This is a genomic window from Nakamurella multipartita DSM 44233, from assembly GCF_000024365.1.
GTDB lineage: Bacteria > Actinomycetota > Actinomycetes > Mycobacteriales > Nakamurellaceae > Nakamurella > Nakamurella multipartita.
Genome location: NC_013235.1, coordinates 2284405 through 2745777 on the forward strand (window position 1 = coordinate 2284405; position 461373 = coordinate 2745777).

Genomic DNA, 461373 nt, shown 5'->3' on the forward strand with positions numbered 1-461373 from the left:
CATGGTCCGCACCCACGGCCAGCTGCTCTTCGGGGTGATCGACATCAGGTTCACCGCGTAATGCGTGCGGCATCGCTGCCACGAGGCACCCGGCAGGGTCGCGCCGATCGCGGCGACCAGGCCGCTGTGCGCGTCGCTGGTGACCAGCCGGACCCCGGACAAGCGCCGGGCGACCAGGCCACGCAGGAACGCCAACCAGCCGGCGCCGTCCTCGCGGCTGGTCACGTCCAGGCCCAGGATCTCGCGATGCCCGTCACCGTTGACCCCGGTCGCGAGCAGGGCGTGGACCTGCACGACCCGGCCGCCCTCGCGGACCTTCCAGGACCAGCGCGTCGGCCGCGAGGAACGTGTACGGGCCCTGGTCCAGCGGGCGGGTGCGGAACGCCTCGACCTGCTCGTCCAGGTCGCGGGCCATGATCGACACCTGCGACTTGGACAGCGACGTCACGCCCAATGCTTGGACCAGTTTCTCCACCCGCCGGGTCGAGACTCCCAGCAGGTACGAGGTCGCGACGACGGAGACCAGGGCGCGTTCGGCGCGGGTCCGCCGTTCGAGCAGCCAGTCCGGGAAGTACGACCCGGACCGCAGTTTCGGCACTGCCACGTCCAGGGTGCCGACCCGGGTGTCGAAGTCCCGGTGCCGGTACCCGTTGCGGGAGTTGACCCGGTCCGGGCTGCGTTCGCCGTAGCCGGCGCCGCACAGGGCGTCGGCCTCGGCGCCCATCAGCGTCTGAATGAACGTGGACAGCATCGAGCGGAGCAGGTCCGGGCTCGCCGACGCGAGCATGTCACCGACGGCGGTCGTCGGGTCGTTAGGCTGGGCAGTGGTCATCGCGTGATGTCTCCTTCGACAGACTGTGAGAGGTCCTTCGAAGCCTCACGCGGTGGCCGTCCTCGTCCCGGGACCGACACGCCCCGACCTGCCTGGTCAGGGGGTCAAGGTCGATCAGTGGTCGTACACCACTCTGGTGGACTCAACTCTTCAGTGGGGGTGTAGATGCGCGGTGGATGCGCCGGCAAGCATCAGCCTCCACGTCACACCCGGCGATGCAAGCGGTCACAGAGCGTCACACGATGTCGCTGTGGCGGCACACTGTGACGAGCAGGGCATGGACGTGAAAACCCGCCCAAGCTGATGCTTGAGCGGGCAGATTGGCCCTGTTGGATGGTGGTGCGACAGCTTGTAGACCTACTTGCCGAGTCGACGAGCTGTGCGGATGGACTCCCATCGCTCCCGGTTGAGCACCGGGTGTTTGACAGCGAGCTGCTTGACGTCGTGTTCGCCCTCGGACCATGCGTACGGTCCGAACGGAATCGTCGCTCCCGGGAAGTCGTCTGCGCCGAGTTCCGGCGTGTCAGGCCACAGCAGCGTGGTCCGCACGCTCTTTCGGCTGAACGGCATCATCTGGTGGTCCCACCAGTCGGTGATCTGGATGACCGTCAGCAGGAAGGACTCGAAAGACGCGCACACCTCGGTAGCGTTCCCAAGTACGAGCCATACGTCGATCAGGTCAAGCAGACACGGCGTGGGCTCCGACTGACTGAACCGGTACTCGATGTACGTCTCAGACGCGAGGAAATCCTCGAAGCTGGTTGCTCCGGCGAGCTGGCAGTCAGTCGCCCGACGATCCACGGATGACGGTTCTGTTCTAAGGGCCATGTTGGCCTCCCTTCAGTTGGGGGCCAACCCACATGGAATCTTAACATAAATGATAGTCATTGTCAATACGCCGACGCTTGCTTGTGGCACTTTAAGATCTGATGGTGAGTACAAACCCGGCTTCGGAAGCGGTACCGACCGATAGAGCAATCCGCTCTGCCTCCGGCGGCCCACCGACATGCCTGCCAACGGTGAGCGAGGTCGTCCAAGACCTGGGTATCACCATTGCATCGCATCCGATAGCCGTCGACACGAGTGCCTCACCTCGTCTGAACCGGTACATAGCGGCCACCTTGAAGGTGTCAGAGTTGGTCGGACGTCGGGTCGCATGGAAGCTCCTAGTCCGGGCAGTCCATCCGGGTAATCGAGATACACACGAGGAGCAAGTCCTTCTTGCTGCCCGACATCTTCTTGGGCTGGTCGAGTATCCCCGAACCGATCGCGGCGGATTTGATCGTCACGCAGTAATAGAGGGTGATGTATTGTCGGCCTCTGGGTTGCATGCTCTTCGGGTGCAGCAGACGCCTTTCGCCAACTTTGACCCCATCCGCTTCGCCGGGCAGCGGCGGCTCATCGCAGGGCGAGTCGGCGGTTGGACCGAGCAGGACCGCACTGGGATGGTGCCGCGTCCTAGCCTCGATCTTTCGCGCGGCGGCCGGATGATGTCGTAGGCGGAGGTCGTGATCATTTTTCGCCTCCTTCGTTGGTCATGGGTTGGCTGCTGGACCCCGTGGTCGCAGGGGTGGCGTCGGGTTCCACTGCCCGGTTCGGGGTCCTTGGTTCGTGGCGGGTGGACGATGGCCGGTCAGGTTGATTGCGGCAGGCTCCGGAGCCGGCCCAGGCCATCCAGGAGCAGGTCGCGGTGGGGTGCGTGGGCGGACAGGCGGAGCCAGGTGCGGCGGGCTTTGCGGCCGATCCGGGCGGCGACGCTGAACAGTCGGTGCCGCAGCTTCTTGGGCTCCCAGGTCCGCGCCGGGGTGCCGGTGAAGGCGAGCATCTGCATCCATGCGGTCAGTTCGGTGGCCAGTTGCACGACCGCGATCCACACTTGATTCTGGGCAAAGTCGTTGAGGGGCAGGTTGTTCAGGCCGGTGTCCTTGGCGTTGCGGATCCGGTCCTCGCAGCGGGCGCGGCGCCGATGCCGCAGTTCCAGATCCGCGAGCTGTCCGCCTTTGGTGTTCGTGGCGAACGCGGTGAGCCGGTTGCCGTTCGAGTCGGTGAACTTGAGCTGAGCGCCGGGATGGGGTCGTTCGGCGCGGACGATGACCCGCATGTCCTTGGGCCAGCCCTTGAGCTTGAGGACCCCGGTCAGTTCGGCCACCCAGGCCCCGTCCCGGGGCTCCTGGTCGGCGTTGTACGCGGGTGTCCACGCCGCCTCCGGCAGGGCGTCGACCTTGGCGGTGATGTCGGTGGTCAGGGTGAACCCGACCGAGTACTGGACCCGTTGCCGGGCCATCCAGTCCACGAACTCGTGGGTTCCGCCGGCCCCGTCGGTGCGGACCAGCACACCGCGGCCGGGCCGTCGGTCCGCCGTGGTGCAGGGCAGTTGCGCGAGCGCGGCCTTGACCACGCTGATGTGGTCGGCTGCGGTGTTGGAGCCGGCGTTGCCCGGCCTCAGCAGCATCGCCAGGGGTTCACCGGTGCCGTCCGGGCCGTGGTCGGCCCACGCGCCGATCGGGTGGAACCCGAAGCCCTTCTTGAATGTTGCTGCTGCCAGCTGCTTTTCGGAGTGCGCGGTGACCAGGGTGGCGTCCACGTCGACGACCAGCGGCGCCTTCGCCGACCGGTCATGGTTCGGTGCGGCGGGTCCGGCCAGCTTCCACGCCCGGGCGCGGGCTGCCGCCCGCGCGGTGTCGATCGCCTTCAGCGCTGCCGTCGCGTCCGGGGCGAGGGTGTCGATCAGCCGGGACACAGTCGGGTCGGACGCCACATGACCGAACACGGCGGGCTCGGCCCGCAGTTGGGCGATGTCGGCCAGGCAGTCACCGCCGATCGCCAGCGAGATCGCCAGGTCGAGCAGGATCTTGCCCGGGTCGTGCACCGCCATCGGCTTGCGCCACGGCCTCAACGCCGCCGACAACCCACGACCCAAACCGACCCTGTCCGCGGCCAAGGCCAGCAGCACCGACCCGCCGTGGGACACCACCCGCTTGCCGGTGGCATCGACTCGGAGCGACGGGTACAGCCCGGTAGACTTCCGCATCGGAAAGGTGCTCCTGGTTCTGGTTCGATTGGTCCCTCAGCAAGACCTATCTTCCCAGGTCAGAGCACCTTTCCTCATGATCAACACTCTGCCGATCAGAATTACGATGAAAGCGGCAGGCTAGCCTCGATCTTTCGCGCGGCGGCCGGATGATGTCGTAGGCGGAGGTCGTGATCATTTTTCGCCTCCTTCGTTGGTCATGGGTTGGCTGCTGGACCCCGTGGTCGCAGGGGTGGCGTCGGGTTCCACTGCCCGGTTCGGGGTCCTTGGTTCGTGGCGGGTGGACGATGGCCGGTCAGGTTGATTGCGGCAGGCTCCGGAGCCGGCCCAGGCCATCCAGGAGCAGGTCGCGGTGGGGTGCGTGGGCGGACAGGCGGAGCCAGGTGCGGCGGGCTCTGCGGCCGATCCGGGCAGCGATGCTGAACAGGCGGTGCCGCAGCTTCTTGGGTTCCCAGGTCCGGGCCGGGGTGCCGGTGAATGCGAGCATCTGCATCCACGCGGTCAGTTCGATGGCCAGTTGCACGACCTCGATCCATACCTGGTTCTGCGTGAAGTCCTTGAGGGGCAGGTTGTTCAGGCCGGTGTCCTTGGCGTTGCGGATCCGGTCCTCGCAGCGGGCGCGGCGCCGGTGCCGCAGTTCCAGATCGGCGAGCTGCCCGCCGGCGGTGTTCGTGGCGAACGTGGTGAGCCGGTTGCCGTTCGAATCGGTGAACTTGAGCTGAGCGCCGGGATGGGGTCGTTCGGCGCGGACGATGACCCGCATCCCGGTGGGCCAGCCGGTCAGCTTGAGCACCCCGGTTAGCTCGGCCACCCACGCCCCGTGGGGCTTGCCGTCGCCGTCGTACGCCGGGGTCCACGCGGAGTCCGGGAGCGCGTCGACCTGGGTGGTGATGTCGGTGGTCATGGTGAACCCGACCGAGTACTGCACCCGTTGCCGGGTCAGCCAGGCCACGAACTCGTGGGTGCCGCCGGCGCCGTCGGTGCGGACCAACACGCGGCGACCGGGCTGCCGGGCCGCGCTCGAGGCGGGCAACTGCGCGAGCGCGGCCTTGACCACGCTGATGTGGTCGGCGGCGGTGTTGGATCCGGCGTTGCCTGGCCGCAGCAGCATCGCCAGGGTTTCGCCGGTGCCGCCCGGTCCGTGGTCGGCCCAGGCGCCGATCGGGTGAAACCCGAATCCCTTCTTGAATGTTGCTGCTGCGAGTTGCTTCTCGGAGTGCGCGGTGACCAGGGTGGCGTCCACGTCCACGACCAGCGGCGCCTTCGCCGACCGATCGTGGTCCGGCGCGGCCGGTCCAGCCAGCTTCCACGCCCGGGCGCGGGCCGCGGCCCGCGCGGCGTCGATCGCCTTGAGCGCGGTCACCGCGTCGGCGGTGAGGGTGTCGATCAGCCGGGACACCGTCGGGTCGGACGCCACGTGCCCGAACACCGCGGGTTCGGTCCGCAACTGGGCGATGTCGGCCAGGCAGTCACCGCCGATCGCCAGCGAGATCGCCAGGTCCAGCAGGATCTTGCCCGGGTCGTGCACCGCCATCGGCCTGCGCCACGGTGCCAGCGCCGCGGACAAACCCCGCCCGATGCCAATCTTGTCCGCGGTCACGGCGAGCAGCACCGACCCGGCGTGTGACACCACCCGCTTGCCGGTGGCATCGACTCGGAGCGACGGGTACAGCCCGGTACACTTCCGCATCAGAAAGGTGCTCCTGATTCTGGTTCGATTGGTCCCTCAGCAAGACCTATCTTCCCAGGTCGGAGCACCTTTCGTCATCATCAACACCGCGCCGCGCAGAATTGCGATGAAAGCGGCAGGCTAGAGGGCACAAGGTGCCGCTTCGTGAGCTCTGTGAGACGGTGTGGGAAGCCATGTCAGCGGAGTTGACGAATAGCGAAGTCATGCGTCAACTTGTCGCTGAATCCCGTGACGAGCTGAGCGCAGAGTCCGAGGCACTTTCGAATGATCTTGATGAGTCGCAGCCTGATGACGATCGCTCTATTTCCGACAGGTTTGCTTTCGATAGGTTCACGCAACCGGCTCGATTCGTGATAGTCGTCGCACAAGAGGAGGCTCGGTCGATAGGCCACAACTATATAGGCGCCGAACACCTATTCCTTGGGGTACTATACCAAGCACAAGAGCTCAACGGCGAGTTAGGGTCCCTATTGAACGGGTTTGGAGTTTTCCTGGACACAAGCCGGAAACTCCTCATAAAGTTCGTTGGACGTGGCCGATACCACGAACAAGGTCACCTAGCGTTCGCGCCCCATGCGAAGAAGGCGCTCGCAGTAGCCTATACGCGAGCAATGAAGCGCAAGGCTGATGTCGAGGTGTCGGATATCCTGGCGGGTGTCGTGTCTATCGACGGCTTTTGGTCGCGCATAGTCGGGTGCCAGGTTGATCCTGCCCAGGTCTTTCGATTTGCGATGGTCAACTGCTCCGTGGAGTACCTGCAGGTCGTCGAGGGCAAGTAGTCGACCATTGCACCCATGGGCTCGCTGGCAAACAGTCAGTGAGCTCGGAGCTGGGAGATGGCTGATCCCGACCTAAGATTAGGCGCCGCAGCGGCAGGTGACCATTTGCCGTCAGACCTTGGACTTCCTCGTGGTGCCCACGGTGAGGTAGGAACCACTTGGATCCGTGCCGAGAGCTACGTCCGTCCTGCCGCGATACTCGGCGAGTTGCCAGGAAGGATCGCGTTGACGTCTGTCTCCAGGACCTCGGCCAGCGCCACGAGGGTCCGCAGCCGCGGGTTGGCAGAACTGCCAGGGTTCGACTCGCCCTTCTCCAGCTTCCGGTAGGTGAAGGTCGAGATGCCGGCGGCGTGGGCGACGCGTTCCTGGCTCAGGCCGATGGCCTCACGTGCCCTGGCCAGGTTGATGCCCAGGTCACGGGTGTAACGCGCCCACGTGGCCCTGACAGTCTGATCTGGCCCCGGGTTGGCGGTTCGACTTGGCCCCACCACCGGTGTCGGCAGGTCGAGGCGTGACGGTTTGAAGTGGCCCCACCTTCGACACGCCGGGCGCGTTGTGACGGTTTGATCTGGCCCCACCCCGACGGTGAATCCGAGTTGTTCGGTGTTCTCGGGTGAAGGGGCAGGGATGGGGTCGAGGGTGGGGTTGTTCGCTGTCATCCGGCGCGACGCCCGGGTCGAGGGATTGTCGATCCGCGAGCTCGCTGATCGGCATCACGTGCACCGCAGAACCGTTCGGCAGGCGATGGCCAGTGCGTTACCGCCGCCGCGGAAGACACCGGTGCGGGTCTCCCGGAAGCTCGAACCGTTCAAGGTCACGATCGACGACTGGCTGCGGGCGGACCTGGACGCGCCGAGGAAGCAACGCCACACCGCGAAGCGGGTGCTGGACCGGCTCCTCGACGAACACGGCGCCGCCGATGTGTCGTACTCGACGGTGCGGGATTACGTCGCCCGGCGACGCCCGGAGATCGCCGCCGCGGCCGGCCGGACCTTGTCGCAGGGTTTCGTCCCGCAGACCCATGAGCCGGGTGGTGAGGCCGAGGTCGACTTTGCCGATCTGTGGGTCGTGCTGCGCGGGGTGAAGACCAAGACGTTCCTGTTCACCCTGCGCCTGTCGTATTCCGGGAAGGCGGTGCACCGGGCGTTCGCCACCCAGGGCCAGGAGGCGTTCCTGGAAGGTCATGTGCACGCGTTCACCGAACTGGGCGGCACCCCGATCGACAAGATCCGCTACGACAACCTCAAAGCCGCGGTGTCCCGGGTGCTGTTCGGTCGTGGCCGGGAGGAATCCGGCCGGTGGGTGGCGTTCCGATCCCATTTCGGGTTCGATGCGTTCTACTGCCACCCCGGGCAGGAAGGTGCCCACGAGAAGGGCGGCGTCGAAGGCGAGGGCGGCCGGTTCCGCCGCAACCACTGCGTCCCGATGCCGGTCGTGGACTCCATCGAGCAGCTCAATGAGCTGCTCGTCGCGGCGGACGCGAAGGATAACTACCGGCGGATCGCGAGCCGCACCAACACCGTCGCCCAGGACTGGGCGTTCGAACGGGACACGCTGCGGCCGTTGCCGTCCGAGGTGTTCCCGACCTGGCTGACTCTGACCCCCAGGGTTGACCGGTATGCCCGGGTGACCGTCCGGCAACGGCACTACTCGGTGCCGGCCCGGTTCATCGGCCGCCGGGTCCGGGTGCAGCTCGGCGCTTCATCGGTGACCGCGTTCGACGGTCGCACCGTCATCGCCACCCATGAACGGGTCATGCTCAAGGGCGGCCAGTCCCTGGTCCTGGACCACTACCTCGAGGTGCTGCAACGCAAACCCGGCGCACTGCCCAACGCGACCGCGTTGGTGCAGGCCCGCGCGTCCGGAATGTTCACCGCGGCGCATGAGGCGTTCTGGGCCGCCGCCCGCAAGGCTCATGGTGACTCCGGCGGCACCCGAGCGTTGATCGAGGTGCTGCTGCTGCACCGGCACCTGGCCGCCTCCGATGTGATCGCGGGGATCACCGCCGCTCTCACGGTGGGCTCGGTCAGCCCGGACGTCGTCGCTGTCCAGGCCCGCAAAACCGCGCACCAGTGCAGCGCAGACGCAGTGATCGCATCACCGAACACCACACCGGCCGGGGATCGGGTGGTCAGCCTGACCGAGCGGCGCCTGGCGGAGCTGCCCGCCGACTCGCGCCCGTTGCCGTCGGTGTCGCAGTACGACGAGCTGCTGACCAGGGAATCGTCATGACCGCGACCCGACGGGGCGTCACCGAGGAAGCCGCCGTCGCTGCGGTCGATTCCGCCTGCCGGCTGCTGCGATTGCCGACGATCCGGTCCCGGTTCGGCGAGATCGCATCCGCGGCGGAACGAGAACAACTGACCTACCTCGGATTCCTCGCCGAACTGGTCATGGCCGAGTGCGATGACCGGGACAAACGACGATCCATCCGGCAGATCACCGCGGCCGGATTCCCTCGCCCGAAACGGATCGAGGAGTTCGACTTCGCCGCCAACACCTCCATCACGCCGGCGGTCATCAACCAGCTCGCGACCTGCGCATGGGTCAAGACCGGTCAACCGCTGTGCCTGATCGGCGACTCCGGCACCGGCAAAACCCACCTGCTGATCGCGCTCGGCACCGCCGCCGCCGAGAAGGGCTACCGGGTCCGCTACACCCTGGCGTCCAAGCTCGTGAACGAACTCGTCGAAGCTGCCGACGAGAAACAACTGTCGAAGACGATCGCCCGCTACGGCCGAGTCGACCTCCTCTGCATCGACGAACTTGGCTACATGGAACTCGACCGCCGCGGCGCCGAACTGCTGTTCCAGGTCCTCACCGAACGAGAAGAGAAGTCCGCCATCGCCATCGCCTCCAACGAAGCATTCTCAGGTTGGACGAAGACCTTCACCGACCCCCGGCTCTGCGCCGCCATCGTCGACCGACTCACCTTCGCCGGTCAAATCATCGAAACCGGGACCACCAGCTACCGGCTCGCCCACGCCCGAGCCGCAAAGAGCAAGTAGCACGGCCGAGCAACCAATCCGAACGGGGCCAGATCAAACCGTCACCCCGGGGCCAGCTCAAGTTGACATAGCCACCCACGAGTCGGTCGGCGCGCCGGTCACCCGTTCAGGGTCATTCAATCGCGTACTTCCGGTGGACATGTATACATGCCAAAATGAACATGCGCATGCTCGGCCTGACCGTGCGCGGTTGTTCGGACGAGCACGGGGGGACATGGGCGGTGGGAACGGGCTGCCCAAATCCAGAACTCCGAGCGCGGTGCGCGAACAACCTTGCCCACCGGGCGGTCATCTTGATGTTTGTCATGGAGCGACAGAGACGCCGCGGTGTCCGGGGATAGGCGGGCCAGAGGAGACTTTCGGAGTTCAGCTGACCTTGACTCCACGCTGCAGCGTGGCCGGCGATGCCTTAAGCCAGCGAAACCGCTGGGGGAAACAGTGATGTTCGGGGGACATTGAGATGAGTATGTCTGGGCGTTCGAATGAGCCAGTGCGTGGCCGTCATGGTCGTGCTCGTTTGTTAGTGGCCATGGGGCTCATGGTCTGCGTCGTGGCGACGGCGTCTGCTTGTGGAAATCGAAGTCAGGCTGCTAATGCGACCGACCCGGCCACCGGGAGATCCTCGATCACCGTCGAGTCAACCGGACCCGCTAACATCTCAGAAGCTCCACAATCGGCATCAGGTTCGTACTCACCCGATGCTCCGACGTCATGGAACCAAGATCAGAATAGGGATGGCTTCGAGGCTGTTACGTATGGACGAATGCTATACCTGATGGAAGAAGCGTATGGAGTGAGCTTCAAACCCTCAAAGATCACAGAAGAAGCCAATACTATTGATCCGTTCAATCCGGGACAGCCCAGTGTTTTCGGCTTCACGTCAGTCGAATACCCGGCCGACATAAGTAACGCAAAAGCGCAGGAGATCTATAATACATGGTTCTCCAAACAAGCATCTATACTGACCAATCTTCTCATTCAGGCGGGCGACGCACAGTCCACGGTCAAGTCAGGCTCATCTGAGGCAGCAAGCGTAACCTACTCTGTCCAAGACCTGATCTTGGTTGATGCCTCCCGAGCAGGGCTTGGACTCCAATCGCCTGGCCTAGATATGAGAAATTCAAAAGGCGATGCTTACGATGGTCTCCAGAAACACTTTCTAGACATCGCCAACGACCCCAAGTATGCAGACCAGAATCAATGGGTGGTCTTCTCCGACAAAAAGCCAGCTGGCGATTCGTCCGCATCCGGATACCCCATCACCAACTCGTTAGCTATCGATCTTAGCTATGAGCAGAAGGTGACTCGTATGGATTTCGAGAAGCACACCGTTCCAGGCATAGCCTTGATCTCCGGCGCTATGAGTTATGCAAGGCAAGTTCCGGTTGATATCGACCCCGCCATATCATCATCCGATCTGGCAGCCGATAGAATCGTCAAAGATTTAACTGTCGAGGGACGAGGATGGAGATCGTTGCAGAACGGATCCCTCGAAGATCTGATACAAACCCAAAATGTTGGGAAGGAGCAACTCGCTTTTGTCAACGTCGACGGTCAACTCAAGGCGGAAATCTATTTGAACCCCAATGCGCGTTAAAGCAATAGCCTATTGACATCTGGCCGGTAGGCGCCGATGTGAAACCCCTGAAGTCCCAGCATTCTGTTGCCCGCTGCTTTCAAAATTGCTATAGGGTCAATGACGCTATGAAGGTACGGCTTGCACGTCTGCAGTATTGTTGCAGGTGTCGGCTTCGCGCCGTTATCGACCGTTCGTCGATCAACTTCTGCCTCACGTTTAACCGCATCAGCCCTTCCCGCTCGAGATGGTAGGTGTCACACCGGTGTCGCACCCTCACCAGAGCGGGGAGGACTCACACTTTTTGCCCTAGGCTGGGCTGATCAATTCTGTGGCTGGCTGAACGCCTCCTGAAACTCTTCGGTCGTCCCGAGTCCGCGGAGTAATGCTCCAATGAGCCTTTTAGCTACGACTCCCGGATGTTCGGTCATTTCGGTGAGTGTCGCCGTTGTCGTTCGCCGGTAGCTGTCTTGGTCGTAGTGCGGGCCTCGGGGTGGAAATCTCTGAGCCCAGACAAGACTGCGGCGGCCTTCGAGGCCGGTTGCTGCGATACCGAACAGCCACCCCGAGTGGTACCCAGTGAGTACTGATAGCATCCGCGCCCAATGAACCAGCCGGACCGCATATGCGACTGCGAGGCCGTCGAAAATGACTGACTCTGGCGTGCTTCGACTGTTGCGACCAGCATATTCCTCGGTCATGCGGCCGACCATGGCCCGTATCCCACCGTCTTCGTGCACTTCGATATCGACAGTATCACTCTCGAAATCACCGTCGGGTCGGTATCGTCGGCCATCCGAGAGCGTTTGACTGCAGTACGCACGCCCCGTCGACCGTATCGCGATAGATGACGCATAGCCAGGTGACGGTTCATAGATTCGAACACTCTGGTGGACGAACTGCTCGGCTCCAGCTGTGATCGTGCGGTACGGTTCCGCCATCGGCCCTTGCGCGCTTTCAAGCAGTGTAAGAGCAAGTTCGTCGTGGTCGATTTCGGGCTGCGCGACCAGATACAAGTGACCGCGCCGTGCCTGCCCAGCGGCGATGATCGGATCCCGGTCGATCTCGGCCTGCAGCAGGTCCTCGATCCGGCTCGTCGTGTCGCGACGTGCGGCGTGGTACCGCGTTACCTCCGCGTCGGATAGCCTATTGCGACGGGTCTCACCACGGCCGTAGTAGATGCCACCGACCATGTGGGGTGCCCGCGGCGAGACTGGGACCTGGATCACGACGTAGCCCTGAGTTGGGTCTTCCGCAAGCGCCAGTACGCGGATCGCGATCGACAGCGGAGGATCGATCTGGCTGTTCGCGATCTGCTCGATGCGCTCCTGCAGGCCCACCAACTTCTGTGGTGTCAGCGTCCAAGTTCTTGTGGCCTTGTCCTCTTCGACGCCGACGATGACAGCGCCACCATCGATGGCGAACTGAGCGAGGTCGCGCGCCAGCTCGGCCCGGTCGCCCGGTTTGACGCCGATCTCGCGCTTGATATCCAGGTGGTGAGTCTCTGTCAACATCCCAGCCTCGACCACAGACCGCAATTCGTGCTCAGACTCTGGTGCCCAAGTGCTTTCGACCATAAAGCAGACACTATCTGGTTGACCGCTTGCGATCCGTGCGCCGCGCTCGGAGCCCAACAGCAACTCGAGCTTTTCTAACGGCAGGCGGCGGTCACCGCCACACCTTCCACGCGTTTTGACACCATGGCGACCTGGGAGGCATGCGAATAGCCCACCTTGAAGCGTTTCCGTGAACGGGTTTATGTCTGCCGGTTCAGAAAGATGCATCGTTCGAGGCTGGAGAACATGATCCCTTGAGCCAGTCGCACCCTATGCCTTTGGAAAAGACCTGAGCTGGTCAGATCGTATTGGCGTTCCCGACTATACTCGTGTCTAAACTACCTCAGAGATGCTATACTGCTAAGCAATGAGTAGTCCAATAGTAGCCATTGTGGTTGAATTCGATCAGGAAAAGAACGCCGGCCTCGTTGGACTTGATGGCAAGACCTTGCCATTCTCCTATCGTGACGGTGAGTCAGTCGTTTGTAGTAACGGCACAAACGTCCGCTTCTCCGGTAAACACCATCAGGCTAATGGCTGCTCCTTAAAGATTCCGACTTCGGGTGATGCTCTTGTTCTCCATTCAGGACAGGAGTACCCGACATGGGCCTATTTCCGATCTTGGGAGTACGCTCGCGCCCGTCAAGAAACAGTGTAGTGTGTGGATTGGTGATATTGGTCGCCATCCATTCCGCGTGCCGTCGAGCACTGAGTCTCGCATTCTCTTGCGCCATTGGGGGCATCGAGTCGCCATGACGTTTCGATCGAGGATCGACCGTCCGTTCTGCTCGCTGGTTTCGAGGTCAGAATGCGGTTCTCAACATCAATGGTCTCGAGAAGAACTTCCGAGTCCGCAATATCAAAGTGCTGATGAAGGAGGGTTACTCCGAATCGCTGCAGCGCACCGTGCCGTTCAAGAACTTCTCTGATCTCCGCGAACACAGCATCATCAGCAGCGCTCACCGGTCGAACCTCGTTGATGTCCGGGAGACGAGTACTCATCGGTGATCCTCTCGATCGGCGTAGGCGAATCGCAAAGCGTGGAAACCAAGCTTCGGATGCGTACAGGATATAGTCGCTTCCTCCTCTCCGCTCGTTGGGCTTTCTCAAACTGTCGGCCGGTGTCCCCTGTGCTCGTTGGTGGGCCTGTCGTTGCCGTCAACCATGGAAATTTGACTGAGTGTGGCGGCCCCGTGGCGGCCCCGGCGAGGCGCTGTTATCACGGTTCACACTTTTGGGCGACACGCGTTGGGCAGACCGAGCAGTTGGTAGTCGGTCACGGCCTCATTCGGAATACCGTGACTTGGCGCCCGTGACCATGTCCCTACTTCTCGGGACTTGCGATGAACTAGAAGGTCGTCCAGACTCCAACACAAGCCACAGTGCCAGGGGGCCACTGTGGTGGACGGAGGGGGCTACAACGATGTCGGTGCTGGATCTGGGTCGGCTGCGCGAGCGCAAGGCTAAACTTCTCAGTGAGCGACAGGCGGCCGTGTCTTGGGGAGAGCAAGTGCTGCGTGAGTTTCACGCTGCGGCGACCGACCTAGAGACTCCCACGCTCGGTAACCCCGACTTCCTTAGACGCACTTTTGGGACACATGCTCAACGCGGAGTGTGGCCAGTCTTGCTGGAGTATCGGAGCGATCGGGACCTCATCATCGAAATTTGCTTCGGCGCTGCGGTGACGCGGAGCGGGGTGACCTTTGTCAAGGGGAAGCAGGCCAACGCAGCGGATACGTCTCAATGGATCGCGGTCCAGTGCGGATTCTCGATCGAATTGATGCAACGTGCGGTTGAAAGTGCGCTCCTGGGGGATCCGTGGACGTCACTTGATGCTGCCAAGCTAGCGCCAAGTAGCCGCTAGACTTTTCGAGTCCTGCCGAAAGGGGCATGACCATGTCGTACACACCACCGCCAGATCATGGAATCCACCGCCCGACAGATGCCGAAGCCGCCAAGCGGATTGCCGATCAGCAAAAGAGGCAGCTCGAGGAGGAGCGACGGCGAAGGGAAGAAGCATTGCGTGCCGAGTCGCGCCGACGCGCGGGTGAATCATCTCAGCAGAAGTAATTGACGCAGCAGGCGCGACAGCGCATACTGCGTAAAGATGAGTCGATCACCGAAGAGTATTTCCTCAAACGAGGCGTTGGCTTGGCGCAATCCTGTTCATTGTGGGCTTTTGTTGCCTTGCTGTGTTTGTGCTACTCTTCACTGTCGGTCGCACGATAAATTGGGTGCTAATTGCCACGGGTGTCGGCGCACTGACATTTGGAGCTGTGCTCACGGGACGGCCACGTGCGCTGATTGACTTCCTAGTTTCAATTGTGCCTTGGGCGTGACTTCAGTCTTCAACCATTGTCTTGCATCGCCTGAGTCACTTCTCTCGTGTGGCCTGCCTACCACCCCGCCTGCCACGCATCTGAACACCGTGGCGCTTGAGCGTCTCGTTGACTGTCGACGGATACTCGCCCAGGATCGCAGCGACCTGAGCACAGGACTTGCCTGCCTCGTAGAGCTTGATGGCCTCCTCGACCTGGGCTCCGCCAAGGCCGGCTGGCCGGAGTGGTATGCCGAGTTCGCGAAGCGCCTCAATGACGGTGTTCTTGGTCAGGTCGTACTTGCGGGCAACGGCTCGAGCGGAGGATCCGGCTTCGTAGGCCGCAGCGACTTCCTGTTTGATGCCGGCGGAGACCCGCGCACCGATCTTGACTGGTGCACGGCGGCGAGAGGAGTGGCTGGACTGCGTGACCGTGACCTTCGGGAAGACGGGCATCGGCGGAAGAGTTGAATACCACCCGAGAACGCCCACGTCGACGGATCACCTCCGTTTCCTCCGGACTGTGTGGGATGCCGGCCGCAGGCGCCCAGGCTGACCAACTCGGCGCCGAACCGGGCGAATCGGGCCTGGTTTCGCCGAGTTGACGCTTCTATGTTTGTCAACCCTGCTAATTGATCTTCTTCGCGGCCCAGTGGTGCACAGCCGGTTGACTTGCACCGGCCGTGCGCCAGGCGCCTTTCGGGCAGGGCTGAACAGGCCTTCCTCGATCCGCTGGAGAAACGGATGTGGGCCGGCCGGGCGGTGGTGGGCGGGGACTGGGTCAGGCGGCCGTGGCGGCCTGACCGTTGGTCATCGTCGGGTTCAACGCCTCGATGGTGCGCAGGATCTTGAACATCTCGCGGGCGATGTACCGCTTGAGCATCCGGCGGATCTCTTTGGCCGTCAGGCTGCCGCTGCGCCGGCGGATGTAGTCCTGGGTTCGCTCGTCCCACTGGGCCCGGGTGACCGCGACGGTGTGCAGGGCCCGGTTCAGTTGGCGGTCGCCGCCCCGGTTGAGCCGGTGCCGCACGATCCGGCCGCTGGACGCCGGGACCGGGCTGGCCCCGGCCAGCGCCGCGAACGCCGCCTCGTCCCGGCAGCGGCCGTGGTGGCTGTAGGACACGATCAGCTGGGCGGCGACGACCGGGCCGACGCCGACCTGCTTGAGCAGCTGCGGAGCAGCGTCCTGAACGATCGTCGTCAGGCTCTTGCCGTTGTCCCGGATCTGCTGATCCAACTGGATGATCGCGTTCGCCTTGCGGCGCAGCACGACCAGCCGGGCCTGCTCCTCGATCGGCCGCCCACCCCGGCAACGAGACTTGGCCAGCTTCTCCAGATCTGTTCCACTCAAACCTTTTCGGCGCAGCGCCTGGTGCTCGGCGGTGCCGGTGAGCAGCTCGGCCAGCAGCTGGTTGTGCAGCTGGGTCCGGTGCCGGGTCATCTGTTCCCGGTCCACCACCAGCAGCCGCAACGCCTCCCGCACTCCCTCGCCGGTCCGCGGCGCCGGTACCCGCTCCACCGCCATGGCCAGCACCTTACGAGCGGCTAGCACCGCATCGCCCGGGTCGGACTTGCCGCGCCGGCCCCGCTCCCCGCGGGAGGGCCGCTCGACCTCGACGACCCGGATCCCGACCGCTTCCAACGCCCGGCACAGCCCCGCACCGTAGCTGCGGGTGCCCTCCAACCCGACCAGGAACCGGCCGGAAGGCACCACCCGCAGGATCCAGGTCACCACCTGGGCGTAACCCTGCTCGTCGTTGTCGATCGTGATCTGCTCGATCACCGCCCCGACCGGGGACACCACAGACAAACTCGTCGTGTCCACATGGGTGTCACCGCCGATGACGGCGTCGACCGAATCTGCCACAGTAGGCATCAGCTCGTGCTCTCCTTCCAGAGCTCGGGTCAACAAGGGTCGACGCCGGCCTGGAGGACCCACCCACGGCACATCTGTGACGGGTCACCCGGCTCTCCGCGTGAACGGGGAACAGGGACAGGCTTCTTATCAGGCCAACAGGTGAGCAGGCCGGCGTCGGCGCCCGGGACGACACGTCAACTCAAAGGCACACCGAAGTGGCCGAATCAGCACCGAGCCAATCCCGAACACCAACCCCGAATCCTGGTCGAACACCCACCAGAACCGGCCTACCAACACTCACAGATCAGCTCGACCCAGGGGAGTGGTGGGTGGGAGCGCCGGCGACCAGCTCGTCCAGGTCGGTCACCGCGGGCAGCTCGTGCAGGGCGGCCATGATGTGTTTCTCCCACAGCTCGCGCAGCCGTTCCAGGATGACCGAGTCCTCGGTGATCCGGAACTCGTCCAGGTGCGCGCTGCCGTTGCGATAGATCGCCAGGTCGTAGGGCGGCCCGACGGACAGGTTGGCCCGGGCCGTGCTCATCATCGACGCGAGCGCGATCTTGGCCGCGACGGCCAGGTTCGCGTGGGCGCGGACGGCGATGTCGAGCATGAACTTTCCGTACTTGGACTCGCCGATCTGCAGGAACGGCCGGTCGTCGGAGGCCCGGATGTAGTTGCCCTCCGGGTAGATAAGCAGAATGTCGGCGGCCGCGTCACCGATCTGGCCGCCGAGGATGAAGGTGGCGGTGCCGTCGGCGCCCGAGGACATCAGCCCGGCCCGGTGGGCGTCCACGACGATCCGGCTGACCCGGCCGACGTACAGGGCAGCCTCGTACATGGTGGTCACGGTGGCCAGCGACTCGGCCGTCCCGGGCGCCTGCAGATCGTGGGCCAGCCGGTCGAGCACCTCCTGGGTGGTGGCCAGGTTGCCGGCCGATTGCAGGACGAAGGTGCGATCCGGCCCGGGGGTGAAGACATGCAGCTTGCGGTAGGTGCTGATGTTGTCCAGGCCGGCATTGGTCCGGGTGTCGGACATGAAGACCAGACCGTCGTTCAGTCTGATGGCCAGGCAATACGTCACGGCGACCCCCTGGTTCTGCTGGCCGGCCCGCGGCAGGCCGGGCACGCAGAGTGGCCCGGTTCCCCGAATGCGCCGGTCATCGGATCCGCTTGCCGTGCATGTCGCCGTGATGATCGGGAACAGGGTCATTGGTGGGCGGTGCGCGCGCGATCACCGTCCATCCGGATGCCCGGCCGGTTCAGCAGCGAGCCGGCCGGGTCATACCAATCACCAGATGCGAGGCTGGAGTCGTGAACGGGCCGGACGCAACTGCCGACGAGGATGGAATCGACGCCGGGGTGGTCGGTGACGCGTCCGTGCTGGCCCGGGTGTTCGAGGACTCGCCGGCCATTCACGTCGCCCTGCAGGGACCCGAGCACACCATCGTCGCCATCAATGCGGTGACCCGGCGGCTGCTGGGGGATCGCCCGACGCTCGCCCGGCCGTGTGCGGCCGCCATCCCCGAACTCATCGGCCGGTCATTGCTGGACCGCCTGGACGAGGTCTACGCCTCCGGTCAGCCCATCACCGCCCGGGATCGGCGGGTGCACCTGGACGGCGGCGCCGAGGACGAGATCGACCTGGAGTGGTTCGTCACCTTCATCATCTCGCCGTGGCGGTACGCCGACGGCACGATGCGTGGCGTCATCGTGCAGGCGGTGGACACGACCTCGCAGCTGCAGGCCCGCCGCCAGGCCACCCAGAGCGGCAGCGAGTTCCGCCGCCGGTACCGGGCCGCCCTGGACGTCATCGACGAGCTGCAACGCACGTTGCTGCCCTCCAGCCTGCCGGTGCTGCCGCAGCTGGAGCTGGCTGCCCGGTACCTGCTGGCCGACGTCGAGCACGCCGCCGGCGGCGACTGGTTCGACGGGTTCATGCTGGCCGACCACCGGCTGGCCGTGGTGGTCGGCGACGTCGTCGGGCACGGGGTGGCCGCGGCCGGGGTGATGAGCCAGCTGCGGTCGGTGCTGTCGTACCTGTTGGACACCGGGGTGGAGCTGGCCGAGGCGGTCACCCAGCTCGACCGGTTCGCCTCCCGCACGCCGGGTGGGTTCGCGGCCACCGTGTGCGTCGTGCTGGTCGAACCGGCCAGCGGCGCGATGACGTACGTGACCTGCGGGCATCCCGCGCCGATGGTCGTCGACGCGGACGGGGTGGCCCGATTCCTGCCGCTGTCCGGGCACCGGCCGCTGGGCGCCGGAGCGTCCGCCGCGCCGATCACCGATTCGCTGGGGATCGGGGAGGTGCTGGTGCTGTTCAGCGACGGTCTGGTCGAGCGGCCGGATCGGACCTGGGAATCGGGCCTGGCGCTGCTGGCCACCATCACCGGGGACGCGGTCCTGGGCCGCGACCTGCCGGAGGGTTCACCCGAGTCGGTCCCCGAACGGGTGTGCGCCCACGCCGTGGAGATGATGACCCGCCCGGGCCACCTGGACGACGTCACCATGGTCGCGGTGCAGCGGCGCGCGGTGCCGGTCGAGCCCTGGTACGCCGAGTACCCGGCCCGAGCGGACCGGTTGGAGCTGATCCGGGCCGATCTGCGCAGGTGGCTGCGGGAACGGATGGTCTCCGCCGAGGACGAGACCGCGCTGACCCTGGCGGTCAGCGAGGCGGCGGCCAACTGCATCGAGCACGCGTACCGGGACGGTGACGAGGGCACGATCCGGATCCAGGTGAACCTGACCACCAAGGGTGACGCCTTGCTGGTGGTCGCCGACGAAGGCGGGTGGCGGGACCCGATCACCAAGGCCGGTACTCGAGGCCGGGGCCTGGCCATGGTGGCCGACGCGGTCGACGACTTCTCGATCGACACCGAGACCGGGGGCACCGTGGTGCGGATGCGGCGGCGGTTGCACCGGCCGGTCGGCATGCTCGCCGGAGACGGCGTGGTCGAGGTCGGCAGCGCCGAATTCCGGGCCGAACCGTCCGGGCCGATCGGGGCCCGGGTCATCACCGTTTCCGGCTCGGTCGACCTGGCCTCGGTGCCGGTGCTGCGCCAGGAGGTGCTGCGGGCCGGCCGCGGCGGCGAGCTCCCGGTGACCATCGACCTGACCGCGGTGACCCACCTGAGCAGCGCCGGGGTGCAGATGCTGCACACCCTGTCTGCGACCGGGCAGCCGGGCGCGTTGCGGCATCCGCCGGTGCTGATCGCCGCGTCCGGATCACCGGCGGCCTACGTGCTGGACCTGGCCGGGCTGGTCCGGACCAGTGACGTCACCGACCGAAGCGATCGAGCCGACCGGCACGACTGACCCGCCTCGACTGACCCGGCTCGATCAGCCGGCCAGGGCGGCGTCCAGGGTGGCGTCCAGGGTGGCGAACGAGGTCAAGCCGGCGGAGCGCACCGAGGGCAGCGAGGACAGCTCGCCGAACGCCACCCGCATGGGGGTGCCCTTGCCCTGGCACCGGCGGTGGAACTGGGTCAGCACAGCCAGGCCGACCGATCCCAGGTGTCCCAGGTCGGTCAGATCGACCACCACCGGGGTCGGCCGCTCGGCCTGCCCGACCAGGGTCGCCAGCAACGCGGTGAACTGCGGACCCGTGGACAGGTCCACATCGCCGGCGACGTGCAGCACCGGGATCCCGTCGATTATCGTCGTGGTGGCGGCCAGATCACCGGCGGCCACCGGCCCCTCGGCCGACTGCTGACCGCCGGCCAGGCCGAAGAAGACCTCGTCGAGCAGGCGGCGGCTGTCCCCGCTGAGCGGCATCCCCTGGGAGGCCGCCGAGATCAGCGTCTCGGACAGATCGCGGAGCTTGACGTTGGAGCGCTGCGAGTACCACTTGAGCAGGTCGAAGGCGGCCGCATCGTCCATGCCGTAGACGAGCATCAGCGCGCCCTTGGCCTGGTCGATCGCGGCCCGGGACACCCCGGCGGCCTCCACCGCGGCATGGGTGGACTCGGCCAGGTCGCGCTGGAAGCTGCCGGTGATGTCGATCATGAACCCACCGATCCCGGTGATCGCCCCGGCGGCGTCGTGTTCGGCGTTGCCGACGGTCACGATCAGGCGCTCGACCTGCCGGCTGTCCAGGATGCGGTGGCGTGAGGCGAAGGGCGCCCCCTCGCGCAGCGCGGCCAGGACCGACTCGGCACTGCCGGACCGGTCGTCCGGGTGCTGGTGGGCGATCATCAGCGCCGTGGTCGGCACGATCTCGTGCGGCCCGAACCCGTACATCAGGTAGATCTCGTCGGACCAGTCCCACGATTGGGCGGCCAGGTCGTAGCTGAAACGACCGATCTGCTCGATGGAGGACCCCGAGACGGCGGCCACCGCGCCCGCCAGCGGGTCCGTCACCATCCGTCACCAAGCCTGTCGTCCGTGGCCCGTTCGGCCTGTTCGAGTGCCGAACCTGTGCGTCCGGCGGTACTCCGAGCGCATCCAATCATAGGAAGCGACACGACAGATCACCCGACGGACCTTTACCGAAGTACCGAGAAACGGGTACAAGCTGATGCAGGCGCGTCACCCAGATCCCGGGACAGTGGAAGCGCGTCAGGCCTGGCCGGTCAAACAGTCGGCCGGTTCAGGCCGCCCCGGCCTGACGACGGCGTCCCGGTGACTCACCGGGACGCCGTCGTACCCCGGAGGCAGTCGTACCCCGGAGGCATTCGTGCCCGGGACGCAGTCGTTCCCAGACGCGAAAGTGGCTTCGGAGTGGTTGGGTCGCGCCGGTACCCGGCTGGTCGGGCGGGGAGGTGGCCGCGATCGCGGAGCCGAGGAGCGGGCGCCGATCCGATCGGTGTGGTGATCGGATCAGCCGCGCCATGGTGCCCCCGGCAGGATTCGAACCTGCGCACCCGCCTCCGGAGGGCGGTGCTCTATCCCCTGAGCTACGGGGGCGCGGCCCGCAACATTACCGCATCGCGGGGGGCCGGTTGACCACCTTTGCCGGTGCGGCCGCCGATCGGGATCCGACGCCCGCGGCCCGGCGTGATGTGGCGCACAGCCAGCGGGTTTCGGGCCGGCGTCAGAGCACGAGAACGGCGACGACGGCCACCAGGGCCCCGACCGCGGCGATGCCGCCCACCCACAGTCCGATCCGGGACTGGGTGTCGAACGCGGTGCTCCACCCGGCCCGCCCCAGCGTCGTCTTGATCAGGGATTGCAGCTCGCCCGAGTCCAGCGTGTAGTCGACGACCTTGCTGACCCCGTCGGGGCCCAGAGCCCAGATCTTCTCGGTGCCCACGGCCCACACCCGCCCGCCGACCGCCGACCCGCGGCCGGTCAGCCGCGGCTGCAGGCGACCGTCCAGGCCGGCCGACCACTCGAGCTCACTGAGCAGATCCGACCGGGCCGCCTTGGCCGCAGCGACCGGGGTCAGGGTGGTGGAGTACGACTTGGTCAACCCCTGCCGCTGCAGCAGCGCCCACCAGCGTTGGTCGGCCAGGTCGACCCGGACGGTGACCGACGGACCCTGGCGGTCCACCGTGTACGGCGTGCCCGCGGTCCGGCGGGCCAGGTCGCCCACCACCTCGTCGAAGGTCCAGGGCCGGCCGATGTCGGCGGCCGCCCCGGGATCGCCGGGGAGGGGCCCCGGGCCGGTGCCGGCGGGCACCGGTCCGGCCGCGCCGGCCCGGCGGCGCAGGCCGAGCACCAGGATGACCGCGCCCAGACCGCCGAACAGCACCGCCATGCCCAGTCCGGCCCACAGCAGCAGGGACGCGCCGCCCTCGACGGTGCTGGCCCACACCGCGTCCGCCGGCCGCGCGGGCGGGAAGGCCACGGCGACCACGTCGCCGACGGCCGGGTCGCCGCCGGTCCGGATGCCGCCGATGTCGTCGATCCGGTAGATCTGCCCGTCGACGGCGAACTGGACGTCGAAGTCCCGGCTGGTCTTGGTCGAGCCGTTGCTGCGGGTGGTGTGCTCCTGCACGTCCACCACGGTGGCCTGGGCCCGTCCGGTGTAGGCGGAGTAGTCCTTGGACCCGATCAGGACGAACACCACGCCCAGGATCAGGCCGACGGCCAGGAAAACTGCACCGACGATGATCATCAGTCGGTTGCGGGGCGCGGGTCGGTCGGGCGTGGTGCTGGTCATGGTGGGCGGGTCCTCAGGCGGATGGGGCGGTCGGTCGACCCACGCAGGACCGCGGTGCGGGCCGGGAAATACCTTCGCTCAGCTGGTCGGGGCGGGGAGCGGCTCGGCGCCCCGCTCCTGCAGCATCTGGGTCATCACCGAGATCTCGGCCGACTGCGAGTCGGCCATCTTCTGCGCGAAGTTGCGCACCACCGGGTTGGTGGCGTGCTCGGCGGCGTAGGTCATCATGCCGGCCCCGCCCTGGTGATGACGGATCATCAGTTGCAGGAAGTAGATGTCGGACTCGGTGCCGCGCAACGCCTTGAGCCGGGCGATCTCGCTGTCGGTGGCCATGCCGGGCATCAGCGGAACCTGATCGGCGGAGGTCTGCGGCGCGCTCGGGTTGGTGGCCGCGCCGCCGGCCGTGGTCGACCCGGCGGGCATCGACATCTGCGTCATGGCACCGGCGCTCGAGCTGGCCGCAGCCATGTCGTGCCCACTGTGGTCGGCGCCCTGCATCCAGCTCATCCGGGTCGCGTCGGTGGACTCGGGCAGGTCCCACAACGACAGCCAGCCCTGCATCTGACCGATCTGGTCGGTCTGGGTGTAGCCGATGTCGTAGGCCATCACGCCGATCTCAGGGTCCTCGGTGTTCAGCTCGGCGTAATGCGCCATGAGCACGCCCTGATCGTGATGCACGATCATGTCCCGGGCGAAACCCGCGTCCACCGAGGAACTGTCGGGGTTGGCCGGGGCCGACCGGAAGCTGCCGCTCAGGGCCAGGCCCAGGGTGGCGCCGACCAGCAGCAGCACGACCGCGCCGGCCGACAGCAGCAGGATCGCCATGCCCCGGGACCGGGCCGGCCGCTCCCCGGCCGCCCGGCCGGCCGGGGTGTCGACCCGCGGATCGACTCCGGGACCCGCCGGTTCGGCGGGCCGGTCGGGTGGGGGCGGCGTGTTCGTCATGGCCGGGCTCAGCCCGCGCTCGGTGTCTCGACGGCCGAGGTGGCCGCCGGCGCCTCCGCCGTGGACACGGGGGCGGACGCGGTGGCGTCCACCGACTGATCACTGCTGGCCACCGACATCTCGGTGGAGTTGACCACGCCGCCGGTGCCCGACATCGGCACCGCGTCGGCCCCCGGCGGGTTCGGATCGAACGCCGGCGGGTTGGTCACGTCGAACGAGGGCTGCTGGCAGGTCGCGCCGGTCTCCGGGTAGACCCACCGGTTCTGCCGCAGCGCGGTGACGAACTGCTTGACCCGTTCGTCGGAGGCCGAGTCGACCTTGAGCTGGTGGGCCCAGGCCTGCAGCGAGATCGTCGAGTCCAGACCCGGGTAGGGGGTCAGCGTGGTGAACGGCTGGCCCTGCACCAGGCTCTTGAGGGTGGCCAGGTCGGCCGCGGAGATGGTGTCCGGGTTGTAGGTGATCCAGACGGCGCCGTGCTCCAGGGTGTGCACCATGTTCTCGCTGCGCACCGCGCTGTCGTAGACGATGCCCATGCAGTTGGCCCAGGTGCCGTCGTGCGGGCCGCCCACCGGGGGATACCGGTTGTAGGCCACCCGCTGGTCGGCGTTGATGTGGATCGCGGCCTTGTAGTCGACGTAGCTGGCCGGCCCGTCGGCGGTGGCCGGGGTGTTGGCGCCGATGTAGATGCCGGGAATGTTCACCGACGGATCGGGATTCTCGACCGACGGCGTCCACGGGGCGAGCGCGTCGGCGACGGCGTTCTTCTCCTGGGTCTTGCTGAAGACGACGTAGAAGATGCCGGCCGCCAGGGCGACGACCACCAGCACCGCGCCGATCGTGAGCCACGGCAGGCCCTGGCGTCGGCTCACCACGGGGGCCGGGCTGCGGGTCTTCTTCGTGCTCTTGCCACTGACCATGAGCGGTGCTGTCCTTGCTGTCGATCGGTCTGTCGAATGGAGCGTGATTCGGGCGATCGAATCGAGCGGCCCGACACCCGGGGTCGTCTGCGCGGCTCGCCCGCCGGCCACTTGCGCGAGCCGACCGCCCAGTTTACGAGCCGGCCCGTGGCTTTTGTGTGAGCGTGCCGTGGCGCACATTCGGGATCGGCCGGGCCCGGCCCCGCGGGCCGTGGCAATTCGGGTGGCCAGAGCTTCCTAGAATGACCCGGTGGATCCCGTGCAGTTGGCCGATGCCGTTCGGCGTGCCCTGACGTCGGCGGTCGCCGCCGGCGACCTCGCGGTCGAGGTGCCGGCCGACATTCCGTTGGACCGACCCAAGTCCCGGGAGCACGGCGACTACGCCACCCCGGTGGCGATGAAGCTGGCCAAGGCGGCTCACCGGCCGCCGCGGCAGATCGCCGAGATCATCGCCGCGCACCTGGCCGACGAGCCCGGGATCGCCGGCGTGAGCATCGCCGGGCCGGGCTTTTTGAACATCTCGGTGGAGACCGCGGCCGCCGCCTCGCTGGTCGGCCGGATCGTGGCCGACGGCGCCGCCTACGGCCACGGGGACGCGCTGGCCGGCCGCCAGGTCAACCTGGAGTTCGTCTCGGCCAACCCGACCGGGCCGATCCATATCGGCGGCGCCCGTTGGGCCGCCGTCGGCGACGCGTTGGGCCGGATCCTGAGCACCCAGGGCGCCACGGTCATCCGCGAGTACTACTTCAACGACGCCGGCGCGCAGATCGACCGGTTCGCGCGCTCGCTACTGGCCGCCGCCCGGCAGCAGCCGGCGCCCGAGGACGGTTACGGCGGGGACTACATCGTCGAGATCGCCGGCCGGATCACGGCGGCCAACCCGGGCGCGCCGCAGCTGCCCGACGACCAGGCCACCGAGCTGTACCGCGCGCAGGGCGTCGAGCTGATGTTCGACGAGATCAAGGCCACCCTGCACACCTTCCGCACCGACTTCGACGTCTACTTCCACGAGAACTCGCTGCACGAGAGCGGGGCGGTGGGCCAGGCGGTGCAGCGGCTCAAGGATTCCGGGCACCTGACCTTCAATGACGGCGCCTGGTGGCTGAACTCCAAGGCCTACGGCGACGACAAGGACCGGGTGGTCATCAAGTCCGACGGCCAGCCCGCGTACATCGCCGGCGACCTGGCCTACTTCCTGGACAAGCGGGCCCGCGGCTTCGACCTGTGCATCTACATGCTCGGGGCCGATCACCACGGGTATATCGCCCGGCTCAAGGCCGCCGCCGCCGCGTTCGGCGACGATCCGGATGTGGTCGAGGTGCTCATCGGCCAGATGGTCAACCTGGTCCGCGACGGCGAGCCGATCCGGATGAGCAAGCGCGCCGGCACCGTCATCACCCTGGACGACCTGATCGAGGCGCTCGGGGTGGACGCCGCCCGGTACGCGCTGATCCGCTACTCGGTGGACACCACGCTGGACCTGGACCTGGACCTGTGGACCCGGCAGACCAGCGACAACCCGGTGTTCTACGTCCAGTACGCGCACGCCCGGCTGGCCTCGCTGGCCCGCAATGCGGCCGACCTGGGCATCGAGCTGGGCCTGCGATCGGGAGGGGCCTACGACCCCGCTCTGCTGGACACCGCCCGCGAGTCCGAGCTGATCGCCCTGCTGGCCGCCTGGCCGGGAGTGCTGGCCACCGCCGCAGAGCTGCGCGAACCGCACCGGGTCGCCCGCTACCTGGAGGATCTGGCCTCCGGCTACCACAAGTTCTACGACTCGGTCCGGGTGCTTCCGATGGGTGACGAGGAGGCCGGGCCGGCGACGATCGCCCGGCTGTGGCTGTGTGCCGCCACCCGGCAGGTGCTGGCCAACGGTCTGGCCGTGCTGGGCGTCGACGCGCCGGAGCGGATGTGAGGACGCACCCCGCGGGGCCGCGTTCGGGGGAACTGCACCCCGACCGCCCCGGACACGGAGCCCCCACCGACCTCAACCGGCTCGACCCGCTGGTCTGGCCGCGCGGGGCCACCCGCAGCCAGGACGGGGCCCTGAACCTGGCCGGCCTGGACGCCCGCGACCTGACCGCGCGGCACGGCACCCCGCTGATGGTCATCGACGAGGCCGACTTCCGCAGCCGGTGCCAGGACTTCGCCGACGCGTTCGGCGGCGCGGCCAGCGTGCACTACGCGGGCAAGGCGTTCCTGTGCAGCGAGATCGTGCGCTGGCTGGCCGACGAGGGACTCTCGCTGGACGTGTGCACCTCCGGCGAGCTGCGGCTGGCCCTGCGGGCGGGGTTCCCGCCGGAGCGGATCGCGCTGCACGGTTCCAACAAGTCCGACGCCGAACTGGCCATGGCCGTGCAGCACCGGATCGGCGCGATCGTCGTCGATTCGTTCCACGAGATCGCCCGGCTGGCCGGGCTGGTCGAGGACCGCGCGTCGGATCCGGTGCCGGTGATGATCCGGGTCACCGTCGGCGTCGAGGCCCACACCCACGAGTTCATCGCCACCGCGCACGAGGACCAGAAGTTCGGGTTCTCGCTGACCGGTGGGGACGCGGCCGAGGCGGCCCGCCGGGTGCTGGCCCTGTCCGGTCTGCGGCTGATCGGGCTGCACTCGCACATCGGTTCGCAGATCTTCGACCCGTCCGGCTTCGAGGTGGCCGCGCACCGGGTGGTCGGCCTGCTGCGCACCATCGTGGAGGAATTCCCGGCGGCCGCGGACACCATCACCACCCTGGACCTGGGTGGTGGCCTGGGCATCGCCTACACCTCCGACGACGATCCGCCGGCGCCGGACGTCATGGCCAAGTCGCTGATCGAGATCGTCACCCGCGAGTGCCAGCTGGCCGGGCTGACCGTGCCCGCGGTCATGGTCGAACCGGGGCGGGCCATCGCCGGCCCGGGCACGGTCACCCTCTACGAGGTGGGCACCATCAAGGACGTGACCCTGGACGGCGGGCTGACCCGCCGGTACGTCTCGGTGGACGGCGGGATGAGCGACAACATCCGGACCGCCCTGTACGACGCCGAGTACACGGTCACCCTGGCGTCCCGGTCCTCGGACGCCACCCCGGTGCTGTCCCGGGTCGTCGGCAAGCACTGCGAGAGCGGCGACATCGTCGTCCGCGAGTGCTACCTGCCGGCCGACCTGGCCATCGGCGACCTGCTGGCGGTGGCGGCGACCGGCGCGTACTGCTACGCCATGTCCAGCAACTACAACCGGGTGCCCCGCCCGGCCGTGGTGGCGGTGTCCGGCCAGGGAACCGGCGGATCGGCCGGAACCGACGGAGCTGCCGGCGGTGCCACCGACCGGGTGGTGCTGCGCCGCGAGACCGACGACGACCTGATGCTCTTGGAGACCCGGTGACCAGTCCGAACGACGACCGCCCCGATCGGGACGGCGCCGACGCGCCCGCCAAGCCGCCGTCGCTGGTGCCCGGCGTGGTGCTGCTGATCCTGGCCGGCGTGCTGATCGTGATCACGCTGATCAAGCCGGACCTGCCGCAGTGGCTGACCATCACCATCGCGGTCGCGGCGATCGTCGTGGTCATCGCGCTGTTGATGTACGCGTTCCGGGTGTTCCGTGACGTCACCCGGCCGGGAGGCTCGCGATGAGCGCGGGTTCGACCCGGGCCGTGCGGGTCGGCGTGCTGGGTGCCGGCGTGGTCGGGTCCCAGGTGGTCCGCCTGCTGATCGAGCAGGCCGACGAGCTGACCGCGCGGGTCGGCGCGACGCTGGAGCTGGCCGCGGTGGCCGTGCGCCGCCCCGAGCGGCACGCCGACATCCCCGCCGCGCTGCTGACCACCGACGCCGCCGCGGTGGTCGCCGACCCGGAGATCGACGTCGTGGTCGAGGTGATCGGCGGCATCGAGCCCACCAAGGACCTGCTGCTGACCGCGCTGAACCGCGGCGCCGGCGTGGTCACCGCGAACAAGGCCCTGCTGGCCGAGCACGGGCCGCAGCTGTACCAGGCGGCGGACGCGGCCGGTGCGGACCTGTACTACGAGGCCGCCGTGGCCGGCGCCATCCCGCTGATCCGGCCGCTGCGCGAGTCGCTGGCCGGTGACCGGATCCAGCGGATCATGGGCATCGTCAACGGCACCACCAACTTCATCCTCTCGGCCATGGTGGAAAGCGGGATGGGCTACCAGGAGGCGCTGGCCGAGGCGACCCGGCTGGGTTACGCCGAGGCCGACCCGACCGCCGACGTGGACGGGTTCGACGCCGCGGCCAAGGCCGCCATCCTGGCCTCCATCGGCTTTCACACCCGGGTCGGCGCCTCCGACGTCTACCGCGAGGGCATCGCCGCGGTGTCCGCCGCCGACATCGCCGCCGCGCGTGAGATCGGCTGCACGGTGAAGCTTCTGGCCATCTGCGAGCGGGTCCCCGGGCCCGACGGCAGCCCCGGCGGGGACGCCGTCTCGGCCCGCGTGCACCCGGTCATGATGCCGACCAGCCACCCACTGGCCACCGTCGACGGCGCCTACAATGCCGTCTACGTGGAGGCCGAGGCGGCCGGCCGGTTGATGTTCTACGGGCCCGGCGCCGGCGGGGCGCCGACCGCGTCGGCCGTGCTGGGCGACCTGGTCGCGGTGGCCCGCAACCGGGTCGCCGGCGGGCGCGGGCCGCGCGAATCCTCCTACGCGGCCCTGCCGATCCTGCCGATGGGCGACGTGCTGGCCAAGTACCACATCAGCCTGGACGTGGACGACAAGGCCGGCGTGCTGGCCGCGGTGGCGACCGCATTCGCCGATGCCGGGGTGTCGATCTCGACGGTCCGGCAGGAGGGCCGAGGGGACGACGCCCGGCTGGTCGTGGTGACCCACAGCGCACCGGACGCCGCCCTGGCCTCCACGGTGCGGCGGCTGGCCGACCTGGATTCGGTCCGCGCGGTCACCTCGGTGATGCGGGTGACCGGAGACATGCGATGAGGAGCCCGATGGATGCACCCGTGTCGGACGCGAGCGTGACCGGGATCGCCGGCGGGGCCGGGGCCGGGTGGCCGGGGCTGATCGCCGCCTACGCCGACCGGGTCGCCGTGCCGCCCGGGGCCCGGGTGGTCACGTTGCTGGAGGGCGGCACGCCGCTGCTGCCGGCGCACACCCTGTCCGACCGGCTGGGCGTGCAGGTCTACCTCAAGGTCGAGGGGGCCAACCCGACCGGCTCGTTCAAGGACCGGGGGATGACGGTCGCGGTCACCCACGCGCTGGCCCGCGGTGCCCGCGCGGTGATCTGCGCCTCCACCGGCAACACCTCGGCCTCGGCGGCCGCCTATGCGGCCCGGGCCGGACTGACCAGCGCGGTGCTGATCCCGCAGGGCAAGATCGCCAGCGGCAAGCTGGCCCAGGCCGTGGCCTACGGGGCCCGGATCCTGCAGGTCGAGGGCAACTTCGACGACTGCCTGGAGCTGGCCCGCAAGACCGCGGCCACCACCGACGAGATCGAGCTGGTGAACTCGGTCAACCCGGTGCGGATCGAAGGGCAGAAGACCGCCGCGTTCGAGATCTGCGACGTGCTGGGCCGGGCCCCGGACGTGCACTTCCTGCCGGTCGGCAACGCGGGCAACATCACCGCGTACTGGAAGGGGTACCGCGAGTACCACGCGGACGGCGTCATCGACGCTCTGCCCCGGATGTTCGGCTTCCAGGCCGCCGGCGCCGCGCCGCTGGTGCTGGGCCATCCGGTGCGCGACCCGGACACCATCGCGACCGCGATCCGGATCGGCGCCCCGGCGTCTTGGAGCGGGGCGATCGGCGCCCGGGACGAGTCCGGCGGTCTGATCGACATGGTCACCGACGACCAGATCCTGGACGCCTACCGGCTGCTCGCCTCGACCGAGGGCGTCTTCGTCGAGCCCGCGTCGGCCGCGTCGGTGGCCGGGCTGACCGCCACCGTCGCCGACGGCCGGTTGCCGGCCGGGTCGCTGGTGGTCTGCACCGTCACCGGCAACGGGCTCAAGGACCCGGACACCGCGATGTCGTTCATGACCGAACCGGTCGTCCTGCCGGTCGCGGCCGAGGCGGTCACCGACGCCCTGGGGCTCACCGGATGACCCACGGCGACGGGCCGTCGTTCGCCCTGCAGGTCCCGGCCACCTCGGCCAACCTCGGACCGGGGTTCGACAGTTTCGGGCTGGCGCTGGCCCGCTACGACGAGGTCACCGTGTGCCGTACGGACGGTCCGCTCGAGGTCTGGGTGTCCGGCCACGGCGCCGGGCAGGTCCCGCTGGACGGGCGGCACCTGGTCGTCCGGGCGATGACCGAGGCCTGCCACGCCGCCGGGATCGAGCTGCCCGGGGTCCGGCTGACCTGCCTGAATCGGATCCCGCACGGCGGGGGACTGGGCTCCTCGGCCTCGGCCATCGTCGCCGGGCTGCTGCTGGGCCGGGAGCTGGCCGCCGCGGCCGGCGCCCCGCGGTTGACCGACGAGACGGTGCTGGCCCTGGGCACGGCGATGGAGGGCCATCCCGACAACGTTGCCCCCGCGCTGTTCGGCGGTTTCACCCTGGCCTTCACCGACGACACCGGGCAGCCGGTCGCGATCCGCCGGGAGGTGCACCCCGACATCCGGGTGGTCGTCTTCGCGGCCGAGGAGGCCAGCTCCACGCACCACACCCGCGGGCTGCTGCCGGCAACCGTGCCGCACGCCGACGCCAGCGCCAACGCCGCCGCCGCCGCGGTGCTCGTGCACGCTCTGACCTGCGATCCGGCCTTCCTGTACGCCGGTACCCGGGACCGATTGCACCAGCACTATCGCGCCGCGTCGATGCCGGCGACGGCGCAGCTGATGGCCGAGCTGCGCGAGGCCGGGTACGCCGCGGTGGTCTCCGGGGCCGGGCCGTCCGTGATCGCCCTGGTCACCGGCGAGTTCGACGTCTCTCGTTGGCGGCGAGCGGGTTTCGACGTCGACTTCGTGCCGGTCTGCACCACCGGCGCCCACCTGCTGCCGTAGTGCCCTCGCGACACGCTCACCCTTAGTTGCCGTTGCGCCGGCAAAGCGGTTACTGTTGAAGGCGATCACCGGCTGTACCCGCCGCAACGAGGGCGTTCAACCGAACGACACCGACTGCGAGCCGGACGTCGACGGTGGGTTATTCCCGCCGCTCCCATCCTGAGCGATTTCGCTGGCCTCGACCACACTGACGGCCGCGGAAGCACCACAGGTCCGGTTCGCTGCATGGCGACCTCAGACCGGGTGATCGAGGAATGTGGCGCATCCCGTGACGGGTGCGTCGTGGCAGCCGCCGGACGGCGGCGCTCAATCCCGGTCGAGCATATTCGGCCGGACAGGAAGGATCTTCGTGACGGAAACCACGGAGTCGCTCGAAGTTCCCACCCAGGACGCCTCCTCCGAGGCGCCACGCGCGGGCCGGGGACGGTCCCGCAAGGGCGAGGGACTGTCGGGCATGGTGCTGACCGACCTCAAGGCGATGGCCTCCCAGCTGGGCATTCGCGGCACGTCGGGCATGCGCAAGGGCGATCTGGTCGCCGCGATCACCGCCAAGCAGAGCGGTGGTCACGCCGGCGCGCCGGCCGCCCACGAACCCGCCGGCCCGACCAACGGGTCGGCTCCGGCCACCAACGGTCATGCCCGCGAGCCCGAACTGCCGCTGGGCGAGATCGCCCCGCCGGCCCAGGCGGCGCCCGAACGCAGCGCGCCCACCCAGGACCGCTCGCCGGCCGAGCCCGAGGGCGGCCGGACGGCCGACCACGGCGCCGACACCGCCGGGCCGGGCGAGCCGGATCGCAGTGCCGACCGGGGGACCGACAACGGTCCCGCCGAGGGCGCCGACGGGGCCGACGGTGGCGAGGACGGCCAGCGCAACCGCCGCAACCGGCGCGGACGCCGTGACGGCCGGGACAACCGCAACGAGGGCCGGACCGACAACCGGTCCGAGGTTCGCACCGAGAACCGCCCCGAGGCCGCGGCCGACGGCGGCTCGGCCAACGGCGTCGCCACCGCCAGCGGTGACCGGGCCCAGCAGGGCCGTGACCAGCAGCGGGACCAGAACCGTGACCAGGGCCGGGACCGGGACCAGAACCGGGACGCCAACCGCGGCCAGGCCGGCAACCGCTCGGACAATCGCTCGGACAGCCGTCCGGACAATCGTTCCGACAACCGGTCGGACAGCCGTCCGGACAATCGTTCCGACAGCCGTTCCGACAGCCGTTCCGACAACCGGTCGGACAACCGGCGCGACGACGATGAGGACGACGGCCGCGGCCGCCGGGGTCGCCGCTACCGCGACCGCAACCGGCGGGGCAGCAGCCGCGAGCGCTACGCCGAGGGCCCCAGCGAGCCGGAACTGCGCGACGACGACGTGCTGGTGCCGGTCGCCGGCATCCTGGACGTGCTCGACTCGTACGCCTTCATCCGCACCTCCGGGTACCTGACCGGCCCGAACGATGTGTACGTCTCGCTGTCCCAGGTCCGCAAGAACGGCCTGCGCCGCGGCGACGCGGTCACCGGCGCGGTCCGGGCGCAGCGCGAGGGGGAGCAGCAGCGGCAGAAGTTCAACGCCCTGGTGCGGCTCGACTCGGTCAACGGCCTGGATCCCGAGCAGGCCCGCAACCGGCCCGAGTTCACCAAGCTGACCCCGCTCTACCCGAACGAGCGGCTGCGGCTGGAGACCGAATCGCACCTGCTCACCACCCGGGTCATCGACCTGGTCATGCCGGTCGGCAAGGGTCAGCGCGCGCTGATCGTCTCGCCGCCCAAGGCCGGCAAGACGATGGTGATGCAGGCCATCGCCAACGCGATTGCCAAGAACAACCCCGAGTGCCACCTGATGGTCGTCCTGGTCGACGAGCGTCCGGAAGAGGTCACCGACATGCAGCGATCGGTCAAGGGTGAGGTCATCGCCTCCACCTTCGACCGGCCGCCGGCCGACCACACCATGGTCGCCGAGCTGTCCATCGAGCGGGCCAAGCGCCTGGTCGAGATGGGCCGCGACGTGGTCGTGCTGCTGGACTCGATCACCCGGCTGGGTCGGGCCTACAACCTGGCCGCCCCCGCGTCCGGCCGGATCCTGTCCGGTGGGGTCGACTCGACGGCGCTGTTCCCGCCCAAGCGGTTCCTGGGCGCGGCCCGCAACATCGAGAACGGCGGCTCGCTGACCATTTTCGCCTCCGCTCTGGTGGAGACCGGATCGGCCGGCGACACGGTGATCTTCGAGGAGTTCAAGGGCACCGGCAACGCCGAGCTCAAGCTGGACCGGCGGCTGGCCGACAAGCGGATCTTCCCGGCGATCGACGTCGATCAGTCCTCGACCCGTAAGGAAGACCTGCTCATGTCGCCCGACGAGCTGGCCGTCGTGGTCAAGCTGCGCCGGGTGCTCGCCGCGCTGGACACCCAGCAGTCGATCGAGCTGGTCCTGGACCGGTTGCGCAAGACCCGCAGCAACATCGAGTTCCTGATGCAGGTGGCCAAGAACACGCCGGGCGGCAGTGACTGATCACGCGCCGGGTCCGGCCGAGCTGCTCGGCCGGGCCTCGTACATGCTGCTGACCACCTTTCGCCGGGACGGCACCCCCGTGCCGACCCCGGTGTGGGTGATGCCGGCCGACACCGCCTGGCCGGGCACCGCCGGCGATCAGCTGTGGGTGTGGACCAACCCGAGCGCCGGCAAGGTCAAACGGCTGCGCCGGGACGGGCGCTGCGAGGTGGCGCCGTGCACCATGCGCGGCGAACCGCTGGGCCGCTCGGTGCCGGCCGTCGGGCGGGTGCTGCCGGAATCGTCGGTGCCCCGGGTGCTGGCCGCCCTGACCCGCAAGTACCGGCTCTCGGGCCTGCTGGCCACCCTCGGCCCCCGCCTGGGCCTGTCCCCGGTCGGCGTCCTGGGCATCCGGCTGGCTCCCGCAGCCGCCCCGGAATAGGCCGCGCGGTCGCGGCGTTTGGCATAACGACCGTCCGATCTGGCACACTGGTCGGTCGAGCCCGGCTCCGGTTCACGCCCGCGCGCAACGACGCGGGCGACCCGGCGGCCCCCTGCAAGGCTCTCCCAGGAAGAGGAACGCACGATGAAGACTGGCATCCACCCGACCTACGTGACCACCGAGGTCCACTGCGGTTGCGGTAACACCTTCACCACCCGCAGCACCGAGACCAGCGGTCAGATCCACGTCGAGGTCTGCTCCAACTGCCACCCGTTCTACACCGGCAAGCAGAAGATCCTGGACACCGGCGGCCGGGTCGCGCGCTTCGAGGCGCGGTACGGCAAGCGCAGCCGTTAGCACGTTCACGGCGCCCGCCAGCGCTCTCTCCGGAGAGCCGGCGGGCGCCGTTGCGCGTTCCGGGGCCTCCCCCCGTTGCGCTGATCAAAGCCGGGCGCAACCGGACGGATCGCCCGCGGCGATGCGGCTTTGATCAGTCACCCTGTCCCTTCCGGTGACGCCACAGAGGCGTGAAAATGTGCACCAGCAGCACCACCAGCCTCATGCGTACCTATTTTCCGGTCAGCGAAGCAGGGCGGCGAGTCGCGAGGACGGCGGGATCCAGGCAGGCGGATCGGCAGACAGGAGGAGCGGGCAGATGAGTACGCAGAGCGCACCGGCAGTGGATGCCCTCGTCGCCGAATACGAGGATCTGCAGGTCAAGCTGTCGGACCCGGCGGTGCACGCGGATCAGGCGGTCAGCCGCAAGCTGGGCCGCCGCTACGCCGAGCTGACCCCCATCGTGACGACCGCCCGCGACCTGGCCGCCACCCGCGGCGACCTGCAGGCGGCCCAGGAACTCGGCGCCGAGGACGCCGGGTTCGCCGAGGAGGCCCGGACGCTGGCCGGCCGGGTCGACGAACTCGAGCAGCGGCTGTCCGAGCTGCTCGCGCCCCGCGATCCGGACGACGGCAAGGACGTGCTGGTCGAGGTCAAGGCGGGGGAGGGCGGCGAGGAGTCGGCCCTGTTCGCCGGCGACCTGCTGCGGATGTACCTGCGCTACGCCGAGCGGCGCGGCTGGAAGACCGAGGTGCTCTCGGCTACCGAGTCCGACCTGGGCGGCTACAAGGACGTCACCGTGGCGGTGAAGTCGCCGGCCGCGACCCCGGACGGGGTCTGGGCCCGGCTCAAGTTCGAAGGTGGCGTGCACCGCGTGCAGCGAGTCCCGGTCACCGAATCGCAGGGTCGCGTGCACACCTCGGCCGCCGGCGTGTTCGTCGCGCCCGAGGTGGAGGACGTCAACGACGTCGAGATCGCCGACGCCGACCTGCGGATCGACGTGTTCCGCTCGTCCGGACCGGGCGGCCAGTCGGTCAACACCACCGACTCCGCGGTGCGCATCACCCACCTGCCGACCGGCATCGTCGTGTCCTGCCAGAACGAGAAGTCGCAGCTGCAGAACAAGGAACAGGCCATGCGGATCCTGCGCGCGCGGATGCTCGCGGCCGCCCGGGCCACCGCGGACGCCGCCGCGGCCGACGCCCGCCGTTCGCAGGTGCGCACCGTCGACCGGTCCGAGCGGGTCCGCACGTACAACTACCCCGAGAACCGGATCGCCGACCACCGGGTGGGCTACAAGGCCTACAACCTGGACGCGGTGCTCGACGGCGATCTGGACGCGGTCCTGGACGCGCTCTCGGCGGCCGACCGGGCCGAGCGACTGGCCGGCGCCGGGTCCGCATGAGCCGGCATTCGCTGCGCGCGGCCATCCTGGACGCCACCCGCACCCTGGAGGCGGCGGGGGTGGCCAGCGCGGACGTCGACGCGCAGGAACTGGCCGCGCATCTGATGGGCGTGCCGCGAACCCGGCTGGGCCTGACCCCGCTGGTCGAGCAGTCCTTCCTGACCGACTACCAGGCCCTGGTGGAGCGCCGTGCGCAGCGGATCCCGCTGCAGCACCTGACCGGGTCGGTCCAGCTGGGCCGGGCCACCGTTGCGGTCGGACCCGGGGTGTTCGTCCCCCGCCCGGAGACCGAGTCGCTGCTGGTCTGGGCCCTGCATGCGATCGCCGCCGTGGAACGGCCGGTCGTGGTCGACCTGTGCACCGGCAGCGGAGTGCTGGCCCTGGCCATCGCCGCCGAACGGCCCGACGCCCGGGTGATCGGAGTGGAACGCTCCTCCGCCGCCCTGGCCTGGGCCCGGCGCAACGTGACCAACGCCGGGGCCGGCCGGACCAAAGTCGAGCTGCGCGGAGGGGACATCTTCGACGAGCGGTTGCTGGTCGACCTGGAGGGTCTGGCCGACCTGGTCACCGCCAACCCGCCCTACGTGCCCGAGGGCACCGCGGTCGAACCCGAGGTGGCTGACCACGATCCGCCCGAGGCGGTGTTCGCCGGACCGGACGGGCTGGCGGTCATCCGGCCGCTGCTCTCGGTGGCCGCGAGCCTGCTCAAGCTCGGGGGAGTGCTGGCCATCGAGCACGACGACAGCCACGGCGAGACGGTGCCCGCGTTGCTCCGGTCGCGGCGGGTGCTCACCGACGTCGAGGACCACTCCGACCTGGCCGGCCGCCCGCGGTTCGTCACCGCCACCCGGGTGCGGATGACGACGGGCGCCGGGAAGACTGGCACACCGTGACCACCTTCGACTGCTCCGACCCGATCGAACGGCGGGCCGGCCTGGAGGCCGCCGCGCACGCGGCGACGTCCGGCCACCTCGTCGTGCTGCCCACCGACACCGTCTACGGCATCGGCGCCGATGCCTTCAACGCGGCCGCCGTCCGGGCCCTGCTGGCCGCCAAGGGCCGCGGTCCCGACATGCCCGTGCCGGTGCTCGTCGGCTCCTGGACGACCATCGACGGCCTGGTGATGGCCGTGCCGCCGGTGGCCCGCACCCTGGTCGAGGCGTTCTGGCCGGGTGGGTTGTCCCTGGTGGTGGAGCATGCGCCCTCACTGCAGTGGGACCTGGGCGATGCCAAGGGCACGGTGATGCTGCGGATGCCGCTGCATCCGGTGGCGATCGACCTGTTGCGGCTGGTCGGGCCGATGGCCGTGTCCAGCGCCAACCGCAGCGGCAACCCACCGGCCACCACCGCCGCCGATGCGCAGGCTCAGCTGGGCGAGCAGGTGTCGGTCTATCTGGACGGCGGGCCGTCGCCGATCGGCGTGGCCTCCACCGTCGTCGACGTGACCGGGGAGATCCCGCGGGTGTTGCGAGTGGGGGCGGTCCCGTTGGATCGGCTGCGGGACGTGGTCGGCGCGGTCGAGGACGCCACCGCCCGCTGACGTCGGGCGCTCGTCGATCTCTGTTCACACCGGCGTCGTGCACGCTACGCTCTTTTCGAACACGGGTGTTCTGTCGTGGCGCACAAGGGGGGTTGCCGACGTGACCGGTGCGGAGTCTGCGGCCCCCGAACCGGCCGGGACGGCGCGTGGCGGGGTGGGCGAACGCATTCGCGCGGCCCGCGAGGCGGCCCGCATCAGCGTGCGGGAACTGGCCCGCCGGGTCGAGGTCTCGCCCAGTCACGTCTCCCAGGTCGAACGGGGGCTGGCCTCGTTCAGCGTGCGCACGCTGTACAACGTGGCCAGCGAACTGGGCCTGTCCATGGACACGCTGTTCGACGACACCCCGGCGGTGGCCAGCCGGCCCCGGGAGCGCAGGGACGCGATCGACCCGCCGTCCGGCCCGGCCCGGGCCGAGGGCGAGGACTCGCTGGTCGACAGCGGCATCGTGCTCCGGGTGGCCGACCGTCCGGCCATCCCGCTGGCCGGCGGCACCCGGTGGGAGCGGCTGACCGCCCGACCGGAACGGGACGCGGAGTTCATCGAGGTGGTCTACCCGCCGGCCGGCCCGGCCTCGGCCCGTCCCAAGGACTTCATCCAGCACGCCAGCCGCGAGTACGGGCTCGTGGTGGCCGGGACGTTGACGGTGCAGGTCGGCTTCGACGTGACCACCCTGCGCGCCGGTGACTCGATCGCCTTCGACTCCGTGGTCCCGCACCGCTTCTGGAACGAGACCGCCGAGGAAGTCCGCGCCGTCTGGTTCATCCGCGACCTGCCCAAGGCGCCCGCGGACGGGCTGCCGGCTCAGGACCCGCACTCGATCCTGCGGGCGCACGGGGCGGTCCCCTCCTAGGAGGCTCCGGCCCCACCCGACGGTAGGCCTCTCGCCGCCGCGCCTCCGCGGATCCGGCACGCTCGCCGTGTGCACTGTGTTCTGTCATAGCGAACGTTTCCGATATTTGACCTCGAGAAGTGTTCACAAGTGTGTTGCCAGTATGTACAGTCTGCGTGACGCCCACCACACGAACTCGGTGGGGAAGTGACCTTCGGTGCGGAAGGAAACGCGCGGAATGACTGATCAGTCCTCCCTGCTGGAGGGGCCGGACGTGATCCCGGACGAGATCCCCACCGTGATCGAGGCCCGGTCGATCACCAAACGGTTCGGGGGCGCGGTCGCGGTGAGCGACGTCAGCGTCGCCGTCTCGGCCGGCGAGATCTACGCGATTGTCGGTGAGAACGGGGCCGGCAAATCGACGCTGATGCGGGTGCTGGCCGGACTGCTGCACCCGGAGGAGGGCGAGGTCCGGGTCAACGGGCAGGACATCACCGGCGATGCCCGCGCCGCCCTGGACGCCGGGGTGTCCCTGGTGCACCAGGAACTGAGCCTGGTGCCGGAGATGACCGTGGCCGAGAACATCATGCTGGGCGCGTTCCCGACCAGGAGCGGGTTCATCTCCGGCCGCCAGCTGCACGCCTACGCCGGTGACGCACTGCGCGAGATCGGCGTCTCGATCGACCTGGACGAGCCGGTGGCCCGGCTGTCGGTGTCGCTGCGCCAGTTCATTGAGATCGCCCGGGCGGTGGCCCGCAAGCCCAAGGTGCTGATCCTGGACGAGCCCACCGCGACGCTGACCCCGTCCGAGACCACCTATCTGCTGCAGATGTTGCGTCGGCTGGCCGAGGGCGGGCTGGCCATCATCTACATCTCGCACCGGCTGCCGGAAATCTTCAGCATCTGCGACCGGATCACCGTGCTGCGTGACGGCCGGTTCATCGACACCATGCGCACCGCCCAGACCACCGCGGACGAGCTGGTCACCAAGATGGTCGGCCGAGAACTCAAGCGGGACCTGCAGATCGACCGGGTGAGTCACCCGGGCGAGGTCGTGCTCAGCGCTCGCGGGGTCAGCGCGCCGCGGGTGCACGGGGTGGACCTGCAGGTCCGGGCCGGCGAGATCGTCGGCCTGGGCGGACTGGTCGGCGCCGGCCGCACCGAGCTGGTTCGGGCGATCCTGGGAGTCGACCCGCGTACGGCCGGCGAGGTGACGGTGACCGTCGACGGCACGCGACGCCGGATCGGGGGCTACCAGTCGCGGTCACCAGTGGGGTCGCCTACGTGCCCGAGGAGCGCCGGTCCGACGGCCTGGCCCTGACCATGTCGGTCAGCGACAACATCGCGCTGCCCAACCGGCGGTTCCTGGCCCGGGCCGGTGTGCTCAACCCCAAGCGACAGCACGGGTATGCCATGGAACTGGCCGACACGGTCGGCCTGCGCCCGCCGAACGTCAAGCGCGACGCCGGCGACTACAGCGGCGGCAACCAGCAGAAGGTGGTGCTGGCCAAGTGGTTGGGCCGCAAGCCCCGGGTGATCGTCCTGGACGAACCCACCCGCGGTGTCGACGTCGGCGCGAAGGCCGAGATCCACCGCCTGATCAGGGATCTGGCCGACGGCGGGACCGCCGTGCTGATCATCAGCTCGGACCTGCCCGAACTGCTCGATCTCGCCGACGTCATCCATGTCATCCGCGACGGCCGCATCGCCGGCACGCTGGCCCAAGACGAGGCCGACGAGCGCACCGTGATGTCGCTGGCCGCGGGCGGAAGCAAGGTGAGCTCCTCATGACCGCGTCTGCCGTGACCCCGCCGCCGGCGCCGGCGGTCGCCCCGGCCGAGCCCCGCGTACCCACCGCGACCAGGGTGATCGGCTGGATCGCCACCAACGGCATCTTCGTCTTCACCGTCGTGCTCGTGGTGGGCGCATCGCTGCTGGTCGACGGATTCGCCTCGGCCACCAACATCGGCGATGTGTTCCATCGGGCCGCGCCGATCGGCATCGTCGCCGTCGGCATGACCTTCGTCGTGATCAGCGGCAACTACCTGGACCTGTCCGTGGTTGCCCAGGTCGCCACGGCGGCGGTCATCCTCATCGGGGTCAGCAATGGCCACGGGATCGGGCTGGCGATCCTGGCCGCGCTGGTCGTGGCCGGGCTCTATGCCCTGGTCAACGGGGTGGCGGTGGGGTATTTCAAGGCCAACGCGGTGATCGTCACCCTGTCCACCACCTATATCGGTCTGGGCGTGCTGCGCTGGCTTTCCGGTGGGAGCATCTTCTTCGGCCCGCCCGACGGCCCGATCGCCACCTTCGGCGACATCAAGGTGGGGCCGGTGCCGATCTCGGCCGTGGTACTGCTGCTGATGGCCGGGGTGCTCGGATTCGTGTTGAGCCGCACCACCTTCGGTTTCGTGATCCGCTCGTTCGGGTCGAACAAGGAGGCCACCAGGCTGGCCGGAGTGGCCACCGGTCGGGTGGTGCTGGGCGCGTTCCTGATCACTTCGATCTCGGCGATGGTGGCCGGCTTCGTGCTGGCCGCGTTCTCCAACACGGCGGTGTCCTCGATGTCGCAGGGCTACGACTTCGGTGCCCTGGCCGCCATCATCATCGGCGGCACCAGCGTGTTCGGCGGCCGGGGCAGCGTGTTGCGCACGCTGCTCGGGGTGATCTTCGTCAGCGTGCTGACCAACATCCTGGTGCTCGCGAACCTGAGCTACGGCTGGCAGCAGGTCGTGATCGGGTCCCTGATCGTGCTGGCTGTTTCGGTGGACGCGCTGGCCCGGCGGGTGAGCGCATGAGCTCCGCCAACCTGGTCTTCGGTGCCCCGCCGGAGACGACCCGCGGGCAGCGCTGGACCCGCGCGCTCAAGCGCCGCACCGAGTGGCGCGGAGCCATCCTGCTCACGATCGTCGTCGTGGTCGCGTTGCTGTTCGAGCCGCTGGTGTTCAGCGCCTACGACGTCACTTTGAGCCGGGTGGCGCTGGTCGGCCTGGTCGCGATCGGGCTGACCGTGGTGATCATCATGGGCGAACTGGATCTGAGCGTGGCCAGCACCGTGGTGCTCTCCGGCGTGGTGATGGCCTCGATGCCGAACCTGGTCCTGGGCGTGCTGGCCGCCCTGGCCACCGGCCTGGTGGTCGGCGCCGTCAACGCCTTCTTCGTCGTCAAGATCGGCATCAACTCCTTCATCGCCACCTTGGGCATGCTGTTCGTGCTCCGCGGCCTGGCCCTGGTCCTGTCCAACGCCAAACCCGTGCCGCTGGCCGACATCAGCACGGCGATCGCGTTCGGCATGCCCTTCCTGGGCCCGCTGACGCCGCGGATCCTGCTGTTCGCCGTGGTCTTCGTGCTTTTGTTGATCTTCCTCACCCGGGTCCGCGCCGGCCGCGAGATCTACGCGGTCGGCGGCAACCGGCAGGCGGCGCGCGACGCCGGCATTCCGGTCAACCTCCGCTTGGTCACCGGGTTCATGCTCTGTGGTTTCGTCGCCGCACTGGCCGGCGTGGTCGACACCATGGAGCGCACCGCGGCCGATCCGACCGCCGGTTCCACCATCCTGCTCTCGAGCATCGCCGCGGCCATCATCGGCGGTGTCGCGCTGAACGGCGGCCGCGGCTCGATCCTGGGCACCCTGATCGGGGCCCTGTCGCTGGCCATCCTGGAAGTCGGGCTCACCCTCACCGGGGTCCAGGTCGACATCCAGCAGATCTTCATCGGCGGCGTGCTCCTGCTCGCGGTCATCACCGACCCCGCGAGTCTGCGCGCCGCCGGCGCCTCCGTGCGCACCGTCTTCGCGGGCCGCCGGGCCCGCGGCACCAAGCCCGATGTCTCCGTCCCGACCACCGCGTCGTCATCCTGACGACCGAAAGGACCCGTCCATGCGCGCCACCCGTGTCGCTGTCGCGACCCTGTCCCTGATCGCCGCCGCCGCCCTGGTTGCCGGTTGCTCCTCCGGCTCGTCCAGCGCGTCGGGCAGCAGCAGTGGTGCCGCAGAGGGCAAGAAGGTCTACGCCCTGCTGCCGCAGGGCACCGACCAGCCCTACGGCACCGAGTACCTCAAGGCGATGCAGGCCGAGGCCGACAAGGACGGCATCGACCTGACCATCACCAACTCGCAGTACGACGCCGACAAGCAGGCCAGCGACTGCCAGGTCGCGGTGGCGGCCAAACCGAATCTGATCATCCTGTGGCCCGCGGTGGCCGATGCGGTCCGGCCCTGCCTGGAGCGGGCCAAGGCGGCCGGAATCCCGGTGACGGTCACCAACTCCGACGTCGAGGCCGACGACAAGTCCCTGGTCGTCGCCTATTCCGGCCCCGACACGATCGGTCAGGGAGCCGCGTCGGCCGAGATCATGTGCGATCTGGCCAAGGGGCAGGCCCTGAACATCCTGGAGATCGACGGGCTCACCGGCAACACCACCGCCATCAACCGAGCCAAGGGCTTCGCCGACACCATCGCCAGCACGTGCCCGAACGTCAAGGTGCTGGCCGCCCAACCCGGCGACTGGAACAAGGACGATGCGCAGACCGTGACCTCGGAAATGCTGACCTCGGTCGGCGCGGCCAACGTCCAGGGCATCTACGCCGCGGACGACACCATGGTGGCCGGCGCGATCGACGCGCTCAAGGCGCAGAACATCGACCCGAAGTCGTTGATCATCACCTCCATCGGCAACACCAAACTGGGTAATCCGCTGGTGATCTCGGGTGAGCTGGACGGCACCGTCTTCCAGTCCTCCTCGTGGGACGGGCAGAACGCGATCGTGGTCGCCAACAAGGTGCTCTCGGGGGAGCAGGTCTCCGGCGATCTGTTCATGCCCTCGGTCAAGGTGACCTCGGCCAACGCGACGGACCCCTCCGTCACCCCGGAGTGGTAATCGTCGGACCCATCAGCGTCGGGGGCGGGGTGGGTGCCGGTTCGCCGGCACCCACCCGGAACGCCCACCGGCCCCTGTCCTTCGGAGTGCACACGTGACGATCACCAGCCCCGCCGCGCCACCCCGGCCGGCCGCCCCGACCGGGGCGCTCACCCTGGCCGCCCCTGGGCACATGGGTGTCGACTACGAGGCCCGGGTCGACTTCGACCGGTTGCGCCGGTACCGGATCGATCGGGCCCGGGCGGCACTGGCGGCCAGCGAGTGCGGCGCGTTCCTGTTGTTCGACTTCTACAACATCCGGTACACGACCTCCACCTGGATCGGTGGGGCGTTGGGCGACAAGATGATTCGCTACGCGCTGATCACCCGGGACAGCGATCCGGTGCTGTGGGATTTCGGGTCGGCGGTCAAGCATCACCAGTTGCACTCGCGGTGGATCCCGGAGCAGAACTACCGGGCCGGGTTCCTGGGATTCCGCGGCGCGGTGGCGCCGACCGTAGGGTTGATGCAGGCCGCCGTGGCCGAGATCAAGGGCCTGCTGGTCGAGGCCGGGGTGGCCGACCAGCCGGTCGGGGTGGACATCGTGGAGCCGCCGTTCCTGTTCGAGCTGCAGCGGCAGGGCCTGCGGGTGGTGGACGCGCAGCAGTCCATGCTGGATGCGCGGTGTATCAAGTCGCCCGACGAGATCGTGCTGCTCAACCAGGCCGCGGCGATGGTCGACGGGGTCTATCAGGACATCGTGGAGGTCCTCAAGCCGGGGATCCGGGAGAACCAGATCGTGGCGTTGGCCAACCAGCGGCTCTACGAGATGGGCTCCGATCAGGTCGAGGCGGTCAACGCGATCTCCGGGGAGCGGTGCAACCCGCATCCGCACAACTTCACCGACCGGTTGATCCGCCCGGGTGATCAGGCGTTCTTCGACATCATCCACTCCTACAACGGGTATCGGACCTGCTACTACCGCACGTTCGCGGTCGGCAAGGCCACCGCGGCGCAGCGGGACGCCTACACCCGGGCCCGAGAATGGATGGACCGGGGGATCGCCGGGATCAGGGCCGGGATCGGCACCGACGAGGTCGCCGCATTGTTGCCGCCCGCGCAGGAGTTCGGGTTCGGCACCGAGATGGACGCGTTCGGCCTGCAGTTCGCGCACGGGCTGGGGCTGGGTCTGCACGAGCGACCGATCATCTCGCGGCTCAACTCGTTCAAGGAACCGGTGGAACTGCAGGTCGGCATGGTCTTCGCGTTGGAGACCTACTGCCCGGCCAGCGACGGCGTCTCGGCCGCCCGCATCGAGGAGGAGATCGTCATCACCGACACCGGCCCGAAGATCTTGACCCTGTTCCCGGCCGAGGAACTGTTCGTGGCCAACCCCTACTGAGCACCGCGCATCCGACCACCCTACGACCGACCACACTGTCACTCCAGCAACATTTCTCGCCAGCACCGCTCACTCCAGGAAAGGCAAGCTCGATGGATACCACCCGCCTCGCCGGCAAGAACGTGCTCATCACCGGTGGCGCACAGGGCATGGGCGCCGCCGTCGCCCACTACTACGCCGAGCAGGGCGCCAAGGTGTGCGTGGGGGACGTCAACGTGGACGGCGTCGCCCAGGTCGCGGATGAGATCACCGCCAAGGGCGGCACGGCCACCTTCGTCAAGCTCGACGTGACCAGCGAGCAGGACGCGGCTGCCGCCGTCGCGCACACGGTCGAACAGTTCGGCAGCATCAACGTGCTGCTGAACAACGCGGGCATCAACAAGCCCTTGTTCTTCCTCGACATCACCCGCGAGAACTGGCAGCGCATCATGGATGTCAACGCCTGGGGGACGATGAACTGCATGCAGGCGGCGGCCCGCCAGATGAAGGCGCAGGGCCGGCAGGACTACCCCTACAAGATCATCAACGTCGGTTCGATCCTGTCCCGGGACGTCTTTGACGACGTGGTTGTCTACGGCGCGTCCAAGCATGCGGTGCTGGCCCTGATCAAGGGCGGGGCCAAGGCGCTGATCGAACACAACATCACCGTCAACGGGTACGGCCCGGGGGTGGTGCGCACGGAGCTGTGGGAGCAACTGGACAAGGACCTGGTGGCGATCGGCAAGTTCGACGCGCCGGGTAAGTCCATGGACCAGCTGGCCGAGACGATGATCTTGATGAAGCGCTACTCCTACCCCAAGGACGTCGTGGGCACGGCGGCCTTCCTGGCCAGCCCGGAGAGCGACTACATGACCGGTCAGCTGCTGATGATCGACGGCGGCATGGTGATCCAGTGACCGCACCACCGACCGTCGAGATCGTCGGCGGCGTGGAAGTTCCCACCGGTTTGTTCATCGGGGGGCAGTGGATTCCGGGCGAGCGGACGCTGGATGTCCGCGACCCGGCCGCGGACCGCCGGTTGTCCGGGGTGGCCGACGCCGGCGTGACCGACGCCCTGGACGCGGTCTCCGCCGCGCACGCGGCGTTCGGGCCGTGGGCGAGCGCGGCCCTACGGACCAGAGCGGAGATCCTGCGCCGGGCCTTCGAGATCATGACCGCCGAACTGGACGAGTGCGCGCGGCTGATCGTGCTGGAGAACGGCAAGTCCTGGGCCGACGCCCGCGGGGAGGCGGCCTACGCCGCCGAGTTCTTCCGCTGGTTCAGCGAGGAGGCCTGCCGGGTGCCGGGTGACTTCCGGATGGCGCCGGCCGGCGACAAGACCATCGTGGTCGACCACCGGCCGGTGGGGGTGGCCTACCTGATCACCCCGTGGAACTTTCCGGCCGCCATGGCCACCCGCAAGCTGGCTCCGGCGCTGGCCGCCGGCTGTACCGCGGTGCTCAAGCCGGCCGGGGAAACCCCGCTCACCGCACTGTGGGTCGCGCGAGTACTGCAACGAGCCGGTGTGCCCGACGGGGTGGTCAACGTGATCGCGACCTCCCGGCCGGGACCGGTCTCGGAGTTGGTGCTGGCCGACCGGCGGGTCGGTGCGCTCTCGTTCACCGGATCGACGCCGGTCGGCAAGATCCTGCTCGGCCAGACCGCTCGGCGCGCCTTGCCCTCGTCGATGGAACTGGGTGGCAACGCGCCCCTGCTGGTGCTCGAAGGGGCCGATGTGCAGGACGCCGTGGCCGGCGCGATGGTGGCCAAGATGCGCAACGGCGGCAGCGCCTGCACGGCGGCCAACCGGTTCTACGTCCACGAGTCGCTGGTCACCGAGTTCGCCGATGCGTTCGAAAAGGCCTTGAGCACACTGTCGATCGGTTCCGGCCTGGACCCGGCGAACGACCTGGGCGCGCTGGTCAGCGTGCGCGAGCGGGACAAGGTACTCGACCTGGTCCGGCGGGCCGAGCAGGAGGGCGGCCGCCCATCGGCCTCGGGTACGGCGCCGACCACGGGTGCGTTCCTGTCGCCGTACGTGGTGCGTGGCGTACGGCACGGGCAGACGCTGACCCGCGAGGAGATTTTCGGTCCGGTGGCGCCGATCGTCACGGTGGACAGCACCGACCAGGCGATCGCGATGGCCAACGACACCGACTACGGGCTCATCTCCTACGTTTTCGCCAAGGACCGGGCCGAGGGCATCTCGGTGGCCCGGCGGCTGGAGTCGGCCATGGTCGCGGTGAACCGCGGCGTGGCCTCGGATCCGGCCGCTCCGTTCGGCGGGATGAAGGAGTCAGGCCTGGGCCGGGAGGGCGGCTTCGCGGGGATCCACGAGTTCCTGGAAACCCAGTACATTGCCGTCGATCTCTGATCAGCCGGGGACCGGGGAGGTCCCCGGTCCCGGGTTGCCGGGACTGACCGGCCTGGACCACATCGGTGTCACTGTGCCCGATCTCGAGGCGGCCCGGCGGTTCTTCGTCGACGTGCTTGGCTGCGAGTTCCTCTACGCCCTCGGACCCAAGCGCGACCCGACCGGTGACTGGATGCAGCGCACCCTGAACGTGCATCCCCGGGCCACCATCGACCAGATCTACTTCTTCCGGTGCGGGGGCCAGGCCGTCTTCGAGGTGTTCGAGTACTCGGCGCCGGACCAGCACACCGACTGGCCCCGTAACAGCGACCTGGGCGGCCACCACGTGGCCCTGTATGTGACCGATCTGGACGCCGCCGTCGAGTTTCTGCGGGGGCGGCCCGAGGTCACGGTGCTCGGTGAGCCCGTGGTCAGCTCGGGCCATCACCTGGGCCAGCGCTGGATCTATTTCCTTTCCCCCTGGGGCATGCAGTTCGAGCTGGTGTCCTACCCGCAGGGCAAGGCCTTCTTCCGCCGGCCGGCGGCCGAGGCTTCCGCCCCGGGCGCACCGCCGCCGCGGGATCCCGATCGCAAGGACAGTGATGACGGCACGACATGATTTGACCCCGGCCGCGCCGTGGACCGAGATCGAAGTCACGGACGCGGACTGGGAGGCCGCGGATCCCGACCTGCTCACGGCCATGTACAGCCAGCTGGTGCTCATCCGGACGTTCGAGGAGACCGTGCTCGAGCTGTCGGCGGCCGGGCTGATCCACGGGCCGGCCCATTCCAGCATCGGCCAGGAGGGCGGCGCGGTCGGTTCGACGATCGGGCTGACCAGTCAGGACACGGTCAACGGCACGCATCGAGGCCACCACCAGTTCCTGGCCAAGGTGCTCGGCCACCTGGCCCCGGCCGGCATCGACCCGCGCGCGCCGATCCCGACCGACGTGCGCGCCGAGCTGCTCCGCACCCTGGCCGAAATCTGCGGCTTGGAAAGGGGTTTCAGTCACGGCCGGGGCGGCTCGATGCACCTGATGAGCAAGCCGGCCGGGGCGATCGGCACCAACGCCATCGTCGGCGGGGGAGTGCCGCTGGCAGCTGGGTCGGCCTGGGCGCACCGGCAGGCCGGGACCGATGCGGTGGCCGTCACCTACTTCGGCGACGGCGCCGCCAATATCGGGTCCACGCTGGAGACCTTCAACCTGGCCGCCGCGTGGAACCTGCCGCTGTGCTTCTTCATCGAGAACAACCGCTACGCCGTGTCCACCTCGGTGCACGAGGCGACCAAGGAGCCTCGGCTGTCCGCGCGGGGCCCCGGATTCGGCATCGCCAGCTGGAAGGTCGACGGGATGAACCCGTTCGCGGTCTTCCTGACCATGCAGGAGGCGTTGGCGCACATGCGGTCCGGGCGCGGCCCGACGGTGATCGAGGCCGACGTGTACCGGTTCTTCCACCAGAACGGCGCCTTCCCCGGCAGCGCCTTCGGCTATCGCAGCAAGGCCGAGGAACAGCAGTGGCGCGAGCGCGACCCGATCGCCCAGGTCGCCGGCCAGCTGGTGCGCCGGCACATCCTCACGCCCGCGGACCTGGACGCCTTCGGTACGCAGGCCGCGACGGTGCTGGCCGAGCTGGCCGATGTGCTGGTCGAGCCGGTGCCCGGAGGGCGGGCGGGGCAGCGGCGGATCAGGGCGGCCGAGTGGCCGGACCCGGCATTCGTCGACGTCGGGGTCCGCGGCGACCTGTCCGAGTTCGCCGGCGCACCGCTGGCCGACGTGGACAGCTACGCCGGCTCGCTCCAACCGGACACCGTCTTCGTCGAGGCCATCGCCGCCGTGCTGGGCCGGCAGCTGGCGACCGATCCGCGCGTCCTGGTGCTGGGGGAGGATGTTCACCGGCTCAACGGCGGCACCAACGGGGCCACCCGGGGCCTGGCCGAACGCTTTCCCGACCGCATCCTGGGCACCCCCATCAGCGAGAACGCGTTCACCGGACTGGCCGGCGGGATCGCCCTGGACGGCCGGTTCCGGCCGATCGTCGAGTTCATGTACGCCGACTTCATGTGGGTGGCCGCCGACCAGCTGTTCAACCAGATCGGCAAGGCCCGGCACATGTTCGGCGGCGACGACCCCGTTCCCTTCGTGCTGCGCAGCAAGGTGGCCATGGGCACCGGGTACGGCTCCCAGCACTCGATGGACCCGGCCGGCATCTTCGCCACCGCGGCCGGATGGCGGATCGTCGCACCCTCGACCCCGTTCGACTACGTCGGCCTGATGAACAGCGCCCTGCGCTGCGCGGACCCGGTCCTGGTGCTCGAACACGTCGATCTGTACCGCAGCACCGGGCCCGGTCCGGTCGACGACCTGGACTACTGCCTGCCGGTCGGCCGGGCAGCGATCCGCCGAGCCGGCACGCAGCTCACGGTGCTGACCTACCTAGCGATGACCAACTACGTGCTGACTGCGGTCCAGGACCTGGGCACCGTCGACGCCGAGGTCATCGACCTGCGCTGGCTGGACCGGGCCAGCATCGACTGGGACACCATCGGCGCCAGCATCCGCAAGACCGGCAACGTGGTGATCGCCGAGCAGGGCGCCCTGGGCACCTCCTACGGCAGCTGGCTGGGCGATGAGATCCAGCGGCGGTACTTCGACTGGCTCGACCAGCCGGTGCAACGGATCACCGGCGGCGAGGCCTCGCCCAGCATCAGCAAGGTGCTCGAGCGCGCAGCCATCGCCCAGGACGCCGAGGTCGTGGCCACCCTCACCGAGATCATGAAGTAGGGCGACGACGATGGCACACCTGTTGCGCATGCCCGAGGTCGCCGCCGGCGGCACCCGCGCCGTGCTGGCCACCTGGTCGGTCGCCGAGAACGCCGCCTACACGGAACGGGACACCCTGGCCGAGATCGAGACCGACAAGGCGACCGTTGATCTGGACGCCGACGCGGACGGCGTCGTGCTGCGACTGCTGGTCGCCGCCGGGGCCGAGGTCGGCGTCGGCGACCCGATCGCGCTGCTCGGCGGCCCGGACGAGCGGGAGGGGGACGTTGCCGCCCTGCTCGCCGGATTCGGTGTGCCCACGAACCCGGCCAGCGGCCCGGGACCGCAGACGCGGGCCGAGCCGGACGCGGCCGGGTCGGTCGGGGGCTCGCCAGCGGCCGAGGGCACCTCGCCCGAGGAGGGTCCGGCGCGCCTGTTCGCCAGCCCGCTGGCCCGAACGCTGGCCCGGGCGGCCGGGCTCGACCTCACGCGTCTGGCACCCGACTCGGGCCCGGGTGGCCGGATCCGCCGGGTCGACGTCCAGGCGGCCCTGGCCGACCGCGACGGCGCTTCGGAGTCGCGGGCGCCGTCCGGCCCGGGGGACGGGGCCCCGCCGGGCGGCCGGCCGGTGTCCGATGGACGCACCGAGCCGGTGCCGCCCGGTGCCGGCTTCGTCGACCTGCCGCACTCCCGATCGCGTCGGGCCATCGCCACCCGGTTGACCGAGAGCGCCCGGACGGTGCCGCACTTCTACCTGGAGGGCACCGCCCGGGTGGACGCGTTGCTAGCCCTCCGGCGCGAGCTCAACGAGGACGCTCCGCGACGGATCTCGATCAACGACCTGATCGTCAAGGCGGCCGCGCGGGCTCACCGGCTGGTGCCCGAGCTGAACGTGATCTGGACCCCGCAGGCGGTGCGCCGCTTCGACCATGTCGACATCGGGGTGGCGGTCGCCGCCGAGCGCGGACTGGTCACCCCGACCCTGCGGGGGGTGGACACGCTGTCCATCGGCGCGGTCGCCGAGCAGACCGCCGATCTGATCCGGCGGGCGGACGCCGGCCGGCTCCGACCCGAGGAACTGACCGGCGGGGCCTTGTGCGTGACCAACCTGGGCATGTTCGGCACCGAGCGGTTCAGCGCGATCATCAACCCGCCGCAGTCGGCCATCCTGGCGGTCGGCGCGGCCCGCGAGGAGCCGATCGTGGTCGACGGGCGGCTGGCGGTGGGCACCGTGCTGAAGGTGACGGTGTCGGTGGATCATCGGGCGGTCGACGGCCGGGAGGCGGCCGGCTGGCTGCGGACCTTCCTGGCGATCCTGGAAAAGCCGGTGCGCATCCTGACCTGAGCCGGTCGCGGCCTCTTCCTGAGCCGGCTCAGGAATGCCGAAGGCCCGATCCGACGGCATGTCGTGATCGGGCCTGCGGGCAGCTCCCGGCGTGGGGCTCGTGTTCAGTGCGGCATTTCACTGCTTCAACTCACTGCGCAACGCTGACCCGCCTGGCGTGCTGTCGGGGGCGATGGCCGGGTCCGGGCATCGGACCCGATCGCCTCCTGGCGAATCGGAGCTACATCATGGGGACGGACGAGTCGGGCGGCCGTTGCGTGGTTTCTCGGTCTCGGTTGGGTAAAGCCGGCCGGACCGGGGCGATGGTGACTGCCCGTGACCTGCCGGTGGCGCTGCGGCCCCGACGCGGCCGTCGGACGACACCCGTTGATCACCGGCCGGCACTTGGCCCCGGGATCGGTGGCCCCGCCACTACCCTGGGCGGGTGACGGGCTACACGCTTCCGCTCCCGGAATACGCCTTGGGGTTCGGGGCTGCGGTGGTCGTGACGTTCCTGCTGACCGGGGTGGTCCGGCTGGTCGCGGTGCGGGTCGGCGCGGTCTCGCCGATCCGGGAGCGCGACGTGCACTCGTTGCCGACGCCGCGGATGGGCGGGCTGGCGGTCTACCTGGGCTTCGCCGCGGCCGTGCTGATGGCCCTGCAGCTGCCGGCGTTGGGGGCGGCCTTCTACACCTCCTCCGAGATCGTCGGGGTGCTGGCCGCAGGCGGCGTCATCTGCCTGGTCGGGGTGATCGACGACCGTTTCGACCTGGATGCGGTGGCCAAACTGGCCGGACAGATCCTGGCCGCGGGCGTCATGGTGATGTTCGGCGTGCAATGGCAGGTGCTGTGGTTGCCCAGCAGCGGACCGTCCGGCGGCAGCCTGGTCAGCCTGGACCAGACGCAGGGCATCGTGCTGACCGTGCTGCTGACCGTCGTGCTGACCAACGCGATGAACTTCATCGACGGGCTCGACGGCCTGCTCGCCGGGGTCGCCGCGATCAGCGCGTTCGCCCTGTTCATCTTCTCCGCGCGACAACTGGTGCTCTCCGGCGACGACGCGTCTGCCTCCCAGCCGCCGCTGATCGCCGCCGCCCTGCTCGGGGCCTGCATCGGATTCCTGCCGCACAACTTCTCGCCGGCCCGGATCTTCATGGGCGATTCCGGATCCATGTTCATCGGGCTGGCCATGGCCGGCGCGACCATCAGCGCCGGCGGCAAGCTGGATCCGTCCTCGTTCGGTCCGCGGTCCACCATCGCCCTGCTGGCCCCGCTGATCGTGGCGCTAGCCGTGGTGTTCATCCCGGTATTGGATTTCCTGCTCGCGGTGATCCGGCGGACCAAGGAGGGGCGGCACCCGTTCAGCGCGGACAACCGGCATCTGCACCACCGCATGCTGGCCATTGGCCACACCCACCGGCAGGCGGTGCTCATCTTCTACTACTGGGCGTTCGCGTTGGCCGCGGCCGCGGTGGCGCTGAGCTTCGTCAGCTGGCAGGTCGCCATCATCCCCACCGCCGTGCTGTTCCTGGTGGGACTGATGTTCTCGGTGTGGCCCAGGGTGCGGGCCGGGCGGTTGGCCCGGCGCGAACGGGACCGGATTCCTGCCACACTGCCTTGAGTGCCCTGACCGCCGGCACCGCCCGACCGCGCCGGCCCCGCCCGACCGCCATGAGTGCCTGACCGTCCCGATCAGGACCCGACCGGAACCCGAAGTGACGTGACGCAACCAGACCAGCCGCCCCCGCCCGAACAGGCCCGTCCCCAGGTCGACCTGTCCGAGCACATCAAGGCCGCCGCGGCCATCGCCGACCGGAGCCGCTCGGCCGGCGCCTGGTCCCTGGCCCACCTGCGGTTGTGCCTGATCGCCCTGATCAGCGGCGGGCTCGTGCTGGGCGTGGTCGGCGCCCTGGTCGACGGGTGGGGCGCCGTGTTGGGTGTGCTGATCGGCACCGTCATCGTCGGCGCCTTCTTCACCTTCTCGGCGGTGGTCATCGCCTGGGTGGGCAAGACCAACCCGAATACGGTGATGATCGCGGCCCTTTTCGCTTACGTGATCAAGGTCTTCGTGCTGGCGTTGATCCTGATGACGATGCCCATCGACGGGCCGGTCAGCGTGCGCTGGATGGCCGGCGCGATCGGTTTGGGGGTGTTCCTGTGGCTCGCGGCACACATGCGGTATGTCTGGACATTGAAGCTCTACTACGTCGACCCGAAGTAACCGCAGCGTTGCCCGTCGGGAGGTCTTCGGATCGGCAAACCTGCAGGCCACAAGGTTGCGAAAGCGTTGCGCCGGTCGGCACGCCGGGTTCCCCGGGTGCGGCGCCGCCCCTAGGCAACTGATAAGGTCCGGGGCGCCATGAAGATGTTTCCCCGGGCCAAGCCCCCATCGCCGGGAGCGGACGAAGGATGGGCCGTGCTCGGCAGCCTGATCTCCGGGCTGATCCTGTTCGGCGGTCTTGGGCTGATCTTGGACCACTGGTGGGGCATACGGGTGATGGCGCCGGTCGGCGCGATCCTCGGCATGGCGTTGGGCATCTATGCGGTGGTCATGCGGCACGGTCATCGTGTCGGCACCGACGAGGTGTCCGGTGATCTGACTTCGTCCGCGCAGGCGAGCGCGGACGCGGCCCGTGCACTACGAGAAGCGAAGACGGCGAACCGAATGAGAGCGATGCGCACGACCGGGTCCCCGGCCCGGGAGCGCGTCTCCTCCTCGGTCGACCCGCGAAGGGAAAGGGAGACCGCGTGAGCGAGCCTCGGCGAGCGAACCATGAGCTCAGTCGCCGGTGTGCCCAGCCAGTTGGCCGCATTCGTCCGGCCACCTCGAAGGGGGCGGCGGCGTGAGCCTGCTGTCAGCAGTGATGCTGGCCGCCGAGGACGGCGGCAGCGAGTTCGAGGCACCGACCGTCGAGCATTCCTTCTTCTTCGACAAGATCGCCAATGGCGAGGTCGTCTCGTCGGTCAAGGCGATGGTGCTGCTGGGCCTGGGCGTGATCCTGATCATGGCCTTCTACCTGGCCGCGTCCCGCAAGGCCGCGATCGTGCCCGGAAAGATGCAGTTCGCCGGCGAGAGTGCCTACGGGTTCGTCCGCAACGGCGTCGCGATCGAGATCCTGGGCGGCACCAACGGGCGCAAGTGGGCCGGCTTCCTGGCCACCCTGTTCTCTTTCATCATCATCCAGAACCTCTGGGGCATCGTGCCTTTCGCGCAGATGCCGGTGACCTCGCACTTCGCGATCCCGGTCCTGCTGGCGCTGACGGTCTGGTTCATCTACATGTTCGTGGGGATCCAGAAGCACGGGTTCTTCGGATTCTTCAAGCTCATGTGCTACATCCCGGGCATTCCGGCGGCCATGCACTTGCTGCTGATCCCGATCGAATTCCTGTCGAACATCATCCTGCGGCCGTTCACCCTGGCCATCCGGTTGTTTGCCAACATGTTCGCCGGGCACATGCTGATCACCATCGCGGCGGTCGGCACCCTGTACCTGTGGGGTGAGGGCGGCGTCCTGAACTACATCCTGGGCGTGCTGCCGTTCGTCGGCAGCCTCGGCCTGGTGTTCTTCGAGTTGCTGATCTGTTCGCTGCAGGCCTACGTCTTCGTTCTGCTGACCGCCATCTACCTGGAATCGTCGTTGGCGGATTCGCACTGACCGAACCCGTACCCCGGGACCCACCACCAGACCATTACCGACCGCACCACCTGGCCCGTATCGGCGGGCCAGCGAATGACCATCTGGATCCACCTCGGATCCCGTGAAAGGGAGAAGCGCCCCCATGGCAGCACTCGAACTCGCCGAACTGACCGGCAACGTCGGCACTCTCGGCTACGGCCTGTCCGCCATCGGCCCGGGTATCGGTGTCGGCATCGTCTGGGCGGCCTACATCTCGTCCACCGCTCGCCAGCCCGAGTCGGCCGGCCTGACCCGGACCTACGCCTTCCTCGGGTTCGCGGTGTCCGAGGCGCTGGCCCTGCTGGGCTTCGTGGTGCCGTTCATCCTGACCTGATCCGACACCGACCGCGGGAGAGTGCAGGATCGTCATGACCCAATTCATTGCCTCTGGAGTAGCCACGGCTGCCGCTGAGGAAGGCACGACCAACCCCATCGGCCTGCCCTGGGGCGAGGTCGTGATCGCGGCCATCGGCTTCGCGCTGTTGCTGGTCGTGCTGGGCAAGTTCGTCTGGCCGCAGTTCGAGAAGGCGTTCGCCGCTCGGACCAAGGCCATCGAAGGCGGCATCGCCAAGGCCGAGGAGGCCCAGAACGAGGCCAAGGCGGCGCTGGATCGCTACAACCAGCAGCTGGCCGGGGCTCGCGAAGAGGCCGCCAAGATCCGCGAGGACGCCCGGGCGCAGGCCCAGGCGATCCGCGACGACATGCTCGCTCAGGCGCACGCCGAGACCGAGCGCATCGCCGCGGCCGGTCGGGCCCAGCTCGACGCCCAGCGGGCGCAGATCGTCGCCGAGCTGCGCAGCGACCTCGGTCGCGTCTCGGTCGACCTGGCCGGCCGGATCGTCGGCGAGTCGCTGGACGACGACGCCCGCCAGAACCGGACGGTCGAGCGGTTCCTGGCCGAGCTGGACCGCTGATGATCCAGCACATCGCCAGCCGCGAGGCCCTGGTCGCGACCAACCAGCACCTGCTGGAGGTCTCGGAGCCGCTCAGCGGGGTCGGCCTGGCCGCGCTGGGCAGCGATCTGGACGGCGTGTCCGACCTGTTGCTCACCCAGGTCTCGCTGCGGCGAACCCTGTCGGAGAACACGCTGTCGCCCGATGCCCGCTCGGGCATCGTGCAGCAGCTGCTCGGCAGCAAGATCAGCGCGCCGGCGCTCGAGGTGGTGCAGTTCGCCGTCCGGCAGGAGTGGGCCTCGTCCCGCGACCTGCAGGACGCGCTGCGCCGGCTGAGCCGGACCGCGATGTTCCGGCGGGCCGAACGCACCGGCGAACTCGACGAGGTCGAGGACCAGCTGTTCCGGTTCGGCCGCATCGTGGACGCCAACCCCGAGCTGTCGGTGATCCTGGACGACCCGACCGCCGATCCGGCGGCGCGGTCGGCGCTGGTGCATCAGCTGCTCTCGGGCCGGGCGCACACCCTGGTGACCGAGCTGGTCGATGCGCTGGCCCGCGACACCGCCGGGCGTTCGTTCACCCACGGGGTGCGGGAGCTGCTCGATCAGGCCGCGCAGCGGCGCGACAAGATCGTCGCCTTCGTCAAGACCGCCCGACCGTTGACCGCGGCGCAGCTGGACCGGCTGCGGGCCTCGCTCGCCCGGATCTACGGCCGTGAGGTCACCACTCACGTCGATGTCGAGCCGGGCATCCTGGGCGGTATCCGGGTGCAGATCGGTGACGAAGTGATCGACGGCACCGTGGCCGGGCGGCTCGACGAGCTGCGCCGGCGAATGGCCGGCTAGCACCCCCGCACAGGGCAGTTCAGGCAGACTCGCACCAGTACCACCGAAGACATAGAACGGGAACCCGATGACCGAGTTGACGATCTCACCCGACGAGATCCGCTCTGCGATCGAGACGTACGTCTCCAACTACGCACCAGAGGTGACGCGGGAGGAGGTCGGCATCGTCGCGGAGACCGGTGACGGCATCGCGACCGTGGAGGGCCTGCCCTCGGCCATGGCCAACGAGCTGCTCTCGTTCCCGGGTGGGGTGCTGGGCGTCGCGCTGAACCTCGACGTCCGCCACATCGGTGCGGTGCTGCTCGGCGACGCCACCTCCATCGAGGAGGGCCAGCAGGTCACCCGGACCGGCGAGGTGCTCTCGGTGCCGGTCGGCGACGCCTTCCTGGGCCGGGTCGTCAACCCGCTCGGGCAGCCGATCGACGGCCTGGGCGAGATCGCCTCCGACGAGGTCCGCGCCCTGGAGCTGCAGGCCGCCACCGTGGTCGAGCGGCAGGGCGTGAGTGAGCCGCTGCAGACCGGCATCAAGGCGATCGACGCGATGACGCCGATCGGCCGGGGTCAGCGCCAGCTGATCATCGGTGACCGCAAGACCGGCAAGACCGCGGTCTGCGTCGACACCATCATCAACCAGAAGCAGTTCTGGGAGACCGGCGATCCCAAGCAGCAGGTGCGCTGCATCTACGTCGCCGTCGGCCAGAAGGGCACCACGATCGCCGGTGTCCGGCAGTCGCTGGAGGATGCCGGCGCGCTGGAGTACACCACTATCGTGGCGTCCCCGGCCTCGGACTCGGCGGGGTTCAAGTGGCTGGCCCCGTACACCGGTTCGGCCCTGGGCCAGCACTGGATGTACCAGGGCAAGCACGTCCTGATCATCTTCGACGACCTGTCCAAGCAGGCCGAGGCCTACCGCGCGATCTCGCTGCTGCTGCGCCGCCCGCCGGGCCGCGAGGCCTACCCGGGTGACGTCTTCTACTTGCACTCCCGGCTGCTCGAGCGTTGCGCCAAGCTCTCCGACGAGCTGGGCGCAGGATCGATGACCGGTCTGCCGATCATCGAGACCAAGGCCGGTGACGTCTCGGCGTACATCCCGACCAACGTTATCTCCATCACCGACGGACAGTGCTTCCTGGAAGGCGACCTGTTCAACGCCGGTGTCCGCCCGGCCGTGAACGTCGGCATCTCGGTCTCCCGCGTCGGTGGCGCCGCCCAGATCAAGGCCATGCGGTCGGTGTCCGGCACGCTGCGTCTGGACCTGTCGGCCTACCGCGAGCTGGAGGCGTTTGCCGCCTTCGGTTCCGACCTGGACGACGTGTCCAAGCGCGCCCTGTCCCGCGGCTCCCGCCTGGTCGAGCTGCTCAAGCAGCCGCAGTTCACCCCGTACCCGGTGGAGGAGCAGGTCGTCTCGATCTGGGCCGGCACCCGTGGTCACCTGGATCGCGTCCCGGTCGAGGACGTGCGCCGCTTCGAGACCGAGTTCCTGCAGTACCTGCGGCACGCCTCCGGCAGCCCGCTGCAGGCCATCCGCGAGTCCAAGGTGCTCTCCGGGGATTCCGAGGACGCGCTCAAGGCCGCGCTGGCCGAGTTCGCCGACACCTTCACCACCTCCGAAGGCACCATCCTGGGCCGCGAGCCCGCGGTGAAGCCGATGGATGCGGCCGCGGTCGGCCAGGAGAAGGTGCAGGTCCAGCGGCCCGCTCCGAAGAAGTGAGGCTGTTCATCATGTCGGTCGTCGGAATGCAGGGAGGTGAGTCATGGCGGCACAGGTTCGTGTACTGCGTCAACGGGTGAAGTCGGTCAAGTCGACCCAGAAGATCACCAAGGCGCAGGAAATGATCGCCACGTCGCGGATCGCCAAGGCTCAGGCCAAGGTGGCGGCGGCGGCCCCGTACTCGCGCCAGATCACCCAGGTGTTGTCGTCCCTGGCCTCCGCCTCCACGCTGGACCACCCGTTGCTCAACGAGCGGGACGACGCCAAGCGGGCCGGCATCCTGCTGATCACCGCGGATCGTGGCCTGTGTGGCGGGTACAACGCGATGGCCATCAAGGCGGCCGAGGAACTGGCCGCCCTGTTGCGCTCGCAGGGCAAGGAGTCGGTGCTCTACGTCATCGGACGCAAGGGCGTGGGCTACTACACCTTCCGCAACCGGCCGCTGGCCGCGACGTGGACCGGGTTCTCCGAACGCCCCACCTACGCGCACGCCGAGGCGGCGACCGAGGCGATCCTGCCCTCGTTCCTGGCCGGATCGGCCGGGCAGTCCAGCGACGGACAGCCGGGCATCGACGAGATCCACCTGGTCTCGACGCATTTCGTCTCGATGATCACCCAGCGGCCGCAGGCGCGGCGGATGGCGCCGATGGAGATCGAGTACGTCGAGCGGGACGAGGCGACCCCGCTGTTGCCGGCCTACGAGTTCGAGCCGTCCTCGGACCAGCTGCTGGACGAGATGCTGCCCAAGTACCTCAAGACGCGGATCTACGCCGCCTTGCTGGACGCGGCGGCCTCGGAATCCGCCGCTCGGCGGGCCGCCTGCAAGGCGGCCACCGACAACGCCAACGACATCATCCGGAATCTGAGCCGCCAGGCCAACCAGGCGCGGCAGGCCCAGATCACCCAGGAACTGACCGAGATCGTCGGCGGCGCAGACGCTCTGGCCGCACTTGGGAACGAAGAGGACTGAGGACCTATGACCACAACTGAGGCGCGCGCCACCACCGGACGCGTCGTGCGGGTGATCGGGCCCGTCGTCGACGTCGAGTTCCCGCGCGGCCAGGTGCCCGATCTGCTCAACGCCCTGCACGTGCGGGTGACCGAGGGCGGGCCGGCGCGCACGCTGACCCTCGAGGTCGCCCTGCACCTGGGCGACGACATCGTCCGCTGCATCTCGATGCAGCCCACCGACGGCCTGGTCCGCAGCGCGTCGGTCACCGACACCGGGGCCCCGATCTCGGTGCCGGTCGGCGACGCGGTCAAGGGTCACGTGTTCAACGCGCTCGGCCGATGCCTGGACGCGCCGGGCACCGGTGAGGACGCCGAGCACTGGCCGATCTACCGCAAGCCCCCGGCATTCGATCAGCTCGAGGGCCGCACCCAGCAGCTGGTGACCGGCATCAAGGTCATCGACCTGCTGACCCCGTACGTGCAGGGCGGCAAGATCGGCCTGTTCGGTGGCGCCGGCGTGGGCAAGACCGTGCTCATCCAGGAGATGATCACTCGGGTGGCCAAGAACTTCGGTGGCACCTCGGTGTTCGCCGGCGTGGGGGAGCGGACCCGCGAGGGCAACGACCTCTTCACCGAAATGACCGAGTCCGGCGTCATCAACGACACCGCGCTGGTCTTCGGCCAGATGGACGAGCCCCCGGGCACCCGGATGCGGGTCGCACTGTCCGCGCTGACCATGGCCGAGTACTTCCGCGATGTGCAGAACCAGGACGTGCTGCTGTTCATCGACAACATCTTCCGGTTCACCCAGGCCGGCTCCGAGGTGTCCACGCTGCTGGGCCGGATGCCGTCCGCGGTGGGTTACCAGCCCACCCTGGCCGATGAGATGGGCGAGCTGCAGGAGCGGATCACCTCGACCAAGGGCCGGTCGATCACCTCGCTGCAGGCCATTTACGTGCCGGCCGACGACTACACCGACCCGGCGCCGGCGACCACCTTCGCGCACCTGGACGCCACCACCGAGCTCGACCGGGCGATCACCGAGAAGGGCATCTACCCCGCGGTGAACCCGCTGTCCTCGACCTCGCGGATCCTGGACCCGCAGTTCGTCGGCGACGAGCACTACCGGGTCGCGCAGGAGGTCATCCGGATCCTGCAGAAGTACAAGGAACTGCAGGACATCATCGCCATCCTGGGCATGGACGAGCTGGGCGAAGAGGACAAGCTCCTCGTCGGCCGCGCTCGCCGGATGGAGCGGTACCTGGGCCAGAACTTCTTCGTGGCCAAGCAGTTCACCGGCATGGAGGGCTCCTACGTGGAGATGGAGGAGACCATCGCCTCCTTCGACGCCATCGCCAAGGGCGAGTACGACAACATCCCCGAGCAGGCGTTCCTCAACGTCGGCGGCATGGACGACGTGCTGGCCAAGGCCAAGACCCTGTAGTCCGGTCAGTCGCCCACGGCGGCCGCCTCAGCCCGGATTCGGGTTGGGGCGGCCGCCGTTGTCGTGTCGCGCTCGAGCTCGCGGCCGGGCCAGGGTGGGGCAGGAACCGGGGCGGGGCGGGCTCAGCCGGACGCCGGCATCCCGGCCATGACCGTGGCGATGTCCGGCACGCGCCACGCCTGCGAATCGGTGGCCGAGGAGCACAGGATCACCACGTCCTGGTCGACCACGCTGACCAGCGACCACGAGTCCGGCCGGTGGACCCGCAGGGGCACCCACCGCCAGCGCTGCGCGTCGGGCGAGACCCAGAGCACCGGCCCGGTGTAGGTGGCCGAGTCGATGCGGCCGGAGGCCACGTAGCCCGATCCGGCTGACTGGACCGACCGCAGCTCGCTGCGCTGCTGGTCGGCCGCGCCCGGGTCGGTCGCGCCCTCGGTGGTTGACGGCGCGGACCCGTCGCCGGCCCGGTCGACCCGAGGTGGGGCGAGCAGCTGGAAGCCCGCGGGCGCCGACCAGCTCCACCGCTCGGACCGGTAGCCGAGGTCGCCGTCGATCACCAGCACCCCGTCCTCGACGGCGCAGGCGGAAAAGGAACTGCCGGCGGCGGGCGGATTCGGCAGATCGGTGCGCACCCACCGGCCATCCTGCTCGGTCCAGAGCGCGGCGACGCCGGTGCCCTGGGCATCCTCGATCTGGCCGACCGCCAGCGGGGTGCCGTCGGGACCGGCGCAGATGTCGATGACGGCCGAGTGTCCGTCACCGACCGCGAAGTCACCCGGCGCGCTGGTGAAGCTGACCCCGTCGTCGGAGCTCCAGATCATCGCCTGATCGTCCGCAGCGCCCTGATCGTCGGCCCCGCCGTCGGTCGCGGACCGTCCCCACCCGCCGACGAACCAGCGGGAGCCGACCTTATCCGCCGTGGCCACTTGTTGCTGGGTTCCGGAGCCGGCGAAGCCGGTGACCGGGGTCCAGGGCTGGCCCAGCGCGGGCCGGAACCAACCCGCGATGTGCCAGAACCCCTGGTCGCTGTCACGCGCGGCGGCCATCGCCAGCTCGGCGTCGCCGGTCGAGCTGCGGACCACGTTGCTCAGGTCGCTCAGTCCGGTCAGTTCGGCCGGATCCCAGGGCAGATCCGCGATGGCTCCCGGGACCAACCCGACCTCGGTCGGCTGCCACCACATGGCCCACCCACTGTCCTGCCACGGCTCCAGATGACGCTGCCGGACGATTGCTCGCCAGCGCTCGGCGGAACTGGATCGGGTCCGGTTGAAGAACGGTAGGGGGGCAGCGGCGTCCGGGGTGAGCAGGGTGTCCCAGAGGCCGGATGCGAACCGCCCCAGCGACAGGCCGGCCGCGCCCTCGATGGCGACCAGGGTAGACCCCGGGGCCTGGCCGCCGGTCGGTTCGGTCAGTGGGACCACGGTGCCGGCAGCGCCGGTGCCGCGCGCGACCTTGTCGGTCGCGCCCATGTCGATCCACTGCCCTGACGGCAACCGTTCCAGCAGGCGCGAGTACAGCGCCGAGGTGCTGTCGATCAGCACCAGCAGGTGCCCGTTGGCCGCCGTCGGCGCCCCGGCCGCACTGGAGTAGTCGTCCCACCGGAAGCCGTCCGCCTCGGGCACGCTCTCGGCGGCCCAGGTCACGGCGTCCGCGGAGAACCACGCCGCGGCCCGCATCCCCGTCTGGTCCACACCGTCCGCCGTCTGCGCGCCGGTGATCATGAACCCGCCCGGTAGGGCGGCGATCCCGCTGACCGAGACGGTGCGGGCGGCCGAGATCTCGGCCGGATCGGTCCAGGTCGCACCGCCGTCGATGGAGCGCAGGACCTGGGGCCGCTCGCTGCCGGCGGGTCCCTGGCCACCGATGACCACGACGGTGCCGCCGGAAACGGCCAGCCCGGTGAGGTCGCGATCCTGGCCGGCGGGCCGATCGGGCAACGGATGCAGGGTGAGGGCGCCCCCGGCGTCCAGGCTGACGACGACCGCTGATCCGCTCGGGTGCTGGGCCAATGCGACGAGCTGGCCGCCGTCGGCGGCCACGGCCACGATGCGGTAGCCGGCCAGCTCGACGGGCAGGTCGACCGGCGTCCAGGACCGGCGGTCGGTCGAGATGAGCAGGAACGGGGCGATCGACCCGGTCTGCCAGGTCCAGCCGGCTAGGGCGGTCACCGTCGCGTTGCCGGCGGCCGCGACGGCCTGCACCGAACCGGGCGCCGGCGGGGTGACCGACCCGTGCTCGAACCCGGTGCCGGTCCATCGGGAGACCCGGAGATACCGCTCGCCGCCGGGCCGGGTGCCGACCGCGGCGACCAGGGCCGGGTTGCTCGGGGTGCCACTGACCATGGCGCCCCCGTCGAAGCGGTCGGCCGGTGCCACCATCTCGGCCGGAACCGTCAACGGCTCCAGCGGGACGGTCCGGCGCCATTCGTCCGGACCGGTCGGCCGGACGTCGGCGATGGCCGCGCCGGCGGTGCTCGGCCCGGGATCGACCACCAGGTTGCCGGTGCAACCGCCAAGCCCGAGCCCGAGCCCGATCACCGCCAGCGCGGTGACCACCCGGCGACCGCGGGACGCGGGTCCCCTTCTGCGGGCCCCCATCACGACGCGACCCGGGCGGACGCGATCGCCGCGGCGGCCGCGGCCAGCAGGCGACCGGAACCCCGGTTCGAACCGTGGTGGAAACGGTCCGGTGAATTCCATGCGGCGTTCATGCCGCGGAACCGTACGACTTTCGGCCGACAGCCCCGTCGAGTTGTCCACAACGCCCAGGTCGGACCACATCCGGCCGGACCGGTCCGGCCGATCGACGTGGCCAAGCGCACAGCGGTGCTCCCGGCGCCGCGCCGAGGCCGGGCCGGACCGCGCCGGGGCGTCGGCTAGACTCCACGGGTCCGATCCGTCACGGGTCGGGGCTCTGGGCACGCCGCGCCATCAGCCGGACCGTGCCGCCGTGGTCCCGTGGTCGTGAGTCGGATTGCCTGCGTGACCAAGGCGAGTTCACCGAGACGACATCGAGCGGAAGGCCAGGCGTTCGTGGCAGAGATTCAGGTCCATCTGGTCGCCGTCGAGCGCGAGCTGTGGTCGGGTCCGGCGCAATTGGTCGTCGCCCGCACCGTGGACGGTGACATCGGCGTGATGGCCGGCCATTCGCCGCTGCTGGCGCAGCTGCGCGAGGGTTACGCGGCCCGGATCATCGAACCCAGCGGCAACGTCCTCGGTGTCGCGGTGCACGGTGGCTTCCTCTCCGTCACCAAGGAGGGCGTCTCCATCCTGGCCGAGGACGCTCAGCTGTCCGACGAGATCGACGTGACCAAGGCCCGAGCCGCCTACGAGCGGGCGAGGTCCAGCGGTGGCGACTCGGCCGATACCGAGGCGGACCTGCGCCGGGCCCAGGCTCAGCTGCTGGCCACCGGCAACGAGATCTAGCAGCCGAATCGGCCCGTTCCCGACATGGACTTCGCGTCGCTGGCCCAGTTGCTTGGTGTGGCGGTGCTGGTTGTCGTCGTGGTCTCGATCTGTGTGATCGCCCTGCGACGCTCCGTACTGATCCGGTCCGGGGCGATCGACATCAGCTGGCGGCGCAAGCTGCGGCCCGACGGCAGCGGCTGGGTGCTGGGCCAAGGCCGCTATCACGGCAACGAACTCCTGCTCTACCGGGCGTTTTCGCCCTGGCCGGGGGCGGCGCGACGGCTGCACCGTGAGTCGCTGCGGCTGGGCCGGCGCCGCACCGCCGTCGGCACCGAACCGGATCTGTTGCCGGTCGACGCGGTCATCGTGCGATGTACGCACGGCGGCACCGAACTCGAGTTGGCCGTGGCCGAGGAAGCACTCACCGGGCTGCGATCCTGGCTCGAGTCGATGCCGCCGGCCAGCCGCTCCGTCCGGTTGTTCCACCGGGGCGTCCGCAAGAGCTGACCCATCCCGCCGATCAGTCGGCGGCGCGTTCGCCGCCCGGAACCCAGAGCACGTCGCCGTCCGGGTTGGCGGCCCGGCCCAGAATGAACAGCAGGTCCGACAGCCGGTTCAGGTACGCCGCGGCCAGCGGGTTCGACCCGTCCGGATCGGCCGCCCGCAGCGCCCACGCGCTGCGCTCGGCCCGCCGCGCCACCGTCCGGGCCAGATGCAGCAATGCCCCGCTCGGCGTCCCGCCGGGCAGGATGAACGATTTCAACGTCTGCAGGTCGGCGTTGAACGTGTCGCAGTCGGCCTCCAACCGGTCGATGTAGGCCTGGGTGATCCGCAGTTCGTGGGCCGGCGCCGGCCGGTCGGTCCGGATCGGCGTGGCCAGATCGGCACCCAGATCGAACAGTTCGTTCTGCACCCGGCGGATCACCGCGGCCACCGGTTCGGCGGGCGCGCCGAGCGCGATCACCAGCCCCAACGTCGCGTTGGTCTCGTCGCAGTCGGCGTAGGCGACCAGCCGCGGATCGGTCTTGGGCACCCGGCTGAAATCGGCCAGACCGGTCGTGCCGTCGTCGCCCGTCCGGGTGTAGATGCGGGTCAGATGCACGGCCATGCGCCCACCCTACGGCCCCAACCGGTCCCGTCCGGGGCAGCCTGGGCCGCTCGGACCGAACGCGCTTCGGTCGTGACCAGTGCGCGGCGCCGGATACAGTTCCTGGCGTGGAACGCTTCCTGGTGACCGGAGGATCACGCCTGTCCGGCACGGTCCGGGTGGCCGGGGCCAAGAACAGCGTTCTCAAGCTGATGGCCGCGGCGCTACTGGCCGAGGGCACGACCGAGATCTCCAACTGCCCCGAGATCCTGGACGTGCCGCTGATGGCCGACGTGCTGCGCGGGCTGGGCGCGGAGGTGGCTCTGGCCGGGGACACGGTCACCATCACCACGCCGGCCGAACTGTCCTTCCACGCCGATTTCCCGGCCGTCGGCCGGTTGCGGGCCTCGGTCTGCGTGCTCGGTCCGTTGATGGGCCGCTGCCGGCGGGCCCAGGTCGCGCTGCCCGGAGGCGACGCGATCGGCTCGCGTCCGCTGGACATGCACCAGTCCGGTCTGCGGGCCATGGGCGCCTCGATGAGCATCGAGCACGGCAAGGTGGTCGGTTCCGCCGCCGAACTGCACGGCGCCCTGATCGGTCTGGACTTCCCCAGTGTCGGCGCGACCGAGAACATCCTGATGGCCGCCGTGCTGGCCCGGGGGACCACGGTGATCGACAACGCCGCCCGGGAGCCGGAGATCATCGACCTGGCCCGCCTGCTGCAGCAGATGGGGGCCCAGATCGAGGGCGCCGGGACCGCGACGATCACCATCGACGGGGTCGACCGGCTGCACCCGACGAGTCACCGCACCGTTGGTGACCGGGTGGTGGGCGGGACCTGGGCGTACGCCGCCGCAATCACCCAGGGCTCGGTCCGGGTCGAGGGGGTCGACCCGGCGTTCCTGACCGCACCGTTGGAACGGTTGAGCAGCGCCGGTGCCCAGATCGAGACCGAGCCGGACGCCGTCCGGGTCACCATGGCCCAGCGGGCCAAGGCGGTCGACTTCATCACCATGCCCTACCCCGGTTTCCCGACCGATCTGCAACCGATGGCGCTGGCCCTGGCCGCGGTCGCCGACGGACATTCGTTGATCACCGAGAACGTCTTCGAGGCCCGTTTCCGCTTCGTCGACGAGCTGATCCGGATGGGCGCCGACGCCCGGACCGACGGCCACCATGCCTCGCTGCGGGGGCGCGAGCAGCTTTCCAGTGCCCCGGTCTGGGCGACCGACATCCGCGCCGGCGCCGGCCTGGTGCTGGCCGGGCTGGCCGCGGACGGAGTCACCGAGGTGCACGAGGTCTTCCACATCGACCGGGGCTACCCGCATTTCGTCGAGGACATGACCGCGCTGGGTGGCCGGATCCAACGAGTCGATTCCGCCGACGAGTCCTGATCGGATCGATCGGGTCGCGTTCGTCGATGGTGGCCTCGCCCGCTCGGCCAACTGCTCGATGGTGGCCTCGCCCGCTCGGCCAACTGCTCGATGGTGGCCTCGCCCACTCGGCCAACTAAGGTGTCCGGGTGCGTCTGGTCGTGGCTCGGTGTTCAGTGGATTACGTCGGCCGGTTGACGGCCCATCTGGACCCGGCGGTCCGGTTGCTGATGGTCAAGGCCGACGGGTCGGTGCTGGTGCATGCCGACGGCGGGTCCTACAAACCCCTGAACTGGATGTCCCCGCCGTGCCGGCTGGTCGAATCCGACGAACGCTGGACCGTCGAGAACAAGGCCGGCGAACGGTTGGTCATCACCCTGGACGAGGTGCTGCACGATTCCACGCACGACCTGGGGGCCGATCCCGGCTTGGTCAAGGACGGCGTCGAGGCGCACCTGCAGGCGCTGTTGGCCGAGCACGTGGGCACGCTGGGGGACGGCTGGACCCTGGTCCGGCGCGAGTTCCCGACGCCCATCGGTCCGGTCGATCTGATGTGCCGGGACGGCGGCCCGGAGATCGTCCTGGACGCGCCCGGCGACGGTCCCGGCGAGCTGCCGGCCGACGGCGCCGTGGTGGTCGCCCCGGCGCCGGTCCGGTCCGGTTACGTGGCCGTCGAGGTCAAGCGTCGGGCGACCATTGATGCCGTCGAGCAGCTCACCCGCTACCTGGACTACCTCAACCGAGATCCGCTGCTGGCGCCGGTCTCCGGGGTGCTGGCCGCGCAGAGCATCGCCCCGCAGGCCCGCACGCTGGCGCAGACCCGGGGCATCCGGTGCGTGGTGCTGGACTACGAGTCGCTGCGCGGCATCGAGGTCGACGGCACCCTGTTCTGAGCGCGGCGGATTGCCGTGGGCGCCGGGGCTGATGTCCCTGTTCGCGGTCGGCGGACGGGCGGCGGCCAGAACCTCCGCCGCGCTGCACTAGCCTGGGGTGCGACCCGCCCGGTGACCGGGCGGCGTGATCGAGCACGGTGACAGGACGATGGAGGTCTGGCGTGGACGTCAAGATCGGTGTGACGGACACCGGGCGTGAGCTGGTGGTCAGTTCGGCATCCGAACCCGCCGAGATCGAAGCGCTGGTCGCCGAATCGCTCAAGGACCCCAGTGGGACGCTCGTGCTGGTGGACGAAAAGGGCCGCCGGGTGATCGTGCCGTCCTCGCGGATCGGCTATGTGGAGATCGCTCCGGCCGACAGCCGCCGGGTGGGGTTCAGCTACTCGCCCTGAGTCGAGAACGATTGGCCCGGTTCGGCCCCCGCCGCCTCGTGCTGGCGGGGGAACCGGGAAATGCCGCGCCACATCAGCGTGGAAAGCAGTTCGATGGCCTCGGCCCGGGACACGTGCGGCGACTGCTGGATCCAGTAGCGGGCGCTGACCTGGGACAGGCCCACCATGCCCGAGGCCAGCAGTCGCGCCCGTTCCACGTCGACGCCGGTGTCGGTGGTGATCGTCTCGGTGATCGCCGAGATGCATTTGTCCCACGCGTGTTCGACGATGTACTCGACCTCGGGCTGGCCCCGCAGGTCTGATTCGAAGATCAGCCGGTAGGCCTCGCCGTTGTCGGCGACGAAGTTGAAATAGGCAGCCACCGCGTTGTCGACCCGCACATGGTTGTCGGTCGAGGCCCGCAGCGCTTCGCGCACCAATCGCACCATCTCGTCGGCCGACTCGCCCAGCAGGGCCAGGTACAGCTCGAGCTTGGACGGAAAGTGCTGGTACAGCACGGGCTTGCTGACCCCGGCCTGGACGGCGATGTCGTCCATTGCGGCCGCGTGATACCCCTGGGCGACGAACACGGCCTTGGCCGCGGCCAGCAGCTGGGTCCGACGGGCGGACTTGCTCAGCCGCGGCGTCACCCGCGTCGCGTCGGTCATCGAAGCCCAGCGTCCCTTCTCGTTCGCCCGCGCTCACCCTACGCGGCCGCCGGCGACACTCCGGACCTCAGCGGCCCGGCCGCTCCGGACCTCAGCGGCCCGGCCGCAGTGGTACCGCGTCGTAGTCGCCGACGACCACCGCGGCCACCGCGTCCAAGCTCGGTCCCGACAGGTAATTGCCCTGCTGATGATTCAGTTGCAGGTCGAGCATCTCGTTGGCCGCTGCCGAGGTCAGCAGTCCGAACGGTCCGCCCAGCTGTACCGAAACGTCCGGGGCGTTCGAGGTCAGGTCCATCACCCGGGCCCCGAAGTCGGCGTCGGCCGGGTCGGGTCCGAACGGGGTGGGTTGGAAGGGATTGAGACCGAGCCCGTTGAGCAGCTCGGCGGCACCATCGGTGATGCCCTTGGTGATGGGGTCGTTGTCCAGCGAACCCACCCACACGTGGTCCGGGGTCATCCCCGGATAGTCGTCCGCCGTCTCGACCTCGACGCTGGCCCCGGGTGAGCCCAGCATGACCAGGTCGTCGAACCCCGCGCGGCGCGCGGCCGCGGCCGACACCGTGGTCGACCCCATGGAAAAGCCGATGCCGATGAACCGGGCGTCCGGCGGCGCCCATTGCCGGAAGGTGTCCAGATCCTGCACCAGTTGGCCGCCGCCCGCCCGGGCGGCCATGTCGTTCACCGTGGTCGCCAGGTCGGCCACGGTCGCTCCGGGGGTCATCGGCGAGCCGCCCAGCGCGGCCAGTGGCACGTCGTAGCCGTACCAGGCGACCACCGCGGTCCGGCTGGACCCCTCGAGCTGCTGCGCGCGATCGCGCAGCGCGACGGCGTCGTCGATGCCTTCGATCATCGAGGTCGGCGAGCTGCCCACCCCCGGGGCCAGCGCGGCCACGTTGTCGGCGGTGGTGATGTCGCCGATGCTGATCGCCGCCCGGCCCTGGCTGGACGAGCTGGCCGACTCGTAGACCAGCAGCTGGGCGTTCCCGCCGGCCGTCCGGGCCTGATCCAGGGCGGCCTGGACGCCACGGGCGGCGATGAGCACGCTGATGTCGCTGGACCGGAGGTCGACGGCGAGTCGGTCCAGGTTGTCCTGGTCGACGGGCGCGCGGGCGGGTTCACGGGGCGGGGACGCACCGGGAAACGCCGCCGGCATGATGGCCCGCAGGGTGTCCACCGGTGCCGACGGGTCCTCCCGCAGGGCCGCGGTCAACGCTTCCAGCGCCGCGTCGTTGCGCCGGCCGAGCTGCTGGACGGTCTGGGCCAGGCCGCCGATGGTCGCCGCGATGGTCGGCAGGCAGCCGGTGGTGGTCGCCCAGGTGAGCAGGTCCTCGCTCGGTGGCCAACCGGTGCCCACGATGCGGTCCTCGGCCCGGTCCAGCTCGGCCGACGCCGAGATCCTGGTCGATTCCAGCGTGCCGATCGTGTCCAGAGCGACGTCGAGCTGACGGCCGATCACCTCGTGGGCCTCCCGTGCGGCCTGCCGATGAAGGTCCACCGATGCCCGCGGGACCGGGCTGGACCAGGCCTGGGCCACCGCCGACACCGCCCGGCCGAGCCGATCGGCGCCGGTCGACAGCGATTGCCCGGCGGCGGCGCTGAGCTCGTGCCAGGCCCGCAGCCCCCGCACGTCGACCTCGGCCAACTCGTCGACCAGCGCGACCGGGTCCGCATGCCCCAGGCGCCGGGCCGTGTCGGCGATGGCCAGGCGGGCCAACGACCCGCCGGAGCCCGTCATCGCAGGGCGCCGATCGTCGAGTCGACGATGTCGAAGAAGGTGGCCGCGGTGGTCATCGCTCCGGCAATGGTGTGCGTGCGTTCGGCCAGGCCGAGCGTGGCGTCCTGGCCGCGGGCCAGCTGGCGCGCCGCAGCGGCGACCGCGGCCTGCGCGGCCGCCGAGGCCCCCAGGCTCCCGTCGGTCAACGGCGACGCCGGGCGCTGCGCGGTGCCGCCGCCGGCGAACGCGGCGGCCGCCTGGTCCACGATGGTCGCCGCCGCGCGGATCGATTCGCTGTCCACGGCCAGCGTGGGTCCTGTCATGGCCGGTCCCTCCCGGATGGGGTCGTCAGGGGATGTCATCGCTGATGTCATTGGGGGTGTCGTCGGGCGTGTTCGGCGGTGGGGCAGCGGGTGTGGCAAAGGGGTGGTGCCGGTGTCGAACGGGTGATCCCGGCCATGGCCGGTGAATCGGTCGACCAGGCCAGCGTGATCGGTTGGCCGCACCCGTGGCGCGGATTCGGGCCGGATGTGGACGGAATTCGGACATGTGGACAAGTCCGGGAGGCGGACGAGGGGTGAAGCCGGGGTGAGCCGGCGACCGGATCACCGGCCGGGCCACACGAGCGCGGTACTCGGATCGGAGCACCATGAGGTCATGACCTCGACGCCGTCCTGGCACGTGGCCGGGCCGCCGGCGCGCGATGACCTGGCGGAATGGACCACCGCGACCCTGGACCAGGGCGAGCTGGGGCCGATCCCTCCGCTCGCGCAGCCGGCCCCGGCCGGCCGCACCCACCTGATCCTGGGCGGGGGCGTGCACGTCCGCCGGCAGCCGGGTCCGGCCGGGGCCCCGCCGGTCTGGTACGTCCACGGGCTGGGTGGATCGTCCACCGACTGGACCAGGTTGTCCGCCGCGCTGGCCTCGCGGGCCACCGGGTACAGCCTGGACCTGCCGGGCAGCGGCCGCTCGGATCCGCCACCGGGCGGCCGGTACTCACCTCAGGTGGACGCACGGGTCGTGGCCGCGACCATCGAGCGCGTCGGCGATGGCCCGGTTCACCTGGTCGGCAACTCCTACGGGGGGGTCGTGGTGACCGAGGTGGCCGCCGGGTGGCCGCATCTGGTGCGCACCCTGACCGTGCTGGCGCCGGCGGTACCGGACCTGCGTCTCACCGGCGATCGTGGGGCCGATCCTCGGCTCGGGATGTTGCTGATGCCCGGCACGGCCGGATTGGCCTACCAACGGCTGGGGTCGATCGCACCGACGGCGCGAGCTCGCGGCATGGGTGAGCTGTGCTTCGGCCGGCCCGAGGTGGTCACCGAGCAGGACTACGCATTGGCCGCCCGGGAGCACGCCTGGCGGGCCCGGCTGCCGTGGGTGTACGAGTCGATGATCGGTAATCTGCGCGGCCTGATGAGCTCCTACCTGCGAACCGGCCAGCGCTCGTTCGCGGCGGTGGCCGGGCGGATTACGGTGCCCACGCTGGTGGTGTGGGGTACCCGGGACCGGCTGGTGGACGTGCGACTGTCCCGGCGGGCGGCGGCCGCCTATCCCGATGCGCAACTCCTGGTGATCGCCGGCTGCGGACATGTGCCGCAAATGGAGGAACCCGAGACCACCGCCCGGGCGATGCTGGCCCACTGGGCTCGGACCGTGACCGGATCCGACTTCGCCCCGACCGAGCCGGATCTCGCGGGCGCGCCATCGCGGTCCGTCCCGGCCGCTGTGGGAACCTCATCATCGTGACCTGGGAATCCGGCGGTCCTCGCCGGCCCGATACCGGCGACGGGCCACCGGATAGCAGCTCCGGTCGGTTCGGCTCGCGCCCGTACGAATCGCGGCCGTACGACTCGCGCAGCTACGACGACCGCGCGTGGCGGCCGTCCACGCCGCGATCCTCCACTCCGCGATCCTCTGCGCCGCGATCGTCCGCGCCGCGATCGTCCAGGTCTGCGTCGTCGGCGTCGAGCTCGACTTCGCCCGCATCCTCGTCGCTGTCGTCCTCGTCGCTCTGGGACGAGCAGGATTCGCCCTGGATCCATGCCGAGGCGCCCCGACGCCGGGGCTCCGGCACCGGCTCGTCGCGGCGAGACCCGGCCGCGGCACGACGGGACGGCACCACGGCACGCCGGGACGCCCCGGCCGGGAAGTCCGGAGCCGACCCGACCGGATCCGGCAGTACCCGCTCGTCGGGCGCTCGACCCGGGTCCCGGGCCGGGCGATCGGCCAGTGGGGGTGACCCGGCTCGGTCCCCGCGTTCGACCACGGCCGGGGCGAACGATCCCGAGCGGGGGAGCGCCGCCCGAGCGGGGGCGAGCCGGCCCGCCTCGCGGTCGCGCCGGCGGACCGATCCGCCCGCCCGGTCGGGGGCCTACGGCGAGCGATTCAGCCGGCGCAATCGATGGCGCCTGGTGTCGATCAGCGTGCTGGCGGTGCTGACCCTGCTCGTGCTGGTGCAGACCGCCGGCCAGTCCAACACTCCGACCACCGCCGCGGCGGTGCAGCCCTCGACCGGCCCGGTCTCGACCGGCGGGCTCAGCAGCGGCTCCGGACCGGGATCGGTGACGAGCTCGGTGGCCACCCCCAGTGCCAGTGTCGAATCCAGTCCGGCCTCCCCGGCGGCAGTGGCCGACCCGAACAACCGGGACGCCGACGGGCACGTGGCGGGCTCGATCGCCGCTGCCGCACTGCCGGCCGGCGCCGATTTCGCGACCACCGGCAACGGCACCTGGCACACGGTCCCGGGGACCAGCCCGACCGTGGGCACCGGCTCGCGGGCGCTGACCTACACCGTCGAGGTGGAGGACGGGCTGCCCGCGGACATGGACCAGCAGTTCGCCCAGGTGGTCGATGCCACCCTGGCCGACCCCCGGTCCTGGATCGGTGGCGGCCAGGTGAGCTTCACCCGGATCGACAGCGGCGATCCCGACATCCGCATCTCGCTGACCAGCCAGCAGAGCATCCGCGATCCCGGCCGATGCGGCTGGGACATCCCGCTGGAGGCGTCCTGCTTCAACGGCTGGATGGACCGGGTGATGATCAACGACGCGCGGTGGGTTCGCGGCGCGATGTCCTACAACGGGGACATCAATTCCTACCGGGCGTACGCGATCAACCACGAAGTCGGTCACGCCCTGGGCAACCGCCATCAGCCGTGCCCGGCCAACGGTGCTCCCGCGCCGATCATGATGCAGCAGTCCTGGAGCACCTCGAACAACGATCTGGCGGTGCTGGATCCGCAGACGATCCCGCCCGACGGCAGTGTCTGCGCACCGAACCCCTACCGGTTCCCGGATGCGACCGCAGTCCCACCGGCTCAGGCACCCTCGCCGGCCGGCTGAGCCGGTCCGCCGGGGTGGCTGAATCGATCGCCTCCCGGTTCTGGGAAGATCTGCCGGCCGTTCGCGGTTGCTTCGAAGGCAGAACTGTGGTCCTTGCGCAAGGAGAAGAACGTGACATTGCCACCGCTGGTGGAGCCGGCCGAGTCGCTGACCAAGGCCGAGGTGGAACGCTATTCGCGCCACCTGATCATCCCGGACGTCGGCATGATCGGTCAGAAGCGACTGAAGAACGCCAAGGTGCTCGTGGTCGGAGCCGGTGGGTTGGGTTCGCCCGCGCTGCTGTACCTGGCCGCGGCCGGCGTCGGCACGCTGGGCATTCTGGACTTCGACACCGTCGATGAGTCGAACCTGCAGCGGCAGGTGATCCACGGCCAGTCCGACATCGGCAAGTCCAAGGCGCTGTCGGCGGCCGAGTCGATCGCCGAGGTCAATCCGTACGTGACGGTCAATCTGCACACCGAGCGGCTGGACTCCGGCAACGCGTTGGAGATCTTCGCCCCGTACGACCTGATCCTGGACGGGACCGACAACTTCGCCACCCGGTATCTGGTCAACGACGCTTGCGTGCTGCTGGGCAAGCCCTACGTGTGGGGTTCGATCTTCCGTTTCGAAGGCCAGGTCAGCGTGTTCTGGGCCGAGTACGGCCCCCAGTACCGCGACCTGTACCCCGAGCCGCCGCCGCCCGGCATGGTGCCCTCGTGCGCCGAGGGCGGCGTCCTCGGTGTGCTGTGTGCCTCGATCGGCTCGGTCATGGTCACCGAGGCGATCAAACTGATCACCGGCATCGGCGAGCCGCTGCTCGGCCGGCTGATGGTCTATGACGCGTTGGAGATGACCTACCGGACCGTACGCATCCGCCGCGACCCGGCCGGTGAACCGATCACCGGGCTCATCGACTACGACGCCTTCTGCGGAACCCTGTCCGACGAGGCGGCCGAGGCCGCGATCAGCCACACCATCTCGGCGCGCGACCTGAAGGCCAAGATGGACGCGGGCGATGACTTCGTGCTGATCGACGTGCGCGAGCAGAACGAGTACGAGATCGTCTCCATCCCCGGCTCGGTGCTCATCCCCAAGGGGGACATCATCTCCGGCGAGGCCCTGTCCTCGTTGCCGATGGACCGGCCGCTGGTGCTGCACTGCAAGTCCGGAGCGCGATCGGCCGAGGCGTTGGCCGTGCTGCACAAGGCGGGCTTCGGGGATGCGGTGCACGTCGGTGGTGGGGTCCTGGCCTGGATCAAGCAGGTGGATCCGAGTCTGCCCACGTACTGATCGACCGACGGTTGATCCTTCGGCGGGGGACACCCTGGCGGGCCCCACCGGCGCGCGGTCCGGCACCCGGCGTGGTGCGCCCGGTACGGTCTGCTGGTGACCGCGCACCCGGATGAGCGGCCCGCCAGCGGTGCCACCTCCGTCGGGGACCACCTGCTGGACGCCGTGCTGCCTGCCGTATCCGGACGACCCCCGGAACACGTGCTGACCGCGTTCAGCACCAACCCGGCCGAGCTGGAGCCGCTGCCGGGCGGTCGGGGCCGGACCTGGCGGGCCGGCAACGCGGTCTTCCGCCCGGTCGAGGACCCGGCCGAGGCCAGCTGGCTGGCGTCGGTGTTCGAGCAGCGACCGGTGCCCGGCGTCCGGATCGCCCGTCCGGTGCGGTCGACCGACGGGCGCTGGGTGGTGTCCGGATGGACGGCCCACCGGTTCGTCTCCGGCGCGCCCGCGCCCCGGTTCGAGGAGGCCCGACGGGCCGGTCAGGCGTTGCACGAGGCCGTCGCCGACGTGCCCGAACCGCGATTTCTCAAGCAGCGCACGGACCTGCACAGCTGGGCCGACCGCCTGGCCTGGGGTGAGGTGCTCGACACCGAGGGCCGTCTGGGCCACGGGCACGGGGCCACCACCTACCGGGAACTGGCCGCCCTGCGCCGCCCGGTCGACGCCCCGAACCAGCTCGTGCACGGCGATCTGCACGGTCATGTGCTCTTCGCCGGGAACGCGATGCCCGCGGTGATCGACGTGGCTCCGTATTGGCGGCCGGCCGGCTGGGCCATCGGCGTGCTGGCCATCGATGCCATCGCTGCCGGTGGTGCGCCGATCGAGTTGCTCGCCGACTGGTCGGACGGCCCGGACTGGCCGCAATTGGTCCGCCGCGCCGCGCTGTTCCGACTGGCGATCAGCCTGGCGCACCCCCGGACGTCGCCGACCGACCTGATCGCCATCCTGTCCACGGCCGAGCGGCTGGACCAGTTCCTGCGCTGAACCACTGCCGCTCACTTAGCCGGTCCACGCGACCGCGCCGTCTCCGCCGTCCCGCCGGCCCGGGTGCGGCCGGCCGGTGCCGTGGCGCAGTTGATTGGGCCGGATGCCGAAGGCGTCGAGACCGTCCCATTCACTCATCGGCACGAGCATGCCGTCCAGGATCTCCGGCGGCAGTCCGGCCGACAGCGCCGTGAGCAGCAGGGGCGCGAACGTGTTGCCGGGTTCGGCCAGCAGGCACCGATCGAGGCTGACCTGGGCCAGGGCACCGTCACCCTGCCGGTAGGCCAGCGTGGCCAGCACCGCACAGATGCCGGCGGCCAGGTCGTCGGGGGTCCAGGCGGCACACGCGATCAGCATCGCCAGCCAGGTCTGATCCCGTTCGAGCAGGGCCCGGATCAGGACACCGTCCCGGATCGGCGTCTGCAGGCAGGCGACCGCCAGTTCGGCGGCCAGCTCGGCATCCACCGCCCCGGTCTCGCCCACCTGCGCCAACGCCCAGTCGATCACCCGGTGCAGCCGTTCCGGCAGGGGCGGGACGTCCTCGTCTCCGGCGAACGCCGGCCCGTCCGGGTTCCGGTCGGGGGGCTCGGGCAAGGGTCGGGTCCGTCCCCGCGTCACGGTGGAGATGGCCCGTTCGACCTCGCGACGCCGGCGGCCCCGGGGGCCGGCGATCGAGGCCCGCAGCTGGTCCCGGTCGGTGAGCACCACCCGACCCTCGAGCACGCTGGCGGCGGCCAGATCCCGGACCGTGGGGTCGTCCGGACCGGGCACCGGCAGGCTGTCCACCAGCCGTAAGGGACCGGGCACCGGGGTCGGCCAGGCGCGCCCGCCGTGCACGACCAGCACGGTCAACACCGTGATTCCGGCCCGTCGTAGCTCGGTCTGCAGGTCGTCGAGGATGGCCGGCCGATACCGCCGCCGCGGATAACACAGGATCGCGACCTGGTCGGCGTGGGTCAGCGCGGTCCCGGTCAGGAAGCGGACCAGCCCGGGGTCCCGTCCGCGGGGCAGGTCCACCCGGGCCACCGGCCCCAGGGTGCTGCGCTCGCCGGTGAAACACATCATCGTCAGGCTGTCGGTGGGGTGGAAGCCCAGCACGCTGGGCACGGCGGCGATCAGCCCGCGGGGGCCGTCGAGTCGGATGCGGGCCGGGCCGCAGAGGTCGTCCATGCGGCCACGGTGGCCCGTCGGGTGGGCCGAATCCACCGGCCGGCGCCGGTTGTGGATGCAAATCGGACATGGGGACTACTCGCCGGACCACCGGTAGCGACGCAGATCCACCCGGCCGTCGGTGGCCAGCACACCCTCCGCGCGCAGGCGGGCCAGTTGCTCGTCGGCCAGGTGGGGCGCCGGGGTGCCGTTGCTGCGCAGCACCCGGTGCCACGGGGTGCCCTCGTCGGCGAGGTTGGCCAGCACGAATCCGGCGAGCCGGGGGGATCGGCTCCCGGCGCGGGCGGCGACGTCGCCGTAGGTCAGGACCCGACCGGCCGGCACCGCGGCCACCACGTCGAGCATCCGCTGAGCCAGCTCCATGTCCATCCCGCCAGTGTGGCCGGACGGTCCGCCGGGGGCGGCGTGGCACCCAGTCATGTCGGAGGGCGGTCATGTCGGAGAGCGGTCATGTCGGAGCGGGGCACTGTCGGTGCCTCGTGGTGGGATCGAGTCATGACCCCCAGCCAGCTGCTCGCCCCGGCCCCGGACCCCGCCGGGCCCGCGAGCCTGCGCCTGCGGCGGCCGGGCCTGCCCGGTCCGGTGTCGCCGACCCCCGAGCAACGAGCCGTCATCGACCACGCGGGCCGCCGGCTGCGGGTCCTGGCCGGCCCGGGTACCGGCAAGACGGCGACGTTGGTCGAGGCGGTGGCTGAGCGCATCATGGTCCGCGGCGTGCCGCCCGAGCAGATCCTGGTGCTGACCTTCTCCCGTCGGGCCGCCGCCGAGCTGACCTCCCGGATCACCCAGCGGCTGTCGGTGACCACCCGGGAACCGATGGTGCGGACGTTGCACGGCTACGCGTTCGCCGTGCTGCGCCGCCAGGCGGCCCGATCGGGTGAGTCCATTCCCCGCCTGCTCGCCGCGGGGGAGTCCGACCACGTGGTGCGCGAACTGCTGGCCGGCCACCTGGACGGCGAGGGCGGCGGGTGGCCCGAGGCGCTGCGGCCGGCGCTGGGCTCGCCCACCTTCGCGGCCGAATTGCGCGAGCTGCTGCTGCGCACGGCCGAACGGGGGATCGGCCCGAGCCGGCTGGCCGAGTGGGGACGCCGGCGCCGGCGCCCCGAATGGCAGGCGGCGGCTCGGTTCGCCCGCGAGTACCAGGACGTGGCCGACCTTCGGCAGGGCACCGCCGGCCTCGGGCCGGCGCTGGACCAGGCCGAATTGACCCGGGCGGCGTTGGCCCTCCTGGCCGACGACGCGGTGCTGGCCCACGAGCAGGGCCTGGTCCGGCGGCTGTTCGTCGACGAGTACCAGGACGTCGATCCGGCTCAGGCCCGGTTGATCGACCGGCTGTCCTCCGGGGCCGACGAGTTGGTCGTCGTCGGCGACCCGGACCAGTCCATCTACGCCTTTCGCGGGTCGCAGCCCGGCGCGATGAGGCGGATCACGGTCGAGAAGACGGTGTCGCTGGACGTCTCGCACCGGCTACGGCCCGCGGTGCTCACCGCCACCCGACGGGTCGCGGCCGCGCTGCCCGGCGGCTGGCCGCACCGCGACCTGACATCGGCCGGCGAACCCCGCCCGGCCGAGGTGGTCGTGCGGACCTTCTCGACCGCGGCGAGCGAGGCTGCCTTCCTGGCCGACGAGCTGCGTCGGGCGCACCTGCGGGGTGGGCTGGCCTGGTCCCGGATGGCCGTGCTGGTGCGCTCGCCGGCCGCCGATCTGCCGGTGGTCCGGCGGGCCCTGGCGGTGGCCGGCGTGCCCTGCGCGACCGGGCTGGTCGATCCCGGGTCGGACGATCCGGTCGTCCGGTCGATATTGCGGCTGCTGGACTGCGCGCTGGAACCGGCACGGCTGACCGGCGAGCGAGCGATCGATCTGATGACCGCCCCCGGGTTCGGCATGGACACCGACGCGGTGCGCCGGCTGCGTCGGCGGCTGCGGGTCGCTCATCCCGCCAACTCCGGACCGACCGCCGACCTGGTGGCGGCCGCGCTGCTGGGCGCGCCGCTGCCCGAGGATCTGCCGGAGGACCTGAGTGCGCCGGTCATCGCCGCGCGCACCCTGCTGGAATCGGTGCGCTCGGTGGCCGAGGACCCCGACCCGCGGGTTCCGCTGTGGCGGGCCTGGCAGGGGCTGGGACTGGCCGACGCGCTGCTGGCCGCCAGCCTGCGCGGGGGCCGAGCCGGGTTCCGCGCCGACCGCAGCCTCGATGCCGTGCTCGGGCTGTTCGACGCGGCCGGCGAGCTGGTCGCCCGGCTGCCCTACGCCGGGGTTCGCGCATTCCTGGCCGAGGTGAGCGACCGCCGGATCGGTCTCGATCCCGCCGGTGCGCGTGGGCCCGGGGGCCCCGGTGGACACGGCGTTGCCTTGCTGTCCGCGCACTCCGCCAAGGGCCTTGAGTGGGACATGGTGTGCCTGGCCGGGGTCAGCGAGGGGCGCTGGCCCGTCCTGCGCCGGCGGCAGAGCCTGCTCGGCCTGGACGAGCTGCTGGACGCCGAGGACGGTGTTGCCTCCGGCAACATCGACGGGCCCGGGGGCGGCGATGCGCTGAACGAGGAGCGCCGGCTGTTCTATGTGGCCGCAACCCGCACCCGTGGACGTCTGGTCGCCACCTCGGTGGCCGATCAGGACACGGTGCCCAGCCGCTTCCTGACCGAGTTGGCCGGCCCGGCGGAGCTGCCGCACGGGTGGCCGGAGCAGCCCGACGGGTCGCGGCGCCGCCGCCTGCAGCTGACCGACCTGGTCGCCGACCTGCGGCGCGCGGTCACCGACCCCACCACCCCGGAGCCCACCGCCACGGCGGCGGCCCGGCAGCTGGCCCGGCTGGCCGCAGCCGGGGTCGACGGTGCGCATCCGCGGGACTGGTTCGGCCTGGCCGGTTTGTCCACGTCCGCGGCGCCGGTGGCCGACGGAGCGCCGGTCACGCTGTCGCCATCGACGGTGGAAGCGCTGACCCGGTGCCCGTTGCGGGCCGTGCTGGAACGTCGGGGCGCCCGCTCGGGCACCAGCCAGCAGCAGATCGAGGGCATCGTGATGCACGCGCTGGTCGACGGGTTGGCCCGGGGGGTGCCGCGGGCCGACCTGGTCGCGGAGATGGAGCGGTTCCTGGCCGGCCGCACGAACCTGCCGCCGTGGTTGATCGCCCGGACGCGGCGAGCCCTGGAGCTGATGCTGACCGCGGCGCAGACGTGGATGGCCGAGCTGCCGGCCGATCGCCGGCCGGTCGCCACCGAGGCGCAGCTGTCGACCTGGCTGCCGCAGTCGGACGAGGCCGGCCGGGGGCGACCGGTGAAGGTGAACGGCCGGGCCGACCGGATCGACCAGGCGCCGGACGGCAGCATGATCATCGTCGACTTCAAGACGGGGGCCAGTGTGCCGAGCCGGGCCGCCGTCGAGCAGAACGCCCAGCTGGCGGTGTACCAGTTGGCCCTGCGGCTCGGGGCCGGGGCCGACCTGGCCACCCCGGAGGGCGCCGCCGATCGCGACGCGGCCGACTCCGCCGCGGCCGATGATCGCAACCGCGCGGGCCGCGATTCGGTGGCCGGCGGTGCCGAACTGGTCTACCTGCGGTCGGGCACGCCCGCGGTCCGGCAGCAGCCGCCGCTGACCGAGCAGGATGCCCAGATCTGGGTCCACGAGCTGCGCCAGGCCGCCGAGCTGCTGGCCGCGCCGACCAGCGTGGCCCTGGAGAACCGTTCGTGCGAGCGGTGTCCGGTGCGGTCGAGTTGCCCGCTGCAGCCCTCCGGCCGGCAGGTGACCCGATGATCAGCGCGATCGACCTGGCTCGCGAGCTCGGCCTGCCCGCGCCGACGGCCGAACAGGCCGCGGTGATCGAGGCGCCGCTGGAGCCGGGGCTGGTGGTCGCCGGCGCCGGGTCGGGCAAGACCGAGACGATGGCCGCCCGGGTGGTCTACCTGATCGCGACCGGACAGGTGCGCCCCGAGCAGGTGCTGGGACTCACCTTCACCCGCAAGGCCGCGGCCGCACTGGCCCAACGCATCCGCCAGCGACTGGCCCTGCTCACCACCCTGCGCCCGCGGACCGGGAGCGGCCGGTCACCGGCCGATCTGCCCGCCGGCGACCCGGACGTCAGCACCTACCACGCCTTCGGCGGGCGGCTGATCGCCGACTTCGGGCCGTTGGCCGGCATCGAACCGGCAGCCCGGGTCCTGACGCCGACCGGCGCCTGGCAGTTGGCCCGGCGGGTGGTGGGGCGCTGGGACGGTGACCTGCTCACCGACCTGGGTCCCGATCAGGTCACCGAGCGGCTGCTGGCGATCTCCTCCGCGCTGGCCGATCACCTGACCGACGTCGACCTGCTCTCCGACGAGTTGGCCACCGTGCTGGACCGGTTGCGCTCGGCGCCTCCGGGTCCCCGGCAGCGGGCCGCCCTGCACAGCGGGTTGGCCGGGCCGGTGAAGCGGCTGCAGGATCGCCAGTGGATCCTGCCGTTGGTCGCGGCCTACGTCCGGGCCAAGCGTGACCGCGGGGTGGTCGACTTCGCCGACCAGATGCAGATCGCCGCCACCCTGGTCCGGGAGCACCCACGCATCGGCGAGGCGATGCGTGAGCGCTACCGGGTGGTGCTGCTGGACGAGTACCAGGACACCGGCCACGCGCAGCGCGTCATCCTGCGGTCGCTGTTCGGCGACCGGGACGGCGCGGGCCGGGCCGGCGGTCATGGTCAGGCGCGGTGGGGTCACCCGGTGACCGCGGTCGGCGACCCGGTGCAGTCGATCTACTCCTGGCGCGGCGCGTCGGCCTCCAACTTGCCGCGGTTCGTCACCGACTTCCCGCTCGCTTCGGGCCGCCCGTCGAGCATCCGCTCGCTGCTGACCAGCTTCCGCAACCCGGGTGCGGTGCTGGCCCTGGCCAATGAGGTGTCGCGGCCGGTCCGGCAGGGGGGTCGGGCGGTCGAGGTCGGCGAGTTGCGGCCGACCCCGGCCGCGGACCCGGGACGGCTGCGGTACGGCCTGTTCGGCACCGCGGAGCAGGAGAACGCCTGGCTGGCCGAGGCGATCGCCGGCTACTGGCGTGACGCGCTGGACGAGGGCGGGGCCGGGGCGACGCCGCCGACCACCGCCGTGCTGGTGCGGCGGCGCAGCGACATGGCCGACACCGCCGACGCCCTGCGCGCCGCCGGTCTGCCGGTCGAGGTGGTCGGTCTGGGTGGCCTGCTCGACGAGCCCGAGGTGGCCGACCTGGTGGCGACATTGCGGGTGCTGGTCGATCCGACCGCCGGCCCGGCGGCGATGCGGCTGTTGACCGGCGCGCGCTGGCAGTTGGGGGCGGCCGACCTGGAGGCGCTGGCCGCGCGGGCCCGGGAACTGGCCGGCCCCGCCCGGCCTGCCGACGGGCACGGTGCCGGCGGACCGGCGGATCCCACCGCGGTGGTGCGTTCGGCAGTGGCCGCGGCCTTGCCGGTCGAGGACATCGACACCTGGTCGATGGTCGACGCCGCCGGCGACCTGGGACCGGCCCAGGCCTACTCGGCCGCCGGCCATCGCCGGCTGGTCCGGTTCGCCGCGCACCTGGCCCGGTTGCGCGCCCGGCTGAACCAGCCCCTGCCGGACCTGATCGCTGACCTGGAACGGGCGTGCCACCTGGACGTGGAGTCGCTCGTCGCCGGCACGGGTCGGGCCCATCTGGACGCGTTCGCGGCCGTGGTCGCCGAGGTTGCGGCCACCGGAGCCGGGCCGGCCGAGTTGCTGGAGTATCTGGATGCGGCCGCCGAGCGGGAGGACGGCCTGACGCCGGGCGAGGTACCTCAGCCCTCCGGCCGGGTCCAGGTGCTGACCGTGCATGCGGCCAAGGGGCTGGAGTGGGAGATCGTCGCGGTCCCGCACCTGACCGAAGGGGTCTTTCCGATCACCCGGGGCAGCACCTGGCTGGGCGATCCGGCGCAGCTGCCGCCGCAGCTCCGCGGAGACCGGGACGATCTGCCGCAGCTGGCCTGGCCGGCCGGCGGCACCCAGAAGGATCTGGCCGATGCCCTGGCCGCCCATGCCGCCGAGTTCGGTGAGCTCAGGCTGACCGAGGAGCGGCGGCTGCTCTACGTCGCGCTCACCCGGGCCGAACGAACGCTGCTCTTCTCCGGGCATCACTGGGGCACGGGCCTGGCCAAACCGGCCGGACCCAGCCCGTTCCTCGAAGAATGCGCCGCGTTGGCCCGGCCGTTCGCCGAGCCGGACGAGTGGGCGCCGCCTCCGGCCACCGACGAGGGCCAGCAGTTGCTGCCGCGGACCGCGGTGTGGCCCATCGACCCGCTCGGCCCGCGGCGGCCGCACGTTCAGGTCGGGGCCGATCGGGTGCTGCAGGCGCTGGCCGACCTGGCCGCAGCGGAGCCGGAGCCCGTCGAGGACCGGCCGGGCACTGCGGATGAGGTGGACACTGGTGATCCGTTCGGCTGGGCGGCGGACGTGACGACGCTGCTGGCCGAACGATCCGACCGGGGGCGAGAAGTGCACGAGGTGGAACTGCCGGGGACGATCACCGTGACCTCGCTGGTGGAGCTGGCCGACGACCCGGCCGAACTGGCTCGGCGGTTGACCCGCCCGGTCCCCACCGAGTCCTCCGGTCGGCTCAGCCGCGGCACCGACTTCCACGCCTGGCTCGAGCACCGGTTCCGCGGCGAGGCGCTGTTGGAGCTGTCCGACCTGCCGGGCGCGGGTGACGCCTGGGTCGGCGCGGACCCGGAGATCGAGGATCTCAAGCGCCGGTTCCTGGCCTCGCCGTGGGCCGACCGGGTGCCGATCGACGTCGAGGTGCCGTTCGCCAGCCGGATCGCCGGGTTGGGGGTGCGGGGACGGGTGGACGCGATCTTCGCCGACGCCGACGGCGGGATCACCGTGGTCGATTGGAAGACCGGCCATTCGCCGCTGCGCGAGGACGCGGCCGCCGTGCAGCTGGCCTGCTACCGGCTGGCCATCGCCCAGCTGCACGGGTTGCCGCTGGCCCGGGTCAGGGCCGCTTTCCACTACGTGCGCTCCGGGGTGACCCAGTCCCCGGCGAACCTGCTCGACGCGGACGGTATCGAGGCGCTCATCGCCCGCAACACCCTTGACCCGGTGCCGCCGCGATGACCGGGACAGCGCACCCGGCGGTGGTCCTGCGGGGACGGCCGCTGCCCGCCGACCGCGCGGCCGTCATGGCCATCGTGAACCGCACCCCTGACTCGTTTTTCGATGCCGGCGCCACCTTCGGGGAGACCGCCGCGATGGAGGCGGTGCGCCGCGCCGTCGACGAGGGCGCCGACCTGGTGGACATCGGCGGGGTGAAGGCCGGTGTCGGGCCCGAGGTCACCGAGTCGGACGAGATCGATCGGGTGGTCCCGTTCGTCGCCCGGGTGCGGGAGCGCTTTCCGGAGTTGCCGATCAGCGTGGACACCTGGCGGGCCGGGGTCGCGGTGGCCGCCTGCGAGGCCGGGGCGGACCTGATCAACGACACCTGGGCCGGCGCCGATCCGGACCTGGCCCACGTCGCGGCGCGCTTCGGGGCGGGCATCGTCTGCTCGCACACCGGGGGTGCGGCTCCCCGGACCAATCCCTATCGGGTGAGCTATCCGGACGTGGTCGCCGCGGTCATCGAGCAGACCACCACGGCGGCCCGGCGAATGGTCGAGCTGGGGGTGCCGCGGGCCGGTGTCCTGATCGACCCGACGCACGACTTCGGCAAGAACACCTGGCACAGCCTGGAGCTGGTACACCGCACCGGAGAGCTGGTGGCCACCGGCTGGCCGGTGCTGATGGCCCTGTCCAACAAGGACTTCGTCGGCGAGACCCTGGACCTGCCGGTCGACCAACGGCTCGAAGGCACCCTGGCGGCCACCGCGATCGCCGTGTGGCAGGGCGCCGCGGTCGTCCGCGCCCATCAGGTGCGGGCCACCCGCCGGGTGGTGGAGATGGCCGCCGCCGTGGCCGGTACCCGGGCGCCGCTGGCCCCACGCCGTGGCCTGGTCTGATGGCCGCCCCCCGGCTCCTGTTCCGGACGCCGGTTCGGGCCACTGTCGGTGCCTCGTGGCACGATCGTTTCGTGAGCGAGCGTCAGCGGATGAACCATCGGCACCCTCGGCAGGTGGCGTCGTGACGACGGTCCTGCAATATCTGGTGATCGCGGCGGTGATCGGCGGCATCGTGTTCGCCCTGACCGTGTTCCTGTTCGGCCGGGGGGAGCAGATGGCGGCGTTGCCTCCGCACACCTCGCCGACCGAACTGCCCGACCAGGGCATGACCGGACAGGACGTGCGCAGCGTCCGGTTCGCCATGGCCCTGCGCGGCTACCGGATGAGCGACGTGGACTGGGCGCTGGAGCGGATGGCCACCGAGATCGACAGCCTGCGCGCGCAGCTGGACCAGCGCAGCCCGGTCCCGGTGGGTAGTGGGCTCCAGGACCGGCCGGACGAACCGGCCGGCCCCGGTACCGCGGGGGATGCGGCGCCGCACGCGGCCGGGGAAACCTCATGACCACGACGATCCGGGCCAGCGTTGAATTGCCGGGGATCGCACCCGAGCGGGCCTTTGCGGCCTTGGTGGACCTGGCCGCCCAGGAGCGCTGGATGATCGCAACCAAGCTCTACCCGGTCGAATCCGCCGCCCCGGTGCCCGAGGTCGGGTCGCGGGTAGCGGCGTTCACCGGCGTCGGCGGGCTCGGATTCCTGGACACGATGGTGGTCACCGCCTACGACCCGCCGCACCAGTGGGTGGTGGCCAAGGACGGCCGCCTGCTGCAGGGCGTCGGCACCATGCGGGTGGAAGCGACCGCCGGGGGCAGCCGGGCGATCTGGATGAACGAATTGACCCCGCCGTTCGGCATCCTGGGACGGCTGGCCGCGCGCCTGGCCGGCCCGGTGGCGGCGCTGGCGTTGCAGGCGTGCCTGCGGCGCCTGGCTCGGCAGCTGCAGTCCGGTGCGCTGCCCCTGGCCGCCAGTGGCTCGGCCGGCCCGATCCCGGCGGACGCCCGGGGCCGCGGACCGGCCGACACGGGGCCGCGATGACCGCGCCGACCGCGACCGGGCTGACGGTCGGCGCGGATGGCCGGCCCCGGTGCTGGTGGGGGGCCAGCGCACCGGAGTACATCGACTACCACGACCGCGAGTGGGGCGTGCCGCTGCACGGCGACGACGCGTTGTTCGAGCGACTGTGCCTGGAGGCCTTCCAGTCCGGCCTGAGCTGGCTGACCATCCTGCGCAAGCGCCCGGCGTTCCGGCGGGCCTTTGACGACTTCCGGATCGAGCGGGTCGCGGAGTTCGACGACGCCGACGTGCAGCGGTTGCTGAGCGACGCAACGATCGTGCGGAACCGGGCGAAGATCGCCGCGTCGATCCAGAATGCCCGCGCCGCGCTGGCTCTCGACGTCGGCCTGGACGAGCTGCTCTGGTCGTTCGCACCGACCGAGCCCCGGGCCCGGCCGGCCGGCATCGGCGACATCGTCGCCGTCACCACCGAATCCAAGGCGATGGCCAAGGAGCTCAAGCGGCGGGGATTCAGCTTCGTGGGGCCGACGACCGCACACGCCCTGATGCAGGCCACCGGGATGGTCGACGACCACCTGGCCGGGTGCTGGTGTGTCGACGGGTCACTCGGGCGCTAGCGCTTGCCGGCGGCCATCGCGCGTTTGCCGCGCGGCCGCAGGGGGGCCGGCGCCGGTTCGCTCGCTGCCGCTCCCTCCGCGGATTCCGTCGCGGCCGCCGCCTCGCCAGTGGTGGTCGGCTCCGCGGAACGGGTGGCTTCGGCAGACTCGGTCGAGTGCCCGGCCGAGCCGGAATCGGGCTGTTCGCCGTCCTCGCCCGGAGTGTTGATCACCGCGACCCCGGAGTCCAGGTCGATGCGCAGATCGTCGTCGCGGGCGTTGCCCTCCTCCTCGCGACGCGCGGCCTTGGCCCGGCGTTCCTCGAGTTCATGGCGCATGCCGGGGTTGAACAACGCACCCAGTTCACCCATCGGTCCCACCCGTCAAGGCTACGGCACCGGGGCCGCGGCCGGGTGGGCAAAGCCTCAGCGTCCGGTGAACCGCGGCGGCCGCTTGTGCACGAAGGCGGTCACCGCCTCCCCGTGATCGGCGGAGGCGAAGCAGGCGGTCTGCGCCCGGTCCTCGAACTGCAGGGTCGACTCGAGGTCGGACTGGGCGCCGTGCTGCAGCGAGGCCTTGATCCACCCGAAGGCCGTCGTCGGCCCCGCCGCCAGCCGGGCGGCCAACTGCCCGACCGTCCCCGCCAGCTCGTCGTCGGGCACCACCTGATCGACCATGCCGATGCGCAATGCCTCGGCGGCGTCGACCTTCTCGCCCAGCAGCATCATCCGCGAGGCGCGCCCCTGCCCGACCAGGCGCGGCAGCAGGAAGGACGCGCCCGTGTCGGCGGACAGGGCCACCCCGGCGAACGCCATCGAAAAGGTTGCCGAGCTCGCCGCGATCCGCAGATCACTGGCGAAGGCCAGGCCCGCGCCGGCCCCCGCCGCCGGCCCGTTGACGGCGGCGATCACCGGCTTGGCCATCCCGGTGACGGCTCGGACCAGCGGGTTGTAGAAGCCGGCGACGGTCTCACCGACTCGCTGATCGTGGGCCGCCACCAAGGCCAGATGTTCCTTGAGATCCTGTCCGGCACAAAAGGCCCGGCCGGCCCCGGTGATCACCAGCGCGCGCACCCGGGGGTCGGTGGCCGCGTCGTCGAGCGCGGCCAGCAACGCCGACTTCAGCGCCAGATTGAACGAGTTGAAGGCTTCCGGCCGGTTCAGCGTGATCGTGCGCACCGCGCCGTCATCGGTCACGACAACCGGGTCGGCGGGCGCCGAATCGGCGGCGGGCGGCGGCGATTGCGTCATCTCGAATCCTCTCGGCGGGCCGGGCGGACCGGACGTCGATGTCCGATCATCGGCCCCGATCAGCGGACACCGTAGCGGGGCGAACGACCTGAGTTCGGCCGCAGGCCCATCATGAGGGAGAATGGACCGTCCGCGAATGATCGTGGAAGGTCGGCGGGGGCGATTCGTCCCGATCCGGCCGCAGAGTTCTGGTGAGTTCTTGGAGGGAGTCGCACATGGCGGCCATGAAGCCCCGGACCGGGGATGGTCCTCTCGAAGTGACCAAGGAGGGCCGCGGGATCGTCATGCGCGTGCCGCTGGAAGGCGGCGGTCGCCTGGTCGTGGAGATCTCGGCGGATGAGGCCTCGGCGCTGGGCGACGCGCTCAAGGCCGTCGTCGTCAAGTAACCCGGTCGATAAACGCGAACCGCCCGGGTCCGTCCTCCGATCGGAGGCCGGACCCGGGCGGTCGCATGTGCGCAGCGGTCAGCTGGCCTCCAGCACCCGCCGGTACAGATCCACCGTCTGTTCCGCGATGGCCGTCCAGGAGAACTCGTTGACCGCACGATCGCGGCCGGCCTGGCCGTAGGCCGCGGCCCGGGCCGGGTCGCGCACCAGATCGTTCACCGCGGTCGCCAGGTCCTGCTCGAACGTCTCGCCCTGGTCGGCGTCGTAGTGCACCAGCAACCCGGTCTCGCCGTTGTTGACCACCTCGGGGATGCCGCCGACGTCGCTGGCCACGACCGCCGCTCCGCAGGCCATGGCCTCCAGGTTGACGATGCCCAACGGCTCGTACACCGACGGGCAGACGAACACGGTCGAGGCCGAGAGCACCTGCTTGACCTCGGGCAGGGTGAGCATCCCGTCGAACCAGAACACGCCCGGACGCTGGGCCTGCAGGGTGGCGATCGCCTCGGCCGTCTCCGCGGCGATCTCCGGGGTGTCCGGCGCGCCGGCGCACAACACCAACTGCACACCCGGATCGAAGTGGTGGGTGGCGGCGACCAGGTGCCCGACACCCTTCTGCCGGGTGATCCGGCCGACGAACGAGACGATCGGCGCGTCCAGGTCGACGCCCTTGTCCAGCAGCAGCGAGCGGTCCTCGGACTTGGCGTAGATCTGCGTGTCGATGCCGTTGCGGATGACGTGCACCTTGGCCGGGTCCAGCGCGGGGTAGCTGTCCAGGATGCCGCCGCGCATCCCGGTGGACACCGAGATGATCGCGTCGGCGGCCTCGTAGGCCGTCTTCTCCGCCCACGAGGACAACCGGTAGCCGCCGCCGAGCTGCTCGGCCTTCCACGGCCGGTGCGGTTCCAACGAATGGGCGGTGACCACGTGCGGCACGCCGTGCAGCAGCTTGCCGATGTGGCCGGCCATGTTGGCGTACCAGGTGTGCGAATGCAGCAGCTCGACACCGCCGGTCGCGGCGACCATCGACAGGTCGACCGACAGCGTGGTCAGGGCCGCGTTGGCCCCGGCCAGATCGGGTGCCGGACGGTGGCCGGTGGCCCCGGGCCGGTCGTCACCGAAGCAGTGCACGTCGACGTCGATGAGATTGCGCAGTTCGCGGACCAGGTATTCGACGTGAACGCCGGCGCCGCCGTAGACATCGGGGGGAAATTCTCGGGTCAGGATCGCGGTATGCACGCCCGGGAATCTACTCAGCCCGCTGCGCCCCCGCCCGGCGAGATCGCCGGACCCGGCCGGCCGATCGCCTCGAGCCGAGACGATCGGGCCGATCAGCCCCGATCAGCCCCGATCAGCCCCGATCGGGTCCGATCAGGTTGATCTGTGCGCCTCGCGCGCGAAAGCCGCCGGGCGAGGCTAGTGTCAGCGCCATGCCCAAGCCCAAGGTCCTCGGCATCGTATTGGCGGGTGGCGAAGGAAAAAGGTTGTGGCCGTTGACGGCCGACCGCGCCAAGCCTGCGGTGCCGTTCGGCGGTAACTTCCGCCTCGTCGATTTCGTCCTGTCCAATATGGTGAACGCCGGATACTTCCGGATCTGCGTGCTCACCCAGTACAAATCGCATTCGCTCGACCGGCACATCACGCAGACCTGGCGGATGAGCACGATGGCCGGCAACTACGTGACGCCGGTCCCGGCCCAGCAGCGGCTCGGCCCGCGCTGGTACACCGGGAGCGCGGACGCCATCCTGCAGTCGCTCAACCTCGTCTATGACGAAAAGCCCGACTACCTGGTGGTTTTCGGTGCCGACCACGTGTACCGGATGGATCCGGCGCAGATGGTGGCCGACCACATCGATTCGGGCGCCGACACCACCGTGGCCGGGATCCGGGTGCCTCGCCGAGAGGCGACCGCCTTCGGCGTGATCAAGACGGCGGCCGACGGCCGGCACATCGCGGAGTTCATGGAGAAGCCGGCCGACCCGCCGGCGGTGCCCGACGATCCGGACGTGGCCTACGCGTCCATGGGCAACTACGTGTTCTCCACCGGTGCGTTGATCGAGGCCCTCAAGATCGATGCGGCCGACGAGGCGTCCGTGCACGACATGGGCGGCAACATCATCCCGTACTTCGTGAACAAGGGCACCGCCAACGTCTACGACTTCGCCCGGAACAAGGTGCCCGGGGCCACCGACCGTGATCGCGGCTACTGGCGGGACGTGGGCACGCTGGACGCGTTCATGGACGCGCACATGGACCTGATCTCGGTCGAGCCCATTTTCAACCTGTACAACCACGATTGGCCGATCCTGAGCTACCCGGCACCCTTCCCGCCGGCCAAGTTCGTCGAGGACGGCACCGCGCGTGACTCGATGATCGGCACCGGCACGATCATCTCCGGGGCGACGGTGACCCGGTCGGTCATCGCCGAGGACGTGCACGTCAACACCGGCAGCCGGGTCGAGGGCTCGGTGATCATGCCGGGCGTGCGGATCGGCCGCAACGCGGTGGTGCGGCACAGCATTCTGGACAAGAACGTGATCGTGCCCGACGGCGCCAAGGTCGGCGTGGACGTCGAACTGGACAGCGATCTGTACACGGTCAGCCCCGGTGGCATCACGGTCGTCGGCAAGGGCGTGACGATCGGCAAATAGCCGGGTCGATCGACGAAACAGCAGCAGGAAGCCGGTTCCGGAAGGGACCGGCTTCCTGCGTTGTGCCCCCGGACGCGCAACGAGCCGGCGCCGGCGAACCGGCGGCTCAGGCGCCCGGGTAGGGCCGCCGGGCCGGGCACCCGGTGGTGGAGAACGACGGGTCGAACTCGAAGTGCCAGGCCTCGTTGTCGTAGATACGGCAGAAGTTCAGCGCCCCGTTGGTGCTCTCCAGCCAGGTGTAGGCCTGATAGGGCTGCACGTCGACGGCCAGGCCGAGCACGTGCGCCGATTTCTCGGGCGGCAGGACGTACTGGTCGGCCATCGCCTGGCCGTACTGGCGGACGTAGTCCTGGTAGGTCTGCTGCTGCTGGGCGGTGCTGCGCTTGCCGTCGGCCAGGCAGATCGTCAGGCCCTGCGCCTCGCCGGCCGCGCGCACCGCCAGCCAACCGGCCGCCGCGTCGGCGCGCATGCCCACCGGTTCCTCGTCCGCGTACTGCTCGTAGCCGGCGCACTTGCTGCCGTCGCCCTCCTGGCCCGGGGTGTCCGGGTCGGCCGGGGCTGCCCCGGCCGCGATCGCCGCCGCGGCGGCCACCGCCGCGGCCGAGGCGGCCGAGGCGGCCGCCGATGACGCCGCCGCCGAGGCCTGCGCCGCCGACTGGGCCATCGCCGACGCCGAGGCGGCGGCCCGGGACTGCTCGGCCAGCCGGGATGCGGCCGCCGCCGAAGAGGCCGCCGCGACCGCCGACGACGAGGAGGCCGCCGCCGCCGACCGGGCCGCCGCGGCCGAGGACGACGCCGCCGCTGCGGACGACGATGCGGCCGCCGACGAGGACGCGGCCGCGGCCACCGACGCCACCGATTCGGCCGCGCGCCGTTCCTCCTCCGACTGCCCGCAGGCCGCCAGGGTCAGCGTGGCCACCAGAATCGCCCCGACCGCAGTGGTCGAGGCGAGCGTGCGTCGGGTCACGGCCGAGCCGTCACCGGGTCGACGCCAGGGCGCGGCAGAGCCGGGATCATCGGATGGAGCCGTCTCACGCGCGCTTGACCGCCGCCAGCAAGCCGTCGCCCAGCGGGACCAGCATGGAGGTCAGGTTCTCGTCGTCGCGGACCTGCCGGCCGGCGTCGCGCACGGCGACCGTCTCGGCGTCCCGCTGAGTCGGATCGGCCACCTTGTCCCCGGCCAGGGCGCCGTCCACGATCAGGATCCCGCCCGGTCGCAGCAGGCGGACCGCCTCGGTGACGTACTGGGGGTACTCGGTCCGGGCCCCGTCGACGAAGACCAGGTCGTAGGCGCCGTCGGTGAGCCGGGGCAGCACGTCCAGCGCGCGGCCGTTGATCAGGCGCGTCCGGGTCGGCGCGACGCCGGCCTCGGTGAACGACTTCTTGGCCGCTCGCTGGTACTCGGCCTCCACCTCGATGGTGGTCAGGATGCCGTCCGGGGCCATCCCGGCCAGCAGGTGCAGTCCGCTGATCCCGGTGCCGGTGCCGATCTCCACCACGGAGCGAGCCGCCACGCAGGCGGCCAGGAACGTCAGCGCGGCGGCCGTGCCCGATCCGGTGGGCGCGGAGCCCAGGTCGGCGGCGCGCGATCGCGCGGACAGCACCACCTCGGACTCGGGAACGAAGAACTCGGCGTAGGACCGGCTCGTGGTCACCGGCAACCTCCTGTACGGATATTCGGGCGGGGCGGCCGCGGCGGACCGTCCGGCCGGTTGGGGCGAAGTGGACACGGAGAAGGGACCGCCGACGCGCGCTCCCGGCCGAACCTACCGGCCCCCGTGCGCCGTCCGGCACAGGCGCACCGCGGTCCGCCCTCGAGCGGGGTGTCGACCAGCCGTCCGAGTCACAGTGGTTCACTCCTGTCCCACCCGTCCCCAGCGGGGACGTCCCGGCGACCATCACCTGCCGTGATCACTGCTCACATCCGGCTCACACCTGGGCCGGGAACAATGATCGAACGCCGGCCGTTGCACCGGCGAACGAACCCGGAGGTGGTTTTCCTGTCCAGCGTCCCCGTCTCGACCGGCCCCGTGTGGACCCCGCCGGCCTGGGACGAGATCGTCCGTGACCACGGTGATCGCGTATACCGGCTGGCCTACCGACTGTCCGGGAACGCCCACGACGCCGAGGACATCACCCAGGAGACCTTCATCCGGGTGTTCCGCTCGTTGGCCAGTTTCCAGCCGGGCTCCTTCGAGGGTTGGCTGCACCGCATCACCACCAACGTCTTTCTGGACATGGTCCGACGCCGCCAGCGGATCCGGATGGAGGCGCTGCCCGAGGAGACCGACCGCATCGCCGGCCGCGAACCCTCGCCGGAGCAGGCCTTCAGCGATGCCCATCTGGACCCCGACCTGCAGGCCGCGCTGGACGATCTGCTGCCCGAGTTCCGCGCGGCCGTGGTGCTGTGCGACGTCGAGGGGCTGACGTACGAAGAAATCGGTGCCACTCTCGGAGTCAAGCTCGGCACGGTGCGCTCCCGGATCCACCGCGGGCGGCTGGCCCTGCGGGCCGGCCTGGAACGTCGGCGGGCAGCGCGCGGTGCGGCAGCGGACACAGGCGGACACGACGGTGTGGAGGCGGTGCGGTGACGGTGGGTTCAGTTGATCATCTGACGCTCGATGCCGTGGTCGCCTACGCCGACGGCGAGATGCCCTTGGTGGCCTACCAGCGGGCGGCCGCGCACGTGGCCCGCTGCCCGCAGTGCGACGCCGAGGTGCGGGCCCAACTGGTGGCCCGCTCGTGGCTGCGTTCCGCCGAGACCCCGGCCATGCCGACCAGCCTGCTGGACACCCTGCGGTCGATCCCCGTGGCGCTGCCCGCGGCCGACCCCGCGCCGGCCGGCGACCCGTTGACCACGGCCGACCGCACCACGATGCCGGGCCATCCCGCCGCCGGTGGGCACGGCACGCTGCCCGCGCATGCCCGATCCGCCCATCGCGGCCGCCGGTTTCGATTCCTGGGCACGGGCGCCCTGGTCGCGGGATTGACGGTCGGCGTGCTCGTCGGGGCCGAATCGGCCCCGGATGCCGACCCGCATCCGGACACCATGCGGGTCGCCCACGTCAGCCCGGCGATCGCTCCGCAGATCGTCAGGGCTGGGTGGGGCACTCCCTGACGGTGCCCGAGAAGGACAATCGGTCCGTGCCGAACGGATCACCCACCAACGGATCGCCCAGCAACGGCGTGCGCCGCCCGCCCGCCCCGGTCCCGTCGCCCGCTCCCGACCCCGTGCCGGCCGGCGCCTACGCCCGGCCGGGTGGGGTGAACGGTTCCTTCGGTCCCCGGCCCCAGCGCGGGCCGGTCGTCCTCGGTGCGCCGCCGGTGCCCGAATACCTGGCCGATGCCTTCGGACGCGCACCCGGCCAGAGCGGCATCGGGGCCCCACCACCCACCGCCGAACCACCGGCCGAGCCGCCGGCCCAGGACCCCTGGCGGGACCCGGCATCCGGCGCCCAGCTGGGCGCCCCGGCCCTGACCCGCGAGTCGGCACCCCCGCCGCCGGCCCCGCCGGCGCAGCGATTCACCCTGCGCCAGGCCCTGTTCGAGCGCCGGCTGCGCCCCTCGGCGATCATCGGCATCCTGGTCAGCGCCCTGGTCATCGGCGCGCTCGGCGCCGGCATCGGGGTCTTCGCCGCCGGCCGGCTGCCCGCGCCGACCACCGATCCCTCCTTCGAACTGGCTCCGGTGTCACCGGGCATCACCCGGGAGCCGGGATCGGTGGCCGACATCGCGGCCAAGGTCCTGCCGTCCGTGGTGTCGTTGGAGATCCGCACCGGTGACGTGGGGGAGACCGGCTCCGGCGTGGTCATCGACGGCAGCGGCTACATCCTGACCAACAACCACGTCGTGTCCAGCGCGGCGACCGACCCGTCGGCGACGCTCACCGTGATCTTCGACGACGCCGCGCAGAGCCGGGTGCCCGCGGTCATCGTCGGTCGCGACCCGCTGACCGACCTGGCCGTGATCAAGGTCGACGTCACCGACGCCACGGTCGCGCAGATTGGCGACTCCAATGCGCTTGCCGTGGGCGATCCGGTCATCGCCATCGGCTCGCCGCTCGGCCTGGCCGGCACCGTCACCACCGGCATCGTCTCGGCCAAGAACCGCCCGGTGCGGCTGCAGGGCGGCGGGTCGGACACCGACGCGGTGATCGACGCCATCCAGACCGACGCCGCGGTCAACCCGGGCAACTCCGGTGGCCCGCTGGTCGACGCCTCCGGCGCCGTGGTCGGCATCAACTCGGCCATCCGCACCCTCGGCGGGGACTCCAGCGGCTCCATCGGGCTGGGCTTTGCCATCCCGATCGCCACGGCCAAGGACGTCGCCGAGCAGATCATCCGCTCGGGCAGCGTGCAGCACTCGACCATCGGGGTGAACGCCCGGTCGGCCACCGACGGGATCACCGACGGGGCCCAGGTGCAGAACGTCCAGGGCGGCGGGCCGGCCGCGGCGGCCGGCATCGCCGAGGGGGACGTGATCACCAAGGTGGGGGACCGGCAGGTGGGCAACGCGGACGAGTTGATCGTCGCGGTCCGGCAGAACCCGGTCGGGGCCACGGTCCCGGTGGTGCTGCTGCGCGACGGGCGGGCGATGACCGTCTCGGTCACGCTCGGCTCGGAGTAAGGCCGGGGTACCCGGCCCCGGGTCGATATCCTGGCCACGCCCGCATCCGCGGGTGACGCACAGCAGCAGGGAAGGAGGGGCACGCATGTTCGGCCTCTCCTGGGGACAGATCGCCATCATCGTGCTGGTCGGCGTCTTCGTGCTCGGACCCGAACGCATCCCGACGGCGGTGCGCTGGGTGACCGAGAGCCTGCGCAAGATGCGCACCATGGCCGCCGGTGCGCAGGCCCAGCTCAACCGGGAGATCGGCCCCGAGCTGGACGAACTGCGCCGGCAGATCGCCGACCTGCAGTCGCTCAAGGAGCTGCAGGAGCTGCGCGACCTGCGCGACCTGCATCCCAAGCGGCTGATCGGCAACACCATCCTGGGCGAGGAGTTCGCCGGCGGTCGCGGGGGCCTCAGCGGATTCCTGGGCCTGGGGGGCATGCCGACCGGCGCCGGCGCGACGGCGGCGGAGGCCACCGGCGGGGCACCCGTGAACGCGCCAACCAGTGCCCCGACCCCGGCCCCGGTCAGCACCGTCAAGCCGGTCTCGGCCGTTCCGCCGAGTGCGGCCCCCCGGCCGGCTGCGACCCCCACACCGGCGGCCGTGGCACCGCCGGCAATGGCCTCGGCGGCAATGCCGCCGCCGTCAGCGGCCGCGGCTGCGCGCCCGGCCGCGGTGCCCGCGCCGGCCGCGCGCCGGCTGCCGGCGGCCAAGGTGGTCGGGGCGCCGCGCCCGGTGGCCGCGCCCACCACCCCGGCACCGACCCCGACCGGGTTCGACGTCGACGCCACCTGAGCGGAAGGCCACGGCCGGCGGCCACCCGTCGTGAGTCCGACCCCGTCGTGAGGCGAGTTGCGGCCACCGTGGCTCAGACGCCGGCGCGATCCCGACGGCCGGTGGGGGAGATGCCCAGCGGCACCCGGGTCAGCGGCCGCGTCTTGCCGGCCAGCTCGTCGGCCACCCCCTGCAGCGCCTGCGCGGCCGGGCTGGCCGGTTCGCTGAGCACCAGCGGCAGACCGCTGTCACCGGCGGTGCGCAATCCGATCTCGAGCGGAATCTGGCCCAGCAACGGCACGGTGGTGCCGGTCAGCCGGCCCAGGGACGCGGCGACCGACTCGCCGCCGCCGGAGCCGAACAGCTCCAGGCGGGTGCCGTCGGGCAGCGTCATCGCGCTCATGTTCTCGACCACGCCGACGATGCGCTGCCGGGTCTGGTTGACGATGGACCCGGCTCGCTCGGCCACCTCGGCGGCGGCCGCCTGCGGGGTGGTGACGACCAGGATCTCGGCGGTCGGGATGAGTTGCGCGGTGGAGATGGCGATGTCGCCGGTGCCCGGCGGCAGATCGAGCAGCAGCACGTCCAGATCGCCCCAGTAGACGTCGGCCAGGAACTGCTGCAACGCCCGGTGCAGCATCGGACCGCGCCAGACGACCGGCACGTTGCCGTCGACGAACATGCCGACGCTGATCACCTTCACCCCGTGCGCGACCGGCGGCAGGATCATGTCGCCGACCCGGGTGGGCTTGCCGGTGACGCCGAGCATGCGGGGGATCGAGAAGCCGTAGACGTCGGCGTCGAGCACGCCGACGGCCAGGCCCCGCGCGGCCAGGGCGGCGGCCAGGTTGACGGTGACGGTGGACTTGCCCACCCCGCCCTTGCCGGAGGCGATGGCGTACACCCGGGTCCGTGACTGCGGCTGGGCGAACGGGATCTCCTTGCCCGGGCCGCCGCGCAGCTTCTCCCGCAGGGCCGTGCGCTGATCGTCGGTCATCACGCCGAGCTCGAGGCGCAGGTCGGTGACCCCGGGCACCCCGCGGACCGCGGCGGTGACGTCCCGCACGAGGGTCTCGCGCATGGGGCACCCGGCGATGGTCAGCAGCAGGGTGAACCCGACCACGCCGGACGGGTCGACCGACAGGCCGGTCACCATGTCCAGTTCGGTGATCGGCCGCCGGATCTCGGGGTCCTTGACGGTGGCCAGGGCCGCGTACACGGTTTCGACGGAGACGGTCATGGTGTCCTTGATGGTGACGGCAGCAGTGCCCCTGGTGGCGCGGGCGGATGGCGGGTCCCGACGCGGGCGTCGGGACCCTGCCAGGCTACGTGCCGCCCGGTCCCCGTCGTACCGGGCGCCGCTCCCATGGCCCCCACATGTGCTTGTGTCAGCATGAAGTTCCTGTGAGGGCGCCGCCGCGCGCCCCAGGTGTGTGACTGTGTTCTCGAGCGTGGAGGTGTCCGCAATGACGTCGCCCATTGGTTTTCGCACCGTCGGGTCGGTGCCGAACCTGCCGACGCCCCCGACCGGCTTCGCGGTCGCGGCCTACCCGACCTACGCCAGTGCGCAGGCCGCGGTGGAGCAGCTGATCAAGCACGACTTCTCGATCCAGGACGTCACCATCGTCGGCTCGGACCTGCAGTTGGTGGAGCGGGTGACCGGCCGGCTCACAGCCGGCAAGCTGGCCGCCGCGGGCGCCGCCTCCGGCGCCTGGATGGGCCTGTTCGTCGGCCTGCTGATGTTCGTCTTCTCGCCGGTGGAGAGCGGCGTGATGCTGCTGATCCTGGCCGCGGTGGCGATCGGCGCCGTGTTCGGCGCGGTGATGGGGTACCTGGGTTACTCGGTGGCCAAGGGCCGCCGCGATTTCACGTCGGCCTCGCAGGTGGTGGCCCGCCGCTACGACGTGCTGTGCCAGCCGCGGACCGCCGAACAGGCCCGCGACATCCTGGCCAAGATGGAACTGGGCCGCCGCTGAGCCGGCGGCCACCCGGACGAACGAAGGCCCGGCCGATTTCTCGGCCGGGCCTTCGTGTGCGCGTGCTGATCAGGCCAGCGCCTTGGCCTTGAGCTGCTCGAACTCCTGCTGGGTGATGGTGCCGTTGTCCAGCAGCGCCTTGGCCTCGGCGATGTGGTCGGCGGGCGACTTGCCGGCCACATCACGGATGTAGGCATCGGTCTGCGACCGGGCCTGCTGCGCGGCGGCCAGCTGCCGCTGGGACATCCCCTTGCCCCGCGCGATCACGTAGACCAGGGCCGTGAGGTAGGGCGCAAAGATCAGGAACAGGATCCAGAGGGCCTTCCACCAGCCGCTGAGCTCGTGGTCGCGGAACAGGTCGGTCAGGATGTAGAAGAGCACGAACAGGTACGCGACGAAGACAAAGCTCCAGATCACGATCCAGATGATGCTCCAGAAGTTTTCCACGGATGTACCTCCAGTTCGCGGCCGGTGTCCTCCGGCCGGTCATCGAGCGGCCGCGATGCTCGCTCTCGACTCACACGGGCCGGGGATCCCCGGCATCCGGGAAAATCCTGGCACACCGGACGGACCGCTTTGATCACCCACATCGGAGGGTCGGCCACATTTCGGTGACGGTCAGGTGTCGATTTCTCGCCCCGCTGACCGTTTTCCGGTCGATCGACGGCCCGGGTGCCGGTGGATTCGTGTCGATCCGACGACCGGTGACGCTCAGAGCCAGCCGCGCCGGCGCAGCAAGAGATAGAGCGTCCCGCACAGACCGATGATCACGCCGAGCGCCATCGGGTACCCATAGGTCCAGCTCAGCTCGGGCATGTTCTCGAAATTCATCCCGTAGATGCCGGCGATGGCCGTCGGCACCAGCGCGATCGCCGCCCAGGCGGAGATCTTGCGCATGTCCTCGTTCTGCCGTGTCGTCACCTCGGCCAGCGCCGCATTGACCAGTGTGGTGAGCATCTCGTCAAAGGTGGAGACGCGGTCGGCGACCACCGACAGATGGTCCTCGACGTCACGGACGTAGGAGCGGATCTTCTTGGGCATCAGGTCGGTGGTGGTGCCGGCCAGCGATCGCATGGCCGGCATCAGTGGCGACACCGCGCGGCGCAGGCCCAGGATCTCCCGCTTGAGCAGGTAGATCTGCTCGATGTCGACCGGCCGGTTGGGGGTGAAGACCGAGTTCTCCATCTCGTCGATGTCGTCCTCGACGGCCTCGACGACCGAGAGGTACTCGTCGACGATGTGGTCGGCGATCGCGTGCATGACCGCGGCCGGGCCGATGGCCAGCTGGTCGGGGTCGGCCTCCAGGCCCGCGCGGACGGTGCGCAGCTGCGAGTGCGCCCCATGCCGGACGGTGACGATGTAGTCCGGCCCCAGGAAGATCATGATCTCCCCGTCCTGGACGATCTGGGAGGCGTTGCCGGCGGTGTGCTCGACGTAGGCGACCGTCTTGAGCACCATGAACAGCGAGTTGTCGTAGGTGTCCATCTTCGGCCGCTGGTAGGCCTGCACCGCATCCTCGACGGCCAGCTCGTGCAACCCGAGCAGATCGGCCAGAAACGCCATCTCGTCCTCGCCCGGCTCGTGCAGGCCGATCCAGACGAAGCCGCGCCCTTCGGTGCGGACGCGGGCGATCGCCCGCGTCGGGTCGCCGCACTCGCGCACCCGCTGCCCGTTGATGTACGCGGCGCAGTCGACGATGGCCTCGGCGTGCTGCGTGTCGTGACCGTCCGGGGTGGGCGGCCGGTGCCGCTGAGGTCGCAATATCGGCAAAGAGGGCAGGACGGGCATGGCCACCTCCTCGTGGAACGGACGCCAACAAGTGGATCAGTGCAGGTCACGATGGCCGCCACCGGCCGTTGACCGGGCCTGCTCGACGAGCGTACTCGCGGGCGGCCCCGACGGTCGGGCATCGCGACGACCGGCCGGCGACCGGTTGGCGACCGGAGGATGAACCCCGGGTGCATCCCCGGTGAACCCGATTTCCGCGAGCCGGGGCACGCGCGCAGCGGGGCACCCGGCAGGATGGGGCGCGTGCTCATCGACCTGCACGCCCACTCGACCGCCTCCGACGGCACCGACACGCCAGCCGAGCTGATGCTGGCCGCGGCCGCCGCCGGACTCGACGTCGTCGCCATCACCGACCACGACAACACCATGGGCTGGGCGCCCGCGCTGGCCGCGCGGCCGGCCGGCCTCACGGTGATCCGGGGGGCGGAGTTCTCCACCACCGCGCACGCCGACGGCCACCGGGTCAGCGTGCACCTGCTGGGTTACCTGTTCGACCCGGAGCATCGCGCGATCGTCGACGAGCAGGCCCGGCTGCGGCAGGAGCGGCTGCACCGCGGCATGGCGATCGTGGAGCGGATGGTCGCCGCCGGGGTGCCGATCACCGCCGACCAGGTGATGGAGATCGCCGCAGGTGCGCCGGTGGGCCGTCCGCACATCGGCCGGGCGCTGGTCGACGCCGGGGTGGTCGAATCAGTGGACCAGGCGTTCGCCATGCACCTGTCCGGGCGAGGCCCCTATTACGTGCCCAAGGCCGACACCGACCTGCCCACGGCGATCGGCATGATCGTCGCGGCCGGCGGAGTCAGCGTCATCGCGCATCCGCGGGGCCGCGGTGAGCGCCGCGCGCTCACCGCCGACTACCTGAGCGAACTGGCCGATCTCGGGCTGGGTGGCCTGGAGGTCGATCATCCCGACCACGATCGGCCGGAGCGGGCCGAGCTGCGCGCGATCGCCGACCGGCTGGGCCTGCTACGGACCGGCTCGTCGGACTATCACGGCACCAACAAGGTGCTGCGCCTGGGTCAGGAGCGCACCGAACCGGAGATGCTGGAGCGGATCATCGCCGCGAGCAACGGCATCACGGCGCCGGTCGGCCCCGGCGGGTGATGCCCGACGCGCGGGCGCCGGCGCCGGGCGCCGGCGGTCCCGGTTCGCGATCGTTCGGTGCCCTGGTGCGGCTGTTGGACGTGCTGGCCGGGCTGCTGTCCGCCGGTCTGCTGGTCGTCGGCGGGCTGCTGCTGGCGGCGCAGCTGCTCGCCCCGTCGGTGCTGTCCATGGCCGGCTGGGGGCAGGCGAGCGGTCCCGGCTGGCCGCGGGTCGGCGCCCAGCTGCTGGTCGGCGTCGGCGGCGAAGTGGTGGTGCGGCTGCGGGGCCGGCTCGGTCGGGGGCCACGGGTCGCGGCCGACCTGGCCGTGATCGTCGCGGCGGTGACGGTCATCGTCTGGGCCTGGTGGCCCTGAGCGGCACCGTCAGCTCAGGCCGACGACCGTGGCGCCCCGGGTCTCGATGATCATTGATCCGATGGCGGCGACGTCGACCCGACCGGTGTAGCCGGCGCGGTCGACGGCAATCACCGCGGGCACGATGCCCGGGTTGCCGTTGGCCGCGGCCACCGCGGCCAACCCGCCGGTCACCGGGAGCAGGACCTGCTTGTCGATCACGGCGGGCAGCCCGAGCAGCCCCTGACGGGTCCAGGCCACGGACAGGTCCTGGATATTCTCGGTGACCGAACTCGGGCCCGCGCCCGGCAGCTCGGTGGCCAGCACGCCCGGGGTCGGCGCCTGGGCCGTGTCGGCCAGGTCGCCGGTGGTGGATGTGGGGGTGGTCTCCACGGTCGCGGACTGCTGACCGACCGCGACCAGGGTGTCGCCGATCAGCGAGAACCGCAGCACTCCGTCCCGAACGGCTGGGGTCGGCGAGGTCGCGCCCCCATCGGTCAGCCGGTCGGCCGCCACGATCGACGCCGCCGGCACGTCGACCGGGGTGCGGCCGACCTCCTGGCCGGTGGTGTCGTACAGCACGACGGCCGGTTCGGGATCGGAGACCAGCACGGCCACCCGGTCCGAGGTGATGCCGACCAGGCGGGCCGCCGTGGCGCCGGTGTCGATCTCGGCCCGGGCCGTGTGCTTGAACACGTCCTGGTCGTCGGGTTTGTCGGGGGCCGAGTCCGGGGTGGTCCAGTTGAGCACCACCCGGGCGGTGGCCCCCAGATCCGGGCAGTGTTCGACGGTCGCGAACTGCTGGTCGTCGATGATCATGTCGGTGAAGGTGCACCCGGTGTGCGTCGCGTTCGGCTTGGGCGGCGCGGGCAGGTCGCCGTACTGGATGGTGCGGACCAGGTCGTCCCGCCACAGCTCGACCAACGAGGGACCCAGCCATCCGGCGTACGGGCCGCCGAAGGTCAGCGCCCCACCGGCCTGGTTGGGGCTGGTGCGGTCGTAGTGCCGGTCCCCGGTGGCCGGGTCCAGCAGCATCATCTGCGAGCAGGAGCCGTTCTTGTTCGACACCACCATCACGCCGCGGACCTTGCCGCGAACGGTCACCCCGGGGGCATCGGTGTCGCCGGAACCGATCGCGCACAGCGGCTGGTCACCGCGGTCGTAGGACCAGCGCGGTTCCCCGGTGACGGCGTCGTAGGCCACGGCCGCGGTGCCCTGCCCGGTGACCACCACCCCGTACGGGGAGGCGACCGCGCCGATCGCCGGGTCGGTGGCCACGGTCCACCGCTGGGTCAGCGTGGTCGGGACCTGCACCGGCGACCCCGGCGTCGCGGCGGCCGCGGAGGTGGCGTCGGTGGTGGCCCGTACATCGCTGGTCAGATAGACCACGGCGACGACCGCCAGCACGATCAGGGCGATGGCGCCGGCGACGATCCGGTCGATGCGTCGTCGGCGGGCCAGGCTGCGCGTCACGCCGCCGAGCCTACGGGGCGGCTCGGTGGCCTCAGGTGTGAGCCGCCGACGCCGTCGTCGGTCGGGCGGGCTGATTCAGACGGTGGCGATTCAGACGGTGGCGTCGACCGACTGCGCGGCCTCGTGCGCGCCCTCGGTGACCGGCTGCCCGCTGCGGGTGCGCCGGCGGCTGCGGCGACGCCGGGCCTTGGGCGCGCCCTCGGTGCCCTCGGTCGACGGGCCGGCGGCCGCGCCGGTCTCGTCCGGGCTCGCCGGGTGGTCGATCGCGTGCTCGACCGGACGGTCGGCCGACCGGGCGCCGCGGGTGCGCTGGCGGCGGCGACCGCCGGTCCCGCCGTCGCCCTCGGCCGCCGGGTCGCCGTCGGCCGGACGGTCCGCGCGGGCCGGACGATCGGCGTGCGTGGTCTTGGTCCGGGTGCGGCCGGCGCTGCGGCGCTTGCCGCCCGTCTCGCCCAGGTCCTCGACCTGCTCGGCGTCCAACCCGGCCCGGGTCCGGGCGGCCCGGGGGAGTTCACCGGTGGTGCCCTCGGGGATGTCCAGTTCGGCGAACAGGTGCGGCGAGGTGGAGTAGGTCTCCACCGGATCGTTGAAGTTGAGCTCCAACGCCTGGTTGATCAGCTGCCAGCGGGGGATGTCGTCCCAGTCGATGAACGACACGGCGGTGCCGGTCTTGCCGGCCCGGCCGGTGCGCCCGATCCGGTGGACGTAGGTCTTCTCCTCCTCCGGGCACTGGAAATTGATCACGTGCGTGACGTCGTCGACGTCGATGCCGCGGGCGGCGACGTCGGTGGCCACCAGCACGTCGACCTTGCCGGCGCGGAAGGCGCGCAGGGCCTGCTCGCGAGCACCCTGGCCGAGGTCACCGTGCACGGCGGCGGCCGCGAAGCCGCGCTCCTCGAGGTCCTCGGCGACCTTGGCGGCGGTCCGCTTGGTCCGGGTGAAGACCATGGTCAGGCCGCGACCGCGGGCCTGCAGCACCCGGGCCAGCATCTCGACCTTGTCCAGGGCGTGCGCGCGGTAGACGAACTGCCGGGTGGTGCTGTGCATGGCGCCTTCGGCGGCGGCCTCGGCCCGGATGTGCATCGGCCGCGACATGAAGGTGCGGGCCAGGGTCAGGATCGGGCCGGGCATGGTCGCCGAGAACAGCATGGTCTGCTTGACCGTCGGGACCAGGTCCAGGACCTTCTCCATGTCCGGCAGGAAGCCCAGGTCGAGCATCTCGTCGGCCTCGTCCAGGACGAGCACCTTGACCCCACCGAGCACCAGGTGCCCGGAGTTGGCCAGGTCGAGCAGCCGGCCGGGGGTGCCGACGACCAGGTCGACGCCGGCCTGCAGCGCCTTGATCTGCGGCTCGTAGGCGCGGCCGCCGTAGACCGCGGTCACCGCCAGGCCGAGCGCCTTGCCCAGCGCGTGCAGGTCGCGGGTGACCTGCACGCACAGCTCGCGGGTGGGCACCATGACGACGGCGCGCGGGGCGCGGCCGACCGGCAGCTTGCCCTTCTCGTCGACGGTCACGGCCTTGTCGTGGGACAGCCGCTGCAGCAGCGGCACGCCGAAGCCCAGCGTCTTGCCCATGCCGGTGCGGGCCTGCCCGATCAGGTCGGAGCCGGTCAACGCGATGGGCAGGGTCAGCGCCTGGATGGCGAAGGTGCGCTCGATGCCGACGTCGGCCAGCGCGGTGACGATGCGCTCGTCCACGCCGAACTCGGCGAAGGTGGGGGATTCGGGCCGGATGTCCGCGTCCGCGGTCAGCGGGTGGGACAGGGCCGCGTCGTCCGGGTCGATCGCCGCGTCGGCGACCACGCCGTCCGGATCCTCGATGGTGGGGCTGATCAGATTGTGCTGGGTCATGCGTGCCTTCCGAGTCGTCCGCGCGCGTTCACGCGACAAGGAAAGACTTGCCTCCAGGACACTCGCTCCTAAAGGGACTCCCCGCTGTCCGGCCTGAACGGAGGGTGCGAACCGTCAGCGTCGAGCTGCCCGTGTCGTTCGATCGGGTCCGCGTTGCTGCGGGTCCCCGGGCGCGCGTGTCGCGCGTCGCAATGCCTGGTCGACCGGGGTCGCGCGCAAGCGCGTCGCCGGCCGGTCCGACGGGCAGTCGGTCCGATTCGTCCGTCCGCGCAGGTGACGCGCGCACAGTGCCGCGGTGCGGATGTCGCACCGTCGAGGCTCATCCTACCTGTTCAGGCGGTCGCAAGGGGTGCATTGGCGGACGGGTCGGCCGCGCGCCCGATAGGCTCGTGCCCTGCGCGCCGCTGGCCGATGACGGAATCCCGCCTGCGGGCCGGGGAGTCGGTGCGGCACGAACTGCGACGGCGCCCTGGAACGGCAGTCGGAACGGCCGATGAACGGCGGATGGAAGGCGGTAGGAAGTCGGTATGAACACAGCGCACCCGGCCGAGTCGGTGCCGGCCGCCACGTTGCCGCCGCCGGACCCCGCGGTCGTTGACCTGCTCGGCGTGCTGGCCTACGGCGAGCTGTCGGCGTTCGATCGGATGGCCGCCGATGCGCGCTGGGCGCCGACCCTGGCCGGCCGGGTCCAGCTCTCGGCCATGGCCACCGCCGAGATGGGGCACTTCAACGCGCTGGCCCGGCATCTGGCCGCCCACGGGGTGGCCGTCGAGGCCGCGATGCAGCCGTTCATCGCGCCGTTCGACGCCTTCCACGACTCCACCGCCCCCCACTCCTGGCTCGAATCACTGGTCAAGGCGCACGTGGGCGACGGGCTGGCCGCGGACTTCTACCGGGAGATCGCCGAATGGCTCGATCCGGTGACCCGCGACCTGGTCTTCGAGGTGCTGGCCGACTCGGGCCACTCGGCGTTCGCGGTGCGCGAGGTGCGCAAGGCCTGCCAGGCCGACCCACGGGTGGCCGGTCCGCTGGCCCTGTGGGGGCGGCGGCTGCTCGGTGAGGCCATCACCCAGGCCCAGTACGTGGTCGCCGACCGGGACACGCTGGCCGAGCTGATCGTGACCGGATCCGGCGACCTGGCCGGCATCGCGGCCCTGTTCCGCCGGCTGCAGCAGGGTCACACCGAGCGGATGAAGTCCCTCGGACTGGCCTGAGCCCATGACCGGCCCGGACGCGTTCGTCAAGCAGCGGGCCGAGGCACCTCCGCAGTTCTTCGCCTGGGAGGCGGCCGGGCTGGCCTGGTTGGGGCGCGCCGACGGCGGCACCGCCGTGGTCGGGGTGCACGAGGTCGGTGACACCCGGATCGTGCTGGAGCGGATCGCGCCCGCTCCGGCCACCCGGGCGGCCGCGCAGGCGTTCGGCCGGTCGTTGGCCCGCACCCACGCCGCCGGCGCCGACGCTTTCGGGGCCGCTGCGCCCGGCTGGAACGGGGACGGCTGGATCGGCCGGCAGGAGCTGACCATCCGTCCGTTCGACCGGTGGGGCGAGTTCTACGCCACCACCCGGCTGCAGCCCTACGCCCGGGCCGCTCATCGGGTGGGGCATCTGTCCGCGGCGGCCGTGCACATCGTCGATCGGGTGTGTGCCCGCCTGGTGGCCGGCGAGTTCGACGACGACACACCGCCGGCCCGGATCCACGGCGATCTGTGGGGCGGCAACGTGCTCTACGGCCGGCTGGGCACCGGGTCGCCCGCGGCCGGCGCCGTCCTGATCGACCCGGCCGCGCACGGCGGGCACGGGCTCACCGACCTGGCCATGCTCGCGCTGTTCGGCACCGAGCACCTGTCCCTCGTGCTGGCCGCCTACGCCGAGGCGGCGCAACTGCGCCCCGACTGGGCGGACCTGATCGGCCTGCACCAACTGCATCCGTTGCTCGTGCACGCCGTCTCGCACGGCCCGTCGTACGGGCAGCAGGCCGTCGCGGTCGCCGACCGTTACCGCTGAGCATTCCGGTTGAGCTCGTCGATGACGGCTGACCGTGTGATTGACGCCCGAACCGTGTCATTGGGAGAGCGCAACCGCGCCGGACAGGCCAGGATGAAGCGGGCACGTTGTCGTGCACGTGTCGACCGCTTTCCGGCGACCGGGAACCGTCGCGCGCCCACCGAGTGATCCGGGCGCGACGGGACGACCCGACGCGGAGCGGATCGCACTTTGGTCGAAGTGGATGGAGGAGCACCAGGCATGTTTTCGCGCATTGCGGTGATCAATAGGGGTGAACCCGCGGTCCGGCTGATCCGGGCCGTGCGAGAGCTGAACGCAGAGTTCGGCTACGGGATCAAGGTCATTGCCCTGCACACCGAGTCCGAACGTGGTGCGCTGTTCGTGCGGTTGGCCGACGAGGGCGTCCGGATCCGGGAGAAGGGCGAGCTGAGCAGCCCGTACCTGGATCACGCGGTGCTGCGCAAGGCGCTGATCGAATCCAAGGCGGACGCCGCCTGGGTCGGTTGGGGTTTCGTGGCCGAGGACCCGACCTTCGCCGAGCTGTGCGAGGAACTCGGGGTGACGTTCATCGGCCCGCCGCCGGAGGCGATGCGCCGGTTGGGCGACAAGGTCGAGGCCAAGTACATGGCCGAGGCGACCAATGTGCCGGTGGCGCCCTGGTCGGGCGGCCCGGTCGAGACGATGGAAGAGGCGCTCGAGCACGCCAAGAGCATCGGCTACCCGATGATCCTCAAGGCCCGCAGCGGCGGCGGCGGTCGCGGCATCCGAATGGTGTTCGACCCCGCGGAGCTGGAAGAGGCCATCGAGCGCACCCAGTCCGAGGCGCAGAAGGCCTTCAACGACCACGTGATCTTCATGGAGCATCTGGTCCAGGGTGGCCGGCACATCGAGGTCCAGGTCATCGCCGACAACTACGGCAATGCGTGGGCGCCCGGCGTGCGGGACTGCTCGATCCAGCGCCGTAACCAGAAGCTGATCGAGGAATCGTTCTCCCCGGCGCTGACCAAGGAGCAGGCGGCCGACCTGGCGGCCCGGGCGATCGACCTGGTGCTCGCGGTGGGCTACCGCGGCGCGGGCACGGTGGAGTTCCTGTACCAGCCGGAGAAGAAGACCTTCGCCTTCCTGGAGGTCAACACCCGGCTGCAGGTGGAGCACCCGATCACCGAGGCATCCACCGGCATCGACCTGGTCAAGCTGCAGATCCTGGTGGCCGACGGCTACAAGTTGGAGGGCGACTGCCCGCCGGTGTTCGGACACTCGGTGGAGGCCCGGCTCAACGCCGAGGACGCCGACAACGGGTTCGCGCCCTCGCCGGGCAAGGTCGAGCTGCTGACCCTGCCGGTCGGCCCGGGCATCCGGGTGGATACCGGCATCGCCACCGGTGACGCGATCTCCCCGGACTACGACTCGATGGTCGCCAAGATCATCGCCTGGGGTCGCGACCGGGACGAGGCCCTGGCCCGGCTGCGGGTCGCGCTGCGCGAGACCACCGTGGTGGTCAAGGGCGGCACCACCACCAAGTCGTTCCTGCTCAAGCTGCTGGACCGGCCCGAGGTCATCGACGGCACCGCCGACACCGGCTGGCTGGACCGGGCCAACCTGCATGAGGATCCGGAGCTGGCCGCCGGGGCCGACGTGGCCCTGCTCTACGTCGCGGCCGACGTCTACGAGTCCGAGGAGCAGTTGGAGCGCGACGCGTTCCTGCGGTCGGCCCACGGCGGTCGCCCCAAGGCCTCGCACGAGGTGGGCCGGGAGATCGAACTGGGCTACCGCGGCCAGACCTACAGCCTGAACATCGCCCAGATCAGCCCCCGCCGGTACCGGGTCGAGGTGCCCGGCGGCGGCGTCGTCGAGCTGGAGCTGGAGCGTCAGTCGAAGTTCGAGAGCCGGCTGTCCATCGGTGACCGGCGGCACCAGATCGTCGCGGCCACCAACGCGGCCGGACACCTGGTCGAGGTCGACAGCGTCAGCCACCGGGTCAGCCGGGACGAGGGCGGCATGGTCCGCTCGCCCGCGCCGGCGGTGGTCGTGGCCCTGCGGGCCGCGCCCGGCGACGACGTCCAGGCCGGGGACACGATCATGATCCTCGAGGCCATGAAGATGGAGACCGCGGTCAAGGCGCCGTACGCGGGCCGGGTCCGCGAGATCCTGGCCTCGGTGAACTCGCAGGTCGACGCCGGCGGCGCGCTGCTGCGGCTGGACAAGATCGAGGAGGAGGGCGCCGCGTCGACCGCGCCGGTGGTCGAGTTCTCGGCCGACTCCGTGGTCGACCGCAGCGATCTGCGGGTCAAGGCGCTGCGTGACCTGCGGGCCCTGCGGGCTCTGGTGATGGGCTACGACGTGTCCGCGCAGCGGGCCAAGTCCCTGTGGAGCGAGTACGACCAGGTCCGCGAGCAGGTGCCGTTGGACGACGACGAGTTGCTCGGCGCCGCCCTGGACGTCATGGAGACCTTCGCCGATCTGGCCGAGCTGTCCCGGAACCGTCCGGCCGGTGAGGAGGAGTCCGGCGACGAGCAGGTGCACAGCCCGCGCGAGTACTTCCACTCCTACCTGCAGTCGCTGGACCTGGAGGTGGCCGGTCTGCCGGAGGGCTTCCGGTCCCGCTTGGCCAAGGCGTTGGCCCACTACGGCGTCACCGATCTGGAGCCGAGCCCGGCGCTGGAGGAGGCGGTGTACCGGGTCTTCCTGGCCCAGGAACGGGTCGGCGACCAGATCCCGATCATCGCCGGCCTGCTGGAGCGGTGGCGCACCCGCGCGTCGCTGCTGAGCGAGGAGATGCGCCAGCGCGTCGGTGCCGTGGTCGAGCGCCTGGTGGTCGCCACCCGGTCCCGGTACCCGCTGATCGGCGACCTGGCCCGGTCCATCCGGTTCGAGGTGTACGAGCGGCCGGTCATCGAGGCGGCTCGCACGTCGCTGTACGAGGAGGTCCGGGCGGACGTCGGGGTGCTGGCCGAGAATCCGGGCGCGCCGAACCGGGCCGAGCTCATGGACACGCTGGTGGCCAGCTCGGAGCCGGTGGTGCGGCTGATGGCCGAGGAGTTGCTGGGTCGCCCGTCCGGGGTGCCGGCGATGCTCGAGGTGATGAACCGCCGGTACTACAAGATCCGCGATCTGGAGGATGTGGAGGTCACCGAGATCGATGGCCGCCCGTCGCTGACCGGCAACTACGAGCTGGGTGGCAACCGGCTGTACCTGATCTCCACCACGGCGACGCACGCGGATCTGCCCGCGGCGCTGTCCGCGGCCGACGCGGCGGCGAACCTGGTGCCGGATCCGGCCAACCTGGTCACCGACCTGTACGTGGCCTGGGCGGACGCGCCGGAGGACCCGGATGCGATCTCGGCCGAGCTCGCCCGGACCCTGCAGGACTACGGCACCATCGCCGGCGGTCGCCGGGTGACGGTGACCGTGGCGTTCAACGAGGCGGCGCCCGACGTCCTGCAGTTCACCTTCCGCCCGGGTTCCCACGGGCTGGCCGAGGAGCGGGTCATCCGGGGCATGCACCCGCTGACCGGTCAGCGGTTGGATCTGTGGCGGCTGAAGAACTTCAACGGCACTCGGGTGCCGGCGGCCGAGGGCACCTACGTCTTCCACCTGGTCGCGCCGAACAACCCGGCCGACGAGCGGTTGGTGGCCCTGGCCGAGGTCCGTGACGTCACGCCGGTGCGGGACGCCGACGGACACGTGGTGTCGTTCCCGGCCGCCGAGCGGGTCCTGGCCGCGTGCCTGGAGTCGATCAGGCGGGCCCAGGCCGGGCTCAGCGGCCGCAAGTCGCTGCAGAACAACGCGATCTTCCTGCACGTGTGGCCGCCGGTGGAGGTACCGGTGTCGGATCTGGGCCGCTTCGCCCAGGACACGGCGCCGCTGACCCTGGGCACCGGGCTCTCGGAGATCACGGTGCTGGCGCGGCTGCGGCAGCAGGACGGTTCACTCAAGGACGTCGCCCTGCGCTTCGCCTTCCAGGCCGGCGCGGGTGTGCAGGTGACCGTGAGCGACCCGCCGACCGAGCCGCTGGCCGTGCTGGACGACTACGCGCTCAAGGTGCAGCGGTCGGCCGCTCGCGGGGCTGCCTACCCGTACGAGATCATCCCGCTGCTCACCGGGGCGAACGGGCAGTTCACCGAGTACGACTTCCGGGACGACAACACCTTCGGTCCGGTGGACCGCGGGCCGGGTCAGAACAAGGCCGGGGTCATCGTCGGGGTGGTCACCACGCCGTCCGAGCGGTATCCGGAGGGCATGACCCGGGTGCTGATGATGGGCGATCCGACCAAGGCGCTGGGCACCGTCGCGGTGGCCGAGTGCAACCTGATCGCCGAAGCGGTGAAGATGGCCGGCGAGAAGGACCTGCCGGTCGAGTGGTTCACCCTGTCCTCGGGCGCCAAGATCTCGATGGACTCCGGCACGGAGAACATGGACGGCGTGGCCAAGGCGCTGCGCGAGATCGTGCTGTTCACCCAGAACGGCGGCGAGATCAACATCATCGTCTCCGGCATCAACGTGGGTGCACAGCCGTACTGGAACGCCGAAGCGACCATGCTGATGCACACCAAGGGCATCCTGATCATGACGCCGGACTCGGCGATGGTGCTGACCGGCAAGTTGTCGCTGGACTACTCCGGCGGCGTCTCGGCCGAGGACAACTTCGGCATCGGCGGGTACGACCGGGTCATGGGCCCGAACGGGGAGGCGCAGTACTGGGCGCCGAACCTGTCCGGTGCGGTGGACATCCTGTTCCAGCACTACGAGCACGCCTACCACGCGCCGGGGGAGAAGTACCCGCGGCGGGCGGCGACCAGCGACCCGCTGGACCGCGACGTCCGGTCGGCGCCGCACGTGCACCCGGACAGCCCGTTCACCACGGTCGGCGAGATCTTCGCCGAGGAGACCAACAAGGACCGCAAGAAGCCGTTCGACATCCGCGCGGTGATCAATGCGATCGCCGACCAGGACCACGCGACCCTGGAGCGTTGGGCGGGCATGGCCGAGGCCGACACCGCGGTCGTGGTGGACGCCCACCTGGGCGGCTACCCGGTGGCCATCCTGGGCATCGAGTCGCGGGCCATCCCGCGGCGCGGTTTCCTGCCCTCGGACGGGCCGGACTCGTTCTCCGGCGGCACCCTGTTCCCCAAGTCGAGCAAGAAGGCCGCGCGGGCCATCAACTCGGCATCGGGGTCGCGGCCGCTGGTGGTGCTGGCCAACCTGTCCGGGTTCGACGGCTCACCGGAGTCGCTGCGCAACATCCAGCTGGAGTACGGCGCCGAGATCGGCCGGGCCATCGTCAACTTCGACGGCCCGATCATCTTCTGCGTGATCTCCCGCTACCACGGTGGTGCGTTCGTGGTGTTCTCCGGGGCGCTCAACGACAACATGGAGGTCATCGCCATCGAGGGCTCGTACGCCTCGGTGATCGGTGGCGCGCCGGCGGCGGCGGTGGTGTTCACCCGTGACGTGAACAACCGCACCGCCAACGATGCCCGGGTCACCGAGCTCGAGGCCCGCATCGCCGACGCGACCGACGACGCCGAGCGCAGCCAGCTGCGGGTCGAGCTGGCCGAGACCCGGGCCGCGGTCCGGTCCGAGAAGCTCGGCGAGGTGGCCGTGGAGTTCGAGCAGATCCACAACATCGAGCGGGCCCGCGAGGTCGGCTCGGTGCACACGATCATCCCGGCCGTCGACATGCGGCCGTACCTGATCGAAGCGGTGGAGCGGGGCATGGCCCGCACCGGCGGCTGACCGACCCACAGCCAGTGACGCCAGGCCCGGCCGGGGAGCTCCCCGGCCGGGCCTCGGCGTTTCTGCTCTTGCCGCCCAGAAAATCCGTGTTGATCATGGCGAACTCTGCTCGACACACCGGCGACACGCCGATTCCGTGGCAGACAACGCCATGATCAACAAAAAAGTGTGCGGGGCTCAGCTCGAGGCGCGGGCCGGCAGCCGCCGCGCGCCGATGATCAGCGGCACCGCGGCCAGCACGATCGCGGCGGACAGGGCGTTGAGACCGGCGAAGCCGATCAGGCCGAGCAGGGGACCGGAACCGGCCGCGCCGATCGCCGCCGAGACGTTCATCGCCGCGTCGGCGCCGCCCTGCACCCGGGTCCGGTCGGCCACCGGCACCGATTCGGTGAGCAGGGCCGAGGCCGGCACCAGCACCAGGGACCAGCCCACGCCCAGCAGGAACAACCCGGCGGTCACCCATCCCATGGACGCGCCGGCCAGGCCGGCGACCAGGGTCGCCGCCAGCAGCGTGCCCCCGCCGGCGGCGATGAGCGGGAGCCGCCCGTAGCGGTCCGCGGCGATGCCGACCAGCGGCGAGAACGCGAACATGCCCAGCACGTGGATGCTGATGGTCAGGCCGACGATGCTGATGGTGGCGCCGTGGTGGTCCATGTGCACGGGCGTCATCGTCATCACGCCGACCATGACGGTATGCGCCGCACACATGGCCACCAGCGCGGTGCGGGCCCCGCTGAGCCGCCAGGCCCGGGCCATCGCCGGCCCGGTACCCGACCGCGGGGTGTGCGGGTCGACGTGGGTGAAGGTGCCGGCCAACAGCAGGGGATCGGGGCGCAGCAGCAGGATCGCGGCCGTGGCCAGGGCCTGCATGACCGTGGCGATGACGAACGGCCCGGCCATCGGGGCCAGCCCGAGGACGCCGGCCAGCGCCTCGCCCGGCGCGCCGAGGTTGGGTCCCAGCACGGTGCCCACCGTGGTCGCCCAGACCACCAGCGACAGCTGGCGGGACCGGTGCTCGGGCGCGGACAGATCGGTGGCCGCGTACCGGCTCTGCAGGGACGCCGCGCTGCCGGCGCCGGAGATGCCCAGGCCGTAAATCAGCGCCACGGTGGGCAGGGTGCCGGGTTGCTGGGCGATCTGGGCGGCCAGCACGAGCGCGGCCGAACCGGTCGTGGCCAACGTCCAGGCCAGCCCGAGCGAGACCCGTCGGCCGAAGCGGGCGGCCAGCACGGCCAACGGGATGGCCACCAGGGCGGCGACGACCGTCGTCGAGGTGCGGGCGACCCCGGCCCAGCCCTCGGACCGGGTGACCTGGGTGGCCAGCAGGATGCCCACCGACAGGCCGGCGCCGAAGCCGATCCCGCCCAGCACCTGGGCCGCCGACAGCAGGATCAGCGTGCGGCGCTGGACCGCGGTGACGCGGGGTTCGTGCTGCCAGACGGTCTGCTCCGGTGAGGGCATGGCCTGCACGGTATCGGCCGCGAGCGGTCTCAGCGGATCGAGCCGGGCGTCACAGCTCGCGGACAGCCGGGCCGCGCACCGTGGACGACGTGCAGGCGATCACGGCAGCCGACCCTCCGCCGTCCACCGATCGCGTCGAGCCGAGGAATCGGCGTCGACGTTGGTGGCACCGGTCGGCCGGCGTGGCGGTCGCCGTCACGGTGTTGCTCGGCTCGACCGGCCCGGCGGCCAACGCGTCGGTCCATCGGCCGACCCGGGCGCAGCTGGCCGCGGTCGCCGCGGAGACCGTCGACGGTCCGGTGCACGGCGAGTTCCCGGTCGTGCAGGCCGACGGCTCGGTGCAGACCCGGCGCTGGCAGTGGGGCGAGGTGGTCGCGGTCGACCAGCCGCGAGCGGGGGAGCCGGCCGTGCTCACCGTCGCCAGCGTGGACGGTTTCGCCGGTGCGTATCGGGTCGGACCCGACCAGCTCGCCGGCATCGCCCTGGGCGCCGAGGTCACGGTGGTCGGCCTGCTCCAACCGGCCTGAGCGCCCACCCTGGCTTCGCTGATCATTTCCGCGCCGAACCGGACGGATCCGGTCCGCGCCCGCGGGAATGATCAGCGAAGCAGCAGGGGAGGGCAGACTACAGGGCGAGCAGGATCTCCGGGTCGACCAGGGCCTCCACCGCGGACCTCGCGGCGGCGGCGTCGATCGCGCCCCGAGCGGCCGCCGCCAGCTCCTCGCACTGCGCGGTGGTGGTGCGGGCCAGCGCATACCGCACGGCCGGCACCCCGTTCGGCGCCATGGACAGGCTGGTGATGCCCAGCCCGACCAGGACCAGGGCCAGCAGCGGGTCACGGGCGGCCTCGCCGCACACGCCGACCGGCTTGTCGGCGGCTTTGCCGGCCGCGCCGGCCATGGCGATCAGATCGAGCACGGCCGGCTGCCAGGGATCGAGCAGCTCGGCCAGCTCGCCGGCCATCCGGTCGGTGGCCATCGCGTACTGGGTCAGGTCGTTGGTGCCGATGGAGAAGAAGTCGACCTTCTCGATCAGGTGCGGCGCGCGCAGGGCCGCGGCCGGAACCTCGATCATGATGCCGCCGACCGGCAGATCGTGGGATTTGACCCGCTGCTCGAACGCCTGCGCCTCGTGCACCGTGGCGACCATGGGGGCCATCACCCAGACCTTGGCGCCGGTGGCCTTGGCCGCCTGCGCGATGGCGGTCAGCTGATCGTCGAGCAGCTGCGGGTACCGGCGGTCCATCCGCAGACCGCGCACGCCCAGGGCGGGGTTCTCCTCCTCGTCGCTGGGCGCGAAGGCCAGCGGCTTGTCCGCGCCGGCGTCCAGGGTGCGGACCACGACCTTGCGATCGCCGAAAGCCTGGAACACCTTGGTGTAGGCCTTGACCTGGGTCTCGACCGACGGCGCGGTCTTGGAGTCCAGGAACAGCACCTCGGTGCGGAACAGGCCGACGCCCTCGAGGTCCTGCTTGGCCGCCTTCTCGGCGTCCTCGACCTTGCCGATGTTGGCCAGCAGCTGGACGGCCTGGCCGTCCTTGGTCTTGCCGGGGCCGCCACTGGACTCCTTGAGCGCGGCCCGGGCGCTGGCCCGGGCCAGGATGGCTTCCCGCAGGCTGTCGTCGGGGTCCTTGACCACGGTGCCGTGCGCGGCGTCGACGGCGATGATGTCGCCGTCGACCAGCTCCAGCGCGCCGGCCGTGCGCACGACGCAGGGCAGGTCGAGCTGGGCGGCGATGATCGCGGTGTGGCTGGTCGGCCCGCCGAGCTCGGTGACGATGGCGACGACGTGGTCCAGATCGAGGGTGGCGGTGTCGGCCGGCGCCAGGTCGGCGGCCACGACGACCGACGGCTCGGTCATCTGCGGCAGCCCCGGCGGCTTCTGGCCCAGCACCTGGGCCACGATCCGGTCACGCACGTCACGCAGGTCGGTGACCCGCTCGGCCATGTAGCCGCCGCTCATCTCCAGGATGGAACAGAAGCCCTCCACGGCCTGGTCCACGGCCGTGGCCGGACCGACGCCGGTGGCCATCCGGCGCAGCACGTCGGCCAGCAGGCCCGGATCCTGGGCCATCAGCGAGGTGGCCTCGAGCACCGCGGCCACCGTGGACTCGGCCTGGGCGGCCCGCGTCCGCAGGTTGCTGGCGACGTACTCGAAGGACTGCTGGACCAGATCGGTGGCCTGCTCGATGTTCGCGGCGGCGGCCTCGTGGGCCGGGGGGGCGCACCGGGGGAGCCAGCTTGACCACCTTGCCGACCGCGGAGCCGCGGCCCACCCCGACTCCAGTCAACGGCGATGTGGTCTGTCCGGTCGCGGAAGGGGTGGTGGTCGTCATCGGTTTGATTCACTCCAGGATCACGGGACGGGGGCTAAGTCGATCGCCAGGTCGATCCCCGGGACGATCGGTAGGAGGTGGCGGACGCCGGGCCGGTCCGGCCGGAGCCGATCACGGCCGGCGTCCGCCGGCCGGCTCAGGGAGCGTCGTGGTCGACCTCGAGCAGCTCGACCAGCTGGTCGAGGGCGGCGTCGGCGCCGTCACCCTCGGCGGTCAGGGTGACCTCGTCGTTGTTGCCGACGGCCAGGCCCATGACCATCAGGATGCTGCGGGCGTCGACGGGATCGCCGTCACCCTTGGCAATGGTCACCGGCAGCCCGGTGGCGGTGACGGCCTGGACGAACAGCGAGGCCGGGCGGGCATGCAGGCCGACGCGGGACGCGACCTTGACCTTGCGGGTGGGCATTCATTGACTCCTTAGTCTTCGGACAAGCCGATCGATTGGTGTGGCACCGGTCACTCTAGAGGTGGTCGCACGAAGCCGGGGCCGCGACCGACATCGTCGCAGCCCCGGCCTCGGAGTGCAGGGTGGAACACAGGTCAGGCTCGATCAGCCTCGATCAGGCCGCAACACCTTCGGCGACGTCCTCGGCGTGGGCCAGACGCTCGGTCTTCTTGGCGTCCAGGCTCATCAGGAAGACGACCAGCGCGGCGGTGATGACGGTGCCGATCGCGATCGCCACCAGGTACAGCACCGGGCTGCTGACCAGCGGCAGCACGAAGATGCCGCCGTGCGGGGCCCGCAGCTCGTTGCCGAAGCCCATGACCAACGCACCGGTGACCGCGGAGCCGACCATGCACGACGGGATGACGCGCAGCGGGTGAGCGGCGGCGAACGGGATGGCGCCCTCGGTGATGAACGAAGCACCCAGCAACCAACAGGCCAGACCGTTCTCGCGCTCGGCCTCGGTCCACAACTTCTTGCGGACCGCGGTGGCCAGCGCCATGCCCAGCGGCGGGGTCATGCCGGCGGCCATGACGGCGGCCATGATCTGGAACGCCGGCGACGATTCGCTGGCCACGGCGGTGGTCAGGCCGGCCGCCGCGAAGGTGTAGGCCACCTTGTTCAGCGGGCCGCCCATGTCGAAGGCCATCATCAGGCCCAGGATGGCGCCCAGGACGATGCCGCTGGCACCGGCCAGGCTGTTGAGCCAATCGGTCAGCGCGGTGGTCAGCGCGGCCACCGGCTTGCCGACGACGAAGATCATGAACAGGCCGACGACGATGACCGAGACCAGCGGGATCACCACGACGGGCATGATGCCGCGGACGCCCTTGGGCACCCGGAGCCGGGTGAGGGCGTAGGCCAGACCGCCGGCCGCGAAGCCGGAGATCAGACCACCGAGGAAGCCGGCGCCCAGGACCGCGGCCAGCAGGCCACCGACGAAGCCGGGGACCAGGCCGGGCCGGTCGGCGATGCCGAAGGCGATGTAGCCGGACAGCACCGGCACCAGCAGGAAGAAGGAGATCTTGCCGAGCGCGAACAGGATGCCCGCGAAGCCGGCCTGCGAGAGCAGCGTGTCGAAGCTCTGGCCGGACGGGAAGCCCAGGGGCAGGCTGCCGGCGACGTTCTCGTAGGTGACGCCTTCGAACTCACCGCCGTAGAGCTTGGTGACGACCTCGTCCCCACCGAACAGGAAGCCCAGGGCGATGAGGATGCCACCGGCCGCGACGAACGGGATCATGTAGGAGACACCGGTCATCAGCCACTGGCGGACCCGGGTGCCGACACCCACGTCGCGGGCGGCGGACTTGCCGGGGGTCGGAGCGGCGGCGGCCATCGCGGCCGCCTCCGGGGTGCCGGCCTTGGGGGCGTTCTCGACCGCGGCGATGGCGGCCTCGAGGACGGCCTTGGGGTCGTGCACGGCCTTCTTGACGCCGACATCGACGAAGGGCTTGCCGGCGAACCGGTCCTTGCCCTTGACCTCCAGATCGGCGGCGTAGATGACGCCGTCGGCGGCCGCGATGATGTCGTCCGACAACGGGACGGTGCCGGCGGAGCCCTGGGTCTCGACCTGGACGTCGTGGCCGAGGTCCTTACCGGTCTGCTCCAGGTTCTCGGCGGCCATGTACGTGTGCGCAATGCCCGTCGGGCATGACGTGACAGCGACGAACTTCATCAGCTACCCACCTCGGACTGAACGTAGGACGCCACGGCGGCTTCGTCGGCGGCGTCGATGATGGTCTGGCGGAAGGCGGGACGAACCAGCCGGCGGGCCAGCGCCGCCAGGATGGTCAGGTGCTCGGAACCGCCACCGGCGGGGGCGGCGATCAGGAACACCAGCGTCGCCGGGCCGTCGGGGGCGCCGAAATCGACGCCGCCGGGGACCCTGGCCAGCCCGAGGGAGGGCACGGTGACGTGCTCGGAACGGGCGTGCGGGAGGCCGATCCCGCCGGGCATGCCGGTGGCCATCTGCGCCTCGCGGGCGGCCACGTCGGCCAGGAAGCCCTCCAGATCGGTGACCCGACCGGCGGCCTGCAGCTTCTGCGCGAGCTGCCTGGTGGCGTCGGCCTTGTCGGTGGCCACCAGGTTCAGGACCACGAGTTCGGGTGTGATCAGGTCGGTCATGATGCGACGTCCTTCACTGCTTGGAGGGGATCGGGATCGGCGACGACGCGGACTGCGTCGGCGCAGGCTCGGGTTTGTTCGGGGCTCGGCACCGTAGTACCCGGAAGCAGGCAGGCCGCCCGCCCCCAGGCCACCGCGGTGGCCAGCCGTTGATCGGGACTACCGGTCGCGTGCAGGTAACCGGACAGGGTGCAGTCACCCGCGCCCACGGTGCTACGGGGCACCAGTGGCGGGCCGCCGGCCCACCATGCCCCCTCCTGCGTGATCAGCAGGGCCCCGTGGCCGCCCATGCTGACCAGGAGTTCTTTGGTGCCCTTGGCCCGCAGGTCGCGGCCGGCGTCGATGACGTCGCCGACGGTGACCAGTTCGCGGCCCAGGATCTCCTCGAGTTCCTCGAGGTTGGGCTTGATCACGGTGGCACCGGCCTCGACCGCGGCGGCCAGCGCCGGGCCGGAGGTGTCCAGGGCCACCGGGACCCCGGCGGCCACCGCGAGGGCGGTCACCCGGGCGTAGAAGTCGTCCGGGACACCGGCCGGCAGGCTGCCGGCGGCCACCAGCCACGCCGGACGCGGTTCGAGGTGATCCTCGACCGCGCTCAGCAGGGCGGCCAGTTCCTTGTCGGACAGCGCGGCCCCGGGCTCGTTGAGCTTGGTGGTCGTCCCGTCCTGCTCGACGACCGCGATGTTGGTCCGGATGCTGCCGGAGATCGGGACCGGGAAGGTGCGGACCTTCTGCGGCTCGAGCAGGCCGATGATGCGCTGGGCATCGATGCCGGCGGGCAGGATCGCGGTGGTTCGGTGTCCGTGCTTGGCCAGGACCCGCGCCACGTTGACGCCCTTGCCGCCGGCCTCGACCAGGGCGGCGCTGGTGCGCTGCACCTCGCCGACCTGCAGGACGGGAACCTCGACCGTGTGGTCCAGGCTCGGGTTGGGGGTCAGGGTGACCACGGATCCGGGACGGGTGGCGTCGGTCATGCCTGCACGACCTCCACGCCGGCGTCGTGGATCTCTCGGGCCATGTTGGCATCCACCTCACTGTCGGTGATCAACGTGTCGACCTCGGACAGGTCGGCTACGTGGGCGAACTCGTCGTGCCCGACCTTGCTGTGGTCGGCCAGGACGATGGTGCGGCGGGCCGAGGCGATGAGCGACTGCTTCACGGCTGCCTCGGCCAGGTCGGGGGTGGTCAGACCGCGGTTGCGGCTGATGCCGTTGGTGCCGGCGAAGGCCACGTCGGCGAGCACGCTGCGGTAGCCGGCCTGGGACCAGCCGCCGACGGCGGCCAGGGTGCCCTGGCGAACCTGGCCACCGACGAGCAGCAGCGTGATGTTGGGCCGTTCGGCCAGCATTGCGGCAATCGGCAACGCGTGCGTCACCACGGTGAACTGCCGGTCCGCGGGCAGCATCTCGGCGAGCCGGACGGTGGTGGTGCCGGCGTCGATGATGATCGAGCCGCTGTCGGGCAGCTCATCGAGCGCGGCCTTGGCGATGCGCTCCTTGTGTTCGGCGTTGCGGCTGGTGCGCTGGGCGACCGGGAGTTCGAGGCCGAAGCGCTCGACCGGGATCGCCCCGCCGTGAACTCGGCGGACCAGGCCGCGCCGCTCCAGCTCGTTGAGGTCGCGACGAATCGTCTCCGGCGTGACGTCGAACTGCTCGGCCAGCATGTTGACATCCACCCGACCGACCGAGCGGGCATGGCCGAGGATGGCCTGCTGCCGTTCCGGTGCGTACATGTCGACTCCACTGTCGGGTGGGGGGCCACTGATGGATCAGTGGCCCGGTGCCTGCTAAATCGTGGCCTCAGCCGCTGGACTCTGCGAGTTGGCGCAAACCCTGCCGTGTGATGCCGGTTACGAGTATGAACGACTCGAGTCCCCGATGTCAACACACTCGGAAGCAATCGGATTGATTCGGGTCCAAAGTCCTGTCCGAATGAGTCTGTTTCGCGGCTGGCGAGGGGTTCAGCGTGGATCCTGGGCGTGTTGAACCGAGCGAGGCCGGGCCGGCGTGACCGGATTGATAGCAACCTGGCATCAACCGGCGACGGTCCCGGCCCGATCACGACCGTGGGAGAATGGGCCGGCTATGGCTGCCTCCCTTCCGCTCGTGTTCACCGCCCCTCGTCGGGGTCGGCCGCCGACCCACTTCGTCGACCTGTCCCCGGACGAGCGCCGGGCCGCCGTCCGCGCCGCCGGGGCGCCCGAGTTCCGGGCCAAGCAGCTGGCCCACCACTACTTCGCCGGGCTGACCCGGGACGCGGCCGAGATGACCGACCTGCCGGCCGCCGGCCGGGCCGAGTTCGTCGATGCCCTGCTGCCCGAGCTGCTCACCGAGGTCCGCTCACTGGCCTGCGACGACGGCTCCACCCGCAAGACCCTGTGGCGGGCGCACGACGGCACGCTGATCGAATCGGTGCTGATGCGCTATCCCGACCGGATCACCCTGTGCGTGTCCTCGCAGGCCGGCTGCGGCATGGCCTGCCCGTTCTGCGCGACCGGACAGGGCGGGTTGCAGCGCAATCTGTCCACCGGGGAGATCGTCGAGCAGGTGCGGCTGGCCGCGCGGATGGCCCGGGACGGGGCGCTGGGGGAGCCGGGCCGGCTGTCCAACGTGGTGTTCATGGGCATGGGCGAACCGCTGGCCAACTACAACCGGGTGCTCGAGGCGGTCCGGGCGATCACCGCACCGGCGCCGTCCGGCCTGGGTATCTCGGCGCGGTCGGTCACCGTCTCGACCGTCGGGCTGGTGCCGGCGATCCGCCGGCTGACCGAGGAGAAACTGCAGGTCCGGCTGGCGGTGTCGTTGCACACCCCGGACGACGAGCTGCGCGACACCCTGGTGCCGGTCAACGAGCGGTGGAAGGTCGCCGAGGTGCTGGCGGCCGCCCGGGAGTACGCCGACACCACCGGGCGCCGGGTGTCGATCGAGTACGCCCTGATCCGCGACATCAACGATCAACCCTGGCGGGCCGACCTGCTCGGCTCGCTGCTGCGCGAGCATCTGGGTCCGCTGGTGCATGTCAACCTCATCCCGCTGAACCCGACTCCCGGGTCGCAGTGGGACGCCTCGCCCCGCCCGGTGCAGGACGAGTTCGTCCGTCGGGTCCGGGCCCAGGGGGTCGCCTGCACCGTCCGCGACACCCGCGGGCAGGAGATCGCCGCCGCCTGCGGTCAGCTCGCCGCCGAGGGCGTGCGATCGAACTGATCGGCGGCCGGACCGTCCGATTGCCGGCGCGGATCAGGCCCGGCGGTTGCGCCGGGACAGAATCACCAGCAGGACCGTCCCGACCATGATCAGCCCGATTCCAGGGATCAGCAGCGATTCGAGTCGTTGACCGGTCTGTGCGAGCAGGCCGGAGGGCGGGTCGCCGGACGCGTCGAGCGACGTCTCGGTGACAAAGCCATCGGCCGTGCTGGATGGCGGCGTCCAATCGATGGTGGACACGGTCGGGTCTGCCGACGAAGTCGTGATGACCGTCTGCCTCTGAGTGACGGTCGTGGGCACGAACACGGTGGTGGGCACGAACACGGTGGTGGGCACGAACGCGGTGGTCGGCACGAACACGGTGGTGGGCACGCTCACCGTGGTCGCCTCGGTCTGCGTCGTGGTCGTTGCTGCGGTGATGGTCGTCGTTGCGGTGACGGTGGTCGTTACGGTGACGGTCGTCGTCGGGACGACCTGTCCGTCGTAGCTGTTGATCACCTCTGCCGTTGCGGTCTGATCGGAGGGGATGGTGATCGGGCCGGGGAGCACCGTCACCACGCCGATGCCGTCACCGGCTCCGTTCACCGGCTCAGTCACCGTGCAGACCGTGCCCGCGGGAATTGAGGTGAACAGCCGGCTCTGGGCGTCAATCGCCCCGGCGTCGATGATCCAATCGATGGGATCCTGCCCGGTGCAGGAGAGCCTGATGGTGACACTGCCCTGGGACCCGGCGGCCGCGCCGGTGATGGTCTTGGTCAGCTGCAGTGCCCCGGCCGGTTGGAGACGGGCCAGCGGGGTCAACGTGCCGATCTCGCTGATCACGCGCTCGGTGGCGTCCCCGAGCACGGGAAGAGGTCCACCGGTTCCGTGCTCGATCGGCGTGGCCAGCGCCGGCGGCGGGCCGATCAGGACGCACAGGGTGGGGGCCATGAGGGCGAGCACCGCGCGCAGCCACCTGCCCCGGACCCGGTGCATGTTCGTCCCCCGCCTCCTCGATTCCGGCGGAATGTACCAAGAGTGCGCAGCCGTGCACAGAAAGTGGTCATCGTAGGAAGAGGGCGTGCCGGTGTCTGGGCCGAGCCTCTGCTCATGTCTTCCAGGGCGTCGCGCCAGGGCAGCTCAACCAGTGAGTCGGGATCGGCCAGCGCGCGGGCCACTCTCGCGACGCCAGCCGGTCACCGGTCCGAACCGATCGCCGCCGCCAGCTGGGCCTGCAGGTCGCGGGCCGCGGACGCCCGCCGGATGGTGGCGGCGAGGAAGAACGGCGACGCGAGGACGTAGAAGACGATCGCGACGACGGCCACGACCGCGGACACCACGTCATTGCCGAGCTGCTGCGAGTCACCGATCCCGCCGACCCGGGCGCCGCAGTCGGGCAGGCCGGCCTCGCCGGGCAGGAACGGTCGGACCGTGGGGCGGGAGCCGTCGGCCAGGGCCAGTCGCAACACCCACGGGCGCCGGGCCCGGCCCACCGAGGTCACATCGAGCGGCTCCCAGTCACCGTCCTTGGCCCGGCGCAGCTCGATGGGGCGCCCGGGGCGGACCCGAAGGGCCCGGAATCGCCGGTCGATCTGCACCATCGTCACGCCGGCCGGCCACTGATGTCGCCGGTAGCTCAGATCGCGGGCCACGGATCAGCCGGCCGCGCGCGAGATCAGGGCCGGCGCCGCCGCTCCCGCTTGATGTGGATCTCGCCCGCGACGATCCAGATCGCCATCAGCGCAGCGATCGTGGTCAGCCAGTAGACCTCGGTCTGCGACTCGTGGTTGCCGAAGAAGGCCAGCAGGAGCAACCCGACGACGCCGAGCCAGAGCAGGATGCGGGAGCCGCGGGGGGCGATCCGCTCACGGAAGGAACCGTGCCAGCCCCACTCCTCGCTGGGCGCGTCGGGGTTGTACGAGACGACGGCGCCGTGATGGGTGGTCGCGACCTCGGCCCCGGCCTGCGGGCCGGCCGCCGGGCCGTGCGGCTCGATGGATGTGCCGGCCATGGGCCCTCCCACTGTGCGAAACGGTCGGTCAACCGGTGATCGTTACCGATCATCTTGACATGACCGTGCCCGCCGGGCTGCCCGGGGCCGGGTCAAGGACCGGGTGTCCGGGTCAGGGTCAGGTCGGCCGTGACCGAACGTTCGCCGTCGGTGGTGGTGGCGTTGACCTGCAGCACAGCGTCGGTCGCGCTGACCCACCCGGTGACCGTCGCGCCCTTGGCCAGCGGCCGGGTCAGCCGCACACCGGAATCGGTCTCGCACGGTTGCAGGTCGGTCTCGCTGTCGACCAGCAGGTTGGGCGGCAGCGCCCCGCCCAGAGGCTGGTCGTCGACCAGGGTGGCCGAGATGAGGGTGCGCTCCGGGGCCGACGGGTCGGCGGCCGCCTCGACCTGCCAGGTGCGCCGGATCGACCCGTCGCGGCCGCTGGAGGTCGAGTAGATCGACAGGCCGGGCACATCGGTGGAGGTGATGCCCAGCGACATCGAGACGGGCCCGGAGGGCGACAATCCGACTCCGGACGCGCTCGTGGGGGCGGAGGAGTCTGCTGCCACCGAGTCCGGGACCACGGCCGAGGGTGCACCGGCCGTCGGCGACTGTCCCAGGGCCCCGGCCCCTTGGCCGGACGCCGGCGTGGCCTCGCCCGATCCGGAGGTCGGGCTGGTGGTCGGCGCCGGCGGCGAGACCTGCAGGGCGAACTGGGCCGGACGGGTGTACAGGGAGGTGCCGCCGGTGGCCTGGCAGCGCCCGAGCACGGTGATCGTCAGGTCGGCGGTCCCGGACCAGGCGGCCGGCAGGACCAACCCCGACCCGGCCAGTTCCACTGGGGTGGTGGTCGGGCTCGCCGAGGTGCTGGCCGGGGCGGCGCTCGACTCGTCCTCGGATCGGGCGACCGCCGGCGACGACGACGGAGCCGGCGATGCGGACGGGGAGGCCGAACTGGGGGCCGCGGAGTCGGAGGCCGGGGCCGAGGACGTGCCCCCGGTGATCTGGATCAACCCGACCACCACCAGGACACAGGCCAGCAGGGCTGCCACCAGGATCCCGATCACCCATCGGGTGCTGGTGGTGGGGCGGGCGGCCATCCCGCCAGTATGTGCGCCCGCCCCCGGGCAGCGGGACGGTCCTGGCGCAATCGCGATGTGCGGCACATCTGGCGGCGGTCGTGACCGGTATCGCCGTGGCCGGAACGGGGCCGGGGTGAGAACAGGGGGAAGATGGACCGGTGAGCAAGCCCGTCCCCGCCGCGACACCACAATCCGGACAATCGCCGTCAGACCACGCGGCGCCGGGTCGGCGGCGGGTGATTCTGCTCGGGTCCACCGGCTCGATCGGCACTCAGGCCCTGGACGTCATCGCCGCCCATCCTGATCGGTTCGAGGTGGTCGGGCTGGCGGCCGGCGGGTCCAACCCGGACCTGTTCGCCGCTCAGGCGGCCGCCCACCCGCACGCCGCGCTGGCCAGCGCGACCCCGGCGCCGCCGGTCGACGGCCGCCCGATGCTGATCGGTGCCCGCGCGGCCACTGAGCTGGTGCAGACCACCGAGGCCGACGTGGTCCTCAACGGCATCACCGGCTCCATCGGGCTGGAACCCACCCTGGCCGCGCTGACCGCCGGCCGCACCCTGGCCCTGGCCAACAAGGAATCGTTGGTCGCCGGCGGGTCACTGGTCACCCGGGCCGCTGCGCCCGGGCAGATCGTGCCGGTCGACTCCGAGCACAGCGCGTTGGCCCAATGCCTGCGGTCCGGTGCGGCCGGCGAGGTCGCTCGGCTGGTGGTGACCGCCTCGGGCGGCCCGTTCCGGGGATGGACGCGGGCGCAGGTCGCCGACGTCACCGCCGAGCAGGCCCTGGCCCACCCGACCTGGTCCATGGGCCCGGTCGTCACCATCAACTCGGCCTCCCTGGTCAACAAGGGGCTGGAGGTGATCGAGGCCCACCTGCTCTTCGACATCCCCTACGACCGCATCGAGGTGGTCGTGCATCCGCAGTCGGTGATCCACTCGATGGTCACCTTCGTCGACGGTTCGACGATCGCGCAGGCCAGCCCCCCGGACATGCGGCTGCCGATCGCGCTCGCCCTGGCCTGGCCGGATCGGCTCGACCCGGTCGCCGCCGCCTGCGACTTCGCGGCGCCGACCGCGTGGACGTTCGAGCCGGTGGACCGCGCCGTGTTTCCCGCGCTGGACCTGGCCTACGCGGCCGGCCGGGCCGGCGGCACGGTGCCGGCCGCCTTCAACGCCGCCAATGAAGAGGCCGTGCACGCCTTCCGCACCGGTCAGGTGCGTTTCCCAGGTATCTCCGATCTGCTGGCCGGCATCCTGGACGAGGCCGACCAAGCGCGGAGCAACCCGCGTGACGTGCACGACGTCTGGGCCACGGAAGAATGGGCCCGGCGACGGGCCCGCGAAATCATCGCCCGGGCTGGTACCCCGATTGCGGTGGGTGGACCGAGGGTGGGGGCGCAACGCTGATGTGGACCGTCATCGGCATCGTCGCCTTCCTGCTGGCGTTGCTGTTCTCCATCGCCTGGCACGAGGCCGGCCACCTCACGTTCGCCAAACTGTTCAACGTCCGCACCACCCAGTACATGGTCGGCTTCGGCAAGACCATCTGGTCCAAGCAGGTCGGTGAGACCGAATACGGCTTCAAGGCCATCCCGCTCGGCGGCTACATCCGGATGATCGGCATGGTGCCGCCCGGCCCGGACGGCAAGCAGAAGATCACCACCACCGCGATGGGCGCCGCCGGTCTGGTCCGCAACATCGTCGAGGAGACCCGGGCCGGCGACCGCTCCCAGGTCACCCCCCAGGACGACGGCCGGCAGTTCTACCAGCTGCACCCGTTCAAGCGGATCATCATCATGGCCGCCGGACCGGTGATGAACCTGATCCTGGCCGTCGGCATCTTCTCCGTCCTGCTGGTCGGCATCGGGGTCCCGACCGCCAGCACCACCGTGGCGACCGTCAGCCAATGCGTGATCCCGGCCGCGGCCTCCGGCGAGGTCCAGCGCACCGACTGCACGGCGGACGATCCGCAGACCCCGGCCGCGCTGGCCGGCCTGCTGCCCGGCGACACGATCGTCGGGTTCAACGGCACCACCGTCACCGGCTGGGCCCAGCTCACCGCCCTGATCCAGGCCGCGGCCAACCAGACCGTGCAGATCGAGTACGTCCGCAACGGCCAGCAGTACACGCAATCGGTGGCCATCGTGGAGAACCAGCGCCCCGTCGTCGACGACAACGGCCAGCAGACCGGGGTCAAGACGGCCGGCTTCCTGGGCATCTCCACCACCAGCCCGTACCAGCCCCAGTCGATCGGCGCGGCCATCGGCCGGACCGGCGACTTCATCGGCGCCGCGGCCAAGGCCGTCGTGGCCATCCCGGCCCGGATCCCGGCCTTGTGGAGTGCGATCTTCGACGGCCAGCCCCGCGATCTGAACTCGCCGGTCGGCATCGTCGGGGCCGGCCGGATCGGCGGCGAGATCCTCGAATCGGACAGCACGACCACCCAGGACAAGCTGGTGCTGTTCCTGAACCTGGTGGCCGGCTTCAACATGAGCCTGTTCCTGCTCAACATGCTGCCGCTGCTGCCGCTGGACGGCGGCCACATCTTCGGGGCCGTCATCGAGTGGGTACGCAAGGGCTGGGCCAAGGTGCGGGGTAAGAAGGATCCAGGACCGTTCGACGTGGCCAAGCTGATGCCGGTCGCCTACGTCGTGGCCCTACTGTTCATCGGGTTGACGGCGCTCACGCTGGTCGCCGACGTGGTCAACCCCGTCAAACTCTTCGGCTGAACGGACAAACAGGATGACCTCCACACAGGCGACTCCGGTGGGCCTCGGCCTGCCGAGCATGCCCGCCGACCGGGCCGTCCCGGTCCTGGCGCCGCGTCGCACGACCCGGCAGCTCAACGTCGGCGGGGTCGGGGTGGGCAGCGACCACCCGGTGTCGGTGCAGTCGATGACCACGACCGTGACGGCCGACATCAATGCCACCCTGCAGCAGATCGCCGAGTTGACCGCGTCCGGCTGCCAGATCGTGCGGGTGGCCGTGCCCAGCACCGACGACGCCGCGGCGCTGCCGATCATTGCCCGCAAGTCGCAGATCCCGGTGATCGCCGACATCCATTTCCAGCCCAAGTACGTCTTCGCGGCGATCGACGCCGGCTGCGCCGCGGTGCGGGTCAACCCGGGCAACATCAAGGCGTTCGACGACAAGGTCGGCGAGATCGCCAGGGCGGCCAAGGACGCCGGCACGCCGATCCGGATCGGGGTCAACGCCGGATCCTTGGACAAGCGTTTGCTGGCTAAGTACGGCAAGGCGACCCCGGAGGCGCTGGTCGAGTCGGCGTTGTGGGAGTGCTCGCTGTTCGAGGAGCACGACTTCCGCGACATCAAGATCTCGGTCAAGCACAACGACCCGGTGATCATGGTCCGGGCCTACGAGCTGTTGGCCCAGCAGTGTGACTACCCGTTGCATCTCGGGGTCACCGAGGCCGGGCCGTCGTTCCAGGGGACCATCAAGTCGGCCGTGGCTTTTGGTGCGCTGCTGTCCCAGGGCATCGGTGACACCATCCGGGTGTCCTTGTCGGCCCCGCCGGCCGAGGAGGTCAAGGTCGGGTTGCAGATCCTGGAGTCGCTCAACCTGCGTGAACGGGGCCTGGAGATCGTGTCCTGCCCGTCCTGCGGGCGGGCTCAGGTGGATGTCTACACGCTGGCCGAGCAGGTCACGGCCGGCTTGGAGGGCATGGATGTGCCGTTGCGTGTGGCCGTGATGGGTTGCGTGGTCAACGGTCCGGGGGAGGCCCGCGAGGCCGATCTCGGGGTGGCCTCGGGCAACGGCAAGGGTCAGATCTTCGTCAAGGGCGAGGTCATCAAGACCGTGCCCGAGTCGCAGATCGTGGAGACGCTGATCGAGGAGGCCATGCGCATCGCCGACGACCTGCGCGCTGCCGGCGTGGCCAGCGGTGCACCCACGGTCGTCAACGTCTGACCCGGATGGGCCGGTCGGGTGCCCGCAATCGGGGGCCCGCGTGGCATCCTTGCCCTACGCGACTCATCCAGCGCCGGACCAGCGAAGGCCACGCATGCTCACCGCGAGTTTCTCCAGGGTGCTCGGTCCCGGGCACGCGACGCAGGTGTCCCGGGTGTTGACGGCCGACCCGTTGTCCTCGTGCATGGTCGCGGCCCGGTTCGAGCAGGTCGGCATGAACGAAGCCGCCATGGGCGGGCAGTTCTGGGGGATCGGCGGTGGCCGGGACGGGCTGCTGTTCGCCGGGGCCTCGATGGTCCCGCTGGCCGGCGACGCCGCCGCGATGCGCACCTTCGCCCACACCGCCGCCCGGCGCGGCCGCCGCTGCGCGACGATCCTGGGTCCCGCGGACCGGGTGCTGCCGTTCTGGGAGCGCCTGGAACCCCGATGGGGACCGGCCCGCGAGCTGCGGCCCGACCAGCCGTTGATGGCCTGCCCGGCCGATCCGCTCGGCCCGGTCGACCCGCACGTCCGGCTGGTCCGGCCGCACGAGATCGAGAACTATTACCCGGCCGCGGTGGCCATGTTCACCGAGGAGGTCGGTGTCGATCCCCGCGGCGGCGACAACGGGCGCAGCTACCACGCCCGGATCGCCGAACTGATTGGCGCCGGCCGCGCCTACGCCCGGTTCGACGGTGACACGGTGATGTTCAAGGCCGAGATCGGGTCGCTGTCCCGGTCGGTCGCGCTCATCCAGGGGGTCTGGGTGCATCCGCAGCTGCGCGGCCGCGGGCTGGCCGCCCCGGCCATGGCCGCGGTGGTCCGCTCCATCCGGGCCGATCTGCGCCGCACGCCCAGCCTGTACGTCAACGACTTCAACATCCCGGCCCGCCGCACCTACGAGCGGGTCGGCTTCCGGCAGATCGGCACCTTCGCCTCGGTCCTGTTCTGAGCCGAGATCCGGGTCGGCCTCAGGTGAGCACTCGGTGTTCGACGTCGCTGCCGCGAGCGATCAGCACATCGTTGACCATCGACGGCGGGAACAGCCCGTGATCGACCAGGCCCGGTGCGGCGCTGAGCCGGGCGGCCAGCGCCGCCGGATCGGACAGGTCGCCGTGGTAGTCGCCGATGACGCCGCCGTCCGGGCTGCGCGGCACGTCCCGCAGGACGACGTGGGCCAGTTCGCGCAGGGTGGCGCTCAGGCCGTAGGCCAGTAACTCCACCGGAACCGACCCGTGCAGCGCATCGACCGGCTTGCTGGCGTCGGCGATCACCACGAACCGATCGGCGGCGTTGGCCACCACCTTCTCCCGGGTGTGCGCCGCACCGCCGCCCTTGATCAACCAGCCGTCGGGAGCGATCTGGTCGGCCCCGTCGATGGCGATGTCGAACCGGTCGACCTCGCTGAAGTCGACGATCCGCAGACCCAGCTCACCGGCGGCGGTCGCGGTGCGCGGGGAGGTGGCCACGCAACGGATGTCCAGGCCGCGGGCGGCCAGCGCCGGCAACAGGTACGCCACCGTGGACCCGGTGCCCAGGCCCACGGTCATCCCGTTCTCGACCAGGCCGACCGACGCCACGGCGGCGGTCCGCTTCTCGTCCTCGCTGCTCAACAGACCTCCCAGGCCGACCGATGTGCTGGCTCGACAGACTGTAGAGGGGCGCCCGCGGACGGCCTAACCGCGGGCCATCTCGTCGATGCACACGGTCACGGAGAGGATGAACGGCTGATTCTCGTCGGGGGCGATCTCGACGCCGTAGGTGTCCCGGACCCGGAACCACTTCTTGGAAATCGTGGCAATGGTGGTGCCGTCGCGTTCGATCTCGTATTCATGATCGACGAAGTTGCCGTGGGCGTGCAGCTTTTCGCCGTTGTCGGGGTCGATGACGAACCGGTCCCGGATGCCGACCAGGGCCTTGTGCACGACCGCCTCGGTGCCGCCCCACTCGATCTTCATCTTGTCCCGGACGGAGAGCTTCTTCTCCTGGATCTTGGCCAGCTCGCCGCCGGAGTTGTCCTCGAGGATGAAGGTGTCCCGGAAGCGGATGGCCTTGCCGTTGACCTTGTAGACCTTCTCGCCCTGCTCGTTCTCGATCCAGTAGTCGTCGCCGATTGCGAGCAGCTTTTCGCGCATCTGGTAGCGCCGGGGCGCCGGGCCGTCATCGTGGTGTCGGAAAAGTCCCATGGCCACGATCTTGGCGGTCGGACCCGCCCCGCGCCCCGCCCGACCGGGGTGATTCGGCGCTCCGTCCGCGGGCGGGAACCCGGCGTGGCCCGTTCGGTCCTCACCCCGCCGGGGGTGGACATCGTAGGGTCGTGGTGGGAGTGCGCGGGGGTGCGCCCGAACACCTGGCTCGACGGTGAGCCAGGGGGTGACGAATGGGGGATTCATCGTGCCAGCACTGGTGACCGGTCGATCGGCGCACCGTGGGTACCGCCACGAGGCGGTCTACTACCAGGGTGAGGACGAGTTTCTCGAGCTGGTGGTCCCCTTCATCCAGGAGGGGGTGGCCGCGGGGCAACCGGTGATGGTGGCCGTCGTGGCCCGCCGGCAGGCGGCCCTGACCCAGCGGCTCGGCTCCGCGGCCCAGGCGGTCGAGTTCGTCGACATGACGGATTTGGGACGCAATCCGGCCCGGATCATCCCGGCCTGCCGGGACTTTTTGAGCCGGCATCGGGACGACGGACCGATGCGGGGCGTGGGCGAACCGATCTGGGCCGGCCGCAAGGCCGTCGAGATCGAGGAATGCCAGCTGCACGAGTCGCTGCTCAATCTGGCGATCGCGCCCGGCACCCCGTTCTGGATGCTCTGCCCGTACGACCGGTCGGCGCTGGATCCCGCGGTCATCGACGAGGCGGCCCGCAGTCACCCGGTGATCGTCGAACCGAGGGTGTACCGGGGCAGCACCCTCTACGGCGGCGCGTACCACGCGGCCGAGCTGTTCCGCCGGACCCTGCCCACGCCCGCGGCGCCGATCCGGCACCTGGTGGTCGATCCGGCCGCCGGGCACCATGTCGCCGACTGGGTGCGGCGGTGGGCGGAGGCGTCCGGGGTGCCGCGGCGTCGGGCGGCCGGCCTGGCCGCCGCGCTGCGTGGGGTTGCACAGTCCGGTGAGGCGCAGACCGGACCCGATCAGATGCTGCAGCTGTGGCAGCAGGGCAGCGACCTGGTCTGCCAGCTGCACGACCCGACGCCGGTCAGCGACCCGATGATCGGCCGGCGGCCGCCCGGGCAGGACAGCTCTCGCGGCCGGGCGCTGCTGGCCGCCAACGACCTGTGCGACCTGGTCCAGGTGCGTTCCAACGAGGGCGGGACGACGGTGCGGGTGCACACCTGCCTCTGACCCGGGCGCGTTCGGGATGTCGCAGCCACGGCCCCGGCGGACCGTTGGGGATACTGGGGCCCATGGCGCTCCGGGCTCTGACGACACGATCGCGCCGGGCCCCTCGTTCCTTCCCGGTGCTCGTGCTGGCTCTGGTTCTGGGCGTGCTAGCCGCCTGCACCACCGACCCGAACCAGGGCGACCCCGGTCCGGGTGACCGGGTCGGCGCCTTCGTCCAGGCGTGGCAGCAGATGGATTTCGACGCCGCCTCGGACTACACCACCAGCCCGGCGGCCGCCGCCCTGATGCTCGACCAGGTCACCAACGACCTGCGGCCCGATCAGCTGACCATCACCCCGGGCGAGGTCAGCCGGGTCAGCGCCACCCAGGCGACGATGACAGTCTCCTTCACCTGGCAACTGCCGGACGCCGGAAGTTGGACGTACCCGGCCACCTGGACCTGGAAGAAGGACCGCGACTGGGAGATCGACTGGGCGCCGTCGGTGATCCACCCGAAGCTGGGGGAGAGGCAGACGTTGGCCGCGCACACCACCGCCGCCGAACCCGGCGTGATGGTCGACCGCAACAACAACCGGATCGTGCAGCCGGTCACCGTGTACTCGGTGGTGTTGCTGCCGGCCAAGACGCCGGACGTGCCGGCCGCCGCGGCCGCGCTGGTCGCCGCCCTGGCCCCGATCGATCCCACGCTGACCGCGGACGGGATCGTTGCCGGGGTCACCCAGGCCCAGGCGGAGGCCGCCGCGGCGGCCACCCCGGCTTCGGGCTCGGCGACCGCATCGAGCGGGCCGAGTGACGGGACACCGCCGGCCGACCCGGCCAGCGTCGGTTACACCGTCATCAACCTGCGGGAACCGGACTATCTCAAGGTCAAGCCGCAGCTGGACGCCATCACCGGGCTGAGCTACCCCTCGCAGGTCCGCAATCTGCCGCCGACCCGGGACTTCGCGAGGGCGATCCTGGCCCAGGTCGACCCGGTGGCCGCGCCGCTGATGAAGGGCACGGACGGTTGGTCGGTGGTCATCGTGGACAGCACCGGCGGTGTGCTGGAGACCTTGGAGGACCATCCGGCGGTGCCCGGGCAACGGGTCACCCTGACCCTGGATTCCGCGGTCCAGCAGGCGGCCGAGGCGGCGATCGCCGACCAGGACAAGCCGGCCATGCTGGTGGCCCTGCAGCCATCGACCGGTGAGATCATCGCGGTGGCGCAGAACATCGCCGCCAATGCGCAAGGCACACCCGCGCTGACGGGGCAATACCCACCCGGCTCGACCTTCAAGGTGGCGACGGCGACGGCCGCGCTCGAACGGGGGCTGATCGCCCCGGGCCTGCCGGTCGGCTGCCCAGGTGTCTTCACGGTCGACGGTCGGGCGGTGCACAACTCGCACGACTTCGCACTGGGTACCGTCGATGCGACCGTTGCTTTCGCCCGGTCCTGTAACACCACCTTCGCCGACCTGGCCACCCAGATGCCGGCGGACGCGCTCCCCGCCGCCGCGGCCAGCTATGGCATCGGACTCGATTTCGACATCCCCGGGGTGATTACGCTGACCGGGAAGGTGCCGGACGCGCCGTCGGCAATCCAGCGCGCCGAGAATGGATTCGGCCAAGGTCAGGTGTTGGTCTCACCATTTGGCGCTGCCTTGATGGCCGCCACTGCCCAGCACGGGGCGATGCCGATTCCGTCCCTGATCCGGGGTACGTCCACGACCGTGGACAAGCCGGCGCCGGAGCGGCCGGCCCAGGCCGCTGACGGGGTCCGCACTTTCATGCGTGCGGTGGTCACCGAGGGGACCGGAGCTGGCCTCGAGCCGTTCGACGACGTTCACGCCAAAACCGGGACGGCCGAATTCGCCGCCGCCGACGGCACCACCCATGCTCATGCGTGGACCATCGGCTACCGCGGCGACCTGGCGTTCGCCGCTCTGATCGTCGGCGGCGAGGATTCGATCAATACCAATGCAGTGGTGGCCCGGTTGTTGGCGGCCGTGCCGTCCTGAGACCACTGACGGGTCGTAGTCTCGTGGTCATGTTGCGCACTGCCCTGCGGCCCGGCCGGCCGACCCCCGTCCGGTCGGTGCCCGCCGCCATCGCCCGTCCCGAGTACGTCGGCCGCGACCGTCCGGCCCCCAGCACCGACCCCTGGGTGCAGACCCCCGAGATCATCGAGAAGATGCGGCTCGCCGGCCGGCTCGCGGCCCAGGCGATGTTCGAGGGATCGAAGCTGGTGCAGCCGGGGCAGACCACCGACGCGATCGACGCGGCCGTGCACGAGTTCCTCTGCGACCACGGGGCCTACCCGTCCACGTTGGGCTACAAGCACTTTCCCAAGTCCTGCTGCACCTCGTTGAACGAGGTGATCTGCCACGGCATCCCGGACAGCACCGTGATCGAGGACGGGGACATCGTCAACATCGACGTGACCGCCTACATCGACGGCGTGCACGGCGACACCAACGCCACCTACCTGGCCGGGGCGGTCGCGGAGGAGAACCGGCTGCTGGTGGAGCGGACGCAGGAGACCCTGCGGCGGGCCATCAAGGCGGTGGTCCCGGGGCGGCAGCTCAACGTCATCGGCCGGGTCATCGAGTCCTACGCCAAGCGGTTCGGCTACGGCGTCGTCCGCGACTACACCGGGCACGGCATCGGCCGCACCTTCCACTCCGGGCTGGTCGTGCTGCACTACGACGATCCCAGCGTGACCACGGTGATCGAGAAAGGCATGACCTTCACCATCGAGCCGATGATCACCCTGGGCGGCATCGACTGGGAGCTGTGGGACGACGGGTGGACGGTGACCACGAAGGACAAGTCGTGGACCGCCCAGTTCGAGCACACCCTGGTGGTCACCGACACCGGCGCGGAGATCCTGACCCTGCCCTGACCGTCCACGCGCCCCGCGGCACCCGCGGGGGCCCCCCGGTCTGCCGAGTGTGCAAAAACGGCCCCCATTCCCGAGAATGAGGGCCGTTTCTGCACACTCGGCCGGGTTAGTGAGCGGCGGCGGCGATGCCCTTGGTGCGAGCGGCCCGCAGCCAGCCGGGGAACTCGTCGAGCAGCCGGCGATACAGCTCGGCGTCGGTGACCTGATCGATGTCGTCGAGGGCGAAGAAGTCGACGTTGTCGACCTCGCGCCCGTCCATGTCGTCGAGCTTTTCCAGCAGGCCGTAGTCGTTGGCCCCGATGCCGACGAACTGCCAGAAGATGGGCTTGGCGGACGCCTCGCGGATCACCCGGGTGATCTCCTTGCGCTTGTAGAACCCGCCATCGGTGAAGAACAGCACCAGCGTGGCCGGGTCGCCGCGCCGGGCGGTGCCGGACAGCTCGGTCAGGATGGGGATCTCGTCGTTGCTGCCGCCCAGCTTGCGGTAGTTGATCCCGCCGTGGGTGCCGTTCAGGTGCAGGAACTCCTCCGGCCAGGTCTCCAGGTCGGCCACCCGCAGGTCCGGCAGACGCGCGAAAGTCTTGGCGTACAAGTAGGTTTCCAGGCTGCCGTCGGTGTCGAGCTGGATCGCCACCGGCACCATGCGCTCGACCACGCGGTGGATCAGCCGGGTTCGGAACTCCTGGTACATCGAACCGGTCTTGTCGATGACCATGACCACCCGGACCCGTTCGGCGTCGGCCCCCTTGGTCAGCAGGACCCGGTGCACCTCCTTCTTGCGCAGGTCCAGGGTCTGCCGCTTGACCAGCGACAGCCGCTCCTCGCCCGGCACCGAACGCGGGCCGGCCGGGGTCGGGGTCGGGGTCGGAGCTGGAACTGCCACCGGGGCCGCCGCCGGCGGGGCCGGGGCGGCGGCCGCGGCCGGCGGTTCCTCGTCCACCTGCACCCCGTGCTCACGCACCAGGGCGGCCAGCCCGGCGGTCCAGCCGGCCGACACCGAACGCAGCTTCCACTCGCCGGCGCGCCGGTACACCTCGGCCAGCACGGCCGCACGCTCGCTGGTCAGCCCCAGGGCCGGCACGTCGATCCCGTCCGGCTCGACCCCCACGCCCAGGCCGGCGATGCCGGCCAGTGATCCGGGCTGATCGTCGGCCAGCGCGACCGTGATCGCGATCGTCTCGATCACCGCAGGCACGGCCGCCAGGTCCAGGGTGAGCCCATCCGGCGCGGTCAGCCGCACGCCGCCCTCTGGTGAGGCCGGCTGGTTGAAGAACACCAGGTCCTCGTCGGTCCGGACGAGGCGATCGGCGGTGAGCTGGAACGCCATCAGGTCGACGACTCCGGATCGGGCTCCGCGCACGGACAGGGTCAACCGACGGGCGGACAGTGGCGCGTTCGCGCCTCGACTGAGCTGCGTCACCGGCCCAGCGTGACATACGCCCCGGCCGGCCGACGGCAACGTCCGCTACGACCGTTAGTTTCACAACGCAGACACCCGGGGCCGCGACGAGCAAGCTCAGGACCAGAGCGGTTCGGACGCCCCGATCGCCACAACTGAACAAGAGCCGGTCGACACGCCGTTCGTCCGGACGACATTGCGAAGAACCCCGGATCCGCACGCCGCGCCCCGGGGTTCTTGCCTGTCCGGGCCCGGACGGCGGGTCGCCCTGGTTAGGATTCGCCGGTGACGCCCCCGCACCCCGGCCCGCCCGAGGCCGGTGGCGTGTCCCCGACGCTGGACGTGCGACTGCTCGGACCGCTGGAGCTGCGCCTGGACGGCCGGCCGATCCCGTTGCCGGGCGGCAAACCCAAGGCCGTGCTGGCCGGGTTGCTGGTCAGCCGCAATCGCGTGGTGCCGGCCGACTCTTTGGCCGACGCGATCTGGGACGGTGAGGTGCCGGCCAACTTCCTGGCCACCCTGCAGGTCCACGTGTCCGCCCTGCGCCGGGCGCTGCGCCCGGTGTCCGACCCGGGGCTGCTGACCGTCACCACCCAGTCGCCCGGCTACCGCGTCGTCGTCGACGACGCACTGGTCGACGTCGGCCGGTTCGGCCGGTGGGCGCGGGCCGGCAGCGACCTGCTGACCGCCCGCCGCTACGCCGAGGCGGCCGACCGGCTACGGGCCGCCCTGGCCGAGTGGTCCGGGTCCGCGCTGGCCGACCTGCAGGGCCTGCGGTTCGCCGACGACTTCGCCGCCGCCGTGGAGGAGGAGCGGCTGGTCGCGTTGCAGGCCCGGATCGAGGCCGACCTGGCCTGCGGGATGGAGTCGGCGGTGGTCGGCGAACTGGTCACCCTCACCGGCCAGTACCCGTTGCGCGAGCCGTTCTGGATCCAGCTGATCACTGCCCTGTATCGCTCGGGCCGGCAGGCGGACGCGCTGGACGCGGCCCGCCGCATCCGGACCCTGCTCGACGACGAACTCGGCATCGATCCCAGCCCGGCGCTGCGGGACCTGGAACGGCAGGTGCTGCGCCAGGAACTGGCAGCGCCCGGACCGGCCCCCGTGCCGTCGATGCAGCGCACCGTGGCCGAGACCGCGGTTGTGCTGTCCAAGGCCCGGGTGCGACTGCCGTCCGGGGAATCGTTGCCGGTGCCCAGCCGGGGTCTGCGCCTGGGCCGGATGGACGACAACGACCTGGTGATCGCCGGGGAGAAGGTCAGTCGCTACCACGCGGTGATCGGCGAATCCGCGAACGGCTTCACGGTGACCGACCTGCGCTCCACCAACGGCACCCACGTCAACGACGAGCGGGTGGTGGAGAGCCATCTGCTGCGCGACGGGGATCGGATCCGCATCGGCGGCACCGAATTGACCTTCCAGCTCGACGCCGAGCCCGCCTGAGCCGGGCGGTCAGCCGGCCTTCAGTCGTTCTTCGGTGAGCCTTCAGTGGGGCGGCCGATCCTTTGTTCAGCAGATCGAACAACCAGGATCCCGCCCCCAGGAGGACACCATGGCCACCACCGCCCGCACCTTGATCCGCCGCCTCGCCGGACTCGTCGTGGCCACCGCCGCGATGTTTCTCGGCTTCGCGATCGTCGGTTCGGTCGGCGCCGCGAACGCCGATACCGTCGCCGGTAACACCGTGTTCGGCACCACCGTGGAATGCGGGGGCGACTCGCTGGTGTTCACCAGCACCTCGGACGCCGACTCGGGCAGCTTCGCCAAGATCTGGGTCTGGGACTCCTACACCGAGCAGTGGGTGACCGACGGCTACTGGGTCGAGGCCGACTACTACGCCTCGTACAACATCTCGGACCTGACGTTCGACCCCGGCTACTACATGGTCTACGTGCAGTACGCCCAGTGGAACGGCTACGACTTCGACTTCAGCGGTGAGTACATCGACACCTACGAGCAGTACTACACCTACTCCGACCACCAGGCCGAGTCCTTCTGCTACATGGGCAACGACCTGACCGAGTACTGATCCGCACCCTTGCCCACCATCGCGGCGAGCCCCGGCCGGGACACCCGGCCGGGGCTCGTCGTCGTCGGTCCCGGCGATCCGGGCTGGACCGACGCGGTGGGTCAGCCGGTCGGCCTGGGCAGGGCCAGCAACGCGTTCTCGATCACCTCGGGCAGCGCCGGGTGGATCCAGTACTGGCCGCGGGCCACGTCGTGCGCCCGCTGTCCGAACGACATCGCTTGCACCAGGGGCTGAATCACCGTCGCGGCCTCGGGCCCGATGACGTGCGCGCCCAGCAGCAGGCCGGTCCTGGGGTCGGCCAGCACCTTGGCGAATCCGGTGGTGTCCTCCCGGGCCCAGCCGGCGGCGGTGCCGCCGTAGTCGCGGCGGCCGACGACGTACTCGACGCCCTGCTCCCGGGCCTGCTGCTCGGTCAGGCCGACCGCGGCGATCTGCGGTTCGGTGAAGACGGCCGCCGGGACGAAGCGGTGGTCGGTGGTGATCCGGTCGTCCGGGTGGTTCAGGTTGTGCCGGACCACCCGGGCCTCGTGGTTGGCCACGTGCTTGAGCGCGTACGGCGAGCTCAGATCGCCCAACGCGTAGATGCCCGGGACGACCGTCTCCTGGTACTCGTCGACGACCACGCGGCTCTGCTCGTTCACGGTGACGCCGGTGGCCGGCAGGTTGAGCAGGTCCGAGTTCGGACGGCGGCCGGTCGCCAGCAACAGCACGTCGGCATCAACGGTCGCCTCGCCGTACGGGCCTTCCAGGAACACCCGGACGCCCTGCCCGTCGAGCGGTTTGATGCCGCAGATCTCGGTGTCCCGGCGCAGGTCGTAGCGGGCCCGGACGTGATCGGTGAACGTGGTTGCGACGTCCTCGTCGTGGTGACGCAGCAGCCGGGAGCCGCGGACCACCTGGGTCACCCGGGAGCCGAAGGCGTCGAAGACGTGGGCGAACTCGGCGGCGATGTAGCCACCGCCGATGATCACGATCCGATCCGGCCGTTGGGCGATGCGCATGATCGTGTCCGAGGTGTGCACCACACCCTCGCCGACGATCTCCTCGTCCAGCCCGGGGATGTCGGGAATGACCGGGCGGCCGCCGGCGGCCAGCACGAAACGGTCGGCGGTGAGGTCGACCCGGCCGCCCGCGGTCAGGTCCACCGCCATGGATTTGACGCCGGTGAACCGGGCGATGCCCGTCAGCATCTCCAGGTTCGGCCACTTGTCGCCCTGCCGGTACTCCAGCCCGTGGGCGGAGATCTCGTCGGTCCGGCTGAAGATCCGGTCCCGCAGCACCGCCCAGTCGACCGGCGCGACCGTGGCCTTGAGCCCCAGCCGGTCGGCCCGGGTGACCGCGTCGGCCAGGTCGGCCGGGTAGACGAAGCTCTTGGTCGGGATGCAGCCGGCATTCAGGCAGGTGCCACCGAATGCCCCGGATTCGACCAGGGCCACCCGTTGATCCCGGAACTCCCGTCCGAGAATGGTGTTGCCCGAACCAGAACCCACCACCACCAGGTCGAAGTGCATGCGGCCAGGCTACGACGCCGCGCCGCGCCGGCCACCCGGCAGGTCCGGCTCCGGTCCGGACGGGCCGATCAGTAGGCGAACGTGGGGGTGATGACGGCCCGGGCCAGCGTGTGAAAGACCAGGTTGAACGCCACCACGGTGGGGCTCGCGCTCGCGTCCGGCCCGAGCGTGGGGACGTCGACCGCGTGCACGACGAAGAAGTAGCGGTGCACCTGGTCACCCGGCGGCGGGGCCGGCCCGTCGTAGCCGGCGGAGCCGAAGTCGTTGCGCACGTGGAACGCTCCGTCGGGCAGCGGGCCGCCGGCGCTGCCGGCGCCGCGCGCCAGCTCGGTCACCGAGGCCGGGATGTCGACCAGGGTCCAGTGCCAAAAGCCCGCCGGGGTCGGCGCGTCCGGATCGAAGCAGCTCACCACGAACGACTGGGTATCGGCCGGAAAGCCCGACCAGCGCAGGGCGGGCGAGAGGTTCTCGCCGCTCGGCGCGTCCGGCCCGTACCGGAACTGCGGCCCGACCTCCTGGCCGTCGGCGATGTCCGGGCTGGCGACGGTGAACGAGCCCACCTCCGGCAGCAGGGCGTACGGATCCGGGGCGACGGGTCGATCCAGGCTCACGGCGAACTCCTCGATTCCGGGACGGTCCAAGTCGGTGATCCCGCGTGCGGGCGGGCCCACCGGCATTCAACCATCCCACCGCGCGGGCCGGGCCGGGCTCAACCCAGGGCTCGGTCAGGGCAGGGCCAGTCCGCTCAGCCGCAGCGCCAGCGTCGAGGCGTCGGCCGCCAGCACGCCCCGCCGGGCGAAGAACTCGGCGATGTTGTGGCAGTCGCGGTGCAGGAAATCCGACCCCGACGGATTGGCCACCAGGTCCACCACCTGCGGCAGATCGATGAGCACGCAACGGGTGTCGTCGACGAGCACGTTGTAGGGGGACAGGTCGCCGTGGGTCAGACCGCACTGCGCCAGGACGTCCAGGGTGCCGACCAGGTCGTGCCAGAGCTCGGTGAATTCGGCCGTGCTGGCCTGCACCGCGGCCAGCCGCGGCGCCGCGGTGCCGTCCGGGTCGCCGATGAACTCCATCATCAGCTCCGAGCCGATCAGCTGCACCGGGTAGGGCACCCGGGCGCCGGCGTCCCACAGCGTGGCCAGCGCGGTGAACTCGGCCGAGGCCCACTTGCCGGCCAGCAGCTCGCGGCCGAAACCGGTCCGGGCGGCCATCGCCCGGGTCTCCCGGGACCGTCGGACCCGGCGCCCCTCCTGATAGGTCGCGTCCCGATGGAACATGCGGTGGTGCGCGTCGCGGAACGTCTTGACCGCGAGCAAGCAACCGGGTCCACCCGGTACGGCGCGCTCCAACAGGGCGACGTCGGCCTCCTTGCCGGACTTGATCACCCCCAGCCGGGTGTCCCGGGCCGAGAACGAGGTGACCAGCCAATCGGGTACCGGGGCCGGCCCGTGGGCGGCGACATCGTAGCTGGAGTAGGGACTTTCGTCGGTCGAGCCGGGCCCACCGGGCGGCGTGCCGAGGTCGATGTCCGGGCTCTGGTGGCCGGATTTGCCTTCGGCCACCACCCGGGGCGGCAGATCGGCGGGCAGCGGTGGCCGGCGGTTCCGGCGGCGGGGTTCGAGCTGGTCGAAATGGTCGTGCAGGTCGTCGGCATCGTCGAAACGATCGGGTGAATCGGGTAGGCGAAAACGGGGCACCGGAAGACTCCTGGGTGAGGTCTCCGGGGCGCAGGGAAGGATCAGGCGGACCCGGAGGAGGGAACGGGGGCGGACAGCGGCGCGAACTGCACCAGGACGGTCATCTCGTCATCCCTCCTTCCATTGGATCGACCGCAGGTCGACCGGTCGGGGACCCGGTTCGGCGATCGCGGTCAAGACTGCGACGCCCGGGCCGGATCGTCAATCGAATTACCGGCCCGACAGAAAAGGCGGCCGTCCCGGATGCTCCGGGACGGCCGCCTGCCGACTGCGTCAGGGGTGGTGGATCAGCTCGAGCGGGGCACCTCGACCAGCAGCGCGTCGCCCTGGCCGCCACCGCCGCACAGGGTGGCCACGCCGAGGCCGCCGCCGCGCCGCTGCAGCTCCAGCGCGGTGTGCAGGACCAGGCGCGCCCCGGACGCACCGATCGGGTGGCCAAGCGCGATGGCCCCGCCGTTGACGTTCACGATCTCCTCGTCCAGGCCCAGCGCCCGGGCCGACGCGATACCGACGCAGGCGAAGGCCTCGTTGATCTCGACCAGGTCCAACTCGTCCGGGGTGATGCCGGCCTTGTCGCAGGCCTTCTTGATGGCCCGGGCGGGCTTGTCCTGCAGGGTGGAGTCGGGGCCGGCGATCGAACCGTGCGCCTTGATCTCGGCGATCCAGTCCAGGCCGCGCCGCAGCGCCTCGTCCTTGTCCATGACGATGACGGCGGCCGCGCCGTCGGAGATCTGCGAGGACGAACCGGCGGTGATGGTGCCGTCCTTGCGGAACGAGGGGCGCAGCTTGGCCAGGGTCTCCACCGTGGTCTCGGCGCGGATCCCCTCGTCGGTGTCGACGACGACGTCCCCCTTGCGGCCCTTGACCACCACGGGTTCGATCTCGGCCTTGAACACCCCGGCGGCGGTGGCCGCGGCGGCCCGCTGGTGCGACCGGGCGGAGAAGGCGTCCTGCTCCGCGCGCGAGACGTAGTCCAGGTCGTTGGTCGTCTCGGTCAGCTCACCCATCGGCACGGCGGTGAACACGTCGTGCAGCCCGTCGTGGGCCAGGTGATCGACCATCGTCACGTCGCCGTACTTGAAGCCGGCCCGCGACCCCATCAGCAGGTGCGGGGCCCGGGTCATCGACTCCATGCCGCCGGCCACGATGACCTTGAACTGGCCGGCCCGGATCAGCTGGTCGGCCAGCGCGATGGCGTCCAGACCGGACAGACAGACCTTGTTGACCGTGATGGCCGGGACGTCCATCGGGATGCCGGCCTTGACCGCCGCCTGCCGGGCCGGAATCTGGCCGACGCCCGCCTGCAGCACCTCGCCCATGATCACGTACTCGACGTCGGACCCGGTCAGGCCGGCCCGCTCGATGGCGCCGCGGATCGCGACCCCGCCCAGCTCGGCCGCCGAGACCGCGGCGAGCGCACCGTTGAAGCGGCCGATCGGGGTTCGGGACCCGGCGACGATGACTGACGACATGGGAGGACCTCCGCAGGTTCCAGGTGCGCGGTGAGGCGCCACTCGGGCCACGGGACGCGCCGGCCACCGTCGCAGTTGATCTTCACAGTGCGGCGATGAGCCTTGTGCCAGCAGGCAATTGCGCCCCGCGACGGGATGTTAACGGCTCTTTTCATTGAGAGGTTAGCTCGGCGTCAGCTAACCTGCTAAGGGTGCCAATGTGACGGTCGTCACACGGCAGGCCCGTTTCAGAACGACTCGGACAGCAGGGCCTGCGCCCGGCTTTCCAGGGCCGCGGCCCGGGTCACCGCATCCGGTTCGGGGGCCCTGGACGACCCAGGGGACGACCCAGGGGTGGGCCCGGGGGTGAGCCGATCGGGGCGGCCGGGGCGGGCGAGGGGTCCGGGCTGGACCGGCAGGGCGGCGGCGCTGGGGGCCCAGCGATCGTTGTCGGGGAAGACCGCCAGGCCGACGGTGTCCGGCGCCCCGGAGGTGGGGCTCTGGCAGACGTGGGGGGAGTGCGCGGTCAGCGGCACGGCCCGGGCGATGACCGAGGCCACGACCCGACCGTCGGAATGCAACGTGGACAGGTCGACGGCGTGCAACCAGCGGGTCAGCCCGCATGGCCCGCACAGCAGGCCGTCGGCGGTCATCTCCAGGCGGACCGCGCTGCCGTCGGGACGCGCGATGGTGGCCACGCCGTCCTGGATGCGGATGTCGTCGACGGTCAGGTCGGCGATCTCGGTGAAGGGCAGGCCGGCGTGCCGCCAGAGCACCAGCAGGGCCCGGTCGCGCCGGCCGACCCAGCCGGCCGTCCAGCCGTGCGACGGCAGCGCGCGCAGGGCGGCCTCGACCGAACGGGTCTGCGGGCGGTGAACCGGTGGGGCGGCATTGGCGGGCGGTGCGGACCGGGGCAGCGGAATGGAGCGGCGTAGGGCACTACCAGTCGTCGGCATGGCGTCCTCAACAGTCGGCACATCCGGAAAGGGCGGGAACGGCGAGCCCCTTTGAATAGGTTAGCTGAATTCCAGCTAACGGCAGGATGAACGCCGTGTGATGCGCCACATGCCCGGCCGGGTCCGTGCCGGGCCGGCGACCCGGCACCGCCCCATCCGTCCCCACAATGCGCCAGAGCTCCTGTGCGGCAGCATGTTTGGCCCGTGAATCGGAGGCTGGGGCCAGCCGCCCGGACAGCCGGTGACAGTCCGGTGGTTTCCCCCCGATTGCCCGGGGTCGATCCGAGATCGGCCGACGGGCCGTCGATGTCGCCGATTCCCGGCAATCGGAATTGGTCACCGATTCGGGTGGATCGGCGCCGGCGTCGTCGTGATCGGTGTTGCTGACCGTCACCGGCGCCCGGTGCCACTGGCCCGGACGGGCGACGCCCACGACGCGGTGAGACGGCCGGCACGAGGCGGCCGGGGTCCGGATAGGCTGGCCCGCGCGCCGCGCCGGACCGGCCGGGGCGTGAAGGTCAGTGATGAACGGGCTGAAGAGCCAGTCGAGGAGCCAGCAGTGATCACACGGCTGTCCACCCTGTTCCTGCGCACCCTGCGGGAGGACCCGGCGGATGCGGAGGTGCCCAGCCATCGGTTGCTGGTGCGCGCCGGTTACATCCGGCGGGCGGCGCCGGGCATCTATACCTGGTTGCCGCTGGGCTACCGGGTGCTGCGCAACGTGGAGCGCATCGTCCGCGAGGAGATGGACGCGATCGGCGCGCAGGAGGTGCACTTCCCGGCCCTGCTGCCGCGGGAGCCCTACGAGGCGACCGGCCGCTGGACCGAGTACGGCGACAACCTGTTCCGGCTCCAGGACCGCAAGCAGGGCGACTACCTGCTCGGGCCCACCCACGAGGAGATGTTCACCCTCCTGGTCAAGGACATGTACTCGTCCTACAAGGGTCTGCCGCTCTCGCTCTACCAGATCCAGACCAAGTACCGGGACGAGGCCCGGCCCCGGGCCGGCATCCTGCGCGGTCGCGAGTTCGTGATGAAGGACTCCTATTCCTTCGACCTGGACGACGCCGGGCTGGCGGCCTCCTACCAGCGGCATCGGGACGCCTACATCCGGATCTTCGACCGGCTCGGCCTGCGGTACGTCATCGTCGCCGCCATGTCTGGCGCGATGGGCGGGTCGGCCTCCGAGGAGTTCCTGGCCGACTGCGTCAACGGCGAGGACACCTACGTCCGCTCACCGGCCGGCTACGCGGCCAACGTGGAGGCGGTCACCACCCCGGTGCCGGCGGCCATCCCGCTGACGGACCAGCCGGCCGCCCACGTCGAGGACACCCCCGACACACCGACCATCGACACCCTGGTCGCGCACAGCAACGCCGCCCACCCCCGGGCCGACCGGCCGTGGACGGGTGCGGACACCCTCAAGAACGTGCTGGTGATGCTGCGGAACCCGGACGGATCGCGCGAGCCGCTGGCCATCGGGTTGCCCGGCGACCGGGAGGTCGACCTCAAGCGGCTCGAGGCGCAGGTCGCGCCGGCCGAGGTCGAGCCGTTCGACGAGGTCGAGTTCGCCAAGCACCCGTCGCTGGTCAAGGGCTACATCGGGCCGGGCGTGCTCGGCTCGACCGGCACCTCTGGCATCCGCTACCTACTCGACCCGCGGGTGGTGCCCGGAACCGCGTGGATCACCGGCGCGAACGAGCCGGGCCGGCACGTCTACGACCTGGTCGCGGGCCGCGACTTCACCGCCGACGGCACCGTCGAGGCCGCCGAGGTGCGCGAGGGTGACCAGTCGCCCGACGGATCCGGACCGCTGACCCTGGCCCGGGGCATCGAGATGGGCCACATCTTCCAGTTGGGCCGCAAGTACGCGCAGGCGCTGGGCCTGCAGGTGCTGGACGAGAACGGCAAGCTGGTCACCGTCACCATGGGCTCCTACGGCATCGGCGTGTCCCGGGCCGTCGCCGCCATCGCCGAGTCGTCCTACGACGACAAGGGGCTGATCTGGCCGCGGGAGGTCGCGCCGGCCGACGTGCACGTGGTGATCGCCGGCAAGTCGGCCGAGATCGTGGACACCGCGGAGCTCATCGCGGCCGGCCTGGACGCCGCCGGGATCACGGTCATGCTGGACGACCGGAATGCCTCGGTCGGGGTCAAGTTCGCCGATGCCGAGCTGATCGGGGTGCCGACCATCTGTGTGGTCGGCCGGGGCGTGGCCAACGGAGTCGTCGAGGTGCGCGACCGGGCGAGCGGGGACAAGACCGAGGTGCCGCTGGTCGAGGTCGTCGAGCAGTTGCGAGCCCGCGTCCGCGGCTGACCGCCGGCCGGCCCCGGCCGGCGTGGCGCGCACCGGGTGGGGCGGGCCGGCCGGCTCAGGGCTGGCCGGGGAAGGCGATCGTCGGCGGGTTGATGCCGGCGATCTGCTTCCACATGGCCAGGCGCACGGCCGCCTCGGACAGCCCGGTCAGGGCGAACCCACGGACCTCGGCGTCGTCGGAGGAGCCGATGACCACCCGCCAGGCGGCGGCCACGCCGGATTCGATGTCCTGGGCGAGCTGCCAGGCCGAGTTCTGGTCCTGGACGTCCACCGCGACCTGGTAGGCGGCGGCCGGTTCGGGCGCGCTGGCCCCGGCCGCGGTCAGCCGGGCGGCGGTGGCGTCGCGACGCAGCAGGTGACCTGAACGGGCGTCGGCGATCATGGCCGACTGGTCCCGCGCGTGGGCGGCGACCAGCGCATAGGCCCAGACGGCGGCCTGCTCGGCCACCAGGGCGGCCTGCATCGCGGTCTGCGCGTCCGGCCCCAACGGGCCCGGCGGCGGGGTGCTGACCGGCGTGCTCAGTGGGGAGAGCGAGGAGGACGGCGAGGCCCCGGCCGAGCCGGGCGCCGCGCCGGACCCCGAACTGGGCGGGGTCGGGGTCGGGGTGGGGGAGGTCATGCGAGCACCGCCCGGTGGCTGGCCAACGACGCGGCGATCGAGCCGTACAGGGCGGCCCGGTAGCGGGACGCGGTCGAGATGGCGTCGGTGAACTGGACCTGCGCGGTCGCGGTGTCCCCGCGCACCGCCGAGACGATCGCCTGCGGCGTCCCGGGCAGGGCGACCGCGCCGGAGACCGGGGCGCCGGTGGCGGCGGCGGTGGCGTTCGGATCGCCCGGATTGCTGCGGGCGTACTCGGCGGTCAACGCGTCCAGGTGCTGCTGGCGGTCGTCCCGCAGCGGCTGCAGCTTGGCGGCATCGGCCTGGTCGGCGGCGATCGCGGCGTCCAGGCGCAGCAGGTGCAACCGGGTGGTGGCGATCAACCCGTTGATCGGGTCCAGGGCCGACGGATTGAGGTCGACGGTGGGCGTCGGCGGGTCGTCGGAGCCGAAATAGTTGCAGCCGGCGATCGAGGACAGCACCGCGGCGGCGCCGACGGTACCGGCGCCGAGCAGGAGTGCACGCCGGGACAGCGGCGTGCCGGGAGCGGATGACACCCCGCCATCATGTCAGCCGCGCGAGGATTCTCCGCCCTCGGACGTGCGCGGACGAACGGCCACATCACATCGACGGGGCGGCGTCGAGGTGATCCGGCGGGACATCCGCGCGCCCCGGCGCGGCCGATGGCACGACCGGATCGCACGGGACCGATAGGCTTTCGCACTGACCGCCGGACCGCTCGGGCGCGGGGCGCGGGGTGTTCCTTCACAACTGCACACCGCGACCGACCGCGCCGGCTGTGGCGCCGGCAATGGCTGTCGGGCCGAACGGTCGGCCCACCGGCCGGCAGTGGGCTCGACTCGGTGGGCAGAAAATGGAGGCGGCGATGGTGGACGGCGACGAGGGCCGGCTGCGAGCGGTCGTCACCGAGGTGACGGCGGCCCGGGGCTACGACCTGGAAGAACTGGCGGTGCGGTCGATCGGCCGGCGCCGGGTGGTGCGGGTGGTGGTGGACAGCGACGACGGCGTCTCGCTGGACGACGCCGCGGAGGTCAGCCGGGAGATTTCCGAGCGACTGGACGGCCCGGACGACCCGATGGGCGAGCACCCCTACACGTTGGAAGTGACCAGCCCGGGCGTGGGCCGGCCGCTGCGCGAGCCGCGCCACTTCCGCCGGGCCCGCGGCCGGCTGCTGGTGGTCACCACCGAGCAGGGCCCGGTCACCGGGCACCTGCTGCGCGCGAGCGACACCGGCATCGAGCTGGCCCTGGCCCCGGACAAGAAGGGCGTGGTCACGGTCGTCGAGCTGCCGTTGACCGCGATCGCCACGGCCAAGGTCGAGGTCGAGTTCTCCGCGCCGCCCGCGGCCGTGCAGGAGCTGCTGGACAAGGAAGGGGTCGGCCGATGAACGTCGACATTGCCGCACTGCGGGCGGTCGAGAAGGAAAAGGGCATCGACTTCAACTCGTTGATCGACACCCTGGAGACGGCGCTGCTGACCGCCTACCGGCACACCCAGGGACACGCCGGGCACGCCCGGGTGCAGATCGACCGCAAGACCGGCGGGATCCGGGTCTGGGCCCAGGAGACCGACGACTCCGGCGAGATCGTGCGCGAATGGGACGACACCCCGGAGGACTTCGGCCGGATCGCCGCGACCACCGCCCGCCAGGTCATCCTGCAGCGGCTGCGGGACGTGGACAACGAACGCACCTTCGGCGACTTCGCCGGCCGCGAGCACGACCTGATCACCGGCACCATCTCGGCCGACGCGAAGGTCAACGCGCGCGGTGTGGTCGTGGTCAGCCTGGGCGAGGGCAAGAACGCGGTGGAGGGCATCATCCCGGCCGCCGAACAGGTGCCGGGGGAGTCCTACCCGCATGGCCAGCGGCTGCGCTGCTACGTCGTCTCGGTCGCCCGCGGGCTGCGCGGGCCGCAGATCACCCTGTCCCGCACGCACCCGAATCTGGTCCGCAAGTTGTTCGCCCTCGAGGTGCCCGAGATCGCCGACGGCTCGGTGGAGATCACTGCGGTGGCCCGCGAGGCCGGTCACCGGTCCAAGATTGCGGTGCGGCCGGCGGTGGCCGGGGTCAACGCCAAGGGTGCCTGTATCGGCCCGATGGGCGCGCGGGTCCGTGCTGTGATGAGCGAACTCAACGGCGAGAAGATCGACATCATCGACTACGACGAGGACCCGGCCACGTTCGTGGGCAACGCGCTCTCGCCGGCGCGGGCGCTGTCCACCACGGTGATCGACCCGGTGGCCAAGGCCGCCCGGGTGGTGGTCCCGGACTTCCAGTTGTCCCTGGCCATTGGCAAGGAGGGGCAGAACGCCCGGCTCGCCGCCCGGCTCACCGGTTGGCGGATCGACATCCGCAGCGACGCCGCCCCGGACCCGGCCGGCGAGGGTCGATGAGGGTGGTGCCGGGGGATCGCGTCGACCCGGCATCGACCCGGCGCCGACCGGGCGTCGGACCGGTCCGAACGGTCGCGGAAAGGCGGTAGACTTCAATGTTGGCCCGTCTGTCTTCGTCGACTGCCCCTGCACCTGCGCTCTCCGGCCCCCCGGGACCGGTCCGCACGTGCGTCGGTTGCCGGCGCCGGCAACGAGCCAGTGATCTACTGCGCGTCGTGGCCGTCGACGGGGTCCTCATCCCCGATACTCGGCACCGCCTCCCCGGACGGGGAGCGTGGTTGCACCCAGAGGTTGGGTGCCTCGATCTGGCAGAGCGCCGTCGGGCGTTCGGTCGGGCCCTGCGGGCCTCCGAGCACCTGGACACCAGTAAGGTCCGAACGCTCCTCGATTCCGGGGAGTGGCGCGGACCAGCCGATCGGACCGGCCCGGATCTCGGGTCCCGGCCCGATCACGGGAAACGATCGACAAGCCGCCTGGAACAGAAAGCAGGTCGACCCAACGTGAGCACGCCGTGAAGCAGCAATGAGCAGCACCCGGCACATCGACTAAGAGGACGAGCGCGGCCTGAAACGCCCGCCCGCCCTCACCGTGAGGAGAGCAGTGGCAGGCAAGGCCCGTGTACATGAGCTCGCAAAAGAGCTCGGCAAGACCAGCAAAGAGATCATGGCGAAGCTCCAGGACCTCGGAGAGTTCGTCAAGTCCCCGTCCTCGACCATCGAAGCCCCGGTCGTGCGCAAGTTGCGCGACGCCTTCCCGGCGACTCCGCCGAAGGGTGCCGCCGCGGCCAACGGTTCCAGTGGATCGACCTCGTCGCGTCCGGCTCAGCCGGGCCGACCCGGCGGCACTCCCGGACGTCCAGCTGCGGCCGCCGCTCCGGCGGCCAGCTCCACGCCCGCGTCGCCGGCCCCGGCCGGTGTGACCCCGCGTCCGGCCACCCCGGCGGCGCCGACCGCCCGTCCGGCGACGCCGGCCCCCCCGGTGGCCCCGGCCGCCGAGGCAGCGACCCAGTTCGTGGCCCCGCCGGCCCGGACCGCGCCCAGCAGTTCGCCCGGACCGCGGACCGCACCGGCTCCGGCCGCCGCGGCCCGGCCCGCGCCGGCCGCTGCGGCCCGGCCGGCCGAGGCGGCGCCCGCGCCGGCCTCGTCGGCCACCGAGACCGCCGCACCGGCGGCTCGGCGTCCGCAGTCGGGCACCCCGGGGGCCCCGCCGGCCGCCGCTCGCCCGGCCGCATCGGCGGCTCCGGCCGCCCGCCAGGGTGGGACGGCTCCGGCCGCCCGGCCCGACGGCGTGCCCGGCGCGCCCCGTCCGGCTCGTCCGGCCGGCGGCGTTCCCGGCGCTCCCCGGCCGCCGCGGATGGGCAACAACCCCTTCGGCGTGCAGCAGCCGCGTAATGCCCCGCCGCGTCCCGGCGGCGTGCCGGGCGCGCCCCGACCGCCGATGGGTCGCCCCGGTGGCGCTCCCGGTGCTCCGGGTGCCCGTCCCGGCACGCCGGGCGGTCGTCCCGGCGGTGCGCCCGGAGCCGGACCCCGTCCGGGTACTCCGGGTGGTCGTCCCGGCGCCGGCGCGCGTCCGGGTGGTGCCCCCGGTGGGTACCGCGGTGGTCCCGGTGGCGGCACCGGCGGTCCCGGAGGCGGCGGCGGTGGATACCGCGGCGGTCCCGGTGGCGGCACCGGTGGTCCCGCCGGTGGCGGCGGTGGTCGTCCCGGTGGCGGTGGCGGCGGTCGTGGTCGCGGCGGTGCCGCGGGTGCGTTCGGTCGGCAGGGCGGCCCGGCTCGCAAGGGTCGCAAGTCCAAGAAGCAGCGCCGTCAGGAATTCGACAACATGCAGGCCCCGTCGATCGGTGGCGTGGCCCTGCCGCGTGGCAACGGATCGACGATCCGGCTGGCCCGCGGCTCGTCGCTGGCCGACTTCGCCGACAAGATCGATGCCAACCCGGCCTCGATGGTGCAGGCGCTGTTCCACCTGGGCGAGATGGTCACCGCCACCCAGTCGGTGTCCGACGACATCCTGGAGCTGCTCGGCTCCGAGATGGGCTACCAGGTCGAGATCGTCTCGCCGGACGACGAGGACCGTGAGCTGCTGGAATCCTTCGACCTCACCTACGGCGAGGACGAGGGCGACGAGAGCGATCTGGTCGTCCGGCCGCCGGTGGTCACCGTCATGGGTCACGTCGACCACGGCAAGACCAAGTTGCTCGACGCCATCCGCAACACCCACGTGGTGGACAAGGAAGCCGGTGGCATCACCCAGCACATCGGCGCCTACCAGGTCGCCACGCACCTGGGCGACGAGGAACGGCTGATCACCTTCATCGACACCCCGGGTCACGAGGCGTTCACCGCCATGCGGGCCCGTGGTTCGCAGTCCACGGACATCGTGGTGCTGGTGGTCGCGGCCGACGACGGCGTGATGCCGCAGACGGTCGAGGCGATCAACCACGCCAAGGCCGCGGACGTGCCGATCGTGGTGGCGATCAACAAGATCGACAAGGAGGGGGCCAACCCCGACAAGATCCGCCAGCAGCTCACCGAATACGGGCTGGTCGCCGAGGAGTACGGCGGCGACACCATGTTCGTGGAGATCTCGGCCAAGGCCATGATCAACATCGACGGCCTGCTCGAGGCCGTCCTGTTGACCGCGGATGCGGCCCTGGACCTGCGGGCGAACCCGAACATGAACGCCGAGGGTGTGGCCATCGAGGCCCACCTGGACCGGGGTCGCGGCGCGGTCGCGACCGTCCTGGTCCAGCGCGGCACGCTGCGGGTCGGCGACTCGATCGTCGCCGGCAACGCGTATGGCCGGGTCCGGGCCATGCTCGGCGATCACGGCGAGCAGGTGGCCGAGGCCACCCCGTCGCGTCCGGTGCAGGTGCTCGGGTTCACCTCGGTGCCCGGCGCCGGCGACTCGTTCATGGTCGTCGAGGAGGACCGCGTCGCCCGGCAGATCGCCGAGCGGCGGCAGGCCCGAGCCCGCAAGGCGCAGATCGGCAACCGTCGCCGCATCTCGCTGGAGGACTTCGGCAAGGCCCTGGCCGAGCAGAAGATCGAGCAGCTCACGCTGATCATCAAGGGTGACAACTCCGGCACCGTGGAGGCGCTGGAGGACTCGCTGCTCAAGCTGGACGTGGGCGAGGAGGTCGACCTGCGGGTGGTGCACCGTGGCGTCGGCGGCATCACCCAGGACGACATCAACCTGGCCGCCACCACCGACGCCATCGTCATCGGCTTCAACGTCAAGCCGGTTCGAGGCGTGCAGGAGCTGGCCGACCGCGAGGGTGTCGACATCCGCTACTACACGGTCATCTACCAGGCCATCGACGAGGTGGAAGCGGCGCTCAAGGGCCTGCTCAAGCCCGAGTTCGAAGAGGTCCAGACCGGGTCGGCGGAGATCCGGGAGATCTTCCGGTCCTCCAAGTTCGGCAACATCGCCGGCTGCATCGTGCGCAACGGCGAGATTCGCCGCAACGCCCGGGCCCGGCTGCTCCGTGGTGGTGTCGTGCTCAACGACAACCTGCAGATCGATTCGCTGCGCCGGTTCAAGGACGATGTCACCGAGGTCCGCGAGGGCTTCGAATGCGGCATCGGCCTGGGCTCGTGGAACAACATCGAGCTGGAGGACACCATCGAGACCTACGAGGTCCGGGAGAAGCCGCGAAGCTGACGCACCCGCCCCACTTGAGATTGATCATGGCGAACTCTGCTCGACACGCCGGCAACACGCCGGCCCGGCGGCAGAGTTCGCCATGATCAACCGGGATGGGGCGGTCTACGTCGGCGTCCTGGAGTGCGACGTGCTGCTCGGCGCCGTCGGTTCGCTCAAGCAGAAGCGGGCCATCATCCGGCCGGTGCTGGCCCGGTTGCGGCGGTTGGACGTCGCCGCCACCGAGGCCGGCGATCCGGACCGGCATCGCCGGGCCCTGATCGCGATCGCTACCGTGGCCGGCGACCCCGCTGCGGTGCAGCGGGTGCTGGACACCTGCGAACGACAGATCGTCGGTGAGGTTGAGTTCGAGGTGCTGTCCACCCGGCGACGGGTGGTCGGTGCGCACGACGAATAGTTCCGACAAGGAGAACGACCATGGTGGACACCGCCCGGGCCCGTCGGCTGGCCAAGCGCATCGTCAGCATCGTGGCCACCCAGATCCAGCACGAGGTGAAGGATCCGCGGCTGGACATGGTGACGATCACCGCTGCGACCGTGACCCCCGATCTGCGGGAGGCCACCGTCTACTACACCGTCTACGGCGACGACGACGTGGTCGCCGCGGCCGGGGCCGGACTGGCCAGCGCGACCGGGGTCCTGCGGTCCGCGGTCGGCGCCCAGACCGGCATCAAGTTCACCCCGACCCTGGAGTTCCGGCTGGACGCGGTGCCGGCCAACGCGCATCGGATCGACGAGTTGCTGGCTGCCGCCCGGGACGCGGACGCCCGGGTCGCACAGCAGGCGGCCGGGGCGCGGTACGCCGGCGACGCCGACCCGTACAAGGCGCCCCGTACTCCAGAAGAGATCGAAGCAGACGAGATTGATGCGGACGAGATCGATGCGGACGAGATCGATGCGGACGAGTCCGACCTGAGCGAGTCGGACGGGCTCGATCATCCGGCGACGCCGGGCCGCGCCAGTGACCCGGCGCCGGTGCCGGGCGAGCGAGTACCGTAATCATGCGCCGGCATGGGAGCCGGCAAACGGTCGATTCCGCGCGGGCGCACCGGTCACGGTGAGTCAGCAGGGTCGGCCGAACCGACTGCACTGTGGGCCGGCCCTCGGGCCGGTCACCGACTTCCGGAGGCGCCGTGACGGACACCCGCACGATCCGCAACCGCACTCGCGGGGGACGCGTGCGCATGTCCGCGACGACGGCTGACCTGCCGACCGGGCCGACCGAACCGGGGGCCGACGGATCGGCCCGGGACATGGACGTGGCCGCCGGGCTGCTGGCCGCGGCCCGCTCGGTGGTGCTGGTCGCCCACGTGCATCCCGACGCGGACGCCCTGGGCAGCGCCTTGGCCCTGGGTCTGGGTCTGGCCCGCCGCGGCACGCAGGTCAAGGTCTCCTTCGCCGAGCCGGACACGGTCCCCGAATCGCTGCGCCACCTGCCCGGGATGGCCCTGGTCGTCGATCCCGACGAGCTGGTCGCCGACGGCTCGGACATGTTCGTCAGCCTGGACGTGGGCTCCCGGGAACGGCTCGGCTCGCTGGTGCGGGTGCTGGATGCCTGCCCGATGAGCCTGGTCATCGACCACCACGCGTCCAACGCCCGGTTCGGCCGGTACAACCTGATCGACGTCGGCGCCGAGGCCACGGCGGTGCTCGTCGCCCGCCTGCTGGACCGGCTGGGCATCCCCATCGACCGGGACATCGCCGAGAACCTGTACGCCGGACTGGCCACCGACACCGGCCACTTCCGGCACGCCGACGCCGACGTGCACCGGCTGGCCGCTCGCCTGATCGACTGCGGGGTGCGTCCGGTCGACGTGCTGCACCCGATCACCGACTCGCACCCGTTCGGCTGGCTGGGGATGCTGTCCCGCGTGCTGGACGGCGCCGGTCTGGTCCCGGACGCGGCCGGCGGCGGTGGCCTGGTCTACGCGATCATCGACGACGCCGTCCGGGACGGCCTGCGGCAGGAAGAGCTGGACTCGGTCATCGACATCCTGCGCACCGCCCAGGAGGCCGAGGTGGCCACCGTGATCAAGCAGACCGGTCCGGACGCCTGGCAGGTCTCGCTGCGCTCGCGCAGCAGCGTCGACGTCGCCGCCGCGGCCGCCGCCCTGGGCGGCGGCGGGCACGTGCGCTCGGCCGGCTTTTCCCATGTCGGCACCGCGATGCAGGCCGTCACCCGGCTGTGCGAGGTCCTGGACCGTTAGCGGCCCGAAGGCCGGCCGCCGGGAGACGGGACGTTTGACCCTGGCGTGACCCTGGTCACGCCCGCTCGCAGTACTGGAACCTGCCGGCGTGGGCACGCATCATAGATACATCATGGATACAACCGGCCAACCCTCTGCCGCCGACCGCGCCTACGACCATGTCCGCCACGGCATCCTGAGCTGCCGCTACGCCGACAACGAACTGCTCGCCGAGGGCAGCATCGCCGCCGAGACCGGGGTGTCCCGCACCCCGGTGCGCGAGGCGCTGCTCCGGCTCGAGGCGGAGGGCATGATCCGGCTGCTGCCCAAGCGGGGTGCCCTGGTGCTCCCGGTCACCGCCCAGGAATGGCGGGACGTGGTGTCCACCCGGCTGCTGGTCGAGGCGCACTGCACCCGCTCGGTCATCGAGTCCGGCCGCGGCCCCGCGGTCGCCCGGGCGCTGGAGGTGCCGCTGGCCGATCTGCGCGCCGCCGCCCAGGCGCTGGACGTGCCGGCCTACGTCACCGCCGACCGCACCTTCCACGCGACGATCGTCGCGGCCGAGGGCAACCTGATCCTGATCCGCCTGTACGGCTCCCTGCGCGACCGGCAGCTGCGGATGGGTGCGGCCAATCTGGCCGGGCCCGACGGTGAGCTGGACGCGGTGCGGATGCGCACCACGGTGGCCGACCACGAGGCGATCGCCGCCGCCATCGCCCACGAGGACGGCGCGCTGGCCGAGCACCTGACCCGGGAACACCTGCGGCACGCCGACCGCGCCCTGCGGGGGGTGCGCGCATGAACCGCCTGCGGGCCGGCTGGCGTTGGCTGGCCCAGCGCCCCCTGATCATCTGGTTCGCGGCCGTCGGCTGCTACCTGCTCGCCGTCTTCCACCGCACCTCGCTCGGCGTCGCCGGTCCGCTGGCCGCCCAACGGCTGGATCTGTCCGCCGGTCAGCTGAGCAGCTTCGTCATGCTGCAGCTGGGCGTGTACGCGGCCATGCAGGTGCCCGCCGGCATCCTGATCGACCGGTTCGGTCCGCGCCGGATGCTGCTGACCGCCACCTTGATCATGGGCTCGGCCCAGGTGCTGTTCTCGCTGGTGCACAGCTACCCGCTGGCCCTGCTGGCCCGGGGCCTGCTCGGCGTCGGCGACGCGATGACCTACATCTCGGTGCTGCGGCTGGTCGCCGGCTGGTTCCCGGCTCGCCGCTACCCGATGATGGTCGGCCTGACCAGCCTGACCGGGATGCTGGGCAACGTGGTGGCCACCGTGCCGCTGACCCTGATGCTCACCGATCTGGGCTGGGGCCCGACCTTCGCCATCGCCGGCGGGCTGTCCCTGGGCTACGCCCTGCTGTTGCTGCGCCCGGCGGTGGCCGCCCCCTACCGCGAGGCGGAGAGCGCGGCCGGCCCGATGGGTGGTCGCGAGGTGCTGGCCCAGGTCAAGCACGCGTGGACGCTGCCGGCCGGCCGGCTCGGCTTCTGGATCCACCTGTCGACGATGGCCGGGCCGACCGTGTTCGCCGTGCTCTGGGGTTACCCGTACCTGACCCAGGCCCTGGGCTACTCGCCCGGGGTGGCCTCCTCGCTGCTGATGCTGCTGGTCTTCGGCGGCCTGATCGGCAACCTGATGCTCGGACCGGTCATCGCCCGGCGCCCGTTCATCCGCGGCTGGCTCGCGCTGATCGTGGCCGGGCTGTGCCTGACCGGCTGGCTGGTGCTGATCGGCTGGCCCAACGGGCAGCCGCCGGTGGCCGTGGTCGTCGCTGTCATCTGCGTCTTCTCCGTCGGCGGACCGGCCTCGGGCATCGGGTTCATGCTGGCCCGGGACTACAACCCGCGGCATCGCATCTCCACCGCGACCGGTCTGGTCAACGTCGGCGGCTTCTGCGGCGCCGTGGTCATGGTGTTCGCGGTCGGCCAGATCCTGGACCTGGTCGAGCCGGGGGCCGTCACCCACACCGCGGCCGCCTACCGGTGGGCGTTCGGCGCGATCGCGCTGCTCACCGCGTTCGGCATTGCCCGGATGATCACCTGGATCCTGCGTACCCGGGTCCACGTGCTGCGGGCCGCGGCCCGCGGGGAAGATGTCCCGGTGGAGATCGTGCCCCATCGCTGGGACCTGCTGGACACCGGAGAATTCCGCCTGGTCACCGGGACCAAGCCCGGCGAGGTGCGGTTCGAGGACCTGAGCCGCCGACCGGTGGTCGACCCCTCGACCGACCAGCGACCCGCGCCCGTGCGGCGCGAGCCGTGACCGGCCCCGCCCGCCCGGAACGCCGCTCGGTCCAGCTGCCGCCCGGCGGCGGGCTGCTGCTGGTCGACAAGCCGGCCGGCTGCACCTCGCACGATGTCGTCGGCCGGGTCCGGCGGGTGCTCGGCCTGCGCCGGGTCGGCCACGCCGGGACCCTGGACCCGATGGCCACCGGCCTGCTGGTGATCGCCGTGGACCGGGCCACCAAGCTGCTGGGCCACCTGGCCCTGACCGACAAGACCTACCTGGCCACCATCCGGCTCGGGATCAGCACCGACTCCGACGACGCCGACGGCGACGTGGTCGCGACCGCCGACCCGGCCCGGGTCGCCGCGGTGGACGACCGGCAGCTCGAAGACGGCATCGCCGCCTTGACCGGCGAGCTGATGCAGGTGCCCAGCGCCGTGTCGGCGATCAAGGTCGACGGCCGCCGGGCCTACGACCGGGTCCGCGCCGGCGAGCAGGTGGCCCTGGCCGCCCGGCCGGTCACCGTGAGCCGCTTCGCCCGCACCGGCCCGGCGCGCCGCGGCCCGGCGGGGATCGACGTGGACGTGGTCGTCGACGCCAGCACCGGCACCTACGTGCGTTCGCTGGCCCGCGACCTGGGCGCCGCGCTGGGCGTGGGCGGCCACCTGACCGCGTTGCGCCGGACCCGGGTCGGGCCGTTCACCGTCGCCGACGCCGTCGACGTGTACGCCGGTCCACCGGCGGAGCGGCCGGCGGTCACCGACGCGCTGGTGGCCGCGGTGTCCGGCGCCCTGCTGCCGGCGGCCGACGCGGTCCGGCGGGCGTTCCCGGTCCACACCGTCGACGACCGGCAGGCCGTCGACCTCGGCCACGGCCGGCGCATCCCCGCCGCGGGCCTGCCCGGCACCTACGCCGCGTTCGATCGCAGTGGCGCGCTCATCGCCCTGGCCTGCGACGACGGCGCCCAGGCCCGGTCGGTCTTCGGCTGGCACAGCCCGGCCTGAGCGCGCCCACCCCGACCGGATCCGCCGGTCTCGTCCCGGCTCACACCGCGCCGCAGGAAGGTGGCAGGCTGTCGGCCGTGGAACGGTGGCGTGGCGTCGACGAGATCCCCCCGAACTGGGGCCGGTGCGTGGTGACCATCGGCGTGTTCGACGGGGTGCACCGCGGACATCAGGCGCTGATCGGCGAGGCGGTGCGGGTCGGCCGCGAGCACGGATTGCCGACCGTGCTGATGACCTTCGACCCGCATCCGGCGGAGGTGGTCCGTCCCGGCAGCCATCCGGCGATGCTGGTCACCCTGCGTCGGCGGGCCGAGCTGATCGCCGAGCAGGGCGTGGACGCCCTGCTGGTCCTGCCGTTCACCCCGGCCCTGTCCCAGGTCAGCGCGGAGGAGTTCGTGCACGACGTGCTGGTCGACCGGCTGCACGCCGCGCACGTGGTGGTGGGGGAGAACTTCCGGTTCGGTCACCGCGGCGCCGGTTCGGTCGACCTGCTGCGGGAGCTGGGTCCCCGGTTCGGCTTCGCCGTGCACGGGATCACCCTGGTGCCGGGACCGGACGAGGTCACCGTCAGCTCCACCTATGTGCGGGCCTGCGTCGGCGCCGGGGACATGGTCGCCGCGACCGCGGCGCTGGGCCGCCCGCACCGGGTCGAGGGCTTCGTCGTGCACGGGGAGGGCCGCGGCGGCGCGCAGCTGGGCTATCCCACGGCCAACCTGGACGTCGCCGAACACGCCGCGATCCCGGCCGACGGCATCTACGCCGGCTGGTTCGTACTGGGCACCCGGCGGTCCCCGCTGGCCGTCTCCATCGGCACCAACCCCACGTTTTCCGGGCGCGAGCGCACGGTCGAAGGATTCGTCATCGACGAGGGTGGGAATTTCTACGGCCGGCGGGTCGCGTTCGACTTCGTCGAACGGCTGCGCGACACCGTCAAGTTCGACTCGGTGGACGCGCTGATCGCCCAGATCGACACGGACGTGGCTCGCACCAGGCAGGTGCTGGGCTGGGACGAGCAGTAGGGAGACCGTGGTGGACGAGCATTCGATCCTGACCCAGATCACGACCCTGGTGGACCAGGAGCACGAGCTGCGCACCCAGTTCCAGCGGGGGGAGCTGACCGGCGACTCCGAACGGGAGCAGCTGGCCGCGCTGGAGGGGGCCCTGGACCAGTGCTGGGACCTGCTGCGCCAGCGACGGGCCCGGCGCGAGTTCGGGCAGAACACCGACGACGTGCAGGTGCGCAGCGTCGAGCAGGTCGAGAACTACCGGCAGTGAGGATTTCTCGGTTCCGCCGGGCCGGCGGACGCTGTGTCGACGGACGCTGGGCCGACGGACGCTGATGTCGCCGATCCTGGCCACCGTCATCGGTGTGCTGTTGCTGCTGGCCGTCCTGGGTTTTTCCATCGCCCGGCCCAAGGGCCTGCCGGAGGCCGTCGCCGCCGTCCCGGCCGCCGGCCTGGCCCTGCTGCTCGGCCTGATCAGCCCGGCGCAGGCGCTCTCCGGTGTCGAGACCCTGGGGCCGACCATCGGGTTCCTGGCCGCCATCCTGGTCATCGCGCACCTGGCCGACGAAGACGGGGTGTTCCGCTGGATCGGCGGCCTGCTGGTGGCCGGCAGCCGGGGCAGTGCGCAGCGCCTGCTCACCCTGGTCTTCGTGGTCGCCTCGCTGACCACGGCGCTGCTGTCGCTGGATGCCACCGTGGTCCTGCTGACCCCGGTGCTGCTCGGCGCGGTGCGCCGGCTGCAGGTCAGTGCCGCCCCGCCGGTCTACGCGGCGGCGCACCTGTCCAACACCGCCTCGTTGCTGTTGCCGGTGTCGAACCTGACCAACCTGCTGGCCTTCCACGCCTCGGGGCTGACCTTCGTCGGGTTCGCCGGGCTGATGGCCGGGCCGTGGGTGGCGGCGATCGTCGTCGAGTACGTGATCTTTCGGTGGATGTTCGCCGGTGACCTGGCCCCCTCGCACGACAGCCCGGCCGGCCGGACCGCCGACCCCGACCCGCAGCCGGCGCCGACCGGGTCGCTGATCCTGCTCGGGGCGATCCTGGTCGCGGTGTTCGGCTCGTCCGCCTTCGGGGTCGAACCGGTGTGGGTGGCCGGGCTCGGCGCACTGGTCTGGGCGATCTGGGATCTGGCCCGCCGGCGGGTGCGGGCCGGTGCGCTGCTGACCGCGCTCAACCCGTGGTTCCTGGTCTTCGTCGCCGCGCTGGCCGTCGTCGTCCAGGCCGCCATCGGGCACGGGCTCCAGGACGGGCTGGCCGCCGTGCTCCCGGTCGGGGACGGCATCGGCCAGCTGATCCTGCTCGCGGTCATCGCCGCGGTGCTGGCCAACCTGATCAACAACCTGCCGGCCACCCTGGTCATGCTGGCCGCGCTGGGCGCCAGCCCGGCGGCCGCGGCCGTGCTGGCCGTGCTGATCGGGGTGAACATCGGACCGAACCTGACCTACGCCGGCTCGCTGGCCACCATGCTGTGGCGGCGGATCCTGCACGAGAAGGGTCACGGCCCGTCGCTGCGCCGGTTCACCCTGCTCGGCCTGGCCACGGTCGGGCCCGCCCTGCTGGCCGCGGTGCTGGCGCTGTGGCTGGGGCACAGCCTGGTCTGAGCCCCGGCTCGGCCGCGCTCGTCAGTGCGGCGGGTGCGGGGGTGGCGGCGGCTGGTGGCCGGGCGGCGGGGGCGGCGGGATCGTGCCGACCCCGGGCGCGCGCTCGGGCCAGACCAGCAGCACCGGGCACGGGCTGTGGTCGACGACGAACCGGGTGGCCGGACCGAGCGAGCGGGGCCCGAGCCGGCTGCGGTCGCCGTCGCGGGCCAGGACCAGCAGGTCGGCGCCCTCGGCGGCGGCCACCACCTCCCGTTCCAAGCGGCCGTGCCGGCTGACCATCTCGGCCGGCCGGCCGAGCCGGTGCCGGGCGGCGTCGAGTACCTCGGTCGAGGAGGCCGACAGCTGCTCGTCGATGCCGGAGCCGCCCGAGTAGCGGCGTCCCAGCAGGCCGGCGAAGGCGCCCTTGGCCACCTCGCCGACGTCGTCGGCGACCACGTGCACCAGGGTGACCTCGGCCGCCTCGGGGGCGATCGTCCGGGCCTGGTCGACGGCGGCTTCCCACACGCCGTCGGCCACCCACACCAGGACCTTCATGACGCCGGCATTCATGAGGCCGCCCTTCCCGGCCGTCAGTGGCCGGCGGAACTCGCGTGATGCTGCGGGACCGGATTCTGACCGATCTCGTGATCACCCACGGGTCGCGACGCGACCGGGTCGACCGCGCCGTGACCGACCGTATCCCGAGCCTGCGGCGGGGTCGAGGGGACCGCCCCGGGCAGCGGGCGGGTGGCCCGCTCGGGTGCCGAGGTGGGGTACAGCGCCAGCCGTTGCTCGGCGCACATCTCGGCCAGCGCCTGCCGGACGGTGCCGCGAATGACCGACGGGAAGCTGAAGTAGCCGTGCGGCATGCCGACGTACTCGGTGAGCCGAACCTGGTTACCGGCCTGCTGCAGGGCCCGGGCGTAGCGGATGCCGTCGTCGCGCAGCGGGTCGTACTCGGCGACCTGGATCAACGCGGGCGGCAGCCCGGCCAGGTCCGGCGCCAGGATCGGCGAGGCCATCGGATTGTCGGCGTCGCCGTCGGGCCCCAGGTACTGGTCGCGGAAGGTCATCATGATGGCCGAGGACAGGATGGGCCAGTCGCCCCGGGCCGGCGCGGCCGCGTCGAAGTCCTCGGGGGTGCGCAGGTCGGTGGCCGGGTAGATCAGCGACTGGTGGGCGATGGCCGGCCCGCCGCGGTCCCGGAAGACCTGGCAGGCCACGGCGGCCAGGTTGCCGCCGGCGCTGTCGCCCATCAGGGCGATCCGGGAGGTGTCCGCGCCGAGCTCGTCGCCGTGGGTGGCCACCCAGGTCACGGCGGCCAGGCTGTCCAGAACGGCGGTAGGGAACCGGTACACCGGGGCCAGCCGGTAGTCAACCGACACCACGACGGCGCCGACGCCCAGGCAGACCTGGCTGCACAGCCAGTCCGAATGGTCCAGGGCGCCCAAGGCCCACCCGCCGCCGTGGAAGTAGATGACCACGGGGCTGTCGGCCGGTTGCGTGGCCGCGCGATAGATGCGGATCGGCACTCGTTCGCCGTCCTGCTCGATCACCCGGTCCTGGGTCACCACGCCCTTGGCCAGCTTGCCGGTGACCCCGGTGGTCAGCTTGCCGTGGCTGGCCAACAGTTCCTGCGCCCGGACGATCTGTTCGGGGGTCTTGGTGTCCACCGATCCACCCGGCGTGTGTGCGAACAGCCAGGCGAACGCCCGCACCCGTCGATCCAGCTTGCCCATACCGGTCCCTACTCGTCAGTAACTTATGGCTCCATTGTGCCAGCGACGGCCCGGCGATGCCCGGAAAGCGGCCCGATCAGAGGGTCGGCGATGGTGCGGGTCACAATGCAGCCCATGCCCACTCCGGCCGATCCGCTCACCGGCCCGGCCATCGACCCCGCCTCCGGGCGGCGGCGGGCCCGGCTGCGGGCCGGCGCCCGGGTGGTGGCCGCGGTGGCCGTGGTGGTCGCGCTCTACGTCGCGCTGGTCGTCACCTACGCGCTCAGCGACGCGGCCACCGTGGACCGTAAGGCCGTGCCCCGGCCGGACGGCGGGGTGGCCGTCATCCTCACCGCGCGCACCATCACCGCGGCCGCCGGCACCATGCGGGTCGACGTCGCCATCGATCCGGATCCGTCGCTGCTCGGGTCCGACGGTTACCCGAGCCGGCCCATCACCGTCGCGGTGGACCCGACCGAGGAGGACGCCGACCTGGTCTTCGAGGCGGACCGGCGGCCCCAGGCCCGCCAGCTCACGGTGCTCTTCGACGGCGACATCCAGGACTGGCCGTTCGACCGGTACACCGGCTCGCTCACCGCGACGGTCACCGTGGGGCAGGGGGCCGACGCCGTCCTTGTCGATTCGGTGATCGAGCTGGACGGCTCGGTGCAGGGCTGGGACCTGGCCGAATCCGCGGACCCGCAGGCGCCCGACCTGCTGGTCGACGTCAGCTTCCACCGCTCGTCGGCCATCATGTTGTTCGGCCTGACCCTGGTGCTGGTGCTGATCCTGCTGCCGGTGGCCTGCTGGATCGTGCAGGTTCGGCTCTACCGGGACCGCCGGCTGTTCGAGGCGGGCATGCTGGGCTGGACCGCGGCGCTGTTGTTCGCCACCATTCCCATCCGCAACTTCTTCCCCGGCTCACCGCCGCCGGGGTCGTGGGTGGACGTGCTGGTGGTGCTGTGGGTGGTGGTGGCGTTGGCGGCGGCCCTGTTCGTCGGCGTCGCCGCCTGGATCCGCAGCCCGCGCCCGTCGCCGTGATCGCCGGGGGTCGGGCTGTATCCGGGTCCAGGTCCGGGTCCGGGTCCGGGTCCGACCGTCGGCGCTGATAGACTGGTCGACTGGGTCCGGCTGCAGTCCGTGGCGGCCGGCACCGTCATCCCCCCGGCGAAGGTAGTCCGGAGCGGGCCGAGCACGGGACAAGAACCAGTAGGAGCACCAGACGTGGCGTTGACCGCCGAGCAGAAGAAGGAAATCCTCGCCGAGTACGGCCTGCACGAGAGCGACACCGGTTCGCCCGAGGCGCAGGTTGCGATGCTCTCGAAGCGGATCGCCGATCTGACCGACCACCTCAAGCAGCACAAGCACGACCACCACACCCGCCGCGGCCTGATGGGCCTGGTCGGCCGGCGGCGTCGGCTGCTGCGTTACCTGCAGCAGGTCGACATCACCCGCTACCGCTCGCTGATCGAGCGGCTCGGGCTGCGTCGATAGCATCATCTCGGCCACCGGGCCGCCGCGTTGGCGGCCCGGGCGCCGAGTCCAACTGAATACCCCACACCAGGGCCACTCACCTGTTCGTACGGCGCCGTCGTCATCGCGACGCTCCCTCGGCCGGTCCTCGGTAGTGGCCACCGGAACACGACCCCGCCCCGCGGGCGGGCCGTGGGTCCGGCGGCTTCGATCGAAGGCCGGCATCTTCCGGCGAGCGCGCACGCCGTCGTCTCGCACCCGAGTGGCCCCCAGCACCGGTCCGGCGTCGCCGCGACCGGCAACCAAGGAGCCACATGTCAGATCCGACCACCACCAGCGCCACCGCCGTCCTGGACAACGGCTCGTTCGGGACCCGCACGGTCCGGTTCGAGACCGGCCGGCTGGCCCAGCAGGCCGCCGGCGCCGTCGCCGCCTACCTGGACGACGACACCATGCTGTTGTCGGCCACCAGCGTCGGCAAGCATCCGAAAGAGCAGTTCGACTTCTTCCCGCTCACGATCGACGTCGAGGAGCGGATGTACGCGGCCGGGCGCATCCCCGGATCCTTCTTCCGCCGCGAGGGCCGTCCGTCCGAGGACGCGATCCTGACCTGCCGGCTGATCGACCGCCCGCTGCGCCCCACCTTCACCAACGGGCTGCGCAACGAGGTCCAGGTCGTCATCACCGTGATGGCGCTGAACCCGGACGACCTGTACGACGTGCTGGCCATCAACGCCGCGTCGGCGTCCACCCAGATCTCCGGTCTGCCGTTCTCCGGCCCCGTCGCCGGCGTCCGCGTGGCCCTCATCGACGGCCAGTGGGTCGCCTTCCCGCGGCACTCCGAGCTGGAGCGGGCGGTGTTCGACATGGTGGTCGCCGGCCGGCTGGCCGGTGATGATGTCGCGATCATGATGGTCGAGGCCGAGGCCACCACCGCCACCGTCGGCCTGGTCGCCGGCGGCGCCGTCGCGCCGACCGAGGAGGTCGTCGCCGAGGGTCTGGAGGCGGCCAAGCCGTTCCTGCGGGTGCTGTGCCAGGCGCAGAACGAGCTGGCCGGCAAGTCGGCCAAGCCGGTCGCCGAGTTCCCGCTCTTCCCGGCCTACCAGGAAGACGCCTTCGCGGCCGTCGAGAACGTGGCCTCCGACGAGCTGGCCCAGGCGCTGACCATCGCCGGCAAGCAGGACCGCGACGCCGCCGTGGACGCGGTCAAGGCCCGGGTCTACGAGCAGCTCTCGGCGACCTTCGCCGGCCGGGAGTCCGAGCTGGGCAACGCGTTCCGCTCGGTGACCAAGAAGCTGGTCCGCCAGCGGGTGCTCAAGGACAAGGTCCGCATCGACGGCCGTGGCCTGACCGACATCCGCACCCTGGGCGCCGAGGTCGGCTACCTGCCGCGGGTGCACGGGAGCGCGCTGTTCGAGCGGGGCGAGACCCAGATCCTGGGCGTCACCACGCTGAACATGCTCCGGATGGAGCAGCAGCTGGACACGCTGGCGCCGGAGAACCGCAAGCGCTACATGCACAACTACAACTTCCCGCCCTACTCGACCGGTGAGACCGGCCGGGTCGGCTCGCCCAAGCGGCGCGAGATCGGGCACGGCGCCCTGGCCGAGCGGGCCCTGGTGCCCGTGCTGCCCACCCGCGAGGAGTTCCCCTACGCCATCCGGCAGGTCTCCGAGGCGCTGGGCTCCAACGGCTCCACCTCGATGGGCTCGGTCTGTGCCTCGACCCTGTCCCTGCTGAACGCGGGCGTGCCGCTGAAGGCGGCCGTGGCCGGCATCGCCATGGGCCTGGTGTCCGACACCGTCACCGCCGAGGACGGCACCTCGTCGGTGCAGTACGTCGCGCTGACCGACATCCTGGGCGCCGAGGACGCGTTCGGCGACATGGACTTCAAGGTCGCCGGCACCCGGCAGTTCGTCACCGCGCTGCAGCTGGACACCAAGCTGGACGGCATCCCGTCCGAGGTCCTGCGCGGTGCGCTGGTGCAGGCCCGGGACGCCCGGTTCACCATCCTGGACGTCATGCACGAGGCGATCGACGCGCCGGACCCGATGAGCGAGAACGCCCCGCGGATCACCACCATCAAGGTGCCGGTCGACAAGATCGGCGAGGTGATCGGGCCGAAGGGCAAGATGATCAACTCGATCACCGAGCAGACCGGCGCGGACATCGCGATCGAGGACGACGGCACGATCTTCGTGTCCGGGCCGGACGGCGGCGCCGTGCAGGCCGCGATCGACATCATCAACTCGATCGCCAACCCGCAGCTGCCCAAGGTCGGCGAGCGCTTCCTGGGCACCGTGGTCAAGACCACTGCCTTCGGCGCCTTCGTCTCGCTGCTCCCGGGTCGCGACGGCCTGGTGCACATCTCCAAGCTGGGCAGCGGCAAGCGGATCGCCAAGGTCGAGGACGTGGTCAACGTCGGCGACAAGCTGCAGGTCGAGATCGTCGAGATCGACGCCCGCGGCAAGATCAGCCTGGTCCCGGTCAAGGCCGACGACCCGGCGGACGCGCCGGCTCCGGCCGATTCGGCTCCGGTGGCCGAGCCCGAGCCCGCGCAGGTCTGACCGAGTGGTTGCCGTGGTGACCGGCCCGGTCCGGCGGGCTCGCACCACGGTGCTGGAGCGGGCGGCTGACGGTTCCACCGTCACCGCCACGCTCCTGCCCGGTGGCCTGCGGGTGGTCACCGAAAGTGTGCCGGGCGCGCGCAGCGCGACCATCGGCGTCTGGGTGGGCGTGGGGTCGGTCGACGAGACCCCACGCCTGGCCGGCGCGTCGCACTTCCTGGAGCACCTGCTGTTCAAGGGCACCCGTACCCGCACCGGGTACGAGATCGCCGACGCGGTCGACGCCGTCGGCGGCGAGCTGAACGCGTTCACCTCGCACGAGTACACCTGCTACTACGCGCGCATCCTGGCCGAGCAGGCCAAGCTGGCCGTCGACCTGGTGTGCGACGTCGTGCTGGATGCGGTGATCGCCACCGACGACGTGGACACCGAGCGCACGGTCATCCTGGAAGAGATCGCCATGCGCGACGACGACCCGGAAGACACGCTGGCCGATGCCTTTGCCGAGGCCGTGTTCGCCGGGCATCCGGTGGCCGCCCCGGTGATCGGCTCGACCGGCACGATCACCGCGATGTCCCGATCGCAGATCGCCGGCTACTACCGGCGTCGCTACCACCCCGGGCAGATGGTGGTGGCGATCGCCGGCGGCGTCGATCACGGCGATGCGCTGCGCTGGGTGCGCGCCGCCTTCGCGTCCCGGCTGGCCCGGGACCCGGAGGCCGGCCCCGCGCAGTACCGCAGCGGGCGCGGCCGGGCCCGCGCGCTCGGCCGGCCGCTGGTGATCACCCGGGACACCGAACAGGCCCACCTGTGCCTGGGTGTCCCTTCGGGCAACCGCAACTCGCCCGACCGCAGCGTGCTGGCCGTGCTGTCGTCCGCGTTGGGCGGCGGCATGAGCTCCCGGCTGTTCCGCTCGATCCGCGAGGAACGCGGCCTGGCCTACTCGTGCTACTCGGGCACCGCCGCCTACTCCGACGTCGGCGCGCTGTCGGTGTACGCCGGCTGCGCCCCCGACCACCTCGGCGAGGTGGCCAGCCTGATCGGCCGGGAACTGCTCGACGTCGCCGAGAACGGGCTGCGGCCGGACGAGCTGACCCGGGTGCGCGGCCAGCTGTGCGGCTCGCTCGCCCTGGCGCTGGAGGACTCCGAGTCGAAGATGAGCCGGATCGGCAAGTCGCTGCTGGTCCGCCAGGAGTTCCGCACCGTCGAGCAGGAATTCGCCGCGATCCGGTCGGTCACGGCCGAGCAGGTCGGCGCCCTGGCCCGCCAGTTGCTGCAGCGCCCCCTGTCCGCCGCCATCGTCGGCCCCTACGCCGACGCCGACCAGCTGCCCGCGCCGCTGCGCGACCTCGTCGGCTGACCCCGCCCCCGTCCCTCCCTCCCGCCCCCCTTTCCCGCGCGGATCATCTTCCCCGGCGCGGAGGAACTCGACGACTCCCGTCCCACTCGTCACATTCGGCGTCACTTCATCCGCGCCGGGGTACCGCCCGATGAATCCGGCGCCGTCGACCGGTCGAACGGGCAGGCCGAGATCCGGCCGTCAGGGAGGGACGCCGACATGGTCATCGTCGCGGGACATCTGATCGTCGATCCGGCCGGCCGGACGCAGTATCTGGCCGGCTGCACGGACGCGGTCCGCGCGGCCCGGGCCGCGCCGGGGTGCCTGGACTTCGCCCTGGGCGCCGATCTGCTCGATCCGGCCCGGGTGAACGTGTTCGAGCGCTGGACCTCGCCGGCCGCACTGGCCGCGTTCCGGGGGCAGGGCCCGAGCGAGGGTCAGCTGGACGAGATCCGGCGGTTCTCGATCGACGAGTTCGTCGTCGGCCGCGACGCATGACGGTCCGCCGGTCCGCGCGCCGGATTATCCTGCCCACGACCACTTCTGGTCATCACTAACGTCATCGGGAGGCAGCGCGTGGCCGGGACCCGGTACGAGTTCGCCGCCGAACTGTGGCGGTGGGCCGCCCGCACCGAACAGTGGGTGTTCCTGCGCCTGCCCGACGACGTATCCGCCGAGATCGCCGACGTGCCGCGACCGCGGGCCGGGTTCGGCGCGGTCAAGGTGGCGGCCACCATCGGCGGGTCCCGGTGGCGCACGTCGATCTTCCCCGAGCGCACCGGCGGCCCCTACGTCCTCCCGGTCAAGAAGGCGGTCCGCATCTCCGAGGGTCTGGAGGTCGGCGACGTGGCTCGGGTCGGCATCGAAACCCTCGACGACGCCGGCTGAGTCGGGCCGCAGACCAGCCGCGAGCAATCAGCTCGACAGCTCGGCCGCCCGCCGGCGCAGCGACTCCAGCAGGTGCTCGACGGTCGGGTTGCGCCACGGGCGCGCGGGCACCCAGGCGCCGACGTACCGCGTCGGCGGCGGGTCCAGGGTCAGCACGCGGACGTCGTCGCGTTCGGGCAGCGCCAGCGCGGGCAGCAGCGTGACCCCGACCCCGGCCCCGACCAGGGCGGACATGAAGCGGTAGTCGCTGGACCGGCACACCACCTGGGGGCGGAATCCGGCCAGGGCGGCCAGGGCGTCCACCACCTCGGCCGGGCCACCCCACCCGTGGATCCAACGGTCGCCGGCGAAGTCGGCCAGGTCGATCGTGGGCCGGCCGACCAGCGGGTGATCGGCCGGCACCACCAGCCGGAACGGCTCGGTGAGCAGCGGGGTGTAGGTGCCCGGGCCGGCGGCCGCCGCCCAGCCACGCGGCGGCTCGGGCAGGTGGAAGTGATAGAGCAGGGCCAGATCGGCCCGACCGTCCCGCACGGCATCCAGCGCCTGTTCGGGCTCGGCCTCGATCACCGTGATGTCGACGTGCCGGCCGGCGGTGATCGGGCTCAGCGCCGGGGCGAGCAGCGGCTCGCCGGCGCTGGGGAAGGTGACCACCGTCAGGGTCGGCGGACCCTGCTCCCGAAGTTCGGTCAGGTGCCGCTCGGCGGCGGTCAGTTCGGCGTGCACGGCGTCGGCGGTGGTCACGAGCAGGCGACCGGCCTCGGTCAGCCGCACGCCGCGGGTGCTGCGCTCGACCAGGACCAGACCGGCGCTGCGCTCCAGGGCCGCCACCTGCTGCGAGACCGCCGACGGCGTGTGGCGCAGCACCGCGGCGGCGCCGGCGAAGCTGCCGGCCCGCGCGACCTCGCGGAGCACGGCCAGCCGCTGGACGTCGATCAACAGTTCTCCTAATGATGGGGTCGGCAGAATGATACTTCCGCTAATGACTGCCGCGGCCGAGGCTGGGGTCATGACGATGCGGGTGGGATGGGCCGGACAGGAGCGGTCGGGCGCGCTGCTGGCCGGTGGTGCGGTCGTGCTGGTGGGCGGTTCGGTGGCCGCCTCCAGCCTGGTGGGGGACTACCCGGTGTTGGGCGGCCAGGGCGTGCGGTACCTGCTGGCCGGGCTGCTGCTGGCCGCCTGGTCGCGGCTGCGCGGGGAGCCGCTGATCCGCCCGACCGGGCGCGAATGGGGTTGGCTGGGGGCGCTGGCGGCGGTCGGTCTGGCCGGCTGCAGCGTGTTGATGATCCAGGCCACCCGGGTGGCCGATCCGGGCAGCGTCGGCGTGGTGATCGGCGCCGCGCCGCTGGTGATCGTGCTGGCCGGCGCGCTGGTCCGGCGGCGCCGCCCCGCGACCCGGCTGCTGGTGGCCGCCGCGGTGGTGGCGGCCGGTGCCGCGGCGGCCCAGTCGGGCTCCGGGGCCGGCTCGTTCAGCCTGCTCGGGTTCGCGCTGTCGCTCGGCGCCCTGGCCGGTGCGGTGGGCACGACCGTGCTGGCCGCGCCGGTGCTGCCCCGGCTCGGGCCGATGACCGTCACCGTGTATTCCTGTGTGCTGGCCGGGGGGTTGCTGCTGGTCCTGGCCGTGCAGGACGGCCTGGCCACCGGGGCCACCGTGCTGCGGATGCCGACGCTGGTCGAGTTCGGAGCGCTGGCCTACCTGGCCGTCATGGTCACCGGGGTGGTCTGCATCGCCTGGTTCGGCGCGATGCAGCGGCTGGGGTCCGAGCGCACCGGCCTGTTCAACGGCCTGATCCCGGTGGCCTCCCTGGCCGCGGTGCTGCTGGTCGGGGCCGGCCAGGTCGGCGCCTGGCAGCTGATCGGGGCGCTGGCCGTGCTCGTCGGAGTGGTCCTCGGGCTGCGCCGCGGCCCGGTCGTCACCGCGACTGCGTCCGGGCCGACCATCGCCGGCGCGGTGCCCGTCGGGCGCTGAGCACCGGCCGGTGTTGGCCGGTTCGACGGCACCCCGGACAATGCTCCCGGACGTGGCTAGTCGAGGGCTGGGATCGGAGAACGGACGAGATGACCCTGGGATGCGTGGCAGTGCGGCGTGAGGGCGGGGCGGCGTGATGACCGAGGCACCGTTGCGGGTGGGCGTCATCGGGGCCCGCGGCCGGATGGGCGCGCAGACCTGCCAGTCCGTCGTCGAGGCCCCGGACATGGATTTGGTGGCCGCCGTGGGCGGCCGGGAATGGCTGTTCTCGCTGGCCGACGCGGACAGCCAGGTCGTCGTCGACTTCAGCCATCCCGACGTGGTGATGGAGCACATCCGCTTCTGCCTGGACAACAACATCAACGTCGTCGCCGGCACGTCCGGGTTCGACCAGGACCGGCTGGACACCATCACCGACTGGTTGCAGGCCAAGCCCGAACTCGGGGTCATCGTGGTGCCCAACTTCGCCATCGGGGCGGTGCTGGCCGCCCGGTTCGCCCGGGAGGCGGCCCGCTTTTTCGAGTCGGTCGAGATCATCGAGCTGCACCACGCCGGCAAGGCCGATGCGCCGTCGGGCACCGCGGCGGCCACCGCCCGGGCGATCGCCGCGGCCCGGGAGCAGGCCGGACTCGGGCCGGGTCCGGATGCGACGACGATCGAGCAGCCCGGCGCCCGGGGTGCCTCGGTGGACGGCATCCGGGTGCACTCGGTCCGGCTGCCCGGGTTGGTGGCGCATCAGGAGGTGATCCTGGGCACCGCGGGGGAGACGCTGACCATCCGGCACGACTCGCTGGATCGGGTCTCGTTCATGCCCGGGGTGCTCACCGCCATCCGCTCGGTGCCCGGCCGCCCCGGCCTGACCCTGGGGCTCGAGCAGCTGCTCGGCGTGGTCTGACGATGGCCCGACCACGTGGGTAGGGCCTACCGCACCCGGATCGTCGTCGCGCTGCTGACGCTGGCCCTGATCGCGTACTTCATCCTGCTCGGCGGCCGGGCCATTGCCCTGATCGAGTCCGGCAGCGCGGCCGGGATCGCGCTGGGCATCGGGGTGCTGCTGCTGCCGATCATCGGTGTCGTGCTGCTGTTCTGGGAGCTTCGGTTCGGCTGGCAGACGCAGCGGCTGGGTCGCCAACTGGCCGAGCAGGACCGGCTGCCCGACGACTCCGACCTGCCCCGGCGACCGTCCGGGCGGGTCGAACGGGACGCCGCCGACGCGCATTTCGAGACGGTCCGGGAACGGGTGGAGGCGGCGCCGCAGGACTGGCGCGGGTGGTACGAGCTGGCCCACGCCTACGACCTGGCCGGCGACCGCAAACGGGCCCGCGCGGCGATGCGGCACGCGATCGACCTGGAACGGGGTCGGGCCACGACGGACGGGCCGGACTCGGCCTGACGTGCTCACGGGGGGTCGGGCCGGGGGTCAGACCGCGACCAGGTCCAGTGAGCCCGACCACCGCAGCTCGACGATCGGCGGGCCGCCGGTGTCCAGTTCACGGCGCACCCCGTCCTCGGCCCAGCCGGCGGCGGTGACGAAACGGGTGGTCGCCGCGTCCACCTGCGGGATCCACCAGCGTCCAATGTGGGCACCGCGCCGGCGCAGTTCCGCGCCGGCGGAGACCAGCATTCGCCCGCCGTGGCCGCGCCGGCCCCAGCGGGGCTCCACGTGCAGCACCTCGATCTCCCCGAGCGGCTCCAGCAGGTTCTGCGGATCGAAGGTGCTGCTCAACGCGGCGAACCCGACCGGCTCGGCGCCCTCGACGGCCAGCAGCACCGGCCCGCCGCGCGCGATCCGTTCGGTCCAGGCGGCCGCGTGCTCGGCCGGGTCGAGGGTCAACGCGGCCGCCGGCAGCACCGTGGCGTAGGCCTGCCGCCAGACCGAGAGTTGCAGGTCGGCGATGACGCGCCCGTCGTCGACGGTCGCCGGTCGCACCGAGCTGGAGGCCACGAGCAGCCAGCATGCCACCTGGGCGGGCGGGCCCGGCACCGCCCGGGCTCCGCGACGCTGTCCTGGCCCTGTCGTGGCCCTGTTTGCGACCGTGTCCGGCGCGGGCGGGGCACTGTCGGTGCGGGGTGGCAGCATCGCCGGCGTGAGCACCAGTACCTCCCGCCCGTCGCCGATCCGGCCCGCCCCCCGCCGGCCGACCGGGCCGGTCACCGGTCCGGCCCCGGTGGCGCTGTCCGCCGCTCAGGCCCGCCGGGTGGCCATCGCCGCCCAGCGACTGGACGCGCCGCCGGCCGACCCGGCCCGGCCGGTCAACCGCGGCCACCTGCGCCGGCTGGTGCACAGCATCGGCCTGCTCCAGATCGACTCGGTCAACGTGCTGGCCCGGGCGCATCTGCTGCCGGTGTTCAGCCGGCTCGGTCCTTACCCGGTGGGCATCCTGGAGGGCGCGGCCTGGCCGGCGCGCACCCAGGACCGGTTGCTGATCGAGTCCTGGGCGCACATGGCCTCGCTGATCCCGGTCGAGCTGGAGCCGCTGCTGCGCTGGCGGCAACAGGAAAAGGTCGACGGGCCCTGGGGCATGCTGACCCGGCTGACCGAGCAGCACCCGGGATTCCTGGACGTCGTGCTGGCGACCATCGGCGATCTGGGACCCAGCTCGGCCGGCGACATCGAGAAGGCGCTCGAGGCGCCCGGGCGGGCCGAGGCCGGCTGGTGGGAATGGTCGATCACCAAGATCGCCTGCGAGCACCTGTTCGGGACCGGAGCGATCGGCGTTGCCCAGCGGCGCGGCTTCGAGCGGCTCTACGACCTGACCGAGCGGGTCCTGCCGCCGTCGATCCTGGCCACGCCGACGCCGGACCGGGCGGATGCGCAACGGGCCCTGGTCGCGCTCGCGGCCCGGGCCCACGGGATCGCGACAGTCGCCGATCTGGCCGATTACTTCCGGATGGGGATGGCCGACACCCGGCGCGCGCTGACCGACCTGGTCGAGGAGGGCGTGGTACGGCCGGCGCTCGTCGACGGTTGGCGGGAGCCGGCCTACCTGCACCGGGAAGCGCGGATCCCGCGGGCGGTGGCCGGCGCGGCGCTGTTGAGCCCGTTCGACCCGCTGGTCTGGCGCCGGGAGCGCACGGAGCGGCTCTTCGGGTTCCATTACCGGATCGAGATCTACACGCCGGCGGCCCGCCGGGTGTACGGCTACTACGTGTTGCCCCTGCTGGTCGGGGATGCGCTGGCCGGGCGGGTCGACCTGAAGGCCGACCGGGCCACCGGGCGGCTGCTGGTGCAGGCGAGTTGGTCCGAGCCGGGGGCTGGAGAGTCGGCCACGGCCGAAGCGGCGGCCACCGAACTCGGGCGCATCGCCGGTTGGCTCGGCCTGACCGAGGTGGTGGTCGAACCGCGTGGCAACCTGGCCGCGCGCCTGGCTGTCCAGCCGGGACTGCGCTTGGCCCGATAACCTGCGCGGGTGATTACCTTGCCGGCCTCCGTGGCCGCCGGGCATCCGGCCACCGCTGCGGCCGGACGGGACATCCTGCAGCAGGGTGGGTCCGCGGCCGACGCCGTCGCCGGGATGATCCTGGCCGGCTGCGTGTCCGAGACCCTGTTCACCGGACTGGGCGGCGGCGGGTTCGCCACCGTCTACGACGCGGTCACCCGGCAGGTGCACTGCCTGGACTTCTTCGTCGCCGTTCCCGGGCTCGACGGCACCCTGCCGGCCCCCGCCCGGGACATCAAGGTCGCCTTCGGTGACGTCGAGGTCCCGTACGCGGTCGGCGGGCCGAGCGTCGCCGTGCCGGGTACGCCGTCCGGGGTGGCCGCCCTGCACACCCGGTTCGGGCGCCTGCCCTGGGCGCAGATCGTCGGCCCGGCCCGGGATCTGGCCGAGTCCGGCACCCCGTTCCCGATGCAGCACGCGGTGCTGCTGCCCGATGTCGCCGCCGCGATGGTGCTCGGCGACGGCATCGCGGTCTACTCCCGACCGGACGGCAGCGGCGGCCGGCGGACCCTGGGACCCGGCGAGCTGCTGCACCACGAGGGCCTGGCGCAGACCCTGGACGACTACCTCAACGACGGCCCCGACGCGCTGACCACCGGAGCGCGGGGCCGCGCCTTCGTCGACGCCGTCCGCGCGGACGGCGGCGCGCTGTCCGAGATGGACATGGCCAGCTACCGGGTGCGGGAGCTGACCGTGGCCCGCGCCGAGTTCGGCCCGGGCGTCATCTGCGTCCGCGACAACGATCTGGACCAGTTCGCCGCCACCGCGCGGGTGCTGGCCTCCGGGCTGGCCGACACCGACCCGGCCGCGCGGGCCCGGCACCTGGCCACGGCGTTGCGGGCGCCGGCCGTGCGCACCGAAACCACCACCGTGGTCGCGGTCGACGCGGACGGCAACGCCTGCGCGGCGACACATTCGCTCGGGCTCGGGTCGGGTGTCTGGTACGGCGGCGTGCACGGCAACTCGATGCTGGGCGAGGGTGAGCTGCTGCGGGCCGAGCTGCGGCCGGGCGAGCGGATGCCCTCGATGATGGTGCCGCTGGTGGTCACCGACCCCGCCGGCGGCCTGCTGTTCGCCGGGGGTGCCGCCGGCGGCAGCCGTATCCGCCCGGCCCTGCTGCAGGTGCTGACCCGGGTCATCGTCGACGGCCGCAGCCCGGCCGAGGCGGTCGCCGCCCCGCGGATGACCGCCACTCCGGACGCCGTGCACCTGGAACCCGGGTTCGGTGCCGGGGTGATCGCCGCGCTGACCGACGACGGCGAGAACGTGGTGCAGTGGCCCGAGCAGCGGCCGTTCTTCGGCGGGGTCGCCGTCATCGGCCGCGACGGTCCCGCCGCCGACCCCCGCCGCGGCGGCCTGGCCCTGCGCCTGCACCCCTGACTCCGGCCGCTGGGCTGATCAAACCCGCGCGTGTGCGTCGGATTCGGCCGATCGACGCGGCTTTGATCAGCGAGGCCGGGGTGTCCGGGCCGCTGGGCTGATCAAACCCGCGTGGGTGCGTCGGATTCGGCCGATCGACGCGGATTTGATCAGTCACCCTGTCCCTTCCGGTGACGCCACAGAGGCGTGAAAATGTGCACCAGCAGCACCACCAGCCTCATGCGTACCTATTTTCCGGTCAGCGAAGCCGGGGTGTCCGGGCCGCTGGGCTGATCAAACCCGCTTTTGTGCGTCGGATTCGGCCGATCGCCGCGGCTTTGATCAGTCACCCTGTCCCTTCCGGTGACGCCACGACGGCGTGAAAATGGGAGGTGGGTTGCCTGTCGACGCCGATTCGTTCGCTTGAGCTTCGAGCCCGTTGATCAGTCTGGCGCCGGGGCCCGACCTTGACGGGTCACGCACTGTTGCTTCGAGCACGCCGGTCAGATTTTCGGTTCCCGACCGAGGCCCCCGGGCAGCCCGCCGTGGCGGTGGTGCACCTCAGGGAAGGAGCGACGCGGTGTGATGACCAAACAGGTCGAGGAGATCCTCGACGAACCCCATGAACAGATCGTGCAGCGGGTCTGCGCGATCGACGTGGGCAAGGACTCGGGCACAGTCTGCGTTCGCGTACCAGCCGCGTCCGGGACGGGTCGGCGAGTGAGCAAAGTCTGGGACGTCCCGGCCCGAACCAGAGCGGTCCTGGGCCTGGCCGCACAGCTGTCAGACCAGGGCATCGAGAAGGTGACCCTGGAATCGACTTCGGACTACTGGCGGATCTGGTTCTATCTGCTGGAAGCTCATGGCCTGGACGTGCAGTTGGTCAATGCCCGCGATGTCAAGAACGTCCCCGGTCGCCCCAAAACGGACAAGCTGGACAGTGTGTGGTTGGCCAAGCTCACCGAGAAGGGGCTGTTGCGTCCATCGTTCGTGCCATCAGCGCAGGTCCGGCAGTTGCGCGACTACACCCGGATGCGGGCCGATCTGACCGGCGACCGGACCAGGTACTGGCAACGGCTGGAGAAGCTGCTGGAGGACGCCCTGATCAAGGTCACCTCCGTGGCGAGCAGGATCGACACCCTGTCCGTCCGGGACATGATTGAGGCCCTGATCGCGGGCCAGCGGGACCCGCGGGTTCTGGCCGGCATGGCCCGCGGCCGGATGCGGCTCAAGTACGCCGACCTGGTCGAGTCGCTGACCGGTCAGTTCGACGATCATCACGCCGAGCTGGCCCGGATGCTGCTGCATCAGATCGACACGCTGACCGATCAGATCGACGTCCTGACCGCACGCATCGAGGCACTCCTGGCCAGCTTGCCGGCCGGTAACACCCCCGATCCGGACCGCCCCGCACCGGATGGCCAAACTCGGCCCGGTACGAGGGCTAACGCACCCGCCGACGAGGCGGCCCAGCGCCGGACACCGCCGACGGCCGCAGACATGATCAAGATCCTGGACCAGATACCCGGGATCGGCCCAAGCAACGCACAGGTCATCATCGCCGAGATCGGGCTGGACATGAGCCGGTTCCCGACCGCTGGCCATCTGGTGTCCTGGACCCGGCTGTGCCCCCGCACGATCCAGTCCGGGAAACGATCAACAACCGGTAAGACCGGCAAGGGCAACCGTTACCTGCGCGCCGTGCTTGGTGAAGCGGCCGCGACCGGCGGCAAGACCCAAACCTTCCTGGGAGAACGCTATCGACGCCTGATCAAACGCCGCGGCAAACTCAAAACGATCGTCGCCATCGCCCGATCCATCCTTGTCATCATCTGGCACCTGCTCGCCAACCCCGGCACGACCTTCCACGACCTCGGCGTCGATTTCAACGACCACCGCATCGACATCGGACGCCGAACCCGTAACCACGTCCGGCAACTCGAAGCCCTCGGCTTCAACGTCACCCTGACCGCGGCCGCCTAAACCCGACACCCACCCAACCCGATGGTCACCACCACGGGTCACCCTTGGCTGCCCAACGGCACGTTGATTTTCCGGTCAGCGAAGCCGGGTGGGGCCGGCGTCAGTGGGAGGCGGCGGCGCGGTGCAGGCGGATGTCGCCGGAGGTGGTCTTGACCCGCAGATCCAGCAGCGGCTCGTCGGTCCCGGCGTGCGGTCCGGCCGCCGAACCGGCATCGGTGCTCACGCGGGAGCCGCCCTCGGCGTCGAACTCGGCATCGGCCAGGTAGGCCGCGTCGGCGACGGTTGGCGTCTCCGGGGCCGGCGGGGCGGCGCTGACCACGAAGTCGTTCGCGGTGCTGCCGGAGACGGTGTTCAGATCGATCGCGGCGAGCGTGCCGGCGTGCACGCCAACCTCGACGTCACCGGAGACGCTGATCAGCTCGGCCCGGCCGGCGGTCACGTCGAGCAACCGCAGGTCGCCCGACACGCTGCGGGCGCTGACGTCGCGGCCGGCCGCGTCGATCCGGATGTCGCCGGAGGTCGAATGCACCAGCGCCTCGGCCCGGACCCGGCGCAGCTCGATGTCACCCGAGGCGGTCCGCACGTCACACTCGGCGGTGTCGGAGATCGTCACGTCGCCGCTGGCGGTCTGCACCACCGAGCGACCCAGCACCTGGTCGACGCGGACGTCGCCGGAGGCGGTGCGCACCTCGACCCGGTCGGCGATCCCGTTCACCACCCCGGAGGCCGATTGCGTCTGCACCCGTACCCCGGAGCCGGCCGGGGCGGTCACGTGCACGGTGAAGGAGGACTTCCAGCCGTCCCGGGCGGGATCGGTGTCCACGATCAACGTGCTGGCCCCGCCCTCGGAGCCGCCCGGGCGCAGATCCACCCGGACCCGCTCGGCGGGATCGTCGGTGGGGACGTCGGCGCCCCACCCGTGGTCGGCGTGCGCGTCCGGCCCGCCCGAGCGGGCGCCGACGAACTGGGCCTTGGCCGCCCGGATGACGTCGTCCAGGAACCCCAGCGGGTGCGAGGGCCCGGCGACGACGTCGACGGTGCTGGTGGTGACGTCGGCCAGGTCGATCAGGACGGAGCCGGCGGAGTTGCGGATCTCGATGGTGACCGGTTCAGGGGTCAGGAAGGTGTGCATGGGGTCCTCGTCAGCAGGAGTCGGTCGGAAGTCGGGACAGTGGGAAGCCGGGCCGCGGGCGGTCAGCCGCGGATGTAGCCGGTGACGGTGCGCTCGGAGTCGCCGCCCCGCCCGCGCTGGTTCTTGGTCGGCACGGCCGAGCGCACCGAGTCGGACACGGCCCGCGAGATGTAGGTGTTCAGCGACACGCCCTGCTCTGCGGCGGCCCGCTCGGCTTGCGTCTTGAGCTCGTTGAACAGCCGCACCGTGGTCCGCGACAGTTCGCCGCCGGCGTCCTGGACGGCCCGCTTGAGATCCTCGGGCGAGTCGCCGGCGTCGGCGCCCGCGGGGGAGTCGGGCTTGCGCAGGTAGTCGGCCGAGCCGGCACCGGGGCTCACCGGTTCCGCGGCCTGGTGGTGGGTGACGCAGACCCGGACGTCCCGGCCGTCGAGCTTGAGTTCGACGGTGGTGTCGCGCAGTGCGCCGGTCACCTCGGCGGCCAGGTCGGCCAGTGCGTTCATGATGGCCAGCCGGGCGGCCGGTTCGATCGCGCCGGCCAGCATGGCGGCGGCGCGGCGGGCCGCGTCATCGCCGACCGATGCGGCGGTGATCAGGTCGTCCCGCAGGCTCTGGGTGTAGGGGGTGAGGTCCATGACGCCATAATGACACCACATTGGCGTCACTTCAAGGGCAAATGACGTCACCCGTAATATGCCCGCCATGACCGCCACTGAGAGCCCCACCCGTTTCGTCGGCCTGCTGCGCGAGCAGGTCCGGCACGAGTTCAACGCCAGCCAGCAGTACATCGCGATCGCGGTCTGGTTCGACGCGCACGACCTGCCGCAGTTGGCCGCGCACTTCTACCGCCAGGCGGTCGAGGAGCGCAATCACGCGATGATGATCGTGCAGTGGATGCTCGACCGGGACCTGCACATCTCCATCCCCGGCGTCGACGAGGTGCGCGGCGACTTCGACTCGATCGTCGACCCGATCGCCCTGGCCCTGGCCCAGGAGCGCACCGTCACCGACCAGATCAAGGAGCTGTTCGCCACCGCCCGGGCCGAGAACGACTTCCTGGGGGAGCAGTTCATGCTCTGGTTCCTCAAGGAGCAGGTCGAGGAGGTGGCGTCGATGTCCACGCTGCTCAACGTCGCCCAGCGGGCCGGCAATGACTGGTTCGACGTCGAGACCTACCTGGCCCGGGAATCGGTCGGCGACGGTGGCGGCGACTCCAGTGCGCCGGCGGCCGCCGGCGGCGCGCTCTGAGCGGGTCGCCGACCGTCCGGCTGATCGCCCGGACCGAGTTCTTGCCGCCGCCGGACGTGCCGTGGACCACGGATGCGTCCGGCGGCCAGGCGCTGGCCGAGTTCGCCGGCCGGGCCTGCTACCAGTCATGGAACAAGCCGATCCCGGCGACCGCGACCAACGCCGGCTATCTGGACCACATCCTGCAGGTCGGGCATCTGTCGGTCCTCGAGCACAGCTCGGCCACGTTCTACCTGACCGACATCTCCCGGTCGGTGACGCACGAGCTGATCCGGCACCGACACTTCTCGTTCTCCCAGCTGTCCCAGCGGTACCTGCCGGCGAGCGGGCCCGAGGTGGTCGAGCCCGACGCGATCGCCGCCGACCCGGAGCTGCACGCGCTGTTCCAGGCGGCGGTCGCGCAGTCGGCGCAGGCGTATCAGGATCTGCTGGCCGGGTTGGAGGAGCGGGCAAGCCAGGCGTCGGACGGCACCCTGGCCCGCAAGCAGGCCCGGCAGGCGGCCCGCGCGGTGCTGCCGAACGCGACCAGCACGGCGATCGTGGTCACCGGTAACTACCGGGCCTGGCGGCACTTCATCGGCATGCGGGCCACCGAGGCCGCGGACGTGGAGATCCGCACCCTGGCGGTGGCGGTGCTGCGGGAGCTGCAGGCGTTGGCGCCCAACGTGTTCGCCGACTTCCGGATCAGCGAGTTGGCCGATGGGACCGCCGTGGCCGCCTCGCCGCTGGTCGGCGACGGCTGACCGCGCGGGTGCCGGCCCGCGCCGGGTCAGCCGGCGCGGACGGTGGTCACCTCGAACGGCCGGCCCTGCTGGCACGTCGTCATCAGGTCCGGGTTGAACGACCCGGACACCGTGACCACGCCGCTGACGTCCACCCCGGTCGGGTCGAAGCCGATGAGATTGGCCAGGACGGTGCCCGCGTCGTCGACCAGCACGGTGCAGCCGGATTCGACCCCCTCCTTGATCCGCCCGGTCAGGTCCTGCTCGACGGGGGCCGCATCCGTCGACCCTGAGCCGTCCGGCGCCAGCGCTGAGGCCGACAGCGAACCGGACCCCGACGATCCCGTCCCCATCGCCGTCGTGGAGATCACCGGGGAGGTCGCCGTGGACGCCCCCGTGGAGGCCGAGGTCGGCGGGCCACCCGGCCCGGACGGTGCAGTCGACCCGCAGCCGGCCAGCGCGAGGGTCACGGTCGCCGCGGCCGCCGCGAGGAGCCCCCGCGTCCAGCGGTGGGTGGCTGATGCTCGCATCGATGCTCCGTTCCGGCGGGGTCATGACTCGGGCCCGGGCCCGAGGAATCAGGCCTGGCGATCAGCCTCGGCCCGGAGACGGACGCCGACCCGGCCGAGGTTGCACGGACATTAGCCTGGCGGAAGCGACGCAGGGATGACCGACGCAGGGATGACCGACGAAGGGCTGATCATGGACGCCGTGCCGTACATCGTCGGGTGGACCACCTCGGAGCAAGATCTGCGCGCCGACCTGGCCGCCCACCTGCCGCAGGCGCAGGTTCAACGCCGGATGAGCGGCGACCGGCTCGTGGTGCGGCTGCGGCCGGACCTGGCCGGCCGCCTCGCCGCCCTGACCGAGGTGGCGTCGGTGGTCCGGGACGAGCTGCGCCAGCCGGACCGGCCCGGTGGGGCCGCGCGAAGCTGAGCCTCGCGCGGCCCCGTCGGCCGACCGGCTACCGCCGGTTCACCGTGATCGTGGCTTCCTTCACCGTCGTGCCCAGGATGCTCGGCGACGTCATGGTCGAGGTCACCGTGCCGGTCCCGGTGGAGGCGCCCTGCACCTCCAAGGTGTAGCTCACGCTGCCGCCCGGCTGTGGGTCGGTGCTGGTGACCACCAGATCGCCGGTGGGCAGCCCGCTGATCTGTCCACCACCCGAGCCGTCGCTGTTCTCCGCGCCGACGGTGAGCGCCTGGCTGCCCGGAGCAGCCGGCAGGTTGTCCGGGTCGTAGGCGAAGGAGATGTCCTGCGTGCCGTTCACGCCGATCCAGGTTTGGAACGTGCGGGCATTGGCGGTGCCGAAGACCTTCACCTGCCATTGCACGACGACCCAGCTGTGCTTGCCGTCGGTCAGCGAGGCGACCGAGATGCCGGGCGCCCCGGTGCCGTCCAGGTCGGTCCAGAACGGCGCCAGCACATTGTTCGGCTTGGCCGGGTCGGGCAGGGTCTGCGGTTCGTAGGCCTGGTCCTCCGACGTACCGCCGCCGACCACCAGGTAGCCGTTGGAACTGACCCCGATCGAGGTGAACGACTGGCCGTTGTACTGGAACGCGGGCACCGTGAAGTTCGCCATCTCCTCGTCGCCGATGGCCTGCGGGGCGATGCCCAAACTGGCCAGCGCGCGGTAACCGACCGGCGATCGGCCGCTCGCGATGGACGGCGTACCCGGTCGGTTGCCGGCCAGGGTCACCTTGGACAGGGCGACCGAGGTGGTGCTGTCCCGGGTGGCCCCCTGGACGCCGGTGATTCGCAGGCGGTTGGACACCGAGGTCCGCAGGTCGACGGTGACCGGGGCGGCGCCGGTGTTGGCCGCGGTCACCGTGCAGGTGGACGCGGTGACCGGGCGCAGCGTGATCGTGCTCGGGTCGCAGGTGTTGGTCAGGGTCACCGCCGCCGATCCCGGGGTGAACGCGACCGGCAGGTGCGCATCGCGGGCCTTGCCGCCGATCTCGGTCAACTGAATCTGGCCGAACTGGGCCGCGGTGGTCCCGGGCGCCAGCTTCGTGGCGTCGATGGTGACCGACAGCTCCACCGACTGTCCCTTGCGCAAGGTGAAGCTGCGCGGGCGGACGGTGATGGTCGAGCCGTCGGGCGACGCGGCGCTGGTGGTGTAGCGGATGGTGCCGCCGGTGACGTTGGTGGCGGTCCGCTTGACCGTCACCAGGCCCGGCAGGGTCGGCACGTCGATCGACGGCTGGTTCAGATCGGCAACGGCGACGGGGTTCTGCCCGGCCTTGAGGAACCCGCGGGCGGATTCGTCGAAGGTGACACCGGGGTTGCCCGCCTTGGTCAGGTCGATCCGTCCGGCCCCCATGTCGAACGGATCGGCCGCGGTGGTGGTGTCCTCCTTGACCACCTTGGTGATCGCGGTCGTCATCAGGGCCGACTTGATCTGGCCCGGCGTCCAGTCCGGGTGCAGGGCCCGGAGCAGGGCGGCCGAACCGGCGACGTGCGGCGAGGACATCGAGGTGCCGGCGATGGCCTGGAAGTACTGGCCGGGGGGTCCCTCGGTGGTCGACTCCGGAGTGGGCGTCTGCCCGGCCAGGATCTCCACGCCGGGGGCGGTCAGGTCCGGCTTGATCGACGAGCCGGCCGGTCCGCGGGAGGAGAACGCCGCCATCACGTCGCCCTGGCCGTTGGCCTTGACCCCGGCGGTGAAGCTGGCGGTGGCGTCCGGGTGGGCGCCCAGGTAGGCCAGGAAGGCGGTCCCGTCGGCCAGGTGCACCGTCGGCAGCCAGTGGTTGTCGGTTTCGACGTCGGCCAGGGACGGGTTGTACAGGATCATTCCCGCCGCGCCGCCCTGCTTGACGTTGTAGCCCTTGTCGACCCGGGCGTTGCCGCCGCGCTGGCAGGCCACGATCTTGCCGTCGAACAGGCCGGCCGGGGCCGGCGCCGAACACAACGCGTTGCCGTAGGGCGCACTGGAAGCCAGCACCACCGGTGCCGGTCCGGCCCCCGCAGTGATCGAGGCGCCGGTGGCGACGAACGGCGCGGCCCCGCTGCCGGTGACGGTCAGCGTGGACTGGAAGGCCCGGGTCTGGGTCGAGGCGGCCACCGTGGTCACCCAGGGCGCCAGGTGGTTGGCCGTGCCGGCGCCGGGGCCGTCATTGCCGGCCGAGGTGGAGACGAACACGCCGGCCCCGTAGGCGTCCAGGAAGGCCAGCTCGACCGGATCGGTGAACGGGTTGGTGCCCCCGGAGATGGAGAAGTTGATGACGTCGACGCCGTCGTTGATGGCCTGCTGCACGGCGTCGGCGGAGTCCGAGCTGTAGCAGCCCTGGGCGCCGCAGACCTTGTAGACGGCGACGTGCGCGCCCGGGGCGATGCCCTGGATCGGCCCGCGACTGACCCCGAGGGTCTGGGCATCCGCCACCGGTGAGCCGGCCGCGGTCGATGCGGTGTGGGTGCCGTGCCCGTTGCTGTCCCGGGCCGAGTCCGGATAGATCTCACCGGAGTTGTTGGCGTTGTAGGTCTGCAGGAACGGCTGGCCCGAGATCAGCTTGTTGTTGCAGACGAACACGTCGTTCGCCGGGGTGAGCGGGTTGTCCCCGAAGTCGCACACGCGAGCCTGGCCGTTGGCCAGCGGCGGTGGCGCCGGCAGGCCGGGATCGGCGAAGGACGGATGCTCGGGCCAGGCGCCGCTGTCCAGCACGCCGACGATCACCCCGGAACCGGCCGTGGTCGAGGAGCCCAAGGCGTTGTAGATGGTGGGCGCGCCGATGAACGCCGGGCTGGAGTCGGTCAGTGGCTGGTTGAGGTGGTCGGCCTGGACCGCGACGACACCGGGGATGTCGAGCAGGTTCTTGGCCTGGTCGGCCGGCAGCCGGACGGAGACACCGCCGTACACCGTCCGCAGCCGGGTTCCGACCTCGGCGTCGGGGACGGCGGCGGCCAGATCGGCGACGAACGAGTCCTCGACCCCGGCGACGTGCTGCTCGTACTCCTGCACCGCGCCGGCGTTGTCCTGCAGGCTCTTGTCCGTCTCGGCCGGGCTGGTCGGGGCCAGGTCGGCGACGCCGCCGGTGTAGGTGGCCACCGAGTCGTAGTCGAGCTTGACCATGACCGGCACGGTGTCCGTGCCGGTGGCGGCCAGCACCGCGGGATCGCTTTCGGCCAAACGGCTGGTGGCGGCCTTGGGCACGGAAACCCGGTCCGCGACCTCGATCGCGGTGCCGGTGAGGTTTCCGGCGTCGGCCGGCTCGGCCCCGGCGGTGGCCGGCAGCAGGGCGCTGGCCAGCAGCGATGCCGTCACCACCCCAAGAATCCGACTTGTCCGACGATGCCCGGTTCGCCTGATTCTCATGTGGTACCGCCCGTTCTCGCTGTGCCGGCGCTGTGTTTTCCCGGACTGTAAGCCCGCGCTCCGACGCAAGCACCTCGGCAATCAGATGACATTTTCTGGGTATTTGGGTCACTTTCGGTGAGTGAACGCGCGTTTCGACAACTCGTTCGCTCGGATAGACGATGGCGGTCGCGGGGCCGGTGCCGGTTACGTTCCGTTCGCGCCGCCTGCCCGCACGTACTGTGGCGATCATGAGCCTTGCCCGTACCGAACGTGCCGCCCTGGCCGATCTGTTCGCCGCCGTCGGACCCGACCAACCGACCCTTTGCGAGGGTTGGCAGACGCGGGATCTGTTGACGCACCTGTTGATCCGGGAGCGCGACCCGCTGGGCGCGGTCGGCACCCAGCTCAAGCCGCTGCACTCGTTCACCGAGAAGGCCGAGCAGGGATACCGCAGCCGGCCCTGGACGTCGATGATCGAGCAGTACCGGGCCGGCCCGCCGGCCTGGAACCCCACCGGCTGGGGTCCGGTCGACGACCTGGTCAACGGCAACGAGATGTTCATCCATCACGAGGACGTCCGGCGCGGCCAGCCGGGTTGGCAACCCCGCGAGCTGAGCGAGCAGGACACCGCCGAGCTGGCCAAGAGCGTCACCTCGCCGCTGTCCCGGCTGATGGTGCGCAAGGCCCCGACCGGCATCGTCGCGCACATCCCCGGTCATGAGCCGGTGGTGCTGCGCAAGGGTGAGCCGGTGGTGACGCTGACCGGCGAGCCGGGGGAGATCGTGCTGTGGCTCTCCGGCCGGGACGAGGTCGAGCTGGAGTTCGGCGGCGACCCGGCCGCAGTGGGTGCCCTGCGTACCCTCCAGCGGGGTTTCTGACCGCGCGCCGGGCCCTGATCCGGCCCCGATCCGGCCGGGTCGTGGCCGCCGGGGCTCGCCGGTGACGGTAGGTTTCCGGGTATGACAACGCTTTCCGCGGGACCGGCGGGTCGGCCGGGCCGGCCCTTCGGCACCGTGCTGACCGCCATGGTCACCCCTTTCACGGCGACCGGCGACTTGGACGTGAACGCCACCGGTCTGCTGGCCGAGCGACTGGTCGCCGAGGGCAACAACGGCCTGGTCGTCAACGGCACCACCGGTGAGTCCCCGACCACCAGCGACGCCGAGAAGGAACTGGTGATCCGCGCGGTGGTGGACGCCGTCGGCGACCGGGCCACCGTCGTGGCCGGGGTCGGCACCTACGACACCGCGCATTCGGTCAAGCTGGCCAAGGCGGCCGAGAAGGCCGGCGCCCACGGGGCCCTGGTCGTCACGCCGTACTACTCCCGCCCGCAGCAGGACGGTCTGCTGGCCCACTTCGCCGCCGTCGCCGACGCCTCCGACCTGCCGGTCATGCTGTACGACATCCCGCCGCGGGCCGTCGTCGCGATCGCCCCGGAGACGCTGCTGCGGCTGGCCGAGCACCCCCGGATCACCGCCGTCAAGGACGCCAAGGGCGACCTGTACGCCGGATCGCTGGTGATGGGCGGGTCCGACCTGGCCTACTACTCGGGCGACGACCCGTTGAACTTGCCGTGGCTGTCGGTCGGCGGTGTCGGTGTGGTCAGCATCATCGGGCACGTGCTCGGTGGGCACCTGCGGGCCATGGTCGACGCGGCCGAGGCCGGCGACTACGTCAGGGCCCGCAAGCTGCACTACGAGCTGATGCCCGCGCACCGGGCGATGACCCGCTGCGGCGGCGGATCCGGCCTGGTGTTTGCCAAGGCGGCGCTGCGGCTGCGCGGGTTCGGCGTCGGCGATCCCCGGCTGCCGCAGATCCCGGCCACGGCCAAACAGACCGAACAGATCGCCCAGGACCTCGACGAGATCGGGCCCTTGTTGTGAGCCGCTCGGCCGGTCCCGGATCCAACTCACCGGCGGGTCGGCCCGAGCAGTCGGCCGCCCGCGTGCGTAAACCGGCCCCCCCGAAGCCGTTGGCCAAGGATGCCCTGCGCGTGGTCGCGCTCGGCGGCATCGGCGAGATCGGCCGCAACATGACCGTCTACGAGTTCGACGGCCGGCTGCTGATCGTCGACTGCGGGGTGCTGTTCCCCGAGGACGGCCAGCCCGGGGTCGATCTGATCCTGCCCGATCTGCGGCTGGTCGAGGATCGCATCGACGACATCGACGCCGTGGTGATCACCCACGGCCACGAGGACCACATCGGGGCCCTGCCCTGGCTGCTGCGGCTGCGACCGGACCTGCCCGTGCTGGGTGCCCGGTTCTCGCTCGCGCTGATCGCGGCCAAGTGCCGCGAGCACCGTCTTACCCCGACCCTGCAGGTCGTCACCGAGGGCGAGCGGCGCAAGGCCGGCCCCTTCGACCTGCGCTTCTACGCGGTCAACCACTCGATTCCGGACGCGCTCGCGGTGAGCATCCGGACCCCGGCCGGCACGGTGCTGCACACCGGCGATATCAAGCTCGACCAGCTGCCGCTGGACGGTCGGCTGACCGACCTGGGCGGCTTCGCCCGGCTCGGCGACAAGGGTGTTGACCTGTTCCTGGTCGACTCGACCAACGCCGAGGTGCCCGGATTCGTCGCCCCGGAACGCGAGATCGGTCCGGTGATGGACTCTTTCATCGCCAAGGCGACCCAGCGGGTGATCGTCGCCTCGTTCGCCAGCCACGTGCACCGGGTGCAGCAGATGCTCGACTCGGCCTACCGGCACGGCCGCAAGGTCGCCTTCGTCGGCCGGTCGATGGTCCGCAACATGCAGATCGCGCAGGAACTGGGCCTGCTCACCGTGCCGGACGGGCTGGTGCGCTCGCTGGACAAGGTGCTCGAGCTGCCGCCGGACCAGGTCATGCTGGTCTCCACCGGCTCGCAGGGCGAGCCGCTGTCCGCGCTGTCCCGGATGTCGCGGGGCGAGCACCGGCAGGTCAACCTGACCGCCGGCGACACCGTCATCCTGGCCTCGTCGATGATTCCGGGCAACGAGACCAGCGTGTTCACCATCATCAACGAGCTGGCCAAGATCGGCGTCACCGTGGTGCACCAGGGCGTGGCCAAGGTGCACGTGTCCGGGCATGCCTCGGCCGGCGAGCTGCTGTACCTGTACAACGCGGTCAAGCCCCGCAACGTGATCCCGGTGCACGGCGAATGGCGGCACCTGCGTGCGCAGGCCAAGCTGGCGATCGCCACCGGGGTGCCCGAGGACCGGGTCATCCTGGCCCCCAACGGCACCGTGGTCGACCTGGTGCGCGGCCGGGCCTCGGTGGTCGGGCACGTCGAGGTCGGCATGGTCTACGTGGACGGCAACGCCGTCGGCGACGTCGGCGACAACACGCTCTCGGACCGGCTGGTGCTGGGCGAGGGCGGGTTCATCTCCATCACTGTGGCCATCGACTCGCACACCGGGCGGGCGATCGCATCCCCGACCATCTCCGGGCGCGGCTTCTCCGACGATCCGAAGGCGCTGCACGCGGTGGTGCCGCTGGTCGAGGCCGAGCTGTCGCGGACCGAGGCGGACGGGGTCACCGATCCGCACCGGGTGGCGCAGGCGGTCCGGCGGGTGGTCGGCCGTTGGGTCGGCGACACCTACCGGCGGCGGCCAATGATCGTGCCCACCGTGCTGGCGGTCTGAGGCGGCCGGATCATGGCCGAGCCGATCTTCCACTGCAGCCTGCTGACCGACTGGCAGGCGGCGCAGGCGGCGGGGGAGTACACGATCTCCACCCGGGGCCGGACGCTGGCCCAGGAGGGCTTCATCCATGCCTCCTATGCCGGGCAGGTGGACGGGGTGCGCCGGCGGTTCTACGCCGACGTCACCGAGCCGATGGTGCTGCTGCGGATCGACCCGGACCGGCTCGGCGTGCCGGTGGTGCCGGAGAGCCCGCCGGGGGTCGACGAGCTGTTCCCGCACATCTACGGGCCGGTGCCGGTGACGGCGGTCGTCGCGGTGACCGAGCTGGACCCGATGTGACGGACTGGTCCGGCGGTCACCGGACGTGATCGGGCCGGACCCGCCGGCCGGCGTGATGTCGATCACCGCCCGCGCCGGATAAGCGTGCGGCCGTAACATTGCGACCCGAGCTGACCGGCCCGGTCGCCGTCGGTGGCGACCCTGTGTGACGTCCCGCCCGCAGCCGTGACCTGCGCTTGTGAGGACAACACAGTCCTGCCGTAACAGTGCGTGGCGGCCGATGAAACATGCGTGCCGACACTCGGAGATGTGCCCACCGCCTCCCGTGTCCCCACGGCGACCCATTGCCCGTACTGCTCCCTGCAGTGCGGGATCACCATGGTCGCCGGCGGCCGGCCGGCCACCCTGCAACCGCAGGAGGACTTCCCGACCAACCGCGGCGGCCTGTGCGCCAAGGGCTGGACCGCGGCCGATCTGCTCGACCACAAGGACCGGCTGCTCACCCCGCTGGTGCGCGAGATCGACGGCGACCGCACCAGTGCGCTGCGGCCGGCCAGCTGGGACGAGGCGTTCGGACGGATCGTCGCCGCCATCACCCGCACCCAGCACGAGCACGGCCGGGACGCCGTCGGCATCTTCGGCGGCGGCGGCCTGACCAACGAGAAGGCCTACGCCCTGGGCAAGTTCGCCCGCGTCGGGCTGCGCACGGCGATGATCGACTACAACGGCCGGTTCTGCATGTCCTCGGCGGCGACGGCCGGCAACAAGGCGTTCGGCATCGACCGCGGCCTGCCCTTCCCGCTCGCCGACGTGGCCGAGGCCGCCGCGATCCTGCTGGTCGGTTCCAACCCGGCGGACACGATGCCGCCGGCCATGCAGTACTTCGACCAGGGCCGGGCCAACGGCGCCCGGCACATCGTGATCGACCCCCGCCGGACCAGCACGGCCGAGGGCGCATCACTGCACCTGGCCCCGGTGCCCGGCACCGACCTGGCCCTGGCCAACGGCCTGCTGCACATCGCGATCCGCGAGGGTTACCTGGATCAGGCCTACATCGCCGAGCGCACCACCGGTTTCGCCGCGGTCAAGGCGGCCGTGAGCTCGTATTGGCCGGACTGGGTGGAGCGCACGACGGGCGTCCCGGTGGCCGACCTGCGCGAGACGGTGCGCACCCTGGCCACCGCGCCGTCGGCGATGATCCTGACCGCCCGCGGCGCCGAGCAGCACAGCAACGGCACCGACACCGCGCAGGCCTTCATCAACCTGGCCCTGGCCCTGGGCCTGCCCGGCAAGTGGGCCTCGGGCTACGGCACCGTCACCGGTCAGGGCAACGGCCAGGGTGGGCGCGAGCACGGCCAGAAGGCCGACCAGCTGCCCGGGTACCGCCGGCTGGACGATCCGGCGGCCCGCGCGCACGTGGCCGGGGTATGGGGCATCGACCCGGACGAGCTGCCGATGCCGGGCCGGTCCGCGTTCGAGATGCTCGACCGGCTCGGCACCGACGGCGGGGTGCGCACCCTGCTGGTGCTGGCCTCCAACGTGGTCGTCTCGGCCCCGGACGCCAACCGGATCCGGCACCGGCTGGCCGCCCTGGACACCCTGGTCGTCTCCGACATCTTCCTGTCCGAGACGGCCATGCTCGCCGACGTCGTGCTGCCTACCGCCCAATGGGCCGAGGAGGAGGGCACGATGACCAACCTGGAGGGCCGGGTGATCCGGCGCAAGATGGCCCTGCCGCCGCCGGCAGGTGTGCTCGACGACCTGCAGATGATCACCGAGCTGGCCACCAGACTCGGCCGCGGCCAGTACTTCTCGGACCAGCCGGCCGAGGTGTTCGAGGAGCTGCGACGGGCCTCGGCGGGCGGCATCGCCGACTACTCCGGCATCACCTACGACCGGATCGAGGCCGAGCAGGGCGTGTTCTGGCCCTGCCCCTCGGTCGAGCATCCGGGCACCCCGCGGCTGTTCACCGACGCGTTCCCGACCCCGGACGGCCGGGCCCGGTTCCTGCCGGTCACCCACCGAGCCCCGGCCGAGACCCCCGACGCGGCCTACCCGTACGTGCTGACCACCGGCCGGCTGCTGCAGCAGTACCAGAGCGGCACCCAGACCCGCCGGCTCGGCGGCACCATGGTGCCCGACCCGCACGTGCAACTGCACCCGAACCTGGCCCGGGCCCTGTCCATCGAGGCCAGCGACATGATCGAGCTGCGAACCCGGCGGGGAGCGGCCGTGTTCCGCGCCCAGATCACCGACGCCATCCGGCCCGAGGTGCTGTTCGTGCCGTTCCACTGGGGCGGGGCGTCGAACGCGAACTCACTCACCGACCCGGCGCTGGACCCGTACTCCAAGATGCCCGAATTCAAGGTGTGCGCGGTCGCCGCCACCCGGATCGGCGGCCCCGACGACACCCACCTGCTGGCCGCGCTGCCCAGCCAGCCGGACGTCCTGCCGTTCCGGTCACTGCCCATCACCCCCCGCTCGCCCGCCCGCCGACGCACCACCCGGACCCGACCGCCGAATCAGAAGGGCACTTCCATGCACAGCAAGAACCGTTTCCTCCAGGGCATTTTCCCGTTCACCGGGGCCGGGGTGGACAAGCCCGCGCCGATCGACGCGACCTTGACCTACGTGGTGCCGGACGGGTCGGTGGCGCAGGCGCTGTACTTCCGCGGGGGCAACACCACCGCCGAGCTGATCACCGTGGTGCTCATGCGCGACGGCGTGCCGATGCGGTACTTCCCGATCGGGGCCAAGTCCGACGTGCACGTGCCGCTGCGGGTGGTCGAGGACCTGGAGGGCGGCACCGCCCTGGAACTGGCCGTGGCTGCGCCCGACAAGCTCACCGGCACGGTCGTTCTCGACCTCGGGCTGGTGGAGGTCTGATGACGCTGGCCGAGGATGCGATGACCGAGTTCGAGGAGGAGTTCGGCGACCGGCGGCGCAAGCTCGTGGTGATCGGCAACGGCATGGCCGGTGCCCGCACGGTGGAGGAGATCCTGTCCCGCGGGGGCGCCGAGCAGTTCGCCATCACCATGTTCGGCGACGAGCCGTACGGCAACTACAACCGGATCATGCTCTCGCACGTGCTCTCCGGGGAGGAGGCCGAGACCGACATCTTCCTCAACAGCATGGCCTGGTACGCCGAGAACAACATCACCCTGTTCGCCGGGGTGCGGGCCACCCGGATCGACCGCTTCGCCAAGATCGTCTACGCCGAGCACACCGTCGACGGCACCACGTACGAAACCCCGTACGACGAGCTGATCATCGCCACCGGCAGCCGCTCGTTCATCCCGCCGATCGACGGCGTGCGGATGGACGACGGGTCGCTCAAGCCCGGCGTCTTCGCCTTCCGGACCATGGAAGACACCCAGGGGATGATCACCTACGCCCAGCACGAGGACCACCGCCGCGCCGTCGTGATCGGCGGCGGGCTGCTCGGTCTGGAGGCCGCGCGCGGCCTGCAGGGTTTCGGGCTGCAGGTCGACGTGCTGCACGCCGGCCCGCACCTGATGAACGCCCAGATCGGTCCCGAGGGCGGCGACATCCTGCGCAAGAGCGTGGAAGAGCTGGGCATCTACGTCCACACCAAGGCGCGGACCACCTCGATCATGGGTGAGGACAAGGTCGAGGGCGTCTGGATGGCCGACCATCCGCTGCTCGAATGCGACATGGTGGTCGTCGCCGCCGGCATCCGGCCCAACGTCGACCTGGCCGTCACCAGCGGCTTCACCGTCGAGCGGGCCATCGTCGTGGACGACCAGATGCGCACGGTCGACGACCCGGACGTGTACGCGGTCGGCGAGTGCGTGCAGCACCGCGGGGAGGTCTACGGCCTGGTCCAGCCGCTGTGGGAGCAGGCCGTCGTGCTGGCCGAGCACCTGACCGGCACCGACCCGGACGCCGCCTACCACGGTTCGCGGACCTCGACCAAGCTCAAGGTGGCCGGCGTCGACGTTGCCGCCATGGGTGTGCAGGGGCCGGAGCGGGACACCGACGAGCACATCGTGTTCTCCGAACCGCGCAAGGGCATCTACAAGTCGCTGGTCATCCGGGACGAGAAGCTCATCGGGGCCACCATGCTCGGCGACACCTCCAAGGTCGCCTTCCTGATCCAGGCGTTCGACCGCGGGCTGCCGCTGCCCGAGGAACGGCTGGAGATGCTGTTCAACCTGGGCACCCCGGCCGAGGAGGTCGGCATCGCCGAACTCGCCGACGACGCCCAGGTCTGCAACTGCAACGGCGTGTCCAAGGGCGCCCTGGTGGCCTGCGTGGAGAGCGGCACCAAGACGGTCGCCGGGGTCATGGACAAGACCAGGGCCGGCAAGGGCTGCGGCTCCTGCAAGAACATGGTCTGCCAGATCGTCGAGTGGGCGGCCGGGGGCAAGGTCGAGGAGGATCCGTCGGCCAACTGGTACGTGCCCGGGGTGCCGATGGACAAGCCGGACCTGATGCGGGCGATCCTGGCCCAGGAATTGAGGTCGGTGTCCGCAGTATTTGCTGCCCTTGCCCCGGAGGGGGCCGAGGACGCCAAATCCAAGATGGGCCTGGCCTCCCTGCTCAAGATGATCTGGGCCGACGAGTACATCGACGAGAAGGACGCCCGGTTCATCAACGACCGGGTGCACGCCAACATCCAGAAGGACGGCACCTTCTCGGTCGTCCCGCAGATGAAGGGCGGCGTCACCACCCCGGCCCAGCTGCGCAAGATCGCCGACGTCGCCGAGAAGTGGAACGTGCCGATGGTCAAGCTGACCGGCGGCCAGCGGATCGACCTGCTGGGCATCCGCAAGGAGGACCTGCCCGGGGTCTGGGCCGACCTGGGCATGCCGTCCGGGTACGCCTACGGCAAGAGCTTTCGCACGGTGAAGACCTGCGTCGGGCAGGAGTTCTGCCGGTTCGGGGTCGGTGACTCGACCAACCTGGGCATCAAGATCGAGTCCCGGTTCCAGGGGCTGGAGTCGCCGGCCAAGATCAAGATGGCGGTCACCGGCTGCCCGCGCAACTGCGCCGAGTCGCTGTGCAAGGACGTCGGTCTGGTGGCCATCGACGGCGGCCGGTGGGAGATCTACATCGGTGGCGCGGCCGGGGCGCACATCCGCAAGGGCGACCTGCTGGCCACGGTGGACGACCCGGACCTGGCAGTGACGCTGTCCGGCCGGTTCATGCAGTACTACCGGGAGAACGCCAAGTGGCTCGAGCGCACCTACGCGTTCGTGCCCCGGATGGGCATCGAGTTCCTCCGCGAGGTGATCGTCGAGGACAGTCTGGGCATCGCCGCCGATCTCGACGAGCGCATGCAGAAGTCCGTGGACGCGTACCGGGACCCGTGGCAGGAGGGCGCGAAACCCGCCACTGCCGGCCAGTTCCGCACCTCCCTGCCGCTGGAGGTCCTGCCCCAGGTGCCGACCCGATGACCGCCGTCATGGGGTCGGACGCGGTGGGCCACCGGCTCGGGCCGCTGACCCAGGTGCCGATGGGGGAGGGCCGGGCCTTCGGCGTCGACGGCACCCAGGTGGCCGTCTTCCATCTGCGAACCGGTGCCGTGCATGCCGTCTCGGCAGTCTGCCCGCACAAGGGCGGGCCGCTGGCCGACGGCCAGATCGACGGTTCGGTCGTGCTGTGCCCGTTGCACCTGAACGCCTGGGAGCTGGCCACCGGTTGCTCGCGCAGCGGCCAGCCGGATCTGCAGACCTGGCGGGTCGAGATCGAGAACGACGAGATCGTTCTCTACACCCACTGATTCGCACCCTTTCGGACCCCTGAAGAACAGGACCCGCGCCTGATGAGCACACCCGAGATCACCCCCGTCCAAGCGGAACTGGCCACCACGCCGGCCGACCCGGCCATTCCCAAGACCCACCACGGCGCGCACTGGATCGAGGACTGGCGGCCCGAGGATCCGGTCTTCTGGCAGGAGAAGGGCGCCCGGATCGCCAAGAAGAACCTGATCTTCTCGGTGCTCTCCGAGCACATCGGTTTCTCCGTCTGGTCGATGTGGTCGGTCCTGGTGCTGTTCCTGGGACCGGAGTACGGCATCGACGCGGCCGGCAAGTTCCTGCTGACCGCGTTGCCCACGCTGCTGGGCGCCGGGCTGCGACTGCCCTACACCTTCGCGGTGGCCACCTTCGGCGGGCGCAACTGGACCGTGATCAGCGCCCTGCTGCTGCTCATCCCGACCATCGGCATCGTGATCGTGCTGCAGCCCGGGGTCGCCTACAGCACCCTGCTGTTCGTCGCCTGCCTCGGCGGGGTCGGCGGCGGCAACTTCGCCTCGTCGATGACCAACATCAACGCTTTCTACCCGGCCCGGCTCAAGGGCTGGGCGCTGGGCATCAACGCCGGCGGCGGCAACATCGGCGTGCCGGTGGTGCAGTTGATCGGCCTGCTGATCCTGGCCACCATCGGCGCCAGCTACCCGCGGGTGCTGCCCCTTATCTACATCCCGCTGATCATCGCGGCCGCCGTCGGCTCGTACCTGAAGATGAACAACCTGACGGAGATGCGCAACGCCAAGCGGGCGATGCGGGACGTGTCCAAGGACGCGCACACCTGGGTCATCTCGCTGCTCTACATCGGCACCTTCGGCTCGTTCATCGGCTTCTCGTTCGCCTTCGGCCAGGTGCTGCAGGTGCAGTTCGCGGACATCTTCTCCACCCCGGTCAAGGCCGCCTACCTGACCTTCATCGGGCCGCTGATCGGCTCGTTGATCCGTCCCTACGGCGGTTCCCTGGCGGACAAGTTGGGCGGCGCCCGAGTCTCGTTCGTCAACTTCGTGGCCATGGCGCTGGGCGCGATCATCGTGCTGACCGCGTCGCTGATGCACTCGCTGCCCCTGTACCTGGTCGGCTTCATCATGCTGTTCGCCTTCAGCGGCCTGGGCAACGGTTCGGTCTACAAGATGATCCCGGCCATCTTCAAGGCCAAGTCGGGCCTGGAGATCACCCGCGAGGGCGTCGATCCGGCCGTCTCGATGGCCAGGTCGCAGCGCTACGCCGGCGCGCTGATCGGGATCGCCGGCGCCATCGGGGCCTTCGGTGGCGTGCTGGTGAACCTGGCCTTCCGCCAGTCGTTCCTGGCCACCAAGTCGGCCGACTCGGCCTACATCGCGTTCATCTGCTTCTACGCGATCTGCTTCGCCGTCACCTGGTACGTCTACCTGCGACCGTCGGCCAAGCGGCTCGAAGGTGTCTGATCACCGCTCGTCCGATCACTGCGCGGATGCCGGCCTGCTGCCCCTGCACCTGGCGGTGCGGGGGCGGCGGGTCGTCGTGGTCGGCGGGGGACCGGTGGCCGCCCGCAAGGTCGCCGGCTGCCTGGACGCCGGCGCCGACGTGCTGGTGGTCGCCCCGTTCGCCTGCGAGTCGATCGTGGCCGACGAGGCCGCCGGTCTGCTGACCTGGCGGTGCGCCGAATACACGACCGGCGACCTGGACGGCGCCTGGCTGGTGTTCGCGGCCACCGGTGAGCGGGCCACTGACGACGCGGTCGCGGCGGATGCGGAGGCGGCCCGGGTGTTCTGCGTGCGGGCCGACGACGCCGCGCTGGGCAGCGCCCGCTCGGCCGCGGTGATCCGGCGCGACGACGTGCTGGTCTCGGTCGGTTCGGCCGACGCGGCCGATCCGCGCCGGGCGGTCGCCGTGCGTGACGCCATCACCCACGGGCTGGACACCGGGGCGCTGCCGGTGCGCCGGCAACGCGGCGGGCCCGGCCGGGTGGTGCTGGTCGGCGGCGGGCCCGGCGACGGCGACCTGCTGACCCTGCGCGGCCGGCGGGAACTGGCCGCCGCCGACGTCGTCGTCATCGACCGGCTGGCTCCGCGGTCGGTCATCGACGAACTCGGCCCCGGCGTGCTGGTCCTCGAGGTCGGCAAGGCGCCCGGCCGGCACCCGGTGCCGCAGCCGGAGATCAACCGGTTGCTGGTCGAACACGCCCAGGCCGGCCGCCGGGTGGTCCGGCTCAAGGGCGGCGACCCGTTTCTGTTCGGCCGCGGCGGCGAGGAGGTCGCCGCCTGCCGCGAGGCCGGCGTCGAGGTATCCGTGATCCCCGGGGTGACCAGCGCGTTCGCCGTGCCCGCGGCGGCCGGGATCCCGGTGACCCACCGGGGCCAGTCCCGGCAGGTCACCGTCATCACCGGGCACGACGCCGTCTCACCCGGCGGGCTGCCGGCCGACCTGGACTGGGCCGCCCTGGCCCGCGGTCGCGGCACCCTGGTGGTGCTCATGGGCGTCGCCGCCCTACCGACGATCCGGGCCGGCCTGCTCGGCGCGGGGATGGACCCGGCCACGCCGGTGGCCATCGTGGAGAACGGCTGGACCCCGGCGCAACGGGTCACGACCGGCGCGCTGGACGAGATCGCCGATCGGGCCCGCGAGCGCGGCGTCGAGTCGCCCGCGGTCATCGTCATCGGTGACGTCGCCGGGCACGCCCGGCCTTAGCTGCGACCGGCCCAGCCGCCGAGTGTGCAGCAACCGCCCCTATTCTCGAGAATGAGGGCGGTTGCTGCACACTCGGCGCGGGGTGGTGCGGGAACGGCGATCGGTAGGGTCGGATGGATGACCGGTCACAAGCTCGCCCGCGTCCTGGTCCCGCTCGCCATGGTGGCCGGTGCATGCTCGGCCGGCCCCGGCACCGCACCCTCGGCCACGACCACCGTGACGGCCAGCAGTTCGGCCGGCGACGGCACCGACCCGGCCGGATCGATCGCCGGTGACTGGACCGGCCGGATCGAGATTCCCGGTGCGCCGCTGGCCGTCGGGGTCACCATCACCGGTGCCGACGGCAGCTACGCCGGCACGTTCGACGTCCCGGTCCAGGGACTGACCGGTGCGCCGTTGACCGACGTGACGGTGACCGGAACCACCGTCGGCTTCGGCATCTCGCAGATTCCCGGCAACCCCCGGTTCGACGGCGAGTTCGACGGCAGCCGGATCACCGGCACGTTCACCCAGAGCGGCCAGGCGTTCCCGCTGGACCTGAGCCGCGGAACGGTGGCGGCCGCCGCGCGCCCGCAGGAACCCCGGCCACCCTTCCCCTACGACACCGAGGACGTCAGCTACTCCGGCGGGGTCACCATCGCCGGCACACTGACCACGCCGCCCGGCGACGGGCCGTTCCCGGCGGTGCTGCTGATCACCGGCAGCGGGGCGCAGGACCGGGACGAGACGATCGCCGGGCACAAGCCGTTCCTGCTGATCGCCGACACGCTCACCCGAGCCGGGTACGCGGTGCTGCGGGTGGACGATCGCGGCATCGGCGGGACCGGCGGGGTGCTGGCCGAGGCCGGCTACGACGACCTGGCCGCCGACGTGGCCGCCGGCCTGCAGTTCCTGCGCGCCCGGCCCGAGATCAAGGCGGACGCGGTCGGTCTGCTCGGCCACAGCGAGGGCGGCTACCTGGCTCCCTTGGTGGCCCAGACGCAGGCGCAGAAACCTGACTTTGTGGTCCTGATGGCCGGCCCGGCGGTCAGCGGCCGGGACGTGCTGATCGAGCAGAACAAGCTGATCATGGCCGCGGCCGGGGCGACCCCGCAGCAGACCGACGACCAGGTCGCGTTCGTCACCCGCTACGCCGACCTGATCATCGCCGGTGATTTCGCCGGCGCCACCGCGTTGGCCCGCGAGCAGGTCACCAAGGCCGGCGGGGACGCCAGCCTGGCTCCGGACACGGCCAACGAGAACATGCGCGCCCTGCTGGCCTACGACCCCGCGCCCGCGCTGTCCGCGCTCACCGTGCCGGTGCTGGCCGTCTACGGCGGCCGTGACCTGCAGGTACCACCGGCCCAGAGCGAACCGGTGCTCCGGTCGTTGCTGGCCGCCAACCCGGACGCGACCGTGCAGACCTTTCCCACGCTCAACCACCTGATGCAGCCGGCCACCACCGGCTCACCCACCGAGTACGCGGCCATCGAGACGACCATCGACCCGCAGGTGCTGGAGCTGTACGTCAGCTGGCTGCAGCAGCGTTTCCCGCCGGCCTGACCCGCACACCCGGCGGCGTGGGTCGGGCCCGGGGCGGCCCCGGGGCGGCTCGGGGGTCGGGGTGGGGGACGGCGTCACGGCGCGGGCGCGGTGAGCTGGGCCTGGTAGGCCAGCAGCCCGCCGACCAGCACGGCGAGGGCGACGAAGCCGACCAGCAGGGCGATCTTGCCGCCGCGCCGACCGAACACGGCCTGCCAGGCCCGGTACCGGTCGGTTTCGGCGCGGAACCGGCGCCAGTGCAGCAGCATCCAGCCGATCAACCCCAGGATGACGACCAGGCTGGCGAAGACGACGACGATCGTGATGGTGTGCATCGGTCCTCCGCTCGCTCGGGGACCGGGGATCAGGTCCTGATATCAGTGTTCCCACGGTGCGCCTGGCCAGCAGGATCGGTGCCCAGGGGTGATCATTTCGGTGACCGCGGCGTCACCGGCCGTTCGGCCGTCCGCCGGTCCCGCAGGGGGTGATCGATGAACCTGGAAAAGGTCATCTTCGGCTTCTTCGTGCTGCTCGCCGCCACGTTGAACTTCGGGTTCTTCCTCGGCGACATCTCGGTGCCGTCGCTGCACAACATCTACGAGCTGTTCGGGGCGCTGGTGGTCAGCCTGATCGCCACCGTGCTCAAGTTCGGCGACCGCACCCAGTTGGGGGCCACTCACCTGGCCACCAGCCTGGTCGCCGACCTGCAGCTGATCTGCGCCGCCCTGGTCTGGGGCTACGCCGCGAACGTCTCCGCGCACGGGGTGACGCCCGAGGCGATGGCCAGCGTGGTGTCGCTGTCCGGCGGTGCGCTGCTGGCCAACGTCGTCTCGGTGATCCTGCTCGTCGTCGAGACCGTCTCCTTCCACCGCCGGTAGCCGCGATGAGCAACGTCCTGCAGGTCTTCTGGAAGCAGATCTTCGGCGACGACGACGAACCGCGCCCACCCCGGCTGCGCCGCCGCATCGAGGTCGACAACGAGCCGGCGGCCACCGCGACCATCTTCATCGTGATGCGGCGGATGCGGGCGCCGCTGATCACCCTGATCGTCATCTTCTCGGTGACGGTCGTCGGCATGTCGCTCATCCCGGCCGTGGACCCGGAGGGCCGGCCGTACCACATGACGATCTTCGAGTCGCTGTACTTCATGAGCTACACGGCCTCGACCATCGGCTACGGCGAGTTGCCCTACCCGTTCAACGCCGATCAGCGCATGTGGGCCACGATTTCGATCTACCTGCTGGTGATCGGCTGGGCCTACGCGATCGGCTCGCTGCTGACCCTGTTGCAGGACCGCAGCTTCCGCAGTGCCCTGGCCCTGCAGCGCTTCCGGCGCAAGGTCCGCCGGTTGCGCGAGCCGTTCCTGCTGTTCGCCGGGTACGGGCAGACCGGCGAACTCCTGGGCAAGGCGTTCGACGCGATGGGCCAGCAGTTCGTGGTCATCGACGTCAAATCGGACCGGATCGACTCGTTGGACCTGGTCGCCTTCCATGCCGACGTGCCCGCGCTGACCGGCGACGTGCGCAACCCGCACCACCTGGCCGTGGCCGGACTGGACAACCCCTACTGCTCCGGCGTGCTCGCCCTGACCAGCGACGACGAGGTCAACCTGCACGTGACCATGTCGGCCGCGCTGCTGCGCCCGGAGCTGCCGGTGATCGCCCGGGTGGTCTCGCCGGCCATCGAGTACCGGATGCAGGCGTTCGGCTCGCCGTCCCTGGTCAACCCGTTCGACCGGTTCGGCGACCATCTGCGGCTGGCCCTGCGGGCGCCGGCCTCCTACCAGCTGCTGACCTGGCTGGAGAGCGGGCCCGGCGCCCCCCGGCCCCGCCGGGCCCGGCCACCGACCAAGGGTCGCTGGGTGCTGGCCGGCTACGGCCGGTTCGGCAAGGAGCTGGTGACCGACCTGCAGGACGAGGGACTAACCGTCACCATCGTCGACCCGCTGGGCAGTGCGGACAATCCGGCGGTCATCGTCGGCGACGCGTCCGAGCCGGCGATCCTCAAGCAGACCGACCTGGCCACTGCGGTCGGCTTCGTCGCCGGCACCGACAACGACACCACCAACCTGTCGCTGGTGGCCAGCGCCCGCCGGATCAACCCGACGCTGTTCGTGGCCGCCCGGCAGAACCAGCAGGCCAGCGCGCCGCTGTTCGAGGCGATGCGGCTGGACTCGCTGCTGGTGCCCACCGAGGTGGTCGCGCACGAGATGTACGCCCGGCTCAGCACCCCGCTGCTGTGGCGGTTCGTGCAGGAGATCCCGGCGCAGGGCGACGACTGGGCCGCAAAAGTGATGGAGCGGATCACCGCGTCCTGCGGGCGGCGGCTGCAGGAATTGTGGAAGGAACGGCTGGTGGCCGGGGAGGCGCCCGCCCTGCGCAAGTGCCTGGCGGCCGGGGACGTGCGGCTCGGGGACGTGCTGCGTGACCCGGACGACCGGGACCGCCCGCTGGACATCGTCGCGCTGCTGGTCCTGCGGGACGATCACGCCCACCTGACGCCGGATCCGGATTTCCTCCTGGCGGCCGACGACGAGCTGCTGCTGGCCGGACGATCCACCGACCGGCGCGCGTTGGAGGGCACCCTGTACGACGACGCCGTGTGCGAATACGTGCTGCACGACCGGCATCTGCCGTCCAGCTGGGTGTGGCGCAAGCTGGCCCGCGCTGATCAACCGCGGGTCCAACCGCCGGTCCCGCGCCGCTGACCCGGATTGATCGGTGGTCACGATCACATCGACGTGACCGACGGGCTCGCCGGGCGTCCCTGGAACACCACCACCGCCCGTGTGGCCGTCACGAAAGGAATCTCGGACGTGTTCCTGATGAAGAACCAGGTCCGCCCCTACGCCTGGGGCTCGCGTACCGCGATCCCCACCCTGCTCGGGGCCCCGTCCCCGTCGCCCGAGCCGCAGGCCGAGCTGTGGGTCGGCGCGCATCCGGCCGACTCGTCGGTGCTGCTGCGCGACGGTGCGGAGCATCCGCTGCGGCACGCGATCACCGACGACCCGCACGCTCTGCTCGGCTCGCAGGTCGCCCGCGAGTTCGGCGCCACGCTGCCATTCCTGCTCAAGCTGCTGGCCGCCGACGCGCCGCTGTCGCTGCAGGCGCACCCGACCGCCGAGCAGGCCCGGGCCGGCTACGACGCCGAGGAGTCGGCCGGGGTGCCGATCGACGCCCCGTTCCGCAACTACAAGGACCGCTCGCACAAGCCCGAGCTGATGTACGCCCTGACCCCGTTCGAGGCGCTGTGCGGTTTCCGGCCCACCGAGCCGACCGGGCAACTGCTGGCCGAGCTGGCGGTGCCCGAACTGGCCGAGCTGCAGGCCACGCTGGCGGCGCAGCCGGGTGAGCCCGGGCTGCGCGCGGTGGTCACCGGCCTGCTGACCGCCGACCGGTCCACGGTCGCGCCGCTGGTCGAGGCCGTCGCCGCGGCCTGCGCCGCGCGGGCGGGTACCCCCGGTCCGTTCGCCCGCGAGTTCGCCATGGGCGCCCAGCTGGCCGGCCACTACCCGGGCGATCCGGGCGTGCTGATCGCGCTGCTGATGAACCGGATCGACCTGGCCCCGGGCGAGGCCGTGTTCCTGCCCGCGGGCAACATGCACGCCTACCTGTCCGGGTTCGGCGTGGAGATCATGGCCAGCTCGGACAACGTGTTGCGCGGCGGGTTGACGCCCAAGCACGTCGACGTCGCCGAACTGTCCGCCGTGGTCACCTTCGCGCCGGACGAGCCGATGCTGATCCCCGCCGTCCCGGTCGGTCCGGGCGAGCACGCCTTCCGCACCCCGACGCCGGAGTTCGAGCTGTCCCGGATCGTGGTGCCGCCGACCGGCCGGGTGCTCGAGCACGACGGCCCGCAGATCGTGCTGGTCGTGGAGGGCTCGGTCACCCTGACCGACGCCCAGGGCACGCAACTGGTGGTCGAACCCGGCCGTTCGGTGTTCCTGCCGGCCCGTCAGGGCGCGGTCTGGCTGGAGGGCCCCGGCACCCTGTTCCGGGCCAAGGACGGGCTCGTCGGGACCGGGACGACCGGGACCGCCGCGGTGACCGAGCCGGCCGAGTTGTCGCTGGTCTGACGACCTCGGCGGTGGCCGGGCGCCCGAGCCCGGTGTGGCACGTGGGGTTCGTGTGACCGGCCGGATACGTTAGAAGGCATGGCTGCGAAGTCCCCGGCAACCCGGTCCTCAGGCGCGCGTTCGGCGCCTCGTTCGTCGTCCGGTGCTGCGTCGGGTTCCGGGGCGGGTTCCGGGTCGGGGACGGCTCGTCGCCCGTCGTCGGCCGGCACCGGCAAGAGTTCGGCAAGCAAGTCGGGCGCGTCCCGGTCGACCTCCTCCCGGGGCCGGACGTCATCCTCGTCGCGGTCCGGCTCGGGTTCGGGATCGGGCAAGTCCGCTCGGCGCAGCACGGCGCCGACCACGGCCTGGTCGAACACCGCGGTCCGGGAGCAGTCGCCGATCGTCACCGGGCTCAAGGGTCTGGGCCGGGGAATCCGCCGGCTGTGGTTGCTGGCCGCGCGGTGGTGCGGGCAGCTGGCCCGGGCCGTCGGCGCCGGTGCGTCCGCGACGCGCTCGATCGACCGGGCGCACAAGCGGGACGGGCTGGCCCTGGGCCTGCTCGCGGTCGCCCTGATCTGCGCGGTCGGCACCTGGCTCGGCGCCGCCGGGCCGATCGGCGCCCTGGCCGACGACGCCGTCCGGGTGTGGTTCGGCCTGCTCGCCTTCGTCTTCCCGGTGGCTCTGGCCGGCACCGCGATCGTGCTGATGCGCACCGACCCGGATCCCGATCACCGCCCGCGGCGGATCGCCGGTGTGGTCGCCGTCGTGCTCAGCGCGGCCGGGGTGCTGCACGTCGTGCACGTGGCCCGGTTGCCCGAGGGCGCGGTCGACTCCACCGGACAGCGGATGGAGGCCGGCGGCACCGTCGGCTGGCTGGCCGGACAGCCGCTGTTCGTGGGCATCACCGCCGTGCCGGCCATCTTGCTGCTGGTGCTGCTCGGCCTGTTCGGCCTGCTGCTGATCCTGGGCATCTCGGTGGCCGACGTGCCCCGGCTGGTCCGCGGCGGTTGGCGGGAGCTGGGCGGCTCGACCCACGACGACACCGACGAGTACGACGAGTCCGGCGACTCCGACGACCACCCGCTGGATCTGGAGTCCGATGCGCCCGCGCCCCGGCTGCGGCGCCCGTCCCGGCGCCGGCAGGCCGTGGAAGCCGATCGCGACGAGGCCACCGCTCCCGCCGCCGGCTTCGAGGCCGCCCTTACCCGGCCGATCCCGGTCACCCCGCCGCCCGAGGCGCCCACCGAGCCGCGGTCCAACTCCCGAACCGACGCCCGGACCGACGCCCGATCCGAACCGCGGGCCGGCCGCAAGGCCAAGCCTCCGGTCGCGCCGCCGGCGATGCCGTCCTTCACCGAGGCCCCCACCCAGCAGCTGCCCGTGGTCGCGCCCGATCCGAACTCCGGCTACCAGCTGCCGCCGCCCACCCTGCTCAAGCTCGGTGCGCCGCCCAAGGTCTCCTCGTCGGCCAACGACGAGATGATCGGCCGGATCAGCGGGGTGCTGGAGCAGTTCAACATCGATGCCGCAGTCACCGGCTTCACCCGGGGACCGACGGTCACCCGGTACGAGGTGGAGCTGGGCCCGGGCGTGAAGGTCGAGAAGATCACCGCGCTGACCCGCAACATCGCCTACGCCGCGGCCACCGAGAGCGTGCGGCTGCTGGCGCCCATCCCGGGCAAGTCCGCGGTGGGCATCGAGGTACCCAACACCGACCGGGAGATGGTGCGCCTGGGCGATGTGCTGGCCGCGCCGGACGCGCGCACCGACACCCACCCGTTGGTGATCGGCCTGGGCAAGGACGTCGAGGGCGGCTTCGTCACCGCCAACCTGGCCAAGACCCCGCACCTGCTGGTCGCCGGTGCGACCGGGTCCGGCAAGTCGTCGTTCGTCAACTCGATGCTGGTCTCGCTGCTGGAGCGGGCCACCCCCGAGGACGTGCGGATGATCTTGGTCGATCCGAAGATGGTCGAGCTGACCCCGTACGAGGGCATCCCGCACCTGATCACGCCGATCATCACGCAGCCGAAGAAGGCGGCCGCGGCGCTGGCCTGGCTGGTCGAGGAGATGGAGCAGCGCTACCAGGACATGCTGGCCCACGGCGTCCGGCACGTGGACGACTTCAACAAGAAGGTCCGCAACGGGCAGATCGTCACCCCGCCCGGCTCCGAGCGGGTCTACAAGCCCTACCCGTACATCCTGGGCATCATCGACGAGCTGGCCGACCTGATGATGACCGCGCCCCGCGACGTCGAGGACGCGATCGTGCGGATCACCCAGAAGGCGCGGGCCGCCGGCATCCACCTGGTGCTGGCCACCCAGCGGCCGTCGGTGGACGTGGTCACCGGCCTGATCAAGACCAACGTGCCGTCCCGGCTGGCGTTCGCCACGTCGTCACTGACCGACTCGCGGGTCATCCTGGATCAGCCCGGTGCGGAAAAGCTCATCGGCATGGGCGACGGCCTCTACCTGCCGATGGGAGCGTCCAAGCCGGTCCGCATCCAGGGCGCCTACGTCTCCGACGAGGAGATCACCGCGATCGTCGACTTCGTCAAGGAGCAGGCGCAGCCGGACTACACCGAGAACGTCACCGTGGCCAAGGCCGACCCGGCCAAGGACGTCGACCCCGACATCGGTGGCGACCTGGACCTGCTGCTGGAGGCCATCAACCTGGTCGTCACCTCCCAGCTGGGCTCGACCTCGATGCTGCAGCGCAAGCTGCGGGTCGGGTTCGCCAAGGCCGGCCGGCTGATGGACCTGATGGAGACCCGGGGCATCGTCGGCCCGTCCGAGGGCAGCAAGGCCCGCGAGGTGCTGATCAAGACCGACGAGCTGGACGAGGTGCTCGGCGCGATCGCCGGCGTGCCCGCCCCGGTGCCGGACGAGATCTGAGCCGGCGGCCGGTCGCGGGGCCGCCTTCGACCGGGCCGCGGTCCGGACACATCCGGTCGACTACCGGTTGGTGGCCAACGGTTTCGTCACGCTGTTCCGGGATCGGCAGGTGCTGCACCGCGACCAGAGGCGCGACGCCGACCGGGGCTGATCAACTCGGCGAAACCGGGTCCGTTTTGAGGGTTTTCGCGCCAAGTTGACGCTTCTATGTTTGTCAACCCTGCTAATTGATCTTCTTCGCGGCCAAGTGGTGCACAGCCGGTTGACTTGCACCGGCCGTGCGCCAGGCGCCTTTCGGGCAGGGCTGAACAGGCCTTCCTCGATCCGCTGGAGAAACGGATGTGGGCCGGCCGGGCGGTGGTGGGCGGGGACTGGGTCAGGCGGCCGTGGCGGCCTGACCGTTGGTCATCGTCGGGTTCAACGCCTCGATGGTGCGCAGGATCTTGAACATCTCGCGGGCGATGTACCGCTTGAGCATCCGGCGGATCTCTTTGGCCGTCAGGCTGCCGCTGCGCCGGCGGATGTAGTCCTGGGTTCGCTCGTCCCACTGGGCCCGGGTGACCGCGACGGTGTGCAGGGCCCGGTTCAGTTGGCGGTCGCCGCCCCGGTTGAGCCGGTGCCGCACGATCCGGCCGCTGGACGCCGGGACCGGGCTGGCCCCGGCCAGCGCCGCGAACGCCGCCTCGTCCCGGCAGCGGCCGTGGTGGCTGTAGGACACGATCAGCTGGGCGGCGACGACCGGGCCGACGCCGACCTGCTTGAGCAGCTGCGGAGCAGCGTCCTGAACGATCGTCGTCAGGCTCTTGCCGTTGTCCCGGATCTGCTGATCCAACTGGATGATCGCGTTCGCCTTGCGGCGCAGCACGACCAGCCGGGCCTGCTCCTCGATCGGCCGCCCACCCCGGCAACGAGACTTGGCCAGCTTCTCCAGATCTGTTCCACTCAAACCTTTTCGGCGCAGCGCCTGGTGCTCGGCGGTGCCGGTGAGCAGCTCGGCCAGCAGCTGGTTGTGCAGCTGGGTCCGGTGCCGGGTCATCTGTTCCCGGTCCACCACCAGCAGCCGCAACGCCTCCCGCACTCCCTCGCCGGTCCGCGGCGCCGGTACCCGCTCCACCGCCATGGCCAGCACCTTACGAGCGGCTAGCACCGCATCGCCCGGGTCGGACTTGCCGCGCCGGCCCCGCTCCCCGCGGGAGGGCCGCTCGACCTCGACGACCCGGATCCCGACCGCTTCCAACGCCCGGCACAGCCCCGCACCGTAGCTGCGGGTGCCCTCCAACCCGACCAGGAACCGGCCGGAAGGCACCACCCGCAGGATCCAGGTCACCACCTGGGCGTAACCCTGCTCGTCGTTGTCGATCGTGATCTGCTCGATCACCGCCCCGACCGGGGACACCACAGACAAACTCGTCGTGTCCACATGGGTGTCACCGCCGATGACGGCGTCGACCGAATCTGCCACAGTAGGCATCAGCTCGTGCTCTCCTTCCAGAGCTCGGGTCAACAAGGGTCGACGCCGGCCTGGAGGACCCACCCGCGGCACATCTGTGACGGGTCACCCGGCTCTCCGCGTGAACGGGGAACAGGGACAGGCTTCTTATCAGGCCAACAGGTGAGCAGGCCGGCGTCGGCGCCCGGGACGACACGTCAACTCAAAGGCACACCGAAGTGGCCGAATCAGCACCGAGCCAATCCCGAACACCAACCCCGAATCCTGGTCGAACACCCACCAGAACCGGCCTACCAACACTCACAGATCAGCCCGCGTTGATCAGCCCGCGTTGATCGGTCGGCTCAGATCAGGCCGAGCGAGCGGACGGCGTCACGCTCGTCGGCGAGCTCCTTGACCGAGGCGTCGATCTTGGCCCGGGAGAAGTCGTCGATCTCCAGACCCTGGACGACCTGCCAGGCGCCGCCGGTGGAGGTCGCCGGCACACCGGCGATCAGGCCCTCCGGAATGCCGTAGGAGCCGTCGGAAACCACCGCGGAGGAGACCCAGTCACCGGCCGGGGTGCCCAGCACCCAGGAGTTGATGTGGTCGATGGCCGCGTTGGCCGCCGACGCGGCCGAGGAGGCGCCGCGGGCGTCGATGATGGCCGCGCCGCGCTTGGCCACGGTCGGGATGAAGGTGTCGGCCAGCCACGCCTGGTCGACCTGCTCGGCGACCGGCTTGCCGCCGACCTCGGCGTGGAACAGGTCGGGGTACTGCGAGGCGGAGTGGTTGCCCCAGATGGTCATCTTGGTGACCTCGGAGACCGGCACGCCCAACTTCTGCGCGACCTGGGTCTTGGCCCGGTTGTGATCCAGCCGCATCATCGCGGTGAACCGCTCGGCCGGCACGTCCGGGGCGTGGCTCTGCGCGATCAGCGCGTTGGTGTTGGCCGGGTTGCCGACCACCAGGACGCGGATGTCGTCGGCCGCGACGTCGTTGATGGCCGCGCCCTGCGGCTTGAAGATGCCGCCGTTGGCCTCCAGCAGGTCGGCCCGCTCCATCCCCGGGCCCCGCGGCCGGGCGCCGACCAGCAGGCCGATGTTGGCGCCGTCGAACGCCTTGCGCGGGTCGTCGGTGATGTTGATCCCGGCCAGCAGCGGGAACGCGCAGTCATCCAGCTCCATCGCGGTGCCCTCGGCCGCCTTGAGCGCCGGGGTGATCTCGAGAAGGTTGAGGACGACCGGGGTGTCGGGTCCGAGCATGACGCCGGAGGCGATGCGGAACAACAGTGCGTACCCGATCTGGCCCGCCGCTCCCGTGACTGTGACCGTGACCGGTGCCTTGCTCATCCGAGATCTCCTCCTCAACGGCGGCCACCTGTTGGCCGCCACGATGTGGCCTGCCCGGACACTAGCGACCGGACGGGATCAGGTGCGGCGACTCGACCGATCATGTGGCGAGGGTCTCAGCATCGCCGCCGAACGGGCCGGCCGGAGCGCCCGATCGGTCAGGAAACCGGCGCTCGCGAGATGCCCGCAGGCAGGGCGGACGCCGATTCCCGATCCAGCAGGTACAGGGTGCGGGCCCGCCCGGTGGCGCCCGCGGCCGGCAGCGCCACCTCACCGGCCCCGCCCAGGGCGAGCGCGACGGCGGCCGCCTTGGCGGTGCCGGCGGTGATGATCCACACGTCGGTGGCTCGCCGGATCGTCGGCAGGGTCAACGAGATCCGGGTCGGCGGCGGCTTGGGGCAGTTGCGCACCGCGACCACCGACCGGGTGTCGTACACCGCCGGCGATTCCGGGAACACCGACGCCACATGGCCTTCCGGACCCATGCCGAGCATCACCAGGTCGATGGTTTCCAGCCCGTCGACGATGTCGGCGTACGCGGCGGCGGCCGCGTCGACGTCGTCGCCGAACTCGCCGTCCGCCGGCGCCATCACGTGCACCCGCGCCGGGTCCACGTTGACCCGGCTCAGCAGCGCGTCCATCGCCTGCCCGGCGTTGCGTTCCGGATCCGACGACGGCACGAAACGTTCGTCACCCCACAGGATCTCCACCCGGGACCAGTCGACGGCGTCGCGGGCGGGGGAGTCGTTGAGGTGGGCCAGGGTGCTGATCCCGACGCCGCCGCCGGTCAGCGCGACCACGGGAATCCGGCCGGTGGACTGGATGTCGACCAGCTTGGTGACCAGCCGGGCCGCGGTGGTGGCCGCCAGCAGGTCCGGGTTGGCGTGGATGACGACTTCCGGCGCCCCGCTCATGACGCATCCGCCTCGCTGCCCGGACTGGGCACGACCGGCTCGGCCTCCGGGACCGGCGCCGGGGTGGGGGCCGGCGCCGGGGCCTTGCGTCGCCGCGGGGCGCGCGCCGTGGCCGGGCCGGACTCCGGTCCGGTCGTGGGGGCGGTCTTCGCGGCGGCCGACGACCGAGTCGCCCGAGCGCCCGGCTTGGCCGCCGGTTTGGTGACCGCCTTGGTCCCGGCCTTGGTCGCCGCCTTCGGGGCCGTCTTGGCGCCGGCCTTGGCCTCAGGACCGGCCTTGGCCCCGGAACCGGCCTTGGCCGGCGTCGCGCCGCCGCGGGCGGTCGCGGTACGGGTGCTGGCCGCCCGGGCCGGACGGACCGTGGGCTCCGCGTTCACCAGTGGCAGACCCTTGGCCAGCACCTCGGCGTAGACCTCGTCGTCGTCCAGCCGGCGCAGTTCCTCGGCCAGGCACTCGCGCAGCGTCCGCCGGGGCAGCGAGATCGAGCGCTCCGGCTGGTGGGCCATCGTCAGTTCGGCGGTGGTGCCCTCGGGCCGGACCAGGGTGATCGGTCCGCCGCGGCGGTTCAGCACCACCGAATGCACGCCCGGCCCGGAGCGGGCCGGCGCCTTGATCCGCTTGGTCGGGCAGCGCAGGGCCAGCGCCAGCCAGGCGGCGAGCAGGTCGGTGGAGGGGGAGTCGGCCGAGCCGGACACCGTCACCTCGGTGACCTTCTCGTGCGGCGGCTGGTCCAGCGCGGAGGCGAGCAGGCCCCGCCAGCGGGTGATCCGGGTCCAGGCGATGTCGGTGTCACCGGGCCGGTAACTCTCCCGGCGCTTGGCCAGCTGGGCGCTCGGCCGCTTGGCCGAGTTGGCGTCGGTGATCCGGCGGTCGGCCAGGGTGCCGATCGGGTCCTCGGCCGGCAGATCGGGGGCATCGCCGGGCCACCACACGACGACCGGCGCGTCGGCCAGCAGCAGCGGCGTCACGACGGAAGCGCCGTGGTCGACCAGCGATCCGTACAGGCGCAGCACGATCACCTCGCTGGCCCCGGCGTCACCGCCGACCCGGATCTGGGCGTCCATCCGCGGCGACGCGCGTTTGGCCCCTCGGGCCAGCACGACCACCCGGCAGGGATGCTCGAAGGACGCGGCGTTGGCGGCCGCGATCGGGTCCTCGGCCTGCCCGTCCTCGGTGACGATGACCAGGGTCAGCACCCGGCTCAACGCGACCGAGCCGCCCTGCTCCCGCAGGTCCAGCAGCGATCGGTTGATCTTGGACGATGTCGTGCTGGGCAGGTCGATGATCACCGGCGGCTCCCTGCGTCGAAGCTGGATCGGGCGTGCTCGCCCGCGGTCTGCACAGTGCTCATGGACACAGTGCTCGTGGACACCGGGCTCATGGACGCCGGGCTCATGGACGCCGCCACTTTCGCCCGTCCTTGGCCATCATCGCGTCGGCGCTGGCCGGCCCCCAGGAGCCGGGCTCGTACTGCTCCAGCTTGGAACCGGCGCGGGCCCAGTGCTTCTCGAACGGGTCCAGGATCTCCCAGGACAGCTCGACCTCGCGGTCCTGCGGGAACAGCGACGGCTCGCCCAGCAGCACGTCCAGGATGAGTCGCTCGTAGGCCTCCGGCGAGGCCTCGGTGAACGACTGGCCGTAGGAGAAGTCCATGGACACGTCGCGCACCTCCATCGCCGGGCCGGGCACCTTGGACCCGAAGCGGATGGTGACGCCCTCGTCCGGCTGCACCCGGATGACCAGCATGTTGGACCCGAGTTCCTCGGTGTCCGACCGCGAGAACGGAAGGTGCGGCGCGCGTTTGAACACCACCGCGATCTCCGAGACCCGCTTGCCCAGCCGCTTGCCGGTGCGCAGGTAGAACGGAACCCCGGCCCACCGGCGGTTGCCGATGAGCAGCTTGACCGCGGCGTAGGTCTCGGTGGCCGAGTCGGGGGAGATGCCGTCCTCCTCCAGGTACCCGAGCACTTTGCTGGCCCCCTGCCAGCCGCCGGCGTACTGGCCGCGGGCGCTGCCGGAGGCCAGGTCGTGCGGCAGTTGCACGGCCGAGAGGACCTTGACCTTCTCCCGGCGCAGGTCGTTGGGCTTGAAGGTGACCGGCTCCTCCATCGCGGTCAGCGCCATCAGCTGCAGCAGGTGGTTCTGGATGACGTCCCGGGCGGCACCGATACCGTCGTAGTAGCCGGCCCGACCACCCACGCCGATGTCCTCGGCCTGGGTGATCTGCACGTGGTCGACGTAGTTGTTGTTCCAGATCGGCTCGTAGAGCTGGTTGGCGAAGCGCAGGGCCAACAGGTTCTGGACAGTCTCCTTGCCCAGGTAGTGGTCGATCCGGAAGACACTGGACTCCGGGAACACCTCGCCGACCAGGCTGTTGAGCTCGACCGCGGACTTCAGGTCGTGCCCGAAGGGCTTTTCGATGACGACCCGGCGCCACTCCTCGCCGTGCGGTTCACACAGCCCGGAGCGCTTGAGCTGCTTGAGCACCACCGGGAACGCCCCCGGCGGGATGGAGAAGTAGAACGCGTGGTTGCCCCCGGTGCCGCGGACCCGATCCAGGTCCAGCAGGGTCTGGGCGAGGGTGTCGAACGCGTCGTCGTCGTCGAAGGCGCCCTGGACGAACCGGAAACCCTCGGCCAGGTGCCGCCAGACGTCCTCGGAGAACGGCGTGCGCGAGTGCTCCCGGACGGCGTCGTGCACGATCTTGGCGAAGTTCTCGTTCGTCCAGTCGCGCCGCGCGAAACCGACCAGGGCGAAGCCCGGCGGCAGCAGCCCGCGGTTGGCCAGGTCGTAGATCGCGGGCATGAGCTTCTTCCGGGCGAGGTCGCCGGTGACCCCGAAGATCACGATGCCGGACGGCCCGGCGATGCGCGGCAGCCGCTTGTCGCGGGGATCGCGCAGCGGGTTCACCGCGGCGGCCAGCCGGCTGGATGAGGTCACCATGGAGGTGGTGGTCCTTCCTTCAGGATCGAGTGAACGCACAATCGGGTGAACCGGTCACCGGCGGCGCAGGGGCCCGCCCGGACGACCGGGACGAGCCCCTGCGCGCAGCGTGCCTACTTGCCGTGCTTGGCCAGCTCCTGCGAGACCGACTCCAGCAGCTCCTCCCAGGCGGCGATGAACTTGTCGACGCCCTCGGTCTCCAGAACGGCGAAGACGTCGTCCAGGTCGATGCCCAGGGCCTCCAGGCCGGAGAACACCGCGGAGGCCTGGGCGTAGGTGCCCTCGATGGTGTTGCCGGTGATCACGCCGTGGTCGGCGACGGCGGCGATCGTCTTCTCCGGGGCGGTGTTGACCGTTTCCGGGGCGACGAGCTCAACGACGTAGCGGGTGTCGTCGTACTTGGGATCCTTGACCCCGGTGGACGCCCACAGCGGACGCTGCTTGTTCGCGCCCTTGGCGGCCAGCGCCTCCCAACGCGGGCCGGTGAAGGTCTGCTCGTAGGCCTGGTAGGCCAGCCGGGCGTTGGCGATCGCGGCCTGGCCCTCCAGGGCGTCGGCCTCGGGGGAGCCGATCGCCTTGAGCCGCTTGTCGATCTCCGAATCCACCCGGGAGACGAAGAACGAGGCCACCGAATGGATCTCGGACAGATCGTGGCCGGCCTCGGCGGCCTGCTCCAGGCCGTCCAAGTAGGCGGCCATGACGGCGCGGTAGCGCTCCAGGCTGAAGATCAGGGTGACGTTGACGCTGATGCCCTCGCCGATGACGGCGGTGATCGCGGGCAGCCCGGCCTCGGTGGCCGGGATCTTGATCAGCACGTTGGGCCGGTCGACGATCTTGTGCAGCTCGGCGGCCTGGTCGATGGTGCCCTGGGTCTCGTGGGCCAGCCGGGGGTCGACCTCGATGCTGACGCGGCCGTCGACGTGGTGGGTGGCCTGGAAGATGCCGGTGAACAGGTCGCAGGCGTCCCGGACGTCGTCGGTGGTGACCTCGCGGACGGTGTCGTCGACGGAGGCGCCCCGAGCGGCCAGCTCGTCGAGCTGCTTCTGGTAGGACGCGCCGTCCTTGAGCGCGGCCTGGAAGATCGACGGGTTGGTGGTGACCCCGCTGATGTGCCAGGTCTCGATCAGGTTCTTCAGGTTGCCCGAGTGCAGGCGCTGGCGGGACAGGTCATCGAGCCACAGGGAGACGCCCTGGGCGGTCAGATCGGCAAGACGGTCGGTCATGGTGCGAACTCCTCGAACGGTGGATGGTGACGGGTCTGGTGGGGTGGGCGCGAATCAGCCCGCGGCGGCCAGGCTGGCGCGGGCGGCGTCGGCGACGGCTTGGCTGGTGATGCCGAATTTGGTGAACAGGGTGGTGGCGTCGGCGGAGGCGCCGTAGTGCTCGAGGGAGACGGGTGTGCCGTGGGCGCCGAGCCAGCGCCACCAGGGTTGGGCGATGGCGGCTTCCACGCTGACCCGGGCGGTGACCGCGGTGGGCAGCACGGACTCGATGTAGGCGGCGTCTTGTTGTTCGAACCAGTCCAGGCAGGGCACGGACACCACGCGGGCGCTGATGCCGTCGGCGGCCAGCGTGTCGCGGGCGGCGACGGCGAGTTGGACCTCGCTGCCCGAGCCCATCAGGATGACCTTGCGCTCGGCGGTGGGATCCCAGTCGGCCAGGATGTAGGCGCCCTTGGCGACGCCGTCGGCGGTGGTCCCGGCCAGGACGGGCACGGCCTGGCGGGTCAGGCACAGTCCGACCGGGCCGGTGAACCAGTCGTGTTGGCGGTCCAGCACGGCCTGCCAGGCGTAGGCGGTTTCGTTGGCGTCGGCCGGGCGCACCACGCTCAGGCCGGGGATCGCGCGCAGCGCGGCCAGGTGCTCCACCGGCTGGTGGGTCGGGCCGTCCTCGCCCAGACCGATCGAGTCGTGGGTCCAGACGTAGATCGCAGGGGCACCCATGAGCGCGGCCAGGCGGACCGCGCCGCGCATGTAATCACTGAATTGCAGGAAGGTGCCGCCGTAGGGGCGGGTCGGGCCGTGCATCACGATCCCGGACAGGATCGCGCCCATGGCGTGTTCCCGGATCCCGAAGTGCAGGGTCCGCCCGTAGGGCTGGGCGTTCCAGTGCTTGGTCGCGGCATCGACCGGGCCGAAGCTGTCGGCGCCCTCGATGGTGGTGTTGTTGGATTCGGCCAGGTCGGCCGAGCCGCCCCACAGTTCGGGCAGCACCGGCCCCAACGCGCTCAGGACCTTGCCGGACGCGGCGCGGGTCGCGATGCCCTTGGGGTCGACGTCCCACGACGGCAGCACCTTGGTCCACCCGTCGGGCAGGTCGCGGGCGGTCAACCGGTCGAACAACGCCTTGCGCTGCGGGTTCTTGGCGGCCCACGCATCGAACCCGGTCTGCCAGTCCGCTCGAGCGGCGGCGCCCCGATCGAGCAGCCCGCGGGTGTGCGCGATCACCTCGTCGTCGACCTGGAAGCTGCGGTCGGGGTCGAACCCGAGGATCTTTTTGACCGCGGCGACCTCGGGATCGCCCAGCGCGGAGCCGTGGGCCTTGCCGGTGTTCATCAGGGTCGGCGCCGGGTAGGCGATGATCGTGCGCAGCTCGATGAACGAGGGCCGGTCGGTCACCGCCTTGGCGTTCTCGATCGCCTCGAGGATGCCGGTGACGTTCTCCCCGCCCTGGACCTGCTGCACATGCCAGCCGTAGGCCTCGTAGCGGGCGGCGACGTCCTCGCTCAGCGCGATGTTGACGTCGTCCTCGATGCTGATGTCGTTGTGGTCGTAGATCACGACCAGGTTGCCCAGCTGCTGCCGGCCGGCGATCGAGGACGCCTCGGACGTGACGCCCTCCTCGATGTCACCGTCGGAGGCCAGCACGTAGATGAAATGGTCGAACGGCGACTGCCCGGCCGGGGCGTCCGGATCGAACAGGCCCCGTTCCCGGCGGGCCGCCATGGCCATCCCGACCGCGGACGCCAGGCCCTGACCCAGCGGGCCGGTGGTGATCTCCACACCCTTGGTGTGGTGGTACTCCGGGTGGCCCGGGGTCAGCGAACCCCAGGTCCGCAACGCCTCCAGGTCGGCCAGTTCCAGGCCGAACCCGCCCAGGTACAGCTGCACGTACAGGGTCAACGAGGAATGACCGCAGGACAGCACGAACCGGTCCCGGCCCACCCAGTGCGGGTCCGCGGGATCGTGCCGCATCACCCGCTGGAACAACGAATACGCCGTCGGCGCCAACGACATCGCCGTGCCGGGATGCCCGTTGCCGACCTTCTGCACCGCGTCCGCGGCCAACACCCGCGCGGTGTCCACCGCCCGCCGGTCCAACTCCGACCAGTCATCGGGCACATACGCCGTCGTCAACGCAGGGATATCAGCAGCAGCAGCGGAATCGAGCTGAGCGGTCACGGTGGGGCCAGCCTCCAAGGGGGGCGAGCCGACTGCCTCGGGCGCGCGACTCGCGGAACGTGTGACGGTGATGACATTCGGTTGCGGAGCACGTCAAGCCTAGTACGGGCGCGTTGAGGGCCGATGTCGCGGTGTTCACAGAGCGACGACCTCGCCGTGAGATCGCCGATCGCGACACTTGCCGGGGCGATCCGGCAGCCGGTACCGGGCCCACCTAGGATGAGCCTTTGTTCGGTCCGACGCCCGCCGCCGCGGTCGTCACCTCGGCCGGTTCTGTTCGCCGCACGAACCGTCGCCGCTGAGCCAGAGGAGTCCTGTGGAGGTCGCGTCCCGATCCGGCGAGGATGCTGCGGTCGTCGCCGGCCGGGGTGAGGTGGGCCTGCGGGCCCGACTCGGCGCCTACGTGGCGCTGACCAAGCCGCGGATCATCGAACTGCTGCTGATCACCACGATCCCGGCGATGTTCGCCGCGCAGCGCCAGGTGCCGGGCATCGGTCTGCTGATCGCCACTCTCGTGGGCGGCACCCTGGCCGCCGGCAGCGCGAACGCCCTGAACTGCGTGGTCGACGCGGACATCGACGCGGTGATGCGCCGGACCCGGGCCCGGCCGCTGGCCCGGCACGCGGTCACCCCGCGGGCCGCACTCGTCTTCGGGGTGATCCTGGGCATCCTGGCCGCCGCGGTGCTGCTGGTCTTTACCACATGGCAGGCCGCGGTGCTCGCGGTCGTGGCCATCCTGTTCTACGTCTTCGTCTACTCCATGTGGCTCAAGCGCCGCACCTCGCAGAACATCGTGTGGGGCGGCCTGGCCGGCTGCATGCCGGTGATCATCGGCTGGTCGGCCGTCACCGGCAGCATCGGCTGGCCGGCCTGGGTGTTCTTCGGCGTCATCTTTTTCTGGACGCCGCCGCACACGTGGGCACTGGCGATGCGCTACCGGGCCGACTACGCGGCCGCGGGGGTGCCCATGCTCCCGGTCGTCGCCTCCGACCGGGAGGTCGTGCGGCAGATCGTGCTCTACAGCTGGGCCATGGTGGCCTGCTCGATGCTGCTGATTCCGGCCTCCTCCTGGATCTATGCCGCCGTCGCGGTCCCGGCCGGCCTGTGGTTCCTGGCGCTGGCCCATCTGCTGCACACGCGGGTGCTCAAGGGCGCGGCGGCCAAGCCGATGACCCTGTTCCACCTGTCCAACCTGTACCTGACCGCGGTGTCGGTGGCCTGGGCCGTGGACGCGGCGATCGGTCTTCCGGTCGTGGGCTGGCCCTGGTGAGCGAGCCCGCACGGCTCCGCTCGTTCCTGGCCGCGCACGGCGGTGGCGGGGAGGCGGTCATCGCTCCCATCGGCCGGGTCGGCGTCCGCATCGTGGTGGTCGGCACCGACGGCGCGTATTGCGATGCCATCGCCCCCACGGTCGCCGAAGCCGGCCAGTGGTGCGAGCAGGCCGGGATCGCGGTGGCCGACGAGTGGACCCGCGAGCTGGCCGCGTCCGTCTCACCCCGCCCGGCGGACCGGCGACGGATGGCCGGGACCGGCCGCTGAGGCCGACAACAAAAATTGTCCACGACAACGCGAATTGTCGTTGACAACGTGCGTTGTCACATGGCATCGTCTGTGACGTGGAACTCGGCGAGATGTACGACTACATCGCAACCTTGCTGGCGGACGCCGCGGTGCTCCCGGACGAGCCCGACAGCGAGGAGGAGTTCGAGCTGGCCAAGATCCGGCTGATCTCCCGGGCCCGGCTGGTTCTCGACATCATCGAGGGTCAGGCCGTGCATTCGTTGCGCTCGTCGCTTCCGCAGACCAGCTATTCCGAGATCGGCGACGCCCAGGGCATCAGCAAGCAGGCGTCGCGCATCCGGCACACCAAGCTCGAACAGGTGCTCCGGGTGCATCAGCTCGACGGCCGGCGGCACAGCCTGGCCAAGGCCGTCGTCAGCACCAAGCACCGTCGGGCCGCGGCCCCGGTGCGTCAGGCTCGCCGCCGCCCGCGCGAGGGCTGAGCCCGCCGCGGTCGCAGCCCCTGCGACCCGGCTGTCCGCGGTGGCCCGTTCGGGTCAACCGTCGATCCCGCACACGCAGCGTCCGATCGCTGCGTGCACCCCCCACCAGTGGCTGCCCGCTACCCCGACAACGGGGGCAGCCGTCGACCCGGAAAGGTTCCCGTCATGGCCTCGAACAGCACCGTCAACGGTCCCAAGGTCGTCAACTCCCACACCGGCGCGTTCTTCGGCGCCTCGGTCGCGTTCCTGGCCGCGACCGGCGTGTGGAACCTGGCCAACATCTGGATGCTCAACATCCCGGTGCAGCAGCAGTGGATGCTCGGCATGGGCATCATCAGCGCCGTGTTCGCCACCGTCGTGGTGTCCAAGGTGGTCCGCGACCGCGAGGAGGCCCGTTCGCTGGTCAACGAGGTGCGGGCGGCCCGCTACGAGGAGATCCTGGCCAGCGCGCCGGCTCCGGGCCTGGGCCACATGTGATCGGGCCGATCCGGTCTAGCCCCCGATCGACTCACGATCGACCCAGGAGCGCAGTGATGATCAATCGACCCGTTCGACACCGGCGGCGGGACCGCGGCCGGATGGTGTTCGTGGCCCCGCCGGTCCCGGCCTGGGTACCCGAACCCGAACCGGTGCCGACGCGGACCAGCCGGCTGGTGCGGGTGGCGGCCCGCGCCGGCCGCGGCCCGGGCCGGCTTCAGCCGGTCGAGGAAGCCGCGCTGCGCACGCTGTCGGACGCCTCCGCGGTGGCCTCGGTGCTGGGTCGGTGAACGCCCCGGTCCCGGGTCGCCAGCGCCACCGCGGCGGCCGCGGCGACCAGCAGGGTGGCGCCGAGCACGTGCGCTACCACCAGCACCTCGGGCACCCCGGTGGCGTACTGCACGAGTCCGATCAGGCCCTGCCCGGCGGTGACCCCGATCAGCACGTACGCGCGCACCATCAGCGCGCGGGGGGCCCGCACGGCCAGGTAGCCGACGGTCATCGCGACCAGCAGGCCCAGATAGGCGAACATCAGGTCGGCGTGCACCTGGGCCAGCGCCCGCACCGGCAGATCCAGCCGGGGCGTGGCGTCGTCACCCCCGTGCGGTCCGGCCGCGGTGACCAGGGTGCCGGCCACGCACAGCGCCCCGAGCACGACGACGGTCGCCCAGGTCAGCAGCTGCAGCGGGCGGGGAACCACGGGCACCGGCGGCTCGTCGGTCTCGTCCAGCCGGACCAGCACCACGATGGCCACGAACAGCAGGACCAGCGAGACCAGCATGTGCGGGGCGACGGTCCACCAGGCCAGCCCGGTGAGCACCGTCAGTCCGCCCCACAGCGCCTGGAACAGCACCCCGGCGGGCAGCACCGCCGACAGCTTGACCAGTCCGGGCCGCTGCGGGCGGGCCCGCCAGAGCACCACGAACAGGCCCAGCGAGGCGACCAGCACCAGGCCGGTCAGCGTGCGGTTGCCGAACTCGATGGCCTGGTGGATGGGGGACAAGTCGGCCCGGCTCACCGGGACGAGCGAGCCCGGGTGGCATTCCGGCCAGGTCGGGCAACCCAGGCCGGACCCGGTGACCCGGACCGTGGCCCCGGTGACCGCGATCAGGCCATTGGTCACCACCGCCGCCCAGGCGAACGCCTTCTGCAGCTGATGCGAGGGGGCCCGGCGCCACCAGGGATCGGTGGGTCGGGAACCGGGCTCGCCGGTGCTCGCGGACGTCGTCATAGCCATCGGAACCACCGTACGGTCGCCGCCCAGCCCAGGACGACCCAGGCCACGAGCACCAGCAGGGACAAGGCGGACGGGGTGGCCCCGTCCATCGCGGCGCGCAGCGCCTGGGACATGGCCCCGGGCGGGGTCAGCTCGCCGATGGTGCGCAGGCCGGCCGGCGCCTGATCCAGCGGCACGATGACGCCGCCGACCGCCACGAACACCAGCCAGACCAGGTTGGCCACGGCCAGCACGGCCTCGGCCCGCAGGGTGCCGCCCAGCAGCAGGGCCAGCCCGACGCAGGCGGCGGCCCCGAGCAGCACCACCAGCAGCGCCCAGGCCGGGTTGCCGTGCGGACGCCAGCCCAGGATCGCCGCCGCGATGCCGAGCACCACCAGCTGACCGGCAATGACGGCCAGGGTGGCGACGCACTTGCCGGCCAGCAGCTGCGCCCGGCCGACCCCGGCCGCGGCCAGCCGTTTGAGCACGCCGTACCGCCGGTCGAAGCCGGTGGTGATGGCCTGCGAGGTGAATGCGGCCGAGAACACGGCCAGCACGATCACGCCCGGCAGTACCGCGTCGATGCGGGGCTCGGGCAGGGCGATCAGGGTGATCGTGACGCCGCCGATCAGCGCGACCAGCGGGATGATCAGCGCGAGCAGCAGCTGTTCGCCGTTGCGCAGGGTCACCCTGAGTTCGAGACCGGCGGTCGCCCCGATCCGTCGCAGCGGCGGCGCCGGCCGTGGGTCGGGGGCGAAAGTGCCGGGGATGAACGGCGAATTGGCCACCCCGCTCAGGTCGGGGCCGGTCATCGGCGGATCTCCCGTCCGGTCAGTTCCAGGTAGACCTCGTCCAGCGAGCGGTGGTTGACCTGCAGGTCGCCGGGCATGATGCCGACCCGCGCACAGAACGAGGTGACCGTGGCGACGGTGGCCGGCCGGATGTCGCCCTCCACCAGGTAGCGCCCGGGCTGCATCTCGCGGACCAGGAAGCCGTCCGGCAGGGCTAGCCGCAGCAGTTCGACGTCCAGGCCGGGGGCCGCGCCGAAGGTGAGCCGGCGCTGCTCGGGACCGCCGGTCAGCTCGCTGGGCGCGCCGGCGGCGATCACCCGGCCGTGGTCGACGATGACGACCCGGTCCGAGAGCAGCTCGGCCTCGTCCAGCAGGTGCGTGGTCAGCAGGATCGTCACCCCGTCGGCTCGTGCCGCCTGCAACAGGTCCCACACCAGGTGCCGGGCCTGCGGATCCATGCCGGCGGTCGGCTCGTCCAGGAACAGCAACTCGGGCCGGCCGACCAGCGCCATGGCCAGGCTCAGCCGCTGCACCTGCCCGCCGGACAGGCGCCGGACCGGGGTACGGGCCACCGGCTGCAGGCCAAGTACCTCCAGCAGCCAGTCCGGGTCGAGCGGGCGAGCCGAGCAACGGGCGATCACCCGGAGCATCTCGCCGGTGCGGGCCGCCGCGTGCGACCCGCCGGCCTGCAGCATCACCCCGATCCGGGGCCGCACCTGCGCGGCCTGCCGCCAGGGATCCAGACCGAGCACGCGCACGGTGCCGCCGTCCGGTTTGGCGAAGCCGGTGCAGGTGTCCAGGGTGCTGGTCTTGCCGGCCCCGTTGGGTCCGAGCATGGTCACCAGCTCACCGCGGGCGATGGTCAGAGACACCCCGTCGACCGCGCGCAGGGCGCCGAAGGTGCGGACCAGACCGTCGACCTGCAGCACGGGCAGATCCGGGTCGGGCGCGGGGAGGGTCACGGTAGTCGAGGATAGGTGGCGCCGAAGGCCCTCGGTCGCCGTGCGGATGCGGGCTGGATCACTTGTGCCCGCCCGAGGGTCAGGCCAGGGACTGTGCGACCCGCTCCAGCGCGTCCATGCCTTCCTGCATGCCACTGTCCATCCCGCTGTCGAGGATCATGTCGCGAACCTGCCGGCTGGACACCTCGGTCAGCACGGTCAGCCGGGTGCGACCGCCCAGATCGGTCAGTGTGTACGTGCACAGGGCCGGATCCAGGTCGCCGTCCGGCACGCCCTCGAACACCTCGGTGCACACGATCCGTTCGTCCGGCACGATCTCCCGGTACTCGCCGTGGAAGGCGACCTCGAAGCCTTCGTGGGCCGTCATCACGTAGCGCCAGCGGCCGCCGATCCGCAGGTCCACCTCGGCGCTGTCGACCTGCCCCCGCTCGCCGGCCCACCACCGCTTGATCAGGTCGGGCTCGACGTGCGCCCGGTACACCAGGTGGCGCTCCGCGTTGAAGTCCCGGGTGATCAGGATCTGGGTGTCCGACGGCAGGCTGACGACGGCGGTGTGGGTCGTCGAGGTGGTCATGGCGTTTCTCCTTCGTGCTGTCCCGATGCCCGATCCGGGTGCTGGAGCTCGTCGAGCACCGTGTCGAGCAGGTCGTACCTGGCGTTCCAGGTCTGTTCGTAACGGCGGACCCACTCGTAGATCGGTCGCAGGGGTTCGCCGTCGAGCCGGTACACGCGCTGCCGGCCCCGGTCGTGAACCTGCACCAGGCCCACCTCGCGCAGCACCCGCAGGTGCTTGGAGACCAGCGGCTGCGGGATGCCCAACGCCTGGACCAGCTCGTTGACCGGCCGGCCGCCGCCGGCCAGCAGGTCGAGGATCTGCCGGCGCCGGGGCTCGGCGACCGCGTTGAACGCGTCGGTCGTCGTCGCTGCCCTGGCCATCAGCCAATCATATTCCGATATAGGCATGTGTCAAGGATCGAACGGCCCGGCGTCCCGGTGGGTGTCCGGGGCGGTCGGCCGGGTTCCGCGGGGCCGCTGGCGGGTACCGGCCGAGCATGAGGACGTGGGACCCGGACCGCCGGGAATCGAGCTGCCGGGAATCGAGCTGAAGGCCCCGTGGTGGGGCGGCGCGCTGGCCCAGGTGCGGCAGGTCTGGCTGCCGTTGGGCGGGGTTCTGCTGGCCTACTGGCTGGCGGCCGCGGTCAACCAGCCGCTGCGTGACCGGATCGTGCCGGGCGCGGTGAACCACATCGGGCTGCCCCTGCACGTCGTCGAACCGGTCCGGGTGGACGAGTTCGTCTTCGGCGCCCTGCCGACGAGCTGGTTGCAGCAGCGCCTGTACGACCCGTCCGGGCCGCGCTGGTACGACGCCGTGGTCGCGCTGGTCTACGTCAGCCACTTCGTCGTGATCCCGGCGGTGGCCCTCGTCCTGTGGCGGTGGGGGACCCGCGCCCGCTTCCGCGCCTGGATCGGGTGCGTCACCCTGATGGTCGCCATCGGCACGACCGTCTACATCCTTTATCCGATGGCCCCGCCGTGGATCGCCGCCGACCTGGGGTTCGCCGGTCCGGCTGACCGGATCTCCGGTATCGGCTGGGACTACCTCGGCCTGTCCCCGGTTGCCCGGTTGCTCGGGGTGGGGCAGGCGTCGGCCAACCCGGTGGCCGCCATGCCCTCGATGCATGCGGCCGCCGCGGCGCTGGTCGCCGCGTTCTTCTGGGCCGGCGCGGGCGGGTGGGCTCGCCTCGCGCTGGTCTGCTATCCACTGGCGATGGGGTTCGCGCTGGTCTACACCGCCGAGCACTACGTGGTGGACGTGGTGGCGGGTGGCCTGGTCGCGGTGGCGGTGGTGACCGGATGGACGGCCGGTCGCCGGTGGCGGGCCCGCCGGGCGACCGGATCGGCTCAGGGCTCGGGCACCGGCTCGACGCGGGCCGAGGGCAGCCCGGCGCGCCGCAGGCCGTAAGACACCCCGCCGACCACGACCGCGGCGACGATGACCGCCTGGACGATGACGAACACCGGGATGGTGGCGCCGTTGGGCATGATCGTCACCGAGAACAACACGGTGAGCCAGACCGCCGCGGTGCGGACCCGGGGGTCCGCGGTGGACACGGCCAGCGGCAGCGCCGCCCACAGCAGGTACCAGGGCTGGATCACCGGCGCCAGCAGCACGAAGGCGCCCATCGCCATGCCCAGGCCCATGATCGGGTTGATCCGGCGCTGCCAGCACTGCCACATGATCGCCACCGCGATGCCGGCCCCGATCAGGGTGCCGACCGGTTGCATGACGTCCAGCACGGCCTGGGTGTGATCGCCCAGGCCCAGCAGCAGGCCGGCCTGGCCGGAGATGACGCCCAGGCTGGTGGACACCGACAGGAACGAGCGGACGGTCCCCGGCGCACCCAGGGCGGCCACCCAGCCGAAGCCGACCCCGGCCACCGCGGTGAATGCGGCGAAGGTGAGGGCGGCGACCACGCCCACCTGCAGGCCGCAGCGCACCAGGTCACGCCAGCGGCCGCCGGCCCGGAGCGCGAGCATGATCACCAGGAAGGCCAGGGTCATGGCCGCGGTCGCCTTGATGCCCACGCCCAGGGTGATCAGCACGACGCCGCCGATCATCGAGCGCTCCAGCGCGATCACCAGCCCGGCGAGCATCGCCCCGAGCATCAGCGCCTCGTTGTGCCCGCCGCCGATCAGGTGGAACAGCACCAGTGGGTTCAGGGCGCCCAGCCACAGGGCGGCCACCGGGTCGAAGCCGCAGATCCGGGCCAGCCGGGGCAGCGCCCAGACGATCAACGCGACGCCGACCAGTTCCACCAGCCGCTGCAGCAGCACGCCGACGATCACGTTCTGTTGAGCCAGGCTGACCACCCCCTGGGCGATCAGCAGGTAGACCGGGCCGTAGGGGCTGGCGGTGTGCTGCCAGCGCACGTCGACCTGATGAGCGTAGGGATCGGCGTCGCCCAGGGTGTCGTACGGGCCGGACTCGTAGGGGTTGAAGCCGTGGCTCATCATCGAGCCGATGGCCAGGTAGGAGTAGACGTCCCGGGAGAACAGCGGCGGCGTCACCAGCAACGGGACCGCCCACATGGCCAGGGTGTGCGAGAGCTGGCTGCGGGAGAGCCGGCGCGGCCGGCCGGGCGCGGCGAGCCGGCCGATCAGCACCCAGCACAGCACGATCAGCCCGATCCCGGCGTACGAGCAGGCCAGGGCGGCCGGGCCGATCCGGGAGAGCAGCCCCAGGATCCGCAGGCCGTCGACCGGGTTGGGGATCGGGGTCGCCGCGCCGTAGGAGGACCCGGCGCCCAGCATCAGCAGCAACGCGCCGACCGTGCCCCAGCGGCGCAACCGGGACAGCTGCTTGACCTCGACCGCATCGAGAGCGCCGGCCGTCCCGTCGATGTCCTCGCCCGGTCCGCCGGTCGCTCCGACCACCAGCCGGTCCGCCGCCACCGCAGCAGTGTAGGGCGGGCGGTGCGGTGGCGGCCCGCGCCGGCGGCCGACCGGACGGTGACAACGAAGGTGAGGCTGACCTGCGTGTCCGGGACCACACCGACCTGCGCAGGCGGCCTTTGATCTTCGCCGGGAAAAAGGTCACACTGGTGTTGTGAAAACCGCTGCCGCGCTCGATGGTGCCCTCGAGGCACCCTCGACGAACGACCGCGGCGAGGGCCGGACCCGTGAGGCGGTCATCCAACTGCTGCTCGCGGACGGTCCGATCACCGCGGCCGACCTGGCGGCCCGGCTCGGCATCTCGCCGGCCGCGGTGCGCCGGCACCTGGACCAGTTGCTCGCCGAGGGCGCGGTGCGCTCCCGTGAGGCGTCCGCCCGCGGGCAACGGGGACGGGGCCGCCCGGCCCGGTCCTACCTGCTCACCGATGTCGGCCGCGAACGGCTGCCGCACCAGTACGACGACCTGGCCGTGCAGGCGCTGGAATACCTGCAGCAGGTCGCCGGGCCGGAGTCGGTCTCCGAATTCGCCCGCCGCCGGGCCGAGGCGATCGTCGAACCGTTCACCGACCGGTTGGAGGCCGCGCCGGATCTGGCCACCCGGGCCGGGGTGCTGGCCGAGGCGTTGACCGCCGCCGGTTTCTCCGCCTCGCTCGAACAGGTCGGGGTCGGGCAGCAACTGTGCCAGCATCACTGCCCGGTCGGACACGTCGCCGCGAAGTATCCGCAGCTGTGCGAGGAGGAGATGGCGGTCTTCACCCGCGCCCTCGGCTCCTACGCGCAGCGGTTGGCCACGATCGCCCGGGGGGACCCGGTGTGCACCACCTTCATCCCGCTGGCCACGATCTCCCCGCATCGCAGCTCCGCCTAGCCCACCGATCCACCGAACCGCCGCCTCACTGATTCAGATTCACAGATTCGAAGATCCAGTCACCGCCGCAGTGCCGTACGACACCGGGCCAGCCGCCGCACGCCCGCCGTGTTCCGAGATACCGGAAGGACCGTTCATGACCACCACGCAGGAACCGGAACTGAGCCAGGCCAGGATCGAGCAGGCCGCGACGATCGACCAACTGGGCCGGTACGCGTTCGGCTGGTCGGACAGTGACAGCGCCGGCGCCACCGCCCGCCGCGGTCTGAACGAGGACGTCGTCCGCGACATCTCGGCCAAGAAGAGCGAGCCCGAGTGGATGCTTCAGCGACGCCTCAAGGCGCTGGAGCTGTTCGGCCGGCAGCCCATGCCGACCTGGGGCGCCGACCTGTCGGGCATCGACTTCGACAACATCAAGTACTTCGTCCGGTCGACCGAGAAGCAGGCCGCCAGCTGGGAGGACCTGCCCGACGACATCAAGAACACCTACGACCGGCTGGGCATCCCGGAGGCCGAGAAGCAGCGGCTGGTCTCCGGCGTCGCCGCGCAGTACGAGTCCGAGGTGGTCTACCACCAGATCCAGGAGGATCTGGAGCGGCAGGGCGTCATCTTCCTGGACACCGACTCGGGCCTGCGCGAGCACCCGGAGATCTTCGAGAAGTACTTCGGCTCGGTCATCCCGTCCGGCGACAACAAGTTCTCGGCCCTGAACACGGCCGTGTGGTCGGGCGGCTCGTTCGTCTACGTGCCGCCGGGCGTGCACGTCGAGATCCCGCTGCAGGCCTACTTCCGGATCAACACCGAGAACATGGGCCAGTTCGAGCGGACGCTGATCATCGTCGACGAGGACGCCTACGTGCACTACGTCGAGGGCTGCACCGCGCCGATCTACAAGTCCGACTCGCTACACTCCGCGGTCGTCGAGATCATCGTCAAGAAGGGCGGCCGCTGCCGCTACACCACCATCCAGAACTGGTCGAACAACGTCTACAACCTGGTCACCAAGCGGGCCAAGGCCGAGGCGGGCGCGACCATGGAGTGGGTCGACGGCAACATCGGGTCCAAGGTGACCATGAAGTACCCGTCGGTCTGGCTGATGGGCGAGCACGCCAAGGGCGAGGTGCTCTCCATCGCCTTCGCCGGCGAGGGCCAGCACCAGGACACCGGGGCCAAGATGCTGCACCTGGCCCCGCACACCTCCTCGACGATCATCTCCAAGTCGGTCTCCCGGGGCGGCGGGCGCACGTCCTACCGCGGTCTGGTGCAGGTCAACCCGGGCAACCACCACAGCCGGTCCACCGTCAAGTGCGACGCACTGCTGGTCGACACGCTGTCGCGGACCGACACCTACCCGTACGTCGACGTCCGCGAGGACGACGTGTCGATGGGCCACGAGGCGACCGTCTCCAAGATCAGCGAGGACCAGCTGTTCTACCTGATGAGCCGCGGTCTGACCGAGGACGAGGCGATGGCGATGATCGTCCGCGGCTTCGTCGAGCCGATCGCCCGGGAGCTCCCGATGGAGTACGCCCTGGAACTGAACCGATTGATCGAACTGCAGATGGAAGGAGCGGTGGGCTGACGTGACCGCCAGCACGCCCGTTGTGAGTCAGCACGGTCTGACCGAACACAGTCATGTCGGCGGGGCGACCGTCCGGAGCAAGGGGATCGACTCGCACCTGCACGGGGTCGGCTCCGCGGATCCGGAGTCGCACCCGTTGCCTTCGAGCAAGTCCGAGGCCTGGCGGTTTACCCCGCTGCGCCGGCTCCAGGGCCTGGGCGAGGACCGGGCCTTCGACGGCATCGTCGGCGCGGACAACGAGCGCACCGTCGAGGGACCGGCCGGCATCATCGTCCGGCGCGTCAGCGGTGCGGAAGCGGCTGCCCTCAAGGGCATCTCCGGCAACCTGCCGACCGACCGGCCCTCGGCCCGGGCCTGGCAGGCCAGCGAGAGCATCCTGCTGATCGACGTGCCCGCGCAGACCGAGTTCCGCGAGCCGCTGATCGTCACCTTCGCCGGTGGCACGGTCGACCGGGCCTTCGCTGGCCATCTGATCGTCCGGGTCGGCGCGCACGCCAAGGCCCAGGTGGCGATCCTGCACGAGGGCACCCAGCTGCTGTCCGACAACATGGAGATCGTCGTCGGTGACGGCGCCCAGTTGGAGTTCGTCGCGCTGGAGGAGTGGGACTCGCAGGCCGTCCACCTCTCGCACCACCACATCCGGGTCGGCCGGGACGCCACGGTCAAGCACACCGCGCTGACCTTCGGCGGGGACCTGGTCCGCGTCGTCGCCGACGTGGTCTACGACGGTCCCGGTGGTGATGTCGAGCTCAACGGCGTCTACTTCGCCGACGCCGGCCAGCACCTGGAGCACCGGCTGTTCGTCGATCACGCGGTCCCGCACTGCAAGTCGCGCGCGCTGTACAAGGGTGCGCTGCAGGGTGACAAGGCGCGCACCGTCTGGATCGGCGACGTGCTGATCCGCCGGGCCGCCGAGGGCACCGACACCTACGAGCTCAACCGGAACCTGGTGCTCACCGAGGGCGCCCGCGCCGACTCGGTGCCGAACCTGGAGATCGAGACCGGCGAGATCGTCGGCGCGGGCCACGCCAGCGCCACCGGCCGGTTCGACGACGAGCAGCTGTTCTACCTGCTCTCCCGGGGCATCCCGGCCGAGGTCGCCAAGCGCCTGGTGGTGCGCGGCTTCTTCGGCGAGGTGCTGCTCAAGATCGGCATCGAATCGGTGCGTGCGCGCACCGCGGACATCATCGAGCGCGAGCTGGCCATCGCCGGCATCTAGCCGTCCGGGCCGCCGCCCACCGTCATTTCTTCCAGACACTCACAGGAGATAGAGCTTTCATGTCAACCCTGGACATTCGCGACCTGCACGTCTCGGTGCTGACCGAGGAGGGACCGGTCGAGATCCTGCGCGGGGTCGACCTGACCGTGTCCTCGAACGAGACCCACGCGATCATGGGGCCCAACGGCTCCGGCAAGTCGACGCTGGCGTACTCGCTGGCCGGTCACCCCAAGTACCACGTCACCTCCGGCACGGTCACCCTGGACGGGGAGGACGTGCTGGCCATGAGCGTGGACGAGCGGGCCCGGGCCGGGCTCTTCCTCGCCATGCAGTACCCGGTCGAGGTGCCCGGGGTGTCGACCTCCAACTTCCTGCGGACCGCGGCCACCGCGGTCCGGGGCGAGGCCCCGCCGGTGCGCAAGTGGGTCAAAGAGGTCAAGACCGCGATGAAGGATCTGGAGATCGATCCGGAGTTCGCCGAGCGTTCGGTCAACGAGGGCTTCTCCGGCGGCGAGAAGAAGCGGCACGAGATCCTGCAGCTGACGCTGCTCAAGCCCAAGATCGCCGTCCTGGACGAGACCGATTCCGGCCTGGACGTGGACGCGCTGCGGATCGTGGCCGAGGGAGTGAACCGCTTCAAGGCGACCTCCGCCGAGTCCGGTGACGGCGCCGGCGTGCTGCTGATCACCCACTACACCCGGATCCTGCGCTACATCCGGCCCGATCGGGTGCACGTGTTCGCCGCCGGCCGGATCGTCGAGTCCGGTGGGCCCGAGCTGGCCGACGAGCTGGAGACCAACGGTTACGTGCGCTTCACCGACGCGGTGGGCACCGCGGCCGCGGCGACGGTCTGACGACCGGTAGGAGAGGGTGACGAGCATGGCGCAGGAGGTGATCACGGTGACTCCCGAGCAGCTGACGGCCGCGGACATCGAGCGGATCCGCGCCGACTTCCCGATCCTGGAGCGCACGGTCCGGGACGGAAAGCCGCTGGTGTACCTGGACTCCGGCGCCACCTCGCAACGCCCGATCGGCGTCATCGACGCCGAGCAGGAGTACGTGACCGGCCACAACGCCGCGGTCCACCGGGGCGCGCACCAGCTGGCCGAGGAGGCGACCGACTTCTACGAGTCGGCCCGGGAGCGGATCGCGGCGTTCATCGGGGCGCCGCGCACCGACGAGGTGATCTTCACCAAGAACGCCACCGAGTCGCTCAACCTGGTCGCCTACTCGCTGGGCAACGCCACCTTCTCGCAGGATCCGGCCGCTCGCCGGTTCCGGCTGGGGCCGGGTGACGAGGTCGTGGTCACCGAGATGGAGCACCACGCGAATCTGGTGCCGTGGCAGGAACTGTGCCGGCGCACCGGGGCCACCCTGCGCTGGTTCTCGGTGACCGAGGACTTCCGGCTCGACCTGTCGAACCTGGACGAGGTGATCACGCCCCGGACCAAGGTCCTGGCCTTCACCCACCAGTCCAACGTCCTGGGCACCATTAACCCGGTCGACGTGCTGGTCGCCGCCGCGCAGCGGGTCGGCGCGCTGACCGTGCTCGACGCGTGCCAGTCGGTGCCGCACCAGAGCGTCGACCTGGCCGCGCTGGACGTCGATTTCGCCGCCTTCTCCGGGCACAAGATGTTCGGCCCGAGCGGGGTCGGCGTGCTCTACGGCCGCTACGAGCTGCTGGCCGCCATGCCGCCGTTCCTGACCGGCGGATCGATGATCGAGCAGGTCTTCATCGACCACTCGACCTACGCCGCACCGCCGGCCCGGTTCGAGGCCGGTGTGCCGATGACCTCGCAGGCGGTGGCCCTGGGCGCGGCCGTCGACTACCTGCGCGACGTCGGCATGAAGGTGGTGGCCGACCACGAGGCCGAGCTGACCGGCTATGCCTTGCAGGAGCTCTCGGCCATCGACGGGGTCCGGATCATCGGTCCGTCGAGCACCGTCGACCGCGGGTCCGCGGTCTCCTTCGTCGTGGACGGGGTGCACGCGCACGACGTCGGCCAGATCCTGGACGATGCCGGCGTGCAGGTGCGGGTGGGTCACCACTGCGCCTGGCCGCTGCACCGCCGGTTCCGGGTCGCCGCCACCGTGCGCGCCTCGTTCGCGCTGTACAACACCGCCGCCGAGGTCGACGCGTTGACCGCGGGAGTGCGCTCGGCCCAACGATTCTTCGGGGTGAGCTGACCCGTGCAGATGGAAAAGCTCTACCAGGAGATCATTCTCGATCACTACCGGGCCCCGCACCATTACGGGCTGCGGGATCCGTTCGAGGCCCAGGTCCATCACGTCAACCCGACCTGCGGCGACGAGATCACCCTGCGGGTGCACCTGGTCGACACCGGCGACGAGCCGGTGGTGGCCGACGTGTCCTACGAGGCGCTGGGTTGCTCGATCTCCCAGGCCTCCACGTCGGTGCTCACCGACCTGGCCATCGGCCGGCCGCTGGCCGACGTCTTTGAGGCCCTGGACGATTTCACCGCCATGATCACCAGCCGGGGGACCGTCGAGGGTGACGAGGAGGTCATCGGCGACGGCATCGCGTTCGCCGGGGTGGCCAAGTATCCGGCCCGGGTCAAATGCGCGCTGCTGGGCTGGATGGCGTTCAAGGACGCCGTTGTGCAGATCATGGCCGCCGATGCCGAATCCAATCCCGACGCAGGCGATTCCGAATCACTGAGCACCGCGAAGGAGGGCTGATCCATGACCAGCACCGAGGACCTGAGCACCGGCCGGGAAGGCCGTGGTGCGGCCGACCTGGACGCCGCGCAGCCCGCCGCGCCCGCCGCCCCGATCGACACCCAGCTCCTGGAGGACCTCGAAGAGGCCCTCAAGGACGTCGTCGACCCCGAACTCGGCATCAACATCGTCGATCTCGGTCTGGTCTACGACCTGCACGTGGACGCCGGCACCGACAACCAGAGCGTCGCCACCATCGACATGACCCTGACCAGCGCGGCCTGCCCGCTGACCGACATGATCGAGGACCAGGTGGCGGCCGCGCTGACCGGCCCGGACGCCGGGCTGGTCGACGACTTCCGGATCAACTGGGTGTGGTTGCCGCCGTGGGGTCCGGAACGGATCACCGAGGACGGCCGGGACCAGATGCGCGCCTTGGGCTTCAACATCTGAACCGAGCCCGCCCGGGCCGTCTCGCATCCGGCTGGAGAGCCGGTGAGCCGATGGTGATCGCGGCGACATCCGGGTCGGGGATGATCGAGCTCCCCACCTGGTCGCGGCCCGTCCGCGCCGCCGCCGATCAACCCCGTCCGGAGTGCCTGCATGTCGCCGAGCGTCCGGCGGGTCCCCGTGCCCGACGTAGACTCCCACGGGAGCGATCGACACCCGAGCGATCGAGACGGTGACGATCGAGACGGTGATAATCGAGACCGCGAAGACGTGGCGGGGGTGACCGGACAGACCGTGACTGGATCCGTGGTCGGTTTCGATCCCGACGAGCTCGTCGGCTTCCGGATCGGGGTGACCGCGCACCGCCGTTCGGCCGACCTGATCGCCGCCCTGGAACGTCGTGGGGCCGAAGTGCTGCACGCGCCAACCCTGCGGATCGTGCCGGCCGATCAGGACGAGCGGCTCATCGTCGCGACCGCCGAGGTGATCGCCGCCCGGCCGGACATCCTGCTGGTCACCACCGCCTATGGTCTGCGCGGCTGGCTCGAGGCCGCCGATGCGGCCGGGCTCGGCCCGTCGTTGCTCGAAGTGCTCAGCGAAGCAAAGATTCTCGTGCGCGGTCCGAAGGCCCGGGGCGCGGTCCGGGCCGGCGGCCTGCGGGACGCGGGGATGAGCGACGAGGAAACCACCGAGTCGCTGATCGACCAGGTGCTGGCCAACGGGGCGGACGGGCTCACGGTGGCGATCCAGCTGCACGGGTTCGTCGACGAGGAACAGCTGGTGCGGCTGCGCCAGGCCGGGGCCACGGTGATCACCGTGGCGCCCTACCTGTGGACCGCGCCGTCCGAGCCGCAACGGGTGCAGCGCCTGCTCGACGCGATCGCCGGCCGCTCCCTGGACGCCGTCACCTTCACCAGCGCCCCGGCCGCCGAGGCGCTGCTGGCCGCGGCCCGCGAACGGGACCGGTTCGACCAGGTCGTCGCGGCGATGCGGGCCGATGTGGTGCCGTTCGTCGTCGGCCCGGTCACCGCCGCCCCGTTGCACGCCGTGGGCATCGACGCCATCTACCCGGACCGCTACCGGCTCGGGGCCATGGTCCGAACCCTGTGCGAGTACCTCATCGAGCACCATGTCCGCCGGGTGCCGACCCGGCACGGGCTGCTGGAGATCCGCGGCCGCAGCGCCGCCCTGGACGGCCAGCGGGTCACGCTGTCGCCGACGTCGGTCGCCGCGCTGCGCCTGCTGGCGGACGCCGCCGGGGCGGTGGTGCCCAAGGCCCGCCTGCAGGAGGTGCTGCCCGACTCCGGGGACGATCACGCCCTCGAGGTGGCGATCGCCCGGCTACGGCAGGCGCTGCCGCAGCGCGACCTGGTGGCCACCGTGATCAAGCGCGGGTACCGGCTGGACGTGTGAGCCCGGCGGGATCGGCGATCGTGATGCAGGATCGTCGGTCATGGCACCCTCACCACACTGGGTTTCGCTGACCCGGACCGAGGCCACGTTCGCCAGCGACCTGGGCAGCGTGCATGTCGTGGACGCGCAGCGACTGCCCATCCTGAGCCGTCTGTCGATCAAACGCGTGGTGCTCGCCTCCGGGGCGATGCGCGAACCGCAATGGAACGTCAACGCCAACCAGCTCTCGTACCTGCTGCGGGGGACGGTCCTGGTCTCGATCCTGGGCGATCACAACCAGTTCAGTTCGTTCGTCGTCACCCCCGGGCAGATGTACCACGTCGAATCCGGTGCGGTGTACCACATCGAGAACATCGGCCCGGACGAGGCCGAGGTGATCATCGCGCTCCGGTCGGAACGGCCGGCGCACTTCTCGCTGCGCGACAGCATGTCGGCGATGACCGACGCGGTGCTGGGCAACACCTACGATCTGCCCGCCTCGGCCTTCCAGGCCTTCACCCGGCCGCCGTCCGCGCAAATCGTGGCCCGGCGCTCGGGAACCCCGGTCGAGGCCACCCAGCGACTGCCCAACGCCCACCTGTTCGACGCCGAGGGGCAGCAAGCTCCGCTGACCTACGCCTACGGGTCCGCCCACCTGGCGCGCCGGCAGTACTGGGCCGCGCTGGAGGACATCTCGATGTACTCCCTGCGGGTGCGGGAGAACGGCATGCGGGCCCCGCACTGGCACCCGGTGACCGCGGAACTGGGCTACGTGGCCACCGGTCACGCCCGGATGCGGATCCTGGACCCGGACGGAACCCTGGACGAGTACCTCCTCGCGCCCGGCGATGTCTATTTCGTGCCGCGGGCGTACCCGCATCACATCGAGGTCGTCGGCGACGACGAGTTCCACTTCCTGATCTTCTTCGATCAGCCCACTCCGGGCGACATCGGTTACCGGGCGACCGCCACCGCCTTCTCGCGCGAGGTGCTGGCGGCCACCTTCGACGTGCCCGAGCGGCTGCTGCCCACGTTCCCGTTCACGCCGGCCGACCCGCTGATCGTGCCGCGGCGCAACCCCACCGATCCACCGGGCTGACCGCGAGCATGCTGGGCGGGTGACCTGCGTCGGCCGGGCCGGCGGCGGGTAAACACGCGGATGGACGGCGCCGTCCGGTGAGCGCGAGGAGGTCCGCAGATGACCAGGACGAAATCCGGGCAGCCGAGCGAGCCGGTCGCGCACCATCCGCGGGTCGGACAGCCGCACGACGCCGCCGCGGAGGGTCCGATTGCCCAGGCCGAGGCGGTCGCCGCCACGCTGCGCACGCCGGCCGACCCGCTCGGGCCGCTGGGCCGCCGGCTGAACTGGCGCTCGGCCTTCCTGATCGGGCTGGCCGCCACCGCCGGGGTCGCGGTGACGGTCGGGATCATCCAGATGCTGCTGCTGGCCGGTCAGGTGCTGCTGCTGATCGCGCTGGCCCTGTTCCTGGCCATCGGCCTGGAACCGGCCGTGTCCTGGCTGATCACCCACCGTTTCCCGCGCTGGGCCGCGGTGTTCACCGTGCTGGCCGGGCTGACCCTGCTGCTGGCCGGGTTCATCGCCGCCGCCATCCCGGCCCTGGTCGAGCAGGGTCGGCGGCTGGTCGAGGCGGCCCCGCAGTACGTGGCCCAACTCAGCGACGACAGCTCGGCCATCGGCCAGCTCAACCAGCGCTTCCACCTGCAGGAGACGGTGCAGCAGATCGTCGACGGCGGCGGCCCGGGCCTGGCCTCCGGGGTGATCAGCGTCGGCGAGGCCGTCTTCGGTGCGTTCTCCGGTCTGCTGGTGGTGGCCGTGCTCACGGTCTACTTCCTGGCCGACATGCCCCGCGTGCGCACCACCCTGTACCGGTTCATGCCGGCGCCCCGGCGGCCCCGGGCGATCCTGCTGGGGGACCAGATCATGGTCAAGGTCGGCGGGTACGTGCTGGGCAACGTGGTCATCTCGGTGATCTCGGCGGTGGTCACCTTCGTCTGGCTGATCGCATTCGGCGTGCCCTACCCGCTGTTGCTGGCCATCCTGTTCGCCCTGCTCGACCTGATCCCGGTGATCGGATCGCTGATCGCCGGAGCCCTGGTCGCCCTGGCCGCGTTCAGCGTGTCGGTGCCGGTCGGGCTGGCCACCATCGGCTACTTCGTGGCCTACAAGCTGGTCGAGGACTACCTGCTCACGCCAAAGGTGTTCGGCCGGGTGCTGCGGATGCCCGCGCTGGTCACCGTCTGCGCGATCCTCATCGGCGGCGCCCTGCTCGGGCTGGTCGGCGCGCTCGTCGCGCTGCCCACGGCGGCCGCGATCATGCTGCTGGTGCAGGAGGTGGTGTTCCCGCGCCTGGATCGCGCCCATGCCAGCGGCGAGCCGGCAGCTGACCCGGCGGCCTGACCCGGGGGTCTGATCCCCGGCCCGGACCGGGGGTCGCCCCAGTTGATGGGCCGACCCGGACGGCCGGATGGGGGAGCGGTCGTCGGGCGGGGTCCCCGAATGGGAGCGATTCCACCATTTGGCTGATCTGCGGGCCCTGTGCGCGCGCGGCGGTCGGGCCGGTGCTAGCGTCCGATCACCCAAGGTGATCGACACATTGCGGAGAGTACTGATGGTCCAACGCGTTCGCCGTCGCCAACCGCACGAGAGGACACCGATGTCCCTACGTTTCCGGTCCCTGACCACCCGCGCCGCCGTGATCGTCACGGCCGGCGCCCTCGCCCTGACCGGGGCCGTCATCGCCACGGCCGGTCCGGCCGCCGCGGCCGACCCCACCTGGCAGACCGTGTTCCGGGACGACTTCACCGGGAGCGGCCTGCCCGACCCGAACAAGTGGATCCTGACCCAGGGCACGTCGTACCCGGGTGGTCCGGACGCGTTCGGCACCGGTGAGATCGAGACGATGACCAACCGGCCGGAGAACGTCGACGTCCGCAACGGAAACCTCTACATCACCCCGCAACGGGACAGCGCCGGCCGGTGGACCTCGGCCCGCGTCGAGTCGGCCGCATCGAACTACCGGCCACCGGCCGGGGGCGTCATGCACGTCGAAAGTCGTTTGCAGTTGCCCAATGTCACCGGCAGCGAGGCCCTGGGGTACTGGCCGGCGTTCTGGATGCTGGGCGGGCCGTACCGGCAGGACCGCTGGTCGTGGCCGGCCATCGGCGAGTTCGACATCATGGAGAACGTCCAGGGGCTGAACTGGACCTACAACGTGCTGCACTGCGGCGTGTGGGCCGGCGGCCCGTGCAACGAGCAGGAGGGCATCAACAACGGCGTGAACAACGCCGGGGCGCCGTGCAAGGTCACCACCTGCCAGGCCGGCATGCACACCTACGGGCTGGAATGGGACGACTCCGGTCCGGTCGAGCAGCTGCGCTGGTACCTGGACGGCGAGCTGACCTTCACCGTCAACGCCAACCAGGTGCCCGCCGCCACCTGGAACAGTCTGGCCGACCACGCCGGGTACTTCATCATCCTCAACGTCGCGATGGGCGGGGCCTTCCCGAACAAGCTCGGCGGCGGCCCCAACGCCGGCACCAAGCCGGGCGTGCCGATGGTCGTCGACTACGTCGAGGTCAAGTACGCCGGCGGGTCCGGCACCCCGACCACCAGCACTCCGGTCACCAGCACCCCGACCACGAGCACGCCGACCACCAGCACCCCGACCACCAGCACCCCGGTGACCAGCACGCCGACCACCAGCACGCCGGCGACCCCGCCGACCGGTGGTTCCGCGTCCCCGTCCGCGCTGCGGGTGTCGGGCAGCACGTCCGACAGCCTGACCCTGAGCTGGCAGGGGTCGGCCGGCGCGAGCTACGAAGTCCTGCGGTCGGGTATCCGGATCGCCACGGTCACCGGCACCTCGTACACCGACCGCGGGCTGTTCCCGAACACGCCCTACGTGTACTCGATTCGCGGCGGCGGGGTGACCACCCCGGAGCTGACCGCCACCCTTAACGGCGCCTCGGCGAGCACCTCGACGGCCGCGCCGACCAGCGGGCCCACGACTGAGCCGACTGCTGGGCCGACCACCGGGCCGGTATCGGGTGGCCCGTCCGGTCTGAAGGTCACCGGGACCACCGGCAGCACCATCACGCTGGGCTGGGCCGGGTCGGCCGGGGCCAGCTACGACGTGCTGCGTTCGGGTATCCGGATCGCCACGGTCACCGGCACTTCGTTCACTGATGTCGGCCTGTTCGCCAACACCCCGTACGTGTACTCGATCCGCGGCAACGGGACGACCACGCCGGAGCTCACGGCCCGGATCGGATAGGGCTCGGCCCAGGAAGGCCCGGCGGGGCCAGGTAGGTTCCCGAGGTATGGATCCGCGCCTGGCCCGCCGGTGGGCCGAGGTCCCCACGCTGAGCCCGGCCGCCGTCGCCGCGGACGGCGCGCGGGGCGCCGACGCCGAACTGGCCGCGGCCACCGAGGGGGCGTTCCGGGACGACCTGGAACGAATCCGGTTCTCCCCGTACTTCTCCCGCTTGGCCGCCGTCACCCAGGTGATCTCCCAGGGGGCGTCCGGCCAGGTCGTGCACAACCGGCTGACCCACACGGTCAAGGTCACCTCGGTGGCCCGGGCGATCGCCGTCGGGTTGCGCCGCGGTCCCTACGCGCAGCTTGCCGACGATCTCGGCGGCTGCGACGCGGTCGTCGTGCAGGCGGCGGCCAGCGCGCACGACCTGGGCCACCCGCCGTTCGGTCATCTGGGGGAGCGGATCCTGGACCGGATCGCCCGCTCCCGGTTCGGCCTGGCCGACGGTTTCGAGGGCAACGCGCAGACCTTCCGCATCCTGACCGAGCTGGACGTGCACGGGGAGTCCGGCGAGGGACTGAACCTGACCGCGGCCGTGCGGGCCGCCGTGCTGAAGTACCCGTGGTCGCGGCTGCACGTGCCCGACCCGCACCCGAGCACCTTGGCCCAGCCGCCCCGCGGCGGCGGGCCCGGGGAAGAGGGGGCCGGGTCGGGCAAGTACTCGGCCTACGTGCTCGACGTCGGTGAGATGCGCGAGGTGCTGGCCGCGTACCCCAAGATCGGCCCGTTGCGGCAGACCGTCGAGTGCTCGGTGATGGACGCCGCCGACGACATCGCCTACTCCCTGCACGATCTGGACGACTTCCACCGGGCCGGGGTGCTCCAGCACGCCTCCGTCGCGGCCGAGTTCCGCAGCTGGTTGCGCCGCCGGGCCGAGTTCTCCCGGCGCACCCTGCCCGAGGACGACCGGCGGCCCGGGGTGGCCCTGGAACGGCTGCGCCGGCGGCTGCAGGACCGGGACGAGTGGATCTTCCAGGACGAGGCGTTCGCGGTCGCGGTCGGTCGGGTGGCCACTGACCTGCTGGACGGGTTGCTGGCCGTGCCGTTCGATTCCTCGCTGGCCGCGGAGCGGGCCATCGGCACCTTTACCCGGAGCTGGATCGCGCACCTGCAGGAGTCGGTGGAGATGACCGCCGACCCGCCGATCCGCTCCGGACACGTTCAGCTGGGCCGGCAGGCCTGGCACGAGGTCGCCGTGCTCAAGTTCGTGCACCAGCGGTTCGTGCTCGAGCGGCCGGATCTGGCCCTGTACCAGCGGGGCCAGGCGCAGTCGCTGTCCTCGCTGGTTGCCGACCTGGAGTCGTGGCTGACCGACCCGATCGACTCGGGCCGGGCGCCGCGCCGGCTGGTCGACCTGGTGGCCCTGGCTACCGCCGGCTACCGGCGGGTCGCCCGCGAGGAACCGGAGCTGCTGGTCGGCCCGACCGGGGAACCGATGTCCGGGCGCGAGGACATCGTCCGGCTGGGCCGGGGCCGCGGCATCATCGACTACGTCGCCTCGCTGACCGACGACCGGGCCGGCGCCGCCGCCCGCACGCTGTCGGGTCTGACCGGGCAGCTGTTCGAAGCCGGGTCCGGGTTGTGACCCGCCGCCGTGCGGTGGCCGGCGGCGGCGTCGAGGTGGAGGTGCCGCCGGAGCGCCTGGTCGGCTTCCTGAGCCGGTTCGGCGCTCGCAACGGGGGACTGGCCGATCTGGCGACCGACGGGGTCACCGTCCGGATCCGCGGCGGTGACGGCACCCTGGCCCGGATCGAGGTGCCGTTCGGGCCGATGGCGGTCGGCGACCGCGAGCCGGTGGAGGCCCTGCTGGCGCATCTGGCCGGCCTGGGCACCCTCGGGGTGATCCTGGTCCGGGGCGGTGCGCACTCGGTCGGACTGGCCCGGGACGGGGCCGTGCTGCGCTCGTCCACCGACCGGGCCTACCTGCAGGGCCGCACGGCGGCCGGCGGGTGGTCCCAGCAACGGTTCGCCCGCCGGCGGGGCAACCAGCGCACCGCCTCCCTGGCCGATGCGGCCGACACCGCCGTACGCGTGCTCACCGACCCGCACTCCCCGCCGCCGGCCGCACTGGTGCTCGGCGGCGACCGGCCGGCCCTGGCGCAGGTGCTGGCCGACCCTCGCCTGGCCGCGCTGGCCGCCCGGCCGCGCCGCACCTTCGCCGACATTCCCGAACCCCGCCGTGCCGTGCTGGACGAGGTCGCCGCCCGGAGCCTGAGCGTGCCGATCGTCATCGAGCCGGCGGCCACGTGATATTCAGACGAGCACACCCGCGCGGCCCGATCCGGGTCGCGGCCGCACGCCGCAGGATGAGCAGGAGAGCACCGCAGTGACCGAGCCCGACACCGACCAGCAGATCGTCAGCCGCATCGCCGGGGAACTCAACGCCCAGCCCTGGCAGGTGCAGGCGGCCGTCGCGCTGCTGGACGAGGGGGCCACCGTCCCGTTCATCGCCCGGTACCGCAAGGAGGTCACCGGCTCGTTGGACGACGCGCAGCTGCGCGATCTGACCGAGCGGCTGGACTACCTGCGCGACCTGGCCGATCGCAAGAAGGCCGTGTTGGAATCCATTGCCGCGCAGGGCAAGTTGACCGACGCGCTGGCCGCGTCGATCCAGGCGGCGGACACCAAGGCCCGGGTCGAAGACATCTACCTGCCGTTCAAGCCCAAGCGGCGGACCAAGGCCCAGATCGCCCGGGAGGCCGGCCTGGAGCCGCTGGCCGACGGCCTGCTCGGCGATCCGCGGGTCGACCCGGCGGCCGCGGCCGCGGCCTTCGTCGACCCGGACAAGGGGGTGGCCGACGGCGACGCCGCCCTGGCCGGGGCCCGCGCGATCCTGACCGAGCGCTTCGGCGAGGACGCCGATCTGGTCGGTGAACTGCGCGAGCTGCTGTGGCAGCGGGGCGGGCTGGTCAGCACCGTGCGCGACGCCGGGCACGAGGACGCCGCCCGGTTCGCCGACTACCACGACTTCTCCGAGTCGGTGAAATCCATGCCCTCGCACCGCATTCTGGCGATGTTCCGGGGGGAGAGCACGGGCGTGCTCAGCCTGGCCGTCGACCCCGAGGCGGCCCCGGCCGATCCCACCGATCCGACCGGCCCGGCCGTGCTCTCGGACTACGAGCGGCGCATCGCCGGCGCGTTTGGCATCGCCGATCGGGGCCGGCCGGCCGACCCGTGGTTGCTGGACACCGTTCGCTGGGCCTGGCGCACCCGGATCGTGGTGTCGCTGGGCATCGACGTGCGGACCCGGCTGCGCCAGTCGGCCGAGGCCGATGCGGCCGCGGTGTTCGCGGCCAACCTCAAGGACCTGCTGCTGGCCGCGCCGGCCGGCGGCCGGCCCACCCTGGGCCTGGACCCGGGCTTTCGCACCGGGGTCAAGGTGGCGGTGGTGGACGGCACCGGCAAGGTGCTGGCCACCGACACGATCTACCCGCACCAGCCGGCCAACCGGTGGGACGCCGCGCTGGCCAGCCTGCACCGGCTGGTCACCACCCACGGCGTCGAGCTGGTGGCCATCGGCAACGGCACCGCGTCCCGGGAAACCGACCGGCTGGCCGCGGATCTGGTCAAGCAGTGCCCGGGCCTGACCAAGGTCATGGTGTCCGAGGCGGGCGCCTCGGTGTACTCGGCCTCGGCCTACGCCTCCGGTGAGTTGCCCGACCTGGACGTGTCGCTGCGCGGCGCGGTGTCCATCGCCCGCCGGTTGCAGGATCCGCTGGCCGAGCTGGTCAAGATCGACCCCAAGTCCATCGGGGTCGGCCAGTACCAGCACGACATTGCCGAATCGACGCTGACCCGTTCGCTCAACGCCGTCGTCGAGGACTGCGTCAACGCCGTCGGCGTCGAGGTCAACACCGCGTCCGTGCCGCTGCTCGCACGGGTCTCCGGGGTGACCACCACGCTGGCCGAGAACATCGTCCGGCACCGGGACACCAATGGCCCCTTCACCTCTCGGCAGGACCTCAAGCACGTCGCGCGCCTGGGCCCCAAGGCCTACGAGCAGTGCGCCGGGTTCCTGCGGATCCGTGGCGGCAGCGATCCGCTGGACTCCTCGGGGGTGCACCCGGAGGCCTACACGGTGGTGCGGCGGATCCTCACCCGCACCGGCGGCGACGTGCGGACCCTGGTCGGCAACACCACGGTGCTGCGCACGTTGCGGCCGCAGGAGTTCACCGACGAGACCTTCGGCGTGCCGACGGTGACCGACATCCTGGCCGAGCTGGAAAAGCCCGGCCGGGACCCGCGGCCCGCGTTCACCACCGCCACCTTCGCCGACGGCGTGGAGAAGATCGCCGACCTGCGGGTGGGCATGGTGCTCGAGGGCGTGGTCACCAACGTCGCCGCCTTCGGAGCGTTCGTCGACGTCGGGGTGCACCAGGACGGGCTGGTGCACGTCTCGGCGATGTCCCGGACGTTCATCAGCGACCCGCGCGAGGTCGTCACCTCCGGTCAGGTCGTCAAGGTCAAGGTGATGGCCGTGGACGAGCAGCGCAAGCGGATCTCGTTGACCCTGCGGCTGGACGACGAACCGGGCGCGCCGGCGGCCGGCCCCAAGGGGTCACGGCCGGCGCCGGCCCGGTCCGGCGGCGGCCGCCCGGCCAGCGGGCAGCGGTCGGACCGGGGCCGGCAGGGCGGGGCCCGGGGCGATCGGCCGGCCCCCGGCGGGGCGATGGCGGACGCGTTGCGGCGGGCCGGATTGGGCCAGTAACGCTCGCCCGACGCTGGTGGCCGGGAAGCGGCCCGGTCACCGGTAGACTCGGCACACGTGATCACCGCGACCGGTCTGGAATTGCGGGCCGGGACCAGGATCCTGCTCGCCGACACTGCCCTGCGCGTGCACGCAGGCGATCGAATCGGCCTGGTCGGACGCAACGGCGCCGGCAAGACCACCACCCTGCGGGTACTGGCCGGGGAGTCGCTGCCCTACGCGGGCAGCGTCACCGCCTCCACTCCGATCGGCTACCTGCCGCAGGACCCGCGCGAGGGTGACCTGGAGGTCACGGCCAAGAACCGGGTGCTCTCCGCCCGCGGCCTGGACGTCCTGGTCGCCGATCTGGAGAAGGTCCAGATCCGGATGGCCGAGCTGACCGACGCCGCGGAACTGGACGCCGCGACCCGCCAGTACGGCCGGATCGAGGATCGGTTCGCCTCCCTCGGCGGCTATGCGGCCGAGTCCGAGGCGGCCCGGATCTGCTCCAACCTGGGTCTGCCGGACCGGGTGCTGGCCCAGCAGATGAGCACGCTGTCCGGCGGGCAGCGGCGCCGGGTCGAACTGGCCCGGATCCTGTTCGGGGCGCGCGCCGAGGATGGCGCCGGCTCGGGCACCATGCTGCTGCTGGACGAGCCGACCAACCACCTGGACGCCGACTCGATCGTCTGGCTGCGCGACTACCTGCGGCTGTTCTCCGGCGGCGTGGTGATCATCTCGCACGACGTGGACCTGCTGGCCGCGGTGGTGAACAAGGTCTGGTTCCTGGACGCGGTCCGCGGCGAGCTGGACCCGTACAACATGAGCTGGTCGCGCTACCTGGAGGCGCGGGCCACCGACGAGCAGCGCCGCCGCCGGGAACGGGCCAATGCCGAGAAGAAGGCGTCCGCGCTGATGGCCCAGGCGGCCAAGCTCGGCGCCAAGGCGACCAAGGCGGCCGCGGCCCACCAGATGGTGCGCCGGGCCGAGAAACTGATCTCCGGCCTGGACGACGTGCGGATGGCCGACAAGGTGGCCAAGATCCGGTTCCCGCAGCCCGCCGCCTGCGGTCGCACCCCGCTGACCGCCGAAGGGCTCTCGAAGTCCTACGGCTCGCTGGAGGTCTTCAGCGGGGTCGACCTGGCCATCGACCGGGGCAGCCGGGTGGTGGTGCTCGGACTGAACGGCGCCGGCAAGACGACCCTGCTGCGGCTGCTCGGCGGAACCGAACGGCCGGACACCGGCGAGGTGGTACCCGGGCACGGGCTCAAGCTCGGTTACTTCGCCCAGGAACACGACACCATCGACCCCGACGCCACGGTCTGGGAGAACACCCGGCACGCCGCCCCCGACGCCGGCGCCCAGGAGCTGCGCAACCTACTCGGTTCGTTCATGTTCACCGGTGAGCAGCTGGACCAGGCGGCCGGCACCCTGTCCGGCGGTGAGAAGACCCGGCTCGCGCTGGCCGGCTTGGTGTCCTCGGCGGCCAACGTCCTGCTGCTGGACGAACCGACCAACAACCTGGATCCGGCCAGCCGCGAGCAGGTGCTGGAGGCGCTGCGCTCCTACGCGGGGGCGGTCGTCCTGGTCACCCACGACCCCGGCGCGGTCGTCGCGCTGCAGCCCGAGCGGGTCATCCTGCTGCCCGACGGCACCGAGGACCACTGGTCGCCGGACTACCTGGATCTGGTCGAACTGGCCTGAATCGGTTCCGGCGGCGATGCCACCGGTGGCGGGTCGGCCGGTTCTGTTCGATCATGGACGACAGACCTGCCCAACCGCCGAATAGTGACCGGGCATCCAACCGAGGGGTGGCGACGTGGCCACAGAGACCAAGACAGCATCGAAGACGGCCAAGACCGTGACGATCAAGAAGGGCGCCCGGATCACCGGTCCGGCTCGGGACAAGCTGGCCGCCGATCTGCGCAAGAAGTACGAGAAGGGTCAGAGCATCCGGGCCCTGGCCGAGGGCACCGGCCGTTCCTACGGGTTCGTGCACCGGTTGCTGCTGGACGCCGAGGTCCCCCTGCGCGGGCGGGGCGGAGCCACCCGCACGAAGAAGAAGTGAGCCCCGGCCCCGGGACCGGCATCGATCAGCACCTGCTGGACAGCGGTCACGTCGTCCTGCGGGTCGACGGGCCGGTGGCCACGGTCGCCCTGGACCGGCCGGCCGCCCGCAACGCGCAGCTGCCGCAGACCTGGGCCGCCCTGGCCCACCTGGGGGAGACGCTCGGCGACGACATCCGGGTGGTGATCGTCTGCGGCGAGGGCCCGTCGTTCTCGGCGGGCCTGGACCGCTCGGCCTTCGGACCATCGCCCGACTCGTTGCTGGGCACCATCGCCCGGGCCCCGCTCAGCGTCGCCGACGAGTCGATCGCCGGGTTCCAGCGGGCCTTCACCTGGCTGTCCGACTCCCGGTTCGTCTCCATCGCCGCGGTCGCCGGGCACGCCGTCGGCGCCGGTTTCCAGCTCGCCCTGGCGTGCGACCTGATCGTCGTCGCCGACGACGCCGAATTCCGGATGGCCGAGGTCAGCTACGGGCTGGTGCCCGACCTGACCGGAACCGGCCGGCTGCTGCGGCTGGTGGGCTACCAACGGGCGCTGGAGATCTGTGCGACCGGCCGGCACGTGCACGCGGACGAGGCCGTGCGCATCGGCCTGGCCCTGTGCAGCGTCCCGCGGGAGGAGTTGGACGCGGCCGTCGCCGACCTGGCCGCCGCCCTGGTCGAGTCACCGACCGAGGCGGTGCGCTCGATCAAGGGTCTGCTGGCCGGGGCGCACGACCGAACGGTCGAGGAGCAGCACGCCGCCGAACGCGCCGCCCAGATCCCCCTGCTGCACCGGCTGGCCGCCGCCGCCCGCAGCGCCGCCGCCTCCGAAGCCGCCCGCTGACCCGCCCGGACGACCCCTACCTCTCGCGCGGATCAACTTCGCCGGCGCGGCTGAAGTCGTTGACTCCAGTCACACCAGTCTCATTCGGGGTCAGTTGATCCGCGCAGAAGTAGTTGATCCGCGCGGGGTGGTCCAACCGCGCAGGGGTGGAGGATCGGCGCGAGAGGAGCTGGGGATCAGCCCTGGCGGACTGATCCTTCGACCAGATCCAGGACCCGCTCCAGCCGGTCGGCCGGCAGGCCGGCCGCCAGGTGGGCCGTCAGACCCTCCATGACCAGCTCGAGATAGCTCGCCACCTGGTCGATCTCGGCGTCCGCGCGGAGCGCGCCGAGCTGGCGTTGACCGCGCAACCGATCCCGCACGGCCGCCCCCAGCTCGTCCAGTTGCGGCTGCCAGGCGACCCGGAAGGCCGGATCGGTCCGCAGCCGGCGAGCGATCTCCAGCTGCGTCCCGATCCGTTCGGCGTCCGGTGCGGCGATCATCTCGCGCATCACCTGCACCAGACCGTGCTCGGTCACCGTCTGCCGCATGGCGGCCGCGTCCTGCTCCGCGACCGCCAGGAACAGCGCCTCCTTGTCGGCGAAGTGATGGAAGATCGCCCCACGAGACAGGCCGATCTCCTCCTCCAGCACCCGCACCGTTGCGCCCTCATAACCGTGCCGGGCGAAACAGGCGCGGGCGCCGTCGAGGATCTGCTGCCGGCGCGCCCGCAGGTGGTCGGGACTGACCTTGGGCACCGGGCCGGCTCAGGCCGAGCCGGCGCGCAGGCTCCGCAGCACGTACTGCATGATCCCGCCGTTGCGGTAGTAGTCGGCCTCACCGGGGGTGTCGATCCGAACCACCGCGTCGAACTCGACCACGTCACCGGACGGCTTGGTCGCGGTGACCTTGACCGTGCGCGGGGTGGTTCCGGAGTTCAGCTCGGTGATGCCGGAGATGTCGAAGGTCTCGTCGCCGTCCAGGCCCAGGGTCTTGACCGTCTCACCTTCGGGAAACTGCAGCGGGATGACGCCCATGCCGATCAGGTTGGAGCGGTGGATGCGCTCGAACGACTCGGTGATGACGGCCCGCACCCCCAGCAGCGCGGTGCCCTTGGCCGCCCAGTCCCGGGACGAGCCCGAGCCGTACTCCTTGCCGCCGAGCACGACCAGGGGGACGCCGGCCGCCGCGTAGTTCTGCGCCGCGTCGTAGATGAACGCCTGCGGGCCGCCGTCCTGCGTGAAGTCGCGGGTGTAGCCGCCCTGCACGTCATCGAGCAGCTGGTTGCGCAGCCGGATGTTGGCGAACGTGCCCCGGATCATCACCTCGTGGTTGCCCCGGCGGGACCCGTAGGAGTTGAAGTCCTTGCGCACGATGCCGTGCTCGGTCAGGTACTTGCCGGCCGGGGTGTCGGCCTTGATCGCGCCGGCGGGGGAGATGTGGTCGGTGGTGACCGAGTCACCCAGCTTGGCCAGCACCCGGGCGCCGCTGATGTCGGTGACCGGCTCCGGCGTGGCCGGCATCCCGTCGAAGTACGGGGGCTTGCGCACGTAGGTGGATTCGGGATCCCACTCGAAGGTCTTGCCCTCCGGGGTGGGCAGCGCCTTCCACCGCTCGCCGCCGTCGAAGACGTCGGCGTAGCTGTCGGTGAACATCTGCTGGTTGATGGCCGCGCCGATGGTCGCCTGGATCTCCTGCGGGGTCGGCCAGATGTCCTTCAAATAGATGTCACTGCCGTCGGGCGATTGACCCAGCGGCTGCTCGTCGAAGTCGAAGTCCATCGTGCCGGCCAGCGCGTACGCGATCACCAGCGGCGGCGAGGCCAGGTAGTTCATCTTGACGTCGGGGTTGATCCGACCTTCGAAGTTGCGGTTGCCGGACAGCACCGAGACCACCGTCAGGTCGGCCTCGTTGACCGCGGCCGAGATCTCGTCGGGCAGCGGGCCGGAGTTGCCGATGCAGGTGGTGCAGCCGTAGCCGACCAGGTTGTAGCCCAGCTTGTTGAGGTACGGCCACAGGCCGGCCTTCTCGTAGTAGTCGGTGACCACCTGCGAGCCCGGGGCCATGGTCGTCTTGACCCACGGCTTGACGGTCAGGCCCTTATCCACGGCGTTGCGGGCGAGCAGCGCGGCGCCGAGCATGACCGACGGGTTGGAGGTGTTGGTGCAGGAGGTGATCGCGGCGATCACCACGGCGCCGTGGTCCAGCTCGAAGTCGCCGTACTCGCTGGTGGAGACCTTGGTCGGCTTGGACGGGCGGCCGGAGGCCCCCAGGGCCGCGCTGTGCAGGGCGGCGACGACGTCGGTATTGGCGTCCTCCTCGGCGTGCACGGCGCTGACCGAGGCCGGGTCGCTGGCCGGGAACGACTCCTCGATGCCCTCGTCGAGCTTGGTCTCCGGGGCGGCGTCACCGTTGACCACGTAGTCGTGGACGGCCTTGCGGAAGGAGTGCTTGGCGTCCGACAGCGCGATCCGGTCCTGCGGCCGCTTCGGGCCGGCGATGGACGGCACGACGCTGGACAGGTCCAGTTCCAGGTACTCGGAGTAGACGGGCTCCTGGGCCGGGTCGTGCCACAGCCCCTGGGCCTTGGCGTACGCCTCGACCAGCGCGACCTGCTCGGCCGGCCGGCCGGTCAGGGTCAGGTAGTCGGTGGTCTCCGAATCGATCGGGAACATCGCCGCGGTCGAGCCGAACTCCGGGCTCATGTTGCCGATGGTGGCCCGGTTGGCCAGCGGTACCTGGCCGACGCCGTCGCCGTAGAACTCGACGAACTTGCCGACCACGCCGTGCTTGCGCAGCATTTCGGTGATGGTCAGCACGACGTCGGTGGCGGTCACGCCGGTGGGGATCTCACCGGTCAGCTTGAAGCCGACCACCCGGGGGATCAGCATCGACACCGGCTGGCCGAGCATGGCCGCCTCGGCCTCGATGCCGCCGACGCCCCAGCCCAGCACGCCGATGCCGTTGACCATGGTGGTGTGCGAGTCGGTGCCCACACAGGAGTCCGGGTAGGCGATGCCGCCCCGGTACATGACCACCCGAGCCAGGTGCTCGATGTTGACCTGGTGCACGATGCCGGTGCCCGGGGGGACGACCTTGAACTCGTCGAACGCGGTCTGGCCCCAGCGCAGGAACTGGTAGCGCTCGCGGTTGCGCTCGTACTCCAGCTCGACGTTGCGCTCGAAGGCGTCGGCCCGGCCGAACACGTCGGCGATGACCGAGTGGTCGATGACCATCTCGGCGGGCGCCAGCGGGTTGATCTTGTCCGGGTCGCCGCCCAGGTCGGCCATCGCCTCGCGCATGGTGGCCAGGTCGACCACGCAGGGCACGCCGGTGAAGTCCTGCATGATCACCCGGGCCGGGGTGAACTGGATCTCGATGTCCGGGTCGGCCGACGGATCCCAGTTGGCCAGCGAGCGGATGTGGTCGGCGGTGATGTTCGCGCCGTCCTCGGTGCGGATCAGGTTCTCCAGCAGGACCTTCAGCGAGAACGGCAGCTTGCCCGCGTTCTCCAGGCCGTCCAGCCCGAGGATCCGGTAGATGTCATAACTGCGATCACCGACGGTCAGGGTGTCCTTGGCGGCGAAACTGTCCTTACTGGGGGCAGGCACGGAGTTCTCCTCACTTCGGGCGGCGCGGCGGTGGGCCTCCCGGCGGCGGCGCGGGCGACCCGAGGCCATTGTCGTCCGGGCGATCGGGGTGGGCGCACCGGCCCCGGCCTCGACACCGGACTCTGACGGACTCGAGTTCAAACAGTACGCTTGTCCTGCTATTTGGTGCAAACGAGCGCGGCCGGCGTGTCGAGGTGGGTCGGACGGCCGGGTCGGGACAGCCTGCCGCACCCACATTGCCGCGGTGTTGCCGGCGCCGGTATGGGGGCGGTGCGGCCGGGTTCGGTCGAGCTTCGCGGACGAAGGCCGCGGAGAATCGGGCAGGGCCCACACGAGGGCGCGGCTTTGATCAGCCCAGCCGGGTGGGGGTGGCCCGCGCGCAGATGCCGAAGAGCCCCGGGCGGCTGGCGCCCGGGGCCCTTCGTGGAGTGTCGGTGGGACCGACGAGTTGTTAGTTGCCGGACAGGGTGATCAGGTAGTCGACGTCGCCCGGCTCCAGGCCCTTGAGCAGCGAGGTGAACACGTCACCGGCCGACCGCACCGGGCTGACGTACCACTGGCCGTCCACCTGGGTGGTGACCAGGCCCAGACCGATGACCTGCTTGAACTCGCGCTTGATGATGTCGACGGCCTGCTGGTCCAGATCGGCGGAATCGGCGTACTGCGCGATGTAGGTGTCGATGGTGCTGTCGTCGATGGTGGTGGCCGGCTGGCCCGGGGCCGACACGGTGAGCGAACCGGCGGACGGGTCGCGCTCGATGGTGATCGTCTGGCCGTCGGCAGTGATGGTCAGCGACTTGATCGAGACCTTCTTGCCGCCGGTGACGTCGCTGACGTCCCACTCGGTGTCGCTGATGGTGAAGCCCAGGTCCTGCATGTCGCCCTCGAGCGAGCCGCTGTCGGCCTGCTGCAGCAGCAGCTTGCCGTAGTCGTGCAGGGCACCCATCTCATCGGGCGGGGTCACCGCGATGATGCCGGCCAGGTCGCCGGACTGGGCGGCCTTGAACAGCGCGTCCACCGCACCCTCCGGGCTGCTCGCACCGGCGGCCGGGATCGCGTCCGCGGCGGTCGGGTTGGGCAGGCCGGCTTCCTGGGTGGCGTTGTCGGCAATCGTGTAGAAGAAGCTGACGTACCAGTTGTCGCCCCGCTTGACGGTCGCGACGCGGAACGGCTTGCCGTCGTTCTTGGCCACCTCGTCGGCGATGTTGACCGTCTCGGACTGCGGCTGGACCTGATCGAGCTGGGAGCCGAAGGCATCCTTGATCTTGTCCGACAGCGGCAGGTCCGACGGGTTGCTCTCGACGGTGATGGTGCCGCCGGTCAGCTTGACGATCTGCAGGTGGTCGTTGATGACGTCGTTGTCGCCGGCGAAGGTCAGGTCCTTGACGGTGATCTTGGTGCCGGTCATCGTGTCGGCCGACGCGTTCGGGCTCAACACCTCCAGGCGCTTGAGCTCGGTGATGATATCGCTGTTGAGGTCCTTGAACAGCGACGCCTCGGCCGGGTCCAGCTGGTCGGCCAGCCCGATCGGGTCGGAGTTGCTCAGGGTGGAGAACAGGGCGGTGACCGACGCCTGGGGAGTGGATTCGCCCCCGGCGGTGGCGGCCGTGGAGTTCTTGTCGCGGAAGGCGAAGAACCACACGCCGGCCGCGGCGACCAAGGCCACGACGACGACCAGCGCCACGATCAGCGGCGTCTTGCTCTTCTTGGGTTCGGTGGCCGGGCCCTGGGTGTTCCAGGGCTGCTGGCCGGGTCCCTGCGGGGGGAAGGTCTGCGTGGGCGGCTGCTGCCAGCCCTGCGGCCCGGTCGGGGGCTGACCCTGCGGTCCGGTCTGCGGCTGCCAGCCCTGCGGGCCCGTCGGCTGGCCGGGAGCGCCCGGGCCGGGATTCTGGCCCCAGTTCTGCCCGCCGGGGTTGCCCCCGGGATTCTGCGGTCCGCCGCCCTGGCCGGGCTGTGGCCAGCCCTGGGGTCCGTTCGGGCCCTGCCAGGGTCCCTGGGGCGGTGGCCCGCCCGCCGGTCGACCCTGCGCCGGCCCCTGAGGTCCGCCCTGCTCGCTCATCGCGCGTGCATCCCTTCTATGTCGTGTTCCGGGCCGTTGAGTTCAGCCGGAATTTCTGACCCCGGTGTCGATCCCCGACGTTGCCGTCGTGAGGTCCGGTTGCGTGGTGGTGGTGCCACTCGTGCGCGGCGCAGCCGGGCGCGCCGGTTGCCGTGCAGGTTCAGGAGCGTCGACGCGCTCCCCTGGGACATCGGTCGAGCCCATGATGATGTGACGTACGTCTCAGTCATTTGGTTGCACCCCCGGCGACCATCATGACTGATCAGGTGGACAACATCGAAGACCTCTGTGGCGGACGGGTGAAACTGTTACCGAATGTCGTCCCGATGCCACCGCCGATCAGCAGGAGGCCACCGGCGGCCATCACGCTCGGGCCGATCGGATCGAGGCGGACCGGGAGCCCACCGGAACGCACCGCGAACAGCAGGATGCCGATCGACAGGGTCGCCGCGAACAACCCGATGACGACGGCCAGCACGCCGGTGGACCGCCACCAGCGCAGGGCGCCGGTCACCACCGGGGCGAAGCACAGCACCCCCAGGAAGGGCCAGGCGCCGACGGCCACCGCCACCAGCCCGTCCTGGGCGAACCCCAGGCGTTCGAGCACCCCGACGATCTCGTAGCTCGATCGCTTCACCGTGCCGGAGATGACCCAGGGCAGGAACGAGCCGACGACGACCAGGAGCAACCCGCATCCGGTGATCAAGCACCAGGCGATCAACAACCGCAGCCGGCGCGGCGACTCACCGCGGTCGTCTGTCGCTGCGAGGATCTGGGCCACCCGGTCAGTGTCCCGGAGGGCGGCCCGGCCGCCGCAAGTGGGTGATCGCTCGAAAAAGATCAGCCCGATTACGTCGCTCATGCGCGATTTGTCCGTTATGGGACGCAAGTGTTTGCCGTGACCGCTGGTCAATAGGGGGATAGGAGTGGCATGGTTCTCCTGGCGTGTCGTCTTGACAGTTCCTGTCCAGTTCAACTCGCCAGTGTCCGTGCCAGCTGTGAGCAGCGGTCCGTCGTCAGGGCCCAGCGTGAGGAGGTGTGACGGCGTGCCCGTTGGAGCTCGGCCGCAGGCCGCGTGGCGTCCCCAGGCTCGTCCGTTGAGCGCCCGGGTCAACCGGCGCACGGGCGTGATCCGGGCCGCCGTGGGATTCGCGCTGGCCGCGGGGCTGCTGTTCGGCAGCGCCGTGCCGGCCAACGCCGTCCCGCCCCCGCCGGACAATCCTTCCGACCAGCAGATCGAGCAGGGACAGGACCAGGCGGCCGCGTCCGCGGCCGAGGTCGGGCGGCTGGCCGGGCTGGTCGCCCAGACCCAGGGCGACATCGACCGGCTGCACAACGATCTGGAGATGAAGGCGGAGCTGGCCAACAAGGCCCGTGTCGACCTGTCCGTCGCCCAGTCCGACGCCGCCGCGGCCGCCTCCGCCTCGCAGCAGGCGCAGAACGACGCCGCCGCCGCCGGCCAGGCCGTCGCCGACGCCAAGCAGAAGGCCGCGGCGTTCGCCGCCGCCTCCTTCCGCCAGGGATCGGTGCTCGGTTCGCTGTCCGCCTACTGGGACGCCGGCAGTGCCGGTGATGTGCTGCAACGCCAGGAACTGCTCGGCCAGGTCTCGGGATCGCAGCTCAACGCGATGAGCAACCTGGAGGCGACCCGAACCCACAAGGCCAACCAGGACTCGGCGGCACGGGCCGCGCTGGACGCCGCCAATGCGGCGCGGGCTCGAGCCGACCAGGCCAAGGTGACCGCCGATCGGGCCCAGCAGGAGGCGGCCGACGCCCTGCAGGCGGGCGAGGATCAGCTGGCCTCCCTGCAGGCTCAGCACGACCAGCAGGAACGCGACTATCAGGCTGCGCTGGCCAATGTGGCCGGGCTGCAGAACCAGCGGGACCAGTACAACCAGTGGCTGGCGCAGAAGCAGGCCGAGGAAGAGGCGGCCCGGCTCGCGGCCGAGGAGGCCGCGCGGCAGGCCGCCGCCGCCGAGGCGGCGCGGCAGGAGGCAGCGCGGCAGGAAGCGGCCCGGCAGGCGGCCGCCGCGCAGGCGGCGGCCGAGGCGGCCGCCGCCCAGGCGCAGGCGGAGGCCGAGGCCGAGGCCGAGCGGCAGTCCGCGGCCCGGGAGGCGGCCAACCAGGCCGCCCGGGCGGCCCAGGAGGCACAGGCCAACCCCGGCGCCCCGACCTATGCCAGCTGTGACGAGGCGCGGGCCGCCGGTCGGGGTCCCATTCCCCAGGGAGATCCCGCCTACCGCTCCGAACTCGACCCGAACAACAACGGGACCGCCTGCGACGGCGGGTCGTCGGGCAATGCGCAGGCCAGCTCCGAGCCGTACTACGCCAACTGCGACGACGCCCGATCGGCCGGCGTTGCCCCGATCAACCGGGGATCGGCCGGATACCGGGCCGCGCTGGACCCGAACGACAACGGGATCGCCTGCGAGGGCACGGTTTCGGCCGCGCAGCCGGCGTCGTACTCGTCCTCCTCCGGCGGGGACTCGTCCTCCCGCGGCCAGCGGGTGGTGAACGCGGCCAAGCAGTGGCTGGGCACCACCTACGCCTGGGGCGGCGGCGACTACGACGGCCCGACGCTGGGCATCCGGGACGGCGGCGTGGCAGACCGGTACGGCGACTACCGCAAGGTCGGCTTCGACTGCTCGGGCCTGGCCCTGTACGCCTGGTCCCAGGTCGGGGTCTACCTGCCGCACTACTCCGTCTACCAGTACACCGGGCAGTCGGCCAAGGTCTCACGCAGCGACCTGCAGCCCGGTGACCTGGTGTTCTGGGCCAACAACACCTCGGACCCGAGCACCATCCACCACGTGGCCATCTGGATCGGCAACAACCAGATCATCGAGGCCCCCAACTCGGGCAGCTACGTCAAGATCTCCACGATGTACTGGAACGGTTACATCGGGGCGGTCCGGCCGGGCTGACCCGGGTGGCCGGCCGGACGACAATCGGGTCCATGCCGTCCGCGTCAGCGCACCCGTCGGGGTCACCGGGTCCGTCCGCGGCCGTCGTGCTGGCCGGTGGCCGCGGCCGCCGGCTCGGTGGGGTGGACAAACCCGCCCTGCGCATCGGTGAGAGGACATTGCTGGACGTGGCGCTGGCCGCGGTCGCCGGGGTGCCGACGGTGGTGGTCGGCCCGGACCGCGACGTCCCGCCCGGCGTCCTGGTCGTTCGGGAGGATCCGCCCGGCGGGGGTCCGGCCGCCGCGCTCGCCGCTGGCGTCGCCGCCCTGCCGGCCCGGCCGAGCCAGGCCCTGGTGGTGGTTCTGGCCGCCGATCTGACGGCCATCGACGCCGCGACCGTGGCCGCCCTGTGCGCCCGGGTCGGCCGGACCGGGGCGGTGCTGCTGGACGGCGAGGGCCGGTCCCAGTGGCTGGCCGGCGTGTGGCGGTGGGGCGCCCTGACCGGCGCCCTGCGGCAGCAGCCGAGCTGGCACCAGCGATCCGTGCGCGACCTGCTGGGCCCGCTGGACCCGGTGCCGGTGGCCGGACGCGAGGACGCGACCGCCGATGTGGACACCCCCGAGGACCTGCGCCGCCTGCGGTCGAGCTCGTCCCGTCTGGGGCCGTCGTGACAAACCGATGGGCATCGGCTGTGAGTTGGTCATCGAGCGGCCCGCTCGGTGACCGGCCGGGCGAACCGGCCTCGGCGCAGCGTTCGGACAATGGCAGTCTTGAACCGGCGCCCGCAGTGCGGGCCGCCTGCGGACAGGAGGACCGTTGAGCACACACGCGTCGAGCGGGGGAGTCGCCGGCCCGGCGGCCGGCGCCGCGCCCGGGCCGTCGCCGGCCCACCGACCGCCCGCCCCGAACACCCCCACGGCGGACGCCGCGCTGCTCGAACGCACGGTGTTCGAGGTCAAGCGGATCATCGTCGGGCAGGACCGGTTGGTCGAGCGGATGCTGGTCGGCCTGCTGGCCCGCGGTCACCTGCTGATCGAGGGCGTCCCCGGGGTGGCCAAGACGCTGGCGGTCGAGACCTTCGCCCGGGTGGTCGGCGGCACCTTCAACCGGATCCAGTTCACCCCCGACCTGGTGCCTTCCGACCTGCTGGGCACTCGCATCTACCGGGTGGGCCGGGAGCAGTTCGACATCGAGCTGGGCCCGGTGGTGGCCAATTTCGTGCTGACCGACGAGATCAACCGGGCCCCGGCCAAGGTGCAGTCGGCCCTGCTGGAGGTGATGGCCGAACGGCACGTCTCGATCGGCGGCAAGACCTTCCCGATGCCCGACCCGTTCCTGGTGATGGCCACCCAGAACCCGATCGAAAACGAGGGCGTCTACCCGTTGCCGGAGGCCCAGCGCGACCGGTTCCTGTTCAAGCTGCTGGTCGACTACCCGGTGCCGGACGAGGAGCGCGAGATCGTCTACCGGATGGGCGTCACCCCGCCCACCCCGAACCAGGTGCTGCCGATCACCGAGCTGGCCCGGCTGCAGCAGGTCGCGGCGACCGTGTTCGTCCATCACGCCCTGGTCGACTACGTCGTGCGGCTGGTGTTCGCCACCCGCACGCCGGCCGAGCACGGGCTCAAGGATGTGGCCGGGTGGCTGTCCTACGGCGCCTCGCCGCGGGCGTCGCTGGGCATGATCGCCGCCTCCCGCGCGCTGGCCCTGGTGCGCGGGCGCGACTTCGTCGTGCCGCAGGACGTCGTCGACGTCGCCGCCGACGTGCTGCGGCACCGGCTGGTGCTGTCCTACGACGCGCTGGCCGACGGGGTACCGGTGGAGGCGGTGCTCACCCGCCTGCTGCAGGCCATCCCGCTGCCCCAGGTCAGCCCGTACGTGCATCCCGGCGTCGCTTGATGGACGCGGCCCCGCAGGAGCTGCCGCCGAATCCGGGGGCCCCACCCCGGACGGCCGATCCGACCCGCCTGGACGCGGCGCTGAGCACCCTGGAGCTGACCGTCCGGCGCCGCCTGGACGGGCTGCTGCAGGGCAACCACCTGGGCCTGGTGCCGGGTCCGGGGACCGAACCGGGCGACGCCCGGCCGTACTACCCGGGCGACGACGTGCGCCGGATGGACTGGTCGGTGACCGCGCGGACCACCGAGCCGCACATCCGGCAGACCGTCGCCGACCGTGAGCTGGAGACCTGGCTAGTGGCCGACCTGTCGGCCTCGCTGGACTTCGGCACCGTCGGCTGCGAGAAGCGGGACCTGGTGGTCGCCGCCGCGGCCGCGGTCGGGCACCTGACCCGGGGCGGCGGCAACCGGATCGGGGCCATCGTGGCGTCCGGCTCGCAGCTGGCCCGGGTGCCGGCCCGCGGCGGCCGCCCGCACCTGGAGTACCTGCTGCGCACGCTGGCCAACAACCCCCGGGCCACTCCGGGCGACCGGGGTGACCTGGCCACCGCGCTGGAGCAGCTGCGGCGCCCGCCGCGGCGGCGGGGTCTGGTCGTGGTCATCTCCGACTTCATCGGCCCGGTGGACTGGGAGCGCCCGCTGCGCGGCCTGTCCGCCCGGCACGACCTGCTCGCCGTCGAGGTCATCGACCCCCGCGACCTGGAGTTGCCGGCCGTCGGCCTTGTCACCCTGGTCGACCCGGAAACCGGTCGCAGCAAGGAGGTCTCGACCAGCGCCGGGCTGCGGGCGGCCTTCGCCAAGGCCTCCGCCGAGCACCGTGCGCAGGTGGCCGGGGCGCTGCGGCGGGCCGGCGCGGCCCAGCTGGTCCTGCGCACCGACGGCGACTGGATCGCCGACGTGTTGCGGTTCATCGTGGGCCGCAAGCGTGGCTGGACCGGGGCCACCGCCCCCGGCACCCCCAACCGCACGCCCCGCGGCGGGGAGGCCTGGCAGTAATGAGTTTCGCCTCGCCCTGGTGGCTCGCCGCCGGCCTCCTCGTGCTGGCCCTCGGCGTCGGGTACCTGATCGCGCAACGACGACGCCGCCGCAACACCGTCAAGTTCGCCAACCTGGAGCTGCTGGACAAGGTGGCCCCCGGCCGTCCGGGCTGGTGGCGGCACATCCCCACGGCGCTGGTGCTGGTCGGGTTGATGCTGCTGACCGTCGCGCTGGCCGGTCCGACCGCGCAGGCCAAGGAGCCGCGCAACCGGGCCGTGGTCATGCTGGCCGTCGACACGTCGCTGTCCATGGAGGCGACGGACGTCGCCCCCAATCGGCTGGACGCGGCCAAGGAGGCGGCGCAGTCGTTCGTCGACGATCTGACCCCGGGCGTGAACCTGGGCATCGTCTCGTTCGCCGGCATCGCCACCGTCCTGGTCAGCCCGACCACCGACCGCACGGTGGCCAAGCAGGCGATCGACGGGCTCACCCTGGACGAGCGCACCGCCACCGGCGAGGCGATCATCTCCAGCCTGCAGACGATCGAGCTGTTCTCCAAGACGCTGCCGCCGGACGGCACCGACACCGGGCCCCCGCCGGCCCGGATCGTGTTGATGACCGACGGCAAGCGCACCGTGGGCCGCACCGAGCAGGACGCCGCCCAGCGCGCCGCCGATGCCGGTGTGCCCGTCTCGGTGATCGCGTTCGGCACCGACAACGGATCCATCACCGTCAACGACGAGGTGATCCCGGTGCCGCTGGACACCGAGGCGATGCAGCAGATCGCGCAGATCTCCGGCGGTGACTTCCACCAGGCCGCGTCCGCCGAGGAGCTCAAGTCGATCTACGCCCAGCTGGGGGAGCAGATCGGCTACGAGACCAAGGAACGCGACGTCTCCAAGCCGTGGCTGATCGCGGGGACCATGCTGGTGGTGCTCGGGTCGGCGGCGGCGCTGGTGATCACCGCACGCATCCCCTGACGCGCCTGCCGGGTCCCGCGGCCCGGGTCCGGATAAGGTCTGTCCCGGCAGCGGGACGGTGTTGCCCCGGTGGTGTTCCGTCCTGAGGTCGGCTCTGCACGACACGGACAGTTCCGGGCCCGGCGGGCCCGAACGGCCGGCGACACAGACGGGACGGACGACGTGACGCAAGCACCCGCAACCGGGCGATCGGCGCTGGTGACCGGTGGCAACCGGGGAATCGGGTTGGCCATCGCCCGGGCCCTGGCCGCCGACGGTCATCGGGTGACGGTCACCCATCGTTCCGGGGAGCCCCCGCAGGGGCTGTCCGGAGTCATCTGCGACGTGACCGACGCGGCCAGCATCGACGCCGCGTTCAGCCAGGTCGAGGCCGATCAGGGGCCGGTGGAGATCCTGGTCGCCAACGCCGGCATCACCGACGACACGCTGCTGCTGCGGATGAGCGAGGACACCTTCACCTCGGTGGTGGACGCCAACCTGACCGGCGCCTACCGGGTGGCCAAGCGGGCCGCGTCCGGCATGCTGCGCAAGCGCTGGGGGCGGATGATCTTCATCTCCTCCGTGGTCGGGCTGTCCGGCGGGGCCGGGCAGGCCAACTACTCGGCGTCCAAGGCCGGCCTGGTCGGCCTGGCCCGCTCGATCGCCCGCGAACTGGGCTCGCGCCACATCACCGCCAACGTGATCGCCCCCGGATTCGTCGATACCGACATGACGCAGTCCCTGCCCGAGGCCCGGCGCACCGAGATCGTCAACCAGGTGCCGTTGAAGCGGTACGCGGAGCCGTCCGAGATCGCCGACGCCGTCGCCTTCCTGGCCTCCGATCGGGCCGCCTACATCACCGGCGCGGTCCTGCCGGTCGACGGTGGCCTGGGCATGGGCCACTGACCCACCCCGCTTCACCCACTCCCGATCCCCACCCCCGGAGGAACACCAGATGGCCGACCACCTCGGCAGCGACCTGCTCGCCGGCAAGAACCTGCTCATCACCGGCATCATCACCGAGGCCTCGATGGCGTTCCACACCGCGCGGCTGGCCCAGCAGCAGGGCGCGAACGTGGTGCTGACCGGCTACGGGCGGCTGTCGCTGGTCGAGCGGATCGCCAAGCGGCTGCCGGCCCCGGCCCCGGTGGTCGAGCTCGACGTCACCGACAAGGCCCAGCTGGACTCGTTGGCCGACCGGGTCGGCGAGCACGTGAACCGGCTCGATGGGGTGCTGCACTCCATCGGGTTCGCGCCGGCCACCGCCCTGGGTGGGGACTTCCTGGACTGCCCCTGGGAGGACGTGGCCACCACCGTGCACACCTCCGCCTACTCGCTCAAGTCGCTGGCCGTCGCGGCGTTGCCGCTGATGACCGACGGCGGCAGCATCGTCGGTCTGGACTTCGACGCCCGCCAGGCCTGGCCGGCCTACGACTGGATGGGCGTGGCCAAGGCCGCGCTGGAGTCGGTGACCCGGTACCTGGCCCGCGACCTGGGCCCGATGGGGATCCGGGTCAACCTGGTCTCGGCCGGCCCGATCAAGACCATCGCGGCCAAGTCGATCCCCGGCTTCGTGGACTTGGAGAACGGCTGGAGCACCCGCGCCCCGCTGGGCTGGGACACCTCCGACCCGACGCCGGTGGCCCGGGCCGCGGTCGCGCTGCTGTCCGACCTGTTCCCGGCGACCAGCGGCTCGATGGTGATGGTCGACGGCGGGTTCCACGCCCTGGGCTTCGGCAAGAAAGAGGTGGCCGCCCCGGCCGAGTGATACTCCGACGGCCGTGCGCGGGGGGCTAGGACGCTCCTGAATTATCCGTATGTCGGCCCCTGTTGATCTTGTGGGTTCGGGATGATCTTGGTGTGCAGGGTCGGTCGCGGGATCAGCGTGAGTTGTTGGATGCCGAGTCGGTAGTCGGTGGGCTGCTCAAGCCGGGCAGCGTGTTCGCGTTTCTGGCCGCGCACCGTCGGGAGGTGTTCCCGGACGGCATGTTCGCGGATCTGTTTCCGTCGGGTCGGGGCCGCCCGTCAGTGCCGGCCGACGTGATGGCGTCGGTGATTGTGCTGCAGGCTCTGCACGGCCTGTCCGACGCGGACACGGTGGACTCGGTGACGTTCGATCTGCGGTGGAAGGCAGCGTGCGGGTTACCGGTGACCGCTGCGGCGTTCCATGCCACGACATTGACGTACTGGCGGCGTCGGCTGGCCGCTTCGCAGTCGCCGAACCGGATCTTCGACGCGGTCCGCCAGGTCGTGGACCAGACCGGGGTGCTGGCTGGAAAGAGCAGGCGAGCGTTGGATTCCACGATCCTGGACGACGCGGTCGCCACCCAGGACACGGTCACCCAGTTGATCGCGGCGATCCGCCGGGTCCGCCGCGAGGTACCCGGCGCCGCCGAGGTCGTCGGCGAGCACTGCTCGGCTCACGACTATGACGACCCGGGCAAACCGGCGATCGCCTGGAACGATCAGCAGGCCCGCGAGGCCCTTGTCGATGCGCTGGTCACCGACGCGCATCGGGTGCTGGGACACCTGCCCGACCAGGAGCTCGGACCGAAGGCGGCGGACGCGGTCGCCCTCTTGGCGTTGGTCGCCGGGCAGGACGTGGAACCGGTCGAGGGCTCGGACGGCACCGACGGACGGTGGCGGATCGCGCAGCGGGTCGCCCCGGGACCGGGTGATCTCCACCGTGGACCCGGAGGCGCGGCACGCCCACAAGACCGTCCACCGGCGGCAGGACGGGTTCAAGGCACACATCGCGGTCGAACCCGACACCGGTCTGGTCACCGCCTGCGCGGTGACCATGGCCAGCGGACGCGGCAACAGCGACGCCGAGGTTGGACCCACCTTGCTGGCACAGGAGACCGAAAAGCTGCACGTGCTGGCCGATTCGGCGTACGGATCGGGATCCGCGCGGGCCGAACTGGACCATGCCGGGCACATCGCGTTGATCAAGCCGTTCCCGCTGCGGTCGGCCGTGCCGGGCGGGTTCACCCTGGACGACTTCACCGTCGACCCCGAGGCCAGGACGGCCACCTGCCCGAACGGGGTGACCCGGTCGATCACCGCGCAATGGTCCGTCACCTTCGGAGCGGCTTGCCGCGGCTGCCCGCTCCGGGCCCAATGCACGACCAGCGACGCCGGTCGATCGCTGAAGCTGACCGAGTACGAAAGCCTGCTCAGGGCGGCCCGTCGACAAGCGGAAACCGAGGACTTCCAACAGGTCTACCGACGGCACCGGCCGATGGTCGAACGATCGATCTCCTGGCTGGTCCGCGGCAACCGCAAAGTCCGCTACCGCGGCGTCGCCAAGAACGACCACTGGTGGCACCACCGCGCCGCTGCGATCAACCTCAGGCGAATGCTCACCCTCGGGCTGACGCGGGTGAGCGGGACGTGGACCATTGCACCGGCCTGACCGGCCGGCACGAGACCTCACCGGGCCGTGAGCAACGGCCCGTCCCTCCGATCAGTCAGGAGAATCATCCAGGGCCGGGCGACGACTCAGGACCACGCCTGACAGCCCGATCACGCGCGAACGCTCCCACTGTCCCAAAGCGAACTCCCGAACCCACAAGTGACCGTTATTCAGGAGCGTCCTAGAGCGAGCGCCCGAGCCCGCGCGGTGCGCCGGTGGATCGCCGGCCCAGGCCGCGGACGCCGGCGGCCACCGCCGCCCGCCGGGCCTCGCGGATGGCGATGGCCAGCGGCCGCAACGCGTCGTCGACGGCGGCCATCTGGTAGCTGGTGACGGTGGCCGTGTCGTGGCTGTCGGCCACCGTGAGCAGCGCCTGCAGCGAGATCGAGGTGGCCAGCAGCGCCGACGCCGGCCGCGGCATGTCCGGCGGGGTGGACACCGCATCGGCCAGGATCAGCTGCCGGACCCGCTCCCGGGCCCCGTCCGACTGTCGGGCCACGTCCAGCGCGGTCAGGCTCCGGGTGGCCCGGGCGACCTCGTCGTCCAACCGGTCATGGGCCTGGGCCAGATCATCGGCCGGATGCCGGGCCGAGTTGGCGAAAACCCGCCAGTGCCCGTTGACCGGGACCACGGCCAGCGACGGTCCGGTCAAGGTGACCGCGGCGCCGGCGTCCAGCGCGGTGACCGTCAGCTCTCCGGACGTCGGCAGGCCGCGCAGGTCGCCCGGGTAGGGCAGCAGCAACTGCGCCTCGCCGGCGTCCCGCAGCAGCGGCAGCAGCGCGGCCGACCCCGCGGTCGGGCTGCCCGGGCCGGGCAGGCCCGTCATCACCGCGATCTCGTCGGTCGCCGCGCGCACACCGGCCCGGTGGTCGGCGCCGTCGATGGCCTGCAGCACGTCGTCCGGGCTGGCGCCGCCCTGCCACGCGGCCGACCACAGGGCGAGCGTGGTCGCCGCACGGACGGCTCCGGACACTGACACGAGCGCCACGGTACGTCACGCCTGCGACAGCCGCGTTTCCGGCGGGGTTCGAGCTGCCGGGCCCGTTCACCGCTATTGACCTATTGCACTAGTTGAGTAGTGTAATTGAGGTGATCGAGTTCCGGATCGACCGGCGTTCGGGGATGCCGACCTACCTGCAGATCGTCGAGCAGGTTCGCCAGGCGCTCCTGCTCGGGCGACTCGGCGTCGGCGACAAGCTGCCCACGGCCAGGGAAGTCGTGGCCAGCACGGCCATCAACCCGAACACCGTGCTCAAGGCCTACCGCGAGCTGGAACGTGAGGGGTTGGTCGAGGGCCGGGTGGGCGCGGGCACGTTCGTGCTCCGCGGGCTGGCCCGGGACGAGATCGGACCGCACTCGCCGGTGGGCGAGGAACTGACCGGGTGGGTGGGTCGCGCCAAGGCGGCCGGGCTGGCCCGGCACGAGCTGGAGGCACTGGTGAAGGCAGCGTTGGACAAGGAATTCGGGTGAGTGGGGATGAGCAGTGAACAGGCACACGGGGCGATCCTGCAGGTCCACGACGCCGGTGTGCGATACCGCCGGGGCTGGGCGTTGCGGCACTGCGAGCTGGAACTGTCGGCGGGCTCCATCACCGCCCTGGTCGGCCCCAACGGCGCCGGCAAGAGCACGCTCATGCTCGCCGCGGCCGGGTTGCTGGAACTGACCGAAGGCCGGATCGACGTCCTCGGCGCGCCCGCCGGCACGTCGCCCGGTCATCCCGAGCTGAGTTATCTGGGCCAGGCCCGGCCGTTGTACCGGCAGTTCACGGTGGACACCATGCTGGAGCTGGCCCGTCACCTCAACACCAGCTGGGACGGCCCGCTCGCCGATCGGCTGTGCGAGGAGGCCCGCCTGGACCGGGGCGCTCGGGTGCGCACGCTGTCCGGCGGGCAACGCACCCGTTTGGCCCTGGCCATCGTGCTGGCCCGCCGGCCGACCCTGGTGCTGCTGGACGAGCCGTTGGCCGAGCTCGACCCGCTGGCCCGGCTGGAGGTCGCCCAGACGTTGCTCGCGCAGGCCGCCGACAGCGGGCTGACCGTGCTGATGTCCTCCCACGTGCTCAGCGAGATCGAGGACGCCTGCGATCATCTCGCCCTGCTCACCGGCGGCCGGATCACCCTGCACGCGCCGATCGAGCACCTGGTGCAACGGCACCGGCTGCTCACCGGCCCGGACGACGACGAGACCACCTTGGCCACATTGCGGCCGGCGGCGGTCGAGATCCGGCGCAGCGTACGGCAGGTCACCGTCCTGCTGGACGGGCGCCCGGCCGTGGTCCCCGAGGGGTGGACCGAGGCCGAACCCACGCTCGAGGAAGTGGTGATCGCCCGACTGCGGGCGGCCGCCGACCACCGGGAGGCAGCATGAACACCACGTCGATCGCGCCGGCCCGCCCCCTCGCCGGTCGGGCTCCCGGCGGCATGTGGTGGGTGGCCTGGCGACAGCACCGCACCCTCGTGCTGTCCGGCCTGGGCCTGATGCTGGTGGTGGCGGTCGCGATGGTGGTCTTCCGCCTGATCTACGACGCTCGGCCGCCCGGCGGGTCCCAGTATGCCGACGACAATCGGTTCTGGCTCTGGTTGCGGCTGTCCCTGGTGGTGCTGCCGGTCGGGTTGGGTGCCCTGGGCGGGACGATGGTCGTCGGTCCCGAGCGGGAGCGGGGGACCACGCTCTTCGCATTCAGTCAGGGGGTCGGCCGGTTCCGCTGGTACTGGACAAAGTGCGCTGTGGTGGTCGCCCCGCTGACCGTGGGCGTGCTGGCCCTGGGCCTGCTCGCCCAGTGGGTGGTCACCGCGCCCGGGCTGGAGCCATGGAGCCCCTTCGCAGTCCCCGACTTTCAGACCAACGGCACCGTGCCGGCCATCCTCACCCTGATCGCCTTCGGCGTCGGCGTGCCGGCCGGCGCCCTGCTCCGTTCGCTGGCCGCCGCGCTGACCCTGGCGTTCGTCCTGGCCACGGTGGTCACCGCGGCGCTGGGCTACGGCGCCTACGTCGACCTGGCCCCGCACGACCGCGTCGTCACGCCGGTGGCCCAGGCGTACGGGGTGCTGCCGGAGGGCGGCTACCAGGTCGGCTATGGCTACCTGGACGCCGCCGGCCGGACGGTGCCGGTCCCGTCGTGCCCGTTCGACGTGGGGCCGTCGGGGAGTCAGGCCGATGGTGACGCGGCCTGGCAGCGGTGCCTGACCGGCGCGGGCGTCGTGGCGTCGTACGTCGAGTACGTCGCGGCCGATCGGCGCACCCAGGTGACCCTGAGCCTGGCCGGCCTCGGCACGGTGATCGCAGCCGCCGGATTCACGCTGGGTTGGTGGCGGGTCCGGCGCCGGTCGCTGTGATCTCGGGCGTGCCGACCCGGCCCGGCGGCGGCACCCCGGTAGGTTCAGCGGCCGTGACGCGCTCCTACCGTGATCCGTTGACCCCGCGGCCGCCCAGGGTGATTCCGGAGCTACCGGCCACCGGCGAGGTGGTCGCCGAGGACCCGCTGTCCGGCTTCTGCGGGCTCGTCGTCGCCTGCACGAACAGTGCGGTGACGCTGGAGGACCGGCACGGCAAGCGGCGCAACTTCCCGCTGACCGTCGGCGCCTTCCTGGTCGACGGGCAGCAGGTGACGCTGGTCCGGCCCAAGGCCGCCCCGGCCGCCCCGGCCCGCACCGCGTCCGGATCGCGGGCCGTCGCCGGGTTGCGGGCCCGGACCGCCCGGGCCAGCCGCATCTGGGTGGAGGGGGTGCACGACGCGGCCCTGGTGGAGCGGGTCTGGGGGCACGACCTGCGGGTCGAGGGGATCGTGGTGGAGCCGCTGGACGGGTTGGACAACCTGCCCGACGCCGTCGCCGAGTTCGGGCCGGGGCCGGGCCGGCGGGTCGGGGTGCTGGCCGATCACCTGGTCCCGGGGTCGAAGGAGAGTCGCATCGCGGCCACCGTCCAGTCCGGGCCGGCGAGCCGCTTCGTGCTGGTCACCGGTCACCCGTACATCGACATCTGGCAGGCCGTGCGGCCCTCCGCCGTCGGCATCGCGGCCTGGCCGACCGTTGCCCGCGGCACCGACTGGAAAACCGGTGTGTGCCAGGCGCTCGGATTCTCCGACGTGCACACGCTGTGGGGTCGCATCAACGGTTCGGTCCGCAGCTACCGGGATGTGGACACCCCGCTGATGACCGCCGTCGAGCGGCTGATCGACTTCGTCACCGAGCCGGAGGGCTGAGCACGCGGGCGGTCGCGGATGCTCCGGACCCGCCGGCTCGCCCGGCGGAACCACATCGATGAAATTCGTCATCACGCTGCGTGCAACTCCCACCCGCCGGGGCCGCTCCGAGGGTGAAGTACGCCGCGGCGGCGGTGAACAAAGGGTGGACCTCTTGTCCGGATTCGTCCGGTCGGTGATGCTGCTCTCGACGCTGTCGCGGGGGGTCAGGACCGAGAACGGCAAGGTGGTGGAGGCCACCCAATGGCAGCGTCCTTTGCTTGTGTCCTTTGCTCGTGTTGCCGCTCGTGCTCGCCTGTCCCACCCTGTCGGCACGCTTCGCGCGCCGACCCACACGCCACTCTCCGCGCGGCGCGCCGGCTGTACGGCGGCGCGCCGCGCAAAATTTTCCGTCGCCCCCGGCCGGAGCGGTCAGCAGCAGCGGGCGCCCGGGTGGGCGTCCTGCTCGGCGTACCGCTGCCGCCAGTACTCGCGTTCGGTGGGGACCGGCTCGCCGGGGTGGGTGCGGCGCAGATGCTCGACGTACCGCGCGTACGCGGTGTCACCCAGCACCGAGCCCACCCACCACCGCAGGCCCCGCCAGGCCCGCCCGCAGGCGGACCCGGCGGCCCGGACCGAACCGATCGAAACCGGTTGGGCGGTCAATGGTGTGCTCCGTGCGGGACCCGGGCCGGGGTGATTTCGGCCCACTGCGCCTCGATCTTCTTCTCCTCCGGGGTGGCCACGAAGCCGCGCGGCGCGAACGTGTGCGACGGGGTGTCCGGCTCCTCGCTGGTCGGCAGCCCGCCGGCCCGGATCGACCGGACGCACACGATGGCGGCGGCGATGACCACCAGGATGACCAGGGTCGCGAAAATGATCGACAAGGTGCCCTGGATGAAGGTGTTGCGGACCACCGCGGCGATCGCCTCGGGCGAGGACGCGGTGCCGAACTTCTGCGCCCCGGACTCCTGGGCGGTCTTGAATGCGTTGTGCTGCGCCCAGTATCCGATTGCCGGCACCGAGGAGAAGATCTTCTGGTAGGACGCCGTCAGGGTCACCACCAGGTCCCAGACCAGCGGAACACCCGGGATCCAGCACCACTTGTACATCCGCTTCTTGATCAACACGGTGAACACCAGGGTCAGCGCGATGGCCGCCAGCAGCTGGTTGGCGATACCGAACAGCGGGAAGAGGGTGTTGATGCCGCCCAGCGGGTCGGTGACGCCCATCAGCAGGATCATGCCCCAGGCCAGCACGACCACGGCCGAGCACACCCAGGCGCCGACCCGCCAGGACGGGTCGCGGAACTTGCGGGCGCCGGGGATGTTGCCCAGCGAGTCCGAGAGCATGAAACGGGCCACCCGGGTACCGGCATCCACGGTGGTCAGGATGAACAGCGCCTCGAACATGATCGCGAAGTGGTACCAGAACGCCTTGCCGCCCAGGCCCCACAGGGCCGAGTGCAGCACGTCGGACATGCCGAAGGCCAGCGTCGGGGCGCCGCCGGTACGGGAGATGATCGATTGCTCGCCGACGTCGGCGGCGGCCTGGTTGATCAGGTCGGGGCTGATGTTCGGGCTGGTCAGGCCCAGGCCGTTGACGTAGGCGGCGGCCGTCTCGGCGGTCCCGCCGGTCAGCCCGAGCGGGGCGTTCATCACGAAATACAGGTGCTGGTCGATGATCACGGCGGTGACCAGGGCCATGATGGCCACGAACGACTCGGTCAGCATGCCGCCGTAGCCGATCATCCGGGTCTGGCTTTCGTTCTCCACCATCTTCGGGGTGGTGCCCGAGCAGATCAGCGCATGGAATCCGGACAGCGCCCCGCAGGCGATGGTGATGAACAGGAACGGGAACAGGGAGCCCGCGAACGCCGGCCCGTTGCCGTTGATCGCGAACGAGGTGATGGCCGGCATCTGCACGGTCGGCTGGGCGATGACGATGCCCACCGCCAGCAGCATGATGGTGCCGACCTTCATGAAGGTGGACAGGTAGTCCCGGGGCGCGAGCAGCATCCACACCGGCAGCACCGAAGCGGCGAAGCCGTAGATGATGATGGCCCAGGCCAGCGTGACCTTGGACAGGGTGAACCAGCTCTGGCCCCACTCGGTCTGGGCGACCCAGCCGCCGGAAACGATGGCCAGCAACAGCAACGCGACGCCGATGACGGTGACCTCGGAGACCCGGCCGGGCCGAAGGTAGCGCAGGTAGAAGCCCATGAACAGGGCGATCGGGATGGTCATGGCCAGGGAGAAGACACCCCAAGGGCTCTCGGCCAGGGCGTTCACCACGACCAGGGCCAGCACCGCGATCAGGATGATCATGATGACGAAGACGGCGATCATCGCGGCGATCCCGCCGAAGCTGCCCAATTCGTCCCGGGCCATCTGGCCCAGGCTGCGGCCCCGGCGGCGGGTGGACAGCCACAGCACCAGGTAGTCCTGGACGCCGCCGGCCAGCACCACGCCGATGATGATCCACATGGTGCCGGGCAGGTAACCCATCTGCGCGGCCAGCACGGGTCCGACCAGCGGGCCGGCGCCGGCGATCGCCGCGAAGTGGTGACCGAACAGCACCCGGCGATCGGTGGGGTCGAAATCCTTGCCGTTGGCGTAGGTCTCGGCCGGCGTGGCCCGGTCGTCGCGCGGCTTGACCACCTTGTACTCGATCAGCCGGGCGTAGAAGCGGAAGGCGATGAAGTAGGTGCACACGGCCGCGACCACGAACCAGACCGCGTTCACCGCTTCGCCGCGGACGATCGCGATCATCGTCCAGCCGATGGCGCCGAGCAGGCCGATGACCGCGTAGACGGCCTTGGCCGCCGGTTTCATCGGCCGGTGGCCGCGCACCGCCACCGGTGGCTGGTCCGGATCGGTCCGGACCAGTTCGATGTGGGGATCGTCGGTTGCCGTTGCTGTCATCGGATTTCCCTGCCCTTCCGGGGTGCGGCCGGCGGCCGATGTCGCCGGGTGAGACCGGCCGGGACGATACCCTCCGTGCACGGGTACCGCTCAGACCGTGAACCTCCGCGACCCGGATCACTCGCATTGATGGCCGGATCGTGTCGCTCCTGTACCCGGTCCGAGACCTGTCGACGCCGTCGGGGCCGGGTCGCGCTCTGGCAGGATGGGGTCATGTCCGCATGGATCTGGCTCGTCGGCGGCGTCCTGCTGTCCATCGCCGAGGTCCTGGGCGCCGAGTTCGTCCTGCTGATGCTCGGCGGCGGTGCGTTGATCACCGCCGGCTTCGCCGCGTTCTTCCCGGAGCTGCTGTGGTTGCAGGTCCTGGTGTTTGCGCTGTCCTCGGTCGCGCTGGTGCTGGGCCTGCGGCCGATGCTGCTGCGCAGGTACTACCAACCGTCGCAGACCCGCACCGGCATCGACGCGATCATCGGGTCCAAGGCCACCGTGGTGTCCACCGTGGACGCCGATGGCGGTCAGGTCAAGATTGGCGGCGAGGTCTGGTCGGCGGTCAGCCTGGACGGGCACCGTGCCCTGCCGCCGGGTACATCCGTCACGGTCGTCGAGGTCCGCGGGGCCACCGCAGTCGTTATTTGGGGGGCATGAGCAATGGATGTCGCACTGATCGTCGCACTCGTCGTCGCCATCTTGGTGATCGTGGTGCTGGTCCGGTCGGTCAAGGTGATCCCGCAGGCCCAGGCCGCGGTGATCGAGCGCCTCGGCCGGTACAACAAGACCGGCAGCGCCGGTCTGGTCTGGCTGATCCCGTTCCTGGACCGGATCCGGGCCCGGATCGACCTGCGGGAGCAGGTCGTTTCCTTCCCGCCGCAGCCGGTCATCACCGAGGACAACCTGACCGTCTCCATCGACACCGTCGTCTACTTCCAGGTCACCGACCCGCGGGCGGCGGTCTACGAGATCGCCAACTACATCGTGGCCGTCGAGCAGCTGACCACCACCACGCTGCGCAACGTGGTCGGTGGGATGAACCTGGAACAGACCCTGACCAGCCGCGACTCGATCAACGGGCAGTTGCGCGGGGTGCTGGACGAGGCCACCGGCAAGTGGGGCATCCGGGTCGCCCGGGTCGAGCTCAAGGCGATCGACCCGCCGCCGTCGATCCAGGAGGCGATGGAGAAGCAGATGCGCGCCGATCGGGACAAGCGCGCGATGATCCTGAACTCCGAGGGCCAGCGGGAGTCGTCGATCAAGACGGCCGAGGGGCAGAAGCAGGCCGCGGTGCTCTCCGCCGAGGGGGCCAAGCAGGCCGCCATCCTGTCCGCCGAGGGCGAGCGGCAGTCCCGCATCCTGCGCGCCCAGGGTGAGCGGGCCGCCCGTTTCCTGCAGGCGCAGGGCCAGGCCAAGGCGATCGAAAAGGTCTTCGCCGCCGTCAAATCGGCCAAGCCGACGCCGGAACTGCTGGCCTACCAATACCTGCAGACCCTGCCGCAGATGGCGCAGGGTGATGCGAACAAGGTTTGGCTCATTCCCAGCGATTTCAACAAGTCGCTCGAGGGCTTCGCCCGGATGCTGGGCACCAAGGGTGACGACGGGGTCTTCCGGTACGAACCGCCCAAGGAGGAACCGGCCGATCCGGACAACCCCAAGCCGCGGCCGGGGGACATCGACGACGACGTGGCCGACTGGTTCGAGGGCACCTCGGCTCAGGAGGTCGCCGCCGCCGTCGCCAAGGTCGAGCAGGAGGCCGCGCTGACCATCGCCGACCAGGAGGCGGCCCGCATCGCCGCCTACCGCGGCGAGGTCGGCCCGCCGGAGCGCCCGGCGATCTCCACCGGCAAGACCGCCGACCCGGACGACGAACGGGCCGCGCAGCCGCAGTCGGCGTCCGGACAGCAGCCCCCGGCCCAGCAGCAGCGTCCGCCGCAACAACCGGGCTATCAGGGCGGGCCGCCTCCCGGCCAGGGCCGCCATCAGGGACCGCCCCCGGGCTACCAACCGCCGCCGCCCGGGTACCAGCAGCCGCCGCCGGGCTATCAGCCGCCGCCCGGCCAGTACGGGCCCGGGCGCTGACCGAGCCGCCCGCCGTCGGCGCTGCGGCCGGCCCGACTGACCGGTCGCCCCTGCCGCAGCCGCTGGCCATCGTCGGGGCTGGCCGGCTCGGCTCGGCGCTGGCCGCCGCGCTCCGGGCGGCCGGGGTCGCCGTCACCGGGCCGCACGGGCGGGGCTATGCCGGGGCCGGCGACGCCGTGGTGCTGCTCTGCGTGCCGGACGATGCCATCGCCACCGCCGCCGCGTCGATCGAACCTCCGGCTGTGCTCGGGCACTGCTCGGGGGCCTGCGGCCTGGACGTGCTGGGACCCCGACGCGGCTTCAGCGTGCACCCGCTGATGACGGTCACCCCGGCCGGCGCCGACTTCCGGGGCGTGTGGGCCGCGGTGGACGGATCGGACCCGGGTGCCCTGGACACCGCTCGCACGCTGGCCGGCGTGGTCGGGCTGCGGGCCGTGCGGGTGGCCGATCGGGACCGGGTGGCCTACCACGCCGCCGCGTCGATCGCGGCGAACTACCTGATCACCGTCGAGGCGGCCGCGGCCGAGCTGCTGGCCTCGGCCGGCCTGGACCGCCAGGTGCTGGTGCCGCTGGCCCGGGCCGCCCTGGAGAACTGGGCTCGGGTCGGACCGGCCGCACTCACCGGCCCGGTGGCTCGCGGTGACACCGGCACCGTGGCCCGGCATCGCGCGGCCGTCGCCGAACGGGCCCCGCAGCTGCTCGAACTGCTGGACGCGCTGGTCGGGGCGACCCGGCGACTGGTCACCGAACCCGTCCCGGTTCAGGCCGCCGCCGACCCGGCGGCCGGCGGCGAGGGTGCTCGCGACGGCTGATCCGCCCCGGTCGGCCTTGCGCAGAACGTTGACCGCTCCTGCGCCAGCTCGCGGCAGCCGGTCCCGCCGGCAGCACGGTCACTGACGAACGAGCGATGACCGGCTCCTTTCGCCCGCTGGGCGGGCGGCGTGCGCATGCGGGCGCGCGGCCGCGATACCCTCCGGACAGGTTTGTCCCCTCGACCCGCCGGAGTCCTGTCCGCCCATGAAGATCGTCCGGACCGTCCCCGACCTGCGTGAGCTGCTGCGTCCCTACCGGGGGGAGGGCTCCGTCGGGTTCGTGCCGACCATGGGTGCCTTGCACGAAGGGCACCTGGAGCTGGCCCGGCGCGCCCGCGCGGCCGACGACGTGGTCGTGATGTCGATCTTCGTCAATCCGACCCAGTTCAACGATCCCGCCGATCTGGCCGCCTATCCGCGCGACGAGCACAAGGACGCCGAACTGGCCGCCTCGGCGGGGGTGGACGTGCTCTTCGCCCCCGGCGTGGCCGAGGTCTACCCGCCCGGATTCACCGCCACGGTCAGCCTGCACGGGCCGATCGTCGAGGCGTTGGAGGGGGCGCACCGCGGGGTCGGTCACTTCCAGGGGGTGACCACGGTGGTCAGCAAGCTGTTCGGCATGGTCTCGCCCGACCGGGCCTATTTCGGCCAGAAGGACGCCCAGCAGGTGCGGGTGGTCCGGGCGATGGTGGCCGATCTGAACATTCCCACCGAGATCGTCGTCGTGCCCACGGTCCGGGAGCCCGACGGGATGGCCATGTCCAGCCGCAACCGGCGGCTGAGCCCGTTCGAACGGGCCCGTGCGGCGCACATCTCGGCGGCCCTGTGGGAGGCCGAGGTGGCCGTGGCCAACGGCATCGTCGACGCCGGGGCGGTGGTGCAGGTTGCTCGAAAGGTGCTGTCCGACAACGCCATTGACGTGGAATACCTCGAGCTGGTGGACGCCGACACCTTCCTGCCGGTCCGGGTGCTCGTCGCCGGCCCGGCGCTGCTCGCCGTCGCCGCAGTGATCGGCGGCGTACGCCTGATCGACAACGTGGTGCTGCACCCCCGCGCCTGATCTCCGGCCGAGGCGCGCCCGGTGTAGTGCCAGCGCTATTCCCGCGGGCCGCCCGACGTGATGAGCTGGTGGCAGGCCGGTGCCCGGGGCGGCACGCGTCCCCGGCCGCCGCGCGGCCGAAGGAGCTGACGTGCGCATTCGACTGGCCGGCCTGCTGGCCGGCGCCCTGCTGGCGGTCACCGCCTGCACCTCCGGCGGCACCACCGCGTCCAGCACTGCTTTGCCCACCACAGGTGGGTCCACCACTGCTGTCTCCACCACAGCGGCGTCGAGTATCGCCGGGACGACGTCGCCGGCGGGGGGCAGCGGGGCCGCCCCGGCCGACGCGGCCCTGACCGCGCAAGTGATGAACGTGGTGAACACCTTTGTGCAGGACAACCATCTGCGCTCGGTCCTGATCCGGGTCACCCGGGGTGAGGACGTGCTGGTCGAGCAGGCCGTCGGCGAGTCGATGACCGGGGTGCCGGCGACCACCGACATGCACTTTCGCAACGGCGCGGTGGCCATCTCCTACATGTCCACGCTGCTGCTGATCCTGGTCGACGAGGGCAAGGTCGCACTGGACGACAAGGTGTCGACCTGGCTGCCGGACATCCCCCACACCGATCAGGTGACCCTGCGCCAGCTGGCCCAGATGACCTCGGGCTACGTCGATTACGAGCAGACGCCGGAGCTGACCGCCGCCAACTACGCGGACCCGTACAAGCAGTGGACCCCGCAGGAGCTGCTGTCCTTTGCCGTCGACCAGCCGCTGTATTACACCCCGGGCACCAACTGGAACTACGCCCACACCAACTACGTGATCCTGGGCCTGGCCCTGGAGAAGATCACCGGGCAGCCGCTGGACGAGCTGCTGCGCAGCAAGGTGCTGGACCCGCTCGGGCTCACCCAGACTTCCGGGAACGACGGCACTCCGGCCATCCTCGAGCCGGTCCTGCACGCGTTCACCAGCGAGCGCCGGAGCGCGCTCAAGGTGCCCGCCGACATCGCCCTGTACGAGGAGTCCACCTTCTGGAATCCGTCCTGGACGCTGGCCCAAGGGGCGATCCAGACGACCAACCTGCGCGACCTGAGCGTGACCGCCCGGGCCATCAACTCGGGCCGGCTGCTCTCGCCGCAGTCCTACGCGACGTTCTCCTCGACCGAGCTGCGGGGCAAGACCAGTGCGGTGGCCGGCTGCCCGGCCTGCTTCGAGCAGGGCATCGGCTACACCTACGGCCTGGGCGTGGTGATCAGCGACGACTGGTTGCTGCAGAACCCGCTGTTCTCCGGCGAATCCGCCGTCGAGGCCTACCTGCCGAGCCAGGACGTGGCGATCGCGGTCGCCGTGACCTACGACCCGGCGGCGTTCGACGCGACCACCGGCGCCTACGTCAACGCGGCCGACCAACTCTGGCGACAGGTCGCGCTGACCGTGGTCCCGGACAACCCGCCGCCGATCAAGAAGGGCTGACCGCAGTGCCGGCCCCCGCGGGCCGGACCGGCCGGCAAATGTAGTGCCAGGTGTATTGCCCGGCGGGCGGCCACCCGGTGAGCTGACCGGGCACGGGTACCTCGACACAGAAGCAGGTAGTTCCATGACCCCATTGCGCACGCCGCGCCGATCGACCACCGCCCTGACCGCGTTGCTGGTGGCGGGCACGCTGGGCGTGGCCGCCTGCACGTCGTCCGGATCCAGCGCCACGACCTCCTCGACCGGTTCATCGGCCGCTTCGTCGGGCGGTTCGACAGGTGGTTCGACAGCCGGTTCGACAGCGTCCGGATCCGGGTCGGGCTCGGCCACCCCCGGATCGACCGGCGCGACGCCGGCCTACGCCGCCGAGGTGAGCGCGGCGGTGCGCAAGGTGATGCAGGACAACGTGATTCCCGGTGCGGTGGTGCTGATCGCGTCCCCGGATCAGGGCGACTGGACCGGCACCTTCGGCACCCGGACCTGGGGCGACGAGCAACCCATGTCCGCCGGCGACCACTTCCGGATCGGCAGCAACACCAAGACGATGACCTCGACGGTCATCCTGCAACTGGTCCAGGAGGGCAAGCTCGCCCTGGACGACCCGATCTCCAAGTACATCCCCGGGGTGCCCGGCGGCGACCAGATCACCATCGCCAACCTGTCCGAGATGCGCAGCGGCCTGTACAGCTACAGCTTCGACACCACCTTCAACAACACCCTGGACCAGCAGCCGCAGAAGGTCTGGACGCCGCAGGAACTGATCGACATCGCCTTCAGCCACCCGCAGAACGGGCCGCCCGCGCAGGAGTTCAACTACAGCAACACCAACATCATCCTGCTCGGCATGGTCATCGAGAAGCTGACCGGCATGACCGCGTCGGAGGCGTTCCAGGAACGGATCTTCACCCCGTTGGGCCTGAAAGACACCTCCCTGCCGCTGAACTCGGACATCCCCAACCCGCACCCGCAGGGTTACTCGTTCGGCAGCAACACCTCGACGATCGATACGTACGCGCTGCCGGCCGCGGACCAGCCGCTCGCGCTGGACGGTCGCCTGCTGCCCAACAACGAGACGATGGCCAACCCGTCCTGGGCATGGACGGCCGGCGGCGCGATCTCCACCGTGCAGGACATGAAGACCTACGTCGAGGCCCTGGTCGACGGCGGCCTGCTCGACCAGCAGACCCAGAAGATCCGGATGGACAGCATCCAGCCTGCCGCCCCCGGCACGACCGGCGCCGGGTACGGCCTGGGCATCGCCCAGTTCGACCAGCTGTACGGGCACGACGGGCAGATCCCCGGCTTCATGACGTTCATGGGTCACGACCCGAAGACCGGGCTGACCATCGTCATCGCCACCAACCTGGCCACCATCCCGAACGGGGAGGGCTCGGCCCTGGCCATCCTCAAGGGGCTGATCCCGATCTTCTACCCGAATGCGGTCGTGCCCGGCGACCCCGCCGCGGCGCCCGGCGCGACCGGCAGCGGGACGGCCAGCACGGCGCCGTCGGCCAGCACGGGCGGCTGAGTCGCCGGCGGCCGCCGGCGGTGCGGTGCAGTGGGTCACAACCTGGCCCAGGGGTCGGGCCCCCGGTGGTAGCAATGGACCGCACAGTAGGGTCGCGGTCCGGACGCGCGCGGCGCACCGCGGCCCGGCCGGAGCAAAGGAGCACCCGATGTCGACCCGCCCCGCCCTGCCCGCCGACCGCAAGCCGATCGCGATCCCCGACCTGTTCGAGCTCAAGCGCGCGGGTCGCAAGATCGTCATGGTCACCGCCTACGACTACCCGAGCGCGCTGGCCGCGGAGGCCGCCGACGTCGACATGGTGCTGGTCGGCGACTCGGGGGCGATGACGGTGCTCGGCCATCCGAGCACCGTCGAGGTCACCGTCGAGGAGATGCTCGTGCTGACCCGGGCGACCCGCCGCGGGGTCAACCACGCGATGCTGGTCGCCGATCTGCCGTTCGGGTCCTACGAGGTCAGCGACGAGCAGGCGATCGCCACCGCGGTGCGGTTCGTCAAGGAGGCCCGCGTCGACGCGGTCAAACTCGAACGCGGCGACCCGGACTCGGTCAGCCGGGCCCGCGCGATCGTCGCCGCCGGGGTGCCGGTGGTCGGGCACGTCGGGCTCACCCCGCAGTCGGCCACGGCGTTGGGCGGGTACCGGGCGCAAGGCCGCAGCGCCGAGTCCGCCGTCCGCATCACCGACGGCCTGCTGGCCCTGCAGGACGCCGGCTGCTTCTGCATCGTGCTGGAGGCCGTGCCCAATGCGCTGACCGCCGAGATCATGCCGCTGACCACGGTGCCGATCATCGGCATCGGCGCCGGGCCGGCCACCGACGGGCAGGTGCTGGTCTTCCACGACCTGCTGGGCATCCGGGAGGGCAAGGGGGCCAAGTTCGTCCGTCGTTACGCCGATCTGCTCGACGCGATGGCCGACGGCGTGGCCGCCTACGCCCGGGAGACCCGCGCGGTGAGCTTCCCCGCCCCCGAGCACGCCTACGGCATCGACGAGGCCGAACTGGTCCGGTTCCGCGAGCTCCGGGGCGGCGGCGCGGACCCGCGCGCGTGAACGGGCCCGACGAGTTCGACCCCCTGGCGGTGGTCGAGCTGGCCGCCCGGCTGGTCCGGCTGCGCACCGTGCACGACGGCCGGGCCGGCGGGGATCAGGGCGGCGATCACGGTGGGAATCACGGGGGGAATCACGGTGGGACTCACGGTGGGGACGTGGAACGGCCGGCGGTCGAGCTGGTGGCCGCCCTCATGCGCGACTTCGGCTGGTCGGTCAGTGTCGTCGAGGTCGCTGCGGGCCGGCACTCGGCGATCGGCGTGATCGACGGGGCGATCGAGGGAGCCGGGCCCGGGCGGACCCTGATGTTCGAGGGCCACGTCGACGTGGTGACCGAGGGCGACCCGGACAGCTGGTCGTTCGAACCCTACGTCGGGGACATCGTCCCCGGGCCGGGCGCAGAGCAGGAGCTGATCCTGCGCGGCCGGGGGAGCGCGGACATGAAGGCCGGGGTGGCCGCCATGCTGCACGCCGCCCGGGCGGTCGAGCTCGGCGGGTTCACCGGTCGGATCGTCGTCGGGGTGCTGGCCGGCGAAGAAGGAATGATGCTGGGCGCCAAGCGTTTCGCCGCCGATCTGGTCGCCGGTGCGATCCCCGGGGTGGGCACCGTGGACGGGGTGATCGTCTGCGAGCCCGAGGGTGGCGAGGTCTGCCCGGTGGCCAAGGGGGCATTACGGCTCGCGGTGCGCTTCACCGGCGCCATGGCGCACGGGGCGATGCCTTGGATGGGCCGAAACCCGTTGCCGGCCATCGGGTCCATGCTGGCCGCGATCGCCGACACGGAACGGGTGCTGCGGGCCACGTACGGCGAGCACCCGCTGCTGGGTCCGATCTGCCTGACCCCGACCGTGCTGCGGGCGGGCGAGCTCGACCAGATCAACGTGATGCCGGCGCACGCCACCCTGGCCATCGACGTGCGCACCACGCCGCAGGTCGAGCACGCCCGGCTGGTGGCCGACCTGGCCGACACCGCGAGCCGGATCGCCCGAGCGAGCGGGCTGACCGCCGAGCTCACCGTCATCGACGACCGGCCACCGGTGAACACCTCGCCGGATCATCCGGTGGTGCAGGCGATGCTGGCCGGGCACCTGGCCGCCACCGGCCGGCCGGCCGTGATCGGGGGTGTCCCCGGCGCCACCGACGGCACCATCCTGACCCGCGACGCCGGACTGGCCACCGTGGTCTACGGCCCCGGCGGGAAATGGATCGCCCATCAGGCCGACGAGCACGTCGCCGTCGCGGACATCATCACCAGCACCCGGGCCTACATCGCGGCGGCCCGGCACTTCTTGCGCGGTGCGCCGGACGGCGGCGAACCGTTGGACACGACGGACTCCGGAGGCCACTGATGGGACCAGGACGCTTCAACGCGCTGATCGACGTGGCCGGGATCCGGGTCGGTCATCACACCGCCATCGGCCAGGGCTTCCTGACCGGGACCACGGTGGTCCTGGGCCCGGATCAAGGCATGGTCGCCGGGGTCGACGTCCGGGGCGGGGGCCCGGCCACCCGGGAGACCGACCTGCTCGCGCCGACCGCCTCGGTGCAGCGGGTGCACGCCATCGTGCTCTCCGGCGGCAGCGTCTTCGGTCTGTCGGCCGGCAGCGGCGTGGTGGACCACCTCGCGGCTGCCCGCATCGGGCTGCCGGTGGGCCCGCACCCGGACGCCGTCGCCCCGATCGTGCCCGGCGCCAGCCTGTTCGACCTTGGCCGCGGCGGCTCGTACACGGCCCGACCGGACGCCGGCTTCGGCGCCGCCGCGCTGGCCCAGGCGATGGCCGACGCGCCCGGCGCGACGGACCGGGCGGCCGGCGCGGTCCAGGGCACTGTCGGCGCCGGCACCGGTGCCGTGGTCGGCGGCCTCAAGGGTGGCATCGGCACCGCGTCCACCGTCCTGCCCGGAGGCGCCACCGTCGCCGCCCTGGCCGCGGTCAACGCCGCCGGGACGCCGCTGGACCCGCACACCGGCACCCTGCTGGGCGCGCACCTGCTGCGACCCGAGGACGCCCCGGGCCTGCCCGTCCCGGACGAGCGGGCCCGGGCCGCCCTGCTCGCGATCACCAGCCCCGACGTCGCCGGCTTCGGGTTCACCGAGCCGCCCCCGCTGCGGCACACCACGCTGGTCGTGGTGGCCACCGACGCGAGCCTGACCAAGGTGCAGTGCTCGAAACTGGCCGCGGTCGCCCAGAACGGGATGGCCCGTGCCCTGAACCCGGTGCACACGATGGACGACGGGGACATCGTGTTCGCCGTCGCCACCGAGCACGGCCCGGCGCCCGACCCGCTGACCTACCGGCAGATCACCGCCGAAGGGGCTGACGTGGTGACCCGGGCGATCGCCCGCGCCGTGCTGGCCGCCACCGGTATCGGCACGGCGGCCGGACAATGGCCCTCGTGGACGGACGTGGTGCAGGGACTCGCTCCGCCACGCTGATCGCCGGCCGGGCCTGCACGGCTCTGGGTTGGTTGCTTTGGGTCGCCCTGCAGGTGCTGACCGACGATCCGTTCCCGCCGGAGATCTCGGTGTCCCAGTACGGGCTCGGCCCGACCGGCTGGGTGTTCACCGTGTGGGCGGTGGCGCTGGGCGCCGCGCCGCTGCTGTTGCTGGCCGGCGCCGCCGCGCCCGGCCCGACCCGGCCCGTGCTCTGGGTCGGTTTCGCCGGTGCCGCCCTGATGGCCGTGGTCCGCACCGACGAAGGGGGCGGCGCCATGTCCGGGCATGCGCAGGCGCACATGGCCGGCGCCGTCGTCGCGCTGGTCTTCCTGCCGCTGGGCATCGTGCTGGCCCTGCGCGGGGCACCCCCGGCGGCCCGGCGGCTGGCCCTGGCGCTGACCGCCCTCGCCGCGGTCCTGGGTGTGTTGGTGATCATGTCGGCGACCGGACTGGACACCGCCGGTTTGGGAGCGGGTGGCTCGTGGGCACTGTGGCAGGGCGCACTGGTCGTCGTGGAGATGATCCTGGTCACGGTCCTGGCCGTGGTCGCCGATCGGCTCCCGCCCGGCCGGAACGCTGTCGGTGCCGACGGTTAGCGTGGCCAGGGAAACGCCCGAACGACCGGCGAGGAGAACGCGTGAGTGAGCGTCGAGTGAACCATCAGGTCGACCCGAGTGCACCGGGCGGCCCGGCCGCGGTGTCCGGTGCGCCGCGGCGGCCGCACGTCGTGGTCCTCGGTGGCGGCTTCGGTGGGTTGACCGCGGTCCGGGCGCTGGGCAAGGCCGACGTGGACATCACGCTGGTCGACCGCCACACCTACAACGCGTTCCAACCGCTGCTGTACCAGGTGGCCACCGCCGGGCTGAACCCCGGCGATGTGACTTTCTTCCTGCGGGCCACCCGGATGGCGCAGCGCAACGTGAGCTTCCGGCAGGCCGAGGTCGAGGGCATCGACCCGGGGACCCAGCACATCAGCTTCGTCGGCGGCACCGGCCTGCATTACGACTACCTGATCATCGCCACCGGCGCGACGACCAACTATTTCGGCACCAAGGGTGCGCAGGAGAACTCGCTGGCGATCTACACCCGGGCCCAGGCGCTGCGGCTGCGGGACAAGATCTTCACCAACCTGGAGCACGCCGCCGCGGCCAACACCGAGGAGGACCTGGCCATCGTGGTGGTCGGGGCCGGCCCGACCGGAGTCGAGATGGCCGGTGCGCTGGCCGAACTGCGCAACGACGCGATGGCCACGGTGTATCCCGAGCTCGATCCCCGGCGCACGCACATCGTGCTGGTCGAGATGTCGGACAAGGTGCTGGCCCCGTTCGCGCCGCCGCTGCGGGACTTCGCCGCGCGGGCCCTGCGCGAGCGCGGGGTGGAGCTGCGGCTGAACACCTCGGTGGCCGAGGTGCGACCCGACGGGGTGGTCCTCGGTGGCGGTGAATTTCTCAAGGCCGGCGTCGTGGTGTGGGCCACCGGGGTCACGGTCCCGGCCGCGGTGAAGGACTGGGGCCTGCCGCAGGGCCGGGGCGGGCGGATCACCGTGGACAAGGATCTGCGGGTCACCGGCTTCAAGAACATCTTCGCCGTCGGCGACATCGCGCTGCTGCCCGAACCGCTGCCGCAGCTGGCCCAGCCCGCGCTGCAGGGCGGGCAGCACGCGGGCAAGCAGGTCGTGGCCCTGATCGCCGGCCGCCCGACCCACCCGTTCCACTACCACGACAAGGGCACGATGGCGACGGTCGGCCGGCGCGCGGCCATCGCCGACATCCAGCTGATCAAGGGCCGGTCCATCCGGTTGACCGGGACCCTGGCCTGGTTGGCCTGGCTGTTCGTGCACATCGTGATGCTGCTGGGCAACCGGAACCGGCTGGCCACCTTCGTCAACCTGACCACGAAGTACTTCGCACCGTCGCGCCGGACCAATCCGATCGTCGGGGACGTGCCCGTGTTCGAACATCCTGGGCGAAGTTGATCCATCAACCTCTTGCCCATTTCTGGGTACTCTCGCAGGTATGACGTCCTCACCGCGCTGGCTCTCCGACTCGGAGCAGCGAGCCTGGCGCGCGATCCAGCAGTTCGGGGCGCCGCTGGCCGCGGCCCTGAACCGGCAGCTGGTGGCCGATTCGGCGCTGTCCTCGGCCGACTACCAGGTGCTCGTCGTGCTCACCGAGGGCGGCCCGGAGGGGCTGCGAGCCGGTGAACTGGGCCGGGCCACCGGCTGGGAGAAGAGCCGGCTCTCGCACCATCTCAAGCGGATGCAGGCGCGTGGGCTGGTGCGCCGCGAGGAGTGCCGCACCGACGGGCGCGGCCTTCTCGTGCTGATCACCCCGGCCGGCCGGCAGGCCATCGCCGACGCCGCCCCGGGGCATGTGGCCACGGTCCGCGATCTGGTGATCGACGCGCTGACCCCCGAGCAGCTGCAGGTCCTGGCCGAGGCCGGGGAGGCAGTGGGGGCCCGGCTGACCGCCGTCAACTGCCGTGCCGCCGAAGCGGAGGGTTTCGACACCGCGGCCGGTGCCGACAGTGTCGAGGGGGCCGTCGAGCTCCCGTCAATCGACGCGCAAGGGGTGGGTCATGTCTCAACCTCCAGTTGAGGGTAAGGGTTTACCGGCCCCCTCGCGGACCAAGCAGGCGATGACGGCGGCCGCGGCCGCGCGGGACACGGCGATCAGCCGGTTCGTCTCGGTGTTGATTCCGGTGATCAAGGCGACGCGGGTGCCGATCCTGCTGGTCATCCTGGTCCCGGTGGTGCCGGCCGTGCTGGTCATCTCGATCGCCCTGTCCCGGCCCGGCCCGGACGACTGGTTCTGGGTCGTGCTGGCCGGCTTCGGCCTGGTCCTGGCCGGCTGGCTGGCCTGGCGCCGCCGGCAACTGCTCGCGGTGGCCGCCGACCGGGACACCCTCGTCGTCGCCCTCACCGGCCTGGTCACCGGACGCGACCTGTGGGCCCAGCTGATCGACAACCTGAGCGTGGGCAAGGTCGGCGCCGTCGCCGCGCGCCGCTCCCGCCCGGTGCGGGCGCTGCGCGGGCTCTGGCGCGGGGTCAAGGCCGCCGGGGTGCTGGCCGAGTTCGCGGCCAGCGATGAGCTGGCGCCGCTGACGCCGATGCGGCTGCGCGGCCTGTGGCTACTGGTGGTGTCCTGCCTGCTGGCCGGCGGGGTCCTGGGCATCGCGGTGCTGGTCGCCGGTCTGCTGTACCTGCTCGGCGCCTGACGCGGCTGCGCCCGCGCGACGGCTACGGTGGTGGACATGATCGACGAGACGCAACCCGGGTACGACGTGACCGAAGGGGTCTCCGAGCAGCTGACCGTCAGCGACACGTTGTCCGACGAGCGGCTCGACGACTTCCTCGACGAGGGCTACAACCCCCCGGACCGTGAACCGACGGTGCAGGTGCCCACCGAGTCCGAGGAGGAGCGGGGGCAGAGCCTGGATGAGCTGCTCCGGGCCGAGACGCCGGACGTCTGGGAACGGGACGAGGAGAACCTGTTCGACGAGTCGGGCGACGAGGTCGGCGATGTGCGGGCCGGGCGGCTGGTCGCCGACGGGTCCGACGCCTACGCGGACAACCGCAACGACGTGCTGGCCGACGACGTCGGCATCGACGGGGCCGGGGCCAGCGCCGAAGAGGCGGCCATGCACGTCATCGACGAGTACGACCAGCGCTGACCGCGGTTGCCCGGACGGGTCCGGCGGCGCATGCTGACCATCGTTCTGGTCCTGGTCGGGGCCTTGCTCGCGGGAGTCGCGGTGCTGTGGTCGGGGCAACGGCGGCTGATCTACCAGCCCGACACCAGTGCCGTGCCGGCGGCCTCGGCGCTGCTCGACGACGCCCTGGACGTCACCCTGACCACCGAGGACGGCGTGGCCCTGCGCGCGCTGTACGTGCGGGCGCCGGTGCCCCGCGACCCGGCCGGGTGCCGCAGCACGGTGCTGGTGGCGCCGGGCAACGGAGGTAACCGGGCCGGCCGGCTGCCGTTGGCCCGGGCCCTGCGTGAGGCCGGCTTCGGGGTGCTGCTGCTGGACTACCGCGGTTATGGCGGCAATCCCGGTCGGCCCAGCGAGGACGGGTTGGCGGCCGACGCCCGTGCGGCCTACGCGTTCCTGACCGGCGACGCCGGCCTGTCCGCGGACGAGTTGATCTACCTGGGGGAGAGCCTGGGTGGGGCCGTGGTCACCCGGCTGGCCACCGAGCACCCCCCGGCCGCCCTGCTGCTGCGCTCCCCGTTCACCGAGCTGGCCGACGTGGCCCAGCGGCAGGTCCCGGTGCTGCCGGTGCGGTGGCTGCTGCGGGACCGGTTCCCGGTGGTCGACCTGACGGTGGCCCTGCCGGTGCCCACCACGGTGGTCTACGGCACCGCGGACACTCTCGTGCCACCCGCGCTGAGCCTGACCGTGGCGGCCCGGTCGGCCGGCGATCCCGTGGTGATCGCGATCGAGGGGGCCGACCACAACGACCCGGCCCTGACCCACGGGCCCGATCTGATCGCGGCCGCTGTGGTGCTGGCCAAGCGGGCCGGCTGCCCGCCGGCGGGCTGAACGCCCTGGTTGGCCCGGCCGAGCCAACCGATTTCGCGGGTGGCGGAAAACCGTTGCGCGGGTGCGGATCGCGACGTAAGTTCGCTGGTACACGAGGAAGGAGGTGGTCCTGAGTTGAGTATTTCTCGGACACGTGAGGTGGCTGGCCGCTAGGCCGCACCGACCGAAAGGGCCCTCCAGTCCTCGTCGAGGAACTGCGGTCCAGCAATTCACGGACAGTCACCCGACCCCCGGCGCCGCCGACCCCGTCCAATCGGCCCCCCGCGAGCATCGCGAGGGAAACGGCCCGGGGGTTGTCCGTGTCCGGCGGCAGTTCCCGGCCCCGCCAGCTCGCGCCGACCGGCGGCTCGCGCCGTTCCTGCGCTCGCCCGTCCCGCGCTCGGTCGTCCGGGTCGGCCCGCGCTACAGGCCCCGCTCGACCGGCATGATGCCCCGCTGGACCGCCTTGACCAGCGCCGCATGGTCGGCCTCGGTCTGATCGGCGTAGAGCCGCGCGAAATGGGCCAGCGCGACGTCGAGCTTGTCGCTCTTGCCGCAGTATCCGGCGATCATCGAGGCGCCCGAGGTCCGGGCGTGGCCCTTGGCCAGCAGATGCCCGACGATGCCGGCGTAGTCGGCCAGCGCCGAGCCGTCGATCGAGTCCAGGGCCACGGTGCCCTTCATGTTCCGGAACTGGCGGACGTAGTACTGCCGGCCGTCGGCCTCGGCCCAGCCCAGCAACGGGTCGCTGACCGTCTGCAGGGCCTGCTGGTACTCGACCACCCGCTGGCCCTGATGGGCGTGCCAGGCCGACTCGCCGTGCACGTACTTGGCCAGCACCGACCGGCGGGCCTGCTTGAGCTGCAGGAAGACGACGTCGTCGGGACTGCTGCCCTCGAGCAGCACCACGTAGGCGCGCAACCCGACACTGCCGACCCCGACGACCTTGTGGGCGATGTCGACGATCGTGTAGCCGCCCAGGGCCCGCCGCCAGTGCGGGGCCAGCGTCTGCAGGTACCCGTCCAGCCCCGCGGACAGGATCGCGAAGTCCTGCTCGCTGACCCGGGTGATCAGGGGCGGCTCCTCCACGATCCGGCGCCGGCCCTGCTCCTGATGGGTGAAGCGGGGCAGCGCGCGGTCGCTGGTGCGGTGGCGGGCCCGGGAGACGGCGCGCCGGATCTCCTGCCGCAGTGAGGGGTTGGAGGTGGTCTTGTGCAGGTGGTCGACGTCGATCCGCTGGTAGGAGCGCGCCAGCAGGGGAGTGCGGGCCAGTTCCCGCACCTCGGTGCGGTAGGCGGCCACGCATTGCCGCGCGGCGGACTCGCAGTCCGACTCGCCGGCCCCGTTCTGCCGGCCGGCCACCCAGATGCTGGCCACCAGTCTGCGCAGGTCCCATTCCCAGCCACCGGGGTGGGCCTCGTCGAAGTCGTTCAGATCCATGACCAGGTCGCGCTCGGGCGAGGCGTAGAAGCCGAAGTTGCCCAGATGCGAGTCACCGCAGATGACCGGGGTGATGCCGGTCGAGGGCAACCGGGCGACGTCCTCGGCCATCACGATGGCCGTCCCACGCAGGAAGCCGTAGGGGCTGCCGATCATCCGGCCCACCCGGATCGGGATGAGCCAGTCCAGCCGACCCTCGTGCGAGTCCATGATCAGCTGGACCGGGTCGGGCCGGCCGATCGGCGGCGCCCAGTCGGCCAGCGACTGCCGGGACACCTTGTCGCGCAGCGACTTGCCCATCAGGTATCGGTCGGCCCGGGCGGTCGGGCGCCGGGACAGGGAGTCGAACGATTCGCTGTCGGCGGTGGCCAGGACGACGTGCCCGCGGGACTTGCTGCGACCGATCACAGCCGGCACCCTAGTGCCCCCGCGGGCCGGGCGCGCGGACGCCGGCCTGCGGGTCAGCGCGCGGCGCGGATCAGGTCGCGAGGTCGGTGCGGCTCCACCTGCGTGCCCGCCGGCAGCTCGGCGTCGGCGGCGATCCGGCGGTGGGCCCCGATCACCACGGGGTGCCGCGCCTGCGGTGCCCCCAGCGTGGCCCGCCGGCCGACCACGCTGCCCTCGGCGATCACCGACCGGCTGACCTGGGCGCCGGCCCGGACCACGACGTCGTCCATCAGCACGCTGTGCCGGACGGTGGCGCCGCGTTCGATCACCACCCCCGGCCCGAGCACCGAGTTCACCACCGCGCCGGCGACGTCGGCGGCCGGCGCGAGCCAGACGCGTTCGAGCTCGGCGGTCCGGCGGACCCGGGCCGGACCGCGCATCGGCATGGAGGTCAGGATCGGCCAGTCCGGGTCGTCCAGCCGCATCGGCGGCCGGTCCCGCAACAGCTCGAGCTGCCCGTCCAGGTAGGCCATCGGCGTGCCCAGGTCACGCCAGTGCCCTCGGTGGTGGAAGTCGCCCACGGTGCCGTCGGCGACCAGGCTGGGCAACAGCCGCTCGCCGTAGTCGCCGAGCTCGCCGGTGCGATGCAGCTCGCGCAGGTGCTCGGCCAGCACGTCCGGGCGGTAGGCGAAGACCTCGGTGCCGACGGAGCGGCCGCGGCCGTGCTCGGGCTTGTAGTCGACCGAGCGGACCCGACCGCCGTCGGCCTGTACCACCAGGTAACGGGACACGTCCGCGCCCGCCGGCAGGGTGGTGGACACGACGGTGGCGTCGACGCCGGACTCCCGATGCTGGGCCAGCACGGCGCGCAGGTCCAGGGTGAGCAAGTGGTCGGCGCTGCAGACCAGCAGGACCTCCGGGTCGTAGGCGGCGATCACCGGCCAGTTCCGGATCAATGCGTCGGCGTTGCCGGAGGCAAACCCGTCGTGGGCCGGTCCCTGGAACGGGGCGAGGAGACGAAAGCCGCCCCGGGTGCGGTCCAGGTCCCAGGGGCGACCGCCGGCCAGATGCTCACTGAGCAGGTGCGGCTCGTACTGCTGGAGCACCCAGACGTCGGACAGGCCGCTGTGGGCGGCGTTGGACAGGGCGAGATCGATCAACCGGTAGTTGCCGCCGACCGGCAGCGACGGCTTGGCCCGGCCTGTGGTCAGGGGGCCCAGCCGCGATCCGCGGCCCCCGGCGAGCACCACGCACAGCACGCGTCCATGTGTCATCCACAGGCTCTTCCCCGCTGGCCCATGGGCCACACGGTGTTTACTGACGCGAACAACGGGGAATACTTGGCGCGGCCGACCGGTGCGGCGGTGCGCACGCTGTGCGACCGCTGTGCGCGGTCCTAGTAAAGCTTGTCCAAAATACTAGGCCGATCGGGTGAATTTGGATGATCCACAGGTAGGTCGACCGGAGGGTGGGGAAGCGGTCGTCAGACCCCGGTCCAGCAGCCAAAACGCCGCACCGCGGCCTGCCGAGCTGATCGTTACCAATCCGTTATGTCCAGATCGGGTCCCTGGACATTCGATCCCTGCTCCGTATCGTCTTGTGGGAGCCGGGTTTTCGCCCGGCGCCTCCGTCCGTAAAACTCCGGGCCACACGCCGAGTGCTGTCCACCCAGGCCCGGAGAACCGAAAGAGCAGAAAGGCTAGGACAGCAGCGGGGAAACCAACTTCGGGAGCCGCATGGCTTCCTTGGGGTTAATTCGGGCCCACCCCCAGTGGGTCCGGACGGGCGATCCCCTGCACCCATTCGCCAACGCCATCGGCGCTGGAGTGGGTCGCGCCCGAACCCGACAGCTCACCTCGCAGGCGTAGCTAGGGGAAACACAGACATGACCCGTCGTACCGTCGCGCGCCATCGCAAGCCTTCCAAGGCCCGCACCTTCGCCCTCCGTGGTGCCACCGTCGGCGTGGTCGCCGGCGCTGCCGCCCTGGGTCTGGGCGCCGGCACCGCCTCCGCCGCCCCCGACTCGACCTGGGACGCCGTCGCGCAGTGCGAGAGCAGCGGCAACTGGTCCATCAACACCGGCAACGGCTACTACGGCGGCCTGCAGTTCTCGCAGTCCACCTGGAACGCCTTCGGCGGCCAGGAGTACGCCGCTCGCGCCGACCTGGCCACCAAGGAGCAGCAGATCGCCATCGCCGAGAAGACGCTGGCCGGTCAGGGCTGGGGCGCCTGGGCCTGCGCCTACGCCGGCGGCGGCGAGGGTGCCACCCAGCGCTCGGTGAGCGGTTCGTCCTCCTCGTCCGACAGCTCGTCCGACAGCTCCTCCAGCAGCTCGTCCGGCAGCTCCGCCAGCAGCTCGTCCTCGGACAGCAGCTCCTCGCGCAGCAGCCGCAGCCAGAACGACACCCAGGAGTCCTCGCGGGGCAGCCACCGCTCCTGGAACCAGGACAGCGACTCGTCCGGCTCCAGCAGCTCGTCGGTGACCGCCGGGAGCGCGGCCGACGGCACCTACACCGTGGCCTCGGGCGACACCCTCTACAAGATCGCCGCCGCCAACGGCGTCTCCGGTGGCTGGGAGGCCGTGTACCAGGCCAACTCCGACATCATCCCGGACCCGAACCTGATCTACCCGGGCCAGGTCCTGCGCATCCCGTGAGCTAGCTCACGCCCGGTCCCCGCTGACCGCAGCCAGCCGACGGCGTCCCGTCACCCCGGTAACATCCGGGCGTGGGGGGACGCCGTTGGGCTATCGGGGCTGCCGGCACGGCCGTCCTGCTGGCCGCCCTGGACGCGTACGTCGTCGTCGGGTTGCTGGTCGACATGGTCGTGGACCTGGGCATCCCGGTGAACCGGCTGGAACGGGCCACCCCGATCGTCACCGGTTTCCTGCTCGGGTACGTCGCGGCCATGCCGCTGCTGGGTCAGGCCTCCGACCGGTACGGCCGGCGCCGGGTGCTGCAGCTATGCCTGCTGGGCTTTGCCGCCGGCTCGGCCCTCACCGCCGCGGCGGGTTCGGTGCCGTTGCTGGTGGCCGGTCGCGCCGTGCAGGGCATCGCCGGCGGGGCCCTGTTGCCGGTGACCATGGCCCTGGTCGCCGATCTGTGGCCGGAGCGGCGCCGGGCCGGCGTCCTGGGCGCGGTCGGGGCCGCCCAGGAGATCGGCAGCGTCCTGGGCACCTTGTACGGCGTCGGGGTGGCCGCCCTGTTCGCCTCGTGGCCGTTGTTCGCCGCGCTCCAGCCGGAGAGCTGGCGCTGGGTGTTCTGGGTCAACCTGCCGCTGGCCGCGATCGCCATGCTCGTGGTGCAGCTGACCGTTCCCCGCTCCGCGGCGCGGCCGGGCGATCGCCCCGGCGTCGACCTGATCGGGGGCGCGCTGCTGGCCCTGGCCCTTGGCCTGCTGGTGGTCGCGCTCTACAACCCGGACCCGTCCCGATCCGTCCTGCCGTCCTGGGGATGGCCCGCGCTGGCCGGGGTGGCGGCGTTGGTCGTCGCCTTCGTCGCGTACGAGCGGCGGGCCCGAGTGCGGCTGCTGGATCCGGCGGGCGTCCGGATGGGGGCGTTGCTCACCGGTCTGGGGGTCAGCGCGATCTCCGGGGCCGCCCTGATGGTCACCCTGGTCGACGTCGAGCTGTTCGCTCAGACGCTATTGCGCATGACCTCGGCCGAGTCGGCCCAGCTGCTGGTGCGCTTCCTGGTGGCGTTGCCCATCGGGGCCCTGGTCGGCGGGCTGCTCGCCGCCCGGTGCGGTGAGAAGTGGGTCAGCGCGGCCGGTTTGGCTCTGGCCGCCGGCGGATTCGTCCTGATGAGCCGCTGGACGCCCCAGGTGCGCGAATCATCCCATCTGTTCGGAATGCCCGCGCTGGACAGTGATCTGGCGGTGGCCGGGTTCGGCCTCGGGCTGGTCATCGCGCCGCTGTCCGCGGTGACGCTGCGGGTGGTGCCGGCCCCGTCCCACGGCGTCGCCTCGGCCGCGGTGGTGGTCGCGCGGATGACCGGCATGCTGATCGGGTTGTCCGCGCTCACCGCGTTCGGGCTCTGGCGGTTCCGGGACCTGACCCGAGACCTGGTGCCCCCGTTGCCGATCGGGATCACCGACGAGCAGTTCAACGACCGCCTGGCCGCTTTCAGTCGGGCCCTGGAGCAGGCCCTGACCACCGAGTACCAGGAGATTTTCCTGGTCACCGCCGGGCTCTGCGGGCTCGGGGTGGGGCTTTCGCTGCTGCTGCCGCGGCGCGATCGGGCCGCCGTCCGGTCAGGCGATCCGGCGTAGCCGGGTGATCGTCAGGCCGTTGTCGTCGACCAGCTCGGGCAACCGGGCGGCGAACTCGGTCAGGTGCGGGCGGCCCAAGTGCGCGTCCAACAGCGCGGCGTTGTCCCAGTTCTCGTACAGGTAGAACAGGTCCGGATCCTCGACCCCCTGGTGCAGGTCGTAGTTGACGAAACCCTCTTCCCGGCTGGTCGGTTCGACCAGGGCGATCAGCGCGTCGCGCAGTTCCTGCTGCCGGCCGTCGCGGGCCCGCATGTGGGCGACGACGGTCAACAGCTCGGGGTTGGCATCGGTGGGCGTGCTCATCAGATCTCCTCGGGGCGCCGGTGGCCGGGGTCGGTCGAATTCTGGCCCAGTACCCGAGGCGGCGCTACATTTCCCGGGGTGAACCTCTCCGAGCCTGCCGCCGCCGACGCCGCCCGCCGCGAGGTGGCCACGGCCATGGCCCGGGCCGCCCAGGCCTGGGTGGACAGCCTGGATCTGCGGCAGCGGGCGCGCGGCCTGGGCCACCCGCCGGCCAACGAGGCCACCGACGCCGAGCGCCGGCGCTGGTTCTACACCCCGACCGATCACGGCGGCTTGACCGTGCACCAGCAGCGCCCCGATCAGCATCGGGCGGCGATGCGGCTGATCTCCACCGGGCTGTCCACCCCGGCCTACGTCACGGTGGCCACGATCATGGGCCTGGAGAACGTGCTCGACCAGATCGAGGGTTTCACGGCCAAGTTCGACCGGATCCGCGGCCGTGACCCGGGGCTGTACTACCTGCGCGTGTTCGGGGAACCGGGCGGGTCGGCGCCCTGGGGATGGCGGTTCGGCGGGCACCACGTGTCGCTGAACAACCTGATCGTCGACGGTGCCCTGGTCGCGGCGACCCCGTTGTTCCTGGGGGCCGACCCGGCCGCGTCGCCGTTGCTGGGCGGCGCGGTCAACCGGCCGTTGGCCCGGGTCGAGGACCTGGGCCGGGACCTGGTCCGATCGCTGCCGTCCGAGCTGGCCCGCCGGGCGATCCTGCTGGACAAGGCCCCGTCCGATTTCGTGACCGCCAACCGGACCACCGTCGCCGACGGCGACCAGGTCATCCCGTTGGCCGGGGTCTGGCGGGACGAGGCCTTCCCCGATCCGGTGGAACAGGCCAAGCTGCAGGCGTTGTCGGACCGGATCGACCGGAACGCCGGCCTGGATGCGCACGATCACCGGGTCGTCGCCTACACCACCCGGGCCAAGGGCGTGGCCGCGGCCGAATTCGATGCCGAGCAACGAGAGCTGCTGCGGCGCCTGCTGGCGACCTATTTCGGCCGGGTGCCCGACGCGCTGTCCCCGGCGTCGCGGTACCTGGACGACGCCGTGCTGGACCAGGTGTCCTTCGCGTGGGCCGGATCGACCCAGGCCGGCCAGCCGCACTACTACCGGTTGCAGGGCCCCCGGCTGCTGATCGAATGGGACAACACGCAACGGGGCGCGAACCATGCGCATTCGGTGTGGCGGGACCCCAGCGCCGACTTCGGCCTGGACGTGCTGGCCCGGCACCGCGCCGAGCACCGGCACTGACCGGTTAACCCTCGGCCGGGTCGAGTTGCTGGGGGTCGAGTCTCTGGGGGTCGAGTTCCTGGAACAGGGTGAGCTGCAGCCCGGCCGGGGCGGCCAGCCGGGCGTTACGCGAATCCCACGGGGTGCGCGTCGGCGGCACGATCAACTCGGCGCCCGCACCGACCGACGCGGCGGTGGCCCCGTCCACGTCGGCGACCTCGAACGCGACCCGGAGCCGCGGCGCCACCCGGCGGCCGACCTCGAGCCGGTCGATCATGGCCACCTGGGCCGGGTTGGACAGCTCCAGGGTGGCTCGCCCGACGTCCAGGATCATCACCTTCTCGCCCGCGTCCCCGTGCCCGACGAATTCCTCCCGCGCCCCCAGCACGTCCCGGTAGAACACGACGGCCTCGTCGAAGTCGGCGGTCTCGACCACCAATCGCATCTGCAGCACCCGGCGGTGCGGTTCGTCCATGACGACCAGCATCCGCGCCGGCGGTCGTGGACGCCATCGATCGCCGGGCGCCGGTGGGCGGGGCCGCGGGGTTTGCTTCCTAGGATGGGACGGTGGACTCCTGGATCTGGATCACCCTGATCTCGCTGGCGATACTCACCATCCCGTTCCTGGCCATCCGCCGGGCGGCCAAGAGCCGGGTCGACCCGACGGAGGTCAGCATCGACCCGGCGATGGCGGCTCGGGTCAAGGAGCTGTACCGGCAGGGGGACAAGGCGGGCCGGCTGCAGGCGGTCAAGGAACTGCGGGCGGCAACCGGCCTCGGCCTGGCCGACGCGGCCCGCATCGCCGACAAGCTGGGCCAGCCCAAGCGACCCTGACTCAGGCTCAGCCGCCGACCGCCCGCAGAATGTCCGGATCCCGGCAGGCGGCGCCGAAAGCCTCGATGCGGCGGCGGATCTCGCGACCCAGCAGCCACTGGCCGATCGGCTCGGCGATCCGCCGCAGCCAGGCCGGCCGCACCGAGTAGGTGTACTTCCAGACCGCCTGCGTGCCCTTGGGATGGGCCTGAAACCGCCACCCGCCGCCGAACCGGTCGAAGAACCAGGGCCCGTCGACCATGGTCATGCCCACGCTGGTGGGTGGCCGGTAGGAGACGTACTCGCTGGTCATCGCCGGGCCCAGCCGGGCCAGGGTGCGGGTGCGGACCCCCTTGGCCGGCGCGGTGGCCCCGTCCAGGAAGTACTGCCGGCGGATGAACGGGTCCCAGGTCAGCCGGAGCTCGCCGGTGGTCTGCGACACCGCGAACGCGACCTGCGGCGGGACCGGGACCACGACCTGGGCACTGACTTGCGGCATGCCGCTCACGCTACGGCTCGCCGCGGGTAGCGTGACCGACCGTGCGCATCTCCGTCTCCGCCGACGAGGACACCGGGGTCGCCCGGGCCGTGCTCGACGAGCTGACGGCCCGCGGGCACCGGCCCATCCGGCACGGCGCGCTGGCCGCGGGAGAGCGAGCGGACTGGGCGTGGGCCTCTGCGGCCGCCGCCCGCGACGTCGCCGAGGGCCGGGCCGAGTCGGCCGTGGTCTGCTGCTGGACCGGCACCGGCGCCAGCATCGCCGCCAACAAGGTGCCGGGCGTCCGGGCCGCCCTGTGCTGGGATGCCCCCACCGCGGCCGGGGCGCGCCGCTGGAACGATGCCAACGTGCTGGCGTTGTCGCTGCGGAGCACCTCCCGGGCGGTGCTGACCGAGATCCTGGATGCCTGGTTCGCTGCCGACCCGTCGGACGATCCCGGCGACCGCGCCAACATCGAGCATCTGGACGCGCTCTGACGGTGTCCGGGCCCGGCGGGACCGCGTCCCGGAAATTCTGAGTGGCCGGGGTGTCGATCCGGCCGGCCCGCTGCGTCAACGGGGCAGCGGCGGGGACGGACCCGGCCGCGGCGGGATCATGAAGATCCGCCCCGCTCGACCCAGGGAGTTGTCATGGAGTACATGGTGCTGATCTACCGCGACGAGGCGTTCGCCCCGGAGTACGGCTCGCCCGAATGGGAGCAGATGATGGGCGGCTTCCTGGCCTTCAACCAGCGGCTGATCGACGGCGGGCACTGGATCGCCGGGGGCGGTCTGCAGACGACCCCGAGCGCGACCACCGTGCGGTTGGCCGCCGGCACCGTGCCCAAGGTGCTCGACGGTCCGTACGCCGAGACCAAGGAGCAGCTGGGTGGGTTCTACCTGGTGCGGGCCGACACCCTGGACGAGGTCCTGGACCTGGCCCGGTCGCTGCCGATCGAGGGGGCGATCGAGGTCCGGCCGCTGACCTACCGGCCGACGGGCGAGTGAGCGATCCGGTCGCCGATGCGGTGACGCGGCTGGCGCGAGAGGACAGCGGCCGGATGGTCGCGATTCTCGCGCGCCGGTTCGGCGACCTCGACGTCGCCGACGAATCGGTGCAGGACGCCCTGATGGAGGCGGTGCAGGCCTGGCCGGGCACCGGCGTCCCGGACAATCCGGCCGGGTGGCTGCGCACGGTCGCCACCCGCAAGGCCATCGACCGGATCCGCCGGGCCGGGTCGGCCTACCGCCGCACGTTGGCCGTTGCGCGGGACCTGCTGGCCGAGCCGGTGGACGGTCCGGACCCCGAGGAAGATCCGGGGGAAGAGCTCATGATCGACGACGACGCGATCCGGGATCAGCAGTTGCGGCTGATCCTGCTGTGCTGCCATCCGGCGCTGCACCCCGATGCGCAGGTGGCCCTGACCCTGCGCCTGGTCGGAGGGCTGTCCACGGCCGAGATCGCGGCCGGCTTCCTGGCGCCGGAGGCGACGATCGCGCAACGGATCGTGCGGGCCAAGCGCAAGATCCGGGAGGCCCGGATCCCGCTGCGGCGGCCCGACGACCTGGCCGAACGGGTCGAGGTGGTGCTCGCCGTGCTCTACCTGGTCTTCAACGAGGGTTACCTGTCCCGCCGGTCGGCCGGCGCCCGGGTCAACCTGATGGACGAGGCGATCCGGTTGACCGAGGTGCTGGCCGACCTGCTGCCGCAGGAGCCGGAAATCGCCGGCCTGCTGGCCCTGGAACTGTTCCAACGTTCGCGCACCGGTGCCCGCTTCGATGCGGCCGGCGACCTGGTGCTGCTGGAGGATCAGGATCGCTCGTCCTGGGACCTGGCGATGATCAACCGGGCCAACCGGGTGCTCGGCCCGGCGCTGGGCCGGATGCGGCCCGGGGTGTACCAGGTCCAGGCCCTCATCGCGGCCCAGCACGCGAACGCGCGGACCGCCGCCGACACCGACTGGCCTGCGATCGCGACGCTCTACGGGCAGCTGCTGGCCATGACCGGCTCGCCGGTGGTCGCCCTGAACCATGCGGTCGCGGTCGGACTGGCCGACGGGCCGGATGCGGGGTTGGCCCGGCTGGATCAGCTCACCGGTCTGGACGGCTATCACCTGTTGCCGGCCGCGCGGGCCGAGATGCTGGTGCGCGCCGGGCGTCCGGCCGAGGCGGTGGCGCAGTTCGACGCGGCCCTGCGGCTGGTCGGCGGCCAGACCGAGCGGCGTCATCTGCAGCGCCGGCGGGATTGCCTGCGGAGCGGCTGACCGGGCGGCGGGGTCGACCGCGCACCGGCGGCGACCCACCGGCGACCCGGCGGACAACCCCAGGGGGACGGCTTGTCCGCACCGGACAACACCACGGCCGCCGGGCGGGGATACCGTCGGCCCTCGTCCAACGGGAGGCACCATGACCGAATCCGCCGGGCCGACCGGTGCGCTGGGCCTGATCGAGACCAAGGGCCTGGTCGGCGCGATCGAGGCGGCCGACGCCATGGTCAAGGCGGCCAATGTCCAGGTGCAGGGGTACCGGACCCTGCGCAACGGGCAGGTGTCGGTGCTGGTCCGCGGCGACGTCGGGGCGGTGAAGGCGGCGGTGGATGCCGGGCGGGCCGCGGCGGCCCGGGTCGGCGAGCTGTACAGCAGCCACATCATCGCCCGCCCGCATTCGGAGACCGACGAGGTCGTCGGGCAGGCGGTCACCCCGACCGGCTGAAGGTCGGGGTTTCGGTCGGTTCGCTCAGTCCCCGATCGCGTCCGAGGTCTGGTTGACCTGCAGCAGCCGCAACGCGAAATCGGCCCGCATCCGGTCCTCGTGCCGGCTCAGGTCCAACCCGGTGAGCTGCCGGATCCGTTCCAACCGGTACCGAAGCGTCTTGTGGTGGACGAACAGTCGCTCGGCGGCCACCCGTTGGGAACAATCGGCGTCGAAGAACGCGCGCAGGGTGCGGATCAGCGCGCCGTCGTTGTCCCGGTCGTAGGCGATCAGCGGGCCGGTGACCTCCTCGATGAAGGTCTGCAGGTCGGGGTCGTTGCCCGAGCCGAGCAGCAACCGGACGATGCCCAGCTCCTCGTACAGCAGCGCGTTGCGGCCGCCGAGCCGGCGGGCCGCGGCCAGGGCGGTCTCCGCCTCGCTCAGCGCGTTCGGCAGCTCCATCGGGTTGGCCCGCTCCCGGCTGACCCCCCAGGTCAGCCGCAGGCCCGGCCACTCGGCGTGGATGGCGGCGCAGGTCGCGGCGGCCAGGTCCTTGACCGACGCCCGGTCCAGATCGGCGGCGACGGCGACCAGCAGGTCCCCGCGCATGCCGGTCAACGGCAGCCGCCGGGCCTCGTCGACGCCGCGCACCGCGCGGAGCACCCCGCGGCGGACCTTGTCCGTGTGCGAGGTGTCCCAGCCCTGCTCGGCCGCGAGCTCCTCGACGTTCTCGATCTGGCCGTGCAGGACCCGCAGCGACCCGAGCAGGCTGATGCCCAGCTGCTGGGCCCGGGACCGCGCCGCGACCCGATGCTGCACCGGGCCCTGCAGCAGGTCCCACAACACCTGGTCGACGGCCTGGGCCCGGGCCCGGCTGGCCGCTCGTTCCCGCAGCAGGGCCAGCGAGCAGGCCATCGCCACCTGCCCGGCCACCGCGTCCATCAACTCGGCCGACGCCTCGCCCTGGATCAGCACCACCTGGCCGACCTGGTCCCCGTCGGCGTAGACCGGCCGAACCCAGCGGCCCGGGGTTGCCGGGCGGGCGCGCACCGGCAGCCGGGCCGGCAACGACGCCGGTGTCGAGCCTGGGGTATGGGTGGCGATCATCGCCCCGTCCGGTCCGAAAACACCGACCTCGCAGCCGAGTTCGATGGCCACCGCGTGCACGACGGCCGGCAGGCCACCGCCCTCGATCACGGTGGTGAGCAGTTTCTGCTGCAGCCGGGAGGAGCCGTTGAGCATGGCTACCTGCTGCTGCAGCTCGTCCCGGGCCCGCTCGGCCTCGACGGTCGAGGCGGCCTGCTCGTCGTGCAGCCGGGCGTTGTCGATGGCCACGGTGGCGATGTCGGCCAGCACCACCATCCGGTGTTCGTCGTGCTCGGTGAACGTCGAGGGTCGGCGCCGCCACACCTCCAACACCCCGATCAGCTCGCCGTGCAGGCGTAGCGGGACGGCCAGCGCGGACCGGGTCTCCTCCTGCTCGGCCAGCGACATGAAGTCCGGGCTGATTGTCCGGTCCTCCAGATAGGTGTCGACCTTGGCCGGGCGACCGATGTCGAAGACCAGCCCGGCCAGGCCCTGGCCGCGGCGCATCCGTAGCCGCGCGGTCTGCGCGACCCGGTTGCCGACACAGGCTCGCATGCAGACCCGCTCGCCCTCCCGGAGCATGACGCCGCAGATGTCGGCGTCCAGCAGCCGCAGGGTGCGCTCGGCGATCGAGGTGAGGACCTGGTCGACGTCGCGTACCGAGAGCAACTGCTGCACGACCTCGCGGACGGCGACGCTCTCCGGTTCGACCGCCGGCGCCCCGTCCAGCCGCCGGATCATCGACAGCCACACGCAGGCCTGGGTCAGGAGCGGGCGCCAGCGCTCGGCGTCGTCCGCGGCCGGACCCCAGCCCAGGGCGACCGAGCCGTCGGGCGCGGCCACCTGCCCGGCCACCCGGGTCGGGTCACCGGCCAGCACGCCGGACCGCTCATCCAGGACGGTCACCGGGGCCCCCACCAGGGCGCTCGCCCGTGCGGCCAGATCCGTTGCCGCACCGGTGGAGTCGGCGGGCTGGGTCTGCAGCAGGGCGATCACGGCGGCCAGCTCGTCGACCGGGCCGGCGTCCCCGGGCAGCGGGATGGCCGGCAGCGCGGTCAGCGGTTGGGCCGAGGCCATCGGTCGCACCTCCGTGGGCGTCACACCGCGATGAGTGTCTTGAGCGTACGTCGATCCGCCATCCGGCGGTACGCCTCGGGCACGTCGTCGAGACCGACCGTGTCCGAGACCAGCACCGTGGGGTCAATCGCGCCCGAACGGACCAGGTCCACCAGGGCGTCGCCGTCACGCATCGCATCGCCGATCACGAAGCGCAGGGTCAGCTCGTCGGCGAAGGCCCGGGCCACCGGCAGCGACCAGGCCAGGTCCCGGTGCACGCCGACCGAGATCACCGAACCGCGGCGCCGGACCAGCGCGCAGGCGGTGTCCAGGGCCCGCGGCCCGCCGACCGCGTCGATGACCGCATCGGCGCCCCGCCCGTCGGTGACCCGGTCGATCAGGGTCCGGGCCAGTTCCGGTTCGGCGACCACCGCGCCCTGCGCGGCGGCCAGTTCCCGCCGATCGGCCACCGGTTCGACCACCACGACGACGCCCGCTCCGCATGCCTGGGCGGCCAGGCTGATCAACTGGCCGACCGGGCCGCCGCCCAGGACCGCGACGGTGCCCCCCGCGCGCAGCTGCGCCCGGCTCACCGCGGCGTAGCCGGTAGCCAACGTGTCGCCCAGGAACACGGCCGCGTCCAGGCTCAGCCCGGCCGGCACCGCACGCAGCGCGGTGTCGGCGAACGGGACCCGTAGCAACTGCGCCTGCGCGCCCGGCAGGGCCGGGCCGAAGGCGGTGCCGGTGCCGAAGAACCGTCGTTGCGGGCACTCCCAGTGGTCGCCGGCCCGGCACCACCAGCAGTGCCCGCAGGCGGTGAAATCCGAGCCGTACACGATGGTCCCGGGCTGATGGGTCTGCACGGCCGGGCCGACCTCGATCACCTCGCCGGCGAACTCGTGCCCGAGCACGGTCCCGACCGGCAGCCCGTCGGGGTGGGCGACGGCGTGCAGGTCGGTGCCGCAGACGGCCGCCCGGCGGACCCGGACCAGCGCGTCCTGCGGCTGCGAGATCGTCGGCGTGGGCACCGAATCGACCCGCACCTGGCCGTCCCCGGCGAACACCACCGCCTTCACGAGGCCGTCCCGATCGATCCTGTCCCGAGCAGGGTGGGCAGCCCGGCCAGCCGTTCCCGGATCCGCTCGGCCGCCCGCCGCAGCGCAGTGAGCTCGGCCGGCGGCAACGGCAGTTCGACGATGCCGGCGACCCCGTCCCGCCCCAGCCGGGCGGGCAGCCCCACGTACACGTCGCGGATGCCGTAGCTGCCGTCGGCCAGCACGGCGGCCGGCATCACCTCACCGGTGTCCCGGGCCATCGCCAGCACCATCCGGGCCGCCGACGTGCCCGGGGCCAGGAAGGCGCTGCCGGTGCGCAGCAGCCCGACCACCTCGGCGCCCGACCCGCGAGTGCGGGTGACCACCGCGTCGATCTCCGGGCCGGCCAGGGGGCGGCCGTCCAGACTGGCCTGGGACAGCGGCACGACCATCTCCTCACCATGGCTGCCCAGGGCCCAGGCGCTGACCCGGTCGGGGCGGGCGGTGGCCGACACCGTCGGCGCGGCCAGGGCCTGGAACCGCGCGGTGTCCAGCACGCCGGCCATCCCGATGACCCGGCGGGCCGGGAAGCCCGAGGTAGCCCACGCATGCTGGGTCATCTCGTCCAACGGGTTGGTGACGACGAGCAGGACCGCGTGCGGTGAGGTCGCCGCGACGCGCCGGGACAACTCGCCGACGATCGCGGCGTTGGTGCTGATCAGGTCGGCCCGGTTCATGCCCGGTTGGCGGGCCCGGCCGGCGGTGATGACCACGTAGTCGGCCGGTCCGGCGGCCTCGACGCTGCCCACCCCGCGAATCCGGGTGGCGAACCCGGACAGGGCGGCCGTGTGGGTCAGATCCAGCGCCACCCCGGCCGCGCGGCCCTCGTCGACGTCGACCAGCACCAGTTCGGTAAACAGGTCGGCGTCGGCCAGCCGCAGCGCGGTGATCATGCCGACGTGACCGGCGCCGATCACCACCACCCGGCCGGTCCGGCCGGTCGGTTCCCGGGGCCCGGTCACCGGCGCGCCACGCCGGTACAGCGCCCCGGACGGCGGACCGACGAACGGCGCCACCGGGCCCAGCAGCGGGCCAAGCACCGGGAGCAGGGCCCGGCCGGGCCCCGGGTCGGGGGCCGGCAGACGCAGCGGGTCCGATCCGATCACCGTGGCCCGCGGGGCCGCCCGCGCCGGGACCAGCGCCGGCTTCACGGCTGGGCTCGGGGCCGGCCGGCCGGCGGCCTGGCCCGCCCACCGGGTCGGCGCCGGGGTGGGTCCGGAACCGCCGGTGTCCGTGACGATCTCGACCTTCAGGTCGCGGGCCCGTTCCCGGGCCAGGGGAGTGAGCAGGTCGGCCGGATCGACCCGCAGCGGCCGCCCGTCCCGGGCCGCGCGCTCGACCGCGTCGGCCCCGATGACCGTCATCGGGGGTGCTCCCGGCCGGGCAGGTCCTCCAGGGCGGCGACGGCCGCGTCCCGGGCGGTCTGCACCTCGCTCTCGGTGCCGGACAGGAACATCCGGCCGAACCGGCCCACCGCCCGCAGCTCGATCACGGTGATGTTGGCGGCCTTCTCGGCCTCGTTGGCGGCGATGGCAATGTAGGCGGCGGGCGCGACCTCCATCACGAACAGGCTCTGGCCGGGCATCATCATCGAGCCCTTGCGCCACTTGTTGAGCAGCTGCGCCTGGTAAGGGTGCACGTTGGTGATGAACTGGGTGGAGGCGATCACCGGCTTGAGCCGGTCCAGCTCGGTCAGGCCCAGCTCGTCCAACACGGCTTGACCGGAGGCCAATACCTCGGCCTGCTGCTCGGAATGGATTTCCAGCAGACCGAACTCGCGCTCGATGATCTGCAGGGCCGGCCGGACACCGGCGGCCTTGAGGGCGACGTCGGCGGCGCGGAACACCTCGTTGCCGGGCGCCATCTCGATGTACAACTCGGCCATCCCGGCCAGCGGGACGTCCCCGGGGCTGGTGGCCGCGATGTGCGCCGCGCATTGCGGCTGCATCCGGTCGACGAAGGCGTAGGTGCGCAGGGTGGGTCCGCTCATGTCCGGGTCCGTCCAGGGGGCGCCGATCGGGCGATGCCGACCGGGGTGATGAGCAGGGCGTGGGGGTAGGTCACGACGGTGCGCTGCAGGTAGCGGGCCAGCACGTCGCCGGCGCCGGGGAGCATCAGCGCCCCGCCGGCCAGGTGCAGGGGTAGGTCGGCCGCATCCGGGGTCAGCGCCCGGATGTTCTCGGCGATCCGCTGCAGGCCGGGGATCAGGATGGCGAAGGCGTCGGCGGGGTGGTCCCGCTTGCGGCTCTCGGCCTGGGCCACGTCGATGCCCAGTGCGCCGGCCAGGATCAGATCCAGGTGATGGCCGCCGCCCGGGCGATCGTCCAGCGCGACCAGCCGGCCGCCGCGGAACACCCCGACACCGGTCGATCCGCCGCCCACGTCGACCACCACGCCGTCCCCGATGCCCAGCGTCCGCTGGGCCGCGGTCACCTCGTCGACCAGCTCGACCTGCTCGAAACCGGCCGCCTCGCAGACGAATCGGCAGGCCCGGGCGTCGTCGACGGGGATGCCGGGCGGGTAGGCGGTGGCCGCGTCGGCCAGCTCCAGGCCCAGTGCCGCCTCGGCGGCCTGCTTGAGCCGGCCGATGGTCGCGGCCGCCCGGGCGAAGTCGACCACGACGCCGTCCCGCAGCGCGCCGGACGGTTCGGCGCCGACCCAGATCGGCTCCTCGCCGCGCAGGACCACCAGCACGCAGCTGGCCGTGCCCAGGTCGACCCCGATCCGCAGCGGTCCGGTCGGGTCGACATCAGGGCCCGGATCGAGGTCGGCCGTTCCGGTCTCGAGCAGCGCGGCGGCGGCGGCCAGCAACCCGTCCACCGCACTGTGGACGGGGTTCATGAGGGCGACCGCCATGTCACAGCTCCACCGGGTCGTAGACGGTGCGCCACGGCCGGACCTCGTGCGCGATGCGCTTGATGTTGATCAGGTGCAGGGGGGTCACGTTGTCCGAGCAGATCGACCCGCTCCAGGTGCCCGTGCCCAGTTGGAACGACGGGTCGACCTCGGCCGAGAACCCCATGCCGCCGAACAGGGCCGGGGTGTTGATCAGGATCCGGCCGGCAGGCAGCGCGGCGAACGGCGCGATCTCCTCCGGGTCGGCCGCGTGCACCGCGGCGGTGTGGCCCTCCCCGCCCAGGGCCAGCACCTGCCGGCAGCGGTCCAGTCCGGCGGCGGCGTCGCTGACGCGGTAGACCGACAGCACCGGCCCGAGGATCTCCTTGGACAGCGGGACGTCGGCCGCGACCTGGTCCAGCCGGGCGGCCAGCACCCGGGTGCCGCGCGGCACCGAGAATCCGGACAGGCGCGCCAGGGTGCCGGCCGACTGGCCGACCGACGCCGGCCGCATGGCGCCCCGCTCGTCGAACAGGGTGCGGGCCAGCGCCTCCTGCTGCCCGGCGTCGAGCCAGTGCGCGCCGCGGGCGGCGAAGGCGGCCAGGAACGCGTCGGCCACGGCGTCGACCACCACCACCGACTGCTCGGCCACGCAGGCCGTGCCGTTGTCGAAAGACTTTGAGGTCAGGATCATCTCGGCCGCCTCGGCCGGGTCGGCGACGCTGGCGCCCACGTAGGCCGGCACGTTGCCGGCACCGACGGCGATGGTCGGTTTGCCGCTGGAGTAGGCGGCCCGCACCATGCCGGGCCCACCGGTGGCGAGCACCAGCGCGATCTCCGGGCGCCGCATCAACTCGGCGGTGACGGTCAGGGTGGGTTGTTCCAGGCAGGAGATCAACCCGTCCGGGGCGCCGGCGGCGACCGCCGCCTCGGCCATGATCTGCGCGGCCCGCAGGGTGCAGCCGGCCGCCCGGGGGTGCGGGGCCAGCACGATGGCGTTGCCGGACTTGACCGCGGCCAGGCACTTGAACAGGGCGGTGGAGGTCGGGTTGGTGACCGGGATGATGCCGGCGATGACGCCCATCGGCGCCCCCACCGCGGTGACCCGGGCCGCCTCGTCCACCCAGAGCACGCCAACGGCCCGCCGCTGCAGCATCCACCGGGCGACGAACCCGGTGTTGTACCGGTTCTTGTAGATCTTGTGTTCGTAGAGGCCGTAACCGGTCTCGTCCACGGCCAGCCGGGCCAGTTCCTCGGCGGCCCGGGTGCCGGCCTCGGCCATCGCCCGCACGTAGCGATCGAGCTGGGCCTGGTCGGCGCCGGCGAGCAGATCGAAGGCGCGGCGCGCGGCGCGCGCCTTGGCCCGGACATCGACCAGGCCGGCCAGATCGGCGTCCAGGCCGTCCACCTGGGCAGTCATCAACGCACCTCACTGATTCGGACACGGCACTGATTCGGACACGGCCCTGATTCGGACACGGCACCGTGCTGGGCCCGGCGTCGGACACACGGAAGGGGGTGGAGGCCGCACGCCCGGTACCCCGAGGGGTTGGGCGCCGGGCGTGCGGACGGTCAGCCCTTCGGCCGGGTGAGGATGGCCAGGATGCCTTCGGTCTCCTCGTGCGGCCGTGGGATCACGTGCACGGACACCACCTCGCCGGCCTTGCCGGCGGCCACCGCGCCGGCATCGGTCGCCGCCTTCACCGCACCGACGTCGCCGCGGACCATGACGGTGACCAGGCCGCCGCCGATCTCCCGGTGGCCGACGATCTGCACGTTGGCCGCCTTGACCATGGCGTCCGCCGCCTCGATCGCGCCGACCAGGCCTTTGGTCTCGATCAGGCCCAGCGCGCCGCGTGGCCCGAGGGTGCCGGGCGTGCCCGTGGTGGCCATGGGGTCCTCCAAGTTGGTAGCGGGTGGTGGCCGACTGTTCTGGTCGGCCCGTGGATCAGTGCTTGCGGTAGGTGACCGCGCCGTCCCGGATCACCGTGTCGGCGATGGCGACGACGGCCCGGTCGGTCGGTACGTGTTGGCCGGCAGTGCCGCTGGCGACCAGGTGAGCGGCGCTGCCCCCGACGACCAGCACCAGCTCCCCGACCCCGGCGCCGATCAGGTCGACGGCGACGTAGGCCGCTCCCGGGGCACTGCCGGGATCGTCGGCGGCGTCCTGGACGACCAGCAGGGTGAACCGGTCCAGCCCGGGTTCCTTGACCGTGGCGACCACCTGGCCGAGCACTGTGGCCAACCGCATGCCCGGACCACCTCCATTGGTCGTCACATCCCGATCGTGAGTCCCGATCGTGAGTCACCGCTCGGCGCGATGGGCCGCCGACACCACGGACCGTAGGGTGGGTTCCGCGACGGGGGCGTTATCCCGTTCGGACAGCATCCCGGGGTGTGGTTGTCCCGGGATGGCATGGCCGGGGCATCGGTGCGGGCAGAGTCTGACCGGGTGCCGACGGCCCCGCAGCCGGGTGCCGGCCGCCGCGCCGACCAGGAGGAGGTTCATCGGTGATCCGCTCGCAGGACGCCCAGTTCCATCGTCCGACCAGCGACGACCCGTTGTGGTCGGAGACGAACTACTTCGGCCTGTACGCCGGGCAGGACACCGACCGGCCGATGAACATCGGCATCTACGGGCTGTTCCGGGAGCCGCTGGGCGTGCTCGGCTCGACGGTTTCGGTGAACAGCCGCCGGGTGACGATGCCCTGGGCGGCCGACTACTGGGACGCCTGGCAGCACCTGGTCGTCCCGCAACCGTCGAACCTGCTGGATTACTCGCTGGCCAACGGTCTTCGGGTCCGGGCGAGCGAGCCGAACCGGGTGTGGGACGTCGATTATTCCGACCCGGCGGCCGGTCTGGAGATCCACTTCCGGTACACGGCGCTGATGGAGCCCTACGACATCAACGACCCGACGCAGGACCCGATGGCCGTCGATCGGGACATGTCGTTGACCTGGGGTCACGCCTACGCCGGCCATTTCGACCAGACCGGCCACTACGAGGGTGAGATCGAGCTGCGCGGGCTGCGCACCCCGATCGATTGCGTGTCGACCATGGATCACAGCTGGGGGGTGCGGGCCGAACGGCAGACCTCCCGGTTGAGCTGGATGCACGCGCACTTCTCCCGGGATCTGGTGGTGCACGGCCTGTTCGACTTCTCCACGCAGGACGGCCCGGACGCGGCGGGCGAGATCCGGATGACCCACGGGTACGTGCTCGAGGACGGAAAGGTGTTCGGGCTCAAGGCCGGCGGCGGGCGCACCGAACGCGCCGGGTTCTATCCGGAGCGGGTCTCGTTGTCCGTCATCGACTCCGCCGACCGGACCTGGGAACTGACCGGCTCCGCGCTGACCACTTTCCCGTGGCAGTCGCAACCCGGGGTGGTCGGGCACAACAGCCTGCTGCGCTGGGAGATGAACGGGCGGACCGGCTACGGCGAGGCGATGGACTTCGTCGGCCTCGGTGAGCTGGGTGAGGTGTACGCCCGGCTGCACCGGACCGGCGTCGCCGCCCGTGGTTGACGCCGATCGCCCGCCGGTGCGGGCGGTGATCTTCGACCTGGACGGCACCCTGGTCCAGACCCGGATTGCGTCCTGGGAGATCTTCGCGCGCATCAACGATCGCTTCGAGCTCGGCGTGGACCGGCCGGAGAAGTACTTCGAGCTGTTCAACGGCAACGTGTTTCGCTCCATCCGCAAGCTGTGCCGGGACGACGCACAGGCGCAGCAGGTGAACGCGGCCTTCCTGGAGCTGCTGCGCACCGAGTACACGCCGCCGCTGGTACCCGGCATGGCCGAGGTGGTCCGGCGATTGGCCACCGACTGCACCCTGGCCGTCATGTCGTCCAACGCGATGGCGGTGCTGCGCCGGGTGCTGGTGGCCAACGATCTGGCCTTCTGCTTCGCCCACGTCTTCGGGGGCGATATCGCCCCGGACAAGAAGACGGCCATGCGCAGCTTCCTGGCCGACGCCGGCAACGGCTACGGCCGCCGGTGCGCCGCCGACTACGACGAGGCCGCCACCCGGCGCGACGCCGACCCGGCCAGCACCGTGCTGGTCACCGACACCGCCGGCGACGTCAAGGACGCGCTCGCGGTGGGTATCCGCGCGGTCGGGGTGGCCTGGGGCATGCATTCGGTCGACGAGTTGACCCGGGCCGGGGCCGAGTTCGTCGCGCTGTGGCCGCAGGAGCTGGGCGCGCACATCCTGGGCGACGAGGCGGCCCGACCGCCGCGGGGCGCGTGCGCGGTGCCGGCCGTGCATCCGGCTCGCGGACCCGAGGCCGTCCGCCCCACCACCCCGGCCTCGGGTTGCGGGTGTGGCTGCAGCGGAAAAGACTGCCCGGTCAAGGACTTCGTGGTCGGTGACGATCCGGTGCGGCGGGCGGCGGCCATCCGTCGCCGCCGCCGGCAGGGCAGTGCTCCGGTCTCGGCCCCGGCCTCGACCCCGGCCGGCGCCCTGCCACCGGGGCCGGGGCGACCGTCCGGGCCGCCCCCGGCCGACGAGTTGCTGCAGGCGGTGCGCCGGGTCTGCCGTGCCTGACGTGCGGCCGGAGCCGACCCGCAGCCCGTTGGTCGGCGCACTGGACTTCCGGGACCTGGGCGGTCTGCCCACCGAGGACGGCCGCCGGCTGCGCCCCGGCGTGCTGGTGCGCAGCGACACCCTGCAGGCCTTGACGGCGGCGGACGTCGATTTCCTGGTGACCTCGCTGCGGCTGGAGCTGATCGTCGATCTGCGGGCCGGCCCGGAGGCGGTCGGCGAGGGGCGCGGGCCGATGGCCGACACCGGGGTGTGTTACCTGAACGCGCCGCTGCGCGACCTGTCCCCGGCCGACGGCGTGCCGCCCGACGAGCAGGCCCTGCGTTTCTCGCTCGATCACCTGGCCGCCCCGGCCTCCCCGCTGCCCACCGTGGTGCGGGTGCTGTGTGCGTTGGCCGGGCGCCCGGTGCTGGTGCACTGTGCGGCCGGTAAGGATCGGACCGGCCTGATGATCGCCCTGCTGCTGCGGCTGATCGGCGTCCGCGACGAGCAGATCGTCGCCGACTACCTGCGCACGGCCGTCCACATGGATCGCATCGTCGCGCGCTTCCTGGGCTGGCCCCGGTACCGCGAGCACATCGCCCGCGTGCCGCCGCAGGTCTACCAGGCGCAGGAGCAGACGATCGTCGGCCTGCTGGCCGGGCTGGACCGCGAGCACGGCGGTGCGGCCGGGTGGGCGGCCTCACGGGGGATCACCGAGGACGAGCTGGCGGCGTTGCGGGCCGGTCTGACCGAACCGGCGTGAGCGTCCGGGGCGGCTGCGCCCGGGCGAAGCCGTCGGCCAGATCGCGAAAGGCGGTGTCCAGCAGGTCGAGCAGGTCGGCATCGTCCTGGGTCAACCAGACGTCGTAGGCGGCGATGGCCGCGGCCAGCGAGGCGTAACCGATGGTCTGGACCAGCAGCGAACCGACCGGTGCGACCAGCCGACGGGCCACGAACTCGCAGACGACCTGCCGCCACTGGGCGTACCGGAGGGTGGAATGGGCCTGCAGGGCCGGGGTGCTCAGGATCAGGGCCAGCCGCTTGCGATGCCAGGGCTGCTCGGCGGGGTCGACGGTGTTGAAGGCCAGGACCGCCCGCCGGATCGCCTCCATCACCGGGACGCTGTCCGGCGTCTGGTCCAGCACCGCGCGCAGGTAGTCCAGTTCGCGGTCGAACGAGCCCCACGGCACATCGTTCTTCGAGGCGAAGTAGCTGAAGAAGGTGCGCCGGGCAATCCCGGCGGCCCCGGCGATGTCGTCCACGGTGGTCTGCTCGAAGCCGCGCTCGTCGAAGAGCCGGAACGCGGCGTGTTCGATCTCGGTGCGCGAGCTGGCCGGCTGCCGACCCGGGCGGCGCGAGGGGCCGACGGGTGGTTCGGCGGGGACGGCGGCGGGTTCGGTCACGCCCCGACCCTATTGACCGACCGGAACATTGACACAGCGAATCTTCAGCCACGGGTCTTTCTTGATGCACTCAGTGCATCTAGGGTGGGAAGCAGGCAGTTGACATCGAGGTCAGCTGACATCGCCGTCACTGGAGGCGTTGTCCTCCCGGCGGCACCGGCGAACGGAGTCGCGCAATGGGGCGTGTCGAGGGCAAGGTCGCGTTCATCACCGGGGCGGCCCGGGGTCAGGGGCGCAGCCATGCGGTGCGGCTGGCCGAAGAGGGCGCCGACATCATCGCGGTCGACATCTGTGCCCAGCTGGACACCGTGCCCTATCCGATGGCCACCCCCGAGGATCTGGCCCAGACGGTCAAGGAGGTCGAGGCGCTCGACCGCCGGATCGTCGCCCTGCCGGCCGATGTGCGCGACGCCGCCGCGTTGCGGGAGGCGGTCGAGCGCGGCGTGGCCGAACTCGGGCGACTCGACATCGTCTGCGCCAACGCCGGTATCTGCACCATCCAGGCCTGGGACGAGGTGACCCCGGCCGCCTGGCAGGACACCCTGGACACCAACCTCACCGGGGTCTGGAACAGCATGGTCGTGGCGATCCCGCACCTGATTGCGGCCGGCGGCGGCTCGATCATCGCCACCAGCTCCACCGCCGGCATCAAGGGCCTGCCGTTCCTGGCGCCCTACGTGGCCGCCAAACACGGCGTCGTCGGGATCGCCAGATCGCTGGCCAACGAGCTGGCCAAGCACCACATCCGGGTCAACACCGTGCACCCGACCGGGGTGGACACCCCGATGGTTTCCGGGCTCGGGGGCCTGGAGACGTTGCTGGGCCGGGACCCGAACCTGGGGCCGATCTTCATGAACACGCTGCCGGTGGAGATCGTCGACCCGCGCGACATCAGCAACGCCGTGCTCTTCCTGGCCTCCGACGAGGCCCGATATGTCACCGGACTGGAATTCACCGTCGACGCCGGAAACACCATCCGCTGACGGTGACCCGACCACGAAGAAGGAGTGCATCAGCATGGGTCGAGTAGAAGGCAAGGTCGCCTTCGTCACCGGGGCCGCGCGGGGTCAGGGCCGCAGCCACGCCGTCCGGCTGGCCGAGGAGGGGGCCGACATCATCGCGATCGACATCTGCGACCAGATCGACACGGTGCCGTTCCCGATGGCCTCACCGGCCGACCTCGAGCAAACCGTGAAAGAGGTCGAGGCCCTCGACCGGCGCATCGTCGCCGTCCAGGCCGACGTGCGGGACTACGACGCGCTGAAATCGGCCGTCGATGCCGGGGTCGCCGAGCTCGGCCGGCTCGACATCGTCAGCGCCAACGCCGGTATCGCGGGTGGGAACCGGCCGTCGTGGGAGCAGAGCGAGCAGGAGTGGCACAACACGATCGACGTCAACCTGACCGGGGTCTGGCACACGGCCAAGGCGGCCGTGCCGCACCTGCTGGCCGGTGAACGGGGCGGCTCGATCGTGCTGACCAGCTCGGCGGCCGGCCTCAAAGGCATGCAGAACATCTCCGACTACGTCTCGGCCAAGCACGGTGTCGTCGGTCTGATGCGCACGCTGGCGCTGGAACTGGCTCCGCACAGCATCCGGGTGAACAGCGTCCACCCGACCGTGGTGAACACCCCGATGATCCAGAACAGCTGGACCGCCGGGCTTTTCCGGCCCGACCTGGAGAATCCGACGATCGAGGACGCGCACGAGGTGTTCCGCAGCCTGAACGTGCTGCCGATCCTGTGGGTGGAACCGGTGGACATCAGCAACGCGGTGCTGTTCCTGGCCTCTGACGAGGCCCGGTACATCACCGGGGTCACCCTGCCCGTCGACGCCGGTTTCGGCATCAAGTAAGGGGAGCACCGGTGACCGGACGAGTAGCGGGCAAGGTCGCGTTCGTGACGGGTGCCGCGCGCGGGCAGGGGCGCAGCCACGCGCTCCGGCTCGCCGAGGAGGGCGCCGACATCATCGCGGTCGACATCTGCGACCAGATCGACACCGTCCCGTACGGGATGGCCACGCCGGCCGACCTGGAGCAGACGGTCAAGGAGATCGAGGCGCTTGATCGCCGCATCGTCGCGGTGCAGGCCGACGTGCGCGACTTCGGTGCCGTGCGGGCCGCCGTGGACGCGGGCGTGGCCGAACTGGGCCGGCTGGACATCGTCTGCGGCAACGCCGGCATCTTCAGTTTCGCGGCCGGCGGCGCCGACCTGGACGAGTCGATGTGGTCGGACATGATCGATGTCAACCTCACCGGGGTCTGGCACACCGCGAAAGCGGCGGTGCCGCATCTGATCGCGGCCGGCGGCGGGTCCGTCGTGCTGACCAGCTCGACGGCCGGGCTCAAGGGTACCCCAACTTCGCGCACTACGTCTCGGCCAAACATGGTGTGGTCGGCCTGATGCGGACGTTGGCGCTGGAACTGGCCCCGCACCGCATCCGGGTCAACACGGTGCATCCGACCAGCGTGGACACCGACATGGTGCAGAACGAGGCGACCTGGTCGCTGTTCCGCCCCGATCTCGCCACACCCACCAGCGAGGATGCCCGGGCCACGTTCCAGAGCATGAATGCGCTGCCCATTCCGTGGGTCGAACCCCGGGACATCAGCAACGCGGTGCTGTTCCTGGCCTCCGACGAGGCCCGCTACATCACCGGCGTCACGTTGCCGGTGGATGCCGGCTCGACCCAGCGATAAGGACGGCGATGACAGCGATCGCGGCGGCCAACGGTCGCCCGGCACCGGCCGGCGGTTCGGGCCGGCTGATGGCCGCGGCCGACGTGATCGCCATTCGGCAACGGGTCGCTGCATCCATCGTCGGCCGCGAGCGCGAACTGGACCTCGTGCTCGCGGCCGTCGCGGCCGGGCGGGACCTGGTGCTCGAGGGTCCGCCCGGCACCAGCAAGACCACGATGCTCAAGGCGATCACCGCCCAGTGGGGCATCCCGTTGCTGTTCGTGGAGGGCAACGCCGACCTGACCCCGGCCAAAATCGTCGGGCACCACAACCCGGCCCGGGTGCTGCGGGAGGACTACAGCGCCGACAACTTCGTCCCCGGGCCCCTGGTCGAGGCCATGCGAGACGGCGGGTTCCTCTACATCGAGGAGTTCAACCGGGCCCCCGAGGACACCTTGAACACCCTGCTCACCGCGATCGCCGACCGGGCGATCGCGGTGCCGCGGGTCGGCACCGTCACCGCGGCCGCCTCCTTCCGGGTGATCGCCTCGATGAACCCCTACGACAACGTCGGCACCACCCGGCTGTCGACCTCCGTGCACGACCGGCTGTGCCGGCTGGCGATCGACTACCAGGACGAGCCGGCCGAGCGGGCGGTGGTGGCGCTGCGCGCCCCGGATGTGCCGGCCGGCCTGGGCTCTCGCCTGATCCCGGACGGGGTCGCGCTCACCCGGGCCACCCGGACCCACCCCGACGTCCGGCAGGGCAGCAGCGTGCGCGGCGCGATCGACACCGTACTGGTCGCCGCGGAACTGTGCGCCCTGCGCGGAATCTCCGATCCCGGCGACACCGATTACGTCGAGACCGTCTTCGACGCCATGATCGTCGCCCTGTCCGGTCGTATCCATCTGGACGAGGCGGCCGAGACCACGGCGGAGCAGGTGCTCCGGGAGATCTTCCAGGATCACTTCGTGCTGGACCCGGCGGCCGCCCGGCCCGGTTGAAGAGCGGTGGCCGCCGATTCGCCGCTGCGCCGGCCCGGCCGTCGGCCGGCCACGTCGCGCTCACCCCTGCGGCGCCGGCCCAAGCAACTGACCAGCCCGCCGACCGTGTTCGTCCCGGTCGGGGGCGGCGGCACCGGCCTGGTCTGGGGCGCCCGGCCCGGCGGATCGCCCCACTCGCCCACCCCGGCCGGCGGTTCGGCGCCGGGCCTGACCGACGAGACCGCCCGCGTGGTCGACGCCGCCGACCTGGTCGGCGGTCGCCGCGAGCACGAGGCGGCGGTCCGGGCGCAGGCCCGGCAGATCGCCGCCCGCCTGTCCGTGCCCCTGCCCCGGCACGACGCGTCGGCCCGGCGCGGGGCAGGCAGCCTGGCCAGCCTGCCCTACCGGGGCGGCGCGGACGAGATCGATCTGGACCGCACCATCGAGGTCCTGGCCGAACGCCCGGTGCCCGACGACGAGGACATCGTGGTCCGCGATCGGGTCCGCACCCGGCGGTCGGTGGTCCTGGTCGTGGACGTGTCCGGGTCGATGCGCGGTGAGCGGGTCCGCACGGCCGCGGCGACCGTCGCCGCGCTGGCCGCCGAACTGCACCGGGATCACCTGGCGGTCATCGCCTTCTGGTCCGACGCCGCCGTGGTGGCACCACTCGGGGCCCCGGTCCGGCCGCTGGATCTGCTTGACCGGATCCTGGCCCTGCCGGCCCGCGGCCTGACCAACGTGGCCTTCCCGTTGCAGCTGGCCGGCGAGCAGCTGGCCCGGGTGCCGGTGCGGGACGCGCGGGTGGTGCTGCTGTCCGACTGCGTGCACAACGCCGGCCCCGATCCCCGAATCGAGGCTGCTCGGCTGCCGAGAGTGGATGTACTGCTGGATGTCTCGGGCGAGAACGACCGGGAACTGGGTCGCCAGCTGGCCCGGTCCGGCCGCGGCCGGCTCGCCCCGATCCGCACCTACCGCGACGTCGCGCCGGCACTGCGATCGGCATTCGGCGACCGCTGATCACGAGTCCCAGATGGGGCCGTAGGCGGCGATGCCGTCCGCCCGCAGCCGGCCGACCACCCGCATGGTGGCCTTCTTGTTCGAGATGCACACGACCGCCTCGGCCCCGGTCTCCCGGCAGACCCGGGCGGCCAGCTGGGCCAGATCGGGCTTGCCGTCGGCGTCGGTGTCCCAGATCAGCGCGTCCGGCTGGGCCGCCATGATCTGCGCGACCAGCTCGCGGCCGTAGGTGCGCTCAGGGTTCCGGGTCACCCAGATCAGCCGGGCCGGGGTCGGGTCGCCCAGCAGGTGCGGCAGGCACGGCGCGATCCCGCTGCCGGTGGCGACCCACACCACCCGGGTGAACAGGCGGGACACCGAGCCGACGCCGGTCGTCGGCACGCCCTTGACCCAGACGTGGTCGGGCCGGTCGGCGATGAACTCCGAGGTCCAGCCGCCGGCCCGGGACACCGCCATCCGGTACTCGGTCGAGCCGGGCACGGTCATGTTGGCGAAGGCGTGCCACTGGCCCAGTGGGCGCCGCGCGATCCGGCTGGCCGACCCGGTGCGGACGGACCGGCCGCGATTCACCGTCACCAGGGCGACGTGTTCCGACGGCGCCGCGACTTGCACCGCCGCTCGCCGCAGCTGCAACCACGGCAGGATCGCCGCCACCGCCGCCAGCAGCAGGATCCAGGTGTTGGGGGAGTCGGCGACGGTCAGCTCCCACGAACCGGCCGGACCCCGGGTCGTCACGACCCCGAACAGCACGGTCAGTACGGCGAAGAGCGCCAGGGCCAGCCAGCCACCGAAACGATGAGTGGCCTCGAACAGGTCATGGTGCCGCTCGCGCATCCGCGGGACCGCGCAAATCGTCATGATCACCAGCACCACCAGGATCGCGGCGGCCACCCCGAACGCCGCCGTCCAGGCCGCCCCACCGGTCAGCACCCGCCAGCCGACCAGCGCGGTGAAGGCGCCGAACCACCCGGTCGCCGCGATGGCGCTGCCGACGTGGATGCCGGCCAGCACCTGATGGACCTGCGCGAGCGCGGCCCGCACTCGTAGCGGCCAGGAATGCGGCGCCGCGGTGACCCCTCCGAACACCGCGTTGACCACATCCTGTTGCCGCACGAGCGCGGCCGTCCCGATGGCCACGCTGGCCGCCGTAATGGTGGCCGTGACCAGCCCGGACCAGGAGAGCCCCCGATCGAGCAGTGCGGCGGCGGCGACGGCATGCAGGCCGACCACCGCCAGCAGGGTGCTCACGAACGGCCGGATCGCCGATGCGGTCCGGTCGGTCGTCGGGTCCTGCCGATCCGGCCGCCGGCTCAGGATTCTCGTGCTCATGGCGACCACTCCCGCAGGTTGTGCGCTCCCGGTTGGTTCCGGTAGTCACCACCATCGGCCAGCGCAGGGTGCGGCACCGTCGGTCGATCGGGGGATCGACCGGTGGATCGTGGGGTCCCCCGATCGGCGGACAAGCACCCGCCGGCGCGGTCGGGTCAGGCGGTCGCGGCCCGGCCCAGCGCCAGCACCAGCGGCCGGGTCTCGGGGGTGGAGATCGCGAACCGGCGAAACCCCAGCCGGTACAGCTGCTCGACCACCGCCTCCGACACCTCGCCGGCCAGCCGCACCCCGACCCGGGCCGGGCCGGACACCGCGGGCACCCCGGTCAGCAGACGGTGCACCGAGGGGTCCAGCGTGGTCCGGGGGTCGAGCGCCAGCAACCCCCGCCGCAGGTAGCCGTCCAGCGGCTCGGCGGTCAGCAGCAGCCGGGGCGGCAGGCCGAACATCGCCGCCTGCAACGAGCGGACCTCCAGCCAGATCACCGGGCAGGACGTCGCGATGGCCTCGATGGCCTGCACCGCGCGCGGGCTGGTCAGGTAGGACCCGACGGGAATGCCCGACTCACCAGCGATCTCGCGCAGCAACCGGGCCTCGGCCGGGTCGCTGATGTGCCGGACGGCCAAGTGCACCCGGGCCGTGCCGCCGGCCGCGGCGACGGCCCGCGACAGCCCCGCCAGCTGGGCCTCGACCAGCGCCCGCCGGCCCAGCGGCAGCGACAGCTCCGGGTTGCGGGTGGTCACCGCGGTCTGCTGCAACAGCTCGCGGGACTCGTCGGCGACCAGGTCGATCGCCCGCACCCCGACCTCCAGCTCACCGGCCCGGGCCAGGATCGGGGTGAGCTCCTGCGCGACCAGGTCGGTGAAGCGTTCGAACTCGTCGTCCTCGCGGGTCGGGCCGGCCAGCAGGTGCGCGATCAGGCCGTCCAGGTGTCCGGTGGCGGCCAGCACGTCGTCGATCGCGGTGACCAGCCCGGTGCACCCGGCTGCGCGGGCCGGCTCGACGTCGGAGGGCAGGGTGACCCGGCTGAGCACCTCGGTGCCGCTCGCGTCGGCCGCGATCGCCAGCAGCCGATCCAGGGCACCGGAGGCGGCGGCGGGGGTCGCGGCGGCGAAGGCCCCGGCGAACAGCTCCCCGGTGGACCCGTCCAGCGACACCGGGTCACCCTCGCGCAGCGTTCGCTCGCCGGCCCGCAGGATGCGGGCCGCCGGGTCGATGTGCAGCTCGCCGGCCCCGACCACGCAGCAGGTGCCCAGGGCCCGGGCGACCACCGCGGCGTGACTGGTCGACCCGCCGGTGGCGGTGACGATGCCGCGGGCGGCGATCATCCCGTGCAGGTCGGCCGGGCTGGTCACCGCGCGGGCGAGCACGACGGCCTCGCCGGCCTCGGCCCGCGCCTTGGCCCGGTCCGGGTCCAGCACCAGGGCGCCGCTGACCTGCCCCGGGCAGGCGCCGATGCCGGTGGTCACCAGCCGCCCGCCGTCCCGGGCCGCGGCGATCTCGGCCGGGTCGAACCCCGGCCGCTGCACCTGGCGCACCTGGGCGGCCGAGACCGTCCGCAGTGCGGCCGGCCGGGTCGCGGTGCCCTCGTCGACCAGATCGGCGGCGATGCGCACCGCGGCCTCCGGGGTCCGCTTGGCCGCGCGGACCTGCAGCAGGTAGAGCACCGATCGTTCGACGGTGAACTCGATGTCCAGCACGTCGCCCTGGGCCCGCTCCAGGGCCGCGCAGGTCGAGCGCAGCTCGCCGAGCACCGTCGGGGCCAGGGCCTGCACCACCGGGTCGGGGGTCCGGGTGCCGGCGACCACGTCCTCACCCTGGCTATGGGCCAGATACTCGCCGAACAGGCCGGGTTCGCCGGTCACCGGGTTGCGGGTGAAGACCACGCCGGATCCGGAATCGTCGGACAGGTTCCCGAACACCATCGACTGCACGACCACGGCGGTGCCCAGATCGTGCGGGATGGCGTGGAAGTCGCGATAGGTGCGGGCCCGTCGGGTGTTCCAGGAGCGGAAGACGGCCTCCACCGCACCCATCAGCTGATCGCGGGGATCGGCCGGCACCGAGTCCCCGGTGTCCTGCGCCAGCGCCTGCTCGCACGCCGCCCACACCCGGTCGTAGACGACGCCGGGATCCTCGTCGGCCGCGACCCCGGCGACCACCCGATCCACCCCCGCGCCGGGATCCAGCGCCCCCAGCACGGTCTCGGAATACATCGCGTGGAAGCGGGCGACCACGTCGGCGACGAACCGGCTGTCCCCGGTGGCCGTGCCCAGCGCCAGCGCGCTGGCCCGGTTGATGCCCAGGTTCAAGATGGTGTCCATCATGCCGGGCATGGAGATCGGCGCGCCCGAGCGCACCGAGAGCAACAGCGGCACCGGCCCGCCGCCGAACACCTTGCCGCTGGCCCGCTCCAGATCGTCCAAGCGATGCAGGATCTCCTCGACCAGGCCGTCGGGCAACCGGTTCTGGGCCAGGTAGGAGCGGCAGGCGGGGGTGCCGATGATGTACCCGGGGGGCACCGGCAGCTGCTGCTGGGACATCCGGGCCAGACCGGCGCCCTTGCCGCCGAGGCGGTCCACGTCGGCCGGATCGGCCTCGGCGAAGGTGAGCGTGTAGCCGGCGAACGCGGTCACGCTCATTCGACCCGTTCCCGGCCCAGCGTGCGCAGCAGGTCCTCGTGGAACTCGAACCAGACGGTGTGCACGGAGTCCAGTGTGGGGGAGGAGACGAACTCGGCCTGCCCGCCGTCGACGGCGGCCATCGCCGCGGCGAACCGGGTGGCGTAGCCGGCGAACCGTGGGTCGTGCCCGGCCAGCGCGTCGATGAGCGGGGTCAGCCGGGCGACCAGCTTGTCGATCCGGCTGATGATCTTGTCGTCGTACTCCGCGTCGGTGTGATCGTTGGCCACCTTGCGGCCGCCCACGTCGATCTGTTGCCAGAGCGAGATCGTCGTCAGGAATTGGGCGTTGACCGTCTCGAACCGGTCCACCAGGGCCAGCACGGCGGGGTCGGTGCGCAGGGCCGCGTACCGATCGGCGGCGGCCGCCCGCAGCGCCGGTTCGGCCTCGTCGGTGGGCAGCGCCGCGCCCCCGGCGACGAACACCACACCGTCCGCGGCCAACCGGGCGAAGGCGTCCTGCACCGCTTGCGCCGGGACGGCGATCACCTGGGTGACGGCGGCCGCGGTCGCCATCTTCTTCAGGGCCACCACGTTGAGCACGTCGTAGTCGGTCGTATCGAGCACCACAACCATCGTCGGTTCCTTACATGCGATCGGGGGCGGCGCCTGGGCTGCGCCGCCCCCGACGGGAGCCTGCCGGAGAAAGGATCAGAGCCAGCGGTACTTGGACCGGCGCCGATCGGCGTTGTCGGAGAAGGGCAGGTAGCCCGCTCCGGAGAAGATCTTGCTGGGCACGGTCTCCTGGGCGAAACCGCGCTTGGTGATGTCGTAGTAGTAGTTGGCGACCCGCTGGTCGATCTCCCACAGGTCGTAGTCCCGGCACGCCTTCTCGTAGGCGCCGGCCAGCCGCATGTGCGGCAGGATCATGTCGACGTAGTAGACGTACTGACCGTTCCAGATCAGGTCCCGCCGGCACATCCTGGCGGTCTTGCTGTAGAGCTTGAAGGTCGCCGCCCGCACCCGCTCCAGGTGGTCGTCCAGCTCGTCGATGGCGATGTGGTTGACCTGGCCCATCGGGGTGTTCCACTTCTCCCGGGAGAACACCGCGCCCCCGACGATCGCGTCGATGTAGTTCTTGGGCCGGGTGAAGGTGGTCGAGATGTCGTTGACCCGGATCTCGGCCAACGCCATCTTCTCCGGATCGATGACGATGGCCAGCGTGTAGGCGTGCGGTAGGCCGGCGTCCTCGCAGACGTCGCTCCAGTGGAAGACCTCTTCGTTGACGAACAGGTCGCGCAGGATGAGCAGGTTGCCGTCGGGCAGCTCGTACGGCCCGGTGTCACCCAGCCCCAGCCGGCAGTCGTAGTGGTCCAGGAACGAGAGCAGTTCGGCCGCCGCGTTGAACTGGGTGAACGCGCCGTGCTTGGGGCTGCCCGCCTCCAGCGGCTCCACCTGCGCGGTGAGGGTGGCCAGGAAGTCGGGTTCATGGATGCGGCAGCGGTAGCGGTCCTGGGAGTTGAGGATGTAGCCGTCCTGCCGCTTGCCCCACAGGATCCGCTGCATGAACTTGAGGATCTCGTTGGACTCCTCCTCGATGTAGTCGTCCGGGCCGATCACCTCCAGCGCCAGCAGGCCGCAGCGGCCCATGCCGAAGCCGACCGCCCCGATGCACCAGTCGTGCACCGCGTTGACCTTTGTGCCGATCTCCCGGCGGGCCGACGCGCCGATGTCCATCACACCCTGGGGACCGCCGGCCTCGTCGGTGGTCATCCGCAGGATCTCCGGCCACCGGTAGAACTCGTGCATGAAGGCGAGGATCTCGTATTCCTGGCGCGGGATCATGCCGCTGACGCCCTCGGTGGCGCGCATGACCAGCACGTCCCAGATGTTCCAGGCCAGGTAGTTGTTCAGATCATTGAGCTCGTCGATCGTGAACTGGTCGCGCAGCACGTCGTCCTTCGAGACGCGTTCCAGCACGCCGCTCTTGGCGCGCGAGCGCATCATCTTGTCGCCCTTGATGCCGTCGGTGACGGGTTCGAGGCCGACGAAATTGCCGGTGTAGGTCAGGTCCTGAAAGCGCAGGCCGTCGTCGGCCGCTTCGTACCGCTGCTGGTACGTCGAGCGCTTGTTTTCCATGGTCGTCATTGACTCATTGCTCCTGTCCGAGTGGCCGCGAGAACGTCAGGGAAGGGATCAGTTCTCGGCCACCACCCGGCCGACCTCGTGATCCGTGCAGTCCAATCGCACCTTGCGGCCGTCCAGCGATCCGGCGATCTCCTCGAAGTGGGATTCGTCGGTGTTTCCGACGACATACCGGGACTCGCTCCCGGTCAAATGGGCGGTCATCACGCACGGCGTCTGGAATTCGCGGGACAGGATGCCCAGGTGCGATTCCGGGGCCCCGGACATGGTGATCACCCCGATGGCCCCCATGCTCAGGGCCGGGGCCAGGAAAGTGGTGGTTCCGCCGCGCACCAACAGGATGTGCTCGGCCAGCTTGCCGGACTGGATCAACGAGATCACGTCGGCCGGCGAGGCCAGGTACTTCACCGTCCCCGAGGGCGATTTCGCAGTGTCGAAGACGTTGAATCCCTCGGCGAGCACCTCAGCCATGAAGTTCCTCCTTGAACTGTGGGGACCGGTACCACCCGCGCGGCCGGTGCCGGAGCCGGATGCGACGCCTGCGGGCCGGATGTTGCCGTCGTCACAGTGCCGCGCGCCACCCGGCCGGCCGATGGTCCCGACAGACAAAAGTAACCGAGGGTCTTGTCCAGGATGGATAGCCGACCGGACGGGTCAGTGCCGGGCGCAGCGGGCACCTCACGACCGGTCAACCCAGCAGTCCCAGGGCGGTGCGAGCCGCCTCGCGGCCACTGTGCACGGCGCCTTCCAGGTAGGACGCGGACACCCGGGTGACGTCGCCGCCGGCCGGCACGATCCGGCCGTGCGGGACGGCCACCGCGTCGACCTGCGCCGCGCTGGTGGCCGCGTCGTGGGCCAACCAGGTGCCCCGGGACCAGGGGTCGGCGGTCCAGTTGTGCATGGCCGCGGCCAGCACCTCGATGTCCTCGGCGACGGGCCGCAGCAGGTCGGCGATGGCGGCCAGATCGTCCGGGTCGATCCCGTCCGGCTGCGGGCCGAAGGCCACCAGGCTCGTGGTCCCGTCCGACCACCGGCGAATCGTCTTGACCACCAACAGGTTCGGCAGCGAGCAAAAGGCCACATCGGGAATCTCGCCCCGGGCCAGCACCCCGAGCTTGTACCCGCGCCCCCGGTGTCCGCGGGCGATCAGGGCGGCGGCCTCGGCCGGCCAGGGCGGGGAGACGGCGACGTCGCGCCAGGTATTCAGCGGGGTGGCCAGCACGACCGCCCGGCTGCGCCGGGATCCGCCGGCGGCGGTGCGCACGTCGACGCCGGATCCGTCGTCGGTCAGGCCGGCGACCGGAGTACCGAGCTGGACGTCACCCGCCTCGCGGTGCAGCGCCGCGGTCAGGGCGCTCACGCCGCCGTGCACGGTGGGGGCCAGCATGGCTGCCACCGTCCAGCGGGTGACCGACCCGCCGGAACCGGCCAGGTCCTCGGCCATGGTCTGCATGGACGCCTCGGCCCAGTCGCCGGAGACCTCGGTGCAGAAGTAGGCCCGCAGCAGGTCCAGGGTGTGCGGGCCGTGCACCCGGGTGGTGAAGAACTCGGCCACCGAGCCGGGGACGAAGCCGCCGGCGCCCGCTTCGGCGGCCGCGTCCTGCCAGGCGCGGACCGCGATCTCCAGCTGCGGCAGCTCATCCGGCGGGACCGGCAGACCGCCGCGGCGGGCGACGCCCTGGGTCAGCCAGGTGACGGTGGTCGGGAACGGCAGCGGATCCAGGGTCAGCCCGTACCGGTCGAGCTCGGCGACGATCGCGGTGTGCGACGGGTCGACGAACATGCCGCCCATCTCGAACCCGGTGCCCCGCAGTGCGGCCGGCTCGGTCCAGGCTCGCCCACCGACCCGGTCCCGGGCCTCCAGCGTCAGCACCTCGACCCCGGCTGCGTTCAGGTCGCGCGCGGCGGTCAACCCGGCCAGGCCGGCACCGACCACGATCACGTCCACATCGACCGATCTCGTCACCCGCCCGACGCTACCCCCTCCTGCTGGAGTTGATCATGGGGAGAGTGCTGTTCTGGCGCAGCCAGAACAGCACTCTCCCCATGAACGACTGGGGGCCCTTGCGGGCCGTCCCGTGGCGGCGAAAATGTTCTTGGTGCTGCCCTCGGGTTGTCTGACGTCGATGTTGATTGGTGCCGGCGAGCCTGGCCATGAACTGGACGCTGGAGGTCGGTCAGGGATCCCGTGGTGTTGCTTCGAGCACGTGACTGATCGTCTTTGCCGGGAGACCTCCCACCCGACGGCGGCACCACCCGTCACAAGGGATACCGGAAACGGAGGTAAGGCTGATGCCGGTGATCGACGACGACGAGATCGCCTACGGCCGGGTCGCGGGGATGGACATCTCCAAGCGCGATGTCAAGGTCGCGGTCCGGCTGATCGAGAACGGCCGGGTCAAACGACTCAAGGTCCGCACCTTCGCCACGACGACACCATCGCTGCTGCGGCTACGGGACTGGCTGACCGAACTGGACATCGAGCTGGTCGCGATGGAATCGACCGGGGTGTACTGGAAACCATTGTTCCTGGTGCTGGAAGACCAGTTCAGATGCTGGCTACTCAACCCGCGGGACGTCAAACGGGTACCGGGCAACAAGACCGACGTCAAGGACGCCGAATGGATCGCTCGGATGGCTCAGCTCGGGCTCGTCACACCCTCGTTCGTGCCGGACATCCCGGTGCGGGAGCTGCGGGAGTTGACCCGGTACCGCAGCAACGTGGTCCGCGACCGGACCCGCGCCGTGCAACGGCTGCAGGATCTGCTCGAATCCGCCGGGATCAAGCTGTCCAGCACGGTCAGCGACATCACCGGCAAATCGGCCACCGCGATGCTGCACGCGATGATCAACGACCCGGCCGGGGCGATGAGTGATCCCCGCCAGGTCGCGGACCTGGCGCTGGTCCGGATGCGCAGCAAGCTCCCGGAACTGACCGAGGCCCTGACCGGACACTTCACCGACCACCACGCGCGACTGGCCGCCACGATGATGCGACAGATCAACGACCTCGACACGCTCCTCACGGACCTGGACCAACAGATCGACCAGGAGATCGCCCCTTTCGCCCGAGCGGTTGACCACCTCGAGACGATCCCGGGAGTCAGCCGCCGCGCCGCGATGATCATCGTCTCCGAGATCGGGATCGACATGAGCCGGTTCACCGGGACCGACCGGCTGGCCTCGTGGGCCGGGCTCAGCCCCGGGAACAACGAATCAGCCGGACGACACCTCTCGACCCGGACCCGCAAGGGCAACCGGTCACTACGCGCAGTGCTGTTCCAGTGCGCCAAGGCCGCCGCCCGCACCCACAGCACGTACCTGGCCGCGAAGTACGCCGATCTGTGTACCCGGATGAAACCAACCAAAGCCCTGGTCGCGATCTCCAGGATCATCCTGGAGACCTGTCACCACCTGATCCGCAAAGACACCGACTACCACGACCTCGGACCCACCTACCTGAACGAATACCGCCGCCGCGACCTGGACAAGAACCGGATCCGCCGCGCCCGCACCATCCTCGAAACCAACGGCTACACCGTCACCCACAACGACGCCGCATGAACTAACCCCGCCCCGCCAACCCCCACGCCCGTCACCAACCAGCCCACACCAGCAGGCCGGCAACTCAAACACGCCCCCGTCCGAGCCGCCCGTCACCTATTTTCGACTGATCAACAGCCGGGTCGGGGTGACGGCGCGGTCAGTGGTCGGCCGTCGCGGGGCGGCGGAACAGGCTGCGCGCCCAGAGGTATCCGGCGATGGCGATGATCACGCACCAGCCCGCGGCGGTGGCCAGGGTGGCCCACTCCCACTGGCCGGCCAGCAGCCCCCGAATGCCTTCGATCATCGGGGTGAACGGCTGGTGCTCGGCGAACCAGGACAGCCCGGCCGGCATCGACGCGGTCGGCACGAACCCGCTGCTCAGGAACGGCAGGATCATCAGGAAGGTAGGGGTGTTGCTGGCCGTCTCGACGCTGCGGGAGAGCAGGCCGAAGGCGACCGTGAGCCAGGTCAGGGCGAAGGCGATCAGGGCCAGCAGAGCGATGAGCACCAGCCACTGGGCGGGGTCGGCGGTCGGCCGGAAGCCCAGCAGCACCGAGACGGCCATGATGATGCCCATGCCCAGCATCGACTGGACCAGGCTGCCCAGCACGTGCCCGCCCAGGATGCTGCTGGGCGCGATGGGCATGGTCCGGAACCGGGCGACGATGCCCTCGGTCCGGTCCATGGCCACCGAGATGGCCGTGCCCTGGGCGGCCGAGGCTGCGGCCATCAGCACGATGGCCGGCGTGACGTAGGCCAGGTAATCGGCCCGGCTGTCGGCGCCGCCGCCGCCCGGCAGGCCGGCGCCCAGCGTGCCGCCGAACACGTAGACGAACAGCAGCAGGAACAGCAGCGGGAAGCCCACCAGCATGATCGTCATGCTCGGATAGCGCTTCATCCGGACCAGGCTGCGCCGGAACATGATCACGGAGTCGCCGATTGGGTGCGACAGGGTAGTCATTGCATGGCCTTTCGGGTGGTCGTCGAGGTGAGGGCGAAGAACACGTCGTCCAGGTCGGGGGCACTGACCTCGACGTGGTCGACCGGGACGTCCTGGTCGTCGAGCCGGTCGAGCAACGCCCGCAGGGCAGGCACGGTGCCGGTGGCCGGCAGATCGATCTGCAGGGTGGTGGTATCGGCGCCGGCCGGCTGCTGGGGGGCGCGCTCGGCCGGCGGCCACTCGTCGGCCAACACCAGCCGGGCGTGGGCGACCCGGGCGGGGGTGGCGAACTGGAGCCGGATCTGCCCGCCGGGCACCTGCTGCTTGAGCCGGGCCGGCTCGTCGTGGGCGACGATCCGCCCCTGGTCGAGCACGGCGACCCGGTGGGCCAGGCGATCGGCCTCATCCAGGTACTGGGTGGTCAGCAGGATCGTCACGCCGTCGTCGACCAGTGATCGGACCACCGCCCACAGGTCGCGGCGGCTGCGCGGATCCAGGCCGGTGGTCGGCTCGTCCAGGAATAGCACCTGGGGTCGGGCGACCAGGGTCATGGCCAGGTCGAGCTTGCGCTTCATGCCGCCGGAGTAGGTGCTGGCCGGCTTGCCGGCCGCCTCGCGCAGGTCGAACAGGTTGAGCAGATCATCGATCCGGCGCTGGCCCTCGGTGCGGCCGAGCCGCCGCAGATCAGCCATGAGGCGCAGGTTCTCGGCGCCGGTGAGCAGGTTGTCGACGGCCGAGAACTGGCCGGTCACGCCGATCGCGGCGCGGACCCGGGCGCCGTCGCGGGACACGTCGTACCCGGCGATGCGGGCCGTGCCACCGTCGGCGGGCAGCAGGGTGGACAGGATGTTGACGATGGTGGTCTTGCCGGAACCGTTGGGTCCGAGCAGGGCGCAGACGGTGCCGGTGGCCACCGTCAGGTCGACGCCGCGCAGGACCGGTTGGTCGCCGAACGACTTGGTCAGACCGGTGATGTCGATGGCTGGAGCGTTTTCGGGCATGCCAAGGCCTCCCTGGGCCGGGATGGAAAGACAGGAAAGGAAGCGCGGCCGGGTCGGGTCAGATATCGAGATCCTCGACGACCGGCGCACTGTCGGCGATGACGACCAGGTCGTAGAGTTCGGACGGGACCTTCGCGCGCAGGTCCTCGATGGTGTCGAGGACCTCGAGAGTGGCGGTCGGGGCGGCAACCCCGACCTGTTGATCGGTGCTGAAGTGCTTGCGCCAGCCGGTCGCCGACCCGTCGGCGCCGGCCGTCCAGTGGGCCTCCGCGGACTTCTCGGTGTGCAGGACGTACTTGCCGGTCCGGCTTCGGTACACCTTGAACTGTTCGACCTTGTCCTTGGTGGATCGGGTCCAGGCGGCCAGCTCAACGCCGAGAAACCTTTGCCGGCGGCCCTTGCCGGGACCGACGCGAACGGTGATCTCCTCGAAGCCCTCCAGCTGGGCGTCCTCGACCTCGACCATCCGGCGCAGTGCGCGCACGATCGCGGCCGACAAATTGCCGCCGACGATCTCCTGGGCCCGCTGGAACAGGGCCAGATCGTCCTCGGACACATAGATCGTCTTGTTGGGCACGTGGTCATCATAACCTCCAAAGCAAGTATACGTATACGTCTACGCATAGCAAGAGTGTTGTCGTGAGGGGAGGTTCGGGTTGACGGGCTCGGTCCGGAGGCGGGCTGATCAACTCGGCGAAATTGGGCCGATCCGGGCCGAAAATCGCCGAGTTGATCAGCCCGGCCGGGTTTCGGGCGGACCAGTGGCAAGGGTGCGGCTCATCCCGCCAGGGTGATGCCCGAAAGGTCCGTTCCGCGGCAGGCTGAAGCGGCAAACGCCCGAACCGGAGGTGCGGCCATGACCACACGACAGACAACCGCTCCCAGTGGACTCGCGGTCGGCGTGACCGTCGCGGCCGCGATCATCCTGATCATCGGTGGCATCTGCCATGCCATGCAGGGCGTCGTGGGCATCGCCACCAACGAGTTCTACGTGACGACCCAGAAGTGGATCTTCCAGTTCGACGTGACGACCTGGGGCTGGATCCACGTCATCGTCGGGGCCATCGCTGTGCTCGCCGGGATCGGCCTGTTCTCCGGCGCGGTCTGGGCGCGCACACTGGCCGTCGCGATCGCCGCGGTCAGCATCCTGGTCAACTTCGCCTGGTTGCCGTACTACCCGATCTGGTCGGTGCTGATCATCGCCTTCGACTTCTTCGTGATCTGGGCCCTGACCGCCCACGGCCGCGACGTCGTCGCCGTCAGCGGCCGCTGAGCGCTTGTCCGCGCGGTCAGCGCGCGGTCACGCGTCCAACCGGATGGCGGGAATGAGCCGCACCGTGCCCAACGCGGCCAGGGTCAGCGCGAGCAGCAGGTAGACCGGCCAGACCACGCCCTGCAGATGCGCGACCACGCCGAGCACGAGCGCGGTCAGGGTCGAGGCCAGACTGGTCACCAGTTGGGCGAAACCGATGGTGAGGGACCGGTTTTCACCGCCGACGTACCGCAGCAGCCACACTCGTTTGGCGGTGGAGATGACCTGGGAGGCGACTGCGGCGAGCGCGAGAATGACGCCGAACAGCCATTCCTCGTAGGGCAGGTCCCAGGTGTCGGCGGCGATCGCGAACAGGGCGGCGGCCACGATCAACCCGCCGGCCAGCACGTGCATGCCCCGCACCGTGGCAATGGACCGGGTCCGGGCCCAGACGAAGCCGTAGACGATCAGGCCGGTGGCGGTGAACGCGACGATCAGGTGCAGGTGCCCGACGACGTTCCCGTGCAGGGCGGCCGCGTGGGCGCTGAAGAAGGCGGTGCCCAGGGTGAGCGAGATGAAGCAGGTCTGCACCAGCAGGAACGTGCGCAACCAGCGATGCTCCCGGACCTGGCTGACGCCCAGCGGAATCACCTGGCGCAGCGTCGGTCCGCGGACGCGGCTCGGGTTCGGCGCCGGCACCACCAGCAGGACGAACGGGATGGCCATGGCGAACGCGATCGCACCCATCCAGAGCAGCGCGATGTGCGACTGGAGCGCGCTGGTGTGTTTGAAGAACAGCAGTTCCGCCGCGGTCACCACCAGCACCAGCGTGGCGCTGATCGCCGTCTGCAGCACCGAGACCCGACCGACCTGGGCCTGCAGCAGCGAGGTCGACATCAGGTCGACCGCGCTCACGGCGGCCAGGCCGCCGAGGAAACCCAGGACGGCGGTGGTGACCAGGAAGACCACGGCGATGGGGGAGCCGAGCAGGTCGCTGCCCAGGGCGTTACCGGCCGTCACCGCCGCGGCAATGATCGCTCCGACGGTGAGGATGAACGGGTTGGACCGGCGGGCGGTCAGCACCGGCGCCGACAGGGTGCCCAGCAACGCGCAGAAGGTGCCGATCGGGTAGAGCATGGCGGCGATCAGCGGTGAGCCGCCGACGGCGATGCAGATGTAGGGCAGGACCACCGCGGTGGCGGTCAGCTGGTTGGCCAGGCTGACCGCCGAGGCCTGCCCGAGCAGCGCCCGATAGTTCCGGGTGCGTGGCCCCGGGCCGGCGCCGGCGTCGCCGCCCGTCGACGGGGTCGGATCGCCCCGAGGGTGGGCGAGGACGGCCGCACCCGCGGTCACCGCTTCGGCGCTGACCGGGTCCGCGGTGGGGGCGTGCAGCGTCACGTCGGCGGGCGTCACGTCGGCGGGCGTCACGTCGGCGGGCGCCGGATCGGTCGTCGGTTCGGAACCCGGTTGTCGGCTGGAGTCGTCAGCGTGGGGAGCCACCACGGACTGGATTGTCACGCAGGCGCCCGCCCGTTTCCACCCGAGCCGTCCGTTCCGGCGCAGTGACCGGGCGACGCTCGGCCGTGCCGACGACCAGCGGCACCAGGGTCGGCAGCGAGGTGGGCATCCGCCGGTGGGCCATCGAGGTCACCGCCAGCGGTGAGGCGTCCAGGAGCGCCTCGAAGTCCCGGTTGGCGTGGCAGCCGTCGGCCAGCCGGCGATGCAGGGGAGTCAGCAGGTCTTGCACCACGCCGCGGACCGGGCCACCCCGGACGTGCTCGTGGAACAGGAACCGGCCGCCGGGCCGCAGCACCCGGTGCACCTCCCGCAGCGCCCGGTCCGGATCGTCGACCGAGCAGAACACCAACGACGCGGCCACGGTGTCGAACGTCGAATCCGGGAAGGGCAGCTGCCGCGCGTCGCCGTCCAGGATCGACACCGTAACCGGCAGCTCCCGGACCCGGTCGCGCAGCTGCGTGCGGAAGGCGGGATTGGGCTCCAGCAGGACCAGCTCGTCGAGTCCGGCCGGGTAGTGGGGGACGGAAAGCCCGCTCCCGGCGCCGATCTCGAGCGCCCGGCCGGCGGCGGTGGCGAGCTGGTCGTGCCGCAGTGTGGCCTGGCCGTTGCGCTCGATGCGGCCCATGAAGGCCGGGTACCAGGCGGCGAACCAGCGCCGGCTCCGGGTGTTCGCGGTGGTGGTCATCGTTCGATGGTCGCCGGCCGGACCCGGTCGGCACATGGCCGATTCGGGCCATCTTCGAGGGGCGGCGGCCCTCTCCCCGGCGCCGCCGATGGTCGTACCCTTCGAATGGAGGCAGCCGTGCTGGGGATCGAGGAGCAGGACGTCCGGACCGCCACGGTGGCCGGCAGCACCCTGGCGTATGCCGTCGTCGGCACCGGCCCAACCGTCCTGTTCTGCGGCTGGTGGTGCAGCCACCTGAGCCTGAACTGGCACGATCCGCTCTTCCGGCAGTTCGTGTCCCGGCTGGCCCAGCGGCACACGATCATCCGGTACGACCGCCCGGGCACCGGGCTGTCCGGGTCGGCGGGGACCCCACCGCACACCGTCGACGACGAGGTCGCCGTGTTGGCCGGCGTGATCGACGCGCTGGCGCCGGGCCGGTTCGATCTGGTCGGGGCCTCGTCCGGGGCGGCGGCCGCGATCGCCTACGCGGCCGACCAGCCGGACCGGGTCGGCCGGCTCGTGCTGTACGGCGGCTTCGCACGGGGGGCCGAGCTCGCCTCACCGGCGGCCCGGGCGGCCCTGCTGGAGGTGATCGGCAGCCATTGGGGGCTGGGGTCCCGGCTGTTGGCCGACCTGTTCGTGCCGGGGTCGTCGGGACCGGAGCAGGATGCGTTCGCCGCCTTCCAGCGCCGGTCGGCCACCCGGGAGCAGGCCGCCGAATCGCTCGCCGCCAGCTATGCCGTGGACGTGACCGCCGAGCTGGCCCGGGTCCGCGCGCCGACCAGTGTGCTGCACCGGCGGCAGGACCGGGCGGTGCCGTTCGCGCTGGGTGCCGATCTGGCCCGGCGGATCCCGGGTGCGTCCCTGACGGCGCTGGACGGGGTCGATCACTTTCCCTGGCGGGGTGACGCCGATGCGGTGGCCGACGCGATGCTGCGAGGCCTGGGCCACCACGTCCCGCCCCGACCCCACGCCACCGGGCCGGATGCGATCACCGAGCGGGAACGCGAGATCCTGGCGCTGGTCGCCGAGGGGCTGACCGACCCGCAGATCGCGCAGCGGCTGGTGGTCAGCCCGCACACCGTTCACCGGCACATCGCCAACGCCCGGGTCAAACTCGGGGTCCGCTCGCGGGCCGCAGCGGCGGCGACCCTGGCCCGCCGGTCGGGCGCCCCACCGGCGGCCGGATCGTGATCGACGTCGCCGGGGCGGTGGGGGATGATCGGGGTCATGGTGCAGTCCGCGGACAACCGGTCGAACCTTCGGGGCCGCGTCATCGCCCGGGCCGCTCATCCGACGCTGGCCGGGTTCGACGTCCTCGACGTCGACGTCGTATCCACCGAACCGGCCGATGAACGACCGGACCTGCTCGCCTCCACCGTGGGTCACCGGATCGCGGTGACCGTCGACCGGGCCGTGCTCGACGAGGCCGTGCAGCCGGGGGCCGGAATCGACTGCACGGTCCGGCGAACCCCCGACGGCGCGATGGCCGACCGGGACCCACGGTCGGTGCGCGTCACCGACCGGCCGTGAGCGGCGGGGCGGGCCGGGGCTCGGCGCACAGCTCGACGATGGCCTGGGCGATGGGTTGGCCGGTGTTGGCCTCGTAGTAGCTGTAGGCCGGCATCGGATTGACCTCGAAGCAGACCCACCGGCCGTCCGGCCGGCGCCGTAGATCGATCCCGCACAACGGCAGGTGCAGCTGTGTCGAGAGCTGAACACACTGCGCGGCAACTCCTTCCGGCAGCTCGACGGCGGCCAGCAGCGCCTCGTTCCCGTCCCGGGCGGCGTAGCGGTAGTCGGTGGAGGCCGAGGTGATCTCGGTGGCGAACACCCGTGACCCGACCACGTGCACCCGCACGTCCACCCCCGGCACGTACGCCTGGAACATCGTTGGCACCGACCGGACCCGGTCCAACCGGGCCGCGGCGGCATCGTCGAGTTCCCGCACGATCGACCGCACCCCGCTGACCGACTTGTAGATCACCCGGCCGTGCTGCCGGCGGAATTCCGCAGCCAGAACCGGCTCGCTGGTCACCAGGGTCTCCGGCACGGCGAAGCCCGCCCGGGCGATCAACTGCGCCTGGAAAGGCTTGGACGAGTTCGACTCCATTGCCGTCGGCCGGTTGATCACCAGCGCGCCGGTCACGTCCGCCCATTCCATCAGGCCGGCGTGAAAGGTCCGGGCCCGCAGCTGGTCGACGACGTCGCCGTCGACCGCCACTTCCAGCGGGCGCAGGTACGCCGCTCGGACGTCCCCGAGCGGGACCGTGGTGCCGGCGACCACCACACACCCTGCGCCCCCGCCCTCGTCGGCGTGCAGCACCAGATCGTGACGGGCGAGTAGCCGTTGCTCGATCAGCACGTGCTCGACGCCGCTCTCCCGCGCCGCCTCGACCGCCCGGCGCAACGGAGCGTCGTCCAGGCGCCCGTAGAACAGGATCACCTCGGATCACCCCACTGCGCGATCTCCCGGCACAGGTCGGCGACGGCCGACGCGTGGCCGGCCCCGACCAGGGTCGGCCGGGTGCAGACTCGTTGCAGCACAGCGTCTTCTCCAGGTCCGCCGCCGAATCGGAACGCCACGATCGAGCAGCCGGCCCGATTCGCGACGTCGACGCAGGCGTCGCCGATCCCCGCGGTCGGGGTGCCCAGCGACCGGCCGCCGACGACCAACACCTCGACCGCACCGGCCGGGGAGAGGGGGTCGTCGTAGTCCGGATTCGTCGGGTCCGCGGCCCAGCCGAAGGTGACCGGAGTCCGGCCGGTCGAGCTCGCGCCGGCCGGCACGAACGGGCCAAGCGGGCGAGCCGGTCCGCCGATCCCGGCGGGGACCAGCCGGGCCGTGGTGGCCAGCACCGACCGGGCCACCGGTAGCCCCGCGGCGACGGCCAGGGCGAGCCAGCCGCGGGGCGAGCGGGGTCCGGCGTCCATGGCCAGCGCGTTCGGCCGGTTGACCACCCGTTCCGCCAGTCCGGCGAGCCAGCTGGCCATCAGCGCCTGCCATTCCAGCGCGCCGTACTCGCGGTCCCGCTCGCTTGCCCCGGTGAGCCGCGCGGCCGGCAGATGGTCCCACCGGTTGAGCACGCAGCCAATGTCCTGATCGGTCAGCCGGCGCCCGCCCGGCAGCCGCAGCGCGGTCCGGGCCTGCCCGTCGGTACCGACCCGGTGCGCCCAGGTGGTCGCGGCCGCCAGTTCGGGGGTGAGCACCAGGACCGGCCGGGCCGGCCCGGGCCGGAGCTCGGCCCGGACCGACCGTGTCCCGGGGTCATAGGGATGACCGAGGATCAGGATCGTCCGGTCGGTCACCGCGGGGGACTGTCCAGGTTCTGCTTGACCGAACGATCCCCGGGCCCGCTGGACCGATCCGAACCGTAGGTCGGACCCCCGATCAGGTCGGGCCGCAGCTCGCTGCCGATGAACGGCTCCGCGCCACCGGGCGACCCCTGGGTCAGCTGCTCGAGCAGCGCCACCCGCTCGGTGAGCTCGGCCAGCAGCGACATCATGTCGCCGCCCTGGTCGGCGTACGCCGCGAGGGGGCCCGGCCCGGGGGCAGCGGCGGCCGATCGGCCAGCGGGCCCTTGCCCTCGGTGTGATCCTTGATGTCCTTGCGTTCCTTGAACGGCTCCTTGACGTCCTTGACGCCGTCCTTGTGGTCCTTGATGTCCTTGCGTTCCTTGACGGGTTCCTTGCCGTCCTTGCCGTCCTTTCGATCCTTGATGCCGTCCTTGTGGTCCTTGATGTCCTTCCGTTCCTTGACCGGCTCCTTGGCTTCCTTCACGCCGTCCTTGTGGTCCTTGGCGTCCTTGACCACCGACTTGCCGCAGCTGACGGTGAGCTGGGCGGTCATGCTGGCTCCGGCCGCCGAGATCCCGGTGACCGACACACAGGTGTCCGCGCCGGCGTAGGAGTGTGAGTTCGGGGTGGACGACGACGAGAAGCTGGTGTTGGCCGCGGATCCGGGGTACGGGTCACCGGCATCGCCCCGATTGTGGTTGAGCTCCAGGTCGCGTCGCCCGTCGGCCTGCATGAGCGCCACCTTGTAGTGGTTCTCGTCGGTGTTGGAGGTTTGCGCGTCGTCGATGTGCCAGATGAGCAATCCGCCGGCCGGCAGGCTGACGTCGTAACCGGTCTGTTGCCGATTCTCGACCAGGAAATACTCCTGCCCGGCCGCACCGTCCTCCCACAGGCGATGCACCGTGTGGCTGGCCTTGACGTCGGGGATCGTGGCCGGCCCGTTGGCCGTCACGTTGGTGACCGCGGCCCAGCCCTGATTGGCCTTGCACCAGGCCGATGGGTGGACCGGGACGTCGCCCCCACCGCCCCACGAGCCGGCGGCCATCAGGCACCAGTTCCCGATGCCCTCCGAGGTGTTGTCGGTGTCGTACAGGTCGGGGAAGCCGAAGAGCAGATGGCCCAGCTCGTGCGCGCTGACGCCGATCTTGGCGTCCTCCGGGATGGTCAGGTAGCCGTAGACCTTGGTCCCGTCCGCGTTCTGCTGCGAGGTGAGAGTCCATTTGTGCGACCAGATGTCGCCACTGTTGCCGGACGCCTCGCCGCCGGTCCCGGCATGGATGACGATGAACGCGTCGACGTAGCCGTTGCCGTCGTTGTCGTAGGGACCGAAGTTCACACTGGGGTTGGCCGCCAGGAACGCGTCCATGGCCATGTCGCGGGCCCGGGTCGTGCCCGTCGGCCGGCCGATGCCGAAGTTCCCGTTGGCGTACCAGGCCAACGTCTGCGGCATCCGGAACGGCCCCACCACCTCGCCGTCCAGGTCGACGAGATTGTTGGTGACCTCGCGGTAGTACTCGCGCACGCTGCCGTGCGGCAGGACGCCGGTGGAGAAGAACAGGTCCCGGAAGTGGTCGGTTGTCGCGGTCATCTTCTTGTCGCTGAAGTCCACCAGCACCACGATGACCCGGACGGTGCCACGCAACGGAGCGCGGTCGGCGGCGGCATTGCGGATGGCGGTCAGCGGTGTGTCCACCGGGTATTCCTCGGGCGGCAGGATGACGCCGTCGTCGAAGCCCAGCGGTCTGGGTTGGCGGGCGATCGCCAGGACCGAGGCGATGTCGGAGCCGACACCGCCCCCGCGCAGTCCGGCGAGGTCGGCCTTCCAACGCTCGGCCAGTTCCGGGCTCGGCGCGACGAAACACGCCTCGCGGTGAATGGCTCGGGCATGGATCTGCGGATCAGCCATGGGATCTCCCCTCTAAGACAGTGACGGCAGGTATGACTGTGGACTCGTACATAGAGGGCGTCAACGGGTATTACGGACAAAAAGGCGCATATCCACTTCCTCGGGGGGCGCGAGTGTCGGATGCCTGCGGCAGACTCCAGCCATGGCATACGACGAGGATCTGGCGGACCGGATTCGCGACATCCTGGCGCCCGAACGCGGCCTGACCGAGAAGCGGATGTTCGGCGGCCTCGCGTTCCTGATCGACGGGCACATGGCCGTGGCGGCCAGCAGTCATCGCGGTCTGCTGCTGCGGGTCGATCCCGCCCGGACCGACGAACTGCTCTCACCCCCGGATGTCGGCCGGTTCGTGATGCGGGGCCGGGAGATGGATGGCTGGCTGCGGGTCGATCCGCCGGCCGTGGACACCGAGGACCGGTTGACGTATTGGGTCGGCCTCGGGGTGGACTACGTCCGGACGCTGCCGCCGAAATAGGCCTGCACTAGCGTGGTCGACGGGCCCGGCGTCCCGATGGTGGCCCGGTGGAGATGGAACCGCATGACCCGTCCGACGATCGCGACCAAGATGGTCGTCCCGTCGCGACGGCCGGCGCTGGTGGACCGGCCCCGGTTGATCGAGCGGGTGCGCCGCGGCAGTCGGTCGCGGCTGACCCTGGTGTCCGCCCCGGCCGGGTTCGGGAAGACGACCCTGCTGTCGGCCTGGCTGGCCGAGAACGGGGCGGCCGGCCAGCGGCGGGTGGCGTGGCTGTCCCTGGACGCCGGGGATCGAGATCCGGCGGTGTTCTGGACCTACCTGGCCACCGCGCTGCGCTCGGCGGTGCCCGAGGTCGGCTCGCAGACGCTGGAGCTCACCGCCGTCGACCCGCTGCCGATCGAGCTGGTGGTCACCACCCTGCTCAACCAGTTGGCCGCCGCCGAGGGTGAGATCTGGTTGGTGCTGGACGACTATCACCTGGTTGACGGTTCCGACATCGGCACCGGGATGACCAGGTTGCTGGACAACCTGCCCGCCCACGTGCATCTGGTGATCAGCACCCGCGCCGACCCCGATCTGGCCTTGGCTCGCTGGCGGGTCCGCCGCGAGCTGGTCGAGATACGGGCCGCGGACCTGCGTTTCACGGTCGAGGAAGCGACCGACTACCTCACCCAGGTGGCCGGTCTCGACCTGGCCGGTTCGGCCGTGGCCGCGCTCGAGCAGCGGACGGAGGGGTGGATCGCCGCTCTGCAGCTGGCCGCGTTGTCGCTCCAGGGGCGCGGTGACGTGGCCGCGTTCATCGACCGCTTCACCGGCACCGACCGGTTCGTCGTCGACTACCTGGTCGAGGAGGTGCTCGCTCATCAACCGCCCGATGTTCGTGACTTCCTTCTGCAGACCGCGGTCCTCGACGAGCTCACGGGGCCGTTGTGCGATGCGCTGACCGGCCGCCGCGACGGGGAGCGGACGCTGGTCGCGCTGGAGCGGGCCAACCTGTTTCTCGTTCCGCTGGACGATCGACGGGAATGGTTCCGCTACCACCACCTGTTCGCCGACGTGCTGCGCGCTCGTCTGCTCAGCGAACGACCCGACCAGGTGACCCGGCTGCATCGGCAGGCCAGCAACTGGTTCGATCAGCAGGACCGGCCGGAGGATGCCATCCGGCACGCGCTGGCCGTCGGTGAGGTGGATCGCGCGGCGGACCTGATCGAACGCGCCCTGCCCGCGCTGCGCCGGAACCGGCAGGACCGTCAGCTCCGCGACTGGCTGACCGCGCTGCCCGACGAGACCGTGCGCGCCCGGCCGGTGCTCAGCGTCCTCGTCGGGCACCTGTTGCTGGCCTCCGGTGACCTGGCCGCGGTGCAGGCCCGGCTCGACGACGCCGAGCGTGCGCTGACCACCGGCACAGCCGGCCACGGCGGCAGCGCCGAGCTGCGGACCCTGCCGGCCACCATCGCCGTGTTCCGGGCATCGGTCGCGCAGGCCCGCGGTGACGAGCCGGCCACCGCCGCGCACGCCCGCCGGGCCCTGGCCCTGGCCGGACCCGACGATCATCTCGCCCGGGGGGCGGCGGCCGGCTTCCTCGGCCTAGCCGCCTGGGCCCGGGGCGATGTGCGCAGCGCGCTGTCGACGTTCGAGCAGGCCGTGACCAGCCTGCACGCGGCCGGAGCCGTGGTCGATGAACTCAGTGGCACGGTGATCCTGGCCGATCTGTGGTCGGCCGCCGGCCGGCCCGGCCGGGCCCGGGAGCTGTATCGCGACGCCCTGCGGGACGCGGCGGCCCACCGCCCGGCGGCCGCCCGGGCGGAGGCCGAGATGCTGGTCGGGCTGAGCGAGATCGACTGCACGGCAGGAGACGTGACGAGCGCCCAGCAACAGTTGGAGCTCGCCGACGAGCTGTCCCGGGGCCGGCCGACCACCGAGAGTCGATACCGCTGGTTCGTCGCCCGGGCCCGGGTGGCCGACGCCACCGGTGCGCCCGCCGAGGCTCTGCAGTTGCTCACGGAGGCGCAGCGGCTCTACCAGCCGGGCTACTTTCCGGCGGTGCGGCCGATCCCGGCCATCCAGGCCCGGGTCCGGATCCGAGCCGGTGACCTGGGTCCGGTGATGCAGTGGGCCCAGCAGCCCGCGGTGGCCGACGCGGATGAGGACGCCTACCTGCATGCCTACCAGCACCTGACCGTCGTGCGGTTGCGCCTGGCTCAGGCTCGGGCCGGTGCGGCCGGGGCCCTGGACGGGACCGCGGAACGGCTGGAGCGGATGGCGCAGGCCGCGCAGGCGGCCGGGCGGGACGGGGATCTGCTGGAGATCCACTTGCTGCAGGCGCTGGTCCGGCAGGCGCGGGGTGACCGGCCGGGGGCCGCGCGCGCCTTGGCCCGGGCCTGGGCGGCCGCCCCCGAACCGGACGAGTACGCGCGGCTGTTCCTGGACGAGGGCGAGCCCGTGTTCGACCTGCTGCGGGACGCCGCCACCCAGACCGAGCTGGCCGGCCCCGCCCGCCGGCTGCTCGAGCTGGGCGCCGATCCCGGCCGGCCGCCGGCGCCCGGGACCGCGGGCCCGCTGGCCGTCGAGCTCAGCCCGCGGGAGCGAGAGGTGCTGCGCCTGCTGGACAGTGAGCTGACCGGGCCCGAGATCGCCCGCACCTTGTTCGTGTCGCACAACACCCTGCGCACCCACACGAAGCACATCTTTACCAAGCTGGACGTCACCAGCCGGCGGGCGGCGGTGCGGCGGGCCCGGGATCTGGGTCTGCTGTAGCGCACTCTCACCCCGTCGATCACATCGTCGGGCGATGCCCACTCACCCCCTCGCTTCCTAGGTTCAGGTCAGCTCGCGACGCCCGGTCGCGGGACCTGCCCTTCGGGAGTCCGTCATGACCATCACCACCACCACCCTGACCCGCGCGTCCGGCCTGTGCGCCGTCGCGGCCGGCCTGCTGTTCATCGGCGTCCAGATCGGCCATCCCGACCTGAACGCCGAGCTGGTCACCACCACCGAATGGACCGTCCGGCAGAGCGTCAAGGTGGCCATGGCCGTGTTGTCGCTGCTCGGCATCACCGGCATGTACCTGCGCCAGGTCCGCCCGGCCGGATTGCTCGGCCTGCTGGGGTACCTGCTGTTCGGTGCCGGTTACCTGATCATGCTCAGCGTCGAGATGATCGGGTTGGTGGTGCTGCCGGCCATCGCGCGGAGCGAACCCGCCTATGTCAACGACATTCTCGCCGTCGCCACCGGCGGTCACGCGGTCGGTGACATCGGCCTGATGCTGCCGCTGAACCTGGCCGCGGCGGCCACCTACCTCGGCGGCGGACTGATCTTCGGCATCGCCCTGTTCCGCGCCGACGTGCTGGCCCGGTGGGCCGCCGCGTTGCTCGCCGTCGGCGCGCTGGCCACCGCCGCGATCCCGCTGCTGCCCCAGCTGAACCAGCGCTTGTTTGCCATCCCCACCGCCGTGGCGCTCATCGGGCTGGGCTACTCGCTCTGGCGCGCCGAGCGCGGCCGCGCTGCCGGAACCGGCTCGAGCACCGAGGCACTGGATCCGGCCGGCGCCCGGTGACCGGATCCGCCGCCGGCTATCTGGTGCGGGTTCAGGCGCATCTGGACCCGCACTGGTCCTGCTGGTTCGGGGACCTGAGCCTGACTCACGAAGCCGATGGCACCACGAGCATCCGCATCGTCGCCGATCAGGCCGCGCTGTTCGGGCTGTTGATGAAGCTGCGCGACCTGGGTGTGGCGTTGCTGTCGGTGCAGCCGATCGGCGAGGGGGACCGGCAGCCTCTAGGCGCAGAAATGCGCTAAGCTGGTGCGGACGACCACGGGAGGCGACGATGACGCGACAACCAGGCTGGGCGGACCGGGCCGCGGGGGTCCTGCTGGGCACCGCGGCCGGCGACGCCCTCGGCGCCGGCTACGAGTTCTCCTACCCCGGTCCGGACCTGCCCATCGGGATGATCGGCGGCGGCCCGTTCGACTGGGCGCCGGGCGAATGGACCGATGACACCGCGATGACCCTGGCCGTGGCCCGGGTGACCGCGACCGGCGCCGACCTGACCAGCACCGCCGGGTTGGACGCGGTCGCCGCCGGGTTCGGGGAATGGTTCGACTCCCACCCCAAGGACATCGGCAATCAGACCCGTCAGGTTCTGGGAGTGCGGGACGGCAACGCCGCCGCGATGACCCGGACGGCCCAGCAGGTCACCGGTCGCAAGGGCGGCAACGGGTCCCTGATGCGCACCGCCGCGGTCGGGCTGGCCTATCTGGACGACGGGCCGGGGTGTGCTCGCGCGGCGCAGATGGTCGGGGCGCTCACTCACGACGACGAGCGCGCCGTGCAGGCCTGCCAGTTGTGGTCGCACGCGATCGGCCAGGCCGTGCGAACCGGCACGTTCAGCGGTGTCCGCGGTTACCTGGACCTGGTCGGGGGACCGGTGGCGGACTTCTGGACGCGGCGGTTGGACGAGGCACAAAGCGCCGACCCGCAGTCGTTTTCGAAGAATGGATGGGTGGTGCATGCGCTGCAGACGGCCTGGTGGGCCATCACCAACGCCGGGGAGCAGGGCAACGCCCGACATCTGGCTGCCGCCCTGGAACTGGCCGTGCGGGCCGGCGGGGACACCGACACGACGGCGGCGATCGCCGGTGCCCTGCTCGGGGCCCGCTGGGGTGCGTCCGCGGTGCCGGCGGCCTGGCGCCGCCTGCTGCACGGCTGGCCCGGGATGAGCGCTCGCGATCTGGTTCGACTCGGCCTGCTCACCGCCCGCGGTGGGCGCGACGACCAGCTGGGCTGGCCGTCCGCGCCGCGGCTGCGCTACGAAGGATGCGACACCGGCCGTGAACCGGTCCGGCACCCGCACGACGACGGGGTCTGGCTCGGTGGCTACGACGCCGCCTTCGGCGGTGATTTCGACGCGGTGGTCAGCCTGTGCCGGATGGGGGCCGAACCGCTGGTCGCCGACCACATCGAGTTCTGGCTGGTCGACGACGGGTGGGCGGCGAACCCGAACCTGTCGTTCGTGCTCAACGACGCGGCGCGCACCATTCGTGAGCTGCGCGCCCGGGGCCGGACGGTGCTGGTGCACAGCGTCGAGGGCCGCAGCCGGACGCCGAGCGTGGCCGCCCGCTACTCCCGGCACCTCGGCGGCGATCCGCGCGACGTGCTGGCGGCCATGCCCTGGGCCGATCCGAACCCGCAGCTCTGGTCGGTGGCATCGGGTCAGGATCGGCGCTACGCCGACTGATCGGCCTCGGCCCGGGCCTTGAGCTGCCGCAGGCCCTTGTCGAAGTCGCCGCCGATCATCTTGTCGAAGTGGAGCACCTTGTTCATCGCCGCCATCACCGCCGAACGCTGCCCGGTCATCCGCCACGTCACCGCCGTGGTCTCGCCCTCCGGCACGAGCACGAAGGTGACGTCGTTGGTGGCCTTGAACGGCTTGAGAAACTCCAGCCGGATCCCGATCTCCCGGTCGGTCGAGTCGGTGATCCGCATGCTGCCGCGGCCCGCCTTGCGGTTGCCGGACCACGCGTAGGTGGCCCCGACGCCCTGGCTCGGGCCGGTGTAGGTGCGCTGCAGGGCCGGGTCGGTGCCCTCCCACGGCGACCAGGCGACCCATTCGTGGAAGTCGTTGATCAACGCGTGCACGACCGGCGCCGGGGCATCGATGGCGGTGCTGCGGGAGAGTTCGAAGTCGGACACCGTCGCGGCTCCTGCGGGATGGTCGGAAATTCGGTGACGATCGTCGAGCCCACCGGCGGACGATCGTCGTAGGGTACGCCTGTGCCGGACGCCCAGCGCCGCGTCGAACCGTTCGCCACGCAGACGAGCGCCGCCCAGCTCGATGATCTGCGGGCTCGATTGCGCGCGACCCGCTGGCCCGATGCGCCCGAACAGGCCGGCTGGTCGCTGGGGGCGGACGTGACCTACCTGCGGGAGTTGATCGACTACTGGGCGGAGGAGTTCGACTGGCCGGCCCAGGAGGCCGCGCTCAACCGGCTGCCGCGGTTCCGGGTCCGGCTCGACGGCTCGCGGATCCATCTCATCCACGCGCGGGCGGCGACGCGGGCGCTGCCGATCATCCTGAGCCACGGCTGGCCGGACTCGTTCTGGCGGTACATCAAGGTGATTCCGCTGCTGGTCGATCCGGCCGCGCACGGGGCCGACCCGGCGGACGCGTTCGACGTCGTGGTGCCGGACATGCCCGGCTTCGGCTACTCCGACCCGCCGCCAGGGGCGCCGATCGACTCGATCGCCGTCGCCGCCCGGTGGGCACGGCTGATGGACGTGCTCGGCTACCACCGGTTCGGGGCTGCGGGTGGCGACATCGGCAGTCACGTGAGTCGCTACCTGGCCCTGGACCACCCCGACCGGGTGGTGGCCGTCCACCGCACCGATGCCGGGGTGCCGGTGTTCTCCGGCGAGCGGGCCGAGCTGACCCCGGCCGAGCGGGCCTGGTTCGACGGCGCCGCCGGCTGGAACGCCGCCGAAGGTGCCTTTGGCGCGATGCACCGCAGCAAACCCCAAACCGCGGCCGTCGGACTGACCGACTCACCCGCCGGCCTGGCCGCCTGGATCGTGGAGAAGCTGCGGTCGTGGAGCGACTGCGACGGCGACCTCGAGCGCAGCTACACCAAGGACGAGATCCTGACCAACCTGTCCATCTACTGGTTCACCGGGACGATCGGTTCCTCCATGCGGATGTATCACGCGAACGCGGCGATCCCGGTCGCCCAGCTCGCCCGCAAAGTGCTCGTGCCATCCGGATTCTCGCTGTTCCCGGCGGATCTGCTGCGGCCTCCGCGGGAGTGGCTGGAACGCACGGCCACCGTGGTTCGGGTGACCGAACCGGTCCGCGGTGGCCATTTCGCCCCGTTCGAGGAGCCCGAGCTGTACGCGCAGGAGCTGCGTGAGTTCTTCCGGCCCTTCCGGTGAGGGCGCTCCGACGGGCGCCCGGTCCTAGAGGGACAGTCGACCGACTCCGCAGGGGTGGCCGGATCGACCAGGAAGGCGGCGCCGGCGATGTCCACGCAGCTGCCGCCGTTGAGCAGAAAGGCGCCGGAACCGGTGCGCCGCACGGTGAGCAGCGGAGCGCTCAGATCCTTGGCCAGCTGAGCGGTCCGGGAGAACGGATAGTAGAGGTCCCCGGCGAATCCGACCACCAGCGTCGGGGTGGGCATGGCAGCGAACGGCTCATTGGTGAATCCGGCCGGGGATGGCCAGGTCGTACAGACCGAATCCAGGCCCCGGGCCGGATCGGTGCTGGCCATGAACGGCGCGGCGGCCGCCACCGCAACCGCCAGCTGATCGGCGGCCTCGCCGGTCGGCTCGGCCGTCCCGTCGATGCACGCGATGCTCTGCGCAGCCAGGAACGGGTATTCCCCGGCCAGCAAACCCCAACTCCGGTCGGCCATGTCATGCAAGGCACCGGGATTGCCGTTGGCGAGCAATTTCAACGCGACCGCCAGCTGGGTGCGGTTCTCGGTGGTCGCGAGTCCGGCCACGGTGCCCTGAATTGCCTCGTCGAACGTCAGGGTCGCGGTCGTGTTGCCCAGCACCGGCATCGGGTGGTCGAGCAGCGGTGTGATGAGCGCACGGTAGGCCGCCTCGGCGGCACCGGGATCGTTGCCCAGCGGGCAGGTTTCACCGGCGGCGCACCACTGGGTGAACTCGTCGAACGCGGCCTGCGAGGCCTGGGCCCAGGCCAGCGTCTCCGCCGCGGAGATGGAGGTGACCCGGGGGCTGTCCAGCACCATCGCCCGGACCCGGTCCGGATGGCCGGTCGCGTACGCCAGGGCAGTGCGCGCCCCATATCCGTAGCCCAGGACGGACAACGTCGGCGCGCCCAACACCGCCCGCAGCACCTCGACGTCCTGAACCGCCTCCCGGCTGCCGGCATGGGCCAGAAACTCGGCGGGATCCAGACCGGACCCGGCGGCCGAATTGCGCAGGCAGGCGGCGGCGAACTCCGCGGTTTCGGCGTCGGCGGCGGCCACCTCGGTGTCGTTGCGGGTCCGGGTGGTGCTCGCTCGGGCGCGGTCGACATCGGCCGCGGACAGGCACTCGATCGCCGGCGCGGACGCACCGACGCCCCGCCGGTCGAAGCTGACCACGTCGAAGCGGTTGCTGAACTCGTCGCCGTTGCCGCTGACGTAGGTCGCCAGGTCCATCCCCAGGCCGTCCTCGGTCGGCAGGACCACCGCGGTGCCGATCCGTTGGTCGGGTCGGGCCGCCGGTGCGCGCAGGACGCCGAGCGTCACCGTGGGGGCTCCCGGGCCGGTGTTCTGGTAGTCGAGCGGAACCGTCAACCGCGCGCACTGCACCCGCGACGAGGCAAACGGCCCCTCCTGGTACTCGGCGACGACGAAGTCCTGGCAACCCGACCAAGCCAGTTGCTGCCCGTAGAACTGGCCCAGGCCCACCGGGGCGTCGGTCCCACCCGCGGACGGCTCCGGAGTCCGGGGAGCGTCTTCCACCAAGCCCGATCGAGGGGCCACTTCCGGTCGTTCGCGAGCGTCGGGAACGACCGGAACTGGCCCCTCGATTCGGCACCGGGAGCCGATGCGGGAGGTCAGGTCGCGGCCGCCGCGCGCAGCGCCCGGTAGAGCAGTCGCTGGTCGCCCAGCCGGCGGCGCAGCTCGCGCTCGAGACCGGCGATGGGGTAGAGGTTTTGCGGTGCCCGGGTGTCCTTGTACGCGGCCGAGGCGAACCGCGGCAGGACGGCCTGGGTGAGGTTGGCCAGTTCTCGCACGCCGCCGGCGGACAGGTCGGGGGAGCATTCGACCCGGACCACGCCGGCCCAGGGGGCGCCGGGGGCGCCGGGCAGCCGCAGGTACCACGAGTGCCGGTCCCAGCCGTTGCCGATGCGGAACACCGGCGTGCGCTCACCGGCCCGCAGCCGGCCGACCATGGCGTGCAGGTCTCGGGTCAGGTACGCGCTGTGGTGGCTCTTGATGTACCCGACGGCCCGGGGCAGGGCGGTCTTGCCGGTCAGCGGTCCGTCCACGACCAGCAGGTCGTCCTCGTCCGGCGCGCCGGCCCGGGCCTGGCGGGCGACCTGCAGTTCGATGCCGGCCAGTTCGTTCTGCAAGGCTCGGGAGAGCACGGCGGCCAACGGCTGCTGCGGGTTCGGCGCGGTGGCGTGCGCCTGGTAGGTCCCGGCCGCGGTCGGCACGTCCTGCGCGTGCGGGGCCACGGTGAACAACCCGCGGCGCGAGATCGGGCCCTCCTGCAGGTGCGCCCGGGTGCCGGTGCAGCAGATCACCCCGGCCGCGTAGGACGCGCAGATCGCCTCGGTCGCCGTGCTCGCCGGGCCGTCCTCGCCGCCGGCCGGATCGGGCTGGTCGTCGATCCAGGCCCGGGCCTCGACCCGGCGCACGCCGTCCACGAACAGCACCCGACTCGGCGCCGGCAGTGGCCCGGTCGGCCCCACCGGGCGCCACCGGTCCCGGGGCAGCTCCACCGACGGGTCGACGTCGGCGGTGGTGTCGGTCAGCTCCTCGTCGATGTCGAATCCGCTGCCGTAGCCGGGATCCCAGCCGTCGACGGCGAATCGCATGCCGGCCGGACCGGTCACGACGCCTCGCGCTCGATGGAAGAGGTGCGCGAATCCCGCCGGACCACGAAACGGACCGGGATGCGGTCGGCCAGGGCTCCGACATGGGTGACTACGCCGACCATCCGATCGCCCTGGGCCAGGTTCTCCAGGGTGCCGGCCACCACCTCCAGGGTGGCATCGTCGAGCGTGCCGAAGCCCTCGTCCAGGAAGATCGAGTCGAGCCGGGCGGCCCCCTCGGCGGCCATCGAGGACAGCTGGGTGGACAGGGCCAGGGCCAACGCCAGGCTGGCCTGGAATGTCTCCCCGCCGGACAGCGTGCGGACGCTGCGGATGCTGTCGGCGTCGGCGTGGTCGACGACCATGAACTCCCCGTCCCGGTGGGTCAGTTCGAACTGCCCGCCGGACAGCTCGCCGAGCCGGCGGGATGCGTCGATCACCAGCGTGTCCAGCGCGGCCGATTCCAGCCATTCCGGGAAGTTGTTGCTGCGCAACAGGGTACCCAGGGTGCTGGCCACCTGGTGGTCCTGCCGGGCCCGGTCCAGCTCGCCCTGGACGGCGGCCGCCTGGGCCCGCCGCTCGGCGATCCGGGCGCGCTCGGCCCGGGCCTGGGCCAGCGCCGCGGCGGCCGCGGCCGGGGCCCGGTCAGCCAGATCCCCGTCCACCTCCAGGCCCCGGGCGGCCAGTTCGCCGGTCAACTGGTCGGCCGCGGCGTCGCGGTGCCGCGTGGCGGCCAGCAGCGCATCCTCGACGTCGGGGGCGGCGGCCGACCCGGCCCGGGCCGCGGCGGTGGCCCAGGCGCTGAGCGCACTCCAACCGGCTAGCACCGATTCCTCGGGCAGATCCGGGGCGCCCAGGCCGATCACCGTGTCGCGGGCCGCCCGCAGGCCGCGCCAGGCCTGACGGACCTGGTCGGTCAACGAGGCGACCGCGGCGGCCGCGGCCGCTCGATCGGCGGCGGCCGACTGCAGGGCCGCGTCGCTGGTCCGGACCGCGGCGGTCAGCTCGTCGATCCGCCGCAGGTCGGCGGTGGCCGCCTCGACCCCGGGGGCACCGGCCACCGCGGCGGCCAGCTCGGCGTGCCGGTCCTGCCAGTGCTGCGCGGTGGCGGCGGCCCGTTCCGCGGCTGCCGTTGCCGCGTTGACGGCTCGTTGGGCTGCGCCGGCCGCGTCGTCGGCCGCGTTGAACTCATCGCGGGCCCGCGCCTGCGCGGTGTGCGCCGTGGCCAGGGCCGCCTGCTGGGCCCGCAGCTGCGTGCGCCGGGCGCCGGCCTGCGCACCCGCCCAGTCGGCCAGGGCGGTCCAGGCGCCGAGCAGGTCGGCCTCGTCGACGCCCGGGGCTCCGAACGCGACCAGTGGATCCCGAGCCGCGCGCAGGGCCCGCCGGGCGGCGGCGGTGTCCGCGTCCAAGGATCGGGCCGCGGCGACGGCCCCGTCGTGCGCGCCCCGGCTCCGCCGCAGGTGGGTGGCCGCCTCCCGGGCGTCGGCCTCCAGCCGGTCGATCTGGGCCAACCCGGCGCGCAACTCCGCCAGGTCGGTCGGCCGTCCCGCCAGCCGCGCGGTCACGGCGGCGAGCTGCTCCTGGGCGGCGGCCAACCGGGTGGCCAGGGCGGTCTCGGCGGTGGCCGCCGCCGACTGGGCGGCCCGGGCCCGGGCCACCGCACGCTCCCGGGCCAGCACGGCCTCGTCGGCGTCGGCCAACTCGGGGGCGTGGGCGGCCGCCGGCACCGTCGCCACCGGCTGGTCGCAGACCGGACAGGCCTGCCCGGCGACCAGTTCCGACCGCAGGGCGGCCGCGCGGTGGGTGATCCGGGCATGTTCCCGGGTGGCGCGTGCCTGCTCGGCCGCCCGCTCGGCCTGGGCCAGCGCGTTGTCGGCGGCCTGCCGGGCCGCCGACGACCGGGTGTGCTCGGCCGTCAAGGGCGCGAGCGCCGCCTGGGCCGTGGCCAGGTCGGTGACCAGGCGCACCGACTCCTCGATCGGACCGCGGGCGGGCGCCTGGGCCAGCAGGTCCTGGGCGCGGACCTCACGGTCCTGCGCCGCGGCCAGCGCTTCGGCCGCGGCGGTCACGGCGGCGGCGGCCGCCGCCGTCCGCCCGGCCAGTTCCACCAGGCCGTCCGGGACGACCACGGCGGTGAGCTGGTCGACCTCGGCGGTGAGCCGGTCGACCTGGTCGCTCAGATCGGCGACCGTGGACCGGGCGACGTCCCGGGCCGAACGGGCCCGTTCGAGCGCGGTCGTGGCCGCGCCGGCATCGGTGATCGCCGCCGTCAGCCGATCGGCGGCCGCCCGGGCCTGAGCCTGCGCCGGCGGCCGCGCCGCTTCGACCGTGGCCAGTTCGGCGTGCTCACGCAGGGCGCGCTCCAGGGGGGCCCGGTCGGGCGCGCCGGCCAGCCGCTCCCGGGCCTGCCGGTCGACCAGCCGGGCGGCCGCCTCGGCCTCGCCGGCGCGAGTGAGGGTGGCCTGGGATGCCTCGTGGGCGGCGTCCAGGTCGGCGATCCCGTGGGGGACGACCAGCCCGGCCAGCAGATCCCGTTCGGCGATGAGCCGATCGCGTTCGCTGCGGGCGGCGTCCAACGCGGTGGCCGCGGTACGCAGCCGCGGCACCTGCTGCTCGACGGCGGCGACCAGGGATTGGAAGTCCGATTCCCGTTGGGCGGCCTGGGTTTCCGCCGCGTCGGTGGCGTCGGCCAGGCCGGCGAGTTGCTCGGTGAGCAGCTCCGCGCGTTGGCCGGCCAGGCTGGCTCGCCCGTTCGCCCGCTGACCGATGTCGGTGTAGAGGCCGGCGCCGAGCAGCTTGAGCAGGATGGTGCGCCGTTCGGCCGGCTTGGCCCGCAGGAAGTCGGCGAATTCACCCTGCGGCAGCACCACGCATTGGCAGAAGTGCTCATACGGCAGTCCGAGCAGCTTTTCCACCGCCGCAGTGACGCCGCTGTCCGTGGCGATGGATTCGGTGGCGTCGTCGATGGTGCCGGTCGCGGTCGGGTCCAGCAGCCGCTCCAGCCGCGCGTTGCGGACGTGCACGCCGGTCCTGGTCCGGCGCAATTCCCGGGCGATGAGATAGCGGGTGTCGCCGACGTCGAACAGCAGCGCGACCTTGCCCTGGTTGGCCGTCGGGGCGAGCCCGTACATGACCATGCTGCGGTGGTTCCACCGCGGCACCGTCCCGTACAGGGCGAAGGTGAGGGCGTCGATCACGGTCGACTTGCCCGAGCCGGTCGCGCCGACCAGCACGAAGAAGTCGGCGTCGGCGAAGTCGACCACCGCCTCGTCGCGGAACGCGGCGAAACCGTTCATCTGCAGCCGGACCGGTCGCATCGACTCACTCCCGTCCGGTGCTGGTCAGCTCGTCGTGCAGGCGCTCGAACAGCGACTGCACCCGCTCGTCGGCGACCCCGCGGGCCGCGCAGAAGTCGCCGAACAGCTCGGCCGGGGACCGGTCCCGGTGATCGGTGCGCGCGGCCTGGTTGGTGATCGAGAGGGCGAACTCGGTGTCGATGCGCACCTCGAGCGCGTTGGGCAGGACGTCGGTGATCTCCTCCCGCAGGCCGGCCCGGGCCGGCTCCCGGATGATCACTCTCAGGAAGTCATCGCCGAATTCCTCGGCCCGGCCGACGATCTCGGCCGCCGTGCCGTGCACGGTGCGCAGCCGCCGGCCCGCGGTGATCGGCAGGTCGGTGATCGTCGCCGGGGTGCTCGGGCTGGCCTGCACCAGGCACACGACCGACGTGTTGTCCTGCTCGCCGAAGTCGACCGCGAACGGGGCGCCGCTGTAGACCACCGGCGCGGGCGCCGGCAGGGTCTGCCGGCGGTGCAGGTGGCCCAGCGCGACGTAGTGCGCATGGGCCGGGAAGGCCACCGCCGGCACGTGATATTCGAAAATCGACTGGGCGGCCCGCTCGCCGCCGCCGAAGGTGCCTCCGACCACGGTCAGGTGGGCCATCATCACGCTGACCGCGTCCGGGGTGAACCCGGCGGCCAGGCTGTCGATCACCTCGCGGACCATCGCGTCGTAGTCGCGGGACATCTCCGACGGCGTGGACGCGACCAGCTGGGCCGCCCGCACCGCGTACCGCTGGGACAGGAACGGCAGCACCGCGACGTTGACCCGCTCGCCGGTGGAGCGGGCGTCGAAGCTGACCACGCCGCCCCGGGCGGCCGGCCGGACGCGCCCCACCAGGGTGATGTCGACCGCGTCCAGCAGGGGCCGGTAGGCATCGAAAGTGGCTGCGCTGTCGTGGTTCCCGGCGATCGCCAGGACCTTGGCGCCGGTGTCGCGCAGAGCCAGCAGGGCCTGCACGACGAGCTGCTGGGCGTCCGCGGTCGGCGCGGACGAGTCGTACAGGTCGCCGGCGATGAGCACGGCGTCGATCTGGTGCTCGCGGGCGTAGCCGACGATCTGCCCGATCACCGCGCGCTGCTCGTCGAGCCGGCTGCGGCCCTTGAGCGTCTTGCCGACATGCCAGTCGGCGGTGTGCAGGAACTTCATCTCGGTCCTCGGCTCGAATCGGCAGGGCTCAGAACGGCGGGGGATCATCCGGGTCGGGCAACCGGCTGAACGCGGGCGCTGCCGGTCGAGTGGCCGGCGCCGGCGGTGGGGTGCCGCACTCGGACTGCCGGGTGGCCCAGGCCGGGAACGGGAACTCGACGGCCAGTGGCACCGGGATCTCCGGTTGCGAGATGAACATCGTCCCCGGTTTGGCCAGGGTGGCCCGGGTGCGTTGGCTGGGCGGCAGGAACCCGTACTCGGGCCGTCCGGCCTCGGCGGCGTCCAGCCGCCCGACCACCCGGATGCTGGAGTTGGACACGATCCGGCGCTCCACCTCGCTGGCCGTCTGCTGGGCGCCGATCAGGATGATGCCCAGGCTGCGGCCCCGCTCGGCGATGTCCAGCAGCACGTCCTTGATCGGGCTGTTGCCCTCCCGGGGGGCGTACTTGTTGAGCTCGTCGATCATCGTGAACAGCAGGCTGCCCGGTCCGGCGGCCTCCTTGCGGGCGGTCTCGGCGGCCAGCACCACGCCGACCACGAACCGCTGGGCCCGCTCCCGCAGGTTGTGCAGGTCGACCACGGTCACCTGATGGTTGATCGTGGAGATGGACCGGTGCCCGGTGTCCGGCAGATCGGCCCGGATCAGCGTGCGCAGCGGGGCCAGCGAGGAATTGAGCCGCCGGATGAAGGCGTTGATGGTGCCCGCCCCGGTGACCGGACCGGCCCATTCGGCGCGGGTGTCGTCGTCGGTGAGCCGGGCCACGATCAGCTCGACCAGTTCGTGATACGTCCGGCAGACGGTCATGCCGATCTTGACCGCGCCGTCCTGACCGATCGGTTCGGCCTCCCGCCGCAGCCGGGCGGCGACCTGGTGGATCACCATCGTGTACTGGTGCCGCTCGTCCTCGGCGTCGGTGAAGACGAACGGCAGCAGCTCACCGGCGCAGAACTCCTGCAGGGTCCACCAGAACGCCTCCACGCCGCTGGTCCGGCCGGTCACGTGCGGGCTGCCGGTCGGATCGTCCGGGGTCGGCGGGCAGTAGAACCCGGCCGAGGCGAACGGCTCGGCCGGCAGACCCACCCGGGCGTACTTGTCGCGCAGGTCGTCGTCCAGCCGGCGGTTGGCGTAGTCCAGGAACAGCAGGTCCTCGCCCTTGACCGAGAACACCAGGGCCTTGGTGTTGGTCGCGCGTGCCTCCAGCACCCCGGAGCGGAACAGCGAATGCAGCAGGAACAGGGCGTAACTGGTCTTGGTCGCCACCCCGGAGATGCCGCTGATGGAGATGTGCGCGCCCCGGCTGCCGTCCAGGAAATCCAGGTTGACGTAGACCGGCGAGCCCTCGCGGGCCGTACCGACCGGCAGTTTCCGCTCCATCTGATCGAAATACAGTGCCTGGTCACGGTTCTCGCCGACCGCACGGAACACCGGCGATCCGGGCAGCGGCGGCACGTAGCACTCGGGTTCGACCCGGGTGGTGGTGATCTCGGCGGTCTCCTGGATGCGCGCGGGCAGCACCCCGTCACTGATCAGGAACACGTCCGAGCCGAAGCTGGCGCCCTCGTGCCGGGCCTGGACCTGGGTGACCACCCCGGCCAGCAGCACGTCGCCGACGCCGGGAACCTCGCGCCGGGTGGTGACCACGTCGTCGAGCTGGAGGTAGTCGTCCTCGTTCAGGGCGACATGCCACTGCAGCGGGGTCGCGTCCTCGATGCCCAGGACCCGACCGATGGAGACGCTGCCGTCGGTGGCCATGGGACGGTGGGTGGGCCCAGCGGAGGCTGACCCGGGTTCGGACACGACCTCTCCTTCACGGTTCGGCGGCCGGGGGACCGGCCGTTCGACGTGCAGTATGTCCGGCCGGTGCGACAGCCGATCACGGCGCGTGCCGCGGCGGCCGTCGGGCGGCCGGTCGCCGACGCCGGTCGCCGGCGGCGATGACCAGGCTGGCGCCGAGCAGGATCAGCGCGCTGCCGGCCAGCAGTAGCCGGTCGCCGGGCAGTCCGGTGGCGGCCAGGGGGGCGGCCGCGCTGCTGCTGGCGGCGGCACTGCTGGTCGGGCCGGTGCTGGTCGGGCTGCTGCTGGTCGGGCCGGTGGCCACGACCACGACGGCGATGGTGGCCGCCGGGGTGCCTGCGGTGGTCGTGGCCGGCGTGGCTACGACCGGCGTCGTGGCGAGCCGTGGGTCGTCCTCGCAGGCGACGCCGTCCCGGTCCCGGTCCAGTTCGATGCGGTAGCCGGGTTCCCCGGCATTCAACGGCCGGCCGATCGCGTCCCACACCTGGGTGCAGTTCTCGTAGAAGACCCCGGCCGTGCTGGTCGCCGTGGTGGTCGCTGTGGTCGCCGGCGAGCCGGTGATCGCACCGGTGTCCAGGGCCGCGTCGGTGGGTGACGCCGGCTCACCGGAGGCCGACGCGGGATCGGCAGCCGTCGGGTCGGTGGCGGTACTGACCGAGGAGCTGGTTGGCGGTTCCGGCTCGGCGGCGATCGGCACCGGGCCGGCCGTGGCCAGGACACCCAGCGATCCGAGCGTCGCCACCGTGGCGACCCACCCGCGCCACGGCCGTCGTCGAGCCATGCCACCCCCAGCGATCGGCCCCCGAGCCGGCCTCAGACTACGCCCGGCGATCGGTCGGTGACCGACTGTGGTCCGGACGGCGGCGGAAGGAGGTCCGAGGGGGTGGTCACGGACGCGATCCTTCTGCCGAGCGGAACCCGGACCGAGCTCGGGATCACGCCGGGTGCGGGTGTCGGTGCTCGATCGAGGAGGTTGTCGTCCCACTCAGCGGTACAAGGTCGTAGGTGATCGGGAAAAGGGTTGGGAAGGTATGTCCACCGGCGAGTACGGAGCGGCTTTCAGCACGCAAAGCCTCTTGGCGTCGCCGGTGATTCGTCCATCTGTCCAGCATTCTTCGGACGCGGACGCCCGGCTTCGGCCGGTGCTGTGACCTGAGCAGACCCGCAGCGTGGCGCCCCGTCGCCACCTGCCCCGATGGTGGGAGATTTCATTGGCCGGGAACGCAACCGAGTCCGGACGTTCGGTGACGAGCAAGATCACCTCGATCCTGATGACGTTCACCGAGGGCAGCGAGCACTCGTTGACCGAAATCGCCCGGTTGGCCGGTCTGCCGGTGTCCACCGCCCACCGCCTGACCTCCGAGCTGGCCTCCCGGCGGCTGCTGGAGCGCACTGAGGACGGCCAGTACCGCGCCGGCCTGCCGCTGCGCACCATCGGCGCGACCAACTCCGCCCCGCCCAGCATCAGCGGACGCGCCCCGTACGTGCTGGAAGATCTGGCCGCGGTGACCAACTGCCGGGCCCGCCTGGGCGTGCTGCGCGAGCTCGAGGTCGCTTACATCCAGAAGGATCCCGGTCCCCAGCCGACCACTTCGTTCTCCAACGCCGCGACCCTGCCGGCGCTGGCCACCGCCCTGGGCCGGGTCCTGCTGGCCTTCTCGCCCCAGCGCACCGTCGAGATGACCATCCTGCGCGGCCTGCGCCAGTACACCCCGCACACCGTGACCGCGCCGGCTCGCCTGCGGCGCGCGCTGGGCGTCACCCGGCTGACCCGCGTCGCGGTGGCCAAGTGGCAGCTCGAGCCGGGGATGTGCGGCGTTGCCGTGCCGGTGTTCGGCTCCGGGGGCGAGGTCGTCGCCGCCATCGAGCTGGCCGTGCGTGATCTGGGCACCGACCTGCAGCCGATCCTGGGCCCGCTGTCCATCGCGGCCCGCAGTCTGTCCCGCGAGCTGGCCGGCGCCGCCGCGCCGCAGCCGGTCGCCGAACCGCGACACCTGGTGGCCGTGGGCCACTGACGCCCGCCCGGCCGGGTCACAATGGCTCGGTGGCTCACCTTCTCCCCGGCATCAGCGCCGCCCGCATCCCGACCGACCGGCTCGCCGTCAACGTCCTGCAGCTCGACGGGCGGGCCGGCATCCCGGTTGTCCTCGTGCACGGCAACGTCTCCTCCGGCCTGTTCTGGCAGCAGCTCATGCTCGATCTGCCCGAGCAGTACCGGCCAATCGCCATCGACCTGCGCGGATTCGGTGACACCGATCCCGAACCGGTGGATGCCACCCGCGGCGTCGCCGACTACGCCGACGACGTCCGCGCGACCCTGGCCGCCCTGCAGATCGAGCAGGCGCACCTCGTCGGCTGGAGTCTGGGTGGGGGCGTCGTCCTGCAGTGCCTGATCGACGCCCCGTCCACGTTCGCGTCGGTCACCCTGGTCAACCCGGTGTCGCCCTTCGGCTTCGGCGGTACCTCGGGCCCGGACGGCACGCCGGTCGAGCCGGTCGGCCTGGGCTCGGGCGGCGGCACGGCCAACCCGGGCTTCATCGCCCAGCTCGCGGCGGGGGACCGGTCGGCGGACAGCCCCCTTTCCCCGCGCAACGTGCTGCTGGCGCACTACGTCAAGCCGCCGTTCGTCCCCGACGGGCTGGACACCCTGGTCGAGTCGATGCTGTCCACCCGGCTCGGGGAGGATCACTACCCGGGCGATTTCACCGTCACCGACGTCTGGCCGGGGGTGCTCGCCGGCGGCCGCGGTGTGCTCAACACTATTTCCCCCAACAATCTTCGACTCGATGACCTGTCGGCGCTGGCGGTCAAACCACCGATCCTGTGGGTCCGCGGCGGCGACGACGTGATCGTCTCCGACACCAGCCTGTACGACTTCGCCCGGCTCGGCGAACTCGGCGTGGTGCCCGGCTGGCCGGGTCCGCAGGCCTACCCGGTGCAGCCGATGGTCAGCCAGACCCGGGCCGTGCTCGAGGAGTACGCGGCGGCGGGCGGGGCCTACCGGGAGGTCGAGATCGCCGGCACCGGGCACTCACCGTTCCTGGAGAAGCCGGCCGAGTTCCTGGCCGCGCTCACGGCGACCCTGGACTCGGCCGGCTGAGCCCTCAGGCCGGCCGGGTGGCCGGTGCGTTGGCCGCGGTCATCGCCGGATCGCGCACGACCACCTCGCCCAGGGCGTCGTCGATGCGGGTCAGCACCTCCGGCGTCAGCTGCACGTCGATCGCCTTGACGTTCTCGGCCACCTGTTCCGGCCGGGAGGCGCCGACCAGGGCGGCGGCGACGTTGTCGTTGTGCAGCACCCAGGCCAGCGCCAGCTGCGCCATGGTCACGCCCAGCTCGTCGGCGACCGGCCGCAGCCGCTGCACCGCGGTGAGCACCTCCGGGCGCATGAACCGCTCGATCATCCGGGCGCCGCCCTTGTCGTCGGTGGCCCGGGACCCGGCCGGCGGCGGCGCGTCGGGCAGGTACTTGCCGGTCAGCACGCCCTGCGCCACCGGGGACCAGACGATCTGGGACAGGCCGAGTTCCCGGCTGGCCGGCACCACCTGATCCTCGATGACCCGCCACAGCATCGAGTACTGCGGCTGGCTGGAGATGAGCTGGATGCCGAGCTGTTCGGCCAGGGCGTGGCCCTGCCGGATCTGGTCCGCGGTCCACTCGCTGACCCCGATGTAGAGCGCCTTGCCCTGCCGGACCACCTGGGCGAAGGCCTGCATGGTCTCTTCCAACGGCGTCTCGGTGTCGAACCGGTGCGCCTGATACAGATCGACGTAGTCGGTGCGCAGCCGGCGCAGCGAGGCGTTGATGGACTCGGCGATGTGCTTGCGGGACAGGCCGACGTCGTTGTGCCCACGGGGACCGGTCGGCCAGTAGACCTTGGTGAAGATCTCCAGCGATTCGCGCCGCTGGCCCTGCAGGGCGTCGCCGAGCACCGACTCGGCCGCCCCGTTGGCGTACACGTCGGCGGTGTCGAAGCTGGTGATCCCGGCATCCAACGCCGCCCGGACGCAGGCGGTGGCGACATCGTTCTCGACCTGCGACCCGTGGGTCAGCCAGTTGCCGTAGGTGATTGCGGAAATCTTCAGGCCGCTGCGGCCCAGGTATCGGAACTCCATGAATCCCAACCTAACCCTGCCGCCATCGCCGACCCCGGGGACATGACAGCATGACCCGGCGAGCGATCGGCGGGAGGACGGACGAGTGCGGCGAATTCTGGTGGTGGCCAATCAGACCCTCGGTGGGGATCATCTCGCCGAGGTGATCCGGGCCCGGGCGGCCGAGGGGCCGATCGAGGTGCTGCTGATGGTCCCGGCCACCCACCACACCGACCTGCTGGTCGCCCTGGCCCAGGCGTTCGCGGTGCAGGGCGGGATGCGCCCGCCCGCCCAGACCTACGGCGGCGACGTCGGGGCCAAGGACCGGGCCACGGCCGGCGTGGCCTGGCTGGCCGGTTTGGGGGTATCGGCCACCGGGGAGATCGTCGGCCACGACCCGGTGCCGGACATTCGGGAGACGCTGTCCGGCCAGCCGGTTGACGAGGTGATCGTCTCGACCCTGCCGGCCGGCGCGTCCCGCTGGCTGCATCAGGATCTGGCCCACCGGATCCGCCGGGTGACCGCAGTACCGGTCACCGTGGTGACCGCCGAGCACCCGGACCCGGCTCAGCCGTAGATCGCGATCACCACCGCGGTGTCGGCGGTGATCGCGGTTCCCGCGGGCACCGACTGGCTGGCCACTCGGCCGCTCTTGCCCCGGGGTGGCGGGCCGGCGTCGGTGACGGTGACCGCGGTGGCGCCGGCCGCCCGGAGCAGGTTCTGCGCCTCGGCCCGGGTGCGCCCGACCAGGGCCGGCATGGTGATCTGCTTGACCCCGACGCCCACGGACACCGGTGTGCCGAGCTTGGGCACCACGGACCCGGCGGCCGGCTGTTGGCTGACGATCGCGCCGATCAGGTTCGGCGACGGGGCCGGCGCGGAGGTCGTCCCGATCGTGCTGGCGTCACCGGCCCAGCCCTGGTCCTGCAGCAGTCCGGCGGCGGCGTCCCGACCCCGGCCGACCAGCGACGGCATCACCATCAGCGCGTTGTTCGAGTAGTTCAAGGTGATCGGGCTGCCTTCGGGCACCCGCTGCCCGGGCGCCGAGTCGGTGCCGATGACGACCCCGCGGGGCTGGACGCCGTCCTGTTCGACGCCGACCGCGCTCAGGCCGGCGCCGGTCAGGATAGCGGTCGCCTCCTCCACGCCGACCCCGACGATGCCGTCGGGCACGGTGACCAGGGTCAGGCCGGTGCCGACGGTGACGATCACCGTGCTGCCCGGCGGGGCCGCCAGGTGCGCGGCGGGGGACTGGGCCAGCACCTTGCCTCGGTCCGGGTCGGCGGACGGCTGCTGCTGCTCGGCGTAGGTCAGGCCCACCGCGGACAGGGCGGACCGGGCCTGATCCGGGGTCAACCCGGCCAGGTCGGGCAGCGCGACCGAGCTGACGCCGCGGCCGACGACCAGCGCCACCGGTGACCCACCGACCACCTGGGTCAGCCCGGAAGGCCGCTGCTGCACCACCTTTCCGACGTCGGCGGCACTCGAATCGGCCTGGGTCACCGCGCCGGCGGTCAGTCCCTTGTCGGCCAGGACCTGCCGGGCCTGATCCAGCGGCATCCCGGACAGGTCGGGCACGGCGATCGGCCGGGCCGGCGGCGGGGTGCCGAGCACGCTCATGGTCAACCAGATCGCGGCGGCCAGGGCCAGGGCGCTGACGATGCCGAACCCGACCGCGGCGGCGACCCGACGGGAGCGGGGTGGCGGGGCCGGTTCGCCCTCGTCCACGCGCCGGTTGCGGGTCGGCGGGGCGAGCAGTGGCGGCGAACCGACCGGCCCGGGCCGGGCCGCGCCGACGGCGGCCAGGGCCGGGGTCCCGACCCGGACCCGGGCCAGGTCGGCCCGCAGATCGGCGGCCGACTGGTAGCGGTCCAGCGGGTCCTTGGCCAGCGCGGTCAGCACCACCGCGTCCAGCTCGGCCGGCACCGACGGCGCCAGCTCACCGGGCGGCCGGACCGGTTCCCCGGCGACCCGCACCGCGACCGCGACCGCGTCGTCGCCGGTGAACGGGACCGTCCCGGTGAGCAGTTCGTAGAGCAGGCAGCCGGCGCCGTACACATCGGTGCGGGCATCGAGCGGTTCGCCCCGAACCTGTTCCGGGGCCAGTGATCCGGCCGCCCAGGCGGGCAGATCCGGGGCCGCCCCGGCCGGCCCGGCGCGGCGGCCGGCGGGCATGTTCCCGGCCGGCGCGAAGGTGGTCGGCATGCCGAAGTCCATGACCTTGACCGACTCCCGGTCGCCGTCGCGCGCCAGCATCACGTTCTCTGCGCGTACCGCCCGGTGCAGGATGCCCTGCTTGTGCGAAAAGTCAAGGGCGCGGCAGACTTCCGAGACCAGGGCGACGGTCCGGTCGATCGGCGGGGGACCGTCGGCGTCCAGTTCCGCGCGCAGGGTCCGGCCGTCCACCCATTCGGTGACGATGAACGGGTCGCCGGCGTGCTCGTCCTCGGGTGGCAGCTCGCCGGTGTCGTAGACCGCGACGATCCCGGGGTGATTGAGCACGGCGGCCGCGGCCGCCTGCTGCCGGAGCCGGGCCCGGAACGCCGGGTCCTGGTGGCGATCGGCTCGCAGCACCTTGATCGCGACGTCGCGCTGCAGGCGCAGGTCACGACCGCGGTGCACCACCGACGTGGCGCCCCGCCCGACCTCGTCCCCGATCTCGTACCGGCCCGTCACCCGATCCTCTCGGCAGAGTCCCGCTCGCCCGTGCGTCGACCGGTGAACGGCGACCTCGACCGTTGACCGGTGAAGGCACCCCGTTGCCCTCGTGTGCCCCATTGTTCCCCGCATGGGCGAGATCGAACAGGTCCGCCCCGTCCGGGGTCCGGCACAATCAGCGGCGTACCAGCTGACAAGGAGGCCAGTGATGGGCGTGTACGAGCGGATCCGGCAGGCGAGCCTGGACGATCCGGAGACCTTCTGGCTCGACGCGGCCGGCGCCCTGGACTGGTCCGTCCGGCCGGCCCGGGCGCTGGACGGCTCGGCCGCCCCGTTCTACCGCTGGTTTCCGGACGGCGAGCTGAACGTGTGCGCCAACGCCCTGGACCGGCACGTCGAGGCGGGTCGGGGCGAGCAGGCGGCGCTCATTTACGACAGCCCGGTCACCGGCACCGTGACCACCCGTACCTACCGCGAACTGCGGGACGAGGTGGCGCGCTTCGCCGGGGTGCTGCGCGACCTCGGCGTGGGCCGGGGCGACCGGGTCGTGGTGTACCTGCCGATGATCCCGGAGGCGGCGGTGGCCATGCTGGCCTGCGCCCGGATCGGTGCGATCCACTCGGTGGTCTTCGGCGGGTTCGCGCCCCGCGAGCTGGCGGCCCGGATCGACGACGCGCGCCCGCGGGTGATCGTCTCCGCCTCCTGCGGGATCGAGGTGAACCGGGTCCTGGAGTACAAGCCGCTGCTGGACCAGGCCATCGAGCTGGCCGGGCACAAGCCGGAGCACTGCGTGATCCGGCAACGCCCGCAGGCCACCGCCGCGATGGGCGAGCGTGACGTCGACTGGGCGGCGGCGATGCAGGCCGCGACGCCGGCCGACCCGGTTCCGGTCCGGTCCACCGACCCGCTGTACATCCTCTACACCTCCGGTACGACCGGCAAACCCAAGGGCGTCGTGCGCGACAGTGGCGGCTACGCGGTGGCGCTGGCCTGGTCGATGCGCGGCATCTACGACGTCGGGCCCGGCGAGGTGATGTTCACCGCCTCCGATGTCGGGTGGGTGGTCGGCCACTCCTACATCGTCTACGGACCGCTGCTGGCCGGCGCGACCACGGTGCTCTACGAGGGCAAGCCGGTGGGAACGCCGGATGCGGGCCAGTTCTGGCGGGTGGTCGCCGACCACCGGGTGAAGAGCCTGTTCACCGCGCCGACCGCATTCCGGGCCATCCGCAAGGCCGATCCGGACGGCGCCTTCGTCGGCAAGTACGACGTGTCGAGCCTGAAATATCTGTTCCTGGCGGGCGAGCGGCTCGATCCGGAGACCTACCGGTGGGCCGGCGAGCTGCTGGGCATCCCGGTGATTGACCACTGGTGGCAGACCGAGACCGGGTGGGCCATTGTGGCCGATCCGGCCGGCGTCGAACTGCTGCCGATCAAGGCGGGCTCGCCGACCCGGCCGATGCCCGGCTGGGATGTGCGGATCCTCGACCCGTCCGGGGCGCCGATGCCGGCCGGCGAGGACGGCGCGATCGCCATCAGGCTGCCGCTGCCGCCCGGGGCGCTGCCCACCCTGTGGGGCGACGACGAGCGGTACCGGCGCTCGTACCTGGACACCTACCCGGGGTTCTATCTGACCGGTGACGGCGGGCACATCGACCAGGACGGCTACCTGTTCGTGATGGGCCGGACCGACGACGTGATCAACGTGGCCGGGCATCGGCTGTCGACCGGCGGCATGGAGGAGGTGCTGGCCGGGCATCCGGATGTGGCCGAGTGCGCGGTGATCGGGGTCGCCGACGTGCTCAAGGGACAGGTGCCGCGGGGGTTCGTGGTGCTCAAGGCCGGGGTCGATCGTGACCCGGCGGTCGTCGAGGCCGAGCTGGTCGCCCGGGTTCGGGACCAGATCGGCGCCGTCGCCGCCCTCCGGGAGGTGTCGGTGGTGCCGGCCCTGCCCAAGACCCGATCGGGCAAGATCCTGCGCCGCACGATGCGGCAGATCGCCGACGGCGTCGAGGCACCCGTCCCGTCCACCATCGACGACGCGAGCGTGCTGGACACGCTGCGGCCCGTGCTGCGGACCGCGAGCGGCTGACCGGCGCCGGTCAGGACGCGGCGCGGTGCTGGGGTGCCTCGCCCAGCTCGGCCACGACCTGGGCGGCGATGACGGCCGAGGCCTTGCGCCGGTCCATGGCGGTCCGCTGGATCCAGCGGAAGGCCTCGGGCTCGGTCATCCGCCGATGGGTCATCAGCAGTCCCTTGGCCCGGTCGATCAGCTTGCGCGATTCCAGTCGCCGACTCGCGGCCTCGACATCGGCGGCCAACCGGCGCATCTCGGCGTAGCGCGCGATGGCCACCTCGACCGCCGGGATGACCGCGGCCCGGCTCGGCGGCTTGGTCAGGTAGGCCAGCGCCCCGGCGTCGCGGGCCCCGGCGATCTGCTCCGGCGTGGAATCGGTGGCCAGCACGACGACCGGCGCGATGCGCAGCGCCGTGATCTCGGCCAGGGCCAGCAGGTCGGCCGAACCGGGGGCGATCCCGGCGACCACCACATCCGGTCGACGATCGCGGATGAGGCCGACCGCGTCGGCGGGCTCGGCCGTGTCGCCGACCACCTCGAATCCGTCCTCGGCCAGGATGCCGGTGATACTGCGTCGGGTCAGCTCGTCGCGCTCGCACACCACGGCTCGCCGGACTTCCCGAGCCTGCTCCGAAGGCAGCCCTGGGGGCAGGGTCGGCCCGCCCGTCCGCTCGATGCCCATGGTCTGTCTCCGTCTCTCGCACCGCGCCGTGACCCAATGAACTGGACCGATTGCGGACCGACCGCCGAGGCAAGTCGATCTTGTTAGCAACATTAGCTGAGAATTAGCCAACTCAGCTAACCCATACTGTGACCACTCGCACGCGTCGGCCGCGGTTCACCCGATTGGGGAATCGACGCGTTCGCTCCGGCCGGTTCAATCGGGAAATCATGTGCCACCGATCACGTTTCACCCGAAGTTAGGCCAGTCCCGCTCGTTCGCAACCCTGGGTCTTGCCCTGGGTAATCGGGCCAGGGAAATCCCTGGGGTTTTCGGGTGAGCCCGCCCCGGATCGGCCGCATCCGAGCTGACGGCGATCACTGTGCGGCGCAGCCGGATCGGGGCCGTTCGGCCCATGATCAACAGAGGGTGACGCTGCGGATGCGCTACGCCACGGCCGCGGCTAGGGTTCGGAACGCTGGAAGCGCTCCCACACGGTGTCATCGCCGACGGGGAGCGCGATGCACCCAACGAAGGGGAAAGGCGTCGCCACATGTCGGTCGACCGTTCGCAATCGAGTCCGCAGCCGAATCGGTCCGTTCGACCGAGTCGCCCAGGCCAACGGCGAACCGGGCGACCGGCCCGCTGGGCCGCGCTGACCGTCGCTGCGTTGACCGTGCTGGCCGTCGCCTGCGCCGGCACCGCCGCCGCTCAACCGGTCGAAAGTGCCGCGGCCGCCGGCGCTGCCGCCGCGGCCCCGGCCGATCTGGGCGCCAACGTCAAGGTTTTCGATCCGAGCATGCCGATTGCGCAGATCCAGCAACAGGTCGACGCGATCACCGCCCAGCAGGTCAACGACGAGATGGGCACCAACCGGTACGCCCTGCTGTTCAAGCCCGGCACCTACGGCACCCCGGGCAATCCGCTGAGCATCCAGGTGGGGTACTACACCGAGGTCGCCGGGCTGGGCCAGAACCCGACCGACGTGGTCATCAACGGACGGATCGACGTCTACAACCGGTGCCTGACCGACTACGCCCCCCGTCAGCCGTATTGCGTTGCCCTGAACAACTTCTGGCGGTCGCTGTCCAACCTCACGGTGAACGTGGCCGGGGGCACCACCGACTGCCGCCGCACCGCGATGTTCTGGGCCGCCTCCCAGTCCTCGCCGATGCGCCGGGTCAACATCAACGGCCCGCTGTCCCTGATGGACTACTGCACCGACCAGCCGCAGTGGGCCAGCGGTGGGTACATCGCCGACTCCAAGATCCCGGCCCAGGTCGTCAACGGCTCGCAGCAGCAGTACTACGTGCGCAACTCCACCGTCGGCGGCTGGTCCAACGGCGTGTGGAACCAGGTCTTCTCCGGCGTCACCGGCGCCCCGGCGACCAACTTCGGGGTCAAGCAGGCCGACAACCGCCTGGGCAGCTACACCAACCTGCCCACCACCCCGCTGAGCCGGGAGAAGCCCTACCTGTACGTCGATTCCGCCGGCGCCTACCAGGTCTTCGTGCCCTCGGCCCGGGCGAACTCCGCCGGCGTGAGCTGGGCCAACGGCAACACCCCGGGCCGCTCCATCCCGCTCTCGCAGTTCTTCGTCGCCCGGCCGACCGATTCGGTGGCCAGCATCAACTCCGCGCTGGCCGCCGGCCAGCACCTGCTGCTGACCCCGGGTGTCTACGACGTCGCCACCAGCATCAAGGTGACCCGTGCCGACACCGTCGTGCTCGGCCTGGGCATGGCCACCCTGACCGCAGTCAACGGCTCCGTGCCGCTGACCGTGGGCGATGTGGCCGGCGTCGTGGTGGCCGGCGTGATGATCGACGCCGGCACCGTCAGCTCGCCCGCCCTGATGACCGTCGGCACCGAGAACGGCACCTGCGCGGCGTGCTCGACCGGCGACCCGACCACCCTGTCCGACGTGTTCATGCGGGTCGGCGGGCCGCACGTGGGCAAGACCGTCAAGGGCCTGGTCGTCAACAGTGACGACGTGCTGATCGACCACACCTGGCTGTGGCGCGGTGATCACGGCCAGCCCGGCAGCGTCGGCTGGGACGTCAGCCCGGGCGATGTCGGCCTCGTCGTCAACGGCGACAACGTCACCGGCACCGGCCTTTTCGTCGAGCACTGGCGCGAGTACAACGTCATCTGGAACGGCCAGCACGGCACCGTAGTGTTCTTCCAGAACGAGCTGCCCTACGACCCGCCCAACCAGCAGGCCTGGCGCTCCGACGCCCTGGGCTACGCCGCCTACAAGGTCGCCGACTCGGTGACCACCCACGAACTGTGGGGCGGCGGCGCGTACATCTACACCAACGTCGACCCGACGATCCACCTGAGCCACGCCTTCGAGGTGCCGATCCGCAGCGGGGTCAAGCTGCACCACCTGCTGACCGTCCAGCTGCTGGCCGGGACCATCGATCACATCGTCAACGACACCGGCGAGGCCACCCCGTACCCGGAGACCGAGCCGGCCATGCTGATCGAGTACCCCACCGGCGACGTGCCCCCGACCACCACCACCCCGACCACCACCCCGGTCACCACGACGCCGACCACCCCGGTCACCACGACTCCGGTCACCACGACGCCGACCACCCCGACCACCCCGCCGGTCACCACCACCCCGACCACCCCGACGACGCCGACCGGCCCGTCCGGCACCGGGCCGACCAACCTGCGGATCACCACGACCGACGACAGCGCCACCCTGACCTGGGACGGTGACCCGTCGGCGACCTACGAGATCCTGCGCGGGGAGGCCGGCGTCCGCATCGCGACGAGCACCGGAAACACCTTCACCGACCGTGGTCTGGCCCGCAGCGTGCCCTACGTCTACTCGGTGCGGGGACCCGGTGGGGTGACCCGGCAGATCACCGTGATCCCCGGCAGCACGCCGGTCACCACCCCACCGACCACCCCGCCGACGACCAGCCCGACGACGGCGCCGACCACCGCGACCACGGCGCCGACCGGGGCCGCACCACGGAACCTGCGGTCGATCGGCACCACCTCCAGCACCATCACCCTGGGCTGGGACGGTGACCCGAACGCCACCTACGAGGTGCTGCGCGGCGAGGCGGGGGAGCGGATCGCGACGGTGAAGGGCACCAGCTTCACCGACATCGGGTTGTTGCCCCGGACGCCCTACGTCTATTCGGTCCGGGGCGCCGGACAGACCACCCCGCAGGTGACCCTCCGGATCCCCTGAGCCCGAGCCGCGGCCGGCGGGATCCACCCGGACGAATCGGGCTACCATCGAGGGGTGCCCGCTTCGTTCCGGGCGGGCAACCCGCATCAGCAGATCAGGTTCTGCCGGGCCGCCGACGGTGTGCGCATCGCCTATGCGGTGCATGGCACCGGCCCCCCGTTGCTGATCTCCACCTGCTGGCTCTCCCATCTGCAGCACGATTGGGAGAGCCCGGTCTGGCGGCACTTCCTGTCCGACCTCGGCGAGTTTGCGACCGTGATCCGGTTCGACGAGCGGGGCCACGGCCTGTCCGATTGGGACGTCACCGACTTCTCGCTTGAGGCTCGGCTCGGAGATCTGGCGGCCGTCGCCGACGACGCCGGCTTTCCCACGTTCGCGCTGATGGCGATGGCGCAAGGGGGTCCGGTGGCGATCACGTACGCGCACCGGTACCCGGGCCGGGTCACCCGGCTGGTGTTCTACGACAGCTACGCCGACCCGCTGCACGGCATGACCGACGACGACATCGAGCTGGAGGACGCGTTCGAGCACATCATCAAGGCGGGCTGGGGCCGGCCGGAGAGCACCTTCCGGCGAGTGTTCAGCACGCAGATGATCCCGGACGCGACCGAGGAGCAGCTCGGCTGGCTGGACGAGCTGCTCCGGGTGTCGGTGTCCCCGCGCACCGCTGTGCTCGCCCGGCAACAACGCAAGGGGGCCGACGCCAGTGCCCTGATGCCGCAGCTGACGGCACCCACCCTGGTCCTGCATTCGTTGCGGGACCGGATGAACAGCTTCGCGCACGCGCGCCATCTGTCGACCGGCATCCCCGGCGCCCGGCTGGTGCCGCTGGACAGCGGCAACCACATCCTGCTGGCCGACGAACCGGCCTGGCCACAGTTCGTCACCGCGGTGCGCGATTTCCTCGCCGACGACCGCGAGTCCGCCCCGGCCCCGGCGAGAGTGCCGCTGGCCCAGGTGCTCTCCGGTCGCGAACTGCAGGTGTTGGGCCTGGCGGCGCAGGGCCGGGACAACGACGAGATCGCCCGCCGCCTCACGCTGAGCGTGCGCACCGTCGAACGGCACCTGCAGAACATCTACGCGAAGCTGGAGGTGCAGGGAAAGTCGGCCCGCACGGCCGCGGTCGCCCGATTGCTGTCCGGCTGACTACGCGCCGGCACCCAGCCCGGTGCCGACCGGACCCCGCGGCTTTGAGCGGGTGCACCGATGCCGGCCGGGCTCGGGCCGTCCTACCGTTGTTCCCAACGCCGAAGACATCGGCGGACATGTTGCGGGACAGGGAGATTCGACATGACGCAGGCACCTGCGCAGAGCGCGGTCAAGCGCAAGCACCGGGCGATGTGGGCGTTCGGCAACTACGACGCCGTGGCCACCGAGGTCGTCGGTGGGCTGGGGCCGGTGCTCGTAGCGGCGGCCGGCATCGGACCCGGGCAGCGGGTGCTGGACGTCGCCGCGGGGTCGGGCAACGCGAGCATCCCGGCGGCCGAGACCGGGGCTGCGGTCACCGCCAGCGACCTGACGCCCGAGCTGCTGGACATTGGGGAGCGGCGGGCGGCCGAGCGGTCGCTGGAGCTGACCTGGGTGGAGGCCGACGCCGAGTTCCTGCCGTTCGGCGACAGCGAGTTCGACGTCGTCACCTCCTGCGTCGGGGTGATGTTCGCGCCCTTCCACCAGCCGGTCGCCGACGAGCTGCTGCGGGTGACCCGCCCGGGCGGCACCATCGCCCTGATCAACTGGACCCCGGAGGGCTTCATCGGGCAGATGTTCGGCGTCATGCGCGGATTCGTTCCGGCGCCGCCGCCCGGCGCGCAGCCCGGCCCGCTGTGGGGGACCGAGACCCACGTCCGCGTGCTGTTCGGCGATCTGGTCAGCGAGCTGACCGCCGAACGACGACGGCTCACCGTGGACCGGTTCGCCGATGCCGAGCAGTTCCGGGACTACTTCAAGCAGTACTACGGCCCGACCATCGCCGCCTACCGCACGGTCGCCGACGATCCCGCCCGGACCGCGGAGCTGGACCGGGCCCTGGCCGAACTGGCCCGGTCGGCCGGGGCCGACACCGGCCGCATGGAGTGGGAGTACCTGCTCGTCACGGCCCGTCGGGCCGGCTGAGCGTGGCCGTGGTCCCGGCGGCCAGGCGCTGCCGCGCCTGGTCCGACCGGGGACCCACCGGCACGCTCCGGGTCGCGGCCGCCAGCCCCATCGTCGGGGTGTCGACATAGATCGATTCGGCCCGATCGACCATGTAGGTCTCGTGGAAGACGCCGACCGCCCCGTTGGCCCGGCGGGCGCGCCGGTTGTAGGCGGCCCACGCCGGCCGGTGCTGCGCGGTGGGGTCACCGGCGTAGGCGTACAGCTTCTCGGTCGATTCCCAGTACTGGATCAGCGTCGGCCCACGCCGGCCGATCAGCATCCGGTACCCCAGCAGGCCGGAGTCCGGATCCTTGGCCAGCTCGGCCAGCATGCCCGGCATGGCCGCAAAGGTCGGCCACCACAGATCGGGTCGATGCCAGCGGTTGATCGTCATGCCGATGTGGAAGACGACCAGCGGGCCGTCGTGTCGGTGGGTCATCCGCCGGGTGTCCGGGTGGGCCATGGGAGTGCCTTTCGATAGGATAGTGACGCTCTCCAATAATGGGGAGTGACACTATCCAATGTCAAGGACGCCCTGTGCGCATCTCCGAGTTGTCCCGGGCCAGCGGGGTCCCGACGGCGACGATCAAGTACTACCTGCGCGAGAAGCTGCTGCACGAGGGAGTTCTCACCTCGGCGACGCAGGCCCGGTACGACCGGACGCACGTCGACCGGCTGCGCCTGATCCGGGCGCTGCTGGGACCGGGCGGGCTGTCGGTGGCCAAGGTGCGGCCGGTGCTCGAGGCCATCGACCACGCGGACGAGCCCAGCAACGAGCTGCTCGGGGTGGCCCACTGCGCCCTGGTGGCACCGGCCGACCCGGACCGGGACCTGTCCCGGGTGACCGCGATCCTGCAGCGCTGGGGGTGGGCGGCCGCGGCCAAGGACCGGGACAGCCAGGCGGCGCTGCTGGACGCGTTGGAGGCGATCGACGCCGCCGGCTTCACCATGCCGCCCGAGGCCCTGGACGGCTACGCGCAGGCGATGCTGCAGGTCGCCACCATGGAGCTCGCGCACCTGCCCACCGAGTCACCCGCGGAGGCCGTGCGGTACGTCGTGCTGGGCACCGTGCTCAACGAACCGCTGATCCTGGCCCTGCGCCGGTTGGCCGAACAGCACGTCTCGACCGAACGGTTCGCCGGCCCGGACCTGCCGGACGGTGACTGAGCGGTCAGCGCGCGCCGGCCAGCGACGCGCGCTGGGCGGCCACCAGGACCTCGAGCACGTCCCGGGCCGAGATCATCCCCAGGACCTCATGCCCGTCACCCACCGGCAGGTGCCGGATCTCGGCGTCCACCATCATCGACCCGGCCTGCGCGATCGAGGTGTCGGCCGGCGCCCAGATCAGGTCGAAGGTGGCGATCTCCTCGACCTGCCGGGTCTGGAGGTCGACCTCGCCCTGCGCGAGGGCATAGATCAGGTCGCGTTCGGAGACCAGCCCGATGCGCTCGTTGTCGTCGATCAGCACGACGGCACCGATCTGGTTGCCCACCAGCTCGGCCAACGCCTGCGCCCAACTGGCGCCGGCGTCGATGGTGGCCACCGACGTGGTCATGATCCGGGTGACCGGATCGGTGGGTTGCGCGGTGCGTGGACTGGTCATCGTCCGCTCCTGACCTGGTTGCTCCTGGCCGGCACCACATGTCGACGGTGCCGGTCAGAACCAGTTTTGGCGCGGGCGGCCAGAGGTGGCGAGGGCCATTGGTCCTGTCTCGGCGGTCCTGTCCCGGTGGCCTGTCCCGGCCGGGCGGCAACGGTCGGGGTCAGGCGGACTGCAGATCGCTGTCCTTGAGGCCGACCAGGGTCACGGTGGATCCGGGGTCGGGATTGAACTCGACGGTGTAGGTGGTCGTTCCCCAACCGGCCTGCCGGTTGACGATCCTTCCGGGGGCTCCGAGGGGGACTGCAGTCGTGACGCCATAGCGAATGTCGCGAGCCGCTCGCACCGTGGTGAGCGCCGGAAATGCCATCCGTCCTCCTTGAGGGTTGGTCTTCCAGCGGCACCCTACCCACCCCGAACGGGATCGGAATACCCGGATGGGATGAACAATGCGAAAACCCTCGGCGGGCGGTGTCCCCACACCGGGTTCCAGACGCGGGGCGCACCGGGCGCTGCTCTACTGTCGGTGATTGCCACCGGCCGCTCGGGTCGGACCCCGGCACACAGGCAGGAGGGACGTCCGTGACCGATTCGGGACAGGATGCCGCCGCACTCGCGGACCCCCAGATCCAGGACTCCACCGAATCGGACGAGTCGCCCACCGCCACCGAGATCTCCTTCGATGAACATTTCTATCCGGCCCGACCGCGGGCGCTGGGCCCGCGGGCGCGGCTGAATCACCTGAGCGAGGCGCCGCCGCCGTTCGCGGCCGACGCGCGCAACCACGCCTACGTCGAGTGGCTCGAGAACATGTCGATGCTGGGCGACGCGAACAACGTGGCCCGCCAGCTGTCCGGCCAGGCGGGCATGTGGCTCAACCCGTACGCGTACCCGAACCCACGGTCGGCCGTCGACCGGGCCTCGGTCTGGTTCACCGCCTACCCGCTGTCGCTGATCTCGGCGCCCGGCCAGTCCTACCTGGCCGCCCTCGGCGAGGAGGGACTGTGGACGGCGTTCGAGCAGATCGGCGTCGAGGCCGTGCACATCGGTCCGGTCAAGCGGGCCGGCGGCATCAGCGGGTGGGACTACACCGCCAGCGTGGACGGCCATTTCGACCGGATCAGCATGGCCCTGGACCCGTTGTTCGGGACCGAGAAGGATTTCCGGGTGATGTGCGCCGAGGCCCTGGCCCATGACGGGGTGATCATCGACGACATCGTGCCCGGCCACACCGGCAAGGGGGCCGACTTCCGGCTGGCCGAGATGAACCACAAGGACTACCCGGGGATCTACCACATGGTCGACATCCCCGAGGAGGACTGGCATCTGCTGCCCGACGTGCCGCCCGGTCAGGACTCGGTCAACATCGACCAGGCCACCGAGAAGGCGTTGCAGGAAACCGGGTACATCATCGGCCAGATGCAGCGGGTGATCTTCTACGAGCCGGGGGTCAAGGAGACCAACTGGAGCGCGACCCGGGCCGTCCGGGACACCACCGGCAAGTTCCGGCGGTGGGTGTACCTGCACTATTTCAAGTCCGGCCAACCGTCGATCAACTGGCTGGACCCGACCTGCTCGGGCATGCGGCTCGTGCTGGGCGATGCCATGCACTCGCTGGTCGACCTGGGCTCGGCCGGACTCCGCCTGGACGCCAACGGCTTCCTGGGCGTGGAGAAGAGCGCCGAGGAGCAGCCGGCCTGGTCCGAGGGGCACCCGCTCTCGCAGGCGGCGAACCAGCTCATCGGCAGCATGGTCCGCAAGGTCGGCGGGTTCACCTTCCAGGAACTGAACCTGACGATGGACGACATCAAGGCCACCTCCAAGGACGGCCCCGACCTGTCCTACGACTTCGTCACCCGGCCGGCGTACCACCACGCCTTCGTCACCGGCGACACCGGATTCCTGCGGCTGACCCTGCGGGAGGCCATGAAGATCGGCATCGATCAGGCCTCGCTGGTCCACGCCCTGCAGAATCACGACGAGATGACCTACGAGCTGGTTCATTTCGCCACCAAGCACAAGGACGAGACCTACACCCTGGGCGGTCGCGAGTTCCTGGGCTCCGATCTGGCCGAGCACATCCGGCAGACGCTGCGGGACAAGATCACCGAACCGGCGGCGTCCTACAACCTGGTGTTCACCCAGAACGGCATCGCCTGCACCACCGCGTCGATCATCGCCGCCACCCAGGGTCTGGCCGACCCGGCCGCGGCCACCGACGAGCAGGTCGAGCAGATCCGGCGCGGCCACCTGCTGCTGGCCATGTTCAACGCGCTGCAGCCCGGGGTCTTCGCCCTCTCCGGCTGGGACCTGGCCGGCAACGTCACGCTCGACCCGGCGCAGGTGCAGAGCCTGATCCGGGAGGGTGACACCCGCTGGATCCACCGCGGCGCGCACGATCTGATGGGGGCCAACCCCGCGGCCACGGCGTCCACCTCGGGCATGCCCAAGGCCCGCAGCCTCTATGGCAGCCTGCCCGACCAGCTCGCCGACCCGGCGTCCTTCGCCCGGCAGCTGGGCCGGGTCCTGGCGGTGCGCAAGCAGCTGGGCATCGCCACCGGGGCCCTGCTGGAGGTCATCGAGGCCGCCGATCCGGAGGTGTTGGCGATGGTCAACTGGACGGCCAGCGGCCTGATCCAGTTGACCGTCTTGAACTTCTCCGGCACCGATCTGGTGGCCGAGATCGCCTCCGACCACCTGGAACCGGGCTGCGCCGTGGTCGACGGCCTGGACGAGAGCTACCGGGCCGTGGTCGACGCCGACCGGCACCTGTCCGTCCCGCTGGCCGCGTACCAGGGCCGGGCCCTGGTGGTCGAGCCGGCCGCGGCCCCGAGCGAGTCCGCGCCCGTCAGCGGGTAGTTGCGGCGCGCGCCGGCGGCGGCCGGGTGGGCCAAGATGTCCCGATGACCATTGGGATCTCCTTCGCCGCCGCCGCCGACGGCACCCGCAGCACGACCACCGCCGGCCGCGGGATCGTGGCCGACGCGCTGCGGGCCGCCGACCCGGTGGGCGCCCGGGCGGTGGCGAACGAGACCGCGTGGCGCAGCCGCTACCTGCAGCACTTCCGGCGGCTGGTGGAGGCCGGCGTGGACAGCCCGGCGGCGTGGCTGGCGATCGCCGACGCCGGACTGCAGTCGGTGCACCAGCACCTGTCGGCCGACGACGCGCCACTGGCCGACGTCCTGACCGCGCCCGTCGGGCGCCAGTTGGCCACGGTCGAGGTGGCCGGGTCGGCCGAGCCCAGCACCGAGCTGGCGTTGCCCTACCACGGCCGGTCGCTGCGCGGTCAGCAGCTGCGCGATCATCTGGCCGGCTGGGTGGACCAGGGCGTGCTGGAGCCCTCGGCCGCCGTCGCCGTCGGCGAGGTCATCGATCATCCCGAGTGGCTGGCCCTGGCCGGGCACACCGTGGTCGTCCTGGGCGCGGGGGCCGAGATGGGCCCGGTCGGGCCGCTGCTCGGCTGGGGTGCCCGGGTGGCCGCGGTCGACCTGCCCCGACCGGCCGTGTGGGAACGGCTGATCCGGCTGGCCCGGGCCGGAGCCGGCACCTTGCTGGTGCCGGCCGATTCGGCCGAGCCGACCGACCTGGCCGCCGCGGCCGGGGCCGATCTGCTCACTGAGGTCCCCGAGATCGCCGACTGGCTCGGTGGTCTGGACGGCCGGCTGGTCCTGGGCAACTACCTCTACGCCGACGGTGGCACCCACGTCCGGCTCTCGGTCGCCGCCGATCTGCTCGGTACCCGGGTGGCCGGCGATCGGCCGGACACCGCGCTGGCGTTCCTGGCCACCCCGACCGACGTGTTCGTGGTGCCGCGCGCCGCGGTCGAGCAGTCCACCCGGGCCTACACCGGCCGGTCCGGCACCGCCAAGGTGCTCGGCCGCCCGCTGCGCTGGGTCACCCGCGGGCGGCTCATGCACCGGGCCTACCCGCCGGACGCCGACCCCGGCATCGCCGACGCGCTGGTGCCCGCGCAGGGCCCGAACTACGTGCTGGCCAAACGGATCCAGCGCTGGCGGGCGGCCAGCGCGCGGGCGGACGGGCGGCTGGTCTCCTTCCACGTGGCCCCGTCCACCCGCACCCAGTCCGTGATCAAGAACCGGGCCCTGGCCGCCGCCTACGCCGGCGCCCGCCGGTTCGGGGTGGAGATCTTCGAACCGGACACCGCGAACACGCTGATGGCCGCCCTGCTGGTGCGGGACCTGGCCGGGCCGCCGAGCCGGCACGAGCACCCGTGGCAGGACGAGGCGCACGCCGCCGTGCACGGCGGGCTGTGGCGCTGCGCGTACGAGCCACGCAGCATGCTCGGGCTGGCCGCCGTGCTCGGCTACGCGGCCTCCCGCCGATGAGGGTGCTGATCACCGGCGGGGCCGGGTTCCTGGGCACCCTGCTGGCCCGCCGGCTGCTGGCCGATCCGCCCGCATTCGGCGGCGGTCCCGCCGGGCCGGTGGACGAGCTGATCCTGCTCGATCCGCTGCCCCCGGCGGCCGACCTGGCCGGTGATCCCCGGGTCCGCGTGGTCGCCGCCGGTCTGGACGCCATCGGTGAGCTGCGCCCGGTCGACGCGATCTTCCATCTGGCCGGGGTGGTCAGCGGCGCCGCCGAGGTGGACTTCGACCTGGGGCTGCGGACCAACCTGGACGGCACCCGGGCGGTCCTGGACTGGGCGCGGGCGCACCCGGTGCCACCGATCCTGGTCTTCACCAGCTCGCTGGCCGTGTTCGGCCAGGATCCGGCACTCGACACCCCGATCGACACCCCGATCGACACCCCGATCGACACCCCGATCGACACCCCGATCGACACCGTGATTGAGGACGACACGTTGCCCCGGCCGCAGTCGAGCTACGGGTTCCAGAAATTCATCGGCGAGCAGCTGGTGGCCGATTACACCCGTCGCGGCTACCTGCGGGGGCGCAGCGTCCGGCTGATGACCGTCGCGGTGCGCCCGGGCCGGCCGAACGCCGCGGCCTCCGGCTTCCTGTCCGGGCTGATCCGCGAGCCGGTGCACGGCCAGGCCACCACCTGCCCGGTGCCGCCGGACCTGCCGGTCGCACTGTCCTCACCCGGGCGCAGCATCGAGGGCATCGTGACCGCGGCGGCCGTCTCCGACGACCGGTGGGGCAGCACCACGGCGATGACCCTGCCCGGGCTGTCGACCACCCCGGCGCAGCTGGCCGCCGGGCTGGACCGGGTGGTCGGGCCGGGCACCAGCAAGCTGATCAGTTGGACGCCGGACCCGGCGATCGTGGCCATCGTCGGGCGGTGGCCGGCCCGGTTCCGGACCCGGCGGGCGGCCGCGCTGGGGCTTCGGGCCAACGAGGACGTGGACTCGGTGATCCGCGAATTCCTGGGCCGCAGCTGAGCCGTCCGGGCACCCGTGGCGCGAGCATCGAGCGCTCATCAGGCCACCTAGGCTGATGGCGTGGGGAGCCGGTGGAGCGTCGAGACGGTGATGGCCGCCGCCCCCGACTCGGCGTCCCAGGTGGCCGGGCGCAAGCTGGCCCGGCCCGGCCCGTGGAGTTCGATCGGCGGGTCGGACGGGCTGCTGTGGGGGGAGTGCCAGGGCTCCGGGAAGACCCCGTACCGGGTCACCGTGGACACCGGCACCCGCCGGTACCAGTGCAGCTGCCCGTCCCGGAAGTTCCCGTGCAAGCACGCGCTGGCCCTGCTGTTCCTGTGGGCCGAGGACCGCGTCGACGCATCGGGCGAGATCGCCGGCTACGCCCAAGACTTCGCCGATCGCGGGCGGCCGGCGGCCGGCGGGCCGGCCCCGCCGGCGCCGGCGGCCGTCAGGGAGCAGACCCCGGCGCAGCAGGCGGCCGCGGCGGCCCGGGCGGCGCAGCGCGACCAACGGGTCGAGGACGGGCTGGCCGAACTGGACCGCTGGCTGGCCGATCAGGTGGCCGGCGGGCTGGCCCGCGCCGCCCAGGACCCCTACGGCTGGGCCGAACCGACCGCGGCCCGGATGGTCGATGCGCAGGCGCCCGGCGTGGCCGCCCGGCTGCGCCGGCTGCCCGCGGTGATCGCCTCCGGGGCCGGCTGGCCCGGCCGGCTGCTGGACGAGCTGGCCCTGCTGCACCTGCTGGCCCGCGGCTACCGGCAGCGGGCCGGTCTGCCCGCCGACCTGGTGGCCACCGTCCGCGACCACGTCGGCTTCACGGTGCCCCGGGCCGACGTGCTCGCCGGGCCCGCTGTTCGCGATCACTGGGTCGTCGTCGGCTTTCGCGACCTGGACACCGAGACCGTGTCCACGCGTCGGGTGTGGTTGCACGGCCGGGTATCCGGACGCTGGGCCCAGGTGCTGTTCTTCGCCGCCGGCGGCGCCGCCCTGGACTCCTCGCTGGTGCCGGCCACCGTCCTGGACGCCGATCTGCACTTCTACCCCGGGCGGGCCGGGCTGCGGGCCGCCGTCGGGACCGGCCACGCCGAGCCGGTCGCGCTCACCGGCTGGCGACCGGCCACCGACACGGTGGCGACCGCCGCCGACGCCTGGGCCGCCGCCCTGGCCGCCGATCCGTGGCAGCACCAGATCCCGGTGGTCCTGCGCGGCCGGATCGATCACGACGGCCGTGGATGGAGCTGCACCGACCCGGCCGGCGCATCGGTGCGGGTGCACGGGACCGAGCTGGACCTGTGGCGGCTGTACGCGCTGACCGCCGAGGCAACGGCCCGTGGGCCGCTGGACGTGGTGGGGGAATGGAGCGCGGCCGGGTTCCGCCCGGCCTCGGTCGTGCTGGACGGTCAGCTGGTGGTGCTGTGACCGGGCCGGACCATTCCACCCTGGTCGTCGCGGCCACCGTCGGAACCGCCCATCGGGCCGTCGATTTCGAGGCGCTCGCGCCCGAGTTGCGGCCGGCGGCGCCGATCACCGACGCGGCCATGGCCCTGCTGGACGCGGCCGCGTTGACCGCCCTGGCCCGCCGCACCGAGCCGGCCGCCCCGCCGCGGCCGGCGACCGCGGTCACCCCCGATCCGTCGGCCGAGCCGCCCGCGGACCCACGACCCGTGGTGCCCGATGTCGTCCGGCAGGTGCTCAGCCGCGTGCACGACCAGCCGGAGATCCTGCTGGAGGCCCTGTCGTTGATCGACCGGGCCGGACTGCGGCTGCCGCCGGTGCTGCTGCCCGGGCTGCTGGAGGACCCCCGACCCGCGGTGGTGGCGGCCACCCGGGCGGTCGGCGGTCAGCTCGGCCGGCTGTTGATGATCAAGAATCCGCGCTGGGCACCCCCGGCCGACCCCGACCCGGCCGACCGGACGCCCTGGCAGGAGGGCACGGTGGCCGAACGCGCCGGCTGGCTGCAGGCCCTGCGCCGGCAGGACCCGGCCGCCGCCCGCGAGGTGCTGGCCGCCGATTTCGACCGGGACGGCGCCGCCGCCCGGGCCGACCTGCTGGCCGTGCTGGCCGACCGGCTCTCGCCCGCCGACCAGGACTTCCTGCTGGCCGCGGCGGGCGACCGCAGCCGGGTGGTGGTGGCCCGGGCGATCGAACTGCTGACCCGATTGCCGGATTCGCCGCTGCGCCGGGACATGCGCCGGCTGGCCGCCCGGCACCTGCAGATCGGCCGGAGGTTCCTGCGCCCCACGGTCACCGTCACCGTTCCGGTCGCGGCCGAGTTCGCGCCGTGGCCGGTTCCCGAGGGCGAGCCCTGGACGGCGGTGCTGGGCCGGATCGATCCGGCCGACTGGCCGGCCGTTTTCGGCGGTGACCTGCTGGCGCTGATCGCCGACGACGCGCCGGAACTGCAGCCGCTGACGCCGGGGTTCCGGGAGGCCGCCCTGACCTTCCGGCATCCGGATCTGGCCCGGGTGCTGGTGTACCGGCGGCTGGCCGCGGCGACCGCGAAGGCCCCGCCGACCGTCGACCCGCCGATGTGGTCGGTGCTGACCCCGGCCGATGCGACCGACCTGCTGGACCGGTTGCTGGCCGACCGCCGGGCCCGCGCCGACCAGGTGGCCACGGTCCTGGGCGCCGTGCCGGCGCCCTGGCCGCTGCCCTTCGCCCGCCGCCTGGCCGCCTGGTTGGCCGCCGGCGGGGTCGGCGCCGGCCCCGCCCCGCGGGCCCTGTGGGACCGTTGGGCCGCCGCGGCCGCCCGGCCCGACTGCCGGGCGCTGGCCGAGCTGGCTCGCACGCTGGCCGGCCAGGCCACCGGTGACCAGGCCTCCGCCCTGGTCACCCGGGCCGGGCGGGCCGCGAACCTGCTCACCCTGCGCGCCGTGCTGCACGAGACCCTTTGCCCCCCAGGAGGACACCAGTGACCGAGGCCCCCGCCGTGCTGCGCCCGCACGCCGAGCAGCAGTTCGCCGCGGAGTTGACGGCCCTGGCCGCCGCCGACGACCGGCCGCGCCCGACGAACTGGCGGCTCTCGCCGTGGGCCGTGGTCACCTACCTGCTCGGCGGCACCGCCGGAGACACCGTGATCACCCCCAAGTACGTCGGGTCCCGGCGGTTGATCGAGGTCGCGGTGGCCACCGTGGCCACCGACCGGGCCCTGCTGCTGCTCGGCGTGCCCGGCACGGCCAAATCGTGGGTGTCCGAGCATCTGGCCGCCGCCATCAGCGGCGATTCGACCCTGCTCATCCAGGGCACCGCCGGCACCGCGGAGGAGGCCATCCGCTACGGCTGGAACTACGCCCGGCTGCTGGCCCAAGGACCGTCCGAGGCGGCCCTGGTGCCGTCGCCGGTGATGACGGCCATGCGCACCGGGGCGCTCGCCCGGATCGAGGAGCTGACCCGGCTGCCCTCCGACGTCCAGGACGCGCTGATCACCGTGCTGAGCGAGAAGACGCTGCCGATCCCCGAACTGGGCATCGAGGTGCAGGCCCGCCCCGGGTTCAACGTCATCGCCACCGCCAACGATCGAGATCGCGGCGTCAACGAGCTCTCCTCGGCCCTGCGCCGCCGGTTCAACACCGTCGTCTTGCCGTTGCCGGCCGGGGTGGACGAGGAGGTGGGCATCGTCGCCACCCGGGTGGCCGATCTCGGTCGCACCCTGGACCTGCCATCGGCCACCGACGCGGTGGCCGAGATCCGGCGGGTGGTCACGGTTTTCCGGGAGCTGCGGTCCGGGCTGACCGAGGACGGGCGGACCTCGCTCAAGGTGCCCAGCGGCAGCCTGTCCACGGCCGAGGCGATCTCGGTGGTCACCGGCGGCCTGGCCCTGGCCGCCCATTTCGGCGACGGGGTGCTGCGGGCCGCCGATGTCGCCGGCGGCATCCAGGGCGCGGTGGTCAAGGACCCGGTCGCCGACCGCATCGCCTGGACCGAATACCTGGAGACCGTCGTGCGGCAGCGCACCGAATGGCACGACTTCTACCGGGCCTGCCGCGAGGTTGCCGGATGAGCGATCCGGTGGTGCGGGTGCTCGGCATCCGGCACCACGGGCCGGGTTCGGCCCGGGCCGTGCTGGCCACGTTGACGCAGTGGCAGCCGGACCGGGTGCTGATCGAAGGTCCGCCGGAGGCCGACGCGCTGGTCGGCTTCGCCGCCGACCCCGACCTGGTGCCGCCGGTGGCGTTGCTGGCCTACCGGCAGGACGATCCGGCCGCGTCCGCGTTCTGGCCGCTGGCCGTGTTCTCCCCGGAGTGGCAGGCGATGAGCTGGGCGGCGCGCCGGGGCGTGCCGGTCGCCTTCATGGATCTGCCCGCGGCGATGCTGCTGGCCCGGGACCGGCCCGATCCGGCCGCCGAATCCGCCGGCACCGGCGATCGGGACGACGGGACAGCCGGTCCTGATGAGGAGAGCGTCCCGACGGCCGACGAGCCGACCGGCGCGGCGCCGACCGTGCGCACCGACCCCATCGCGCTACTGGCCCGGGCCGCGGGGTACGACGACCCGGAACGGTGGTGGGAGGACGTGATCGAAAGTCGCCGGACCGTCGCCGGCGCGGACGGCCCGTTCGAGGCGGTCACCGAAGCGATGACCGCGGTGCGGGCGGACCGGCCCGAGACCGACGAGGTGACTTTGCGCCGAGAGGCGCACATGCGCAAGGTGCTTCGCGCCCAGCTCAAGACCGGGCCGCAGCGGGTGGCGGTGGTCTGCGGCGCCTGGCACGCGCCGGCGCTGGCCGGCACGCTGCCCGGCAAGGCCCCGACCGCCACCGCCGACGCGGCCCTGCTGCGGGGGCGGCCGACCGCGAAGGTCACTCTCACCTGGGTGCCCTGGACCCACTCCCGGCTGGTCGCCGCGTCCGGGTACGGCGCCGGCATCGACTCACCCGGCTGGTACCGGCACCTGTTCGTCACCGCCGAACACCCGCTGGAACGCTGGATGACGCTGACCGCCGGCGTGTTGCGCCGCCGCGACCTGCCCACCTCGACCGCGCACGTCATCGAGGCCGTCCGGCTGGCCCGGACCCTGGCCCACCTGCGGGACCGCCCGGAGCCCGGCCTGAGCGAAGTCATCGACGCCACCCGCGCGGTGCTGTGCGAGGGCAGCGAGCTGGCCGTGGATTTCGTCCTGCGGGACGCGGTGGTCGGCGAGGAGCTGGGCCGGGTCCCCGACGCGGCGCCGACGGTGCCGCTGGATGCGGACCTGCGAGCGACCGCGCGAGCGCTGCGGCTCAAGTTCGACGCCGTCGCGCGGGAGGTCACCCTCGACCTGCGCGCGGCCACCGACCTCCGCAAATCCCACCTGTGGTGGCGGCTGGGCATCCTGGGCGTCGACTGGGCCGACCCCGCGGAGGTCGCCGGCACCGGCACCTTCAAGGAGGCCTGGACCCTGGCCTGGCGGCCGGAGCTGGCGGTCCGGTTGATCGAGGCATCCGTCTGGGGCACCACCATCCCGGCGGCCGCCGCTCGCCGGCTGGTCGACCGGGCCACCACCCTGGCCGCGTGTACCGCGGCCATCGCCGACTGCATCACCGCCGATCTGCCGGCCGCGATGACCGACCTGCTGGACCGGCTGGATCGGCTGGCGGCCGGGACGGCAGACGTCAGCGCGCTGCTCGAGGCGCTGCCGGCGCTGGTCCGCGCCCAGCGGTACGGCACCGTCCGCGGCTCGGACACCGCCGCGGTGGCCACGGTCGCCCAGGCCGTGCTCATCCGGATCAGCGCGGGCCTGCCGGCGGCGCTGGGCGGGCTCGGCCCGGATGCGGCCCGGGAGATCCGCCAGCCACTGGAACGCACCCACGAGGTGGTGCCGCTGTTGCCCGAGGGACCGGCCCGGGACGGCTGGTACCGCGCCTTGGCCCAGGCCGGCGAACGGCACGACCTGCCGGCGCTGCTGGCCGGCCGCATCGTCCGGCTGCTCATGGACGCCGGCCTGATGCCCCGCCCCGAGGCCGCCGACCGGCTGCACGCGGCCCTGTCGGGCGGCCCGACCGCGGCCGAGAAGGCGGAATGGGCCGAGGGTTTCACCGCCGGCGGAGCCTTGCTGCTGATCCACGACGACGCCCTGCTGGCCGTGCTGGACCGTTGGGTGCGCAGCCTGACCGACGAGGAGTTCCTGCAGGTCCTGCCGTTGCTGCGGCGCGGCTTCGGCACCTTCGCGCCGGCCGAACGAGGCAACCTGCTGCTCGCCGCTCGCAGCCTGTCCGGGTCCGGCGGCGCCCCCACCCACGGCCCGGGCGTCGACCTGAGCCGGGCCGGGCCGGTGCTGGCGACGGCTCGACGGCTGCTGGGGACGAGCTGATGACCGGCATCGAGGAGGGGGAGCGGCTGCGCCGCTGGCGGCTGCTGGTCGGCGACGATCCCGCCACCGACCCCGGGTCCACGGTGAGCCTGTCGGCCGACGACCGCCGGATCGACGGCGCCTTGGCCGCGGTCTACGACGACCAGGGGCCGCCGGAGCCCGGCGCGAAGCGGTCGGCCGGCCTGGGCTCCTCGGCGCCCCGGGTGGTCGGGTGGCTGGGCGACATCCGCTCCTACTTCCCGTCCACCGTGGTCCAGGTGATGCAACGGGACGCGGTGGACCGGCTCCGGCTGCACCAGCTGCTGCTGGAACCGGAACTGCTGGACGCGGTCGAGCCGGACGTGAACCTGGTGGCCACGCTGATCGGGATGAGCCGGCTGCTGCCGGAGCGGTCCCGGGCCACCGCCCGCACGGTGGTCGCGCGGGTCGTCCGGCAGATCGAGGACCGGATCGCCGACCGCACCACCGCCGCGGTGCAGGGCGCGTTGAACCGGTCGGCCCGCACCCAGCGACCGCGCCGGGCCAGCGACATCGACTGGCCCCGAACCATTTCCGCGAATCTCAAACACTGGCTGCCGGAGCAGCGGACCGTCGTGCCGGAGCGGCTGGTCGGCTACGGGCGGCGGCAGAACATGGTGCAGCGCAGTGTCGTGGTGGCCATCGACCAATCCGGGTCGATGGCCGAGTCGGTCGTCTACGCCTCGATCTTCGGGGCGGTGATGGCCTCCCTGCGGGCGCTGCGAACCTCGCTGGTGGTCTTCGACACGGCCGTGGTCGACCTGACCGATCAACTGCACGACCCGGTCGAGGTGCTGTTCGGCACCCAACTGGGTGGCGGTACCGACATCAACGCCGCGGTGGCCTACTGCCAGGACCTGATCAGCACGCCGGCCGACACCATCTTCGTGCTCATTTCCGACCTGTACGAGGGTGGGATCGCCGGTGAGCTGGTCCGGCGGATGAACGCGATGAAGCTGGCCGGGGTGCAGGTCATCGCCCTGCTGGCCCTGTCCGACTCCGGCGCCCCGTCCTACGACCGGGAGCACGCGGCCGCGCTGGAGGCGATCGGCGTGCCCGCCTTCGCCTGCACTCCGGATGCCTTTCCCGACCTGCTGGCCTGCGCCATCCAGCGCGGTGACGTCGCCGCGTGGGCCCACCGGTACCGGGCGGAATCGGGCTGACCGGACCAGGATCGCAGCCGTGGCCGCACGGGTGGGGGCAGGATGGCCGCGACCGCCGCCACGGCCGGGACCGCCCCGGCGGCCGGCCCGTAGGTTGGGCTGATGGCACGCATCACGGTCCCGCATCGGCGGCGGATCCTGCTCGAACTGGACCTGTCCACCGCCCCCGTCGAGCTCGATCCGGCCGAGCCGCTGGCCCGGCTGCGGCAGCGGGGGCGCCGCGATCTGCGGGCCACCCTGCGCGCGCTGCACGAGGCGGCCGACGACCCCCGGGTCGTCGGCCTGGTCGCCCGGGTCGGCGGGCCGCTGCCCTGGTCGGTCATGCAGGAACTGCGCGCCGGGGTGCGGGCTTTCGCCGCCGGCGGCAAACCGACGCTGGCCTGGGCGCAGACCTTCGCCGAGCAGCCCGGTGCGATGGCCGGCTACGTGCTGGCCACCGCGTTCGATGAGCTGTGGCTGCAACCCGGCGGTGAGGTCGGCCTGCTGGGAGTGGCGCTGGAGACCACCTTCCTGCGCGGATCGCTGGACAAGCTGGGCCTGCAGCCCCAACTGGACCAGCGGCACGAGTACAAGAACGCGGCCGACACGATCATGCGGACCGAGTACACCCGGGCCCACCGGGAGGCGCTGGACCGGGTCGTGGGCTCGGTGTTCGACGACGCCGTCGAGGCCATCGCCCAGGGTCGCCGGCTGGATCCCGCGCAGGTCCGCACGCTCGTCGACGGCGGGCCGACGCTGGCCCCGGCCGCCCGGGACGCCGGCCTGGTCGACCGGCTCGGCTACCGCGACGAGGCGCTGGCGGCGATGCGGGTGCGGGTCGGTGACGAGCCCGAACTGCTCTTCGCCGACCGCTGGCGGCCCCGGCGGCGGCCCCTGCGGATCGTCGGCGGGACCCTGGGCCGGCCGGGTCGCCGTGGTCATGTCGCCCTGGTGACCATCCAGGGCACCATCGATTCCGGACGCTCCCGACGGGGACTGATGGGCCGGACGGCGGGCAGTGACACGGTCGGCGCCGCGCTGCGGGCGGCCGCCGCGGACGAGCGGGCCCGGGCCGTCGTCCTGCGGGTGGATTCCCCAGGCGGCTCCGCGGTGGCCTCCGAGACCATCTGGCGAGAGGTCTGCCTGCTCCAGCGGGCCAAGCCGGTCATCGTCGCCATGGGCGCCGTCGCGGCCTCCGGCGGGTACTACGTGGCCTGCCCGGCCGACCGGATCGTCGCCCTGCCGGCCACCCTGACCGGGTCCATCGGGGTGTTCGGCGGCAAGGTCGTGGTGCAGGAACTGATGACCCGGCTCGGGCTGTCCGCCGGGTCGGTCCAGCGCGGGGCGCACGCGCGGATGTTCTCCTCCCGGCGACCCTTCGACGAGGACGAGAAGACCAACCTGGCCGCCGGTCTGGATGCGATCTACGACGACTTCGTGGGCAAGGTGGCCCAGGGCCGCGGCCGGTCCACCGGCCAGATCGAGGCGGTCGCCCGGGGCCGGGTGTGGACCGGCCGGGACGCGGTTGCGGCCGGCCTGGTCGACGAGCTCGGCGGTCTGCGGGACGCGGTGCGGCTGGCCCGGGCGCGGGGTGGGCTGGCGCCGGACGCGCCGGTGCGACCGGCCATCCGGCTCGGCCCGCTCGCCCGGTTCGGCCGGCCCCGCAACTCGGCCGACCCGCGCGCGTCGACCGGTTCCGGGCTCCCCGGGATCCCCGACCGAACCGCCGATCTGGGTGCCGAATTGGGCGCGCTGCTCGGACTGCCCGCGGCGGCCACGCTGCGGATGCCGCCGCTACGGCTGTGCTGAAGCGGGTACGTCCGGCGACGGGTGGACCAGCGCGACCGTCAACGCCGCCACCTGGTCCGGATCGGTGAGCCGGTCCCCGAACAGTTCGCGCAGCTGCCCGACCCGGTAGCGGACCGTCTGCGGATGGACGTGCAGCGCCTGGGCGATCTCATCGCGCCGACCCTGATACAGCAGCCAGGCCCGCAGGGTCTCCACCAGCCGGTCGATCGATGCCGGCCGCTGGTCGGCCAGCGGGGCCAGCACCCGGCTGCGCAGGTCGGCCAGCGCGTCCGGATCGGCGGTCACCACCAGCGCGGTGAGCTGCTCCTCGGTGTCCACCAGCCCGCCGGCCGGGGTCAGCCCCAGCCGCCGGGCCCGCAGCACCCGTTGGTACGAGAGCTGAGCCAAGGCCCAGGGTTTGGCCGGGCCGAGGCAGGCGCCCAGGCCGCGCAGCACGCCCACGATCGCGGCCCGGCCGGGTCCGTCGGCGTCCGGCACCAGCAACACGGTCAGGTCGGACTGCTCGTCCGGCGGCACCCCCGGCAGCTCGTCCAGGCGCAGCGTCCGGTCGTCCAGGCTGGTCACCGCGCGCGGCGCGTGCCCGGTGGGCAGCAGGACGGCGGCCAGGGTGGCCGGCGGCCGCCAGCCGGCGCGTTCGGCGTGCTCGGTCAGCCGGCCGGCGGGCTCGCCCGCCAGTACCGCGCGGACCAGCAGGTTCAGGTACCGCTCGCGGACCCGCCCGGTGGTGGCCAGCTCGTCGGAGTGTCCGGCCGCGCTGGCCGCCGAGAGCTCGTCGATGTAGGCGAAGACGAGTTCGGCGAAGCGGGCCATGGTCGCCGCCTGCACCCCGGTCTCCACCGCGGTGCGAGAGAACTGGCGCCAGGACTCCCGCGCGCCGATCCGGTAGGCGGCCAGCAGCGCCTCCATCGACCGGCCGGCCCGGGCCTCCCCCCGGCCCAGGGCGTAGGCGCCCTCCAGGGCCGGGGCCAGCGGGCTCTCGGTGGACCGGGCGGCCGAGCGACCCGCCCACTTGAGGAAGCCGCCCAGGGCCAGCTCCACGGCCGAGCGGATGTTCACCCCGATCGGTCCGGACAGCGCGTCGGTGTAGGCCGGGACCTGCACGATGATGGACTGCACGGTCTGCTCGGCGACCTCCGGCAACCGGGAGCGCAGCAGGGACAGGGTCGGCAGGCCCAGATCCAGCTCGGCGGTCGCGATGGTCGCGCTGAGCGCCCCGGGAGGCGTGCTGCTGGTCGTCACTTGTTCGCTCCGAACAATGCAAAGGTCTTTTTTCACTTCACGGACTCATGAAATTAGCCGTCCCTGACAGGCACAGTAGACCCATGACCACAGTGACCGGGGGCGGGAACGGCAGACCCGGGGGAGTGGGCCGGCTGCGCAGCCGGCTGTGGGGCATCGCCGAGGCGATGGCCTCGCCGCGCCGACCCGAGGACTACCTGGACATGTTCCATCCGCTGCGGCGGGGGGCCGACCTGCGCGCCCGGGTGGCCGCGGTGCGCCCCGAATCCGGCTCGGCCGTCACCGTCGTGCTGCGCCCCGGGGCGGCCTGGCGCCCACACGTGCCCGGCCAGTACGTCCGGGTCGGCCTGGACGTGGACGGCATCCGCCGCTGGCGGTCCTACTCGATCACCAGCCCGCCGGTCACCGCCGACGGCACGATCTCCATCACCGCGCGGGCCGTGCCCGGCGGCCTGGTCAGCGCCCACCTGGCCCAGCGGCTGGCCGTCGGCGACGTGGTGCACATCGACCAGGCGTGCGGCGAATTCGTGCTGCCCGATCCGGCGCCGGCCAAGGTGCTGTTCATCACCGGCGGCAGTGGCATCACCCCGGTGATCGGCATGCTCCGGTCCGGGCGGGACCGGCTGCGCGACGTCGTGCTCGTGCATTCCGAAACCCGGGACAGCGACGTCATCTTCGGCGACGAGCTGCGCACCCTGGCCGCGGACGGGCACATCCGGCTGGTCGAGAAGCACACCGAACGGGCCGGCCGGCTGGGCATGGACGAACTGCGCGCCCTGGTGCCGGATCTGACTGAACGAGCTGCCTGGGCCTGTGGGCCTGCCGGACTGCTGGACGAGATCGAGGCCTACTGGGCCGATCTGGGCACCGGCGCGCCCCTGCACACCGAGCGGTTCCGCACTGCCCTGGCCGCCCCCGGGCAGGGCGGCACCGTCGAGTTCACCGGCCTGGGCCGCACCCTGGAGTGTGCCGGCGCGACGTCCATCCTGGACGCCGCCGAGTCGGCCGGGATGCTGATGCCGTCCGGGTGCCGGATGGGCATCTGCTTCTCCTGCGTGCTGCCGCTGCAGGAAGGCGCGGTCCGCGACCTGCGCACCGGCGAGGTGACCAGCGCGGTCCCCGGTGACGGCGTGCTGGTGCAGACCTGCATCTCCGCCGCGGCCGGACCCTGCCGCATCACGCATTGACCGAGCCCTGCCGATCGTTCTGACACCTTCACCGCACCAACCGATATCGCCCTCAAGGAGTACCGCCCCATGACCGTCTTGCAACGCAAGGACGTCAACCCCATCGCCCATCTGACCGCGCAGGACGTCGAGGACATCGGCCGCCGGTTGGAGCAGATCCGGGCCGAGGTCATCGCCACCCGCGGCGAGCGCGACGCCGCGTACATCCGGCGGGTCATCGACGTCCAGCGCAAGTTGGAGCTGGGCAGCCGGATCGTGCTGTTCGCCTCGCTGTTCCCGCCGGCCTGGCTGCTGGGCACGGCCGGGCTGTCGGTGGCCAAGATCCTGGAGAACATGGAGATCGGGCACAACGTCATGCACGGCCAGTGGGACTGGATGCGGGATCCGAAGATCCACTCCACCACCTGGGAATGGGACAACGCCTCCCCGGCCGAGCAGTGGAAGCACGCCCACAACGAACTGCACCACACCTACACCAATGTCGTCGGCCGGGACAACGACCTGGGCTACGGGATCATGCGGGTGGACGAGGACCAGCGCTGGCACCCGATCTACCTGCTGCAGCCGCTGTGGTGCTTCATCAACGCCTGCTTCTTCGAATTCGGCATCGCTGCCTACGATCTCGAGCTGGGCAAGAATCTGAGCTCCAAGAAGCGCCGCTCGGACCCCGAGTTCAAGGCCCGGGCCCGGCAGGTGCTGGGCAAGATCCGCAAGCAGGCGCTCAAGGACTACGTGGTGCACCCGCTGCTGACCGGTCCGGCGTTCCTGACCACGATGGCCGCCACCGCGACCGCGAACCTCGTGCGGAACCTGTGGACCAACTCGGTGATCCTGTGCGGTCACTTCCCCGAGGGCGTCGAGACGTTCGAGAAGCACTCGATCGACGGAGAATCCAAGGCGGAGTGGTACCTGCGGCAGATGCTGGGCTCGGCCAACATCTCCGGCGGCAAGGCCATGCACATCATGACGGGCAACCTGTCGTACCAGATCGAGCACCACCTGTTCCCGGACCTGCCCAGCAACCGCTACCAGGAGATCGCGCCCAAGGTGCGCCAGATCTTCGACGACTACGGGCTGCACTACGTCACCGGCCCGCTGCCCAAGCAGGTCGGATCCGCCTGGGGCAAGGTGCTGCGGCTGTCCCTGCCCAACCGCATGGCGCTGCGGCTCAAGCGACGGCCGGCCCGGGCCGTGGCCGCCGTCTCGGCTCTGCCCGGCCGGGCCGGGTTCGGCCGAACCGAATCGTTGCCGATCCCGGCCTGAGCCCGGGGACCGCTCACGGCCGGTCACCCGGCCGCGAGCAGCTCCCAGACCCGGCGCTGGTCGCCGTCGCCGACGATGATCGGCCGCGGCGACCAGCGCAGCCGCATGCCGGCTTCCAGCGGGGTCTGGTCGGCCTTGCGGTTGTTGCAGGCACGGCACGCGCAGACCAGGTTGTCCCAGTGGTCCGCGCCGCCCCGGGACCGCGGCAGCACGTGGTCCACGGTGTCGCCCGGGCCGCCGCAGTAGGCGCAGCGCCGGCCGTCCCGCAGCTGGATCTGCCGGTTCGAGGGCCGGCGCGATTCGACCGCCCGGAAGGTCACCGACCGGTACTCCCGCAGCCGCACGATGGTCGGCAGCGGGATCGACAGATGTTGCGAGCGAACCACATCGGTCGGGTGTGACTCGATCGGCTCGGCCTCACCGGTGACCACCAGCACCACCGCCCGCTGCCAGTCGATGCGCGAGAGCACCTGGTAGCTGGCGTTGGTCAGCAGGACGTCGGCCACCCTCGGTCCTCCCTCCGGTGTCGGCGCAATGGTGCCTCGACGCCCGGGACGGGCGAGTGCGCGGACCGAGGCTAGTGCGACACCTCCGCGCGGCCCAGTGGTTTTCCCGGGACACCGGCCGGATCGCCGTCAGCCCCCCGCGCCGGCCGCGACCTCGAAGTACAGGTGCCGGTGCAGCCGGCAGCGTTCGTTGAAGGGCGCCCGGCAGGCCGGGCAGGCCAGCACGTTCAGGTAGGTCCGGATCGGCAGCTCGGTCCGGCACACCCCGCACAGGATGGCCGGTTCGTCCCAGCTCGCCGGCGGCCACTGGCGGGCCGGATGGCCGGCGCACTCCTGGTGGCACTGGAAACAGGGGTAGTACGACCCGCAGCACGCGAACTTGATCGCGATGACATCGGTCGGGCCGGCGTAGTGGATGCACCGGGTCTGGTGATCGACCGTCCGGCCGAGCACCGGGATCGTGGGGGACGGGGTCGGATCGGCCGCAGGCACCGGGTGAACCTACCGCTGCTCCTTGCTGCACCACCAGGTCGTCCGGCCCCCGACGACGCCGGACACCATCGCGCCGCCGCAGCGCGGGCAGCGGGCCCCCGACTTCCGGGCGGCGATGACGTCGCCGGTGTGCACGCCGCCCCGGGCGATGGCATCGGTCAGGGCCGATTGCACCGCCCGCCCGAGCCGGTTCAGCTGGGCGGTCGACAGGGTGTCCACCCCGCGGCCCGGGTTGATCTTGGCCCGCCACAGTGCCTCGTCGGCCAGCAGGTTGCCCACCCCGGCCAGCACCGATTGATCCAGCAACCGGGCCTTGACCGGGGCCGTGGACACCCGGCGGCCGGCGGTCATCGCGGTCCGGAATGCCGTCGGCGACAACCCCAGGGCGTCCGGCCCCAGGGCCTGGATGTCCGGATCCAGCCGCACCCGGGACAACCGGCGCGGGTCCAGCAGCCGCATCCGTCCCCCGTCGGCGAAGGTCACCGCGAACCGCTGGTACGCGCCGCGATCCACGAACTGCTCGCGGTCCCGCCGGTAGTCACCGCCGACCAGGTCGGTGCCGCTCGCCTCGGGTGCGCTCGGCCCGGTGACGACCACGATGCCGCTCATGCCCAGGTGGATGCCCAGGTCGGGGTCGCCGGGCGAAGCATCGGGATCGGTGGGGTCGTCGCGGTCGCCGGAGACGGTCAACCACATCGATTTGCCGCGGCGGTGCGCGGCGGTGAAGGTCCGGCCGATCAGGGCCGAGCGCAGCGCCCCCGGCGTCAACGGGCGGGTGACGTAGTCGTCGTGATCGTCCACGTCGGCGATGCGGCGGTGCAGTGCGCCGTCGGCCAGCACCCGGCGCGCGGACTCGACCTCGGGCAGTTCGGGCACGCCCGCACGCTACGCGAGGGCCGGGGGTGCCCACCGGACCTGGGTCATGCTGGAGTGGTGAACTCGACGCCGCTGCCCGCCGTCCGCATCGCCGGTCCCGACGAGGCACGGGTCGTCGCGGCCCTGCTGGTCGAGTTCAACCGGGAGTACGGCACCCCGACTCCGGAGGTGGACGTGCTGACCCGCCGGCTCCGGCGGTTGCTGGCCGACCGGTCGACCTTCGCCCTGCTGGCCGGGCGCCCGGAGATCGGGGTGGCCTTGGTGAGCCTGCGGACGAGTGTCTGGTACGAGGGCCCCGTCGCGACCCTCGACGAGCTGTACGTCGGGCCGCAGCAGCGGAGCCGGGGCCTGGGCGCCCGGTTGCTGGCCGCGGTCGAGGCCGAGGTCCGCCGTCGCGGCGGCGAGGTCGTCGAGATCAACGTCGACGGGGACGGCGGGGGAGCGCCCCGGTTCTACGAACGGCACGGCTACCGCAACACCGAGGTCGGGGACGACACCCCGCTGCTGTACTACTTCCGGGAACTGACCTGACCTGGTCCGACTGCCCCGGGGTGCCGCCGAGCGGAGAATGAACCGATGCGCCCCTTCACCTTCCTGACCGATGCCCGGGCGATCGTGGGCGGAGCGGAACTGGCCGAACAGGCCCGCCGGGCCGAGGGACTGGGCTACCACGCGATGGTCGTGCCCGACCACCTGCTCGGCCAGCTCTCCCCGGTGGTGGCGATGACGGCGATCGCCGCGGCCACCACCACCCTGCGGGTCGGCGCGTTCGTGCTGAACAACGATCTGCGCCACCCGGCGGTACTGGCCCAGGACCTGGCCGCGATCGACGTGCTCTCCGGCGGCCGGCTGGACGTGGCGATCGGCGCCGGCTGGAACAAGCCGGAGTACGACGCCATCGGGCTGCCGTTCGACCCCACCCCGGTCCGTCAGGCCCGGTTGGCCGAGGCGGTCACGGTCATCAAGCAATGCCTGACCGGGCAACCGTTCTCGTTCACCGGCGAGTACTACCGGATCACCGACTACACCGGTGAGGCCGCCGTGCAGCGGCCGTGCCCGCCGGTGATGATCGGCGGTGGCGGCCGGCGCACGCTCGCGTTGGCCGGGCGCGAGGCCGACATCGTGGGGCTGGCCCCGCGGATCACCGCCGCCGGGCTGGACGCGCGATCGCTGACCCTGGAGGCGACCCGGGAGAAGCTGGACTGGGTGGCGCGGGCGGCCGGTGATCGGTACCCGGAGCTGGTCTTCAACGTCTACCCGTCCGGCTGGCCGCCGGTGCTCACCGACGACCTGGACGGCGAGGTGGCCACGGTGATCGCGGCCCTGGAGCAGGCCACCGGTACGCGGCTGACCGCACGTGAGGTGCTCGACTCACCCCACCTGTTCCTGGGATCCGCCGGGCGGTTGGCCGACAAGTTCGAACAGCTGCGGGCCGAGCTGGGGATCACCTCGTTCATGCTCGGCACCCCCGGCGAGCTCGACCCGGTACTGGCCCGGTTGGCCGGGACCTGAGCGCCGAGCCCGGGACGGCGGCCGACCGTCATGCCGGTCGGCGGCCCGCACGATCGGCGCGGGTGATCGGCACTGGCGATCAGCGCCGGACGATGACGCTGGTCCAGTTCGGCCGGCCGCGCAGCTCGACGATCGGGCCGCCCGGCACCGGCGGCGGGCCGGCCTTGTCCTTGAACGTCGACATCGAACCGCCCTGGAACCCGTCCGCCCGCGCCGCGATCGACGAGCCCAGCCGGATCTTCACGGTGCTCCAGGACGCCAGGACCTCGATGATGCAGCCGCCCGCCGGGACCGCGGCCTCCCGCAGATCGAGGTCGGCGTTGCCCATCGAGCCGGTAATGATCAGGTGCGCCGGGACTTCCCACCGGCCGCGACGTTTCACCGTGGTCCAGTCGATGTCCACGGTGTCGGGTCGCGCGGCGACCGCCGGCCCGCCCACCGGCGGCGCGACAAGAGCCGCCGCCGTGGGCAAGTCGATCAGCACGGGTCGCAGGTCGCCCCGGGTGCGCGCGGCATACACGGCGCGGGACCGTTCCTCGAACTCGCCGAGGTCCAGATAGCCGCGGCCGACCGCGTCATGCAGCAACGCGACGGCTTGCTCCCGTTCCCGGTCGCCGATACGCAGGGTGTCCGATGCGGCAGGATCTGTCACCGTTCCGATGCTACCGAGTCAGGCCAAGGCGTCCCGGGCGGTCCGGGTCAGCCGATGACGGCAGCCAGTTGCGGGGTGATGCCCTGCACCGCGATCGGAATGCTCAACGGGCTGGCCGCGCTGAATGCCTGGGACAGCTCGTCGTCGGCGCCCAGGAACACGGTGCGCCCGTCCTTGACCACGGCCAACGAGGCGATCAGCGGGTCGGCCTTGAGCTCGTCCAGGGTGTAGCCGATCGGGAACATCACGGCGACGTCGGCGTCGAAGGCGCTGACCTGCTCGCCGGACACCGGGACGTAGAAGCCCTGCGCAGGCAGCGCCAGCACGGCCGGGTTCGGTGCGAACCCCAAGGCGGCCAGCAGATCCCACCGCGCGTCCCCGGAGATGTAGGCGCCGTAGGCGTCCCCGAACTTGGTCGCCGCCACCGCGGTCCGGCCGGCGAATCCCGGATTGGCCTGCGCGGCCGCGGTGATGGTGTCCTGCACCGTGTCGACCAGCGCCGCGCCGGCCGCGCTCTGGCCGAGTGCGTCGGCCACCAGCTGGGTCTGGGTGGCCCAGGGTGTGCCGAAGGCGGCGGTCCCGGCGGGCGGCGAGACGGTGGGGGCGATGGTCGACAGCCGGTCGTACTGGGCCTGGTCGCCGGCCGATCGGGTGTTCAGGATCAGGTCCGGCTCGAGCACGGAGATCGCTTCGTAGTCCAGGGCGTCGCCGACGTTGGCCAGGATGGTCGGTTCGGCATCGCCGAACAGCTCGCTCGCCCACGGCCCGACGCCCTTGTGCGCCGCGCCGAAACTCTGCCAGTCGTACACGGCCACCGGCTTGACCCCGAGGGCCAACGCGACCTCCGCGTCCGACCAGCCCCAGCGCGACCACGGTCAGCTCGCCGTCCGCTGGGGCCGGGATCTGCACCGGGCCGAACATGGTGTCGACGGTGGCCGGGAGCTCGGCCGCCGCCCCCGGGCCGCTGGCGGCGGCACTGGTCGCCGGGGTGGTGCCGCTCGCGCTCGGAGCGGCCCCGGAACTGGCACCGCTGCAGGCACTCAGGACGAGCGCGGCGGCGGCCGCCGCCACGGCGGTGATCATTCGGGTCGGTCTCATGCGGGTCCTTCCGGTGGGGTGGGCCGAGCGTGGGGGGCGGGGGACGGGGCCGGGGCGTGCGGGACGATCAGCGGCCGGCCGGTCTCCGGGTCGGCGATGACGCGCACGCCCACGCCGAACACCTGCCGGATCAGCTCGGCGGTGACGACGTCGGCGGGGTGGCCGCGGGCGACGAGCCGGCCGTCCTGCATCACGATCAGGTGGGTGGCGTAACGGGCGGCCTGGTTCAGGTCGTGCAGCACGGCCACCAGGGTCCGGCCGGCCCGCTGCAGGCTCGTGCACAGGTCCAGCACGTCGATCTGGTGCGAGATGTCCAGGTAGGTCGTCGGTTCGTCGAGCAACAGCAGCGGGGTCTGCTGGGCCAGGGCCATCGCGATCCACACCCGTTGCCGCTGCCCGCCGGAGAGTTCGTCGACGACGCGGGTGGTCAGCTCGGTCAGCCGGGTCAGGGCCAGCGCGTCCTGCACGGCCTTCTCGTCCGCCTCGCTCCACCGCTTGAGGGCGCTCTGGTGGGGGTGCCGGCCGCGGCTGACCAGGTCGATCACGGTGATGCCCTCGGGAGCGGTCGAGGTCTGCGGCAGCAGTCCGATCTGCCGGGCCAGCAGCTTGGCCCGGGTGTGGGCTATGTCGGCTCCGTCGAGCAGGACGGCGCCACCGGCCGGCTTGATCAGCCGGGCCAGCGATCGCAGCAGGGTCGACTTGCCACACCCGTTCGGGCCGATGATCACGGTGAAACTGCCGTCGGGCACTGGAATGTCCAGATCGGTGATGATCGGGCGGCCGCCGTAACCGGTGGTCAGGCCGCGCGCCTGCAACCGAACCGCCCGCTCCGGGGTGGGGTCGGGGTTGGTCGTCATCCGCGGGCCCGCCGTCCGGATCGGCCCAGCAGCCAGACCAGGTACGCCCCACCCAGGCACAAGGTGACCACGCCGACCGGGAGCTGCGCCGGCGCAATGATCGTCCGGGCGATCAGGTCGCTGCTCACCAGCAGCAGCGCGCCGACCGCCGCCGCGGGAACGATGCGGATGCCCGGGGTACCGGTGATCCGCATGGCCAGCTGCGGGGCGGCCAGGGCGACGAAGGCGATCGGTCCGGCTGCGGCCGTCACCAGCGCGACCAGCAACACGCCCGAGCCCAGCAGGATCAACCGGACCGGTTCCGCGCGGACGCCCACCCCGCGGCCAGCGTCGTCGCCCATTTCGAGCATCCGCATGTCGGCGGCGAACCACAGCACGATCGGGAGCGCGACCAGCAGTCCGATGGCCACCGGGACGGTGTGCCACCAGCCGATGTCGGCCAGCGATCCGGCCCCCCAACTGGCGGCCGAGATCGCCTGCTCCAGGCGCATCGTCGTCAGCAGCCAGGTGTTGAACGCGCTCAGGAACATGCTCAGCGCGATCCCGACGATCAGGATCCGGGACGCCGCGATGCCCTGCTTGACGGCGAGCAGGTAGACGGCCAGTCCGGTCAGCAGCGCCCCCGCCAGCGCCCCGAGCGAGGTGCCCATCGTGCTGCCGGCGGCCACCAGGCCGGCCAGCAGGGCGCCGGTGGAAGCGCCGGCACTGAACCCGATGAGGTCCGGGCTGCCCAACGGGTTGCGGGTCACCGACTGGAAGACCGCCCCGCTCACCGTCAGCGCCGCGCCGCCCAGCAGAGCCAGGACCACCCGAGGCAGTCGCCACTCGACCACGATCCGGGTCTGGCCCGCGGGTGCACTGCCGCCCAGGGCCGACATCACCTCGGGCACACCGATTCCGGCGCTGCCGACGGTCAGCGACCACACCCCGACGACCAGCGCCAGCAACAGTACGACGACGGTGACGGTGGCCGCGCGGACGCCGACCCGCAGGCTCCAGGGGCCGACCCGGACCGGGGCGATCGCCGCCGGCCACCGCGGCGCAGGAACGTCGAGGCCGCTCACAGCCCGCGGACCCCCTTGCGCCGGGTCAGGGCGATGAGCACGGGCGCCCCGAGGAACGCTGTGACGACGCCGACCGGCAGTTCGGCGGAGACCACGACCCGGCCGAGGATGTCCGCGGTGAGCAGGAGCACGGGGGCGGCCAGCAGGCTCAGCGGGATGATCCAGCGCTGGTCGGGACCCACGATGGCGCGCAGCACATGCGGCACCATCAGCCCGACGAACGCGATCGGCCCGGCCGCGGCGGTGGCCGCGCCGCAGAGCAGGGTGACGGCGAGGACTCCGGCCAGCTTGGTGGTCCCCGGACGGGACCCCAGGGACACGGCCAGGTCCTCACCCAGCGACAGCGCATTCAGGGCCCGGGGCAGCAGCAGCGCGATGATCGTGCCCAGCACGATGAACGGCAGGACGGCCCAGAGCGTGTCGAACTGACGTCCCTGCAACGACCCGGCGCTCCAGAATCGCACCCGATCGAAGACCTCGGGTTTGACCAGGGTGACGGCGAAGCTGATCCCGGTCAGCACCGCGCCGAGGGCGACACCGGTGAGTACGAGTCTGGTCGGGGTCCCGCCGGCCGGCCCGGTGGTGCCGACGCCGTAGACGATCACCGCCGCCACCAGGGCGCCGATCATCGCGAAGCCGACGAGGACGGTCGTCATCGAGGATCCGAGGATGGCGGCGGCCCCGACCACCGCGGCATAGGCGCCGGCGTTGACGCCGAGGATGCCCGGGTCGGCCAGCGGGTTGCGGGTGAGCGGTTGGATGATCGCGCCGGCGAGGCCGAGTGCAATGCCGACCACGATGGCCAGCAGGGTGCGAGGAATCCGGAACTGCCGCACGATCAAATCGGTGGAGCGGCCGGAATCCTGCTGCAGTGCGGCCCACACATCGGCGACCGGAATATCGCCCGACCCGATGAAGACGCTGGCCACCGTGAGCAGGGCCAGCAGGCCCACCCCGACCGCAACGGTGAGCACCCCGCGCCCACCGCCGATCCCGGTACCAGCCACGGCAGGCGTCGAGACGAGGGGACCGGCTGCCATTAGGTGAGCCTAACAACAATAGGTGCCTTCTCGTGACCATCTAGCCGTGACCCAAAAAGACCGGCCAATCAGCACTTATCGGTCGCCTGGCGCTTGCGACCAGGCTGGCACTCTGGCTAGGCTTGCCTTGGTTGGCAGGAGAACGTCCGTCCGGCTGGCCCTGGTGATGTCCCGCGGCGGGGACCGAGCACTGCTCCCAGGCCAGCCGGCGGGCGGACGGCCGATCCTCGTCCGGCCACCGTGAGCCCACCGCCGGTCCACCGCCCGATCGGTCGGCCGGGAATCGGCTGGCATCCCTGCGGCGTACAGTGGGGGTCAACCTGGGAGAATATTGTGTCGGTCGAAATCATGAGTCGCAGGATCAGTTTCATTGAGCGCACCTGGCAGGAAGCCGAGGTCGGGACGCGCAAGGGTTACGTCGACGAACTGGGCGTGATTTCCTCGGGCTTGGGCCGGATCACCGGAGCCGAGGCCGAGCGGGCCGAATGGTTGACCCGCCGAGCGGACCGGGTCGTTCGCAAGATGCAGGAGATCGACGTCGCGCGCGGTTCGGCCGGCCAGCGCCCTGCGCGCTGAGCCGCCGGTCGGCTCGTTCCGGAGGTCGCGTGGGACGCACCGATGAGGCCGCCCTGCTGGTTCACGCTCCGGCGGCCCGGGTGTGGGCGGCCTGCACCGATCCCCGCCAACTCGAGCTCTGGCTGCCTCCGGCGGCCATGACCGCGACCGTCGAGCATTTCGACGCCCGGCCCGGCGGCACCTATCGCATGGTGCTGACCTATCCGCCGGATGCGGCGGGAGCGGGCAAGTCGTCCGCCGCGACCGACGTCGTCGAGGGCCGTTTCCTGGACCTCGTCCCATCGCACCGGCTGGTGCAGGCGGTGGACTTCGAGTCCGCCGATCCGGATTTCGCCGGGACGATGGTGATGACCTGGGAGTTGATCCCGCGTGGCGAGGCCACCCTGGTCGTTTTCCGGGCGCAGGACGTCCCGCCGGGCATCGCCGCCGTCGATCATGCCCAGGGCCTGACCGAATCGCTGGTCGGTCTGGCCCGCCACCTGAGCGACAATGACGGCAAACCGGACGATCGCCCCGTTCATTGAGGGCCGGACGGCACCGTCGCGGGAATGGCATTGATTGGCCCGGACGGCATTGTCCGGCCGGTGCCGCCGCATTACGTTCCGACAAGGTTGTCGGTGATTCCCGGTCGTTGTTGGGCAGCACGACGCGACCATGGACTTGGCGCGCTGATGACGGCCGTTACCGTACGATCTACGTCATGGCTACGCAGACTGTGACGACTTTGGTCGACGATATTGATGGCACCACCGAAGACGTGGTGACCTGTGCTTTCGGTTTGGGTGACTCGCACTTCGAGATCGACCTGAATGCCGCGCACCGCGAGGAACTGGAGAGTGTGCTGGCCAAGTTCGTCGCAGCTGCGCGCCAGGTCCGGGGTGAGAAGTCCGCGCGCCAGCCCCGTCAGGCCAAGACCGAGCGCACGGACCGCGAACAGACCCACGCAATCCGCCAATGGGCGCGCGAGAACGGCTTCGAGGTTTCCGAGCGGGGTCGTATCTCCAAGACGCTCATCGAGGCGTTCGAAGCGGCCCACTGATTGCCGTGTGACGTCCGCGACGTCGAAACCCGAGCACCCCATTCATTCCGCTTCGCGGAATGGGCCGGGTGCTCGGGTTTTCTGTGCGCGGATTCACCGGACGTCGCCCGTTTCGCCGTGAACCACCGCCGGTCCCGGGGTGGCGGGCCGGCCTGGCAGACTGCCGGGCATGCCTGAAGGTCATGTGACCCACCGATTGGCGATCGGGTTCACCGAACGGCTCGCCGGCGCGCCGGTCCGATCGACCAGCCCGCAGGGTCGCTTTGCCGAGGAGGCCGGCGAGGTCGATGGGCACCTGCTGGACGCCGCCGAGGCCTACGGCAAGAACCTATTCGTGCATTTCGGCGATCGGGCGGTGCACGTGCACCTCGGCCTGGCCGGCAAGCTGGCCTTCGTCGGCGACGACGGGGGTGGTGCGGCCCGCCCGATCACCGGAGCGATCCGGTGGCGGGTGGAGAACGAGCGGGGTTACGCCGATCTGCGGGGGCCGCAGGCCTGCAAGCTCGTCGACGACGCCGGCATCCGGTCCATCACCGACCCGCTGGGGCCCGACCCGTTGCGCGAGGACGCCGACCCCGAGGTCGGGTGGGCTCGCGTCCGCCGGTCGGCGACGCCGATCGGGCTGTTGTTGATGGACCAGCGGATCAGTGCCGGGGTGGGCAACATCTTTCGCGCCGAGGTGCTCTACCGGCATCGGATCGACCCGATGATGCAGGGCCGGCTGCTACGCCGCAAGGAATGGGACGCGATCTGGACCGACCTGGTCGGGCTGATGCATGACGCGGTCCGGAAGGGCCGGATCGACACGGTCCGCCCCGAGCACGACCCGGTGGCGATGGGCCGGGCACCCCGGGTGGACCGGCACGGGGGCGAGGTCTACGTCTACCGGCGGGCCGATCAGGCCTGCCTGGTCTGCGCCACCCCGGTGCGCACCACGACGTTGGGTGGCCGGAACCTGTTCTGGTGCCCGAGCTGCCAACGGACGAGCCGGCGCCGGGTGCCGGCCGCCCGCGGCTGAGCCGCCCGGCACCCCGGACCGGTTCGGGGTGCCGCTCAGCGGTCGACCAGATCGCCGGTGTCCGGCACCAGCAGATCGGCCCGGGTCGGCATGGACTCCCAGTCCCCGGCCCCCAGGCAGGCATAGGCGCCGACCTGGGTGCCGGTGCGCAGCCGGACCGGCACCGGTGCGCCGGCCAGCAGTTCGCACAGGTAGCCGGCGACGAATCCGTCGCCGGCCCCGACGGTGTCGACCGGGTCGATGGCGACCGCGGCCCGACGGTGCACGCCGCCCGCGGTGCGGGCCAGCGCCCCTCGCTCGCCGAGCTTGATGACCGCCTCGGTCGGACCGAGCCCGCCGAGCGCGGCGGCCAGCTCGGCCGGGTCCTCGATGTCGGGAAACAGGATCCGGGCCTCGTCGTCACCGGCGAAGACGACGTCGGTCAGCGGCAGCATCCGCCGGTAGGTCTCGGCGGCCTGCGCCCGGTCCCACAGCCTGGCCCGGTGGTTGAGGTCGAACGAGACCAGGGCGCCGGCCCGCCGCGCACGGCGGGCGATGTCGAACACGGCGGACCGGGCGCCGGCCGAGATCGCGGTGGTGATCCCGGTCAGGTGCACCACCGCGGCCTGCGCCAGCTGCTCGGCGGTGACGTCGGCGCCGGCCAGCCGGGTGGCCGCACTGGTCGACCGGTAGTAGCGGACCCGGCTGCGGCCCATCGGCCGCCGCTCCTTGACCATCAGGCCGGTCGGGTCGGCGTCGCTGCGCTCGGCCCGGACGGCGACCCCTTCGGCGCGCAGCTCCCGCGCGATCAGGTCGCCGAACGGGTCATGGCCCAACCGGCTCACCCAGGTGACCGGCACCCCCAGGCGGCTCAGCGCGATCGCGACGTTCGACTCGGCACCACCGAAGCCGACGCGGGTCCGCTGCTCGTGCAGGGGGCCGTCGGTGACGACCAGGCCGAGGCTTTCGCCGGCGGTCAGCACCCCGCCCCGGGCGGTCCCGGCCCCGGTCACGACCGGGCCTTGCGGACGGCGTCGACCGCGTCGCGGCAACGACGGGCCAGGTCGGTCAGGCTGCCGCCGCGCAGGGCGTCGCCGATCAGCGAGGAGCCCATGCTCACGGCCACCGCACCGGCGCCGATCCACTCGGGAATCTCGGGGACACCGAAGCCGCCGGACGGCAGGATCGGGATCTGCGGGAAAGGACCACGCAGGTGCCCCAGGTAGGCCGGTCCCACGGTCGAGGCCGGGAACAGCTTGACGGCGGTGGCGCCGGCCCGCCACCCGGCGAGCACCTCGGTGGGGGTCAGCGCCCCCGGGTAGACGGCAATGCCCGCCTCGACCGCGATTCGGATGACCTCGGGATCGGTGGTGGGGGTCACGACGAACTCCCCGCCGACCTCGACCACCCGACGGGCGGTGTCGGCGTCGGTGACGGTGCCCACGCCCACCGCGGCGCCACTGCCCGAGATCCGGGCGCGCAGGACCTCGACCGCGTCCAGCGTGCCGGGCGTACTCATGGTCACTTCGATGGCGTGCACGCCGTTCTCGGCGAGCACCTCGACCACCGGGGGATAGCGGTCGGCGTGCGCCGCACGCAGCACGGCGACGACACCGGACGCGCTGACGGCAGGGGGTAGGTCCAGACGGGTGGGCATCAGGGTGTCCTCTGGGTGGGGGTGGTGGGATCGGCCGGCCGGGCGGTCGCCTCGGGCCGGTCAGATGATGGCGAACAGCGTTCCGGCGACGGCGAAGCTGACGACCGAGAGCACCGTCTCGAGCACGGTCCAGGTCTGCAGGGTCTGCTTGACCGTCATGTTGAAGTACTTCGCGATGATCCAGAAGCCGCCGTCGTTCACGTGGCTGCAGATGATCGAGCCGGCCGCGATGGCCATCGCGATCAGGGCGAGCTGGATCTGCGAGTAGCCGGCGGTGGCGACCAGCGGTCCGACGATGCCGCCGGTGGTGACGATGGCCACCGTGGCCGACCCCTGGGCGATCCGCAGGCCGCAGCTGATCACGTAGGCCAGCACGATCACCGGAAGGCCCCAGGCGGACAGGGTCTCGGCCAGCGCGCTACCGATGCCGGTCGCGGAGATCACCTTGCCGAAGAAGGCGCCGGCGCCGACCACCAGCAGGATCATGCCGATCGGCTTGAGCGACTCACCGGTCAGCTTGCCCAGCGCGGCCACCGACATGCCACGGCGCACGCCCAGGAAGTAGAACGAGAGCAGCACGGCGATGAGCAGGGCCACAGCCGGGTTGCCGAAGAAGGTCAGCCAGGGCAGCAGGCCGCTCTCGGCCGGCAGCAACATGGTGCCGAACGTCGCGCCCAGGATCAGCACCAGCGGCGCGGCGATGACGAACGCGACCAGCGGCATCTTCGGAGCGTCGACGCCCAGCTCGACCGCCGGCTTGGTCACCGTCCGGGCCGGAGCACCGCCGCCGCTCGGCGCCGGGCCCGAACCGGAGCCACCGGCCGAGCCGGTCGGGTCGGTCGAGTCGGTCGGGGCGGCGGAATCGTCGGCCCGCCCGTGTTCGGTCTCGCCGACGATGAAGTCGGAGGGCACCTCGACCATGACGCGCTTGCCGATCCAGGTGCCCCAGACCAGGCCGGCGGCCACGAACCCGGGCAGACCACAGACCAGGCCCATCATGATCAGGTAGCCCAGGTCCACGCCGAGCAGGCCGGCCAGGGCGACCGGGCCGGGGTGCGGCGGCAGGAACGCGTGCGTCATGGACAGACCGGCCAGCATCGGCAACGCGTAGAGCACCAGCGAACGGCGGGCGCGCAGGGCGGTGACGTACACCAGCGGCGCCAGGACGAAGATGCCGATGTCGAAAGAAGACCGGGATGCCGACGATCAGGCCGAGCAGGCCCATGGCGATCGGTGCCCGTTTCTCGCCGAACAGCCGCATCAGCACGTTGGTGAGCGTGTCGGCGCCCCCGGAGCGTTCCAGGATCGCGCCGAGCACGGTGCCCAGGCCGATGATCCCCGCGATGTGCCCGAGGATGCCGCCGAAGCCGGTCTCCAGCAGGGAATCCCCGGACTTGAGGGCGGTGCCGACCAGCTCGGTGACGGACAATCCGGCAGCCAGGCCCAGGCCCAGGCCGACCAGGACCAGGGCGATGAACGGTTCGAGTTTGACCTTGATGATCAGGAAGAGCAGGACGGCCACGGCGATGGCGCAGAGGGTCAGCAGGCCACCGGTGGTGTCCTGGAACCAGGAGACGACGGTCATTGTCGGTCCAATCGAATGAGTGGGTGGGTGGGCGACCGGGGCGGGTCAGGCGACGGAGTGGTGGTGCGTGCGGCGCAGGGCATGGCCGGCTCGCTGGCCGGTCGGCTGGCCGTGGTCGACGGCGAGGACGCCGTTGACCAGGACGTAGGGAATCCCAGTGGCCCGCTGCCGGGGATCGGTGAAGGTCGCCGTGTCGGCGACGGTGGCCGGGTCGAACAGCACCAGGTCGGCGGCGTAGCCCTCGCGGACGAACCCGCGGTCGGCCAGCCGCAGCCGGCTGGCCGGACGGCCGGTCAGGTGGGCGACGCAGTCCTCCAGGCCGAGCAGGCCGAGCTCGCGGCTGTACCGGGCCAGGTACCGCGGAAAGGTGCCCCACGCCCGCGGGTGGGGCCGGTCGCCGACGAGAATCCCGTCGCTGCCGCCCATGTGGGTCCGGTGCTGCATGATCGCCCGCACGTTGTCCTCGTGCCCGACGTGCTGCAGGATGGTGGTGGCCAGCTGGTCCTCGCGCAGCAGGTCGAAGAAGACCTCGGTGCCTGAACGACCCTGCCGCGCCGCGATTTCGGCGACGGTCGACCCGACCGTGCCGGCCAGTTCCGGGTTTCCGACGCCGCTGATCTGGATCGTGTCCCAGTCCACGGTGACGCCGTGACAGCCGTCGGAGCCCTTCTCCTCGACGTCGATCCGGATCCGCTCCCGGTCGTCCGGGTCCGCCAACCGGGCCAGCAGAGCGTCGGGACCGCCGGCAGCGGCCCAGCTGGGCAGCAGTGCGGACAGCGTGGTGCAGCCCGGCAGGTACGGGTAGGTGTCCAGGCTGATGTCGCAGCCGTCGGCCAACGCGGCGTCCACCAGGGTCAGGAATTCCCCGGCCCGGCCGGCGTTCTCGGCGAAGTTCATGGTGGCGTGGGTCAGGTGCACCGGGCATCCGGTCGACCGGGCCAAGTCGAGCATCTCGGTGTAGGCGGCCAGCGCGCCGGCGCCGTAGGACCGGGTGTGCGGGCAGTAGTACCCGCCGTGCGCGGCGACCACCTCACACAGCGCGGCCAGCTCGCCGGTGTCGGCGTACATGCCCGGGGTGTAGGTCAACCCGCTGGACAGGCCGCCGCTCCCGCGCGCAGGCTCTCGGCGAGAATCTCTTGCATGGTGGTGATCTCGCCGGCGGTGGCCGGCCGGTCGTCCGGGCCGACGACGAGCAGCCGCAGGGTGCCCTGCGGGACCAGGTAGGCGGCATTGGTCGCGATGCCCTCGTCGAGCCGGTCGAGGAACTGCGCGACCGTGCGCCAGCTGAAGTCGAAATCGGGCGGATTGCCGTTCCAGCCGGCGATCTGCCGGCGGACCTGGGCCAGCACGGTGTCGTCCACCGGCGCGTAGGACAGGCCGTCCTGGCCGAGCACCTCGGTGGTCACACCCTGGCTGATCTTGGCGATGTGGTCGGGGTTGAGCAGGATCTGCAGGTCGGAGTGGGCGTGCATGTCGATGAAGCCGGGCGCGACGACCAGGCCGGCGGCGTCGATCGTTCGCGCGGTCGCCGGATCGGTGATCAGGTCGGCGCAGTCACCGATCCGGGTGATCCGCGAGCCGCTGATCGCGACGTCGGCGCGGTAGCCCGGTTCGCCGGTGCCGTCGACGACGGTGCCGCCGGCCAGGACCAGATCGGCTTGGCGCGTGGGGGTGGTCATGGTGTCCTTCAGGTCGGGGCGGGCAGGCGCGAACCCGGGTCAGCAGCGGGTCAGAAGTAGGTGGGGACCAGGTCGAGGACGGCCGGGTCGGTCACGGTGTGGTCGTCGATCAACGGGATCAACCGCCACTTGTCGAAGGCGGTGCACGGATGGGACAGGCCCAACCGGAGCACGGTGCCGACGGTCAGCTCCCCGGCGGCCGCCGGCGGGAAGCGCAGGAAACCGTGCTGATCGTTGAGCGCGGTGACCTTGGCGCCGTCCAGCGCGCGGGCGCTGTCCCGGTCGGATCGACCGCGGATCAGCTGGGCCGTGGGCAGGCCCTCGTCGAACGGCAGGTCGCGCTTGCCGGCGTCGAACAGGGCCAGGCCGGGCTCCGGGGTGGACACGATGGTCACCCAGGCGCGCATGGCCGATTCCAGGTGCTCGGGTTCGTCCGATGCGGCGCCGTCCAACGGGGAGATCGAGCGGTAGAAGCCGTCGTCGTGGATCGGGTAGGCGCCGGACCGCAGCACCACCCGGGTGGCGATGCCGCGGGCCCCGTCGACGTCGACCAGCGCACCGAGCTCGTCGGCGACCAGGTCGAAGTACGCGCTGCCGCCGGCGGTGACGACGGCGAGGTCGGTCCCGTAGAGACCGTCACGATCCAGCCGGGCATGCAGCTGGGCCAGGTCCCGCAGGTAGCCCCGGACGGCGGCCAGCCCGGAGGCGGACCGGTCGTGGGCCAGCGCTCCCTCGTACCCGCCCGCCCCGACCAGCCGCAACTCCGGGGCGGCGGACACCGCGCGGGCGATGGCGATGGCCTCATCGACGGTGCGGGCGCCGGTGCGGCCGCCCGCGCCGCCGAGTTCCACGATGACCTCGAGCGGCCGGACCGCGCCGCGGGCGGCCAGCGCCTGCCGCAGGATGCGGACCGCATCCAGGCCGTCGACCCAGCTGCGGAATTCGAACGCCGGGTCGCCGTCGAGCTCCGCCGAGATCCAGTCGATGCCACCGGGGGAGACCAGGGTGTTGGCCAGCATGATCTTCTCGACCCCGAACGAGCGGGCCAGCTGAGCCTGCCAGGGCGTGGCCAGGGTGAGGGCGGCGGCGCCGTGGTCGAACAGCCGGGCCCACAACGCCGGCGCCATGGTGGTCTTGCCGTGCGGCGCGAGATCCAGCTGCCGCTCGGCCGTCCAGCGCGCCATGAGGGCCAGATTCCTTTCCAGGACGCCGTTGTCGATCGTGAGCAGGGGAGTGCCGAACTCGCTCAACCGGGGCGCACCGGCCACCGCCGGCCCGACCGCGCGGCCCCACAGGGCCGGCGGGATCGACTTGTGCTGGGGCCGAGCACCAGATCTGGGGTGGCCGAGCGAGGGGCAGGCATTCGATTCTCCAATGCGGGTCGGGTCCGGCGGAGCCAGGGCAGGTCAGGCGGCGGCGAGAATCGCGTCGATCTCGATCTCGAAGCCGGGCAGGTCCACCGGGATGGTGGTGCGCACCGGGGGCCGGTCCCCCATGTACTTGCCGAACAGGTCGTTCATCGCCGGGAAGTTCGCCATGTCCCGCAGGTAGACGGTGACCTTCAGGGCGTTGGCCAGGTCGGTCCCGGCCGCGACCGCCAGGGCCTGCAGGTTGTCGAAGGCGCGCCGGGCCTGCTCGTCGAAGTCGCCGTCGACGAGGTCGCCGGAGCCGGGCCGGTGCGGGGTGGAACCGGCCAGATAGACCAGGCCGTCGTGAATCACGATCTGGGAGTACGGCCCGCCGGGAGGCGAGGACAGCTCGGTGGACAGGCAGGTCTTGGACATCGATCGAACCAATCTTCTCGAGGAGGGAGCAAGGTGCTGCCTCGGATCAACGGGCGTCGACAGGCGTTTCGGGGACCGGGCGGACCGCGGTGCCTGAACAGACTGTCAACCGCTGAACAAAGAGTAAGGCAGAGGCGGACCATCTGTCCATACCCAAGACAAATTGTTAAGGTGGGTCGGGTGGCCGGCAGGGGCCGGCGAACGAGGAGCGACGAATGAGCCAGCAGAGCACGGCCGGACCGGGCGGCACCGTGGAGACGATCGAGGAGCTGCAGGCCCTGCTCGCTCCGGTGATGAAGGCCATCGCCACCGCCGTCGGCCCGCACTGCGAGGTCGTGCTGCACGACCTGTCCAGCCGGCACGTCGACCTGCGGCACACCATTCGGGCCATCGAGAACCCCCAGGTGACGGGCCGATCGGTCGGTGGCCCGTCCACCAACCTGGGCCTGCAGGTGCTGCGCGACGAGGCCGCCGAGCACAACGCCTTCGGGTACCGCGGGCAGACCGAGGACGGGCGCCAGCTGCACTCCTCGTCGGTGTACTACCGCAACGCGGCCGGCCACATCATCGGCGCGCTGTGCGTCAACGTCGACCTCACGCCGCTGCAGCACGCACAGGCGCTGATCGGATCGCTGCTGCCCGCGACCGGGTCCGACACCCGGGCCAAGGAGACCCACGCCCCCGACATCGCGACCGTCCTGGACACGCTGTTCGAATCCGCGGTCGACGCCGTGGGCAAGCCCGTGTCGATGATGGACCGGTCCGATCGCATGGACGTGCTGGCCACGCTCGACCAGCAGGGAGCGTTCGAGATCCGCCGCTCGGTCGAACTCGTCTCCCGCCGCCTGGGCATCTCGAAGGTGACCGCCTACGCCTATCTCGACGAGCTGCGCAAGGCGGCCTCCTGACGATCCGGGGTCCGCAGGCCCTACCGTCGTCAGGCAGGATCATCGCTCGTGAGTGAGCAGCGGATTCAGGTGTGGTCGGACGGAGCCTGCCGGGGCAACCCCGGGCCGGGCGGCTGGGGTGCGTTGATCCGGGTGCCCGGACAGCCGGACGTGGAACTGTCCGGCGGCGAGCCGGCCACCACCAACAACCGGATGGAGTTGCGTGCGGTGGTCGAGGCGCTGCGCAGCCTGCCGGCCGGCAGCCAGCTCACCGTGCACGCCGATTCCACCTACGTGCTCAACGGCATCACCAAATGGCTGGCCGGCTGGCGCCGCAACGGCTGGCTGACCGGCAGCAAGCAGCCGGTCAAGAACGTCGACCTGTGGCAGGACCTGGACGAGCAGGCGAATCGGCACACGGTCGACTGGCAATGGGTCAAGGGTCACGCCGGGGATCCCGGCAACGAGCGGGCGGACGCGCTGGCCAACGAGGGGGTGCCGGGCGGCATGGGGGCGGGCCCGGCCGGGGACGGGCGCCCCGGCCGCAGCCGGCGCGCGCCGGCCCGCAGCCAGAGTGCGCCCGCCGACAGCCCGGGCGTGACCGCCGGCGGCCAGGGTGCGCCGGCCGGCGGTGCGAAGAAGGCGAGCCGGCCCGGTGCCATGGCGGCCCGGTTCCCCGGCACCTGCCCGCAGTGCCGGGCCGCGATCAAGGTCGGGGACCGAATCCGGCAGGCCGGTGGACAGTGGGTCTGCGCGGGGTGCGCGGCGGCGGCCTGAGGACCCTGACGTCGAAGACGCCGTGCGGACAGGTCGGTCCCGGCGGGGCCGGCCCGCACGTACCGTGGGCCAGGTGACTGTCGCCCCCACCTCGTCCGTCGCGTTGGACGGCCGGTTCGCGCGCGAACTGCCCGAACTGGCCATCGCCTGGCCGGCCCAACCCGTCGACGACCCCACGTTGCTGGTGCTCAACGAACCGCTGGCCGGCCGGTTGGGTCTGGACCCGGACTGGTTGCGCACGCCGGACGGCCTGCGCCTGCTGACCGGCACCGTGCTGCCGGACGGCGCCACCCCGGTCGCCCAGGCCTACGCCGGGCATCAGTTCGGCGGCTTCTCGCCGCGGCTGGGTGACGGTCGGGCCCTGCTGCTGGGCGAGCTGGTCGATGTCGACGGGCGGCTGCGGGACCTGCACCTGAAGGGTTCGGGTCGCACCCCGTTCGCCCGGGGCGGTGACGGGCTGGCCGCGGTGGGGCCGATGCTGCGCGAGTACGTGATCAGTGAGTCGTTGCACGCGCTGGGCATCCCGGCCACCCGATCCCTGGCCGTGGTCGCCACCGGGCGTCCCGTGTATCGCGAAAGTACCTTGCCCGGAGCGGTTCTCGCTCGAGTCGCGAGCAGTCACCTGCGGGTCGGCACGTTCCAGTTCGCCCGGGGGACCGGCGACGGGCAGCTGCTGCGGCGGCTGGCCGACCATGCGATCGCCCGGCACTATCCGCAGGCGGCGGTCGCCGAGCAGCCCTACCTCGCCCTGTTCGATGCGGTGGTCGCGGCCCAGGCCGAGCTGATCGCCCGCTGGATGCTGGTCGGGTTCGTGCACGGGGTGATGAACACCGACAACATGACGATCTCCGGTGAGAGCATCGATTTCGGTCCGTGCGCGTTCCTGGACGCCTTCGACCCGGCGACGGTGTTCAGCTCGATCGACACCGGCGGCCGGTATGCCTACCGCAACCAACCCGTGGTCGCCCAGTGGAATCTGGCCCGGTTGGCCGAGGCGATGCTGCCGCTGTTCGCCGACGACCAGGAAGCCGCCGTCGACCTGGCCACGCAGGCCCTGGGCCGCTTCGGCGACCGCTACCAGGCGACCTGGACGCGGGGGATGCGGGCCAAGGTGGGCCTGCCCGATGGCCTGGACGACGGTGTGGACGATCACGTCGCGGCCGCCCTGATCGACGAGCTGCTCGACCAGCTGCAGGGCAGCCGCGTCGACTACACCGGCTTCTTCCGCGCGTTGGGCGTCGCCGCCCGCGGCGACACCGAGCCGGCCCGCAGCCTGGTCCTGGACATCGCCGCGTTCGACGAGTGGGCGCAGCGCTGGCGCGCGGTCGCGCCGGACGGCGAGCTGATGGACCGCACCAATCCGGTCTACATTCCCCGCAACCACCTGATCGAACAGGCGCTGGAGGCGGCCACCGGCGGCGATCTGGATCCGGTGGGCGAGCTACTGGCCGCGGTCTCGGCGCCCTACCAGCCGCGACCCGGCCTCGAGCGGTACGCCGAGCCGGCCCCCGACGACTTCGGCGCCTACCGGACCTTCTGCGGAACCTGAAGCATCAGGGCCCGCTCACCGATCTTCCGGCGGGTCCGACGGTTCGTCGTGCCGGTCGGTCGCCGCCAGTTCGGGCACCAGCTCGTAGCGCCGCCCGTAGGTCTGCACGACCGAGACCACCACCGCGGCGATCGGCACCCCGATGATGGCGCCGATCGGTCCCCAGATGGCCGCCCCGACAAAGACGGCGGCCAGTGCGATCGCCGGGTTGACCTCCATCGTTCGCCGGGAGATGCGCGGGGTGAGCACGTAGGTCTCGATCTGCTGATAGACGATGGCGAACAGCAGGATCCACACCGCGGTGATCGGCTGGTCGGCCAGGGCGACGATCATCGGGGCGGCCACGCCGATGTAGGTGCCGATGACCGGGACGAACTGGGCGGTGATGCCGGCCAGCAGCGCCAGCGGCAGCCACCCGGGGAGGCCGACGGCCCAGAAGAAGATGCCGTGGAAGACCGCGGACAGGGCGGCGAGCACGATCTTGGACGCCACGTAGCCACCGGTCTTCTGCTCGGCGATGTCCCAGATCGCGCCGAGGATCGGTTGGCGTTCCGGCGGCAGCCACACGGCCACCTCCTGGACCAGCCGCGGCCCGGCGGCGGCAATGTAGAAGGTGAACACCGCCACCGTGACCAGGTCGAACACCACCGAGGCCAGGGAACCGAGCCAGCCCAGCGCGCCGAGCGCCAGATCGTTGGCCACGCCTTGGATCTGGTCCGGTTCCAGGCGCAGCGTCACGATGATCTGCGAGGCCTGCAGGTTCAGGCCGAAGGTCGAGTTGAGCTGGTCGACGATGCTCTGCACCCGATCGGGGGCCGACCGGACCAGCGCCGCGGTCTGCTCGAACAGCATCTGTTCGAAGGTCACGACCAGGCCGACCGCGATGAGCACCACCGGGACGGCCACCGCGGCGGTGGCCCGCGTCCGGCGCACGCCGCGGCGCAGGAACCAGCGGATGGCCGGCTCCATGGCGATGGCGGCCAGCCAGGCGAGCAGGATCAGGAACAGGAAGTGCTGCACGACGCCGACTACCCAGGCGGCGATCAGCCAGGCCGAGACGATGACCAGGATCCTGATCGTGGCCGCCTGGATCTCGCGCTGGTCCAGCGAGATCCGGATCCGGCGGGCCGGGGGCGGCGCGTCCGCCGCGGGGCCGGGACCCGCCGTCGACTCCACCGCCGGGTGGTCGACGGCGATGGGGTCGGAGTTCGCGGCCGGTTCGTGACGCCGGCCCCGGTGCGGGATCATGACGCCGGCCGCGCGGCCGCCGTGGCCGGGACCGGGCCCGGATCCGGTGTCGACCGGTCACCAGGCGAACCCGGAGACCACGTGCCCGCAGGGGTCATGGCAGTGCTCCCATCCCAGTGGCGCGTCCTGGAGAGCGACGCTCGCCTCTCCAGTACACCGCGCCACCCCGATGCCCGCCCCTCGCGGGGCCGACCGTCGGGTCGATCCGGTGGGATCAGTGCGACGGGGGCGTGGCCGGGGCGCTCAGCTCGGCCGCGATGCCGTCGGCCCAGGTCCTGATCCGGTCGAAGTCCCGGAAATCGCCGGCCAGGTCGCCCTTGGCCATGCTCTTGGCCAGGAAGCCCTTCGCCGTGGCCGTTTCGATCCGGCCACCGAAGGTCGCCGGCTGTGCACAGCCGAGGGCGATCGCGGCGGCCGCGACATCACCGGGCGCGGGCACGACCCCGTCGGCGTGCTCTGGACCGGTCGGGCCGCTGTGGAACAGCCACACCCGGATCGGGTGCTCGATCGAGTTCGCCGCCACCAGACGCTTGAGCAGCCGGCGGGCCGGCCGGCGCCACCGCCCGGCGTACACGGCACTGCCCAGAATCACCGAGTCATAGGCATCGAAGCCGGACACGTCGTCGGCCGGACGTAGATCCACCTCGAGTCCGGCGCCGCGCAACTCCTCGGCCACGGCCTGGGCGATCCCCTCGGTGCCGCCCATCTTGCTGGCGTACGCCACCAGGGTCTTGGACATGATCCATCCACCTCTCAGCATCGAGTTGCGCCTGCGCGGCCCTCGAAGCCGCTCGGGCGCAGGCACTCTCAATTCCAGGGTGACTCGGTCGCGGCGGCCGCGGCAGGGCCGAAGGTCCCCCGACCGCGCGGTCGCGTGGTTTGACCGGGCGACGGTCGGGGCAACCTGGGGACCGTGAAGATCGGCTACTTTCTTTCGTCCGAGGAATACACCCCCGCCGAACTGCTCGACCAGGCCCGGCGAGCCGAACAGGCGGGCTTCGAGGCCCTGTGGATCTCCGACCACTTCCACCCCTGGAACGACGAACAGGGCCAGAGCCCGTTCGTCTGGTCGATGATCGGCGCCATCGCCCAGGTCTGCTCGTTGCCGTTGACCACGGCGGTGACCTGCCCGACCACCCGGATCCATCCGGTCATCACCGCCCAGGCCGCGGCCACCTCGTCGGTGTTGCTGGACGGCCGGTTCCGGCTCGGCGTGGGCACCGGGGAGGCACTCAACGAGCACGTCACCGGCGCCCGCTGGCCGTCCATCCACCAGCGCCTGGAGCAACTCGAGGAGGCCGTCGAGGTGATGCGGCGGCTGTGGACCGGGGAGTTCGTCACCTTCCACGGCAAGCACTACACGGTGGAAAACGCCCGCATCTACACCCTCCCTGACCAGCCCCCGCCGGTGTACGTGTCGGCGTTCGGACCGAACGCGGTCGAACTGGCCGGCCGGATCGGCGACGGCTTCATCTCCACCTCGCCGGACCGGGAGGGACTGGCCGGGTTCCGGGCCGCCGGCGGGGCCGGCAAGCCCGCCCAGGCGGGCTACAAGGTGTGCTGGGGCCGGGATCCGGAGCGCGCGATCGACACCGCGCACCGGCTGTGGGCCAACTCGGGGGTGCCCGGTGAGCTCTCCCAGGTGTTGCCCAGTCCCAAACACTTCGAGCAGGTCAGCGAGCTGGTCACCCGAGAGATGACCCGGGACGCCATCGCCTACGGGCCGGACGTGGAGCGGCACGTGGCCGCCTTCCGCCCGTTCGCGCAGGCCGGGTTCGACGAGGTCTACCTCTCGCAGATCGGCGGCCGGGACGCCAATAGCGACCTGGCCGGCTTCTTCGACTTCTACCGCGACGAGGTGCTGCCGGTGTTGCGGGCATGAGCGGCCGGGAGTGCGACGACAGGAGCGAAAGGCGAGGAGTGAGCGGCCAGCGGTGAGAGGATGGTGCCGACCATGAGCCGGCCCAGTTCACCCATCCGCATCGCCCTGGTCGACGACTACGACGTCGTCGTGATCGGGCTGGCGCACATGCTCGCGCCCTTCGGTGACCGGATCACCGTCGTCGAGCTCGACGTGCAGCAACCGGTCTCGGTCGACGTCGACATCGCGCTGTACGACACCTTCGCGCAGCCGGAGTCCGACCGCCACGACATCCACGCGTTGCTGGACAACGCGCACGCGGCCAGGGTCGTCATCTACACCTGGAGCTTCGACCCGGCCCTGATCGCGGCGGCGCGGCGGCGCGGGATCCATGGCTACCTGGCCAAGTCGTTGCCGGCGCGGCAACTGGTCGAGGCGCTCGAGGCGGTGCATGGCGGCGAGGTCGTCGTCAGCGTGCCGCCGCGGCGGGTGCACAGCGCGCCCGGACTCGACTGGCCCGGCCGGGCCGAGGGGCTGACCGACCGGGAGGCGGAGATCCTGGCCCTGATCACCCAGGGTCGCGGCAACGCCGAGATCGCGTCGATGACCTACCTGAGCCCGAACACCATCAAGTCCTACATCCGCTCGGTCTATCGCAAGATCGGGGTGTCCAGCCGGACCCAGGCCGTGTTGTGGGGCGTGCATCACGGGTTCGCGCCGACCAGCCACCGCCTCGACGACTGGCGCAGCCCCTGATGCCGACGCTCGGGCGGACCGCCCGGTGTGTGGGCCGGCCGCCGGGCGGGTACTGAACCACCGCAGCACCGCGTCGCACCCGGCTCACCGGGAGCGAAAAGTAGCGTGCGGCAACGTCTTTGCCGGAGCAACCCGGCGGGAATCCGGTGCCGGCCCAGTGCACCCGTGAGTCATTCACCGCATGAGGAGCCACGATGGCAGCAACGACGTATCGCGACATGGACTGCACCCCCGGTGATGTGTGGGACGTGCTGGCCGACGGGTGGCTGTACGGGCTGTGGGTGGTCGGCGCCTCGCGCATCCGGGACGTCGATGCGTCCTGGCCCGCGCCGGACAGCCGGATCCACCATTCGGTGGGCTCCTGGCCGCTGCTGATCAACGACACGACCAGCGTGCTGGTCTGCGAACCGGCCCGTTCGTTGCGGCTGCGTGCGCGGGCCTGGCCCAGCGGCGAGGCCGAGGTGCTCATCGAGATCGAACCGCTCGGCTCCGGTGCCCGGGTTCGGATCGTCGAGGACGCCGTGTCCGGTCCGGGCAAGCTCGTGCCGCCGCCGCTGCGTTCGGCCCTGCTGCGCCCCCGCAACGTCGAGGCGCTGCGGCGCCTGAGCTACCTGGCCGAACGGCGGGCGGCCGACCGGCCGGGCCGGTTGCGGCCGGCCACCAACACCGCCCCCGACCAGATCGCGGCCGACTGATCGGGCGGCCGCGACCTGGTCCACCCGGCCGTCGATCGGCCGGACGGCATCAGCCACCGAACGGCGGGACATCCTGCTGGCAGACCGTGCCCGCCGGGGGCAGCGTCCCGTCGATGAAATACGCGGACTCGTACTGCCCGCCGCAGCTGCTCGGATTGAGCAGCATGGTGTGGCCGTAGCCCTCGACGGTCAGCACGCTGGTGCGCGGTAGGACCGTGGACATGCCCTGGGTGTTGCTGAACGGGGTCGACGGGTCGTGGGTGTTGCCGATCAGCAGCACGGTGATGCCGGGGTCGGCGTTCCAGGGGCCGAGGTAGGGCTGCGCGGACCGGGTCGGCCAGTCGACGCAGACCGCCTCGCCCCAGATCAGCCCGGCCGCCGTCGGGCCGTAGTCGCGCAGCGCCTCCTCACCGATCGCCGGCCAGGCCGACGCCGGCGGGACGGCGGCATCCCCACACATCACCGCCCAGGTCTGCTCGGGGCCTTTGTAGCTCTCCGCGGCCGGGGCCGCGCCCGCCCCGGCCGATCCGGCCGGTCCGGTGGCTGATTCAGTCGCCGATGAGGCGGTGGTGCCGGGCGCGGTGGTGCTGGGGACCGGGCTGCTGGGCACCGGGCTGCTCGGGGCGGGGTTGTTCACTGCCTCCCACACTTCTTGCAGGACCGCGGCCGAGCCGCTCCAACCCTGGGCGCCGAACTGCGCCTGCACGATGTCCATGGCGTTGCCGAGGCTGTCGGTGAGTTCCCCGGCGGTGACGACGCGGCCGGACGGCAAGGTGGTCGGCTGCGCGGCCAGCGTCTGCAGCAGCTGCTGGTACTTGGCCTTGGTCGCCTCGGCGGACCCGGCGGAGAAGGCGCACGCCGACGTCGTCGCCTGCCCGCACAGGCTCATGAACGCGTCGAGATTGTCCGCGACGCCCCGGTCCGACCCGATGCGGTGGCTGATGCTGTGGGTGGCCGGCTGGCCGCCGTTGGTCCAGGCCTTCGGGTCCAGGTTGCCGTCGAGCACCATGGCCCGGATGTTCTCCGGGAACAGGTTCAGGTAGGTCGCGCCGAGGAAGGTGCCGTAGGACACGCCCAGATAGTTGAGCTTGTCCCCGCCCAGGGCCAGCCGCAGCGCCTCCAGGTCGCGCGCGGTGTCGGCGGTGGACACGTGGGCCAGCAGGTCACCGTTGCGCTGGGCGCAGGCCTGCCCGATCGCGGCCCAGGTCGGTAGCCAGGCCTGCTCGGCCGCGGGGTCGGTGGGGTAGCCGCTCACCGGCTCGATCGCCTCGCCCAGCTCGTCCGGGGTGTCGTAACACTGCACGGCCGTGCTGTTGCCGATGCCGCGGGGATCCCAGCTGATGATGTCGAACCGGTCCCGCAGGTCCTGGGGAAACCCGTCGATCCAGTTCGGGAAGTCGGTGCTGCCCGTGCCGCCGGGCCCGCCCGGGTTGAACATCAGCGAGCCGATCCGCTGCCCGGCGTCGGCCGCGGGGTGCTTGACCACGGCCAGCGAGATGGTCCGGCCGCCCGGATCGGACCAGTCCAGCGGCACCGTCGCCGTCGCGCACTCGAACCCGGTCATCTTCACCGCCGGGTTCGGATTGGCCGGGCAGGCCGCCCAGTCCAGCGGCGCGCCCGCGGTATAGGTCGCCGCCCCGCCCGCGCCCGGGCTGCTGGACGGGGCCGACCCGGCCGACGGGCCGGCCGGCGTCGACGAGGCCCGCCCGGAGGAGCTCGACCCGGAGGAGGCCGGCCCGGAGGTCGAACTCCCGCCGGAGGAGGCGGAACAGGCGGTGGTGGCGGTCAGCACCAGGGCGGCCACGGTCAGCAGGCAAGCGCCCACGGCGAGTCGGCGAGACATGATCATCACGCTCACCGTTCGCGCCCCGCGGCACCACCGTGCTGACCGCCGATCCTGGGGTGGCTGGCCGCACCGATCGGCCGCGGCTGACCCCGCTCGGGTTCGGATCGGGACCCGGACGCTCCGGTACATTTCCCGGGTGGCGCTGCGGGTGGTGCTGGCCGACGACAGTTTCCTGGTCCGCGAGGGCGTGACGGCCCTGCTCGGTGAGGCCGGGGTGTCCGTCCTGGCCGGGGTGGGTGACCCCGACGCGCTGCTGGCCGCGGTCGCCCGGCACCGGCCCGACGCGGTGCTCACCGACGTCCGGATGCCGCCGACGTTCACCACCGAGGCATCGATGCCGCCCACCGGATTCGGGCCGACCACCCGGCGGTCGGCGTGGTCGTGCTGTCCTCGTTCCTGGAGGCCGAGTGGTGCCTGCGGCTGCTGGCCAGGGGGGCGGCCGGACTGGGTTACCTGCTCAAGGACCGGGTGCACGACACCGACGAGCTGGTGCACGCGCTGCGCACCGTCGCCCGCGGCGGCTCGGCGATGGATCCGGTGGTCATCGAGGCGCTGATGCAGCAGCAGTCGGCGACCCGGTCCGGGCTGGCCGAGCTCACCGAGCGCGAGCAGCACGTGCTCGCCGAGATGGCGATGGGCCGCAGCAACGCGGCCATCGCCGGACGGCTGCACCTGAGCGAGCGGTCCGTGGAAAAGCACGTCGGAGCGGTCTTCGCCAAGCTGGGCCTGCCGGACGAGGGCCAGACCAACCGGCGGGTGGCGGCCGTCCTGACCTTCCTGCGGGTCGCGCCACCGTCTGCTGGGCCGTCTGCCGGGTCGGCCGGGCGGCCGGCGGAGGTGCGGCCGGCCGGGTATCGACCGGCATGACCGCGCGGTCGGTGCTGGCCCGGGTCGCGACCGCGGTCGCCGTGCTCGCCGGCGTGGTCGCGATCTACCTGGCGGTGTTGCTGGTCACCGGCGCCGACCGGCAGCAGCGTCCACCGGTCGGATCCCTGGTGCTCGCGACCACCGTGGTCGCCCTGGTCCTGCAGCCGCTGTACCGGAGCCTGGGGGTCTGGTTCCGCCGCCGCTTGGCGGTGCGCGATCCACCGCTGGACCTGCTGCGCCGGCTGCCGCGCAGCGTCGCTGCCCAGGTCCCGGCCGACGAGCTGCCCGCGCACCTGGTGCGGGTGCTCGCCCAGGGGCTACGGGCCCGGCGAGCCGAACTCTGGCTGGTGGTGCAGGGACACTCGCAGCTGGCCGCCGCCTGGCCGGCCGGCGACCCACCCTCGGGGCTGCGCGCGGAGGTGCATCCGATCCGGCATTCGGGGGTCGAGGTCGCCCGGCTGCATCTGTTCGACCCGGCCGCCGGGCGTCGCTCGACGGTCGAACAACGCCTGCTGGCCGCCGCCGCGAACCAGGCCGGCGAGGTCCTGGTCATGCTGGCCCGGCAGCAGGGCCTGCGGCGGCAGGAGGCCGACCTGGCCGAGCAGGCCGAGCGGCTGCGGGTGGCGCGGGCGGCGGCCGTGGCGGCCGAGCGGGCCGAGCGCCGCCGGATCGAACGGGACCTGCACGACGGAGCCCAGCAACAGCTGATCGCGCTCGGGCTGGCCCTGCAACTGGCCCGCCGGACGGCCGATCAGGCGCCCGACCGGTGCCGCCAGACCCTCAGCGCCGCGGCTGATCTCGCCCACCGGACGGCGCAGGAGCTGGGTCGCCTCTCCTGGTCGCTGTATTCGGCGGTGACGACCGCGTCCGACCTGGGGGCGGCCCTGCAGGCGGCCGCGGACCGGCTGCCGATCGCCATGACGGTGACCGCCGCCCCGCCGCAGGCCGGTCGGGATCTGGGCCCGCAATGCCGGATGGCGCTGTACTTCGTCGTGTTGGAGGCCGCCCAGAACGCGATCAAGCACGCCGCCGCCTGGTCGATCCAGGTCCGCATCGAGCAGGCCGGCGACGAGCTGCGGGTGTCGGTGACCGACGACGGCCGCGGGTTCGACCCGGGCGCGTCCACCGCGGGCACGGGCCTGCGGCAGGCGGCGATCCGGCTCGGCGAGGTCGGCGGACGGCTGCAGGTCACGTCCCGGCCCGGGGCCGGCAGCATGCTGACCGCGACCGTGCCGGCGGCCGTGCCGGGGGCCGTCTCCTCGGTCACGCCGTGACCGGCCCGGTCACCCGGACCGCCGACCCGCTCGAGGTCGACCGGGCAACCCCCGCAGCGGTGGCCTGGCCGCGGTGGGTGGCCGGTCTGTGCGTGGCGTTCGCGGTCACGGCCGCGTTGGTGGACACGGCCTGCATGGCCCTGCGGGGGCATCTGGTCACCGAGTTCGGCGTGATCGATCACGGCTGGCCGATCATCCCGCTGACCGAGGTGGTGTCGACCGTGATGGGCGCCCTGGTGGTCACCCGGGACCGGCGACAACCGATCGGTTGGCTGCTGCTGGTTCCTGGGGTCACCACCACCCTGGCGCTGGCCCTGGACGCCTACAGCGGGTGGGTGCTGCTCGATGCCGGCCCCGGCCCGATGGTGGTCGCGGTGGTCTGCAGCTGGCTGGCCTCGTTCCTGGGGGCGCAGATTCCGTTCGCGGCCAACGCCGTCATCCTGCTGCTCGCGCCGGACGGACGGCTGATCGGCCGCACCCGCGGCCTGGCGGTGGTGGCCGCGGTCGCCGGGTGCCTGTTGTGGTCGGCCCCGACGGTCCTGGAGGCGGCCGTCTACGCCCAGACCGAGCCCCGGCCCAGCGCGCTGGGCCAGATCCTGTTCGTCGCCGGCCTGGTGCTGGTCGATGCCGCCGTGCTGGCCGGCGTCGTCTCCCTGTTCGTGCGGCGCCGCCGCGAGCACGCCGTGGCCCGGGTGCAGATCCAGTGGTTCGTGGTGGCCGCCGTGCCGTTCGCCGGCAGCATCGTCTGGCTGCTGCTGACCGGGTATGTCCTGCACTGGCCGCGCAGCGCCGCCACCCACCTGCCGTTGTTCCTGGCCGAACTGGTGTTTCCGCTGGCCATCGCCGTGGCCGTGCTGCGCTACCGGCTCTACGACATCACGGTGGTGCTGAACCGGGCCTGGCTCCTGCTCGGCACCACCGCGGTGGTCGGCACGGCCTACGTCCTGCTGGTCGGCACGATCGGCGGCTCCCTGCCCGGCTTCTGGCCGGCGGTCCTGGCCAGCGCGGTGGTCGCGTGCCTGTTCCAGCCGATTCGGTCCCGGATCGTCGCGGTGGCCGACCGGTTGGCCTACGGCGACCGGCTCGAGCCGTACGAGGCGCTGGCCGAGCTGGTCCGGCGGCTGGGCGAGAGTGCCGGTGCCGACGCCACGCTGGCCGAGATTGCCGCCGCCGGCCGCCGCGCGACCGGCGCCGAGGCCGTCACCATCGAGCTGTACGGCGAATCCGGCGACCCGGTGGCCGTCGCCCGGGACGGCGCCGGCCCGGCCGGCTCGCCGCCCGCGCACCACCTGCGGATCACCGACGGGCGGACCACGCTCGGCCTCATCCGGGTCGTCCCCGCGCCCGGCCGGCCGCTGCGCCGGCGGGACCGGGTCGCGCTGGCCGACCTGAGCGCGCAGGCCGGCCTGGTCTTCCGCAACCTGCGGTTGGAGGCCGGCCGGCAGGCCCGGATCGAGGAGCTGGCGCGGATCGGTGAGCAGCTGCGGGCCTCGCACGATCGGCTGGCGGCCGCCCGCGCGGAGGAGCTGCGCCGGCTGGAACTCACTGTCCGTGAACGCATCTCACCCACCCTGCAGCGCCTCGGCGAGGAACTGGCCGCGCTGGCGGCCGCACCCCCGTCGAGTCGGAACGGGCGCTGGAACGAGCTTTCCGACCACATCGGGCACTGCCTGGCCGCGCTGCGAGCGCTGTCGCACGGCGTGCATTCCGACGTCCTGGACTCGCTGGGCCTGCCCGCCGCGCTGGCCGCCCGGCTCCGGCAGGCCGGATCCAGCGCCCGGCTGACCGTCTCCGGGGACCTGAGCCGGCGGCCGCCGTCCCCGGCCGTGGCGGCGGCGATGGAGCGGTGCGTGATGCAGGCCCTGGCCGCCGGGCCGCGCATCCTCCACATCGTTGTCGGCGTCGTCGACGACGCCCTTGAGGTCCGCCTGACCGGCCCGACTGGCACCGCGATACCGCTCACCATCGGCGATGTCGTGGACAGTGTGGGCGGCCGCACGGTGGTCGGCGAGAAGGGCTGGGTGCTGCACTTTCCCGTCCCGCCGGCTCACTAGGATGAATCGCCCTGGATTCGCTGGAGGCTCGGGGTTACGCAGCCTTCCCGGTCGGGGTGCTGGTCTGCTGACGGTACAGCTGCTCGTAGGTGACGGGTGGCAGGTAGTCGATCGAGGAGTGCAGTCGGCGGGTATTGAACCAGTGCACCCAGCCGGCGGTCGCGGTTTCGACCTGCTGCGGGCTGGGCCAGGACCGTTGATGCCGGTCGATCAGCTCTGTCTTGTACAGGCCGATGGTCGATTCCATGAGGGCGTTGTCCAGGGCATCCCCGACCGAACCGATCGACGGCGCGATCCCGGCATCGACCAGCGCGGTGGTGTAGGCGATTGACGTGTATTGCGACCCGGCATCCGAGTGATGAACCAGACCAGTTGAGGTGAAACGGGTATCGGTGCGGCGCCGGGTGAACAGGGCCTGATCGAGGGCGGCGGCGACCAGTGCGGTCGTCATCGACGAGGCGACCCGCCAGCCCAGGATCCGGCGGGAGTACACGTCCACCACGAAGGACACGTAGCAGAACCCGGCCGGGGTCCAGACGTAGGTGAAGTCCGCGACCCACCACTGGTCCGGCCGGGTCGGCGCCGCCCAGTCCCGGTTGATCAGGTCCGCCGGCCGGGGCCGGTCGTCGGCGGCGCGGCGGCGGGTCGTCGTGGTGCGGTGGTCGCCGCGGCGCACACCCCGCAGCCCGGCGATGGTCATCAATCGGGCGACCTGGTCCCGGCCGACCAAGTGCCCTTCCTGGGTCATCAGATGCCACATCTTGCGCACCCCGTACAGGCCGTGGTGCTCACGGTGCAGGTCGATGACGGTGTTGACCAGCTCCGCCTCGGCCCGCAGCGCAGGGCTGACCGGCCGGCGGCGGTGCGCGTAGTAGCTGCTCGGGGCGATCGGCATGGCGTGCTCGGACAACACCCGGCAGATCGGCTCGACCCCGAAACGATGCTTGTGCGCGTCGATGTAGGCGCAGATCACTTGAGTCGGCGGTCGAGCTCCGCCGCTGCGAAAAACGCCGAAGCGGTGCGCAGGATTTCGTTTGCACGGCGTAGTTCGGCCACCTCCCGGCGCAGCCGGACCAACTCGGTGTGCTCGTCGCTGGTGGTGCCCGGCCGCACGCCGGCGTCGATCTCGGACCGCTCGATCCACCCCCGGAGGGTCTCGGATTTCACGTCGATCAGCGCGCCAATCTGCCGGCGGGCCTCGATCGCCGACTCGGCCGGATGCGCGGATCGGCGTTCCCGGTACATCCGCACTGCACGGTCACGGGTCTCCTGGTCGTACTGGCGTGGTGCTGGCATGGCTCGATTCTCCTTGCGAGATCAGAGCCTGCAGCAGATCCAGGACATCTCAAGGACGCTCCTGAATAACGGTCACTTGTGGGTTCGGGAGTTCGCTTTGGGACAGTGGGAGCGTTCGCGCGTGATCGGGCTGTCAGGCGTGGTCCTGAGTCGTCGCCCGGCCCTGGATGATTCTCCTGACTGATCGGAGGGACGGGCCGTTGCTCACGGCCCGGTGAGGTCTCGTGCCGGCCGGTCAGGCCGGTGCAATGGTCCACGTCCCGCTCACCCGCGTCAGCCCGAGGGTGAGCATTCGCCTGAGGTTGATCGCAGCGGCGCGGTGGTGCCACCAGTGGTCGTTCTTGGCGACGCCGCGGTAGCGGACTTTGCGGTTGCCGCGGACCAGCCAGGAGATCGATCGTTCGACCATCGGCCGGTGCCGTCGGTAGACCTGTTGGAAGTCCTCGGTTTCCGCTTGTCGACGGGCCGCCCTGAGCAGGCTTTCGTACTCGGTCAGCTTCAGCGATCGACCGGCGTCGCTGGTCGTGCATTGGGCCCGGAGCGGGCAGCCGCGGCAAGCCGCTCCGAAGGTGACGGACCATTGCGCGGTGATCGACCGGGTCACCCCGTTCGGGCAGGTGGCCGTCCTGGCCTCGGGGTCGACGGTGAAGTCGTCCAGGGTGAACCCGCCCGGCACGGCCGACCGCAGCGGGAACGGCTTGATCAACGCGATGTGCCCGGCATGGTCCAGTTCGGCCCGCGCGGATCCCGATCCGTACGCCGAATCGGCCAGCACGTGCAGCTTTTCGGTCTCCTGTGCCAGCAAGGTGGGTCCAACCTCGGCGTCGCTGTTGCCGCGTCCGCTGGCCATGGTCACCGCGCAGGCGGTGACCAGACCGGTGTCGGGTTCGACCGCGATGTGTGCCTTGAACCCGTCCTGCCGCCGGTGGACGGTCTTGTGGGCGTGCCGCGCCTCCGGGTCCACGGTGGAGATCACCCGGTCCGGGGCGACCCGCTGCGCGATCCGCCACCGTCCGTCGGTGCCGTCCGAGCCCTCGACCGGTTCCACGTCCTGCCCGGCGACCAACGCCAAGAGGGCGACCGCGTCCGCCGCCTTCGGTCCGAGCTCCTGGTCGGGCAGGTGTCCCAGCACCCGATGCGCGTCGGTGACCAGCGCATCGACAAGGGCCTCGCGGGCCTGCTGATCGTTCCAGGCGATCGCCGGTTTGCCCGGGTCGTCATAGTCGTGAGCCGAGCAGTGCTCGCCGACGACCTCGGCGGCGCCGGGTACCTCGCGGCGGACCCGGCGGATCGCCGCGATCAACTGGGTGACCGTGTCCTGGGTGGCGACCGCGTCGTCCAGGATCGTGGAATCCAACGCTCGCCTGCTCTTTCCAGCCAGCACCCCGGTCTGGTCCACGACCTGGCGGACCGCGTCGAAGATCCGGTTCGGCGACTGCGAAGCGGCCAGCCGACGCCGCCAGTACGTCAATGTCGTGGCATGGAACGCCGCAGCGGTCACCGGTAACCCGCACGCTGCCTTCCACCGCAGATCGAACGTCACCGAGTCCACCGTGTCCGCGTCGGACAGGCCGTGCAGAGCCTGCAGCACAATCACCGACGCCATCACGTCGGCCGGCACTGACGGGCGGCCCCGACCCGACGGAAACAGATCCGCGAACATGCCGTCCGGGAACACCTCCCGACGGTGCGCGGCCAGAAACGCGAACACGCTGCCCGGCTTGAGCAGCCCACCGACTACCGACTCGGCATCCAACAACTCACGCTGATCCCGCGACCGACCCTGCACACCAAGATCATCCCGAACCCACAAGATCAACAGGGGCCGACATACGGATAATTCAGGAGCGTCCTAGACTCCGCGCCCGCAACGACGGGGAGCGTGCGAAGGGGATCGTGGGCCGGGCGGACCGGCGCTCGGCCCGCCCGCTCTGGTCTAGCCTGCGACGATGCACCGGATCTTCACCACCAGCGTCGCCTCGGTCTACCCGCACTATGTGGCCAAGGTGGAGCGCAAGGGGCGGACCAAGGCCGAACTGGACGAGGCGATCGGCTGGCTCACCGGCTTCGACGAGGCCCAGCTACAGCACCACCTGGACGCCGGGACAACGTTCCAGGAGTTCTTCGCCGGCGCCCGGCTCAACCCCCATGCCTCACTGATCACCGGAACGGTCTGCGGCGTGCGGGTCCAGGACGTGCCGGACCCGCTGATGCGCCAGATCCGGTACCTGGACAAGCTGGTGGACGAGATCGCCAAGGGCAAGGCGATGGACAAGGTGCTTCGCGGCGGCCCGTCCCGGGCCGGGTCGACCGGCTGATCGGCGCGGAGTGGGCCGAGCAGGACCTATGGCCGTGGTCGATCCGGCCGGTGCGGTCCACCCTGAGGGGCGGACGGCTTCGCGGCGGCCGACGGGGGTGATGCGGGATGGCTGGCTCACCGGCTCCCACCCGTCCGGGGTCCGACGGCCGGGTCGTCGCCGACGACATCGGTCCGGCGTCGCGGGAGACCCACAGCGGTGTGGTGCTGCTGCTGGGTGAGCGCGCCTACAAGTTCAAGAAGCCGATCGATCTGGGATTCCTGGACTTTCGCAGCGTCCCGGCGCGGGCCGAGTGCTGCCGGCGGGAGGTGGAGCTCAATCGACGGCTCGCGCCGGACGTCTATCTGGGTCTCGGGCGGCTGAGCGGCCCCACCGGCGGGCCCGACGAACCCACCGTCGTGATGCGCCGGATGCCCGAGCGCACCCGGCTGACGACACTGGTGCGCGACGGCGCCGAGCTGACCGCCGTCATGGACCGGATCGCCCGGATGATGGCCACCTTCCACGCCACCGCCCGGCGTGCGCCCGAGATCGACGCCGCGGCCCGGCCGCCGGCCATCCTGCGGCGTTGGGAGTCCACCTTCGCCGACGTGCGGCGGGACTCCACGACGGTGCTGGCGGCCGCCGACGTCGACCGGGCCGACCACCTCGTGCACGAGTTCCTGATCGGCCGCGACCGGTTGTTCCAGGACCGGATCCGGCAAGGCCGGATCGTCGACGGCCACGGGGACCTGTTGTGCGACGACATCTTCTGCCTGCCCGACGGGCCCCGGGTGCTGGACTGCCTGGAATTCGACGATCGGTTGCGCTTCGTCGACGGTCTGGACGATATCGCCTTCCTGGCCATGGATCTGGAGCATCTGGGAGCTCTGTCGCTGGCCCGGCTGCTCGTCGACCGGTACACCGATTACGCGGCCGACCCGGCACCGGGGTCACTGTGGCATCACTACCTCGCCTACCGGGCGTACGTCCGGGTCAAGGTGGCGTGCTGCGCCATCGACAGGGCGACCCGGACGCGGCGGCTCAGGCGCGATCGCTGGCCGCATTGGCCGGCGAGCACCTGCGTGCGGGCCGGGTCCACCTGATCCTGATCGGCGGCCTGCCGGGCAGCGGCAAGAGCACGGTGGCGGCCAGCACCGCGGACCTGCTCTCGGCGGTGTTGATCTCCAGCGACGTCACCCGGCAGGCCGCCGCTGCGGGGGAGGGGGTGCTGACCGCCGCCGCGTCGGCGGCGTACCGTCGCGGCCGCTACGACCGGCCGCATCTCGCGCGCACCTACGGCGAGCTCCTGCGGCGGGCCGAGCTGTGCCTGGGCGCGGGGGACACGGTGGTGGTGGACGCCTCGTTCACCCAGGCCGGCTACCGGGCCGCCGCCGCGGAGGTCGCCGCGCGCACCCACGCCGATCTGGTGCCGATGTCCTGCCAGGCGCCCACAGCCGTGCGCAACGACCGGCTCCGTCGACGCCCACCCGGCCCCTCCGAAGCCACCCCGGAGATCGCCGAGCGGATGGCCCGGGACGAAGATCCTTGGCCCGACGCCATCGTCGTGGACACGGCCGGATCCATCGACGACACGATGCGGCGGGTCCGGCAGATCGTCGGCCCCCCAGTCGGGACTTTCGACCATTCCCCGGGCCCGCCCGCCCGAGCAGGATCCAGGTCACAGGGCCGATGAAGGAGCCGAGGATGCGAGTCCGCGACGTGATGTCTCATCCGGTGATCACCGTGGCCCCGACGACCGAGGCGGCGATCGCGGCCAGAGTGCTGTACTCCCATGGCTTCACGGCCTTGCCGGTGGTCGACGACGGCCGGCTGGTCGGCATCGTCACCGAAGCCGATCTGATCACGGCCCCGCCCGAGGACGGGGCCCACCGGTGGCGTCGCGGCTCGGCCACCGGCCCGCTGCGAGTGGGCGAGGTGATGACCAGCCCGGTCGAGTCGCTGACCCCGGGGGCGGAGGCGGTCGACGCCGCCCGGATCATGGTCGACGAGCGGATCCGGTGCCTGCCGATCGTCGACGGCCGCCACGTGGTCGGCATTCTCACCCGCCGGGATCTGCTGGAGGCCGGGGTCGTCGACACCCGCCCGAGCGAACGCGAGCCCAATTACTGACCGTCGAGGTGCTTGGGGGTAGGACAATGTCGCCATTCGAACCGCCGCCCGAACCGGGTCGGTCCACCGAGATCCGCCGGGTGCGGCGCAGCCGTCGCGACCGGGTCCTCGGTGGAGTCTGCGGCGGGCTGGGTCGTTACCTGAACGTCGACCCGGTCCTGCTGCGCATCGCCGCCGTGGCCTTGGCCCTGTCCGGCGGGGTGGGTGTGCTGGCCTACCTGATTGCCTGGATCGTGATTCCGGAACAGACCGGTCCGGACGAGCAGCCGCTGCCGCCGCGGGCGGACCGGAACCAGATCGCCTTGGTCGTCGGGACCGTTCTGGTCGGCATCGGGGTGCTGCTGCTGGCGCAGCGGATCCTGCCGTGGCTGGGCGCGCCCATCCTGTGGCCGGTCGTGGTGGTGGGCATCGGTGTGGTCGTGCTGCTTTCGGCACGGCGCTGATTGCGGCTCCGGATGGCTCGCCAGACGGGTTCGGGGCTGTCCCCGGCCAGGGGCCCGGACGCCGTCAGCGCAGACGCCCGCACCGCGGACACCTTCACCGCCGACACCTTCACCGCGGACACCTTCACCGCGGACACCTTCACCGCGGACGCCCTCACCGTGGACGGTCGCATCGTGCGGCTACGCCCGGTGGGCCCCGGGGATGCGGACGCGCTGCGTGATCTGCATCGGGCCATCTCGGACGACTCGCTCTACCTGCGCTTTTTCGGCCTGAGCCGGAGCGCGGCGATGGACTACGTCGACCGCCTGGTCACACCGCAGGACGGCCGATTGACGGTGGCCGCCTGGCTGGCCGATCGGCTGGTCGCCGTGGCCTCGTGCGAACGCACCGATGCCAGCACGGCCGAGGTCGCGTTGCTGGTGGCCGACGACTGCCACCGGCTGGGCATCGGCACGCTGATGCTGGAACACCTGGCGGCGCGGGCCCGGGCGCACGGCCTGCGCCGGTTCACCGCGGAGATTCTCGCGCAGAACGAGTTGGCCCTGCGGACCCTGCGAGATCTCGGTCTGGGCATGTCCACGACCTGGGAGAGCGGGACGGCGCTGGTGGAAATGGATCTGCGACCCGACGACGACACGATCCGGTCGGTCCACCGGCGGGGTTGGTCGGCCGAGCGAGCCAGTGTGCGGCACCTATTGGCTCCGGCGTCGGTGGCCGTGATCGGGGCCGGCCAGGACCCGTCCGCGGTCGGACACCAGGTGCTGCGCAACCTCATCGACGGCGGCTTCACCGGATCGCTGGTGGCGGTCAATCCGCATCACGACGCAGTGCTCGGCGTACCGTGCGTGCCCTCGCCGGCCCAGCTGCCGTGCGGGATCGACCTGGCCATCGTGGCGATCCCGGCCGCGGGCGTCCTGGACGTGGTGCGGGGCTGCGGCGCCCGCCACACGCGGGCGATGGTGATCCTCACGGCCGGATTCGGCGAGGCCGGCGCGGCCGGACGGAGCCGTCAGGACGAGATCCTGGCGGCCGCCCGGCAGGACGGGATGCGCCTGGTCGGCCCGAATTGCCTCGGGTTGATCAACACCGACCCGGCCGTGCGGCTGAACGCGACCTTCACCGACCTGCCGGTGCCGGCGGGACCGCTGGGCCTGGTGTCGCAGTCCGGCGCCCTGGGCATCGGCGTACTGGACGCCGCCGGCCGGGCCGGACCGGGGGTGGCGCAATTCGTCTCGATCGGCAATCGCGCCGATGTGAGCAGCAACGACCTGCTGGCGGCCTGGGCGGACGAGGACCGGATCCGGGTGGTCGCCCTCTACCTGGAGTCGGTGGGCAACCCGCGCACGTTCGCCCGGGTCGCTCGCCGGGTGGCCGACCGCAAGCCGGTGATCGCGATCAAGTCGGGACGGTCGGCGGCCGGGCGGCGGGCCGGCCGCTCGCACACCGCGGCCGCCGCGACGGGCGATGTCGTGATCGACGCATTGTTCCGGCAGGCCGGCGTCCTGCGGGTGGACACGATGGAGCAGATGCTCGATGCCGCGCGGGTGCTGTGCGACCAGCCGGTCCCGAGCGGCTGCCGCCTGGCCGTCGTCGGCAATTCCGGCGGCCCCCAGATCCTGGCCGCGGATGCTGCGTCCGCGGCCGGGCTGGAGGTCGTCGAGTTGGCCCCGGGGACCCGGCGGGCCCTGCGCCAAGTGGTGCCCGACGCGGCATCGGCGGACAACCCGGTCGACCTCGGGTCGGCAGCCACCCCGGTCCAGGTCGGCGATGCCCTGTCCGTGCTGCTCGCCGCGGACGAGGTCGACGCCATCCTGGCCGTCGTCACCCGGACCGCGGTGACCGATCTGCCGGCCGTGCTGGACCGCATCGCGGCCGCGGCCGGCGGCGACAAACCCGTCGTGGCATGCTGTGTCGGCGAAACGGCGGAATCCGTTCGCGTCCCCGGTGCGGCGGACCGGCGCCTACCGGTGTTCGGCTTCCCCGAACCGGCCGCGGCCGCCCTGGCCGTGGCGGCGCGGTACGGGCGGATTCGGTCCGCCGACGGGCCCGGGCACCCGGCCCGCCCCGCCGGGATCGATCGGGAGCAGGCGGCCGCGATCGTCACCGGAGCGCTGGCCGCCGGCGCCGGGTGGCTGACCGCCGCCGAGGTCGAGCGGCTGCTGGCCGCCTATGGCTTGCCCACCTGCCCGCAGCGGCCGGCCACCGGCGTCGCGCAGGCCCTCATCGCGGCCGGGGAACTCGGCTACCCGGTCGTGGTCAAGCTCGCCGACCCGGGGCTGCACAAGACCGACGTCGGCGGGGTCCGGCTGGGCCTGGTCGACGAGCGGGCCCTGCGCGCCGCCGTCGCCGACCTGACCGGCGGCCGACCCCGGGCCCTGCTCCTGCAGCCGATGGTGCCGCCGGGGTTGGAGTTCATCGTCGGGGCGGTGCAGCACGACCACTTCGGGGCGGTGCTGATGGTGGGCGCCGGGGGCGTGTTCACCGACCTGGTGGCCGACCGCGCCTTCCGGCTGGCTCCGGTCGGCCCGGGCGACGCCGCCGCGATGCTGGACGAGCTGCGCATGGCGCCGATGCTCGACGGTTATCGCGGCGCCCCGGCCGTCTCCCGAGAACGGTTGGCCGACCTGCTGATCCGGGTTGGGTCGGTGGTCGAGGACCTCGGCGAGGTCGCCGAACTGGACCTGAACCCGGTCATCGGCCGAGGGACCGAGCTGATGATCGTCGATGCGCGGATCCGGGTCGCCGCGGTCCCACCCCGCCCCGACCCGCTGGTCCGGCGGCTGCCACTCTGACGACGCCGGCCATCACGCTCAGGCGAGCGGGTCGGTCGGCAACGGAGACTGGTGCACACCCTGCGGCAGCTGCCCGTGGCTGGTCCGGTACCAGGTCAGGTAACCCTCCACCGCCGTCGGCAAGGTGGGATAGATGCGCTGCGAGCCGATCTGGCCCACGAAGCCGATCGCGTCCAGGTCGGCGAGCAGGTCCTGCTTGACCCGAGCCATCGCGAAGACGATGCCGCGCCGGTCCAGTTCGGCGGCCAGCTGACCGAGCGTGTCCGCGGCCGTGATGTCGATCCCCACGTTCGCCTCGGCGTTCATGATGAACCACTGGACCCGTTCGCCACCGGCCCCGTTCCCGCCGACCTCGACGGCGGCCAGCGCCCGATGCCGGAAGTCCTCGGCGTTGGCGAAGCACAGCGGGGCGTCGTAGCGGTAGACGACCAGGCCCGGAACGCACTGCGCGGAGGGGTAGTCATCGACGTCGTGCATGCCGGCGACCCCGGGCACGTAGCCCAGGATCCCGTCATGGGGCCGAGCCACCCGGCGGAGCAGGTCGACGACCGACAGGGCGATGGCCACCACGACGCCGACGATGACGCCCAGGCCGATCACGGCGACCGTGGTGACCAACTCGCTCTTGCGGAACGCGGCAATCCGTCGCAACTCCGGACCGTCGATCAGTTTCACCGCGGCGTAGACGACCAGCGCACCCAGCGCCGGCCGAGGGAACACGGCCAGCAGGGGACCGGCGGCCAATAGGGTCACCAGCACCACGACCATGGCGACCAGCGAGTACAGCTGGGTCCGCGCGCCGACCGCGGCGGCGATCGCGGTCCGGCTGCCGCTCGAGCTCACCGGGAAGCCGTGGAACACCGACGACGAGGCATTGGCCAGGCCGAGGGCCAACCACTCCTGGTTGGCGTCGATCGACTGGTTCTGCTTGAGGGCGAAAGCACGCGCGGTCAGGACATTGTCGGTGTAACCGACGAAGGCCACGCCGACCGCCGGGATGGCCAGCACGGACAGGCTGTCCATGCCCAGGCCGGGCAGCGCCGGGGTCGGCAGGCCGACCGGGACCGCGCCCACCACGTCGATGCCGTGCTCGCCCAACGAGAACAGCGCGACGACCGCGGCGGCCAGGACGACGGTGATCAGCGGACCGGGTAGGCGGGGGGCGAAGTGCTGGAACGCGAACAGGGTCAGCACCAACGCCAGGGACAGAATGACTGTCGGCCAACGGATCTGGTCGATGCCGCGGACGAACGAGGCCATCTCGCCGAGGAGATCGTCACCGCTGACCGGCACCCCGGTGACCTTCGCCAGCTGGCCCACGATCATGATCACGGCAACGCCGGCCATGTAGCCGATCAGCACCGGTTTGGACAGCAGATCGGCCAGGAACCCCAGCCGCAGCAGTCGCCCGAGTAGGCAGATGGCGCCGGTGAGCAGGGCCAGGGTGGCGGCCAGCGAGGCGTACCGCACCGGGTCACCGGCCGCCAACGGCATGAGCACCACCGCTGTCATCAAAGCGGTGGTCGACTCCGGTCCGACCGAGAGCTGGCGCGAGGAACCGACGAACGCGTAGATCGCCAGCGGGCCGATGATCGCCCACAGCCCGACCACCGGCGGCAGGCCGGCGACCTCGGCGTAGGCCATCACCTGCGGGACCAGGTAGGCCGCGACGGTCAGTCCGGCCAGGACGTCCCGGGACAGCCAGCTCCGCCGATAGCTGCGGAACTGCCCGGCACCGCCCAGCAGCGGTGTCAGGCAGTTGACGCGTCGCCAGCCCTTCATGGGCCCGGCTCAATGCCCGAGGGGAATGATCAGCTCGCCGATCGTCATGGCCGACCCGTTCCGACGGCGTCCAGGGGGTCGCTCCCACCCGTTCGGTCACCGGCGGCACTGATCCGGACCTCGGTCGAGTCGTTGACCGTGCCGCTGGACACCGGGGCCCGCCGGGACACGGCGTAGATGCCCACCGATCCGAGGATCAGCAGCGCCAGCACGACCAGCACGCCCACCGGGCCGGACAGCGCCACCGCGGCCGCCAGCGCGCCGACCACGGCCGCCGCCGGCAGGGTCAGCAGCCACCCGTAGACGATGCGGCGGGCGGTCGACCAGCGCACCTCGACCGGCCGGCGGCCCACTCCGGTGCCCACGATCGAGCCGGAGCAGACCTGGGTGGTGGACAGGCCGAAGCCCAGGTGCGACGAGGCGAGAATAGCAGTGGCCGAGGCGGTCTCGGCGGCGAAGCCCTGGGGGGAGCGGATGTCGACGATGCCGCGGCCCATCGTCCGCATGATCCGCCAGCCGCCGGACAGGGTGCCCAGGCCGATCGCCACTCCGGCACTGGCGATCACCCACAACTGCGGGCCGGTACCCGACGCCTGGTAGCCGGCCGTGATCAGGACCAGGGTGATGACCCCCATGGTCTTCTGCCCGTCGCTGGTGCCGTGGGACAGGGCCACCAGGGACGCCGAGACGGTCTGGGCCCGCCGGAACCATCCGGCCGCCGGGCCGTCCTCGGTGTGCGCCACCAGCCGGTAGATCACCATCGTGGCCAGGCCGGCCGCGAGCGCGGCGATAACCGGGGCCGCGATCGCCGGCAGCAGGATCTTGGACACCACGACGGAGAAGTTGACCCCGGACAGGCCGGCGCCGACCAGCACGGCGCCGATCAACCCGCCGAACAACGCGTGCGAGGAACTGGACGGCAGCCCGAACAGCCAGGTCACCAGGTTCCACAGGATGGCGGCGGCCAGGCCCGCGAAGATCATCGTCGGGGTGACCAGGGCGTCGTCGACGATGCCGCCGGAGATGGTCTTGGCCACGGCGGTGGACAGAAAGGCCCCGGCGACGTTGAGCACCGCGGCGATCAGCACCGCGACCCGGGGTCGAAGCGCACCGGTAGCGACCGAGGTGGCCATGGCATTGGCGCTGTCGTGAAAGCCATTGGTGAAGTCGAAGAACAGCGCCGTTCCGACGACCAGCGCAACCAGCAACATCGTTGTTGTCATGGCTTGGGCAGCACCGCCTTTCGGGGTCCGGCTGAGCGTAGGGGGGTCCGATTTGCGGCATCCAGAGGCGAAGGTCCCTGCCCCTCCCGCGCACGTCGTCCCGGCTCGGCCGGTCGGGGACGTTGGTCCCGACCGGGGTGGACCAATGGCGCTGCCCCCGCCCGCGCGCGGGGTCTTCGATGGAGTCAAGAGTTCGCTGGGCTCACCCTGAGCCCGATCCGGACGGCAGCACAAGACAGGAGGGACGTCGACATGGCTGACACGCTCAACCAGTTCCACTCCGAGGAAGCGGCCCTGCGCCAGGTCGCGCTGGGCCGTTTGAAGAAGCAGTCGGACTTCTGGTTGCACCTGATGATCTACCTGATGGTGAACGGCTTCCTGGTCGTGATCTGGGCGATGACCGGGGTTCCCTTCTTCTGGCCAGTGTTCCCCATCTTCGGCTGGGGCATCGGCGTCGCGGCCAACGCCTGGGACGTCTTCCTGCGCCACGAACCGACCGAAGCCCAGCTGCAGCGGGAGATGGCCCGGTTGCGGGCGATGGACAGCGCCGCCTGACCGCGCGACCCCGACCGGGGACGGTGCCGCCCGACCGGCGCGGACCGCTACCGGTCGGTCGTCGTCCGGCCGATGGTGGCCTGCACCCGGTCGATCAACTCGGCCTCGGCCCGTGCGTGGGCCGCCTGCTCGGCCGGCGTCAGGATCTGCGAATCCGGTCCGGGGAAGAACAGCCCCTCGTGCTCGTCATCGGTCCAGCGCACGGTGAACGGCGGCTCGCCGTCGGGTCCGGTCGCCAGGATCTCGGCCCGGCGGTCGTGCCGTCCCTCGATGTGGCTGTGCACGACGAGCCAGTCGCCGGGTTGTGCCTTCATGTCCGTCTCCTTCGGGGTTGACTGCCGACATCGCGGTCGAGCAGGGAACTGTCGGTCGATCACGGGAAGTACAGCTCGCGGATGGAGGTCACCTGCCCGTCGGTGACGGTGATCTGGAAGATGCCGCTGGACTCGGACCCGGAAAGCCGTTGCCCGACCGTGGGCAGATCGCTGGGCACCGGCGTCGGGCTACCGCCGGCCAGGGTGACCACGGTGGCGTCCGGGCTCACCGTCACCACCCGCAGCTGGGGATTGCGATTGCGGTAGTAGTAGTCGGTGCACCAGCCGTTGTCTCGCTCCTGCACCCCGTCCTCGTCGCAGGCCTGACGCGCCGCGTCCCCGGTGAACCAATCGAACTTGTCCAGCGTGATCTGGGACTGGCCGGGATCGACCGCGACGATCTTGCCGTAGACGTCGCCGGTCAGGTCCGTGCCGGCCGCACCGGCCGTTGTGCCCGAGAGACGGTGCTGTCGGTGCTTGTGGTGGACCGGCCGGTCGTCGGCACCGTCGTTGGCTCCGTCGTCGTTGAGGTCGAATTCGTGACCGGCGGTGGGCTGGACATGGCGGTTGAATGCAGGACCGACACCGACGACGACGCCGAGGACGACCCGGGGGCCGAGGTGGTCGGTGCGGCCGCCGGGGTGCCGCCGGAGCCGCAACCGGCCAGGAGGAGGCCGGTCCCGATCACCGCCAGCAGCTGACCCCCGCGAGGTTTGGCCATCAATGCACGTTTCGTCCCCATGGTTGTCATCGTGCTCGGTCCGCCGGTCGCTGGCTCGGGTCGAAGGTCCCTGGGCCGCCCGGTCCGCCGGGACCAAGTCCTCTGGTTCGGTGTCGGCCGGCCGCCACAGGATTCGAGGATGGCGACCGCCCACGCCCGACCCCTTGCGGCTGGGCCATGACCGCCCGGACGCCGGCCCGGCGGCCGGTGGTTCAGCAGCCCTGGATCGACCCGGTGCGGGTGGTGGTCATCGGTGCCGTGATCGCCGTGCATGCCGCGACCGCCTACGTCGTGCCGATCTCCTGGTACTACAGGAGCGGACCACATCGACCTGGACGCCGGTGCTGACCAGTGGGGTTGTCGAGCTTCTGGCCGCATTCGGTCTGGCCCCGCTGTTCCTGGTCGCCGGGTTGCTGGCGGCCGGGTCGCTGGGCCGGCGCGGTCCGGGCCGATACGCCGCGGCCCGGCTGCTCAGGCTCGGTCTGCCGGCCGTCTTCTACGTGCTACTGGTGGACCCGATGCTGCGCTGGTGGGTGGCCAGCGGGCAGGGCGATGATCGCCCGCTGCTGGCCTGGCTGACCGACTGGACCGGCGGGCGAGGCTTGGGCCCGATGTGGTTCGTCGTTGCCCTGCTGGGCTTCTCGCTGATCTATGCCGGCTGGCGCCGGCTGCGGCCGGTCGGCCCCAGCCGGCCGAGTGAGCTGTCGATGAGCCGGCTGCTGACCCTCGCCGCCGGGATCGCCGCGCTCGATCTGCTCACCTGGCCCCGGGTGCCGGACACCGTCGCCCGTTACTGGGATTTCGAATGGCCGCACTGGCAGGCGGCCGCCGGCGTGTTCGTCCTGGGGGTGCTGGCCGGTGAGCGGCGCTGGTTTCGGGCGCCGTCCCGATTGCTGCTGCGGGTCTGCGGATGTCTGTCACTGGTCGCCCTGACCGGCCTGGCCGGGCTGCCAGCCCTGTCCGTGCAACCCGGGAACACCGAGATTCCGCCCGGCTCCTGGCAGGTCGTGATCATGGCCGGGCTGGACGGATTGACCGTGGTGCTGGCGATGGTCTGGCTGGTCGACCGGCTGCAGCGGCACCAGGTGGGCCGCTCGCCACTGCTGGCCGTCGGGGCGCGGAGCTCCTACGGGGCCTACCTGGTCCACCCGGTGGTGCTCGTCGGCCTGTCCCTGGCGCTGCGGTCGGCGACCTGGGCGCCGGAGGCCAAACTGGTCGTGGTGGTGGCGATCGGGGTGCCGGTCTCGTTCCTCATCGGTGGCCTGGGGAACCGGCTGGCCGCAACCGTGCGCGCTGGATCGGGCACCCACCGGCCGCGGGCCGGACGGCGCCCGGCCTCGACCGGCGGCCGCGGTCACGCTCTGCTCCCCGGCGATGGGCCCGGGGCCGGAGCGGCTTTGGGTTCCGGATCCTCCAAGAGCTCGCCGAAAAAATGGTTGTCCGGCAGATCGGGACCAAATGCTCTGTGGCTGGCCGGCTGTGACGGCCAGGATTCGACCATGACGACCTATCCCATCGTGGTGCGGGAGAGCGCACCTCACTACGCGGCGACCAGGACGGCGACGCTGGCCGTCACCGAGCTGCCGGGCTGGCTCGGTCAGACCTACCGCCAGGTCGCGATGTCCCTGGGCACGCACCGCCAGTACCCGGCGGACGGCCCGTTCGCCCGGTACCACCGGCTGCCGGACGGGCGCTTCCAGGTGACGGCCGGATTCCCGGTAGCCGAACGACCGGTCGGGGACGGCGACGTCATCGCCGAATGGGTTCCGGGTAGCCGGGTCGCGGTGCTGCAGTACGCCGGCGACTACGGCTCGATGGAGCCGGCCTACCGGGCCCTGTCGGAGTGGCTGAGCACGCACGACGCGGTCGCCGTCGGCGACCCGTACGAGGTCTACCGCAGCGACCCGCAGTCCGACCCGAACCCGGCGACCCGACGCACTGACATCGTGCAGCCGTTCGTGCCGGCCGCATCATCGGCGGCTGACCGCAACTGAGTCCTGGCCAAGCCGAACCCGCACCAGGCGGGTGACCAGTTCCGGCAGCGCCTCGACGCGGGTGGATCCACTCAGATCGCGCGCGGCATGGGTGGCCTCCTCGGCGATCCGCTGCCGGGAGTAGTGAGCGCCGAACTCCACCGTGAGCTCATCGATGGTGGCGCGCAGGCTGCTGGCCAGGTCCGGGCGATCCGACCGCACCGACTCGAGCGGGACCACGGCGCCGAGGATCCACCGAACCGGCAGGGCCGCTGAACCGGAACCGGTCACCACGCCGGCCCGGTGTTCGCCGCGCTGCGGGTCCGCGGGCGGGTGCGCCAGCCGAACGCCCGCAGTTCGCGGTTGATGATCAGCCGGGCGAAGGACTCGAAGCGCTCGGCGTGCGGGTCGTTCCAGTCCAGGATCGCCCGGGCCAGGGCCACCTCGGCGGCCTGCTCCGCGCCCTGCCGATCGAACCCGCCGCGCGCCCCGCTGTCGATTCCGTTGTCGATTCCGTTGTCGATTCCGTTGTCGATTCCGCTGTCGATTCCACTGCCACCGGTCGTGCGTGATCGGACCACGGCCCCCGCCAACGGCAGGTAATGCCGGAACAGGGCATCCTCGGCCCGGGCCCGCTCGATGGCCAACTGGTCCCGGGTGGCCCGGTGCAACGCATCCCACAGTGCCTGATCGGTGGCCGGCGGTCGGTGATCCAGGGCCGTCATGCCACCCGCCCCATCCGTGCCGGGCCGCCCGAACGAATTCCGGCCGCGATGCTTCTGACCCAGTGGGCGACCCTGGTCGTGGTGGGTGGGCGGGGCACCCGCACCGGAATGCCGGACGCCGGGTCGGAGGTCAGACGCGGCGGAAATGTGATCACGATTCCGGGTACGTCCCTTCAGGTCGAACAACACCGCATTCGACCGGTCGCAGGCACTCTGGGGACCGGCCGAGATCGTCCGCCGGCGGGAATGCCGGCGACTATCACCTCACTGTCCCGACGATGCCCACACTAGGGACTTTCGTCCTAATTGTCCAAGGGTCGTCGAGACGACCACGGTTGCTCGCGGGGCCGGCGCCCGCTCCGGCCGGCGCAACCCGGCGGGCCCAAAGGCCCTGACCCGCTGGTCGGCGAGGGAGCATCATGACCATCGGGTGGGTGGAGCAGCGGGGGCCCGGTCGGTCGGAGCCGACCGGGCCCTGTGGCGTCGGCCGCCTCGACGCCGGCCCGGTGTCCGTAGCGGACCGGGTGCCATACGACCCTGGTCGGCCCGCCCGGCAGCCGGTTGACTGGGCCGATGTCAGCTGCCATGGACAAGGTCCTGTTCCGGGACCGGTCCGAAGCCGGACGCCGGCTTGCCGAGCGCCTGCTGGGCCTTGCCGGTCCCCGGGTGGTCGTCGTCGGCCTGCCGCGCGGTGGGGTGCCGGTGGCCTACGAGGTGGCCGATGCCCTGGGCGCCCCGCTGGACGTGATCGTCGTCCGCAAACTCGGTGTGCCGCATCAGCCCGAACTGGCCATGGGCGCGATCGGGGAGGACGGCGCCCGGGTCGTCAACGAGCGGGTGCGGCGGCTCAGCGGGGTGGCCCCGGAACAGCTCGAAGAGGTGGAGCGGGGCGAACGCGCCGAACTGGTGCGGCGATGCCAGCAGCTCCGGGGCGGCCACCGGCCGGTCGCTCTCACCGGGCGCATCGTGCTGGTGATCGACGACGGCATCGCGACCGGAGCCACCGCCCGCGCCGCGTGTCAGGTCGCCCGCGCCCGAGGGGCGGCCAGAGTGGTCTTCGCCGCGCCGGTCGGCCCGGCCCGGGTCACTCCCGCCGATCTGGACGCCGACGAGGTGATCTGCCTGGCCCAGCCGGCGGCCTACCACTCGGTCGGCCAGGCCTACCTGGACTTTCGCCCCACCTCCGACCAGGAGGTCGCCCGGTTGCTGGCCCTGGCCGCCACCGGTTCCGCGGCCGGAGCCGCGCCAGGTGACCGGCCCACTCACGAGGCCGAGGTCGTCGTAACCGCCGGCCCGGTGCAGTTGCCCGGGCACCTGACCTTGCCGCAGCACAGTCCCGGCGTCGTGGTTTTCGCGCACGGCAGCGGCAGTTCGCGGCACAGTCCGCGCAATCGATTCGTCGCCGCCGCGCTCAACACGCACGGCATCGCAACGCTGCTGGTCGACCTGCTCACCCCGGACGAGGAAGCCGACCGGCGGCTCGTGTTCGACATCGACCTGCTCGCCGAGCGGCTCCTGGGCATCACCCGGTGGCTGGGTGAACAACCCGAGACCGCGGCCCTGCGCGTGGGCTACTTCGGCGCCAGTACCGGTGCGGCCGCCGCCCTGTGGGCGGCCGCCGAACCGTCGACCCGGATTGCCGCCGTCGTCTCCCGCGGCGGCCGGCCCGACCTGGCCGGGCCTCGGCTGACCGGGGTGAGGGCCCCGACCCTGTTGATCGTCGGCGGGCACGACACCCAGGTGCTCGGGCTCAACCGGGACGCCCAGGCCCAGATGACCTGTCCGACGCGCCTGGACATCGTGCCCGGCGCGACTCATCTGTTCGCGGAACCGGGGGCGCTGGCCGCGGTCGCGGAGCTGGCCGCCGGCTGGTTCGCCGACTACCTGATCAACGCGCCGGCGTGACCACGGAGGCGGGGCGCGCCGTCCCGCGGATCACCATCACGACGCTGACGATCATGGCGACGATCGTCCCGACGATGCCGATCACCAGCGCGACGCGGACCACCGTGGCCCACCCGCTCGACCCGGCGCCGAAGTCGAAGGGAAAGACCTGCCAGAGCCCGATCATGGCCACCAGCCCGATCACCTCGGTGATCAGGTCGCCGAAGCCCTTGACCCGCGGGGTGTCCCGGATCAGGTACACCGCGTTGACCACGATGCCGGCCACCATGGACGCGTTGATCCAGGGCAGCACGAGGGCCATGTCCGGCGTCAGGAACGGCAGGATCGACCACCCGGGCGTGACGTTGACCAGGAACAGCAGCACCGCGTTGACGACCACGGCCACGGTGTAGCCGGCTCGACGCGAGGCGACCCCGGGTGAACGACGACGGTTTGTTGCCCTGGTCATGGCGGCGCCCTCTTTCTGGCTCGCGTGCCGTCCCGCCGGTGACGGGCTCAACCCGGCGAAATGTCCAGCACAGCTCGACCACGTCTGGGTGGGCCAGTGACCTTGGTCCCGCCTTCGGGGGACCGACCGACCTGGCCGCCGGCCACCGGAGCGCGAGAGCCTGGAGGTCCGACCGCTCGGCCGCCGGGGAGGGGCACCACGTTATTGACCGGGCTGGTGGCCTATGCCTGGGCCCACGACATGGCCGTCCAGCGGACCGGTGGGCGTCGGTTCCAGCTGACCGGGTTCGGTCGTCCGCCGGTCTCGCCGGCCCTGTTGTCCGGGAGGTATCCATGAGGAGAACGTCGCGAGCCATCATCGCGGCCCTGCTGATCGGTCTCGCCGTCGTCGTCGTCGCACCGAGCGCCTGGGCCGGCCCGCCGACCGCGGCCGGTGAGCTCGTCGTCACGGTCTCGGCTACGCACCGGTCGGCCGTGCCGGCGGTCGGCACCTGGCCAGTGCTGTCCCACGGGGTCGCCAATTCCGCGGTGACCGTCCGTTCATTGCAGTACTTGCTCAACGCCCACGCCTCTTGCCTGGCCGTCGACGGCGTCTTCGGTCCCCGGACCACGGCCGCGGTGCGGAACTTCCAGGCCCGCCATGCCTTGGTGGTGGACGGCATTGTCGGCCCGCAAACCTGGACGGCCCTGTTGGTCACCATCCGCCGAGGCAGTGTCGGGCCGGCCGTGCAGGCGTTCCAGGATCAGATGAACGCGCGCGCGGTCGCGGCCGGCCAGGCGCCCTTCCTTGCGGTCGACGGCATTTTCGGTCCCAAGACCGAATCGGCCGTGTACTACTTCCAGAACCGGTTGGCCGACTACTGGGGAACGACTGTGGACGGCATCGTCGGCCCGCAGACCTGGCAGCCGACGATCAGCAACGTGTTGCCGCGCGGCTGACCGAGGGGTTGCCGAGGTGGTGAGGGCCCGGCACTGCTCGGCGATCCGCCCGGATCCGGTGGGCATCCGATCGTGCCCGTTCGGGCAGCCCGGCCCTGCCTACACTTCGATCACCAGTCCGGTGATCGGGGGGTGATCACGCTGTCGCAGCACAAGCGCCCACCGCGGCGCCGGCCCGCGCCCGCCGGACCGCCGGCCGAGGCGCCGGAGGCGGTGACCGCGCCGACGATCGCGGCCCTGCGGGCCGGCCGGCGCGATCTGGCGGCTCGCGAGGTGCAACGGGTGCAGGCGCAGGCCGGGAACCGGGCGGTTGCCGTCACCTTGCAGCGGGACCAATGGATTCGGGGCCGGCCGGTGCAGTACACCCGCCAGAACCGGCCGAGCAAGGGCGCCGACGTACGCGCGGCCCTCCGCTCCGAGCTGCCCGGCCTGTTGACCGGTCTGTCCGAGCAGCAGCTCGACCGGTGGCAGCAGGTGGTCGACTACTACGCGGTCAAGCGTCACATCGACCTCGAACTGGCCCAGCTGCGGGCCGACTACGACGCGCGCTATCCCGGGCTCAAGGTCGAGGGCCAGGGCATGTACGCGGGCTTGGGCCAGTACCACGACCAGGTACGCCAGATCACCCGGGACCAACCGCGCCACCCTCCGGGTGACGACCGGCTCGTCGTCGATCCGCAGGCCCTGCTGGCCGACGACGTCACCGCGCCGCCCGAATGGGATGTCAAGGCAGAGAAGGACTTCCGCCAGTGGGCGGTGGCGCGGCTGCGGGCGGATCCGCCGGTGTTCGACATGTACCCCGACCACGACGACGAGATCGTCTCCCGGCGCACGGCGCTGGGGACCTACACGACCAAAGGCATCATCACGCTGTCCGACCTGCGCCACCGGTTCGCTGCGGAGTACCAGACACGGGTGGTCGATCGTCCCGAATGGCGCACGCTCCACCAGGCCTACCGGGAGACCCTTGAGGCCTACTTCGACGCGACCCGGGTGCACCGGGAACGCAGTGACATCAACAAGGCGAACAAGGGCTGGTTCGGCGTCGACATCGTCCGCAACATCATCGAGGCGGTGGGGGAGGGCGACCAGGACTACCCGTCGATCCGGCAATGGGACGAGCCGAAACGGTTGATCGATCAGGCGGGCCCGGCATTGCGCGCCGGGCAGTTCGAGTTGGCCGTGCCGCTGCTGGCGATGGCCGAACTGGCGACGGCGCAAGCCGCGCAGCGGATCTTCGCCTACGACAACCGCGTCGAGACGGGCGCGGCTGTCGCGGTGAAATGGCTCAACCGGGTCAAGACGGCCGGCTCGGTAGCCGCGGGCATCGCGGCCGGGCCGCTGGGCATCACCGGCTCGGCGCTGGTCGCCGGCGGTTACACCTTTGTCCAGGAGGGCGCCCAGAACGCGTCGGCCCTGGCCCACGGGCAACGCACGGATCTCGGGCTGGCCGGCCTGGTCAAGCAGGCGGGGGTGGCGACCGTGCTCGGCCTGCTCGGCGGCGCGCTGCAGACCCGGTTCCAGGCCGCCCTGTCGGCGCGGCTCGCCCAGGCGACCGGCACCGCCGGCGGAGCCTTGCGCGAGTGGGGCACCAGTGCGGGCGCGGCCGGGCTGACGCAGGTCTACCAGACGGCCGCTGAACTAGCGTTGAACGCGGTGGTCAACGGACAGGCCGTGCCCACCAGCGCGGATCAACTCGCCGACCTGGTCATCGACAAGGTGCTCGAGGGTGCGGTGATGGACGTCGCGCTCAAAGGACCCTCGGCCCGGGTCGCCCGGGAGTACCAGGCTTGGCGGGCCGGCCGGAGCGCCCCGGTCATCACCGGTCCCGGCGCCGGTCCGGAAGTGAAACCGGCTGGTGGTCAGAGAAAGTCGACCGATCTGCCGGACGCCCGGACGATGCCCGATGACGTGGCCCGACGGTTGCTGCGCGAGGGTGGTGGCTGGGAGCGGCTGCACACCGAGCTGCGCACCGGCTCCGGTCTCGGCCAGGGCTTGACCGTGCCCGAACGGCAAGCCCTGATCAGCCGGTTCGAGACCACCCGGGAGCTGCTGGCTCGCGATGTCGCCGCGGTGTTCGACGGCACCGTGTCGATCACTGAGGGCGATGGTGGCCGCCGGCTCGAGGTCCGGTTCACCGGCGACGGGGCGGCGCAGCACGTGGCCGAGGCCAGGGCCTACCTGGACACCAAGCATCCAGGCTGGGCCACGGAGACCGGCGTCGTCCTGGACGCCGGACCCAAGGCCACCGGCGCCGGTCCCCGATCCGAGCGGCTGGCCGCCGCCCTGGAACATGTCTCCCCCCGGGCCCGCCGGCTGGCCGCCCGGCTCACCCCGCTGTACGAACGGTGGACCGGCCTGGATGCCGCGCAACGCCTGGAGCTGCTGGTCGGGGTGGTGAACGAACAACTGCGGGCGGCGGGGATCCCGGAGGTCAACGCCGGATTCGGCAGTCGCGGGGCCGCCGAGAACGGGCGGTTCGTGCCCAAGCACTGGGAGCTGCAGATCAACGCGGCCCTGCTCAAGGGCCACACCCAGACTCCGGAGCAGTTCGCCAAGGCCTGCGAGATCGCCATCCACGAGGGCCATCACGCGATCCAGACGTTCCGCGCGGCCCGGACCAATCCGGTCATGGCCGAGCAACACCTGGATGCCGTCGCCTTCAAGGCAGTGATGGACGCGAACCGTCCCGGGGCCAAGGCCGAACCGATCAAACTGTCGTCGTTGGAATGGGTCGAAGCCGCGCAGGTCCGCGAGAGCATGTGGGGCAGTGGAAAGGCCTACAACGAGCAGGTCTACGCGCGGATGGACGCCGCCGACGAGGCGCTCACCAAGGCCGGCGACCTGTGGCGGCTGTACACCAACCTGCCCAGCGGGTCGGCCGAAAAGCGCCTGGCCGCAGCCCGTTTCATCGAGGCTACGCGTGCCCGGGACGTCGCCCACGACGAGTACATGAACCTGCCCGAGGAGGTGGAAGCCTGGCGGTTGGGGCTGGAGACCAAGGCGGCGGTCGCCGAGCGGCTCCGGCTCGACGCGTCGATCACCCAGGCCCGCGCCCGCCTGGCCGCCGCGCACGACGCCGCCTCCGGCCTGGAAGATCCGTTCCTGCAGCAGATGCTGGACCCGCAGAACCCGCCGACGGCGGCGGCCCAGGAGGCCCTGCAACGGGCGCTCAAGGTCGAACGGGCCTCGCGCACCGCGCTGCGCATCCTGATCGAGCGGCGGGCGCGGCTGGCGCTGCGGGGGTGATCGTGGGTTCCGATCCGGTCGACGGGCCGGGCCCGGTTGCACGAACGACAGCCGCGCGTGACCATGATGGGCAATTCGGACAAATCTGGAGTCTTCATGACCGATCAACGGGCCGACTTCTCGAGCCTCACCGCGCTGTTCATCAACACGACGTTGACCAGATCCCCGGGCATCAGCCACACCCAACGGCTCATCGACATCAGCGCCGGCATCATGGCCAAGCAGGGGGTGACGGTAGACCAGTTCCGGGCCGTCGACCACCGGATCGCGACCGGGGTCTACCCGGACATGCGAGAGCACGGGTGGGAGGTCGATGAGTGGCCGGAGCTGTTCCCGCGTGTGCTGGCCGCCGACATCCTGGTGATCGGCGGACCGATCTGGTTGGGGGACAACAGCAGTGAAACCAAGAAGATCATCGAACGGCTCTATGCCCATTCGGGCGAGCTCAACGACAAGGGCCAGTGGCTGTACTACGGGCGGGTCGGTGGCTGCCTGATCACCGGGAACGAGGACGGCATCAAACACTGCGCGTCCAACGTCCTGTACAGCCTGCAGCACATCGGCTACAGCATCCCGCCGCAGGCTGACGCCGGATGGATCGGCGAGGCCGGCCCGGGACCCAGTTACGGCGACCTGCTCGAGGACGGCACCCGGGCCGGCGTCGAGAACGACTTCACCAACCGCAACACGACCTTCATGACCTGGAACCTGTTGCAGTTGGCCGCCGTGCTCCGGCAGGCCGGCGGGTTTCCGGCCTTTGGCAACCAACGCAAGGAGTGGGACGCCGGCACCCGCTTCGACTTCGAGAACCCCGAATATCGCTCCTAGCGGACACGCTGACCGTCCAGGCGTGCTCACGCGGACGGGTGCTCCCGCCCGGCTCATCGGGCGAGGGGCGCGACCCAGGCGAGCCAGGTCCTGGGTCCGCTCGTCGATCCCGACGGCGATGAACCGGCTCAGCATGCCGCTGGGATCCAGCACGCCGAGCGCGGCGTAGTCGGCATCGACCAGCTCGCGGGCGGCCGGATCAGACGCTGTGCGGATGGAGCTGCTCGCTGAGCCGGTGCGCGATCCGCACGGCGGCGCGCGCCTGGTCCATGCCGGCCGCGGCGGCCTGCAGATGGTTGGCCACCCGCGTGCAGACGAACTCCGGCGTCACCGAGCTGTCCTCCTGGTCCAGCCGGACCCCCTCGGCGCCGTCGGGCAAGTTCTCCGCGCTGGCGGACAAACGCCGGCTGTAGGCGCTGAGGGCGCCGATCAGCTCGTCGAGATGGCCCAGGGCTCGGTGCAACCCGGCAAGGTCGGTGGGCAGGTCGGTGCCGGCCTGCTGGATGCCGGTCGCGGCGGTGATCAGTGCTCGGCTGTTCATGTGGTGTTCGGGCTCCTCGGTGGGGTTTCTGATCCGTTGATGACCCTCCGACCGGTGGCCATCGCCAGCGAACCGGCTTCCGTTCCCGATTCCCCGCGGGACTGCTGGGTCGGACCGCCGTCCCGGGTGCAGTACGACTATCCATCGACCGGCCCGGCGGGGACAGGGTCGAAGGTCTCGGCTCCGGCGGGGCGTCCGGAACGGTGGCGCGGGCCGCGTCGGTCGAGCGAGCGTCGAGCGGTGGAGACGGGAGTGTTGTCGGGAGGTGGTTCCTGTGGCGAACCACCTCAGGTGGGGGCATCCTGAGCGCGCGGGCAGGACTGGCGCACCGCGAACGCGGCCTGATCCGGCGGGTCGCCGACAGATGGAGAGACCCCGTGGGCAATCGGCGCCAGATGAGCGGTCGGCAGGGCGGATCTCGGTCGGGGCTCGGCGATGACCGGATGACCGGTTCGCCGGACGTTCCGGGCCCGTCGGGGGGCGCACCAGCACCGGTGGCCATCCCTGGTCTGTCCGTGCCGACGCCCGATGGCCACGCGATCCGACGCCTGGCCCGGACGGACGATCCTCTGGGTGGATCACCGATCGACGCCGATCTGAGCGCGGCGCTCGGACGCCGCCGCGGCCGCGGACGGCCGTTGCCCGACGGCATCGCCCGTTCCATCAGCGACGCGGTGGGCGCCGATCCGGAGCGTGTCCGAATCCACACCGGCGCCGAGCCGGCTGCGCTCGCGCGATCGGTCCAGGCGGTTGCCTTCACCCAGGGCTCGGACATCTATTTCGGGTCCGGCGCCTTCTCCCCGCACACCGTTGCCGGACAACGCGTACTCGCGCACGAGTTGGCGCATACGGTCCAACCGGCCGCCGGCGCCGGCGGGATCGTCGGTCGGGCGGCCGACCCGGCCGAGGCCGACGCCGATCGGCGGGCCGACACCGCCCTGCGGCGGTTGCAGCGGCGGGCCGGCGTCGATGCCGAGGGCCGGGTGCCCGAGGCGGACCGGCCACGGGAGCGAGCCGGGTCAACCGCCGGTATCCGCCGCCTGGTCGGTTTCGAGGTCGAGATCAGTGTCCCGACAATCGCTGTCGGGACATCGACACCGGTGCTGGCGGCCGGGGTCAACCCACCGGCACCGGAGATCGGGAACTTCTTCGGGGGCGGGCTGACCTACAAGCAGGAACTCGGGTCCATCGACGGACCCGACCGAACCAAGATCACGCTGACGCCGGACCACAATCAGTTGGAGGGCAAGGGGGCGGAGGTCTTCGCCGCGCTCAAGGAGATGAGTCCGCGGGCTCTCGCCGGGGCCACGTACGTCCCCCTGAGCAACCTCGAGTACGGCACTCCGGCGCTCGACGAGCTGGCTCCAGGCTCCGATGCGCGCTTTCAGGCAATGGCGAGCGCCATCGACGCGCACACCAAGACGATCATGGACGCCGACCCGCAACACGTGCTGAGCGCGATCCCGAATGCGCGCGGGTTCCGGGCGGGTGCGCCGCAGAAGTTGATCGGCACCTGGCTGTCCGGGGTGCCCAAATCCGAACGCTTCAAGACGGCGTGGAACGAGATGGCCAAGCTGATCAAGTGGGAGATGTACGTGCAGGCGACGGTCGGCATCATGCCGACGGGGCTGGCCAGCCTGTACGCGCAGCAGGCCAAGGACATGCAGGCCGATCCGGATGCTCCGGACAGCGCGCTGGCCGCCATCAAGGACGGGATGGACGCGATCGCGGCGCTGTCGGCCACCTTCGATACCCAGCCGTTCGTGACCGACCTCAAGCTCAAGCCCGGCGATGTGCAGGCGTTGCGCGGGGTGCTGACCATGGCGGCCTCCTACGCGGTCGGAAACGCACTGGGCAGAACCAGCTTGATGAGCGATACGTCGAAGAACAGCGTCCAGATGCTGCTCAAGCTGGCGCGGACCGGCCTGGTGGTCGACGCGCTGCCCACCTACCTGAAGAAATTCAAGGGTGCGGGAGCCAATGAGAAGGTGGTGGCGCTCATCGACCGGGCCGCGACGTGGATCCATCAGATGCCGCAGACCTGGCTGGATCACTGGACCGACGAACCGTATGAGGCCGAGGTGACCAGGGAGCCCATCTACGGTCGTCCCACGATGGATCCGGTGGATGCGACCAAGGCTCTGATCACGGACATGCTCACCGGAACGGCCACCATTCCGGTGATCGGCCCGGGCGATGAAGGACGCCTGCCCAAGAACGATGCCGCGCCGGCGGCCGTGGCGGCCGCCTCGGGGGCCCAACAGGGGATCCCGCTCGAGTTCCGGTGGATCACCGAATTCCCGGACGGGCCCGGTGAACTCTGGAAGGTGTTCGCATCGGTCCTGCGGGACGTCCGCGCCGCCAATCTGGCGTTGATCCCCGAGTCGGACGCCGCGCCGATCCTGGCCGCGGTGAAGAAACCGTGACGGCCGGCGACCCGCTCGCGACCACCTACAACGCCACGATGATCTGCACCAGCAGCACCTTGGCGATCATCTGGATGGCGAACAGGGCGGTGAACCCGGCGTCCATCCGATCGTCGTCGACCTTGGCATTGCCGTAGGCCAGGATGGCCGGCTGGCTGATGAAGCCGGCCAGCAGGCCGGCGGCCCGCACCGGACTCGTGCCGAACATCCGGGCCACCACCACCATCAGCAGATCGGCCAGCACCACCACGATGACGCCGGTGACGACCACCCGCAGGCCCAGCCCGGTGAAGGCCTGCGAGGCGAACGCCTGCCCGGAGGCCAGCCCGGTCGCGGCCAGGAACAGCAGCAGGCCGAGCTGCCGGATGGTGAGGTTGGCCGAGTTCGGCAGTCCCCAGACGATCGGCCCGGTCCGCTCCAGCCGGCCCAGCACCATGCCGACGATCAGCGGGCCGGCCGCCGCGCCCAGGCTGAGCTTGATGCTGCCGGGCATCGGGATGGTGATCAACCCGATCAGCAGACCGAGAGCCAGGCCGATTCCCAGGCTCAGCGCGTCGACCTCGCTGACTTTGCGTTCGGAATCACCCAGGTAGTGCCCGACGTCGGACATGCACCGGCGGGGCACGACCACCCGCAACCGATCTCCCAACTCCACCACCAGGTCGTCGTAGGCGAGCAGTTCGGTGTCGCCCCGGCGCACCCGGGTGATGATGCCGTCGTAGCGCTGCGGGATGTCCAGGCTGCCGACGCTGCGCCCGGCGATCATCGGATTGGAGATCAGGATCCGCCGGTAGTCGACCTCCGAGCGGTCGTGCGCCAGATGGTGGCGGCATTTGCGCCCTAGGAAATCGCAGGCCGCGGCGGCCATCTCCGCCGGCGCGATCACCACCACCCGGTCGCCCGGCCGGAACTGCTCGTCCTCGTGGACGACCCGGGTCCGGTCGTCCCGCCGGAGGTAGGAGAACCGCACGAGATGCTGGGCGAACCCGGGCACCTCGCTCATCCGCACCGGCCGCTGCACCTCGATGGTGAAGTCGACCAGCGCCTGCGCGGCCAGCGGTGGCTGGTCCTTCGGACAGGGCCAACTGCGGTTCAGAATGACCGCCATCGCCACGATGGTGAGCACCACGCCGAACGGGTAGCTCAGTGCGTACCCGACCGCCGGTTCGTTGCTCGCCGCCTTGGCCGTCGCCGAGGCCAGCGCCGGAGTGCTGGTCAGGGCGCCGGCGAAGGTGCCGCCCTGGATCGCCGAACTCAGCCCCATCACCCGGCCGACGGCCATGATCACCGCGGTGGCGGCCGCGAGCACAACGATCGCGCTGAGCATCAGTGGCAGCTGCCGGCGCAGCGAGTGGAAGAACACCGAACCGGAGGCGAGACCGACGGTGTAGACGAACAGGGCCAGGCCGAGGGTGCGAACCAGATCCAGCCCCTGACCCAATCGCGGGTCGAGGGCACCGAACAGCAGGCCGACGAACAGCGCACCGGCCGGCCCGATCTTCACCGGGCCGAACGGGACGATGCCCAGCAGGGTGCCGAGCGCGACCACGACCATGATCGTCAGCAGGGGGCTGCCGGCCAGAACCTCGGTCATCGCGGCGACGCCAGCCCGTCGGCGCAGGGCACCTTTGCCATGATCGGGACGGTAGCGCCGGGACCGGCCGGGCGGAGGAGCCAAAGGTCCCGGGCCTGGTCAGGCCGGCGGCAGCCGGGTTCCGACGCGGAGCCGGCGCCGGTACTCGCGGGGCGTCAGGCCGGTCTCGGTCCGGAACTGACGGTTGAAGTTCGACAGGTTCTGATATCCGGCCTCGAAGCAGATGTCGGCGATCGGTCGGTCGGTCTGGAACAGCAGGGTGCAGGCCCGGATCACCCGCAGGCGGCGAACGGTGTCGGCGAAGCCGCGGCCGGCGGCGCGGGTGAAGAAGCGGGACAGGGCCGACGGAGTCATCCCGACGGTGCGGGCGGCCTCCTCGAGCCGGACCTCGCCCGCCAGGTTGTCGGTGATGTAGCGCAGCACGGCGTCGACCTTGCGCTGCCCGGGGGCATCGAGCGGGACGGCCGCGGTGGCTTGGGACAGTGGCCGCTGCTCGGCCCCAGGGGCCCGGGCGAGCAGGCTCAGCAGCCCGAAGATCCGTTGCAGCCGTTGCAGGCCACTGCTCTGGCCGACGCCTTCGAGTTCGACGGCCGCCTGCCGGGCAGTTGCCCCGGAGTATTCGATTCCGCGGTTGGCCGACTGGAACAGGTTGACTGCTTCCGCCGCCTCGGGCAGCACCAGGGCCAGCCGGCCAACCAGCTCGGGATGGATCTGCAGGACCACGTCGCGACCCGCGACCATTTCGTCGGGCTCGAGATCGGACAACCAATTGTGCGGCAATTGTGACCCGACCAGCACGAAATGCCCGGGACCGAACGGTCCGATGTAATCGCCCACGAAGGCGAGTCCGGTACTCCGACGGATCAGGTGCACTTCCACCTCGGGATGGGTGTGCCACCGCGCCAACGGGTGCGGGAAATCGTGCTGGTGCCATCGGACGCTGCTCTCCAGATCGGGCACCACGATTTCGCTGGCCGGGGAACGACCGGTCAACGGCGTGGCCGGATCGGGACCCGGTCGTCCCCGTGACGGCACCCGTACCTCCTCGCACGTCGGCCCGGCAATAGGCCGATCACTGGGCAGCTGATCGACCAGATGGTCTCCGACAGACTCTCTGCCGACAATTTAGTACCAGTTCTGCGGTTCTGACGCTATAGATCCAGGGGCGCACCAGCGCGACGATGGTCCTACTTCCGGCCCGGGTGAATGTCCGAAGTTTCGATCCCGGCCCGCCCCTTCGCGCACAATGAGGTGATTCCTGTGTCTTCCCGACTGCCCCGCTCCTTGATCTTCGGCTATGCCGCGATCGCGCTGTTCATGACCGGCGACGGATTCGAGCTGACATTCCTGGCCCGGTATCTGGTCGACCTGGGCTACACCCCGGTCGACGCCGCGCTGGCGTTCAGCGTGTACGGATTCGTGGCCGCGATCGCGGCCTGGTGTTCGGGCGTGATCGCCGAGATGTTCGGCGCCCGGCGAGTGATGGTGGTCGCCGGAATCGCCTGGCTGGTGTTGCAGGTCGTGCTGCTCAGCGTCGGTCTGAATTCGGGCAGCCTGCCGCTGATCCTGCTGATCTACGGCGCGCGGGCCGCGGCCTACCCGATGTTCATCTACTCCTTCGTGGTGCTGATCGCCCAGACCGTCGACCGGTCCCGGTTGGCCACCGCGATGGGCTGGTACTGGGCCGCCTACTCCCTGGGGATCGGCGTGCTGGGCACGTACTTGCCGAGCTGGCTGCTGCCCGTGCTGGGGGAGCAGCTGACGCTGTGGCTCGCGCTGCCCTGGGTGGCCTCCGGTGTGCTGCTGGCCGCCTGGAGCGCCCGCCGCTACGGCGGCACCGCCCAGACCGCCCAGACCGCGCCGACCGGCACCGAACCCGCGTCCCGGCTGCGCGAGTTGGCCCGGGGCGCCACCATTCTCGTCGAGAACCGGCCGATCCTGATCCTGGCCGTCGTCCGCGTCATCTGCAACCTCACCCTCTTCGGCTTCCCGGTGATCATGCCGCTGTACCTGTCGACGACCACCTACGACGGGGTCGGCGTGCTGGCCGTGACGCAGTGGATGCAGTTGTGGGGCCTGATGTTCGCCGTCACCATCGTGACCAACGTGCTGTGGGGCCGCATCGGTGACCGGTTCGGATGGATGCGCCAGATGCGCTGGTACGGCTGCGTGGGCTGCGCGGTCGCGACCCTGTCCTTCTACTACCTGCCGCAGTGGACCGGGCCGAACATGTGGGCGCTGTCGGCGGCCGCCGTCCTGCTCGCGGTGGCGGTGTCCGCGTTCGTGCCGATGGGGGCCGTCTTCCCGGCCCTGGCCCCCGGTCACACCGGAGCCGCGGTGTCCGCGCACAACCTGGCGGCCGGGGTGTCGACCTTCCTCGGCCCGGCCATCGCCATGGTGCTGCTGCCCATCGCCGGCATCGGCGGGGTCTGCTGGGCCTACGCAGTCCTGTACCTGATCGGTGCCGGCCTGACCGTCTTCGTCCGCCCCGATCAGCCCGGTATCAGGTCCCGGCGCCCGGTGCCGGCCACCGCCTCCGCCTCCGCCTCCGCCTCCGCCTCCGCCTCCGCATGACCCCGCACCCGTCCACCGATTACCTCCCCCCGATCCCGCCCTTGAAAGAAGCTTCGATGACCGCGACGACCAGCACCCAGCCCGCCCCGATCCCCACGACCGGATCAATGCGTCGGGCGGTGGCCGAGCCGAACGACGACGTACGGCTGGAAACGGCCGCGATTCCCACCCCGGCGCCGGGCGAGGTCCTCGTCCGCAGCACGCTGGTGGGGATCTGCGGATCCGACACCCATGCCCTGGCCGGCCACCACCCCTTCCTGACCAGCCGCTACCTGCCCGGCCACGAGGCAACCGGCACCGTCGTCGCGCTCGGCGACGGCATCGAGTCGCTGTTCGTCGGGCAGCGGGTCCTGCTCAAGCCCAACGTCGCCTGCGGCGACTGCGCGAACTGCGCCGCCGGCCGGTCCAATGCCTGTGCCCAGCTGTCCTGGATCGGCTGTGACCCCTCGCTGCATTGGGCCGGCGCGATGGCCGACTACTTCGTCGCGCCGGAGCGGAACCTGTTCCCGGTGCCGGACGGGGTCGACGACCGCACCGCGGTCCTCGTCGAATGCCTGGCCACACCCGTGCATGCGGTGCGCATCAGCGGCGACCTGACCGGCGCCCGGGTCGTGATCCTGGGCGCCGGCACCATCGGCGTGCTGTGTGTCGTCGCCGCCCGGCACGCCGGTGCCGGCGCCATGGTGGTCACCGACCTGGACCCGGGCAAGTTGGACCGGGCCAGGCGCGTCGGCGCCCACGGCGCGGTGCCGGCCGACGACCCGGCGGTGAACGAACGGGTCCTGGCCCAGTTGGGTGGCCCGGCGGACGTGGTGCTGGACTGCGTGACCAACGAACGATCGTTGAACCAGGCCGTGGCCCTGCTCCGGCGGGCCGGCACCCTGGCCGTGGTCGGGGTGCCGCCGCGGGACGCGACGCTGCCCATGCCGCTGATCCAGGACTGGGAGATTCGCGTTCAGGGATGCGCCGCCTACACCGAGGCCGATATCCGCACGGCCCTGCAGATCGCCACCGACGCAGGCCTGCCGACCGACGAGATCGTTGCGGCCACCTACGGTTTGGACGAGGTGGCGAGCGCCTTCGGGCAGGCCGCGGCCGACAGCTCCGGCAAGGTGCTCATCGCCCCGCCCCGGCGCGGTTGATCGACCCGCCCCCGGCCGGCCGGCGTCCCCTCGTGCTGCCGGCGAGGTGCGATTCCGGCCGGCGGCGGTGTCGGCGGCAAAGTGCCTGGCGGTGCCTGGGACTTTGCGTTTCACTAGAGGTCAGGCAGTACCGAGGTGTCGGGCACCCGACGGCCCGCGGCCCGACGGCAGAGATGAGGCGTCCGTGCGGCACGACGACGACGTCCCGAATCCGAATCCGGATCCGGATCCGGATCCGGCCGCGCGGCGGCCGGGCCGGCCCGGCCGGACGCGGCCATGACGCAGGAAGGTGGCGACGCGACCCCGGGCCCGCCGCATCATCTGCCGGCCGGAACGATGGTCGGCTCCTACCGGGTGGAGTCCCTGCTCGATCGCGGCGGCATGGCCTACGTCTACGAGGCCACCGACGTACGGCTCGACCGTCGGGTGGCGCTGAAGATCCTGGCCTGGCACGACCCGGACGGCTCGGACTTTCGCGAACGGTTCCTGCGTGAGTCCCGCTTCGCCGCCTCCCTGGACCATCCGAACATCGTGCCCATCTACGAGGCCGGCGAGACCGACGGGCTGCTCTACATCGCCATGCGGTTCGTGCGGGGCACCAACCTGTCCCGGCTGATCCGGCGCGACGGCCCGCTCGATCCGCAACGGGCCCTGGCCATTCTGGCGCCGGTGGCCGACGCCCTGGACCTGGCCCATGCCGCGGGACTGGTGCATCGGGACGTCAAGCCGGCCAACATCCTGCTGGCCGACTCCGGCGACGGACGGCAGCACGTCTACCTCAGCGATTTCGGCTTGACCAAGCGGGCCGCGGCCATGAGCCGGCTGACCGAAGCGGGCAGCTTCATCGGCACCATGGCCTACGTCTCCCCGGAACAGATCCGAGGTGAGCCGCTGGACGCGCGCAGCGACCTGTACGCGCTGGGCTGCGTCGCCTACGAGTGCTTGGCCGGCGCCCCGCCGTTCGTCCGCGACGACCAGGCCGCGCTGATGTGGGCCCACCTGAGCCAGTACCCCGCACCGCTCGCGGAGTCCCGCCGAGAACTGGCCGCGGCCGACCCGGTGATCATGAAGGCGGTGGCCAAGGATCCGGCCGACCGGTTCGCCACCGGCCGGGAGTTCACCACGGCGCTGGCGGCCGCCCTGACCGGCGTGGCTCCGGCGGCCCCGCCCGGCGACGACCTGCCGACCACGGTCGGCGTCCGCCCGGCGACCGGCACCGGTGGATCGGCCCCTTCGGCCGCCCCGTCCGGCCCGTCGGCCAGCCCTTCAGGCCCCTTCACCGGCCCGGGCTCGGCCCCGCACCACCCGTCCTCCCCGTCGGCCTTCGGGAACGCCGGACCGCCCGCCGGGCCGCCTCGGTCCGGGCCCCCGTCGGGTTCGCACCGGCGCCCGTCCGCCCCGAGCAACCGCAAGCCGGTGATCATCGCGCTGGTCGCCGCGGTGCTCGCGGTCGCCACCATCACCGGCGTCACCTGGGCGGTCCGGTCGAACAGTCAGGTCCAGGGTCAGGCGCAGGCCCAGCCGCCGAGCGCCGAGCACTCGCATGAGGCCGCGCTGGACGGCACCGGTTCGCCAGGCGGCAGCAGCGCATCCGCCGCGCCGGCCAACGTCTCGCCGAGCCCGGTGGAAAGCGCCGGCCCGCCGAGCACGGCGCCGCCGGAGACGGCGCCCACCGTCGCCGTTGCCCCGGCGCCGGCCGTGGCCATCCCCAGCATCGCCGGTGATCCGATTGCCGTCGGCGCGACCCCGGGGTACGTCGCGATCACTCCGGACGGCCGGTTCGCCTACATCGCCAACCGGGCGGCCAAGGTCGTCACCGTGCTGGACACCACGATCAACAAGGTGACGGCGACGATCCCGATCGACGCCGGACCGCCGCAGTTCATTGCCTTCTCGCCGGACGGCTCGCGCGCGTACGTCAGCGTGTACAACGACGACAAGACCATCAATCTGGTCGTCGTCATCAATACCCGGACCACCAAGGCGCTGACCGAGGTCCCGGTCGAGAAGAAGCCGTACGCGCTGGCCGTCACCCCGGACGGCACGTCGGTCTGGGTGCCCAGCCACGACGCCGGCGCCCTGGACATCATCGACGTGGCGACCGACACGGTCGTCCAGACCCTGCCGGTGGCCAAGAATCCGCACTGGGTGGCCTTCTCGCCGGACGGGCGGACCGCCTACCTGGCCAACCACGAGTCGAACGTGCTGTCGGTGATCGACGTGGCCTCGCGGGCCGTCCTCACCACGATCCCGGTCGGGACCAGCCCGCACAGCGTGGCCGTCTCGCCCGACGGCACCCAGGTGGTCGTCGTCTGCTTCGACAGCAACGACGTCTACTTCATCGATACCGCCACCGACCAGGTCCTGGGCACCATCCCGGTCGGCACCAATCCGCAGGACATCTCCTACAGCGCCGACGGCCAGTACCTCTACACCGCGAATGTGCAGAGCAACACGGTGTCGGTCATCGACGCGGCGACCCGCCAGGTCACCGCGACCATCCCGGTCGACTCGCCGACCAGCATCGGCGTCCTGCCCAACGGCCGGTTCGCCTACGTCACCAATCTGAACGCCGGCACCCTGACGGTGCTCAACACCACGTCCTGACCACCGCACCGTGGAGGTACACCGATGGTTGACCGCCCGACCGGGACGGGTCGATTCGCCGGCCGTACTGCGATCGTCACCGGCGCCAGCCGCGGGATCGGCCTGGCCGTGGCCCAGCGGCTGGTCGACGACGGCGCCCGGGTCGTGGTCACCGGTCGCCAGCAGCCCGCCCTCGATGAAGCAGTCGCCCAGCTGGGGGGATCGGCGCTCGCCCTGGGCGTGGCCGGGCGCGCCGACGACCCGGAGCACCAGGTCGACACGGTGACCCGGACCATCGACACCTTTGGCCGCATCGACTTTCTGGTGAACAACACGGGGATCAACCCGGTCTACGGGCCGCTGATGGACCTCGACCTGGCGGCTGCGCGCAAGGTCGTCGACGTGAACTGCCTGGCTGCGGTGGCCTGGCTGCAGCAGGTGCACCGGGCGTGGCTGGGGGAGCACGGTGGGGCGGTGGTCAACGTGGCCTCGGTGGCCGGTCTGCGCCCGGCCCCGGGCATCGCCCTCTACGGGGCGAGCAAGGCGATGCTGATCCACCTGACCGAGGAACTGGCCGTCGAACTCGGACCCGACATCCGCGTCAACGCCGTCGCTCCCGCCGTGGTCAAGACCCGCTTCGCCACCGCGCTGTACGAGGGTCGCGAGGAACAGGTCGCGGCGGACTACCCGCTGGGCCGGCTCGGCGTGCCGACGGATATCGCCGGCGTGGTCGCCTTCCTGCTCAGCCCGGACGCCGGCTGGATCACCGGGCAGACCGTCGCGGTGGACGGTGGCCTGCTGCTCGCCGGCGGGCTGGTGTGAGCGGGCCGCCCGGCCTCGACCTGGCGCGGCTGGCCGGCTGGTTGCCGGCGGTGCTGCCCGCGGCCGGTCCGCAGTTGCGGGCCGAGCTGATCGCCGGCGGCCGCTCGAATCTGACCTACACGCTCACCGACGGTGAGCAGACCTGGATCCTGCGGCGGCCGCCGCTGGGGGATGTCCTGGCCATCGCGCACGACATGGGCCGCGAGTACCGGGTGATGACGGCCCTGCGGGACACCCGGGTGCCCGTCCCGCGGACCATCGCGCTGTGCCTGGATACCGGTGTGTTGGGCGCGCCGTTCTACCTGATGCAGCGGGTCGCCGGCACCCCGTACCGGCGGGCCGCGGAGCTGGCCGCGCTCGGCCCCACCCGCACCCGACACATCGCCCAGGGCCTGGTCGACACCCTGACCCGGCTGCACGCCGTGGATCCGGATGCGGTGGGGCTGGCCGACTTCGGCCGACCCGAGGGGTTCCTGGCCCGTCAGGTGCAGCGGTGGCGCCGGCAGTTGGACGCGTCCCGGTCCCGGGAGCTGCCCGCGGCCGACGCCCTGCACGACGCGCTCGCCGCCGACGTCCCGGCCGCATCACCGATCGGCATCGTGCACGGGGACTACCGGCTGGACAACGTCCTGGTCGACCAGGACGACCGGCCGGCCGCCGTCATCGACTGGGAGATGGCGACGCTGGGCGACCCGCTCACCGACCTGGCCCTGCTGGTGGTCTACCAGCGGCTGGGCGGGCTGCTCGCACCCCTGGGCCTGGACGCCGCCGCGGCCCCCGGCTACCTCACCGAGGCGCAGGTCCGGGCGCGCTACGCCGCCGGCAGCGACCGGGACATGTCCCGATTCGGTTGGTATCTCGGCCTGGCCTCGTACAAGCTGGCCGGCATTCTGGAAGGCATTCACCTGCGGCACAGCCGCGGCCAGACCGTCGGCGCCGGCTTCGCCGGTATCGGCGAGGCGGTGCCGCCGTTGCTAGCTGCGGGCCTGCGCGCGCTGAGGGAGAACGGCTGATGGACTTCGCCTTTGATGCGCGGACCGAGGAGTTGCGGGCGAACCTGCTGGATTTCCTGACCGGGTCCGTCGAGCCGGCCGAAGCGGTGTTCCATCAGCAACTCGCCGCGGCGGACGACCGCTGGGCGTGGGATGCCGCCCCGGTGCTGGCGCAGTTGCGGGGGCAAGCCCGGCATCGTGGGCTGTGGAACCTGTTCCTGCCCGGCGCCCGTGGAGCCGGCCTGACCACCCTGCAATACGCGCCCCTGGCCGAGATCACCGGTCGGAGCCTGCTGCTGGCGCCGGCCGCGTTGAACTGCGCCGCCCCGGACACCGGAAACATGGAGGTGCTGGACTCCTTCGGCACCCCGGAGCAGCAGCGGGACTGGCTGGACCCGTTGCTGGACGGGAGGATCCGCTCGGCGTTCGCGATGACCGAACCCGAGGTGGCCTCCTCCGACGCCACGAACATCGCCACTCGGATCGAGCGGGACGGCGATCACTACGTGATCAACGGCCATAAGTGGTGGATCACCGGGGCGATGAACCCGAACTGCCGGATCTTCATCGTCATGGGCAAGACCGATCCGGACGCACCCCGGCACCGGCAGCAGTCGATGATCCTGGTCCCTCGGGATACCCCCGGTCTGCAGATCCGGCGGGGCATGGAGGTTTTCGGCTACGACGACCACGAGCACGGTGGTCATGCCGAGCTCACCCTCACCGACGTGCGGGTGCCGGCAAGCAATCTGATCGGTGCCCCGGGGGACGGCTTCGCCATCGCCCAGGCCCGCCTGGGACCCGGCCGGATCCACCACTGCATGCGGGCCATCGGCCTGGCCGAGCGGGCGATCGAGCGGATGTGCGCGCGGGCCGACGAGCGGGTGGCCTTCGGCCGGCCGCTGGCCCAGCAGGGGGTGATCCGGGACTGGATCGCTCAGTCGCGGGTTCGCATCGAGCAGCTGCGGCTGCTGGTGCTCAAGACGGCCTGGCTGATGGACACCGTCGGCAACAAGGGCGCCCACACCGAGATCCAGGCCATCAAGATCGCGACACCCGGGACAAGGCGATCCAGACCCACGGTGCGGCCGGGCTGTCCCAGGACTTCTGGCTGGCCAATGCCTACGCCGCGATTCGCACGCTGCGTTTTGCCGACGGCCCGGACGAGGTGCACCTCAATGCGTTGGCCCGGGCCGAGCTGGCCCGGCAGGCGGCGACCCGCAGTTGATCCGCTGACCCGGACCGGTTCCCCTTGACCCGCCGGGCCTTGGGGCTGCCGTGCCGGCGTTACAGTTCTGTCGTGGCGGATCCGACTCTGTTCGAATGGGCTGGTGGCCGCGAGGCCGTCGGCCGCATGATCAACGCTTTCTACGACCGCGTCGAAGCAGACGCGCTGCTCTCGCCATTCTTTCCGGGCGGGGTGACGGTGCAGCACCGCGAGCACGTCATCGACTGGTGGTCCGAGGTGTTCGGCGGGCCACCCACTTACACCGCCGAACACGGTGGCTACGAGGCGATGCTGAGCCATCACCTCAATCTGGGCATCACGGCCGAGCAGCGTTTCCGGTTCGCCTCCCTGATGTCGCGTGCCGCCGACGACGCCGGGTTGCCGGACGATCCCGAGTTCCGGGCCGCTCTGGTCGGTTATCTGGAATGGGGGACACGTCTGGCTATGGCCAACTCGCAGCCGGGCGCGCCCGTCGTCGAGCACGCTCCGGTCCCCCGGTGGGGCTGGGGAGTCGCTCCGCCCTATCAGCCGTGACCGATCAGCCGGGCTGAATCGAGCGCAGCGCCGTCAGCAGATCCGCGGCCGCGTCGAAGAAGTCGTGCTGTTGGTCGCCGCCGATCTGCACCAGCGCGAGGTCGGTGAACCCGGCGTCGAAGAAGGCCGATGCGGCCTCCACGATGGCGTCGATGTCGTTGCCGCACGGGATCTTCTCGGCGACGTCCGGCACCCGAACGGTGGCCGCGGCCGCGTCGAAGGCCGCGGTGCCGGGCAGTTCGGCATTGACCTTCCAGCCGCTCAGGCTCCAGCGGAAGAGCTGGTGGGCGCGGCGGGCGGCGGCCTCGCGATCGCTGTCCCAGGAGATCGGCAACTGCGCGACCTTGCGGGAGACAGCCTCCGCGGAGCCCGACGAGCTGTCGGTGCGGGCGGCGTCCCACCACTGCCCGAGGCGCGGATCCGGGTCGATGGCGATCATCACCTCGGCCAGCGAGGCGAACAAGGTGCAGGATTGGGCACCCGAGACCGCGATCCCGACCGGTACCCGCTTCTCGGGCAGATCCCACAGCTTGGCCGAGTCGATCCGGAAATGCCGGCCGTCGAAGTTCACGTATCCGCCGTCGAACAGGGCGGAGATGATGGTGGCTGCTTCGACCAGCCGGGCCTGCCGCACGTCGGCCGACGGCCAGCCGGTGCCCACGATGTGCTCGTTGAGGGCCTCACCCGACCCCAGGCCGAGGGTGAACCGGTTGTCCGACAGGATCTGCAGCGTGGCCGCCTGCTGCGCCACCACGGCGGGGTGGTACCGAAACGTCGGCGCGGTGACGTAGGTCATCAGGTCGATCCGCTCGGTCGCTTGGGCGACGGCGCCGAGCGTGACCCAGGCGTTGGGGGAGTGCCCCATCTCGTCGAGCCAGGGAAAGAAGTGGTCGCTGCAGACCGCGAAGTCGAAGCCCGCCCGCTCGGCCGCCACGGCGTGCCTGACCAGCTCGCGCGGGCCGGCCTGTTCCGTCATCAACGTGTAGCCCACCGACACCATGTGCATCCTCACGGTCGATCCGAGGCGGCCCCGCCGCTGTGTGTCCCTCGGACACGAGGTGCCCGGCCGAGCCGATCGACAAACCGGTCCGGCACGGGTGCCCGGGCCACCGTTCCGGTCGCCCTGGCGCTACTTCAGGACGTTGACGGCGCGGGCGATCACCAGCGCAGCCGTCACCAGGGAGACCGCCGACTGCAGCATCATCGCCAGTTTGGTCCACCTGGACATCGGCATGGTGTCGGTCGGGCTGAACGCCGTCGCGTTGGTGAACGAGACGTAGGCGTAGTCGGAGAATCGGGGTTCCCAGTCGCGGAAAGTGGCCGTCTGATCCGCCATCTGCGGAAAGAGGAAGTCCGGGGACTGGTGGGTGCCGGCCGCCCGAGCGGCCGGTCCGCCACGGTCGAACTCCCAGTACCAGAGCCCGAAGATGATCACATTGGTGATCCAGATGTTCGCGCCGGAGGCCAGCAGGGGCGCGGGGTCGTCCGCGCTGGTGCCCGAGATCAGGTCGTCGACCAGCAGCACCACCGCCAGCGCGTTGGCCAGGCTGGCCACCGCGATCAGACCCAGGCTCAGGCCCCGCAACACCGGCGAGGTTCGTTCGATCCGAAAAGGATTGGCCGCGATCAGGACGACCACGATCACCAGCTCGATGGCCGGCAGGGTCCACCGGCCGATCGGGGTCAGGTCACCGGGCAGCCGCAGTTGCAGCAGGATCATCGCCGCGACCGCAATGCTGACCTCCCACCGTTGCTCGCCGCGGGTCTGCTGGCGCCAGGCGGGCCGGTCGTCCGGCGGCGGCCCGCCGGCCGAGGCGCTGGGTCGTGGCGGGGACGGCGGATCGGTCACGGACCTCATTGTCCGCCCCCCGATCACGCCCCGGCCGAAGGCTCACCCGGCCCGAGTAGGGGCCGACCCAGGGAGCGGCTCCGACCGCGGAACTCGGCCACGAGCTCGCCGTCGGCACGGGTGATGGACACGTCGTACAGGCCGCTGCGGCCGAAACGGGCCCGCTCGAGGGCGGTCGCGGTCAGTTGATCGCCCAGCCGGGCGGGGGCGACGAAGACGATGTCGAAGCCCGCGGCCACCGTCACCTCGTCGTAGGTGTTGCAGGCGAACGCGAACGCGCTGTCGGCGAGCGTGGCCAGCACCCCGCCGTGGCAATTGCCCTGACCGTTGACCATGTCCTCGCGTACGCGCATCGTCAGGCTGGCCCGTCCGGGGCCGACGACCGGGGGGCTCATACCCAGCTGCTGGCTGGCCCGGTCCTGCGCCCACATCGCGGCGGCGCACCGCCCGGCCAGCTCATCCGGGCCGGCGGCCGACTCGATCGGCGGAAAGTCCGGCCTGGTCAAGGGTGTCGCCTCCGGTCGGACGAGTCGGCCGCCGGCCGCGACGGGTAGGCGTAGAAGCCCTGGCCGGTCTTTCGACCCAGCTCACCGGCGGCGACCTTGTCGCGGAGCAGTTGCGGCGGGGCGAAACGCTCACCCAGGGTGGCGTGCAGGTACTCGGCGATCGCCAGCCGGACGTCCAGCCCGACCAGGTCGGTGGAGCGCAGCGGCCCCATCGGGTGCCGGTAGCCCAGTTCCATGGCGGTGTCGATGGCCTCGGCGTCGGCGACACCCTCCTCCAGCATCCGGATCGCCTCCAGCCCGAGCAGGACACCCAGGCGGGACGAGGCGAAGCCGGGTCGGTCCTGGACCACGATTCCAGTCTTGCCCAGGGCGCCGACCCAGCCGTCGACCCGGTCGATCAATCCGGGATCGGTGCGGGCGGCAACGACGAGCTCGACCAGCCGGGACGCGGGCACCGGGTTGAAGAAGTGCATCCCGAGGAACCGGTCGGGCCGCCGCAGGGCACCGGCCAGGTCGGTGACCGACAGCGAGCTGGTGTTGGTGGCGATCACGGTGTCGGCGCCGACCGCCGCTTCGACGGCCGTCAGCACGGTGGCCTTGAGCTCGGCCCGCTCGGGCACCGCCTCCACCACCAGGGTGGTGTCCGAGGGCAGCTCGGCGGCCGAATCCAGCAGGGACAGCCGGCCCAGCATGTCCTCGACGCTCTCGGACAGCCGGCCCCGCAGCTGCGCCTGCGCCACCCCGTCGGCGATGCGCTGCCGGGCCGCCCGAGAGGCGTCCCGGCCGGCCTCGACCACCGCCACCCGGGCGCCGGCGGTCAAGAAGACCTGGGCGATCCCGGCGCCCATGCGGCCGCCGCCGATCACCGCCACCCGGACGGGAACCACAGCGGGAAGGGACATCTCACACCCTCTCGATCAACGGTCCCGGCCGGTGACGGCTCCGGCGGGCCGCCAAGGCGTGGCCGGTCAGCCGGTCCGGGGGCGTAACCCGTCGAGCGCGAGCCCGACGGCCCCGTCCACGATGCTCTGCCGCGAGTTGGTGCGGCTGCCCGGCCGGTACCACTCGTGGATGGAGTTGATCATCCCGAACAGCAGGCGGCTGACCAGCCGCGGTTCGATGTCGGGGCGGATCTGCCCGGCGTCGGCGGCCGCCCGGACCAGGGCGGCCAGCCGATCGTCGATGGCGCGGCGACGGGTCAGCGCCGCGCGTTCGACCTCGGTGTTGCCGCGGATCCGCAGGAGCAGGGTCACGTAGGGCAGTTCGTCGATCAGGGTCTGCGCGGTCGAACGGACGGCCTGTTCCAACCGGTCGACCGGCGGGAGGTCGGCGGCCTGCATCGTGCGGTCCAATGCATCGGACAGGGCGGTCAGAGCCCGGTCCACCGCCATCGACAGCAGCTCTTCCTTGCTGGTGAAGTGATGGTAGAAGGCGGATTTCGTCAGACCGGTGGCGGCGGCCAGGTCGGCCATACTGGCCGCCTCGTAACCGTGCTGGTTGAACACCGCGACGATCAGCCCCAGCAGTTCCTCGCGGCTGTAGCGGGCCGGCCGTCCCCGGGGGACCCGGCGGGCGTCCGCGGCGCCCGCCGTCGGGTCCATCCGGTTTGGGCTGGCGGCCATACCGGGCAGTATGCCGCACCGGCTGACCGATCATTCGGTCAGTCGGCGCCGTCGAGATCGGGCCGCCCATGATCGGCGGGTCAATCCTTGGGCCGCAGGTCGACGATCCGGCGCATCTTGCCCACGGAACGTTCGATCCCACCGGGGGAGACCACGTCGACCGCCACGGTGACCCCGATCCGGTTCTTGATCAGCGTGCCCAGCACGTCGGCTGCCTGCTCGGCGGCGGCCGGATCGGCGTCGACCCGGTGCTCGACCCGGACGGTCAGCCGGTCCAGGCGACCGGGCCGGTCCAGCTGGCACTGGAAGTGCGGGGACAGCGCCGGTACCCGCAGGATCAGCTCCTCGATCTGGGTGGGGAACAGGTTCACCCCGCGCAGGATGATCATGTCGTCGCTGCGGCCGGTGATCTTCTCGATCCGGCGCATCGGCCGGGCGGTGCCCGGCCGCAGGCGGGTCAGGTCGCGGGTGCGGTACCGGACGACCGGCATCGCCTCCTTGGTCAGTGAGGTGAAGACCAACTCGCCGTACTCACCGTCGGGCAACACATCCCCGGTGACCGGGTCGACGATCTCCGGGTAGAAGTGGTCCTCCCAGATGGAAAGGCCGCCCTTGCTGTCGATGCACTCGACCCCCACGCCCGGGCCGATGACCTCGGACAGACCGTAGATGTCCAGGGCGTGCATGTCCAACCGCTGTTCCATTTCCCGGCGCATGTCGTGGTCCACGGTTCGGCCCCGAAGATGCCCAGTTTCAGCGATGTCGTGGCCGGATCGAGGCCCTGCCGCTGCATCTCGTCGATGATCGCGAGCATGTAGGAGGGGGTGACCATGATGAGGTCCGGTTCGAAGTCCCGGATCAGGCTCACCTGCCGCTCGGTCATCCCGCCGGAGACCGGGATCACCGCGCAACCCAACTTCTCGGCCCCGTAGTGGGCGCCCAGCCCGCCGGTGAAAAGTCCGTACCCGTAGGCGATGTGGGCCCGGTCGCCGGGGCGGCCGCCGGCCGCCCGGATCGATCGGGCCATCACCTCGGCCCACATGTCCAGATCGCCGGCGGTGTAACCGACGACGGTGGGTTGGCCCGTGGTCCCGGACGAGGCGTGGAGGCGGGCGATCCGTTCGCGGGGCACCGCGAACATGCCGAACGGGTAGTTGGCCCGCAGGTCCGCCTTGGTCGTGAACGGAAACCTGGCCAGATCGCTCAGGTCCCGGCAGTCGTCCGGGTGCACGCCGGCCGCGTCGAAGGCGGCCCGGTAATGCGGCACGTTGGCGTAGGCATGCCGCAGCGAGGCATGCAGGCGCCGCACCTGCAGGGCGCGGAGTTCGTCGACCGAGGCCCGCTCGATCGGGTCGAGGGAAGCTGGGTCGGGGGTGCGGTCTTGCACGGTGGTGTGCGCTCCTTACTCGGCCGGGGCCACGGGCCAGGTCTTGGCGACCGAGGTCAGCACGTCGTAGGTGGCCACGACCGCCTCGTTCTGGTTGGTGATGACGGCGTCCCAGGTGACGTCCCCCCAGTCGGAGTCGACCCGGGGCGAGATGGCCTTGGCGGTCAGGGCCACCGTCAACGCGTCCCCCGGGTAGACCGGGGTGGTGAAGACGAGGTTGTTCAGGCCCACATTGGCCAGCACCGGGCCGGGCTCGGGGGAGACGAACAGGCCCGCGGCCAGCGAGACGACGAAGTAGCCGTGGGCGACGCGGCCGTCGAAGAAGGGGTTGGCTGCGGCGGCCGCCTGGTCCATGTGTGCGTAGAAGGTGTCTCCGGACAGCTCGGCGAACGCCTCGATGTCGTCCAGGGTGATCACCCGGGGGCCGGCGACGACGGCGTCGCCGATCCGCAACTCGGCCAGGCTCTTGCGGAACGGGTGCACCCCGCCGGTGGTCCGCGGCGCGCCGGTCACCCACGTCCCGGTGATCGCCGAGACCGCCCGCGGCGAACCCTGAATCGCGGTGCGCTGCAGGTAGTGCTTCATGCCACGGATGCCGCCGAGCTCCTCGCCGTCGCCGGCGCGGCCCGGACCGCCGTGCACCAGCGTGGGCAGCGGCGATCCGTGCCCGGTGGACTCGGGGGCCGATTCCTGATCCAGGACCAGCAGCCGGCCGTGCCAGGGAGCCACCCCGAGCACGAGTTCCCGCACGACGTCGGGATCGGCCGACACCAGCGAACCGACCAGGCTGCCCCGGCCCCGGGCGGCCAGCTCGACGGCGTGGGCGGTGTCCCGGTAACCGATGACGGTGCTGACCGGGCCGAACACCTCGACCTCGTGCGGCTCGGAGCGGGCGGAGTCCGCGGCGTGCAACAGGATCGGCGGCAGGAACGCGCCGCGCCGCGGGTCCGCGTCGACCAGGTCGAACCGGTCCGGGTCGCCGACCACCATGCGGGCGGCCCCGGCCAGGGCATTCAGGCTCTTGCGGACCTCGTCACGCTGGGCCAGCCCGACCAGCGCCCCCATGGTGACCTCCGGGGCGGCCGGATTACCGACCCGGACCTTGTCGCGGATGCGGGCCTGCACGGCGTCGATCACCGCCGGCACCAACGGCTCCGGGACCAGGGCCCGCCGGATGGCGGTGCACTTCTGGCCCGCCTTCGCGGTCATCTCGGTCACCAGCTGGCGCACGTAGAGGTCGAACTCGACGCTGCCGGCGGCGATGTCGGCGCCCAGGACGGAGAAGTTCAGCGAGTCCGCCTCCGAGCTGAACCGGACTCCGGCGAGCACCCGCGGATGCGTGCGCAGCGCGGCGGCGGTGGCGGCCGAACCGGTGAAGGCGACGGTGTCCTGCTCGTCGAGCAGGTCGAGCAGGCCTCGGGAACCACCGGCCACCAGCTGCAGGCTGCCCTCGGGCAGCAGCCCGGACGCGATGATCTCGGCGACCACGGCCTGGGTCAGGTACGAGGTCTGGGACGCCGGTTTGACGACGGTGGGCACCCCGGCCAGGAACGCCGGGCCGAGCTTTTCCAGCATGCCCCAGACCGGGAAGTTGAATGCGTTGATCTGCAAGGCGATGCCGCGGCGCGGGGTGTAGATGTGCTGGCCGACGAATTGCCCGCCCCGGCCGAGCTTCTCGGCCGGGCCGTCGACCAGCACGCCGGTGTTCGGCAGTTCCCGGCGGCCCTTGCTGGCGTAGGTGAACAGCACACCGATGCCGCCGTCCACGTCGATCAGCGAGTCCCGCCTGGTCGCGCCGGTCCAGGCGGACAGGGCGTAGAACGCGTCCCGGCGGCCGTTCAGGTGCAGAGCCAGGTGTTTGAGGGCCAGCGCCCGTTCGTGGAAGGTCAGCTCCCGCAGCGCGGGTCCACCGACCGATCGGGCGTGATCGATCACCGGGGCCAGGTCGATGGGCGCGGTGCCGATCTCGGCGACCGGCGCGGAGGTCACCGCGTCGAGCAGGGCGACCCGGTCGCCGGCCGGGTCCTGCCAGCGTCCGGCGACGTAACTGGTGACGGCAACGGTCACTGCGGAACTCCTTTGTTCGGGACAGGTGGGCGGCACCGGCTCAGGCGGTGTGCTCGAAGACCTGGTAGTGCTGCTGGTGGTAGGCGCGGATCTCCAGCGGGGTGAACCCGGCCTGCCGGGCGGCGTACCGGCCCGGATCGTTCCAGTCGGGCACGGTCGTGCGCAGCCGCCGGTCCCGGGCGACCGAGCAGGCGTAGGCGGCGGCCCCCCGGCCCCGCAGGCTCACCGGTCCGCGACGCTGCAGGGTGATCAGCGCGGTGGCCGCGCCGGCCGACCTGCGGCCGGTGGTCGGGGCGGTCACTGGTCGAAGTCCACGACGACGCGGTCGGTGACCGGGTGCGCCTGGCAGGTCAGGACGAAACCGCGGGCCAGCTCGTCGGGTTCGAGGGCGTAGTTGCCGTCCATCTCCACCTTCCCCTCGGTCACCCGGGCGCGGCAGGTGCCGCACACCGCGTTCTTGCAGGCGAACGGGGCATCGGAGCGCACCTGCAGGGTCGCGTCCAGGATCGAGTCGCCGTCCGGGGGCAGGGTCATCTCGACCGAACGGCCGTCCAGGATGACGGTGACCCGGGCCCCGCTGGCCGGGACGTCGACCGGCCGGATCCGGCGCCGGGGCGGGGCGCCGACGTGGAACAGCTCGCGGTGCACGTGGTCACCGGGCACGCCGCGATCCAGCAGCACGCCACGGACGGTGTCGGTCATGGCCAGCGGTCCGCACAGGAACCAGTCGTCGACGTCCGCCACCGGCAGGATGGTGTCCAGGATGCGCTCGAACCGGTCGACATCGAGCCGCCCCGAGAGCATGTCGACCTCGGTCAGCTCGTGGCCGAGCACATGGATCAACTGGAACCGGGCCGGGAACCGGTTTTTCAGGTCTTCCAGTTCCTCCAGGAACATGATCGTGGACGTGCGCCGGTTGACGTAGATCAGCGCGGCCGTGCTGTCCGGCTCCACCTCCAGCGCGGTGGCCAGGATGGACAGCACCGGGGTGATGCCGGAGCCGGCGGCCACCGCGACGTAGCGCTTGGCCTGGTGGGGATCGAGCCGGGTGGAGAACGTTCCGGTCGGCGTCATCACCTCCAGTGTGTCGCCGGGCTGGAGCCGGTCCGCGACGAAGGCCGAGAACACCCCGTCGGGAATGCGTTTGACGCCGATCCGGAGCGGACCGCCGGTGGCCGGTGCGCAGATCGAGTAGTTGCGCCGCACGTCGTCGCCGAGCGCGGCGGCCTTGACCGACAGGTGCTGACCCGGGTTGAACCGGAACTCGTCCCGCAACTCGTCGGGCACCTCGAAGGTAACGGCCACCGCGTCCTCGGTCAGCCGCTCGACGGCAGCGACCCGCAGCGGGTGGAAGACGGCGTGCCGGCGGCCGGCGGCGGGTTCGGCGATCTCGGGGGTGATGGCCATCAGATCGCCTTGAACGAGTCGAAGGGTTCCAGGCAGTCCTGGCAGGTCCAGTGGGACTTGCAGGGGGTGGAGCCGAATCGGCTGACCTCGCGGGTGCGACCGGAGCCGCACCGTGGGCAGCGCACCGACAGGGTCAGACCGACCGGGCGCGCGGCCGAGCCGGCCGGCAGGCATGCCCCCGGGGGCGCGATGCCGTATTGGCGCAGCTTTTCCCGGCCGTCGGGGCTGATCCAGTCGGTGCTCCAGGCGGGGGCGAGCACGGTACGCACCAGCACCCGCTCGGCGCCGGCCGCGCGCAGGGCGGCCTCGACATCGGCGGCGATCACGGCGGTGGCCGGGCACCCGGTATAGGTCGGGGTCAGCGTGACCAGCACGGTGCCGTCTGCCTCGTCGACGGCGACGTCGCGCACGATGCCGAGGTCCTGCAGGGTGAGCACCGGAATCTCGGGGTCGCTGACGCCGCCGGCCACCGCGCGCCACCGGTCCGGCTCCGCCGCCCGGTCCGTCCCGATCGCGGTGTCGATCCGGCCGGCGGTCACCACCGCACCCCCGGGTGGGCGCGGTGCA

Annotated in this window: 407 protein-coding genes, 1 tRNA gene, 11 pseudogenes, 1 riboswitch and 1 other annotated feature (2 of these 421 cut by a window edge); of the genes and pseudogenes, 252 read left to right on the top strand and 167 right to left on the bottom strand. The window is 71.4% G+C overall.

All coding sequences use genetic code 11. The features are described from left to right. The 4 genes and pseudogenes from NAMU_RS10325 to NAMU_RS10340 form a co-directional block, all read right to left on the bottom strand. A pseudogene (locus tag NAMU_RS10325) lies at positions 1–832 on the bottom strand (IS256 family transposase); it reaches 414 nt to the left of the window's first position. A gap of 357 nt (positions 833–1189) precedes the next feature. Then, the gene (locus tag NAMU_RS10330; RefSeq protein WP_041368713.1) at positions 1190–1633 is read right to left on the bottom strand and encodes a hypothetical protein; all 444 of its coding nucleotides are present in this window, start codon (positions 1631–1633) and stop codon (positions 1190–1192) included. Positions 1634–2465: 832 nt separating this feature from the next. Beyond that, entirely contained in the window at positions 2466–3863 is a 1398-nt protein-coding gene (locus NAMU_RS10335) for an IS1380-like element ISNml2 family transposase (RefSeq protein WP_015747346.1), read from the bottom strand. Between the two features lie 295 nt (positions 3864–4158). After that, positions 4159–5553, bottom strand: coding sequence for an IS1380 family transposase (locus NAMU_RS10340; protein WP_015747347.1), 1395 nt, complete (start codon positions 5551–5553; stop codon positions 4159–4161). A gap of 134 nt (positions 5554–5687) precedes the next feature. On the opposite strand from NAMU_RS10340, the gene NAMU_RS28220 reads away from it, so the two are divergent. Beyond that, the gene (locus tag NAMU_RS28220) at positions 5688–6332 is read left to right on the top strand and encodes a Clp protease N-terminal domain-containing protein (protein ID WP_083785792.1); all 645 of its coding nucleotides are present in this window, start codon (positions 5688–5690) and stop codon (positions 6330–6332) included. Positions 6333–6508: 176 nt separating this feature from the next. On the opposite strand, the gene NAMU_RS10345 is transcribed toward NAMU_RS28220, so the two are convergent. Further along, positions 6509–6991, bottom strand: coding sequence for a helix-turn-helix domain-containing protein (locus tag NAMU_RS10345; protein ID WP_138180076.1), 483 nt, complete (start codon positions 6989–6991; stop codon positions 6509–6511). On the opposite strand from NAMU_RS10345, the gene istA reads away from it, so the two are divergent. The 3 genes from istA (at position 6960) to NAMU_RS29215 (ending at position 10937) form a co-directional block, all read left to right on the top strand. After that, the gene (istA, locus tag NAMU_RS10350; RefSeq protein WP_015747349.1) at positions 6960–8564 is read left to right on the top strand and encodes an IS21 family transposase; all 1605 of its coding nucleotides are present in this window, start codon (positions 6960–6962) and stop codon (positions 8562–8564) included. The two genes, NAMU_RS10345 and istA, sit on opposite strands and share 32 nt — an antisense overlap. Continuing rightward, a complete protein-coding gene (istB, locus tag NAMU_RS10355; RefSeq protein WP_015747350.1) occupies positions 8561–9340 on the top strand; it encodes an IS21-like element helper ATPase IstB in 780 nt (259 codons plus the stop codon). The genes istA and istB overlap by 4 nt, the downstream gene beginning before the upstream one ends. A 775-nt stretch (positions 9341–10115) precedes the next feature. Beyond that, entirely contained in the window at positions 10116–10937 is an 822-nt protein-coding gene (locus NAMU_RS29215) for a hypothetical protein (RefSeq protein WP_138180078.1), read from the top strand. 302 nt (positions 10938–11239) lie between these two features. Here NAMU_RS29215 and NAMU_RS29220 read toward each other — a convergent pair whose 3' ends face one another. The 5 genes from NAMU_RS29220 to NAMU_RS10375 all read right to left on the bottom strand — a co-directional run bounded on the left by NAMU_RS29220 (position 11240) and on the right by NAMU_RS10375 (position 17773). Further along, the gene (locus NAMU_RS29220; protein WP_138180080.1) at positions 11240–12700 is read right to left on the bottom strand and encodes an AlbA family DNA-binding domain-containing protein; all 1461 of its coding nucleotides are present in this window, start codon (positions 12698–12700) and stop codon (positions 11240–11242) included. A gap of 414 nt (positions 12701–13114) precedes the next feature. After that, positions 13115–13474: a hypothetical protein gene (locus tag NAMU_RS29225; protein ID WP_015747353.1), complete on the bottom strand. Its 360-nt coding sequence runs from the start codon at positions 13472–13474 to the stop codon at positions 13115–13117. A 1372-nt stretch (positions 13475–14846) separates the two neighbouring features. Beyond that, positions 14847–15245, bottom strand: a complete 399-nt coding sequence (locus NAMU_RS29230) for a COG3415 family protein (RefSeq protein WP_015747354.1) — start codon at positions 15243–15245, stop codon at positions 14847–14849. A gap of 325 nt (positions 15246–15570) precedes the next feature. Beyond that, positions 15571–16665: an IS110 family transposase gene (locus NAMU_RS10370; RefSeq protein ID WP_015747355.1), complete on the bottom strand. Its 1095-nt coding sequence runs from the start codon at positions 16663–16665 to the stop codon at positions 15571–15573. Positions 16666–16951: 286 nt separating this feature from the next. Then, complete coding sequence (locus NAMU_RS10375) at positions 16952–17773, bottom strand: hypothetical protein (protein WP_052307892.1); 822 nt, start codon at positions 17771–17773, stop codon at positions 16952–16954. Between the two features lie 185 nt (positions 17774–17958). Here NAMU_RS10375 and NAMU_RS10380 point away from each other — a divergent pair, with 185 nt between their 5' ends. Then, positions 17959–19959, top strand: coding sequence for a SpoIIE family protein phosphatase (locus NAMU_RS10380; RefSeq protein WP_015747357.1), 2001 nt, complete (start codon positions 17959–17961; stop codon positions 19957–19959). Between the two features lie 24 nt (positions 19960–19983). Here the strand turns inward: NAMU_RS10380 and NAMU_RS27280 are convergent, their stop codons facing one another. From NAMU_RS27280 to NAMU_RS10405, 5 genes are all read right to left on the bottom strand, one after another. After that, complete coding sequence (locus NAMU_RS27280; protein ID WP_015747358.1) at positions 19984–21006, bottom strand: ANTAR domain-containing protein; 1023 nt, start codon at positions 21004–21006, stop codon at positions 19984–19986. A 468-nt stretch (positions 21007–21474) separates the two neighbouring features. Further along, positions 21475–21549: transfer RNA gene (locus NAMU_RS10390), tRNA-Arg, on the bottom strand. A gap of 127 nt (positions 21550–21676) precedes the next feature. Next, positions 21677–22747, bottom strand: a complete 1071-nt coding sequence (locus NAMU_RS10395) for a DUF3592 domain-containing protein (RefSeq protein WP_015747359.1) — start codon at positions 22745–22747, stop codon at positions 21677–21679. Between the two features lie 78 nt (positions 22748–22825). After that, positions 22826–23692, bottom strand: coding sequence for a DUF305 domain-containing protein (locus NAMU_RS10400; protein WP_041368719.1), 867 nt, complete (start codon positions 23690–23692; stop codon positions 22826–22828). A gap of 8 nt (positions 23693–23700) precedes the next feature. Continuing rightward, complete coding sequence (locus NAMU_RS10405) at positions 23701–24609, bottom strand: DUF3105 domain-containing protein (protein ID WP_015747361.1); 909 nt, start codon at positions 24607–24609, stop codon at positions 23701–23703. A gap of 250 nt (positions 24610–24859) precedes the next feature. Between NAMU_RS10405 and argS the strand changes: the two genes are divergently transcribed. The 34 genes from argS to atpD all read left to right on the top strand — a co-directional run bounded on the left by argS (position 24860) and on the right by atpD (position 60790). Next, positions 24860–26524, top strand: a complete 1665-nt coding sequence (gene argS / locus NAMU_RS10410; RefSeq protein WP_041368722.1) for an arginine--tRNA ligase — start codon at positions 24860–24862, stop codon at positions 26522–26524. Then, positions 26521–27975, top strand: coding sequence for a diaminopimelate decarboxylase (gene lysA, locus NAMU_RS10415; protein ID WP_015747363.1), 1455 nt, complete (start codon positions 26521–26523; stop codon positions 27973–27975). Before argS ends, lysA begins: the two co-directional genes overlap by 4 nt. Continuing rightward, on the top strand, positions 27972–28223 hold the full coding sequence (locus tag NAMU_RS10420) for a hypothetical protein (RefSeq protein WP_015747364.1): 252 nt from the start codon (positions 27972–27974) through the stop codon (positions 28221–28223). The genes lysA and NAMU_RS10420 overlap by 4 nt, the downstream gene beginning before the upstream one ends. Further along, the gene (locus tag NAMU_RS10425) at positions 28220–29539 is read left to right on the top strand and encodes a homoserine dehydrogenase (RefSeq protein WP_015747365.1); all 1320 of its coding nucleotides are present in this window, start codon (positions 28220–28222) and stop codon (positions 29537–29539) included. Before NAMU_RS10420 ends, NAMU_RS10425 begins: the two co-directional genes overlap by 4 nt. A gap of 8 nt (positions 29540–29547) precedes the next feature. Further along, a complete protein-coding gene (thrC, locus tag NAMU_RS10430; protein WP_015747366.1) occupies positions 29548–30660 on the top strand; it encodes a threonine synthase in 1113 nt (370 codons plus the stop codon). Beyond that, a complete protein-coding gene (thrB, locus tag NAMU_RS10435; RefSeq protein ID WP_015747367.1) occupies positions 30657–31559 on the top strand; it encodes a homoserine kinase in 903 nt (300 codons plus the stop codon). The genes thrC and thrB overlap by 4 nt, the downstream gene beginning before the upstream one ends. Before the next feature lie 349 nt (positions 31560–31908). Next, positions 31909–34062: a transcription termination factor Rho gene (gene rho / locus NAMU_RS10440; RefSeq protein WP_015747368.1), complete on the top strand. Its 2154-nt coding sequence runs from the start codon at positions 31909–31911 to the stop codon at positions 34060–34062. Continuing rightward, the gene (locus NAMU_RS10445) at positions 34055–34483 is read left to right on the top strand and encodes a PPOX class F420-dependent oxidoreductase (RefSeq protein WP_015747369.1); all 429 of its coding nucleotides are present in this window, start codon (positions 34055–34057) and stop codon (positions 34481–34483) included. The genes rho and NAMU_RS10445 overlap by 8 nt, the downstream gene beginning before the upstream one ends. 144 nt (positions 34484–34627) lie before the next feature. Beyond that, positions 34628–34840 carry a 50S ribosomal protein L31 gene (rpmE, locus tag NAMU_RS10450; protein WP_015747370.1) on the top strand — a complete coding sequence of 71 codons (213 nt, stop codon included), beginning with the start codon at positions 34628–34630 and terminating at the stop codon, positions 34838–34840. 298 nt (positions 34841–35138) lie between these two features. Further along, entirely contained in the window at positions 35139–36224 is a 1086-nt protein-coding gene (prfA, locus tag NAMU_RS10455) for a peptide chain release factor 1 (RefSeq protein WP_015747371.1), read from the top strand. Further along, positions 36221–37117 carry a peptide chain release factor N(5)-glutamine methyltransferase gene (prmC, locus tag NAMU_RS10460; RefSeq protein ID WP_015747372.1) on the top strand — a complete coding sequence of 299 codons (897 nt, stop codon included), beginning with the start codon at positions 36221–36223 and terminating at the stop codon, positions 37115–37117. The genes prfA and prmC overlap by 4 nt, the downstream gene beginning before the upstream one ends. Further along, positions 37114–37764, top strand: coding sequence for an L-threonylcarbamoyladenylate synthase (locus NAMU_RS10465; RefSeq protein ID WP_015747373.1), 651 nt, complete (start codon positions 37114–37116; stop codon positions 37762–37764). Before prmC ends, NAMU_RS10465 begins: the two co-directional genes overlap by 4 nt. Positions 37765–37864: 100 nt before the next feature. Further along, positions 37865–38614 carry a helix-turn-helix domain-containing protein gene (locus NAMU_RS10470; protein WP_015747374.1) on the top strand — a complete coding sequence of 250 codons (750 nt, stop codon included), beginning with the start codon at positions 37865–37867 and terminating at the stop codon, positions 38612–38614. A gap of 217 nt (positions 38615–38831) precedes the next feature. Further along, positions 38832–39914 carry an ATP-binding cassette domain-containing protein gene (locus tag NAMU_RS10475; RefSeq protein WP_015747375.1) on the top strand — a complete coding sequence of 361 codons (1083 nt, stop codon included), beginning with the start codon at positions 38832–38834 and terminating at the stop codon, positions 39912–39914. Continuing rightward, entirely contained in the window at positions 39878–40384 is a 507-nt protein-coding gene (locus NAMU_RS30425) for an ATP-binding cassette domain-containing protein (protein ID WP_015747376.1), read from the top strand. Before NAMU_RS10475 ends, NAMU_RS30425 begins: the two co-directional genes overlap by 37 nt. After that, positions 40381–41391, top strand: coding sequence for an ABC transporter permease (locus NAMU_RS10480; protein ID WP_015747377.1), 1011 nt, complete (start codon positions 40381–40383; stop codon positions 41389–41391). Before NAMU_RS30425 ends, NAMU_RS10480 begins: the two co-directional genes overlap by 4 nt. Continuing rightward, on the top strand, positions 41388–42452 hold the full coding sequence (locus NAMU_RS10485) for an ABC transporter permease (protein WP_015747378.1): 1065 nt from the start codon (positions 41388–41390) through the stop codon (positions 42450–42452). Before NAMU_RS10480 ends, NAMU_RS10485 begins: the two co-directional genes overlap by 4 nt. Before the next feature lie 19 nt (positions 42453–42471). Continuing rightward, complete coding sequence (locus tag NAMU_RS10490) at positions 42472–43470, top strand: sugar ABC transporter substrate-binding protein (RefSeq protein ID WP_015747379.1); 999 nt, start codon at positions 42472–42474, stop codon at positions 43468–43470. Positions 43471–43564: 94 nt separating this feature from the next. After that, a complete protein-coding gene (locus tag NAMU_RS10495; protein WP_015747380.1) occupies positions 43565–44851 on the top strand; it encodes a M24 family metallopeptidase in 1287 nt (428 codons plus the stop codon). Positions 44852–44943: 92 nt separating this feature from the next. Next, complete coding sequence (locus NAMU_RS10500) at positions 44944–45747, top strand: SDR family NAD(P)-dependent oxidoreductase (protein WP_015747381.1); 804 nt, start codon at positions 44944–44946, stop codon at positions 45745–45747. Further along, positions 45744–47204 (top strand): NAD-dependent succinate-semialdehyde dehydrogenase, encoded by a 1461-nt coding sequence (locus NAMU_RS10505; protein WP_015747382.1) that lies wholly within the window; start codon positions 45744–45746, stop codon positions 47202–47204. Before NAMU_RS10500 ends, NAMU_RS10505 begins: the two co-directional genes overlap by 4 nt. Next, entirely contained in the window at positions 47188–47802 is a 615-nt protein-coding gene (locus tag NAMU_RS10510; RefSeq protein ID WP_015747383.1) for a VOC family protein, read from the top strand. Before NAMU_RS10505 ends, NAMU_RS10510 begins: the two co-directional genes overlap by 17 nt. Continuing rightward, positions 47786–49966 (top strand): alpha-ketoacid dehydrogenase subunit alpha/beta, encoded by a 2181-nt coding sequence (locus NAMU_RS10515; RefSeq protein ID WP_015747384.1) that lies wholly within the window; start codon positions 47786–47788, stop codon positions 49964–49966. Before NAMU_RS10510 ends, NAMU_RS10515 begins: the two co-directional genes overlap by 17 nt. A 10-nt stretch (positions 49967–49976) precedes the next feature. After that, entirely contained in the window at positions 49977–51290 is a 1314-nt protein-coding gene (locus NAMU_RS10520; RefSeq protein ID WP_015747385.1) for a dihydrolipoamide acetyltransferase family protein, read from the top strand. A gap of 424 nt (positions 51291–51714) precedes the next feature. Next, positions 51715–52890, top strand: coding sequence for a glycosyltransferase family 4 protein (locus tag NAMU_RS10525; RefSeq protein WP_015747386.1), 1176 nt, complete (start codon positions 51715–51717; stop codon positions 52888–52890). A 99-nt stretch (positions 52891–52989) separates the two neighbouring features. Next, positions 52990–53490, top strand: coding sequence for a hypothetical protein (locus tag NAMU_RS27285; protein ID WP_015747387.1), 501 nt, complete (start codon positions 52990–52992; stop codon positions 53488–53490). A gap of 138 nt (positions 53491–53628) precedes the next feature. Then, a complete protein-coding gene (locus NAMU_RS10535; RefSeq protein WP_138180084.1) occupies positions 53629–54021 on the top strand; it encodes a hypothetical protein in 393 nt (130 codons plus the stop codon). Between the two features lie 91 nt (positions 54022–54112). Then, complete coding sequence (atpB, locus tag NAMU_RS10540) at positions 54113–54925, top strand: F0F1 ATP synthase subunit A (RefSeq protein WP_015747389.1); 813 nt, start codon at positions 54113–54115, stop codon at positions 54923–54925. 124 nt (positions 54926–55049) lie between these two features. Then, the gene (atpE, locus tag NAMU_RS10545; RefSeq protein WP_015747391.1) at positions 55050–55280 is read left to right on the top strand and encodes an ATP synthase F0 subunit C; all 231 of its coding nucleotides are present in this window, start codon (positions 55050–55052) and stop codon (positions 55278–55280) included. Positions 55281–55314: 34 nt separating this feature from the next. Further along, complete coding sequence (locus NAMU_RS10550; RefSeq protein ID WP_015747392.1) at positions 55315–55860, top strand: F0F1 ATP synthase subunit B; 546 nt, start codon at positions 55315–55317, stop codon at positions 55858–55860. After that, on the top strand, positions 55860–56684 hold the full coding sequence (locus NAMU_RS10555) for a F0F1 ATP synthase subunit delta (protein ID WP_015747393.1): 825 nt from the start codon (positions 55860–55862) through the stop codon (positions 56682–56684). Before NAMU_RS10550 ends, NAMU_RS10555 begins: the two co-directional genes overlap by 1 nt. A gap of 67 nt (positions 56685–56751) precedes the next feature. Then, positions 56752–58395, top strand: a complete 1644-nt coding sequence (gene atpA / locus NAMU_RS10560) for a F0F1 ATP synthase subunit alpha (protein ID WP_015747394.1) — start codon at positions 56752–56754, stop codon at positions 58393–58395. Between the two features lie 43 nt (positions 58396–58438). Next, positions 58439–59365, top strand: a complete 927-nt coding sequence (locus NAMU_RS10565; protein WP_015747395.1) for a F0F1 ATP synthase subunit gamma — start codon at positions 58439–58441, stop codon at positions 59363–59365. Between the two features lie 6 nt (positions 59366–59371). Then, complete coding sequence (gene atpD, locus NAMU_RS10570) at positions 59372–60790, top strand: F0F1 ATP synthase subunit beta (protein ID WP_015747396.1); 1419 nt, start codon at positions 59372–59374, stop codon at positions 60788–60790. Between the two features lie 122 nt (positions 60791–60912). Here the strand turns inward: atpD and NAMU_RS10575 are convergent, their stop codons facing one another. Continuing rightward, positions 60913–63345, bottom strand: a complete 2433-nt coding sequence (locus tag NAMU_RS10575) for a hypothetical protein (RefSeq protein WP_041368729.1) — start codon at positions 63343–63345, stop codon at positions 60913–60915. 477 nt (positions 63346–63822) lie between these two features. On the opposite strand from NAMU_RS10575, the gene NAMU_RS10580 reads away from it, so the two are divergent. Beyond that, on the top strand, positions 63823–64215 hold the full coding sequence (locus tag NAMU_RS10580) for a F0F1 ATP synthase subunit epsilon (protein WP_015747398.1): 393 nt from the start codon (positions 63823–63825) through the stop codon (positions 64213–64215). 24 nt (positions 64216–64239) lie between these two features. Beyond that, positions 64240–64704 (top strand): DUF2550 domain-containing protein, encoded by a 465-nt coding sequence (locus NAMU_RS10585; protein ID WP_015747399.1) that lies wholly within the window; start codon positions 64240–64242, stop codon positions 64702–64704. A 13-nt stretch (positions 64705–64717) separates the two neighbouring features. On the opposite strand, the gene NAMU_RS10590 is transcribed toward NAMU_RS10585, so the two are convergent. After that, positions 64718–65305: a cob(I)yrinic acid a,c-diamide adenosyltransferase gene (locus NAMU_RS10590; RefSeq protein ID WP_015747400.1), complete on the bottom strand. Its 588-nt coding sequence runs from the start codon at positions 65303–65305 to the stop codon at positions 64718–64720. Positions 65306–65412: 107 nt separating this feature from the next. Between NAMU_RS10590 and murA the strand changes: the two genes are divergently transcribed. From murA to NAMU_RS10605, 3 genes are all read left to right on the top strand, one after another. Continuing rightward, complete coding sequence (gene murA, locus NAMU_RS10595; RefSeq protein WP_015747401.1) at positions 65413–66678, top strand: UDP-N-acetylglucosamine 1-carboxyvinyltransferase; 1266 nt, start codon at positions 65413–65415, stop codon at positions 66676–66678. Between the two features lie 128 nt (positions 66679–66806). Beyond that, positions 66807–67550, top strand: a complete 744-nt coding sequence (gene nucS, locus NAMU_RS10600) for an endonuclease NucS (protein WP_015747402.1) — start codon at positions 66807–66809, stop codon at positions 67548–67550. 161 nt (positions 67551–67711) lie between these two features. Beyond that, the gene (locus NAMU_RS10605; protein ID WP_015747403.1) at positions 67712–67942 is read left to right on the top strand and encodes a DUF3107 domain-containing protein; all 231 of its coding nucleotides are present in this window, start codon (positions 67712–67714) and stop codon (positions 67940–67942) included. Here the strand turns inward: NAMU_RS10605 and NAMU_RS10610 are convergent. The 3 genes from NAMU_RS10610 to NAMU_RS10620 form a co-directional block, all read right to left on the bottom strand. Further along, a complete protein-coding gene (locus NAMU_RS10610; RefSeq protein WP_015747404.1) occupies positions 67930–68589 on the bottom strand; it encodes a TetR/AcrR family transcriptional regulator in 660 nt (219 codons plus the stop codon). The two genes, NAMU_RS10605 and NAMU_RS10610, sit on opposite strands and share 13 nt — an antisense overlap. A 91-nt stretch (positions 68590–68680) precedes the next feature. Continuing rightward, on the bottom strand, positions 68681–70324 hold the full coding sequence (locus tag NAMU_RS10615) for an alpha/beta hydrolase (protein ID WP_015747405.1): 1644 nt from the start codon (positions 70322–70324) through the stop codon (positions 68681–68683). Next, positions 70321–70626 carry a hypothetical protein gene (locus NAMU_RS10620; RefSeq protein ID WP_015747406.1) on the bottom strand — a complete coding sequence of 102 codons (306 nt, stop codon included), beginning with the start codon at positions 70624–70626 and terminating at the stop codon, positions 70321–70323. The genes NAMU_RS10615 and NAMU_RS10620 overlap by 4 nt, the downstream gene beginning before the upstream one ends. A gap of 334 nt (positions 70627–70960) precedes the next feature. Between NAMU_RS10620 and NAMU_RS10625 the strand changes: the two genes are divergently transcribed. Then, positions 70961–72052, top strand: coding sequence for an alpha/beta fold hydrolase (locus NAMU_RS10625; protein ID WP_015747407.1), 1092 nt, complete (start codon positions 70961–70963; stop codon positions 72050–72052). A gap of 112 nt (positions 72053–72164) precedes the next feature. Here the strand turns inward: NAMU_RS10625 and NAMU_RS29875 are convergent, their stop codons facing one another. Continuing rightward, positions 72165–72380: a hypothetical protein gene (locus tag NAMU_RS29875; protein ID WP_169312483.1), complete on the bottom strand. Its 216-nt coding sequence runs from the start codon at positions 72378–72380 to the stop codon at positions 72165–72167. Between the two features lie 337 nt (positions 72381–72717). Between NAMU_RS29875 and NAMU_RS29880 the strand changes: the two genes are divergently transcribed. The 3 genes from NAMU_RS29880 to NAMU_RS10640 all read left to right on the top strand — a co-directional run bounded on the left by NAMU_RS29880 (position 72718) and on the right by NAMU_RS10640 (position 75903). Continuing rightward, a complete protein-coding gene (locus tag NAMU_RS29880) occupies positions 72718–73647 on the top strand; it encodes a DUF3152 domain-containing protein (RefSeq protein ID WP_015747408.1) in 930 nt (309 codons plus the stop codon). Between the two features lie 111 nt (positions 73648–73758). Next, the gene (gene moeZ, locus NAMU_RS10635; RefSeq protein ID WP_015747409.1) at positions 73759–74919 is read left to right on the top strand and encodes an adenylyltransferase/sulfurtransferase MoeZ; all 1161 of its coding nucleotides are present in this window, start codon (positions 73759–73761) and stop codon (positions 74917–74919) included. A 96-nt stretch (positions 74920–75015) separates the two neighbouring features. Further along, positions 75016–75903, top strand: coding sequence for a TIGR02569 family protein (locus NAMU_RS10640; RefSeq protein ID WP_015747410.1), 888 nt, complete (start codon positions 75016–75018; stop codon positions 75901–75903). A 15-nt stretch (positions 75904–75918) separates the two neighbouring features. Here NAMU_RS10640 and NAMU_RS10645 read toward each other — a convergent pair whose 3' ends face one another. After that, complete coding sequence (locus NAMU_RS10645; RefSeq protein WP_015747411.1) at positions 75919–77073, bottom strand: DUF4192 domain-containing protein; 1155 nt, start codon at positions 77071–77073, stop codon at positions 75919–75921. A 75-nt stretch (positions 77074–77148) separates the two neighbouring features. Beyond that, positions 77149–77442, bottom strand: a complete 294-nt coding sequence (locus NAMU_RS10650) for an MGMT family protein (protein ID WP_041368731.1) — start codon at positions 77440–77442, stop codon at positions 77149–77151. A gap of 126 nt (positions 77443–77568) precedes the next feature. Here NAMU_RS10650 and NAMU_RS10655 point away from each other — a divergent pair, with 126 nt between their 5' ends. From NAMU_RS10655 to NAMU_RS10680, 6 genes are all read left to right on the top strand, one after another. Further along, complete coding sequence (locus NAMU_RS10655) at positions 77569–80823, top strand: ATP-dependent helicase (protein ID WP_052307895.1); 3255 nt, start codon at positions 77569–77571, stop codon at positions 80821–80823. Then, a complete protein-coding gene (locus tag NAMU_RS10660) occupies positions 80820–84140 on the top strand; it encodes an ATP-dependent helicase (RefSeq protein ID WP_015747414.1) in 3321 nt (1106 codons plus the stop codon). The genes NAMU_RS10655 and NAMU_RS10660 overlap by 4 nt, the downstream gene beginning before the upstream one ends. Then, on the top strand, positions 84137–85018 hold the full coding sequence (folP, locus tag NAMU_RS10665) for a dihydropteroate synthase (RefSeq protein WP_015747415.1): 882 nt from the start codon (positions 84137–84139) through the stop codon (positions 85016–85018). Before NAMU_RS10660 ends, folP begins: the two co-directional genes overlap by 4 nt. A 121-nt stretch (positions 85019–85139) precedes the next feature. After that, positions 85140–85520 carry a DivIVA domain-containing protein gene (locus tag NAMU_RS10670; protein WP_015747416.1) on the top strand — a complete coding sequence of 127 codons (381 nt, stop codon included), beginning with the start codon at positions 85140–85142 and terminating at the stop codon, positions 85518–85520. Continuing rightward, positions 85517–86050 carry an SRPBCC family protein gene (locus NAMU_RS10675; protein WP_015747417.1) on the top strand — a complete coding sequence of 178 codons (534 nt, stop codon included), beginning with the start codon at positions 85517–85519 and terminating at the stop codon, positions 86048–86050. Before NAMU_RS10670 ends, NAMU_RS10675 begins: the two co-directional genes overlap by 4 nt. After that, entirely contained in the window at positions 86047–86646 is a 600-nt protein-coding gene (locus tag NAMU_RS10680; RefSeq protein WP_015747418.1) for a DNA-3-methyladenine glycosylase I, read from the top strand. Before NAMU_RS10675 ends, NAMU_RS10680 begins: the two co-directional genes overlap by 4 nt. On the opposite strand, the gene NAMU_RS10685 is transcribed toward NAMU_RS10680, so the two are convergent. Continuing rightward, on the bottom strand, positions 86643–86996 hold the full coding sequence (locus tag NAMU_RS10685) for a DUF6191 domain-containing protein (RefSeq protein ID WP_015747419.1): 354 nt from the start codon (positions 86994–86996) through the stop codon (positions 86643–86645). The genes NAMU_RS10680 and NAMU_RS10685 overlap by 4 nt on opposite strands. Positions 86997–87050: 54 nt before the next feature. Continuing rightward, the gene (locus NAMU_RS10690) at positions 87051–87875 is read right to left on the bottom strand and encodes an enoyl-CoA hydratase-related protein (protein ID WP_015747420.1); all 825 of its coding nucleotides are present in this window, start codon (positions 87873–87875) and stop codon (positions 87051–87053) included. 215 nt (positions 87876–88090) lie between these two features. On the opposite strand from NAMU_RS10690, the gene NAMU_RS28230 reads away from it, so the two are divergent. Beyond that, positions 88091–88261: a DUF3117 domain-containing protein gene (locus tag NAMU_RS28230; protein ID WP_015747421.1), complete on the top strand. Its 171-nt coding sequence runs from the start codon at positions 88091–88093 to the stop codon at positions 88259–88261. A 78-nt stretch (positions 88262–88339) separates the two neighbouring features. On the opposite strand, the gene glgA is transcribed toward NAMU_RS28230, so the two are convergent. Then, the gene (gene glgA, locus NAMU_RS10695) at positions 88340–89500 is read right to left on the bottom strand and encodes a glycogen synthase (RefSeq protein ID WP_015747422.1); all 1161 of its coding nucleotides are present in this window, start codon (positions 89498–89500) and stop codon (positions 88340–88342) included. A gap of 191 nt (positions 89501–89691) precedes the next feature. Between glgA and glgC the strand changes: the two genes are divergently transcribed. Continuing rightward, positions 89692–90912 (top strand): glucose-1-phosphate adenylyltransferase, encoded by a 1221-nt coding sequence (gene glgC / locus NAMU_RS10700; protein WP_015747423.1) that lies wholly within the window; start codon positions 89692–89694, stop codon positions 90910–90912. A 106-nt stretch (positions 90913–91018) separates the two neighbouring features. Here the strand turns inward: glgC and NAMU_RS27295 are convergent, their stop codons facing one another. Both NAMU_RS27295 and NAMU_RS10710 read right to left on the bottom strand, forming a co-directional pair. Next, positions 91019–91879 carry a D-alanyl-D-alanine carboxypeptidase family protein gene (locus tag NAMU_RS27295; protein WP_015747424.1) on the bottom strand — a complete coding sequence of 287 codons (861 nt, stop codon included), beginning with the start codon at positions 91877–91879 and terminating at the stop codon, positions 91019–91021. A 64-nt stretch (positions 91880–91943) separates the two neighbouring features. Then, a complete protein-coding gene (locus NAMU_RS10710; protein WP_015747425.1) occupies positions 91944–92567 on the bottom strand; it encodes an O-methyltransferase in 624 nt (207 codons plus the stop codon). A gap of 294 nt (positions 92568–92861) precedes the next feature. On the opposite strand from NAMU_RS10710, the gene sigE reads away from it, so the two are divergent. From sigE to tatB, 4 genes are all read left to right on the top strand, one after another. After that, positions 92862–93503, top strand: coding sequence for an RNA polymerase sigma factor SigE (sigE, locus tag NAMU_RS10715; RefSeq protein WP_015747426.1), 642 nt, complete (start codon positions 92862–92864; stop codon positions 93501–93503). A 2-nt stretch (positions 93504–93505) separates the two neighbouring features. Continuing rightward, complete coding sequence (locus NAMU_RS27300; protein WP_138180090.1) at positions 93506–94030, top strand: zf-HC2 domain-containing protein; 525 nt, start codon at positions 93506–93508, stop codon at positions 94028–94030. A 26-nt stretch (positions 94031–94056) separates the two neighbouring features. Next, complete coding sequence (locus NAMU_RS10725; protein ID WP_138180092.1) at positions 94057–95538, top strand: S1C family serine protease; 1482 nt, start codon at positions 94057–94059, stop codon at positions 95536–95538. Between the two features lie 85 nt (positions 95539–95623). Next, positions 95624–96319, top strand: a complete 696-nt coding sequence (gene tatB / locus NAMU_RS27305) for a Sec-independent protein translocase protein TatB (protein ID WP_015747429.1) — start codon at positions 95624–95626, stop codon at positions 96317–96319. 73 nt (positions 96320–96392) lie between these two features. Here the strand turns inward: tatB and NAMU_RS10735 are convergent, their stop codons facing one another. Then, positions 96393–97538, bottom strand: coding sequence for an Mrp/NBP35 family ATP-binding protein (locus NAMU_RS10735; RefSeq protein ID WP_015747430.1), 1146 nt, complete (start codon positions 97536–97538; stop codon positions 96393–96395). A gap of 226 nt (positions 97539–97764) precedes the next feature. Between NAMU_RS10735 and NAMU_RS10740 the strand changes: the two genes are divergently transcribed. Then, the gene (locus tag NAMU_RS10740; RefSeq protein WP_015747431.1) at positions 97765–98274 is read left to right on the top strand and encodes a general stress protein; all 510 of its coding nucleotides are present in this window, start codon (positions 97765–97767) and stop codon (positions 98272–98274) included. 69 nt (positions 98275–98343) lie between these two features. On the opposite strand, the gene NAMU_RS10745 is transcribed toward NAMU_RS10740, so the two are convergent. Then, a complete protein-coding gene (locus NAMU_RS10745; protein ID WP_015747432.1) occupies positions 98344–98721 on the bottom strand; it encodes an SHOCT domain-containing protein in 378 nt (125 codons plus the stop codon). Between the two features lie 264 nt (positions 98722–98985). Next, entirely contained in the window at positions 98986–100062 is a 1077-nt protein-coding gene (gene corA / locus NAMU_RS10750; RefSeq protein WP_015747433.1) for a magnesium/cobalt transporter CorA, read from the bottom strand. Between the two features lie 243 nt (positions 100063–100305). On the opposite strand from corA, the gene NAMU_RS10755 reads away from it, so the two are divergent. Together NAMU_RS10755 and NAMU_RS10760 are read left to right on the top strand one after the other, a co-directional pair. Continuing rightward, positions 100306–101169: a PHP domain-containing protein gene (locus NAMU_RS10755; protein ID WP_015747434.1), complete on the top strand. Its 864-nt coding sequence runs from the start codon at positions 100306–100308 to the stop codon at positions 101167–101169. 65 nt (positions 101170–101234) lie between these two features. Continuing rightward, positions 101235–101522, top strand: a complete 288-nt coding sequence (locus NAMU_RS10760; protein ID WP_138180094.1) for a hypothetical protein — start codon at positions 101235–101237, stop codon at positions 101520–101522. Between the two features lie 9 nt (positions 101523–101531). Here the strand turns inward: NAMU_RS10760 and NAMU_RS29885 are convergent, their stop codons facing one another. Together NAMU_RS29885 and NAMU_RS10770 are read right to left on the bottom strand one after the other, a co-directional pair. Next, entirely contained in the window at positions 101532–102974 is a 1443-nt protein-coding gene (locus tag NAMU_RS29885; RefSeq protein WP_015747436.1) for an Rv3212 family protein, read from the bottom strand. A 90-nt stretch (positions 102975–103064) separates the two neighbouring features. Beyond that, positions 103065–104825, bottom strand: coding sequence for a DEAD/DEAH box helicase (locus NAMU_RS10770; protein ID WP_015747437.1), 1761 nt, complete (start codon positions 104823–104825; stop codon positions 103065–103067). A gap of 527 nt (positions 104826–105352) precedes the next feature. Between NAMU_RS10770 and NAMU_RS10775 the strand changes: the two genes are divergently transcribed. The 3 genes from NAMU_RS10775 to NAMU_RS10785 all read left to right on the top strand — a co-directional run bounded on the left by NAMU_RS10775 (position 105353) and on the right by NAMU_RS10785 (position 112565). Further along, positions 105353–106039, top strand: a complete 687-nt coding sequence (locus NAMU_RS10775) for a ferritin-like fold-containing protein (RefSeq protein WP_015747438.1) — start codon at positions 105353–105355, stop codon at positions 106037–106039. A 4-nt stretch (positions 106040–106043) separates the two neighbouring features. Continuing rightward, a complete protein-coding gene (locus tag NAMU_RS10780) occupies positions 106044–106829 on the top strand; it encodes a fructosamine kinase family protein (protein WP_015747439.1) in 786 nt (261 codons plus the stop codon). Positions 106830–107069: 240 nt separating this feature from the next. Then, entirely contained in the window at positions 107070–112565 is a 5496-nt protein-coding gene (locus tag NAMU_RS10785; RefSeq protein ID WP_015747440.1) for an ATP-binding protein, read from the top strand. 177 nt (positions 112566–112742) lie between these two features. Here NAMU_RS10785 and NAMU_RS10790 read toward each other — a convergent pair whose 3' ends face one another. Further along, positions 112743–114026 carry an MFS transporter gene (locus NAMU_RS10790; RefSeq protein ID WP_015747441.1) on the bottom strand — a complete coding sequence of 428 codons (1284 nt, stop codon included), beginning with the start codon at positions 114024–114026 and terminating at the stop codon, positions 112743–112745. Positions 114027–114208: 182 nt separating this feature from the next. Between NAMU_RS10790 and NAMU_RS10795 the strand changes: the two genes are divergently transcribed. Continuing rightward, entirely contained in the window at positions 114209–114553 is a 345-nt protein-coding gene (locus tag NAMU_RS10795; RefSeq protein ID WP_015747442.1) for a hypothetical protein, read from the top strand. Positions 114554–114650: 97 nt separating this feature from the next. On the opposite strand, the gene ptsP is transcribed toward NAMU_RS10795, so the two are convergent. The 6 genes from ptsP to NAMU_RS10825 all read right to left on the bottom strand — a co-directional run bounded on the left by ptsP (position 114651) and on the right by NAMU_RS10825 (position 120662). After that, a complete protein-coding gene (gene ptsP / locus NAMU_RS10800; protein WP_083785795.1) occupies positions 114651–116312 on the bottom strand; it encodes a phosphoenolpyruvate--protein phosphotransferase in 1662 nt (553 codons plus the stop codon). Between the two features lie 185 nt (positions 116313–116497). Next, positions 116498–116767 (bottom strand): HPr family phosphocarrier protein, encoded by a 270-nt coding sequence (locus NAMU_RS10805; RefSeq protein WP_015747444.1) that lies wholly within the window; start codon positions 116765–116767, stop codon positions 116498–116500. A gap of 154 nt (positions 116768–116921) precedes the next feature. Then, positions 116922–118481 (bottom strand): PTS fructose transporter subunit IIC, encoded by a 1560-nt coding sequence (locus NAMU_RS10810; protein ID WP_052307898.1) that lies wholly within the window; start codon positions 118479–118481, stop codon positions 116922–116924. Next, positions 118481–118930, bottom strand: a complete 450-nt coding sequence (locus tag NAMU_RS10815) for a PTS sugar transporter subunit IIA (RefSeq protein WP_041368734.1) — start codon at positions 118928–118930, stop codon at positions 118481–118483. Before NAMU_RS10815 ends, NAMU_RS10810 begins: the two co-directional genes overlap by 1 nt. After that, positions 118927–119904 carry a 1-phosphofructokinase gene (gene pfkB / locus NAMU_RS10820; protein ID WP_015747445.1) on the bottom strand — a complete coding sequence of 326 codons (978 nt, stop codon included), beginning with the start codon at positions 119902–119904 and terminating at the stop codon, positions 118927–118929. Before pfkB ends, NAMU_RS10815 begins: the two co-directional genes overlap by 4 nt. Next, positions 119901–120662 carry a DeoR/GlpR family DNA-binding transcription regulator gene (locus NAMU_RS10825; RefSeq protein WP_015747446.1) on the bottom strand — a complete coding sequence of 254 codons (762 nt, stop codon included), beginning with the start codon at positions 120660–120662 and terminating at the stop codon, positions 119901–119903. Before NAMU_RS10825 ends, pfkB begins: the two co-directional genes overlap by 4 nt. 352 nt (positions 120663–121014) lie before the next feature. Between NAMU_RS10825 and rlmN the strand changes: the two genes are divergently transcribed. Further along, the gene (gene rlmN, locus NAMU_RS10830; protein ID WP_015747447.1) at positions 121015–122133 is read left to right on the top strand and encodes a 23S rRNA (adenine(2503)-C(2))-methyltransferase RlmN; all 1119 of its coding nucleotides are present in this window, start codon (positions 121015–121017) and stop codon (positions 122131–122133) included. Positions 122134–122166: 33 nt separating this feature from the next. Here the strand turns inward: rlmN and NAMU_RS10835 are convergent, their stop codons facing one another. The 4 genes from NAMU_RS10835 to NAMU_RS10850 all read right to left on the bottom strand — a co-directional run bounded on the left by NAMU_RS10835 (position 122167) and on the right by NAMU_RS10850 (position 125205). Beyond that, positions 122167–123075, bottom strand: a complete 909-nt coding sequence (locus NAMU_RS10835; protein ID WP_138180096.1) for a DUF5979 domain-containing protein — start codon at positions 123073–123075, stop codon at positions 122167–122169. Positions 123076–123308: 233 nt separating this feature from the next. After that, entirely contained in the window at positions 123309–123764 is a 456-nt protein-coding gene (locus NAMU_RS10840) for a hypothetical protein (protein WP_015747449.1), read from the bottom strand. Positions 123765–123787: 23 nt separating this feature from the next. Then, positions 123788–124123, bottom strand: a complete 336-nt coding sequence (locus tag NAMU_RS10845; RefSeq protein WP_015747450.1) for a DUF2631 domain-containing protein — start codon at positions 124121–124123, stop codon at positions 123788–123790. 92 nt (positions 124124–124215) lie between these two features. After that, positions 124216–125205: a hypothetical protein gene (locus NAMU_RS10850; RefSeq protein WP_015747451.1), complete on the bottom strand. Its 990-nt coding sequence runs from the start codon at positions 125203–125205 to the stop codon at positions 124216–124218. Positions 125206–125423: 218 nt separating this feature from the next. On the opposite strand from NAMU_RS10850, the gene dxr reads away from it, so the two are divergent. The 4 genes from dxr (at position 125424) to NAMU_RS10870 (ending at position 130044) form a co-directional block, all read left to right on the top strand. Beyond that, positions 125424–126593, top strand: a complete 1170-nt coding sequence (dxr, locus tag NAMU_RS10855; RefSeq protein WP_015747452.1) for a 1-deoxy-D-xylulose-5-phosphate reductoisomerase — start codon at positions 125424–125426, stop codon at positions 126591–126593. Further along, positions 126593–127915 (top strand): M50 family metallopeptidase, encoded by a 1323-nt coding sequence (locus NAMU_RS10860; protein WP_015747453.1) that lies wholly within the window; start codon positions 126593–126595, stop codon positions 127913–127915. The genes dxr and NAMU_RS10860 overlap by 1 nt, the downstream gene beginning before the upstream one ends. Before the next feature lie 13 nt (positions 127916–127928). Further along, positions 127929–129113: a flavodoxin-dependent (E)-4-hydroxy-3-methylbut-2-enyl-diphosphate synthase gene (ispG, locus tag NAMU_RS10865; protein ID WP_015747454.1), complete on the top strand. Its 1185-nt coding sequence runs from the start codon at positions 127929–127931 to the stop codon at positions 129111–129113. Positions 129114–129207: 94 nt separating this feature from the next. Beyond that, positions 129208–130044 carry a GNAT family N-acetyltransferase gene (locus tag NAMU_RS10870; RefSeq protein ID WP_015747455.1) on the top strand — a complete coding sequence of 279 codons (837 nt, stop codon included), beginning with the start codon at positions 129208–129210 and terminating at the stop codon, positions 130042–130044. A 19-nt stretch (positions 130045–130063) separates the two neighbouring features. Here NAMU_RS10870 and rpiA read toward each other — a convergent pair whose 3' ends face one another. Continuing rightward, the gene (gene rpiA, locus NAMU_RS10875; protein ID WP_015747456.1) at positions 130064–130705 is read right to left on the bottom strand and encodes a ribose 5-phosphate isomerase A; all 642 of its coding nucleotides are present in this window, start codon (positions 130703–130705) and stop codon (positions 130064–130066) included. 63 nt (positions 130706–130768) lie between these two features. Further along, complete coding sequence (locus NAMU_RS10880; protein WP_041368737.1) at positions 130769–131278, bottom strand: LURP-one-related/scramblase family protein; 510 nt, start codon at positions 131276–131278, stop codon at positions 130769–130771. Between the two features lie 208 nt (positions 131279–131486). Between NAMU_RS10880 and NAMU_RS10885 the strand changes: the two genes are divergently transcribed. The 3 genes from NAMU_RS10885 (at position 131487) to map (ending at position 135318) form a co-directional block, all read left to right on the top strand. Next, entirely contained in the window at positions 131487–132437 is a 951-nt protein-coding gene (locus NAMU_RS10885; protein WP_169312484.1) for an MEDS domain-containing protein, read from the top strand. A gap of 62 nt (positions 132438–132499) precedes the next feature. Next, positions 132500–134434: a penicillin-binding transpeptidase domain-containing protein gene (locus tag NAMU_RS10890; RefSeq protein ID WP_015747459.1), complete on the top strand. Its 1935-nt coding sequence runs from the start codon at positions 132500–132502 to the stop codon at positions 134432–134434. 29 nt (positions 134435–134463) lie between these two features. Continuing rightward, positions 134464–135318, top strand: a complete 855-nt coding sequence (gene map, locus NAMU_RS10895; protein ID WP_015747460.1) for a type I methionyl aminopeptidase — start codon at positions 134464–134466, stop codon at positions 135316–135318. Positions 135319–135424: 106 nt separating this feature from the next. On the opposite strand, the gene NAMU_RS10900 is transcribed toward map, so the two are convergent. Next, positions 135425–136738, bottom strand: a complete 1314-nt coding sequence (locus tag NAMU_RS10900; protein ID WP_015747461.1) for a VWA domain-containing protein — start codon at positions 136736–136738, stop codon at positions 135425–135427. Positions 136739–137002: 264 nt separating this feature from the next. On the opposite strand from NAMU_RS10900, the gene NAMU_RS10905 reads away from it, so the two are divergent. Both NAMU_RS10905 and NAMU_RS10910 read left to right on the top strand, forming a co-directional pair. Beyond that, positions 137003–138160, top strand: coding sequence for a BTAD domain-containing putative transcriptional regulator (locus NAMU_RS10905; RefSeq protein WP_015747462.1), 1158 nt, complete (start codon positions 137003–137005; stop codon positions 138158–138160). A gap of 109 nt (positions 138161–138269) precedes the next feature. After that, on the top strand, positions 138270–138746 hold the full coding sequence (locus NAMU_RS10910; RefSeq protein ID WP_015747463.1) for a hypothetical protein: 477 nt from the start codon (positions 138270–138272) through the stop codon (positions 138744–138746). A 101-nt stretch (positions 138747–138847) separates the two neighbouring features. Here NAMU_RS10910 and NAMU_RS10915 read toward each other — a convergent pair whose 3' ends face one another. The 5 genes from NAMU_RS10915 to NAMU_RS10935 form a co-directional block, all read right to left on the bottom strand. After that, positions 138848–140257 (bottom strand): mycothione reductase, encoded by a 1410-nt coding sequence (locus NAMU_RS10915; RefSeq protein WP_015747464.1) that lies wholly within the window; start codon positions 140255–140257, stop codon positions 138848–138850. A gap of 68 nt (positions 140258–140325) precedes the next feature. Continuing rightward, positions 140326–140868 (bottom strand): YbhB/YbcL family Raf kinase inhibitor-like protein, encoded by a 543-nt coding sequence (locus tag NAMU_RS10920; RefSeq protein WP_015747465.1) that lies wholly within the window; start codon positions 140866–140868, stop codon positions 140326–140328. 114 nt (positions 140869–140982) lie between these two features. Further along, on the bottom strand, positions 140983–141903 hold the full coding sequence (locus NAMU_RS10925; protein ID WP_083786022.1) for a serine protein kinase RIO: 921 nt from the start codon (positions 141901–141903) through the stop codon (positions 140983–140985). Positions 141904–142244: 341 nt separating this feature from the next. Next, entirely contained in the window at positions 142245–143429 is a 1185-nt protein-coding gene (locus tag NAMU_RS10930; protein ID WP_015747467.1) for an acetyl-CoA C-acetyltransferase, read from the bottom strand. Between the two features lie 227 nt (positions 143430–143656). Then, complete coding sequence (locus NAMU_RS10935) at positions 143657–144364, bottom strand: hypothetical protein (protein WP_015747468.1); 708 nt, start codon at positions 144362–144364, stop codon at positions 143657–143659. Between the two features lie 559 nt (positions 144365–144923). Between NAMU_RS10935 and NAMU_RS10940 the strand changes: the two genes are divergently transcribed. Further along, positions 144924–146681, top strand: a complete 1758-nt coding sequence (locus NAMU_RS10940) for a proline--tRNA ligase (RefSeq protein ID WP_015747469.1) — start codon at positions 144924–144926, stop codon at positions 146679–146681. 55 nt (positions 146682–146736) lie between these two features. Here the strand turns inward: NAMU_RS10940 and NAMU_RS10945 are convergent, their stop codons facing one another. Together NAMU_RS10945 and NAMU_RS10950 are read right to left on the bottom strand one after the other, a co-directional pair. Continuing rightward, positions 146737–147300: a ferritin-like domain-containing protein gene (locus NAMU_RS10945; protein ID WP_052307900.1), complete on the bottom strand. Its 564-nt coding sequence runs from the start codon at positions 147298–147300 to the stop codon at positions 146737–146739. After that, on the bottom strand, positions 147297–147836 hold the full coding sequence (locus NAMU_RS10950; RefSeq protein ID WP_015747471.1) for a hypothetical protein: 540 nt from the start codon (positions 147834–147836) through the stop codon (positions 147297–147299). Before NAMU_RS10950 ends, NAMU_RS10945 begins: the two co-directional genes overlap by 4 nt. A gap of 329 nt (positions 147837–148165) precedes the next feature. Here NAMU_RS10950 and rimP point away from each other — a divergent pair, with 329 nt between their 5' ends. From rimP to NAMU_RS11015, 13 genes are all read left to right on the top strand, one after another. Then, on the top strand, positions 148166–148687 hold the full coding sequence (gene rimP, locus NAMU_RS10955; protein ID WP_015747472.1) for a ribosome maturation factor RimP: 522 nt from the start codon (positions 148166–148168) through the stop codon (positions 148685–148687). Then, positions 148684–149694: a transcription termination factor NusA gene (gene nusA / locus NAMU_RS10960; protein ID WP_015747473.1), complete on the top strand. Its 1011-nt coding sequence runs from the start codon at positions 148684–148686 to the stop codon at positions 149692–149694. The genes rimP and nusA overlap by 4 nt, the downstream gene beginning before the upstream one ends. Positions 149695–149789: 95 nt before the next feature. Next, a complete protein-coding gene (locus tag NAMU_RS28235; RefSeq protein ID WP_015747474.1) occupies positions 149790–150209 on the top strand; it encodes a YlxR family protein in 420 nt (139 codons plus the stop codon). 85 nt (positions 150210–150294) lie between these two features. Further along, a complete protein-coding gene (infB, locus tag NAMU_RS31745; RefSeq protein ID WP_041368743.1) occupies positions 150295–153354 on the top strand; it encodes a translation initiation factor IF-2 in 3060 nt (1019 codons plus the stop codon). Positions 153355–153436: 82 nt separating this feature from the next. After that, positions 153437–153751: a DUF503 domain-containing protein gene (locus NAMU_RS10975; protein ID WP_015747477.1), complete on the top strand. Its 315-nt coding sequence runs from the start codon at positions 153437–153439 to the stop codon at positions 153749–153751. 20 nt (positions 153752–153771) lie between these two features. Beyond that, on the top strand, positions 153772–154353 hold the full coding sequence (rbfA, locus tag NAMU_RS10980) for a 30S ribosome-binding factor RbfA (protein ID WP_015747478.1): 582 nt from the start codon (positions 153772–153774) through the stop codon (positions 154351–154353). A 185-nt stretch (positions 154354–154538) separates the two neighbouring features. Then, positions 154539–155561: a DHH family phosphoesterase gene (locus tag NAMU_RS10985; protein WP_015747479.1), complete on the top strand. Its 1023-nt coding sequence runs from the start codon at positions 154539–154541 to the stop codon at positions 155559–155561. Between the two features lie 112 nt (positions 155562–155673). Next, the gene (locus NAMU_RS10990; RefSeq protein ID WP_015747480.1) at positions 155674–156342 is read left to right on the top strand and encodes a GntR family transcriptional regulator; all 669 of its coding nucleotides are present in this window, start codon (positions 155674–155676) and stop codon (positions 156340–156342) included. Beyond that, on the top strand, positions 156339–157799 hold the full coding sequence (locus tag NAMU_RS10995; RefSeq protein WP_015747481.1) for an MFS transporter: 1461 nt from the start codon (positions 156339–156341) through the stop codon (positions 157797–157799). Before NAMU_RS10990 ends, NAMU_RS10995 begins: the two co-directional genes overlap by 4 nt. Then, positions 157796–158767: a tRNA pseudouridine(55) synthase TruB gene (truB, locus tag NAMU_RS11000; protein WP_015747482.1), complete on the top strand. Its 972-nt coding sequence runs from the start codon at positions 157796–157798 to the stop codon at positions 158765–158767. Before NAMU_RS10995 ends, truB begins: the two co-directional genes overlap by 4 nt. A 77-nt stretch (positions 158768–158844) precedes the next feature. After that, on the top strand, positions 158845–159786 hold the full coding sequence (locus NAMU_RS11005) for a bifunctional riboflavin kinase/FAD synthetase (RefSeq protein ID WP_015747483.1): 942 nt from the start codon (positions 158845–158847) through the stop codon (positions 159784–159786). 10 nt (positions 159787–159796) lie between these two features. After that, the gene (locus NAMU_RS11010; protein ID WP_015747484.1) at positions 159797–160042 is read left to right on the top strand and encodes a DUF2630 family protein; all 246 of its coding nucleotides are present in this window, start codon (positions 159797–159799) and stop codon (positions 160040–160042) included. 64 nt (positions 160043–160106) lie between these two features. After that, on the top strand, positions 160107–161372 hold the full coding sequence (locus NAMU_RS11015) for an SLC13 family permease (protein WP_015747485.1): 1266 nt from the start codon (positions 160107–160109) through the stop codon (positions 161370–161372). 21 nt (positions 161373–161393) lie between these two features. Here the strand turns inward: NAMU_RS11015 and NAMU_RS11020 are convergent, their stop codons facing one another. Together NAMU_RS11020 and NAMU_RS27310 are read right to left on the bottom strand one after the other, a co-directional pair. Next, the gene (locus NAMU_RS11020) at positions 161394–161921 is read right to left on the bottom strand and encodes a universal stress protein (protein WP_015747486.1); all 528 of its coding nucleotides are present in this window, start codon (positions 161919–161921) and stop codon (positions 161394–161396) included. A gap of 20 nt (positions 161922–161941) precedes the next feature. Continuing rightward, positions 161942–163090 (bottom strand): alpha/beta hydrolase, encoded by a 1149-nt coding sequence (locus NAMU_RS27310; protein ID WP_015747487.1) that lies wholly within the window; start codon positions 163088–163090, stop codon positions 161942–161944. A gap of 114 nt (positions 163091–163204) precedes the next feature. Between NAMU_RS27310 and NAMU_RS28885 the strand changes: the two genes are divergently transcribed. From NAMU_RS28885 to NAMU_RS11055, 6 genes are all read left to right on the top strand, one after another. After that, positions 163205–164110: a DUF4436 domain-containing protein gene (locus NAMU_RS28885; RefSeq protein WP_169312485.1), complete on the top strand. Its 906-nt coding sequence runs from the start codon at positions 163205–163207 to the stop codon at positions 164108–164110. A gap of 183 nt (positions 164111–164293) precedes the next feature. Continuing rightward, positions 164294–164563 carry a 30S ribosomal protein S15 gene (gene rpsO / locus NAMU_RS11035; protein ID WP_015747489.1) on the top strand — a complete coding sequence of 90 codons (270 nt, stop codon included), beginning with the start codon at positions 164294–164296 and terminating at the stop codon, positions 164561–164563. A 293-nt stretch (positions 164564–164856) separates the two neighbouring features. Beyond that, on the top strand, positions 164857–167109 hold the full coding sequence (locus NAMU_RS11040; protein ID WP_015747490.1) for a polyribonucleotide nucleotidyltransferase: 2253 nt from the start codon (positions 164857–164859) through the stop codon (positions 167107–167109). 4 nt (positions 167110–167113) lie between these two features. Continuing rightward, the gene (locus NAMU_RS11045) at positions 167114–168469 is read left to right on the top strand and encodes a M16 family metallopeptidase (RefSeq protein WP_015747491.1); all 1356 of its coding nucleotides are present in this window, start codon (positions 167114–167116) and stop codon (positions 168467–168469) included. Between the two features lie 198 nt (positions 168470–168667). Continuing rightward, positions 168668–168946, top strand: coding sequence for a putative quinol monooxygenase (locus NAMU_RS11050; protein ID WP_015747492.1), 279 nt, complete (start codon positions 168668–168670; stop codon positions 168944–168946). 78 nt (positions 168947–169024) lie between these two features. Further along, positions 169025–169336 carry a DUF1905 domain-containing protein gene (locus tag NAMU_RS11055; protein ID WP_015747493.1) on the top strand — a complete coding sequence of 104 codons (312 nt, stop codon included), beginning with the start codon at positions 169025–169027 and terminating at the stop codon, positions 169334–169336. 27 nt (positions 169337–169363) lie between these two features. On the opposite strand, the gene NAMU_RS11060 is transcribed toward NAMU_RS11055, so the two are convergent. Further along, on the bottom strand, positions 169364–170272 hold the full coding sequence (locus NAMU_RS11060) for a LysR family transcriptional regulator (RefSeq protein WP_015747494.1): 909 nt from the start codon (positions 170270–170272) through the stop codon (positions 169364–169366). 70 nt (positions 170273–170342) lie between these two features. On the opposite strand from NAMU_RS11060, the gene NAMU_RS11065 reads away from it, so the two are divergent. The 3 genes from NAMU_RS11065 to NAMU_RS11075 all read left to right on the top strand — a co-directional run bounded on the left by NAMU_RS11065 (position 170343) and on the right by NAMU_RS11075 (position 172695). After that, complete coding sequence (locus tag NAMU_RS11065) at positions 170343–171302, top strand: DMT family transporter (protein WP_015747495.1); 960 nt, start codon at positions 170343–170345, stop codon at positions 171300–171302. Positions 171303–171438: 136 nt separating this feature from the next. Next, a complete protein-coding gene (gene dapB / locus NAMU_RS11070; protein ID WP_015747496.1) occupies positions 171439–172197 on the top strand; it encodes a 4-hydroxy-tetrahydrodipicolinate reductase in 759 nt (252 codons plus the stop codon). 15 nt (positions 172198–172212) lie between these two features. Then, the gene (locus NAMU_RS11075; protein WP_015747497.1) at positions 172213–172695 is read left to right on the top strand and encodes a tetratricopeptide repeat protein; all 483 of its coding nucleotides are present in this window, start codon (positions 172213–172215) and stop codon (positions 172693–172695) included. Between the two features lie 27 nt (positions 172696–172722). Here NAMU_RS11075 and NAMU_RS11080 read toward each other — a convergent pair whose 3' ends face one another. Then, complete coding sequence (locus tag NAMU_RS11080; RefSeq protein ID WP_015747498.1) at positions 172723–173286, bottom strand: GNAT family N-acetyltransferase; 564 nt, start codon at positions 173284–173286, stop codon at positions 172723–172725. A 103-nt stretch (positions 173287–173389) separates the two neighbouring features. Here NAMU_RS11080 and NAMU_RS11085 point away from each other — a divergent pair, with 103 nt between their 5' ends. The 3 genes from NAMU_RS11085 to NAMU_RS11095 all read left to right on the top strand — a co-directional run bounded on the left by NAMU_RS11085 (position 173390) and on the right by NAMU_RS11095 (position 178084). Further along, positions 173390–174703: a winged helix-turn-helix domain-containing protein gene (locus NAMU_RS11085; RefSeq protein ID WP_015747499.1), complete on the top strand. Its 1314-nt coding sequence runs from the start codon at positions 173390–173392 to the stop codon at positions 174701–174703. Positions 174704–174712: 9 nt separating this feature from the next. Beyond that, entirely contained in the window at positions 174713–176122 is a 1410-nt protein-coding gene (locus NAMU_RS11090) for a gamma-glutamyltransferase (RefSeq protein ID WP_015747500.1), read from the top strand. A 564-nt stretch (positions 176123–176686) separates the two neighbouring features. Beyond that, positions 176687–178084 carry an IS110 family RNA-guided transposase gene (locus NAMU_RS11095; protein ID WP_041368276.1) on the top strand — a complete coding sequence of 466 codons (1398 nt, stop codon included), beginning with the start codon at positions 176687–176689 and terminating at the stop codon, positions 178082–178084. Positions 178085–178184: 100 nt separating this feature from the next. Here NAMU_RS11095 and NAMU_RS11100 read toward each other — a convergent pair whose 3' ends face one another. Beyond that, entirely contained in the window at positions 178185–179216 is a 1032-nt protein-coding gene (locus NAMU_RS11100; RefSeq protein ID WP_015747501.1) for a DUF4097 family beta strand repeat-containing protein, read from the bottom strand. A gap of 62 nt (positions 179217–179278) precedes the next feature. Beyond that, the gene (locus tag NAMU_RS11105) at positions 179279–179848 is read right to left on the bottom strand and encodes a toxin-antitoxin system HicB family antitoxin (RefSeq protein WP_015747502.1); all 570 of its coding nucleotides are present in this window, start codon (positions 179846–179848) and stop codon (positions 179279–179281) included. A 67-nt stretch (positions 179849–179915) separates the two neighbouring features. Between NAMU_RS11105 and NAMU_RS11110 the strand changes: the two genes are divergently transcribed. Together NAMU_RS11110 and thyX are read left to right on the top strand one after the other, a co-directional pair. Then, positions 179916–180461 carry a ferritin gene (locus tag NAMU_RS11110; RefSeq protein WP_041368748.1) on the top strand — a complete coding sequence of 182 codons (546 nt, stop codon included), beginning with the start codon at positions 179916–179918 and terminating at the stop codon, positions 180459–180461. Further along, positions 180458–181204, top strand: coding sequence for an FAD-dependent thymidylate synthase (gene thyX / locus NAMU_RS11115; RefSeq protein WP_041368750.1), 747 nt, complete (start codon positions 180458–180460; stop codon positions 181202–181204). The genes NAMU_RS11110 and thyX overlap by 4 nt, the downstream gene beginning before the upstream one ends. Before the next feature lie 26 nt (positions 181205–181230). Here thyX and NAMU_RS27315 read toward each other — a convergent pair whose 3' ends face one another. Continuing rightward, positions 181231–181713 (bottom strand): hypothetical protein, encoded by a 483-nt coding sequence (locus tag NAMU_RS27315; protein ID WP_015747505.1) that lies wholly within the window; start codon positions 181711–181713, stop codon positions 181231–181233. A 136-nt stretch (positions 181714–181849) separates the two neighbouring features. Here NAMU_RS27315 and NAMU_RS11125 point away from each other — a divergent pair, with 136 nt between their 5' ends. Next, a complete protein-coding gene (locus NAMU_RS11125; RefSeq protein WP_015747506.1) occupies positions 181850–182119 on the top strand; it encodes a hypothetical protein in 270 nt (89 codons plus the stop codon). 28 nt (positions 182120–182147) lie between these two features. Here NAMU_RS11125 and NAMU_RS11130 read toward each other — a convergent pair whose 3' ends face one another. Next, positions 182148–185444 (bottom strand): S8 family serine peptidase, encoded by a 3297-nt coding sequence (locus NAMU_RS11130; RefSeq protein ID WP_217180815.1) that lies wholly within the window; start codon positions 185442–185444, stop codon positions 182148–182150. Positions 185445–185725: 281 nt separating this feature from the next. Here NAMU_RS11130 and NAMU_RS11135 point away from each other — a divergent pair, with 281 nt between their 5' ends. The 10 genes from NAMU_RS11135 (at position 185726) to NAMU_RS11180 (ending at position 199361) form a co-directional block, all read left to right on the top strand. Further along, positions 185726–186355, top strand: coding sequence for a TIGR03085 family metal-binding protein (locus tag NAMU_RS11135; protein ID WP_015747508.1), 630 nt, complete (start codon positions 185726–185728; stop codon positions 186353–186355). A gap of 81 nt (positions 186356–186436) precedes the next feature. Continuing rightward, entirely contained in the window at positions 186437–187360 is a 924-nt protein-coding gene (gene dapA / locus NAMU_RS11140; protein ID WP_015747509.1) for a 4-hydroxy-tetrahydrodipicolinate synthase, read from the top strand. Between the two features lie 62 nt (positions 187361–187422). Next, positions 187423–189099 carry a ribonuclease J gene (locus NAMU_RS11145; protein ID WP_041370376.1) on the top strand — a complete coding sequence of 559 codons (1677 nt, stop codon included), beginning with the start codon at positions 187423–187425 and terminating at the stop codon, positions 189097–189099. A gap of 12 nt (positions 189100–189111) precedes the next feature. After that, a complete protein-coding gene (locus NAMU_RS11150; RefSeq protein WP_015747511.1) occupies positions 189112–189438 on the top strand; it encodes a DUF952 domain-containing protein in 327 nt (108 codons plus the stop codon). A 318-nt stretch (positions 189439–189756) separates the two neighbouring features. Next, positions 189757–192264 carry a molybdopterin oxidoreductase family protein gene (locus tag NAMU_RS11155; protein ID WP_015747512.1) on the top strand — a complete coding sequence of 836 codons (2508 nt, stop codon included), beginning with the start codon at positions 189757–189759 and terminating at the stop codon, positions 192262–192264. A gap of 20 nt (positions 192265–192284) precedes the next feature. Then, complete coding sequence (gene nirB / locus NAMU_RS11160) at positions 192285–194798, top strand: nitrite reductase large subunit NirB (RefSeq protein ID WP_015747513.1); 2514 nt, start codon at positions 192285–192287, stop codon at positions 194796–194798. Further along, positions 194795–195124, top strand: a complete 330-nt coding sequence (locus tag NAMU_RS11165; protein ID WP_015747514.1) for a Rieske (2Fe-2S) protein — start codon at positions 194795–194797, stop codon at positions 195122–195124. The genes nirB and NAMU_RS11165 overlap by 4 nt, the downstream gene beginning before the upstream one ends. 42 nt (positions 195125–195166) lie before the next feature. Continuing rightward, the gene (locus NAMU_RS11170) at positions 195167–196576 is read left to right on the top strand and encodes a nitrate/nitrite transporter (RefSeq protein ID WP_015747515.1); all 1410 of its coding nucleotides are present in this window, start codon (positions 195167–195169) and stop codon (positions 196574–196576) included. Then, on the top strand, positions 196569–197819 hold the full coding sequence (gene cobA / locus NAMU_RS11175) for a uroporphyrinogen-III C-methyltransferase (protein WP_015747516.1): 1251 nt from the start codon (positions 196569–196571) through the stop codon (positions 197817–197819). Before NAMU_RS11170 ends, cobA begins: the two co-directional genes overlap by 8 nt. A gap of 117 nt (positions 197820–197936) precedes the next feature. Further along, the gene (locus NAMU_RS11180; RefSeq protein ID WP_015747517.1) at positions 197937–199361 is read left to right on the top strand and encodes an alpha/beta hydrolase family protein; all 1425 of its coding nucleotides are present in this window, start codon (positions 197937–197939) and stop codon (positions 199359–199361) included. 74 nt (positions 199362–199435) lie between these two features. Here NAMU_RS11180 and NAMU_RS11185 read toward each other — a convergent pair whose 3' ends face one another. After that, positions 199436–199675 carry a hypothetical protein gene (locus NAMU_RS11185; RefSeq protein ID WP_015747518.1) on the bottom strand — a complete coding sequence of 80 codons (240 nt, stop codon included), beginning with the start codon at positions 199673–199675 and terminating at the stop codon, positions 199436–199438. Between the two features lie 156 nt (positions 199676–199831). On the opposite strand from NAMU_RS11185, the gene NAMU_RS11190 reads away from it, so the two are divergent. From NAMU_RS11190 to NAMU_RS11205, 4 genes are all read left to right on the top strand, one after another. Further along, positions 199832–200218: a DUF6394 family protein gene (locus NAMU_RS11190; RefSeq protein ID WP_015747519.1), complete on the top strand. Its 387-nt coding sequence runs from the start codon at positions 199832–199834 to the stop codon at positions 200216–200218. Between the two features lie 5 nt (positions 200219–200223). Beyond that, the gene (locus NAMU_RS11195; RefSeq protein WP_015747520.1) at positions 200224–202047 is read left to right on the top strand and encodes an NAD-binding protein; all 1824 of its coding nucleotides are present in this window, start codon (positions 200224–200226) and stop codon (positions 202045–202047) included. Positions 202048–202080: 33 nt separating this feature from the next. After that, the gene (gene manA / locus NAMU_RS11200; RefSeq protein ID WP_245544884.1) at positions 202081–203415 is read left to right on the top strand and encodes a mannose-6-phosphate isomerase, class I; all 1335 of its coding nucleotides are present in this window, start codon (positions 202081–202083) and stop codon (positions 203413–203415) included. Between the two features lie 78 nt (positions 203416–203493). Continuing rightward, a complete protein-coding gene (locus NAMU_RS11205) occupies positions 203494–206286 on the top strand; it encodes an FtsK/SpoIIIE family DNA translocase (protein ID WP_086008576.1) in 2793 nt (930 codons plus the stop codon). Positions 206287–206662: 376 nt separating this feature from the next. On the opposite strand, the gene NAMU_RS11210 is transcribed toward NAMU_RS11205, so the two are convergent. The 7 genes from NAMU_RS11210 to tkt all read right to left on the bottom strand — a co-directional run bounded on the left by NAMU_RS11210 (position 206663) and on the right by tkt (position 216325). Then, a complete protein-coding gene (locus tag NAMU_RS11210; protein WP_015747355.1) occupies positions 206663–207757 on the bottom strand; it encodes an IS110 family transposase in 1095 nt (364 codons plus the stop codon). A 323-nt stretch (positions 207758–208080) separates the two neighbouring features. Beyond that, entirely contained in the window at positions 208081–209067 is a 987-nt protein-coding gene (locus NAMU_RS11215; RefSeq protein ID WP_015747523.1) for a malate dehydrogenase, read from the bottom strand. Positions 209068–209225: 158 nt separating this feature from the next. Beyond that, positions 209226–209981 carry a 6-phosphogluconolactonase gene (gene pgl, locus NAMU_RS11220; RefSeq protein WP_015747524.1) on the bottom strand — a complete coding sequence of 252 codons (756 nt, stop codon included), beginning with the start codon at positions 209979–209981 and terminating at the stop codon, positions 209226–209228. After that, positions 209978–211270, bottom strand: a complete 1293-nt coding sequence (locus NAMU_RS11225) for a glucose-6-phosphate dehydrogenase assembly protein OpcA (RefSeq protein ID WP_015747525.1) — start codon at positions 211268–211270, stop codon at positions 209978–209980. The genes pgl and NAMU_RS11225 overlap by 4 nt, the downstream gene beginning before the upstream one ends. A gap of 103 nt (positions 211271–211373) precedes the next feature. Further along, on the bottom strand, positions 211374–212924 hold the full coding sequence (zwf, locus tag NAMU_RS11230; protein WP_015747527.1) for a glucose-6-phosphate dehydrogenase: 1551 nt from the start codon (positions 212922–212924) through the stop codon (positions 211374–211376). 113 nt (positions 212925–213037) lie between these two features. Beyond that, positions 213038–214147, bottom strand: a complete 1110-nt coding sequence (tal, locus tag NAMU_RS11235) for a transaldolase (protein ID WP_015747528.1) — start codon at positions 214145–214147, stop codon at positions 213038–213040. A gap of 54 nt (positions 214148–214201) precedes the next feature. Next, the gene (tkt, locus tag NAMU_RS11240) at positions 214202–216325 is read right to left on the bottom strand and encodes a transketolase (protein WP_015747529.1); all 2124 of its coding nucleotides are present in this window, start codon (positions 216323–216325) and stop codon (positions 214202–214204) included. A 316-nt stretch (positions 216326–216641) separates the two neighbouring features. On the opposite strand from tkt, the gene NAMU_RS11245 reads away from it, so the two are divergent. The 5 genes from NAMU_RS11245 (at position 216642) to NAMU_RS11265 (ending at position 219095) form a co-directional block, all read left to right on the top strand. Next, on the top strand, positions 216642–217595 hold the full coding sequence (locus NAMU_RS11245) for a heme o synthase (RefSeq protein ID WP_015747530.1): 954 nt from the start codon (positions 216642–216644) through the stop codon (positions 217593–217595). Then, entirely contained in the window at positions 217592–217864 is a 273-nt protein-coding gene (locus NAMU_RS11250; RefSeq protein ID WP_015747531.1) for a hypothetical protein, read from the top strand. Before NAMU_RS11245 ends, NAMU_RS11250 begins: the two co-directional genes overlap by 4 nt. A gap of 77 nt (positions 217865–217941) precedes the next feature. Then, positions 217942–218328 (top strand): hypothetical protein, encoded by a 387-nt coding sequence (locus NAMU_RS11255; protein WP_041368757.1) that lies wholly within the window; start codon positions 217942–217944, stop codon positions 218326–218328. A 165-nt stretch (positions 218329–218493) separates the two neighbouring features. Beyond that, the gene (locus tag NAMU_RS11260) at positions 218494–218805 is read left to right on the top strand and encodes a hypothetical protein (protein ID WP_015747533.1); all 312 of its coding nucleotides are present in this window, start codon (positions 218494–218496) and stop codon (positions 218803–218805) included. A 56-nt stretch (positions 218806–218861) separates the two neighbouring features. After that, entirely contained in the window at positions 218862–219095 is a 234-nt protein-coding gene (locus NAMU_RS11265) for a hypothetical protein (protein WP_015747534.1), read from the top strand. Here NAMU_RS11265 and NAMU_RS11270 read toward each other — a convergent pair. From NAMU_RS11270 to NAMU_RS11290, 5 genes are all read right to left on the bottom strand, one after another. After that, positions 219023–220042, bottom strand: coding sequence for a COX15/CtaA family protein (locus NAMU_RS11270; protein ID WP_217180817.1), 1020 nt, complete (start codon positions 220040–220042; stop codon positions 219023–219025). The genes NAMU_RS11265 and NAMU_RS11270 overlap by 73 nt on opposite strands. After that, entirely contained in the window at positions 220033–220833 is an 801-nt protein-coding gene (locus NAMU_RS11275) for an ABC transporter permease (RefSeq protein WP_015747536.1), read from the bottom strand. The genes NAMU_RS11270 and NAMU_RS11275 overlap by 10 nt, the downstream gene beginning before the upstream one ends. Then, on the bottom strand, positions 220830–221774 hold the full coding sequence (locus NAMU_RS11280) for an ABC transporter ATP-binding protein (RefSeq protein ID WP_015747537.1): 945 nt from the start codon (positions 221772–221774) through the stop codon (positions 220830–220832). The genes NAMU_RS11275 and NAMU_RS11280 overlap by 4 nt, the downstream gene beginning before the upstream one ends. Positions 221775–221853: 79 nt before the next feature. Further along, positions 221854–222348, bottom strand: coding sequence for an SRPBCC family protein (locus tag NAMU_RS11285; protein ID WP_015747538.1), 495 nt, complete (start codon positions 222346–222348; stop codon positions 221854–221856). Then, entirely contained in the window at positions 222345–222710 is a 366-nt protein-coding gene (locus NAMU_RS11290) for an ArsR/SmtB family transcription factor (protein ID WP_041368759.1), read from the bottom strand. Before NAMU_RS11290 ends, NAMU_RS11285 begins: the two co-directional genes overlap by 4 nt. A 25-nt stretch (positions 222711–222735) precedes the next feature. Between NAMU_RS11290 and NAMU_RS27325 the strand changes: the two genes are divergently transcribed. Next, entirely contained in the window at positions 222736–223737 is a 1002-nt protein-coding gene (locus tag NAMU_RS27325) for a phosphatase PAP2 family protein (protein ID WP_083785804.1), read from the top strand. On the opposite strand, the gene mptB is transcribed toward NAMU_RS27325, so the two are convergent. Next, complete coding sequence (gene mptB / locus NAMU_RS11300) at positions 223677–225227, bottom strand: polyprenol phosphomannose-dependent alpha 1,6 mannosyltransferase MptB (RefSeq protein WP_015747541.1); 1551 nt, start codon at positions 225225–225227, stop codon at positions 223677–223679. The genes NAMU_RS27325 and mptB overlap by 61 nt on opposite strands. 154 nt (positions 225228–225381) lie before the next feature. Here mptB and NAMU_RS11305 point away from each other — a divergent pair, with 154 nt between their 5' ends. From NAMU_RS11305 to NAMU_RS11385, 17 genes are all read left to right on the top strand, one after another. After that, on the top strand, positions 225382–226095 hold the full coding sequence (locus tag NAMU_RS11305) for a helix-turn-helix transcriptional regulator (RefSeq protein WP_015747542.1): 714 nt from the start codon (positions 225382–225384) through the stop codon (positions 226093–226095). 136 nt (positions 226096–226231) lie between these two features. After that, positions 226232–227677, top strand: coding sequence for a Fe-S cluster assembly protein SufB (gene sufB / locus NAMU_RS11310; RefSeq protein WP_015747543.1), 1446 nt, complete (start codon positions 226232–226234; stop codon positions 227675–227677). Between the two features lies 1 nt (position 227678). Then, positions 227679–228896, top strand: coding sequence for a Fe-S cluster assembly protein SufD (gene sufD / locus NAMU_RS11315; RefSeq protein ID WP_015747544.1), 1218 nt, complete (start codon positions 227679–227681; stop codon positions 228894–228896). Between the two features lie 59 nt (positions 228897–228955). Next, the gene (gene sufC, locus NAMU_RS11320; RefSeq protein WP_015747545.1) at positions 228956–229750 is read left to right on the top strand and encodes a Fe-S cluster assembly ATPase SufC; all 795 of its coding nucleotides are present in this window, start codon (positions 228956–228958) and stop codon (positions 229748–229750) included. 25 nt (positions 229751–229775) lie between these two features. Continuing rightward, on the top strand, positions 229776–231083 hold the full coding sequence (locus NAMU_RS11325) for a cysteine desulfurase (RefSeq protein WP_015747546.1): 1308 nt from the start codon (positions 229776–229778) through the stop codon (positions 231081–231083). 3 nt (positions 231084–231086) lie between these two features. Next, positions 231087–231596 carry a Fe-S cluster assembly sulfur transfer protein SufU gene (gene sufU, locus NAMU_RS11330; RefSeq protein WP_041368761.1) on the top strand — a complete coding sequence of 170 codons (510 nt, stop codon included), beginning with the start codon at positions 231087–231089 and terminating at the stop codon, positions 231594–231596. Between the two features lie 3 nt (positions 231597–231599). After that, entirely contained in the window at positions 231600–232028 is a 429-nt protein-coding gene (locus NAMU_RS11335; RefSeq protein ID WP_015747548.1) for a metal-sulfur cluster assembly factor, read from the top strand. Between the two features lie 291 nt (positions 232029–232319). Beyond that, complete coding sequence (locus tag NAMU_RS11340; protein ID WP_041370408.1) at positions 232320–233438, top strand: uroporphyrinogen-III synthase; 1119 nt, start codon at positions 232320–232322, stop codon at positions 233436–233438. 40 nt (positions 233439–233478) lie between these two features. Beyond that, positions 233479–234516, top strand: coding sequence for a cupin domain-containing protein (locus NAMU_RS11345; RefSeq protein ID WP_015747550.1), 1038 nt, complete (start codon positions 233479–233481; stop codon positions 234514–234516). Between the two features lie 99 nt (positions 234517–234615). Beyond that, entirely contained in the window at positions 234616–235836 is a 1221-nt protein-coding gene (locus NAMU_RS11350; RefSeq protein WP_015747551.1) for an AI-2E family transporter, read from the top strand. A 256-nt stretch (positions 235837–236092) separates the two neighbouring features. Next, complete coding sequence (locus NAMU_RS27330; RefSeq protein WP_015747552.1) at positions 236093–237712, top strand: family 16 glycosylhydrolase; 1620 nt, start codon at positions 236093–236095, stop codon at positions 237710–237712. 46 nt (positions 237713–237758) lie between these two features. Beyond that, positions 237759–239339 carry a deoxyguanosinetriphosphate triphosphohydrolase family protein gene (locus tag NAMU_RS11360; protein ID WP_015747553.1) on the top strand — a complete coding sequence of 527 codons (1581 nt, stop codon included), beginning with the start codon at positions 237759–237761 and terminating at the stop codon, positions 239337–239339. Further along, positions 239336–240004: an acVLRF1 family peptidyl-tRNA hydrolase gene (locus NAMU_RS11365; protein ID WP_015747554.1), complete on the top strand. Its 669-nt coding sequence runs from the start codon at positions 239336–239338 to the stop codon at positions 240002–240004. Before NAMU_RS11360 ends, NAMU_RS11365 begins: the two co-directional genes overlap by 4 nt. Positions 240005–240080: 76 nt before the next feature. Continuing rightward, positions 240081–242462 carry a Tex family protein gene (locus NAMU_RS11370; protein WP_015747555.1) on the top strand — a complete coding sequence of 794 codons (2382 nt, stop codon included), beginning with the start codon at positions 240081–240083 and terminating at the stop codon, positions 242460–242462. Between the two features lie 57 nt (positions 242463–242519). Then, positions 242520–244145: an ABC-F family ATP-binding cassette domain-containing protein gene (locus NAMU_RS11375; RefSeq protein WP_015747556.1), complete on the top strand. Its 1626-nt coding sequence runs from the start codon at positions 242520–242522 to the stop codon at positions 244143–244145. Between the two features lie 115 nt (positions 244146–244260). Beyond that, positions 244261–244509: a helix-turn-helix domain-containing protein gene (locus tag NAMU_RS11380; protein ID WP_015747557.1), complete on the top strand. Its 249-nt coding sequence runs from the start codon at positions 244261–244263 to the stop codon at positions 244507–244509. Further along, on the top strand, positions 244506–245333 hold the full coding sequence (locus tag NAMU_RS11385) for an enoyl-CoA hydratase/isomerase family protein (protein ID WP_015747558.1): 828 nt from the start codon (positions 244506–244508) through the stop codon (positions 245331–245333). Before NAMU_RS11380 ends, NAMU_RS11385 begins: the two co-directional genes overlap by 4 nt. A 176-nt stretch (positions 245334–245509) precedes the next feature. On the opposite strand, the gene NAMU_RS11390 is transcribed toward NAMU_RS11385, so the two are convergent. The 4 genes from NAMU_RS11390 to NAMU_RS11405 form a co-directional block, all read right to left on the bottom strand. Then, positions 245510–246070, bottom strand: coding sequence for a TetR/AcrR family transcriptional regulator (locus NAMU_RS11390; RefSeq protein ID WP_015747559.1), 561 nt, complete (start codon positions 246068–246070; stop codon positions 245510–245512). Between the two features lie 9 nt (positions 246071–246079). Then, the gene (locus NAMU_RS11395; protein WP_015747560.1) at positions 246080–248923 is read right to left on the bottom strand and encodes an aconitate hydratase; all 2844 of its coding nucleotides are present in this window, start codon (positions 248921–248923) and stop codon (positions 246080–246082) included. Between the two features lie 451 nt (positions 248924–249374). Next, positions 249375–250982 (bottom strand): hypothetical protein, encoded by a 1608-nt coding sequence (locus NAMU_RS11400; RefSeq protein WP_015747561.1) that lies wholly within the window; start codon positions 250980–250982, stop codon positions 249375–249377. Positions 250983–251244: 262 nt separating this feature from the next. Next, positions 251245–251844, bottom strand: a complete 600-nt coding sequence (locus NAMU_RS11405) for a hypothetical protein (protein ID WP_015747562.1) — start codon at positions 251842–251844, stop codon at positions 251245–251247. A 235-nt stretch (positions 251845–252079) separates the two neighbouring features. Between NAMU_RS11405 and NAMU_RS27335 the strand changes: the two genes are divergently transcribed. The 8 genes and pseudogenes from NAMU_RS27335 (at position 252080) to NAMU_RS11445 (ending at position 261135) form a co-directional block, all read left to right on the top strand. After that, positions 252080–253906, top strand: a complete 1827-nt coding sequence (locus NAMU_RS27335; protein WP_052307906.1) for an excalibur calcium-binding domain-containing protein — start codon at positions 252080–252082, stop codon at positions 253904–253906. A 32-nt stretch (positions 253907–253938) separates the two neighbouring features. Next, complete coding sequence (gene mobA / locus NAMU_RS11415) at positions 253939–254556, top strand: molybdenum cofactor guanylyltransferase (RefSeq protein WP_015747564.1); 618 nt, start codon at positions 253939–253941, stop codon at positions 254554–254556. A 259-nt stretch (positions 254557–254815) separates the two neighbouring features. After that, positions 254816–255784, top strand: a complete 969-nt coding sequence (locus tag NAMU_RS11420; protein WP_407669239.1) for an AAA family ATPase — start codon at positions 254816–254818, stop codon at positions 255782–255784. Further along, positions 255784–256779 carry a DUF58 domain-containing protein gene (locus NAMU_RS11425; protein ID WP_015747566.1) on the top strand — a complete coding sequence of 332 codons (996 nt, stop codon included), beginning with the start codon at positions 255784–255786 and terminating at the stop codon, positions 256777–256779. The genes NAMU_RS11420 and NAMU_RS11425 overlap by 1 nt, the downstream gene beginning before the upstream one ends. After that, entirely contained in the window at positions 256770–257741 is a 972-nt protein-coding gene (locus tag NAMU_RS11430; protein WP_041368767.1) for a VWA domain-containing protein, read from the top strand. Before NAMU_RS11425 ends, NAMU_RS11430 begins: the two co-directional genes overlap by 10 nt. A 162-nt stretch (positions 257742–257903) precedes the next feature. Further along, positions 257904–258626, top strand: a complete 723-nt coding sequence (gene fabG, locus NAMU_RS11435; RefSeq protein WP_015747568.1) for a beta-ketoacyl-ACP reductase — start codon at positions 257904–257906, stop codon at positions 258624–258626. Positions 258627–258675: 49 nt separating this feature from the next. After that, on the top strand, positions 258676–259488 hold the full coding sequence (fabI, locus tag NAMU_RS11440) for an enoyl-ACP reductase FabI (protein WP_015747569.1): 813 nt from the start codon (positions 258676–258678) through the stop codon (positions 259486–259488). A 92-nt stretch (positions 259489–259580) separates the two neighbouring features. Further along, positions 259581–261135, top strand: a pseudogene (locus NAMU_RS11445) (IS1182-like element ISNml3 family transposase). A 181-nt stretch (positions 261136–261316) separates the two neighbouring features. Here the strand turns inward: NAMU_RS11445 and NAMU_RS11450 are convergent. Further along, positions 261317–262114 (bottom strand): hypothetical protein, encoded by a 798-nt coding sequence (locus NAMU_RS11450; protein WP_138180110.1) that lies wholly within the window; start codon positions 262112–262114, stop codon positions 261317–261319. 110 nt (positions 262115–262224) lie between these two features. On the opposite strand from NAMU_RS11450, the gene NAMU_RS11455 reads away from it, so the two are divergent. From NAMU_RS11455 to NAMU_RS11470, 4 genes are read left to right on the top strand one after another with little or no spacing between them, the layout of a single operon-like run. Next, positions 262225–262605: a GntR family transcriptional regulator gene (locus NAMU_RS11455; RefSeq protein ID WP_015747571.1), complete on the top strand. Its 381-nt coding sequence runs from the start codon at positions 262225–262227 to the stop codon at positions 262603–262605. Positions 262606–262611: 6 nt separating this feature from the next. After that, positions 262612–263502, top strand: a complete 891-nt coding sequence (locus NAMU_RS11460) for an ABC transporter ATP-binding protein (RefSeq protein ID WP_015747572.1) — start codon at positions 262612–262614, stop codon at positions 263500–263502. Continuing rightward, complete coding sequence (locus tag NAMU_RS11465; RefSeq protein WP_015747573.1) at positions 263499–264470, top strand: ABC transporter permease; 972 nt, start codon at positions 263499–263501, stop codon at positions 264468–264470. Before NAMU_RS11460 ends, NAMU_RS11465 begins: the two co-directional genes overlap by 4 nt. 53 nt (positions 264471–264523) lie before the next feature. Next, the gene (locus NAMU_RS11470) at positions 264524–265336 is read left to right on the top strand and encodes a DUF3097 domain-containing protein (RefSeq protein WP_041370426.1); all 813 of its coding nucleotides are present in this window, start codon (positions 264524–264526) and stop codon (positions 265334–265336) included. A gap of 411 nt (positions 265337–265747) precedes the next feature. On the opposite strand, the gene NAMU_RS11475 is transcribed toward NAMU_RS11470, so the two are convergent. Further along, the gene (locus tag NAMU_RS11475) at positions 265748–265981 is read right to left on the bottom strand and encodes a YbdD/YjiX family protein (protein ID WP_015747575.1); all 234 of its coding nucleotides are present in this window, start codon (positions 265979–265981) and stop codon (positions 265748–265750) included. Further along, on the bottom strand, positions 265978–268239 hold the full coding sequence (locus NAMU_RS11480; protein WP_015747576.1) for a carbon starvation CstA family protein: 2262 nt from the start codon (positions 268237–268239) through the stop codon (positions 265978–265980). Before NAMU_RS11480 ends, NAMU_RS11475 begins: the two co-directional genes overlap by 4 nt. Positions 268240–268452: 213 nt before the next feature. On the opposite strand from NAMU_RS11480, the gene NAMU_RS11485 reads away from it, so the two are divergent. The 15 genes from NAMU_RS11485 to NAMU_RS11560 all read left to right on the top strand — a co-directional run bounded on the left by NAMU_RS11485 (position 268453) and on the right by NAMU_RS11560 (position 283180). Further along, on the top strand, positions 268453–268884 hold the full coding sequence (locus NAMU_RS11485) for an NfeD family protein (protein ID WP_015747577.1): 432 nt from the start codon (positions 268453–268455) through the stop codon (positions 268882–268884). 3 nt (positions 268885–268887) lie between these two features. Beyond that, positions 268888–270309 (top strand): SPFH domain-containing protein, encoded by a 1422-nt coding sequence (locus NAMU_RS11490; RefSeq protein WP_015747578.1) that lies wholly within the window; start codon positions 268888–268890, stop codon positions 270307–270309. 191 nt (positions 270310–270500) lie between these two features. Next, complete coding sequence (locus tag NAMU_RS11500; RefSeq protein WP_217180818.1) at positions 270501–271121, top strand: DUF2520 domain-containing protein; 621 nt, start codon at positions 270501–270503, stop codon at positions 271119–271121. 205 nt (positions 271122–271326) lie between these two features. Next, on the top strand, positions 271327–272181 hold the full coding sequence (gene panC, locus NAMU_RS11505; protein ID WP_015747580.1) for a pantoate--beta-alanine ligase: 855 nt from the start codon (positions 271327–271329) through the stop codon (positions 272179–272181). A 220-nt stretch (positions 272182–272401) separates the two neighbouring features. Beyond that, positions 272402–273634 carry a serine hydrolase domain-containing protein gene (locus NAMU_RS11510; RefSeq protein WP_052308175.1) on the top strand — a complete coding sequence of 411 codons (1233 nt, stop codon included), beginning with the start codon at positions 272402–272404 and terminating at the stop codon, positions 273632–273634. A 124-nt stretch (positions 273635–273758) separates the two neighbouring features. Beyond that, the gene (locus tag NAMU_RS11515; protein ID WP_015747582.1) at positions 273759–275162 is read left to right on the top strand and encodes a serine hydrolase domain-containing protein; all 1404 of its coding nucleotides are present in this window, start codon (positions 273759–273761) and stop codon (positions 275160–275162) included. Between the two features lie 148 nt (positions 275163–275310). After that, positions 275311–276207 carry a 3-methyl-2-oxobutanoate hydroxymethyltransferase gene (panB, locus tag NAMU_RS11520; protein WP_015747583.1) on the top strand — a complete coding sequence of 299 codons (897 nt, stop codon included), beginning with the start codon at positions 275311–275313 and terminating at the stop codon, positions 276205–276207. After that, complete coding sequence (locus NAMU_RS11525) at positions 276204–277553, top strand: M20 family metallopeptidase (RefSeq protein ID WP_015747584.1); 1350 nt, start codon at positions 276204–276206, stop codon at positions 277551–277553. Before panB ends, NAMU_RS11525 begins: the two co-directional genes overlap by 4 nt. Continuing rightward, positions 277553–278638, top strand: a complete 1086-nt coding sequence (locus NAMU_RS11530; protein WP_015747585.1) for a P1 family peptidase — start codon at positions 277553–277555, stop codon at positions 278636–278638. The genes NAMU_RS11525 and NAMU_RS11530 overlap by 1 nt, the downstream gene beginning before the upstream one ends. Then, the gene (locus tag NAMU_RS11535) at positions 278599–279234 is read left to right on the top strand and encodes a DUF998 domain-containing protein (protein ID WP_169312486.1); all 636 of its coding nucleotides are present in this window, start codon (positions 278599–278601) and stop codon (positions 279232–279234) included. The genes NAMU_RS11530 and NAMU_RS11535 overlap by 40 nt, the downstream gene beginning before the upstream one ends. A 41-nt stretch (positions 279235–279275) precedes the next feature. Continuing rightward, on the top strand, positions 279276–280613 hold the full coding sequence (locus tag NAMU_RS11540) for an NAD(P)/FAD-dependent oxidoreductase (protein WP_015747587.1): 1338 nt from the start codon (positions 279276–279278) through the stop codon (positions 280611–280613). 40 nt (positions 280614–280653) lie between these two features. Then, the gene (locus tag NAMU_RS11545; RefSeq protein WP_015747588.1) at positions 280654–281235 is read left to right on the top strand and encodes a MarR family winged helix-turn-helix transcriptional regulator; all 582 of its coding nucleotides are present in this window, start codon (positions 280654–280656) and stop codon (positions 281233–281235) included. A gap of 40 nt (positions 281236–281275) precedes the next feature. Beyond that, a complete protein-coding gene (locus NAMU_RS11550) occupies positions 281276–281854 on the top strand; it encodes a hypothetical protein (RefSeq protein WP_041368775.1) in 579 nt (192 codons plus the stop codon). Between the two features lie 36 nt (positions 281855–281890). Next, positions 281891–282310: a DUF5709 domain-containing protein gene (locus tag NAMU_RS11555; protein WP_015747590.1), complete on the top strand. Its 420-nt coding sequence runs from the start codon at positions 281891–281893 to the stop codon at positions 282308–282310. A 30-nt stretch (positions 282311–282340) separates the two neighbouring features. Beyond that, entirely contained in the window at positions 282341–283180 is an 840-nt protein-coding gene (locus tag NAMU_RS11560; protein WP_015747591.1) for an alpha/beta hydrolase, read from the top strand. 402 nt (positions 283181–283582) lie between these two features. Here NAMU_RS11560 and NAMU_RS11565 read toward each other — a convergent pair whose 3' ends face one another. Beyond that, positions 283583–285007 carry a DUF2252 domain-containing protein gene (locus tag NAMU_RS11565; protein WP_015747592.1) on the bottom strand — a complete coding sequence of 475 codons (1425 nt, stop codon included), beginning with the start codon at positions 285005–285007 and terminating at the stop codon, positions 283583–283585. A 53-nt stretch (positions 285008–285060) separates the two neighbouring features. Further along, positions 285061–286260, bottom strand: a complete 1200-nt coding sequence (locus NAMU_RS11570) for a glucose-1-phosphate adenylyltransferase family protein (RefSeq protein ID WP_015747593.1) — start codon at positions 286258–286260, stop codon at positions 285061–285063. Between the two features lie 405 nt (positions 286261–286665). Continuing rightward, a riboswitch (cyclic di-AMP (ydaO/yuaA leader) is annotated at positions 286666–286866 on the top strand. Positions 286867–286871: 5 nt separating this feature from the next. On the opposite strand from NAMU_RS11570, the gene NAMU_RS31405 reads away from it, so the two are divergent. Together NAMU_RS31405 and NAMU_RS11580 are read left to right on the top strand one after the other, a co-directional pair. Next, positions 286872–287642, top strand: coding sequence for a transglycosylase family protein (locus NAMU_RS31405; RefSeq protein ID WP_015747594.1), 771 nt, complete (start codon positions 286872–286874; stop codon positions 287640–287642). Positions 287643–287713: 71 nt separating this feature from the next. Beyond that, positions 287714–289255 carry an MFS transporter gene (locus NAMU_RS11580; protein WP_015747595.1) on the top strand — a complete coding sequence of 514 codons (1542 nt, stop codon included), beginning with the start codon at positions 287714–287716 and terminating at the stop codon, positions 289253–289255. Here the strand turns inward: NAMU_RS11580 and NAMU_RS11585 are convergent. Then, a complete protein-coding gene (locus tag NAMU_RS11585; RefSeq protein ID WP_015747596.1) occupies positions 289238–289558 on the bottom strand; it encodes a putative quinol monooxygenase in 321 nt (106 codons plus the stop codon). The two genes, NAMU_RS11580 and NAMU_RS11585, sit on opposite strands and share 18 nt — an antisense overlap. Positions 289559–289636: 78 nt before the next feature. Between NAMU_RS11585 and NAMU_RS11590 the strand changes: the two genes are divergently transcribed. Further along, positions 289637–290803, top strand: coding sequence for a DUF3500 domain-containing protein (locus tag NAMU_RS11590; RefSeq protein ID WP_015747597.1), 1167 nt, complete (start codon positions 289637–289639; stop codon positions 290801–290803). 4 nt (positions 290804–290807) lie between these two features. On the opposite strand, the gene NAMU_RS11595 is transcribed toward NAMU_RS11590, so the two are convergent. Further along, on the bottom strand, positions 290808–291257 hold the full coding sequence (locus NAMU_RS11595) for a VOC family protein (protein WP_015747598.1): 450 nt from the start codon (positions 291255–291257) through the stop codon (positions 290808–290810). A gap of 92 nt (positions 291258–291349) precedes the next feature. Here NAMU_RS11595 and NAMU_RS11600 point away from each other — a divergent pair, with 92 nt between their 5' ends. Further along, on the top strand, positions 291350–291616 hold the full coding sequence (locus tag NAMU_RS11600; protein ID WP_015747599.1) for a hypothetical protein: 267 nt from the start codon (positions 291350–291352) through the stop codon (positions 291614–291616). A gap of 7 nt (positions 291617–291623) precedes the next feature. Here NAMU_RS11600 and NAMU_RS11605 read toward each other — a convergent pair whose 3' ends face one another. Next, positions 291624–292094 (bottom strand): SRPBCC family protein, encoded by a 471-nt coding sequence (locus tag NAMU_RS11605; RefSeq protein WP_015747600.1) that lies wholly within the window; start codon positions 292092–292094, stop codon positions 291624–291626. Between the two features lie 41 nt (positions 292095–292135). Between NAMU_RS11605 and NAMU_RS11610 the strand changes: the two genes are divergently transcribed. The 4 genes from NAMU_RS11610 to NAMU_RS11625 all read left to right on the top strand — a co-directional run bounded on the left by NAMU_RS11610 (position 292136) and on the right by NAMU_RS11625 (position 294784). Continuing rightward, complete coding sequence (locus NAMU_RS11610) at positions 292136–292570, top strand: RpiB/LacA/LacB family sugar-phosphate isomerase (protein ID WP_015747601.1); 435 nt, start codon at positions 292136–292138, stop codon at positions 292568–292570. A 153-nt stretch (positions 292571–292723) separates the two neighbouring features. Further along, a complete protein-coding gene (locus NAMU_RS11615; protein WP_015747602.1) occupies positions 292724–293080 on the top strand; it encodes a YciI family protein in 357 nt (118 codons plus the stop codon). A gap of 53 nt (positions 293081–293133) precedes the next feature. Beyond that, positions 293134–294336, top strand: a complete 1203-nt coding sequence (locus NAMU_RS11620; protein ID WP_052308178.1) for an RNA polymerase sigma factor — start codon at positions 293134–293136, stop codon at positions 294334–294336. Between the two features lie 142 nt (positions 294337–294478). Further along, complete coding sequence (locus tag NAMU_RS11625) at positions 294479–294784, top strand: BMC domain-containing protein (protein WP_015747604.1); 306 nt, start codon at positions 294479–294481, stop codon at positions 294782–294784. A 24-nt stretch (positions 294785–294808) separates the two neighbouring features. Here the strand turns inward: NAMU_RS11625 and NAMU_RS11630 are convergent, their stop codons facing one another. The 8 genes from NAMU_RS11630 to NAMU_RS11665 all read right to left on the bottom strand — a co-directional run bounded on the left by NAMU_RS11630 (position 294809) and on the right by NAMU_RS11665 (position 303085). Beyond that, a complete protein-coding gene (locus tag NAMU_RS11630; protein WP_015747605.1) occupies positions 294809–296926 on the bottom strand; it encodes a helix-turn-helix domain-containing protein in 2118 nt (705 codons plus the stop codon). Between the two features lie 20 nt (positions 296927–296946). After that, positions 296947–297981, bottom strand: a complete 1035-nt coding sequence (locus tag NAMU_RS11635) for an alcohol dehydrogenase family protein (RefSeq protein WP_015747606.1) — start codon at positions 297979–297981, stop codon at positions 296947–296949. Next, positions 297978–299363: a malate dehydrogenase gene (locus NAMU_RS11640; RefSeq protein WP_083785807.1), complete on the bottom strand. Its 1386-nt coding sequence runs from the start codon at positions 299361–299363 to the stop codon at positions 297978–297980. The genes NAMU_RS11635 and NAMU_RS11640 overlap by 4 nt, the downstream gene beginning before the upstream one ends. Further along, positions 299360–299989: a BMC domain-containing protein gene (locus tag NAMU_RS11645; protein ID WP_015747608.1), complete on the bottom strand. Its 630-nt coding sequence runs from the start codon at positions 299987–299989 to the stop codon at positions 299360–299362. Before NAMU_RS11645 ends, NAMU_RS11640 begins: the two co-directional genes overlap by 4 nt. Further along, on the bottom strand, positions 299986–300855 hold the full coding sequence (gene eutJ, locus NAMU_RS11650; RefSeq protein ID WP_015747609.1) for an ethanolamine utilization protein EutJ: 870 nt from the start codon (positions 300853–300855) through the stop codon (positions 299986–299988). The genes NAMU_RS11645 and eutJ overlap by 4 nt, the downstream gene beginning before the upstream one ends. Before the next feature lies 1 nt (position 300856). Continuing rightward, a complete protein-coding gene (locus NAMU_RS11655) occupies positions 300857–302254 on the bottom strand; it encodes an aldehyde dehydrogenase family protein (RefSeq protein ID WP_015747610.1) in 1398 nt (465 codons plus the stop codon). A 152-nt stretch (positions 302255–302406) separates the two neighbouring features. After that, positions 302407–302727 (bottom strand): BMC domain-containing protein, encoded by a 321-nt coding sequence (locus NAMU_RS11660; protein WP_015747611.1) that lies wholly within the window; start codon positions 302725–302727, stop codon positions 302407–302409. Positions 302728–302782: 55 nt separating this feature from the next. Then, positions 302783–303085 carry a EutN/CcmL family microcompartment protein gene (locus NAMU_RS11665; protein ID WP_015747612.1) on the bottom strand — a complete coding sequence of 101 codons (303 nt, stop codon included), beginning with the start codon at positions 303083–303085 and terminating at the stop codon, positions 302783–302785. Between the two features lie 260 nt (positions 303086–303345). On the opposite strand from NAMU_RS11665, the gene NAMU_RS11675 reads away from it, so the two are divergent. Genes NAMU_RS11675 through NAMU_RS11685 form a run of 3 tightly spaced genes read left to right on the top strand, consistent with a single transcriptional unit; the run spans position 303346 to position 306122 of the window. After that, positions 303346–304359, top strand: a complete 1014-nt coding sequence (locus NAMU_RS11675) for a DUF7064 domain-containing protein (RefSeq protein ID WP_015747613.1) — start codon at positions 303346–303348, stop codon at positions 304357–304359. Then, positions 304352–305380: an HAD family hydrolase gene (locus NAMU_RS11680; protein ID WP_015747614.1), complete on the top strand. Its 1029-nt coding sequence runs from the start codon at positions 304352–304354 to the stop codon at positions 305378–305380. Before NAMU_RS11675 ends, NAMU_RS11680 begins: the two co-directional genes overlap by 8 nt. A gap of 1 nt (position 305381) precedes the next feature. Continuing rightward, complete coding sequence (locus NAMU_RS11685) at positions 305382–306122, top strand: tyrosine-protein phosphatase (RefSeq protein ID WP_015747615.1); 741 nt, start codon at positions 305382–305384, stop codon at positions 306120–306122. Here NAMU_RS11685 and mftR read toward each other — a convergent pair. Next, entirely contained in the window at positions 306070–306762 is a 693-nt protein-coding gene (gene mftR, locus NAMU_RS11690) for a mycofactocin system transcriptional regulator (protein ID WP_015747616.1), read from the bottom strand. The genes NAMU_RS11685 and mftR overlap by 53 nt on opposite strands. A 176-nt stretch (positions 306763–306938) precedes the next feature. Between mftR and NAMU_RS11695 the strand changes: the two genes are divergently transcribed. The 5 genes and pseudogenes from NAMU_RS11695 to NAMU_RS11715 all read left to right on the top strand — a co-directional run bounded on the left by NAMU_RS11695 (position 306939) and on the right by NAMU_RS11715 (position 311436). Then, a complete protein-coding gene (locus NAMU_RS11695) occupies positions 306939–307745 on the top strand; it encodes a mycofactocin-coupled SDR family oxidoreductase (protein ID WP_015747617.1) in 807 nt (268 codons plus the stop codon). A gap of 34 nt (positions 307746–307779) precedes the next feature. After that, a complete protein-coding gene (locus NAMU_RS11700; protein ID WP_015747618.1) occupies positions 307780–308613 on the top strand; it encodes a mycofactocin-coupled SDR family oxidoreductase in 834 nt (277 codons plus the stop codon). 11 nt (positions 308614–308624) lie between these two features. Then, positions 308625–309457, top strand: a pseudogene (locus tag NAMU_RS11705) (mycofactocin-coupled SDR family oxidoreductase). A gap of 68 nt (positions 309458–309525) precedes the next feature. Further along, positions 309526–310440 (top strand): AAA family ATPase, encoded by a 915-nt coding sequence (locus NAMU_RS11710; protein WP_041370451.1) that lies wholly within the window; start codon positions 309526–309528, stop codon positions 310438–310440. A 6-nt stretch (positions 310441–310446) separates the two neighbouring features. Beyond that, positions 310447–311436 carry a vWA domain-containing protein gene (locus NAMU_RS11715; protein WP_015747620.1) on the top strand — a complete coding sequence of 330 codons (990 nt, stop codon included), beginning with the start codon at positions 310447–310449 and terminating at the stop codon, positions 311434–311436. On the opposite strand, the gene NAMU_RS11720 is transcribed toward NAMU_RS11715, so the two are convergent. The 6 genes from NAMU_RS11720 to NAMU_RS11745 form a co-directional block, all read right to left on the bottom strand. After that, complete coding sequence (locus tag NAMU_RS11720) at positions 311437–312765, bottom strand: ferredoxin reductase family protein (protein ID WP_015747621.1); 1329 nt, start codon at positions 312763–312765, stop codon at positions 311437–311439. A 155-nt stretch (positions 312766–312920) separates the two neighbouring features. Then, a complete protein-coding gene (locus tag NAMU_RS11725) occupies positions 312921–315404 on the bottom strand; it encodes a pyruvate, phosphate dikinase (protein WP_015747622.1) in 2484 nt (827 codons plus the stop codon). Further along, positions 315401–316018, bottom strand: coding sequence for a hypothetical protein (locus NAMU_RS11730; RefSeq protein WP_015747623.1), 618 nt, complete (start codon positions 316016–316018; stop codon positions 315401–315403). Before NAMU_RS11730 ends, NAMU_RS11725 begins: the two co-directional genes overlap by 4 nt. A 75-nt stretch (positions 316019–316093) precedes the next feature. Beyond that, positions 316094–317530: a hypothetical protein gene (locus tag NAMU_RS11735; protein ID WP_015747624.1), complete on the bottom strand. Its 1437-nt coding sequence runs from the start codon at positions 317528–317530 to the stop codon at positions 316094–316096. A gap of 48 nt (positions 317531–317578) precedes the next feature. Further along, positions 317579–317998 (bottom strand): PEP-utilizing enzyme, encoded by a 420-nt coding sequence (locus tag NAMU_RS11740; protein ID WP_015747625.1) that lies wholly within the window; start codon positions 317996–317998, stop codon positions 317579–317581. Between the two features lie 217 nt (positions 317999–318215). Beyond that, positions 318216–319493: a flavin monoamine oxidase family protein gene (locus NAMU_RS11745; RefSeq protein ID WP_041368781.1), complete on the bottom strand. Its 1278-nt coding sequence runs from the start codon at positions 319491–319493 to the stop codon at positions 318216–318218. A gap of 326 nt (positions 319494–319819) precedes the next feature. On the opposite strand from NAMU_RS11745, the gene NAMU_RS11750 reads away from it, so the two are divergent. After that, the gene (locus NAMU_RS11750) at positions 319820–321091 is read left to right on the top strand and encodes an IS110 family RNA-guided transposase (RefSeq protein WP_015746281.1); all 1272 of its coding nucleotides are present in this window, start codon (positions 319820–319822) and stop codon (positions 321089–321091) included. A 139-nt stretch (positions 321092–321230) separates the two neighbouring features. On the opposite strand, the gene NAMU_RS11755 is transcribed toward NAMU_RS11750, so the two are convergent. Genes NAMU_RS11755 through NAMU_RS11765 form a run of 3 tightly spaced genes read right to left on the bottom strand, consistent with a single transcriptional unit; the run spans position 321231 to position 323591 of the window. Next, the gene (locus NAMU_RS11755) at positions 321231–322034 is read right to left on the bottom strand and encodes an ABC transporter permease (RefSeq protein ID WP_015747627.1); all 804 of its coding nucleotides are present in this window, start codon (positions 322032–322034) and stop codon (positions 321231–321233) included. Then, complete coding sequence (locus NAMU_RS11760; RefSeq protein WP_015747628.1) at positions 322031–323014, bottom strand: ABC transporter ATP-binding protein; 984 nt, start codon at positions 323012–323014, stop codon at positions 322031–322033. Before NAMU_RS11760 ends, NAMU_RS11755 begins: the two co-directional genes overlap by 4 nt. 58 nt (positions 323015–323072) lie before the next feature. After that, a complete protein-coding gene (locus tag NAMU_RS11765) occupies positions 323073–323591 on the bottom strand; it encodes an EXLDI protein (RefSeq protein ID WP_015747629.1) in 519 nt (172 codons plus the stop codon). Between the two features lie 279 nt (positions 323592–323870). On the opposite strand from NAMU_RS11765, the gene NAMU_RS11770 reads away from it, so the two are divergent. After that, positions 323871–324287: a DUF7144 family membrane protein gene (locus NAMU_RS11770; protein ID WP_015747630.1), complete on the top strand. Its 417-nt coding sequence runs from the start codon at positions 323871–323873 to the stop codon at positions 324285–324287. A 27-nt stretch (positions 324288–324314) separates the two neighbouring features. On the opposite strand, the gene NAMU_RS11775 is transcribed toward NAMU_RS11770, so the two are convergent. Further along, positions 324315–325769, bottom strand: a complete 1455-nt coding sequence (locus NAMU_RS11775; RefSeq protein ID WP_041368783.1) for an MFS transporter — start codon at positions 325767–325769, stop codon at positions 324315–324317. Next, complete coding sequence (locus NAMU_RS11780) at positions 325750–326469, bottom strand: class I SAM-dependent methyltransferase (protein WP_015747632.1); 720 nt, start codon at positions 326467–326469, stop codon at positions 325750–325752. Before NAMU_RS11780 ends, NAMU_RS11775 begins: the two co-directional genes overlap by 20 nt. Before the next feature lie 105 nt (positions 326470–326574). On the opposite strand from NAMU_RS11780, the gene NAMU_RS11785 reads away from it, so the two are divergent. Beyond that, the gene (locus NAMU_RS11785) at positions 326575–327645 is read left to right on the top strand and encodes an alpha/beta fold hydrolase (RefSeq protein ID WP_041368785.1); all 1071 of its coding nucleotides are present in this window, start codon (positions 326575–326577) and stop codon (positions 327643–327645) included. Between the two features lie 36 nt (positions 327646–327681). Then, positions 327682–327984, top strand: coding sequence for a hypothetical protein (locus NAMU_RS11790; RefSeq protein ID WP_138180112.1), 303 nt, complete (start codon positions 327682–327684; stop codon positions 327982–327984). On the opposite strand, the gene NAMU_RS11795 is transcribed toward NAMU_RS11790, so the two are convergent. The 4 genes from NAMU_RS11795 to NAMU_RS11810 are packed head-to-tail and all read right to left on the bottom strand — an operon-like array spanning position 327968 to position 331654. Next, on the bottom strand, positions 327968–328897 hold the full coding sequence (locus tag NAMU_RS11795; protein ID WP_015747635.1) for an ATP-grasp domain-containing protein: 930 nt from the start codon (positions 328895–328897) through the stop codon (positions 327968–327970). The two genes, NAMU_RS11790 and NAMU_RS11795, sit on opposite strands and share 17 nt — an antisense overlap. Next, positions 328894–329760, bottom strand: coding sequence for a hypothetical protein (locus tag NAMU_RS27340; RefSeq protein WP_015747636.1), 867 nt, complete (start codon positions 329758–329760; stop codon positions 328894–328896). Before NAMU_RS27340 ends, NAMU_RS11795 begins: the two co-directional genes overlap by 4 nt. Beyond that, on the bottom strand, positions 329757–329957 hold the full coding sequence (locus tag NAMU_RS11805) for a hypothetical protein (RefSeq protein ID WP_015747637.1): 201 nt from the start codon (positions 329955–329957) through the stop codon (positions 329757–329759). Before NAMU_RS11805 ends, NAMU_RS27340 begins: the two co-directional genes overlap by 4 nt. Beyond that, the gene (locus NAMU_RS11810; protein WP_015747638.1) at positions 329954–331654 is read right to left on the bottom strand and encodes a M6 family metalloprotease domain-containing protein; all 1701 of its coding nucleotides are present in this window, start codon (positions 331652–331654) and stop codon (positions 329954–329956) included. The genes NAMU_RS11805 and NAMU_RS11810 overlap by 4 nt, the downstream gene beginning before the upstream one ends. 142 nt (positions 331655–331796) lie before the next feature. Between NAMU_RS11810 and NAMU_RS11815 the strand changes: the two genes are divergently transcribed. The 5 genes from NAMU_RS11815 to NAMU_RS11835 all read left to right on the top strand — a co-directional run bounded on the left by NAMU_RS11815 (position 331797) and on the right by NAMU_RS11835 (position 337366). Beyond that, positions 331797–332129, top strand: a complete 333-nt coding sequence (locus NAMU_RS11815; protein WP_015747639.1) for a TfoX/Sxy family protein — start codon at positions 331797–331799, stop codon at positions 332127–332129. A gap of 63 nt (positions 332130–332192) precedes the next feature. Then, on the top strand, positions 332193–334886 hold the full coding sequence (locus NAMU_RS11820) for a LuxR C-terminal-related transcriptional regulator (RefSeq protein WP_015747640.1): 2694 nt from the start codon (positions 332193–332195) through the stop codon (positions 334884–334886). 115 nt (positions 334887–335001) lie between these two features. Then, positions 335002–335685, top strand: a complete 684-nt coding sequence (locus NAMU_RS11825; RefSeq protein ID WP_015747641.1) for a hypothetical protein — start codon at positions 335002–335004, stop codon at positions 335683–335685. Beyond that, a complete protein-coding gene (locus tag NAMU_RS11830) occupies positions 335682–335927 on the top strand; it encodes a hypothetical protein (protein WP_015747642.1) in 246 nt (81 codons plus the stop codon). The genes NAMU_RS11825 and NAMU_RS11830 overlap by 4 nt, the downstream gene beginning before the upstream one ends. A 29-nt stretch (positions 335928–335956) precedes the next feature. After that, positions 335957–337366 carry an ADP-ribosylglycohydrolase family protein gene (locus NAMU_RS11835; RefSeq protein ID WP_015747643.1) on the top strand — a complete coding sequence of 470 codons (1410 nt, stop codon included), beginning with the start codon at positions 335957–335959 and terminating at the stop codon, positions 337364–337366. Here the strand turns inward: NAMU_RS11835 and NAMU_RS11840 are convergent. Next, the gene (locus tag NAMU_RS11840; protein WP_015747644.1) at positions 337354–337821 is read right to left on the bottom strand and encodes an SRPBCC family protein; all 468 of its coding nucleotides are present in this window, start codon (positions 337819–337821) and stop codon (positions 337354–337356) included. The genes NAMU_RS11835 and NAMU_RS11840 overlap by 13 nt on opposite strands. A gap of 81 nt (positions 337822–337902) precedes the next feature. Here NAMU_RS11840 and NAMU_RS30955 point away from each other — a divergent pair, with 81 nt between their 5' ends. Next, positions 337903–339054: an epoxide hydrolase family protein gene (locus NAMU_RS30955; protein ID WP_015747645.1), complete on the top strand. Its 1152-nt coding sequence runs from the start codon at positions 337903–337905 to the stop codon at positions 339052–339054. A gap of 44 nt (positions 339055–339098) precedes the next feature. Here NAMU_RS30955 and NAMU_RS30960 read toward each other — a convergent pair. The 6 genes and pseudogenes from NAMU_RS30960 to NAMU_RS30430 all read right to left on the bottom strand — a co-directional run. Then, positions 339099–340289: pseudogene (locus tag NAMU_RS30960) on the bottom strand (alpha/beta fold hydrolase); the annotation flags it as partial. A gap of 401 nt (positions 340290–340690) precedes the next feature. Then, the gene (locus NAMU_RS11855; RefSeq protein WP_015747646.1) at positions 340691–341695 is read right to left on the bottom strand and encodes a DNA double-strand break repair nuclease NurA; all 1005 of its coding nucleotides are present in this window, start codon (positions 341693–341695) and stop codon (positions 340691–340693) included. Further along, positions 341692–344991 carry an AAA family ATPase gene (locus tag NAMU_RS11860; protein ID WP_015747647.1) on the bottom strand — a complete coding sequence of 1100 codons (3300 nt, stop codon included), beginning with the start codon at positions 344989–344991 and terminating at the stop codon, positions 341692–341694. The genes NAMU_RS11855 and NAMU_RS11860 overlap by 4 nt, the downstream gene beginning before the upstream one ends. Before the next feature lie 4 nt (positions 344992–344995). After that, on the bottom strand, positions 344996–346162 hold the full coding sequence (locus NAMU_RS11865; protein ID WP_015747648.1) for an exonuclease SbcCD subunit D: 1167 nt from the start codon (positions 346160–346162) through the stop codon (positions 344996–344998). Positions 346163–346190: 28 nt separating this feature from the next. Continuing rightward, entirely contained in the window at positions 346191–347915 is a 1725-nt protein-coding gene (locus tag NAMU_RS11870; RefSeq protein WP_041368789.1) for an ATP-binding protein, read from the bottom strand. Positions 347916–348036: 121 nt separating this feature from the next. After that, positions 348037–348699, bottom strand: coding sequence for an excalibur calcium-binding domain-containing protein (locus NAMU_RS30430; RefSeq protein ID WP_041368791.1), 663 nt, complete (start codon positions 348697–348699; stop codon positions 348037–348039). 502 nt (positions 348700–349201) lie between these two features. On the opposite strand from NAMU_RS30430, the gene NAMU_RS11880 reads away from it, so the two are divergent. Then, positions 349202–349972: an IclR family transcriptional regulator gene (locus tag NAMU_RS11880; protein WP_052307912.1), complete on the top strand. Its 771-nt coding sequence runs from the start codon at positions 349202–349204 to the stop codon at positions 349970–349972. Between the two features lie 29 nt (positions 349973–350001). Next, the gene (locus NAMU_RS11885; RefSeq protein ID WP_015747652.1) at positions 350002–351057 is read left to right on the top strand and encodes an alpha/beta fold hydrolase; all 1056 of its coding nucleotides are present in this window, start codon (positions 350002–350004) and stop codon (positions 351055–351057) included. Between the two features lie 4 nt (positions 351058–351061). Here the strand turns inward: NAMU_RS11885 and NAMU_RS11890 are convergent, their stop codons facing one another. Next, entirely contained in the window at positions 351062–352072 is a 1011-nt protein-coding gene (locus NAMU_RS11890) for an aldo/keto reductase family protein (RefSeq protein WP_015747653.1), read from the bottom strand. Positions 352073–352157: 85 nt separating this feature from the next. Between NAMU_RS11890 and NAMU_RS11895 the strand changes: the two genes are divergently transcribed. Further along, on the top strand, positions 352158–352628 hold the full coding sequence (locus NAMU_RS11895) for a hypothetical protein (protein ID WP_015747654.1): 471 nt from the start codon (positions 352158–352160) through the stop codon (positions 352626–352628). On the opposite strand, the gene NAMU_RS11900 is transcribed toward NAMU_RS11895, so the two are convergent. Further along, positions 352619–354727: a PASTA domain-containing protein gene (locus tag NAMU_RS11900; protein ID WP_015747655.1), complete on the bottom strand. Its 2109-nt coding sequence runs from the start codon at positions 354725–354727 to the stop codon at positions 352619–352621. The two genes, NAMU_RS11895 and NAMU_RS11900, sit on opposite strands and share 10 nt — an antisense overlap. A 190-nt stretch (positions 354728–354917) precedes the next feature. Here NAMU_RS11900 and NAMU_RS11905 point away from each other — a divergent pair, with 190 nt between their 5' ends. Next, positions 354918–356801 (top strand): propionyl-CoA synthetase, encoded by a 1884-nt coding sequence (locus NAMU_RS11905; RefSeq protein WP_015747656.1) that lies wholly within the window; start codon positions 354918–354920, stop codon positions 356799–356801. A gap of 10 nt (positions 356802–356811) precedes the next feature. Here NAMU_RS11905 and NAMU_RS11910 read toward each other — a convergent pair whose 3' ends face one another. Next, a complete protein-coding gene (locus NAMU_RS11910; RefSeq protein WP_015747657.1) occupies positions 356812–357468 on the bottom strand; it encodes an ANTAR domain-containing response regulator in 657 nt (218 codons plus the stop codon). 532 nt (positions 357469–358000) lie between these two features. On the opposite strand from NAMU_RS11910, the pseudogene NAMU_RS11915 reads away from it, so the two are divergent. The 3 genes and pseudogenes from NAMU_RS11915 to NAMU_RS11925 all read left to right on the top strand — a co-directional run. Further along, a pseudogene (locus NAMU_RS11915) lies at positions 358001–359890 on the top strand (adenylyl cyclase); the annotation flags it as partial. Positions 359891–360712: 822 nt separating this feature from the next. Further along, positions 360713–361804 (top strand): alpha/beta fold hydrolase, encoded by a 1092-nt coding sequence (locus tag NAMU_RS11920; protein WP_015747659.1) that lies wholly within the window; start codon positions 360713–360715, stop codon positions 361802–361804. Positions 361805–361948: 144 nt separating this feature from the next. Continuing rightward, a complete protein-coding gene (locus NAMU_RS11925; protein ID WP_015747660.1) occupies positions 361949–362770 on the top strand; it encodes a class I SAM-dependent methyltransferase in 822 nt (273 codons plus the stop codon). Here NAMU_RS11925 and NAMU_RS11930 read toward each other — a convergent pair. Next, entirely contained in the window at positions 362748–363254 is a 507-nt protein-coding gene (locus NAMU_RS11930) for a DUF4188 domain-containing protein (protein ID WP_015747661.1), read from the bottom strand. The two genes, NAMU_RS11925 and NAMU_RS11930, sit on opposite strands and share 23 nt — an antisense overlap. A gap of 74 nt (positions 363255–363328) precedes the next feature. On the opposite strand from NAMU_RS11930, the gene NAMU_RS11935 reads away from it, so the two are divergent. Further along, entirely contained in the window at positions 363329–363958 is a 630-nt protein-coding gene (locus NAMU_RS11935; protein ID WP_015747662.1) for a MerR family transcriptional regulator, read from the top strand. A gap of 4 nt (positions 363959–363962) precedes the next feature. Here NAMU_RS11935 and NAMU_RS11940 read toward each other — a convergent pair whose 3' ends face one another. Then, on the bottom strand, positions 363963–364394 hold the full coding sequence (locus tag NAMU_RS11940; RefSeq protein WP_015747663.1) for a CBS domain-containing protein: 432 nt from the start codon (positions 364392–364394) through the stop codon (positions 363963–363965). A gap of 160 nt (positions 364395–364554) precedes the next feature. Further along, the gene (locus tag NAMU_RS11945; RefSeq protein WP_015747664.1) at positions 364555–364761 is read right to left on the bottom strand and encodes a hypothetical protein; all 207 of its coding nucleotides are present in this window, start codon (positions 364759–364761) and stop codon (positions 364555–364557) included. 212 nt (positions 364762–364973) lie between these two features. Between NAMU_RS11945 and treS the strand changes: the two genes are divergently transcribed. The 9 genes from treS (at position 364974) to sppA (ending at position 378989) form a co-directional block, all read left to right on the top strand. Further along, positions 364974–367250 (top strand): maltose alpha-D-glucosyltransferase, encoded by a 2277-nt coding sequence (treS, locus tag NAMU_RS11950; RefSeq protein ID WP_015747665.1) that lies wholly within the window; start codon positions 364974–364976, stop codon positions 367248–367250. Between the two features lie 44 nt (positions 367251–367294). Further along, positions 367295–368737 (top strand): hypothetical protein, encoded by a 1443-nt coding sequence (locus NAMU_RS11955; protein ID WP_015747666.1) that lies wholly within the window; start codon positions 367295–367297, stop codon positions 368735–368737. Beyond that, positions 368734–369753 (top strand): NAD-dependent epimerase/dehydratase family protein, encoded by a 1020-nt coding sequence (locus NAMU_RS11960; RefSeq protein WP_015747667.1) that lies wholly within the window; start codon positions 368734–368736, stop codon positions 369751–369753. The genes NAMU_RS11955 and NAMU_RS11960 overlap by 4 nt, the downstream gene beginning before the upstream one ends. A 60-nt stretch (positions 369754–369813) precedes the next feature. Next, a complete protein-coding gene (locus NAMU_RS11965) occupies positions 369814–371151 on the top strand; it encodes an SWIM zinc finger family protein (protein WP_041368794.1) in 1338 nt (445 codons plus the stop codon). Beyond that, positions 371148–372647: a DUF5691 domain-containing protein gene (locus NAMU_RS31410; protein ID WP_015747669.1), complete on the top strand. Its 1500-nt coding sequence runs from the start codon at positions 371148–371150 to the stop codon at positions 372645–372647. Before NAMU_RS11965 ends, NAMU_RS31410 begins: the two co-directional genes overlap by 4 nt. After that, positions 372644–373732, top strand: a complete 1089-nt coding sequence (locus NAMU_RS11975) for an ATP-binding protein (protein WP_015747670.1) — start codon at positions 372644–372646, stop codon at positions 373730–373732. Before NAMU_RS31410 ends, NAMU_RS11975 begins: the two co-directional genes overlap by 4 nt. Then, entirely contained in the window at positions 373729–376020 is a 2292-nt protein-coding gene (locus NAMU_RS11980; RefSeq protein ID WP_015747671.1) for a DUF5682 family protein, read from the top strand. The genes NAMU_RS11975 and NAMU_RS11980 overlap by 4 nt, the downstream gene beginning before the upstream one ends. After that, complete coding sequence (locus NAMU_RS11985) at positions 376020–377201, top strand: VWA domain-containing protein (RefSeq protein WP_015747672.1); 1182 nt, start codon at positions 376020–376022, stop codon at positions 377199–377201. The genes NAMU_RS11980 and NAMU_RS11985 overlap by 1 nt, the downstream gene beginning before the upstream one ends. Positions 377202–377303: 102 nt before the next feature. Then, complete coding sequence (gene sppA, locus NAMU_RS11990) at positions 377304–378989, top strand: signal peptide peptidase SppA (protein WP_015747673.1); 1686 nt, start codon at positions 377304–377306, stop codon at positions 378987–378989. Here sppA and NAMU_RS11995 read toward each other — a convergent pair. Beyond that, positions 378975–380228 (bottom strand): PucR family transcriptional regulator, encoded by a 1254-nt coding sequence (locus NAMU_RS11995; protein ID WP_015747674.1) that lies wholly within the window; start codon positions 380226–380228, stop codon positions 378975–378977. The two genes, sppA and NAMU_RS11995, sit on opposite strands and share 15 nt — an antisense overlap. 83 nt (positions 380229–380311) lie before the next feature. On the opposite strand from NAMU_RS11995, the gene NAMU_RS12000 reads away from it, so the two are divergent. Together NAMU_RS12000 and NAMU_RS12005 are read left to right on the top strand one after the other, a co-directional pair. Continuing rightward, positions 380312–381415 carry a ferredoxin reductase gene (locus tag NAMU_RS12000; RefSeq protein ID WP_015747675.1) on the top strand — a complete coding sequence of 368 codons (1104 nt, stop codon included), beginning with the start codon at positions 380312–380314 and terminating at the stop codon, positions 381413–381415. 69 nt (positions 381416–381484) lie between these two features. Then, entirely contained in the window at positions 381485–382678 is a 1194-nt protein-coding gene (locus tag NAMU_RS12005; protein ID WP_015747676.1) for a fatty acid desaturase family protein, read from the top strand. Positions 382679–382701: 23 nt separating this feature from the next. Here NAMU_RS12005 and NAMU_RS12010 read toward each other — a convergent pair whose 3' ends face one another. The 3 genes from NAMU_RS12010 to NAMU_RS12020 form a co-directional block, all read right to left on the bottom strand. Further along, positions 382702–383184, bottom strand: coding sequence for an HNH endonuclease (locus tag NAMU_RS12010; protein ID WP_015747677.1), 483 nt, complete (start codon positions 383182–383184; stop codon positions 382702–382704). Positions 383185–383313: 129 nt separating this feature from the next. Continuing rightward, positions 383314–383676 carry a CHY zinc finger protein gene (locus NAMU_RS12015; RefSeq protein WP_015747678.1) on the bottom strand — a complete coding sequence of 121 codons (363 nt, stop codon included), beginning with the start codon at positions 383674–383676 and terminating at the stop codon, positions 383314–383316. Between the two features lie 9 nt (positions 383677–383685). After that, on the bottom strand, positions 383686–384552 hold the full coding sequence (locus NAMU_RS12020; protein WP_015747679.1) for an Fpg/Nei family DNA glycosylase: 867 nt from the start codon (positions 384550–384552) through the stop codon (positions 383686–383688). A 57-nt stretch (positions 384553–384609) separates the two neighbouring features. Between NAMU_RS12020 and NAMU_RS12025 the strand changes: the two genes are divergently transcribed. Then, on the top strand, positions 384610–385083 hold the full coding sequence (locus NAMU_RS12025; RefSeq protein ID WP_217180822.1) for a GNAT family N-acetyltransferase: 474 nt from the start codon (positions 384610–384612) through the stop codon (positions 385081–385083). Positions 385084–385128: 45 nt separating this feature from the next. Further along, the gene (locus NAMU_RS12030; protein ID WP_015747681.1) at positions 385129–386064 is read left to right on the top strand and encodes a TIGR03621 family F420-dependent LLM class oxidoreductase; all 936 of its coding nucleotides are present in this window, start codon (positions 385129–385131) and stop codon (positions 386062–386064) included. A 79-nt stretch (positions 386065–386143) separates the two neighbouring features. Here NAMU_RS12030 and NAMU_RS12035 read toward each other — a convergent pair whose 3' ends face one another. The 5 genes from NAMU_RS12035 to NAMU_RS12055 form a co-directional block, all read right to left on the bottom strand. Beyond that, the gene (locus NAMU_RS12035) at positions 386144–386716 is read right to left on the bottom strand and encodes a DUF1707 SHOCT-like domain-containing protein (protein ID WP_015747682.1); all 573 of its coding nucleotides are present in this window, start codon (positions 386714–386716) and stop codon (positions 386144–386146) included. A 47-nt stretch (positions 386717–386763) separates the two neighbouring features. Next, entirely contained in the window at positions 386764–387552 is a 789-nt protein-coding gene (locus tag NAMU_RS12040) for an ABC transporter substrate-binding protein (RefSeq protein WP_052307914.1), read from the bottom strand. Between the two features lie 258 nt (positions 387553–387810). Further along, positions 387811–388671 (bottom strand): ABC transporter ATP-binding protein, encoded by an 861-nt coding sequence (locus NAMU_RS12045; protein WP_015747683.1) that lies wholly within the window; start codon positions 388669–388671, stop codon positions 387811–387813. Beyond that, positions 388668–389735, bottom strand: a complete 1068-nt coding sequence (locus NAMU_RS12050) for a FecCD family ABC transporter permease (RefSeq protein WP_015747684.1) — start codon at positions 389733–389735, stop codon at positions 388668–388670. The genes NAMU_RS12045 and NAMU_RS12050 overlap by 4 nt, the downstream gene beginning before the upstream one ends. Continuing rightward, positions 389732–390775 (bottom strand): iron chelate uptake ABC transporter family permease subunit, encoded by a 1044-nt coding sequence (locus tag NAMU_RS12055; protein WP_015747685.1) that lies wholly within the window; start codon positions 390773–390775, stop codon positions 389732–389734. The genes NAMU_RS12050 and NAMU_RS12055 overlap by 4 nt, the downstream gene beginning before the upstream one ends. 333 nt (positions 390776–391108) lie before the next feature. Between NAMU_RS12055 and NAMU_RS12060 the strand changes: the two genes are divergently transcribed. The 4 genes from NAMU_RS12060 (at position 391109) to NAMU_RS12075 (ending at position 393408) form a co-directional block, all read left to right on the top strand. Next, positions 391109–391351, top strand: coding sequence for a hypothetical protein (locus NAMU_RS12060; protein ID WP_015747686.1), 243 nt, complete (start codon positions 391109–391111; stop codon positions 391349–391351). 29 nt (positions 391352–391380) lie between these two features. Further along, on the top strand, positions 391381–391875 hold the full coding sequence (locus tag NAMU_RS12065) for an SRPBCC domain-containing protein (protein WP_015747687.1): 495 nt from the start codon (positions 391381–391383) through the stop codon (positions 391873–391875). A gap of 176 nt (positions 391876–392051) precedes the next feature. Then, on the top strand, positions 392052–392390 hold the full coding sequence (locus NAMU_RS12070; protein ID WP_015747688.1) for a histone-like nucleoid-structuring protein Lsr2: 339 nt from the start codon (positions 392052–392054) through the stop codon (positions 392388–392390). A 169-nt stretch (positions 392391–392559) separates the two neighbouring features. Continuing rightward, entirely contained in the window at positions 392560–393408 is an 849-nt protein-coding gene (locus tag NAMU_RS12075; RefSeq protein ID WP_015747689.1) for an Fpg/Nei family DNA glycosylase, read from the top strand. A 35-nt stretch (positions 393409–393443) separates the two neighbouring features. Here the strand turns inward: NAMU_RS12075 and NAMU_RS12080 are convergent, their stop codons facing one another. From NAMU_RS12080 to NAMU_RS12105, 7 genes and pseudogenes are all read right to left on the bottom strand, one after another. Further along, positions 393444–394400 (bottom strand): sugar kinase, encoded by a 957-nt coding sequence (locus NAMU_RS12080; RefSeq protein ID WP_015747690.1) that lies wholly within the window; start codon positions 394398–394400, stop codon positions 393444–393446. Continuing rightward, positions 394397–395044 (bottom strand): bifunctional 4-hydroxy-2-oxoglutarate aldolase/2-dehydro-3-deoxy-phosphogluconate aldolase, encoded by a 648-nt coding sequence (locus tag NAMU_RS12085; RefSeq protein WP_015747691.1) that lies wholly within the window; start codon positions 395042–395044, stop codon positions 394397–394399. Before NAMU_RS12085 ends, NAMU_RS12080 begins: the two co-directional genes overlap by 4 nt. Positions 395045–395104: 60 nt before the next feature. Then, positions 395105–396196, bottom strand: a complete 1092-nt coding sequence (locus NAMU_RS30435; protein ID WP_217180823.1) for a GntP family permease — start codon at positions 396194–396196, stop codon at positions 395105–395107. A gap of 91 nt (positions 396197–396287) precedes the next feature. After that, a pseudogene (locus NAMU_RS31605) lies at positions 396288–396629 on the bottom strand (GntT/GntP/DsdX family permease); the annotation flags it as partial. 45 nt (positions 396630–396674) lie between these two features. Further along, positions 396675–398308, bottom strand: a pseudogene (locus NAMU_RS31750) (N-acyl-D-amino-acid deacylase family protein). A gap of 50 nt (positions 398309–398358) precedes the next feature. Then, positions 398359–399558 (bottom strand): type III PLP-dependent enzyme domain-containing protein, encoded by a 1200-nt coding sequence (locus tag NAMU_RS12100; RefSeq protein WP_245544885.1) that lies wholly within the window; start codon positions 399556–399558, stop codon positions 398359–398361. A gap of 156 nt (positions 399559–399714) precedes the next feature. Then, entirely contained in the window at positions 399715–400092 is a 378-nt protein-coding gene (locus NAMU_RS12105; RefSeq protein ID WP_015747693.1) for a RidA family protein, read from the bottom strand. A 215-nt stretch (positions 400093–400307) separates the two neighbouring features. On the opposite strand from NAMU_RS12105, the gene NAMU_RS12110 reads away from it, so the two are divergent. The 3 genes and pseudogenes from NAMU_RS12110 (at position 400308) to NAMU_RS12120 (ending at position 403305) form a co-directional block, all read left to right on the top strand. After that, positions 400308–401000, top strand: a complete 693-nt coding sequence (locus NAMU_RS12110) for a helix-turn-helix transcriptional regulator (protein ID WP_015747694.1) — start codon at positions 400308–400310, stop codon at positions 400998–401000. Between the two features lie 48 nt (positions 401001–401048). Continuing rightward, positions 401049–401492 (top strand): annotated as a pseudogene (gene rnhA / locus NAMU_RS31755) (ribonuclease HI); the annotation flags it as partial. A gap of 337 nt (positions 401493–401829) precedes the next feature. Next, positions 401830–403305 carry a protein adenylyltransferase SelO gene (locus NAMU_RS12120; RefSeq protein WP_041370501.1) on the top strand — a complete coding sequence of 492 codons (1476 nt, stop codon included), beginning with the start codon at positions 401830–401832 and terminating at the stop codon, positions 403303–403305. 15 nt (positions 403306–403320) lie between these two features. On the opposite strand, the gene NAMU_RS12125 is transcribed toward NAMU_RS12120, so the two are convergent. Together NAMU_RS12125 and NAMU_RS12130 are read right to left on the bottom strand one after the other, a co-directional pair. Next, positions 403321–404553, bottom strand: a complete 1233-nt coding sequence (locus NAMU_RS12125; RefSeq protein WP_052307915.1) for an AI-2E family transporter — start codon at positions 404551–404553, stop codon at positions 403321–403323. 214 nt (positions 404554–404767) lie between these two features. After that, a complete protein-coding gene (locus tag NAMU_RS12130) occupies positions 404768–405292 on the bottom strand; it encodes a flavodoxin domain-containing protein (RefSeq protein WP_015747698.1) in 525 nt (174 codons plus the stop codon). A 174-nt stretch (positions 405293–405466) separates the two neighbouring features. On the opposite strand from NAMU_RS12130, the gene NAMU_RS12135 reads away from it, so the two are divergent. The 3 genes from NAMU_RS12135 to NAMU_RS12145 all read left to right on the top strand — a co-directional run bounded on the left by NAMU_RS12135 (position 405467) and on the right by NAMU_RS12145 (position 407865). Then, positions 405467–406435: a TIGR03557 family F420-dependent LLM class oxidoreductase gene (locus tag NAMU_RS12135; RefSeq protein WP_015747699.1), complete on the top strand. Its 969-nt coding sequence runs from the start codon at positions 405467–405469 to the stop codon at positions 406433–406435. A 72-nt stretch (positions 406436–406507) separates the two neighbouring features. Further along, a complete protein-coding gene (locus NAMU_RS12140; protein WP_015747700.1) occupies positions 406508–407170 on the top strand; it encodes a response regulator transcription factor in 663 nt (220 codons plus the stop codon). A gap of 194 nt (positions 407171–407364) precedes the next feature. Next, a complete protein-coding gene (locus tag NAMU_RS12145) occupies positions 407365–407865 on the top strand; it encodes an SRPBCC family protein (RefSeq protein ID WP_015747701.1) in 501 nt (166 codons plus the stop codon). Between the two features lie 49 nt (positions 407866–407914). Here the strand turns inward: NAMU_RS12145 and NAMU_RS12150 are convergent, their stop codons facing one another. Beyond that, a complete protein-coding gene (locus tag NAMU_RS12150) occupies positions 407915–409708 on the bottom strand; it encodes an alpha/beta hydrolase (protein WP_015747702.1) in 1794 nt (597 codons plus the stop codon). Here NAMU_RS12150 and NAMU_RS31760 point away from each other — a divergent pair. The 4 genes and pseudogenes from NAMU_RS31760 to NAMU_RS12165 form a co-directional block, all read left to right on the top strand. Further along, positions 409707–409961: pseudogene (locus NAMU_RS31760) on the top strand (hypothetical protein); the annotation flags it as partial. The gene NAMU_RS12150 and the pseudogene NAMU_RS31760 sit on opposite strands and share 2 nt — an antisense overlap. 125 nt (positions 409962–410086) lie before the next feature. Beyond that, positions 410087–410578, top strand: a complete 492-nt coding sequence (locus NAMU_RS27355) for a response regulator transcription factor (protein ID WP_052307917.1) — start codon at positions 410087–410089, stop codon at positions 410576–410578. Continuing rightward, on the top strand, positions 410575–411852 hold the full coding sequence (locus NAMU_RS27360; RefSeq protein ID WP_015747703.1) for a sensor histidine kinase: 1278 nt from the start codon (positions 410575–410577) through the stop codon (positions 411850–411852). The genes NAMU_RS27355 and NAMU_RS27360 overlap by 4 nt, the downstream gene beginning before the upstream one ends. Beyond that, on the top strand, positions 411849–413906 hold the full coding sequence (locus NAMU_RS12165) for a sensor histidine kinase (protein ID WP_015747704.1): 2058 nt from the start codon (positions 411849–411851) through the stop codon (positions 413904–413906). Before NAMU_RS27360 ends, NAMU_RS12165 begins: the two co-directional genes overlap by 4 nt. A gap of 34 nt (positions 413907–413940) precedes the next feature. Here NAMU_RS12165 and NAMU_RS12170 read toward each other — a convergent pair. Both NAMU_RS12170 and NAMU_RS12180 read right to left on the bottom strand, forming a co-directional pair. Then, positions 413941–415202 (bottom strand): IS3 family transposase gene (locus NAMU_RS12170; protein ID WP_086008579.1). Its coding sequence is split into 2 segments (ribosomal slippage): positions 413941–414908 and positions 414908–415202, totalling 1263 coding nucleotides; the frame shifts between segments, so codons are not numbered across the junction. Continuing rightward, positions 414787–414918, bottom strand: a sequence feature (AL1L pseudoknot). (Overlaps the previous gene by 132 nt.) 235 nt (positions 415203–415437) lie before the next feature. After that, the gene (locus tag NAMU_RS12180; protein ID WP_012814020.1) at positions 415438–416991 is read right to left on the bottom strand and encodes an IS1182-like element ISNml3 family transposase; all 1554 of its coding nucleotides are present in this window, start codon (positions 416989–416991) and stop codon (positions 415438–415440) included. A 160-nt stretch (positions 416992–417151) separates the two neighbouring features. Between NAMU_RS12180 and NAMU_RS12185 the strand changes: the two genes are divergently transcribed. The 6 genes from NAMU_RS12185 to NAMU_RS12205 all read left to right on the top strand — a co-directional run bounded on the left by NAMU_RS12185 (position 417152) and on the right by NAMU_RS12205 (position 422868). Beyond that, entirely contained in the window at positions 417152–417520 is a 369-nt protein-coding gene (locus NAMU_RS12185) for a DUF2200 domain-containing protein (RefSeq protein WP_015747707.1), read from the top strand. Between the two features lie 107 nt (positions 417521–417627). Next, positions 417628–418605, top strand: a complete 978-nt coding sequence (locus tag NAMU_RS30455; RefSeq protein ID WP_217180826.1) for a hypothetical protein — start codon at positions 417628–417630, stop codon at positions 418603–418605. Further along, the gene (locus tag NAMU_RS30460) at positions 418506–419195 is read left to right on the top strand and encodes an AAA family ATPase (protein ID WP_217180828.1); all 690 of its coding nucleotides are present in this window, start codon (positions 418506–418508) and stop codon (positions 419193–419195) included. Before NAMU_RS30455 ends, NAMU_RS30460 begins: the two co-directional genes overlap by 100 nt. A gap of 11 nt (positions 419196–419206) precedes the next feature. Next, positions 419207–419632, top strand: coding sequence for a CBS domain-containing protein (locus tag NAMU_RS12195; RefSeq protein ID WP_015747708.1), 426 nt, complete (start codon positions 419207–419209; stop codon positions 419630–419632). 26 nt (positions 419633–419658) lie between these two features. After that, the gene (locus tag NAMU_RS12200) at positions 419659–420075 is read left to right on the top strand and encodes a PspC domain-containing protein (protein WP_015747709.1); all 417 of its coding nucleotides are present in this window, start codon (positions 419659–419661) and stop codon (positions 420073–420075) included. Between the two features lie 12 nt (positions 420076–420087). Further along, on the top strand, positions 420088–422868 hold the full coding sequence (locus tag NAMU_RS12205) for a bifunctional acetate--CoA ligase family protein/GNAT family N-acetyltransferase (protein ID WP_015747710.1): 2781 nt from the start codon (positions 420088–420090) through the stop codon (positions 422866–422868). A gap of 18 nt (positions 422869–422886) precedes the next feature. On the opposite strand, the gene NAMU_RS12210 is transcribed toward NAMU_RS12205, so the two are convergent. Then, positions 422887–424623, bottom strand: a complete 1737-nt coding sequence (locus NAMU_RS12210) for a SulP family inorganic anion transporter (protein WP_407669240.1) — start codon at positions 424621–424623, stop codon at positions 422887–422889. Positions 424624–424694: 71 nt separating this feature from the next. Continuing rightward, positions 424695–425873 (bottom strand): inorganic phosphate transporter, encoded by a 1179-nt coding sequence (locus NAMU_RS12215; protein ID WP_015747712.1) that lies wholly within the window; start codon positions 425871–425873, stop codon positions 424695–424697. Between the two features lie 252 nt (positions 425874–426125). Between NAMU_RS12215 and NAMU_RS12220 the strand changes: the two genes are divergently transcribed. Further along, the gene (locus tag NAMU_RS12220) at positions 426126–426428 is read left to right on the top strand and encodes a 2TM domain-containing protein (protein ID WP_015747713.1); all 303 of its coding nucleotides are present in this window, start codon (positions 426126–426128) and stop codon (positions 426426–426428) included. 47 nt (positions 426429–426475) lie between these two features. Here the strand turns inward: NAMU_RS12220 and NAMU_RS12225 are convergent, their stop codons facing one another. After that, positions 426476–426742: a DUF1918 domain-containing protein gene (locus NAMU_RS12225; protein ID WP_015747714.1), complete on the bottom strand. Its 267-nt coding sequence runs from the start codon at positions 426740–426742 to the stop codon at positions 426476–426478. A 59-nt stretch (positions 426743–426801) separates the two neighbouring features. After that, positions 426802–427401 (bottom strand): hypothetical protein, encoded by a 600-nt coding sequence (locus tag NAMU_RS12230; RefSeq protein ID WP_015747715.1) that lies wholly within the window; start codon positions 427399–427401, stop codon positions 426802–426804. Between the two features lie 239 nt (positions 427402–427640). On the opposite strand from NAMU_RS12230, the gene NAMU_RS30465 reads away from it, so the two are divergent. Next, positions 427641–427811, top strand: a complete 171-nt coding sequence (locus tag NAMU_RS30465; RefSeq protein WP_217180830.1) for a hypothetical protein — start codon at positions 427641–427643, stop codon at positions 427809–427811. Next, positions 427805–429457 (top strand): acyltransferase family protein, encoded by a 1653-nt coding sequence (locus tag NAMU_RS27365; RefSeq protein WP_015747716.1) that lies wholly within the window; start codon positions 427805–427807, stop codon positions 429455–429457. The genes NAMU_RS30465 and NAMU_RS27365 overlap by 7 nt, the downstream gene beginning before the upstream one ends. Here NAMU_RS27365 and NAMU_RS12240 read toward each other — a convergent pair. Both NAMU_RS12240 and NAMU_RS12245 read right to left on the bottom strand, forming a co-directional pair. Then, positions 429434–429676, bottom strand: coding sequence for a hypothetical protein (locus tag NAMU_RS12240; RefSeq protein ID WP_138180124.1), 243 nt, complete (start codon positions 429674–429676; stop codon positions 429434–429436). The genes NAMU_RS27365 and NAMU_RS12240 overlap by 24 nt on opposite strands. Before the next feature lie 47 nt (positions 429677–429723). Continuing rightward, positions 429724–430161, bottom strand: coding sequence for a hypothetical protein (locus NAMU_RS12245; RefSeq protein ID WP_015747718.1), 438 nt, complete (start codon positions 430159–430161; stop codon positions 429724–429726). A gap of 573 nt (positions 430162–430734) precedes the next feature. Here NAMU_RS12245 and NAMU_RS12250 point away from each other — a divergent pair. Continuing rightward, positions 430735–432066, top strand: a complete 1332-nt coding sequence (locus NAMU_RS12250; RefSeq protein WP_217180831.1) for a phosphoribosyltransferase — start codon at positions 430735–430737, stop codon at positions 432064–432066. On the opposite strand, the gene NAMU_RS12255 is transcribed toward NAMU_RS12250, so the two are convergent. Further along, on the bottom strand, positions 432050–432514 hold the full coding sequence (locus NAMU_RS12255; RefSeq protein ID WP_015747720.1) for a hypothetical protein: 465 nt from the start codon (positions 432512–432514) through the stop codon (positions 432050–432052). The genes NAMU_RS12250 and NAMU_RS12255 overlap by 17 nt on opposite strands. A gap of 332 nt (positions 432515–432846) precedes the next feature. On the opposite strand from NAMU_RS12255, the gene NAMU_RS12260 reads away from it, so the two are divergent. The 3 genes from NAMU_RS12260 (at position 432847) to NAMU_RS12270 (ending at position 437529) form a co-directional block, all read left to right on the top strand. Continuing rightward, positions 432847–433452, top strand: a complete 606-nt coding sequence (locus tag NAMU_RS12260; protein WP_015747721.1) for a peptidoglycan-binding domain-containing protein — start codon at positions 432847–432849, stop codon at positions 433450–433452. 132 nt (positions 433453–433584) lie between these two features. Then, positions 433585–436701 (top strand): hypothetical protein, encoded by a 3117-nt coding sequence (locus tag NAMU_RS12265; RefSeq protein ID WP_015747722.1) that lies wholly within the window; start codon positions 433585–433587, stop codon positions 436699–436701. Positions 436702–436797: 96 nt separating this feature from the next. Next, positions 436798–437529 (top strand): flavodoxin family protein, encoded by a 732-nt coding sequence (locus NAMU_RS12270; RefSeq protein WP_015747723.1) that lies wholly within the window; start codon positions 436798–436800, stop codon positions 437527–437529. 199 nt (positions 437530–437728) lie between these two features. Here NAMU_RS12270 and NAMU_RS12275 read toward each other — a convergent pair whose 3' ends face one another. Then, positions 437729–438070: a hypothetical protein gene (locus NAMU_RS12275; RefSeq protein WP_015747724.1), complete on the bottom strand. Its 342-nt coding sequence runs from the start codon at positions 438068–438070 to the stop codon at positions 437729–437731. 203 nt (positions 438071–438273) lie between these two features. Between NAMU_RS12275 and NAMU_RS27370 the strand changes: the two genes are divergently transcribed. Then, positions 438274–440496 (top strand): eCIS core domain-containing protein, encoded by a 2223-nt coding sequence (locus NAMU_RS27370; RefSeq protein WP_138180126.1) that lies wholly within the window; start codon positions 438274–438276, stop codon positions 440494–440496. Between the two features lie 25 nt (positions 440497–440521). Here NAMU_RS27370 and NAMU_RS12285 read toward each other — a convergent pair whose 3' ends face one another. Together NAMU_RS12285 and NAMU_RS12290 are read right to left on the bottom strand one after the other, a co-directional pair. Continuing rightward, a complete protein-coding gene (locus NAMU_RS12285) occupies positions 440522–442090 on the bottom strand; it encodes an aspartate:alanine exchanger family transporter (RefSeq protein ID WP_015747726.1) in 1569 nt (522 codons plus the stop codon). Positions 442091–442189: 99 nt separating this feature from the next. After that, the gene (locus tag NAMU_RS12290; RefSeq protein WP_015747727.1) at positions 442190–443125 is read right to left on the bottom strand and encodes a helix-turn-helix domain-containing protein; all 936 of its coding nucleotides are present in this window, start codon (positions 443123–443125) and stop codon (positions 442190–442192) included. A 225-nt stretch (positions 443126–443350) separates the two neighbouring features. Here NAMU_RS12290 and NAMU_RS12295 point away from each other — a divergent pair, with 225 nt between their 5' ends. The 7 genes and pseudogenes from NAMU_RS12295 (at position 443351) to NAMU_RS12325 (ending at position 451968) form a co-directional block, all read left to right on the top strand. Then, complete coding sequence (locus tag NAMU_RS12295; RefSeq protein ID WP_041370525.1) at positions 443351–444664, top strand: MFS transporter; 1314 nt, start codon at positions 443351–443353, stop codon at positions 444662–444664. Positions 444665–444720: 56 nt separating this feature from the next. Continuing rightward, positions 444721–445806, top strand: a complete 1086-nt coding sequence (locus NAMU_RS12300) for a zinc-dependent alcohol dehydrogenase (protein WP_052307919.1) — start codon at positions 444721–444723, stop codon at positions 445804–445806. Positions 445807–446082: 276 nt separating this feature from the next. After that, positions 446083–448413 (top strand): serine/threonine-protein kinase, encoded by a 2331-nt coding sequence (locus NAMU_RS27375; RefSeq protein ID WP_015747730.1) that lies wholly within the window; start codon positions 446083–446085, stop codon positions 448411–448413. Positions 448414–448437: 24 nt separating this feature from the next. Further along, complete coding sequence (locus NAMU_RS12310) at positions 448438–449214, top strand: SDR family oxidoreductase (RefSeq protein ID WP_015747731.1); 777 nt, start codon at positions 448438–448440, stop codon at positions 449212–449214. Then, the gene (locus NAMU_RS12315; protein ID WP_015747732.1) at positions 449211–450227 is read left to right on the top strand and encodes a phosphotransferase family protein; all 1017 of its coding nucleotides are present in this window, start codon (positions 449211–449213) and stop codon (positions 450225–450227) included. The genes NAMU_RS12310 and NAMU_RS12315 overlap by 4 nt, the downstream gene beginning before the upstream one ends. Beyond that, a pseudogene (locus tag NAMU_RS12320) lies at positions 450227–451434 on the top strand (acyl-CoA dehydrogenase family protein). Before NAMU_RS12315 ends, NAMU_RS12320 begins: the two are co-directional and overlap by 1 nt. A 72-nt stretch (positions 451435–451506) precedes the next feature. Continuing rightward, the gene (locus tag NAMU_RS12325) at positions 451507–451968 is read left to right on the top strand and encodes a group II truncated hemoglobin (RefSeq protein WP_015747734.1); all 462 of its coding nucleotides are present in this window, start codon (positions 451507–451509) and stop codon (positions 451966–451968) included. 4 nt (positions 451969–451972) lie between these two features. On the opposite strand, the gene NAMU_RS12330 is transcribed toward NAMU_RS12325, so the two are convergent. The 11 genes and pseudogenes from NAMU_RS12330 to paaC form a co-directional block, all read right to left on the bottom strand. Next, complete coding sequence (locus tag NAMU_RS12330) at positions 451973–452974, bottom strand: TIGR03557 family F420-dependent LLM class oxidoreductase (protein ID WP_245544917.1); 1002 nt, start codon at positions 452972–452974, stop codon at positions 451973–451975. A gap of 123 nt (positions 452975–453097) precedes the next feature. Next, on the bottom strand, positions 453098–453826 hold the full coding sequence (locus NAMU_RS12335; RefSeq protein ID WP_015747736.1) for a DUF1345 domain-containing protein: 729 nt from the start codon (positions 453824–453826) through the stop codon (positions 453098–453100). Between the two features lie 14 nt (positions 453827–453840). Next, positions 453841–454323 carry a hydroxyphenylacetyl-CoA thioesterase PaaI gene (gene paaI / locus NAMU_RS12340; RefSeq protein ID WP_015747737.1) on the bottom strand — a complete coding sequence of 161 codons (483 nt, stop codon included), beginning with the start codon at positions 454321–454323 and terminating at the stop codon, positions 453841–453843. Continuing rightward, entirely contained in the window at positions 454320–455225 is a 906-nt protein-coding gene (locus NAMU_RS12345) for a 3-hydroxyacyl-CoA dehydrogenase family protein (protein ID WP_015747738.1), read from the bottom strand. The genes paaI and NAMU_RS12345 overlap by 4 nt, the downstream gene beginning before the upstream one ends. A 66-nt stretch (positions 455226–455291) precedes the next feature. Continuing rightward, positions 455292–455945, bottom strand: coding sequence for a TetR/AcrR family transcriptional regulator (locus tag NAMU_RS12350; RefSeq protein WP_015747739.1), 654 nt, complete (start codon positions 455943–455945; stop codon positions 455292–455294). Between the two features lie 80 nt (positions 455946–456025). Continuing rightward, positions 456026–457332: pseudogene (gene paaK / locus NAMU_RS12355) on the bottom strand (phenylacetate--CoA ligase PaaK). 15 nt (positions 457333–457347) lie between these two features. Next, positions 457348–459399, bottom strand: a complete 2052-nt coding sequence (gene paaZ / locus NAMU_RS12360; RefSeq protein ID WP_015747740.1) for a phenylacetic acid degradation bifunctional protein PaaZ — start codon at positions 459397–459399, stop codon at positions 457348–457350. A gap of 40 nt (positions 459400–459439) precedes the next feature. Further along, positions 459440–459700, bottom strand: coding sequence for a hypothetical protein (locus NAMU_RS12365; RefSeq protein WP_015747741.1), 261 nt, complete (start codon positions 459698–459700; stop codon positions 459440–459442). After that, positions 459697–460800: a 1,2-phenylacetyl-CoA epoxidase subunit PaaE gene (gene paaE / locus NAMU_RS12370; RefSeq protein ID WP_407669242.1), complete on the bottom strand. Its 1104-nt coding sequence runs from the start codon at positions 460798–460800 to the stop codon at positions 459697–459699. The genes NAMU_RS12365 and paaE overlap by 4 nt, the downstream gene beginning before the upstream one ends. A gap of 5 nt (positions 460801–460805) precedes the next feature. Then, the gene (paaD, locus tag NAMU_RS12375) at positions 460806–461348 is read right to left on the bottom strand and encodes a 1,2-phenylacetyl-CoA epoxidase subunit PaaD (protein ID WP_015747743.1); all 543 of its coding nucleotides are present in this window, start codon (positions 461346–461348) and stop codon (positions 460806–460808) included. After that, on the bottom strand, positions 461342–461373 hold the 3' end of the coding sequence (paaC, locus tag NAMU_RS12380; RefSeq protein WP_015747744.1) for a 1,2-phenylacetyl-CoA epoxidase subunit PaaC. It continues 772 nt past the right edge of the window; the window shows 32 of its 804 coding nt (coding positions 773–804); its start codon lies off the right edge, out of view — the gene reads right to left on this strand; its stop codon occupies positions 461342–461344. Before paaC ends, paaD begins: the two co-directional genes overlap by 7 nt.

Excerpts from the sequence above, each read along its gene's own strand:
- NAMU_RS27360 (WP_015747703.1), top strand. The coding sequence starts at position 410,575 with ATGACCGCGCGGTCGGTGCTGGCCCGGGTCGCGACCGCGGTCGCCGTG.
- panC (WP_015747580.1), top strand. The coding sequence starts at position 271,327 with ATGAAGATCGTCCGGACCGTCCCCGACCTGCGTGAGCTGCTGCGTCCC.
- NAMU_RS11125 (WP_015747506.1), top strand. The coding sequence starts at position 181,850 with ATGACCGACGCAGGGATGACCGACGAAGGGCTGATCATGGACGCCGTG.
- NAMU_RS10620 (WP_015747406.1), bottom strand. The coding sequence starts at position 70,626 with ATGACAGGACCCACGCTGGCCGTGGACAGCGAATCGATCCGCGCGGCG.
- NAMU_RS11955 (WP_015747666.1), top strand. The coding sequence starts at position 367,295 with ATGACCATTGGGATCTCCTTCGCCGCCGCCGCCGACGGCACCCGCAGC.
- sppA (WP_015747673.1), top strand. The coding sequence starts at position 377,304 with ATGGCACGCATCACGGTCCCGCATCGGCGGCGGATCCTGCTCGAACTG.
- NAMU_RS10490 (WP_015747379.1), top strand. The coding sequence starts at position 42,472 with ATGCGCGCCACCCGTGTCGCTGTCGCGACCCTGTCCCTGATCGCCGCC.
- NAMU_RS28885 (WP_169312485.1), top strand. The coding sequence starts at position 163,205 with ATGCCCACTCCGGCCGATCCGCTCACCGGCCCGGCCATCGACCCCGCC.
- NAMU_RS10675 (WP_015747417.1), top strand. The coding sequence starts at position 85,517 with ATGACCACGACGATCCGGGCCAGCGTTGAATTGCCGGGGATCGCACCC.
- NAMU_RS11725 (WP_015747622.1), bottom strand. The coding sequence starts at position 315,404 with ATGAGCGTGACCGCGTTCGCCGGCTACACGCTCACCTTCGCCGAGGCC.
- NAMU_RS10500 (WP_015747381.1), top strand. The coding sequence starts at position 44,944 with ATGGATACCACCCGCCTCGCCGGCAAGAACGTGCTCATCACCGGTGGC.
- NAMU_RS11750 (WP_015746281.1), top strand. The coding sequence starts at position 319,820 with ATGCCGGTGATCGACGACGACGAGATCGCCTACGGCCGGGTCGCGGGG.
- NAMU_RS27375 (WP_015747730.1), top strand. The coding sequence starts at position 446,083 with ATGACGCAGGAAGGTGGCGACGCGACCCCGGGCCCGCCGCATCATCTG.
- NAMU_RS12125 (WP_052307915.1), bottom strand. The coding sequence starts at position 404,553 with ATGATCCCGCACCGGGGCCGGCGTCACGAACCGGCCGCGAACTCCGAC.
- NAMU_RS11595 (WP_015747598.1), bottom strand. The coding sequence starts at position 291,257 with ATGGACGAACCGCACCGCCGGGTGCTGCAGATGCGATTGGTGGTCGAG.
- corA (WP_015747433.1), bottom strand. The coding sequence starts at position 100,062 with ATGCCCGTCCTGCCCTCTTTGCCGATATTGCGACCTCAGCGGCACCGG.
- NAMU_RS10680 (WP_015747418.1), top strand. The coding sequence starts at position 86,047 with ATGACCGCGCCGACCGCGACCGGGCTGACGGTCGGCGCGGATGGCCGG.
- NAMU_RS10535 (WP_138180084.1), top strand. The coding sequence starts at position 53,629 with ATGAAGATGTTTCCCCGGGCCAAGCCCCCATCGCCGGGAGCGGACGAA.
- NAMU_RS11655 (WP_015747610.1), bottom strand. The coding sequence starts at position 302,254 with ATGACTGCCCAGGTGGACGGCCTGGACGCCGATCTGGCCGGCCTGGTC.
- NAMU_RS11515 (WP_015747582.1), top strand. The coding sequence starts at position 273,759 with ATGACCCCATTGCGCACGCCGCGCCGATCGACCACCGCCCTGACCGCG.
- fabI (WP_015747569.1), top strand. The coding sequence starts at position 258,676 with ATGGCCGACCACCTCGGCAGCGACCTGCTCGCCGGCAAGAACCTGCTC.
- NAMU_RS12220 (WP_015747713.1), top strand. The coding sequence starts at position 426,126 with ATGGCTGACACGCTCAACCAGTTCCACTCCGAGGAAGCGGCCCTGCGC.
- NAMU_RS11400 (WP_015747561.1), bottom strand. The coding sequence starts at position 250,982 with ATGAGCGAGCAGGGCGGACCTCAGGGGCCGGCGCAGGGTCGACCGGCG.
- nirB (WP_015747513.1), top strand. The coding sequence starts at position 192,285 with ATGACCGAGTTCGAGGAGGAGTTCGGCGACCGGCGGCGCAAGCTCGTG.
- NAMU_RS10860 (WP_015747453.1), top strand. The coding sequence starts at position 126,593 with ATGTGGACCGTCATCGGCATCGTCGCCTTCCTGCTGGCGTTGCTGTTC.
- NAMU_RS10880 (WP_041368737.1), bottom strand. The coding sequence starts at position 131,278 with ATGGGACTTTTCCGACACCACGATGACGGCCCGGCGCCCCGGCGCTAC.
- NAMU_RS11910 (WP_015747657.1), bottom strand. The coding sequence starts at position 357,468 with ATGGGCATCGAGCGGACGGGCGGGCCGACCCTGCCCCCAGGGCTGCCT.
- NAMU_RS11780 (WP_015747632.1), bottom strand. The coding sequence starts at position 326,469 with ATGACCACCACCGCGAACACCCGGAGCCGGCGCTGGTTCGCCGCCTGG.
- rlmN (WP_015747447.1), top strand. The coding sequence starts at position 121,015 with ATGGCTGCCTCCCTTCCGCTCGTGTTCACCGCCCCTCGTCGGGGTCGG.
- NAMU_RS11820 (WP_015747640.1), top strand. The coding sequence starts at position 332,193 with ATGACCCGTCCGACGATCGCGACCAAGATGGTCGTCCCGTCGCGACGG.
- NAMU_RS10650 (WP_041368731.1), bottom strand. The coding sequence starts at position 77,442 with ATGGACATGGAGCTGGCTCAGCGGATGCTCGACGTGGTGGCCGCGGTG.
- NAMU_RS28230 (WP_015747421.1), top strand. The coding sequence starts at position 88,091 with ATGGCGGCCATGAAGCCCCGGACCGGGGATGGTCCTCTCGAAGTGACC.
- NAMU_RS10335 (WP_015747346.1), bottom strand. The coding sequence starts at position 3,863 with ATGCGGAAGTCTACCGGGCTGTACCCGTCGCTCCGAGTCGATGCCACC.
- NAMU_RS10990 (WP_015747480.1), top strand. The coding sequence starts at position 155,674 with ATGGATACAACCGGCCAACCCTCTGCCGCCGACCGCGCCTACGACCAT.
- NAMU_RS11870 (WP_041368789.1), bottom strand. The coding sequence starts at position 347,915 with ATGGCCACCGACGGCAGCGTCTCCATCGGTCGGGTCCTGGGCATCGAG.
- NAMU_RS11530 (WP_015747585.1), top strand. The coding sequence starts at position 277,553 with ATGGGACCAGGACGCTTCAACGCGCTGATCGACGTGGCCGGGATCCGG.
- tatB (WP_015747429.1), top strand. The coding sequence starts at position 95,624 with ATGTTCGGCCTCTCCTGGGGACAGATCGCCATCATCGTGCTGGTCGGC.
- NAMU_RS11360 (WP_015747553.1), top strand. The coding sequence starts at position 237,759 with ATGGATCCGCGCCTGGCCCGCCGGTGGGCCGAGGTCCCCACGCTGAGC.
- NAMU_RS11040 (WP_015747490.1), top strand. The coding sequence starts at position 164,857 with ATGTCAGATCCGACCACCACCAGCGCCACCGCCGTCCTGGACAACGGC.
- NAMU_RS10780 (WP_015747439.1), top strand. The coding sequence starts at position 106,044 with ATGACCGGCCCGGACGCGTTCGTCAAGCAGCGGGCCGAGGCACCTCCG.
- NAMU_RS10815 (WP_041368734.1), bottom strand. The coding sequence starts at position 118,930 with ATGACCGACCTGATCACACCCGAACTCGTGGTCCTGAACCTGGTGGCC.
- NAMU_RS12350 (WP_015747739.1), bottom strand. The coding sequence starts at position 455,945 with ATGGCCGCCAGCCCAAACCGGATGGACCCGACGGCGGGCGCCGCGGAC.
- istB (WP_015747350.1), top strand. The coding sequence starts at position 8,561 with ATGACCGCGACCCGACGGGGCGTCACCGAGGAAGCCGCCGTCGCTGCG.
- NAMU_RS11180 (WP_015747517.1), top strand. The coding sequence starts at position 197,937 with ATGACCGGTCACAAGCTCGCCCGCGTCCTGGTCCCGCTCGCCATGGTG.
- NAMU_RS10850 (WP_015747451.1), bottom strand. The coding sequence starts at position 125,205 with ATGGCCGCCCGCCCCACCACCAGCACCCGATGGGTGATCGGGATCCTG.
- NAMU_RS10685 (WP_015747419.1), bottom strand. The coding sequence starts at position 86,996 with ATGGGTGAACTGGGTGCGTTGTTCAACCCCGGCATGCGCCATGAACTC.
- NAMU_RS12200 (WP_015747709.1), top strand. The coding sequence starts at position 419,659 with ATGTCGCCATTCGAACCGCCGCCCGAACCGGGTCGGTCCACCGAGATC.
- NAMU_RS27330 (WP_015747552.1), top strand. The coding sequence starts at position 236,093 with ATGTCCCTACGTTTCCGGTCCCTGACCACCCGCGCCGCCGTGATCGTC.
- nusA (WP_015747473.1), top strand. The coding sequence starts at position 148,684 with ATGAACGTCGACATTGCCGCACTGCGGGCGGTCGAGAAGGAAAAGGGC.
- NAMU_RS10340 (WP_015747347.1), bottom strand. The coding sequence starts at position 5,553 with ATGCGGAAGTGTACCGGGCTGTACCCGTCGCTCCGAGTCGATGCCACC.
- NAMU_RS12250 (WP_217180831.1), top strand. The coding sequence starts at position 430,735 with ATGTCAGCTGCCATGGACAAGGTCCTGTTCCGGGACCGGTCCGAAGCC.
- NAMU_RS11105 (WP_015747502.1), bottom strand. The coding sequence starts at position 179,848 with ATGGACCTCACCCCCTACACCCAGAGCCTGCGGGACGACCTGATCACC.
- NAMU_RS11405 (WP_015747562.1), bottom strand. The coding sequence starts at position 251,844 with ATGAGCGACGTAATCGGGCTGATCTTTTTCGAGCGATCACCCACTTGC.
- NAMU_RS11185 (WP_015747518.1), bottom strand. The coding sequence starts at position 199,675 with ATGCACACCATCACGATCGTCGTCGTCTTCGCCAGCCTGGTCGTCATC.
- NAMU_RS27315 (WP_015747505.1), bottom strand. The coding sequence starts at position 181,713 with ATGCGAGCATCAGCCACCCACCGCTGGACGCGGGGGCTCCTCGCGGCG.
- NAMU_RS11945 (WP_015747664.1), bottom strand. The coding sequence starts at position 364,761 with ATGGCATTTCCGGCGCTCACCACGGTGCGAGCGGCTCGCGACATTCGC.
- NAMU_RS11015 (WP_015747485.1), top strand. The coding sequence starts at position 160,107 with ATGTCGCCGATCCTGGCCACCGTCATCGGTGTGCTGTTGCTGCTGGCC.
- NAMU_RS12270 (WP_015747723.1), top strand. The coding sequence starts at position 436,798 with ATGACCGATCAACGGGCCGACTTCTCGAGCCTCACCGCGCTGTTCATC.
- NAMU_RS11615 (WP_015747602.1), top strand. The coding sequence starts at position 292,724 with ATGGAGTACATGGTGCTGATCTACCGCGACGAGGCGTTCGCCCCGGAG.
- NAMU_RS12140 (WP_015747700.1), top strand. The coding sequence starts at position 406,508 with ATGAGCCGGCCCAGTTCACCCATCCGCATCGCCCTGGTCGACGACTAC.
- NAMU_RS11930 (WP_015747661.1), bottom strand. The coding sequence starts at position 363,254 with ATGGCCCACCCGGACACCCGGCGGATGACCCACCGACACGACGGCCCG.
- NAMU_RS12075 (WP_015747689.1), top strand. The coding sequence starts at position 392,560 with ATGCCTGAAGGTCATGTGACCCACCGATTGGCGATCGGGTTCACCGAA.
- NAMU_RS10555 (WP_015747393.1), top strand. The coding sequence starts at position 55,860 with ATGATCCAGCACATCGCCAGCCGCGAGGCCCTGGTCGCGACCAACCAG.
- NAMU_RS29230 (WP_015747354.1), bottom strand. The coding sequence starts at position 15,245 with ATGCCCGTCTTCCCGAAGGTCACGGTCACGCAGTCCAGCCACTCCTCT.
- NAMU_RS10975 (WP_015747477.1), top strand. The coding sequence starts at position 153,437 with ATGATCAACCGGGATGGGGCGGTCTACGTCGGCGTCCTGGAGTGCGAC.
- NAMU_RS11710 (WP_041370451.1), top strand. The coding sequence starts at position 309,526 with ATGGCCGCGGCCGACGTGATCGCCATTCGGCAACGGGTCGCTGCATCC.
- NAMU_RS12335 (WP_015747736.1), bottom strand. The coding sequence starts at position 453,826 with ATGAGGTCCGTGACCGATCCGCCGTCCCCGCCACGACCCAGCGCCTCG.
- rimP (WP_015747472.1), top strand. The coding sequence starts at position 148,166 with ATGGTGGACGGCGACGAGGGCCGGCTGCGAGCGGTCGTCACCGAGGTG.
- NAMU_RS11270 (WP_217180817.1), bottom strand. The coding sequence starts at position 220,042 with ATGGCTATGACGACGTCCGCGAGCACCGGCGAGCCCGGTTCCCGACCC.
- NAMU_RS11170 (WP_015747515.1), top strand. The coding sequence starts at position 195,167 with ATGAGCACACCCGAGATCACCCCCGTCCAAGCGGAACTGGCCACCACG.
- NAMU_RS10610 (WP_015747404.1), bottom strand. The coding sequence starts at position 68,589 with ATGACCGACGCGACGCGGGTGACGCCGCGGCTGAGCAAGTCCGCCCGT.
- NAMU_RS11940 (WP_015747663.1), bottom strand. The coding sequence starts at position 364,394 with ATGACCAGTCCACGCACCGCGCAACCCACCGATCCGGTCACCCGGATC.
- NAMU_RS31405 (WP_015747594.1), top strand. The coding sequence starts at position 286,872 with ATGACCCGTCGTACCGTCGCGCGCCATCGCAAGCCTTCCAAGGCCCGC.
- NAMU_RS12225 (WP_015747714.1), bottom strand. The coding sequence starts at position 426,742 with ATGAAGGCACAACCCGGCGACTGGCTCGTCGTGCACAGCCACATCGAG.
- NAMU_RS11150 (WP_015747511.1), top strand. The coding sequence starts at position 189,112 with ATGGCCGAGCCGATCTTCCACTGCAGCCTGCTGACCGACTGGCAGGCG.
- NAMU_RS11735 (WP_015747624.1), bottom strand. The coding sequence starts at position 317,530 with ATGACGACCATGGAAAACAAGCGCTCGACGTACCAGCAGCGGTACGAA.
- dapB (WP_015747496.1), top strand. The coding sequence starts at position 171,439 with ATGACCGAGGCACCGTTGCGGGTGGGCGTCATCGGGGCCCGCGGCCGG.
- NAMU_RS10655 (WP_052307895.1), top strand. The coding sequence starts at position 77,569 with ATGACCCCCAGCCAGCTGCTCGCCCCGGCCCCGGACCCCGCCGGGCCC.
- NAMU_RS10345 (WP_138180076.1), bottom strand. The coding sequence starts at position 6,991 with ATGACAGCGAACAACCCCACCCTCGACCCCATCCCTGCCCCTTCACCC.
- NAMU_RS11985 (WP_015747672.1), top strand. The coding sequence starts at position 376,020 with ATGACCGGCATCGAGGAGGGGGAGCGGCTGCGCCGCTGGCGGCTGCTG.
- NAMU_RS11065 (WP_015747495.1), top strand. The coding sequence starts at position 170,343 with ATGACGATGCGGGTGGGATGGGCCGGACAGGAGCGGTCGGGCGCGCTG.
- NAMU_RS11560 (WP_015747591.1), top strand. The coding sequence starts at position 282,341 with ATGCTGACCATCGTTCTGGTCCTGGTCGGGGCCTTGCTCGCGGGAGTC.
- NAMU_RS27310 (WP_015747487.1), bottom strand. The coding sequence starts at position 163,090 with ATGGGCAAGCTGGATCGACGGGTGCGGGCGTTCGCCTGGCTGTTCGCA.
- NAMU_RS10515 (WP_015747384.1), top strand. The coding sequence starts at position 47,786 with ATGACGGCACGACATGATTTGACCCCGGCCGCGCCGTGGACCGAGATC.
- NAMU_RS27325 (WP_083785804.1), top strand. The coding sequence starts at position 222,736 with ATGTGTCAAGGATCGAACGGCCCGGCGTCCCGGTGGGTGTCCGGGGCG.
- ispG (WP_015747454.1), top strand. The coding sequence starts at position 127,929 with ATGACCTCCACACAGGCGACTCCGGTGGGCCTCGGCCTGCCGAGCATG.
- NAMU_RS12000 (WP_015747675.1), top strand. The coding sequence starts at position 380,312 with ATGACCACAGTGACCGGGGGCGGGAACGGCAGACCCGGGGGAGTGGGC.
- NAMU_RS10790 (WP_015747441.1), bottom strand. The coding sequence starts at position 114,026 with ATGCCCTCACCGGAGCAGACCGTCTGGCAGCACGAACCCCGCGTCACC.
- NAMU_RS10810 (WP_052307898.1), bottom strand. The coding sequence starts at position 118,481 with ATGAAGTTCGTCGCTGTCACGTCATGCCCGACGGGCATTGCGCACACG.
- NAMU_RS11660 (WP_015747611.1), bottom strand. The coding sequence starts at position 302,727 with ATGGCCACCACGGGCACGCCCGGCACCCTCGGGCCACGCGGCGCGCTG.
- eutJ (WP_015747609.1), bottom strand. The coding sequence starts at position 300,855 with ATGGCGGTCGCCCTCATGAACCCCGTCCACAGTGCGGTGGACGGGTTG.
- NAMU_RS11095 (WP_041368276.1), top strand. The coding sequence starts at position 176,687 with ATGACCAAACAGGTCGAGGAGATCCTCGACGAACCCCATGAACAGATC.
- NAMU_RS11695 (WP_015747617.1), top strand. The coding sequence starts at position 306,939 with ATGGGGCGTGTCGAGGGCAAGGTCGCGTTCATCACCGGGGCGGCCCGG.
- NAMU_RS11810 (WP_015747638.1), bottom strand. The coding sequence starts at position 331,654 with ATGGCTGATCCGCAGATCCATGCCCGAGCCATTCACCGCGAGGCGTGT.
- NAMU_RS11890 (WP_015747653.1), bottom strand. The coding sequence starts at position 352,072 with ATGGAGTTCCGATACCTGGGCCGCAGCGGCCTGAAGATTTCCGCAATC.
- NAMU_RS11110 (WP_041368748.1), top strand. The coding sequence starts at position 179,916 with ATGACCGCCACTGAGAGCCCCACCCGTTTCGTCGGCCTGCTGCGCGAG.
- NAMU_RS11665 (WP_015747612.1), bottom strand. The coding sequence starts at position 303,085 with ATGCGGTTGGCCACAGTGCTCGGCCAGGTGGTCGCCACGGTCAAGGAA.
- NAMU_RS11100 (WP_015747501.1), bottom strand. The coding sequence starts at position 179,216 with ATGCACACCTTCCTGACCCCTGAACCGGTCACCATCGAGATCCGCAAC.
- NAMU_RS10740 (WP_015747431.1), top strand. The coding sequence starts at position 97,765 with ATGACGTCGCCCATTGGTTTTCGCACCGTCGGGTCGGTGCCGAACCTG.
- NAMU_RS10475 (WP_015747375.1), top strand. The coding sequence starts at position 38,832 with ATGACTGATCAGTCCTCCCTGCTGGAGGGGCCGGACGTGATCCCGGAC.
- NAMU_RS12055 (WP_015747685.1), bottom strand. The coding sequence starts at position 390,775 with ATGGCAGCCGGTCCCCTCGTCTCGACGCCTGCCGTGGCTGGTACCGGG.
- NAMU_RS29215 (WP_138180078.1), top strand. The coding sequence starts at position 10,116 with ATGGAAGAAGCGTATGGAGTGAGCTTCAAACCCTCAAAGATCACAGAA.
- rpmE (WP_015747370.1), top strand. The coding sequence starts at position 34,628 with ATGAAGACTGGCATCCACCCGACCTACGTGACCACCGAGGTCCACTGC.
- prmC (WP_015747372.1), top strand. The coding sequence starts at position 36,221 with ATGAGCCGGCATTCGCTGCGCGCGGCCATCCTGGACGCCACCCGCACC.
- NAMU_RS11555 (WP_015747590.1), top strand. The coding sequence starts at position 281,891 with ATGATCGACGAGACGCAACCCGGGTACGACGTGACCGAAGGGGTCTCC.
- NAMU_RS11755 (WP_015747627.1), bottom strand. The coding sequence starts at position 322,034 with ATGACTACCCTGTCGCACCCAATCGGCGACTCCGTGATCATGTTCCGG.
- NAMU_RS12185 (WP_015747707.1), top strand. The coding sequence starts at position 417,152 with ATGCACCGGATCTTCACCACCAGCGTCGCCTCGGTCTACCCGCACTAT.
- sufB (WP_015747543.1), top strand. The coding sequence starts at position 226,232 with ATGACCACCACGCAGGAACCGGAACTGAGCCAGGCCAGGATCGAGCAG.
- NAMU_RS11190 (WP_015747519.1), top strand. The coding sequence starts at position 199,832 with ATGAACCTGGAAAAGGTCATCTTCGGCTTCTTCGTGCTGCTCGCCGCC.
- NAMU_RS11260 (WP_015747533.1), top strand. The coding sequence starts at position 218,494 with ATGGCCTCGAACAGCACCGTCAACGGTCCCAAGGTCGTCAACTCCCAC.
- NAMU_RS11050 (WP_015747492.1), top strand. The coding sequence starts at position 168,668 with ATGGTCATCGTCGCGGGACATCTGATCGTCGATCCGGCCGGCCGGACG.
- NAMU_RS11625 (WP_015747604.1), top strand. The coding sequence starts at position 294,479 with ATGACCGAATCCGCCGGGCCGACCGGTGCGCTGGGCCTGATCGAGACC.
- NAMU_RS11790 (WP_138180112.1), top strand. The coding sequence starts at position 327,682 with ATGGTGCAGTCCGCGGACAACCGGTCGAACCTTCGGGGCCGCGTCATC.
- NAMU_RS11960 (WP_015747667.1), top strand. The coding sequence starts at position 368,734 with ATGAGGGTGCTGATCACCGGCGGGGCCGGGTTCCTGGGCACCCTGCTG.
- glgC (WP_015747423.1), top strand. The coding sequence starts at position 89,692 with ATGCCCAAGCCCAAGGTCCTCGGCATCGTATTGGCGGGTGGCGAAGGA.
- NAMU_RS11865 (WP_015747648.1), bottom strand. The coding sequence starts at position 346,162 with ATGAAGTTCCTGCACACCGCCGACTGGCATGTCGGCAAGACGCTCAAG.
- NAMU_RS10550 (WP_015747392.1), top strand. The coding sequence starts at position 55,315 with ATGACCCAATTCATTGCCTCTGGAGTAGCCACGGCTGCCGCTGAGGAA.
- NAMU_RS11265 (WP_015747534.1), top strand. The coding sequence starts at position 218,862 with ATGATCAATCGACCCGTTCGACACCGGCGGCGGGACCGCGGCCGGATG.
- NAMU_RS11835 (WP_015747643.1), top strand. The coding sequence starts at position 335,957 with ATGACGCGACAACCAGGCTGGGCGGACCGGGCCGCGGGGGTCCTGCTG.
- NAMU_RS10870 (WP_015747455.1), top strand. The coding sequence starts at position 129,208 with ATGCTCACCGCGAGTTTCTCCAGGGTGCTCGGTCCCGGGCACGCGACG.
- NAMU_RS11925 (WP_015747660.1), top strand. The coding sequence starts at position 361,949 with ATGACGCAGGCACCTGCGCAGAGCGCGGTCAAGCGCAAGCACCGGGCG.
- NAMU_RS10910 (WP_015747463.1), top strand. The coding sequence starts at position 138,270 with ATGGCCACCACCGCCCGCACCTTGATCCGCCGCCTCGCCGGACTCGTC.
- pgl (WP_015747524.1), bottom strand. The coding sequence starts at position 209,981 with ATGAGCGGGGCGCCGGAAGTCGTCATCCACGCCAACCCGGACCTGCTG.
- NAMU_RS10935 (WP_015747468.1), bottom strand. The coding sequence starts at position 144,364 with ATGCCGACGACTGGTAGTGCCCTACGCCGCTCCATTCCGCTGCCCCGG.
- NAMU_RS11720 (WP_015747621.1), bottom strand. The coding sequence starts at position 312,765 with ATGAGCACGAGAATCCTGAGCCGGCGGCCGGATCGGCAGGACCCGACG.
- NAMU_RS12345 (WP_015747738.1), bottom strand. The coding sequence starts at position 455,225 with ATGTCCCTTCCCGCTGTGGTTCCCGTCCGGGTGGCGGTGATCGGCGGC.
- NAMU_RS10615 (WP_015747405.1), bottom strand. The coding sequence starts at position 70,324 with ATGACGGGCTCCGGCGGGTCGTTGGCCCGCCTGGCCATCGCCGACACG.
- NAMU_RS11165 (WP_015747514.1), top strand. The coding sequence starts at position 194,795 with ATGACCGCCGTCATGGGGTCGGACGCGGTGGGCCACCGGCTCGGGCCG.
- NAMU_RS11585 (WP_015747596.1), bottom strand. The coding sequence starts at position 289,558 with ATGAGCACGCCCACCGATGCCAACCCCGAGCTGTTGACCGTCGTCGCC.
- NAMU_RS10480 (WP_015747377.1), top strand. The coding sequence starts at position 40,381 with ATGACCGCGTCTGCCGTGACCCCGCCGCCGGCGCCGGCGGTCGCCCCG.
- NAMU_RS11550 (WP_041368775.1), top strand. The coding sequence starts at position 281,276 with ATGACGGCGGCCGCGGCCGCGCGGGACACGGCGATCAGCCGGTTCGTC.
- NAMU_RS12205 (WP_015747710.1), top strand. The coding sequence starts at position 420,088 with ATGGCTCGCCAGACGGGTTCGGGGCTGTCCCCGGCCAGGGGCCCGGAC.
- NAMU_RS10425 (WP_015747365.1), top strand. The coding sequence starts at position 28,220 with ATGAGCGCGGGTTCGACCCGGGCCGTGCGGGTCGGCGTGCTGGGTGCC.
- atpD (WP_015747396.1), top strand. The coding sequence starts at position 59,372 with ATGACCACAACTGAGGCGCGCGCCACCACCGGACGCGTCGTGCGGGTG.
- NAMU_RS10945 (WP_052307900.1), bottom strand. The coding sequence starts at position 147,300 with ATGACCTCCCCCACCCCGACCCCGACCCCGCCCAGTTCGGGGTCCGGC.
- istA (WP_015747349.1), top strand. The coding sequence starts at position 6,960 with ATGGGGTCGAGGGTGGGGTTGTTCGCTGTCATCCGGCGCGACGCCCGG.
- NAMU_RS12005 (WP_015747676.1), top strand. The coding sequence starts at position 381,485 with ATGACCGTCTTGCAACGCAAGGACGTCAACCCCATCGCCCATCTGACC.
- NAMU_RS11645 (WP_015747608.1), bottom strand. The coding sequence starts at position 299,989 with ATGAGCGGACCCACCCTGCGCACCTACGCCTTCGTCGACCGGATGCAG.
- NAMU_RS11980 (WP_015747671.1), top strand. The coding sequence starts at position 373,729 with ATGAGCGATCCGGTGGTGCGGGTGCTCGGCATCCGGCACCACGGGCCG.
- NAMU_RS10485 (WP_015747378.1), top strand. The coding sequence starts at position 41,388 with ATGAGCTCCGCCAACCTGGTCTTCGGTGCCCCGCCGGAGACGACCCGC.
- NAMU_RS10915 (WP_015747464.1), bottom strand. The coding sequence starts at position 140,257 with ATGCACTTCGACCTGGTGGTGGTGGGTTCTGGTTCGGGCAACACCATT.
- NAMU_RS10770 (WP_015747437.1), bottom strand. The coding sequence starts at position 104,825 with ATGACCCAGCACAATCTGATCAGCCCCACCATCGAGGATCCGGACGGC.
- NAMU_RS12330 (WP_245544917.1), bottom strand. The coding sequence starts at position 452,974 with ATGCACATGGTGTCGGTGGGCTACACGTTGATGACGGAACAGGCCGGC.
- NAMU_RS11425 (WP_015747566.1), top strand. The coding sequence starts at position 255,784 with ATGGACGCGGCCCCGCAGGAGCTGCCGCCGAATCCGGGGGCCCCACCC.
- NAMU_RS11785 (WP_041368785.1), top strand. The coding sequence starts at position 326,575 with ATGGAGGCAGCCGTGCTGGGGATCGAGGAGCAGGACGTCCGGACCGCC.
- rbfA (WP_015747478.1), top strand. The coding sequence starts at position 153,772 with ATGGTGGACACCGCCCGGGCCCGTCGGCTGGCCAAGCGCATCGTCAGC.
- NAMU_RS11740 (WP_015747625.1), bottom strand. The coding sequence starts at position 317,998 with ATGGCTGAGGTGCTCGCCGAGGGATTCAACGTCTTCGACACTGCGAAA.
- NAMU_RS11345 (WP_015747550.1), top strand. The coding sequence starts at position 233,479 with ATGGCACCCTCACCACACTGGGTTTCGCTGACCCGGACCGAGGCCACG.
- NAMU_RS11465 (WP_015747573.1), top strand. The coding sequence starts at position 263,499 with ATGAACACCACGTCGATCGCGCCGGCCCGCCCCCTCGCCGGTCGGGCT.
- NAMU_RS12110 (WP_015747694.1), top strand. The coding sequence starts at position 400,308 with ATGAGCCAGCAGAGCACGGCCGGACCGGGCGGCACCGTGGAGACGATC.
- NAMU_RS11640 (WP_083785807.1), bottom strand. The coding sequence starts at position 299,363 with ATGACGGTCATCGGGGCCGACGCGGTCGAGCGCGCGGCCCGGGACGGG.
- NAMU_RS10645 (WP_015747411.1), bottom strand. The coding sequence starts at position 77,073 with ATGGACGACCTCTGCGGCCCGGCCCGCATCCGACTCGACGGCCCCCGC.
- NAMU_RS11480 (WP_015747576.1), bottom strand. The coding sequence starts at position 268,239 with ATGACAGCAACGGCAACCGACGATCCCCACATCGAACTGGTCCGGACC.
- NAMU_RS11135 (WP_015747508.1), top strand. The coding sequence starts at position 185,726 with ATGAGCCTTGCCCGTACCGAACGTGCCGCCCTGGCCGATCTGTTCGCC.
- NAMU_RS12275 (WP_015747724.1), bottom strand. The coding sequence starts at position 438,070 with ATGAACAGCCGAGCACTGATCACCGCCGCGACCGGCATCCAGCAGGCC.
- NAMU_RS12130 (WP_015747698.1), bottom strand. The coding sequence starts at position 405,292 with ATGTCCAAGACCCTGGTGGCGTACGCCAGCAAGATGGGCGGCACCGAG.
- NAMU_RS12070 (WP_015747688.1), top strand. The coding sequence starts at position 392,052 with ATGGCTACGCAGACTGTGACGACTTTGGTCGACGATATTGATGGCACC.
- NAMU_RS29220 (WP_138180080.1), bottom strand. The coding sequence starts at position 12,700 with ATGCATCTTTCTGAACCGGCAGACATAAACCCGTTCACGGAAACGCTT.
- NAMU_RS11285 (WP_015747538.1), bottom strand. The coding sequence starts at position 222,348 with ATGACCACCTCGACGACCCACACCGCCGTCGTCAGCCTGCCGTCGGAC.
- NAMU_RS10930 (WP_015747467.1), bottom strand. The coding sequence starts at position 143,429 with ATGTCGTCAGTCATCGTCGCCGGGTCCCGAACCCCGATCGGCCGCTTC.
- NAMU_RS12045 (WP_015747683.1), bottom strand. The coding sequence starts at position 388,671 with ATGACGACCAACCCCGACCCCACCCCGGAGCGGGCGGTTCGGTTGCAG.
- folP (WP_015747415.1), top strand. The coding sequence starts at position 84,137 with ATGACCGGGACAGCGCACCCGGCGGTGGTCCTGCGGGGACGGCCGCTG.
- NAMU_RS10690 (WP_015747420.1), bottom strand. The coding sequence starts at position 87,875 with ATGACGCAATCGCCGCCGCCCGCCGCCGATTCGGCGCCCGCCGACCCG.
- NAMU_RS12310 (WP_015747731.1), top strand. The coding sequence starts at position 448,438 with ATGGTTGACCGCCCGACCGGGACGGGTCGATTCGCCGGCCGTACTGCG.
- NAMU_RS11335 (WP_015747548.1), top strand. The coding sequence starts at position 231,600 with ATGACCAGCACCGAGGACCTGAGCACCGGCCGGGAAGGCCGTGGTGCG.
- NAMU_RS10995 (WP_015747481.1), top strand. The coding sequence starts at position 156,339 with ATGAACCGCCTGCGGGCCGGCTGGCGTTGGCTGGCCCAGCGCCCCCTG.
- NAMU_RS27280 (WP_015747358.1), bottom strand. The coding sequence starts at position 21,006 with ATGGTGACGGACCCGCTGGCGGGCGCGGTGGCCGCCGTCTCGGGGTCC.
- NAMU_RS10590 (WP_015747400.1), bottom strand. The coding sequence starts at position 65,305 with ATGGCCGTGCATCTGACCCGCATCTACACCCGGACGGGCGACGACGGC.
- NAMU_RS10520 (WP_015747385.1), top strand. The coding sequence starts at position 49,977 with ATGGCACACCTGTTGCGCATGCCCGAGGTCGCCGCCGGCGGCACCCGC.
- NAMU_RS11860 (WP_015747647.1), bottom strand. The coding sequence starts at position 344,991 with ATGCGACCGGTCCGGCTGCAGATGAACGGTTTCGCCGCGTTCCGCGAC.
- NAMU_RS10775 (WP_015747438.1), top strand. The coding sequence starts at position 105,353 with ATGAACACAGCGCACCCGGCCGAGTCGGTGCCGGCCGCCACGTTGCCG.
- NAMU_RS11325 (WP_015747546.1), top strand. The coding sequence starts at position 229,776 with ATGGCGCAGGAGGTGATCACGGTGACTCCCGAGCAGCTGACGGCCGCG.
- NAMU_RS12085 (WP_015747691.1), bottom strand. The coding sequence starts at position 395,044 with ATGCCCACCCGTCTGGACCTACCCCCTGCCGTCAGCGCGTCCGGTGTC.
- thrC (WP_015747366.1), top strand. The coding sequence starts at position 29,548 with ATGGATGCACCCGTGTCGGACGCGAGCGTGACCGGGATCGCCGGCGGG.
- mobA (WP_015747564.1), top strand. The coding sequence starts at position 253,939 with ATGCCGTCCGCGTCAGCGCACCCGTCGGGGTCACCGGGTCCGTCCGCG.
- NAMU_RS11805 (WP_015747637.1), bottom strand. The coding sequence starts at position 329,957 with ATGATGTCGCTGCTGGCCGAGCTCACCGAGCGGGTGGCGCTGCTCGAG.
- dapA (WP_015747509.1), top strand. The coding sequence starts at position 186,437 with ATGACAACGCTTTCCGCGGGACCGGCGGGTCGGCCGGGCCGGCCCTTC.
- NAMU_RS10625 (WP_015747407.1), top strand. The coding sequence starts at position 70,961 with ATGACCTCGACGCCGTCCTGGCACGTGGCCGGGCCGCCGGCGCGCGAT.
- NAMU_RS12150 (WP_015747702.1), bottom strand. The coding sequence starts at position 409,708 with ATGTCTCGCCGACTCGCCGTGGGCGCTTGCCTGCTGACCGTGGCCGCC.
- NAMU_RS11545 (WP_015747588.1), top strand. The coding sequence starts at position 280,654 with ATGACGTCCTCACCGCGCTGGCTCTCCGACTCGGAGCAGCGAGCCTGG.
- NAMU_RS12300 (WP_052307919.1), top strand. The coding sequence starts at position 444,721 with ATGACCGCGACGACCAGCACCCAGCCCGCCCCGATCCCCACGACCGGA.
- NAMU_RS11605 (WP_015747600.1), bottom strand. The coding sequence starts at position 292,094 with ATGCCGCAAGTCAGTGCCCAGGTCGTGGTCCCGGTCCCGCCGCAGGTC.
- NAMU_RS10845 (WP_015747450.1), bottom strand. The coding sequence starts at position 124,123 with ATGGCCGGCACATCCATCGAGCCGCACGGCCCGGCGGCCGGCCCGCAG.
- NAMU_RS12255 (WP_015747720.1), bottom strand. The coding sequence starts at position 432,514 with ATGACCAGGGCAACAAACCGTCGTCGTTCACCCGGGGTCGCCTCGCGT.
- sigE (WP_015747426.1), top strand. The coding sequence starts at position 92,862 with ATGATCGAACGCCGGCCGTTGCACCGGCGAACGAACCCGGAGGTGGTT.
- NAMU_RS11825 (WP_015747641.1), top strand. The coding sequence starts at position 335,002 with ATGACCATCACCACCACCACCCTGACCCGCGCGTCCGGCCTGTGCGCC.
- NAMU_RS11905 (WP_015747656.1), top strand. The coding sequence starts at position 354,918 with ATGGGCGTGTACGAGCGGATCCGGCAGGCGAGCCTGGACGATCCGGAG.
- NAMU_RS11485 (WP_015747577.1), top strand. The coding sequence starts at position 268,453 with ATGTCCGCATGGATCTGGCTCGTCGGCGGCGTCCTGCTGTCCATCGCC.
- NAMU_RS10370 (WP_015747355.1), bottom strand. The coding sequence starts at position 16,665 with ATGCCTACTGTGGCAGATTCGGTCGACGCCGTCATCGGCGGTGACACC.
- NAMU_RS28235 (WP_015747474.1), top strand. The coding sequence starts at position 149,790 with ATGTTGGCCCGTCTGTCTTCGTCGACTGCCCCTGCACCTGCGCTCTCC.
- NAMU_RS10785 (WP_015747440.1), top strand. The coding sequence starts at position 107,070 with ATGTTTTCGCGCATTGCGGTGATCAATAGGGGTGAACCCGCGGTCCGG.
- NAMU_RS12260 (WP_015747721.1), top strand. The coding sequence starts at position 432,847 with ATGAGGAGAACGTCGCGAGCCATCATCGCGGCCCTGCTGATCGGTCTC.
- NAMU_RS11490 (WP_015747578.1), top strand. The coding sequence starts at position 268,888 with ATGGATGTCGCACTGATCGTCGCACTCGTCGTCGCCATCTTGGTGATC.
- NAMU_RS10890 (WP_015747459.1), top strand. The coding sequence starts at position 132,500 with ATGGCGCTCCGGGCTCTGACGACACGATCGCGCCGGGCCCCTCGTTCC.
- atpE (WP_015747391.1), top strand. The coding sequence starts at position 55,050 with ATGGCAGCACTCGAACTCGCCGAACTGACCGGCAACGTCGGCACTCTC.
- NAMU_RS11630 (WP_015747605.1), bottom strand. The coding sequence starts at position 296,926 with ATGGCCTCGGCCCAACCGCTGACCGCGCTGCCGGCCATCCCGCTGCCC.
- sufC (WP_015747545.1), top strand. The coding sequence starts at position 228,956 with ATGTCAACCCTGGACATTCGCGACCTGCACGTCTCGGTGCTGACCGAG.
- zwf (WP_015747527.1), bottom strand. The coding sequence starts at position 212,924 with ATGGTGACCTCATCCAGCCGGCTGGCCGCCGCGGTGAACCCGCTGCGC.
- NAMU_RS10735 (WP_015747430.1), bottom strand. The coding sequence starts at position 97,538 with ATGACCGTCTCCGTCGAAACCGTGTACGCGGCCCTGGCCACCGTCAAG.
- pfkB (WP_015747445.1), bottom strand. The coding sequence starts at position 119,904 with ATGACCGACGCCACCCGTCCCGGATCCGTGGTCACCCTGACCCCCAAC.
- NAMU_RS30465 (WP_217180830.1), top strand. The coding sequence starts at position 427,641 with ATGACCGCCCGGACGCCGGCCCGGCGGCCGGTGGTTCAGCAGCCCTGG.
- NAMU_RS10805 (WP_015747444.1), bottom strand. The coding sequence starts at position 116,767 with ATGCCCACCCGCAAGGTCAAGGTCGCGTCCCGCGTCGGCCTGCATGCC.
- atpA (WP_015747394.1), top strand. The coding sequence starts at position 56,752 with ATGACCGAGTTGACGATCTCACCCGACGAGATCCGCTCTGCGATCGAG.
- NAMU_RS11460 (WP_015747572.1), top strand. The coding sequence starts at position 262,612 with ATGAGCAGTGAACAGGCACACGGGGCGATCCTGCAGGTCCACGACGCC.
- NAMU_RS11760 (WP_015747628.1), bottom strand. The coding sequence starts at position 323,014 with ATGCCCGAAAACGCTCCAGCCATCGACATCACCGGTCTGACCAAGTCG.
- NAMU_RS12030 (WP_015747681.1), top strand. The coding sequence starts at position 385,129 with ATGCGCCCCTTCACCTTCCTGACCGATGCCCGGGCGATCGTGGGCGGA.
- NAMU_RS11350 (WP_015747551.1), top strand. The coding sequence starts at position 234,616 with ATGACCAGGACGAAATCCGGGCAGCCGAGCGAGCCGGTCGCGCACCAT.
- NAMU_RS10585 (WP_015747399.1), top strand. The coding sequence starts at position 64,240 with ATGGACTTCGCGTCGCTGGCCCAGTTGCTTGGTGTGGCGGTGCTGGTT.
- NAMU_RS11730 (WP_015747623.1), bottom strand. The coding sequence starts at position 316,018 with ATGGTTGTGGTGCTCGATACGACCGACTACGACGTGCTCAACGTGGTG.
- NAMU_RS12105 (WP_015747693.1), bottom strand. The coding sequence starts at position 400,092 with ATGTCCAAGACCTGCCTGTCCACCGAGCTGTCCTCGCCTCCCGGCGGG.
- NAMU_RS12245 (WP_015747718.1), bottom strand. The coding sequence starts at position 430,161 with ATGACGGCCCTGGATCACCGACCGCCGGCCACCGATCAGGCACTGTGG.
- NAMU_RS11815 (WP_015747639.1), top strand. The coding sequence starts at position 331,797 with ATGGCATACGACGAGGATCTGGCGGACCGGATTCGCGACATCCTGGCG.
- NAMU_RS29225 (WP_015747353.1), bottom strand. The coding sequence starts at position 13,474 with ATGAGTACTCGTCTCCCGGACATCAACGAGGTTCGACCGGTGAGCGCT.
- NAMU_RS12145 (WP_015747701.1), top strand. The coding sequence starts at position 407,365 with ATGGCAGCAACGACGTATCGCGACATGGACTGCACCCCCGGTGATGTG.
- NAMU_RS11210 (WP_015747355.1), bottom strand. The coding sequence starts at position 207,757 with ATGCCTACTGTGGCAGATTCGGTCGACGCCGTCATCGGCGGTGACACC.
- tal (WP_015747528.1), bottom strand. The coding sequence starts at position 214,147 with ATGACCGACCGTCTTGCCGATCTGACCGCCCAGGGCGTCTCCCTGTGG.
- NAMU_RS11290 (WP_041368759.1), bottom strand. The coding sequence starts at position 222,710 with ATGGCCAGGGCAGCGACGACGACCGACGCGTTCAACGCGGTCGCCGAG.
- NAMU_RS11205 (WP_086008576.1), top strand. The coding sequence starts at position 203,494 with ATGGCTGCGAAGTCCCCGGCAACCCGGTCCTCAGGCGCGCGTTCGGCG.
- NAMU_RS10660 (WP_015747414.1), top strand. The coding sequence starts at position 80,820 with ATGATCAGCGCGATCGACCTGGCTCGCGAGCTCGGCCTGCCCGCGCCG.
- NAMU_RS12215 (WP_015747712.1), bottom strand. The coding sequence starts at position 425,873 with ATGACAACAACGATGTTGCTGGTTGCGCTGGTCGTCGGAACGGCGCTG.
- NAMU_RS12285 (WP_015747726.1), bottom strand. The coding sequence starts at position 442,090 with ATGACCGAGGTTCTGGCCGGCAGCCCCCTGCTGACGATCATGGTCGTG.
- NAMU_RS11020 (WP_015747486.1), bottom strand. The coding sequence starts at position 161,921 with ATGAATGCCGGCGTCATGAAGGTCCTGGTGTGGGTGGCCGACGGCGTG.
- NAMU_RS10400 (WP_041368719.1), bottom strand. The coding sequence starts at position 23,692 with ATGACGAACACGCCGCCCCCACCCGACCGGCCCGCCGAACCGGCGGGT.
- NAMU_RS30455 (WP_217180826.1), top strand. The coding sequence starts at position 417,628 with ATGGCTGGCTCACCGGCTCCCACCCGTCCGGGGTCCGACGGCCGGGTC.
- NAMU_RS10395 (WP_015747359.1), bottom strand. The coding sequence starts at position 22,747 with ATGACCAGCACCACGCCCGACCGACCCGCGCCCCGCAACCGACTGATG.
- NAMU_RS12195 (WP_015747708.1), top strand. The coding sequence starts at position 419,207 with ATGCGAGTCCGCGACGTGATGTCTCATCCGGTGATCACCGTGGCCCCG.
- NAMU_RS11620 (WP_052308178.1), top strand. The coding sequence starts at position 293,134 with ATGGTCGCGATTCTCGCGCGCCGGTTCGGCGACCTCGACGTCGCCGAC.
- NAMU_RS10825 (WP_015747446.1), bottom strand. The coding sequence starts at position 120,662 with ATGTACGCACCGGAACGGCAGCAGGCCATCCTCGGCCATGCCCGCTCG.
- NAMU_RS10565 (WP_015747395.1), top strand. The coding sequence starts at position 58,439 with ATGGCGGCACAGGTTCGTGTACTGCGTCAACGGGTGAAGTCGGTCAAG.
- NAMU_RS11700 (WP_015747618.1), top strand. The coding sequence starts at position 307,780 with ATGGGTCGAGTAGAAGGCAAGGTCGCCTTCGTCACCGGGGCCGCGCGG.
- NAMU_RS10985 (WP_015747479.1), top strand. The coding sequence starts at position 154,539 with ATGTCCGCGACGACGGCTGACCTGCCGACCGGGCCGACCGAACCGGGG.
- NAMU_RS10405 (WP_015747361.1), bottom strand. The coding sequence starts at position 24,609 with ATGGTCAGTGGCAAGAGCACGAAGAAGACCCGCAGCCCGGCCCCCGTG.
- NAMU_RS11195 (WP_015747520.1), top strand. The coding sequence starts at position 200,224 with ATGAGCAACGTCCTGCAGGTCTTCTGGAAGCAGATCTTCGGCGACGAC.
- prfA (WP_015747371.1), top strand. The coding sequence starts at position 35,139 with ATGAGTACGCAGAGCGCACCGGCAGTGGATGCCCTCGTCGCCGAATAC.
- thrB (WP_015747367.1), top strand. The coding sequence starts at position 30,657 with ATGACCCACGGCGACGGGCCGTCGTTCGCCCTGCAGGTCCCGGCCACC.
- NAMU_RS11275 (WP_015747536.1), bottom strand. The coding sequence starts at position 220,833 with ATGACCGGCCCCGACCTGAGCGGGGTGGCCAATTCGCCGTTCATCCCC.
- NAMU_RS11770 (WP_015747630.1), top strand. The coding sequence starts at position 323,871 with ATGACCACACGACAGACAACCGCTCCCAGTGGACTCGCGGTCGGCGTG.
- NAMU_RS11215 (WP_015747523.1), bottom strand. The coding sequence starts at position 209,067 with ATGAGCAAGGCACCGGTCACGGTCACAGTCACGGGAGCGGCGGGCCAG.
- NAMU_RS11155 (WP_015747512.1), top strand. The coding sequence starts at position 189,757 with ATGGTCGCCGGCGGCCGGCCGGCCACCCTGCAACCGCAGGAGGACTTC.
- panB (WP_015747583.1), top strand. The coding sequence starts at position 275,311 with ATGTCGACCCGCCCCGCCCTGCCCGCCGACCGCAAGCCGATCGCGATC.
- map (WP_015747460.1), top strand. The coding sequence starts at position 134,464 with ATGTTGCGCACTGCCCTGCGGCCCGGCCGGCCGACCCCCGTCCGGTCG.
- NAMU_RS11570 (WP_015747593.1), bottom strand. The coding sequence starts at position 286,260 with ATGACACATGGACGCGTGCTGTGCGTGGTGCTCGCCGGGGGCCGCGGA.